427 protein-coding genes, 13 tRNA genes, 3 rRNA genes and 2 pseudogenes (1 of these 445 running past the window's edge) are annotated in these 457605 nt (G+C 61.3%); 200 read left to right on the top strand and 245 right to left on the bottom strand.

Features of this window, described 5'->3' with window-relative positions; genetic code table 11:
* From M2497_RS12060 to M2497_RS12045, 3 genes are all read left to right on the top strand, one after another.
* Positions 1–632, top strand: the 3' portion of a protein-coding gene (locus tag M2497_RS12060; protein WP_058427071.1) for an ATP-binding protein. It extends 430 nt beyond the left edge of the window; the window shows 632 of its 1062 coding nt (coding positions 431–1062); its start codon lies beyond the left edge, outside the window; it ends in the stop codon at positions 630–632.
* Positions 633–853: 221 nt separating this feature from the next.
* Positions 854–1159 (top strand): hypothetical protein, encoded by a 306-nt coding sequence (locus tag M2497_RS12050; RefSeq protein WP_248487700.1) that lies wholly within the window; start codon positions 854–856, stop codon positions 1157–1159.
* Positions 1160–1615: 456 nt separating this feature from the next.
* Positions 1616–3652: an NADH:flavin oxidoreductase gene (locus M2497_RS12045; RefSeq protein ID WP_248487699.1), complete on the top strand. Its 2037-nt coding sequence runs from the start codon at positions 1616–1618 to the stop codon at positions 3650–3652.
* On the opposite strand, the gene M2497_RS12040 is transcribed toward M2497_RS12045, so the two are convergent.
* The 6 genes from M2497_RS12040 to M2497_RS12015 form a co-directional block, all read right to left on the bottom strand.
* Positions 3649–4320, bottom strand: coding sequence for a TetR/AcrR family transcriptional regulator (locus tag M2497_RS12040; RefSeq protein ID WP_248487698.1), 672 nt, complete (start codon positions 4318–4320; stop codon positions 3649–3651). The genes M2497_RS12045 and M2497_RS12040 overlap by 4 nt on opposite strands.
* Positions 4321–4419: 99 nt before the next feature.
* Positions 4420–5718, bottom strand: coding sequence for a C4-dicarboxylate transporter DctA (gene dctA / locus M2497_RS12035; RefSeq protein ID WP_248487697.1), 1299 nt, complete (start codon positions 5716–5718; stop codon positions 4420–4422).
* A 40-nt stretch (positions 5719–5758) separates the two neighbouring features.
* Complete coding sequence (locus tag M2497_RS12030; RefSeq protein ID WP_248487696.1) at positions 5759–6700, bottom strand: D-2-hydroxyacid dehydrogenase; 942 nt, start codon at positions 6698–6700, stop codon at positions 5759–5761.
* Positions 6697–7080 (bottom strand): VOC family protein, encoded by a 384-nt coding sequence (locus M2497_RS12025; RefSeq protein ID WP_179029012.1) that lies wholly within the window; start codon positions 7078–7080, stop codon positions 6697–6699. Before M2497_RS12025 ends, M2497_RS12030 begins: the two co-directional genes overlap by 4 nt.
* Positions 7073–8023, bottom strand: a complete 951-nt coding sequence (locus M2497_RS12020; protein WP_248487695.1) for a hydroxymethylglutaryl-CoA lyase — start codon at positions 8021–8023, stop codon at positions 7073–7075. Before M2497_RS12020 ends, M2497_RS12025 begins: the two co-directional genes overlap by 8 nt.
* A gap of 16 nt (positions 8024–8039) precedes the next feature.
* Entirely contained in the window at positions 8040–9230 is a 1191-nt protein-coding gene (locus M2497_RS12015; RefSeq protein ID WP_248487694.1) for a CoA transferase, read from the bottom strand.
* A 113-nt stretch (positions 9231–9343) separates the two neighbouring features.
* Between M2497_RS12015 and M2497_RS12010 the strand changes: the two genes are divergently transcribed.
* Entirely contained in the window at positions 9344–10246 is a 903-nt protein-coding gene (locus tag M2497_RS12010) for a LysR family transcriptional regulator (RefSeq protein ID WP_248487693.1), read from the top strand.
* Here the strand turns inward: M2497_RS12010 and M2497_RS12005 are convergent.
* Positions 10222–11199, bottom strand: coding sequence for a hypothetical protein (locus M2497_RS12005; RefSeq protein ID WP_248487692.1), 978 nt, complete (start codon positions 11197–11199; stop codon positions 10222–10224). The two genes, M2497_RS12010 and M2497_RS12005, sit on opposite strands and share 25 nt — an antisense overlap.
* 418 nt (positions 11200–11617) lie before the next feature.
* Here M2497_RS12005 and M2497_RS12000 point away from each other — a divergent pair, with 418 nt between their 5' ends.
* From M2497_RS12000 to M2497_RS11990, 3 genes are read left to right on the top strand one after another with little or no spacing between them, the layout of a single operon-like run.
* On the top strand, positions 11618–12379 hold the full coding sequence (locus M2497_RS12000) for a hypothetical protein (RefSeq protein WP_248487691.1): 762 nt from the start codon (positions 11618–11620) through the stop codon (positions 12377–12379).
* A gap of 1 nt (position 12380) precedes the next feature.
* Positions 12381–14111, top strand: coding sequence for a hypothetical protein (locus M2497_RS11995; protein ID WP_248487690.1), 1731 nt, complete (start codon positions 12381–12383; stop codon positions 14109–14111).
* Entirely contained in the window at positions 14089–15813 is a 1725-nt protein-coding gene (locus tag M2497_RS11990; RefSeq protein ID WP_248487689.1) for a LeoA/HP0731 family dynamin-like GTPase, read from the top strand. Before M2497_RS11995 ends, M2497_RS11990 begins: the two co-directional genes overlap by 23 nt.
* Positions 15814–16119: 306 nt before the next feature.
* Here the strand turns inward: M2497_RS11990 and M2497_RS11985 are convergent, their stop codons facing one another.
* Complete coding sequence (locus tag M2497_RS11985) at positions 16120–16869, bottom strand: creatininase family protein (protein ID WP_248487688.1); 750 nt, start codon at positions 16867–16869, stop codon at positions 16120–16122.
* A gap of 37 nt (positions 16870–16906) precedes the next feature.
* Entirely contained in the window at positions 16907–18220 is a 1314-nt protein-coding gene (locus M2497_RS11980; RefSeq protein WP_248487687.1) for an MFS transporter, read from the bottom strand.
* A gap of 137 nt (positions 18221–18357) precedes the next feature.
* On the opposite strand from M2497_RS11980, the gene M2497_RS11975 reads away from it, so the two are divergent.
* Positions 18358–19293, top strand: a complete 936-nt coding sequence (locus M2497_RS11975; RefSeq protein ID WP_248487686.1) for a LysR family transcriptional regulator — start codon at positions 18358–18360, stop codon at positions 19291–19293.
* Here the strand turns inward: M2497_RS11975 and M2497_RS11970 are convergent.
* From M2497_RS11970 to M2497_RS11920, 11 genes are all read right to left on the bottom strand, one after another.
* The gene (locus tag M2497_RS11970; protein WP_248487685.1) at positions 19276–20319 is read right to left on the bottom strand and encodes an alpha/beta fold hydrolase; all 1044 of its coding nucleotides are present in this window, start codon (positions 20317–20319) and stop codon (positions 19276–19278) included. The genes M2497_RS11975 and M2497_RS11970 overlap by 18 nt on opposite strands.
* Positions 20320–20322: 3 nt before the next feature.
* Complete coding sequence (locus M2497_RS11965) at positions 20323–21687, bottom strand: hypothetical protein (RefSeq protein ID WP_248487684.1); 1365 nt, start codon at positions 21685–21687, stop codon at positions 20323–20325.
* Positions 21688–22177: 490 nt separating this feature from the next.
* On the bottom strand, positions 22178–22675 hold the full coding sequence (locus M2497_RS11960; protein ID WP_248487683.1) for a flavin reductase: 498 nt from the start codon (positions 22673–22675) through the stop codon (positions 22178–22180).
* Between the two features lie 10 nt (positions 22676–22685).
* A complete protein-coding gene (locus M2497_RS11955) occupies positions 22686–23645 on the bottom strand; it encodes a PDR/VanB family oxidoreductase (protein WP_248487682.1) in 960 nt (319 codons plus the stop codon).
* A gap of 51 nt (positions 23646–23696) precedes the next feature.
* Positions 23697–24437 (bottom strand): SDR family oxidoreductase, encoded by a 741-nt coding sequence (locus tag M2497_RS11950; protein WP_248487681.1) that lies wholly within the window; start codon positions 24435–24437, stop codon positions 23697–23699.
* Positions 24438–24448: 11 nt separating this feature from the next.
* Positions 24449–24925, bottom strand: coding sequence for an aromatic-ring-hydroxylating dioxygenase subunit beta (locus M2497_RS11945; protein WP_248487680.1), 477 nt, complete (start codon positions 24923–24925; stop codon positions 24449–24451).
* A 15-nt stretch (positions 24926–24940) separates the two neighbouring features.
* Positions 24941–26215 (bottom strand): aromatic ring-hydroxylating dioxygenase subunit alpha, encoded by a 1275-nt coding sequence (locus M2497_RS11940; protein WP_248487679.1) that lies wholly within the window; start codon positions 26213–26215, stop codon positions 24941–24943.
* Positions 26216–26233: 18 nt separating this feature from the next.
* Positions 26234–26596 carry an IacB protein gene (locus M2497_RS11935; RefSeq protein ID WP_071494982.1) on the bottom strand — a complete coding sequence of 121 codons (363 nt, stop codon included), beginning with the start codon at positions 26594–26596 and terminating at the stop codon, positions 26234–26236.
* 17 nt (positions 26597–26613) lie between these two features.
* Positions 26614–27786, bottom strand: a complete 1173-nt coding sequence (gene iacA / locus M2497_RS11930; protein ID WP_248487678.1) for an indole-3-acetate monooxygenase — start codon at positions 27784–27786, stop codon at positions 26614–26616.
* 476 nt (positions 27787–28262) lie between these two features.
* On the bottom strand, positions 28263–28793 hold the full coding sequence (locus M2497_RS11925) for a nuclear transport factor 2 family protein (RefSeq protein WP_248487676.1): 531 nt from the start codon (positions 28791–28793) through the stop codon (positions 28263–28265).
* An 18-nt stretch (positions 28794–28811) separates the two neighbouring features.
* A complete protein-coding gene (locus tag M2497_RS11920) occupies positions 28812–29936 on the bottom strand; it encodes an amidase (protein ID WP_248487674.1) in 1125 nt (374 codons plus the stop codon).
* A gap of 205 nt (positions 29937–30141) precedes the next feature.
* On the opposite strand from M2497_RS11920, the gene M2497_RS11915 reads away from it, so the two are divergent.
* Entirely contained in the window at positions 30142–30618 is a 477-nt protein-coding gene (locus M2497_RS11915) for a MarR family transcriptional regulator (RefSeq protein WP_058427089.1), read from the top strand.
* 90 nt (positions 30619–30708) lie between these two features.
* Here the strand turns inward: M2497_RS11915 and M2497_RS11910 are convergent, their stop codons facing one another.
* Genes M2497_RS11910 through M2497_RS11890 form a run of 5 tightly spaced genes read right to left on the bottom strand, consistent with a single transcriptional unit; the run spans position 30709 to position 35731 of the window.
* Positions 30709–31929 (bottom strand): multidrug effflux MFS transporter, encoded by a 1221-nt coding sequence (locus M2497_RS11910; protein WP_248487672.1) that lies wholly within the window; start codon positions 31927–31929, stop codon positions 30709–30711.
* Positions 31926–32771 carry an alpha/beta hydrolase gene (locus tag M2497_RS11905; protein ID WP_248487670.1) on the bottom strand — a complete coding sequence of 282 codons (846 nt, stop codon included), beginning with the start codon at positions 32769–32771 and terminating at the stop codon, positions 31926–31928. Before M2497_RS11905 ends, M2497_RS11910 begins: the two co-directional genes overlap by 4 nt.
* Positions 32772–32783: 12 nt before the next feature.
* Positions 32784–34076 carry an FAD-binding oxidoreductase gene (locus tag M2497_RS11900; RefSeq protein WP_248487668.1) on the bottom strand — a complete coding sequence of 431 codons (1293 nt, stop codon included), beginning with the start codon at positions 34074–34076 and terminating at the stop codon, positions 32784–32786.
* A 57-nt stretch (positions 34077–34133) separates the two neighbouring features.
* Positions 34134–34556: a RidA family protein gene (locus M2497_RS11895; RefSeq protein WP_053129916.1), complete on the bottom strand. Its 423-nt coding sequence runs from the start codon at positions 34554–34556 to the stop codon at positions 34134–34136.
* Between the two features lie 35 nt (positions 34557–34591).
* Positions 34592–35731 (bottom strand): tyramine oxidase subunit B, encoded by a 1140-nt coding sequence (locus M2497_RS11890; RefSeq protein WP_248487666.1) that lies wholly within the window; start codon positions 35729–35731, stop codon positions 34592–34594.
* A gap of 185 nt (positions 35732–35916) precedes the next feature.
* Between M2497_RS11890 and M2497_RS11885 the strand changes: the two genes are divergently transcribed.
* Entirely contained in the window at positions 35917–36744 is an 828-nt protein-coding gene (locus tag M2497_RS11885) for a helix-turn-helix domain-containing protein (protein ID WP_179028998.1), read from the top strand.
* Between the two features lie 258 nt (positions 36745–37002).
* Here the strand turns inward: M2497_RS11885 and M2497_RS11880 are convergent, their stop codons facing one another.
* From M2497_RS11880 to M2497_RS11840, 9 genes are all read right to left on the bottom strand, one after another.
* Positions 37003–37944: a helix-turn-helix domain-containing protein gene (locus M2497_RS11880; protein WP_058427096.1), complete on the bottom strand. Its 942-nt coding sequence runs from the start codon at positions 37942–37944 to the stop codon at positions 37003–37005.
* Positions 37945–38020: 76 nt separating this feature from the next.
* Positions 38021–38800 (bottom strand): 2-keto-4-pentenoate hydratase, encoded by a 780-nt coding sequence (locus tag M2497_RS11875; protein WP_248487664.1) that lies wholly within the window; start codon positions 38798–38800, stop codon positions 38021–38023.
* Positions 38797–40404 carry a bifunctional 3-(3-hydroxy-phenyl)propionate/3-hydroxycinnamic acid hydroxylase gene (locus M2497_RS11870; protein ID WP_248487663.1) on the bottom strand — a complete coding sequence of 536 codons (1608 nt, stop codon included), beginning with the start codon at positions 40402–40404 and terminating at the stop codon, positions 38797–38799. Before M2497_RS11870 ends, M2497_RS11875 begins: the two co-directional genes overlap by 4 nt.
* 56 nt (positions 40405–40460) lie before the next feature.
* On the bottom strand, positions 40461–41063 hold the full coding sequence (locus tag M2497_RS11865; RefSeq protein WP_248487662.1) for an amino acid synthesis family protein: 603 nt from the start codon (positions 41061–41063) through the stop codon (positions 40461–40463).
* Positions 41064–41074: 11 nt separating this feature from the next.
* A complete protein-coding gene (locus tag M2497_RS11860; protein ID WP_058427100.1) occupies positions 41075–41533 on the bottom strand; it encodes a VOC family protein in 459 nt (152 codons plus the stop codon).
* A gap of 11 nt (positions 41534–41544) precedes the next feature.
* Positions 41545–42585: a YCF48-related protein gene (locus M2497_RS11855; RefSeq protein WP_248487661.1), complete on the bottom strand. Its 1041-nt coding sequence runs from the start codon at positions 42583–42585 to the stop codon at positions 41545–41547.
* Positions 42586–42597: 12 nt separating this feature from the next.
* Positions 42598–43392, bottom strand: a complete 795-nt coding sequence (locus M2497_RS11850; protein WP_058427102.1) for an SDR family oxidoreductase — start codon at positions 43390–43392, stop codon at positions 42598–42600.
* 27 nt (positions 43393–43419) lie between these two features.
* A complete protein-coding gene (locus tag M2497_RS11845; RefSeq protein WP_248487660.1) occupies positions 43420–44910 on the bottom strand; it encodes an aldehyde dehydrogenase family protein in 1491 nt (496 codons plus the stop codon).
* A gap of 11 nt (positions 44911–44921) precedes the next feature.
* Complete coding sequence (locus M2497_RS11840) at positions 44922–46463, bottom strand: acetolactate synthase large subunit (RefSeq protein ID WP_248487659.1); 1542 nt, start codon at positions 46461–46463, stop codon at positions 44922–44924.
* 208 nt (positions 46464–46671) lie between these two features.
* Between M2497_RS11840 and M2497_RS11835 the strand changes: the two genes are divergently transcribed.
* Positions 46672–47430 carry an IclR family transcriptional regulator gene (locus M2497_RS11835; RefSeq protein ID WP_058427105.1) on the top strand — a complete coding sequence of 253 codons (759 nt, stop codon included), beginning with the start codon at positions 46672–46674 and terminating at the stop codon, positions 47428–47430.
* A gap of 10 nt (positions 47431–47440) precedes the next feature.
* Here M2497_RS11835 and M2497_RS11830 read toward each other — a convergent pair whose 3' ends face one another.
* The 4 genes from M2497_RS11830 to M2497_RS11815 all read right to left on the bottom strand — a co-directional run bounded on the left by M2497_RS11830 (position 47441) and on the right by M2497_RS11815 (position 53181).
* Entirely contained in the window at positions 47441–48766 is a 1326-nt protein-coding gene (locus M2497_RS11830) for an alginate export family protein (protein WP_248487658.1), read from the bottom strand.
* 92 nt (positions 48767–48858) lie between these two features.
* Positions 48859–50208, bottom strand: a complete 1350-nt coding sequence (locus M2497_RS11825; protein WP_071494998.1) for an aminotransferase class III-fold pyridoxal phosphate-dependent enzyme — start codon at positions 50206–50208, stop codon at positions 48859–48861.
* Between the two features lie 2 nt (positions 50209–50210).
* Positions 50211–51641, bottom strand: coding sequence for an aldehyde dehydrogenase family protein (locus tag M2497_RS11820; RefSeq protein WP_248487657.1), 1431 nt, complete (start codon positions 51639–51641; stop codon positions 50211–50213).
* Between the two features lie 91 nt (positions 51642–51732).
* Entirely contained in the window at positions 51733–53181 is a 1449-nt protein-coding gene (locus tag M2497_RS11815; protein WP_248487656.1) for an APC family permease, read from the bottom strand.
* Between the two features lie 343 nt (positions 53182–53524).
* Here M2497_RS11815 and M2497_RS11810 point away from each other — a divergent pair, with 343 nt between their 5' ends.
* Together M2497_RS11810 and M2497_RS11805 are read left to right on the top strand one after the other, a co-directional pair.
* A complete protein-coding gene (locus M2497_RS11810; RefSeq protein ID WP_248487655.1) occupies positions 53525–55576 on the top strand; it encodes a methyl-accepting chemotaxis protein in 2052 nt (683 codons plus the stop codon).
* 65 nt (positions 55577–55641) lie between these two features.
* On the top strand, positions 55642–57135 hold the full coding sequence (locus M2497_RS11805) for an MFS transporter (protein WP_248487654.1): 1494 nt from the start codon (positions 55642–55644) through the stop codon (positions 57133–57135).
* On the opposite strand, the gene M2497_RS11800 is transcribed toward M2497_RS11805, so the two are convergent.
* The 3 genes from M2497_RS11800 to M2497_RS11790 form a co-directional block, all read right to left on the bottom strand.
* Positions 57132–58664 carry an APC family permease gene (locus M2497_RS11800; protein ID WP_248487653.1) on the bottom strand — a complete coding sequence of 511 codons (1533 nt, stop codon included), beginning with the start codon at positions 58662–58664 and terminating at the stop codon, positions 57132–57134. The two genes, M2497_RS11805 and M2497_RS11800, sit on opposite strands and share 4 nt — an antisense overlap.
* Positions 58665–58834: 170 nt before the next feature.
* Positions 58835–59575 carry an IclR family transcriptional regulator gene (locus M2497_RS11795; protein WP_058427111.1) on the bottom strand — a complete coding sequence of 247 codons (741 nt, stop codon included), beginning with the start codon at positions 59573–59575 and terminating at the stop codon, positions 58835–58837.
* A 23-nt stretch (positions 59576–59598) separates the two neighbouring features.
* The gene (locus M2497_RS11790) at positions 59599–60573 is read right to left on the bottom strand and encodes a helix-turn-helix domain-containing protein (protein WP_248487651.1); all 975 of its coding nucleotides are present in this window, start codon (positions 60571–60573) and stop codon (positions 59599–59601) included.
* Between the two features lie 213 nt (positions 60574–60786).
* Here M2497_RS11790 and M2497_RS11785 point away from each other — a divergent pair, with 213 nt between their 5' ends.
* The 3 genes from M2497_RS11785 to M2497_RS11775 all read left to right on the top strand — a co-directional run bounded on the left by M2497_RS11785 (position 60787) and on the right by M2497_RS11775 (position 64287).
* The gene (locus M2497_RS11785; RefSeq protein ID WP_071495004.1) at positions 60787–62163 is read left to right on the top strand and encodes an aspartate aminotransferase family protein; all 1377 of its coding nucleotides are present in this window, start codon (positions 60787–60789) and stop codon (positions 62161–62163) included.
* 27 nt (positions 62164–62190) lie between these two features.
* Positions 62191–63645, top strand: a complete 1455-nt coding sequence (locus M2497_RS11780) for an aldehyde dehydrogenase family protein (RefSeq protein WP_248487649.1) — start codon at positions 62191–62193, stop codon at positions 63643–63645.
* 78 nt (positions 63646–63723) lie between these two features.
* Positions 63724–64287: a cytochrome b gene (locus M2497_RS11775; RefSeq protein ID WP_071495006.1), complete on the top strand. Its 564-nt coding sequence runs from the start codon at positions 63724–63726 to the stop codon at positions 64285–64287.
* A gap of 65 nt (positions 64288–64352) precedes the next feature.
* Here the strand turns inward: M2497_RS11775 and M2497_RS11770 are convergent, their stop codons facing one another.
* A complete protein-coding gene (locus tag M2497_RS11770; protein ID WP_248487647.1) occupies positions 64353–65690 on the bottom strand; it encodes an alginate export family protein in 1338 nt (445 codons plus the stop codon).
* Positions 65691–65928: 238 nt separating this feature from the next.
* Here M2497_RS11770 and M2497_RS11765 point away from each other — a divergent pair, with 238 nt between their 5' ends.
* From M2497_RS11765 to M2497_RS11710, 12 genes are all read left to right on the top strand, one after another.
* Positions 65929–66321, top strand: a complete 393-nt coding sequence (locus M2497_RS11765; protein WP_058427117.1) for a DUF6152 family protein — start codon at positions 65929–65931, stop codon at positions 66319–66321.
* A 64-nt stretch (positions 66322–66385) separates the two neighbouring features.
* Positions 66386–67168 carry a hypothetical protein gene (locus M2497_RS11760; RefSeq protein WP_248487645.1) on the top strand — a complete coding sequence of 261 codons (783 nt, stop codon included), beginning with the start codon at positions 66386–66388 and terminating at the stop codon, positions 67166–67168.
* Between the two features lie 34 nt (positions 67169–67202).
* Complete coding sequence (locus M2497_RS11755; protein WP_248487642.1) at positions 67203–68687, top strand: alpha/beta hydrolase domain-containing protein; 1485 nt, start codon at positions 67203–67205, stop codon at positions 68685–68687.
* A gap of 21 nt (positions 68688–68708) precedes the next feature.
* Entirely contained in the window at positions 68709–69197 is a 489-nt protein-coding gene (locus M2497_RS11750) for a DUF6644 family protein (protein WP_248487638.1), read from the top strand.
* 32 nt (positions 69198–69229) lie between these two features.
* Positions 69230–69718, top strand: a complete 489-nt coding sequence (locus M2497_RS11745) for a DUF6644 family protein (protein WP_248487635.1) — start codon at positions 69230–69232, stop codon at positions 69716–69718.
* Positions 69718–70419, top strand: a complete 702-nt coding sequence (locus M2497_RS11740) for a hypothetical protein (protein ID WP_248487633.1) — start codon at positions 69718–69720, stop codon at positions 70417–70419. Before M2497_RS11745 ends, M2497_RS11740 begins: the two co-directional genes overlap by 1 nt.
* Entirely contained in the window at positions 70416–71348 is a 933-nt protein-coding gene (locus tag M2497_RS11735; protein ID WP_248487630.1) for a zinc ABC transporter substrate-binding protein, read from the top strand. The genes M2497_RS11740 and M2497_RS11735 overlap by 4 nt, the downstream gene beginning before the upstream one ends.
* Positions 71345–72052 (top strand): metal ABC transporter ATP-binding protein, encoded by a 708-nt coding sequence (locus M2497_RS11730; RefSeq protein ID WP_248487628.1) that lies wholly within the window; start codon positions 71345–71347, stop codon positions 72050–72052. The genes M2497_RS11735 and M2497_RS11730 overlap by 4 nt, the downstream gene beginning before the upstream one ends.
* Positions 72049–72954 (top strand): metal ABC transporter permease, encoded by a 906-nt coding sequence (locus M2497_RS11725; RefSeq protein ID WP_248487625.1) that lies wholly within the window; start codon positions 72049–72051, stop codon positions 72952–72954. Before M2497_RS11730 ends, M2497_RS11725 begins: the two co-directional genes overlap by 4 nt.
* Positions 72951–73943: a zinc ABC transporter substrate-binding protein gene (locus M2497_RS11720; RefSeq protein ID WP_248487622.1), complete on the top strand. Its 993-nt coding sequence runs from the start codon at positions 72951–72953 to the stop codon at positions 73941–73943. The genes M2497_RS11725 and M2497_RS11720 overlap by 4 nt, the downstream gene beginning before the upstream one ends.
* Positions 73944–73972: 29 nt before the next feature.
* Positions 73973–74296, top strand: a complete 324-nt coding sequence (locus M2497_RS11715; RefSeq protein WP_058427124.1) for a hypothetical protein — start codon at positions 73973–73975, stop codon at positions 74294–74296.
* An 8-nt stretch (positions 74297–74304) separates the two neighbouring features.
* The gene (locus tag M2497_RS11710) at positions 74305–75129 is read left to right on the top strand and encodes a DUF4198 domain-containing protein (RefSeq protein ID WP_248487619.1); all 825 of its coding nucleotides are present in this window, start codon (positions 74305–74307) and stop codon (positions 75127–75129) included.
* Between the two features lie 73 nt (positions 75130–75202).
* Here M2497_RS11710 and M2497_RS11705 read toward each other — a convergent pair whose 3' ends face one another.
* Both M2497_RS11705 and M2497_RS11700 read right to left on the bottom strand, forming a co-directional pair.
* Entirely contained in the window at positions 75203–76447 is a 1245-nt protein-coding gene (locus M2497_RS11705; protein ID WP_248487617.1) for an MFS transporter, read from the bottom strand.
* A gap of 78 nt (positions 76448–76525) precedes the next feature.
* A complete protein-coding gene (locus M2497_RS11700; RefSeq protein ID WP_248487614.1) occupies positions 76526–77203 on the bottom strand; it encodes an RraA family protein in 678 nt (225 codons plus the stop codon).
* A gap of 352 nt (positions 77204–77555) precedes the next feature.
* Between M2497_RS11700 and M2497_RS11695 the strand changes: the two genes are divergently transcribed.
* The 3 genes from M2497_RS11695 (at position 77556) to M2497_RS11685 (ending at position 80870) form a co-directional block, all read left to right on the top strand.
* A complete protein-coding gene (locus M2497_RS11695) occupies positions 77556–78533 on the top strand; it encodes a hydroxyacid dehydrogenase (protein ID WP_248487612.1) in 978 nt (325 codons plus the stop codon).
* 81 nt (positions 78534–78614) lie between these two features.
* Positions 78615–79952: an MFS transporter gene (locus tag M2497_RS11690; RefSeq protein ID WP_248487610.1), complete on the top strand. Its 1338-nt coding sequence runs from the start codon at positions 78615–78617 to the stop codon at positions 79950–79952.
* 168 nt (positions 79953–80120) lie between these two features.
* Positions 80121–80870, top strand: a complete 750-nt coding sequence (locus M2497_RS11685) for a helix-turn-helix domain-containing protein (RefSeq protein ID WP_248487608.1) — start codon at positions 80121–80123, stop codon at positions 80868–80870.
* Positions 80871–80901: 31 nt separating this feature from the next.
* Here the strand turns inward: M2497_RS11685 and M2497_RS11680 are convergent, their stop codons facing one another.
* A complete protein-coding gene (locus M2497_RS11680; RefSeq protein WP_248487606.1) occupies positions 80902–81852 on the bottom strand; it encodes a LysR family transcriptional regulator in 951 nt (316 codons plus the stop codon).
* Positions 81853–81950: 98 nt separating this feature from the next.
* Between M2497_RS11680 and M2497_RS11675 the strand changes: the two genes are divergently transcribed.
* The gene (locus M2497_RS11675; RefSeq protein ID WP_248487604.1) at positions 81951–83165 is read left to right on the top strand and encodes an MFS transporter; all 1215 of its coding nucleotides are present in this window, start codon (positions 81951–81953) and stop codon (positions 83163–83165) included.
* Between the two features lie 112 nt (positions 83166–83277).
* Here M2497_RS11675 and M2497_RS11670 read toward each other — a convergent pair.
* The 5 genes from M2497_RS11670 to M2497_RS11650 form a co-directional block, all read right to left on the bottom strand.
* Positions 83278–83353, bottom strand: a tRNA-Gly gene (locus M2497_RS11670).
* Positions 83354–83416: 63 nt separating this feature from the next.
* A complete protein-coding gene (gene pgsA, locus M2497_RS11665; RefSeq protein WP_003232771.1) occupies positions 83417–83977 on the bottom strand; it encodes a CDP-diacylglycerol--glycerol-3-phosphate 3-phosphatidyltransferase in 561 nt (186 codons plus the stop codon).
* A gap of 32 nt (positions 83978–84009) precedes the next feature.
* Positions 84010–85833, bottom strand: a complete 1824-nt coding sequence (gene uvrC / locus M2497_RS11660; protein ID WP_248487603.1) for an excinuclease ABC subunit UvrC — start codon at positions 85831–85833, stop codon at positions 84010–84012.
* A 1-nt stretch (position 85834) separates the two neighbouring features.
* Positions 85835–86476: a UvrY/SirA/GacA family response regulator transcription factor gene (uvrY, locus tag M2497_RS11655; protein ID WP_003190387.1), complete on the bottom strand. Its 642-nt coding sequence runs from the start codon at positions 86474–86476 to the stop codon at positions 85835–85837.
* A 151-nt stretch (positions 86477–86627) separates the two neighbouring features.
* On the bottom strand, positions 86628–86993 hold the full coding sequence (locus M2497_RS11650; protein WP_058427132.1) for a helix-turn-helix transcriptional regulator: 366 nt from the start codon (positions 86991–86993) through the stop codon (positions 86628–86630).
* Between the two features lie 82 nt (positions 86994–87075).
* Here M2497_RS11650 and M2497_RS11645 point away from each other — a divergent pair, with 82 nt between their 5' ends.
* Positions 87076–87315: a DNA-binding protein gene (locus M2497_RS11645; RefSeq protein ID WP_248487600.1), complete on the top strand. Its 240-nt coding sequence runs from the start codon at positions 87076–87078 to the stop codon at positions 87313–87315.
* Positions 87316–87350: 35 nt separating this feature from the next.
* Here the strand turns inward: M2497_RS11645 and M2497_RS11640 are convergent, their stop codons facing one another.
* Positions 87351–87782 carry a GNAT family N-acetyltransferase gene (locus M2497_RS11640; RefSeq protein ID WP_248487599.1) on the bottom strand — a complete coding sequence of 144 codons (432 nt, stop codon included), beginning with the start codon at positions 87780–87782 and terminating at the stop codon, positions 87351–87353.
* Entirely contained in the window at positions 87783–88532 is a 750-nt protein-coding gene (locus M2497_RS11635; RefSeq protein WP_248487597.1) for a carbon-nitrogen hydrolase family protein, read from the bottom strand.
* Positions 88533–89138: 606 nt separating this feature from the next.
* Here M2497_RS11635 and M2497_RS11630 point away from each other — a divergent pair.
* Positions 89139–90209 carry a 3-deoxy-7-phosphoheptulonate synthase gene (locus M2497_RS11630; RefSeq protein ID WP_248487595.1) on the top strand — a complete coding sequence of 357 codons (1071 nt, stop codon included), beginning with the start codon at positions 89139–89141 and terminating at the stop codon, positions 90207–90209.
* Between the two features lie 15 nt (positions 90210–90224).
* Here M2497_RS11630 and M2497_RS11625 read toward each other — a convergent pair whose 3' ends face one another.
* The 6 genes from M2497_RS11625 to M2497_RS11600 form a co-directional block, all read right to left on the bottom strand.
* The gene (locus tag M2497_RS11625; RefSeq protein ID WP_248487593.1) at positions 90225–90923 is read right to left on the bottom strand and encodes an NAD(P)H-dependent oxidoreductase; all 699 of its coding nucleotides are present in this window, start codon (positions 90921–90923) and stop codon (positions 90225–90227) included.
* 9 nt (positions 90924–90932) lie between these two features.
* Entirely contained in the window at positions 90933–92540 is a 1608-nt protein-coding gene (locus M2497_RS11620; protein WP_248487591.1) for a 5-guanidino-2-oxopentanoate decarboxylase, read from the bottom strand.
* Entirely contained in the window at positions 92530–94638 is a 2109-nt protein-coding gene (locus M2497_RS11615) for an acetate--CoA ligase family protein (protein WP_248487589.1), read from the bottom strand. The genes M2497_RS11620 and M2497_RS11615 overlap by 11 nt, the downstream gene beginning before the upstream one ends.
* A 17-nt stretch (positions 94639–94655) precedes the next feature.
* Positions 94656–95816, bottom strand: a complete 1161-nt coding sequence (locus tag M2497_RS11610; protein WP_248487587.1) for an acyl-CoA dehydrogenase family protein — start codon at positions 95814–95816, stop codon at positions 94656–94658.
* Positions 95817–95843: 27 nt separating this feature from the next.
* Positions 95844–96635, bottom strand: a complete 792-nt coding sequence (locus tag M2497_RS11605; RefSeq protein WP_248487585.1) for an enoyl-CoA hydratase-related protein — start codon at positions 96633–96635, stop codon at positions 95844–95846.
* A gap of 151 nt (positions 96636–96786) precedes the next feature.
* The gene (locus M2497_RS11600) at positions 96787–97425 is read right to left on the bottom strand and encodes a TetR family transcriptional regulator C-terminal domain-containing protein (RefSeq protein ID WP_248487583.1); all 639 of its coding nucleotides are present in this window, start codon (positions 97423–97425) and stop codon (positions 96787–96789) included.
* A 188-nt stretch (positions 97426–97613) separates the two neighbouring features.
* Here M2497_RS11600 and dkgB point away from each other — a divergent pair, with 188 nt between their 5' ends.
* Positions 97614–98432: a 2,5-didehydrogluconate reductase DkgB gene (gene dkgB, locus M2497_RS11595; protein ID WP_248487581.1), complete on the top strand. Its 819-nt coding sequence runs from the start codon at positions 97614–97616 to the stop codon at positions 98430–98432.
* On the opposite strand, the gene M2497_RS11590 is transcribed toward dkgB, so the two are convergent.
* The 8 genes from M2497_RS11590 to M2497_RS11555 all read right to left on the bottom strand — a co-directional run bounded on the left by M2497_RS11590 (position 98429) and on the right by M2497_RS11555 (position 108445).
* Complete coding sequence (locus M2497_RS11590) at positions 98429–98851, bottom strand: chemotaxis protein CheY (RefSeq protein WP_092249752.1); 423 nt, start codon at positions 98849–98851, stop codon at positions 98429–98431. The two genes, dkgB and M2497_RS11590, sit on opposite strands and share 4 nt — an antisense overlap.
* Positions 98852–98985: 134 nt before the next feature.
* Positions 98986–102600: a transporter substrate-binding domain-containing protein gene (locus tag M2497_RS11585; RefSeq protein ID WP_248487579.1), complete on the bottom strand. Its 3615-nt coding sequence runs from the start codon at positions 102598–102600 to the stop codon at positions 98986–98988.
* Positions 102601–102606: 6 nt separating this feature from the next.
* Positions 102607–103236 (bottom strand): response regulator transcription factor, encoded by a 630-nt coding sequence (locus tag M2497_RS11580; protein WP_248487577.1) that lies wholly within the window; start codon positions 103234–103236, stop codon positions 102607–102609.
* Between the two features lie 301 nt (positions 103237–103537).
* Positions 103538–104254: an MgtC/SapB family protein gene (locus tag M2497_RS11575; RefSeq protein ID WP_058427147.1), complete on the bottom strand. Its 717-nt coding sequence runs from the start codon at positions 104252–104254 to the stop codon at positions 103538–103540.
* Positions 104255–104270: 16 nt separating this feature from the next.
* Entirely contained in the window at positions 104271–106976 is a 2706-nt protein-coding gene (gene mgtA, locus M2497_RS11570; protein WP_248487576.1) for a magnesium-translocating P-type ATPase, read from the bottom strand.
* A gap of 446 nt (positions 106977–107422) precedes the next feature.
* Positions 107423–107767, bottom strand: coding sequence for an FKBP-type peptidyl-prolyl cis-trans isomerase (locus tag M2497_RS11565; protein WP_248487574.1), 345 nt, complete (start codon positions 107765–107767; stop codon positions 107423–107425).
* A gap of 39 nt (positions 107768–107806) precedes the next feature.
* On the bottom strand, positions 107807–108208 hold the full coding sequence (locus M2497_RS11560) for a type II toxin-antitoxin system HicB family antitoxin (protein ID WP_016977415.1): 402 nt from the start codon (positions 108206–108208) through the stop codon (positions 107807–107809).
* A 51-nt stretch (positions 108209–108259) separates the two neighbouring features.
* On the bottom strand, positions 108260–108445 hold the full coding sequence (locus M2497_RS11555) for a type II toxin-antitoxin system HicA family toxin (protein ID WP_081049342.1): 186 nt from the start codon (positions 108443–108445) through the stop codon (positions 108260–108262).
* Between the two features lie 540 nt (positions 108446–108985).
* On the opposite strand from M2497_RS11555, the gene M2497_RS11550 reads away from it, so the two are divergent.
* Positions 108986–109231, top strand: coding sequence for a DUF3077 domain-containing protein (locus M2497_RS11550; RefSeq protein WP_016976709.1), 246 nt, complete (start codon positions 108986–108988; stop codon positions 109229–109231).
* Positions 109232–109382: 151 nt separating this feature from the next.
* On the top strand, positions 109383–110270 hold the full coding sequence (locus M2497_RS11545) for a nitrilase family protein (RefSeq protein WP_248487572.1): 888 nt from the start codon (positions 109383–109385) through the stop codon (positions 110268–110270).
* 36 nt (positions 110271–110306) lie between these two features.
* Here M2497_RS11545 and M2497_RS11540 read toward each other — a convergent pair whose 3' ends face one another.
* Complete coding sequence (locus tag M2497_RS11540) at positions 110307–110927, bottom strand: lipoprotein (RefSeq protein WP_033902081.1); 621 nt, start codon at positions 110925–110927, stop codon at positions 110307–110309.
* A gap of 171 nt (positions 110928–111098) precedes the next feature.
* On the opposite strand from M2497_RS11540, the gene M2497_RS11535 reads away from it, so the two are divergent.
* Positions 111099–112595 carry a helix-turn-helix transcriptional regulator gene (locus tag M2497_RS11535; RefSeq protein WP_248487570.1) on the top strand — a complete coding sequence of 499 codons (1497 nt, stop codon included), beginning with the start codon at positions 111099–111101 and terminating at the stop codon, positions 112593–112595.
* A 102-nt stretch (positions 112596–112697) separates the two neighbouring features.
* Positions 112698–112970, top strand: coding sequence for a DUF1652 domain-containing protein (locus M2497_RS11530; RefSeq protein ID WP_071495081.1), 273 nt, complete (start codon positions 112698–112700; stop codon positions 112968–112970).
* On the opposite strand, the gene M2497_RS11525 is transcribed toward M2497_RS11530, so the two are convergent.
* Positions 112933–114126, bottom strand: a complete 1194-nt coding sequence (locus tag M2497_RS11525) for an MFS transporter (protein ID WP_248487568.1) — start codon at positions 114124–114126, stop codon at positions 112933–112935. The genes M2497_RS11530 and M2497_RS11525 overlap by 38 nt on opposite strands.
* 77 nt (positions 114127–114203) lie before the next feature.
* Complete coding sequence (locus M2497_RS11520; protein ID WP_058425567.1) at positions 114204–114512, bottom strand: RcnB family protein; 309 nt, start codon at positions 114510–114512, stop codon at positions 114204–114206.
* A 174-nt stretch (positions 114513–114686) separates the two neighbouring features.
* On the opposite strand from M2497_RS11520, the gene M2497_RS11515 reads away from it, so the two are divergent.
* The 4 genes from M2497_RS11515 (at position 114687) to M2497_RS11500 (ending at position 122029) form a co-directional block, all read left to right on the top strand.
* Positions 114687–118913: a DUF6543 domain-containing protein gene (locus M2497_RS11515; RefSeq protein ID WP_248487566.1), complete on the top strand. Its 4227-nt coding sequence runs from the start codon at positions 114687–114689 to the stop codon at positions 118911–118913.
* Between the two features lie 82 nt (positions 118914–118995).
* The gene (locus M2497_RS11510; RefSeq protein WP_058425569.1) at positions 118996–119553 is read left to right on the top strand and encodes an XRE family transcriptional regulator; all 558 of its coding nucleotides are present in this window, start codon (positions 118996–118998) and stop codon (positions 119551–119553) included.
* Positions 119554–119564: 11 nt separating this feature from the next.
* Positions 119565–120911, top strand: coding sequence for a glutamine synthetase family protein (locus M2497_RS11505; protein WP_248487565.1), 1347 nt, complete (start codon positions 119565–119567; stop codon positions 120909–120911).
* A gap of 20 nt (positions 120912–120931) precedes the next feature.
* Positions 120932–122029: a DNA alkylation repair protein gene (locus M2497_RS11500; protein WP_248487563.1), complete on the top strand. Its 1098-nt coding sequence runs from the start codon at positions 120932–120934 to the stop codon at positions 122027–122029.
* Between the two features lie 37 nt (positions 122030–122066).
* Here M2497_RS11500 and M2497_RS11495 read toward each other — a convergent pair whose 3' ends face one another.
* Complete coding sequence (locus M2497_RS11495; RefSeq protein WP_248487561.1) at positions 122067–122960, bottom strand: LysR family transcriptional regulator; 894 nt, start codon at positions 122958–122960, stop codon at positions 122067–122069.
* Positions 122961–123090: 130 nt separating this feature from the next.
* On the opposite strand from M2497_RS11495, the gene M2497_RS11490 reads away from it, so the two are divergent.
* The 6 genes from M2497_RS11490 to M2497_RS11465 all read left to right on the top strand — a co-directional run bounded on the left by M2497_RS11490 (position 123091) and on the right by M2497_RS11465 (position 130839).
* Positions 123091–124737 carry a GMC family oxidoreductase N-terminal domain-containing protein gene (locus M2497_RS11490; protein ID WP_248487559.1) on the top strand — a complete coding sequence of 549 codons (1647 nt, stop codon included), beginning with the start codon at positions 123091–123093 and terminating at the stop codon, positions 124735–124737.
* A gap of 65 nt (positions 124738–124802) precedes the next feature.
* The gene (locus tag M2497_RS11485; RefSeq protein WP_071495087.1) at positions 124803–126425 is read left to right on the top strand and encodes an MFS transporter; all 1623 of its coding nucleotides are present in this window, start codon (positions 124803–124805) and stop codon (positions 126423–126425) included.
* Between the two features lie 167 nt (positions 126426–126592).
* Positions 126593–128542, top strand: a complete 1950-nt coding sequence (locus M2497_RS11480; protein ID WP_248487557.1) for a DNA topoisomerase III — start codon at positions 126593–126595, stop codon at positions 128540–128542.
* A 131-nt stretch (positions 128543–128673) separates the two neighbouring features.
* The gene (locus tag M2497_RS11475; protein WP_248487555.1) at positions 128674–129114 is read left to right on the top strand and encodes a CBS domain-containing protein; all 441 of its coding nucleotides are present in this window, start codon (positions 128674–128676) and stop codon (positions 129112–129114) included.
* 8 nt (positions 129115–129122) lie between these two features.
* Entirely contained in the window at positions 129123–129968 is an 846-nt protein-coding gene (locus M2497_RS11470) for an NAD-dependent protein deacetylase (protein ID WP_248487553.1), read from the top strand.
* Positions 129969–130509: 541 nt separating this feature from the next.
* Positions 130510–130839 (top strand): hypothetical protein, encoded by a 330-nt coding sequence (locus M2497_RS11465; RefSeq protein ID WP_025854475.1) that lies wholly within the window; start codon positions 130510–130512, stop codon positions 130837–130839.
* Between the two features lie 64 nt (positions 130840–130903).
* Here the strand turns inward: M2497_RS11465 and M2497_RS11460 are convergent, their stop codons facing one another.
* Entirely contained in the window at positions 130904–131806 is a 903-nt protein-coding gene (locus M2497_RS11460; protein WP_248487551.1) for a LysR family transcriptional regulator, read from the bottom strand.
* Positions 131807–131939: 133 nt separating this feature from the next.
* On the opposite strand from M2497_RS11460, the gene M2497_RS11455 reads away from it, so the two are divergent.
* The 3 genes from M2497_RS11455 to M2497_RS11445 are packed head-to-tail and all read left to right on the top strand — an operon-like array spanning position 131940 to position 134525.
* A complete protein-coding gene (locus tag M2497_RS11455) occupies positions 131940–132638 on the top strand; it encodes a CoA transferase subunit A (protein ID WP_058425579.1) in 699 nt (232 codons plus the stop codon).
* Positions 132639–132672: 34 nt separating this feature from the next.
* Complete coding sequence (locus M2497_RS11450; protein WP_248487549.1) at positions 132673–133332, top strand: CoA transferase subunit B; 660 nt, start codon at positions 132673–132675, stop codon at positions 133330–133332.
* 11 nt (positions 133333–133343) lie between these two features.
* Complete coding sequence (locus tag M2497_RS11445; protein WP_248487547.1) at positions 133344–134525, top strand: acetyl-CoA C-acetyltransferase; 1182 nt, start codon at positions 133344–133346, stop codon at positions 134523–134525.
* Positions 134526–134669: 144 nt separating this feature from the next.
* Here the strand turns inward: M2497_RS11445 and M2497_RS11440 are convergent.
* Positions 134670–134783, bottom strand: a pseudogene (locus M2497_RS11440) (PaaI family thioesterase); the annotation flags it as partial.
* Between the two features lie 102 nt (positions 134784–134885).
* Between M2497_RS11440 and M2497_RS11435 the strand changes: the two are divergent.
* Entirely contained in the window at positions 134886–135671 is a 786-nt protein-coding gene (locus M2497_RS11435; RefSeq protein WP_248487545.1) for a DUF4349 domain-containing protein, read from the top strand.
* On the opposite strand, the gene M2497_RS11430 is transcribed toward M2497_RS11435, so the two are convergent.
* The 4 genes from M2497_RS11430 to M2497_RS11415 form a co-directional block, all read right to left on the bottom strand.
* Entirely contained in the window at positions 135672–136757 is a 1086-nt protein-coding gene (locus tag M2497_RS11430; protein WP_248487543.1) for a DUF1615 domain-containing protein, read from the bottom strand.
* Positions 136758–136902: 145 nt separating this feature from the next.
* Positions 136903–137877, bottom strand: a complete 975-nt coding sequence (hemB, locus tag M2497_RS11425; RefSeq protein WP_071495098.1) for a porphobilinogen synthase — start codon at positions 137875–137877, stop codon at positions 136903–136905.
* A 117-nt stretch (positions 137878–137994) separates the two neighbouring features.
* Positions 137995–138837, bottom strand: a complete 843-nt coding sequence (locus M2497_RS11420) for a PhzF family phenazine biosynthesis protein (protein ID WP_248487541.1) — start codon at positions 138835–138837, stop codon at positions 137995–137997.
* Between the two features lie 3 nt (positions 138838–138840).
* Positions 138841–139539 carry a glutathione S-transferase N-terminal domain-containing protein gene (locus tag M2497_RS11415; RefSeq protein WP_058425587.1) on the bottom strand — a complete coding sequence of 233 codons (699 nt, stop codon included), beginning with the start codon at positions 139537–139539 and terminating at the stop codon, positions 138841–138843.
* A 256-nt stretch (positions 139540–139795) separates the two neighbouring features.
* Here M2497_RS11415 and M2497_RS11410 point away from each other — a divergent pair, with 256 nt between their 5' ends.
* Both M2497_RS11410 and M2497_RS11405 read left to right on the top strand, forming a co-directional pair.
* Positions 139796–140497 carry a hypothetical protein gene (locus M2497_RS11410; protein ID WP_058425588.1) on the top strand — a complete coding sequence of 234 codons (702 nt, stop codon included), beginning with the start codon at positions 139796–139798 and terminating at the stop codon, positions 140495–140497.
* 44 nt (positions 140498–140541) lie between these two features.
* Entirely contained in the window at positions 140542–141597 is a 1056-nt protein-coding gene (locus M2497_RS11405) for a permease (protein WP_248487539.1), read from the top strand.
* Here the strand turns inward: M2497_RS11405 and mnmH are convergent.
* The 4 genes from mnmH to M2497_RS11385 all read right to left on the bottom strand — a co-directional run bounded on the left by mnmH (position 141587) and on the right by M2497_RS11385 (position 144850).
* Positions 141587–142690 (bottom strand): tRNA 2-selenouridine(34) synthase MnmH, encoded by a 1104-nt coding sequence (gene mnmH / locus M2497_RS11400; protein ID WP_248487537.1) that lies wholly within the window; start codon positions 142688–142690, stop codon positions 141587–141589. The genes M2497_RS11405 and mnmH overlap by 11 nt on opposite strands.
* A complete protein-coding gene (gene selD, locus M2497_RS11395; protein ID WP_248487535.1) occupies positions 142690–143724 on the bottom strand; it encodes a selenide, water dikinase SelD in 1035 nt (344 codons plus the stop codon). The genes mnmH and selD overlap by 1 nt, the downstream gene beginning before the upstream one ends.
* A 94-nt stretch (positions 143725–143818) precedes the next feature.
* Positions 143819–144571, bottom strand: coding sequence for a TerC family protein (locus M2497_RS11390; RefSeq protein ID WP_058425591.1), 753 nt, complete (start codon positions 144569–144571; stop codon positions 143819–143821).
* 27 nt (positions 144572–144598) lie between these two features.
* A complete protein-coding gene (locus M2497_RS11385; RefSeq protein WP_248487533.1) occupies positions 144599–144850 on the bottom strand; it encodes a hypothetical protein in 252 nt (83 codons plus the stop codon).
* Positions 144851–144984: 134 nt separating this feature from the next.
* Between M2497_RS11385 and nhaR the strand changes: the two genes are divergently transcribed.
* On the top strand, positions 144985–145887 hold the full coding sequence (gene nhaR / locus M2497_RS11380) for a transcriptional activator NhaR (RefSeq protein WP_248487531.1): 903 nt from the start codon (positions 144985–144987) through the stop codon (positions 145885–145887).
* Between the two features lie 4 nt (positions 145888–145891).
* Here nhaR and M2497_RS11375 read toward each other — a convergent pair whose 3' ends face one another.
* Positions 145892–147049, bottom strand: a complete 1158-nt coding sequence (locus tag M2497_RS11375) for an MFS transporter (protein ID WP_248487529.1) — start codon at positions 147047–147049, stop codon at positions 145892–145894.
* 239 nt (positions 147050–147288) lie between these two features.
* Here M2497_RS11375 and sstT point away from each other — a divergent pair, with 239 nt between their 5' ends.
* Complete coding sequence (sstT, locus tag M2497_RS11370; RefSeq protein WP_248487528.1) at positions 147289–148509, top strand: serine/threonine transporter SstT; 1221 nt, start codon at positions 147289–147291, stop codon at positions 148507–148509.
* A gap of 124 nt (positions 148510–148633) precedes the next feature.
* A complete protein-coding gene (locus tag M2497_RS11365; RefSeq protein ID WP_058426805.1) occupies positions 148634–149659 on the top strand; it encodes an IS110 family transposase in 1026 nt (341 codons plus the stop codon).
* Positions 149660–149929: 270 nt separating this feature from the next.
* Here the strand turns inward: M2497_RS11365 and M2497_RS11360 are convergent, their stop codons facing one another.
* A complete protein-coding gene (locus M2497_RS11360) occupies positions 149930–150439 on the bottom strand; it encodes a DUF1993 domain-containing protein (RefSeq protein WP_248487527.1) in 510 nt (169 codons plus the stop codon).
* Positions 150440–150555: 116 nt separating this feature from the next.
* Here M2497_RS11360 and M2497_RS11355 point away from each other — a divergent pair, with 116 nt between their 5' ends.
* Positions 150556–151209 (top strand): DUF480 domain-containing protein, encoded by a 654-nt coding sequence (locus M2497_RS11355; protein ID WP_248487526.1) that lies wholly within the window; start codon positions 150556–150558, stop codon positions 151207–151209.
* 118 nt (positions 151210–151327) lie between these two features.
* Here the strand turns inward: M2497_RS11355 and M2497_RS11350 are convergent, their stop codons facing one another.
* On the bottom strand, positions 151328–152146 hold the full coding sequence (locus M2497_RS11350; RefSeq protein ID WP_248487525.1) for a shikimate 5-dehydrogenase: 819 nt from the start codon (positions 152144–152146) through the stop codon (positions 151328–151330).
* 156 nt (positions 152147–152302) lie between these two features.
* Here M2497_RS11350 and M2497_RS11345 point away from each other — a divergent pair, with 156 nt between their 5' ends.
* The 3 genes from M2497_RS11345 (at position 152303) to M2497_RS11335 (ending at position 153371) form a co-directional block, all read left to right on the top strand.
* Positions 152303–152677: a hypothetical protein gene (locus tag M2497_RS11345; RefSeq protein ID WP_016980060.1), complete on the top strand. Its 375-nt coding sequence runs from the start codon at positions 152303–152305 to the stop codon at positions 152675–152677.
* A 225-nt stretch (positions 152678–152902) separates the two neighbouring features.
* Positions 152903–153097, top strand: a complete 195-nt coding sequence (locus M2497_RS11340; RefSeq protein ID WP_010211349.1) for a hypothetical protein — start codon at positions 152903–152905, stop codon at positions 153095–153097.
* Between the two features lie 91 nt (positions 153098–153188).
* A complete protein-coding gene (locus tag M2497_RS11335; protein ID WP_248487524.1) occupies positions 153189–153371 on the top strand; it encodes a hypothetical protein in 183 nt (60 codons plus the stop codon).
* A gap of 3 nt (positions 153372–153374) precedes the next feature.
* On the opposite strand, the gene M2497_RS11330 is transcribed toward M2497_RS11335, so the two are convergent.
* Both M2497_RS11330 and M2497_RS11325 read right to left on the bottom strand, forming a co-directional pair.
* Complete coding sequence (locus tag M2497_RS11330) at positions 153375–154442, bottom strand: AI-2E family transporter (RefSeq protein WP_071495113.1); 1068 nt, start codon at positions 154440–154442, stop codon at positions 153375–153377.
* Between the two features lie 103 nt (positions 154443–154545).
* Positions 154546–155751 carry a cytochrome c biogenesis protein DipZ gene (locus tag M2497_RS11325; protein ID WP_248487523.1) on the bottom strand — a complete coding sequence of 402 codons (1206 nt, stop codon included), beginning with the start codon at positions 155749–155751 and terminating at the stop codon, positions 154546–154548.
* A gap of 201 nt (positions 155752–155952) precedes the next feature.
* On the opposite strand from M2497_RS11325, the gene yegQ reads away from it, so the two are divergent.
* A complete protein-coding gene (gene yegQ, locus M2497_RS11320) occupies positions 155953–157266 on the top strand; it encodes a tRNA 5-hydroxyuridine modification protein YegQ (RefSeq protein WP_248487521.1) in 1314 nt (437 codons plus the stop codon).
* Between the two features lie 129 nt (positions 157267–157395).
* The gene (flgE, locus tag M2497_RS11315; RefSeq protein WP_248487519.1) at positions 157396–158706 is read left to right on the top strand and encodes a flagellar hook protein FlgE; all 1311 of its coding nucleotides are present in this window, start codon (positions 157396–157398) and stop codon (positions 158704–158706) included.
* Between the two features lie 34 nt (positions 158707–158740).
* Here flgE and M2497_RS11310 read toward each other — a convergent pair whose 3' ends face one another.
* On the bottom strand, positions 158741–160420 hold the full coding sequence (locus tag M2497_RS11310; protein WP_248487517.1) for a methyl-accepting chemotaxis protein: 1680 nt from the start codon (positions 160418–160420) through the stop codon (positions 158741–158743).
* A 112-nt stretch (positions 160421–160532) separates the two neighbouring features.
* Complete coding sequence (locus M2497_RS11305) at positions 160533–161852, bottom strand: Na+/H+ antiporter NhaC family protein (RefSeq protein ID WP_248488192.1); 1320 nt, start codon at positions 161850–161852, stop codon at positions 160533–160535.
* 239 nt (positions 161853–162091) lie between these two features.
* Here M2497_RS11305 and M2497_RS11300 point away from each other — a divergent pair, with 239 nt between their 5' ends.
* Entirely contained in the window at positions 162092–164239 is a 2148-nt protein-coding gene (locus tag M2497_RS11300) for a methyl-accepting chemotaxis protein (RefSeq protein WP_248487514.1), read from the top strand.
* Positions 164240–164290: 51 nt separating this feature from the next.
* Here the strand turns inward: M2497_RS11300 and M2497_RS11295 are convergent, their stop codons facing one another.
* Genes M2497_RS11295 through M2497_RS11280 form a run of 4 tightly spaced genes read right to left on the bottom strand, consistent with a single transcriptional unit; the run spans position 164291 to position 166930 of the window.
* Positions 164291–165652, bottom strand: a complete 1362-nt coding sequence (locus tag M2497_RS11295) for a sensor histidine kinase (protein ID WP_248487511.1) — start codon at positions 165650–165652, stop codon at positions 164291–164293.
* On the bottom strand, positions 165649–166317 hold the full coding sequence (locus tag M2497_RS11290; protein ID WP_071489687.1) for a response regulator transcription factor: 669 nt from the start codon (positions 166315–166317) through the stop codon (positions 165649–165651). Before M2497_RS11290 ends, M2497_RS11295 begins: the two co-directional genes overlap by 4 nt.
* Positions 166317–166628: a PepSY domain-containing protein gene (locus M2497_RS11285; RefSeq protein ID WP_071489688.1), complete on the bottom strand. Its 312-nt coding sequence runs from the start codon at positions 166626–166628 to the stop codon at positions 166317–166319. The genes M2497_RS11290 and M2497_RS11285 overlap by 1 nt, the downstream gene beginning before the upstream one ends.
* On the bottom strand, positions 166628–166930 hold the full coding sequence (locus M2497_RS11280; protein ID WP_248487510.1) for a PepSY domain-containing protein: 303 nt from the start codon (positions 166928–166930) through the stop codon (positions 166628–166630). Before M2497_RS11280 ends, M2497_RS11285 begins: the two co-directional genes overlap by 1 nt.
* A 158-nt stretch (positions 166931–167088) precedes the next feature.
* On the opposite strand from M2497_RS11280, the gene M2497_RS11275 reads away from it, so the two are divergent.
* The 9 genes from M2497_RS11275 to codA all read left to right on the top strand — a co-directional run bounded on the left by M2497_RS11275 (position 167089) and on the right by codA (position 174557).
* Positions 167089–168168: a patatin-like phospholipase family protein gene (locus M2497_RS11275; RefSeq protein WP_248487508.1), complete on the top strand. Its 1080-nt coding sequence runs from the start codon at positions 167089–167091 to the stop codon at positions 168166–168168.
* Positions 168169–168478: 310 nt separating this feature from the next.
* The gene (queD, locus tag M2497_RS11270) at positions 168479–168835 is read left to right on the top strand and encodes a 6-carboxytetrahydropterin synthase QueD (protein ID WP_003190259.1); all 357 of its coding nucleotides are present in this window, start codon (positions 168479–168481) and stop codon (positions 168833–168835) included.
* Positions 168836–168963: 128 nt separating this feature from the next.
* Positions 168964–169338: a hypothetical protein gene (locus M2497_RS11265; protein ID WP_058426425.1), complete on the top strand. Its 375-nt coding sequence runs from the start codon at positions 168964–168966 to the stop codon at positions 169336–169338.
* A complete protein-coding gene (locus M2497_RS11260) occupies positions 169335–169532 on the top strand; it encodes a helix-turn-helix transcriptional regulator (protein ID WP_248487507.1) in 198 nt (65 codons plus the stop codon). Before M2497_RS11265 ends, M2497_RS11260 begins: the two co-directional genes overlap by 4 nt.
* 26 nt (positions 169533–169558) lie before the next feature.
* Complete coding sequence (locus M2497_RS11255) at positions 169559–170005, top strand: GNAT family N-acetyltransferase (RefSeq protein ID WP_248487506.1); 447 nt, start codon at positions 169559–169561, stop codon at positions 170003–170005.
* Between the two features lie 3 nt (positions 170006–170008).
* The gene (locus M2497_RS11250) at positions 170009–170632 is read left to right on the top strand and encodes an NUDIX hydrolase (protein WP_248487505.1); all 624 of its coding nucleotides are present in this window, start codon (positions 170009–170011) and stop codon (positions 170630–170632) included.
* Positions 170633–170823: 191 nt separating this feature from the next.
* Complete coding sequence (gene codB, locus M2497_RS11245) at positions 170824–172092, top strand: cytosine permease (RefSeq protein WP_248487503.1); 1269 nt, start codon at positions 170824–170826, stop codon at positions 172090–172092.
* On the top strand, positions 172089–173294 hold the full coding sequence (locus M2497_RS11240; protein WP_248487501.1) for a PucR family transcriptional regulator ligand-binding domain-containing protein: 1206 nt from the start codon (positions 172089–172091) through the stop codon (positions 173292–173294). Before codB ends, M2497_RS11240 begins: the two co-directional genes overlap by 4 nt.
* 27 nt (positions 173295–173321) lie before the next feature.
* Positions 173322–174557, top strand: a complete 1236-nt coding sequence (gene codA, locus M2497_RS11235; RefSeq protein WP_248487499.1) for a cytosine deaminase — start codon at positions 173322–173324, stop codon at positions 174555–174557.
* Between the two features lie 8 nt (positions 174558–174565).
* On the opposite strand, the gene M2497_RS11230 is transcribed toward codA, so the two are convergent.
* From M2497_RS11230 to M2497_RS11210, 5 genes are all read right to left on the bottom strand, one after another.
* Complete coding sequence (locus M2497_RS11230) at positions 174566–176716, bottom strand: lipase family protein (RefSeq protein ID WP_248487497.1); 2151 nt, start codon at positions 176714–176716, stop codon at positions 174566–174568.
* A 14-nt stretch (positions 176717–176730) separates the two neighbouring features.
* A complete protein-coding gene (locus M2497_RS11225) occupies positions 176731–177495 on the bottom strand; it encodes a hypothetical protein (RefSeq protein ID WP_248487495.1) in 765 nt (254 codons plus the stop codon).
* Complete coding sequence (locus tag M2497_RS11220) at positions 177488–178324, bottom strand: DUF4123 domain-containing protein (protein ID WP_248487493.1); 837 nt, start codon at positions 178322–178324, stop codon at positions 177488–177490. Before M2497_RS11220 ends, M2497_RS11225 begins: the two co-directional genes overlap by 8 nt.
* Positions 178324–180339, bottom strand: coding sequence for a type VI secretion system tip protein VgrG (locus M2497_RS11215; RefSeq protein ID WP_248487491.1), 2016 nt, complete (start codon positions 180337–180339; stop codon positions 178324–178326). The genes M2497_RS11220 and M2497_RS11215 overlap by 1 nt, the downstream gene beginning before the upstream one ends.
* A 307-nt stretch (positions 180340–180646) precedes the next feature.
* Positions 180647–181633, bottom strand: a complete 987-nt coding sequence (locus M2497_RS11210) for a diaminopimelate epimerase (RefSeq protein WP_248487488.1) — start codon at positions 181631–181633, stop codon at positions 180647–180649.
* 353 nt (positions 181634–181986) lie between these two features.
* Here M2497_RS11210 and M2497_RS11205 point away from each other — a divergent pair, with 353 nt between their 5' ends.
* The gene (locus tag M2497_RS11205; protein WP_071495139.1) at positions 181987–183138 is read left to right on the top strand and encodes an MFS transporter; all 1152 of its coding nucleotides are present in this window, start codon (positions 181987–181989) and stop codon (positions 183136–183138) included.
* Positions 183139–183140: 2 nt separating this feature from the next.
* On the opposite strand, the gene M2497_RS11200 is transcribed toward M2497_RS11205, so the two are convergent.
* From M2497_RS11200 to M2497_RS11125, 16 genes are all read right to left on the bottom strand, one after another.
* Positions 183141–183704, bottom strand: a complete 564-nt coding sequence (locus M2497_RS11200) for a type III secretion effector protein (protein WP_248487486.1) — start codon at positions 183702–183704, stop codon at positions 183141–183143.
* Positions 183701–183901 (bottom strand): hypothetical protein, encoded by a 201-nt coding sequence (locus tag M2497_RS11195; RefSeq protein ID WP_248487484.1) that lies wholly within the window; start codon positions 183899–183901, stop codon positions 183701–183703. Before M2497_RS11195 ends, M2497_RS11200 begins: the two co-directional genes overlap by 4 nt.
* Positions 183902–184225: 324 nt before the next feature.
* Entirely contained in the window at positions 184226–184393 is a 168-nt protein-coding gene (locus M2497_RS11190) for a type III secretion effector protein (RefSeq protein ID WP_248487482.1), read from the bottom strand.
* 333 nt (positions 184394–184726) lie between these two features.
* The gene (locus M2497_RS11185) at positions 184727–185656 is read right to left on the bottom strand and encodes a type III secretion effector protein (RefSeq protein ID WP_248487481.1); all 930 of its coding nucleotides are present in this window, start codon (positions 185654–185656) and stop codon (positions 184727–184729) included.
* Between the two features lie 199 nt (positions 185657–185855).
* Positions 185856–188261 (bottom strand): TonB-dependent receptor, encoded by a 2406-nt coding sequence (locus tag M2497_RS11180; RefSeq protein ID WP_248487480.1) that lies wholly within the window; start codon positions 188259–188261, stop codon positions 185856–185858.
* Positions 188262–188358: 97 nt separating this feature from the next.
* The gene (locus M2497_RS11175) at positions 188359–189312 is read right to left on the bottom strand and encodes a FecR family protein (protein ID WP_248487478.1); all 954 of its coding nucleotides are present in this window, start codon (positions 189310–189312) and stop codon (positions 188359–188361) included.
* Positions 189313–189338: 26 nt separating this feature from the next.
* On the bottom strand, positions 189339–189839 hold the full coding sequence (locus M2497_RS11170; RefSeq protein ID WP_248487477.1) for a sigma-70 family RNA polymerase sigma factor: 501 nt from the start codon (positions 189837–189839) through the stop codon (positions 189339–189341).
* A gap of 78 nt (positions 189840–189917) precedes the next feature.
* On the bottom strand, positions 189918–190568 hold the full coding sequence (locus M2497_RS11165; protein WP_248487475.1) for a CGNR zinc finger domain-containing protein: 651 nt from the start codon (positions 190566–190568) through the stop codon (positions 189918–189920).
* Positions 190569–190675: 107 nt separating this feature from the next.
* Positions 190676–191281 (bottom strand): adenylyl-sulfate kinase, encoded by a 606-nt coding sequence (cysC, locus tag M2497_RS11160; RefSeq protein ID WP_248487473.1) that lies wholly within the window; start codon positions 191279–191281, stop codon positions 190676–190678.
* A complete protein-coding gene (locus M2497_RS11155) occupies positions 191278–192507 on the bottom strand; it encodes an MFS transporter (RefSeq protein ID WP_248487471.1) in 1230 nt (409 codons plus the stop codon). Before M2497_RS11155 ends, cysC begins: the two co-directional genes overlap by 4 nt.
* A 9-nt stretch (positions 192508–192516) precedes the next feature.
* Positions 192517–193287 (bottom strand): class I SAM-dependent methyltransferase, encoded by a 771-nt coding sequence (locus tag M2497_RS11150; RefSeq protein WP_248487468.1) that lies wholly within the window; start codon positions 193285–193287, stop codon positions 192517–192519.
* A 7-nt stretch (positions 193288–193294) separates the two neighbouring features.
* Positions 193295–194431, bottom strand: coding sequence for a hypothetical protein (locus tag M2497_RS11145; RefSeq protein ID WP_248487466.1), 1137 nt, complete (start codon positions 194429–194431; stop codon positions 193295–193297).
* A complete protein-coding gene (locus M2497_RS11140) occupies positions 194428–195153 on the bottom strand; it encodes an SDR family oxidoreductase (RefSeq protein ID WP_248487463.1) in 726 nt (241 codons plus the stop codon). Before M2497_RS11140 ends, M2497_RS11145 begins: the two co-directional genes overlap by 4 nt.
* A gap of 10 nt (positions 195154–195163) precedes the next feature.
* On the bottom strand, positions 195164–195892 hold the full coding sequence (locus tag M2497_RS11135; protein ID WP_248487461.1) for a sulfotransferase family protein: 729 nt from the start codon (positions 195890–195892) through the stop codon (positions 195164–195166).
* Positions 195889–197112 (bottom strand): transaldolase family protein, encoded by a 1224-nt coding sequence (locus M2497_RS11130; RefSeq protein WP_248487458.1) that lies wholly within the window; start codon positions 197110–197112, stop codon positions 195889–195891. Before M2497_RS11130 ends, M2497_RS11135 begins: the two co-directional genes overlap by 4 nt.
* A 25-nt stretch (positions 197113–197137) precedes the next feature.
* Positions 197138–197842, bottom strand: a complete 705-nt coding sequence (locus M2497_RS11125; protein WP_248487456.1) for an HAD-IA family hydrolase — start codon at positions 197840–197842, stop codon at positions 197138–197140.
* A gap of 253 nt (positions 197843–198095) precedes the next feature.
* Between M2497_RS11125 and M2497_RS11120 the strand changes: the two genes are divergently transcribed.
* The 5 genes from M2497_RS11120 to M2497_RS11100 all read left to right on the top strand — a co-directional run bounded on the left by M2497_RS11120 (position 198096) and on the right by M2497_RS11100 (position 202788).
* Positions 198096–198896 carry an SDR family oxidoreductase gene (locus M2497_RS11120; RefSeq protein WP_248487455.1) on the top strand — a complete coding sequence of 267 codons (801 nt, stop codon included), beginning with the start codon at positions 198096–198098 and terminating at the stop codon, positions 198894–198896.
* Positions 198889–200715 carry a glycoside hydrolase family 15 protein gene (locus M2497_RS11115; RefSeq protein ID WP_248487452.1) on the top strand — a complete coding sequence of 609 codons (1827 nt, stop codon included), beginning with the start codon at positions 198889–198891 and terminating at the stop codon, positions 200713–200715. Before M2497_RS11120 ends, M2497_RS11115 begins: the two co-directional genes overlap by 8 nt.
* Before the next feature lie 49 nt (positions 200716–200764).
* Positions 200765–201238 carry a cysteine hydrolase family protein gene (locus M2497_RS11110; protein ID WP_071495158.1) on the top strand — a complete coding sequence of 158 codons (474 nt, stop codon included), beginning with the start codon at positions 200765–200767 and terminating at the stop codon, positions 201236–201238.
* The gene (locus M2497_RS11105; protein ID WP_248487451.1) at positions 201235–201795 is read left to right on the top strand and encodes a GNAT family protein; all 561 of its coding nucleotides are present in this window, start codon (positions 201235–201237) and stop codon (positions 201793–201795) included. The genes M2497_RS11110 and M2497_RS11105 overlap by 4 nt, the downstream gene beginning before the upstream one ends.
* Before the next feature lie 78 nt (positions 201796–201873).
* Positions 201874–202788, top strand: a complete 915-nt coding sequence (locus M2497_RS11100) for an alpha/beta hydrolase (RefSeq protein ID WP_248487448.1) — start codon at positions 201874–201876, stop codon at positions 202786–202788.
* Here the strand turns inward: M2497_RS11100 and M2497_RS11095 are convergent.
* Positions 202734–203726, bottom strand: a complete 993-nt coding sequence (locus M2497_RS11095) for a GlxA family transcriptional regulator (RefSeq protein WP_248487446.1) — start codon at positions 203724–203726, stop codon at positions 202734–202736. The genes M2497_RS11100 and M2497_RS11095 overlap by 55 nt on opposite strands.
* 90 nt (positions 203727–203816) lie before the next feature.
* On the opposite strand from M2497_RS11095, the gene inhA reads away from it, so the two are divergent.
* Positions 203817–204497 carry an isonitrile hydratase gene (gene inhA, locus M2497_RS11090; RefSeq protein WP_248487443.1) on the top strand — a complete coding sequence of 227 codons (681 nt, stop codon included), beginning with the start codon at positions 203817–203819 and terminating at the stop codon, positions 204495–204497.
* Between the two features lie 168 nt (positions 204498–204665).
* Here inhA and M2497_RS11085 read toward each other — a convergent pair whose 3' ends face one another.
* The gene (locus tag M2497_RS11085) at positions 204666–205295 is read right to left on the bottom strand and encodes a LysE family translocator (protein ID WP_248487441.1); all 630 of its coding nucleotides are present in this window, start codon (positions 205293–205295) and stop codon (positions 204666–204668) included.
* Positions 205296–205455: 160 nt separating this feature from the next.
* Between M2497_RS11085 and M2497_RS11080 the strand changes: the two genes are divergently transcribed.
* The 15 genes from M2497_RS11080 (at position 205456) to M2497_RS11010 (ending at position 225309) form a co-directional block, all read left to right on the top strand.
* Positions 205456–205971 (top strand): sigma-70 family RNA polymerase sigma factor, encoded by a 516-nt coding sequence (locus M2497_RS11080; RefSeq protein WP_179029072.1) that lies wholly within the window; start codon positions 205456–205458, stop codon positions 205969–205971.
* Positions 205958–206908 carry a FecR domain-containing protein gene (locus M2497_RS11075; protein ID WP_248487439.1) on the top strand — a complete coding sequence of 317 codons (951 nt, stop codon included), beginning with the start codon at positions 205958–205960 and terminating at the stop codon, positions 206906–206908. The genes M2497_RS11080 and M2497_RS11075 overlap by 14 nt, the downstream gene beginning before the upstream one ends.
* A gap of 106 nt (positions 206909–207014) precedes the next feature.
* Positions 207015–209498 carry a TonB-dependent receptor gene (locus M2497_RS11070; RefSeq protein WP_248487437.1) on the top strand — a complete coding sequence of 828 codons (2484 nt, stop codon included), beginning with the start codon at positions 207015–207017 and terminating at the stop codon, positions 209496–209498.
* 431 nt (positions 209499–209929) lie between these two features.
* Entirely contained in the window at positions 209930–211369 is a 1440-nt protein-coding gene (locus M2497_RS11065; protein WP_248487434.1) for an undecaprenyl-phosphate glucose phosphotransferase, read from the top strand.
* Complete coding sequence (locus M2497_RS11060) at positions 211369–212829, top strand: mannose-1-phosphate guanylyltransferase/mannose-6-phosphate isomerase (protein WP_071495168.1); 1461 nt, start codon at positions 211369–211371, stop codon at positions 212827–212829. Before M2497_RS11065 ends, M2497_RS11060 begins: the two co-directional genes overlap by 1 nt.
* Before the next feature lies 1 nt (position 212830).
* Complete coding sequence (locus M2497_RS11055; protein ID WP_248487431.1) at positions 212831–213742, top strand: glycosyltransferase family A protein; 912 nt, start codon at positions 212831–212833, stop codon at positions 213740–213742.
* 29 nt (positions 213743–213771) lie between these two features.
* On the top strand, positions 213772–214548 hold the full coding sequence (locus M2497_RS11050; RefSeq protein ID WP_248487429.1) for a polysaccharide biosynthesis/export family protein: 777 nt from the start codon (positions 213772–213774) through the stop codon (positions 214546–214548).
* A 15-nt stretch (positions 214549–214563) separates the two neighbouring features.
* Positions 214564–216555 carry an exopolysaccharide transport family protein gene (locus M2497_RS11045; protein WP_248487427.1) on the top strand — a complete coding sequence of 664 codons (1992 nt, stop codon included), beginning with the start codon at positions 214564–214566 and terminating at the stop codon, positions 216553–216555.
* On the top strand, positions 216555–217745 hold the full coding sequence (locus M2497_RS11040) for a glycosyltransferase (RefSeq protein WP_248487425.1): 1191 nt from the start codon (positions 216555–216557) through the stop codon (positions 217743–217745). The genes M2497_RS11045 and M2497_RS11040 overlap by 1 nt, the downstream gene beginning before the upstream one ends.
* Positions 217735–219063 (top strand): cellulase family glycosylhydrolase, encoded by a 1329-nt coding sequence (locus tag M2497_RS11035; protein WP_248487422.1) that lies wholly within the window; start codon positions 217735–217737, stop codon positions 219061–219063. Before M2497_RS11040 ends, M2497_RS11035 begins: the two co-directional genes overlap by 11 nt.
* An 8-nt stretch (positions 219064–219071) precedes the next feature.
* Positions 219072–220289, top strand: coding sequence for a glycosyltransferase family 4 protein (locus tag M2497_RS11030; RefSeq protein ID WP_248487420.1), 1218 nt, complete (start codon positions 219072–219074; stop codon positions 220287–220289).
* A complete protein-coding gene (locus tag M2497_RS11025; RefSeq protein WP_248487419.1) occupies positions 220280–221383 on the top strand; it encodes a glycosyltransferase family 1 protein in 1104 nt (367 codons plus the stop codon). Before M2497_RS11030 ends, M2497_RS11025 begins: the two co-directional genes overlap by 10 nt.
* 2 nt (positions 221384–221385) lie before the next feature.
* A complete protein-coding gene (locus M2497_RS11020; RefSeq protein ID WP_248488191.1) occupies positions 221386–222813 on the top strand; it encodes an O-antigen ligase family protein in 1428 nt (475 codons plus the stop codon).
* On the top strand, positions 222813–224222 hold the full coding sequence (murJ, locus tag M2497_RS11015) for a murein biosynthesis integral membrane protein MurJ (RefSeq protein WP_248487417.1): 1410 nt from the start codon (positions 222813–222815) through the stop codon (positions 224220–224222). Before M2497_RS11020 ends, murJ begins: the two co-directional genes overlap by 1 nt.
* A 61-nt stretch (positions 224223–224283) precedes the next feature.
* Positions 224284–225309 carry an acyltransferase family protein gene (locus M2497_RS11010; protein WP_248488190.1) on the top strand — a complete coding sequence of 342 codons (1026 nt, stop codon included), beginning with the start codon at positions 224284–224286 and terminating at the stop codon, positions 225307–225309.
* A 26-nt stretch (positions 225310–225335) separates the two neighbouring features.
* Here M2497_RS11010 and M2497_RS11005 read toward each other — a convergent pair whose 3' ends face one another.
* The 4 genes from M2497_RS11005 to M2497_RS10990 all read right to left on the bottom strand — a co-directional run bounded on the left by M2497_RS11005 (position 225336) and on the right by M2497_RS10990 (position 229727).
* The gene (locus M2497_RS11005) at positions 225336–225911 is read right to left on the bottom strand and encodes a DUF4174 domain-containing protein (protein WP_248487415.1); all 576 of its coding nucleotides are present in this window, start codon (positions 225909–225911) and stop codon (positions 225336–225338) included.
* A 164-nt stretch (positions 225912–226075) separates the two neighbouring features.
* Complete coding sequence (locus M2497_RS11000) at positions 226076–226708, bottom strand: glutathione S-transferase (protein ID WP_248487413.1); 633 nt, start codon at positions 226706–226708, stop codon at positions 226076–226078.
* A 12-nt stretch (positions 226709–226720) separates the two neighbouring features.
* Positions 226721–227299 (bottom strand): GNAT family protein, encoded by a 579-nt coding sequence (locus M2497_RS10995; RefSeq protein ID WP_248487412.1) that lies wholly within the window; start codon positions 227297–227299, stop codon positions 226721–226723.
* A gap of 70 nt (positions 227300–227369) precedes the next feature.
* The gene (locus M2497_RS10990) at positions 227370–229727 is read right to left on the bottom strand and encodes a DNA polymerase II (protein WP_248487410.1); all 2358 of its coding nucleotides are present in this window, start codon (positions 229725–229727) and stop codon (positions 227370–227372) included.
* A 198-nt stretch (positions 229728–229925) separates the two neighbouring features.
* Between M2497_RS10990 and M2497_RS10985 the strand changes: the two genes are divergently transcribed.
* Both M2497_RS10985 and M2497_RS10980 read left to right on the top strand, forming a co-directional pair.
* On the top strand, positions 229926–232136 hold the full coding sequence (locus M2497_RS10985) for a TonB-dependent siderophore receptor (protein WP_248487408.1): 2211 nt from the start codon (positions 229926–229928) through the stop codon (positions 232134–232136).
* Positions 232137–232223: 87 nt separating this feature from the next.
* Positions 232224–232811 carry a hypothetical protein gene (locus M2497_RS10980; RefSeq protein WP_248487406.1) on the top strand — a complete coding sequence of 196 codons (588 nt, stop codon included), beginning with the start codon at positions 232224–232226 and terminating at the stop codon, positions 232809–232811.
* Between the two features lie 44 nt (positions 232812–232855).
* On the opposite strand, the gene M2497_RS10975 is transcribed toward M2497_RS10980, so the two are convergent.
* The gene (locus M2497_RS10975; RefSeq protein WP_248487404.1) at positions 232856–233323 is read right to left on the bottom strand and encodes an SRPBCC family protein; all 468 of its coding nucleotides are present in this window, start codon (positions 233321–233323) and stop codon (positions 232856–232858) included.
* A gap of 97 nt (positions 233324–233420) precedes the next feature.
* On the opposite strand from M2497_RS10975, the gene M2497_RS10970 reads away from it, so the two are divergent.
* Positions 233421–233822 carry a GFA family protein gene (locus M2497_RS10970; RefSeq protein ID WP_248487402.1) on the top strand — a complete coding sequence of 134 codons (402 nt, stop codon included), beginning with the start codon at positions 233421–233423 and terminating at the stop codon, positions 233820–233822.
* On the opposite strand, the gene mrdA is transcribed toward M2497_RS10970, so the two are convergent.
* From mrdA to M2497_RS10940, 6 genes are all read right to left on the bottom strand, one after another.
* Positions 233823–235715, bottom strand: coding sequence for a penicillin-binding protein 2 (gene mrdA / locus M2497_RS10965; RefSeq protein ID WP_248487400.1), 1893 nt, complete (start codon positions 235713–235715; stop codon positions 233823–233825).
* 216 nt (positions 235716–235931) lie between these two features.
* Positions 235932–236047: ribosomal RNA gene (rrf, locus tag M2497_RS10960) — 5S ribosomal RNA — on the bottom strand.
* A 155-nt stretch (positions 236048–236202) separates the two neighbouring features.
* A 23S ribosomal RNA gene (locus tag M2497_RS10955) occupies positions 236203–239094 on the bottom strand.
* Positions 239095–239343: 249 nt separating this feature from the next.
* Positions 239344–239419: transfer RNA gene (locus tag M2497_RS10950), tRNA-Ala, on the bottom strand.
* 30 nt (positions 239420–239449) lie between these two features.
* Positions 239450–239526: transfer RNA gene (locus tag M2497_RS10945), tRNA-Ile, on the bottom strand.
* Between the two features lie 82 nt (positions 239527–239608).
* A 16S ribosomal RNA gene (locus tag M2497_RS10940) occupies positions 239609–241145 on the bottom strand.
* Together the 16S, 23S and 5S rRNA genes with 2 tRNA genes alongside form the textbook arrangement of a ribosomal RNA operon.
* A gap of 697 nt (positions 241146–241842) precedes the next feature.
* Between M2497_RS10940 and rhtA the strand changes: the two genes are divergently transcribed.
* The 4 genes from rhtA (at position 241843) to M2497_RS10920 (ending at position 244644) form a co-directional block, all read left to right on the top strand.
* On the top strand, positions 241843–242730 hold the full coding sequence (rhtA, locus tag M2497_RS10935) for a threonine/homoserine exporter RhtA (RefSeq protein WP_248487398.1): 888 nt from the start codon (positions 241843–241845) through the stop codon (positions 242728–242730).
* Between the two features lie 164 nt (positions 242731–242894).
* The gene (locus tag M2497_RS10930; protein ID WP_248487396.1) at positions 242895–243176 is read left to right on the top strand and encodes a hypothetical protein; all 282 of its coding nucleotides are present in this window, start codon (positions 242895–242897) and stop codon (positions 243174–243176) included.
* Positions 243177–243285: 109 nt separating this feature from the next.
* Complete coding sequence (locus M2497_RS10925) at positions 243286–244017, top strand: SDR family oxidoreductase (RefSeq protein ID WP_248487394.1); 732 nt, start codon at positions 243286–243288, stop codon at positions 244015–244017.
* A 36-nt stretch (positions 244018–244053) separates the two neighbouring features.
* Positions 244054–244644, top strand: coding sequence for a 2-hydroxychromene-2-carboxylate isomerase (locus M2497_RS10920; RefSeq protein ID WP_248487392.1), 591 nt, complete (start codon positions 244054–244056; stop codon positions 244642–244644).
* Positions 244645–244690: 46 nt separating this feature from the next.
* Here the strand turns inward: M2497_RS10920 and M2497_RS10915 are convergent, their stop codons facing one another.
* From M2497_RS10915 to M2497_RS10905, 3 genes are all read right to left on the bottom strand, one after another.
* Positions 244691–246499: an aminopeptidase P family protein gene (locus M2497_RS10915; protein ID WP_248487390.1), complete on the bottom strand. Its 1809-nt coding sequence runs from the start codon at positions 246497–246499 to the stop codon at positions 244691–244693.
* A 49-nt stretch (positions 246500–246548) separates the two neighbouring features.
* Positions 246549–247709: an aminotransferase class V-fold PLP-dependent enzyme gene (locus tag M2497_RS10910; protein ID WP_248487389.1), complete on the bottom strand. Its 1161-nt coding sequence runs from the start codon at positions 247707–247709 to the stop codon at positions 246549–246551.
* A gap of 234 nt (positions 247710–247943) precedes the next feature.
* Complete coding sequence (locus M2497_RS10905; protein WP_028615811.1) at positions 247944–248213, bottom strand: hypothetical protein; 270 nt, start codon at positions 248211–248213, stop codon at positions 247944–247946.
* A gap of 401 nt (positions 248214–248614) precedes the next feature.
* Here M2497_RS10905 and msuE point away from each other — a divergent pair, with 401 nt between their 5' ends.
* Genes msuE through M2497_RS10885 form a run of 4 tightly spaced genes read left to right on the top strand, consistent with a single transcriptional unit; the run spans position 248615 to position 252649 of the window.
* Entirely contained in the window at positions 248615–249178 is a 564-nt protein-coding gene (gene msuE, locus M2497_RS10900) for an FMN reductase (RefSeq protein WP_058426944.1), read from the top strand.
* A gap of 9 nt (positions 249179–249187) precedes the next feature.
* A complete protein-coding gene (ssuD, locus tag M2497_RS10895; protein ID WP_248487388.1) occupies positions 249188–250327 on the top strand; it encodes an FMNH2-dependent alkanesulfonate monooxygenase in 1140 nt (379 codons plus the stop codon).
* 19 nt (positions 250328–250346) lie between these two features.
* Entirely contained in the window at positions 250347–251534 is a 1188-nt protein-coding gene (locus M2497_RS10890) for an acyl-CoA dehydrogenase family protein (protein WP_248487387.1), read from the top strand.
* Between the two features lie 11 nt (positions 251535–251545).
* Entirely contained in the window at positions 251546–252649 is a 1104-nt protein-coding gene (locus tag M2497_RS10885; protein ID WP_248487386.1) for a sigma-54 dependent transcriptional regulator, read from the top strand.
* Here the strand turns inward: M2497_RS10885 and M2497_RS10880 are convergent.
* On the bottom strand, positions 252638–253003 hold the full coding sequence (locus tag M2497_RS10880) for an antibiotic biosynthesis monooxygenase (protein WP_248487385.1): 366 nt from the start codon (positions 253001–253003) through the stop codon (positions 252638–252640). The genes M2497_RS10885 and M2497_RS10880 overlap by 12 nt on opposite strands.
* A 99-nt stretch (positions 253004–253102) precedes the next feature.
* Here M2497_RS10880 and soxR point away from each other — a divergent pair, with 99 nt between their 5' ends.
* The 5 genes from soxR to M2497_RS10855 all read left to right on the top strand — a co-directional run bounded on the left by soxR (position 253103) and on the right by M2497_RS10855 (position 257511).
* Positions 253103–253552 (top strand): redox-sensitive transcriptional activator SoxR, encoded by a 450-nt coding sequence (soxR, locus tag M2497_RS10875; RefSeq protein ID WP_248487384.1) that lies wholly within the window; start codon positions 253103–253105, stop codon positions 253550–253552.
* A gap of 97 nt (positions 253553–253649) precedes the next feature.
* Positions 253650–254111, top strand: a complete 462-nt coding sequence (locus M2497_RS10870) for a VOC family protein (RefSeq protein ID WP_248487382.1) — start codon at positions 253650–253652, stop codon at positions 254109–254111.
* Positions 254112–254237: 126 nt separating this feature from the next.
* Positions 254238–255113 (top strand): alpha/beta hydrolase, encoded by an 876-nt coding sequence (locus M2497_RS10865; protein WP_248487380.1) that lies wholly within the window; start codon positions 254238–254240, stop codon positions 255111–255113.
* A gap of 100 nt (positions 255114–255213) precedes the next feature.
* The gene (locus M2497_RS10860) at positions 255214–256518 is read left to right on the top strand and encodes a dicarboxylate/amino acid:cation symporter (RefSeq protein ID WP_248487378.1); all 1305 of its coding nucleotides are present in this window, start codon (positions 255214–255216) and stop codon (positions 256516–256518) included.
* A 78-nt stretch (positions 256519–256596) separates the two neighbouring features.
* The gene (locus M2497_RS10855) at positions 256597–257511 is read left to right on the top strand and encodes a LysR substrate-binding domain-containing protein (RefSeq protein ID WP_248487377.1); all 915 of its coding nucleotides are present in this window, start codon (positions 256597–256599) and stop codon (positions 257509–257511) included.
* 126 nt (positions 257512–257637) lie between these two features.
* Here the strand turns inward: M2497_RS10855 and leuD are convergent, their stop codons facing one another.
* Together leuD and leuC are read right to left on the bottom strand one after the other, a co-directional pair.
* Entirely contained in the window at positions 257638–258252 is a 615-nt protein-coding gene (gene leuD / locus M2497_RS10850) for a 3-isopropylmalate dehydratase small subunit (protein WP_248487375.1), read from the bottom strand.
* Positions 258249–259667, bottom strand: a complete 1419-nt coding sequence (gene leuC, locus M2497_RS10845) for a 3-isopropylmalate dehydratase large subunit (RefSeq protein WP_248487373.1) — start codon at positions 259665–259667, stop codon at positions 258249–258251. Before leuC ends, leuD begins: the two co-directional genes overlap by 4 nt.
* A 288-nt stretch (positions 259668–259955) precedes the next feature.
* On the opposite strand from leuC, the gene M2497_RS10840 reads away from it, so the two are divergent.
* From M2497_RS10840 to M2497_RS10805, 8 genes are read left to right on the top strand one after another with little or no spacing between them, the layout of a single operon-like run.
* Positions 259956–261158, top strand: a complete 1203-nt coding sequence (locus tag M2497_RS10840) for a PepSY domain-containing protein (RefSeq protein ID WP_248487371.1) — start codon at positions 259956–259958, stop codon at positions 261156–261158.
* On the top strand, positions 261155–261691 hold the full coding sequence (locus M2497_RS10835) for a thiamine pyrophosphate-binding protein (protein ID WP_248487369.1): 537 nt from the start codon (positions 261155–261157) through the stop codon (positions 261689–261691). The genes M2497_RS10840 and M2497_RS10835 overlap by 4 nt, the downstream gene beginning before the upstream one ends.
* Before the next feature lie 5 nt (positions 261692–261696).
* Positions 261697–262017 carry a hypothetical protein gene (locus M2497_RS10830; RefSeq protein ID WP_235595009.1) on the top strand — a complete coding sequence of 107 codons (321 nt, stop codon included), beginning with the start codon at positions 261697–261699 and terminating at the stop codon, positions 262015–262017.
* Positions 262014–262574, top strand: coding sequence for a DUF6162 family protein (locus tag M2497_RS10825; protein ID WP_248487367.1), 561 nt, complete (start codon positions 262014–262016; stop codon positions 262572–262574). The genes M2497_RS10830 and M2497_RS10825 overlap by 4 nt, the downstream gene beginning before the upstream one ends.
* A 19-nt stretch (positions 262575–262593) precedes the next feature.
* Entirely contained in the window at positions 262594–263514 is a 921-nt protein-coding gene (locus M2497_RS10820) for a metal ABC transporter substrate-binding protein (protein ID WP_058426941.1), read from the top strand.
* Complete coding sequence (locus M2497_RS10815) at positions 263511–264257, top strand: metal ABC transporter ATP-binding protein (RefSeq protein ID WP_248487365.1); 747 nt, start codon at positions 263511–263513, stop codon at positions 264255–264257. Before M2497_RS10820 ends, M2497_RS10815 begins: the two co-directional genes overlap by 4 nt.
* Positions 264254–265153, top strand: coding sequence for a metal ABC transporter permease (locus M2497_RS10810; RefSeq protein ID WP_034103083.1), 900 nt, complete (start codon positions 264254–264256; stop codon positions 265151–265153). The genes M2497_RS10815 and M2497_RS10810 overlap by 4 nt, the downstream gene beginning before the upstream one ends.
* On the top strand, positions 265153–266112 hold the full coding sequence (locus M2497_RS10805) for a zinc ABC transporter substrate-binding protein (protein WP_248487363.1): 960 nt from the start codon (positions 265153–265155) through the stop codon (positions 266110–266112). The genes M2497_RS10810 and M2497_RS10805 overlap by 1 nt, the downstream gene beginning before the upstream one ends.
* Here M2497_RS10805 and M2497_RS10800 read toward each other — a convergent pair.
* Positions 266093–266818: a UTRA domain-containing protein gene (locus M2497_RS10800; protein WP_033900319.1), complete on the bottom strand. Its 726-nt coding sequence runs from the start codon at positions 266816–266818 to the stop codon at positions 266093–266095. The two genes, M2497_RS10805 and M2497_RS10800, sit on opposite strands and share 20 nt — an antisense overlap.
* A gap of 347 nt (positions 266819–267165) precedes the next feature.
* Here M2497_RS10800 and M2497_RS10795 point away from each other — a divergent pair, with 347 nt between their 5' ends.
* From M2497_RS10795 to M2497_RS10770, 6 genes are all read left to right on the top strand, one after another.
* Entirely contained in the window at positions 267166–268242 is a 1077-nt protein-coding gene (locus M2497_RS10795; RefSeq protein WP_248487361.1) for an ABC transporter substrate-binding protein, read from the top strand.
* Between the two features lie 187 nt (positions 268243–268429).
* Positions 268430–269236, top strand: coding sequence for an alkaline phosphatase family protein (locus M2497_RS10790; protein ID WP_248487359.1), 807 nt, complete (start codon positions 268430–268432; stop codon positions 269234–269236).
* Positions 269215–270069, top strand: coding sequence for an ABC transporter permease subunit (locus tag M2497_RS10785; RefSeq protein WP_248487358.1), 855 nt, complete (start codon positions 269215–269217; stop codon positions 270067–270069). The genes M2497_RS10790 and M2497_RS10785 overlap by 22 nt, the downstream gene beginning before the upstream one ends.
* Positions 270056–270856, top strand: a complete 801-nt coding sequence (locus M2497_RS10780; RefSeq protein ID WP_071496161.1) for an ABC transporter permease — start codon at positions 270056–270058, stop codon at positions 270854–270856. The genes M2497_RS10785 and M2497_RS10780 overlap by 14 nt, the downstream gene beginning before the upstream one ends.
* On the top strand, positions 270853–271842 hold the full coding sequence (locus tag M2497_RS10775) for an ABC transporter ATP-binding protein (protein ID WP_248487356.1): 990 nt from the start codon (positions 270853–270855) through the stop codon (positions 271840–271842). Before M2497_RS10780 ends, M2497_RS10775 begins: the two co-directional genes overlap by 4 nt.
* A gap of 31 nt (positions 271843–271873) precedes the next feature.
* Positions 271874–272527, top strand: coding sequence for an HAD family hydrolase (locus M2497_RS10770; RefSeq protein WP_248487354.1), 654 nt, complete (start codon positions 271874–271876; stop codon positions 272525–272527).
* Between the two features lie 126 nt (positions 272528–272653).
* On the opposite strand, the gene M2497_RS10765 is transcribed toward M2497_RS10770, so the two are convergent.
* Positions 272654–273616: a zinc-binding dehydrogenase gene (locus M2497_RS10765; protein WP_248487352.1), complete on the bottom strand. Its 963-nt coding sequence runs from the start codon at positions 273614–273616 to the stop codon at positions 272654–272656.
* Between the two features lie 138 nt (positions 273617–273754).
* Here M2497_RS10765 and M2497_RS10760 point away from each other — a divergent pair, with 138 nt between their 5' ends.
* Together M2497_RS10760 and M2497_RS10755 are read left to right on the top strand one after the other, a co-directional pair.
* On the top strand, positions 273755–275836 hold the full coding sequence (locus M2497_RS10760; protein WP_172832123.1) for a carboxy terminal-processing peptidase: 2082 nt from the start codon (positions 273755–273757) through the stop codon (positions 275834–275836).
* 118 nt (positions 275837–275954) lie between these two features.
* Positions 275955–277724 (top strand): bifunctional diguanylate cyclase/phosphodiesterase, encoded by a 1770-nt coding sequence (locus M2497_RS10755; protein ID WP_248487350.1) that lies wholly within the window; start codon positions 275955–275957, stop codon positions 277722–277724.
* On the opposite strand, the gene M2497_RS10750 is transcribed toward M2497_RS10755, so the two are convergent.
* The 4 genes from M2497_RS10750 to M2497_RS10735 all read right to left on the bottom strand — a co-directional run bounded on the left by M2497_RS10750 (position 277721) and on the right by M2497_RS10735 (position 280121).
* Positions 277721–278092, bottom strand: a complete 372-nt coding sequence (locus tag M2497_RS10750; protein ID WP_005786715.1) for a hypothetical protein — start codon at positions 278090–278092, stop codon at positions 277721–277723. The genes M2497_RS10755 and M2497_RS10750 overlap by 4 nt on opposite strands.
* The gene (locus M2497_RS10745; protein WP_248487348.1) at positions 278089–278430 is read right to left on the bottom strand and encodes a helix-turn-helix transcriptional regulator; all 342 of its coding nucleotides are present in this window, start codon (positions 278428–278430) and stop codon (positions 278089–278091) included. The genes M2497_RS10750 and M2497_RS10745 overlap by 4 nt, the downstream gene beginning before the upstream one ends.
* Before the next feature lie 92 nt (positions 278431–278522).
* The gene (locus M2497_RS10740) at positions 278523–278981 is read right to left on the bottom strand and encodes a YkvA family protein (RefSeq protein WP_248487346.1); all 459 of its coding nucleotides are present in this window, start codon (positions 278979–278981) and stop codon (positions 278523–278525) included.
* 408 nt (positions 278982–279389) lie between these two features.
* A complete protein-coding gene (locus M2497_RS10735; protein WP_028615781.1) occupies positions 279390–280121 on the bottom strand; it encodes an FKBP-type peptidyl-prolyl cis-trans isomerase in 732 nt (243 codons plus the stop codon).
* A 258-nt stretch (positions 280122–280379) separates the two neighbouring features.
* Between M2497_RS10735 and M2497_RS10730 the strand changes: the two genes are divergently transcribed.
* The 3 genes from M2497_RS10730 (at position 280380) to M2497_RS30665 (ending at position 283584) form a co-directional block, all read left to right on the top strand.
* Positions 280380–282188: a di-heme-cytochrome C peroxidase gene (locus M2497_RS10730; RefSeq protein ID WP_248487344.1), complete on the top strand. Its 1809-nt coding sequence runs from the start codon at positions 280380–280382 to the stop codon at positions 282186–282188.
* Complete coding sequence (locus M2497_RS10725; protein ID WP_248487342.1) at positions 282185–283351, top strand: catalase family protein; 1167 nt, start codon at positions 282185–282187, stop codon at positions 283349–283351. The genes M2497_RS10730 and M2497_RS10725 overlap by 4 nt, the downstream gene beginning before the upstream one ends.
* A 110-nt stretch (positions 283352–283461) precedes the next feature.
* Positions 283462–283584 carry a hypothetical protein gene (locus M2497_RS30665; RefSeq protein ID WP_255337134.1) on the top strand — a complete coding sequence of 41 codons (123 nt, stop codon included), beginning with the start codon at positions 283462–283464 and terminating at the stop codon, positions 283582–283584.
* Between the two features lie 3 nt (positions 283585–283587).
* On the opposite strand, the gene M2497_RS10720 is transcribed toward M2497_RS30665, so the two are convergent.
* The 5 genes from M2497_RS10720 to M2497_RS10700 all read right to left on the bottom strand — a co-directional run bounded on the left by M2497_RS10720 (position 283588) and on the right by M2497_RS10700 (position 288703).
* Positions 283588–284523 (bottom strand): LysR substrate-binding domain-containing protein, encoded by a 936-nt coding sequence (locus M2497_RS10720; RefSeq protein ID WP_248487340.1) that lies wholly within the window; start codon positions 284521–284523, stop codon positions 283588–283590.
* Positions 284524–284606: 83 nt separating this feature from the next.
* Positions 284607–286616 (bottom strand): CocE/NonD family hydrolase, encoded by a 2010-nt coding sequence (locus M2497_RS10715; RefSeq protein ID WP_248487339.1) that lies wholly within the window; start codon positions 286614–286616, stop codon positions 284607–284609.
* Between the two features lie 27 nt (positions 286617–286643).
* Entirely contained in the window at positions 286644–288227 is a 1584-nt protein-coding gene (locus tag M2497_RS10710; protein ID WP_248487338.1) for a BCCT family transporter, read from the bottom strand.
* A 304-nt stretch (positions 288228–288531) separates the two neighbouring features.
* Positions 288532–288608: transfer RNA gene (locus tag M2497_RS10705), tRNA-Asp, on the bottom strand.
* Positions 288609–288627: 19 nt separating this feature from the next.
* A tRNA-Val gene (locus M2497_RS10700) sits at positions 288628–288703 on the bottom strand.
* A 201-nt stretch (positions 288704–288904) separates the two neighbouring features.
* On the opposite strand from M2497_RS10700, the pseudogene M2497_RS10695 reads away from it, so the two are divergent.
* Positions 288905–289036, top strand: a pseudogene (locus M2497_RS10695) (RNA polymerase subunit sigma); the annotation flags it as partial.
* Positions 289037–289208: 172 nt separating this feature from the next.
* Here the strand turns inward: M2497_RS10695 and M2497_RS10690 are convergent.
* Positions 289209–289285, bottom strand: a tRNA-Asp gene (locus tag M2497_RS10690).
* Positions 289286–289304: 19 nt separating this feature from the next.
* Positions 289305–289380 (bottom strand) — tRNA-Val (locus tag M2497_RS10685).
* A 159-nt stretch (positions 289381–289539) separates the two neighbouring features.
* On the opposite strand from M2497_RS10685, the gene rdgC reads away from it, so the two are divergent.
* The 3 genes from rdgC to sugE all read left to right on the top strand — a co-directional run bounded on the left by rdgC (position 289540) and on the right by sugE (position 291986).
* Positions 289540–290460 carry a recombination-associated protein RdgC gene (rdgC, locus tag M2497_RS10680; RefSeq protein WP_034103031.1) on the top strand — a complete coding sequence of 307 codons (921 nt, stop codon included), beginning with the start codon at positions 289540–289542 and terminating at the stop codon, positions 290458–290460.
* A gap of 140 nt (positions 290461–290600) precedes the next feature.
* Positions 290601–291566 (top strand): bile acid:sodium symporter family protein, encoded by a 966-nt coding sequence (locus M2497_RS10675; protein ID WP_248487337.1) that lies wholly within the window; start codon positions 290601–290603, stop codon positions 291564–291566.
* A 105-nt stretch (positions 291567–291671) separates the two neighbouring features.
* Positions 291672–291986 (top strand): quaternary ammonium compound efflux SMR transporter SugE, encoded by a 315-nt coding sequence (gene sugE, locus M2497_RS10670; RefSeq protein WP_248487336.1) that lies wholly within the window; start codon positions 291672–291674, stop codon positions 291984–291986.
* Positions 291987–292095: 109 nt separating this feature from the next.
* Here sugE and M2497_RS10665 read toward each other — a convergent pair whose 3' ends face one another.
* From M2497_RS10665 to M2497_RS10650, 4 genes are all read right to left on the bottom strand, one after another.
* Positions 292096–293964, bottom strand: a complete 1869-nt coding sequence (locus M2497_RS10665) for an MFS transporter (RefSeq protein ID WP_248487335.1) — start codon at positions 293962–293964, stop codon at positions 292096–292098.
* 57 nt (positions 293965–294021) lie between these two features.
* Positions 294022–295170, bottom strand: coding sequence for a TDT family transporter (locus M2497_RS10660; RefSeq protein ID WP_071496180.1), 1149 nt, complete (start codon positions 295168–295170; stop codon positions 294022–294024).
* Between the two features lie 107 nt (positions 295171–295277).
* Complete coding sequence (locus tag M2497_RS10655) at positions 295278–295589, bottom strand: cupin domain-containing protein (RefSeq protein ID WP_058427201.1); 312 nt, start codon at positions 295587–295589, stop codon at positions 295278–295280.
* A gap of 44 nt (positions 295590–295633) precedes the next feature.
* Positions 295634–296827 carry an MFS transporter gene (locus M2497_RS10650; protein ID WP_248487334.1) on the bottom strand — a complete coding sequence of 398 codons (1194 nt, stop codon included), beginning with the start codon at positions 296825–296827 and terminating at the stop codon, positions 295634–295636.
* 91 nt (positions 296828–296918) lie between these two features.
* On the opposite strand from M2497_RS10650, the gene M2497_RS10645 reads away from it, so the two are divergent.
* Positions 296919–297458, top strand: coding sequence for a TetR/AcrR family transcriptional regulator (locus tag M2497_RS10645; protein ID WP_248487332.1), 540 nt, complete (start codon positions 296919–296921; stop codon positions 297456–297458).
* Positions 297459–297577: 119 nt separating this feature from the next.
* Here M2497_RS10645 and M2497_RS10640 read toward each other — a convergent pair whose 3' ends face one another.
* The 4 genes from M2497_RS10640 to M2497_RS10625 form a co-directional block, all read right to left on the bottom strand.
* Positions 297578–298357 carry an ABC transporter permease gene (locus M2497_RS10640; RefSeq protein WP_012723134.1) on the bottom strand — a complete coding sequence of 260 codons (780 nt, stop codon included), beginning with the start codon at positions 298355–298357 and terminating at the stop codon, positions 297578–297580.
* On the bottom strand, positions 298354–299286 hold the full coding sequence (locus M2497_RS10635) for an ABC transporter ATP-binding protein (RefSeq protein WP_248487330.1): 933 nt from the start codon (positions 299284–299286) through the stop codon (positions 298354–298356). Before M2497_RS10635 ends, M2497_RS10640 begins: the two co-directional genes overlap by 4 nt.
* A 134-nt stretch (positions 299287–299420) precedes the next feature.
* Positions 299421–300038 carry a glutathione S-transferase gene (locus M2497_RS10630; RefSeq protein WP_248487328.1) on the bottom strand — a complete coding sequence of 206 codons (618 nt, stop codon included), beginning with the start codon at positions 300036–300038 and terminating at the stop codon, positions 299421–299423.
* Between the two features lie 57 nt (positions 300039–300095).
* On the bottom strand, positions 300096–300755 hold the full coding sequence (locus tag M2497_RS10625; RefSeq protein ID WP_093514444.1) for a transglutaminase family protein: 660 nt from the start codon (positions 300753–300755) through the stop codon (positions 300096–300098).
* 158 nt (positions 300756–300913) lie between these two features.
* Between M2497_RS10625 and M2497_RS10620 the strand changes: the two genes are divergently transcribed.
* Both M2497_RS10620 and M2497_RS10615 read left to right on the top strand, forming a co-directional pair.
* Positions 300914–303361 carry an acyl-CoA dehydrogenase gene (locus tag M2497_RS10620; RefSeq protein WP_248487326.1) on the top strand — a complete coding sequence of 816 codons (2448 nt, stop codon included), beginning with the start codon at positions 300914–300916 and terminating at the stop codon, positions 303359–303361.
* A 233-nt stretch (positions 303362–303594) separates the two neighbouring features.
* Positions 303595–304002 carry a PA2817 family protein gene (locus tag M2497_RS10615; protein WP_010211653.1) on the top strand — a complete coding sequence of 136 codons (408 nt, stop codon included), beginning with the start codon at positions 303595–303597 and terminating at the stop codon, positions 304000–304002.
* On the opposite strand, the gene M2497_RS10610 is transcribed toward M2497_RS10615, so the two are convergent.
* On the bottom strand, positions 304003–304947 hold the full coding sequence (locus M2497_RS10610; RefSeq protein WP_248487324.1) for a LysR family transcriptional regulator: 945 nt from the start codon (positions 304945–304947) through the stop codon (positions 304003–304005).
* Between the two features lie 89 nt (positions 304948–305036).
* On the opposite strand from M2497_RS10610, the gene M2497_RS10605 reads away from it, so the two are divergent.
* Entirely contained in the window at positions 305037–305663 is a 627-nt protein-coding gene (locus tag M2497_RS10605; protein WP_248487322.1) for an alanyl-tRNA editing protein, read from the top strand.
* A gap of 88 nt (positions 305664–305751) precedes the next feature.
* Here M2497_RS10605 and M2497_RS10600 read toward each other — a convergent pair whose 3' ends face one another.
* Together M2497_RS10600 and M2497_RS10595 are read right to left on the bottom strand one after the other, a co-directional pair.
* A complete protein-coding gene (locus M2497_RS10600; RefSeq protein ID WP_248487320.1) occupies positions 305752–307326 on the bottom strand; it encodes an alkaline phosphatase D family protein in 1575 nt (524 codons plus the stop codon).
* The gene (locus M2497_RS10595) at positions 307323–307877 is read right to left on the bottom strand and encodes a GNAT family protein (RefSeq protein WP_248487318.1); all 555 of its coding nucleotides are present in this window, start codon (positions 307875–307877) and stop codon (positions 307323–307325) included. Before M2497_RS10595 ends, M2497_RS10600 begins: the two co-directional genes overlap by 4 nt.
* 190 nt (positions 307878–308067) lie before the next feature.
* On the opposite strand from M2497_RS10595, the gene M2497_RS10590 reads away from it, so the two are divergent.
* The 6 genes from M2497_RS10590 (at position 308068) to M2497_RS10565 (ending at position 315385) form a co-directional block, all read left to right on the top strand.
* Positions 308068–308475, top strand: coding sequence for a biopolymer transporter ExbD (locus M2497_RS10590; protein WP_005786670.1), 408 nt, complete (start codon positions 308068–308070; stop codon positions 308473–308475).
* Positions 308476–308477: 2 nt separating this feature from the next.
* Positions 308478–309206, top strand: coding sequence for an energy transducer TonB (locus M2497_RS10585; protein WP_248487317.1), 729 nt, complete (start codon positions 308478–308480; stop codon positions 309204–309206).
* A 24-nt stretch (positions 309207–309230) separates the two neighbouring features.
* On the top strand, positions 309231–311513 hold the full coding sequence (locus M2497_RS10580; protein ID WP_248487316.1) for a TonB-dependent receptor: 2283 nt from the start codon (positions 309231–309233) through the stop codon (positions 311511–311513).
* Positions 311514–311530: 17 nt separating this feature from the next.
* On the top strand, positions 311531–312178 hold the full coding sequence (locus tag M2497_RS10575; protein WP_248487315.1) for a MotA/TolQ/ExbB proton channel family protein: 648 nt from the start codon (positions 311531–311533) through the stop codon (positions 312176–312178).
* A gap of 154 nt (positions 312179–312332) precedes the next feature.
* On the top strand, positions 312333–313550 hold the full coding sequence (locus M2497_RS10570; RefSeq protein ID WP_248487314.1) for a phospholipase D-like domain-containing protein: 1218 nt from the start codon (positions 312333–312335) through the stop codon (positions 313548–313550).
* A gap of 95 nt (positions 313551–313645) precedes the next feature.
* Complete coding sequence (locus M2497_RS10565) at positions 313646–315385, top strand: dipeptidase (protein WP_248487313.1); 1740 nt, start codon at positions 313646–313648, stop codon at positions 315383–315385.
* Positions 315386–315416: 31 nt separating this feature from the next.
* On the opposite strand, the gene M2497_RS10560 is transcribed toward M2497_RS10565, so the two are convergent.
* Positions 315417–317078 (bottom strand): M24 family metallopeptidase, encoded by a 1662-nt coding sequence (locus tag M2497_RS10560; RefSeq protein WP_248487312.1) that lies wholly within the window; start codon positions 317076–317078, stop codon positions 315417–315419.
* 78 nt (positions 317079–317156) lie between these two features.
* On the opposite strand from M2497_RS10560, the gene M2497_RS10555 reads away from it, so the two are divergent.
* Positions 317157–318662, top strand: coding sequence for a PLP-dependent aminotransferase family protein (locus M2497_RS10555; protein WP_248487310.1), 1506 nt, complete (start codon positions 317157–317159; stop codon positions 318660–318662).
* An 11-nt stretch (positions 318663–318673) separates the two neighbouring features.
* Here the strand turns inward: M2497_RS10555 and M2497_RS10550 are convergent, their stop codons facing one another.
* Positions 318674–318925 carry a hypothetical protein gene (locus tag M2497_RS10550; RefSeq protein WP_071496198.1) on the bottom strand — a complete coding sequence of 84 codons (252 nt, stop codon included), beginning with the start codon at positions 318923–318925 and terminating at the stop codon, positions 318674–318676.
* A gap of 59 nt (positions 318926–318984) precedes the next feature.
* Positions 318985–320088 (bottom strand): polyamine ABC transporter substrate-binding protein, encoded by a 1104-nt coding sequence (locus M2497_RS10545; RefSeq protein ID WP_248487308.1) that lies wholly within the window; start codon positions 320086–320088, stop codon positions 318985–318987.
* A gap of 139 nt (positions 320089–320227) precedes the next feature.
* On the opposite strand from M2497_RS10545, the gene M2497_RS10540 reads away from it, so the two are divergent.
* Positions 320228–321019 carry a helix-turn-helix transcriptional regulator gene (locus tag M2497_RS10540; RefSeq protein ID WP_248487306.1) on the top strand — a complete coding sequence of 264 codons (792 nt, stop codon included), beginning with the start codon at positions 320228–320230 and terminating at the stop codon, positions 321017–321019.
* A gap of 89 nt (positions 321020–321108) precedes the next feature.
* Here M2497_RS10540 and M2497_RS10535 read toward each other — a convergent pair.
* From M2497_RS10535 to M2497_RS10510, 6 genes are all read right to left on the bottom strand, one after another.
* Positions 321109–321184 (bottom strand) — tRNA-Gly (locus tag M2497_RS10535).
* A 3-nt stretch (positions 321185–321187) separates the two neighbouring features.
* A tRNA-Glu gene (locus M2497_RS10530) sits at positions 321188–321263 on the bottom strand.
* A gap of 103 nt (positions 321264–321366) precedes the next feature.
* Positions 321367–321442: transfer RNA gene (locus M2497_RS10525), tRNA-Gly, on the bottom strand.
* A 3-nt stretch (positions 321443–321445) separates the two neighbouring features.
* Positions 321446–321521: transfer RNA gene (locus tag M2497_RS10520), tRNA-Glu, on the bottom strand.
* A gap of 103 nt (positions 321522–321624) precedes the next feature.
* A tRNA-Gly gene (locus M2497_RS10515) sits at positions 321625–321700 on the bottom strand.
* Positions 321701–321703: 3 nt separating this feature from the next.
* A tRNA-Glu gene (locus M2497_RS10510) sits at positions 321704–321779 on the bottom strand.
* Positions 321780–322139: 360 nt separating this feature from the next.
* On the opposite strand from M2497_RS10510, the gene M2497_RS10505 reads away from it, so the two are divergent.
* On the top strand, positions 322140–322910 hold the full coding sequence (locus M2497_RS10505) for a hypothetical protein (RefSeq protein ID WP_071489554.1): 771 nt from the start codon (positions 322140–322142) through the stop codon (positions 322908–322910).
* 170 nt (positions 322911–323080) lie between these two features.
* Complete coding sequence (locus M2497_RS10500) at positions 323081–323893, top strand: alpha/beta fold hydrolase (protein ID WP_248487304.1); 813 nt, start codon at positions 323081–323083, stop codon at positions 323891–323893.
* Between the two features lie 36 nt (positions 323894–323929).
* Here the strand turns inward: M2497_RS10500 and M2497_RS10495 are convergent, their stop codons facing one another.
* From M2497_RS10495 to M2497_RS10485, 3 genes are all read right to left on the bottom strand, one after another.
* Positions 323930–325897, bottom strand: coding sequence for a methyl-accepting chemotaxis protein (locus tag M2497_RS10495; protein WP_248487302.1), 1968 nt, complete (start codon positions 325895–325897; stop codon positions 323930–323932).
* 114 nt (positions 325898–326011) lie between these two features.
* The gene (locus tag M2497_RS10490) at positions 326012–327424 is read right to left on the bottom strand and encodes a PLP-dependent aminotransferase family protein (RefSeq protein WP_248487300.1); all 1413 of its coding nucleotides are present in this window, start codon (positions 327422–327424) and stop codon (positions 326012–326014) included.
* 203 nt (positions 327425–327627) lie between these two features.
* On the bottom strand, positions 327628–328389 hold the full coding sequence (locus M2497_RS10485) for an SDR family oxidoreductase (protein ID WP_071496204.1): 762 nt from the start codon (positions 328387–328389) through the stop codon (positions 327628–327630).
* A gap of 225 nt (positions 328390–328614) precedes the next feature.
* Between M2497_RS10485 and M2497_RS10480 the strand changes: the two genes are divergently transcribed.
* Positions 328615–329622 carry an NADP-dependent oxidoreductase gene (locus M2497_RS10480; RefSeq protein ID WP_248487299.1) on the top strand — a complete coding sequence of 336 codons (1008 nt, stop codon included), beginning with the start codon at positions 328615–328617 and terminating at the stop codon, positions 329620–329622.
* A gap of 132 nt (positions 329623–329754) precedes the next feature.
* Here M2497_RS10480 and pyrF read toward each other — a convergent pair whose 3' ends face one another.
* Positions 329755–330453: an orotidine-5'-phosphate decarboxylase gene (gene pyrF / locus M2497_RS10475; RefSeq protein WP_010211681.1), complete on the bottom strand. Its 699-nt coding sequence runs from the start codon at positions 330451–330453 to the stop codon at positions 329755–329757.
* Between the two features lie 259 nt (positions 330454–330712).
* Here pyrF and M2497_RS10470 point away from each other — a divergent pair, with 259 nt between their 5' ends.
* Together M2497_RS10470 and M2497_RS10465 are read left to right on the top strand one after the other, a co-directional pair.
* Positions 330713–331477 (top strand): response regulator, encoded by a 765-nt coding sequence (locus M2497_RS10470; RefSeq protein WP_282579047.1) that lies wholly within the window; start codon positions 330713–330715, stop codon positions 331475–331477.
* Positions 331477–332511 (top strand): ATP-binding protein, encoded by a 1035-nt coding sequence (locus M2497_RS10465; RefSeq protein WP_248487297.1) that lies wholly within the window; start codon positions 331477–331479, stop codon positions 332509–332511. The genes M2497_RS10470 and M2497_RS10465 overlap by 1 nt, the downstream gene beginning before the upstream one ends.
* Here the strand turns inward: M2497_RS10465 and M2497_RS10460 are convergent.
* The 9 genes from M2497_RS10460 to M2497_RS10420 all read right to left on the bottom strand — a co-directional run bounded on the left by M2497_RS10460 (position 332508) and on the right by M2497_RS10420 (position 340353).
* Complete coding sequence (locus M2497_RS10460) at positions 332508–333569, bottom strand: AI-2E family transporter (RefSeq protein WP_248487295.1); 1062 nt, start codon at positions 333567–333569, stop codon at positions 332508–332510. The genes M2497_RS10465 and M2497_RS10460 overlap by 4 nt on opposite strands.
* Before the next feature lie 72 nt (positions 333570–333641).
* Positions 333642–334460 (bottom strand): DUF4892 domain-containing protein, encoded by an 819-nt coding sequence (locus M2497_RS10455; RefSeq protein ID WP_248487294.1) that lies wholly within the window; start codon positions 334458–334460, stop codon positions 333642–333644.
* A gap of 102 nt (positions 334461–334562) precedes the next feature.
* Entirely contained in the window at positions 334563–335417 is an 855-nt protein-coding gene (locus tag M2497_RS10450) for an alpha/beta hydrolase (protein WP_248487292.1), read from the bottom strand.
* A complete protein-coding gene (locus tag M2497_RS10445) occupies positions 335414–336217 on the bottom strand; it encodes an alpha/beta hydrolase (protein WP_248487290.1) in 804 nt (267 codons plus the stop codon). Before M2497_RS10445 ends, M2497_RS10450 begins: the two co-directional genes overlap by 4 nt.
* Positions 336218–336314: 97 nt before the next feature.
* Positions 336315–336758 (bottom strand): hotdog fold thioesterase, encoded by a 444-nt coding sequence (locus M2497_RS10440; protein WP_248487288.1) that lies wholly within the window; start codon positions 336756–336758, stop codon positions 336315–336317.
* Between the two features lie 30 nt (positions 336759–336788).
* Positions 336789–338438, bottom strand: a complete 1650-nt coding sequence (locus M2497_RS10435) for an AMP-binding protein (RefSeq protein ID WP_248487286.1) — start codon at positions 338436–338438, stop codon at positions 336789–336791.
* An 85-nt stretch (positions 338439–338523) separates the two neighbouring features.
* The gene (gene sixA, locus M2497_RS10430; protein ID WP_248487284.1) at positions 338524–338973 is read right to left on the bottom strand and encodes a phosphohistidine phosphatase SixA; all 450 of its coding nucleotides are present in this window, start codon (positions 338971–338973) and stop codon (positions 338524–338526) included.
* Positions 338970–339317 carry a DUF4389 domain-containing protein gene (locus M2497_RS10425; protein WP_248487282.1) on the bottom strand — a complete coding sequence of 116 codons (348 nt, stop codon included), beginning with the start codon at positions 339315–339317 and terminating at the stop codon, positions 338970–338972. The genes sixA and M2497_RS10425 overlap by 4 nt, the downstream gene beginning before the upstream one ends.
* A 10-nt stretch (positions 339318–339327) precedes the next feature.
* Complete coding sequence (locus M2497_RS10420; protein ID WP_248487280.1) at positions 339328–340353, bottom strand: NAD(P)H-dependent glycerol-3-phosphate dehydrogenase; 1026 nt, start codon at positions 340351–340353, stop codon at positions 339328–339330.
* Positions 340354–340548: 195 nt separating this feature from the next.
* On the opposite strand from M2497_RS10420, the gene M2497_RS10415 reads away from it, so the two are divergent.
* From M2497_RS10415 to fabB, 5 genes are all read left to right on the top strand, one after another.
* Entirely contained in the window at positions 340549–342669 is a 2121-nt protein-coding gene (locus M2497_RS10415) for a TonB-dependent receptor (RefSeq protein ID WP_348984772.1), read from the top strand.
* Position 342670: 1 nt separating this feature from the next.
* Positions 342671–343600 (top strand): ABC transporter substrate-binding protein, encoded by a 930-nt coding sequence (locus M2497_RS10410; protein ID WP_248487276.1) that lies wholly within the window; start codon positions 342671–342673, stop codon positions 343598–343600.
* A complete protein-coding gene (locus M2497_RS10405; protein ID WP_248487274.1) occupies positions 343597–345498 on the top strand; it encodes an ATP-binding protein in 1902 nt (633 codons plus the stop codon). The genes M2497_RS10410 and M2497_RS10405 overlap by 4 nt, the downstream gene beginning before the upstream one ends.
* A gap of 249 nt (positions 345499–345747) precedes the next feature.
* Entirely contained in the window at positions 345748–346263 is a 516-nt protein-coding gene (gene fabA / locus M2497_RS10400) for a 3-hydroxyacyl-[acyl-carrier-protein] dehydratase FabA (RefSeq protein WP_010211704.1), read from the top strand.
* Positions 346264–346274: 11 nt separating this feature from the next.
* A complete protein-coding gene (gene fabB, locus M2497_RS10395) occupies positions 346275–347495 on the top strand; it encodes a beta-ketoacyl-ACP synthase I (RefSeq protein ID WP_016979549.1) in 1221 nt (406 codons plus the stop codon).
* A gap of 380 nt (positions 347496–347875) precedes the next feature.
* Here the strand turns inward: fabB and M2497_RS10390 are convergent, their stop codons facing one another.
* Positions 347876–348898 (bottom strand): amidohydrolase family protein, encoded by a 1023-nt coding sequence (locus tag M2497_RS10390; RefSeq protein WP_248487272.1) that lies wholly within the window; start codon positions 348896–348898, stop codon positions 347876–347878.
* A gap of 140 nt (positions 348899–349038) precedes the next feature.
* On the opposite strand from M2497_RS10390, the gene M2497_RS10385 reads away from it, so the two are divergent.
* Both M2497_RS10385 and M2497_RS10380 read left to right on the top strand, forming a co-directional pair.
* Positions 349039–349455, top strand: a complete 417-nt coding sequence (locus M2497_RS10385; RefSeq protein WP_248487270.1) for an OsmC family protein — start codon at positions 349039–349041, stop codon at positions 349453–349455.
* A gap of 64 nt (positions 349456–349519) precedes the next feature.
* Entirely contained in the window at positions 349520–350386 is an 867-nt protein-coding gene (locus M2497_RS10380; RefSeq protein WP_248487268.1) for a pirin family protein, read from the top strand.
* A gap of 97 nt (positions 350387–350483) precedes the next feature.
* Here the strand turns inward: M2497_RS10380 and M2497_RS10375 are convergent, their stop codons facing one another.
* The 4 genes from M2497_RS10375 to M2497_RS10360 form a co-directional block, all read right to left on the bottom strand.
* Positions 350484–351206 (bottom strand): dienelactone hydrolase family protein, encoded by a 723-nt coding sequence (locus tag M2497_RS10375; RefSeq protein WP_248487266.1) that lies wholly within the window; start codon positions 351204–351206, stop codon positions 350484–350486.
* 66 nt (positions 351207–351272) lie between these two features.
* A complete protein-coding gene (htpG, locus tag M2497_RS10370; protein WP_248487264.1) occupies positions 351273–353177 on the bottom strand; it encodes a molecular chaperone HtpG in 1905 nt (634 codons plus the stop codon).
* An 89-nt stretch (positions 353178–353266) separates the two neighbouring features.
* The gene (locus M2497_RS10365; RefSeq protein ID WP_248487262.1) at positions 353267–353719 is read right to left on the bottom strand and encodes a PaaI family thioesterase; all 453 of its coding nucleotides are present in this window, start codon (positions 353717–353719) and stop codon (positions 353267–353269) included.
* The gene (locus tag M2497_RS10360) at positions 353716–354192 is read right to left on the bottom strand and encodes a PaaI family thioesterase (RefSeq protein WP_248487260.1); all 477 of its coding nucleotides are present in this window, start codon (positions 354190–354192) and stop codon (positions 353716–353718) included. Before M2497_RS10360 ends, M2497_RS10365 begins: the two co-directional genes overlap by 4 nt.
* 156 nt (positions 354193–354348) lie before the next feature.
* Between M2497_RS10360 and M2497_RS10355 the strand changes: the two genes are divergently transcribed.
* On the top strand, positions 354349–354591 hold the full coding sequence (locus M2497_RS10355) for a hypothetical protein (RefSeq protein WP_058427885.1): 243 nt from the start codon (positions 354349–354351) through the stop codon (positions 354589–354591).
* 91 nt (positions 354592–354682) lie between these two features.
* On the opposite strand, the gene M2497_RS10350 is transcribed toward M2497_RS10355, so the two are convergent.
* The 11 genes from M2497_RS10350 to sdhC all read right to left on the bottom strand — a co-directional run bounded on the left by M2497_RS10350 (position 354683) and on the right by sdhC (position 368669).
* Positions 354683–355420, bottom strand: coding sequence for a DUF599 family protein (locus M2497_RS10350; RefSeq protein ID WP_071489580.1), 738 nt, complete (start codon positions 355418–355420; stop codon positions 354683–354685).
* Between the two features lie 142 nt (positions 355421–355562).
* A complete protein-coding gene (gene brnQ, locus M2497_RS10345) occupies positions 355563–356876 on the bottom strand; it encodes a branched-chain amino acid transport system II carrier protein (protein WP_248487258.1) in 1314 nt (437 codons plus the stop codon).
* A 417-nt stretch (positions 356877–357293) separates the two neighbouring features.
* Positions 357294–358175 (bottom strand): succinate--CoA ligase subunit alpha, encoded by an 882-nt coding sequence (gene sucD / locus M2497_RS10340; RefSeq protein ID WP_003172813.1) that lies wholly within the window; start codon positions 358173–358175, stop codon positions 357294–357296.
* The gene (sucC, locus tag M2497_RS10335) at positions 358175–359341 is read right to left on the bottom strand and encodes an ADP-forming succinate--CoA ligase subunit beta (RefSeq protein WP_003190011.1); all 1167 of its coding nucleotides are present in this window, start codon (positions 359339–359341) and stop codon (positions 358175–358177) included. The genes sucD and sucC overlap by 1 nt, the downstream gene beginning before the upstream one ends.
* Before the next feature lie 204 nt (positions 359342–359545).
* The gene (gene lpdA, locus M2497_RS10330; RefSeq protein ID WP_248487256.1) at positions 359546–360982 is read right to left on the bottom strand and encodes a dihydrolipoyl dehydrogenase; all 1437 of its coding nucleotides are present in this window, start codon (positions 360980–360982) and stop codon (positions 359546–359548) included.
* Between the two features lie 99 nt (positions 360983–361081).
* Complete coding sequence (odhB, locus tag M2497_RS10325; protein ID WP_058427889.1) at positions 361082–362302, bottom strand: 2-oxoglutarate dehydrogenase complex dihydrolipoyllysine-residue succinyltransferase; 1221 nt, start codon at positions 362300–362302, stop codon at positions 361082–361084.
* Positions 362303–362346: 44 nt separating this feature from the next.
* Positions 362347–365178 carry a 2-oxoglutarate dehydrogenase E1 component gene (locus tag M2497_RS10320; RefSeq protein WP_248487254.1) on the bottom strand — a complete coding sequence of 944 codons (2832 nt, stop codon included), beginning with the start codon at positions 365176–365178 and terminating at the stop codon, positions 362347–362349.
* A gap of 262 nt (positions 365179–365440) precedes the next feature.
* Positions 365441–366145 carry a succinate dehydrogenase iron-sulfur subunit gene (locus tag M2497_RS10315; protein WP_003172807.1) on the bottom strand — a complete coding sequence of 235 codons (705 nt, stop codon included), beginning with the start codon at positions 366143–366145 and terminating at the stop codon, positions 365441–365443.
* An 11-nt stretch (positions 366146–366156) separates the two neighbouring features.
* Complete coding sequence (sdhA, locus tag M2497_RS10310; protein ID WP_010211741.1) at positions 366157–367929, bottom strand: succinate dehydrogenase flavoprotein subunit; 1773 nt, start codon at positions 367927–367929, stop codon at positions 366157–366159.
* Between the two features lie 3 nt (positions 367930–367932).
* Positions 367933–368301, bottom strand: coding sequence for a succinate dehydrogenase, hydrophobic membrane anchor protein (gene sdhD, locus M2497_RS10305; RefSeq protein ID WP_003172805.1), 369 nt, complete (start codon positions 368299–368301; stop codon positions 367933–367935).
* Entirely contained in the window at positions 368295–368669 is a 375-nt protein-coding gene (gene sdhC, locus M2497_RS10300; protein WP_003190005.1) for a succinate dehydrogenase, cytochrome b556 subunit, read from the bottom strand. The genes sdhD and sdhC overlap by 7 nt, the downstream gene beginning before the upstream one ends.
* A 364-nt stretch (positions 368670–369033) precedes the next feature.
* On the opposite strand from sdhC, the gene gltA reads away from it, so the two are divergent.
* Positions 369034–370323 carry a citrate synthase gene (gene gltA / locus M2497_RS10295; RefSeq protein WP_078047629.1) on the top strand — a complete coding sequence of 430 codons (1290 nt, stop codon included), beginning with the start codon at positions 369034–369036 and terminating at the stop codon, positions 370321–370323.
* 249 nt (positions 370324–370572) lie between these two features.
* Here the strand turns inward: gltA and M2497_RS10290 are convergent, their stop codons facing one another.
* The 3 genes from M2497_RS10290 to M2497_RS10280 all read right to left on the bottom strand — a co-directional run bounded on the left by M2497_RS10290 (position 370573) and on the right by M2497_RS10280 (position 373647).
* A complete protein-coding gene (locus M2497_RS10290; protein WP_248487252.1) occupies positions 370573–372231 on the bottom strand; it encodes a cation acetate symporter in 1659 nt (552 codons plus the stop codon).
* Positions 372228–372539 carry a DUF485 domain-containing protein gene (locus M2497_RS10285; protein WP_016972153.1) on the bottom strand — a complete coding sequence of 104 codons (312 nt, stop codon included), beginning with the start codon at positions 372537–372539 and terminating at the stop codon, positions 372228–372230. The genes M2497_RS10290 and M2497_RS10285 overlap by 4 nt, the downstream gene beginning before the upstream one ends.
* Before the next feature lie 256 nt (positions 372540–372795).
* On the bottom strand, positions 372796–373647 hold the full coding sequence (locus M2497_RS10280; RefSeq protein ID WP_025857941.1) for a glycine betaine ABC transporter substrate-binding protein: 852 nt from the start codon (positions 373645–373647) through the stop codon (positions 372796–372798).
* A 332-nt stretch (positions 373648–373979) separates the two neighbouring features.
* Between M2497_RS10280 and M2497_RS10275 the strand changes: the two genes are divergently transcribed.
* Positions 373980–375533 (top strand): glycosyl hydrolase family 17 protein, encoded by a 1554-nt coding sequence (locus tag M2497_RS10275; RefSeq protein ID WP_248487250.1) that lies wholly within the window; start codon positions 373980–373982, stop codon positions 375531–375533.
* Between the two features lie 80 nt (positions 375534–375613).
* Here the strand turns inward: M2497_RS10275 and M2497_RS10270 are convergent, their stop codons facing one another.
* Positions 375614–375982: a hypothetical protein gene (locus M2497_RS10270; RefSeq protein ID WP_248487248.1), complete on the bottom strand. Its 369-nt coding sequence runs from the start codon at positions 375980–375982 to the stop codon at positions 375614–375616.
* Positions 375983–376218: 236 nt separating this feature from the next.
* Between M2497_RS10270 and M2497_RS10265 the strand changes: the two genes are divergently transcribed.
* The 3 genes from M2497_RS10265 to M2497_RS10255 all read left to right on the top strand — a co-directional run bounded on the left by M2497_RS10265 (position 376219) and on the right by M2497_RS10255 (position 379567).
* Positions 376219–377517, top strand: coding sequence for a serine/threonine protein kinase (locus M2497_RS10265; RefSeq protein WP_248487246.1), 1299 nt, complete (start codon positions 376219–376221; stop codon positions 377515–377517).
* Positions 377510–378298: a VacJ family lipoprotein gene (locus M2497_RS10260; RefSeq protein WP_071496234.1), complete on the top strand. Its 789-nt coding sequence runs from the start codon at positions 377510–377512 to the stop codon at positions 378296–378298. The genes M2497_RS10265 and M2497_RS10260 overlap by 8 nt, the downstream gene beginning before the upstream one ends.
* Before the next feature lie 450 nt (positions 378299–378748).
* Positions 378749–379567 (top strand): hypothetical protein, encoded by an 819-nt coding sequence (locus tag M2497_RS10255; RefSeq protein ID WP_248487244.1) that lies wholly within the window; start codon positions 378749–378751, stop codon positions 379565–379567.
* A gap of 93 nt (positions 379568–379660) precedes the next feature.
* On the opposite strand, the gene M2497_RS10250 is transcribed toward M2497_RS10255, so the two are convergent.
* On the bottom strand, positions 379661–380587 hold the full coding sequence (locus M2497_RS10250) for a DUF808 domain-containing protein (protein ID WP_248487242.1): 927 nt from the start codon (positions 380585–380587) through the stop codon (positions 379661–379663).
* A 134-nt stretch (positions 380588–380721) separates the two neighbouring features.
* Here M2497_RS10250 and M2497_RS10245 point away from each other — a divergent pair, with 134 nt between their 5' ends.
* Positions 380722–381327, top strand: coding sequence for a TetR/AcrR family transcriptional regulator (locus M2497_RS10245; RefSeq protein WP_058427897.1), 606 nt, complete (start codon positions 380722–380724; stop codon positions 381325–381327).
* A 146-nt stretch (positions 381328–381473) separates the two neighbouring features.
* Here M2497_RS10245 and M2497_RS10240 read toward each other — a convergent pair whose 3' ends face one another.
* Entirely contained in the window at positions 381474–381914 is a 441-nt protein-coding gene (locus tag M2497_RS10240) for a heme-binding protein (protein WP_071496239.1), read from the bottom strand.
* Between the two features lie 256 nt (positions 381915–382170).
* On the opposite strand from M2497_RS10240, the gene gcl reads away from it, so the two are divergent.
* The 8 genes from gcl to M2497_RS10200 all read left to right on the top strand — a co-directional run bounded on the left by gcl (position 382171) and on the right by M2497_RS10200 (position 391551).
* Positions 382171–383946: a glyoxylate carboligase gene (gene gcl / locus M2497_RS10235; RefSeq protein WP_248487240.1), complete on the top strand. Its 1776-nt coding sequence runs from the start codon at positions 382171–382173 to the stop codon at positions 383944–383946.
* Positions 383947–383956: 10 nt separating this feature from the next.
* Complete coding sequence (gene hyi / locus M2497_RS10230; protein WP_248487238.1) at positions 383957–384739, top strand: hydroxypyruvate isomerase; 783 nt, start codon at positions 383957–383959, stop codon at positions 384737–384739.
* Positions 384740–384882: 143 nt separating this feature from the next.
* On the top strand, positions 384883–385773 hold the full coding sequence (locus M2497_RS10225; RefSeq protein ID WP_071496242.1) for a 2-hydroxy-3-oxopropionate reductase: 891 nt from the start codon (positions 384883–384885) through the stop codon (positions 385771–385773).
* Between the two features lie 116 nt (positions 385774–385889).
* Positions 385890–387170, top strand: coding sequence for a glycerate kinase (locus tag M2497_RS10220; protein ID WP_248487236.1), 1281 nt, complete (start codon positions 385890–385892; stop codon positions 387168–387170).
* The gene (gene pyk, locus M2497_RS10215; RefSeq protein ID WP_248487234.1) at positions 387160–388575 is read left to right on the top strand and encodes a pyruvate kinase; all 1416 of its coding nucleotides are present in this window, start codon (positions 387160–387162) and stop codon (positions 388573–388575) included. Before M2497_RS10220 ends, pyk begins: the two co-directional genes overlap by 11 nt.
* Positions 388576–388709: 134 nt before the next feature.
* Positions 388710–389585: an urea transporter gene (locus M2497_RS10210; RefSeq protein ID WP_248487232.1), complete on the top strand. Its 876-nt coding sequence runs from the start codon at positions 388710–388712 to the stop codon at positions 389583–389585.
* 31 nt (positions 389586–389616) lie between these two features.
* Positions 389617–390441: an ion transporter gene (locus M2497_RS10205; RefSeq protein WP_058427905.1), complete on the top strand. Its 825-nt coding sequence runs from the start codon at positions 389617–389619 to the stop codon at positions 390439–390441.
* Positions 390442–390546: 105 nt separating this feature from the next.
* On the top strand, positions 390547–391551 hold the full coding sequence (locus M2497_RS10200) for a sulfate ABC transporter substrate-binding protein (RefSeq protein ID WP_248487230.1): 1005 nt from the start codon (positions 390547–390549) through the stop codon (positions 391549–391551).
* 118 nt (positions 391552–391669) lie between these two features.
* Here M2497_RS10200 and M2497_RS10195 read toward each other — a convergent pair whose 3' ends face one another.
* Positions 391670–392284, bottom strand: coding sequence for a DUF5666 domain-containing protein (locus M2497_RS10195; protein WP_093123204.1), 615 nt, complete (start codon positions 392282–392284; stop codon positions 391670–391672).
* Positions 392285–392459: 175 nt separating this feature from the next.
* Between M2497_RS10195 and M2497_RS10190 the strand changes: the two genes are divergently transcribed.
* A complete protein-coding gene (locus M2497_RS10190; protein WP_248487228.1) occupies positions 392460–393665 on the top strand; it encodes an MFS transporter in 1206 nt (401 codons plus the stop codon).
* Positions 393666–393667: 2 nt separating this feature from the next.
* Here M2497_RS10190 and M2497_RS10185 read toward each other — a convergent pair whose 3' ends face one another.
* The 3 genes from M2497_RS10185 to M2497_RS10175 form a co-directional block, all read right to left on the bottom strand.
* Positions 393668–395191 carry a M10 family metallopeptidase C-terminal domain-containing protein gene (locus tag M2497_RS10185; RefSeq protein WP_248487227.1) on the bottom strand — a complete coding sequence of 508 codons (1524 nt, stop codon included), beginning with the start codon at positions 395189–395191 and terminating at the stop codon, positions 393668–393670.
* Positions 395192–395573: 382 nt separating this feature from the next.
* Positions 395574–395978, bottom strand: a complete 405-nt coding sequence (locus M2497_RS10180; RefSeq protein ID WP_248487226.1) for a type II toxin-antitoxin system HicB family antitoxin — start codon at positions 395976–395978, stop codon at positions 395574–395576.
* Between the two features lie 11 nt (positions 395979–395989).
* A complete protein-coding gene (locus tag M2497_RS10175; protein WP_071496250.1) occupies positions 395990–396178 on the bottom strand; it encodes a type II toxin-antitoxin system HicA family toxin in 189 nt (62 codons plus the stop codon).
* Between the two features lie 190 nt (positions 396179–396368).
* Between M2497_RS10175 and M2497_RS10170 the strand changes: the two genes are divergently transcribed.
* On the top strand, positions 396369–397250 hold the full coding sequence (locus tag M2497_RS10170) for a LysR family transcriptional regulator (RefSeq protein WP_071496251.1): 882 nt from the start codon (positions 396369–396371) through the stop codon (positions 397248–397250).
* Positions 397251–397272: 22 nt separating this feature from the next.
* Here M2497_RS10170 and phnP read toward each other — a convergent pair whose 3' ends face one another.
* From phnP to ccmA, 23 genes are all read right to left on the bottom strand, one after another.
* The gene (gene phnP / locus M2497_RS10165) at positions 397273–398022 is read right to left on the bottom strand and encodes a phosphonate metabolism protein PhnP (protein WP_248487225.1); all 750 of its coding nucleotides are present in this window, start codon (positions 398020–398022) and stop codon (positions 397273–397275) included.
* Positions 398013–398585 carry a phosphonate metabolism protein/1,5-bisphosphokinase (PRPP-forming) PhnN gene (phnN, locus tag M2497_RS10160; RefSeq protein WP_248487224.1) on the bottom strand — a complete coding sequence of 191 codons (573 nt, stop codon included), beginning with the start codon at positions 398583–398585 and terminating at the stop codon, positions 398013–398015. The genes phnP and phnN overlap by 10 nt, the downstream gene beginning before the upstream one ends.
* On the bottom strand, positions 398585–399730 hold the full coding sequence (locus M2497_RS10155; RefSeq protein WP_248487223.1) for an alpha-D-ribose 1-methylphosphonate 5-triphosphate diphosphatase: 1146 nt from the start codon (positions 399728–399730) through the stop codon (positions 398585–398587). The genes phnN and M2497_RS10155 overlap by 1 nt, the downstream gene beginning before the upstream one ends.
* Complete coding sequence (gene phnL, locus M2497_RS10150; protein WP_248487222.1) at positions 399720–400442, bottom strand: phosphonate C-P lyase system protein PhnL; 723 nt, start codon at positions 400440–400442, stop codon at positions 399720–399722. The genes M2497_RS10155 and phnL overlap by 11 nt, the downstream gene beginning before the upstream one ends.
* Entirely contained in the window at positions 400439–401248 is an 810-nt protein-coding gene (gene phnK, locus M2497_RS10145) for a phosphonate C-P lyase system protein PhnK (RefSeq protein ID WP_248488188.1), read from the bottom strand. Before phnK ends, phnL begins: the two co-directional genes overlap by 4 nt.
* Positions 401209–402051, bottom strand: coding sequence for an alpha-D-ribose 1-methylphosphonate 5-phosphate C-P-lyase PhnJ (locus M2497_RS10140; protein ID WP_248487219.1), 843 nt, complete (start codon positions 402049–402051; stop codon positions 401209–401211). The genes phnK and M2497_RS10140 overlap by 40 nt, the downstream gene beginning before the upstream one ends.
* On the bottom strand, positions 402044–403120 hold the full coding sequence (locus M2497_RS10135; protein WP_248487217.1) for a carbon-phosphorus lyase complex subunit PhnI: 1077 nt from the start codon (positions 403118–403120) through the stop codon (positions 402044–402046). Before M2497_RS10135 ends, M2497_RS10140 begins: the two co-directional genes overlap by 8 nt.
* Entirely contained in the window at positions 403120–403710 is a 591-nt protein-coding gene (phnH, locus tag M2497_RS10130; RefSeq protein WP_248487215.1) for a phosphonate C-P lyase system protein PhnH, read from the bottom strand. The genes M2497_RS10135 and phnH overlap by 1 nt, the downstream gene beginning before the upstream one ends.
* Positions 403710–404147, bottom strand: coding sequence for a phosphonate C-P lyase system protein PhnG (gene phnG, locus M2497_RS10125; protein WP_071496260.1), 438 nt, complete (start codon positions 404145–404147; stop codon positions 403710–403712). Before phnG ends, phnH begins: the two co-directional genes overlap by 1 nt.
* Before the next feature lie 11 nt (positions 404148–404158).
* On the bottom strand, positions 404159–404863 hold the full coding sequence (phnF, locus tag M2497_RS10120; RefSeq protein WP_248487213.1) for a phosphonate metabolism transcriptional regulator PhnF: 705 nt from the start codon (positions 404861–404863) through the stop codon (positions 404159–404161).
* Between the two features lie 36 nt (positions 404864–404899).
* Positions 404900–405682, bottom strand: a complete 783-nt coding sequence (phnE, locus tag M2497_RS10115) for a phosphonate ABC transporter, permease protein PhnE (RefSeq protein ID WP_058427920.1) — start codon at positions 405680–405682, stop codon at positions 404900–404902.
* 50 nt (positions 405683–405732) lie between these two features.
* Entirely contained in the window at positions 405733–406734 is a 1002-nt protein-coding gene (phnD, locus tag M2497_RS10110) for a phosphonate ABC transporter substrate-binding protein (protein ID WP_248487212.1), read from the bottom strand.
* 32 nt (positions 406735–406766) lie between these two features.
* Positions 406767–407600 (bottom strand): phosphonate ABC transporter ATP-binding protein, encoded by an 834-nt coding sequence (gene phnC / locus M2497_RS10105; protein WP_248487210.1) that lies wholly within the window; start codon positions 407598–407600, stop codon positions 406767–406769.
* A 463-nt stretch (positions 407601–408063) separates the two neighbouring features.
* Positions 408064–408456 (bottom strand): hypothetical protein, encoded by a 393-nt coding sequence (locus tag M2497_RS10100; protein WP_248487209.1) that lies wholly within the window; start codon positions 408454–408456, stop codon positions 408064–408066.
* A gap of 15 nt (positions 408457–408471) precedes the next feature.
* Complete coding sequence (gene ccmI / locus M2497_RS10095) at positions 408472–409656, bottom strand: c-type cytochrome biogenesis protein CcmI (RefSeq protein WP_248487208.1); 1185 nt, start codon at positions 409654–409656, stop codon at positions 408472–408474.
* Positions 409649–410122, bottom strand: coding sequence for a cytochrome c-type biogenesis protein (locus M2497_RS10090; protein ID WP_248487207.1), 474 nt, complete (start codon positions 410120–410122; stop codon positions 409649–409651). The genes ccmI and M2497_RS10090 overlap by 8 nt, the downstream gene beginning before the upstream one ends.
* A complete protein-coding gene (locus M2497_RS10085) occupies positions 410119–410655 on the bottom strand; it encodes a DsbE family thiol:disulfide interchange protein (protein WP_016978490.1) in 537 nt (178 codons plus the stop codon). Before M2497_RS10085 ends, M2497_RS10090 begins: the two co-directional genes overlap by 4 nt.
* Entirely contained in the window at positions 410652–412640 is a 1989-nt protein-coding gene (locus M2497_RS10080; protein ID WP_058427928.1) for a heme lyase CcmF/NrfE family subunit, read from the bottom strand. The genes M2497_RS10085 and M2497_RS10080 overlap by 4 nt, the downstream gene beginning before the upstream one ends.
* A 3-nt stretch (positions 412641–412643) precedes the next feature.
* Positions 412644–413099: a cytochrome c maturation protein CcmE gene (gene ccmE, locus M2497_RS10075; RefSeq protein WP_042570794.1), complete on the bottom strand. Its 456-nt coding sequence runs from the start codon at positions 413097–413099 to the stop codon at positions 412644–412646.
* Complete coding sequence (gene ccmD, locus M2497_RS10070) at positions 413096–413272, bottom strand: heme exporter protein CcmD (RefSeq protein WP_061435869.1); 177 nt, start codon at positions 413270–413272, stop codon at positions 413096–413098. The genes ccmE and ccmD overlap by 4 nt, the downstream gene beginning before the upstream one ends.
* The gene (locus M2497_RS10065) at positions 413269–414024 is read right to left on the bottom strand and encodes a heme ABC transporter permease (RefSeq protein ID WP_248487206.1); all 756 of its coding nucleotides are present in this window, start codon (positions 414022–414024) and stop codon (positions 413269–413271) included. Before M2497_RS10065 ends, ccmD begins: the two co-directional genes overlap by 4 nt.
* Positions 414025–414109: 85 nt before the next feature.
* A complete protein-coding gene (gene ccmB / locus M2497_RS10060; protein WP_248487205.1) occupies positions 414110–414778 on the bottom strand; it encodes a heme exporter protein CcmB in 669 nt (222 codons plus the stop codon).
* Positions 414775–415410 carry a cytochrome c biogenesis heme-transporting ATPase CcmA gene (ccmA, locus tag M2497_RS10055; RefSeq protein WP_248487203.1) on the bottom strand — a complete coding sequence of 212 codons (636 nt, stop codon included), beginning with the start codon at positions 415408–415410 and terminating at the stop codon, positions 414775–414777. Before ccmA ends, ccmB begins: the two co-directional genes overlap by 4 nt.
* A gap of 200 nt (positions 415411–415610) precedes the next feature.
* Here ccmA and M2497_RS10050 point away from each other — a divergent pair, with 200 nt between their 5' ends.
* Positions 415611–417188 carry a flagellar hook-length control protein FliK gene (locus tag M2497_RS10050; RefSeq protein WP_248487201.1) on the top strand — a complete coding sequence of 526 codons (1578 nt, stop codon included), beginning with the start codon at positions 415611–415613 and terminating at the stop codon, positions 417186–417188.
* Positions 417185–417514, top strand: coding sequence for an EscU/YscU/HrcU family type III secretion system export apparatus switch protein (locus M2497_RS10045; protein ID WP_248487199.1), 330 nt, complete (start codon positions 417185–417187; stop codon positions 417512–417514). Before M2497_RS10050 ends, M2497_RS10045 begins: the two co-directional genes overlap by 4 nt.
* A 118-nt stretch (positions 417515–417632) precedes the next feature.
* Here the strand turns inward: M2497_RS10045 and glp are convergent, their stop codons facing one another.
* Entirely contained in the window at positions 417633–418859 is a 1227-nt protein-coding gene (glp, locus tag M2497_RS10040; RefSeq protein ID WP_248487197.1) for a gephyrin-like molybdotransferase Glp, read from the bottom strand.
* A complete protein-coding gene (moaB, locus tag M2497_RS10035) occupies positions 418843–419382 on the bottom strand; it encodes a molybdenum cofactor biosynthesis protein B (protein ID WP_248487195.1) in 540 nt (179 codons plus the stop codon). Before moaB ends, glp begins: the two co-directional genes overlap by 17 nt.
* 76 nt (positions 419383–419458) lie before the next feature.
* On the opposite strand from moaB, the gene mobA reads away from it, so the two are divergent.
* Positions 419459–420061 carry a molybdenum cofactor guanylyltransferase MobA gene (gene mobA / locus M2497_RS10030; RefSeq protein ID WP_248487193.1) on the top strand — a complete coding sequence of 201 codons (603 nt, stop codon included), beginning with the start codon at positions 419459–419461 and terminating at the stop codon, positions 420059–420061.
* Positions 420062–420140: 79 nt separating this feature from the next.
* Positions 420141–420362: a YgdI/YgdR family lipoprotein gene (locus M2497_RS10025; protein WP_010211805.1), complete on the top strand. Its 222-nt coding sequence runs from the start codon at positions 420141–420143 to the stop codon at positions 420360–420362.
* A 125-nt stretch (positions 420363–420487) separates the two neighbouring features.
* Here the strand turns inward: M2497_RS10025 and M2497_RS10020 are convergent, their stop codons facing one another.
* The 3 genes from M2497_RS10020 to M2497_RS10010 form a co-directional block, all read right to left on the bottom strand.
* Positions 420488–421378, bottom strand: coding sequence for a pseudouridine synthase (locus tag M2497_RS10020; protein ID WP_248487192.1), 891 nt, complete (start codon positions 421376–421378; stop codon positions 420488–420490).
* Positions 421379–421448: 70 nt separating this feature from the next.
* The gene (locus tag M2497_RS10015; RefSeq protein ID WP_010565034.1) at positions 421449–421784 is read right to left on the bottom strand and encodes a hypothetical protein; all 336 of its coding nucleotides are present in this window, start codon (positions 421782–421784) and stop codon (positions 421449–421451) included.
* A 73-nt stretch (positions 421785–421857) separates the two neighbouring features.
* Positions 421858–422094, bottom strand: a complete 237-nt coding sequence (locus M2497_RS10010) for a glutaredoxin family protein (protein ID WP_058427940.1) — start codon at positions 422092–422094, stop codon at positions 421858–421860.
* 155 nt (positions 422095–422249) lie between these two features.
* Between M2497_RS10010 and M2497_RS10005 the strand changes: the two genes are divergently transcribed.
* Positions 422250–423974 (top strand): monovalent cation:proton antiporter-2 (CPA2) family protein, encoded by a 1725-nt coding sequence (locus tag M2497_RS10005; RefSeq protein ID WP_248487191.1) that lies wholly within the window; start codon positions 422250–422252, stop codon positions 423972–423974.
* On the opposite strand, the gene M2497_RS10000 is transcribed toward M2497_RS10005, so the two are convergent.
* Positions 423961–425169, bottom strand: coding sequence for an ammonium transporter (locus M2497_RS10000; protein WP_248487190.1), 1209 nt, complete (start codon positions 425167–425169; stop codon positions 423961–423963). The two genes, M2497_RS10005 and M2497_RS10000, sit on opposite strands and share 14 nt — an antisense overlap.
* Before the next feature lie 347 nt (positions 425170–425516).
* Here M2497_RS10000 and M2497_RS09995 point away from each other — a divergent pair, with 347 nt between their 5' ends.
* The 8 genes from M2497_RS09995 to M2497_RS09960 all read left to right on the top strand — a co-directional run bounded on the left by M2497_RS09995 (position 425517) and on the right by M2497_RS09960 (position 434312).
* A complete protein-coding gene (locus tag M2497_RS09995) occupies positions 425517–425831 on the top strand; it encodes a YqjD family protein (RefSeq protein WP_010211812.1) in 315 nt (104 codons plus the stop codon).
* 3 nt (positions 425832–425834) lie between these two features.
* On the top strand, positions 425835–426218 hold the full coding sequence (locus tag M2497_RS09990) for a phage holin family protein (RefSeq protein ID WP_012723020.1): 384 nt from the start codon (positions 425835–425837) through the stop codon (positions 426216–426218).
* Positions 426215–426556 carry a hypothetical protein gene (locus M2497_RS09985; protein ID WP_058427942.1) on the top strand — a complete coding sequence of 114 codons (342 nt, stop codon included), beginning with the start codon at positions 426215–426217 and terminating at the stop codon, positions 426554–426556. The genes M2497_RS09990 and M2497_RS09985 overlap by 4 nt, the downstream gene beginning before the upstream one ends.
* Positions 426557–426650: 94 nt before the next feature.
* Complete coding sequence (locus M2497_RS09980; protein ID WP_248487189.1) at positions 426651–427814, top strand: EAL domain-containing protein; 1164 nt, start codon at positions 426651–426653, stop codon at positions 427812–427814.
* 71 nt (positions 427815–427885) lie between these two features.
* Positions 427886–429217 carry a deoxyguanosinetriphosphate triphosphohydrolase gene (locus M2497_RS09975; protein ID WP_248487188.1) on the top strand — a complete coding sequence of 444 codons (1332 nt, stop codon included), beginning with the start codon at positions 427886–427888 and terminating at the stop codon, positions 429215–429217.
* 172 nt (positions 429218–429389) lie between these two features.
* Entirely contained in the window at positions 429390–429791 is a 402-nt protein-coding gene (locus M2497_RS09970; protein WP_248487187.1) for a response regulator, read from the top strand.
* 250 nt (positions 429792–430041) lie between these two features.
* The gene (locus M2497_RS09965; RefSeq protein WP_248487185.1) at positions 430042–430668 is read left to right on the top strand and encodes a response regulator transcription factor; all 627 of its coding nucleotides are present in this window, start codon (positions 430042–430044) and stop codon (positions 430666–430668) included.
* Positions 430669–430676: 8 nt separating this feature from the next.
* Positions 430677–434312, top strand: a complete 3636-nt coding sequence (locus M2497_RS09960) for a transporter substrate-binding domain-containing protein (protein ID WP_248487182.1) — start codon at positions 430677–430679, stop codon at positions 434310–434312.
* A gap of 24 nt (positions 434313–434336) precedes the next feature.
* Here M2497_RS09960 and M2497_RS09955 read toward each other — a convergent pair whose 3' ends face one another.
* The gene (locus tag M2497_RS09955; protein WP_248487180.1) at positions 434337–434819 is read right to left on the bottom strand and encodes a GAF domain-containing protein; all 483 of its coding nucleotides are present in this window, start codon (positions 434817–434819) and stop codon (positions 434337–434339) included.
* A complete protein-coding gene (locus M2497_RS09950; protein WP_248487178.1) occupies positions 434816–435706 on the bottom strand; it encodes an ATP-binding protein in 891 nt (296 codons plus the stop codon). Before M2497_RS09950 ends, M2497_RS09955 begins: the two co-directional genes overlap by 4 nt.
* Positions 435707–435869: 163 nt before the next feature.
* On the opposite strand from M2497_RS09950, the gene M2497_RS09945 reads away from it, so the two are divergent.
* Entirely contained in the window at positions 435870–438179 is a 2310-nt protein-coding gene (locus tag M2497_RS09945) for an ATP-binding protein (protein ID WP_248487176.1), read from the top strand.
* On the opposite strand, the gene M2497_RS09940 is transcribed toward M2497_RS09945, so the two are convergent.
* The 3 genes from M2497_RS09940 to msrB all read right to left on the bottom strand — a co-directional run bounded on the left by M2497_RS09940 (position 438133) and on the right by msrB (position 439671).
* Complete coding sequence (locus M2497_RS09940; RefSeq protein ID WP_248487174.1) at positions 438133–438612, bottom strand: MarR family transcriptional regulator; 480 nt, start codon at positions 438610–438612, stop codon at positions 438133–438135. The genes M2497_RS09945 and M2497_RS09940 overlap by 47 nt on opposite strands.
* Positions 438609–439094, bottom strand: coding sequence for a glutathione peroxidase (locus M2497_RS09935; RefSeq protein WP_248487172.1), 486 nt, complete (start codon positions 439092–439094; stop codon positions 438609–438611). Before M2497_RS09935 ends, M2497_RS09940 begins: the two co-directional genes overlap by 4 nt.
* 184 nt (positions 439095–439278) lie before the next feature.
* Positions 439279–439671, bottom strand: a complete 393-nt coding sequence (gene msrB, locus M2497_RS09930; protein ID WP_248487170.1) for a peptide-methionine (R)-S-oxide reductase MsrB — start codon at positions 439669–439671, stop codon at positions 439279–439281.
* A gap of 202 nt (positions 439672–439873) precedes the next feature.
* Between msrB and M2497_RS09925 the strand changes: the two genes are divergently transcribed.
* Both M2497_RS09925 and htpX read left to right on the top strand, forming a co-directional pair.
* Positions 439874–441085, top strand: coding sequence for a pyridoxal phosphate-dependent aminotransferase (locus tag M2497_RS09925; RefSeq protein ID WP_016978462.1), 1212 nt, complete (start codon positions 439874–439876; stop codon positions 441083–441085).
* A gap of 304 nt (positions 441086–441389) precedes the next feature.
* Positions 441390–442277, top strand: coding sequence for a protease HtpX (gene htpX, locus M2497_RS09920; RefSeq protein WP_071496291.1), 888 nt, complete (start codon positions 441390–441392; stop codon positions 442275–442277).
* Between the two features lie 150 nt (positions 442278–442427).
* Here htpX and M2497_RS09915 read toward each other — a convergent pair whose 3' ends face one another.
* A complete protein-coding gene (locus M2497_RS09915; protein ID WP_248487167.1) occupies positions 442428–443078 on the bottom strand; it encodes a thiopurine S-methyltransferase in 651 nt (216 codons plus the stop codon).
* Between the two features lie 103 nt (positions 443079–443181).
* Between M2497_RS09915 and M2497_RS09910 the strand changes: the two genes are divergently transcribed.
* Complete coding sequence (locus M2497_RS09910) at positions 443182–443949, top strand: class III extradiol ring-cleavage dioxygenase (RefSeq protein WP_248487165.1); 768 nt, start codon at positions 443182–443184, stop codon at positions 443947–443949.
* A 75-nt stretch (positions 443950–444024) separates the two neighbouring features.
* On the opposite strand, the gene M2497_RS09905 is transcribed toward M2497_RS09910, so the two are convergent.
* Positions 444025–445698: a DEAD/DEAH box helicase gene (locus M2497_RS09905; RefSeq protein WP_058427958.1), complete on the bottom strand. Its 1674-nt coding sequence runs from the start codon at positions 445696–445698 to the stop codon at positions 444025–444027.
* 423 nt (positions 445699–446121) lie between these two features.
* Here M2497_RS09905 and M2497_RS09900 point away from each other — a divergent pair, with 423 nt between their 5' ends.
* Positions 446122–446913, top strand: coding sequence for a crotonase/enoyl-CoA hydratase family protein (locus tag M2497_RS09900; protein WP_248487163.1), 792 nt, complete (start codon positions 446122–446124; stop codon positions 446911–446913).
* Positions 446914–447033: 120 nt separating this feature from the next.
* On the opposite strand, the gene M2497_RS09895 is transcribed toward M2497_RS09900, so the two are convergent.
* Positions 447034–447789, bottom strand: coding sequence for a spermidine synthase (locus M2497_RS09895; protein WP_179028839.1), 756 nt, complete (start codon positions 447787–447789; stop codon positions 447034–447036).
* A gap of 124 nt (positions 447790–447913) precedes the next feature.
* Between M2497_RS09895 and M2497_RS09890 the strand changes: the two genes are divergently transcribed.
* Positions 447914–449260: a 3-deoxy-7-phosphoheptulonate synthase class II gene (locus M2497_RS09890; protein ID WP_058427961.1), complete on the top strand. Its 1347-nt coding sequence runs from the start codon at positions 447914–447916 to the stop codon at positions 449258–449260.
* Between the two features lie 117 nt (positions 449261–449377).
* Here the strand turns inward: M2497_RS09890 and M2497_RS09885 are convergent, their stop codons facing one another.
* Together M2497_RS09885 and M2497_RS09880 are read right to left on the bottom strand one after the other, a co-directional pair.
* A complete protein-coding gene (locus M2497_RS09885) occupies positions 449378–450607 on the bottom strand; it encodes a winged helix-turn-helix domain-containing protein (RefSeq protein WP_248487161.1) in 1230 nt (409 codons plus the stop codon).
* A gap of 45 nt (positions 450608–450652) precedes the next feature.
* The gene (locus tag M2497_RS09880; protein ID WP_071496297.1) at positions 450653–450859 is read right to left on the bottom strand and encodes a DUF1127 domain-containing protein; all 207 of its coding nucleotides are present in this window, start codon (positions 450857–450859) and stop codon (positions 450653–450655) included.
* Between the two features lie 70 nt (positions 450860–450929).
* Here M2497_RS09880 and M2497_RS09875 point away from each other — a divergent pair, with 70 nt between their 5' ends.
* A complete protein-coding gene (locus M2497_RS09875) occupies positions 450930–451811 on the top strand; it encodes a LysR family transcriptional regulator (RefSeq protein ID WP_248487158.1) in 882 nt (293 codons plus the stop codon).
* Here M2497_RS09875 and M2497_RS09870 read toward each other — a convergent pair.
* Positions 451801–452550 carry a sulfite exporter TauE/SafE family protein gene (locus M2497_RS09870; RefSeq protein ID WP_248487156.1) on the bottom strand — a complete coding sequence of 250 codons (750 nt, stop codon included), beginning with the start codon at positions 452548–452550 and terminating at the stop codon, positions 451801–451803. The two genes, M2497_RS09875 and M2497_RS09870, sit on opposite strands and share 11 nt — an antisense overlap.
* Before the next feature lie 109 nt (positions 452551–452659).
* On the opposite strand from M2497_RS09870, the gene M2497_RS09865 reads away from it, so the two are divergent.
* The 4 genes from M2497_RS09865 to M2497_RS09850 all read left to right on the top strand — a co-directional run bounded on the left by M2497_RS09865 (position 452660) and on the right by M2497_RS09850 (position 455766).
* Positions 452660–453610, top strand: coding sequence for a LysR family transcriptional regulator (locus M2497_RS09865; protein ID WP_248487154.1), 951 nt, complete (start codon positions 452660–452662; stop codon positions 453608–453610).
* 80 nt (positions 453611–453690) lie between these two features.
* Positions 453691–454143, top strand: coding sequence for a MarR family transcriptional regulator (locus M2497_RS09860; RefSeq protein WP_179028935.1), 453 nt, complete (start codon positions 453691–453693; stop codon positions 454141–454143).
* Between the two features lie 158 nt (positions 454144–454301).
* Positions 454302–454721, top strand: a complete 420-nt coding sequence (locus M2497_RS09855) for an organic hydroperoxide resistance protein (protein ID WP_071488523.1) — start codon at positions 454302–454304, stop codon at positions 454719–454721.
* Between the two features lie 28 nt (positions 454722–454749).
* Complete coding sequence (locus tag M2497_RS09850; RefSeq protein WP_092247699.1) at positions 454750–455766, top strand: alpha/beta hydrolase; 1017 nt, start codon at positions 454750–454752, stop codon at positions 455764–455766.
* Between the two features lie 65 nt (positions 455767–455831).
* On the opposite strand, the gene M2497_RS09845 is transcribed toward M2497_RS09850, so the two are convergent.
* Positions 455832–456404, bottom strand: coding sequence for an elongation factor P (locus M2497_RS09845; protein ID WP_248487152.1), 573 nt, complete (start codon positions 456402–456404; stop codon positions 455832–455834).
* A 49-nt stretch (positions 456405–456453) separates the two neighbouring features.
* On the bottom strand, positions 456454–457587 hold the full coding sequence (gene earP / locus M2497_RS09840; protein WP_248487149.1) for an elongation factor P maturation arginine rhamnosyltransferase EarP: 1134 nt from the start codon (positions 457585–457587) through the stop codon (positions 456454–456456).
* Positions 457588–457605: the final 18 nt, after the last annotated feature.

Genomic DNA, 457605 nt, shown 5'->3' with positions numbered 1-457605 from the left:
TTGCCCATGAACTGCGCACGCCGTTGACCATCCTGCGCGGCCGCCTGCAAGGCTTGGCCGAGGGTGTATTCGAACCGGATACGGCGCAGTTCTACAGCCTGCTCGGTCAGGTCGAAGGGCTGGCGCGGATGATCGAGGACCTGCGGGTGGTGGGCCTGGGCGACAGCGGCTACCTCGAACTCAACGTGCAAGACGCCGACCTGGCCGCCGGCATTGAAGAGGATGTGCGGCTGTTCGAACCGAGCCTGGTCGCCGCCGGTTTTACCCTGCAACTGGACCTGCAACGCCGCACCCTGCGCTGCGACCCCGCCCGGATCCGCCAGGCCCTGCTGGCCCTGCTCGACAACGTGCGTCGACACGCGACACCCGGCAACGTCAACGTGCACCTGAGCACGCGCGATGGCATGCACTACCTGAGGGTGCGCGACGATGGCCCCGGGATCGATGAGGACCTGGCCATGCACCTGTTCGATGCCTTCCAGCGCGGCGAAAACTCGCGGTCCCGCGCCCAGGGTGGCAGCGGCCTGGGCCTGGCGGTGGTGCGCGCGATTGCCCTCGCCCACGGCGGTGCGGTGACGTGCCGGAAAATGGAAAACGGCGGAACGCTGTTTGAACTCAGTTGGAATCTTTAAGTAAACCAGGCCCCACCATGCGCATCTTTTCCATGATGTTCAGAACAACCCGGTGCTATCGATGCTTTGTCCTATTGGACACCGAGGGTATGTGCGTTGCATTCAAAAGCTGTGCAGCACTGCCTGGAAACGGGCACTGGATCGAAGTTGAATGCATCAACTTGTCGTGGCTGGGCAATCCCTTTCCCAGCCACGCCCGGATAGCTCAGCGAGCGTGAGAAATGAATTCGTCCTTATCACTCCTTGAAGAGTCGTTGAAACTGCACACTGCCCGGCTGAAACGGCTGCAGCGGTTGTGGGTGCCGCTGCAACAGCGCGCGCCCAAGTGGGTATTGGCGCTGTGGATCATCGGCGTAGCCGTTTCGCTGGCAACCCAATGCTGGTGCCATTGGTTCGTGACCGCGCCGCTGATCTGCGCGTTGATCATCGCGGAAATCGTGATCGACGAGGCGCAGATGACCCTGCTGCTGCGCACCGATGCCGTGCGCGATTTGTTGAGAGCAGCCCATGGCAGTTCATACGCCTGACGCTGGGGTGAGTGCACTTGTTGTGGCTTGCGGGCTTGTTGTGGTTTGTGGGCTTGTTGTGGTGAGCGGGCTTGCCCCGCGTTGGGCTGCGAAGCAGCCCCATCCAGGCGCCCCCTATTACTTCAGACACACCGAGGTGTAGGGTTTTGGGGCGGCTTCGCCACCCAACGCGGGGCAAGCCCGCTCACCACAACAAGCCTGCTCACCACAACAAGCGCTCGCCACAATGAGCCCGCTCACTACAACCTGAACATCCCCTCGAACCGCGCCTTGCTCGCTGCGTAACACGCCGCCACCACCTTATCCGCCGTGCTCTCCCGCGCCTGCATCATTTGGAGAACATCAGCAGGCCGCAATAAAAATGTACATGTCTGATACCAATAATTGACACCTATGTACATTTACCCTAATTTCAAATCGCCAAGCCTGATGATGCCCACGACGGAGCACACTCTGATGTCCAGCGATCCCCTGCTGCAGCCCTACAAGATCAAGCACCTGACACTGCGCAACCGGATCATGACCACGGCCCACGAACCGGCCTACCCGGTGGACGGCATGCCGCAGGCGCTGTACCGCGCCTACCACGTCGAACGCGCCAAGGCCGGTGTGGCCTTGACCATGACCGCAGGCTCCGCAGCGGTGTCGCGGGACAGCCCGCCGGTGTTCAACAACGTGCTGGCGTACAAGGATGAAGTGGTCGGCTGGCTGAAGGATCTGACGGACGAGTGCCACGAACACGGCGCGGCGGTGATGATCCAGCTGACACACCTGGGCCGCCGCACACGCTGGGACAAGGCCGACTGGCTGCCAGTGGTGTCGCCTTCACACCGGCGCGAGGCCTCGCACCGTTCCTTCCCGAAGAAGCTGGAAGACTGGGACATCGAGCGAATCATCAAAGACTACGTCGACGCGGCCGAGCGCATGCAGGCCGCCGGGTTGGATGGCCTGGAGCTGCAAGCCTACGGGCATTTGATGGACCAGTTCTGGTCGCCGCTCACCAACGATCTGGATGGCCCGTACGGCGGCTCGCTGGAAAACCGCATGCGCTTTACCTTCGACATCCTGCGCGGCATTCGCCAGCGGGTCGGTGAAGACTTCCTGCTCGGCGTGCGCTACACCGGCGACGAGGCGCTGCCGGGCGGGTTCGGCGCCTGCGAAGGGTTGCAGGTGTCGCACATGCTCAAGGACAGCGGCCTGGTGGACTTCCTCAATGTGGTGCGCGGGCATATCGACACGGACGCGGGCCTTACCGATGTGATCCCGATCCAGGGCATGCGCAACTCGCCGCACCTGGATTTTGCCGGCGAGATTCGCGCATCTACCGGGTTCCCCACCTTCCATGCGGCGAAAATCCCCGATGTCGCCACGGCGCGCTACGCCATCGCATCAGGCAAGGTGGACATGGTCGGCATGACCCGCGCCCATATGACCGACCCGCATATCGTGCGCAAGATCATCGAACGGCGTGAAGAAGACATTCGGCCCTGCGTCGGCGCCAATTACTGCCTGGACCGCATCTACCAGGGCGGTGCCGCGTACTGCATCCACAACCCCGCCACCGGTCGCGAAACCAGCATGCCCCATGCCATTCCCAAGGCGGCGGTGCGGCGCAAAGTGCTGATTGTCGGCACGGGACCTGCCGGGCTGGAAGCAGCGCGGGTCGCTGGGGAGCGCGGGCATGACGTCACGGTGCTGGAAGCGGCGGACCGGCCTGGCGGGCAGATCCGCCTGACCGCCCTGAGCGAGCGGCGCCGCGAGATGATCGGCATCATCGACTGGCGCATGGGCCAGTGCGAACGCCTCGGGGTCAAGTTCCACTTCAACACCTGGGCCGAGGCGGAGACGGTGCTGGGCTTTGAGCCGGACGTGGTGATCGTGGCCACTGGCGGCCTGCCCCACACCGAGGTGCTGGCCCAGGGCAATGAGCTGGTGGTGTCGACCTGGGACATCATTTCCGGCGACGTCAAGCCGGGGCGCCATGTACTGATCTTCGACGACGCCGGCGACCACGCGGCGTTGCAAGCGGCCGAGGTGATTGCGCAGAGCGGTGCCAGCGTCGAAATCGTCACCCCGGACCGCTCGTTCGCGCCGGAAGTCATGGCCATGAACCTGGTGCCCTACATGCGCAGCCTGCAGGACCTGGACGTGACCTTTACCGTGACCTATCGGGTCGAGACGGTGGAGCAACGCGACGGTCGGCTGCTGGTCACTTTCGGCAGTGACTACGGCACGGTGCACAAGCAGCGGGTGGTGGACCAGGTGGTGGTCAACCACGGCACCCTGCCGCTGGATGACCTGTACTTCGACCTGCGTGGGCATTCCAGCAACGGCGGCGCGGTCGAGCAGCACGACTTGATCGCCGGCAACGCGCAGCACCTGGTGACCAACCCCGAGGGTCGCTTCCAACTGTTCCGCATCGGCGATGCGGTGGCCGCACGCAACACCCATGCGGCGATCTACGACGCGTTGCGGTTGGTCAAGGACCTCTAAAGCGGTTCAAACTCCCCCGGTGCGGTCTCGGCGTAGCCAAACGCCCCGAAGAAGCGGTCCAGTTCACGCCGCTTCAAGGCCTTGCCGGTGAACACGCTGACGTACTGGGGAATACGCCGGAAGCGCACTACCACGTCCTCGCTGGTGTTCATCGAGATGTAGCCGATCTGCGTGAGGTAGATGGTCCGCGCACGCACATCGGCGGCCTCGTCATCGTAGCCAAAGCGCCGGAACATGCCGGTCAGGGCGCTGATGCGGGTGTCATCGGCCAGGGCGATTTCCGCACTGACTTCTGCCGACTGCATGGCCCAACTGCGCACGGCAAATTCGAACTGCGAGTCGAACAGCTGCGGGTTCAGCCAGCATTCAAAGACGTTGAGAATCGCTTCGGAAATGCTTTCAGCGTAACGCTCGCACTGGTGCACCAGGTTGCCGGTGTTCTTGTCGCGCCAGCGGGCCAGCAAGGCGGCGAGCAGTTGCTCGCGGTCCTCGAAGAACCAATAGAAACTGGTACGCGACAAGCCCAACTGCTTGGCCAGTGGCATCACGCGCACGGCGTCGATACCGGACTCTTTCAGGGCCGCGTAGGCCGCGTCCAGCCACACATCGACCGAGCCTCGCCAGCCCGTGTCCTGGTTCTTGCCTCGCGGTTTTGCCGATTGCGCCATCCAGTGGTCACCTTTGCCTGGGAATTGCCGGCCACTCTACACCCCACGCTGCGTGGTGCACAGCGAGTGTACAGCGGCGTACATTTCCCAGCCTGTGCCCTACCCCAACTCACGCTTGAGCTGCTCACGATCCAACGCCCCATCCCAGCGCGCAATGAACAGCGTGGCAACGCCGTTGCCGATCACGTTGATCAGTGCGCCACCCTCGGAGATAAAGCGGTACACGCCCAACACCAGCACCAGGCCCGCCGCCGGGATCACATCGATCGAGCCAAGGGTGGCGGCCAGGGTGATAAACGCACCACCCGTCACGCTCGCCGCGCCTTTGGAAGTCAGCAGCAGAATCAACAGCAGGGTCACCTGGTGATACAGCGACACGTCAATGTCCAGCGCCTGTGCAATGAAGATCGCCAGCACCGTCATGTTGATGCAGCTGCCGTCGAGGTTGAAGCAGTAACCGGACGGCACCACCAGGCCGACAGTGGACTTCTCGCAGCCGAGCTTTTCCAGCTTGCCCATCAGGCGCGGCAAGGCTGATTCGGACGACGATGTACCCAGCACCAGCACCAGTTCTTCACGGATGTACTTGAGGAACTTCCAAAGGCTGAAACCGGCCAGCCGCGCCACCAGGTTGAGCACCACGAACACGAATACCAGCCCGGTGACGTAGTAGCACACCAGCAGGTTCACGTAGGCGCCCAGGGACTGTACGCCGTATTTGCCCACGGTGAACGCCATGCCGCCGAACGCGCCCAGCGGCGCCAGGTACATGACGATCTTGAGCATCCGGAAGAACGCCTTGGCCACCAGGTCGATGGTGTTGAGCAACGGCTTGCCAGTGTCGCCCAGCAGTTGCAGGCCAAAGGCAAACAGCACCGAGATGAACAACACCTGGAGGATGTCGCCATCGGTAAACGCACCGAACACGGTGCTGGGCACGATGTGCGTGAGGAAGCCGACCACGCTCTGGTCGTGAGCCGCCTTGGTGTAGCCGGCGATGGCCGAAACGTCGAGGCTGGCCGGGTCGATGTGCATGCCGGCGCCCGGCTTGAACAGGTTGACGCCGATCAGGCCGACCACCAGGGCGATGGTGGTCAGTACTTCAAAGTAGACCAGCGACTTGAAGCCGATGCGGCCGATGCGCTTGAGGTCCTGCATGCCGGCGATACCGCTGACCACCGTGCAGAAGATGATCGGCGCGATCAGCATCTTGATCAGCTTGATGAAGGTGTCGCCCAAGGGCTTCATCTGTTCGCCCAGGCCCGGGCTGAAGTGACCGAGGATCACCCCCAGCACAATGGCCGCCAACACTTGCACATACAGGTGCTGGTACAGCGGTTTGCGCCGTGCCGGCGCCTGATTCACGGAGTCGACGGACGAGCTGATTATTTTTGTCATGGCTCTGCCTATAGGTTTTATGAGGGAAGTTGCTGGAGCTTCAGGTCACCGCGTTGATCGGTCGGTGGGCGGCGAATGCCTCGATGTTGGCGGCCAGCACGGCCTTGAGGCGTGCGACGCTGCTTTGGCTGGCCCAGGCGACGTGGGGCGTGACCAGCAAATTGGGGTGCTCGCAATGCAACAGCGGGTGGTCGGCCTGCGGCGGCTCCACGTGCAGCACATCCAGCGCCGCGCCGCCCAATCGGCCGCTGGCGAGCCCATCGAGCACGGCGTTTTCGTCCACCAGCGCCCCGCGTGCGGTGTTGATCAGCAACGCGCCGGGCTTCATCCGGGCGATCTCGGCGGCGCCGATCAGGTAGCGCGTGTGGGGCGTGAGCGGGCAATGCAGGGTCAGCGCATCGGCCTTGGCCAGCACCTCATTGAAGGCCGTGTAGCCCGCCCTCACCTGCGGCGCGCCACGGTGTTCGGCGAACAGCACGCTGATGTCGAGGGCCTTGGCCAGGCGCGCCACGCGGCTGCCGATATCACCGCGCCCGACGATGCCCAGGGTCGAGCCTTGCAGGTCCTGGATCGGCGCGCCGTGCACGCAAAAATGCGACGACTGCGGCCACTGGCTGGCCGACGCCGCGCGGTAGGCAAGCAGGTGGCGGCGCAGCGCAAACAAGGCGCCGATAACCGATTCGGCCACACTGACCGCGCTGTACGCCGGCACGTTGCACACCGTCACGCCCTGATCGCGGCAGGCGGCGATGTCCACGCAGTCGTAGCCGGTGGCCGCCACGCAGATCAGTTGCAAGCGCGGCAATTGCGCCAGTGTGGCGCGGTCGATGCGGACCTTGTTGGTGATCGCCACGTCGGCGTCGGCCAGGGCTTCAAGCACTTGGTCGGGGCGGGTTGTTTCCCGCGCGGTCCAGGCGCTGGCTTGAGCCGGGCGCGGCAACGCTGACGGCAGGCTAGCGCCGTCGAGAAACACGATATTCATGCAGGCACCTGCTCGGAGATTTCGATGAGGTTCAGGTCCGGGTCACGCACATACACCGAGCGAATCGGCCCGGTCGCGCCAGTACGCAGCACCGGGCCTTCGATGATCGGCCAGGCCTGGGTGTTCAAATGGCTGACCACCGCGTCCAGCGAGACACTGGCGATAAAGCACAGGTCCAGCGCGCCCGGCACCGGCAGGTGGGCCTTGGGCTCGAACTCATGCCCGCGCTCGTGCACATTGATTTTCTGGTTGCCGAAACGGAAAGCGATGCGGCCATTGCCAAAGGTCTCCAGGCGCAGGCCCATGACGCGGGTGTAGAAGTCTGTGCAGGCGGCAAGGTCAATCGTGGTGAGGACCAGGTGGTCGAGATGATCAATCATGGTGGGCTACCTGTTGGCTGAGGCTGTGCACGTGTGCAGGAATGGGATGCAGGTCCAGGCGCTTGCCGGCCTTGAGGATCTGGCCGGGGGTGGCATGGCCGATCAGCCCCGGCAAGCAGGCGGACGCCGCCAGTACGCGGTCCAGGTGCAGGCCGGTGTCATAGCCCATCAGGTGGAGCATGTGCACCAGGTCTTCCATGCACACATTGCCGCTCGCGCCGGGGGCATAAGGGCAGCCGCCGAGGCCGCCAAGCGACGCGTCGAAGCGGTCGATCCCGGCCTGCAACGCCCCCAGCGTATTGGCCAGCGCCATGCCCCGGGTGTTATGGAAATGCAGGGTCAGTTGCAGCTCGGGAAAGCGCTCGCGCACCTGCCGTGACAAATTCTCCACCTGCGTCGGATAGGCCATCCCGGTGGTGTCGCACAGCGTGACGCCGCGCACACCCAGCTCGGCGAACCGCCCGATCCACGCCAGCACCTCGTCGACCGGCACATCCCCCTGCATCGGGCAACCAAACACCGTGGACAGCGACACATTGACCGCCACCGGCCCACGCCCGATCACCCCCACCACTTCCCTGAGCTGGGCGAACGACTGTTCGCGGGTCATGCGCAGGTTGGAACGGTTGTGCGGCTCGCTCACCGACATCACCAGATTGGCCTCGTCGATGCCACAGCCCAGCGCCCGTTCGGCACCACGCACGTTGGGCACCAGCACCGTGTATTCCACGCCGCTTTGGCGCTGGATCCCGGCCATCACCGCCTCGGCATCGCGCAAGGCGGGGATGGCCTTGGGTGAGGTGAACGAGGTCACTTCGATCTTGGCGTAGCCGCACTGGCTCAGCGCATCGATCAGGGCGATTTTCTGCTCGGTGTCGATAAAGCTCTTTTCGTTCTGGAAGCCGTCACGGGTGGCGACTTCCTGCAGGTACAGGCGTTTCATTGAAGGGCTCCTTGGTTCAGATCAGGCCGCGAGCGCGCCAGGCGGCGCGGGTCGGTGCGTCGATACCGATGCCGTCGAGCACCGCATCGGTGTGCTGCCCCAGGCTCGGCGCGCGCGACTGCACGCGGCCAGGTGTGGCGGTCAGCTTGGGGACAATGCCGGGCAAGGTGACGGCGGTGCCGTCGTCCAGCTGGCTGGCGAGCAGCATGTCGCGCGCCTGGTAATGGGGGTCGGCGGCAATGTCGGCGGCGTCGTAGATCTTGCCGGAGGGGATGTTGGCGTCCTTCAGCGCGGCGAGTACCGCATCGAGGTTGCGCTCGGCCGTCCAGGTTGAAATCGCCGCGTCGATGCGGGCCACATGGCGTACGCGGCCATCGTTTTGCGCCAGTTCCGGGTCGTCGGCCAGGTCCAGGCGTTCGATCTTCTCCATCAAGCGTCGGTAGATGCTGTCGCCATTGCCGGCGATCAACGCATACTTTCCATCCTTGCAACGGTAGGCGTTGGTCGGCGCGATGCCGGGCAAGCTGCTGCCGGCCGGTTCGCGCACCGTGCCGAACACCGAATATTCAGGAATCAGGCTTTCCATCAGGTTGAACACCGACTCGTACAAGGCCACATCCACCTGCTGGCCGGCGCCGTGCTGCTGCTCGCGATGGCGCAGGGCAAGCAGCACACCGATCACCCCGTGCAAGGCGGACAGCGAGTCGCCGATCGACACCCCGACGCGCACCGGCGTACGCCCCGGCTCGCCGGAAAGATGGCGCAAACCGCCCATGGCCTCGCCGATCACGCCAAAGCCCGGCAGGTCGCGATACGGCCCGGTCTGGCCGTAGCCGGAGACCCGCAGCATGACCAGGCCGGGGTTGATCGCCGACAGTGCATCCCAGCCCAGGCCCCATTTTTCAAGGGTGCCGGGGCGGAAGTTCTCGATCAGGATGTCGGCGTCCTTGACCAGCCGCATGACCACTTCACGGGCTTCGCCCTGGCGCAGGTCGAGGGTGACCGATTGCTTGTTGCGCGACTGGGCGGCCCACCACACCGACGTGCCGTCGTGCAGCAGGCGCCATTTGCGCAGGGGGTCACCGGTGATTGGCGGTTCGATCTTGATCACTTCGGCGCCGAACTCGGCGAGGATCTTGGCGGCGAAGGGTCCGGCAATCAGTTGGCCCATTTCGACCACCTTGATGCCTTCCAGGGGTAGGCTCATGACGTTGTCCGTTGTTGTTGGAGGCGATGACCGGATAATCCGCGCAAAGACAGGTCGTGAGAATTTCAAAGATTTCCACTACTCTTTCCAGATTGGAAACCCAGGGCGTAAATATGATCAACCTGCTGCAACTGGACCTGGTGTCGCTGCGCCTGCTGGTGCTGGCCGCCAACACGCAAAACCTCACCCAGGCGGCCAACGGCGCGCACATGACCGTTTCCGCCGCGAGCAAGCGCCTGGCCGAACTCGAACGGGTGACCCATTGCACCCTGTTCAACCGCGTCCCCCGCGGCTTGCAACTCACGCCGGCCGGTCGAGGCCTGGCCGAGCATGCGCGCACAATGCTCGACGTCGCCCAGAAGATGGCCCATGACGCCGACGATTACGCCAAGGGTGTACGTGGGCATGTGCGGCTGTTTGCCAACACCTCGGCGGTGATCCAGTTCCTGCCGGCAGACTTGGCGGCCTTTCTGGCGGCCAACCCCCACGTGCGTATCGAACTGGAAGAAGCCCTGAGCGACCGTACGATTCACGCCGTGGAAAACGGCGAGGCCGAGATCGGCATTTTTGCCGACAACGTGCCCGCACCCGGCTTGCACGTGCGCCCCTACCGACGCGACCGCCTGGTAGTGCTGGTGCCGCAGACGCATGCGCTGGCGCAGTGCTCAAGCGTGTCCCTGGCCGATACCCTCGACTTTGACTACGTCGCCTTGAACCAGGGCAGCTCGCTGCTGCGGCGCATCAACGATGCCGCCGCCGGCACCGGCAAGCGCTTGAAGGTGCGTATCCAGGTCAGCAGCTTTGATGGGATCTGCCGGATGATCGAGGCGGGATTGGGGATTGGTATCCTGCCGTTGGGGTCGGTGCATCCCGAACTGCTGCAAGCGAAACTGCGGGCGATACCGCTGGAGGGGGAATGGGCGGCGCGGACCTTGTATGTCGGCGTGGCGGATCCGGCGCGGCTGTCACCGGAGGCGGCGAATCTGTTCGGCTATTTGAGTAGCCTTGACGATTGACGCACATCAAAACCCACCATGAACAATGCACGCTCGAGACTGAGGAGCGTCGTATCCTGCCCCTGTACCTTGAGTATCCGAATCACCTCACACAGGATGCGGCTTGTGGTTCGCACAAGCTCGGCCCACACCTCGGATTGATGTGGCTGCCCTGCGCGGCTTTTTTTGTAAAGATCGTCAAATTTGAAGCTCCCTCGCGAAGGGTCACGTGTTTCGACTGTGTTATTGGCCGTTTTCTGCCTGGGGCCCCAGCGAAAAGCAAGATCCTGCGGAACCTTACATTCCTCTGTCCCATCCAGCCATTTTCGCACCAACAACCCCAGCGCGGCCCCCACCCGGCCATCGTAGATGATGATGCCCTCAGGAGCCGCAGCAGCGTAGATCTTGGTCATCGCGGAATTCATCAGCAGTTTCGTGCCGTCGAAAACCGCCAGTGACTGGTTGTTCGTAGGGCCAAGCAGTGCGATCGCACGAAGGATAGAGCAGCACAGAGTCCTCTCGGCAGCCTGCGTCTGCACCCACCGCACGGACGCATTACCGGGCCTATTGCCAACGCCTCCCCATTTGAATATTTCCAGGCAGGCCGCGCGCGCATCAACGCACTGGTTCTCAACGAGCGCCTTGCGAAGTCGCGCTGCAATACTGGCGAAGTCATCAGGTGCTTTTTTTTCCGGCCAGGAGTAGTGCCTGGCTGCCTCGGCCAGGGACAAACACCACCAGTCGTTGCTCTGGCGCTGAGGGTGTTGCCGCCATGGCTTCCACACCCGACTCCTGGTGATCGGATAACGATGCTCGAAAGCACCTGGAGCACCTGACCAGAGGTTCGCCAGATAGTCAGCAAACGCGTGTTGAGCCGGGCTCAGGTTGCCAGCGGAGGATCGTATTTGAAGCGTATCCAGTTCAACCAATGCTGCGCACGCCGATGAGACTGTCTGAGCCGCCAATTGCGTCATGCTGACTTCCTTGCCTGGTCCAAAAATGGGATTGACGGCAAACACTAAAGGTCGCCTTGCGTCCCGCGCAAGGCTTCAATTTAGGCTGTCCTACTAAAGCTTTCATCCGCAGGGCCGATGTAGTGCTATGGAGCATGCTTTGCAAGCATGAAGTCCCACACCAACAAGGATGTTGTGAATGCCTCAGGCAACTTATTCCACGGCTGTTTTTGAGCCGATCTCGCGACGCACTCCTCCTATACGCCTAATACCGTTTCATTGCCGCTGGACTGAACCGGCCATGGCGGCTGCCTGCGATTCACCCATGTGCCAGACCAACGAGCAGCACCCCTCCCACCGTGGGCTCGCGTGACACTCGGCACATCACCTCCTGACGTTACACCTTCATCCCTTAGACGCCAGCACACAAGGAACTGTAATGAACGCGCCCCAAGACCTTAACCGCCTGTACTCCGACGTTTCAGACAGTATCGCCAGCGCCATGGCCGATATTCTGGAACTGAATGTCGAGCACAAAGAGGGCAAGCGCGAAGTTGGCAACATGACCGAGAAGCTTCGCGCCATCCAGGTTCGTTTCGATGGTGAACTCGACCAGTTGAAAACCCATGCCGAGTGGGACGTGTTCACCCTGGCGTTTTTCGGCGAAACCAATGCGGGCAAGAGCACGATCATCGAATCATTGCGCATTCTGTTCAAAGAAGAGTCCCGGCAAGCGCTGCTGGAACATAACGCCCACGACTTGGTGAAGTATGAACAGGCGCTGGCTGAACACATCGATGGATTGCGCGAAGGGCTGAATGCGGTTTATGCGGAGTATGCAGCGCAAATCACTGAAATCCGCCAGGGGACGCGTCATCTTTCCGAGATTTTGCAGGAAGAGGCCCTGTCCAGAAACCGCATCGCTGAGTCCGAGGCCCTGGCCCGAACCGCCCTCGCGCAGCAAGAGGCCAATGCCCGATTAAAGAATGAGCAAGCAGCCGCCGCGCAACAGTTGGAAGCCGAACAGGCAATAGCCGCCCAACAGCTGAAGGCCCAGCAGGAAGAGGCGGCGCAACGACTGCAACTGGCCCACGAACAATCCAACGCCAGAATCAGGACGAAGTTGATTGTTTTTACCTGCGGCGGACTGGTTCTGGGGGCTGCGGCATCGGCAGCGCTCTTGAAACTGGCAGGAGCGTGAAATGAGCAATTTCGAGCTCGACGAACTGTTCGATGAAGCGACCACCCTGTCGAATGAGGGGACCATCGCAAGCCCCTTCACTCACATCAAGACCGCCTCGGCCACCCTGGATGAGGTGTTGAACCAGCGGCTGGCCAGCGTGTATTCCGGGACCTTGGTCCTTAGCCGGAAAAAGGCGCTGGCCTCGCGCACAGACGGTCGCATCATTGGTACAGGCGAAGAGGACTTCACCAAGGGCAATACGTTCTACACCCTCAACTACAAGGGCAAACGCTTTCAGTTGATCGATGTGCCCGGCATTGAGGGTGACGAAGGAAAGTACGCTCATATGGTCCGCGAAGCAGTAGCCAAAGCGCACCTGGTGTTCTACGTCAATGGCACCAACAAGAAGCCTGAGAAAGCCACTGCAGAGAAGATTCGCGCCTATTTGCGCCTCGGCACCCAAGTGTGTCCCCTGGTGAACGTGCGCGGTAACGCTGACCAATTCGAATTCGACGGCGTTCCTGCGTCTCTGGAAAGCGATGGCGACTCGACAAAGGCATTGCAGCAAACCATCGGTGTACTTGAGTCCGCGCTGGGCGCCAAGGCCATGCAGCCCGGACATTGCGTGCAGGGCTTGCTCGCCTTTTCATCCCTGGCCATTGCACCAGGGACCGAACGCACGAGCATCCACCCGTCCCGGGATCGGGACCTGGTCATTCACCAGCGCAATTACCGCAAGTATTTCGCCTCGTCGAAAGCCATGTATGAGTTCAGCCAGATCAAATCAGTCGCCCGCGTGCTTCACGGAAAACTGGGCACGTTCAAAGAAGACATGATCGAAAGCAACAAGACCAAAGTGCATGAATTGCTGGTGGAAAACCTCGCCATCCTGCAAGCGCTCCACACGCAGCACGAAATGTTCATCGCCCGGACAGAGCCGGAATTCAAAAAATGCCGCGCGGCTATCAAAGATGGGCTGGTCAGGTTCGAACGCCTTTTGCAGGATGGCCGAAAAAACCTGTGGAACGGACTCTTCATCGATTTGAGTGCCCGCGCCGACAACATCGTTGAGGAACATTTTGGCAACAACGATTTGATTTCCACCAAAATCCAGCGCGCCTTCCGCGAGCGTCAGGAGCAACTGAAAAACGACTTGCAGACCCAGTTCGAAAAGTACCTGGCAGAGCTCCAGGGTGACCTTGTGCAGGCCATGCAGCGCTTGCTCGAGGATGTTTCGCGGGTTGAATTCGAGCAGGCCGTGGCTTATGTAGCAGAAGACCTCAATGCCAGCTACAAGACACCCGAACTGGGCCTTGGCCTGGATCTTAAAGACTATGGCTGGATGCTGTTCAACGTTGGTTCTTATGCCCTTGCAGGAGCAGGTATCGGCACCGCGTTTCCTGTTGTCGGCAACCTGATTGGCGCGGCCGTCGGCGCCGCAGTGGGCTTTTTGATCAACCTCATGAATTTCCTTCTCAGCGAGGAAAAACGCATCCGCAAAGCCCAGGCTCAAGTCCAGGAAAAGATCGCAGAGGCACGCGCCAAGGCTGTGGACTCCCTGCGTGATGAACTCAAGGAGTTGCTCGCACCGATTCGCAGCCAAATCGAAGAGAAGGTCCTCGGACAAGTCAGCGACATCCATGCATCCCTGATTCGCCCGCTGCACATCATCAAGCAGCAGATGGCCCTGATGCAGCGCACTAAAGATCAACTGGAGAAAATGCCCCATGGAACAATTCACGCAATTTAATGTTGATAAACAGGCAGCGATCAAAGGACTGGATCAGCTTCGGTTCATCCTGAAAGAGCTGGGCGAGCTAGGCGCCGACGTTAATGCCGAAATGGAAAAGATTGATTCCGCTGTCAACGCGATCGAGTCCGACGTTCTACGTATTGCGCTGCTGGGCGCCTTCTCCGACGGCAAGACCAGCGTGATCGCTGCATGGCTGGGTAAAATCATGGCCGACATGAAGATCGACATGGACGAGTCCTCCGATCGCCTGGCGATTTACACGCCAGAAGGCCTGCCCGGCAAATGCGAGATCGTCGATACCCCAGGCCTCTTTGGCGACAAGGAAAAGACTGTCGATGGCCAACAGGTGGTTTATGAAGACCTGACCAAGCGTTACATCTCCGAAGCGCATCTGATCTTGTACGTCGTGGACGCCACCAATCCGCTCAAGGATAGCCACAGTGCTATCGCCAAGTGGGTACTGCGCGACTTGAACAAACTGTCTTCGACGGTCTTCGTCATCAATAAAATGGATGAAGTGACTGACTTGACCGAACAGGCGCTGTTCGACGATCAAGCCGCCATCAAAAAAGACAACTTGAAAGCCAAGCTGCAGCGGGCCGCCAACCTGACCTCGGAAGAACTGGCACGTTTGAATATCGTCTGCCTGGCCTCTAACCCCGGTGGCCGCGGCCTGGAATTCTGGTTCAGCAAACCCCAGCATTATGAAAGCCGCTCGCGGATCAACGACCTGAAAGCCATGACCACTCGCATTCTGCAGGACAACGTACCCGCGGTCCTGATGGCCAAGACCGGCATGGACGTGGTCCGCGATGTCGTCGGCCAGCATGTGGCCCAGGCTGAAGAGCAATTGGGCAGACTGGATGCGTTCGCACAACAGAACGCCGAGGAGTCCGAACGGATCAAACAGGACATTTCCAAGGGCCGCCGCGACGTCAAACGTCTTGCCGGGGAGTTGTTCGAGGAGCTGCGAAATATCGAAAACGAATTGCTGGGCAAGCTCCGCCCTTTGTCACTGGAGAACATCCGTGACTTTCTCGAGGACGAAATCGGCTACACCGAAGAAGGTGTCGGCTATAAGCTCAACCTGAGGATCAAGAGCGCCATCGACCGGTCGTTCGATCAATCGTCCAAGGTCACCAGCCGCATTTCCCAGGACATCGGGCGTCAGCTCGACTCAAGTGAGAGCTTCCTCAATGCCATGAGCGAAGGCGCACTCAAGTCCATGGGCGGCGCGGCGAAAGGCATCGCCAACCTGAGCCCGGACATCATCAAGGGTGCAGTGTTTGCCGCGCGCGATGTGCTGGGCTCGGTAACCGGCGTCGTCATCAAATTCAAGCCGTGGCAGGCAACCAAAATCGCCGGGGCCATTTCCAAATGGGCCGGTCCTGCCGGTGCAGCCTTCACCCTGACCTCAGACCTCCTGAGTGCCTACAAGGCTCACGAACTCGAACAGGAACTCAAAACCGCCAAAGAGTCCATTACCACGGTCATCAAGAGTTCCTTCAAGGACATCTACGACCTGATCGGCGATGACGAAAAACTGCTCGACTTCTTTGCGCCACAGCTCAAGACGTTTGAAAAGATCGTAGCCGCCGTTGATGAGCGCTCAGCGTTCATCCGTACGAACCAGGAAAAGCTGATTCACGTACGTGAAAAGCTGAGCGCACTGGGGCTTCCTGGCACCACCACGCGCTAAACATGAGCGTTGACGGCTCAGCGCCCGGATTGGCGTGAAAGTGCTCTTAGCCCCAGCCCTTTCAAGGTCTTTGAAAAACCGACCCAATCTGGCTGATACCATCCCAATAAGGGCGGACACTGCAACTGTGGCGAGCGGGCTTGTCCCGCGTTGGGTTGCGAAGCGACCCTAGATGGAGGAATGCGGTGAATCAGGCACTCTTCGGCCGGGGGTTTCAGGGCTGCTTCGCAGCCCAACGCGGGACAAGCCCGCTCGCCACAGGGTATTACCGCCTGTTCTACCTAAAGGCCTTGAAAGGGCTGGCTCTTAGCCCGGGATCGGCTCGCCGTTGAACGCCTCGACTTCGCGTATCAGGCCCTGTGCCGCCATCATCACCAGGTCTCGCCCTTTCTCCGGGGAGGCCTGCGCCGGGTCCGAGCCCATGCGCCCATCGATGTGGCGGGCGCGGAAGTCGAAGGCTTCGCGAATCGGCCCCCACGGCGCGATCTGGGGTGAGTAATCGGCGGTTTTGATCGAGTCCGGGTAGGCCCATTGGGTCACGGCGATTTCGGACGGCGTGGCATGGATACCGTGGCCGGTGGGGAACTGCTCCTTGGCCAGTTCGCCCACCCCGTCGAGGTCCCACCAGTTGCATAACTTCAGGGCGAACCCCGCAGGGCGACGGGCAAAGCTGGCTTCGGCATACAGCTCGGAAAACGCCGCTTCAATGGAGGCGACGTTGCCGCCATGGCCATTGAGAAACAGGATCTTTTCAAAACCATGGGCTGCCAGCGAATGCACCCAATCGCTGATCGCGGCAATGAACGTCGAGGGCCGCAATGAGATCGTACCGGGGAAGCCGATATGGTGCTGGGCCATGCCGATGTTGAAGGTCGGCGCGATCAGGATATCGGCGTTTTTTTGCGCCTGGCACGCAATGATCTCGGGGCACATCCAGTCGGTGCCGAGCAGCCCGGTCGGCCCGTGCTGTTCGTTGGAGCCGATGGGGATGACGATGGTGCGGCTGCGCTCGAGAAAGTGGCCGATCTCGGCCCATGTCGACAGGTATAGAAGCATCTTGGGTTCCTCATGGTTTTCAATGATGGCGGGCCACTCAACCCGCGCTGTACTCGCCCGCCGCGCCGGTGCGCGTTCGCGGTTTGGTCGCAATGATCACGAACGCCGCGCACAGGAACACGCAGCCCACGGCTACGACCCCCGTGTTCAAGCTGCCGGTGGCGGTTTTGGCCCAGCCGATCATGGCCGGGCCCCAGAAACCACCGGACAGCCCGATGGTGTTGATCAAGGCAATGCCGCCTGCGGCCGCATCGCCCTTGATGTGCTCGGAGGGCATCGCCCACAACACGGTGTAGGCCATGAACATCATGCTGATCGACAGCGTCAGTAAGGTCATCGACCCCACCAGGTGGCCACCCGCCAAGGGGTAGAGCATCAGCAAAAGCGCGCCGATGGCCGCCGGGACGGCACAGTGCAGCCGGCGCTCGCCCAGGCGGTCCGAGCGGCGCCCGATCCAGTACATGCCCAGTGCCGCCCCGACATAGGGCATGGCGGCATACCAGCCCACTTGCTGGGTGTCTTGCAGGCCCAGGGTCTTGATGATCGCCGGCAGCCAGAAACTCATGGCGTAGATCGAGAAGATGATGCAGAAGTATGCCGAGGCCAGGACATACAGCTTAGGGTCGCGCAGTACCGCACGGAATGAATGGCTGCGCGCATTCGCCGTGCCCAGTTCGGTTTCCAACAGTTGCTTTTCCGCCTCATTCAGCCAAGGCGCATCGGCGGGCCGGTCGGACAGCACGCAGTACATGAGCACGCCGAGCAATACACAGGGCAAGCCTTCAATCAAAAACATCCATTGCCAGCCGGCCAGACCGCCGACACCGGCAAGCGTGGTGATCAGCCAGGCCGACAAGGGTCCGCCCAGAATGCCGCCCATGGGGCCGGCGATAAACACAATGGCAATCGCCCGCGCCATGCGGTTCGGGCCGTACCAGCGCGACAGGTAATAGATCATGCCTGGGGCAAACCCGGCCTCGAACACGCCGAGCAAAAAACGCATCGCATAGAACGTCGGTACATCGCGCACGAACAACATGCACGCCGAGGTGATACCCCACAGCACAAGGATTCGGCTGAAGGTTTTACGCGCCCCGATGCGGGGCAGCATCAGGGTGCTGGGCAGTTCGAACAGCACATAGCCAATGAAGAAAATCCCCGCGCCGGCGCCGTAGGCGGCATCGGACAAGCCCAGGTCACTTTGCATCTGCAGCTTGGCAAACCCCACGTTGATGCGGTCCAGGTACGCAAAGACATAGCCGATGAACAACAGCGGCAGCAGCCGCCAGTTGAGCTTGTGGTAGAGGGCAGAAATGGCTGAATGTTCTGCCGGCGCCCGGGAGGTTGGCATACGAGTCTCCAATTGTTTTTGTGGGTCTGCGTGCTTGCCAATTCAGGGTGCGCCGGCCCACCATCGGCAGCAAGAGCAACTAAGTTCACTTAGCGTTGCTTTGTAGACAACACAACTTCCAAGGCGGATCATCCTTCATGCGTGAGATCAATCAACAACGTCTTCGCTACTTCCACGAAGTGCTGGTGCACGGTTCGATCAGGGGGGCGGCAGACAGCATCAACACCTCGCCCTCGGTGATCACCCGCCAGATCAAGCTGTTGGAAGAAGAACTGGGCGCCAAGCTGTTCGAGCGCCAGGCCCGTGGCGTTCAGCCCACCGAGGCGGCGGCGCATCTGCTGGAGTTCTGGCGCGGCTATCGCTCGCACCAGGAAAAACTCGAAGACCAATTGCAAGCGATCAAGGGCCTGCAACAAGGCCATGTGCGGGTGGTGATCAGCGAAGGTTATGTGGATGCGCTGGTCGACAACGTGCTCGCGCCTTTCAGCAAGCAATACCCCAGGCTTGAAATCACCCTGGACATCCTGCCGGTGGACGATGTGCTCAACGAAGTTGCCGAAAACCGCGCGCATATCGGCCTGGCCTACAACCCGCCGCCCCATCCACACATCGACTACCGCGCCGCCTCGCTGCAGCCGGTGATGTTGCTGGTGCGCCCGGACCATCCGCTGGCGGTGCGAGGCACCATGGCGACGGTGACCGAGGTATTGGAATGCCCATTGGTGCTGACGCCGACCACGTTTGGTATCGGCCATGCCATCACCCTGCTGGAGTACGCCGAGAAGATCGAAGTACGCCCGACCCTGGTCAGCAACTCCCTGGCGGCACTCAAGCGCCTGGTCGCGACTGGCGGCTTTGCCTCGCTGGCCGGGGAGTTCGCGGCCTACCGGGAAATTGAAAACGGCGAGCTGGCGTCGGTGCTGATCGACCATCCGCTGTTGCTGGGGGTGGAGGCCAAGCTGTTGGTGAAGGCCTCAAGACCATTGGCGGCGCCCGCCCAGGAACTGTTGACGTGGATGCTCAAGCGGTTGCCGATGTTTAAAGCGCAGAGCGATTCACTTCCCCGACGTTGAGGACTTGACCCAGCGACTTATCAGTTCCAGGGAACCCGGCACATAGGCGTGACGCCCCAGTGCCATGAACGCGTACTCTTTCCATGCCGGCCATTGCGATACCAATTGATCATTGAACAGGCCGGCCCTCAACAAACTGTGGGTGGCGTTGGGGATGACCACAACGTGCCTACCCCGGGTGCCAGCAAACATCTTCCGGTAGACGCTTGAGTCCTCGGCCGTATTGACATTCAGGTCCTGGTCGCCCCAGACCGCCAGCACCGGGCCCTTCATGGTTTTCACTGCGGCAGTAACGTCTTCGTTGTAGTTTTTCTGGACGAAGTTGAAATGAGCGCGGTCCATACCGGGAAACAGGTGGGGGCTGTAGGCTTGATTCGCTGTGCCGAAAACCTTGTCGTTCCTCTCGTATTGCTCTTTGACGATGGCGTCGATCTCATCCTGGGAACGGCCTTCCTCGGCCAATCGTACCTGCGTGTAGTACATGCCTTGCCGGCGCCAGCTCACGGCCCCGCCGATAATCACTGAAAAGCCTGGGTCGCCTCCACTGGCGGCACGCGGAATGACCCAGCCGCCTTGGGAAAAACCCAGAAACCCGACCTTGTCCGGTGCAACTCCCTCCTGCTTGCGCACCTGGGCGAGCGCGGCCACCGCTTCCGTGGCACGGTCCGCCATCGACTGGCTGAGCCAATGGCCTGTGCTCTCGCCGATCCCCTGTTTGTCCCAGGTAAACACGCCGATTCCAGCGTCGAGCAAACTGTTGATCAGCGGGAAGTAGCCGTGGGCTGCGAAGCGGTCCATGGGACCATCCCCATGAATGATCAGCGCCACGGGCGGCGCCTGGACATGCAATGGCAAGACCAGCGTCCCGACCAACTGTGCGTCGCCAGAGCGAAACGTCAGCGTCGAAACCCGAGCGTCCGTCAACTCCATATCGGACAGGTTTTGCAGGACGAACACCGCCAATCCCAGCAGCATCGCGCAGATGCCTGCACCTGCAAACACCGCGTGTTTTTTTTGCAGACTCACTGTTCACCAGAACCAATAAGGCAGGAATTTAGGCGTCGGCTCATGGGCCAACTCCAGATGGTAAGTAACGGAGTTGAAGAAAAACATATCCAGTATGAGAAAGGTGACAGCCCCGAAAGAAAAGACGACGAACTCACGATGGGGATGCTCGTGAAAGCGTGATTCCAACCAGGGCCGCACGGCCACAAGCGTAATCAAACCCAGGCAGGCACCGAGGTAGTTGGGCTGCAGCGGGGTCACCGCATACAAGCTGTACCCATAGGCAAGTAACAGCATCACGAGGCCTATCAGCGGCAACTCCAAGCAGAACCCAAGCAGTTTTCTCCGGGTGTTTGCAAACACTTCACTGCGATCCACGAAGACGTAGGCCGCCAACAACGAAATAGCCGGGGTGATCGACAGTATGTAACGCGCCTTTTTTGAACTTGGAATCGTGAACAGCACAATGATCACTAGGAGCCAACCGGTGAGGTACAGGAGCATGCTCGTGACGGGATGCGGCGTTCGGTCGAAAAAGTGTTTGCCCTGCTTGATGATCACACTCACCGCAATGATTGCGGTGACACCGTAGGTCAGCAGGCCTGCCGAAAAGTAGAAGTAATAACGGGGCGCGTGGTCACTGCCGAACCGCCCCAGTCCTTGCATGATCAACACCTCTTGCAGAAAAGCATCGCCGCCCTGCACGTAGGCCGCCCAGGTCAGCACCGCGATACCCGTGGCCAGGACCACGCCAGCCAACAACGAGAACACCACCAGCATGCGCCACTGCCGGCTCAACAGGTAATAAGAGGCAACGACACTGGCAGGCCCGATCAGGCCGATCGGGCCACGAAACGCAAAGCCCAGTGCCAGGCCCGCGAGTACCAGCAGCAGCCGAAAACGCTGGTGGTGCACCTCGCCTGCGTAGGCCAGGTAAAAGCACATCACCGTAAAAAGTGCCGGGTACACATCCAGCGCCAGGGAGTTCACACCGTCCAGAAATGACCAGGTGAACAGTGCAAACACCACCGCGTAGGCGCCCCATTTCTTCTCATGCAACGCCCCCAATTTATAAATAAACACCAACATCAAGGCGGCAGCGACGCAAAAAGGCACGCCCATCGACAGAATGGACACACGGCCAAACGGCAGGGACACCAGATACACCAGGAGTGTATTGATCACGGTGTAATCGGGGTAAGGCTGCAGATCTTCAGCGATTGGAAACAGCGTGACGCCATGCGCAAGCATATATTGGGCAAAGTCGACAAAGCGCGTGGTGTAATTGAGCACGGCGGGCTTGTATTGCAGGACGGCCAATACAATAAACGCAACGACAAAAATAAATGAACAGGGCTTTTTTACAGCCACTTCCTTTAGCTTATTCATGCGTCCCTGCCGTCTCTAAAAAAGCGCAGACTAGCACTTTGCTTTTCAGGCGATCCAGAGTGTAAAAGTGAAGAGTTGTAAAGGCCGTGCAACTTTTTTATTCAAGCTGGCAACGGGCTTAACAACGCTGAACATCGGCTGAACACAGGTCAAAAAGTGCGAACTCAACCTATGACAACGGTTGATTCCCGTACCGATACCCTATATGCCCGAATCAGCCCTGACCTACATTTCAACTGAATTTAATTTAGCGCCTTGTTGTGCGCGCAACGTGGGTAAACAGTATGAAACCGCCCTCTCATTTAATGATCGCCTTTGCTCTAACCCTGCCCGTTCTTGCACTGGCGACCGACGGTGCGGAAGCACTTCAGCGCTTTCACGAAACAACTAAGGCGACATTCTAGAAACACGCCGCATACCTTGAAAAACACAATGTGCTCATATCGCCACACGCCGGCACGCTATCGGCAGCCGGCGCAACGGGCCGGGCTCAGCAGGCTTTGGACGCCTCGCCCAGGCGGTGATAAGCACGGTTGAAATACACCAGCCCCTCGTCGGCATTTCCCTGACGGATGGTCTGGATCTCACAGTAGAAAATGCTGTGGGATCCGACTTCATGGACCTGGGCAATACGGCAGTCGAAATTGACCAGCGCATCGATCATCACCGGCGCGCCGCTTTCCAGGGTGGTCCACTGTGTCACGGCAAAGCGTTCATCCATCGTCAACGCACGGTTCGCGAATGCCCCGGACATTTCTTGATGATCACCACACAGAATGTTGACGCACACCGCGCCATTGCGCTTGAAGTGCTCGTTGGAATGGGACGATCGGTTCATGCATACCAACAGCGTGGGCGGTGAGTCGGTCACGCTGCACACCGCTGACGCGGTGAAGCCAAACCGACCCGCCACGCCATCAGTGGTGATGACCGTCACGGCGCCGCCGAGCATGGCCATTGCATTACGAAAACTGCTTACGTCTACCATGTCGTTCCCCTTAGATATCCAGCACGAGTTTTTTTGATTTGGCGCGTGAGCAACACACCAGGATTTGGTCATTGCCGGCTTTCTCGTCATCCGTGAGGTAGACGTCGCGATGGTCCGGCTCACCTTCAAGCACATCGCACAGGCAGGTTCCACACACGCCCTGCTCGCAGGAAATCTCGATCTTGATCCCCACTTGCGCCAGTGCGGCGAGGATGCTTTGCCCCTCTGCCACCTGGACGGTCTTGCCGCTACGCGCGGCCACCACTTCAAAGCTGGCGCCGGAACTGTCCACCTCTACCTGGAAATACTCCTTGTGGATGTGCTCCTCGGTATAACCCTGCTCACGCGCACCTTGCATCACCCACTCCATGAAGCCTGCGGGCCCGCAGGTGTAGAGGTGCACCCCGGCCTCGCCCGACCCCAACACGTGGGCCAGGTCCAGCCGCTGTTCAAGCCCTTCATCATCGAAATGGGTGAACACCTTGGCGGCAAACGGCGAATCCGCCAGCTCTGCCAAAAACGCACTGCGGCCGCGCTCGCGCCCGCAGTAATGCAGTTCGAAGGCGTGACCGGATGCCTGCAGCGTGTAAGCCATGGCAATCATCGGTGTGATGCCGATACCGCCGCCCAGCAGGATCGAGCGCCGCGCATCGCCGGCCAGCGGAAACAGATTGCGTGGTGCGCTGATCTGCAACTCGCAACCTTCCTGCAACGTATCGTGCACACCGAGCGATCCGCCGCGAGAGGCTGGGTCCTTGAGCACGCCCAGCCGATAGACGCTCTGATCGGCGGGGTCGCTGCACAGCGAGTACTGGCGCACCAGGCCCGGTTTTATGTGAATGTCGACATGTGCACCGGCTTCGAACAACGGCAGCGGTGCACCGTCACGACGGGTCAAATCCAGGACGACAACGCCGTCCCCTTGCAGCTCGCGCTTGTGCACGACTACATCCAACAGTTGTTCAGTCATGGCCATGATTCCATGGAGTTCGTGAAGGTCGCCGTGGCGACCCGGTAATAGTCAGCGCATGAACAGGCCGCCATTCACGTCCCAGGTGGCCCCGGTGGTGAAATAAGCTTCGGGCCGCGCCAACTGCACGATCAGGTCACCCAGAAAATCCGCATCGCCCAGACGCTGCACCGGGATACTTGCCAGCAGGCCCGGCAGGCGCTCAGGCGGCACAGCCGCATGCACGGCGGCGGAGTCGATGGGGCCTGGCGCGATGGCGTTGACTGTCACCCCGCGCGAGGCAAACTCTTTGGCGAATATCTTGGTCAGCGTGATGATCGCGCCCTTGCTGGCGGCGTAATGCGCGCCCGTCGCGGTGCCGCCGTTCTGCCCTGCCAGGGACGCCATGTTGATGAGTCGTCCGTAACCGGCGTCAGCCATGTGCCCGCCCAGCACCTGGCACCCCAGGAATACGCTGCGCAGGTTCAGGCCCACCACGGCGTCAAACTCCTCGGGGCTGATTTGCATCAACGGCGTGGTCTTGGTCACCGCAGCGTTGTTGACCACCACATGCAGCGCACCGAAGCGTTCCAGCACACTGGCCAGGGCACGCTCGAAGTCATCCTTGCGGCCGGCGTCCAAGGGCAGGGCCAGGCTGCGCGCGCCAGCGGGGTCCAATTGCGCCTGGCAAGCTTCTGCGGCCGCCTGCTCGATGTCGGTAATGACCACCGAATAGCCGGCCCGCAGCAGGCTGGCGCAAAAACGTTGGCCCAGGCCCTGCCCTGCGCCGGTTACCAATGCGATCTGGTTCATGTCGGCGTGCCTCAAAGGATGTAGCCGATACCGGCGAGGGCATCGTCACTGTTGATAAGGCTCACCACTTTGCGGTGAATCTCAAAGCCGCCCCCAGCCCGCACCAACTCGTAGGTCAGGTCGGCGCTGTAGAGTTTCAGGCTCTCCTTGCGGAACTCACGTACGCTCTGTGCGCAGCGCACGGTCACGTTCACACCGTCGTCACTCAGCACTCGAAAGCGCGATTGCGTGCGCACCGTACGCGGCTGCGGGCTGGTGGAGATCGACTCGCCACCGATCAGGCGTTTTACCCGCAACTCACGCATATGGTGGTCGTCGTACGCATAGTTGAGCGTGTTCTCGAAGTCGGTTTCCGTCGGGTTGATCGGGATGATGTAGGTGCCCTTGGGCGTCCACATCTTCAACCAGGCGGCGTACTCGCCATGGTCGAGCATGTCGCCCTCCTGCCAGATGAAGGCGGTGACTTCTTGCAGCACTTGCAGATTCATAAGGTTCTCCACGGCTCAGGCCGACATCATCTTTTTCCACTGTTGGTACGCCGCGCGCATGCCCGTTTCGGCACTTACGTCGGACACCCGGCCGTCGGCACTGGCACGCTCGCCGGGCAGGCCGCGGTTGAGCATGATCCACAGCTCATCGCCGGCGCTTGCGCCCTTCTGCACACGCTCCCAGGCTTCGGAATCGTCCGGCGTGCCAAACCCCATCGGTCCTTGAAAGTGCTCATGCAGGCGCAGGCGATAGCGGTTGGCCGCGGCCGGGCCGCCGTCCATGGTGATGACCGAGTGGTGAATCTCGGTCTCGGTCACCGAGAGCGGTTGCAGCACCCGGAAAAACGCCATCGAACAGGCCACGTTCGGAAACAGATTGAGGTTGAACCCGGTGCCGCCCACCGCACGCACAATGCGGCGCACCTGCAGCTCCTCGATGCCTTCATCGCGCAGCTCGGCGGCCAGTGCTTCAAAGCGCTCGGGGATGGGCTTGTCCAGGTCGGCTTCCAGGTCGATCAGGTCCGGAATCATCACCATCACACTGTGCCCGTTGCCCAAGTCCTCGACATAACCAGGGCCTTTGACGAAGTCGAACAACGCCAGGGTCTGCTCGTCCACCGACGACAGGAAGCTCTTGTGCACCAGCGGGAAGTGATAGGCGTCGGTGGTGTTTTCCAGCTGGATCTTCCAGTTGCCCGGAAAACGGAAGCGATGTTCGCCGGGGACCTTGATGCCGTAGCCCGCGCCCTGCTTCATGAACAGGTCCATCCATTTCTTCGCCGCGCCGAGGTAGTCTTCCAGCGGCTGGATATCATCCTTGAAGGTGGCGAAGATCATGCCGGCGTAGCTTTCGGTACGCAGGCTGACCAGCGGCAGCTCGGCCTTGTCGATGCAATCGGCGTAGCTTTCCGGATGCGGGATGCCGCGCAGCGAGCCGTCCAATGCATACCCCCAACCGTGATACGGGCAGACGAAACTGTTGGTCTTGCCTTTTTTGTGTTCACACACGGTGGCGCCACGATGACGGCAGCGATTGAGCAGCACATGGGTGTCTTTCTTGCGATCACGCACCACAATCACCGGCTGCTTGCCGATGTAGGTGGTTTTATAGCTACCGCTGTCGGGGATCTCGCTTTCATGGGCGACCCAGATCCAGGTGCTGTAGAAAATCTTTTCAAGCTCGGCGTCGAACAACTGGGCATCGGTGTACATCGAGGTGTGCACGCGATCGGACTGCACCAGGTCGGCAGGATCGACGGCAAGGTTCACGGCAGGAATCAGCTTGTTCATGGGATGGCCTCCTCGGCATCAAGTGCGCTGGATGATCAGCTCGCGCCCAACCCGGGCTTCGACTTTGGTGTAGCGCCACAATTTGTACGGGCCATCGCCGACCGGCGTGCTACGGAACAGGTTGCAGGCGGCATGTACGGTATCGATGTCCGGCACATCGGCCAGCAGGTAAGTGGTCCAGGGAAAACCGTCGGAGGGGCCGACCATGCTCTGGTCGTCGTCCATATTGCCGAGCACCTGCACGCCCGCCAGGTCGTGAATGCCGTTCCACATCGCGCTGAAGGCTGCCCAGACCTGCAATTGCTCGTCACGAGGCGCATCGAAGAAATTCTGGTTGATCCCCATGCAGAACAGCACGCGGAGCATTTTTTTATCGTTCATTTTCAGGGTCTCGACGGTTAGAGGTAGCCAGGCAAGGGTTGTTTACCGAAGAACATGGCTCCGGCGTTCTGATAGGTGATGTCGCCCATGAAGGCGTGCTGGGTCACGACCTGGGCATCGTTGACGCAGCGGGCCAACGGGCTGTCGTTGAACACACCACTCATGCCCGAGAGCATTTGCGCGGTACGGGCAACATCGGCGGCCACGCGTGTGGCGTGGGTGGAAGACAGGCGCAGCAGATTGGTGGCTGCCACCGGCACTGCATCGCCCGCCAGCACGTACTCCCAGGCGCGCTCGATGGATTCGTAGAAGAATGCACGGGCTGCCCGCAGGTCGGCTTCCGCCCGGGCGATATCGACTTGAGCCAGTGGCCGATCGGCAATCGCCGGCGCGCCGGTGACCGATACGCGGCCGCAGGCCATGTCCGTCAATGCATCCAGGGCGGCGCGGGCAACACCCAGGCCGACCACCGAGAGCACTTGGGTGGCGAATGACAGTGACGGATAACGAAAAAACGGCTCATCGAGATTGGGCAGGCCACCGCGCACGAAGGTCCACTCTTCGGCGACCCGCACATGCTCGGCCACCAGGTCATGACTGCCCGTTCCCAACAGGCCGACGGTATCCCAGGTTTCTTCGATGCGAATGGCGCTGCGCGGCATCACGGCAATACGCGGCAAACCGAAGGTATCGCCGTCTTTGGGTGCGATACCGACACCGACAATATCTGCCCCCAGCGACCCACTGGAGTACTTCCAGCGGCCGTTGACCATGAAGCCACCAGCAACCACTTCGGCCGGCTGCGGCGGGAAGATACCGCCGGCAAAGACCAGGTCAGGGCCATCGGCGTACACCTGGGCAATGCTCTCGAGGGGTAACGCCGCGAGGTAGACCGGGCTCATGCCGAAGCTCGCGACCCAACCGGCGGACCCATCGGCCTGGGAGATACGTTCGATGACCCGGCAGAATTCGGCGGGTGAGCATTCCAGCCCGCCAAAGCGTTTGGGCACCAGGGCCCGGTACACGCCGTGCTGCTTGAAGGACTCGATCACGTCCCGTGAGATGTGCCGCTGGCGGTCGAACTCACCAGATCGGGCACGCTCACGAATGTCGTCAAGCAACACCTCGAAATCGGCACCTCCGACAAGCGAACTCGCGACCCCGGTCGCTGAGGCAATTAGCGCATGCATATAGTTACTCCGTCGTCAGGAACGGTATGGGCTTGGGCAGGATTCAGTGCCGGAAAAACCGGGCATCTCGGAGGGGGGTTCTGGGCGCGGCGGATGTGCCTTCGACGCGAAGGGGCGCTACGCAAGCAAGGCAAACGGGATAGATCGGCATAGGGTTACCTTTATTTTTGTGGGTGCCGTTGCCATAAATCTGCGCGGATTTACGTGAAGAGTCAATTGAATATTCACGCAATATTTTTGCTTAAAACGCCTTAAATTCCAAAAATGACACTCAATTAATTTTTCAAATTATTGTTATATAAGGACTTGTTAGCATCTGATCTCTCCATAAAGAAACCAGAAGTCTTTGGAAAAAATATTTTTTCACAAAATTAATAGACCAACCATAAACTGCGCGCACGGCAACGCCACGCCCCCGGCAGACCGGGGGCGGGCAATGACAAAAGGACGTGAGCGGTGTCAGCGATGCAAGGCGATCATTCGACGCCAGCCTGGGGCACCGGCAGGTCGTCTTCGCTGTTCCAGGCCTGCACAGGGCGCCCGAACAGGTTTTCGGTCTGGAAGTGCGCCATGCGCCACACGCCCTCCTCCAAGGCAAACCGTACCGTCAACCGAGCGGCATTGAGGTGGGAGGCGCCACTGGCAAATGTCGACGTCTGCAACATCACCCAACTGCCCATGACGTGATCATCGTGCACCTCGATCAGCTCACTGGTCAGAAAATGCACATTGAGGGCAAAGTGCGCGGGTGACTTCATGTAGCCCGAGAACATCGCGGCAATGGCCTCACGCCCGCGATAGCCGCCGAAACTCTTGGCGTATTTGGCGCCCTTGCCCTCCCACACCGCGTCCTGGGTGAACAGGCCGGCCAACTCTGGCAACGGCGAGTGGGCATCCAACCCGTCACACAACACCATGTAGCGGTTCATGCAGGCACGCACGCTGTCCTGGGTTTCAAAACGGCGCAAGCGTCTTTCAAGTGCCGCTAAAGAGCGTGGTTCACTCATGTTCACCTCCTGGGCCGATCAGCCCTTATGGTTGGCATACAGGCATTCGAGCAGGTGGCCGGCGATAGCCAGCAGTTGTTCGTCCGCGCCTTTCGCCCCCACCAGTTGCAGCCCAACCGGCAGGCCCTCGGCGCTGCCCAGGGGAATGCTCAACGCCGGGTGCCCGCTCAGATTGAAGGGCCGCACCAACCGGGTCATGCCCAGTACGGCTTGCGTGTCGGCGGCATCGGCGAGCCTCAACGGGAAATCCGGCATGGTCGGCAACACCAGTACGTCGACTTGACGCAACGCCGCGTCGACTTCGGCCGTGAACTGTTTGCGCATCTCTTCGGCGTGCATCAGGGCGTGTGCCGTGGTGGTGCCGGCGGCGGCCAGGCGACTGGCGATATCGGCCCCCACCAGACCGGTCGCCAACAAGTGCCCACAGGCGTCGAACGTTTCACGATTGATGACCACCATGCCGGCAGCATAGGCGGCATCGAGGCTCGGCAGGGTCACGGGTTGAGTCAGCAAACCACTGTCTGCCACGGCGGCATCGATCACACGTTGCACCGCAGCACTTGCCTGGACCGCCAGGATGCCGAGCCGTGGTGGCTGCTGCAGAGGCACCGGATGGAAGGTGGGGTCAATGACCTGCATGGCCTTGAGCAGCATTGGCAGGCTGGCCGCAAATGGCCCGACACAATCGAGACTGCTTTGCGCAGGCATCACGCCTCGACGGCTGACACGGCCGAACGTCGGTTTGAAGCCGAACACCCCACAACAACATGCCGGGACACGCACCGAACCACCGGTATCGGTGCCGAGGGTAAAGTCCGCCAACCCAGCGGCCACGGCCGCTGCCGAACCGCTGGAAGACCCCCCGGGGATAAGCCCAGGAAAACGCGGGTTCGGCGCCGTCCCCGTCCAATGGTTGATACCGGTGGTGCCGAACGCCAGTTCATGCAGACTGGTCTTGCCCACCAAGTGACAGCCCTTGTCCAATAGGGCCTGCACCACATCGGCATGGGTGTCGGCGGGTGCCGCGTCATCAAGCGCCTGACTCGACGCCCGAGTCACCCTGCCGGCGACATCGATGGTGTCTTTCACCATCACGCTAAACCCGTTGCCGCCAAGAGAAAGCTGTTCAATCACGATGGTCATGTCACGTTTTCCTTCGCTGTAAAACTCAGTGAACGAAGCCTGAAACGCCGGCTGTCTTTTTTCACACTCCCTGACTATTACGTGAATTGTCAATTAAATCCATTCACGTGCCCCGACGTCATGGCTTGCGTTTCAGCCGGTGATAACCGTGCCGAATTCACGAGAAAAGTCTATGATTGCTTGCCTCTTCCGACATGAGCTGACCATGACGTCTCCGAAAACACACGCCAGTCGCTACGACCCCGGCAGTGAAGACTTTCACAAAGAAGATTTTCCGTTCTACTGGCTGGCGATGGTGCATGGCCGCTATAGCCAATACATGGAAAAATCCCTGAAAAAAATCGGCCTGGATATCCCCCGCTGGCGCGTGCTGTTCATCCTCAAGGAAAACGGCCAATCCAGTATTTCCGAGATCTCCACCCACGCCATCGCCAAGCTGTCGACCATCACCAAAACGGTGTACCGCATGAAGGACGATGGCCTGGTCGACACCGCGCCCTGCGAGGACGATGGACGGGTTACCCAGGTACGCATCACGGCCGAGGGCCGGGCCGCCATCGAACGCATCCAGGCCGCCACCGGCGACGTGTTCAAGCGCAGTTTCAGTGGCATGACCGAAGCCCAGATCCAGCGCCTCAACCGCATGCTGGAAACGGTGTTCAATAATCTGGGAGAGCCTTAGCGCGAGGATTCACCCTGTGCTGTCAGGCATCTCCAAGTGGCTGGCAAGCTCGAGCAAATTACCAGCAGTCCCCGCGTGCTTATCGCCGCCTCAGGGTTGAAACGGCACAGGCTGTTCATCCTGGGTAACCACAGGCGTGAACGGCGCGCGCCGCGCAATGGCATACGCCAGCAGGCAGCCCAGCCCGCAACAGCCCACCACCAGGCACATGGGCCATGGGGTGCCATCCGCCAGGCGACTGACCCACAGACTCGCCAGCGCCCCACAGGCAAACTGCATCGAGATCCCCAGGGCGACGCTCGCCCCCGCTTGCCTCGGGAACATGCTCATCAGGCTCGCCGTGCAGTTGGCCCCCAGCAAGCCCGTCACCCCCATGTACAGCATCAGGCACAGTACGATGCTGGTCAGCCCGCCCCATTGCGTGTAACCCGCCACCAACAACGCTATTGCGGCGATACCTGCCAGCGCGGTTCCTACGCCCAGCATGCGCAGCGGCCCCAGGCGCGTGACCCAGCGGGCATTGATAAAGCTCACGACGATGATGCCCAGAATGTTCAGGCCAAACAGCGCGCTGAACAGGCGCGGCGAGACACCGAAGTACTCCACGTACACAAAGGGTGAGGCGGTGATAAAGGCGAACACGCCGCCAAACGTGAGGGACATGCACAGAATCAACGCGACCGCCCGAGGCTGGCGGAGAATACCCGGGTAGGCCGCAAAGGCGGCCTTGAGCGAGTGGCCGCGCGCCAGCGGCGGCAGGCTTTCGTCCAACCCCACACCGACCATCAGCAGACAAAACCCGCACAGGATGAACAACACCGCGAATATGGTGCGCCAACCGTCGACCAGCACCAGCCAGGTGCCGACCATGGGCGCAACCAACGTCGCCATCATTGTCAGCATTTGCATCCAGGACAACACTTTGGCGGCCTGCGCCAGACCGAACAAATCCCTGGCCACGGTCCTGGCCAGCACCATTGCGCCGGCCCCACCCAGCGCCTGGATAAAGCGCCAGGCGATCAGTTGATCGATTTTTGCGGCAAACAGGCACCCCAAAGTCGCCAGGCCATACAGCGTGAGGCTGCCCAACAATAACGCGCGACGTCCATAGCGGTCCGACAGCGGGCCGTAAAACAACATGCCCAGGCATAAGCCAGCGAGAAACGCGCTGATCGTGTGTTGCACTTGCGCCGTGCTGCTCGACAGCTCAACGGCAATCTGCGGCAGGCTGGGCAAGTAGGTATCAATGGAAAACGGCACAAAGGCCGTCAGCGAGGCCAGTAATGCAATCAAGCGGGCTGTGGGCTTCATTCCGGGCGCGCAAGGCTTTCAAGAAACTCCGCCACCAGGGCATTGAACACCGGCCCTTGATCGTCGTGCACATAGTGACTGGCGTCGGCGACCTCCACCGTGCGCACATGCGGATTGCAGGCAGTCATCGCCTGCAGTGTCGCAGGCGGCAGGAAATCCGAGCGTGCGCCGCGAATGAACAGGCTCGGGCAATCCAGTGCGCGCACCGCCGGCCACAAATCCGTCGGTTCGATGCTCAGGCGCGCCTCGGCAATCCCCTGCTGATCGTGACGCCAGGTAATCGCACCGTCGCGCTCTTGCATCGAATGCGCGAGCCTCGATGCCAGGCCCTCTTGCGACAAGCCCGGACGCGCAGCCTGCCAGAATGCGCGGGCCACCTCCCAGCTCTCGAACTGCAACGGTGTCTGGCCCATCTCGCGACGAATACGCGCGGCGCCATCGCCCTGGCTTGAAGAGCCGGGGCCGATGTCTTCAATCAGCAAACCCAGCAAACGGCCCGGGTGTTGCCGCGCATATTCAAGGGCGTTGGCGCCGCCCAATGAGTGCCCGAGCAACACAAATCGCTGCAGGCCCACGTGGGCGACCAAATCTTCGAGGTCTTCGACATACGATTGAGTGTGGTAGCTGGCGGGCGCAGCCCAGTCACTCAACCCCCGGCCACGCTGATCCAGAGCGTAAATGCAGTAGCCCGCGCCCAAGGCTTGCACCAGCGACTCCCAGGTCTGTGCATAGGCCCGCAAGCCGTGCAACAGCACCAGGGGCACGCCGCTCGAATCGCCCCAGCGCAAGAAGTGCAGGCGCAGGCCTGCACGGTTAGTGAAAAAACAGCTGTCGGCAGGCATGGGCATGCTCCTTTAGAAACGATCGAAGCGATAAGGGCTTGGGTCAATGATCGGCGTATGCCCACTGACCAGGTCCGCCGCGAGATGGCCCGCCGCTGGCGACGTGCCGAAGCCATGCCCCGAGAAGCCGGTGGCCACGGTCAGCCCCGGAATCTGCGCGACCGGGCCGATGACCGGGTTGGAATCGGGTGTCACGTCGATAGTGCCAGCCCAGGCCTGGGCGATCCGCGCCTGCTCAAACACAGGCCAGGCCGCCATGAGGTTGTTCATCGCGTCGTTATTGAGCCGCGGGTTGGCGGCTGGATCCTGCACCCTGACACGCTCGAACGGGCTGACGCTATCGGCGCCCCACCGCCGAGCCAGTGCCAGGTCATTGATAAATGGCTTGCCCAGCGACACGTTCAAGACGCTGCGTTGCGCACGGAACTGCGGCATATATTGCTTGGCGAGCAACAAGTGATCGAGGGTCAGGAAGGCGTCCAACTTACCGCGCTGGGTAATGATGAAACCGCCGTCCTTGTGCTTGCGAAAGGAAAAATCAGGCGCACCGACAGCGATCTGCGTCGGCCCCTCCATGGGGTGGGTGCGCAGCACCGAGCAGGTCAAGGGCAAGGTCGGCAATGACACACCGAGGTTGCCCAGAAAACGCCGTGACCACATCCCCCCCGCCAGCAACACATGGTCGCAGCTGATTTCGCCTTTTTCCGTGACCACGCCACTGACTGCGCCGGCAGACATCTGCAGCGTGCGCACCGCGCATTGCTCGATAATCACCACGCCCATGGCCATGGCCGCCTTGGCAATCGCACTGCTGGCCAGCGTCGGTTCGGCACGCGCGTCGGACGCGGTGAAGATGCCGCCGGCCCAATCACCCACGCCGCCTGGCACCATCGCGTCAATCTCACGCTTGCTGAGCAGCCGCGAATCCAGCGACAAATGCTCCACCGACTTGAGCCACCCCTCGTGCATCGCCATCTGCGCAGGTGTGCGGCCCAGAAACATAATGCCTTCCTGGCGATACCCGACATCCGCCCCGACCCGCTCGGGCATTTGTGCCCACAGCCGGTCAGCCGCAAGCGCCAGCGGGATGTCGGCGGCGTGGCGGCTGGTCTTGCGTACCCAGCCCAGGTTGCGTGATGACTGCTCGGCGGCGATGCGGCCTTTTTCCAGGACCACCACCGCGATGTTGCGCTCAGCCAGGGTCAGCGCAGCCGTCAGGCCGATGATCCCGCCGCCAATGATGACGACGGACGTGGCGCTGGGAAATACGGTGGAGGTTGTCACGGGCGCTATTGTCGGTGCCATGGTCAAGACTCGGTAAGCGAATAAGGGCGGCCACGCCTGCGCCTGGCCGCGTGACGATCATTGCGACAGGCGAATGACTTCGACCTGCGCCTTCGACGCGTTGCGATACGCGGTCACTTCCAGCTCCACCTTGTAGACCGTCGAGCCCAGGGGTGGACAGGTGACGGTGCTCGCCGGGTCGACGCCGCGAAACTTTTCGCCGATCAGGCCCATGACCGCGGGCACGTCCTTGGGGTCCTGGATGAACACCCGCGAACACACCACATCGGCCAGGCTCGCATCGACGGCCTTGAGGGCCGACTCGATATTGGCGAAGACCTGGTGCGTCTGCTCAAGGACGTCTTCCGGAATCAGCTTGGTCTGCGGGTTGCGGCCCGCCGTGTTGGACACATAGATCCAGTTATCCACGACTACCAGGCGCGAATAACTGGCCTGATCTTCAAACGGCGAACCGGTCTTGAGCTTGATGATTTTTGTCATGTCGAATGCCTCGCAAAGGAAAGGGTTGGGGTGGCTCAGCGCAGTTCCGGGGTTTCCCACAGGTTCAAGGTCACACCGATGCCTTGCTTGATCGCGTTGCGGTAAATCACCGTGCCCCAGGCCACGTCCTCCACGGGCATGCCGCCCACCGACATGATGATGATTTCGTCATCGCTTCTACGCCCTGGCGCGGCACCGGCGATGATCTTGCCGATGTCCTCGACGTCATCGAGCTGCATCTTGCCTTCGGCAATCATGTCCATGAAGCGCACGCCAATGACGGGCACGGTGTGATGCGCAGGCTTGGGTAACTCTTCAAACCAGGCCTGGTAGAGACCAGTGTTGTCCAGCACCTTGCGCACGTCGGGCTGTTCCATACCCGCGTCGAGCGAGCAGGACGCCGGCATCGCGAGGAAGGCGCCTGGCTTGACCCATTCACGTCGCACAATTGGGTAGATCGAGGGGTCGCCAACCTCACCGGAGCTACAATAAGTAACAAGGTCCGAATCGCGAACGACTGCCTCAAGGGTGTCGACCAACTCAATCGTGGTGATCTGCGGATAAGTCGCTGTGACCCACGCGATAAAATTGTCGAGGCTCTTCTGGCCACGCCCCTTGATCTTCAATGTGTCGATGTGCGGACACACCGCGATAAATGCCGCCAGCGTGGTCTTGCCCATGACACCGGGGCCAAGCAGACCGACGACTTTCGAGTCTTTGCGGGCCAGGTGGCGCGCGCCTACACCGGGAATCGCACCGGTGCGGTAGGCAGACAGCAGGTTGGCCGACATATGCGCCAACGGCGCGCCAGTGTCGGGGTCATTCAGGGTGAACATCAGGATGGAGCGCGGCAGGCCCTTTTCGCGGTTGGCGATATTGGAGCCGTACCACTTCACGCCGGCGGTGCAAAAGCTGCCGCCCAGGTAGGCCGGCATGGCCATCATGCGTCGATCAGCCGTGGGCTTGGGCATATTCGGGAACGGCGAATCCTGCGGAAAAACCACCATCGCCCCATGGGAGTCGTTGTTCGGGCCGGCCATGCGGTAGTCACCGGCGTACAGCAGGCCGAACATCTCTTCCATGGTATTCACGCAGGCCAGCATGTCGGTCACCCCCGCGCGGATCATGTCCTGCTCGGAGAGGTAGATGAAGTCGATTTTTGTATTTGTAGACATAGTTATTCTCGCGCTGAAGGTGACATCGCTGCGGTAGGCGCAGCTCCACGCTGTCGAGGTCGAGTATCGGGCGGACGTTGTCGACGGTATTGTAAATTTCGGACATGCCCTCAGGCCGGCGCAGCGTCAGTTGGCGCGATTAATGCGTGATTTTTCCCGCAGCGCTGCCTACCCAAGGTGCAACCATGATCAAACCGAATGTGCCGACTCCCCGGCACCACACCGCGAACGAACAGCCTTGGTTCGTGCTCAATTCTTCACGCTATTCGGTGATGCCCTCCGCGCACCCGGCGATCTCGCATTTCTATGCCTTCGACGTCGCCCAATCGAGCGACCTGCTGGCCGTGCCGGATGGCTGCGTGGACATCGTTTTCGACTGCGATGCCACTCGACCCAGCGCCAGGATCTGTGGCACACCGCTGACCGCCCAAGCCGTCCATTTGCATCAGCACCATCACTACTTCGGCGTGCGCTTTTCACCGGGTGTCATTCCCGGCTTCATCAATGTGCTGGCCGAAGAGCTGACCGAGCGGGAACTCGACCTGCTGGAGGTCTCGGGGTTCGCCCATCGCATCTTCGAAAGCATCGTCCAGGCACCGCTGCTGGGCGACCAGATGCGGCTGTTCAACGACTACCTGGCCCCACGCCTGATGGGCAAGACATCGGGACTCACCGCCATGATCATTCAGCAGGCGCTGCGCCATCGCGGCGATATTCGCATCCAGCAACTCGAAGATCTCAGTGGCTATACCAGCCGTACCTTGCACCGCCAGTTCAATCAGGACACCGGCATGTCACCCAAGACGTTTTGCCGGATCATCCGCTGCCAGGCGGCCCTGGACACCCTCAATACCCAGCAGGATGTTTCGTTTTCGCAGCTGGCCCTGGACCTGGGCTTTTCCGATCAATCCCACTTCCTGCGCGACTTCAAAAAACTGGTCAGTACCACACCCTGCGACTACCAACGCAAAATGCTGCAAAACGCCTACACCGACAGGATCAGCTACGCCTGATCGCGAGCTACACAGATAAACCCCGGGTCTCCAGGGTTCCTCCATCAAAGCTCGTTGATTTCTTCGAGAGACACGTACCCACGTGGCGATCAGGCCGCGGGTCGGCCTGGCGTGTCTTGTGCCACTGGGGCTGTGCAGGGTGGTGGTGCCAGGCTTCGCGTGGTGCAACCAGCGATTGCATGAGCGCCCGGACAACTGTCTGGAGGAAGGCTTACCTGTGGAGGGTATGGGCAACCCCGTCGCCTGAACCCCGGAGACTCAGACCATCGCTCGACGTGTTTCAGACGGCGACTCGCCAAACAGCGCCCGGTAATGCGCTGCAAAGTGGCTCAGGTGGAAGAAGCCCATCGCCACCGCCACCTCGCCGACGTTCTGGGTGCAGGCCGGGGTGGCGATCAGGCGTCGACGCACCGCATTCAGACGCAGGTTTCGCAGGTACTCCACCGGACGCATGCCGGTCACCGCCTGGAAGCTGTTCTGCAGGGTCCGCCGGCTGACGCGCAGGTGTTCACACAGATCGAGAATACTCAGTGGGGTATCGCCACTGGCATCGATCAACTCCTGGCAACGCTTGACCAGGTAAGCACTCACGGCAAAATTGCCGCGACGGCAACGCACCTCGTCGGTGGCGTTGCTGAACAAATCGAGGAACGCGTTGAGCAGTTCGTCCTCAAGCATTTTCTCGGCGGTTGCGCTGATCGCATCGGTTTGTTGCAAAAGGTGACGAAACAGCGGGTAGATCCGCTGGCGTATGCGCAACAGTAACGCGTCATCCACACAGAGTTGGGAGCGGGTGGTGAGGCGCTTGAGCTGATCGCCGGACAACTCGAAGGCGGCCAGTTTGGCGAAGCGTACCGTATCGACGTTGAGGGCGAAAAAGTGCGTACCTTCAGGCGCATGCAGCACAAACTCCTCGCCATCGCGCAACAGCACGACGCTGTGCGCCCCCACTTGCTGACCCTGCACCACAGGCGCACTGCCCAATGACATGGCCGCGCACAGCCGGTCTTTGGGCGCATAGCCGCGCTGCACCACGCGTTTGTCCAACACTTCCTGGAAGATCTGAAAGCGGTCGGCGGACAATTGCCGCAGCTCGCTGGTCAGGCAGCCACGGCCCAACTGGTCATAGACCTGCCGCCAGCCCTGGATGGAACCGGCGTGCAATTGAGGGTCATTGAAGGTTCGAACTTCAGCAAGCATGGTCGTCGTTCCTAGGTGCCCCGTTGTTGTTATCGGCCTGAAGGGGACTCAAGTCATCCATGACGGCAGCTGGCGTTCACACAGGAGCGGTGTCCGCCGTGAAAAGCAAAGCCAGTTCCGTGCCAAACATATGCAAGCGGTACGTAGCGGGCTGGATATCCATCGGCGCCAAGAGCGCACCGGACAGCACCACTTGCCCGGCCTCCACCGGTTGGCCGTCAGCCAACAGACGGCGAATCAGCCAGCACAGGTTGGCCAGTGGTGGATCCTCCCGGCCCTCGGTGTTGCCTTCGCCGCGAAGCGCGCCAGCACTTTCCAGGCGATAGGCGACGTTGGCATGCGCAATGGGATCGAAAGCCATCAACGGCCCGAGGCAATACAGCCCCGCCGCCGCGTTATCGGCAAGAAAAGCCCCCGCCCCGAACGTCCAGCCTTGCCAACGGCAATCGGCAATCTCGAACGCCGGCGCCACCTCTGAAATGGCCGCCAGGATCTCCTCATCACGGTAGTCACCCGGTGCGAGGCTGCGGCCCAGCACGATTGCCACCTCGATCTCCAGCTTGGGCTGGATCAACCGCGAAAGCGCCACTGCCGTGTTCGGCAGCACACGCATGCGGTCAGTCAGGCCGCCATACACGGGCTCCTCCAGGCCGAAACGCCTTTGCGCGGCGCTGCCGGCGAAGGCGATCTTCCAACCGCTCAGTTGTTCGCCCGCCGCCAGGCGCAGGTCCAGCGCCTGGCGTTGCAGCGCGTACCCTGAGCGCAGGTCCAGCGCGTCAGGTGCCAGCGGCGCGATGGCCTGCACCGTGCGCGTGGCGTGGTGCAAGCGGCTCAACACGGGGTTGTCAGCGCTCATGACAGTTGCTCCGCCAACTTGCGCAACACACTTTCCAGCCGCTCGGGCGTGGTAATGGCCGCGACAAACCGGTCCGGGCGCACCACGACGATGCAATCGCGCACCTTGGAGAACCATTCGCCGAGGCGATTATCCACGTCCTCCACGCTGATGGCGTCCATCGCCGTCAACGGCTGGTGACGGCCCAGGCCGCTGCGCGAACGGTTGACCTGGATGAAGCGTGTGTCCCAGCGCGCCCAGAATGTCGCCATCTCTGCACTGAGTTGCTCGCGCGGGTTGACCCGGTAACCCAGCACCGCATAGGAATGCCCCAACACGTCATCCAGGCGCCGACGCTGCCCCTTGGCGTCTTCGATATAGGGCTGCACAAACAGCTGGCCGACCAGGTCGTCCTCACGCAGTTCGGCACGTTCGTGATAGACCAGGCCCTTGGTGATGGTGGCCTTGGGTTTGAACTTGAACTCCAGCAGGTGCGAGCGCAGGTTGTCGACGCTGTTCACTGCCTGGAACAACCAGTCGCGCACGCCGGCCATCAACGGGTTGGTCAAGCCCAATACGGTGCCCATATTGTCGGCCAGGGCCACCAGCTCGGTGGCATGCCCACGGCGCTCCTGGTCGTAGCTTGCGAGAATCCCATGGGACGCACGCCCCTGGATGATTGCCGCGAGTTTCCAGACCACGTTGGCCACGTCGCGCAAACCTGAATTGAGGCCCTGCCCGGCCCAGGGTGGCGAGATATGCGCGGCATCCCCCACCAGCGCCACACGCCCTTGGACAAAGCGTGCCGCTACCCGGGAGTGGTGGGTGTAGGCGCGGATGCGGATGATGTTCAACTGGTCGACGGCGTCGCCGATATGCCCACGGATCAGGTCACGGATGGTGCTTTCTTCGCACATCTTCGCCTCATCTTCGCCTTCCATCAGCATGAACTCCCAACGCCGCTGCTGGTAAGGCAGGTAGATGCACACGAACGGGCGCTGCGGGTCGGCATGCAGTGCGGTATAGGGTGCATCCAGGGTGTCATTGGCGGTGTCGACCACCACCCATTTGCGCGGATGGGTCAGCCCCAGCAATTCAACGCCGACCTTTTTGCGTACGGTGGAGCGCCCGCCATCGGCGCCGATCACATAGTCGGCGCGCAGCTCATAGACCTCGCCCTGGGCATTGCGCACCTGCAGGGTCACACCCTCGCCGTCCTGCTCCAGTTCGAGCATTTCATGGCCCTGGCGCAACTCCACACAGGTACGCTGCCCCAGGTTTTCGCGCAGCGTGCCTTCAAGCAACTGCTGCATGAAGATATTGCGCATCGGCCAGCCGTAGTGGGCGGTGCTCGGCTTGACCTCGGCGAAACACACACCGCGTGCGTTGTAGTAGCGCAACGGCACGTCGCAGATCATGTCGCGCACGGCCAGCTCGGCGATGCCGATACCCTGCAACACGCGCAGGGCTTCATCATCCATGCCCACCGCACGCGGGTAAGGCAGGATGCAATCAGCCAGTTCAAGGACGACGCAGTCGATTCCGTACATCCCCATATAGTGTGCGGCCGTGATCCCGTTGGGCCCGCCGCCGACAATGACAACCTGGGTCTTCTCCTGCTTCATCGCTATTCACCGCTTCTTGTTGTGGTTTTAATCCGGCGTCGCCAAAGCCATGCGCCTCAGTGCAGCCCATCCAGCCCTTTCACGTCCTCAGCCTGCAAGCCACCCAGGCGTGCATGCAAGCGCCCACGGGTGGCAAAGGCCCAGATGATCACAACCTCGTCAGGCGCAGGCCCGTCGCCAAACATCAGCGACATGCTGTCGTAATGGGAACGTACATACAGGGCATCCTTGTGCGCCAGCGGTACATCGATGGTCGAACCCGGCCCGCCGCGCTTGCCGGTGGACGGGACCCAGGACTTGCCGCCGCCCAGCGCAACACGGATCGGATCAGCGGCCGGGTTGGTCAGGAACGCATTACCGTGCTCGTACTCGCCCTCGCTGCCCACCAGGATCGCCTTGCCATAGCTGACAATCTCATGGGCACCGGCCAGTGCCTGGATGCGCCGGCCAAATTCTTCGCCCAGCAGCGGCGAAGGGTCGACCAGTTCGGTCAGCGACTCGCTGTAGCGACCGGCATAAGGGTTGGCGATCACGGCGGCAATTGCATATTTGAACAGTGGCTCGCCATCGGCCAGCTGGCCGGTTTCGTTGGCCAGGGTTTCTTCGACGAAGCTGTACCATTTACGGATGTGATAGGTCGCAAAGTTAGCGGTTTTCATCGGGGTTTGCCTCAAAGTGGGTCCAGTGGGTCCAGGTTGAAATGTCGGCTCGGCGCGCCAGCGGCCTTGAACCGGGCCTTGCCGCGCGCATCGTCGTGTTCGGTCTCGAGGAAGAATTCCATGCGGTTGCCGTCGGGGTCGTTGAAGTACACGCCATGGCCGATTTCGTGATCGGTGATCTTCACCACCTCGACGCCCTTGCCCAGCAACATGCCGTAGAGCTGGCGCAGGGTGGTCATGTCCCCGTCGATTTCCAGGCCGTAGTGTTGCAGCCCCAGCCCGCCCTGATGGGCGCCGGGGTCGGCGCGGATCAAGGCAATGTCGTGGTGCTTGCCGCCAAACGCCATCATGACCCAGCTCTCGCCCCGGGCACTTTCGTGCATGCCCAGGATGTCGGCGTACCAGCGGGCCGACACGTCCGGGTCAGCGACCCAGAGCGATAGGTGAGTACGCAGGATCTCGACTTTCATGGCGATATACCTCAGTGCTTCTTGACGATGGATTGATGCCCGGCCTTGATCTGCGCCACAGCCGGCGTCCACAGCACGTCAGCGATCTCGCTGAAGTCGCGCCACTGTTTCTGCCAGCCGTCACCGCCGTTGTCGGAGGTGAACAGGTGCCCGTACTTGGTGCCCGCCACGATCTGCCGTGGGTTGGCCGGGTTGAAGGCAATCGCCCACACACAGGAATTGGGCTGCTGGGAAAGCGGCAGCACTTCCCAGTTGAGCGCCGCATCGCGGGACACCAGGATCTTGCTGGTGGTACCCGGCGTGCCATCGGAAATGCTCAGGTACAGGTCGCTTTGCGAGCCCAACGGTGCATTCATGGCGCGGATGTAATACAGGCCGAAGGCTTCGCGGCCGATGATGCCGGTCCAGGTCAGGCCTTCGTCCAGGCTGCGGTAGACCGCGTTGACGCACACCACCACGATGACTTTCTGGCCATGGTTGGGCAGCACCAGGATGTTGTGCACGTCCGAGTTGAACTCCCACAACAGGCGGTCATCGACGCGGGTCCAGCTGTCGCCGCCGTCGCGGGAGTGGAACAACCCACCCTCTTCAAGGCCGAACCACAACTGGTCGGGGTCGACCGGGTCGTAGGCAAACGCCAGCAGGCGTGGGCGACTGACGCCGTCGCAGAACTCCGGAATCTCCACCGGTGCGCGATCCCAGCTCAGCCCACCGTCCAGGGTGCGCCACAACACGGCGCGGGACGGTGCCCCGGTGCCGACGAAAATCCGTTGTGCGTTGCGTGGGTCCACCGCGACTTTCCACACGGTCTGCCCGTTGAACGGCGAATCGACGCGCTGCCAATGGCCGCCGGTGTCGCGGCTGACGCACAAGCCCACGTCGGTACCGGCGTAAATCACCTCGGGCGCGTCGGGGTGCAGGCTCAGTGAGCGAGTGATTGCATCGAATTCCAGGTCCTGCCCCAGGCCCAGGCGATGCCAGGTACGGCCATCGTCGGCACTGCGGATCACCGCTTGCCCGACGGTGGCAACCAAAAGGGTTCCGTTACTCATCACAGATACTCCTCAGATATAGATACCACGGGTCAAACCGCCGTCGATGCCGATGGACTCGCCGGTCACCGCGCCGGCCTTGGGCGACGCCAGGAAACCAATCAACCAGCCCATTTCAATCGGTGCCAGGGTGCGGCGAATCGGCGTCGCGTCGATGTAGGCCTGCTCGACCTGTTCCGCGGTCTTGCCTTGCTTGACCGCTTCACGGTCATACAGCTCCTGGATATGCGGGGTATCCACCACGCCAGGGTGAATCAGGTTGACCGTGATGCCCGACGGGCCGAGCTGGTCGGACAAGGTCTTGGTCATGTGCGCGATGGCCAGGTTGCGCATGCCCGACAGCACCTTGCTGCTGCGTCCGGTGAGGCCACCGATGTTGATGATGCGACCGAAGCCAGCGGCCTTCATGTGCGGGGTCACGGCCTTGGCGCAACGGAAGTAGCCGATCACCTTGGTGTTGAGGTCCGACAGCAGCTCATCGTCGCCAGCGTGCTCGATGTCATTGCGCACGACGCCGGACGGCGCAGCGGCACCGTTGACCAGGATGTCGATGCGGCCGAAGTGCTTGTAGGCGGCTTCGACCATTTCCGACACGGCGGACATGTCATTGGTGTCGCAGAACAGCGGCAGCACTTCGTTGCCGGTCTGGGCGCTGATCTCTTCGGCGGCCAGTTGCAGGAACGCCATGCGGCGCGCGCAGATCACCACCTTGCAGCCTTCTTCGGAGAGAAAACGTGCGACTTCCTTGCCGATCCCCATGCCGCCACCGGTGACAATGGCCACGCGGCCTTTCAATTCAAGATCCATAACAATTACCTCGTGTGATTATTCAGTTCAGGCCAGATCGACAAACACGCTTTTGGTCTCGGTGTAGGCATCGATCACGTTCTTACCCATTTCCCGGCCCCAGCCGGATTGCTTGTAGCCGCCGAATGGCGAGGCCGCATCGACCACGTTCCAGCAGTTGACCCACACCGAGCCTGCCTTGAGCTGCGCCGCCACGCGGTGCGCCGAGCGCAGGTCGCGGGTCCACAGGCCGGCCGCGAGGCCGTAGGGCGAATCGTTGGCGCGCAAGACCAGGTCGTCGATTTCGGTCCAGCTCATCACCGTCAGTACCGGGCCGAAGATTTCTTCGCGGGCCACGCAGGCCGCCTCGGCGCGATCCAGGAACACGCTGGGCGCAATAAAGTGGCCGCGCTCCAGGTGTTCCGGACGCCCGCCACCGCAGATCAGTTCGGCGCCTTCTTCCTGGCCGCGTTGCAGGTAGCCCTTGACCGTCGCCAGTTGGCGCCCGGACACCAGCGGGCCCATGCTGCTGGCCGGGTCCAGGCCATTGCCGAGGACGTGGGCGGCGGCGTGCCGTTCGAGTTCCTCAAGGACCTGATCCAGCACGCTGGCGTGCACGTACAACCGCGAAGCGGCCGTGCACACCTGGCCCTGGTTATAGAAAATGCCATCGGCGGCGCCTTTGGCGGCGCGCACGATATCGGCGTCGGGCAGGATGATGTTCGGCGACTTGCCACCCAGCTCCAGCGAGACCTTTTTCATGTTGCGCGTGGCCGCTTGCGCGATCAGCCGGCCGACCTGGGTCGAGCCGGTAAAGGCGATCTTGTCCACATCGGGATGCTCCGCCAGCGGCGCGCCGGTTTCGGCGCCCAGGCCGGTGACCAGGTTGACCACGCCGGCCGGGAACCCCGCCGCCTCGATCAACTGCACCAGGCGGATCGCGACCAGCGGCGTTTGTTCGGCCGGCTTGAGCACTGCCACGCAACCGGTGGCCAGTGCCGGGCCGAGCTTCCACACGCACATGTTCAGCGGGAAGTTCCACGGCACGATCAGCGCGCAGACCCCCACCGGTTCACGCAGGGTGTAGTTGAGCATCGGCGCGCCGCTGGCCGGTGACACGGGCAAGGTGCTGCCTTCGATCTTGGTCGGCCAGCCGGCGAAGTAGCGCAGGATGGTGGCGGCGCTGGCCGCTTCACCGCGCGCTGCGGCAATCGGCTTGCCGTTCTCCAGGGTGATCAGTTGCGCCAGTTCTTCGCGGTGCTGGTCCAACAGGTCCGCCAGGCGGAACAGCAACAGGCCGCGCTGGGCCGGTGACTGCAACGACCAGGCGCCGTTGAACGCCGAGCGCGCAGCGGCAACGGCCGCGTCCACATCCCGCGCACCGCCCTGGGCCACTTCGGTCAGGGTTTCTTCGGTGGCCGGGTTTTCCACCGCGAAGCGGCGGCCATCGGCGGCGTCCTGCCAACTGCCACCGATAAACAGGCGACCCGGCTGGGACAGAAAGGCCTGGACGGCGGGTAACACTTCAAACAGCTTCATGGTCGACTCCTTCACAGCGCCATTTCGATCAGGCAAGGCCCGCCGTCGGCATTCGCATTGGCCAGCGCCCGTTGCAGTTCGGCATTGGTGTGCACCGTGCTGGCCGGCACGCCGTAGCCTTTGGCCAGGGCTTTCCAGTCGATGCGCGGGCTGTCGAGCACCGTCAGCTTCAGGGCTTCAGGGCCCAGTTCGGTCATGCCGAAACGGCGCAGCTCGTTCTGCAGAATCGCGTAGCGGTGGTTGGCGGCAATCAGGATCACCACCGGCAATTGCTCGCGGGCAATGCTCCACAGGGTTTGAATGGTGTATTGGGCGCTGCCGTCCGATTGCAGGCAGTACACACGGTTGCCGCGCTCGGCCAGGGCGGCGCCGAAGCCGACCGGGATACCCTGGCCAATCGCGCCGCCGGTATTGGTCAGTACCCGATGCCGTGCGGCGCGGGCCGAAGCGGTGAAGAACGGATAGCCGCAGGTGCCGCCCTCCACGGAGACAATGCTGTCGTCCGGCAGGGAGGCGGCCAGCACCTGGCCCACCGACTGTGGGGTCAGCTCGGCATGGCCGGGCGGCAGTTCGATACCCTGGGGCGTCGGTATATAGGCCGGCGCATCGAGGGCGTCGGCCAATGCCGTCAGCGCGCCGGCGACATCGTCACCGACATCGGCCAACGCCAGCAGGCGCTCACGTTCGGCCAGGCGCGACGGGATGCCTTCGTAGCCGAAGTAGCTGATGGGCTCCGGCACGCCGGCGCACACCACCAGGTCGTATTGTTCGAGGATTTCAATCGCCACTTCCGGGAAGTACGGCAGGCGGTCCAGGTCCGGCAGGCCACCGCCACGGTAGCTGAGGCGTGGAAAGGTCTCGGCGAACAGACGCACGCCCGGCAGTTGCGCCAGGCGCCCCGCCGCTTCTAGGCCGGCCACCGACAAGCCTTCGTCACCGACGATAAACACCAGGCGCAGGCCGTCACGCAGGGCCCTGGCCACGCTCTCGATGCGGTCACCGGCAAAGCGGCGCACCGGCGGGCGGATCGGGGCGAACACACCGTTGTGGGTCACGGCGTGGGCTTGCAGGTCCATGGGCAGGATCAAACTGGCGATCTGCCCTTTGGCCTGCCAGGCCGCGCGCATGGCTTCCTGCAGGTCTTCGCCAACCCCCGACGCGGTGCGCGAGGTGCGCACCCAGCCGGAAACCGCGCCGGCCAGGGCCTGGATGTCACTGGCCAGCGGCGGGTCGTAGTTGACGTGCCAGGAGGCGTGGTCGCCGATCACGTTGACGATGGGGGTGTTGGCACGGCGTGCGTTGTGCAGGTTGGCGATGCCGTTGGCGAACCCAGGCCCCAAGTGGGTCAGGGTCATGGCCGGTTTGCCGGCAATCCGGCCATAGCCATCGGCCGCGCCGGTGCAGACCCCTTCGAACAGCGACAACACCGGCTTGAGAGCGGGTGCGCTGGCCATGGCGGCCACCAGGGGAATCTCGGTGGTCCCGGGGTTGGCGAAGCAGTACTCGATACCGCTTGCCGCTGCCGCATTCACTATCAGTTGCGCACCATTCATTTTCAGCCCTCTTGCTTGAGCGTTTGCAGTGATGAGATTTATCACACACAAAAATCCAATCAACAAGCATTTTATTTTGATTTGTCTCATTTAATGAGATTTATGTGATTTTTTGATGATCTAAAAAGCACAAAAGATTGCGTTTTTCTTTCACTGCGGTAGTGTTGCGCCCACGGAATGCAGCACGTGCCCCCCTTTTAGGAACGAAATGAGCAGCCTGAGCAAATTGCTGAGCGTCCTGGACCTGTTCGGCCCACAGACGTTGAAGATCGACCCCGACACCATCGCCGAGCGCATGGGCCTGTCACGGGCCACCGTGTACCGCTACGTCAAGGACCTGTGCGATGCCGGCCTGTTGACCCGCGTGGATGCCGGCAGCTATGGCCTGGGCCCGCGGGTGATCGAGCTGGACTGGAAAATGCGCCAGTACGACCCGATCCTGCTCGCCGGGCGCGAGCTGATGCACGAGCTGTCCGCGCAAACCGGCCTGGCGGTGTTCGCCAGCGTGTTTTACGACGGGCGCATCATCAACACCTACATCGCCGAACCCGCCGACACCTATCACTTCGCGTTCGGGCGTGGGCAGCCGTTGCCGTTCTTTCGCGGGGCACAATCGAAGGTTTTGATCGCCTATCAGAAAGGTCGCCGCCTGCAACGCCTGTTCGACGAACACATGGCCAGCGACCCCGACAGTCCCTATGACTGGGCCGGTTTCAGCAAGGCCGCGAAAAAGATCCGCAAGGACGGTTACTGCCTGACCCACGACGAACTCAACCTGGGCCTGACCGGTATCGCCGCACCGATCATCCAAACGGACCTCGACGAAGTGGTCGGCAGCCTGTCGGCCGTCGGCAGCACCCAAAGCTTCAAGCTGCTGCGCCAGGAAACCGTGATTGAAATGGTGATGGACACCACCCGGCGCATTGCCGAAAACATGCATAACGCGCCGAGCGGTATCGCGCCCTAGCCCGCGCCCTTCAGAACGGCACGGCCACCGTCAATTGGCTGTACAGGTTGGTGCCGTTGCCGCCGACCTGGTTGCCACCGGTGGTCGAGTCCTGCTTGGGTTTGTAGAGCCCCACCAGCGGGGTGATGATCAAGTGCGGGTTGACCACCCACTCGGCGTACACATCCAGCTCGCGGGCATCGAGGTTCAACGCCGTGCTTTTACGCACGGTGTCGTAATCGAAATACAGCGCGCCCAGGGTCAGGTTTTCCAGTGGGGTTGCCTTCAGCCCGACGTGATGGATACGCGTATTGCTGTTGAACGGCCCGGCGTAGTTACCGGCCACTTCACCCTGGAACCAGGTGCCATAGCCCATGCTCAAGCCGGTGAACAGCGCATCCCAGTTCTGCGAGTAACGCGTATAGCGATAGGTCACCTTGGGCGCCCAGGCGGTATCGGCAAAGGTGTAGCCCGCTTCGCCATACCAGGCTTTCTCCGGCCCGGCGTCCTTGTCCTGCCAGGCGTATTCAAACGCCAGGTTGAGGTTCTTGACCCCCGCATCGCCCTCTGCGCGCAGGCTGTAGATATTCATGCCCTTGCGCTGGCGCTGAAAGTCGCTGGCCCATCGATCGTTCACGTCGAGGCCATGCACCCAGGTCAGCCCAAGCGTGCCCGGCTGCGCGGTGTAATCCAGGGTGCCGGCGGCCAGTTCGGTTTCGGCCTGGACGCGGTTGTCGGACTTGAGCCACAGCACGCTGCCGTGCAGGCCCTCTTGCCCACCCAGGCGCAGCACGGCGGTTTGGTCGAACGCATGCCGGGCAGCCAGGTAGTAAGCCCCCCCACGGTTCATGGTGCCATCGGCCGGGCCTTTGCCCAGGTTCAGTCCGTCATCGTTGATCAGGAAGCCGCGACCGACCTTGACCACCTGACGCCCGCCGGAGATATCCACGCCGTCCTTGCCCAGCGCCGGAAACAGATCGCCGGAGCGCCACCCCAGGTAGGCGTCTTCGATTTTAGTCGTACGCTCTGTCCCCACGCTGTTTCCGCCCGGATCACCGTCGCCCCAGGTGGCGGAGCTGACCAGCGCGAATGCCCCATACGCGGAGCCATTGCCGCCCAAGGCCTGGTGGCCGCTCAGGCCGTATTTGATATAACCCTCGCGCCATGTGGAGCCGCCCGAGGTGCCATCGTAGTTCTTGCGGCTGTTGAACTGACCGAATACCGCTGTCATGTCCGCGTTGAGGTGGCGACTGTCGTCGCTGTACACCTCATAGGCCTGGGCCTGTTGAATGGCGCACAGCGCCAATGTGCACACGAACGTGCTACCGAACACGGGACGACGCAATGGATACCGCATGGCTCAAGCTCCTGGAGGTGCGCCTTTCAAAAGGCTGTCTTAGGTATTGGCATGACGTGGGTGCAGCCTTTGCCGCACCGTTTTCACGGGGACTAGCCGTAGCTGGTGAAGGCGATATCCAGCGCAGAGACGATCAAGTCCGCCTCATCGGTCGTGAGGGTCAATGGCGGCGAGAGAATGATCTTGTTGCCGATCGGTCGCACCAGCACACCGGCACGCCGCGCCTCGTCGGCGATCCGCGAGGGTTGGCCGCCAGCCGGGTCGAGGGGTTGGCGCGTGGCCTTATCGACCACCAGGTCCAGCGCGATCATCAGGCCCTTGCCACGCACTTCGCCGATCACCGGGTAGCGCTCGGTCAACGGTTTGAGCTGTTCCAGCAAGTACGCACCCACTCTGGCCGCGTTGCCCGGCAGGTCCTCGGCTTCGACGATGTCCAGTACCGCCAGCGCGGCCGCACAGGCGGTCGGGTGGCCGCTGTATGTGTAGCCGTGCATGACCATGCTGCTGAAGCCAGGCCCGTTCTCGATTGCGTCGACGATGCGTTGGTTGAACAGCGTGGCGCCCAGCGGGATGTACCCGGCCGTGATGCCTTTGGCCAGGCACAGGATGTCCGGCGCGACGCCCCAGCCACGACTGCCGAGCATGCAGCCGGAACGGCCGAACCCCGTGACCACTTCGTCGGCGATCAACACAATACCGTGGCGGTCACACACCTCCCGCAGGCGCGGCCAGTAACTGGCGGGCGGTACGATCACCCCGCCGGCACCTTGCACCGGCTCGGCGATCAATGCGGCAACCGTCTGCGCGCCCAGCAACGCGATCTGCTCCTCCAATTGCCGAATACAATGCGCCGTCAGCGCTTCGGGATCGCGGCAATCCCAGGGATTGCGATACAGCCATGGGGTGTCGAGCAAATGGCAGCCGGCCAACAGCTGCCCATGGTTGTAGTGGTAGACACCGTTACCGCCCACCGATGTGCCGCCCATATGCACACCGTGATAGCCGTTGCGCAGCGACAGGAACCGCGTGCGCCCCGGTTCGCCACTGGCGATCCAGTATTGGCGGGCCATTTTCAGCGCGGTTTCGACTGCATCGGAGCCACCGGAACTGAACAGCACGCGTGTCATGCGTTCCTGGGCGAACAGGGTGGTCAGCCGTTCGGCCAGGTCGAATACCCGAGGGTGGGCAATGCCGTCGAAGGTCTGGTAATACGCCAATTCATCCAACTGCGCGGCAATCGCTGCCTTGACGCTGGCACGGTTGTGCCCAATGTTCACATTCCACAGGCCGCCCACGCCATCGAGCATGCGCTGGCCGTCGATGTCCGTAATGTAATTGCCGTCACCTCGGGCGATGATCAGCGTCTTGGAGCGCTGCGCCGGGGCACTGGACCCCATGGGGTGCCAGAACTTTTTCTCGGCGGTCTTGTATTTTTCGTACATGTTCAAGCTCCCTGTGCGGCTTCGCGCTTGCGCACGAACAGCAGTTGCTGGCCCGTGAATTCCAGCAACCCCTCAAGGCCGAACTCGACACCAAACCCCGACATTTTGCTGCCACCAAACGGCGTATTGGGCTGGATCTGCGCATGGCAGTTGACCCAGGCAACGCCGCTCTCCAGGCGACTGGCCAAGGCCTGGGCCTGCTCGACATCCGGCCCCCAGACCGAGCCACCGAGTCCCATGTCACCAGCGTTGGCGCGCTGCAGCACATCTTCGACATCCCGGTAGGCAATCAAGGGCAACACAGGGCCGAACTGCTCCTCATCGACCAGTCGATGGCCGTCGGTGACGTCCGCCACCAGCGTAGGGGGATAGAAAAAACCCGGGTGATCCAGGCGCGCCCCGCCACACAGCACCCGTGCGCCGTTGGCGCGTGCGTCGGCGACCAAGGCCTCCACCAGTTCCAGTTGCTCCAGGTTCTGCACCGGCCCGAACGTGACACCGGCGTCGAGACCATCCCCCACCACCTGGCGCGCTGCGATCTGCGTCAGCGCGTCGGCAAAGGCCTGATACTGTGATTCGTGGATGTACAAGCGCTTGAGGGCCGCACAGGTCTGGCCCATGTTGAGAAAGGCGGCCTGGAAGATCTCTTCGGCCACTGCCTCGACCGGCGTTCCTGGCAATACAATTGCCGCATCGTTACCGCCCAATTCCAGGGTCAGGCGCTTGAGGTTGCTGGCGGCCCCCCGCATCACGCTTTGCCCGGTGGCGGTGGAACCGGTGAAGACAATTTTCTGGATGCCGGTATGCGCGGTGATTGCGCTGCCGAAGCCCTGCTCGCCCGTCACGCAGTTGATCACCCCGCGGGGCACGTGGCGGGCAATGATTTCAACCAGGCCCAACGTGCTTAACGGGGTCAGGCTCGACGGTTTGCTGATCACACAGTTGCCGGCACGCAGCGCCGGCATGATGTGCCAGACGGCGATCATGAACGGCCAGTTCCAGGGGGTGATCGACGCCACGACGCCCAACGGTTTGCGGTGCAGCTCGATGCGTTGGGTGGGGGTTTCTTCCACCAGCTCCACCGCAATGTCTTGAGCCGCCGCGTAGCGGGTCCACGCCGCGGCCCCCATGACCTCGCCAAACGCCAGCTCCAGCGGCTTGCCTTGCTCCTGCACAATCAGGCGGGCCAGCGCGTCGGCCTCGCGCTCGATATCGGCGGCAATCGCCAGCAAACGTTCACAACGGTCTGGGTGGCTACTGTGGCGCCAGCTTTTGAAAGCCGCCTGCGCGGCATTCACCGCCTGGTCGAGTTGCCCCAGCGAGCCTGCCGGGCATTGTGCAAATGCAGCGCCGGTGGCCGGGTTGACCACGTCAAACTGGCCTCGTTCACCGGCCACTTGAACCCCATCGATGAGCATCTTGTAGTTGTGCATTTGAAACCTTCCTTTCACACGCTGACGAGCCATGCCGAGCAACGACAGGCTGCAATTGTCTGGTTAGTCGAGCTATAAAACCGCTGCGCTCTTAAAGCTTGTGGCTGCCCAAGGCGAGGAACCGTTGCGGCGAGCGCGATCGCAGTCGCGCTGCGAGCACAATGCCGATAATCAGCGCCGCAGGAATAATCGCGCAGAGGCTGTAGGACAGCAGTTGGCTGGCGCCGGTGAGTACGTCGAAATGCACCACGGCCAGCACCAGCACGAGCACCAGCGCCAGGCATGAGAACCCCGGCAGGATGCGTCCGCGCAGCAGCCCGACCTTAAGCTCGGGATGGCGATGGAAGTACACACACACCGCCACCGAGGTCAGCGCCATCAGTAAAATCACGCACAGGGTGGCGAGGTTGGACAGCCAGGCAAACAGTTGCAGGATCGGGTCGGCGTCCATCGCCGCGAAAATCAGCACCACCACCGCCGCAATCAAGCTCTGCAACGCCGACCCCATATGCGGGCTCTGATGCACGCGATGGGTGGTGCCCAACACGCTGTGCAACAAGCCGTCGCGCCCGATGGCATAGAAGTAACGCGCGGCGGCGTTGTGAAAGGCGAGCAGCCCGGCATAGATACTGACCATGAACAGCACGCGGATGACCTGGGTCAGGTGCGGGCCGACAAAGTGGTCGGACATGCCATAGATAAACGTGGTCGGGTCCTGCAAGGCCTGCAGCATCGGCACGATTTTGTCCGACCCGACCCCCACCACCATCGACCATACCGACAACGCGTAGAAACCACCGATCAGCAACACCGAACAGTAGGTGGCAATCGGGATACTGCGTTGCGGATCCTTGGCCTCTTCGCCGTAGATCGTCGTTGCTTCAAAACCGATAAAGGCGGCGAAGCAAAACAGCAAGCCGATTGACGGGGTGCCGCTGAACACATGGCTGCGGTCGAACGAATCCAGGTTGATGCCGCTGTCACCGCCGGACTTGAGGATGGCGAAGTCCAGGATCAGGATCGCCAGGTACTCGGCGATCACCACCACCGACAGCACCCGCGCCGACAGGTCGATCTTGCGATAACCGAGGATAGCAATGCTCGCCATCGCCATCAGCGAGTAGGCCCACCAGGGCAACAGCAGGCCGAACGTGGCTTCCATGGTGCCACTGACGACCCCGCCGAACATGCCATACAGGGCGACCTGCAGGATGTTGTACGCAAACATCGCCAGCACCCCGGCAGCACCGCCGGCCAGGCCACCCAGCCCACGGGCGGTGAACGCGTAGAACCCGCCGGCATTGGTGAGGTGTCGGGACATGGTGGTGTAGCCCACCGAGAACGCCAGCAGCACCAGCAAGGCAAGGATCAGCAGCGCCGGGGTGCCCGCGCCGTTGCCCAGCATGATGCCGATCGGGAAGCCGCCGGCGATCACGCTTAACGGACTCGCCGCAGATATTACGAAAAAGATGATGAAGCCCACACCCAGGGCGCCACGCTTGAGCTCCGTGGAGCTGTTGACCGGGATAGATACACTCATGTTATTGACCTTATTGTATGAGGCAGTCGCTTTAGGGTTGGCCCGACCACACCGCATCGGCACCGGGTAGCGTCTTGTTTTGGTTACGCGCTGAATTTGATCCTATGCCCGCCCCCGAACCGCTCGCTATCCCAAATCGGTAGCATCCACAGCCCCGCCCCAAAACAGGTCGGCGCTGCACGGGCAATCCCACCGGCCTTGCCGATTTGGGATAGCCGCCTGGCCTGTCATCCCCGCAACCTAGGATCACCCGCGCTATGCCCGGGTGCCGGCAACAAGCATAAAAACCAGGGCTCGCTGCCCAGCCCATCGCCGCCAAAGCCCTCTGCAGGAAGCCTCAGCCATGCGTCTAGCTCACCTCACCCTCCAATGGCGTATCACACTGCTGAGCGGACTCTGCCTGCTGGCGGTGGTGGGGGCGCTGATTGGCGCCAGCGCGTACCAGAACAAAACCAGTGCAAAGCTGCTTAAAGACCAGAGCAACGCGTTGCTCGGGCAGGCTGCGCTGGAACGCTTGCAGGCCCAGGCCGTTGCGCATGGCCAACAGGTGGAGCGTTTTTTCAACGAAACCGCCTTGTATGGCGAAGGGTTCGCGCAACAGGTTCTGCAACTGCGCGAGCAGACACTCAATGGGCGCCTGACGGTCGCGCAATTGCGCGAAGCATTGATCGCTACGGCCCGTGAAACCCTGAAACAGCGCGAAAAAGTCCTCGGCCTGTACGTCATCATGCTGCCTGATGCACTGGCCGGCGCGGATGCCGATTGGCGCGGTCAACGCGCAATGGCGGGGAACGACAGCGGGCGCTTTGCGCTGTATTGGTCGCAGAGCCAGCCGGGGCAATTGGTGCAGGAGGTGTTGAGCGAGGCACAAATCGCCGCCAACACCGCGCCGCCCGGCAGCGAACCCGGAAACGCCTGGTACGCCTGCCCTCAAGCGCAAAGACGGGTGTGTGTGATCGAGCCGTACACCATCGAAGTGGAAGGCCGGAACACCCTGATGAGCAGCATTTCCATCCCGTTGATCGTCAACGGTAAGGTGCTCGGCGTCGTGGGCATGGATATCAGCCTCGATACGTTGCAGAAGCTGGCCGCCAACCTCGGCCAGGACCTGTACCAGGGCGACAGCGAAGTCGCCATTGTGTCGGCCTCGGGCCAAGTGGCGGGACGCAGTGGCGAAGTCTCCGGGGACACCCTCGATATACGTCAGTCCGTGCAGACCGTGGCAGGCGGCCCGGCCTGGCAACTGGCGATCAAAGTCCCGCAGGCACGGGTGCAGGCACCTGCCCGGCAAATGCAAAACGACCTGGACAGCAAAAGCCGTGAGTCCAACTGGCTCAACCTGGGCCTGGGCATGCTTGCCAGCAGCCTGGGCATGTTGCTGATCTGGCTGGCCGCTCACGGCGTGACACGCCCACTGCTGAGAATGGCCGAGTTGCTGGATGCGATTGTCGAAGGCGACGGCGACCTCACCCAGCGCCTGCCCGTCGGCAGGCACGACGAGTTGGGCCACTTGGCCAATGGCTTCAACCGGTTCCTGGACACGTTGCAGCCGATTATCCGCGATATCCAGAGCGCGTCGCTGGACACCCGCAACAGCGCCGACACCTCGTCTGGCATAGCCCGTGAAGTCAGTGCCGGCATGCAGCGTCAGTATCACGAGGTGGAGTTGGCGGCCACCGCGCTGCACCAAATGAGCGCCAGTGCACAGGAAGTGGCGCGCCACTCCCACAGTGCTGCCGACGCCGCCACCGCCGCAGAAAGCGCGAGCCGCTCAGGCCAGGCGGTGTTCTCGACCGCCGAGCGCAGTATCGAGGCCCTTGACCAGCGCCTGGAAACCACCCTTGGGCAGGTCAACGCGCTTGCCGACAGCAGTGCCCAGATCGGTCAGGTCCTCGACGTCATCAGTTCCATCGCGCAGCAGACCAACTTGTTGGCCTTGAATGCGGCCATCGAAGCGGCAAGGGCCGGCGAGCAGGGCCGTGGTTTTGCGGTGGTGGCCGACGAAGTCCGGCACCTGGCCAGCAACACCCAGCATTCAGTCGAACAGGTGCGCACGGTGATCGAGACCTTGCAGCAGCTGAGCCAGTCGGTGGTGCACAGTACCCAACTGAGCCGCGAGCAAGCCAGCGGCAGCGTGGTCCAGGTGCAACAGACTCGGGTGGCGCTGGAGCGCATCTCCCAGGCCGTAGACGTGATCGAACAGATGAATCAGCAGATTGCCAGTGCCGCCATGGAGCAAAGCACCGTCGTAGAAGACATCAGCCATCGGGTCAGCGACATCCGCGGTATCAGCGAAACACTCGCCAGCCGGATGGACGATGCTTCAAAAGCCAGCGACTCACTGCATCACATGGCCAATCACCAACAACAACTGGTGGCCCATTTCCGTGTGTAAGGGGCCGGCGGCTTATACAGACTGACCGGCACCGGCTTTCCTCTTTCCATCACCGAGCGCGTCCCATGACCTCTCCTCGACGCTGGCTGATCCTCGCGATTATTTCCAGCGCATTGCTGCTCATCGTCATCGATATGACGGTGCTCTACACCGCCCTGCCCACGCTGACCCGCGAGCTGAACGCTTCGGCTTCGCAGAAGCTGTGGATCGTCAACATTTATGCGCTGATCGCCGCCGGCCTGCTGTTGGGCATGGGTACGCTCGGAGATCGCCTCGGGCACAAACGCCTGTTCATCGGCGGGCTCGGCGTATTTGGCCTGTTCTCGCTGATCGCGGCGTTTTCACCCACCGCCGGCGTACTGATTGGCGCGCGTGGGTTTCTGGCGGTCGGCGCGGCGATGATGATGCCCGCCACGCTGGCGATCGTGCGCGTGACGTTCAGCGACCCACGCGAACAGGCCATGGCATTTGGCATCTGGGCCTCGGTTGCGTCAGGGGGCGCTGCGTTCGGCCCGGTGGTGGGCGGCCTGTTGCTGGAGCATTTCTGGTGGGGTTCGGTCTTTCTGATCAATGTGCCGATTGTGCTGGTGGCGTTGGTGGTGGGCGCGCTGTTGATCCCCAATCATCCGGGGGATATCAGCAAACGCTGGGACTGGCTGGGGTCGCTCCAGGTGATGATCGGGTTGATCAGCGTGGCGTATGCCGTCAAGGAGCTCGGCAAGCGGGCAGCGTCGTTGGAGGGCATGCTGGTGGCAATGGCCCTGGGCACGCTGTTTCTGACGCTGTTCATCCGCCGCCAGCGCCGAGCCACACAACCGATGCTTGACCTCGCGCTGTTCAAGGCGCCGGGGTTCAGAAACGCGGTTATTTCAGCGGTGGTATCAGCCGCTGCGTTGATCGGCATGGAACTGGTGTTCAGCCAGCGCCTGCAACTGGTGCTGGGCTTGTCGCCGCTGGAGGCGGCATTGTTCATCCTGCCGCTGCCCCTGGGCTCGTTCATCTCCGGGCCGCTTGCCGGGTATTACCTGCCTCGCCTCGGGAACCAACGCATGCTGTTCTGGACATTGCTGTTGTCGTCAGCGGCGATGCTGTCCTACCTGTTGCTCTACAACGCTACGGCACCTGCGCAAATCATCAGCCTCGCGCTGCTGGGCTTTACGATTGGCGCCGCGCTGACCGCTTCATCCAGTAGCATCATGCTCAGCGTGCCTGCGGACCAGGCGGGCATGGCGGCGTCCATCGAAGAAGTGTCCTTTGAGCTGGGCGGCGCGGTGGGCGTGACGCTCGCCGGCAGCCTGCTGTCAGCGATCTATGCCAATGCGGCGGGCGTGATGATCCCAGCGTGGCTGACCCGCAACCCGGCGACATTCGAGAGTCTTGACGATGCGCTGGTGGTCGCTGAAACCTTGTCGCCCGAAGGCCGCGCGATGTTGAGCGCGGCCGCCCGTTCGGCGTTTGACGCAGGCTTTGTCGCGGTGCTGGCGGCGTCCGCAGCCCTGCTGTTGATTGCAGCGCTGCTGGTCAAGCTGAGCAAGCCAGCAGCGCAGGCCGCGCCTTAAAGCTTGTGGCTGCCCAGGGCCAGGAACCGCTGAGGGGATACTTTGCGCAGCCTGGCCGCCAGGAACACACCACCCAACAGGGCCAGCGGAATAATGGCGCAAAGGCTGTAGGACAACAGTTGGCTGGCACCGGTCAGTACATCGAAATGCACCACCGCCAGCACCAGCACCACCCACAGTGCAAGGCAGGAGAAACCGGGGAAAATCTGCCCGCGCCAAACACCGACCTTGAGCTCGGGGTGGCGCCGGAAGAAAACCAGCACCGCCGCAGAAGTCAGCGCCATCAGCAAGATCACGCACAACGTCGCCAGGTTGGACAGCCAGGCGAACAATTGCAGGATCGGATCGGCATCCATCGCCGCGAAAATCAGCACCACCACCGCCGAAATCAGGCTCTGCAAGGCCGAACCCATATGGGGACTCTGGTGCACGCGATGGGTGGTGCCCAACTGGCGGTGCAACAAACCGTCACGCCCAATGGCGTAGAAGTAACGCGCGGCGGCATTGTGAAAGGCGAGCAACCCGGCATAGATACTGACCATGAACAGCACGCGGATGACCTGGGTCAGGTGCGGGCCGACAAAGTGGTCGGACATGCCATAGATAAATGTGGTCGGATCCTGCAACGCCTGCAGCATCGGCACGATTTTGTCCGCCCCCACCCCCACCACCATCGACCATACCGACAACGCGTAGAAACCACCGATCAGCAACACCGAACAGTAGGTGGCAAGTGGGATGGTGCGCTGGGGATCCTTGGCCTCTTCACCGTAGATGGTGGTGGCCTCAAAGCCGATAAAGGCGGCGAAGCAGAACAGCAAACCGATGGACGGGGTGCCGCTGAATACGTGGTGGCTGCTGAATGAATCAAGGTTGATGCCGCTGTCGCCGCCGGATTTGAGAATGGCGAAATCCAGGATCAGGATCGCCAGGTATTCGGCGATCACCATCACCGACAGCACCCGCGCCGACAGGTCGATCTTGCGATACCCCAGGATCGCAATGCTTGCCATCGCCATCAGCGAGTAGGACCACCAGGGCAATACCAGGCCGAATGCGCTTTGCATGGTGCCACTGACCACCCCGCCGAACATGCCATACAAGCCGACCTGCAGGATGTTATAGGCAAACATCGCCAATACCCCGGCAGCGCCGCCGGCCAGGCCACCCAGCCCACGGGCGGTGAACGCGTAGAACCCACCGGCGTTAGTGATATGGCGGGACAGGGTGGTATAGCCCACCGAGAACGCCAGCAGCACGAGCAAGGCGAGGATCAGCAGCGCCGGGGTGCCCGCGCCATTGCCGAGCATGATGCCAATGGGGAAACCGCCGGCGATCACACTGAGCGGACTCGCCGCCGACACCACGAAGAAGATGATGAAACCGACACCCAGGGCGCCACGCTTGAGCTCGGTAGAGCGGTTGGGCGACGTCGTGTCGAGGGTTTCGTCGGGGTTTTTTGGGGGCGCGTTGTGGGGCGGGTTGTGGGGCGGGTTGTGGGGCGTATTGTGGGGCAAAGTCACGCTCATTTTGTTGACCTTATAGGATGAGGCAGTCGCCGTAGGATCGGCGCAGTCCATCTCGCACCGTCACCGAGTCGCTTGTCGTTCTGATCGCACGCAGGGCCTGATCCTAGGCCTGCCGGGAACGCTTCGGTAGCCCAAATCGGTCATCTGTCGCGCCGCCTGCCCCGCCGCCCTCAGCGCAAGGCGATGCGGCTGGTCAACTCCGACGCCGCGCCGGTCACCAGGTAACGCAGGTAGCTCTGCTGGAACGCATGGAAGCGTTCACTGCGCCCCACCAGGGTCATGCTGCCGATGACCCGCCGCTTGTCGTCGAAAATCGGCGCGGCGACGCCACTGCGTCCCGGGTGCAGTTCACCGTCGCTGACGCAGTAGCCTTGCTTGCGAATGGCAAGCAGGCTCTTGGTGAAGGTCTTCCATTCCAGCCCTTGTTGCGGGCTGTCAGCGACCGGAGCGTGAGCGTCATACACGCGTCGGATCTGGCGTGGCAGCAAGTGAGCCAATACCACCCGGGACGTCGCGCTGTGGAAAAGGCTGATCGGCTGCCCCCTGCCGCCGCCCACCGGTCCGGCATCGGTGCCACGCTGGACCAGTACATTGACCACTGAGTCGCCATGCCACTCACTGACCAACGCATCCAGGCCTGTGTCGGCGACCAACTGTTCGACCAGGTCCTGACTGCACGCCAGCAGCGGATCATAGTGAGTCATCAATTGCTCCAGCGTGACAATGCGCGGGCCCAGCGCATAACCCCGGGGCAACCGCTTCAATAAACCCGCATCCCCCAGCTCTCGCAGGTAACGGTAGGCAGTGGCCGGTGTATAACCGAGTTCCCGGCAAATGATGTCGACGTCAATGACGGGCTGGTCCGGGCGAAACAAATCGAAGACCGCCAGCAGGCGGCGCAGACTGTTCATGTTCTACATCCTTGTGAGTTCGATCAGACCGAAGCACAACGCGTAATTGCGGCACGGGCAGTATGGGAGGGCAATTCCGCAAACAGCTCATGGTACTCGGCGGCAAAATGGCTGAGGTGAAAGAAGCCCCATTGAGCGGCGGCATCGCCTATGGTGAGGTGGGACGCGGGAGTGGACATCAGGGTGCGGCGTACAGCGTTGAGCCTGACCGAGCGCAAGTAGTTGAGGGGGGTCGTCTCAGTCACCGAGCGGAAACTGTTCTGCACCGTGCGCCGACTCACCTGTAGACGCTGGCACAACTCGATGACGCTCGGCACATTCAGCATCTGCTCGGTCGCCAGGCGATGGCATTTCTCCACAATAAAACTGCGCGTGGAACTGGTGGAGCGCTGTTGCTTGTCGCAGGCAGGGTCAGTCATCAGTTGCAGCAGCTCACCCAGCATGGCCTGTTCCAGCGCCTGCTCGCGTTGCAAATCGCGCGTGCTGTCCAGCTCTTCCTGCACCAGGGCCTGAGAGAACAGCGTCAGCAGACGACGACGCGCCTGGGCGAACCGTGTGGCCGAAACCCGGATCACCGGTTGGCGCAATAACAGGTTGAGCTCCTTCGCCGAAGCGGTTTGCGCCAAGGCCTGTTCAAACAGTTCACGCTCAAAGGTGATGGACAACAGCTCCATGCCCAGCGGCATGTGGAACATGAACTCCTCGCCGCCATGGAGAAAGAACAGGCTGCTGTCGTCCACCTCTCGCCCCTGCATGCGAATCGGACCGGGAACATTGATCGGCACCGCAAAACACATCTTGCCTCGGGGAGAGACGCCGTGTTGCACGACACGCTGGTTGATCTGCTCGCGGAATACGTGGCAACCGGCGGTCGTCAACTGCATGAGTGAGCATTCGGCGGACCCAGCCGTCAATTGGCTGTAGTCCTGGCTCCACTGCTGAACAGTGGCGGCGTGAACGTGAATGTCCTGGGAATGGCTGATGGTCTGGTTTTTCATAATGCCGAAAGCCTCTGCCGATATTCTTGTTTTTAGCTTGCCTTCCCATGTGATATTCGCACATAGCAGAAATCCTGCAAATTATTTGTAACTTTTCCGATTGGCTGCAGCCCGCCACGGACACGCTTTCCCATGTGCCGATTCGGGCTACCCGTCTGGAATGCACCCCGGAGATGATCGGCACACTTGAATCGACATTCCAGAGAGACCGTCATGAGTGAAGCCAAACTAGAATCCCTGCATTTTGCGGATGCCCCACGGATCATCTCCGAGACCATTCCTGGGCCCAGGACCCTCGAAGCCCTGGCGCTGTCGGCGCGCACCGAGTCAATGGCACGTGGTGGCGGACGTATGCCGGTGGCCATGGACCGCGCACTGGGCGCGACCTTCAAGGACCCGGACGGCAATACCTATATCGACCTGTCCGCCGGGGTCGGCGTCAGCAGCGTAGGCCGCTGCCATCCGAAGGTGGTGCAAGCCATTCGCGAGCAGTCGGAAGTGCTGATGCATGCCCTCGAGATCAACAGCACCCGACGCACCGAGCTGGCCGCCAAGCTCTCCGAGATCGCGCCCGACGGCTTGCGTGGCGACTGCATCACTTTCTTCACCCAGAGCGGCAGCGACGCGCTGGAAGCCGCGATCAAGTTCGCCAAGCGCATCACCGGACGCCACCAGATCATCGCCTTCCATGGCGGCTACCACGGTGTCTGGAACGCATCGGGCTCCCTGACCACGGGCACCGCGTACCGCAAAGGCTACGGTGCCCAGATGGGCGGCGTGATCCACGCCCCCTACCCTTACGCCTACCGGTTCCCCTTCGACACCACCCACAAAAGCGCCGAGCAGATCGCCGGCGAGTACATCGACTACCTGCTGAACACCCCCTACACCGCCGCCGATGACGTGGCCGCCGTGATCGTCGAGCCAGTGCAGGGCGAAGGCGGCTACGTGCCGCCCTCACCCGAATTCCTGCAACTGTTGCGCAAGGCCTGCGACCGCAGCGGTACGTTGCTGATCGTCGATGAGGTGCAATCCGGCGCGGGGCGTACCGGCAAGATGTGGGCGGTCGAACATTCAGGCGTGAAACCGGACATGCTCACCTTCGGCAAGGGCATCGGCAGCGACCTGCCCATGGCCGGCCTGATCATGCGCTCGGACCTGGCGGCGCAGATTCCCGACGGCTCCATGCCCAACACCTTCGCGGCAAACTCTCTGTCGGCGGCGGTGGCACTGACCAACATCAGCATCCTCCAGGACCCGGAACTCGACCTGCTCAACCGCGCCCACACATTGGGGCTGGAGGCACAGGCGCATATTCGTGGTTTCAACAGCCCGTTGGTGGGCGAAGTGCGCGGGCGCGGCCTGATGATCGGTATCGAGCTGATCGAAGACCCGCTCACCAAGGCGCCCCTGGCGGGCGAGAAAATCGGCCAACTGATGGGCTACCTGCTCAACCACGGCGTGCTGATGATTCCTTGTGGCCGTTACAGCAACGTGATGCGCGTGATGCCCTCGCTGACGATCTCGCGTGAGCTGTTCTTCAAGGCACTGGATATCTTCGGCGACGCCCTGGCTGCCCTGAAGGCTTGATTTTGCCCATCACTCAAGGACCCCAAAATGACTGAGCACTTGAACCATTTTATCGAAGGTGCGTCCTGCGAAGCCTTCGACCGTCGTCGAATCGACCTCGTCAACCCCGTGACCGAGCAGGTATACGGCGACTGCGCACGGGGCACGAGCGAGGACGTGGACCGTGCCGTAGCCGCTGCACACCGCCAACTCGAAAGCGGCGACTGGAGCCAGCTCAACGGCGCCCAGCGTGGCCGGTTGCTGTCGAAACTGGCCGACCTGGTTGAGCGTGACACTGACGTGCTGGCCGATCTGGACGCCAACGCCATCGGGCGCTCGCCCATCGAACCACGCCGGATGGACCTGCCCAACGCGATCGCCAACCTGCGCGCCGCCGCCGGCTGGGCCAACCAGCTTGAAGGTCGGACCATTCCGACTGGGGGCTACTTCGGCACCAAGACCCTGTCGTACACGGTGCGCGAGCCAGTCGGCGTGGTCGGCGCCATCGTGCCCTGGAACTCACCGCTGATGATCACGGTGTGGAAGCTCGCCGCCTTGCTGGCGGCAGGCTGTACCGTAGTGATCAAGCCCTCCGAAGAAACCCCGCAGTCAGCCCTGTACCTGGCGCTGCTGGCGCAGGAAGCAGGCTTCCCGGACGGCGTGATCAACGTGGTCACCGGCTACGGCAATGAAGTGGGTCGTGCGCTGTGCGAACACCCGGATGTCGCCAAGATCAGCTTCACCGGCAGCCCCGAGGCCGGGCGCGAAATCCAGCGCACCGCCGGCGTGCTGTTCAAGCGCGTGGCCCTGGAGCTGGGCGGCAAGAGCCCGCAGATTGTGTTCGACGATGCATCCTTCGACGACGCCCTGCGCGGCTGCGCGCTCGGCCTGTTCGCCAACCAGGGCCAGGTGTGTGCCGCCGGTTCGCGTATCCTGGTGCAGCGCAGCATCGCCGAGCGGTTCGGCGCGGCGCTGGCCGAGGCTGCACAAGCGGTGAACGTGGGCGATCCTCGCCAGCCCGGCGTGCAGATGGGCCCGGTCGCCAAGAAAGCCCAATTCGATCGCGTCAACCGCTACATCCAACTGGGCATCGACCAAGGTGCGACCTTGTTGGCCGGCGGCGTATCGACACCCAAGCAGGGCTGGTTCGTGCGTCCGACGATCTTCGCCAACGCGCGCAACGACATGCAAATCGCCCGGGACGAGATCTTCGGACCGGTCGGCACGCTGATAACGTTCGACGACGAAGCCGAAGCGATCGCCCTGGCCAACGACAGCAGCTACGGCCTGGCGGCGACGGTCTGGACCGGCGACCTGGCCAGAGCACACCGCGTCGCCGCGGCGGTAAAAGCCGGCGCCGTGGGGATCAACTGTTGGAGCCCGTTGGACGCCAACCTGCCGTGGGGCGGCCTCAAGACCAGCGGGATCGGCCGTGAAGGCGGGTTCAGCGGCGCACTGGCCTACACCGAGGAGAAAGTCATCACCGTGCTGCTGCCCACCTGATCACCGCGCCCTGACCGAGCCACCCTCCCACGTCGAGGGTGGCCATTGAACCGTGCATCGCTCCGTGGAGAGCCTGATATGAACCCAATAGATCAATCGACAATCGATCGGTACCCGACCTCCCTGCGCGTGCTGCACTGGGTACGTGCCGTGCTCGTCCTGGGCCTGCTCTGGGTCGGCTGGCATATGACCGGCATGAACGATGAGGTGGCGAGCAAATACGAGCTTTACTACCCCTGGCACAAGTCCTTCGGGGTGTTGACGTTCCTGGTGGTGCTGGTTCAGCTCGCTGTGCGCTTGCGCACGCCACGGTTGCCGCAGCCGCTGGAAACGCTGGCGGGGTACGAAAGGGTTTTGTCACGCCTGACGCAGCGCGTCATGTATGTACTGCTGGTGATCGTGCCCTTGATGGGGTACTCCATGTCGAGCACGTACACGATGAGCGACGGGGTGTTCTTTTTTGGGGTTAACCTGCCGGAGCTGTTGCCAAAGAATGACGATTGGTTCGCGGTCTTCCAATGGCTGCACAAAGTCCTCGCCTACACCTTGCTTGTCCTGATCGTGCTGCACGTGGCGGGCGCGCTCAAGCATCGCTTCTATGACCGGGACCCACGCAACGATGTGTTGCGCCGCATGCTCTGACGGGATGAGGCGTTGACGCAAAACGTCAACGCCTGCTCGGCCCCGCAACAAACCTCAATGAATCATCAGAACGTCGCCCACACAATGAACTGCATGTACGTGTTGGTTGATGCGTCGCCGCTCTGCCGGCCACCGTTGCCCAGCCACTTCTGCGGCTTGTAGAAGCCAACCAGCGGCGAAAGCGTGATGTTCTCCGTGACCGCCCAATCCACAAACAGATCGAGCTCCTGCGCAGCGAAATCCAGCTCATGACGGCGGGAAAGCTGGTGGTAGTCGAACGCCATCGCGTTAAGGGTCAATTTCTCGGTCGGCTTGACCGAGAGCAGTACGTCGTTGATCTGCATGTTCGATGTCACGGAGCCCGCGTAGTTAAGCCCAACTTCGCCCTGCAGGCGCTTGCGATAACCGCCCTGGAACAGGAAGTCCCAGCCTTCGGAGTAGCGCGAATAACGGTAGCTGACCGTCGGTTGCCATGGCGTATCGACGAAGGTGTAACCCGCGTCGAAGAACATCGCCCGCTGTGAGCCCGAACGTTTTTCCTGGCGGGCCACCTCGAACGCAAAATCGGCGTTCTCGATCCCGGCATTGCCCTGCCCGCGAATGCTGTAGACGTTCATGCCCTTGCGCTCAAGCCGATCGCCGAAGGCGTATTTCTCCTCCACATCCAGGCCGTGCACGTAGGTCGAACCGATCGAACCGATGGGGGTGGTGTAATCGATGGTGCCCACGGCCAGTTCGGTCTTGGACTGCCCAGGGTTATCGGACTTCAGCCATATCAAGCTGCCGTGCAGCCCTTCCTTGCCGCCCAGCTTCAGCACCGCCGTGTTGCCAAACGCAAGGCGTTGGCCCAGGTAAAAGGCGCCCCCCCGGTTGAAGCGACCATCCTGCACGCCCTCGATGGGGTTGAAGGCGTTACCTGGGTCAAATCCATCGTCGGTGATCAGAAAGCCGTCCACCGTGACAATCTGGCGTCCGAATGAGAAATCCACGCCATCCTTGCCCAGGGCGGGTAGCAGGTCACCTGATCGCCAGCCCAGGAACGCGTCTTCCACGGCGGTTCGTCGCTCATTGCCCGCCGTGTTCGCCCCCATATCTCCGTCACCCCATGACCCGCTGCTGAGCAGGCTGAAGCCACCATATACCGAACCGGCAACCAGCTTATCCGTGGTGCCGGTCAGACCGTATTTGACGTAACCCTCCTGCCAGTGCATGCCGCCGGATTTTTTCTGCGGATCGCCCAGGTAGTTATGGGTACTGCCAAACCAGCCGAATGCGGCGCCCAGGTCGGCATTCAACACGGTTGCTCCGTCGTCTTCGTTGTACAGCGTATAAGCCTGTGCCTGTGAGCCGACTGCACAGAGTGCAACCAGCGACAGTAATGGCGCGTAGGGGGGAATGCGCATGACGTCTCTCCTGTTTTTATAGTTGTGAGGCGAGACACGAGTGTTCCGGCAGGGGTCGCCAACGCGGTAACCCAAATCAGCATCTGCACGGGCCGGCGCGTCGTTCTGTCGTTGCGCGATACCTCACCTGCGCCACCCTCCCTGAATACCTTCAATGGTTGCCGTTTTCGGCTACGGCCAGTGAGCGCGAGCGCCCTATGCTGGGCCCATAAGAACCATAAAAACCGAGGCGCCCGTCATGACCCCTTCGTCACGCTTTCCGTCGCTCCGTCAAAGGCTTTGCCTGCTGACCCTCATCGCCTGCAGTGCCTTGGCGCCTGTTGCCAGTGCCCACCATTCCTTCGCGCTGTTCGACCAGACCCAGACAATCACGATCAAGGGTGTGGTCGAGCGCTTCGCCTGGACCAACCCGCACATCACGATCTACGTCGATGTTCCCGGCCCGCCGGCCCAGCGCTTCAAGATCGAGACGGGCAGCGTCAACGCGCTGCAGCGCACAGGCTGGACTGCCGACTCGGTCAAGGCCGGCGCAAACGCCGAGGTGTCGTTCAAACCGTTGAAAAACGGCGAACCGGGCGGGCTGCTGGTGGAGATCAAGATGGGCGACGTGGTGCTCTCGGGCGGCGGTTAAACGCAACCCTTTGCGAGCACGACAACAACAGAACTGGGCAAACCAGCAACGCGGAGACATTTCAATGAAACCAGCACGCACCGCCAACACCGCCATGGTCTTCCTGGGGGTGGTCCTCCTGACCTTCGCCGCGATGAGCAGCGCCGCGACAGCGTCAAAAACCCCAACCGACAAACACGGCGTGGCCACACGGCCAGACATCAGCGGCACCTGGGAAAGAACCCCGGACGACTGGTTCGGCGAGAACCCGGACGACCCGGTGCACCCCGGCGGTCCAATGGACCTCAAGGCGTCCTACGCCGCCGAGTACGCCGAGCTGAAGAAGAAAGAAGCCGTGGCCAACGAGGCCGGCACGCCGATTGCAACCACCAGCTCCAAGTGCCTGCCCGAGGGCATGCCGACCATGATGGCAGCGCTGTTCCCGATCCAGATCATTCGCGACGACAAGCAAGTGATCATCCTCGGCGAGTATCTCCAGCAGGTGCGGCGGATTCTTTTGAACCAGCCCATGCCGCCCCTGGAAAAGCTCGACCCGTTGTACCAGGGCCATTCGCGTGGCCACTGGGAAGGCGACACGCTGGTCGTCGAGACCCAGAGCGTGCGGACCGATGTGCGCTTCTACGACGTGCCCCACGGGCCGGCGATGAAGATCACTGAACGCATGCGGTTGCGCGGGCCGGATCACCTGGAAAACCAGGTCCTGATCGAAGACCCGCAGGTACTCAACACTCCGTATCGCTTTACGTTCGAGTACAAGCGCTCCAACTACGCCATTCAAGAGTACGTGTGCGAGAACAACCAGATCGTGATCGACAGCGAGGGCAAGGCTTCCCTGAGCCTTGAGTGACGCCACCCTCCCACCCCTGCCGGAGCTTTTGCGAATGAAACGCCTGACCCCCATCAGCATCGCGTTGTCGCTGTTCATCGCGTCGAGCGTGCTCGCCGAGGTGCCGCGCATGCCCACGGCCATCGCGGTGCCGCCGTCCGACAAGCCGCCGCTGTCGTCGGCGACACGCCCGGGCACTGAATACAGCGACCTCGACCACTACGGCTACATCGAGCAAGAGTACTACCTGCAAGGCGTCGCCCCGGCCATCACTGCCGCCGGTAAAACCTTGCTGGAAGCGCCCTACACCACGCGCATTCTGGTGCGCAAACCGGCCGACCCGGCGCGCTTCAATGGCACGGTGGTGATCGAGCCGTTCAGCTGGTTCGGCGAGCGTGGCGCAGGCTGGATCCTGACGCGTGACTACTTGCTGCGGCGCGGCTATGCGTACGTCGGGTACACACTGAATGTGAACAAGCCGTCAGTCGACCCCAAGTTCATTTCGGACACCCCGGCGGCCGAGGCGGCGCAAATCGACCAGTACGGACGGATCGTGAATTTCGAGTTCATGCGCCGCTTCGACTACGCGCGCTATGCGCCGCTGGGCACCTATTACGACCCGGCACGGTTCACCCGTGGCGCAGCGCCCGATCCCTTCGTGCCACAGTCCCAGGGCATCGGTGCGCAACTGGCGCTGCTGCTCAAGAGCAATGGGGCGCAGAGTCCGCTGGCGGGCCTCGATGTGCAGCGCGTGTATGTGAATAGCTGGGCCGTCACCGCGCAGGTCTGGATGGACTATCTCGACCAGGGGCGTCACCAGCAATGGCGCATGCCCGACGATACGCCGCTGATCGACGCTTACATGACGGGCCGCATGGCCTACGGAGAAGTCGGCGGCGACGTGATCCGAGTACCTCGCCAGATGCCCGAAGGCGTGCCGTTCGTGACCGTCTTCAGCCAGTCCGAACTGATGCACGACGTGATCGAAGGTATCCCACTGCCTCCCGACACCGACACCCCGCAGCTTCGCTACTACGAAGTGACCGGCATGCCCCATCTGCGCCTGGCCGACCTCGGCACCGAACACACCGAGCCGCTCGCGGCCGACGTCGGCAAGGGCGACGACCCGCGCTGCCAGACGCTGTATGACGAACCGGTCGAGCACGTGGTCTCGGCGCTGCTCGACGGCATGGACCAATGGGTACGCGACGGCAAACCCATGCCCCGCGCGCCCCGGGTGGTCCGTGATGGCAAGGCCGCCGCGCGGGCGCCCGCCACCGGCAACCTGCAAGGCGGTGTGCGCCCGCCGTGGATCCAGGTGCCCAGCGCCACCTACCTCACCGATCAAGAGACCGGCTGCGGGCTGATCTACGACACCAAAGTGCCTTACTCGAAGGAAGTGCTGGGCAAGCACTATGGAAGCTTCAGCCGCTATGCACAGAAATTCGAAGACGCCAAAGCGGCTTCGATCAAGGAAGGCTACTTGCTGCCGGAGGACGCGGCGGGGCTGCATCCGATCGCAACCCCTCAAGACTTCTAACCCACTGCGGAAGAAAAGCCGATGTCATCTTCACTCATCATTGCCTGGATCTACGCCTCACCGTTCAGCACTGCGATCCGCGACATCCTGTGGGTCATCCCCACGGTGCAGAGCATTCACATCATCGCCATCACCGTGCTCTTCGGCTCGGCGCTCATCTCCGACCTTCGACTGGCGGGGGTGTTCGCCCGCGAGGAACCCTTGCGCGGCATCGTTCGCCGTTACTACCCGTGGATGCGCAATGCACTGATCATCCTGCTGTGTACCGGGTTGCTGATGATCATCGCCGAGCCTGACCGGGTACTCGTCAACTCCACGTTCTGGCTGAAGATGGTCCTGGTGGTGACGGCGTTCAGCGTGACCTGGCTGCTGCGGCGTCCGCTGCTGCGCCCTGCCGGCACGGCAGGCAGCGACGACGCGACGCGTTCGGTCAAGGCATGCGCATGGCTATCGATCGGTTTGTGGTGCGTCGTGATCATTTGCGGTCGCTGGATCGCCTACACGATCTAAGTGTTTTCAACGAAAGTTCTCAGGTATTCGCCATGGATATTCAACCCCTGCTGCAAGCCATCCAGGACACGCCTGTCGCGACGTTCATCCGCGAGTCAGGCTCGGCCTTTCCAATGCTGGAATCGGTGCACGTAATCGGCATCGCCATTGTCTACGGCACCATCGCCGTCGTTGACCTGCGCCTGCTTGGCGTAACCGCCCACCGGCGCGGCGCGCTGAAACTGATCCAGGATTTGCTGCCCTACACCTGGGTCGCGTTCGTGACCTGCGTGATCACCGGCCTGCTGATGTTCTGTGCCAATGGCACGACCTATGTGCAGAACACCGCGTTCCTGCTGAAAATGGGCCTGCTGATGCTGGCCGGCGCCAACATGGCGGTGTTCCACTTGGGCGCCTTTCGCCGAATTGCCGAATGGGACACGACGCTGCCGCCTCCCTGTCAGGCGCGTGTCGCCGGGTTCAGCTCGTTGCTGTTGTGGGCCGGCGTGGTCTTCCTGGGCCGCTGGATTGCGTTTCTCTGATGGCGCGCCCAGCCGCTGCGATCACCCAGGTGCGGCCGCGCTCCGGCGCATGGGAGTCGCTGGGCCTGGTGCTGGCGACCCTGGCCGTCATCGCCAGCGTGGCTGGCTATGTGATGCTGCGCCCGGAAAGAGTCGGCCCGCCCACCCCGCTGAGCTGGCAGGTGCGTTCCTTTGACGGCTTGGGTGCGGTCGATCAGGCCATCCACAGCGCCTTGCTGCCGGCCGGCGAGGAAATCATCTGGAACAACAACGATACCGGCGGCTGGATCACCCTGGAGCGTGCACAGGAGCTGTTGCTGCCGCCGTTCTACCGTGATGCCTTCTGGAAGGCCAATGGCGAGGTGCACTGGCAATTGATTCTGCCCGGCACGCACCTGGCCCATCAGGGCGGCGAGGACGACGCCACGGCGGCGGCCCCTGCCGTCAGCGACGTGTCCAAGGCCACCCTGGGCCAGGGCGCCACGGTCTATTACGGCTCAGCCGGCCACGCGCCGGGCCAGAGCGCCTACCTGCTGATCATCGGCCACGCCCACGCCGGTGTGATGTGGGCCAACCAGGCGACGATCTGGGTCCACCGTGACCCGAACGCGCCCTACCCCGCCATCGTCAAGCCGGAATCCCTGGTCGGCGATGGTTGGCGCCAAGTCATCCCGTACGACGGTGCCAGCGAAATCGAACGCGTAAAAGGAACCCAGCCATGACTGTTTCTACGAAACATCGCGCCGTGTGGCGCCGTTGCATCGCGCTGTGGGTGCTGATCACCGCCATCGCACTCGCCGGCCCGGCCTTCGCCTCGGCGAAGCCACTCAGAATCGGTATCACCCTGCATCCCTACTACAGCTTCGTGGCCAATATCGTCGGCGATCGGGCGCAAGTCATTGCGCTGATTCCGGCAGAGGCCAACCCGCACAATTACCAGCCGCAACCCGATGACATCACCCGCGCGATGAATATCGATGTGCTGGTGGTCAACGGTATCGGGCACGATGAATGGGCCTTCCAGATCATCAAGGCCGCCGGGCGCACGCAAACACTGCCGATTATCCAGGCGAACGCCACGGTGGCGCTGATTCCCATCGGCGGTGACCAGGAAGGGGTCAAGGTGGTCAACCCGCACACCTTTGTCTCGACCACGGCAGCGATCCAACAGGTGTTCGAAATCGCTCGCCGGCTGGGCGAGTTGGACCCGGACAACGCGGGCGAGTATCGCAAGAATGCGCTGGCGTATGCCGGCCGTATCCGTGCGCTGCGCGCAGGCTTCATGACGCGCTTCGCCGCACTGGACCTGTCGTCGTTCCGCTGTGCGACGACCCATGCCGGCTACGACTACATGATGCAGGAGTTCGGCTTGTTCGTAAGCGCCGTGATCGAACCGCGCCATGGCGTCGCGCCGACGGCACGCCAATTGGCCAACACCATCGAGGCGATCAAGAAGGCCAACGTCAAGGTGCTGTTCGCCGAAAAGAACTTCTCCCTCGACCTGGCCAAACCCATCGAAGCCGCCACCGGCGTGAAGGTGTTCGCCCTGTCTCATATCACCGGCGATAGCTACAGCGCGGACGAGTTCGAGGTCGCGATGCGCGAAAACCTCGAGACCCTGGCGCAAGCCGTCGAGTTTACGCAGCAATGAACGCGCTGAAGGAGCAATACGCGATGCGCGGCCCCGCCATTGTGTTCGACAACGTCTCCCTGCGACTGGGAGGCACGCAGGTGCTCGATCAAGTGAGCATGCGCATCGAGGCCGGCGCATTGCACTGCCTGGTCGGCCCCAACGGCGGCGGCAAAACCTCACTGGTGCGTGCGCTGCTGGGCCAGATGCCGCATTCGGGAACGATCCGGCTCGAGGGTGAACTCACTACGCCCATGGGGTATGTGCCGCAGTTGCCGGACTTCGACCGCAACGTGCCCATGACAGTGAACGATCTCATGGCCCTGTTGGGTCAACGTCGGCCCGCCTTCCTCGGCGCAGGCCGCGCCGCCAAGGCGGCCCATGCCCAGGCCCTGGAGCGTACCGGCATGGCGGGGATGGGTAAAAAGCCCTTTGACAGCCTGTCCGGTGGCCAGCGTCAGCGAGTGCTGCTGGCCCAGGCGATCAGCCCGATGCCGTGGCTGCTGATCCTCGATGAACCGACCGCCGGGATCGACGAGCCTGGTGTGCGCCTGGTAGAGGCGCTGGTGGCCGAGCTGAACCGCCGTGGGGTGACCATTTTGTGGATCAACCACGACCTCGAACAGGTCAAGCGTATCGCGCAGTCCGTGACCGTTATCAATCAACGGGTGCTGTTTCACGGCCCTGCCGATCAGCTCGATAGCCGACTGGAGGCCATTCGATGAATGCCCTGTACGACTTCATTCGCGACCACCTCCAGGCGCTCGCCGCGAGCCAGATGTTGCCGCAACCGTTCGAATACGAGTTCGTGATCAATGCGCTGATGTGTTCAGTGCTGATCGGGCCGCTGCTGGGAGTGCTGGGTTCGATGGTGATGATCAAGCGGATGGCGTTCTTCAGCCAGTCCGTGGGCAATGCGGCGATGACCGGCGTGGCCATCGGCGTGCTGATCGGCGAGTCCTACACCTCGCCCTACTTCTCGATGTTCGGCTTCTGCCTGCTGTTCGCCCTGACCCTCAAGTACACGCAGCACCGCACCACCCTGGCCAATGACACGTTGATCGGCGTGTTCCTGTCCATCTCGCTGGCGGTCGGTGCCTCATTGCTGCTGTTCGTGTCCGCGAAAATCAACACACACGTGATGGAAGGCGTGCTGTTCGGCTCGATCCTGGCGGTCGACCACACCGACATGAACGTACTGCTGGGCGTGACGGTGATTTGCACGCTGATCGGGCTGCCCCTGTACAACGGCATGTTGCTCTCCAGCCTCAACCCGAGCCTGGCCCATGCGCGCGGCGTCAAGGTGCGCAGCGTCGAGTACCTGTTCGTGGTGTTGGTCACCCTGGTAACGGTCGCCTGCTTGAAGATCATCGGCGCCGTGCTGGTCGAGGCCTTGCTGCTGATACCGGCAGCCGCAGCCCGCAACATCAGCCGCTCACTGCCGGGCCTGGTCACGTGGGCCGTCCTGATTGCGACCTTTTCCTGTGTGGTCGGGATTCTGGCACCGATGCAGTTCCATATTCCGGTGCCCACGGGCGGCGCCATCGTGATCGTCGCAGCCTTGGTATTTGCCTTCACCACCCTCATCCGCGGCACCGCGCCGCAGTTCAAAGGGGCCAGCGTATGAAAAGGTTCAACACTTCAATTCGCCCTTGGCTGGCACTGTTCGCACTGCTGCTGGGTGGCGTGCCGTCAGCCTTTGCGCAGGAGCAACAGCCAGTGCTCGTCGCCCTGCCGGCGATGTATGCGCTCACCTCGGCACTCGGCGAAGGCACGCACATCGAGGTCGTACGTGTCCCGCTGGACGCCGCCGTGCCCCTGGAAAGCCAGGCCAACGCGCTGTCGCGCCTGGAGCCGGCGGTGTTCCAGAGGGCCGTCGCCGTGGTCACCCTGAGCAGCCTGTGGCGCGCCGACCCGTTGTATACGACGGCGCGGCGCCACAACCTGCGGATCGTCGAGATCGATGCGTCGCACTCTTGGGACAGCCTCAAGCCCGGCGTGGCCGTGACACGCGTGCCGGCAAACGATGTGCCCTGGGCAGACGCCCGCAACGGCGAAGGCGGCCCGTCGCCTTACGCCTGGCTGGGGCCGATCAATGCCATGCGCATGTCGGCATTGATTGCCGCCGACCTGGCACGGCTGTCCCCAACCGACGCGCCACGGATCGCGCGCAACCTCGCTGCGCTCGACGGCCGCATGCGCCGCCTGAAGGCCGACTACGGCGATCGGCTGCTGAAAGTGCCAGACCTGCGCGTGCTGTCGCTGGTCAGCGAGCCGGTCTACCTGTTCGGCGAGTTCGGCGTGTATGTGGACGGTTGGTTCGTGCGCCAGGACATCGACTGGACGGACGCCGACCGCGCCGCCCTGACCCGCTACCTTCGCGAGCGAGATATCCGCGTGGTGGTTCACAAATGGGCGCCTGACGCCAGGATTGCACAGGCCATCGAGGACGGCGGCGCACGCCTGCTGATCCTGGATAGCGGCAACCCGGGCATGCTCGCCAACCCGGCCAACAGCTACGAGGCGCTGCTGAGTGCCAACCTCGACGCCTTGCTGGCGGCCTTCGCGCCGGCCGCTCCCGCAGTGGCTGCCGCCCAAACGGCGACGCCGCAGTGATCCACTTCGACCATGGAGAACGAAACCTTATGAAACCGCGAGATCTGGCCCACCCGATACTGCTGGCAGGTGCCCTGCTGTTCTGCCAGGCCGCGCTGGCCCACGGCCCCGTTTTCGACTGCTACATCGAGCACGATGACTGGGTGAAATGTGAAGCCGGCTACACCGACGGCAGTTCCGCCGCAGGTCGAAAAATCCATGTCCAGGACCCCAGCAACAAGCTATTGCTCGAAGGGACTGTCGACAAGGACAACAGCTACACGTTCCAGGCCCCCGCCGGCGCGTACTCGGTGGAATTCCTCGGTGGTGAAAACCATGGCGCCACGATCCAGTCCTCTGACATCTCAAAGTGAGCCCGACCATGCTGATCAAACGACGACTGCTCCAAGCCTTTGCCGCCGCGACCTTCGGTTGCATGACCTGCGCCGCGCAAGCGCACTTCCAGATGCTCTACCTTGACGAAACCGCGCTGCAGCGTGCGGCCGACCTGGACTTCGCTATAGTGTTCACGCATCCGTTCTCCGGTGGGCCGACGATGGCCATGGGTGAACCCAAGGCCTTCAGCCTCATCAGCGGCCACGGCGGAAAAACAACCGACCTGCGCCAATACCTCAAACCCGTCCAGTGGCAGGGTCGCGAAAAACCAGTGACCGCCTATCGTGCGTCGATTCCACGGGAGTTGGTGCGGCCCCTGGGCGACCATATTTTCGTACTCGAACCTGAGCCGTATCTGGAAACCGAGGAAGGCGTCTACATCCAACAGTTCACCAAGCTCGTCGTGAACGTGGGCGGCGTGCCCGGCAATGGGTCAGAACCCCAAGGGTTGGCGGTTGAGATCCAACCCCTGAACAAGCCGTATGCAAACTGGACGGGTGGGGTGTTCCGCGCGTTGGTCCTGGCTGACGGCAAGCCTGTTCCATTCGCCGAGATCGAAATCGAGTACGTCAATCATGCGGTCGACATCAAAAACAACGCCTTTGGCCAGAAGGACTATGTCACTGCCCCCCAAGCCGCCTTCAAATCCTTGAGTACGTATTCGGATGCCCAAGGCATCGTGACCATCGGCCTGCCACGCGCTGGCTGGTGGGGCATTGCGGCGCTCAACATCGGCGCGACCAAAACCTACAAGGGCAAACCCCTGTCCCAGGATGCGGTGCTGTGGATCCAGGCCAGGGACATGAAATAACGTGCGGTTATCGGTGTCGGTTAAAGCGCCGCGTTCTGTCGAGTCGCCTGCCAGCAAAGCAGCGAACCGACTGTCACCCTGACGGCCCCCTGCCAGAACGGTGCCTGCGAACTGACAACCATCCACTGACGCCCTGATACGCCAACAGCAGTGCACCGGCCAGCAACAAGGTCCACTGCACGCTGAAGGCTGCAGCCGCCAGCCCTGCCAACAACCCACCAATCGCTTCGAAGCCGAAACGCATGGCGATGTAGAACGCAATCACCCGCCCGCGCAGCGCCTCGGGCGCGGTGCTTTGCAGGGTCATGTTGCTGCTGACATTGCTCACGGTGATGCCAAACCCCAAGCCCGCCAGCACGATCAGCGTGAACCACAACGGCGGGTTGGCGGCTATCGCGCACAAGGCGATCGCACACACCAGTGCCCCGGCGCCGATGATGCGTTGCAGGTTCGACGCACCGCCGACAAACGCCAGGAAAATCGTCGCGACAAACGCCCCGGCACCGGCGGCCCCCCATAACCAACCCAAGGTTTGCGCATCGCCGGCGAACACGTTTTTTGCCAGGATCGGCAACAGCACCGTGTAACAAGAGGCCAGCAGGTTGACCATGATCACGCTGATCAGCAAACGCCGAATATGAAGTGTGCGCCACAGGTAGCGCAGGCCTTCACGGAAAATCTCTGCGGTGGAACCCTGGGCCTTGGTTTGCTCGCGGCTTCTCACTCTGCCCAGCCCGATCAGCAACATGCCAAACGCGATACTGGTCAGGAGAAAACAGCCGGCTTCGCCACTCCAGTTGATCAGCAACCCCGCCAGCGGAGGGCCAATAAAGCGGGCGGCGTTGATCAGCATTGCGTTCAGCACTAGCGCGTTGGGCAAGTCCCTGGGGTCGTCGACGAAACTGCTGATCAACGCCTGGCGCAGCGGTGTTTCCAGGGCATTGAGCAAGCCGAGAATCAGCGCCATGACGATGATCACCTCCCGGCCCATCCATTGCTGCCAGGTGAGTACGGCCAACACCAGCGATTGCAGGGCAAGCAGGGTTTGCACGCCCATCAATAGGCGGCGTTTGTCGTGGCGGTCCGACCAGGCGCCCGCCAGTGGGCCGACCAACAACTGTGGCAGCAGCGTCAGGAAAGCAATCGTGCCCAGCAATACAGCCGAACCCGTCAAGTGATAAGCCAGCCAGGCCAGTGCGACCTGTTGAATCCACTTACCCAGGGTCGATAGACCCTGACCCACAAAGTAGATCTGGAAATTGCGATGGCTCAATGCGCGGATCGGCGCGGGCCAACGGGAGACGGCAACAGAAGTCACAGCGAGCCTTTAGGTATGAAGCCTGCGACGCCCTGCCCGTGAACCCTGGTCGAACACGGCGGCCAGGGTGTAGCGGGATCAGCCAGGGAGCTCGCAGCCTTTCTGCATGAGAGATTTCAGGACCCAGGTACGGTCGTTTTCACCCTGGGCAATCTGTTCAAGCTGCTTTTGTTCGGCAGCATGCTTGGCGTGGGCACGATCATACACTTCACCGACCTGATCAAACGGCACGCAGAGCAAGCCGTCTTCGTCGCCGATGACCAGGTCACCGGGTTCGATGACCATGCCATCAATCGCAATCGCCACGTTGACCTCGCCTGGGCCGTCCTTGTAAGGGCCACGGTGGGTGACGCCGGCGGCGAACAGCGGGAAATCACCGGCGCCGATACTGGCGGCGTCACGGATGGCGCCGTTGATTACAATGCCGGCCACCCCTTTTTTGACCGCATACGCGACCATCATTTCACCGATCAGTGCGTTGCTCAGGTCGCCGCCGGCATCCACCACGATGACGTCGCCCGGCTGTGCGATGTCAATGGCGTAATGCAGCATCAGGTTGTCGCCCGGGCGCGCCTTGACGGTCAGTGCCGGTCCCACCAACACACCCTGGCGGTGCATGGCACGCAGGCTGGCGCCGCCGGCGGTCATGCGGTTCATCGAGTCGCTGATGTTGGCGACGGGCACCGTCCGGTAGCGCTCAACCCATTCGGCGGGCACTTTGCGAGCTTGTTCGAGCACTCTGAAACCAATGGACATGGGGTCACCTTCTTATGTTTTTTGTAAGCCGTGGCGCGACTGCAGAATAATTAAAATGAAACGCTATTTCGAAATTATCATTTCATTTTTTGACTTGCAAGCAAGCATTGCGTGCAGCTCGTCGCGTAAACGCTGACTGCACCAAGACATGAAAATCAGCTCATTCAAAAATAAAATGCTGATTTATCAAGAAAAAAACAGGCACTACGGCATGACCAAAGAACGGCATTCACACCTGAAAAAAATCTTTTTAATTGCAACGCCGTTTCATTATGTTAGGTTTTAGTCACCGCTGAGGGTCATGTCACTCGCCCCCCAGCTGCACACAGATAAAAAAACCAAGGTGCGCAACATGACCCGAACCCTTTTGCTGACCGGCCCTGAATTGACTGCCGAAGCCATGGCCCACGCCGCCTCACACGGCGTGCGCGTCATACCGACCATCCCCTACCTACCCGCCGACGAACTCACTGCGATCATTGCGCGCGAACAGCCCGATGCAATCATCGTGCGCCAGGGTCACCTGACGCGGGACATGATCCAGGCGTCCGCGCAGTTGAAGATCATTGCCAAGCACGGCGTGGGCTACGACACCATCGACATTGCGGCAGCCGCCGAACGCAGCATTCCCGTGACCATTGCCCTGGGCGCCAATGCGCAGTCGGTCGCCGAGCATGCACTGGCGTTGATGTTCAGCGTCGCCCGCCACACCGCCCTGCTGGATGCACGGATGCGCGATGGGCATTGGGATAAAGCGACCTCGGTCGGTGTCGAGCTGTCGGGCAAGACCTTGGGCCTGGTCGGCCTGGGCTCAATCGGTCGAATTCTGATGGAGCTGGTCGGCCCGCTGCGCATGCAGGTCAAGGTGTACGACCCCTACCTGAAAAACCTGCCTGACGTGCCCAACGTTGAGCAGGTCAGTGACTTCGATGCCTTGCTGGCGGACTGCGATATCATCAGCCTGCATTGCCCGCTCACGGAGCAGAACCGCAACCTGTTCGGCGAGGCGCAGTTCAAGCGCATGCGCCCCGGCAGCCTGCTGATCAACACCGCACGCGGCGAGCTGATTGATACCGATGCCTTGGTAAAAGCCCTGAGCACGGGCCAGATCGGCGGCGCCGGCCTGGATACCTTCAACCCCGAACCGCCGCCTGCCGACTCGCCGCTATGGGGCCTGCCGACCCTGGTGGCGACGCCGCATGTGGGCGCCAATACCGCCGAAGCGCGGGACCGCGTGGGGCTGCTGGCCGTGCAACAGATCATCGATTTCTGGGGCGGCATCGCGCCCGACCCGCGCGCGGTGGTCAATCGTCATCTCTATGCGCAGTGATTGAATTCATGCAACCCGCACGCCTCAAGTAGCAGTGCGGGTCATAACGCTTCTCCAAAAAAAACAAAATGGGAGAGAGTCATGTCTACCAGCTCTACCGAAATCAGCGCCGTTGAGCGCTCAACCATGCGCAAGGTGGCGTGGCGGCTGCTGCCGTTCCTGATCCTCTGCTACCTGCTGGCGATCATCGACCGCGGCAATATCGGCATGGCTTCCTTGCAGATGAACCAGGACCTGGGCCTGACACCGGCGATCTTCGGCTTTGCCAGCAGCCTGTTCTTTGTCTCTTACTTCCTGGTCGAAGTGCCGAGCAACCTGGCCTTGCAGCGCTTCGGTGCAAGGGTCTGGATTGCTCGCATCATGATTACCTGGGGGCTGATTTCGGCAGGCACTGCATTCGTGCAGGGCGCCAACTCGCTCTATGTGATGCGCTTCCTGCTGGGCGCCGCGGAGGCCGGCTTTTTTCCTGGCGTACTGCTTTACCTCACCTACTGGTTGCCGGCCGCCTACCGTGGACGCATGGTTGCGATCTTCATGGTTGCCATTCCCGGCGCCAACTTCATTGGCTCGCCGCTGTCCGGCCTTCTGCTGAGCCTGGACGGCTGGTTTGGCATGCGCGGCTGGCACTGGTTGTTCATCATCGAAGGCATTCCCGCAGTGTTGCTGGGTATCGCCTGCCTGTTCGTATTGACCGATCGCCCCGAGCAAGCCAAATGGCTGAGTGACGAGCAACGTGGCTGGCTGACCAACCGACTGGCCGAAGAACGCGGCCGCAAGACCGCCATCGGGCATATCTCGTTGTGGAAGCTGCTGCGCCACAAACACATCTGGGTATTGGCGCTGATCTATTCCGGCGCCTCGGCGGCAGGCAGCACCATGAGTGTCTGGGCACCGCAATTGCTCAAGACCTTTGGCTTGAATAACCTGGAAATCGGCCTGGTCAATGCCATTCCGTACGGCCTGGCGTCGATCCTGATGATCCTGTGGGGCCGCAGCTCCGACAAGACCGGTGAACGCCGCTGGCACACCGCGACCACCCTGTTGTTGATCACGGCCGGCCTGTTGCTGGCGCTGATGACCTCTTCACTGGTGGCAACCGTGCTGATGATGTCCATGGTGCTGATCGGTGCTTACTCGATGAAGGGACCGTTCTGGGCCCTGGTGTCGACCTGGCTGTCGTCCTCCACCGCAGCGGCAGGCCTGGCGGCAGTGGGTGCGATGGCCAACCTGATCGGCGGCGGCCTCATGGTGAATGTCTACGGCACGATCCAGCATGCCACGGGCAGCCATGCGCTGGCCTTGCTGCCGCTCGCGGCACTGTGCGCGCTGGGTGCACTCATGGTGTTGTTGATCGGACGCAAGCACCTGAACAAATCGAGTGATCCCGTGGAGTTCAACAAGGAAGCCAACGCGGGCTGATCTCCCCTATAGGCTGCACCCTTGCTGCTGCCGGGCCCCGCCCCGTCAGCAGCGTTTTATTTAGCGCGCGCGGCCAATCCTTCACGCGCATTGCCCCCGCGCGCCAATGGCAGTATTTTGCACCCTGCTCACGCACAGCCCACGCCCACCCTCACAAGGAGCCACCCCATGGTAAAAATTCGCCCGCGCCCGGCAGTCACCGGGGTTGCTTCGGCCGATCGGGTGCTGACCGTGCTCACCGCGTTCAAGATGGGCGACACCGCCCTGGAGCTGGCTGAACTCGCCGACCGAACCGGGCTGATCAAAAGCACCATCATGCGCTTGATGGTTTCCCTGGAAAATTACGGCCTGATCAGCCGCCTGGCCGACGGCCGCTATCAACTGGCCACGGAGATCATGCGCTTGAATACCGTCTACCAGGACGGGCTCGACCTGGAACGGCATATCACCCCATTGCTTCACACGCTGACCCAGGAAACCGGAGAAACGGCATCCTTTTATGTCAGGCATGGCGCTTACCGAATGTGCCTCTATCGCGTGAACTCACCTCACCACTTGCGCCTGCACCTGCAACCCGGTGATACGCGCCCCATGGACGGCGCCGCCGGCGCCGAAGCGTTGAGAACGCCGTACTCCCTGGCGGCGAAAATGATGAAACCGATTTACTCCGTGGGCGCCACGGACCCGCACGCTTCCTCGATGGCACTGCCGATTTTCGGCCCGGGGGAAAACCTGATTGGCGCGCTGGTACTCTCCGGCCCCGCGAGCCGACTGACCGCCGAACAGGCACAGACGTTGCACCCACTGTTTCAGAGCGCTGCCGTACAGCTGACCCGCAGCCTGGGGGGCGATGCGCTCGATGAGGGCCACGCGCAACCTGCGCAGAAGAAGTCCCGCGCCAGGAAAACCCAGGACTGAGCGACCACGCGCCTATCTGGTATGACGTGGCTTACGACCGCCTGGCATCAGGCACTTCAAGGCCTGACAACAGCTCATCGGTTGTGCGATCGAACTGCTCCATAAGGAAATCCAGCAAGACCCGCACGCGGGGAACCCGGTAACGGTTGCCATGTAATACCGCGTAGACGCCGGCCTCCGGGACACAAAAGTCAGGCAACAGGACTTTCAATCGTCCAGCACGGATATCGGCTGCCGCATCCCAGATGGTCTTACGTGCAATGCCATGCCCGGCCAACGCCCATGCGCGCGCGAGTGCGCCATCGTTGGTCTCCCATGCCTGGCTCATGGGCACGGTGTGGTTCCATGCCTGACCGTCCACCACAAAGTGAAAGGTGTTCAATGGCCCTGCGCCAGTCACCAGCACGATGAACTTGTGGTTAACCAGGTCAGCAGGGGTCTGGGGTACACCGTATCGCGCCAGGTAGTCAGGCGAAGCGCACAGTACTCGCCAGTTGGGCGCTAACTGCCTGGCGATCATCGAGCTTTCATGTGGCTGCCCAAACCGGATTGCCAGATCAATATCGTCCTGCACCAGATTCGACACCGAATCCGACAACGTCAGCGCGACGCACAGTTCCGGGTGCAACACACTGAATGCCTCAAGCCAGTCATTCAAAAGATTGCGGCCAAAGTCGGCAGACGCGGATATCCGCACCTTGCCACGCACTTCAGTTTGACTGGCTTGAAGCCCCGATTCCGCCTCATCGATAGCCCGCAATGCGACCCAGCACTGCTGCAAGTAAAACCGACCTTCTTCCGTGAGGCGCAACTGACGGGTTGTGCGATCAAACAATTTGGTGCGCAGCGCCGCCTCAAGCTTGATGAGGCGCGCGCTGGCCGCAGCTGGCGACAGTGCCAGTTTGCGTCCTGCGGCAGACAGGCTGCCGAGTGCCGCCGCCTCGACAAACAAACGCATATCACCCAATCGGTCAGTGGTCATATTCAATTCAAATTTGATAGATCATCAAATGGTAGGCCAATTATCAAATCTGTGGCAATTCATCACACTTGTCCCTCCCTTCCCACTGAGCACAGGTCATGACTGGCAAATCACATGTTGAAAATGGCTCTTTCACGACATCGAACACTCTCGAACATCTCACCACCGGGCGTCTGCCACTGGCGGCCCTGTTGGCGCTGACAATGGGTAGCTTTATCGCCACCGCCAACGAAACGGTACCCGCAGGACTTTTGCCACAGATCGCCGAGGCATTGGGTGTGTCGCAAGCGTGGGCCGGCCAGATGGTGACGCTATGCGCACTGGGCTCAGGGTTGGCGGCTATTCCTTTGACGCTCGCGTTGCAGGGTTGGCCTCGGCGCTTGTTGCTATTACTGGCGGTCGCGGTGTTTTGCGCCTGCAATGCGGTCACCGCCCTGTCGCCCTGGTTTGCATTGACGCTGGCGGCGCGCTTCATGGTGGGCATTGCCACCGGTCTGGCCTGGAGCCTGCTGGCCGGCTACGCCAGACGCTTGGTCGCCCCACAATTGCAAGGTCGCGCCATGGCGCTGGCCATGCTCGGCATCCCTTTGGCACTGGCCCTGGGGGTACCGCTGGGTGCCTGGCTCGGCAAATTGCTGGGATGGCGATGCGTGTTCGGGACGCTCTCAGGACTCAGCCTTTTGCTGATGGCCTGGATCTATCTGAAAGTGCCTGACTTTCCCGGACAACGCGCCGATCGACGCCTGCCGCTGCGCAGGGTCCTGCAAACCCCGGGGGTGCGGCCGGTGCTGGCGGTGGTCATACTCTGGATCCTGGCCCATTACACGCTCTATACCTATATTGCAGCGTTCCTGGCTTCGGTTGGCCTGGCCGATCAGGTTGATCGGGGCCTCTTTGCATTCGGTATTGCGGCCTTGTTCGGCCTATGGGTGATCGGCACGCTGATTGATGGCAGGCTTCGCAGCCTGGTACTGCTCAGCCTGACAGCATTCACCCTGGTGTCGTTTGCCCTTGGGCTGGGTGACCTGCCCGCCAGTGCGATCTACATCAGCATCGTCTTGTGGGGGATGAGCTTCGGCGGCGCGCCAACCTTATTGCAAACCGCCTTGGCTGAAGTTGCCGGAGACGGCGCTGACATTGCGCAATCAATGCTGGTCACCGTGTTTAACCTGGCATTTGCGGGCAGCGGTGTGATCGGCGGTGTTCTCCTGGGAAGCCGAGGGGCGAGCGCTATTCCCTGGGTTGCATTGGCGCTGCTGCTGCCGGCGCTATTGATTGTCTCGATGGTCAAAAGGCAGGCTTTCAGGCGTTGACCGTTGGGCTGCGCGAACAATCGCCAATCGAGACTGGTCGAATGGCGGACACGATTCTGGACGGAACAGCAGGCAAAAAAAAGCCACTCGTTAGAGTGGCTTTTTTTGTGTTTGGAGCGGGAAACGAGACTCGAACTCGCGACCCCGACCTTGGCAAGGTCGTGCTCTACCAACTGAGCTATTCCCGCGTCTTGGTGATGCGCATTCTATAGAATTATCAGAACCGGTCAACCCCTTGATTCGAAAATGTTTTATTTCTTTTCAACGGTGGTGCGCAGATGCGGCCAGGCAGCGCGCAGATACTGGAGCATCGACCACAAGGTCAGGCCGGCGGCGATGAGCAGCAAGGCGTAGCCGGTCAACACCCAGAAGGAGAAGTCCGACGGGTTGGCCAGCAGGATCACCAGCGCGAGCATCTGCGCGGCGGTTTTCCATTTGCCCATGTTGGAGACGGCGACGTGGGCGCGGGCGCCGATTTCGGCCATCCATTCGCGCAGGGCGGAAACCACGATTTCGCGGCCGATGATCACGGCGGCCGGCAGGGTCAGCCACAGGTTGCCGTGTTCCTGCACCAGCAGGACCAGGGCGACGGCCACCATGAGTTTGTCGGCCACCGGGTCGAGGAACGCGCCGAACGGCGTGCTCTGTTCCAGGCGACGGGCCAGGTAGCCGTCGAGCCAGTCGGTGGCGGCCGCGAAGGCGAATACCGAACTGGAGGCCGCATAACTCCATTCGTACGGCAAATAAAACAACAGGATGAAAATAGGAATAAGCAGGACGCGTAGAACGGTGATCAGATTAGGGATATTCATCGGCACAACTGGCTACGAGGTGGAAAGGCATTCTATTCGCTGTGCAGATTCGCATAAATCAACTCAGCGAGCTTTTTACTGATACCGGGAGCTTTGGCTATTTCGTCAATGCTGGCACGGGATAGCTCCTGCAAGCCACCAAAATGTTTAAGCAAGTCGCGTCGCCGTGTCGGCCCGACGCCCGCCACCCCTTCCAGGGTTGAGGTTCGTCGGGTTTTGCCACGACGAGCGCGGTGGCCGGTAATGGCGAAACGGTGGGCTTCGTCGCGGATCTGCTGGATCAGGTGCAGCGCCGGTGAGTCGCCCTTCAAGGTGAACTCATGGGCGGCATCATTCAAGTACAACGTCTCGAAACCCGCCTTGCGCGTGGCGCCCTTGGCCACGCCGAGCAGGATCAGGTCGGGCACCGCCAGTTCGTTGAGTACATCGCGGGCCATGGACAGCTGGCCCTTGCCACCGTCCACCAGGAGGATATCCGGCAGCTTGCCCTCGCCGTCCTTCAACTTGCTGAAACGTCGGGTCAGGGCCTGGTGCATGGCTGCGTAGTCATCGCCGGCGGTGACGCCTTCGATGTTGTAGCGCCGATAGTCGGATTTGATCGGCCCTTCCGGCCCGAACACCACACAGGACGCCACGGTGGCTTCGCCGCTGGAGTGGCTGATGTCGTAACACTCCAGGCGCTGCGGCGGTTCGTCCAGGTTGAGGACTTCGGCCAGGGCGTCGAAGCGTGCGGCGACGTGCTGTCGATTGGCCAGGCGCGCGCCCAGGGCCTGTTCGGCATTGGTCACGGCCAGTTGCTGCCAACGAGCTCGCGTGCCGCGTACGCGGTGGCTGATGTCCAGCTCGCGGCCGCGCAGTTCGTGGATCGCCTCGATCAGCGTGGGGAAGTCTTCGTGCACCACGTTGACGATGAGCTCCGACGGCAGGTCGCGCTCCGGGCTGCTCACGTAGTACTGGCCCAGGAACGCCGCCATGACCTCGGCCACGTCCTCGTCGATACCGGTCTGCGGGAAGAAGTTCTTGCTGCCCAGTACCCGTCCGCCGCGCACGCTGATCAGGTGCACACAGGCGCCGCCCGGGTTGACGAAGGCGGCGATCACATCGACGTCACCGGTACCGCCTTCCATGCTCTGCTGGTCCTGCACGCGGCGCAGCAGGGAAATCTGGTCGCGCAGTTCGGCGGCCTTTTCAAAGTCCAGGGTACTGGCGGCCTGCTCCATGGCGCCGGAAAGTTCGTCGGTGAGGGCATTGCTGCGCCCTTCGAGGAACATCACCGAGTGGCGCACATCCTCGGCATACTCGGCCGGCTCCACCAGGCCCACGCAGGGCGCCTTGCAGCGCTTGATCTGGTATTGCAGGCACGGCCGGGTGCGGTTCTTGTAGAAGCTGTCTTCGCACTGGCGCACAAAAAAGGTCTTTTGCAGCAGGCTCAGGCTTTCGCGGATCGCGCCGGCGCTGGGATAGGGCCCGAAATACTTGCCCTTCTGCTTCTTCGCACCGCGGTGAATGCTCAGGCGTGGGAAGTTGCCGTCGGATAAAAACACGTAGGGGTAGGACTTATCATCGCGCAGCAGGATGTTGTAAGGCGGCCGCCATTCCTTGATCAGCGTCTGCTCAAGCAGCAGTGCTTCGGTTTCATTGGCGGTGATGGTGGTTTCGACCTGGGCGATGCGCGCCACCAGCGCGGCGGTTTTCGGCGCGAGACCGCTCTTGCGAAAGTAGCTCGCCAGGCGGTTCTTCAGGTTCTTGGCTTTGCCGACATACAGCAGGCGCGCCTCGCTGTCGAACATGCGGTACACGCCGGGGCGGCCACTGCAGGTCGAGAGGAAGGCACTGGGATCAAACGGTGTGGTCATGTCAGGCGCTGGCGTCCACCATGCCGTGGCGCACCGCGAGCAGGGTCAATTCAACATCACTGCTGATGGCGAGCTTCTCGAAAATGCGATAACGGTAGGTGTTGACGGTCTTGGGCGACAGGCACAGCTTGTCGGAGATCGTCTGCACCTTCTGGCAGCCGACGATCATCAAGGCGATCTGGATCTCCCGCTCCGACAGCGCATCGAACGGCGAGTCGCTGGTGGGCTGGAAGGATTTAATGGCCAGTTGCTGGGCGATCTGCGGGCTGATGTAACGCTGCCCGGCAAACACCAGGCGAATGGCTTGCACCATCTCGGCGAGGCCTGCGCCCTTGGTCAGGTAACCGGCCGCGCCGGCTTGCAACAGGCGCGTCGGAAACGGGTCTTCTTCACACACGGTCACCACCACGACCTTGATGTCCGGGTGGCTGCGCAACAACTTGGTCGTGGCGCCAAGACCGCCGATACCGGGCATCTTGACGTCCATCAACACCACATCGGGTTTCAACTCCCGGGCCTTGATCAGGGACTCTTCCCCGGACTCGGCCTGACCGACTACTTGCAGGCCATCGATGTCAGCCAGCATTCGTGTAATGCCTGTACGAACGAGATCATGGTCATCGACTACTAGCACCCTAATCAAGCAGACACCTCGCGATATGGTCTTATAGGTTGCTGAACACCTTAGCAAAAAACCAAGGCGCAGACCTAGCTGCAAGCGTCATATATATAGAGTTTGAACACACAGACGCCGTCCACCCTAGGGTGAACGGCTCTGTTTGTTGGGCGGCAGGTCAGGAATCCTGGGGCTGCGGCTTGGGTTTTCCATTCAGCGAAGCTGAATGTTCGGCCAGGGTAGACGTCAAGCGGCGGATCGCAGCCTGGTCTTCCTTGAACATCGCGCGGTAGTCTCCCAGTACCTTTTCTTCAATCTGGCTCAGGTTATCCAGTTGAATGGGGGTGGCAATACCGGTCAATACGTACAACACGTCCACACCTTTTTCGGCGACACGGGACAAGTAGTCTGCTTTAGGCGCCCGCCCTCCACTTTCGTATTTACCTTGTGCGTTGGCTTCAACGCCTCCAATTTCACCAAACACTTTTTGCGACAGCCCAAGTCGCTCCCTTTCTTGCCTCAAACGCGAACCGATTCCACTCATTTGGATGTATGATCCTATTTGGCACACCCCAAGAGGTGACACACTCATCTCTTTGTTAAACAAACTTGAACGGTTTTGAACTATGCCCGGAATCCGCACTGCCGCACAAGCCAAGGCTTGGCTGGAACATCAAGGAAAGTCAGTTCAAGCGTTCGCCCGAGAACATGGCGTTGATCCGGCAACCACCTATCAAGTACTCGCGGGGCGCAAAAAGGGACGGCGTGGAGAAGCCCATAAGGTAGCGGTCCTTTTGGGCATGAAAGAAGGGGTCATCCTTTCTGAGGCTGATGGCCAAAACAACAATCAGGAAGTCGTCTCCTGAAACCAGTATGCGCTTATTAGGATTGAGCGCATGGTTTAACTGGATGGACAGATACGTTCCATGCGCCAGAAGCAGTCTTCCTCACCGACAATGCTAAATCCCATGCGCTGATAGAGCCTGCGGGCCGGGTTGGTCTTGAACACGGTCAGACGCAGCAGCCCCAACGCCCGGGCCTTGAGCGCCATCTGCTGCAATACCCAACTGCCCGCGCCCTGCCTGCGGCACGCCGCAAGCATATGCAACTCACGGATGTAGAGCGCCCGGCTGTCGCGGCTCAGGCTGATAAAACCCAGCACGACCTCGTCGTTGCAGATCAGCCAGTTTTCGCGGCCCGCCCAGGCGACATCAAAGCCATCGTTGGACCACACCAGGTCGTATTGCAGGTAATAGCGACTCATGGCCTCGAAGGTCAGGGTTCGGGCGAACGGCAAGTCCTGATCCGTCGCGGCGCGCAGGTGAAACGCCATTTACAGCGCGACCACTTGACCAGCCCACGCAGCACCCTCGCGGCGGGCGATCACCAACGCCTCACCCAGGCCCGGAGCGGCGGCCAGTAAACGGCCATCGGCGGCCCAAATGGCGCTGCGACCGGCACACACATAGCCACCCGATGGCCCGCCGTGGTTGGCCATCAACACCAACAGGCGATGTTCGGCCGCATAGCCCTGGAGCAACGCGCTGTCTGTTGCATAGCCGCCTTCGCTGATCAACACACCGGCGGCGTAGACAGTAGCGCCCGCCTCAGCCGCCTGGCGCGGGTGACTGGCATGGGAGAAATCCGCGCACACCGCCAACGCAATGCGGTCATCGCCAATGTCGAGCGCCGCACCACCCTGCCCCGGGACAAACGCCGCTTCTTCGCCAGGATGCAGATGCTGCTTGGTGTACACCGCAAGAGAACCGTCGGCCCCCAACACCAGCGCAGCGATCAACACTCCTGCCCCAGGTGCCAGGCGGATCGGCATGCCGACCACCGCGGTCAAGCCCAACTCCCGTGCCATTTCGCGCAGCGGCGCCAGCATCGCGTCCTCGGGAACAATCGCCAATTCGGCCGCCAGTGACGGCTCATAGCCGGTCAACGAGAGTTCCGGAAACACCAGCACGTGCACGCCATGTTCGGCCGCCGCGTGCATGAGGGCCAAGTGCCGCTCGATATTGGCCGGCACGTCGCCCGCGATGGAAACTGATTGAGCAGCAGCAAGGGTCAGGGCAGTCATGGTCGCGTCCAAGCAATCATCCAAGGTGTTGCAAGCATATCTCGGTCGATAGCAGTCAGTCCCCCCGCGCAATAGAAATTACTGATTGAATCCTCCTGCATCCCTCTAGTAAGCTCCCCCCATCATTTGGAGACACACCATGTTGCAACTCACCACCCCTCAGGTTTGCCCTGCTGCCAGCGCCCCGCGCTCGGTATCGGCTACCCGTGTGAAGGGTTCGAGCGCACTGGCCAGCTTTTATTTTGGGTATTGGTTTAGCCACTGGCGCGCCTGATACCTGAAATCGGCGCCCACTACTCAAGGGGTCGCCTACCAGAGAAATCCAAACCCCCGGTCGGCTCCCCGACCGGGGGTTTTGTTTTTCAGGCCCCACTATTTTTGACGAACACTTAAAGGACACACGACATGAACTACGCCACCTATTACCGCTACGACACTTCCACCGCATGGCGATTTAGCCAGCTCCGCTCGGGACAGCCTGCCGCCTCCGATCGGTCACCTATGGGTGGCAAGCCAACACACACAGCCAATACGGCCCATTGTCGAACACCCCAGTAGGGCCAGGCGCGCGGGAACAGCCCGCCGCTTGCCCAGGAAGCCTTGAATATGAACTCTGCCACCGCCGCCCTGCCCGTTTCTGCCCTGACCAGCGCCAATGAAGCCCTGACCCAGCGCTTGCCCAGCGCGCTTGATTTAAAGCTCAAGCTGCCGCTCAGCCCGTTCCTCACTGAACAAGTCCACGCCCATCGCCACGCCGTGCGCGCCATCCTCAATGGTCAGGATTCACGTTTGCTGGTGATCGTCGGCCCGTGCTCGATCCACGACCCGGAGTCGGCCATGGAATACGCCCGCAACCTGAGGAAGCTCGCACTCGACGTCAGCGACCAGATGCTGCTGGTGATCCGCGCCTACGTCGAAAAACCGCGCACCACCATCGGCTGGAAAGGCCTGGCCTACGACCCGCACCTGGACGGTAGCGACGACATGGCCGCCGGCCTCAACCTGTCCCGCGAACTGATGCGCGAAATGCTGCGCCTGGGCCTGCCGGTCGCCACCGAGCTGCTGCAACCGATGGCGGCCGGCTACTTCGATGACCTGCTCAGCTGGGTCGCGATTGGCGCGCGCACCACCGAATCGCAGATCCACCGCGAAATGGCCAGCGGCCTGGGCATGCCCGTCGGCTTCAAGAACGGCACCGACGGCGGCGTGGCGATTGCCTGCGACGCGATGCGCTCGGCGTCCCACCCGCACCGTCACTTCGGCGTCGACAGCCAGGGCCACCCGGCGATCATCCAGACCCCGGGCAACCCCGACACCCATCTGGTACTGCGTGGCGGTCACCGTGGGCCGAACTACGATGCGCAAAGCGTGGCGCAGGTGAAACACGACCTGGCCAAGTCCAAGGTGGCGCCGCGGATCATGGTCGATTGCAGCCATGCCAACAGCGGCAAGGACCCACTGCGTCAGCCGGCGGTATTCAACGACGTGCTGGAGCAGCGCTTGCAGGGCGACACGTCGCTGATCGGCATGATGCTCGAAAGCCACTTGTTCGAAGGCTGCCAGCCGTTGAGCGCATCGATGAAGTACGGCGTGTCGGTGACCGATGGCTGCCTGGGCTGGGACGGCACCGAGCAGTTGTTGCGTAGCGCCGCCGAGCGTTTGCGCGCACGAGGCTGACCGACCAGGGCGCTGCTACAGCGGGTACAGCGCCTCATCAAATTGCTCAAGTTTCGGAAACACCAAGGGCTGTTCATCCGCCAGCCCTTGCAGCCGCCGCTCATACTCCACCAGGAAATCCTGCCGTGCCTCGGCACTGATATACGGCACATGCCACGCCACAAACGGCGCCAGTACCTCATAGCCCACATACGCCAGCGTGCCGCGCAGGATCGGTCGCAACATGTCCTCCAGCGGCCCATGAATCGCGCCCTCGCCGAACATATGCGCGCGCCCGCCCAGGGTCACGGTGACCAGCGCCCGCTTACCGGCCAGCCCGCCCTGATCGTAAAAGCGCTTGCCGCCGTAACACACGCCCGACACCAGCACGCGGTCAATCCAACCTTTGAGCATGGCCGGTGCCGAGAACCAGAAGATCGGAAAGTTGAGGATCAACAGATCGGCCCACAGCAGCTTGTCCAACTCAGCCTGAATATCCGCCGCTATCGACTGTTTCTTCACCCCCAGGCGTTGCTCCAGGGCATACACCAGGTAATCGGGGTTTTCCCGCGTGGAGAAATCCGCCGCCGACGCCACCGGGTTCCACTGCATGGCGTACAAATCACTGACCTTGACGCTGTGCCCCTGGCCTTGCAGCGTGGCGACCGCTTGATCACGTAGGGCCGCGGTGAACGACTGCGGTTCGGGATGGGCGTGAACAATCAAAACCTTCATGGGAGTTCCTCAAACAGCGCAGGCCTGTTTCAGCTCGATCAGGGTCACGCCATTGCGCTGGAAAGCGTTGCGCAGGTCCGTCTGCAATTCATCCAGGTTGTGGGGCTGGTTCACGGTGCAGCCGAACGCCTGGGCGAACAGCGCAAAGTCTGGGTTGCGCGGCAGCACACCGATGGGTTCGATGTCGAGGTCGAGCATGTCATCGCGGATCTGGCCAAGTGCGTCGTTGTTCCACAACAGCACCACCAGCGGGCTGTCCAATTCCTCCACAGCGGTGGCCAGTTCCTGGGCGGTGTAGAGAAACCCACCGTCGCCAACCAGCACCAGGCCCGGCCGTTGCGGTGCACCGAGCTTGGCACCGATGCCCGCCGGCAGGCCGTAACCCAAGGTGCCGTAGCCGGTGGGGTGCAGCCAGCTGCGCGGTGCGCGGCTGCGGTAGGTGTAGTTGCCGGTGTAGGCCAGTTGGGTCATGTCGCTGCTGATGAACGCATTGGCGGGCAGTTCGGCTTCGATGCTGTCAAGAATCGCTTGGTGGGTGGACTGCAACGGGCCGTGTCCCCGCTCAACGGCCTGGAGCAATGCCGCCACACGCTTGGCTGCCATTTCCGCGTCAGCTGACACGGTTGGCAAACGCTCCAGCAACGCCAGCACCGTCTGGTTGGCATCGCCGCGCAGCGCCACGGCACAGGGGTAGAAATCATTGAATTTACGCGGGTCGATATCCACCCGCAGCAGCTCGGCGTTGAGGGGCAGGCGCTCGCGCCAATAGTCGGTGTCAGCCATTTCCGTGCCCACCGCCAGCACCACATCGGCCTCGCTGATCAGTTGCCAGCCGGGCTCGACGCACAGGGTGGCACCGGCATTCAACGGATGATCGAGCGGCAGCAACCCTTTGCCGGCCACGCTGGTGAAAAACGGCGCAGCCAACTGCGTGCTCAAACGCTGCAACGCCTCGCCTGCCGCCAGTGCACCGCCCCCGGCGATAATCATGGGCCGCTGGGCTGCTGCGAGCTTGGCCACCGCATGATCCAAGGCTTGCGCAGACGGCACGCCGCGACCGGCGCGGCGCACCACTTCATCGCTCCAGTCGCGCTTGATCGGCGCCGCCAACACGTCCAGCGGCACCGAGATGTGCACCGGGCGGGGTCGCTCGCTGTCGAACACTGCGTAGGCGCGAGCGATCAGTTCAGGCAGATCCTCGGCACTGAGTGCGACAGCCGAAAATGCGGTGATCGGTGCGGTGATCGCCCGCTGGTCCTGGGTTTCGTGCAGGCTGCCCCAGCCCTTGCCAAGGCTGGCGGTGCTGTTGACGCTGGAGATCACCAGCAGCGGAATCGAGTCGGCATACGCCTGGCCGATCGCGGTGGCGGCATTGGTCACACCGGGCCCAGTGATCACAAAGCACACCCCCGGCTTGCCGCTGACCCGCGCATACCCGTCGGCCATGAAACCGGCGCCTTGCTCGTGGCGCGTGAGCACATGGCGGATACCGCTGGCGGGCAGGCCGCGATACAGCTCCAGTGTATGCACACCGGGAATGCCGAACACGGTGTCCACCCCATAATTGGCCAGCAACCGCACCAGGGCCTGGCCGCCGGTCATCGCGTTATCGTGCATGCTCATCTCCTAGACGTATCAATGCGTCGACCGCCATAGCGCCCTGGGCACTGACCAACAATGGGTTCACATCCAGCTCCAGTAACTGCCCGGCGTTGGCGCAGGCGTAGTCGGCCACCGCCCGAATGGCCGCGACCAATGCCTGCATATCCGCCGCGTCACGGCCGCGAAAACCTTGCAGCAACGGGGCGCTGCGCAGGCTGAGCAAGGCATTGCGGATGGCACTATCAGTGGTGGGCAACAGCAGGCTGCGGCTGTCCTTGAGCAACTCCACCAGGATGCCGCCGGCACCGATGACCAGTGCCAGGCCAAACTCGTTTTCGCGCTTGATGCCCACGATCAACTCTGCCAACGGCGGCGCAGCCATGGCCTCCAGCAGCAGTTGATCGAACACGACATGGGGCGCATAAGCGCCGATGTGCTCGCGCATCTGCTCAAGTGCAGTGCTCAGCGCCATGCCGTTTTGCAGGTTCAGCACCACCGCACCGGCTTCGGTTTTATGCGGCAACTGCGCGCTGACCGCTTTGAGCACCAGGGGATAGCCCAGCACTTGGGCATCGCTGATCGCCCGGGCCGGGGTACTCAATATCCCGGTTGGCGTGGTCAGGCCGAACGCGCGCAAGGCTTGTTTCGAAGCCCACTCGTCGAGGGCCTCGCCGCTGCCTTGCAGAGCCTTCGGGCACAGCGGCTCGAGGATTGATTCGCCGCGCTCCAGCAGCACACGGCGATTGCTCTGGTAGCCGGCAATCCGCCCCCACGCCGCCAGCGCGTCTTCCACACCTTGCAGCGCCGCGATGCCATGGGCATGCAGGCGCTCGCGGGCATGGGCCGGCAGCAATTCGGGAAAGGCCGAGGTGACAAACCCGGTCTTGCCATGCCGGCCCAGCGCGTTGCAGAACAACTCCAGCAGCAGGTCGCACTCCTTGCGCTCACCCGTGGACTCGGCCGGGTAATCCAACACCAAAAGCGCGGCATCGGCTTCGGTGCGCAGGGCGCTGTCGAGCATGGCGTCGAGGGCCTTACGGTTGCCCCAGATGGCCGTAGTGAAATCCAGCGGGTTGACCAGGTTGGCGTAGCTGGGCAGCACCTGCGCCAATTCACGGCGCTGGCCGGCATCGAGCACTGGCAAGGCCAGATGGTTGCGCTCGGCATAGTCGGCAATCAGCCCCGCATCGCCACCGGAACAGGCCAGCGCGATCAGGCGGTTACCCGCAGGAAGGTTGCCGCATGCCGCAGCCTTCAGGGTTTCAACAAAACTCACCGGCCCGCTCACGCGGATCACGCCCAAGCGTGCAAACAGGCTGTCGTACAGCACATCGGAGCCGGACAGCGAACTGGTGTGACTCAACGCCAGCTCGGCGCCGATCTGCGACACGCCGGTTTTCAGCGCGATGATCGGAATGCCTTTTTCCAGGGCTTTGTGGGCGGCACGGGCAAACCCCGGCACATTCTTCAACCCTTCCAGGTGCAGGCCGATGGCGGTGACGCGTGGTTCATCGAGCAGCACCTCGATCAATTCGGCAATACCCAATTGCGCCTGGTTACCCACTGATGCCATGTAGGCCACCGGCAGCGAACGGTCGCTCATCGACAGGTTGTAGGCGAAGTTGCCGCTCTGGGTCAGCACTGCCACGCCCTTCTCCACCGTCTTGCCGCCATGGGCCACCGGCCACAGCGCAGCGTTGTGCAGGTAGTCCAGCAGGCCGTAGCAGTTGGGGCCAAGCAAGGCCATCTCACCCGCTGCGTCTAGTAACTGCTGTTGCAGAACGGCGCCATCGGCCCCGGTCTCGGCAAACCCTGAGGCGTAGCAAATGGCGCCGCCGGTACCGATAGCCCCGAGTTCGGCGACGCAAGTCAGTGTAAGTTCGCGGTTGGTGGCGATGAACACCGCGTCCGGCCCGCAGGGTAAATCCGCCACGCGACGTACGCAGGGGATGCCATCGAGGCTGTCATGCCGCGGGTTGACCAGCCACATCGGCCCGGTAAAACCACCCTCGGCGCAACGCTTGAGCGCACGGGCCATGCTGCGGCCGCCGACGAAAGCCAGATGCCGGGGCGCCAACAGGCGCTTGAGGTTGTCGCGATTAGCCTGGGACATAAGCGTTCTCCGCGCCATCAACGCAACAGTGGCCGCAACAGTTCACGGGCGATGATATGGCGCTGGATTTCCGAGGTGCCTTCCCAGATCCGCTCGATCCGCGCGTTACGCCAGATGCGCTCAACCGGCCCCTCATCCATCAAGCCCATGCCGCCGAAAATCTGCACCGCCTCGTCGGCGACCTTGCCCAGCGTTTCACTAGCAAACAGCTTGGCCATCCCGGCCTCGCCATCGGTCATGCTGCCCTGGTCCATCTTCCAGGCGGTGTGCAGGGTCAGCAGTTCTGCTGCGCGGATCTGTGTGGCCATGTCCGCCAGCTTGAAGCTCACGCCTTGGTAGGTACCGATGGGCTGGCCGAACTGCTTGCGGTCCGCCGCCCATTGCAGCGACACATCCAACGCACGTTGGGCCTGGCCGACGCAGTTGGCGGCCACCATCACACGGCCGGCGGTGAGCCAGGCGTTGGCCACGTCCCAGCCCTTGCCCACTTCGCCCAGTACCTTGGAAGCGGGGACGCGGCAGTCGTCGAAGAACATTTCATAGGTGTGATAACCCCGGTTGCTCACGCACTTGGGGCCGCGACGGATGGTCATGCCGGGCGTGCCACGATCCACCAGGAACGACGTCACGGCGTTGCGCTGCCGGCCGTTGTGTTCGTAGGTATCGGTGACCGCAAACACGATGGCGAAATCAGCGTGCCCGGCGTGGCTGATGAAGTGCTTGCTGCCGTTGATCAAGAAGTCATCACCCCGGCGCACAGCGCGGGTCTTGATGGCATTGGCGTCGGAACCCGCGCCGGGTTCGGTCAGCGCGAAACAGTCGATTTTCTTGCCCTGCACACACGGCAGCAGGTAGTCGCCAATCTGTGCTCCCGTGCACGCCATAAGAATCTTGGACGGCCGCGCGACAAACACATGCAGCGCCCACGAGACCTTGGACAACTCCCGCTCGATCAGGGCCTGGGACAGGTAGTCCAGGCCACCGCCACCCACCTCCTCCGGCATGTTGAACGCATAGAAGCCGGCAGCGATGGCCTTGTCACGGATCTGCGCAGCCAGCTCGGGCGAGACCTCATCGGCACGGTCCACCGCCGCCTCATGGGGCAACAATTCCTTGGCAACAAAACTGCGTACCGCGTCCACCAACATGTCTTGCTCTTGGCTGAGTTGGAAATGCATGGCGCTACCTGCTCGGAGGAAGTGGGGTTATTGGCCGCAAAAAGTCGGCAGGCGTTTTTCCATGGACGCGCGCAAGGCCTCGGCGCCATCGGCACTGCGCCCGCACAACAGGCCGGCCGCCCGTTCGGCCTGCAACTGTTCGGGCAGACTGCGCCCGGCGCCTTCACGCAGCAGGATCTTGGTCTGGGTGAAGGCGAACGTCGGGCCGTTGGCCAGGCGTGTGGCGAGTTCGGTGGTGTGGGCGTTGAGCTGATCATCGGCGACGACTTCACCGACCAGGCCCGCCGCCAAGGCGCGCTCGGCACCCCACAGCTCATCGAGGAACAGCAGGCGCTTGGCCTTTTCGATGCCAATCAGGCGCGGCAGGTGCCAACTGGCGCCCGCGTCCGGCGAGTAGGCCATGCTGGTGTAACCGGCCTTGAAGCGCGCCGATTGGGCCGCTATGCGCAGGTCGCAGCATAAGGTCAGGTCCATGCCCGCGCCGACGGCGGTGCCGTTGATCGCGGCAATCGTGGGTTTATCGAGGGTGTGCAGGCGCGTCATCAGCGCATGGGCGGTTTCGGTCCAGCCGTAGGTTTCGAGGGCGCCGCGAGCTTCGGCATCCGCCCACTCGGCCAGGTCGGCACCGGCGCAGAAGCTTCGTCCATTACCGGTCAATACCACCACGCGTACAGCGGCGTCAGTGTTGAACGCATCGAGCAAGGCGTGCAGGTGCTTGAGGGTGGGGATGTCCAGGGCATTGCGCTGCGGGCTACGGTTGAGGGTGATCCAGGCAACACCAGCTGCTACATGAGTGAGCACGGGCGAATCGGCGGTCATGGCTTCCTCGAATTGTTTTATTTGGCCTGAGGGGTGCGACATGAGGCGATACTAAACAAGTGTTCAGTAAGAAGGCAATCAGCAAACTGCAAATTTTTTCAGAAGGGAAAACCGCCTGCCTGAACCTTGCGCTCAGGCGGCTGGAGCAGGCTCAGGGTTTGAGCTGATAACGCTGGCGACCGCCAGCCTGCAGGCCATCCACCCAGGCTTCGCAGATTTGGATGCCCTGTTCGGGCGTAAACGTGCCGGGGTTGAGCCCCGACTCCAGCCACAACCCATCGAGCAATGCGCTCAGGCCGATGGCGGCGAGGTCGGCGTCGAAGTGCTTCCAGCCCTCCTCCCAGGCCATGTCGGTCAGGGCCGAGCGCATGATGGTGCGGTACTCGCCGTAGGAGTGCTCGTGCGCCAGGTTGATCGCCGGTGCGGTCTTTACCGCTCCCCAGAACACCAGCCACGCATCCAGCAGGTGCGGGTCGAGCAATTCGGCGGAAAACGAGCCCCGGAACAACGCCGACAGGCGCTCCCGAGGGTCCGGCGGCGCCTTGGCCATGGTCGCGCGCAACAGGCTCATGACCTGGTCGGTGATGGTGCGGTAGGCCTCGGCCACCAGTTCGTCCTTGCCCGAATAGTGATGGCTGATCAGCCCCACCGACACCCCGGCCTCGGCACTGATCTTGCGAATCGACGCGCCCTGGAAACCATCACGCTTGAGGCAGGTGAGCGTGGCCTGGACCAGATTGGCCTTGCGCACTTCCGGGTCCATCCGGGAGAAACGGGATTCCTGGGTCATGCGGCGATTTCCTTGGGTTGAGTCGGCAGCACGACTCTACATCAGTCGCGATAACCCGGCGACACCCATCCAGCCCCAGTAGATTCGTGATCTGCGGTAAAGAGTCCTTTTCGGATTCGACGGTTTTTCCGAAGGAACGACAAGCGGATACTCGACTCCATTGTTCAAGCCCTCTTCAGGAGTCACTGATGTCTATCGCTACGCAAAACGTTCCGGCCTTTGGCCTCGGCACCTTCCGTCTGCAAGGCCAGGTGGTGATCGATTCCGTCAGCACTGGCCTCGAGCTGGGCTACCGCGTCATCGACACTGCGCAAATCTATGAGAACGAAGCCGATGTCGGCCAGGCCATTGCCGACAGCGGCATACCGCGCGATGAGCTGTTCATCACCAGCAAGATCTGGATCGCCAACTTCGCCGAAGGCCAGTTGATTCCGAGCCTGCGCGAGAGCCTGCGCAAACTGAAAACCGATTACCTGGACCTCACCCTGATCCACTGGCCCTCGCCGGAGGACCAGGTGCCTGTCGCCGAATTCATGGGCCAGTTGCTGGAGGCCAAGCGCCTGGGCCTGACCCGCCGGATCGGCATTTCCAACTTCACCGTCGACCTGATGAAACAAGCGATTGCGGCGGTAGGTGCGGAGAATATCGCCACCAACCAGATCGAGTTGCACCCCTACCTGCAAAACCGCAAGGTCGTGGATTTTGCCACCGCCAACGGTATCCAGATCACGTCCTACATGACCCTGGCCTACGGCGAAGTGCTCAAGGACCCGGTGATCCAGCAAATCGCCGAGCGCCATCAGGCGACCCCGGCGCAAGTGACACTGGCCTGGGCGATGCAACTGGGTTACGCAGTCATCCCGTCATCGACCAAACGCCCCAACCTGGAAAGCAACCTCAAGGCCCAGCAACTGACCTTGAGCCCTGCGGACATGGCGCAGATGGCCGGGCTGGAACGCGGCCATCGCCTCACCAGCCCCAAGGGTATCGCCCCCCAGTGGGACTAAACCCCAGCCACAGGCGTGCGGGATAACTCCCGCAGCCACGGCAGTACGCGCAGGCCCGTGGCGGCCGCAGGCGGGTCGATGATGTCCATGAAGTGTTCGAGGTTGACGTTGTCCGGCACGCCGGGCAGGCGCACCAGCACTGCCGGCGTTGCGTCGGCAGACAGGCCCAGATCCAGATGGTCATAGACCAGCACATGATGCACCTGGGGTTGAGGACCGCAGGTGTGGATCGCCAGCCCCGCGTTGATGATCAGCACATCGAAAGGCTGTGCCGGAATCGCGGTGAGCAGTTGGACCTCTTCGAAGGTCTGCACCGGTACAATCCGGTGATACCCCAACTGGTTGAGCATTTTTTCGATGTACAGGCGTTGCAGGTGTTGCTCATCGGCAATCAGGATGGTCAGTGCTTTGTTTGGCATGGCGAACCCCTGGGCAGGCAGTGCTCGTCAGTGAGCGAGGCCCATTCTCCAGACATATGCCGACGACAAAATCAGGCTTGTTCCCGTTCCATGTAGGAGTTCTCCCAAATTCGCCGAACGGATACCTGCCTCGGTCAAGGCTGCTTGCAGTACTGACCTAGGCTGTGATGCAAGCCAGTGATAGCCGCGTCCAACGCCTCAACCGCAGCAGCCACTGCATCGCGATCGCGCCTTTCGCACACATCCTCCAAAGCGTCGCAGCAGGTGATCAGCGCCTGGGCCTTGACCATGCGCGCGCCGCCTTTGACACGATGGGCCAGGTCATGCAGCTTGCCGAAATCGGCCCCGTCCCGCAGGGTCGACAGCACTCGGAGGTCCTCTGCAAGACTCGTGAGCAAGGGTGCCAGCAACTCGTTGAGCACGGCAGTGTCATCGCCGGTCAGCATCACCAGCGAGCTCAAATCAAATTGCGCTTTGGCTTCATCCCTTGCAGCGCTGGCCGTGCGCGACGCCAAGGCCGCACGCAGATCGTCAAGCCCAGTGGGCTTGAACAGGCAACCGTCCATGCCGGCCAGCCGGCAGCGCTCAACCTCCTTCGGCTGGGCGTTGGCGGTGAACCCCAGCAGAAGGCAGGGCACCAGGCCGCGCTGACGTTCTTGCGCACGAATATCACGCGCCAACGTGTAGCCGTCCATCACGGGCATATTGCTGTCGGTGATCACCCCGTCAAAATGCCCGGCCTGCCACAACGCAAAGCCTTCGGCGCCATCTTCGGCCGTAACGATCTGATGCCCCAGGAAGGTCAACTGTCGAGCCAGAAGCAAGCGGTTGGCCGGATAGTCATCGACCACCAGAAGTTTCAATGCCTGCGCGATAGGCGCACAGGGGACAGATGAGGAAACCGCTGCTGCCGTGGTCAACGCCAGTGCCAGCGTCACATCCACCCGCGTCCCCTTGCCCAGCACGCTGCTCAGGTGCAGTTGGCCGCCCATCATCTCGCACAGGTTACGGCTGATCACCAACCCCAGGCCGGAACCACTGCGCGCCGACTGCTCGTTATTGCTGCCCTGGATGAACGGGTTGAACAAACGCTGCTGATCTTCGGCGCTGATGCCAATCCCCGTATCTTCCACGCAAAGCCGCAGGTTCAAATGTTCACCGGCCAACACCGATGCGGCTTGGGCACCCAGGCGTATCTGGCCGGAGTGAGTAAATTTGATCGCATTGCCTAACAGGTTCGACACCACTTGCTTGAAGCGCAATGGATCGATCAGTACCAGTCGATCGATGATCGGGTCGAGCTCTACGTGCAGCGACAGCCCTTTATCCCGCGCCAGCCCTTCGAACACCCGCGCCACAGAGGCCAACAGCTCGTGCAGGTTGGCCGGCTCCAGGGTCAGGGACAGGTGGCCGGTTTCGATTCGCGCAATGTCCAGGATATCGCCGATCAGCTCCAGCAAACTGCGCGAAGCCATCGATGCCACTTCCAGCGCATCTCGATCAACATGCCCCTGTTCGGCGTTTTTCTGCGCCAGTTCAATCATGCCGATCACCGCGTTCATCGGCGTTCGGATCTCATGACTCATCGTCGCCAGGAACGTAGTCTTGGCACGGTTGGCGGCATCCGCATCGTCCTTGGCCTCCTGCAACTGGCCCAACAGGCGCTGGCGCTCACTCACGTCCACCCAGCCGGCAATCATGCCTACCACGTTGCCGTTGCTATCACGGTACGGCAGCATCCACTGGTAAATCGTCAGCACACCGCCACCGGGCACCTTCAGCACCCGGTCGTGAATCTGCGGCTCACCGCGCTCCATCAAGTCCAGATAGTCGGCATGGAACGACTGGGCCTGGGGCGGGTTACCCGTATCGGTCTCCACAACAGTCTTGCCGATCACGTCCTCCAACTTGAAGCCGAACACATCGAGGTACGCGTTGTTGCACGCCATCAAACGCCCCTGGCGATCGCGCACATAAATCGGGTGAGGCGTGCCGTCGATCAGCACGCTCATAAAGCGCATCTGGTCGCTCAGGGCGCGCTCGGCCTGGGCACGCTTGTGAATCAGGTTGCGCAGGTAAAACACCCAGCCCAGGGTGACCAGCAACAACAGCGCGGCCAGACCAAACCCTTGGATAATCACGTTGCGATGACTGACCCAGTAGCTGTCTTCAATAATGATTTCACTGCGCCAATGGTTGGTCAGTTCGTCCATTTCTTCAGGCGTAATACTCAACAACGCCTTCTCAAGGATCGAATACAACTCCAACTGGCTGCGGTTGACGCCGAAGGCAATCCGCGCCGGTTCCGTACCCACCGTGCTGGTGATACGCAGCCGATCGCGATAGTTGCGCGTGATCATGTAGCGTGCGCTGATCAACGAAATGACTGTCGCGTCGGCACTGCCCTTGGCCACCCATTCCATGGCCTGCTCCGGGTTCTCGACGTCGACAAACTCGATCCCTGGATAGTCCCGGGCGATCTGCGCAGCGAGGCTGTTGCCACCAATGAACGCCAGGCGTTTGCCTGGCATGTCCTCCAGGGTCAGCAGACGCTCGTCGCCGGAGCGCACCACCAGCACATAGGGATTGGACAGGTAGGGTCGGGTAAAGCGCACCTTTTCGGAACGCTCGACACTGGGCGTGATCACCGCCAACATGTCCATCTGGCCGGCGCTGACCTCGTCGACTTGCCGAGGCAGCGAACTGCCCTGCACCACTTCGAACTTCAAGCCCGTGCGTAAGCTGATCCGCGACAATACCTCGTCACTCAACCCCACGAACTGCCCTTGTTCATTGAAAAATGACAGCGGCACGAACTTATCCAGTACTGCCACTCTCACCCGGGGATGCTTCTCCAGCCAACGCTGCTCGCTGTCACTCAAGCGCAATCGGTCAGCCTCCAGGAACCCACTGCCGCCGGCACTCCAACGACGCAGGATTTCCATCTGCTGGCTGGCCGGGATAGCAGCCAGCGCGGCATTGACGATCGTCAACAGGCGCTGGTTGTCGGCCGTAAACGCGAACCCGAACGGGTTGACCTCGAGGGCGGAAAAGTCTGCCATGCGCACGTTATTAAGGTGGTTCTTGTTGATCAGATAGCGAGCGCTGATGGCATCGCCCAAGTAGACGTCCGCCTGGCCGAAGGCCACGGCACCGATGGCCTGATGGGTCGAACCGTACAACAACAGTTGCGCCTTGGGGTAAAAGGCCTGCACAGCGTCGGGTTGCATATAGTGATAGAGCATCGCCACGCGCTTGCCGGCCAGGTCGACGCTCAAGGAATGGCTTTCACCCGTGCGGGTCACCAGCACCGGTTGATCATTGGCGTAGGAACGCGACAGTACCAACGCCTTGTCGGCCGCCTCATAACCATTGGCTGACCCTACCAGATCCACCTCGCCCAGCTTGAGCGCCTCGATCACTTCATCACGGGTGTCGTAGCGCCGAACCTCGATAGGTACATTCAAGATCAGGCTGATCAGCCACGTGTAGTCAGCCGTGATGCCTTCAAAATCGTTGTCGTTGCTCAGGTCGAACGGTGCGTAGTCGGGTGCCGACACCCCCATCACCAAACTGCGGCGCTCGCGCAACCACCGCCAGTCGCTGTCATCCAGCGCTACTGTTGGGTGTTCGAGGGTGGAATGGCCGAGCAGTCGCAGGGCATGTGGCTCATCCAGGGCCATCGCTGCACAGGGCAACAGCCCCATCAGCAGGATGGCCGTGAATCTCACCAGCCGGGAGGTGGTCATTTCAGATCAGATCAGATGATTGCGCTGGGCAAACTTGGACAGGTGCACCACCGACGACATGCGCAACTTCTCTTTGAGGCGGGTCTTATAGGTGCTGATGGTCTTGTGGCTCAACAGCATATCCTCGGCGATTTCCTTGTTGCTCAGGCCCAGCGCCAGTTTTTGCAGTACCGTCAATTCGCGGTCGGACAGCGCCTCCACCAACTCCTGTTCGGAGGTCTGCAAATCGTCGCGGCGCACTGAACTGGTGGGCAGGCTGGGGAAGCAACTGTAACCAGAGCGGATTGCCCTGATTGCCTTTTGCAGTTCATCGAGCTCACCGGTCTTGGCAACGAAACCCATGGCCCCAGCGCGCATGCAGCGCGTGGAGAAAAACACCGCCAGATACGAGGTCAGTACCAGGATCTTGCAGGGCAGTCCCAGCGCCTTTATCCGGCTGATCACCTCCAGCCCGCCAAGTTTTGGCATTGCCAGATCGAGGATAACCAGATCCGGGTGCTCCTCCCGAGCAATCTGCATGGCGTCGGCGCCGTTGCCCGCTTCAAAGATGGTATCGAAGCCCTCCTGCTTCAACAGGTACTTCACGGTGGCGCGGATAAAAGGGTGATCGTCCACAATCAAAGCTTTGCTGCTCATAAGACTCCCCGAGGGATCAGTACGCTTACATATCACACGGGACCTATCTACCTGTGAAAAGTAACAGTTCCGACAAACGGTACTGATTACTCTGCATGACACTTCAGGCAGTACAGACCCCTCCTTTTGATAGAACACGCTAAACACGTAGAGCTGCGGACTGCTTCCTGGGCAGACGCAAGCGCGCAACCTTAACAACGGCGTGTCCGCTCAAATGAAGGGATAGTCTCTAATGCTTGTAGGACTTTTCCTTGTCACAGCATAGCCAGCTTTACGCAGGGCAATGCCTGACAGCGGGGGACTACTCGGTGGTACTGGGGCTCCAGAACGCCTGCACCACCAGGGTCGACATCGAAATTCGCGCCACCAGGGCGTCCAGCTCATCACCGTCTACCGAGGTCACGGCCAGGGTGGCTTCGATTTCCACTTCTTCCGTGCCAAAAGGCCGCACGTCAACGTCGCTGGCGGGATAGTTACAGCGTGCAAGCTCGGCTTCCAGCAAGGCCAGTACGGCCTTCTGCTGAGTACGCCGGGCAATCACATACAGGATGTTGGTAACTTCCGCCGACACCACGTCCAGTGGCTGACGGTTGATGTTATTGACGATCGGCCGCAGCAAGGTGTTGGCCGCCAGTATGAACAGCGTGCCCAGCAGCGCTTCGAGGACCAGGTCGGCGCCCGCGCAAGCACCCACCGCCGCCGATGCCCAGAGGGTGGCAGCCGTGTTGAGCCCGCGCACATTGCCTTCTTCGCGCATGATCACGCCGGCGCCGAGAAAGCCGATGCCCGACACCACATAGGCCACTACCCGCACCGCGCCTTCCGCGCCCCCCAGGCGGCTGGCCATGTCGACGAAAATCGCCGCGCCCACCGCCACCAGCACGTTAGTGCGTAGGCCTGCCGTGCGCTGGCGGTACTGACGCTCAAAACCGATCAGGCCACCCAGGATGAAGGCTGCGGTGAGGCTGACCAGGGTGTCGACCAGGGATTCGAGGTTGATGTTGTTGATTGCTTGCATAGGAAATCTTCCCTGTTCATTGCCAGCCAAACTTACGGATGTAGTACCCCTTCACCGCCTGAGTCAGCGCCATGTACGCCAGCAGGATCACCGGCAGGAACACGAAATACAGCGACGGCAGCGCCTGCAGTTTGAAGTAGTGCGCCAGTGGCCCCATCGGCAGGAAAATCCCCACCGCCATGATCACGCCCGTCATCACCATCAACGGCATCGCCGCACGGCTTTGCAGGAACGGGATCTTCGGGGTGCGGATCATGTGCACGATCAGCGTCTGGGTCAGCAGCCCCACCACGAACCAGCCGGACTGGAACAGGGTCTGGTGGTCGGGGGTGTTGGCATCGAAGACATACCACATGAGTGCGAACGTGGTGATGTCAAAGATCGAGCTGATCGGCCCGAAAAACAGCATGAAACGGCCGACATCTCCCGGTTGCCAGCGTTGTGGTTTGCTCAGCATCTCGTCATCGACGTTATCGAACGGGATCGCAATCTGCGAAATGTCATACAGCAGGTTCTGCACCAGCAGGTGCATCGGCAGCATCGGCAGGAACGGGATGAACGCACTGGCCACCAGCACCGAAAACACATTGCCGAAGTTGGAACTGGCGGTCATCTTGATGTACTTGAGCATGTTGGCGAAGGTGCGCCGGCCTTCCAGCACGCCCTCCTCCAGGATCATCAGGCTCTTTTCCAACAAAATGATATCGGCCGCTTCCTTGGCGATGTCCACCGCACTGTCCACGGAAATACCGATATCGGCGGTACGCAGTGCCGGCGCATCGTTGATTCCATCACCCATGAAGCCCACCACATGCCCGTTGGCCTTGAGCAGGCGCACGATGCGCTCCTTGTGGCTTGGCGTCAGCTTGGCGAACACATTGGTGGTTTCCACGGCCTTGGCCAGTTCGGCGTCGGTCATGTCCTCGATGTCGTTGCCCATCAGCAGGCCTTGTTGCTCCAGGCCCACTTCGCGGCAGATCTTGGCGGTGACCAATTCGTTGTCACCCGTCAGCACCTTCACGGCAACGCCGTGGGCCTTGAGCGCCTTGAGCGCGGGCGCGGTGCTTTCCTTCGGTGGGTCGAGGAAGGCAACGTAGCCGATCAGGGTGAGGTTCTTTTCATCCGCCAGGCTGTAGGTGTCGCGCCCCGGTGCCATCGGCTGTGCGGCCACGGCGACTACGCGCAGGCCTTCTTCGTTGAACGCAGCGGTCACCTGCCGGATGCGTGTCAGCAGTTCCTCGGTCAGCGCCTCGTTGGTCTCGCCATGGCGCACGTTGTTGCACACCGAGAGAATTTCTTCCACGGCGCCCTTGCAGATCAGCAGGTGCGGTTGGCCCTGTTCGGCGACCACCACCGACATGCGGCGACGGTTGAAGTCGAACGGGATCTCATCAATTTTCTGGAATGCAGTGCCGACTTTCAGCTCGCGATGCACCTCCACGTGCTCCAGCACCGCCACATCCAGCAGGTTTTTCAGGCCGGTCTGGTAGTAGCTGTTGAGGTAGGCCATTTCCAGCACGTCATCGGACTCTTCGCCCCACACATCCACGTGGCGTGCCAGGAAGATCTTGTCCTGGGTCAGGGTGCCGGTCTTGTCGGTGCACAGCACGTCCATGGCGCCGAAGTTCTGGATCGCGTCCAGGCGCTTGACGATGACTTTTTTTCGCGACAGGAACACCGCGCCTTTGGCCAGGGTGGAGGTCACGATCATCGGCAGCATTTCCGGGGTCAGGCCCACGGCAATCGACAGCGCGAACAGCAGCGCTTCGGTCCAGTCACCCTTGGTGAAGCCGTTGATGAACAGTACCAGCGGCGCCATCACGAACATGAAGCGGATGAGCAACCAGCTGACCTTGTTGACGCCGTGCTGGAACGAAGTGGTTGCACGGTCGGTGGCGGTCACACGCTGGGCCAGCGCGCCGAAATAGGTGCTGTTGCCAGTGGTCAGGATCACTGCCGTCGCCGCGCCGGACACCACGTTGGTGCCCATGAACAGGATGTTTTCCAGGTCCAGCGGGTTGCGGGTGTGGGCGTCGTGCTGGTGGGCAAACTTTTCCACCGGCATCGATTCGCCGGTCATCGCCGCCTGGCTGACGAACAGGTCCTTGGCACTGAGCACACGGCAATCGGCGGGGATCATGTCACCGGCGGACAGCACAATCAGGTCGCCCGGCACCAATTGCTTGATCGGCAGTTCAATGCGCTTGGCTTCATCACGGCGCAGCACCGTGGCGGTGTTGCTCACCATCGCCTTGAGCGCATCGGCAGCCTTGTTGGACTTGGCTTCCTGCCAGAAGCGCAGCAGCGTCGACAGCACCACCATGGAGAAAATCACGGTGGCGGCCTTCATGTCTTCGGTCAGCCAGGAGATCACCGCCAGCAGGGTCAGCAGCAGGTTGAACGGGTTTTTGTAGCAGTGCCACAGGTGCACCCACCAAGGCAGCGGCTGCTCATGCTCGACTTCGTTGAGGCCGTATTGCACGCGCAGGGCGTCGGCCTCCTGAGTGTTCAACCCCTCGGCGTGGCTGCCCAGGGTGCCGAGCAATTGCACGGCACTGCTGTTGGCCGAGACCACCAGGGTTTGCGCCAGGGTCGGCGGCACTTCGCGGCTGACGCTGGCGTCGGTCACGGTTTCGAGCATCGCCAGGCGGCGGAAATGCCGGGCGATGTGCCGGGTCCGCAGGAAGCCGGCGAAGAACTCTTTGAGCAGAGTGAGGTTCATGGTGTTACTCCTGCGCGAGGAAAAAACCGTCGTGCAGGTACCGCCGTGTGCGCCGCACCCTTTTTACAGGCACAGCCACCCTGGCCCGCCTGCCGCAAAGGGCAGGCGCGTCCGTAGCATCCCGAGGTAAGCCGGGCGCTGGTCAGCGTCGATGAGAGGGATTCGGGCAGGAGCCAGGACTGGCCGCTGCCGGGATGCCGCTTCTCGCTTTTAGTGGCGAGACAACGGCATCGGAAAAATGCGCGTTACCTTGCCAAGCCTGTGCCGGTTACCGAAACCGGCCGACTACTGTCACTCGAACAAGTACCCACTGAGGGTCTCCGCTATTGATGAAAACGCGCGAAGCTTACGCCCCGATGATGGGAGAGTAAACCGTAGGAAAGTTTCCGTATGGTGAATAAGAGGATTCTTCAGGGAGGGTTCAGGAAGCGTTTGTCTTGGAGGTCTCAATCATCCCGCGTCAGTACTTCCAGCAACTCAATCTCAAAACGCAGGTTACTGTTGGGCTTGATATGCGCGCCCATCGACCGCTCGCCATAGGCTAGATGCGCCGGCACGTACAAGGTCCGCACACCGCCGACCTGCATGCCCATCAAGCCCAAGTCCCAGCCCTTGATCACCCGTCCGGTGCCGATCACACACTGGAACGGCTTGCCGCGCTCCCAGGACGAATCGAACACCGTGCCGTCCTCCAGGGTGCCTGTGTATTGGGTGGTGATCAGCGCGCCCTTGACAACGGCTTTGCCGGTGCCGGGGCGGATGTCGGTGATTTGGAGTTCTTCGGGGCTCATGGGGAATCCGTTGGATAGATAGTGTTTGCTTGAGTTGGTTTACGCTGAAAGCTCGCGCAATGCAGCAGTCGCCAGGAACCCTGACCGCGATGCATAGCGATGGTCCTTCTGCACACGCTCATCAATGCGTTGCAACAGATGTTCCGGCAAAGAGGCATTAAACCGCACTGACTTGCCCAGATAGGGCGTTAGATCAAAGTCAATGATCGCCCAGACACCACCTGCGAAATCCGGATTACCTATATGAGCATCAACCTCCTGCGCCTGAGGAAGCTGTTCTTGATCGGCAACCAGGCCTTCAAGGTGCAAAGCCAATGCTTCACGAACATTATCCAATGCTTCGGAGAAAGATCCACCCGCCGAGAAACACCCCGGCACATCAGGAACGGTCACGCTGTAATCCGAGTCAGCGTCTTTATGCACTACCACTGGGAATTTCATTGATCCTCCTCTGGACGAGCCCTTCGGCGCTCGTCCAACGCTCCAGCAGAGTCATTGCTTGAGCCCTGCTGACTTGAAAATACTGTGTAGAGTGCCCTTGGCAATCTCCGCCTTGGGATGAGGGACGGTTACTCTCCCCCGCTTCACAGGGTGTTTGAACTGGTGATGACTCCCCTTCACCGCCACCTCAACCCAACCATCTGCAACCAACAGGTCAATCACCTCTCGACTTCTCATCGCCCACCCTTAGGTGTGTATATTACACACCGCTAAATGGCAATGCGTTTTTTGTACACACATGACACACCAATGAAAAAAGCCCGCCGCCCCTCAAGCAAGCTTGCGTGCCGTGATGATGACGATGTGCGAAACCTTTGCGCCAGAGAACTAATGTCAGTTTTTGTGCCTTGATCTTATGGCGCCACAAGGAATATTGGAGAGATGAAACACCTCAAATCAGTGACATTTCCCTTTAACTCGCAGGACGTTTCCGAGAGAATCCCAACCGCTTGCGCCGCTCAAATCACGTGGCTAGTCTTCGTCGGTCACTGCCAATTCAGTGACTCGGGGTTTGGTAGACCACGAGTGATTAGGCGCTAAGCGCCCCCTTATGCAAGGCGCTTTTTTTCGGCCCTGCGTTATGGTGGCCGTGCGCAGGGCACCTTCGGGTGCACCGGGTCCTAATCACCGGTCTACCAATCTGCGTACGGTCACCACCCTTAAAGTCGTTTGGTAGCGATGGTGGTGACATTCCAACTTAGATTAGGAGTTGAACCCATGGACAAACCTGTCCCCGCGCCACCCGCTTCAGAACTGCAATTCTTCACCACCACCCCAGACCTCAGCTTCGAAGACGCCCTGGCCCACGCCAGTAGCGTGTTGCGTTGTGCCGCCGTTGCGGCGCAAACGGCCGGGGATCAACTGGAAGGGACTTCACGCACGTTGGTGCTGTCGGTCATGCATCTGGTGGACATGGCCAGTGTGATGGTGGATCGGTCGCTGGAGTGTATGCAGCCGAGCTGAATGAGTTACGGCAAGAAGCCTTGCTTCTTGCCGTAACTAAGCGCTTCAGATTGGCAGGCGCCAACTGACAACCTAAACGGAAGCACCTGATTTACACCTTGCCGCCCTATCACCTCTTATGTAGAGCAGTCCCCCATAAGAGTCCCCTGCAATGAACCCAGCTATCAGCCCTGTCCGCGTTTCTGTCGTGCAGTTTGATCCCCAGGTAGGAACGCAGCACCGCACCGCTAACCTGCAGCACAGCCTTGCGCTCGCAACTGAAGCGGCCAACGGCGGCGCCACACTGATCGTGCTTCCAGAACTTTCAAACTGCGGTTACTTCTTCGCCAATCGCCAAGATGCCTTTGACCATGCCGAAATTGTTCCGAACGGAAGAAGCGTGCAGGTATGGATCGAATTTGCTTCCCGGCATCGTGTGTATCTGGCTGCGGGCGTTAGCGAACTAGACGGCATGCAATTGTTCAACACCAGCGTCCTGATAGGCCCGGACGGCTTTATCGGCAAGTACCGCAAAGCGCACCTCTGGAACTTGGAAAAACTATGGTTCACCCCTGGGAACACAGGTTTCCCTGTCTTTGATACTCCCATTGGACGTATCGGCATGCTGATCTGCTGGGACATCTGGTTTCCCGAGGTACCGCGCATTCTCAGCCAGCAAGGCGCCGATATCATTTGTAGCCTGAACAACTGGGTATGGACCCCTCCCCCGTTATTTGATGAGGCCGGCAAGTGCATGGCGTCTTACCTGACGATGACCGCAGCGCACGTCAATAACGTGTTTATCGCAGCAGCCAGTCGAATTGGTGAAGAGCGTGATGCCCGTTATCTCGGGTGCTCATTGATTGCCGGGACCAATGGTTGGCCCATCGGCAAGGTGGCGTCGGCGAACCGCCAGGAGATTCTGTTTGCCGATATCGACCTCAGCAGCGCGCGCAGCGCACCGATCTGGAACAATCTCAATGACCTGCAAAGGGATCGGCGCGCTGATATCTATGATCAGATGCTTGGCTACACCCAGCACCCGGCACTCCCACGCTGAGAGAAGGAGACACACCCAACACTACCACTGTGGTCCTTATAGCCACCGCCAGAACCGACTCCAAAACCCCCGCCCCAAATCATCCTTGCACCGCGCATATTGCGCCGCATACAGCTGCGACCGCGCCTGTACCTTGCTGGCCACCGGCGGCAGCCAGGCCTTGGCGGCGTAGGTGCGCTGACGATAGCCGCCCCAGCCTTCGTGGTAGTTCAGGTACTGGCCGTAGGCGTCGTATTTGTACACGCCGTTGACGGTGTAGGTCTTGTCCATGTACCAGCCGACAAAGTCGATGGCATCGTCGAAGTCCTGGCGACTGGCGCCGCTGCGGCCGGTGCTCTTGCGGTAGTCGTTCCACACCTCGTCCTTGGCCTGGGCGTAGCCGGCGGCGGTGGAGACGCGGCCCCAGGGGATGATCCACAGCAGGTATTTGCGCGGGGCCAGGGCGTCCTGGTGGAAGCCGGACTCCTGATACATGATGGCGAACGGCACCTGGATCGGCACGCCCCAGCGTTTTTGCGTGACTTTGGCGGCGTCGTACCAGTCGTCCTTTTCGCGGAAGATGCCGCACAGGTCATTCGGCGTGCGTGGCGGCGAGGTGCCGCACGCCGCCAACAGGGAGGTGAGTAACAACAGTCCGACGGCTTTGCCTGCGCTCAAGGGGCACCTTTGCGAGATATGCGTAAAAGGCCGGCATTCTACGCGCCCCCTGCGCGGGATGCCGAGTGGTGGCTCATCCCAGCCGGTTCAATGCCAGTGCCCCAGTAATGCATCCGCACTATCCTGAGCCCCAGGTGTCGTACTCCCATATGCCGACCCCCAGGAGAACCCATGACCCAGGATGTGCTTGCCAAGGAAACCAACCGCCGCCAATTGCAGCAGATCATCTCCGGGCTATCCGACGGCGTGATCCTGGCCGAGGTCGATCAAACCATCCTGTGGGCCAATGAGGCCGCACTGACCATGCACGGCGTGGGTGACGTGATGGGGCTGGGGGCCAACGGGCAGCAATATGCCGAGCGCTTTGTCCTGCGCTATCGCAACAACCACCCGGTGCAGGCGGACAACTACCCGCTGGCCAGGGCCGCCGCGGGCGATGAGTTCAGCGATGTGGTGGTGGAAGTCACCCCCATTGCCGATGAGGAAAAGACCTGGGTGCACCGCTTGCGCAGCCTGGTGATCACTGACTCCCGCGGTGAAGCGGAATTGCTGGTACTGATCCTCAGCGACGCCACCGAGTGGGCCAGCGCCGAACAGCGCTTCGAAAAAACCTTCAACGCCAACCCGGCGCCGGCGGTGATCTGTCGCCTGAGCGACTTGCGTTATATCAAGGTCAACCAGGGTTTCCTGGAGATGACCGGCTACAACCGCGACCAGATCATCGGCAAATCCGTGTATGAACTGGATGTGCTGGAACAGGCCGAACGCAAGGACCTGGCCATCCAGCGCCTGGGCGAAGGCGCGACCATCCCGCAGATGCAGGCCGAACTGCGGCTGCCCGAAGGCGGCAGCAAGCTGGTGATCGTCGCCGGCCAGCCATTGGACATGAACGAAGAGGACTGCATGCTGTTTTCCTTCATGGACCTGGAGCCACGGCGCAAAGCGGAAATCGCCCTGCGCCAGAGTGAGGAACGTTTCGCCAAATCCTTCCGCCTGACCCCGGTGCCGACCCTGGTGTGCAACGCCAGCAACCACCAGGTGGTGGACGTCAACGAAGCCTTCATGAGCATCACCGGTTATACCAGTGAAGAGTTGATCGGCAAGTCGATCGAGGACATCGACTTTATCGACAGCCCCCAGGCTGGCGCGCAGCTGTTCGCCCGCCTGGAAAAAGCCGGCAACCTCGACGGCCAGGACCTCAAGGTACGCAAGAAAGGCAACGAGGTGATCGACTGCGTGGTCTCCGCCGACACGGTCATCATCCAGGACGTGCCCTGCTACCTGCTGGTGATGATGAACATCACCGAACGCAAACGCTCGGAGCTGGAACTGGTGGCGGCCATCGAGGAAGTGATGCAGGACGCCTCGTGGTTCAGCCAGACCCTCATCGAAAAACTGGCCAACGCCAAGAGCGTCAACAGCGCCAGCCAGTCGAACGTGGCCTTCACCGACCTCACCGCCCGCGAGCGCGATGTGCTGGGCCTGATCTGCGAGGGGCTGGCCGACAAGGAGATCGCCTCGCGCCTGAAACTGGCGCCCAACACCGTGCGTAACCATGTGGCCACGGTGTATTCCAAACTGGGGGTGCACAGCCGCAGCGCGGCGATCGTCTGGGCCCGTGAACGCGGGCTGTTTGCCGGGGAATTGCGGGTCAAAAACAAGCCATGACAGTGCAAATGCACTAGTACACCTAGTGCGAATTCGCCTTATTGCAGCGAGGGCTAATCAATAACCTTCTCGGTATCGAACCTGATGCCTGAAGGAACCTGCATGTTTACCCTCGCCCAACTGCGAAACTGCATCGAAGAAGGTCTGTCGCCGCTGACCTGCGAGTTCACCCTGTGCCGGGATGCGTCCCTGACCCTCAAGGTCTACGACGCCGAAACCGGCCGGGTCGACCTGGTCGTCACCGGGATCAGCACCAACCGGCTGCAGACCCCGCAAGAAGTGGAAAAGATGGTGGATGAGCTGCGCTACGAACTGCAAAGCAACACCATGGGCCAGCTCACGCTGGATGACTTGCCTTCAACGACGCCCCAATGAAGTAGAACACCCCGCCCGCGACGATAAACGCCCCCAGCATCCAGAACATGTAAGGCGCCGGCAGGCTGGCCAGCACCAGCCCGCACAGCACCGGGCCCAGCGCCGCGCCCAGGTTGGACAGGTTCTGCGCCCCGTAATACATGCCGCGCAAGTGGTCCGGGGCGATCCGGTCGATAAACATGTATTCGGCCGGGAACACAATGATCTCCCCCACGGTGAACACCGCCATGGCCAGCACCCACCACAGCACGCTGGTGGACAGCGCGAAACCGATGAGCCCCAACATGAACATGCCCAGGCCGGCGATCAACCATTGGCCCAGGTAGCGGTGCGAAATGCGCCGGCCGATCACGTACTGCAAGGCGATCACCAACACCGCGTTGGTGACCAGCACGGCGCTGACCACGGTGTAGGTGTAGTCGGCCGTGGTGGTGGTCACCAGGTATTGCGACAGCCACGCGGTGAACTGACCGAATACCACGGCACTCAGTACACCGCCGAGGGTGAAGCAGACAAGGCGACGATCCTTCAACAGCACCCGGCCAACGGCGAGGAACGGCACTGGCTTTTGCGTGGTGTCGACGGTCGCCAGCGTACGATCACCCCAACGCCAATACAGCAGGAAAAACCCCAGCCCCAACAGCGCCGACAGCACAAATGGCAAGCTGATTTCCACCTTGGCCACCACCGCGCCAAACGCCGGGCCGACGGCATAACCGATATTGGTCAGGGTGTACTTGATGGAAAACACTTCGCTGCGCGCGTCCTCGGGCAACAGGCTGGCAAAGCCGGCTTTGGCGGCGATATCGATCACGGCATGAGCCAGGTTGATCAGGATCAGGCAGGTGTAGAAGGTCCAGATACTCCCCGCGAGCACCATGCCGACAAAGCCCAGCAGGAACAGCAAGGTAAGGGCCAGCAACAGCCGGTAGCTGTGGATACGATCAACCAGAAACCCGCCATACACGCTGAGCAGCGAGCCAACGATCAACGAACTGCCGATCACCAGGCCGACCTGGGTAATGTCGAGGGCGAAATGGCGGGTGAGGTAAATCACCAGGTACGGAAAGGTGATGGCCTTGGCCAGCGTGAGCAGCAACGTCGAGGACAGCAACAGGTTAACGGTGCGGGGGTAGTTTCTTATTGTGGCAAGCATCCTGCTCTCTTTCCTTGAAGGTAACGCGGCCTTTATAGCCGGCTACCTTAACTCAGGAACAGGACCTAAATACAAGGTCATTTCTTGACGGGGGTGATCTCGAGAATGGTGCCGTTAGTGGTCTTGAGCAGCACGAAACGGTCGCCCACCCGTGCCCATTGGCTGTCTTCTTCAGGCTGTTTGAGACCGCGCTTTTTCCAGTCGCTGACGGCCGACTCCTTGCGCATCAGGATATCCGGGGCGCGGTCACCTTCCTTCAGGTCACGGGTGTTGATGCTGGAAGGCTTTACCGTCTCCTGGGGTGTATCACCGGCGTGCACGATAAAGCTGGCGGTGGACAGGCTCGCGGCGACCAGCAGGGAGGCGAACAGGGATTTTGATGTCATGGGTGTTCCTCAATGAATGATGCGTACCCAGGTTCGGACCGCTGCGGCACGCAAACATTCAGCCGCAATCACAAACACCGCACACGCCCCCCTTCGACGTATTAACGGGATAGCGCACACGCAGCCCGCACCCGCAGCACCATGGCCATTCACCTTATTTTGCAGGTAAATGACATGCGATACGGCAACGCTCTATCGACCCCGATGATCACCACGTTGAACGCGCGCGACAACCGCCGCGAAAGCCGCCTGGTCCAGAGGATCCAGACCCTGAACAGCGAAATCAGGCAGCTGTTGCAGGGGCAACCCACGTTTTTCAGCTGTGTGCAGGATGCGTTCAACCAGGCGTTCAACACGCTGACCACGCCCCTCGACCTGACCAGGACCTACCTCAAGATCAACCCGGCAGACGCGTCCCCTACCGAGCCGGCTCAAGCGTTGAATCCGTTGCTGCCGACACTCATGGAGGCCGCAGTGGAACGATTGGTCACGCAGCACTCCGCCCACTACGCCAAGCACGCTACCCGCTTTCACCTGACCTGCGACGGTCGGGACTACGGCTCGGCACTGGCACTCACCCCGCAGGCCTTCGACGGTTTTCTCGATACGCTGGCAAGCACCCTGGTGGCGCGCTTCAACACCCAGGTCGAACAGTTCTGGGGGACGCCCATCGACACCAACGATACCCGCACCAGCAAACAGTGGCTGGCCGAGAAGCGCCTGGATCTGATGAGAGCCGAAGCCGAACTGCTGAAGATCGACAGCCTGCTCGATGTGTCGAGCGAGCTGCTGCTCCTGCGTGTCATGCGCTACCCGGATGCGGCCTCCCGACGCGCCTTGAACGGCTACCGACCCTGCGCCTTGGGCGTGGCGGTCAAGGACAAACTGTCGCGGGATATCCCGCTGTACGGGGCATTCGTGCTCACTGCCCGAGACCCGGACGACGCCCAGGTGCGCTTCGAAGGCGAGGAAAAACCGCTGCAGATGCGTGACATCGCCCCCCAAGCCAACGTCGGCAATGTGCTGTTGTACCTGCCGACCAGCGGTTTCGAAGCCTTCGACTCGTTGGCCGGCCTTGACCGTGAACTGCATCGGCGACTCAACAGCGCCGTCGAGTTCGGCGACATCCTGGCCCTGATGAGCCACAACGATCGCGCCAGCGGCCTGGCGTTTCACCAGCAACAACCCCAAGGCGACCAGTTTCGCTACCTCGAACGGCTGGAGTCGGTCTTCAGCGATAGCCTGCACGACTTGCATGAGCGGGCACAGGCAGACTTCAGCTGGATGATTGCGCACTACCAGCGTCAGCCCCACGGCCTGGCCCCACGACAATTGCCGGCAAGCCTCGACCGGGTCACCGATCTGACCCGTGCCTTCGATGCCAGTGGCGTCCTGGTCGCCCGCCATCAGAAAAAACTGCGGCGCCAGCTCCAGCAGTTTCTCAAGCAAGCGAGCCCCGGCGATCAACAACGCTGGACGAGCGCAGTACAGGAATACGCCGATGAGCTGCAGCGGCTGTCCGTGCCCGAGGGGCTGCCCTCCCTGTCCCAGTTCAGCGACCCCGCCGCCGTACTGTCCTACAGCAATGAGCAGTTGCGCAGGCAGCTGGAGGACGACTACGGCGTGGTGACCGACCCGGACACCCTCATCATCCACACCAAAACCTACGCCGCCCGCCCCACCGGCAGCTATGTGGTCGGCGGCAAGCCACAACCTCCGGCGACAGGCACGCCGGTCTACAACACGCGCACGCTGACCCTGACCGCATTGGCGCTGGAAAACATCGAATGGCTGGATCTCAACTTCACAAACTTCGCCTGGCTGACCGATAAAGACCAGGCGCCCTATACCGCGCTGACGGTGGCGCAAGTCAAGGAGCTGGTACGCAAGGTCAATATCGGTGACAGCTACGAGCAATTCCTCAAGTCGCGCCTGGTCAGCTCCAGCGAGGCGCACGCCGACCAGGATCGCTACGCCCAACTCATGGCCTTGCAACTGCGGGTGGACGCCATCGAGGCCAAAATCGCCGGCGACTTCCTGCCGGACCGGCTCGACCGCGGGTACAACTGGGTGATGAGTGCCCTCGCCGGCCCCACGGATGACGATAAACGCCCCACCGTCGAAGAGCACCGCATCATCGTCAGCAGCCTGAAACTGCGCGGTGAACGGGTGCGCGGGGTGCTGGTGTTTTCAACCGCGTCCCACAGCGTCGCCTCCCTGGTGGTGTATACCCCCGGCACCGCCAACGGTCGGCTGTTCCACGAATACGCCGACGCGTCGGCCATGCACCGCGACTTCATCAACCACAGCGCCTGGCGTGACTACCTGACTGCCCGCGTGCAACTCAGTGCCCGCCCGCGCATCCACAACCTGCTCAAAGGTGGGGCGAATGAAACGGTCATCGCCTTGAGCCGTATCGCCGATCACTTTCTGGAAGAGGCTTACCAGGCCGAAGCGTCTGCCGTGATCAACGATGCCAATGCGCAATCGACCAGCACCCAGGAAGCCAACCTCGAAAGCGCCGCCACCCTCGTCACCGCGGCACTCGACTTCGCCACGTTGTTCCTGCCGGTCAAGGTCATGCTGCCGATTGGCCTGTCCAGAAGCATCCTGTCCATCATCAATGCCGTGGAAGCCGCCCAACTCGGCGACCGCACCGCCGCCGCCCAATACATTGTGCGGGCCCTGGGTGAAATGGTGGGCGCGGTGATCGACGGCGCCATCGGCGGCGCGCGTTCGGCGAGTAGAGGTATCGCAACCGGCCCCAAACTTAACCCGAAGCTGGCGTTGCGCAGCAAGCCCACGGGCGTCAAGCCGCTGGCAGGATGGGAAGACCAGCAAATCTACGTACAGGATACGGCGACGCCCGGGGCCTTCGAGGCGCCTCGGCATTTCCTGCAGGAGAGTGGCCGCTGGTATTCGATCCGCAGGGATCACGATCGTCAGGTCTGGCGACTCAAGGACCCACGGCGCGCACCCAGTGCGTACCCGGGCGAGCCGCTCTACCCCACGGTTCAAGGAGCCTGGGAGATCCGCTCGCCACTCATCGGGCTGTTCGGTGGTTCACCCCCTACCGTGCCGGAAAGGGCGTTGATGGATCTTTTACCGCACCTGGACCTGCAACAGGCTCAAAGGGTGTTTGAATCCTTCAATTTCCCCGCGTTCAATAACCTTGAACACCAGATGTCCCTGGTGTTCCGCCTGAGCCAGGCGCCAAGCCAACTCGATCTAAGCTTTGCGTACCTGCAAACCACCGAGAACCGCTTCTGGTCCAGGTTGCATGGTACCGACCTGCCGGGCACCCAAACCGTCACCGCCATCGGCCCCGCCCCCGGGCCAAGCAGGCCAGCCCTGCCGCCTCAGCGCCCTGTGCGCAGCGACGCCGAGCGTTTTGTGGATTGGGGGCAGGCCTTTGCGCCACAGACGATGACCCCTGTGCCGGGGCGCCCGGGCGTGTGGCGCCGAAGCCAGGCAACGCCGAGCCAGGCGCTACAGGACTACATCAAGATCAACGGGCGTTACTACGCGATCCTGCCAGGCGATAGCGTATTCGCCACACAAGGCGCGAGAACCGCCATCGTGTCGGCGGACCAGCCTCACTCGACATTCGCGCAATTCGAGCACGTGGTCGCGAACGCGCCGTTTGAACAACCCAGGCTCGTGGAATACAACGCTCACTTGGACACCTGGCTCATCCACCCGCAGCCGCCGCTTCCCTCATCGATTGCCACGCACATGAACCGCATGTTTCCCCACTTCGACCCACGCGCCCGCGCCCAGGTTGGCGCAAGCCTGTTCAACACAGCGAACCCATCCGGGCTGACCGCAAAAGGCTATGCGCATGTGCTCAACACCCTGCAGGACTGGACCGAATGGACCAGGGGCGCTGTCGGCACACTGACCCAGCGGCACACTCTGATCGCGAACGATCCGTTGGCACTGCTGCCCACCTTGCCGAGAGGGCCAGGGCCATTCGAGTGGTCATTGGGGGTTTCAAATGAGTTCAACCTCATACGGTTCGATACGGCTGGGGTACGTCCCGTCCTGGTTTCAAACCTGTTGGAGCGGCCTACCCAAATCAACATCAAAACGCTGATGCGCGAACTGCTGACAGACAGCCACTACGAAGTCTTCGACTCGCGGTACAGCACCGAGTTGATCTTTCGGCGCCCAGACCGACCGACCTGGTATTGGCTGACATTGCGCAAGACCCACTCCCCGAAGCTGTCCGCCAAACAGTACAACCCTCAAGCACCCACACCGGCCAACCTGGAAGGACAACGGTATGCCCTGCGCGATGCACTGATTCAAGCGCGCGACGAGGGGAACCTGCTGCTGTTGGTCGGCGGCGTAGAACTGACAGGCACCTGGGGCGTGAAACCCTTTATCTTCCGACCCTGAGGCCAATGCCATGGCGAAGGTGCCGATTGCCTGCATGAAATAATTCCTGTAGTTTTTCATGAAATTATTCGACATAAATTTCATGACACCCCAAGAAGAACTCGCCACCCTCGCCGCGCTGATCCATGACCTGCGCAAGCACAAGAAGCTCACCCTCGCCCAGCTCGCGCAGAAAATCGAGCGCTCGGTGGGCTTCCTGTCCCAGGTCGAACGCGGCCTGTCGCGCCCGACCGTGGCCGACTTGACCGCCATCAGCCACGCCCTCGACGTGCCCACCACGTACTTCTACAGCCAGCCCAAACCCAAGGCCGTGGACTGGATCACCCGCCCCAACGAGCGGCGTACGGTGTATTACGCCAACGGCATCACCGACATCCTCGTGTCACCCAGCATGAACGGCGCCTTCTCGATGCTCGACAGCCTGCTGGCCCCCGGTGCCAACAGCGGTGAACAGACCATGAGCGACCGCGCCGAACAAGCCGGTTTTGTGCTGGAGGGCGAGTTGACGTTGTGGGTGGAGGGTGAAGACGGCTCAGTCACCCTCGGCCCCGGCGACAGCTTCCACCTGGCCAGTTTCGCCCACTGCCGCTACGCCAACCTGACCGACCTGCCCGCCCGCGTGTTGTGGGTTTACAACTAGGAGCAACACCCGTGAAAAACCATGCCTCCACGTTACTGGCCGAAGTACGGACCTTTCGCCAGAACCACCCGGACGTGCGTTATGTCGACCTGATCGCCCTGGACATTCCCGGGCACTTCTACGGCAAGCGCTACCCCATCGAGATGCTCGAAAAAGTCGCCGCCGGCAGCCCGTTGAAGCTGCCGCAGAACGCGGTGTTGCTGGGGGTTCAGGGCGGGTTGTTCAAAATTGGCGACTACTGCTTCAACGATGGCGACCCGGATGCCAACCGCCGCCTGGTGCCGGGCACGCTCAAGCCGGTGAGCTGGGAATCGCAGCCGCTGGGCCAGATGCTGATCACCTCGGACGGCACCGAAGCGCCCATCGAATTCGAACCCCGCGAAGTGCTGGCCAAGGTGCTGGAGCGCTTGCAGCACAAGGGCATTCACCCGGTGGTGGCGTTCGAGCTGGAGTTCTACCTGTTCGACAAGAAACTCGACAACGGCCTGCCGCAATTCGCCCGCGACCCGCTGAGCGATGACCCCGACGACCAGCCCAACCTGCATATCGAACGGCTGTCGCGCTTCAGCGAAGTGCTCGATGACATGGCACAAACCGCCAAGGACCAGGGCATCGACATCACCGTAATGACTGCCGAGATCGGCCCCGGCCAGTTCGAGATTAACTTCGGCCACCTCGACGACGGGATGCGCGCCGCCGACTGGGCCGCCCTGTTCTGCCGCAGCACCCGTGGCGTCGCGTTGAAACACGGTTACCGCGCTAGCTTCATGGCCAAGCCCTACCTGCAATACCCCGGCAGCGGCATGCATGTGCATGTCAGCCTGTACGACGGCGCGGGTAACAATTTGCTGGCGGCACACCAGCAGCAATCCCTGCGTCATGCCGTGGCCGGCTGCCTGGAATTGCTGCCGCACTGCATGCCGATCTTCTCGCCCAACCACAATGCCTTCCGGCGCCTGGGCGGCACAGTCAACGCCGCCACCCGCGCCAGCTGGGGCTTTGAAGACCGCGACGCGTGCGTGCGCATCCCCGAATCCGACCCGCGCAACCTGCGCATCGAGCATCGTCTGGCCAGCGCCGACGCCAACCCGTACCTGGTGCTGGCCGCGATCCTGGTCGGCCTGGAACATGGGCTCGAAGCCAAGCGCGACCCCATTGCGCCGCTGAATGAGGACCGCAGCAGCGGCAGCGACTTCCCCCTGGAAATGCTCGACGCCGTGCGTGCCATGCAGCATCAAGCAGTATTGCGCGATAAGCTGGGCGCCGAATTTGTCGACGTGTACTGCGAAAACAAACGCCAGGACCACCTGGCCTTCCAGCAAGAGATCCATGCGCGGGAATATCGCTGGTTTCTCTGACATCACCTACGGAATCACCGATGACCGACCAAAGCGCCCCGGCCCTCAAGGAAATCTTCAACGTCGAACGCCTGCAACACATCGCCAGCGAGATGACGGCGGTGTACCCGGCGTTCGACGCCAAGGGCTTTCTCAAGCACGCCAAGGCCGGGCTGGCCGAGCTGTCGGTGATGCAGCGCATGGCACGGGTCAGCGAGAGCCTGCATGCGGTGATCCCACTGGACTACCCGCAAACCCTCAAGGTGCTTTATGCGTTGGCCCCGCGCTTGAACAGCGCGTTTGTCAGCCTGTTCCTGCCGCACTTCGTGGCGAGTTACGGACGGGATGATTTCAAGCATTCAATGGCCGCGCTCAAGTACTTCACGACGTTTGGCTCCGCCGAATTCGCTATCCGCCACTTTTTGCTGCACGACTTCCCGCGCACGTTGGCGGTGCTGCACGAATGGTCGCTGGATGCCAACGAACACGTGCGTCGCCTCGCCAGCGAAGGTTCGCGGCCGCGCTTGCCCTGGTCATTCCGCCTGGCCGAGGTGCAGGCCAACCCTGCGCTGTGTGCGTCGATCCTCGAAAACCTCAAGGCCGACAGCAGCCTGTACGTGCGCAAATCAGTGGCCAACCACCTCAACGACATCACCAAGGACCATCCGGAGTGGGTGCTCAGCCTGATCGAAGGCTGGGACCTCGATAACCCTCATACCGCCTGGATTGCCCGCCATGCCCTGCGCAGCCTGATCAAGCAAGGCAACACGCGCGCGCTGACGATCATGGGCGCCGGGGCCAGGGCCGAAGTAAAGCTCCACCATCTGAAAGTGACGCCGGCGGTGATCAACCTGGGTGAGCGGATCAACCTGTCCTTCACCCTGGAATCCACCGCCGCAGCCCCACAGAAGCTGGTGGTGGACTATGCCATCGACTATGTGAAAAGCGCCGGCCACAGTGCGAACAAGGTATTCAAGCTCAAGGGGTTCAGCCTCGGTGCCGGGGAGCAGCAGCACCTTCGGCGCGAACAGCACATTCGCGACATGACCACCCGCAAGCATTACTCAGGCCGGCATGTGGTGCATGTGTTGGTGAATGGGGAGAGGCTGGGCAGTGCCGAGTTTGAGTTGCGTGCCTGACGGGGTCTGGTGCTCCCACAGTATTGATCCAGTTTCGTCAGTTGGCTTCGCCCAGCAACAAGCCTTGCTCCCGTGCGCACAACTCCACCACGTAATCCCATAACACCCGCAGCCGCACTGACTTGTGCAATTCCCGGCGCGAGCTGATCCAGTAGCTGCGCTGGATCCCCTCCCCCGGCAGCAACGGCACCAGTTCCGGGTCGCCGGCGGCCATGAAGCACGGCAACACCGCAATGCCCAACCCGGAGCGCGCCGCCTGATGCTGGGCGATCACGCTGGTGCTGTGGAATACCACCTTGGGGTTGCGGCAGAAGCTGCTGAGGAATTTGAGTTCCTGGCTGAACAGCAGGTCGTCGACGTAATCGATCCACGCGTGTGCCGCGAGGTCTTCGCGTTTTTCAATCGGCGGGTTGCGCGCCAGGTAGGTGCGGCTGGCATAGAGGGCCAGGCGGTAGTCGGTGAGTTTGCGCGTGACCAGTTGATCGACGCTCGGCCGTTCGAGGTGGATGCTGATTTCCGCTTCGCGATTGAGGATGCTGACAAAGCGCGGCACCGCCACCAGTTCCACTTCCAGACCGGGGTAGCGCTCGAACAGCCCGCCCATGCGGCTGGCGAGGAACATTACGCCCAGGCCTTCGGCCACACCGAGGCGGATCTTGCCCAGGGGCGCGGCCGAGTGGGTCAGTTCGTCTTCAGCCAGCAGCGCAACGTTTTCCATGGCCTCGGCGTGCTTGAGCAAGGCTTCGCCGGCGGGGGTCAGTTCGTAGCCCTGGGCATGCTGCACGAACAGCGCGGTGCCGAGGCTTTTCTCGATGGCTTCGATATGCCGGGCGACGGTGGCGTGGGTGGTTTTCAAGCGTTGCGCGGCGGTCAGCAGGCGGCCGCTGCGCTGCAATTCAAGAAAGTACCGCAGGTCGTTCCAGTCGAACATGACGCCTCCATTGCCTATCCCTGGGCTGCGCTGTTTAAAAACGCACAGCAGCTGGGCAAAAACTAACATTTTTAAGACGAAAACTAACAACTAGGATGGGGCCAATAAGAAAAACAAGCGAGACCTTCAGATGCCCATTGCAACTGCTGAATACGATTACATCGTCGTAGGCGCCGGCCCCGCGGGCTGCCTGCTGGCCAATCGACTGTCCGCCAACCCCGCACATCGCGTGCTGCTGCTCGAAGCCGGTGGCCGCGACAACTACCCCTGGATCCACATCCCCGTCGGCTACCTGTTCTGCATCGGCAACCCACGCACCGACTGGTGCTTCAAGACCGAAGCCCAGGAAGGCCTGCAAGGCCGTGCACTGAGTTATCCACGGGGCAAGGTGCTGGGCGGCTGCTCGTCCATCAACGGCATGATCTACATGCGTGGCCAGGCCCAGGATTACGACGGCTGGGCCGCTGCGGGGAATGAAGGTTGGGCGTGGAAGGACGTGTTGCCGCTGTTCAAGCAGAGCGAAAACCACTTTGCCGGCGGCTCGGAGTTTCACAGCGACGGCGGTGAATGGCGGGTCGAGCAACAGCGCCTGCACTGGCCGATCCTCGACGCGTTCCGCGATGCGGCGGCGCAGAGTGGCATCGCCAACATCAACGATTTCAACCAGGGCGATAACGAAGGCTGCGGCTACTTCCAAGTCAACCAGAAAGCCGGGGTGCGCTGGAACGCGGCCAAAGCGTTTCTCAAGCCGGTGCGCCAGCGGCCCAACCTCACCGTGCTGACCGAAGTGGAAGTAGACCGCGTGCTGCTGGAAAACGGCCGTGCCTCCCAAGTGGTCGGGCGTCAGCAGGGCCAGCAAGTGAACTGGAAAGCGCGCCAGGAGATTGTGCTGTGCGCCGGCGCAGTGGGTTCGCCGGGCATCCTGCAACGCTCGGGAATTGGCCCGTCGAATGTGCTCAAACCGTTGGGCATCAATGTATTGCACGAGCTGCCCGGCGTCGGCGGCAACCTCCAGGACCACCTGCAACTGCGGCTGATCTACAAACTGGAAAACGCCCGCACCCTCAACCAGATCGCCGGCACCCTGTGGGGCAAGATGGGCATGGGCCTGCGCTACCTGTATGACCGCAGCGGCCCGTTGTCGATGGCGCCCAGCCAGCTCGGTGCGTTTGCCCGCTCCGGCCCGGAACAGACCTCGGCCAACCTGGAATACCACGTGCAGCCGTTGTCGCTTGAGCGATTTGGCGAACCTCTGCACCCATTCCCGGCGTTTACCGCTTCGGTCTGCGACTTGCGTCCGCAGAGCCGGGGCCGTATCGACATCCGCTCGGCCAACCCGGCGGACGCACCGCTGATCCGCCCCAACTACCTCAGCCATCCGGAAGACCTGCGCGTGGCCGCCGATGCCATCCGCTTGACCCGTCGCATCGTCGCCGCACCGGCCCTGAGCCAGTTCAAGCCGGTGGAATACCTGCCGGGTGATGCGCTGCAAACCGAAGCGCAATTGCACGAAGCCGCCGCACGCATCGGAACGACGATCTTCCACCCGGTCGGCACCTGCCGCATGGGCAGCGATAAAGACGCTGTGGTCGACGCCCAACTGCGGGTGCACGGCGTGCCCGGTTTACGCATCGCCGATGCGTCGATCATGCCGCGCATTACGTCCGGCAATACCTGTTCACCTACGCTGATGATCGCGGAGAAGGCCGCGCAGCTGATCCTTTCGCCGAATACAAGGAGTCTCGCCCCGGAGAAAGAACTGGTTCATGCAATCTGAATAGCGGCGCCGAACCTGGCGCCGACAGTGGAACAACAATAAATAATCACTGTGAGGGCTACCCGATGTCAGAACATGCTCAACCCCTGGGCTCGTCGATCGACGCGAGCACCAGCAACGACTCAAAGAAGGTCATCTTCGCCTCGTCCCTGGGGACGGTGTTCGAGTGGTATGACTTTTTCCTCTACGGCGCCCTGGCGGCGGTGATCAGCAAGCAGTTCTTCGCCGGGGTCAACGACACCACGGCGTTCATCTTCGCCTTGATGGCCTTTGCCGCCGGCTTTGTGGTGCGGCCATTCGGTGCGCTGGTATTTGGCCGGTTGGGCGACATGATCGGGCGCAAGTACACCTTTTTGGTGACCATCATTCTGATGGGCGTGGCGACCTTCTGTGTCGGCTTGCTGCCGACCTACGCCAGCATCGGCATCGCAGCGCCGATCATCCTGATCGTGCTGCGCATGCTGCAGGGCCTGGCGCTGGGCGGCGAATACGGCGGCGCGGCCACCTACGTGGCCGAGCACGCACCGGCCGGCAAGCGCGGCTTCCACACCAGCTGGATTCAGTCCACCGCCACCATCGGCCTGCTGCTGTCGCTGCTGGTGGTGCTGGCCTGCCGGTACTTCACCGGCGACCAGTTCGAAGTGTGGGGCTGGCGCATTCCGTTCCTGTTCTCCATCGTGCTGCTGGGCATTTCCACCTGGATCCGCATGAGCCTGCACGAGTCGCCCGCGTTCCTGAAGATGAAAGAGGAAGGCAAGGCCAGCAAATCGCCGATCCGCGAGTCCTTCGGCAAATGGGAAAACCTCAAGGTGGTGCTGATCGCGCTGTTCAGCATCAACGGCGGGCAAGCGGTGACCTTCTACGCGGCACAGTTCTACGTGCTGTTCTTCCTCACGCAGTTCCTGAAGATGGACCCGGCCCTCGCCAACATGCTGTTGATCATCAGCGTGGTGATCGGTGCACCGTTCTTTATCTTCTTCGGCTGGCTGTCGGACAAGGTCGGGCGCAAGCCGGTGCTGATGCTCGGCCTGCTGCTGGCCACGGTGCTGTACTTCCCGATCTTCAAGAGCCTGGCGCACTACACCAACCCGGCGATGGACCAGGCGAGCAACCAGGCGCCGATCACCGTGATGGCCGACCCGGCCACCTGCACCTTCCAGTTCGACCCGGTGGGCAAGGCGAAATTTGACAGCCCGTGCGACAAGGTCAAGACCTTCCTGGTCAAGCAAGGCCTGCCCTACAGCAGCGCCGCCGCACCCGCCGGCAGCCCGGTGCAGGTGAGCGTGGGCGAAGTGCGTATCGACGGTTTTGACGAAAAAGCCCTGCGTGGCGCGGTGACCCTGGCTGGCTACCCGTCTTCGGCGGATGTGGCCCAGGTCAACAAGACCATGGTAGTGGTGCTGATCGTGGCGCTGATCCTGATCGCCGCGATGTGCTACGGCCCGCTGGCGGCGTTGATGGTGGAACTGTTTCCGACGCGCATCCGCTACACCTCGATGTCCCTGCCCTACCACATCGGCAATGGCTGGTTTGGCGGGTTCCTGCCGACCGTCTCGTTTGCCTTGGTGGTGTACACCGGCGATATCTTCTACGGCCTGTGGTACCCGGTGGTGGTGACCGGGGTTAGTTTGATCGTGGGGATGGTGTGCCTTAAAGAGACCCGTCACGTGGATATCGATAACAACTAATCCGATCTCCTGAGCACAGAAGATCCGCTGTGGGAGGGGGCAAGCCCCCTCCCACATGTGCCTTCAGGCGCCTACATAAATTGCTGTACATCCATACAGATAATGGTTGATCAATGCGCGCTGACTGAGCATCCTGCACAGCATCAACCCGATCTGATGTGACGACCATGCGGCTGTACCTCTGTGAAAAACCCTCCCAGGCCAAGGACATCGCGGCCGTGCTCGGCGCCAGCCGCCGTGGCGACGGGTGCTGGCTGGGCAATGGGGTCACGGTCACCTGGTGCATCGGCCACCTGCTGGAAACCGCCCCGCCGGATGCCTACGACGAAAAGTACAAGCGCTGGGTACTGGCCGACCTGCCCATCGTCCCTGAAAAATGGAAGATGCGCGTCAAACCCAAGACCGCCAGCCAGTTCAAGGCGGTCAAGCGCCTGCTGGGGGAAGCCCAGGCGCTGGTGATCGCCACCGACGCCGACCGCGAAGGCGAAATGATCGCGCGCGAACTGGTGGAGCATTGCCGCTACCGTGGGCCGATCCAGCGGCTGTGGCTGTCGGCGCTGGATGATGCCTCGATCCGCAAGGCCCTCGGGGCGCTCAAACCGGGCGCGGAGACCTTCAGCCTGTATCACTCGGCCCTGGGTCGCTCCCGTGCTGACTGGCTGATCGGCATGAACATGAGCCGCCTGTTTACCTTGCTCGGGCGCCAGTCCGGCTACCAGGGCGTGCTGCCCGTAGGCCGGGTGCAAACGCCGACACTGCGCCTGGTGGTGGACCGCGACCGCAGCATCGCCGACTTTGTGCCGGTGGCTTACTGGGCCATCGACGTCGACCTGCACCACGAACGCATGACTTTCACCGCCCAATGGCGCGCGGCCGAGGACGCCTGTGACGACCAGGGTCGCTGCCTCAACCCGCAGTTGGCGCGGGACGCGGCCGACGCCATGACCAACGCCGCCAGCGCCCGGCTGGTGAAGCTGCGCACCGAACGCATGCGCGAAGTGGCGCCCCTGCCCTTCGACCTGGGCACCCTGCAGGAAATCTGTTCCAGGAAGCTCGGCCTCGGCGCCCAGGAAACCCTGGATATCGCCCAGTCGCTGTATGAAACCCACAAAGCCATCACCTACCCGCGCAGTGATTGCGGCTACTTGCCGATGAGCCAGCACAGCGACGCATTGAAGATCCTGGCTGCGTTGGCGAGCGCGGATACTGCAGTGAACGAACTGATGCCGCATATTGATCCCCAGCGACGCTCGCGGGCGTGGAACGACGCCAAGGTCAGCGCCCACCACGGCATCATCCCCACCGGCGCCGGCAAGGACGTGGGACAACTCACCGGCAAGCACCGGGCGGTGTATACCCTGATTCGTGCACGCTACCTGGCGCAGTTCCTGCCCAATCATGAGTACGATCGCACCCAGGCGGATTTCGATTGCGCAGGTTTTGCGTTGCGTGCAGTGGGCAAAGTGGTCATTGAACCAGGCTGGAAACGCGCCCTGCCCGAAGCCCTGGCGCCGGCCAAGGGACGTGAAGCACCGGCCCCGCAAGCCCTGCCGCCATTGGTGCAAGGCCAGGACTATGCCGTGGCCAAGGTCAACCTCAAGGACCTGTGGACCCAACCGCCCAAACCCTTTACCGAAGGTGACCTGATCAAGGCGATGAAGAACGTCGCCAAGCTGGTCGAAGACCCGCTGCTCAAGCAAAAACTCAAGGACACCACCGGCATCGGCACCGAAGCCACCCGCGCCGGCATCATCCAGGGGCTGCTGGACCGTGGTTACCTGGTGAAGAACGGCAAGGCGCTATCAGCCACTCCGGCGGCATTCAGCCTGATCGACGCCGTGCCCCGGGCCATCGCCGACCCAGGCACCACCGCCATCTGGGAGCAGGCCCTGGACATGGTGCAAAGCGGCGAAATGAGCCTGGAAGACTTCGTCGCCAAACAGGCGGCCTGGATGAGCAAGCAGGTCGCCCGCTGCAATGGCATGCGCATGACCATCACCGGTCCCGCCAGCCCGGCAGGCCGAGGTGCCACGCCATGGAAAAAGAAACGCAAGAGCGCACCGCGCAAGACGGCAGCCAGCCCCAAGCGGGCCAAAAAACCGACAAATGCGGGGTAAACACTGAAAAAAACCGGTGAATGACGTTTTTTGACGGGTTTAGCGCCGCTTTGGACCTTGCAGCGCGGTGGCCGGTCTAGGATTCTGTAGTGGGACCCTGACTAACCAACAACAATACCGGAGTGGCCACCATGAAAACCGTTGCAGAAGTGCTCAAAGCCAAGGACCAGAAAAACCAGGAAGTCCATGTCATCAAACACGATCACACCGTGTTTGAAGCACTGGTCCGGATGTCGGAGAAAAACGTCGGGGCCTTGCCGGTGGTTCAGGATGGCGTGGTGGTCGGGATCATCAGCGAACGTGATTACGCCCGCAAAATCATGCTCAAGGGCCTGTCGTCGGTCACCACCAAGGTTCATGAGGTGATGAGTTCCCCGGTGATCACCGTCGACACCCACAAAAAGGTCGATGAGTGCATGAACATCATGACCGACAGCCACCTGCGTCACTTGCCCGTGGTCGAAGACGGCAAGCTGTTGGGGCTGCTGTCCATCGGCGACCTGGTCAAGGAAGCCATTGCCGACCAGGCTGACCTGATCAGACAGCTGGAGCAGTACATCCGCGGCGAATAGGGGAACCCATGCTCGACACCCTGGAACACCAAGAGGATCACCTCGACACCTTGCATCGGGCCATGGCCGAACGGCACTTTCTGGTGTTGACCGGTGCGGGGATCAGCACGTCGTCGGGCATTCCCGACTACCGCGACAGTGAAGGCGTGCGCCGGGGCAAGGCGCCGATGATGTACCAGGAGTTCCTCGCCACCGCGCAGGCACGTCGCCGTTACTGGGCGCGGGCGATGCTCGGGTGGCCGAGAGTTCGCATTGCGCAGCCGAACAAGGCGCACCTGGCGTTGGCGACGCTGCAGCAACACGGGCGTATCAGCGGGCTAATCACGCAAAACGTCGACACCCTGCATGATCAGGCCGGCAGCCACGATGTGATCGAACTGCACGGCAGCCTGCACCGGGTGCTGTGCCTGGATTGCCGGTTGCGCAGTGCACGCGATGTGATCCAGCGCCGGATGGAAATCGACAACCCCTACCTTGCGCAGGTCCATGCGGTGCAGGCGCCGGATGGCGACACGTTGCTTGATCCTGCCTTTGAAGAACACTTTCAGGTCCCCCACTGCCCCCATTGCGATGGCGAGCGCTTGAAGCCGGATGTGGTGTTTTTCGGTGAAAACGTAGCACCGGCGACAGCAGCCAGAGCCATGACCGCCGTCGACCATGCCGAAGGCTTGCTGGTAGTCGGTTCGTCGCTGATGGCCTATTCGGCATTCCGCTTGTGCAAGGCCATGGTCGAACAGGGCAAGCCGGTCATTGCCATCAACTTGGGCAAGACTCGGGGGGATGAGTTGTTGCAGGTGAAGATCGAAGCCGAATGCGAGCGGCTTTTGCCGCGTTTGGTCGAACGGTTACGGTAACTCAATCAAGCGCAGGTCCTTTGTGGCGAGCGGGCTTGTTGTGGTGAGTGGGCTTGCCACAACAGGCGTTAGACAGCCTGACCTGTACTTCCAGAAAATGACGCCCAAGTCACGTTTTCCCGCATTCTCCCGTCCCCACGGCAATTTATGTAGTGAGCAAAAATAATCACTACATAACCGTTGACGTAACCATTTTGTCCTTGCATTATCGAGACGTCTCCCGGATCGGGAGCGTTGGCAACAAGCGTTTTGAACAAGCTCGTCTGACCGCCGAGCTGTTTTTTCCGGATGTGCACTGCCCACAAGGCGGATTGATGAAGCTGACCGGCCCGAAGGGTTCGGTACAAGGCGCTCAAATGCGGCTTGTCTTCGTTATGAAAGCATTGCGTAGCAGTTCATCAGCAAGACTACATGCATCAGGTTCAAGACCCTGCCCGTATTCGGCAGACAGTCGCTGACGCCCGGTTTTCGCAACCGGAGACAACTTACGAAGTATTAACGAACCAACTGATAGATCGCCAACTGGTCAAGGGGCTTACACATGAATCTGAACAACCAACCAACTATCGATGAATTGGCTGAGATGTTCGCAGCGCAGAAAGACACACTCGACGACCATATCCTGTGGATTGGCAAATCGGGCGAAGTGCAAATTGACTGCCTGGCGCCCCACACCGAAGAAGCCGAGTTTGACCGCAATAACCGTGAACTGGCGGCGCGCCTGAAGATGTACCGCCGTGGCCAGGGTTATGTCGGCAAGAAGGCGGCCGCCGATCGCAACTTTATCGAACAGGTCTTCCACACACTTAATACCGAATGGCAGAACCTCAAGGGCCAATCGCAAGTTAAAGTGATTGATAGATACTGCTGATAACACCGCATTAACTACTTAAGCCCGCTTGTTCATTCGAGCGGGCTTTTTAATTTCGGCTCTATCACACTGCGGGAAATCGTCCCTTCTTCGCTTCGTCGCAAAAGATATCAAACAACACCTGCGCTGCCGCCGAGAGTTCATGACCGGGTTTGGTCAGCACCCCAATCGGTCGTTCGATCACCGGATCACGCAAGGTGATGCAATGAGCCCCCGCCTCCTCCATCTGCCGCGCACACAATGCAGGGACGGCACTGACACCCAACCCCATCGCCACCATCTTGCCTACGGTCGCCAGTTGATGGCTTTCCAGCGCTACCGGCAGCTTCATCTGTAGAGCACCAAGGTGCTCTTCCAACATCACCCGCACCGTGGACGGCCGCTGCAAAGTGATGAACGGCTGCTCCAGCAAGGTTTTCCAGTCGATTTCATCAAGCTCAATCAACGGCGAATCCCCGGGCACCACGGCAATGAAGCGATCCAGATACAACGGTGTGAACGCCAGCGACGAACCGTCTGAAGGCTCGAACGCCACGCCCAGCTCCACCTGGCGGTCGCGGACCATTTCCAGCACCTGTTCGTTGATCAGGTCGTGCACGGTGACATTCACCTGAGGGTAACGCGCGCGGAATATCTTCAGGATCGGCGGCAGCAGGTTGCCCGCGAACGACGGCATCGCCGCCACCGTGACCCGCCCGCGTTGCAGGGTAAAGCGCTGGCGCAGTTCGTCCTCGGCATTGTCCCAATCGGCAATGAGCCGGCGTGCCAGGGGTAGCAGCGATTCACCTTCGGGCGTCAACGCGACATTGCGTGTGTTACGGCTGAACAGCCGCCCACCCAGGCCTTCTTCCAGGCCCTTGATGGTCAGGCTCAGCGCCGACTGTGAAAGGTGCAGGCGCTCGCAGGCGGCGGCGAAACTCAGGCTCTGGGCCACGGCGAGAAACGCGCGCATCTGTTTAACTGTCATGACGCTACTCCAAACGGCCAGGCAACTATGCTGTTTTTTAAATCAATCAACCTTAAAAAACAACTTAACAAATCAATCCGACGGAGCAACACTCGATTCATTGGCTGGCCCACAAACAATAAAAGAGGTGCATATGGCAGGTTTCGATAAACGCGTGGCGTCCTACGAGGAAGCACTGGCGGGCCTGGAGGACGGCATGACCGTACTCTCCGGCGGGTTTGGCCTGTGCGGCATTCCGGAAAACCTCATTGCCGAGATCAAGCGCAAAGGCACCCGCGACCTTACCGTGGTTTCCAACAACTGCGGCGTCGACGGCTTTGGCCTGGGCGTGCTGCTGGAGCAAAAACAGATCAGCAAGGTGATCGCCTCCTACGTCGGTGAAAACGCCCTGTTCGAGAAGCAACTGCTCAGCGGCGAAATCGAAGTGGTGCTGACCCCCCAAGGCACCCTGGCCGAGAAAATGCGCGCAGGCGGCGCCGGCATCCCGGCCTTCTTCACCGCCACCGGCGTTGGCACCCCGGTTGCCGAAGGCAAGGAAACCCGCGAATTCAACGGTCGCCCGTACCTGATGGAAGAATCCATCACCGGCGACTTCGCCATCGTCAAAGGCTGGAAAGCCGACCACTTCGGCAACGTCATCTATCGCCACACCGCCCAGAACTTCAACCCGTTGGCCGCCACCGCCGGCAAGATCACCGTGGTCGAAGTCGAAGAAATCGTCGAACCGGGCGAGCTGGACCCGGCGCAGATCCACACCCCTGGCATCTACGTCGACCGGATCATCTGCGGCACGTTCGAGAAGCGCATCGAACAGCGCACCGTGCGCAAGTAATCCGCCTCCAGCCCGAACAATAAGGACACATAAAATGGCTCTTACCCGCGAACAAATGGCTCAACGCGTCGCCTGCGAAATGCAGGACGGCTTCTACGTCAACCTCGGCATCGGCATTCCGACCCTGGTGGCCAACTACATCCCCGAAGGCATGGAAGTGATGCTGCAATCGGAAAACGGCCTGCTGGGCATGGGTCCTTTTCCTACCGAAGAAACCATTGATGCCGACATGATCAACGCCGGCAAACAGACCGTCACCGCGCGTATCGGCGCGTCGATCTTCTCGTCCGCCGAGTCGTTCGCGATGATTCGTGGCGGCCACGTCGACCTTACCGTGCTCGGTGCGTTTGAAGTCGACGTACAAGGCAACATCGCTTCGTGGATGATCCCCGGCAAGCTGGTCAAAGGCATGGGCGGCGCCATGGACCTGGTGGCCGGTGCGGAAAACATCATCGTGATCATGACCCATGCGTCCAAGGACGGTGAGTCCAAGCTGCTCAGCCAATGCAGCCTGCCGCTGACCGGCGCCCACTGCATCAAGCGCGTATTGACGGACCTGGCGTACCTGGAAATCGAAAATGGCGCTTTTGTCCTCAAGGAACGCGCACCTGGCGTCAGCGTTGAAGAGATAGTGAGCAAGACCGCCGGTAAACTGATCGTCCCGGACCACGTTCCAGAAATGCACTTCCAGTGAGGACAGATTCCATGCAAGACGTCGTGATTGTTGCTGCCACCCGCACCGCCGTGGGCAGCTTCCAGGGTTCGCTGGCGAACATTCCGGCACCGGAACTGGGCGCCGCCGTGATCCGTCGCCTGCTGGAGCAGACCGGCCTCGACCCGGCCGAAGTGGATGAAGTGATCCTCGGCCAGGTCCTCACCGCAGGCTCAGGCCAGAACCCGGCGCGCCAGGCGTCGATCCTGGCCGGCCTGCCCCACGCGGTGCCCAGCCTGACCTTGAACAAAGTCTGCGGCTCGGGCCTCAAGGCCCTGCACCTGGGCGCCCAGGCCATCCGTTGCGGCGACGCCGAGGTAATCATCGCCGGCGGCATGGAAAACATGAGCCTGGCTCCGTACGTGCTACCCGCCGCGCGCACCGGTTTGCGCATGGGCCACGCCAAGATGATCGACAGCATGATCACCGATGGGCTGTGGGACGCGTTCAACGATTACCACATGGGCATCACTGCCGAGAACCTGGTGGACAAGTACGGCATCAGCCGTGAAGCCCAGGATGCGTTCGCCGCTGCCTCCCAGCAGAAAGCCGCTGCCGCTATCGAGGCGGGGCGGTTTGTCGATGAGATCACACCGATCCTGATCCCCCAGCGCAAAGGCGACCCGGTGGCCTTCGCCGTGGATGAACAGCCACGCGCCGGCACCACTGCCGAATCCCTGGGCAAGCTGAAACCGGCGTTCAAGAAAGACGGCAGCGTCACCGCCGGCAACGCCTCCAGCCTCAACGACGGCGCCGCTGCGGTGTTGCTGATGAGCGCCGACAAGGCCAAGGCCCTCGGCCTGCCGGTACTGGCGCGCATTGCCAGCTACGCCAACGCCGGCGTCGACCCGGCGATCATGGGCATCGGCCCGGTGTCGGCCACCCGCCGTTGCCTGGACAAAGCCGGTTGGAGCCTGGGCGACCTGGACCTGATCGAAGCCAACGAAGCCTTCGCCGCGCAATCCCTGGCGGTGGGCAAAGAGCTGGAATGGGACGCCGACAAGGTCAACGTCAACGGGGGCGCCATCGCCATCGGCCACCCGATCGGCGCCTCGGGATGCCGCGTGCTGGTAACGCTGCTGCACGAAATGATCAAGCGCGATGCCAAGAAAGGCCTGGCGACCCTGTGCATCGGCGGCGGCCAAGGCGTAGCCCTCGCCCTCGAGCGCGCCTGACGGTAGGCGCAGGCTCGCCGTGGTGAGCTAGCTTGCTGTGGCGAGCGGGCTTGCCCCGCGTCGGGCTGCGCAGCAGCCCTCTGGAAAAAGAGCAACACAGAAAAGGCCTGGTTCCACGAAAACCAGGCCTTTTCTTTATCTGCCTCACTGAGGCTGTGGCACCGCAAACACCGCACTCGCCCGCGCCACCACCTTCTCCCCCACCTGCACCGCGCCCGAGTAATCCAAGGTCATGCTTGCTGTAATCAACGGCAACGGCCATCACCATCAGCCGCACAAATCCCCTCCGATGCTTTGCGTTAATCCATCAGACCCGCTTTAATCGCCGTCAAATTCCCCCGTACCTGCCAAGGAACCGCAATGCGCCATCTGGACGGCAAGCCAAAACCCTATCTCCTGTTCCTGCTGGCAGCGCTGGCCGTTGCCGGCTGTTCGCCCAAGGATCAGTCCCGCGCACGGGTAATCAACGGCGAACAAAGCCGCGCGGGCGCGCAACTGGCCTACGAGCATGAGCTGAGCCTGGCCCTGCCTGGTGCACTGCTCGCGCCGCGCATGCAGGCCACCCGCGAAGCCTGCGAAACCGCGCGCTTTGGCGCCTGCAATATCCTCGGCATCACCGAAGACGGCAGTGGCGGCCAGATCATCCTGCGCATCGCGCCAACCGGTGTCGAACCGATGGTCGCCATGGCGGCTGAAGGCGGCACACTCGGCCAGCGCATCACCACCGCCGAGGACCTGGCCGATGCCGTCGCCGACGTACGCCGCCGCCAGGACCGCCTGCAGGCTCAACAACAACGACTGGATGAGTTGGCCAAGCGCAAGGACATCACCGTCAGTGACCTGATCGCCTTGAGCAAGGAACAGGCCGGCATAGAAAACGAGCTACAGGAACTGGCCCAGGTTGCTGCCGGCCAGCAACGTCGCCTGGACACTAACCGGGTGACGCTGAATTTCCGCTCCTCTGACGGGGCAAATCAGCAATCGCGGTTCAGCCGGATGTTCAGCAACCTGGGCGACAACCTGGTCGACGGCACCGCCGACGCGTTGGAGCGATCAAGCTATGTGCTGCCGTTCGTGATCCTGGCGTTCCCGGTGCTGTGGTTGTGGGTGTGTCTGTGGCGGCGTTTTGTCAAACGCCGCACCTGATCAGCGCTTCAGGCAGCGCTGATAGCGCTCATCCACCCGCTGGGCAAACCACGCCGTGGTCAGGTTACGGGTGATCTTGGGACTCTTGAGCACGATGCCCGGCAGGATGGCCCGTGGCATCGGCTTGCCGGCGGCCTTGTCGGCCAGGGCAAACACGCGTTTGTACAGGGTGGTTTCCTCGAAATTCAGTTGCTCGCCCTGCTCCAGCTGGCTACGGATGCTGGGGTTGCGCATGTCCAGCTTCGCGCCCAATGAACGCACCGCCAACTCGGTGGTGCCGGGCAGCAGCGAGCCGTAGCGAATCAGATCTCCATCCAGGGCCAGTTCGGTGCCCGAGACGCGGCTGACGGCAGCCTGGAACGCGGCATTACGGCTGGCGTACCAACCGGCATTGAAATCGGCAAAGCGATACAGCGGCCGGTCGTAGCTCACCGGGTAACCCAGCAAGTGCGCAATGCCGAAGTACATGCCGCCACGACGGGTGAAGACTTCGCGACGAATTGTGCCATCCACCGTGTAGGGATAACCCCGCGCCTGTTTCTGTGCAAAGTCGATACTCACCTGCATCGGGCCTGCGGTATGCACCGGGTTGAAACCACCAAACAACGTGTTGCCCAGGGGCACCATGCTGATGAAGTCATCGAAGATGCCACTCAGGTCCTTCTCCGTGCGCGCAGCATTGAGGCGGTCGACGTAGGTCTTGCTGCTGGGTGAGCGCAGTTGCAGGGCGCTGCGCACGACAAACGCCGGCACATGGACTTTGCCGGCACGCCGCAGGATTTCGTCCTGGGCGATCTTGCCCATGTTGGGCACCGGCGGGTCGACCTGATAGGTCGACTCCTGCTCGGTCACCGCCAGCACGGCGCAGATGTTTTCCGTGCTGGGGTAGATGTTCTGGGTGTTGAAGGCCGTGTAGATGTCCTGGGCCCAGCCCTCGCGATCAGCCACCTTGACCGGCAGCAGGCGCACGACCTGCGCCTTCACCTCGGCCTCGCTGCGCTGCGGCTGTTGCGGGTTGCGCGTGGTGGAGCAACCGGCCAGTACCATCAAAGTGGCAAGGCACAGGATCAGGCGGCTTGAGTACATGGGACATCCTTGGGCGACGACGGGCCGGGCACTGTTGATGTGGGAGGGGGCTTGCCCCCGATGACGGAGTATCAGTCACTGTATGTGTAGACTGATCCAACGCAATCGGGGGCAAGCCCCCTCCCACATTTTACCTGTTGTGGTTCTAGATCCCGGCCAACGCCAGGTCCATCGCGAAGTAGGTGAAGATCAAGTCCGCACCCGCGCGCTTGATCGAGCCCAAGGTCTCACGCACCACGCGGTCCTCATCGATCGCCCCGGCCTGGGCGCCGAACTTGATCATCGCGTATTCGCCGCTCACCTGGTACGCCGCTACCGGCAGGCGCGAAGCTTCGCGGATGTCACGGATGATGTCGAGGTAGGCACCGGCCGGCTTGACCATCAGCGCATCCGCGCCTTCCTGTTCGTCCAGCAGCGATTCACGTACGGCTTCGCGGCGGTTCATCGGGTTCATCTGGTAGCTCTTGCGGTCGCCCTTGAGCGCGCTGCCGCCGGCTTCGCGGAACGGGCCGTAGAGGGCCGAGGCGAATTTGGTCGAGTAAGCCATGATCGGGATATGGGTGAAACCGGCGTCATCCAGGGCACGGCGGATCGCCTGGACCTGGCCGTCCATCGCCGCCGAAGGGGCAATGACATCGGCACCGGCACGGGCAGCGGCCACGGCCTGCTTGCCGAGGTTAACCAGCGTCGCGTCGTTATCGACATGGGCGCCGTGCATCACACCGCAGTGGCCATGGTCGGTGTATTCGCAGAAGCAGGTGTCGGACATCACGATCATTTCCGGCACGGCATCCTTGATGATCGACGACATGCGCGAGACCAGGCCGCGCTCCTTCCAGGTGTCGCTGCCGCTGGCGTCCAGGTGGTGGGACACACCGAAGGTCATCACCGACTTGATGCCGGCACGGGCATAACGCTCGATCTCGCCGGCCAGTTTCTTCTCAGGGATGCGCTGCACGCCCGGCATGCTGGTGATCGGCACGAAGTCGTCGATTTCTTCTTCGACGAAAATCGGCAGCACCAGGTCGTTGAGGGTGAATTCGGTTTCCTGGAACAGGCCACGCAGCTCCGGGGAGCGGCGCAGGCGGCGTGGACGGGCTTGGGGGAACTGGCTGGTCATGGTGGTCCTATCGCAAGGCAGAAAATCTTTGGGGCGAAAGCTTATGCCCCCAGGCCCCGGCAGCACAAACGCCGAGGGGCCAATAGTGTATTGCGTGGGCGGTAACAATTTATTGATCTAGAGCTGTACACGCCCGTCGATGCACACCGAAACAGCACCACCGATCCAGATTTCATCGCCCTGGCGCTCAACGCCGATCCGCCCTGCCCGGCCAATAGCCGTGCCCTGGCTGACCACGTAGCGCTCGGGGGCCAGGCCCTCGCTGAGCAACCATTGCGCAAGGCCGGCGTTCAAGCTGCCGGTGGCCGGGTCTTCCTGGGCGCCGTCGCCGGCGATAAAGGCACGCACTTCAAATTGCGCGTCCACATCGTCGCGCCCGGCTTCACAGGGGCCGATCACACCCACGGCCAGCCCCAACAGTTGCGCATAGTCCGGCTGCAACGCCAGGACCTGGTCGCGGTCTGCCAGCATCACCGCGAGCCAGCCGGCGCCATTGTCCACCCACTGACTGCGCACGATGACCCCGGGCTCCAGGCCCAAGCCCAGGCGCACACGCTCCAGCAACGGCGCGTCCACGGCACCGGCGCGCAATAACGGCGGCGCGATAAATGCCAGTTCATCGCCTTGGCGACGGATACGCACCAAGCCGATTTCGCACTCCTGGATTATCTCCTCACCCTTGGGAACACCCCCTGCCTGCAGCCAGGCATAACAACTGCCCAACGTCGGGTGCCCGGCAAAAGGCAGCTCCGTCAAGGTGGTGAAAATCCGTACCCGGTAGTCCGCCCGAGGATCACGCGGCGTCAGCAAGAACGTGGTTTCACTGAGGTTGGTCCAGTTGGCGAAATCCGCCATCTGTTGGTCGCTGAGGCTGTCGGCAGCGAACACCACTGCCAGCGGGTTGCCTTTGAGCGGCACGCGGCTGAACACGTCCAGCTGTTTGAAATCGAAAGTCGGCATGCTTCAACTCGGAATATTAAGGCCACGGATCACCGCCGGCCGTGCGACGAAACCATCCAGCGCGCGCAGTACGTTTGGAAAGTCGGCAATGCCGACAATGTCACCGGATTCGTAGAAACCGATCAGGTTACGGACCCACGGAAAGGTGGCGATGTCGGCGATGCTGTACTCGTCGCCCATGATCCAGGTACGGCCCAGCAGGCGTTTTTCCAGCACGTCGAGCAGGCGCCGGGATTCGGCGGCGTAACGGTCACGCGGGCGCTTGTCTTCGTAGGCCTTGCCGGCGAATTTGTTGAAGAAGCCCAGCTGGCCGAACATCGGGCCGATGCCGCCCATCTGGAACATCAGCCATTGAATGGTTTCATAACGTGTCGCCGGGTCCTCGGAGAGCAACTGGCTGGATTTTTCCGCCAGGTAGATCAGGATCGCGCCGGACTCGAACAACGCCAGCGGCTGGCCGCTGGGGCCATTAGGGTCAATGATCGCGGGGATCTTGTTGTTGGGGTTCAGCGACAGGAACTCGGGAGACAACTGGTCCTGGGTCTCGAAGCTGACTTTATGCGCTTCATAGGGCAGGCCGAGCTCTTCGAGCATGATCGACACTTTTACCCCGTTGGGGGTTGGCAGCGAGTACAGTTGCAGGCGCTCGGGATGCTGGGCGGGCCATTTGCTATTGATCGGGAAAGCGGCAAGTGGGTTCATCGGGAAGCCCTATGTGTGTGCTGAAAGCCCCCATGATAGTCATCTGGCGAGCGTCCTGCATGGGTCATCAATACGCAACAACTGCTGGCTATTATCCCGTTAGGGCGAACCAATACGCCCTTGGGCACTCTTAACTGCGCTCAAGCGGTGAATGGAGGCACCTCGTTATTTCGACAGGGAACACCGCAGGCGCCCCAGGCGTCATCGTGGCCAGGCGTGTCTGCCTTAACGTGACGCATGAAGACTCGAACCTACAATGACGATCAAGCCTCTGCGCCTAGTACAACGACTGAAACGCTATTCCTACATTTTGTTGCCGCTATTGTTGGTCGGCGGCGCTATCGATCTGAGCCTGGAGTCACGGATCAGCAACGCCGACCAGGTTGACGGCGTGCAAACCCTGGTCTTCCTGCGCCACGGTGAAAAACCCGCCGGTGGCCTGGGCCAGCTCAATTGCCAGGGTCTCAACCGGGCGATGAACCTGGCCACGGTTTTGCCAGAAAAGTTCGGCAAGGCCAATTTCGTCTTCGCCGCCAACCCGACACGCAATGTGGAGGAAGGCGAGCTGGACAATTCCTACAGCTATATTCGCCCGCTGATGACCATCAGCCCCAGCGCGATCAAGCTCGGCCTGCCGGTCAACATCAAGTTTTCCGCGAATGACACCAGTGCCCTCGCCGACGAGCTGGTCGAAGACAAGTACCACAACTCCATCATCTACACCGCCTGGTCCCACGGCTACCTGCCGGAGCTGATCAACAAGGTGGCGAGCGAAGCGTCCGGCGAAAAACACACCATCACCGACGACTGGTCCGGCAGCGACTACGACACGCTGTATGTGCTGACACTGACCTGGCACAACGGCAAGGCCTCGCTGCTGAGCCGCAACTACAAGCAGGGCCTGAACAATGGCGAAGAAACCTGCCCGCAACCTACCCAGGTGAGCGCCGAGAGCTGAGGGCGTATGATGCGCCGCTATTGACTCATCTGCGGATCATCACCATGCCCAACCTCGCCTCCACCCAGCCCAACCGGGGCTGGTCGTTCTGGTGGAAACCAGCGCTGTTCCTGCTGGTCGCCTGCGTCGGCCTCTACTACGTGAAGTGGTCGCCCTATTACTTCAAGGCCTTCGTCGCCGCCGATAACCACAGCATTGGCGCCTCGATTCTCAACGACCAGCAAAGCTCGCCCCTGGCGGCTGCGCTGGCGTATGCCCAGGTGTACTTCCTGGCGATCTGGAAGGCTGCCGTGCTGGCGGTGATCCTGGGCTCCCTCCTGCAAGTGCTGATCCCCCGCGACTGGCTGCTGCGCCTGTTCGGCCGTGCCGGGCTGGGTTCGACTGTACGCGGCGGGCTGTTCGCCCTGCCGGGTATGATGTGCAGTTGCTGCGCGGCTCCGGTCGCGGCCGGCATGCGTCGGCAGCAGGTATCGGTGGGCGCGGCACTCGCGTTCTGGATCGCCAACCCGGTGCTGAACCCGGCGACCCTGGTGTTCATGGGCTTTGTGCTGGGTTGGGGCTTCACCGCATTGCGGCTGGTGGCGGGCATTGTGCTGGTGGTGGGCGTGTCGCTGATCGCGCAACGTATCGCCCGCCCGGACCAGGTGCCGGAAGCGGCGCTGGGCGCAGTGGCCGAGGTCAGCGCGGTTGAGTCCCAGCCGTTCCTCGGCCGTTGGCTGCGGACCCTGTGGCAGTTGTTCTGGAGCACGATCCCGGTGTACATCCTGGCCGTGTTGATCCTGGGTGCCGCACGGGTGTGGCTATTCCCCCATGTCGACGGCGCCATGGCCAACAGCCTGGTATGGCTGGTGCCGCTGGCGATTGTCGGCACGTTGTTCGTGATTCCCACCGCTGCCGAAATCCCCATCGTACAAACCATGATGACCCTGGGCATGGGCACCGGCCCGGCCGTGGCCTTGCTGATGACCCTGCCGAGCGTGAGCCTGCCGTCCCTGCTGATGCTGCGCAAGGACTTCGATGCGCGGGTGCTGGTGACGGTGGCAGGCTTAACGATGTTGGTGGGGGTGGTGTGTGGGTTGATCGGCGCGGCTATCCTCTGATCAGCGCGCGCTCGCGCAAATATTCCACCACGGCGCCCTGCTCCCCTGCGAACTCGATCCGTGCGCCTTTGCTTTCACGCTGGAAGGCGTACATCGGGTCATAATATTCACGCAGAAGCCCTTCGATCCAGGCGCGATGCAGGTGCACATCACCGCTGCGGGCCTGCTCCGCCAGGGCCGACTGCAAGATCGCCTGCAAGCGCTGGAAGCGTTCGCCGCCCAGGCGCTTATGGATATTGCCCAGGCTCTGGGTCAGGCGCTCGGCGAACAGCGCCTGGCCGGCATCGCCGAACACCTCGACAAATTCGGCGCACAGGTCCACCACATAGTCGCGCAGGATGCGCTCGACCCGCCCCTCTACGCTGTCCTGCAGCCACACCATCGGGAACGTCTGCATGCCCTTGTGCAACGCCAGCGGCAGCGCGCAACTGCCGATCATGCGGCTTTCATCCTCGACCACGAACTGCTCGATACCCGCGGCACGCTTTTTCAGCAGGTCCACGGCCAGGCGGTTTTCGAAGTCGATGTTGGACGGCTGCGCCGTGGCGCGCTTGCCGAAGCTGGAGCCACGATGGTTGGCGTGGCCTTCCAGGTCCAGGGCATTGCGCAACTGGCCGAGGACTTCGGTCTTGCCAGTACCGGTCATGCCGCCCAGCAGCACGAAGTCACACTGCGTGGCGGCGTGCTCGACGGTCTCCAGCAAAAACGTACGCATGGCCTTGTAGCCGCCACCGACACGGGGATACTCGATGCCGGCTTCGGTCTTGAGCCATTGCTGCACGATCTGCGAACGCAGCCCGCCACGGAAACAGTAGAGGTAGCCCTCGGGGTTGGCCTGGGCGAACCGCGCCCACTGCTCGATGCGCTCGGCCTTGATTGCGCCGGAAACCAGCTCATGCCCGAGCACGATGGCGGCCTGCTGGCCCTGCTGCTTGTAGCAGGTGCCGACGCGCTGGCGTTCGTCGTCGGTCATCAGCGGCAGGTTGATCACCCCCGGGAACGCGCCCTTGCTGAATTCGACCGGCGCGCGGGTATCCATCATCGGCCGGTCGTTGAGGAAAATGTCGCGGTAGTCGGTGATATCGGTTGCCATCAAATCACCTCAACCGCGTGGGTCTGTCGCTCGACCAGTTCGCCGATAGGTTCCAGGACCAGGCCCAGTTCAGTCGCCACGCTGTGGAATTCGGCATCGCCCTCAGGCGTGACGGCGATCAACAGGCCGCCGCTGGTCTGCGGGTCGCACAGCACGCGTTTGTGCAGTTCCTGCAAGCGTCCCACCTTGCTCGAATAACTATCGAAGTTGCGCAAAGTGCCGCCGGGCATACAGCCCTGATCCAGGTAGTCCTCGATCCCGGCCAGGCGTGGGACCTTGGCGTATTCGATACGTGCGGTCACGCCGCTGCCGTCAGCCATTTCCACCAGGTGGCCCAACAAGCCGAAACCGGTGACATCGGTCATCGCTGTTACCCCCGCCAACTTGCCGAAACGGCTGCCGGGCTTGTTCAGAGTGCACATCCAGTCGCGGGCCAGGCCGATATCCGCCTCGCGCAATTTGCCCTTCTTTTCGGCGGTGGTGAGGATGCCGATGCCGATGGGCTTGGTGAGATACAACCGGCAACCGGCGGTGGCCGTGTCGTTGCGCTTCATATGGCGTTTTTGCACGATGCCGGTCACGGCTAGGCCGAAGATCGGCTCAGGTGCATCAATGGAGTGGCCACCCGCCAGAGGAATGCCAGCTTCGTCGCACACTGAACGGCCGCCACGGATCACTTCGCGGGCAATCTCCGGCGCCAGCACGTTCACCGGCCAGCCCAGAATGGCGATGGCCATCAGCGGATCGCCGCCCATGGCGTAGATATCACTGATGGCATTGGTGGCGGCAATCCGCCCGAAATCGAAGGGGTCATCGACAATCGGCATGAAAAAGTCGGTGGTGGAGACCACGCCGCGCTCGTCGTCGATGGCGTAGACCGCCGCATCGTCACGCGAGGCGTTGCCCACCCACAGCTTGGGGTCGAGGTTCTGTGCGCCGCTGCCGGCAAGGATCACTTCCAGCACCTGGGGCGATATCTTGCAGCCACACCCCGCGCCGTGGCTGTACTGGGTAAGACGAATCGGCTCGTTCATGTAGGACCTCACGCTATCAAGTGCGCGAATTCTAACAGACAGCAAAAAGCCGGCTGGACTCATCTGAGCGCAGCCGGCCGTTTGGTTTCAGCGGTTACTGCCGGGCAGCGAGCAAACGCTGGTGGCGGTTACGCCGGGCGATGTTCAAACATTCGATGGCCGCCGAGAACGCCATGGCCGCGTACACGTAGCCTTTCGGTACATGGGCGCCGAAGCCTTCGGCGATCAGGGTCATGCCGATCATGATCAGGAAGCCCAGGGCCAGCATCACCACGGTCGGGTTGTCGTTGATGAACTTGGCCAGCGGTTCGGCCGCCACCAGCATCACGATCACCGAGGTCACCACGGCAATGATCATGATCGGCAAGTGCTCGGTCATGCCCACAGCGGTGATGATGCTGTCGATGGAGAACACCAGGTCGAGCAACAGGATCTGCCCGATGGCCGCGGCAAAGCCGATGGCCACGACGTTGCCGGCGTTGGTTTCCTTCTCTTCAGGCTCCGGGTCCATGCTGTGATGGATCTCGGTAGTGGCCTTCCACACCAGGAACAGGCCACCGGCGATCAGGATCATGTCCTTCCACGAAAACGCCTGGCCGAACACTTCGAACACCGGCGCCGTCAGTTGTACGATGAACGCGATGGTGCTGAGCAGGCCCAACCGCAACACCAACGCCATGCTGATACCGATGCGTCGCGCCTTGGCCCGATGCTTTTCTGGCAACTTGTTGGTGAGGATCGAGATGAAGATCAGGTTATCGATGCCCAGCACGATCTCCATCACGATCAAGGTTGCCAGGGCAATCCAGGCGGTGGGGCTGGCGGCCAGTTGTAAAAGGTAATCCATAGGTCAGTCCTGACGTTGAGCGGGAATTTAGGCTTCTTTACTGTTCGATTCGGTTTCGTTCTCTTCCTGATCATCCTTCTTCTGCGGGTTGATCAGGCCGTTGGTCGCTTCACTCAATGCCTGTTCGGCAGCCTTGTGGGTGTCATCGATCGCTTGCTTGGCCGATTCGGTGGCCTTGCCCAACACCTGCTGTGCGCTTTTCTCGACCTGATCACAACCACTGACCACTACCAATGAAAGCGCAAGCAAGGATGCCGCGCCCAGGGAATTGAGTTTCATGATGTCTTCCTCGTTAGAACCCTTGGGTCCAAATAGTGGCCCCGCGATAGCGAGGCATTCTATGCAGGCAAACAGTTCAGTAAAATTCGTATTTTTCTCGTGTATACTTCGATTTTTACGAAGTGATGGCGAGCATGCTCAATTATCGACAACTGCACTACTTCTGGGTGGTGGCCAAGACCGGCAGCATCGTGCGTGCGTGCGAGCAGTTGAACCTCACGCCCCAGACCATCAGCGGGCAGATCAGCCTGTTGGAGCAAACCTTCGGTATCGCGCTGTTTCAGCGCGTTGGCCGGCAGCTGGAACTGACCGAAGCCGGGCGCCAGGCCCTGCCCTATGCCGAGCAGATGTTCCAGACCGGCAATGAATTGGAGGCGATGCTGCGCGCGCAGCCCGACGAACAGCAGATCCTGTTCCGCGTCGGCGTGGCGGACGTGGTGCCCAAGTCCATCGTCTACCGGCTGATCGCACCGACCATGGAGTTGAGCGAGCCGATCCGCATTACCTGCCGCGAAGACAAACTCGAACGCCTGTTGGCCGACCTGGCAATCCAGCGCCTGGACCTGGTGATTTCCGACAGCCCCATGCCCACGCACCTAGACATCAAGGGCTACAGCCAGAAGTTGGGCGAATGTGGCATCAGCTTTTTCGCCACCCAGGCCCTGGCTAACGAATACGGAGGGGATTTCCCGCAGTGCCTGCACGGCGCGCCGCTATTGATTCCGGGCGCGGAAACCGTGGTACGCAGCCGTTTGCAGCGCTGGTTCGCCGAGCAACAGATTCAACCGAAGATCATCGGCGAGTTCGACGACAGCGCCTTGATGCAGGCATTCGGCCAATCCGGCAGCGGGATCTTTATCGCCCCCAGCGTGATTGCCGACGAGGTGGTGCGCCAGTACGGCGTGGCGCTGATCGGCCAAACCGTGGCCGTGACCGAGTCGTTCTACGCGATCTCGGTGGAACGCAAGGTCAAGCACCCCGGCATCGTGGCGATTACCGAAGGTGCCCGGCGCGAGCTATTCACCACCCTGCCCTGACGGCTCAGGCGCCGGAGGTGAGCGGTTGCTTGGCGGTCATCAGCCACAACGCCAGCAGGATCGACACCAGGATAAACCCGGACGCCGCAAAGCCCAGGCTGCCCAGGCCGAGGGTGTCGATCACATGGCCGCCGACCATGGCGCCCAGGCCGATGCCCAGGTTGGCCCCGGCGATGTTCAGCGACGCAGCAAACGCTGGCGCATGGGGCGCGGCCTTCATCAGGCGCACATGGCTGACCAGGAACATCGCCGCCTGGGTTACGCCCCACACGGCCATCGCCGCCGCCAGGCCGATGCTCGAATGAATCGCCGGCACCAGCGCGACCATGCCGGCGATCATGAACCCACAGAACACCATGGACGCGATCAACGGGTGGCGATCCACCGCCCGTCCGCCCAGCGAATTGCCGATCAGGCCGACCGCACCGAAGCCCATCAGGCACCAGCCCACCAGCGTGCCGTCGAACCCGGCCAGGCGCTCGAGGATGTCCGCCAGGTAGGTGTACGCCGTGAACATGCCGCTGAACACCAGGATCGACAGCAGGATATGCCCCTGCATCAGCGGGTTGCGCAGGATCTTGAACTGCGCGCGCAACGTCACTTCATCGTTCTTCGGCTGGGTCACCGGCAGGTAGATAGACAGCAGCAAGGCCTTGGCCAGCGCGATCACCGCGAGGATGGCAAACGCGCTGCGCCAGCCGAACATATCTGAAATCAGCGTGCCCACCGGAATGCCGAATACCGTGGCGCAGACGATACCAAAGCCGATCTTCTCGATGGCGCGCCCGGCGAATTCGGGGCCGACGATGTCTACCGCCGTTTCGCTGGCCAGGGCCCAGAACACCGGTAAACCCAGCGCCGGGATCAACCGCGCCAGCGCCATCACCCAGATGTTCGGTGCCAGGGCCGCCACGGTATTGGCCACACCGAACAGGATCAGGATGCTGATAAACAGGCGCTTGCGTGGGAAACGTGCACAGTACGCCGTCAGAAACGGACCAAACGCCGCCACGGTAAACGCGAACAAGGTCACCAGCAGCCCGGCCTGGGACACACTGACATTCAAGTCGCGGGCGATGGACGGCAACAGGCCGACGATCACGAATTCTGTGGTCAGCACGGTAAAGCCGGCGGCTGACAGCAGCAGGATGGGAAACAACATGAAAACTCCAGAAACGACGACATCAACGACAACCCGAAGGGCCCGCTGACGGAGAGGAAAGATGAGAGAACAGAATCTTATCAGAGTATGTCCAGATTTGGCCAAGGCCTGGGCAAGCGGGTGACGCAATGCCGCACCGCCAAGGACTTTTCCCACAGCATGCTAGACTTCGCGATCCGCGTCCTACAGCCCTTTCCGAGTCAGTAGCTGCGCCCTAAAAAAACTAGAGACAAGTGTTTATGACTGCTGCCCCCTCTCTCCTGCAACGCCTGGCCCGCGTCAGCCTGGTCACGCAAATCGTCATCGGCCTGATCGCCGGCATCCTGTTGGCCCTGCTGCTCCCCGAAGTGGCACGCTCCACCGGGTTTATCGGCAAGGTATTTGTTTCCGCGCTCAAGGCCGTGGCGCCGATCCTGGTGTTTGTGCTGGTGATGGCATCCATTGCCAACCATAAGCATGGCCAGGAAACCCATATCAAGCCGATCCTGTTCCTGTATTTGCTGGGCACCTTTGCCGCCGCCGTGGTGGCGGTAGTTGCCAGCATGTGGTTTCCCTCTTCGCTGGTGCTGGCGACCCATGACGCAGCGGTGACCGCGCCCGGCGGCATCGGCGAAGTGTTGCAGAGCCTGTTGCTGAGCGTGGTGGACAACCCGATCAGCGCGCTGATGAATGCCAACTTCATTGGCATCCTGGCGTGGGCCATCGGCATGGGCATTGCCATTCGCCACGCCGCGCCGACCACGCGGGCGGTGCTGGAAGACCTGTCCAACGGTGTGACCCTGATCGTGCGCGTGGTGATCCGCTTTGCACCGCTGGGCATTTTCGGCCTGGTCGCCTCCACACTGGCCACCTCCGGCTTCGGTGCCCTGCTCGGCTACGCCCACCTGCTGGTGGTGCTGATCGGCTGCATGCTGTTCGTGGCGCTGGTGATCAACCCGGCCATCGTGTTCTGGAAACTGCGCCGCAACCCTTACCCGCTGGTGCTGATGTGCCTGCGTGAGAGCGGCATTACCGCGTTCTTCACCCGCAGTTCGGCAGCCAATATCCCGGTGAACCTGGCGCTGAGCAAACGCCTGGGCCTGCATGAAGATACCTACTCGGTGTCGATCCCACTGGGTGCCACCATCAACATGGCCGGCGCGGCGATCACCATCACCGTGTTGACCCTGGCCGCCGTGCACACCCTGGGCATCGCCGTCGACCTGCCCACTGCGGTGCTGCTCAGTGTGGTTGCGGCCATCTGTGCGTGCGGTGCTTCCGGCGTGGCAGGCGGTTCGTTGTTGCTGATTCCGCTGGCGTGCAGCCTGTTCGGCATTCCCAGTGAGATTGCGATGCAGGTGGTAGCGGTCGGTTTCATCATCGGTGTGTTGCAGGATTCGGCGGAAACCGCGCTGAATTCGTCCACCGATGTGTTGTTCACCGCCGCCGCGTGCCTGGGCAAGGAAGAACAGCCGGCTTAACCGTCGCGCACAAAAAAACCGGGACGGTTCCTACAAGAACCGCCCCGGTTAATGAGATGGTCACCCCCAACACCCTGTGAGGGCTACGCTTTCACAGGGTGTTTTGTTTTCGGAGGCCATCATCATGAGCGAGTCAGCACTGATCGGGATCGATCTCGGCAAACATAATTTCCACCTTCTCGGCCAAGACAAATCGGGCCGCGAGGTGTTTCGCAAAAAGCTCTCGCGAGCGCAGATGATGCGGTTCTTCGGCAACTTGCCGAGCTGCGTCGTGGTAACGGAAGCCTGTGCCGGCTCTCACTTCATCGCCCGTCAGCTTGCGGCGATGGGGCATACGACCAAGTTGATTTCACCGCAGTTTGTCCGCCCTTTCGTCAAGGGCAACAAAAACGACTTTATCGACGCAGAGGCTATTTGCGAGGCGGCTTCTCGTCCGTCCATGCGCTTCGTCACGCCTAAAACCGAGTCTCAGCAAACCCTGTCTGTTCTGCATCGCATGCGCGAGTCGTTGGTGCATGACCGCACCAAGACAGCCAATCAGATGCACGGTTTCCTGTTGGAATTTGGCATCAGCCTGCCCAAAGGCTTAGCCATCATGAAGCGTTTGGCAGCTGTTTTGGCCGAGCATGAGCTGCCTGCGCGGCTGACAGTGCTGTTGCAACGCCTGCACGATCACTTCGTTTACCTGGATGAACGGATCAAGGAACTGGACAAAGAACTGGCTTGCCAGCTGGCCGACGATGATCTGGGGAGTCGTTTGCTTAGCATGCCGTGTGTCGGCCCGATCACCGCCAGCCTTCTGGCTGTAGAAATGGGCGATGGCAAGCAATACCGATGCAGTCGCGATTTTGCGGCTTCAGTGGGCTTGGTGCCGCGACAGTACAGCACGGGCGGCAAAGCCAATTTGTTGGGGATCAGCAAGCGAGGTGACAAGCACCTGCGACAACTGTTGGTGCAATGCTCCAGGGTTTACATGCAGCGGCTGGATCACCAGAAAGGGGCTTTGGCCGACTGGGTGCGAGCGCTGCTGCGCCGACGACACTCGAATGTGGTGGCCTGTGCCCTGGCCAACAAACTGGCGCGTATCGCTTGGGCGATAGCGGCTCATCATGCGCAATATGAAGCAGGGCCAGACGCCTTGAACGCCTGACCCTGCGGTTGTTGCAGTACCACGACTCACCCTTCAGGTTTTGCGATAGCTGAACAACGGATGACGTGAACGGCCTACCGGCCTGGCGAAGATCCTGACATAAAAATCGGCTTCAGAAGCCGACGGGTTTTTAAGGATCGTCAGGCGCGACTCTCATCGTGGCGCTGGGGCAAGCCCCAAACAGACGCCGGATAGATTTAAGCAAGCCAACCACACCACCCGTTAATCAGTATTGCAAAAATGGGGGTGACCATAGATTTTTATGCGTGCTTAGAAAGCGCCCATGTAATCGCGCTTGCCCACTTCCACGCCGTTATGGCGCAGCAGCGCGTAAGCGGTGGTGACGTGGAAGAAGAACTGCGGCAGGCCGTAGGTCAGCAGGTAGGCCTGGCCGCTGAAGCGCTTCTCTTTCGGCGTGCCTGGGCGAGTGATGATCTCGATGCCTTCCTTGCCGTCGATCTGCTCAGGGGTGATGGTGTCGACAAAGGCCAGGACCTTGGCGATCAGCGCTTGCAGGTCGGCGAAGGTCACTTCGCTGTCTTCGTACTTAGGCACTTCGATCTCGGCCAGGCGCGCGGAAACGCCCTTGGCGAAGTCGACGGCGATCTGCACCTGGCGCACCAGTTGGAACATGTCCGGGAACAGGCGCGCTTGCAGCAAGGCGTTCGGCTCGATGTTCTTGGCGCTGGCGTGGGCTTCGGCCTTGGTCAATACACCGCTCAGGGCGGTGAGCATTTGCTTGAAGACCGGGATGGAGGCGGCGTACAGGGAAATAGTCATGGCAGTCTCATGGTTATGGCACGGTTTGAACCAGCGGCGATTATAGACATGCCGGGCGCTTGTCTTTTATTTTTTCCGGCTTAGGCTAAGGACCTCCACTGCATAGGGAACGCGCGATGACCGCCGAGCACGACACCGACACCCCTGAGCCGCGCCTGAACAGCACGGAAATCCGCATCCTGGGCTGCCTCATCGAAAAACAGGCGACCAACCCGGAAACCTACCCCCTGACCCTCAACGCCCTGGTGCTGGCCTGCAACCAGAAGACCAGCCGCGAGCCGGTGATGAACCTGAGTCCGGGCCAGGTCGGCCAGAGCCTGCGCGCACTCGAAGGCCAGGGTTTCACCCGCCTGGTGATGGGCAGCCGTGCCGACCGCTGGGAACACCGTGTAGACAAGGCGCTGGAACTGGTGCCGGCCCAGGTGATCCTGACCGGGCTGCTGTTTTTACGCGGGCCGCAAACCGTCAATGAACTGCTGACGCGCAGCGGGCGCATGCATGATTTTGAAGATGCCGAGCAGGTCGTGCACCAGCTGGAACGCCTGATTGCGCGGGGGCTGGCGTTGCTGGTGCCGCGCCAGGCGGGGCAGCGTGAAGATCGTTATACCCATGCATTGGGCGATCCGGCGGATATCGAGGCGATCATCGCGGCGCGGGGCAATCCGATGGAGCGCGGGGGTGTCAGTGGCGTGTCTGTCGAACGCATCGAAGAACTCGAAGCGCGAATTGCACTGTTGGAAGAGCGGCTGGCCAAATTGGAACCGCTGTAACGCGGAAAAAATGTGGGAGGGGGCTTGCCCCCGATGACGGTGTGCCAGTCAATAATTTCATTGTTGAGCTACCGCTATCGGGGGCAAGCCCCCTCCCACATATGATATTCGGGGTTCTTCAGGTTCGGGCGAACGCCACGGCTTTGGCGAACTGCTCCGGCGTCGGTCGCACCCCGGTATAGAGCACAAACTGCTCCAACGCCTGGATCGCAATCACTTCAAGCCCGGTAATCACGCGTTTACCTTGGGCACGTCCACGCACGATCAACGGGGTTTCGGCGGGGATCGCCACCACGTCGAACACCGTCTCGGCAGAATCCACTGCATCGGCGTCGAATGCCAATGCATCCGCCTCAGGCCCGCCCGTCATGCCGATGGGCGTCACGTTGATCAGCATCTGCGGGCGCAGGTCGCCCAGTTCCTCCCGCCATTCATACCCCAGGTTCTGCGCCAGCGCCCGGCCCGCAGTCTCGTTGCGCGCGACGATCACGCCATGGGCGTAGCCGCCATCGCGCAAGGCACTGGCCACGGCCTTGGCCATGCCGCCGCTGCCACGCAGGGCGAAGGTCGAGTCCTTTGGCACCGCATGCTTCTTGAGTAACTGCTCGATGGCGATGTAGTCGGTGTTGTAGGCCTTGAGGTGCCCGTCGGTGTTGACGATGGTGTTCAGGGAGTCGATGGCTTGAACCGAATCGTCGAGTTCGTCCACCAAGGCAATGGCGGCTTCCTTGAACGGCATGGAAACCCCGCAACCGCGTACGCCCAACGCCCGGATACCACTAATCGCGCCGGGCAAATCCCGGCTGCTGAAGGCTTTATAGTAGAAGTTCAGGCCCAGCTGTTCGTACAGATGGTTATGAAAACGCAGGCCGAAATTCCCAGGGCGCGCCGACAGCGACATGCACAGTTGGGTGTCCTTGTTGGGGTGCATCTGCATGGGTAACTCCTTTGAGTAAGCAAATCGGTACAGACCTTACACAACCTTTACCTAGCGGCCGTGCTGTTTTTCAGAAATACGTTGTCTTAAAAGTATCCCCGCGACATTACTTGAGTCTATTGATTGCAGACCACAAGCGCTGGGGCTAACCGAGGAATGACCATGATTCGTACAATCCCCAAGATCGCCTTGCTGGTTGGCGCACTCGCGATGGCAGGCCAAGCCTCCGCCCACGGTGGTGGTTGGGGTGGCCCGGCCGTATTGGGTGCTTTAGTCGGCGCCGCTGTCGTGGGCTCCGTGGTTGCCAGCCAGCCGCGTGAGGTCTATGTGCAGCAGCCGGTGTATGTGCAACCGCAACCGGTATATGCCGCGCCGCCGCCGGTTTATTACGCACCGCCACCGCCGGTGTATGTGCAGCAACAGGTTTACTACCGCCCGGCGCCGGTCTATTACGGCCCACCGCGTGGCTATTACGGTCCGCCCCGTGGCTACTACGGCCCTCCTCACGGTTACTATGGCCGCGGCTGGTAACCAGATCGTTCGAAACAGGCCTCGCGTGATTGCGGGGCCTTTTTTTGCCTGGAAAGTCCGGATTCAGGGCGTCAAGGTCGCTCTGGGGACAATGCCCAGCGCGTAATCGCACATCATCAACACCAATGTCTACTTGCCCGAACAGGCCTTGCGCTGTCATGTTTGTGTCACGAAACACTCCCACTATCGAGATTGTCCACCCAATAACAACAAGGACGACTGACCATGCCCACGCAAAACCCGCACCGCACCGCCGGCCTCTGTACGTCCAGCAAGGTCTACAGCGCCCTCACGGAACTCAAGCACCTGGAAGGCCACCGCAGCGCCAAGTTCCTCGCGTTGCTCGCGGAAAACCTGGTGCGCAAGGGGCTGCTCAGTGAGCAGGAAGTGGTGAACATGCTTGATCAGGTCGTGGACTGACGCCTCGCGTCGATGTCGACTATCGAGACAGTTGATTTTTCCTACGCCAGCCTGCGCCGTAAAGTGCCCCCAACAGCGATTGGAGGTCTTTATGCCCACAGTACAAATCATGTCCGTCATCGGCAGCGCCGTCCCCGCCCCGCTTCGCAAGCTGGGTCTGCTCGCCTGCTGGTACCTGGTACGCGATGGGGAAGCCATCAGCGGCCCACTGACCTCCCTGTCCGATGCCGAAAAACAACTGCAACACACCTCGACGTTCAAGCTCCACGCCTGATGTTCAGGGTAGTGGCAGTTTGACTCGCGGCTTGCTCTCCACGAACAGCGCCCAACTGGACATGAACAGCGCCGCCACCAGCGGCCCGATCACAAAGCCATTGAGGCCAAACACCGACAGGCCGCCCAGGGTCGAGATCAGGATCAGGTAGTCCGGCATCTTGGTGTCCTTGCCCACGAGGATCGGGCGCAGCACGTTGTCCACCAGGCCAATCACAAATACGCCAAACAGCCCCAGCACCACGCCCTGCCAGATCGCACCGCTCAGCAGGAAGTACACGGCCACCGGGCCCCACACAATCCCGGCGCCCACGGCCGGCAGCAACGACAGAAACGCCATCAGCACCGCCCAGAGCAACGCACTGGGAATGTCCAGGAACCAGAAAATCAGCCCGCCCAGCGCACCCTGGGTCACCGCCACCAGCACATTGCCCTTGACCGTGGCGCGCACCACCCGGTTGAACTTGAGCTGCAACCGCCGCTTCTGCGGCTCGGCCAGTGGCACCGCCGTGCGCACCTTGCGCACCAGCTCCGGGCCATCGCGCAGCAGAAAGAACAGCAAGTACAGCATGATGAAAAAACTCACCAGGAAATCAAACGTGCCCTGGCCGAAGCTGAACGCCTGGGTCGCAAAGAATTGGCTGCCCTGCATCGCGCTCTTGACGATCTTCTCGCGCAAGCCCTCCAGGTTGCCCATGCCGAAGCGGTCCAGCAGGTGCTGGAAGTACGGCGGCAACACGTTCTTGAACTGCTCGATATACCCGGCCACGTCCAGCTTGCCGCTCTCGATGTTCTTGTAGAGCGTCGCCCCCTCTTGCACCAGCAAGGCACTGGTGATGATCACCGGCAGGATCGCGATGACCAGGCAGGCGCTCAAGGTCGCCAGCGAAGTGAAGTTGCGGTTCCAGCCAAAGCGCTGCTGCAGTCGGCGCTGCATCGGGGCAAAGATGATGCCGAGGATCACTGCCCAGAACACCGCGCCGTAGAACGGCAGCAATATCCAGATAAACGCGATGGTCACCAGGCCCAGCAGCAACAGCAGGGTCTTGAATTGCAGGTTGGTTTGATTCATGTCCGGTCCATGTCAGAAAAGCACAGGGCCGGTATCGGCCCTGTTGCTTAGTCCGCAGCGATTCCTGGGAGTGCCGTTGGTTATCGAACAAGCGTAGACCCTATCACTGCGTGGCCTTGGCCTCATTCAACAGCGTCTGGATCATCTGCTCCTGGGCCTCGTACCGGCCTTCACCAAAATGCGTGTAGCGCACCTGCCCCTTGGCGTCGATCAGGTAATGGGCGGGCCAGTACTGGTTATCGAAGCTGCGCCAGATCGCGTAGTTGTTATCGATCGCCACCGGGTAGGTGATACCCAACTTGCGCACCTGGTCCTTGACGTTGCCGATGATGCGCTCGTAGCCGTATTCCGGGGTATGCACGCCAATCACCACCAGGCCGTCCTGCGCGTACTTTTTCGCCCAGGCCTTCACGTACGGCAGGGTGTGCTGGCAGTTGATGCAGTCGTAGGTCCAGAAATCCACCAGCACCACCTTGCCTTTCAAGGATTCGCGGGTCAGTTCAGCTGAATTGAGCCACTCGACCGCGCCGCCCAGCGACGGCATGGCGCCCCGTGGATTGTCCTGCGGATCGGCCTTGACCTTGCTCACCAGGTAATCCAACACCTTGGGCACGTTTTCCAGCAGCCCTTTTTCCAGGCTGCCAACGCCTGCGGACGAAGTGCCGGCGAGCAGGATCTTGTCAGCACCGGTAGCAATCACCACGGCCGCTGCCAGTACCGCCACCCCTGCCCCACGGCGCAGCCAACCGGTCAGCGGAATGGAGGCCTTGAGGCGATTGACCAGGCCGCGCCCGGCAACGATCAGGGCGCCCAGGGACAAGGCGCTGCCCAGGCCGTAGGCCACCAGTAACAGGCTGGTCTGCGCATTGGCGCCTTGCAGCATGGCACCGGTCAGGATCACCCCCAGGATCGGCCCGGCGCAGGGCGCCCACAGCAGGCCTGTGGCGACACCGATCATGACCGACTTGAGCGGACCCGACAGCGCACGGCTGTCAGGATCGATACGGTTGCCCAACAACACGAAGGGCCGTGCCAGCCAGCCACCGACCCGCGCCGAGATCAGCGACAGTGCAAACAACCCCATCACGATCAGCGCCACATGACGGCCTGTGTTATTGGCCTGTATCACCCATTCGCTGCTGACCACCGCCAGGCTGGAAATCAGTGCGAAGGTCAGCGCCATGCCGCCGAGGGTCAACAGGATCGAACGGCGACTGCGGTCGACGCCGGCGAACAGAAACGGCACCACCGGCAGGATACAAGGGCTGAGAACGGTCAGGATGCCGCCCAGGAATGCGACGAAGAGCATGGTGATCACCTTATTGATACGGGGCGCCCATTAAGACCGGGCGAGGTATCGCGCCTGTGTCGGAAAACCGCGCGGATAAATCGATACGTATCCACAGCCCTTGCCGATACACAGCGATACAAAAATGCGCAAAGCACGACTTGGATCAATGAACCGCCCTCGCCGCTCGGCTACCTTCGCCACCTTTTGCGACCCGTGCCCATGCCTTCCATCCTAGCCCCCGAACTGCTTGCCCCCGCCGGCACCCTGAAAAACATGCGCTACGCCTTCGCCTATGGCGCCGATGCGGTGTACGCCGGCCAACCGCGCTACAGCCTGCGGGTACGCAACAACGAGTTCGACCACGCCAACCTGGCCCTCGGCATCCAGGAAGCCCATGCCCTGGGCAAGCGTTTCTACGTGGTGGTGAACATTGCGCCGCACAACGCCAAGTTGAAGACCTTCCTCAAGGACCTCGCCCCGGTGATCGCCATGGGCCCGGATGCGCTGATCATGTCTGATCCCGGGCTGATCATGCTGGTGCGCCGGCACTTCCCGCAGATGCCGATCCACCTGTCGGTGCAGGCCAATACGGTGAACTGGGCCAGCGTCGAGTTCTGGCAGCTGCAAGGGATCTGCCGGGTGATCCTGTCGCGGGAGTTGTCCCTGGAAGAAATCGAGGAAATCCGCCAACAGGTGCCGGCCATGGAGCTGGAGGTGTTTGTGCACGGCGCCCTGTGCATGGCCTATTCCGGGCGCTGCCTGCTCTCGGGCTATATAAACAAGCGCGATGCCAACCAGGGCACCTGCACCAATGCGTGTCGCTGGAAATACCAGGCCACCCCGGCAGTGGAAAACGCCACCGGCGATATCGTCCAGCACTGCGAGCCGACCCTGGGCATTGGTGCGCCGACCGACCAGGTGCTTCTGTTGCAGGAAGCCAACCGCCCCGATGAACAGATGCCGGCCTTCGAAGACGAGCACGGCACCTACATCATGAACGCCAAGGACCTGCGCGCGGTGCAGCACGTGGAGCGCCTGACCCACATGGGCGTGCACTCGCTGAAGATCGAAGGCCGCACCAAGTCGCACTTCTACTGCGCACGCACCACCCAGGTGTATCGCCAGGCCATCGACGATGCGGTGGCCGGCCGCGCCTTCGACCGCAGCCTGATGACCAACCTCGAATCCCTGGCCCAGCGCGGCTACACCGAAGGGTTCCTGCGCCGGCATGTGCACGATGAGTACCAGAACTACCAGCACGGCAGCTCGGTGTCGGAGCGCCAGCAATTCGTCGGCGAACTGACCGGCGAGCGCCGGGGCGAGCTGGCCGAGGTCAAGGTGAAGAACCGCTTCGCCGTGGGCAATCACCTGGAATTGATGACTCCCACCGGCAACTTCCACTTCGACCTGGCCACCCTGCACAACGCCAAGGGCGACGCCATCGAGGTCGCGCCGGGAGATGGGCACACCGTGTACCTGCCACTTCCGGCCGAAATGGACCTGCGTTTTGGCCTATTGATGCGCGATCTCTGAGGGGGCGCCGGGTAAATAAATCCCGGCCTCCATGCTTTCTCCACACAGCCTCCCCCGAACGTCCATGCGCGGTGCGCACACTCAGCCCTTCCCCAGCCTCGACCAGAAACGGCACCAGAAGGAGTTGATATGTCTTTCAATATTGGCCTTAGCGGTCTTCACGCCGCCAATAAGCAGATGGACGTCACGGGCAACAACATCGCCAACGTCGCGACCAGCGGTTTCAAGGCATCCCGTGCGGAATTCGCGGACATCTACGCCGCTACCCGACTGGGCACCGGCCAGAACAGCATCGGCAACGGTGTGAACCTGGCGGCGGTGTCCCAACGGTTCACCCAGGGTGACGTCAACACCACCGGCGGTACGTTGGACATGGGTATCCAGGGCGGCGGCTTCTTCGTCCAGAAAAGAAGCGACGGTTCGCTGGAGTACACCCGCAGCGGCGCCTTCCGGGCCGACAAGGACGGCTACATCACCAACAACACCGGCACCTCGCGCCTGCAAGGCTACGGGGCAGACGCCAACGGCAAGATCGCCAAGGGTGGCCTGGTCGACCTGCAATTGAACCTGGCCAGCCTGCCGCCCAAGGCGTCGACCAAAGTCGATTCGACCAGCAACCTGAATGCGTCGATGCCCGTGATCGACCAGGTGGCCAAGCCGTTCAACCCGAACGACACCAGCACCTTCAGCACCCAGTACAGCACCACCCTGTATGACTCCCAGGGCAATGCCCACCCGATGGTGCAGTACCTGGTGAAAACCGACGGCAACAAATGGAACGCCTACACCCTGATCGACGGGCGCAACCCGAACGGCTCGGCGCCCACCGGTACACCGTCCACGCCACCGGTGCCGTCCACGTTGACCTTTGACGGCGCGGGCAAGCTCACCAGCGTCGTAACCGCAGGCGTATCCGACAAGACCCTGACCCTCACCGGCTGGGTCCCCGGGACGGTGACCAACGGCGTGTGGAAGGCCAACGGTGCGGATGCCAACCCAACCGGCATCGCCGTCAACCTGGCCAACATCACCCAGTACAACTCGGCCAGCTACCGTAACCCGCCGGTCACCGATGGCTATGCCACCGGCCAGATCACCGGCCTGAAAATCGACGGCAACGGCGTGCTGTTCGCCACCTTCAGCAACCAGCAGAGCAAGGCCGTCGGCCAGGTTTCCCTGGCCAGCTTCAACAACGAACAAGGCTTGCAACCGGCCGGCGGCACCGCCTGGAGAGAGACGTTCGCCTCCGGCCAACCGGGCTATGACACCCCGCAAGCCGGCACCCTCGGCGCGATCAAGGCCAATGCCCTGGAGAACTCCAACGTCAACCTGACCAACGAACTGGTCGACTTGATCAAGGCCCAGAGCAACTACCAGGCGAACGCGAAAACCATCTCCACCGAAAGCACGATCATGAAGACGCTGATCCAGATGACGTGACACCGCCTATGCGTCGCGGCGCACAACCGCTGGATCAGATCCGGAACTGGCCGACCAACTGCCCCAGGCGCTGACCCAGGTCCGCGAGGCTGCGGGAGGTCTGGGCGCCCAGTTGGGTCTCATCGGCCACACTGTCCACCGCCACGGCAATCTGATGCACGCTGCGGTTGATCTCTTCGGCCACGGCGGTCTGCTCCTCGGCGGCACTGGCGATCTGGGCGTTCATCGAATTGATGGTGCCGATCAACTGCGCCATGGTGTCCAGCGATGCCCCGGCTTGGTTGGCCTGGGCCGAGGTGCCGTCGCCGGCATCGCTGGAACGGCGCATGGCGTCCACCGCGGCTTCAGTGCCTTTTTGCAGGCGGTCGATCATGCCCTGGATTTCCTGGGTGCTGGTCTGGGTGCGGCTGGCCAGGGCGCGCACTTCGTCGGCGACCACCGCAAACCCACGGCCGGCCTCCCCGGCCCGCGCGGCTTCAATCGCGGCGTTGAGCGCGAGCAGGTTGGTCTGTTCGGCAATGGAGCGGATCACGCTGAGCACGCTGACGATGGAGGCCACGTCCTGCTGCAGGCTGTCGAGGGACACGCCGCTGCTGCGGATGTCGTTCACCAGCGCGTGGATCTGCGCGATGCTGCCGTCCACTACGCGCTTGGCGGCCTGACCTTCGGCGTCGGTCTGCTGGGCGGCGACCGAGGCGCCCTGGGCACTGCGCGCCACTTCCTGGGCGGCGGAGGACATCTGGTTGATCGCCGTGGCGACCTGGTCGGTCTCGTGGCGCTGGCGTTCCATGGCCTGTTCGGAGCGCTGGGCCTGGTCTGACACCTGGCTGACCAGACCGGTGAGTTGGCCTGTCATCTCGGTGATCTGGCGCACCAGGCCGTGGATCTTGTCGACAAATCGGTTGAACGCACCCGCGAGATCGCCCAGCTCGTCCCGGCTGGTGATGGCCAGGCGGCGGGTCAGATCGCCTTCGCCGGCCGCGATGTCGTCGAGGTTGGCTTTCATCAGGTGCAACGGACGCAAAATGGTATTGGCCAGCAGCATGCCCACGGCAGCGATCACCAGCAGTACCACCACGGCCACGCCGAGGATGCTCAGCAGCACGCCTTCCATGCGTTTCTCGACCTTGGCCTCGACCACCGCCACCTGGGCTTCGATGCCGTCCAGGTTCACCGAGGTACCGATGACCATGTCCCACTTGGGCAGGTATTCGGTGTAGCCCATCTTGGGCACCAGTTCGGTCTGGCCTGGTTGGGTCGAGCTGTATTGCAGGTAATGGGTGCCGTCCTTGCCGACCTTGACCAGGTCACGATTGACGTACACGCCGTTGGGGTCGCGGTTATCCTTGAAGCTCTTGCCCACGCCGTCGGGGCTGTTGCCCTTGAACAGGCGGATGGTCTCGGAGTCGTAGCCGAAGAAGTAGCCGTCCTTGCCGTAGCTGGTGTTGGACAGCAGCTTGACCACCTCGGCGCGCGCCGCGGTATCACCGGGCGCCGCCGCGTCGTAGAGCGGCTTGATGGTGGTCATGGCCACTTCGACGTAGCTTTGCAGGGTGGCCTTGGCGTCGTTGAGCAGGCGCTGACGGGTTTCTTCCACCTCATTGCGCGCCTGGCCCTGCAGGATCCACACGGTGGTCAGGCTGATGACCACGGCAAACAACAGCACCGGCACTACGGCGAGGGACAGGACTTTGGCCTTGAGGCTCAGACGCATGGGTTTTCTCTCTTATTAGTGGCGACTAGAGAGGTTAACGGCCGCGTAGGAGGTTTCTGTAGTGAGCGGGCTTGCCACAGCAAGCCCATTCACTCCAACAAGCCCGCGGTGGTCAGAGGGTCATCGCGGCCAGCCAGCCAAATGCCAGCAGCGGGAGGTTGTAGTGCAGGAAGGTCGGCACCACGGTGTCCCAGATATGGTGGTGCTGGCCGTCGATGTTCAGGCCGGAAGTGGGCCCCAGGGTCGAGTCCGAGGCCGGCGAACCGGCGTCACCCAAGGCACCGGCCGTGCCGACAATGCACACGATGGCCATGGGGCTGAAACCCAGTTGCACGCACAGCGGCACGAAGATCGCCGCCAGGATCGGCACGGTGGAAAACGACGAGCCGATGCCCATGGTCACCAGCAGCCCCACCAGCAGCATCAGCAACGCCCCTATCCCACGGCTATGGCCGATGAAGGCCGCCGAGGTTTCCACCAGCGAGCGCACATCCCCGGTGGCCTTGAGCACTTCGGCAAAACCCGAGGCGGCGATCATGATGAAGCCGATCATCGCCATCATCTTCATGCCTTCGGTGAACAGGTCGTCGGTGTCGCGCCAGCGCACGATGCCCGACACCGAGAAGATCAGGAACCCGACCAGCGCGCCGATGATCATCGAGTCCAGCCACAGCTGGATGATGAACGCCGAGACAATCGCCAGGCCGGCCACCAGCAGGGTCAGCGGGTTGTACTGCACCGCCACCTGCTCGACCCGCTCGATCTTCTCCAGGTCATACACACGCTTCTTGCGGTAGCTGATGAACACCGCCACCAGCAGGCCGACGACCATGCCCAGCGCCGGCAGGCTCATGGCGTGAGTGACGTTGACCTGGCTGATATCCACGCCGCTCTTGGCCACGTTGGCCAGCAGGATCTGGTTGAGGAAGATATTGCCGAAGCCCACCGGCAGGAACATGTACGGCGTGATCAAGCCGAAGGTCATCACACAGGCGATCAGGCGGCGGTCCAGTTGCAGCTTGGTCAGCACGTACAGCAATGGCGGCACCAGCAATGGAATGAACGCGATGTGGATCGGCAAGATGTTCTGCGAGGCAATCGCCACCATCCACAGCAGGCCGATCAGCAGCCATTTGACGTGGCTGCCACCGCTGGTTTCCTGACGGTCCACCAGCAGCAGGGCCTTGTCGGCCAACGCGTGGGCCAGGCCGGACTTGGCAATCGCCACGGCGAAAGCGCCGAGCAAGGCGTAGGACAACGCCACCGTCGCCCCGCCGCCCAAGCCGCCATTGAAGGCCTTGAGCGTGGCTTCGATCCCCAGGCCACCGGTCAGGCCGCCCACCAGGGCGCCGACGATGATGGCGATGACCACATGCACGCGGGACAGGCTGAGCACCAGCATGGTGCCGACCGCGGCAATGACTGCGTTAATCATGGTTACCTCAAGAAAAAAACATAAAAAACAGGCATGCCCGCACCCGGGCAGCCATTGGGTGGCAACCGGCGTGCAGGCTTGGAGGAGGTCTTATTAGAGGGCGCGCACTTTGCAGCAGGCAGGCGCACATGTCAAAAAACGGCGCCGCTTTCAGGTTTAAATCGATCGTTTGAATAAAGAAAAACCTGAAACCGCCGATACAGGTTCTCTCTGTGTTTTCAGGTAAGGATGTACCGATGTCGCTCAGGCAGCTCTCCATTCAATGGAAAATCACCCTGCTCGCTGGCTTGTGCCTGCTGGGAATCGTGACCCTGCTGGTGGGTCTGTCGCTGTATCGCATGGAGCAGAGTTCGCAACGGGTCAAGGCCTCCAGCATGCAGATGCTGGATGAAGCGGCCCAGGCGCGCATCGAAGCCCAGGGCGAGGTGCAAGCGCTGGGTATCCGCCGCCAGTTCATGGACGCCTATCAGTACGGCCATGGTTTTTCGCGCCAGGTGCTGTTCCTGCGCGAGCAGGCCGAGAAGCGCTTTCTCGACGCCTTCGACACCCGCGAAGACCTGACCCGCCAGGTCAAGGCCGCGTTGCAGGCCAACCCGGACTTGCTTGGTTTGTCCCTGGTGTTCGAAGCCAATGCGCTGGACGGCAAGGATGAGCTGTTCGCCGACCAGGCGGAGTTGGGCAGTAACGACAAGGGGCGTTTCGCCCTCTACTGGTCGCAACCGACGCCTGGCCAGTTGACCTCCATGTCGCTGCCGGAAAGCGACATGTCCGACACCAGCATCGGCCCCAGCGGCGAAAAGGCCAACGCCTGGTTCACCTGCCCACGCACCACGCTCAAGCCGTGCGTAATCGAACCGTACTTTTACAAGATCAACGGACAAAACGTGCTGATGACCAGCATTGTCTTCCCGTTGATGGCCAACGGCAAAGTCATCGCCTCGCTGTCGGTGGACATCAACCTCAACAGCCTGCAGGCCGTGAGCCAGCAGGCCAGCCACAAGCTGTATGACGGCCAGACCCAGGTCAGCATCCTCAGCCCGACTGGTTTGCTCGCTGGCTACAGCCCCGACGCGAGCAAGCTCAGCCAGCGCCTGGACCAGGTCGACACCGCCAACGGCGCGCAGCTGATCAGCGCCCTGACCGGCAGTACACAAATTCGCAGCCTGCGCACCGATCACCAGCTCAAGGTGCTCGCGCCGTTCGCACCGATTCCGGACGGCAAGCCGTGGGGCGTGCTGCTGGATGTGCCAGAGAAAGTCCTGGTAGCCCCCGCCGAAGCGCTGAAAACCCAACTGGATGCCGACAATGCCAAGGGCACCCTGCTGGAACTGAGCCTGGGCCTGCTGGCCGCCGTGGTCGGCTTGATCCTGGTGTGGTTGATGGCACGCAGCGTAACGCGGCCGATCCTCGGCGTGGCGCACATGCTCGAAGACATCGCCAGCGGCGAAGGCGACCTGACCCGGCGCCTGGCCTACGACAAACAGGACGAGTTGGGCCAACTGGCCGGCTGGTTCAACCGTTTCCTCGACAAGCTGCAACCGATCATCGCCGAGGTCAAACGCTCGGTGCAGGACGCCCGTGGCACCGCCGACCAGTCCGCCGCGATTGCCACTGAAACCAGCGCCGGCATGGAGCAGCAGTACCGCCAGGTCGACCAGGTCGCCACCGCCTCCCACGAAATGAGCGCCACTGCCCAGGACGTGGCCCGCAGTGCGGCGCAAGCAGCCCAGGCCGCACGCGATGCCGACCAGGCCACCCGCGACGGCCTCACCGTGATCGATCAAACCACCCGCAATATCGGGGAGTTGGCGGCGGACATGAGCACGGCCATGTCCCAGGTCGAAGGTTTGGCGGCCAACAGTGAAAAAATCGGCTCGGTGCTGGAAGTGATCCGCGGCATCGCCGAGCAGACCAACCTGCTGGCACTCAACGCCGCCATCGAAGCGGCCCGCGCCGGTGAAGCCGGGCGTGGCTTTGCGGTGGTGGCCGATGAAGTGCGCAACCTGGCGCGCCGTACCCAGGAGTCGGTGGAAGAAACCCGCCTGGTGATCGAGCAGTTGCAGAGCGGTACCGAAGAAGTGGTCGGTTCCATGGGCAACAGCTACCGCCAGGCCCAGGGCAGCGTCGAACAGGTTGGACAGGCCGTGACCGCCCTGCGCCAGATCGGCGATGCGGTAACGGTGATCAGCGACATGAACCTGCAGATCGCCAGCGCCGCCGAAGAGCAAAGCGCGGTGGCCGAGGAGATCAACAGCAACGTGGCGACCATTCGCGATGTGACCGAGTCGCTGTCCGAGCAGGCGAATGAATCGGCGCGGGTGAGCCAGGCGTTGAACAGCCTGGCGAATCAGCAGCAGGGGTTGATGGATCAGTTCCGCGTCTGAAAATGCAAGGCGATCCAATGTGGGAGGGAGCCTGCCCCCGATTGCGGTGTATCAGCCAATCTGTTTTTTGACTGGAATGCCGCCATCGGGGGCAAGCCCCCTCCCACAGGGCAATTCGATCAGCACTTTCAAGCCGCCCAGTTCAGATGCCTGCAACTGCAACACCCCGCCCCACACCTCGACAATATCCCGCACGATCCCCAGGCCCAGACCATGGCCATCGATCTGCTCGTCCAGCCGTGCGCCACGGCTGAACACCTGGGCTCGCTGGCTTTCAGGAATGCCGGGGCCGTCATCCTCCACCGCCAACAGGTAATGGTGCTCCGTCTCGGTGATGCTCAGGCGCACGTCGGCATCCGCCCATTTGCAGGCGTTATCCAACAGGTTGCCGAGCAGTTCCAATAGATATTCGCGGTCCCAGGGCAGTTGCAGGCCCGGCGTGGCGCGGTAGCTCAGGCCCAGGTGCTCGCCGTGGATCATGGTCAGGGTGGCGAGCAGGCCGGGCAGTTCTTTATCACAGTCGAACAACGCACCGGGCAAGGTTTCCCCGGCCAGGCGGGCGCGATTGAGTTCGCGGTTGAGGCGTTGCTGTACCTGCTCCAACTGATCACGCAGCAGTTTGCTCAGTTCGGGATGCTGCCTGAGCGTCTCGCTCGATGCCGCGCTCAACAGCACGGCCAAAGGCGTCTTGAGCGCATGGCCGAGGTTGCCCAGGGCATTGCGCGAACGCTTGAGGCTGTCTTCGGTGTGAGCCAGCAGGTGGTTGATCTGCGCCACCAGCGGCTCCAGTTCCAGGGGCACCTGGGTATCGAGTTGCGAGCGTTGCCCCTGTTGCAACTGGGCAATCTGGTTGCGCGCGGTTTCCAGCGGGCGCAAGGCGCGGCGCACGGTCACCCGTTGCAAGATCAACACCAACAGCAGTGCCGCCAGCCCCAGCACCAGGCCGATCTGGCGCATCAGCCGGAAGCTTTCGCGCACCGGGGTGTAGTCCTGGGCCACGCTGATGGAAATCGATTGGCCAAACCGCTTGTAGTCCGCACGCAGCACCAGCAGTTGCTGGCCTTCTGGGCCGAGTTGCAGGTTGCCCTTCAGCCCCGCCTCGGGCAGGCGCGGCAGTTCCTGGTCCCACAATGAGCGGGAGCGCCAGTGGACGTCGGCAAAATCGATGCGGAAGTAATGCCCGGAAAACGGCCGTTGATAGGCTGGCGACAGGCGTTGCTCATCCAGCTGCACACCGTTGGGCCCACGCACCAGCGCCACCAGCAGGTTTTCGGCGTCGTTGCGCAAACCGGCTTCCAGGTAGCGCTGCAAGCCGGCCTCGAACAACCACAGGCTGGTCTGGGCCAACACCACGCCGACGATCACCATCACGCTGATCAGCCCCAGGCTCAGGCGCCGCTGGATCGACCTCATGCAGGGCTGGCGCCAAACCGGTAACCCTGGCCGCGCCGGGTCTCGATCACGCTGCGGCCCAATTTGCGGCGCAGATGGTTGACGTGCACTTCCAGCACATTGGAGTCGCGCTCGGTCTCGCCGTCGTAGAGGTGCTCGGCCAGGTGGCTTTTCGACAGGATCTGTTCGGGGTGCAGCATGAAATAGCGCAACAGGCGAAATTCGGCGGCGGTCAGCTGGATCTCATCGCCGTCACGCAGCACGCATTGGCGACCTTCGTCCAGATGCAGGCCGGCCGCCTGCAACGTCGGTTGGTTCGCCTGGCCGTGGGAACGGCGCAACAGCGCCTGGATGCGCAGGTGCAGCTCTTCGGGGTGAAAGGGTTTGGCCAGGTAATCGTCGGCGCCGGCCTTGAGCCCTTCGATGCGCTCGGCCCAGGAGTCGCGGGCGGTGAGAATCAGTACCGGAACGGCCAACGCGGCGGCTCGCCATTGGGCCAGTACCTCAAGCCCAGGCAGGCCCGGCAGGCCGAGGTCGAGGATGATCAGGTCGTAGGGCTCGCTGCGGCCCTGATACACGGCATCGCGCCCATCGGCCAGCCAATCGACGGCATAGCCCTGGCGCTGCAGGCCAGCCATCAGTTCATCGGCCAAGGGTACGTTGTCTTCCACCAGCAGCAGGCGCATCAGTCTTCCTCGTCTTTGATCAACACACCGGTGCGCGCGTCCAGCTTGATCTCGCGCACCACACCTTCGGTGGTCACCAGTTCCACTTCATAGGCATATTGGCCGTGTTTCTTCTCCAGCTCGGCCTCCAGCAGGCGCGAGCCGGGGTAACGCGCCATGGCCTGCTGCAACAATTGCTCAAGCGGCAGGATCACCCCCTGCTGGCGCAGCGCCAAGGCTTCATCCTGGTTGAGGTCGCGGGCCGCCAGGCTGGAGCAGAATGCCAAGAGCACCAGCGCCACTCGACTGCCGACGCGTAAATTTACCTTCATTACGTATCCTGATGATTCTTGAGGACCTGCCCGGTGAGCGCGTCCAATTCAACGTCCCATTCGATGCCGTGGGCATCTTCCAACTCGACCTCATACACGTACTTGCCGTAGGCCTCGTCGAGGTCGGTGTCCAGCAATGTCGAACCGGGATGCAGGGCCAGGGCCGTAGCTTCCAGTTGATCGAAAGCGACAATAGTAACAGTGGCCGGCACTTTCAGTGGTTTGTCGGGGTCCACGGCTCGGGCCTGGGTCGCCGTGAAGGCGATGATACCGGCGGCGGCCAGCGCGGTGAGGCGCTTCATGATAAGTCTCCGTTACAGGATGTTTTCCTACGCCGGCCACCGTACGCCCTGCAACTTAACTGAAACTGAATTGCCACCATGGCAATTCCCGCCAAGGCCTTTGCCCTACATTCCACGAGATTTTCTATAATGCCCCGCTCGCTCGGACAGAGACCGGTATGACAGCCATCCACATCAAGTTTCCCGCCCTGACCCTCAAGGCCGGCAAACGCGCCTTTGCGCGCATTCGTGAACAAGGCCTCACGCCTGCCGAGGTGGGCATCCTGCCCGGCGCGGCCGGCGGCCCGAAGGCACTCGGCATCCAGGGCCTGGACCTGGCGCTGTTCGGCGACTGGCTGCCCCGTGCGCCACGGGAACGCGCCCTGATCGGTGCCTCCATCGGCTCCTGGCGGTTTGCCAGCGCGTGCCTGCCCGACCCGGTGCAAGGCCTGCTGGACCTCGGCCGCCTGTACAACGAACAGCGCTTTGCCAAAGGCGTGACCATGGCCGAGGTCAGCCAGAGCTGCCAGCGCATGCTCGACGACTTGCTCGCCGGTCGCGATGCGCGGGTGCTGGACAACCCGAATTACCGCCTGAACATCATGGTGGTCAAGAGCCACGGCCTGCTGGCCGACGACCATCGCGGACGGCTCGGGCTGGGCCTGTCATCGGTGATTGCCGATAACCTGCGCGGCCGCGCGCGGCTGTCGCGGCACTTCGAACGGCTGATCATCCACGACCCGCGCCAGGCGCCGCCGGTGCATCCGCTGAAGGACTTCCCCTCGCGCTTCCTGCCCCTGGAACTGGGCAACCTGCGCCAAGCCCTGCTGGCGTCGGGGTCGATCCCCATGGTGATGCAAGGCGTGCGCGACCTGCCGGGCGCCGGCGCCGGCACCTACCGCGACGGCGGCCTGCTGGACTACCACCTCGACCTGCCCTACCACGGCGATGACATCGTGCTGTACCCGCACTTCACCGACCGGGTCATCCCCGGCTGGTTCGACAAAGGCCTGCCGTGGCGACGCAGTAACCAGCAAGGCTTGCAGGATGTGTTGCTGCTGGCGCCCTCCAGGGACTACCTGGCCCGCCTGCCCCACGGCAAACTGCCAGACCGCAGCGACTTCAAGCGCTTCATGGGCGACGACGCGAGCCGCAACAAGTACTGGCAGACCGCGATGAGTGAAAGCCGAAGGCTGGGCGATGAGTTTCTGGAGCTGGCGGATAACGGCAGATTGGGCGAGAGACTGCAGATCCTGTAGACGCGGGCCGGAATCCGGCAGGGGTTTGGGGGATGACCACCCGATTAAATGTGAACACTGCAACTGTGGCGAGCGGGCTTGTCCCGCGTTGGGTTGCGAAGCGACCCTGGAAGGAGGAATGCGGTGAGTCAGGCACTCTTCGGCTGCTGGTTTTGGGGCTGCTTCGCGACCCAGCGCGGGGCAAGCCCGCTCGCCACAAGCAATCTTTATTCGCCGGCAAGCCGGCGTCTACAGAGGGACGGTATGCGCGGCAACGAATCAAGCTGTTAAACTCGCCGGCTGCCAGATACCTGACCGAGCTGAAAATACCGTGGAAATCTTCAAAGAGTTTACTTTCGAATCCGCCCACCGCCTGCCCCACGTACCGGAAGGCCACAAATGCGGGCGCCTGCATGGACATTCGTTCAAGGTGGCAATCCACCTCAGCGGCGACCTGGATCCCCATACCGGCTGGATTCGCGACTTCTCGGAGATCAAGGCGATTTTCAAGCCGCTCTACGAACGCCTCGACCACAACTACCTCAATGACATCCCCGGCCTGGAAAACCCCACCAGCGAAGTACTGGCCAAGTGGATCTGGAATGAGTTGAAACCCCTGCTGCCTGAGCTCAGTGCGATTCGTATCCACGAGACCTGCACCAGCGGTTGCATCTATCGCGGCGAGTAAGCCGGTGCGATGAAAAAAACCACCCTTGCGGTGGTTTTTTTGTGCCAGCCCTTCATTCATGTAAAGCACCCTTGACACCGCAATAGCCTGTGCCTAATGTAAAGCACCCTTTACTCACGGAGATGGTTATGTCGGTCAAACGCTTCTTGGTGGAATTCGCGGTGACAATGCTGGCGTATTTTGTGTGCGTCGTAGTTTCCAGCACCTACGTGTCGTCCATGCCCGACGGCGCCGCCAAAATTGCCCTGGCTTTGCTGCCCGTCATTCCGATGATCGCGATGGCGATTACGATCATCCGTCGGCTGAACGCCATGGATGAAATGGGTCGCAAGATTCAGTTGGACGCACTGGCCGTGGCCTTCGTGTGCACGGCGCTGACGACCTTCAGCTACGGCTTCCTTGAAACTGCTGGCTTTCCGCGTCTGTCGGCCTTTATGGTGTGGCCGATCATGGGCGGCGTCTGGTGTGTAGCCACGATCATCGGCACAAGGCGCTACCAATGAATAACCTGATGCGCCAGCTGCGTTCGGAACTGGGATGGTCCCAGGCCGACCTCGCCGAGCGCCTGGGTGTGTCGCGCCAGACCGTCAACGCCATCGAGACCGGCCGCTACGATCCGAGCTTGCCCTTGGCGTTCAAGATCGCCAAGGTGTTCGGGCGGCCTATAGAAGGCATCTTCGAAGCGCCAGCAGACTGATCGATTTTCCAGAAGAGCACGCTGCAATGATGCGCCCCGCTACCAGTCATGATGTTGCTGCCATCGAGGCCATCGTCCAGGCAGCCTACTCACCGTATATCGCGCGGATCGGCCGCAAGCCCGGGCCGATGCTGGAGGACTATCCCCAGTTGGTGCAAGCCGGTGGCGTACATGTGCTGGAGAATGCCGGCCGGGTTCAGGGGTTCATTATCCTGCTGCCTACCGACGGCGCGCTATTGCTGGACAACCTGGCCGTCGCCCCGGAGGCTCAGGGCCTGGGTTTCGGACGATGGCTGATGGACTTCGCCGAACAACAGGCGCTCGACGCAGGCTTCGCCGCCATCCGACTGTACACCAACGAAGCCATGACCGAGAACATCACGCTGTACACCCGGCGTGGCTATGTCGAGACCCACCGCGCCGAAGCACACGGCCTGCGTCGGGTGTACATGACCAAGCATTTGCAGGAGTAACCCATGGAAAACACCTGGCTTGCCCAGGCCAAACGCTTGCAGGCATTGGCCTCCACGGGCCTGCACTTCTGCACCGATGATTTCGAGCGTGAACGCCTGGAGGAAATTGCCGAGATTGCCCACAGCATGCTTGCGCAACTAGGCAATGTGCCCCTGGAACGTATCACCGGGTTGGTCAGCGACTTCGCCCAGCGTTACTCGACGCCGATGATCGACGTGCGCGGCGCAGTGATTGAAGGCGACCGAGTTCTGCTGGTGCGCGAGTTGACCGATGGCTGCTGGGCGTTACCGGGTGGATATGCCGATATCGGTTTGTCGGCGGCGGAAAACATCGTCAAGGAGATTCGCGAGGAAGCCGGGCTGACGGTGACGGCGCGGGCGTTGTACAGCGTCACGCACAAGGCCAAGGGCTTGTATCGCCCGGACGTGCGGGACTTCTACAAGCTGTACTTCCTGTGCGAGCCAGTGGACCAGTCGGCACCGATGGCAGGCTTCGAGACCACCGAAGTGGGTTTTTTCCGCCTGGATGAGCTGCCGCCGCTGTCCCGCGGGCGCACCATCGAAAGTGATCTGGAGGCGGCCTTTGCCTTCCATCGTGGCGAGACCACCCACACGCTGTTCGACTGATCCAATTTGTATCACTGCTGCACTGCTTTCGTGCCCGATTGGGCACGGCGACCACTCCTTGCGGCACTTCCTCCCTGTTTGGCTATAAATACTGTGCACGGTGCACAGCGCCCATCGTGCGCTTGTCACTGCCGCCGGCTTGGCACGCACGGTGCAATAGGCCTGCGTCACTCATTCAGGGAGCAAGGCACATGACGCAGCAAGAACCGGGCAACGATTACCCCCTTAGCGAAGTCCCGATGCATGCGCGCAAAGGCCTGGCGTCGACCGCCATGGTGCTGTTGGGCTTTACGTTTTTTACCGCGACCATGTTTGCCGGCGGCAAGCTGGGGGTGGCGTTCAGTTTCACCGACATGCTCGGCGTCGTGGCCCTGGGTAACCTGCTGTTGGGTATCTACGCCGCAGGCCTGGGTTACATCGCCTTCAAGAGCGGGCTGAACTCGGTGTTGATGGGGCGTTTCTGCTTTGGCGAAGTGGGCAGCAAGCTCAGCGATTTGATCCTCGGCTTCACCCAGATCGGCTGGTACGCCTGGGGCACAGCCACCGCCGCGGTGGTGCTGGGCAAGTATTTCGAACTCAGCCAGGGCAGCGTGCTGGCGTTGATGGTGGTATTTGGCCTGGTGTTCTGTGCCACGGCGTACATTGGTTATCGCGGGCTGGAGATTCTGTCCTATATCGCGGTTCCGGCCATGGGCATCCTGCTGTTTCTGTCGATGTGGGTGGCCACGGTGAAAGTCGGCGGCCTGGATGGGCTGCTCGCGGTGGTGCCCACCGGTGAGTTGGACTTGTCCACGGCAATCACCCTGGTGTTCGGCACCTTTGTCAGCGGCGCGACCCAGGCTACCAACTGGACACGCTTTTCGCGCTCGGCCAAGGTGGCGGTGCTGGCCAGCCTGATCGGTTTTTTTGTCGGCAATGGCTTGATGGTGCTGATCGGCGCCTACGGCGCCATCGTCTATCAACAACCGGACGTGGTCGAAGTGTTGCTGCTGCAAGGTTTTGCCATGGCGGCGATGGCCATGTTGCTGCTCAATATCTGGAGCACCCAGGACAACACCATCTACAACTTCGCAGTGGCCGGCTGCAATCTGCTGCGCACCCAACGCCGCAAGACCGTGACCCTGGCCGGTGCGGTGATCGGCACCCTACTGGCGTTGCTGGGTATGTACGACATGCTGGTGCCGTACCTGATTCTGCTGGGCACGGTGATCCCGCCGATTGGCGGGGTGATCATGGCGGACTTCTTCTACCGCTATCGCGGCCACTATCCACGCCTGGCCGATACACGCCTGCCAACATTCAACTGGCCAGGGCTGCTGGCCTATGCGGTGGGCACCGTGCTGGCGTTCAACTCGCCTTGGGTCGCGCCGTTGGTGGGCATCGTTGCCGCGTCGCTGACCTACATCGCGCTCACCGCCGTGCTACGCGTGCGGGCCCCCTTGGCTGACGCCCAGGCATGAGCCTGACCATCGCCGATGTGCTGGCCCTGCCGGGCCTGGAATCCATGCGCCTGCGCGCCGGCGCGGCCGGCCTGGAGAACGCCGTACGCTGGCCCTACGTGGCGGAAAACAGCGGGATTGCCGAGTGGGTATTGGGCGGCGAGCTGGTGTTCGTCACCGGGATCAACCACCCCCGCGACGAAGACAACTTGATGCAACTGCTGGAGGAAGCCTGCGAGCGTCAGGTGGCCGGGCTGGTGATCCTCACGGGGCCGGCGTACATCCAGGCGATTCCCCAACACTTGCTGGAGGCCGCCGAAGCCGCCGGCATGCCGCTGATCGAACAGCCCTACTCGCTGAAAATGGTGCTGGTGACCCAGGCCATTGGCTCGGCGCTGATCCAGTCCGAGCAGTTGGGTCGCTCGCGGCACGATGTGCTGGAACGTTTGCTGACCGGCGACTACCAATCCCTGGATTTGCTGCTGCATCGAGGCATGCAATTGGGCCTGTCACTGGCTGGGCATTGGCAGGTGGTGCAACTGCAGTTGGAAGGCAGTGAGTTGCTGTTTGCCCAAGGCAACGCGGCATCGGTCGAGACGCAACTGGCCCGGCAACATGACGCTATCAGCCGGCGCTTGCGTCAGGTGTCGGCGGGGTTGCCGGTACTTGGGCGGGCCGGCCAATGGACGCTGCTGCTGCCGGCCCCGGACGCCGTCGCCGCCTTGGCCAACCGCCAGCAACTGGTTAACTGGCTCAACCCGTTGAACCTGCGCCTGGCGCCGCTCAAATTGTTTATCGGCCTCAGCGCCACCGCGCACCCACCGGCGCGCCTGGCCCAGGCGCAGGATGAAGCACGCCAGGCACTGGCGGCCGCGCGGCGTTTCAGCGAGCGCGCCGGGCTGTGCGTTTACGACGAATTGGGCGTACTCAAGCTGCTCAGTGGCGTGCGTGATCGCGCCCTGCTCGATCAATTCCTCAATGAACGCCTCGGCCCCTTGCTGCGCCACGACGCGCAGCATGGCCCCAACCTGATGCCGAGCCTGGAAGCCTGGTTTCACGAGAATGGTAACCTGGTGGCCGCGGCCCAGCGGCTGGGCGTGCACCGCAACACCCTGACACAACGTGTCCAGCGCATCGAAGCCCTGTGCGGGCTGACGCTGGATAATTCATATGATCGCCTGGACATTGGCATTGCGCTGATGATCTGGCGACTGTCTGCCTGATTGTTTTTAGCCAAGAGGAACTTGCCCATGCACATCATCAACGCCCGCCTGCGCAACCGTGAAGGCCTGCATGATCTGCACCTGGAACATGGCCGGATCGCCAGTATCACCGCGCAATCGACGGTACCCACCTTGGGCACGGGAGACCTGGATGCCGCCGGCAATCTGGTGACCCCGCCCTTCGTCGAACCCCATATTCACCTCGACGCCACGCTGACCGCTGGCGAACCGCGCTGGAACATGAGCGGCACCCTGTTCGAAGGCATCGAGTGCTGGGGCGAGCGCAAGGCCACCATCACCCAGGAAGACACCAAGACCCGTGCCAAGAAGACGATACAGGCCCTGGCCGCCCACGGTATCCAGCATGTGCGCACCCACGTTGACGTCACCGACCCGGACCTCACCGCGCTCAAGGCCATGCTGGAAGTGCGCGAGGAAAGCACACACCTGATCGACCTGCAGATCGTTGCGTTCCCCCAGGAAGGCATCGAGTCGTACCGCAACGGGCGCGAACTAATGGAAGAGGCCATCCGCCTGGGCGCCGATGTGATCGGCGGCATCCCCCACTTTGAATACACCCGCGACCAGGGCGTGAGTTCGGTGAAGTTCCTGATGGACCTGGCCGAACGCACCGGCTGCCTGGTGGATGTGCACTGCGACGAAACCGACGACCCACACTCGCGCTTTCTCGAAGTGCTGGCCGAAGAAGCCCGCAGCCGCGACATGGGCACTCGCGTCACCGCCAGCCACACCACCGCCATGGGCTCCTACGACAATGCCTACTGCGCCAAGCTGTTTCGCCTGTTGGGGCATTCCGGTATCAGCTTTGTCTCCTGCCCCACCGAGAGCATTCACCTGCAAGGTCGCTTCGACAGTTTCCCGAAACGCCGAGGCGTCACTCGCGTCAACGAACTGCTCGAAGCCGGCATGAATGTGTGCTTCGGTCAGGACTCCATCGTCGATCCCTGGTACCCCCTGGGCAACGGCAACATCCTGCGGGTGCTCGAAGCCGGTTTGCACATCTGCCACATGCTCGGCTACCGCAACCTGCAAAGCGCGCTCGACCTGGTCACCGACAACAGCGCCAAGGCCATGGCCCTGGGTGATCGCTACGGCCTGGAACCGGGACGCCCGGCCAACCTGTTGATCCTCTCGGCGGACAGCGACTACGAGGTCATCCGCAGCCAGGGTCTGCCGCTGTACTCGATCCGTAACGGCAAGGTGTTGATGACGCGCCGGCCAGCCCAGGTGGAGTTTGCGTAGAAGCTCGGTCAGACGATCGAGTCGATATCCAGCGTATGCGCCCTCCCCCTGTCTTTATCCAGAGCGGGAGGGATACGGGCGACCTGCGACAGCTCGCGATTTTCACGGTGGCTGAACCAGCGCTTGAGGCTCGGTGCCAAGTGGGCAGCATGGGCATGACTGCCATAGACATCACGGGCTTCCAGACGGCGCCAACGCAGGGTTGCAAGGCGTTCGCGACTGGTGTGCAAGCGGTCGATTTCGGTGTTCAAGGCTTCGTTGTGCTCATAACCTCGGTCGTTGGCGGCCCTTAGACGGGCCAGCTCCCGACGCTTGTTGCGCAACTGCTGGCGCATGGTCTCGAGCGCGTGGTCGAGCAGTTCGAATTCCCTCGGCGTTACCAAGGGCCCGTTGCTTTCCTGGGTTTGCTGCCAGCGCCGGAGTGTTGCCCAGGCGGCCGGAATGTAGCTGGCGGTCATGAAATGCTGGCTGGCCTGGAACAGCTGCTTGAGCAGGTTGTCACGTTCAGGCATATCACCGTGGAGTTGCAGCGCCCGGTTGCAACCGGCCTCCTGGATGGACTCACAGCCGGGTTGCCACAACACCGAAGAATGCGTGCCATCCGGGAGCGTGATCGGCATGAAATGGTGTTGTTCGCCATGGTGCTCGTAGGGGTTGCCACCGAAACGTACCAGGCCGGCAGCGAACAGCAACCCACCCGGCGCGGGCGCGCTGAACAGCGTGACGGCGCCTGGGACCCAGAGCTTGGCGGTGGTGTTCATCCACGGGGCGGGGACGCTGGGGACAGGGTCGTTGTGGTTGACGATACGGTGGTGGACCAGGGTGGAGGCGCCCGCGGTGAATTCGGAATCGGCGGCGCGGGGGGCGCCGTAGGTGTAGAGGAGGATGTTGTAGTTGCCCTCCGGCGACCGACGCAGGCCTTCTGCCAAGAGCAAGGCAATTGCACCGCCCAGGCTGTGGCCGCAGATGATTATTCGTTGGTTGGTGTGAAATTGTCTGAGGTAGCTGAGTATGAAGTTGCGCATTGCCTGATAGGCTTGATAGAAACCTTCATGCACCTTGCCAACGCCCTCCAAAAAAACCACTTGATGAGCATTAGCGTCCCGTAACCCGTCAGCAGCGCTGGCCGTTCCGCGCACCGCAATCAGAATCACCTCTTCGTGATGAGTGATGAACGCCTGGGTATCAGTGCCGAATTTTTCGTCGTCGAAAAAATGCAAACGCGCAGGATATTCTTGTTCTTCTGCCCGCTCAGGATGGTTCTGAGGATACAACTCAGGATCGAAGGGCAGGATCTCGAATCGTCGAGAGTAAGGGACGTCTTCATAGACGGGATAAAAGCGTTGCTGCTGCTCGGCATCAACCCGCCATGCCTCGTGGAAACCCGAGAGTTTTTCAGCGAATAGATGGCCGACACTCGGATCGAAAGGAAATCGAACCTCCTCAGTGGGTGCTCGAGCGGGTTCTTGCCCGAAATTGCAGTAGCTCAAGGTTGCCATCAATGCCAATTGATAGAGGTTCAACGCACAAAAGCTGTCTTCGTTGGAAAACAACGGGCGCAAGGCTCGCAGCGGCCGAACCTCCAGCGCAGTATGGTGGTTGGGGAACAACACGATCCCCACCAGCGTCGATTGGGGCGGCCCAAACCCTAGGTCGGCGAGCATTTTCAATGCGTGTCGTCGAGGTTGATGAGTGCGCTGGGCAATCGGTGGCAAGTGGGCAACATGGCGAACCAGATCACGGACTTCAACCTGGTAGAAACAGTCAGCTTTCAACTGGGCGGGGTTGCTTTCAGTACGCCGACCATCCGAGGCAGAAAATCGAGTTTGCTCAGCACGAATCTGCAACTCGGTGATTGGAAGTTTATAAGTCTGGCGCGACATCAACCTCTGATACAACCGTTCTGTTCCTGAATACGGATCGTCAAAAACAAGGATTACAGGACCGCAGTAAATATTGGCTAACTTGGCAAAGCCCTCTCCATTCAGTCTGCCTTTGTACTGTTGCCCTGCACTGTCGTGGACGGTGTAAGGCAATCCACCGTACGCCGTCCCAACGCCGAGTTCATCGACCAGACAAAAACTCACCCAATGCCCTCGCAATGAGCAAGCCGGTTTGCTGTCACTGAAAAAAGCCTGCTTCCGTGCATCCATCTTCATGAGATTCTCCTTGCTTACTTGCAGGATGGGTAGACATCGCAAATGCGACCGTCCGGCATTTTTATAGGTTTGAAGTCAGTGGTATTGCCGTTGCAAAACGCATCCAGATCTTCAAAATCCTTGCCTCTACAACGCTTCCATCCACCGGGAACAACGACCCAGTTGTTATCAAAATAGGGGTCTTCCTCATCGGTCATCGTCAGCACCATCCTGAGCGTTTTTCCTGATAGCTGATCTCGTTGCACAGGTCTGGATAACGGGACTGCTGCACCTGACGAACTGCATGTAAGAACCTTGACGATCGCGTGCTGCAGCCCCACAGTGCGGAACAACCACTGACATTGCTTATGTAGCTCCTGAACACCCGTTACTGGCATGCCTCGTATATCAGCGTCCGAGGGGTCGCGAACGGAGATAGCGGCAAAACTCCCACCCACGTCCGTATCACGTTTGCCCCACTTCGCATAAAACTCAAACTCCAGGCTTCTCAGTACCGAAGGGCAGCCCTCGATTTTTTCACTCAGCGGCAGTTCATAGCTCACCCTGCTCGCCGCAGCTTTGAAATCCGTGAAAAAGACTTTCCGCTCCGGTCGCTTACCCCGACGTCGCGGCAACGTACAGGTCTCACCGGTAGCAGGCAGATAATTTGCGGCAGTTTTAAGTTCAAATTCCGCTGGCAAATCCACCTCCAACGTAAATCGATCCACCGGTTTCCCCCCGCACCCCGTCAGCCCGAGTACCCCCAGTACCATCAACACCCCCCACCTTCGCCTACTCATGCTTTCCCCCCATCAATCGCCACTGTTCCACTACCCGCTCAAAGTGCTGCCCAGGCGCTTCCCCGACCCTTGGCTGCCACTGCAAAACACTGCTCCGAGTCGCCTCCTCCAGTCTTCGCACCACCAGAAACTCCAGCTGCTCCGGCCCCTGCCACTGCCAGGCACGCGCCTGCTCCAGTACCTGTGCCAGCCAGATTCGCGGGTCCTGGAATTCCACCAATGTCGCCAGGTCTTCACTGTGCTCCGTCAACAGGTAACGCAGGATATTGGCGTGCAGGATGGCCGCTGCGTTTGGGTTGGGCGTATCCAGCCAGGGCGCGGGATCCGGCACCGGATACTCGCCGGGAGCCCGGTTGTCAGCCGTGTGCCAGTGGCTTTCGTGCCAATAGCACACGCTGATCAATGGCCCTAGAAATACCGGCCAGCGGTCCTGGCACAGATGAGCCAGCGCACGCGCCAGGGTACGGTTGTCGTGGAAGCGGTACAGCGATTGCGCGCCTTCCGGGCCCACCAGCAGCCTGTCACGCCAGTGTCGGGTCACTGCCGTCAGGTCTTCGCTGGGCAAACTGCCCAGCCAGCCCCAGTTCGTCTCGGGTTGTTGCAAGAGGTCAAGCAAGACGGGTTCACTCAGTTGGTCCAGCAGCACGATCACCGGGCCTTCGGCCGCCAACTCCGCCACGGCGGTCTGGGCATAGACGCTGCGGTACGCCGGCAAGTCGCGAACCTCCAGCAGCGGCGTGCGCGCGTCGTTCTGCCCTTCAAGGATCAAACACAGGCACCGTCCCCTCTGTTGCTGCTGGTCCATCCACTGGCCTGGCATGCTTGGCATCAAGCGGCCCTCCCTGCCAGTCCACACTGACCTTCGCGGCAGCGTTCGCACACCGGGCAGTAATCCGCCCCCAATTGCCTGGCCAAGTCCATGAGGCTGCCTTGCACCACGGAGATCCTGGGTGTGTCGACCGCTGCCGAGGCATTCGCCGCCAGGGTGACGGGCGGTGCCCCACCCAGTGTAATGGGGCGACTGCTGAAGATGCCGCCGGCCTGGATGACCAGATGCTCGCCACCCGCCTTGAGGCTCAGTTGCGCCCCGGCGTCGATCACCAGGCTGGCACCGGACTTGAGATGAAACTGCTGCCCGGCCTCCAGGATCAGGGTTTGCCCCACATGCGTTCGGCTGTCGTGTTGTACATCGAGGTAGTCGTTCGCCTTGAGCTCGATCTTGCGATCGCCGGTGATATGACGATGTTCTTCGCTTTCCAGATGAGCAGTGCTCAATCCGCGAATGACCTCCCGTCGCTCCCCCGCCACTTCCAACCGACTGTCATGGCCGACCCGCTGCTCCAGGTCCCGTTGCGCACGAAGATAAATGAGTTCCTTGCCACGACGATCCTCCAGGTACAACTCGTTGGCGCCCTCGCCCCCCAGCGTACTGCGGGTGCGCAAGACACTGCGGGTCTTGTGCTGCGGCAACGGGTAGGCGGGCCGATGCGACGCATTGGGCAGACAACCGTTGATCAACGGCTGGTCCGGGTCACCTTCAAGGAAGGTCACCAGCACTTCCATGCCCACGCGCGGGATGATCGTTGCACCGAACCCGTCACCGGCCCATCCGGATGCAACCCGAACCCAGCAACTGCTTTTATCATCCGCCTTGTCCAGGCGGTCCCAGTGGAAGCGCACCTTCACCCGGCCATAGGCGTCACAATGCACGTCCTCCCCCGGCGGCCCGGTCACGGTTGCGGTCTGGCTGCCATTGATGGTCGGCTTGGGATGTTTGAGGGGCGGTCGATGCACCGCTTGCCAAGGCGTCGCGGTGAAGCGATTGCGATACCCCTGGAATGCATCAGTGGTGGGCGTCACCTCCTCCAGCACCTGCGGCTGATAACCTTCATGACGCACTGAAGTGATCAGCCACAAGTCATTGCAGGACGGATCGGGATGATCGTGTAATTCAAGGAAATGCCCGCTGCGCAGCGCCGGTTGATCACTGCGGCCCAATGCCCGAAGACGGTCGCGCTGGTGACGTTCCAACCCCCGCCGCGCCAACCGCTTGCCCCGGGCATGGCCAGTGAATCCCGCTGGGTAGCGATAGTCCTCGAGAGGTTGCGCCGGAGCCGGGCCGGCGCAGTCGTGCAGCTGCAATGAAGGATGTTCGAAGTCATAATCGCGGCGCACCGTCTTCTGGGTGCGTGTGGCCAGGCGCACGTCAAAACGCTGGACCACCTGCGTAGCGGCTTGCGGCCCGCCAGCAGGGCAATAGCGTTGCCGGGGCAAGCGGCGAAACACCGTCTGGTCATCACCGAATACCAGCAGATGAGCATCTGCGCTATGACGAAAATGGTAATGAATACCCTCCTCTTCACACAGGCGCTGGATGAAGTGCAGGTCGCTCTCCGCATACTGCACACAGAACGTGCGTGGCGGATACACCACGGGACCAAGCTCGAATGCGTAGGCGCCCGCCAGGATGCCATGCCGCTCAAGCACCGCCGCGATAATCTGCGGCACGCTGCGTTGCTGGAAGATCCGCTGGTCGCGCCGGTGTGCAAGGTAGGCCAGGCGGGGTGCCAGGGTCAGGTGGTAGAGCGTGATGCGCCGGCCAGGGTCGTCCCGGCCGATTGCGTAAACCTGGCCATGCAGCCCTTCGCCCATTCCGAAATCCAGGTAGGCGGGTTGATGGAGCAACCTCTCAAGGTCAAGGGAAGGATTTTCACTGACCACCTGCACCTGGATGAAAAAAGGCTGATCAAGGACCTCGCGGCCTTTGAATGCCAGCACCTGAAAGTCGGTGTCCATGCAAGGAAGAATCAGTTTGAAACGTGACGAAACAAACGCGTTAACCATCCGTTGTTACCCGCCGTAAATTAATGAGCGCGCAAGAATGCTTTGCCTCGTTAAGTGTGCAAATAAGCTGCCGAGAAAAAGCCCCCTGAACGCCTCAAAGCTTAGCGATTACGGGAAAAAATCGGCTGTTTTAAAATAAAAAAGAAGATTCGTACAAAGAAGTTGGAAGTGTCTTTTACAAAATAATAAAACGAGTCAATGTGCCACTTCTTAAAAATAAGAAATGTCCTACATTAACCTTCTTAATCACAACTAACTGACAAAGAAACAGCCGACACTCAATCACAGCGTCAGCCGTTAAAAAACCTCAGGCCTGCAGCCGTGCGGTCCCGAACAGACTGACGCCGAGCAGCGTCTCGCCCTGGGCGTGCAAGCGTACCGGCGCAACGCCACCCGGCATCACCACTGCAACTTCACCGCTCTCGACCCAGCCCGCACGCCATGCCGCGCAGGCGACGGCGCTGGCACTGGTGCCGGAGGACGCGGTCGGCCCCTCACCGCGCTCGAACACCCGCGCTATGACCTGGTTGCCAGGCTGGCGCGCCGCCCATTGCAAGTTGACCCCCGCCCCACAAGGTTGGCCGCCGCCCGCCGGGGGCGCAAAGGCGATCGCCTTCAAGGGCTCGAACAGCTTTGGCAGCAGCATCTGTGCGTTATCCGGCAACGCCGAGAGCTGCTGGACCAGCGTCACACAGTGGGGGTTGCCCACCCGCACGAATTGACTGGCGGCCCACTGTGGGCTGATCGCCGCCAGCTCGGTGACATGGCTCAGTTCAGTCCCCTCCAGAAACACCTGACCAACCCCCTGCGCGCCCACCGCCGCAAGCCCAAAGGCAGGTACCCCCAGCTCAAGCCAGAACCCTGCAACATCGTCACGAACGGTGGGTTCCACCCGAGTAGCGACCGGCGATTGCGCATCCGATTTGTCGTGATGGACCCGCAACTCACAAGCCTCGGTCATCAGGCCCTGGTCGGTGAGAGCCTGGGCGAAAATCGTCAAGCCATTACCGCTGCGCTCGGCCAGGGAACCGTCGGTGTTTACGATCAGCAGATCGAACGGCGGCGCGTCCTGGAACGGCCCCACCAGCAGGCCATCACAACGATGGGCCTTGCCACCAGCCGGGTGCGGCACCGAGCCCCAGCTGCATTCCGAGGCGATAGCCGACGCTGTCCAGGCGGTACGAGCAACCGCGGCACGCTCAGCACTCTCAGGTACATCAATGCCCTTGCGGCGCAATAAAGCCGGGCTGGCCACGCCATAGATGTTGCCGCGAGCGTCGTAGAACAGGGTCATGAGGTCATCCACCGAGGCAGGTGTTGATCGTAAAAAGGAGCTGCTCGATTGTGGGGGATCCCGGCGTTGCATACCACCCGCTTGACGCGTTTTCAGAAGCGGCCTGGAAGGTGGTAATCCACCGCGAGAACCCTGGGGTTCAAACGCTCTCGCTGGGATTACGCACCTTCCAGACCGCCTCCTACAAACTTGGTACTGCTTATGTGGCCGCAAATCGCCCTGGCGTTCCACGTTGTAAAAATAAAATTCAGGGCAGCCGGAATCCCAAGGGAACCCGGCTCGCACGCCAAGGCCTGATGTGCAAGGATGTCGCGCCGGACATCGTTCGTTGAACGCAAAACCAAGGATTTTTCATGACTGCCATCCCCACCTCAGCGCCCGTGGTTCCCGGGCGGCTGGAGCAAATGTCGACCCGTATCGCTTTCTTCATTGCCGGCTTCGGCATCGCGGCCTGGGCGCCGCTGGTGCCGTATGCCAAGGCTCGCGCCGGACTGAGCGAAGGCACGCTGGGCCTGTTGCTGCTGTGTCTGGGTGTTGGTTCGATCATTGCCATGCCCGCAGCGGGTGCATTGGCCTCACGTTTCGGCTGCAGACGCGTATTGAGCGCCGGGACGATCATGATCTGCCTGGCATTACCGATGCTGGCGACGGTGAGTTCGATTCCGCTGCTGATGGCTGGGTTGTTCCTGTTTGGTGCCGGCCTGGGCACGGTGGATTCCACAGTCAACTTGCAGGCGGTGATCGTTGAGCGCGCCAGCGGCAAAACCATGATGTCGGGCTTTCATGGGCTGTTCAGCCTGGGAGGGATCGTCGGTGCGGCGGGTGTCTCGGGTTTGCTGGGGCTGGGCCTGTCGCCATTGCAGGCGACCCTGGTGGTGATCGTCATTACGCTGGCGGCGCTGCTCAAGGCTGCGCCGCACCTGCTGCCCTATGGCAGTGAAAGTTCCGGCCCGGCGTTTGCCGTGCCCCACGGTGTGGTGCTGTTTATCGGCTGCCTGTGCTTTATCGTTTTTCTGGCCGAAGGCGCGGTGCTCGACTGGAGCGCCGTGTTTCTGAGTGCCGAACGCGGCCTGGACGAAGCCTATGCAGGCCTGGGTTATGCAGCATTCGCCTTGACCATGACGGCTGGACGCCTGACCGGCGATGCCATTGTGCGACGCCTGGGCGCCACGCGCGTTATCGTGATAGGCGGCGCATTGGCCACCGCAGGCATGTTGCTGGCCACCTTGTTTCCGGCATGGGAAACCGCACTGCTGGGCTATGCGCTGGTCGGTGCCGGCTGTTCGAATATTGTGCCGGTGCTGTACACCGCCGTCGGCAAGCAAAAGGTCATGCCGGAACATATCGCGGTGCCGGCCATTACCACCTTGGGTTACGCCGGTATTCTTGCCGGCCCCGCCGTGATCGGCTTTATCGCCCATGGCAGCAGCCTGAGTACCGCCTTTTTGCTGATCGCCCTACTGCTGGCCGCGGTGGCCATCAGCGGCAAAATCCTCAAGGTCTAATGTCAGCGTGCTTTGCGCCCCTTGTACCGCTCCCGCCAGAGATCAAGGCTCTTGTTACTGAGATAGCCTGCATGATGAGGCGGGCCGAACAGTCGCGGGCTGTTGACACGTTCCAGTGAAAGCAGCAGCCCCGGGCGCTCGATAATGTTCTTCGCGGTATAGACACAGAGTTCACTGTACTTGGGCTTGGGCATGCCGGTAGAAGATTCCAGCATGGGGACACCGTCATGATCAACGTCGTAGGGGTCCTGCATGACCTTCATGAGCGTTTCAATCGCGAGGTACTGATACGGTTCAAAAAGGAACGTGCGGTCCTTGGTCGGATCCCTCAGTTGCTCGAACAGGTTCTTCAAGGCCTGTACTACGCAGTCATTGTCTTGGGCATGGAACGGGTCCTGGCTGAACTCACTGGGCGAGCTGTTACCCGGTAAAGCAGCGGCTGCCATGAGACTGTCTCGCGTGATGTAACCGTCGCGGTTCATGATCGCGTCAATCAGTGATGGACGCTTGAGCAGTTCGCGGACGACGTTGATGACCCTGTTCAGCTCATCGCTTTGCCCCATCATTCAGCGGCCACCCGGCACAACGCAGAGTACGTCAATCGCCCCTCTTTCAGAAACGGGTGCAGCAAACCGAAGCCTTTTTCCAACGCTTGCGCCAGTTGCCTGTCGGTCCATGTTGCGTCGGGTTCGCTGACCTGTGCGCGTGCGGTGGGCGCATTCTGCAGCGCCCGGTGACTCAGCCCGAGTTGCGCTGTGCGCAACAGCCTTGGCCTGTGCGCCCCATCCGGCTGCGCAGCATAAACCGCATTCCTGGTGTAAGGCTGGGCGGCCGGTTGTGACGGGGTTGATGGCTCACTTGCGACATTCGGGGCCGGCCGGCAGAGTCTTGATACACCCTCGATACTCATGCGTTTTCTCCAACTTTTTCAGATCCTCACCGGTTTAGTGAGCGCGACCGTGATCACCGAAATCATTGAATGGACTCCAGGCAGACGGGCACCTGATGTGTGGCCGAATACATACGGCAGTTCCGTCAGATCGGTAACTACCAATGACAGCATGTAAAAAGATGCTGACACCGGGCATCAATTGCCCCTCTGTCTGCGCAACCAGGTCTTCAAGCCATCGAAGACCCCGACGCTTCCTGGCGCCTTGGCATCATCCACCGAGTGCAGTCCAGACTCGGTCAAGCCGCGGCAAAAGTCATCGGCGACCGGCGCCTGGAACTTGCCCTGGCCATCGAAGGCCTTCATACGGCGGGTCTCGGCAGCGTGTGAATACGGCGTGCCCAGAGGATCCTCTTTAGCGATGCCTCTACCTGCTGCGGGGAGGTCCGGCTCATGGCCAGAGCCAGCAAACCCCTGGCAGCCCACGGGGGGGCGGTTGAAGGAGGTTGAAGTCATTGGTTAGCTCTCACGTGTTAGCTGAAGAGTGACCGTTTTTAACAAAGCCGTTGGATAGGAGGTCAGTGGCATTGAGCGCAAACAGTTCACGCACGATGGATGACCGCGCCGCAACCGTTGTTGCGGCGCATGAACGATAATTAGCGAGACGTCAGTAACCGCGCCACAGGACTGGTTTAGAAGTCATTTTTTGAACAGCTCTGCCACCAAATCGCTGCGAAGGAAAAGGAGCTCCCGCGCCAGTAGGGTCTGATGGTCCTTATCAGAATCACCCGTCAGCGGTCTGTTCGCCGACCTCTGGAGGACTTCGATCCGCGGATTCCGGCCCCAATGCTCACGCACTTCTTGGCGCAATTGCTTTTCGCTGTAGTAGGTGAAGTAGTCCTCCCTTTTGGCAAGCATGTCCAGCCTTTGTGGGCTGGCCAGACGCTCCCGTGCGCCTGTGACCGGGTTTCGGAAGATGGCATCCATAAGTTTCGGATCTTTCAAGACTTGCCTGGCCAGGAGAGTTTCCTGGTTCTTTTTCTTGTTCTCTTCTTTGTTCGGACCGTACTCAGGGAGCAACGGCCGATTCGCCTTCGCTTTAAGGCTGTCAACGCTCAGGTAACCCGGGTACCTGGGATCCTGGAAGGCTGGAAAATTGTCGCGCATCAGCCCCATCAACTGTTTACGGCTCTTCAGGCTGTAGTCAGCATCAGATTCGCACGGTCGGGTCGGACAGGGCTTGCCAACAGTGGGGTTCGGTCGTGGCGGCGGGTTGCTCCAGCCAGGATTTGGCCTTGGCGGTGGATTACCACAACCCGGACGCATCGATGGTCGGTGACCAGCAAACAAACTGGCCATCCATTCTCTCAACCTATCCAGCAAACTGAGCGGCATGAACGCGCTGTGCTGACCCGGAAAGTGACGTTCTATGGCTGGCTGAGCGTTACCAAACACAGGCCCGGACCTGTGCTCATTGGAGTGAAAACTGACGCTGGCAGCGCCGTGGTCATTGAAAGAAAGCGCTGTAGGCGCCGGGCCGGCGGGTTTGGCCTGAGGCTTGGCGTCTGCCAGCGCCCGGTTGGACGTGGTTGATGCAGATGCGAGTGCATCGAGAGTCGATACCGACATGAGTTTCTCCAATACAGTGAGCGTGACCTTCAGGCTGTCGCTCCAACGTAGCGTCGAGGCCCCTCAGGTATGCCCATGTGTGGGGGTTGCGTCGGAATCAGTTCCGCGACAGTCAGCCAAATGCGCTGTGAATGCGTAGGAAACCGGCAAAAAAAATCGCAGCCCTGAATGGAGCTGCGACTTTTTCTATCGAGATGACTCAGAACCCGACGCTGGCCTGTACGAAGAACGTGCGTGGCTCGCCCAGGTACAACCCGGCGTTGTTGTCACTGGAACGGGTGTAGTGCTGTTGGTCGAAGACGTTCTTCACGCCCACACCCAGCTTCAGGTTGGACAACTGCTCGCCAAAGTCATAGCCACTGCGCACGTTGACCGAGACGTAGCCTGGAATATCACCGTACTGACCGTCAGCCGTGCCCTGGGTGACATAGGTGCTGGTCGTACCCGGCGCACGCTGGCCGGACTGGGCGTACACATCCAGGTTATGGGTCCAGCGGTTGACGTCGTAACGCAGGCCCAAGGTGGCCACTTCACGGGAGTACAGCGGCAGGTCACGGCCCTTGAACGGCACGTCACCTTCGGAGGTGGCCTTGGTGTAGGTGAAGCCGGCATTGGCGGTCAGGCCATCCAGGCGCGGGTCCAGGTTCGACAGGTCGTAATGCGCCGAGGCTTCGATACCGGTGTGCTTGGTGGCGCCGAGGTTGGTCCAGCCTACATCGTTGCTGACATATTGCAGCTCATCCGAAAAGTCGATGTAGAAGAACGTCAGCTCACCGCCCCAGACATTGTCGTTGTAGCGTGTGCCGACCTCGTAGGTCTTGGCCTTTTCCGGGTTGAGGCCGTTGGCGGTCTGGTCGCCGGTGCCGCCCTGGCCCAGTTGGAAGTATTGCAGGCTGCCAAACGAAGTCTCGTAGTTGGCGAACAGTTTCCAGGCGTCGGAGACGTGGTACATCACGCTCAATGCCGGCAGCGGTTCGTTGTTGTGGACTTCGCGGCGTTTTTCCTGGGTACGGGTGCCGTTCAGCGCGATCACCGGGCGGTCGTGCCATTCGGTGCGAATATCTTCGAAACGGATCCCCGGAGTCACGGTCCACTTGCCGATATCGATCTTGTTGTCGATGTAGAACGCGTTGGCCTCGGTGCCCCCGGTGCGATCCTGATAGACGTGGCCGTCACTCTGTCCGCCCGGCGTCGGTACATTGTTGACCAGATTCAGGCTGGTCGCCTGCTCGTGCATGCCTTCCTTGAGGTAGCGATAGCCCAGGCTGACTTCCTGGGTGCTCGGGCCTACGTCGAACACATGGGAGACGCGTGGCTCGATGCCGAAGGTGTAATAGGTGCGCGGGTAGGAACCGAGGGTCTTCAAATCACGGTTGGCGATGTTGCTGCCGCGGAAGCTGTCGGAGTAATAGGTCAGCACTTCGGCCTGGGTACGGTCGTCGATCTGGCGGATGTATTTGAAGGACACGTCCTTGCGGCGGCCGCTGAAGTTGTCCCAGTCGCGTACCGATTGGTACGGGTTGGCATCGAACTGCTTCTGCGTCAGACCACCAGGCATGTCGGCGCTGGCGTCGTAGTAGTGGAAGTTGAGCGAGAAGTCGTCTTGATCGGTCGGCGCCCAGTGGGTCTTGAAGATCACGTCGTCGATGTCGTTAGAGTTGTTGCTGTTGCGATAACCGTTGCCATTGACCCCGGAGTACAGCAAGGCGGCGCCGATGCCGTTGTCGGCAGTGCCGCCGATAAACGCATTGTCGACATGCTTCCAGCCGCCATGGGCGGAGGTTTGCAGGGTGGTGCCGACCTCACCGGAGAATTTCTCGGGGATGGCGCGGGTCACGAAGTTGATTACGCCGCCGACGTTCTGTGGCCCGTAGCGTACGGAACCGGCACCGCGCACCACGTCGATGCTGTCCAGGTTACCGGCGGAAATCGGTGCCATCGACAGTTGCGGTTGACCGTACGGCGCGAACGCTGCTGGTACGCCGTCGATCAACACGGTGGAACGTGGCGACAGGCGCGACGTCAGGCCACGTACGCCAACGTTGAGGGAAATATCGCTGCCGCCGGTGCCGTTGGATTCCTGCACCTGCACACCCGGCACACGGCGCAGCACATCGCCGACGTTCATCGCGCCCTGCTCCACCATGGCTTCGCGGCGGATCACCGTGCGCGCGCCGGGGTGGTTCTGCACCACTTCGGCGTTGGCGTCGCCGAGCCAGTCGCCCACGACCTTGATATCGGTGGCGCCCAGTTCCAGCGGCGAGCCGGCTTCACCGGTGCCGCTGTTCAACGGGCGCAGGGTCACGGAGCCGGCATCGATCTGGTAGTCCAGGCCGCTGCCTTGCAGCAACTGGCGCAGGGCCTGTTCGGGGGAGAGGTTGCCGTCGACCGCCGGCGCTTGCTTGCCTGCAACCAGCTCCGGGCTGAAGAACACTTGCAGGGACGTCTGCTGGCCCAACTGGCTCAGCGCTGCACCCAGGGGCTGGGCCTTGATGTGGATAGACTCGGCGGCGTAAGCCACAGGCAGCGCGGCACTGACCGCAAGCGCCAGGGCCAGCGGCGCCCAGCGGGAGATTTTATTGTTGTTCACGGCAAGTTTTTTCACGTCGAACCTAGTCCTGTGATCGCAAGAGTGTGCGGCTGTTAATGCAAACCAGTTGCAGTTGCAGGAGAAGACGAAGAACTCGAAAAAAACCTGAATGTCAGCGTGAAATAATTTCCTGGCTGCCGTCCGGCAAGGTGCGCAGCGCCACCGGCAGAATGTGCGGCAAGGCCTTGAGCAAGGCGTCAGTGTCGTTGGCCTTGAACACGCTGGTCAGGCGCAGGTTGCCCACGGCCGGCGTGCTGACCCGCAGCGGTTGCTCGCGATAACGCGAGACTTCCCGGACCACTTCGCCCAACGAAGCGTTGTTGAAGACCAGCTTGCCAGTGCGCCAAGCGGTCAATTCCTCGGTGTTCACCGCGTAGGCCGCGGCCACCCGTCCCTGGTTGTCGACATGGCTGCCCAGGCCCGCCGTCAGCGTCACCACCTTGTCCGGCGAGCGGCCTTGTACCTTTACGGTGCCGGCTTCGACCATGACGCGGGTCTGGTCGTCATCGCGGCGCACATCGAATCGCGTGCCGGTCACGGTCACCTGCCCTGCGCCGGCCACCACGACAAAAGGCCTGCTGGTGTCATGTTCGACGCTGAACATCGCTTCGCCCTGCTTGATCTCGACGCCACGCCGACCTTTTTCGTAATGCACCGTGACGACGCTGCGGCTGTTGAGGTCCATCACTGAACCGTCGGGAAAGGCCACCTGGCGATGTTCACCCAGGCGCGTGCTGAACTCGGCGCTGTAGGGCTTCGGATGATCCAGCCCACTGAACAGGCCCAACCCCAGCGCAACGGCGATCACGCTCGCAGCTACTGCATAACGCAGGACGGCACGGCGTTTTGGACGCTCCACAGGAGCTTCGCACAGCGCCTGCAGGCGGGCTTTGGGCAGTAAGTCAGCAGCACTCCACACGCCCTGCAATACATCGAATTCGTACTGGTGATCGGGATGTTCAGTGCGCCATGCGTCGAAACGCTGGCGTTCGGCAGCACTCAACTCGGCGTCTTGCAGGCGCACAAACCATTGCGCGGCTTCGTCTCGGGCACGGTTATCCATCATGGATGATCCTGTTTCAGAGCGGGCGATCATGGCGCCATCGCGTCCAGGCGGTCGCGCAGATGCCGCAGGGTGCGGATCATATACTTTTCCACCATGTTTTTAGACAGCCCTAGGCGGTCGGCGATTTCCTGTTGGGTAAGGCCCTCGATTTTCTGCCAGATGAAAATCCTGCGGCAATTGAGCGGCAGTTCGGCCAAGGCCCGCTCGATAGAGTCCGCCAACTGGATCGCGTGCATTAAATGCTCCGGGTCGCCCGTATGCGGCGAGCGCTGATCAAAGGCTTCCAGGGTCATGGCCTCGCGACGGTCTTCGCGTCGAAAGGCGTCAACCGCAATATTGCGCGCCGTTTGATGCAGATAGGCCCGGGGTTGCTCAACCTCGGAGGATTTTGCCTCAAGCACCCGCACAAAGGTGTCATGGGCCAGGTCTTCGGCCTGCTGGCGGTTTCTCAGGCGGCGCGTCCAGGTCCCGATCAACTCTTCGTAGTGTTCGAAAAAGCCTGTTCTGCGGGGCGGCTGAGGGATCATCGCGGGAGCACTGGGGAGGCGGGACGTGAATAGTAATGCTTCCTATTAAGCGGGGCAATTGCTACTCGCCATAGGCCCTCAATGCGCGGTTTTGCCACCCACCTGTCTGAGCCGGCTGAGTTTCTCCCGGCTGCCGCACACGCTCATCTGGCACCATTTGCGCTGTTTGTTCTTGGAGATATCGAGGAACACCCAGTCGCAGTCGGTAGCGCTGCAACTGCGCAATGCGTGCAGATCACCGGATACCAGCAATTGCGTGGCCTCGATGGCCAACCGCCCCAGCACCATGGCCGTGAGCTCCTGCGCCGTGGTGCAGGCCATCCACGCCCAGGCAGGCTTGCCCTCGACAGACCGCAGCACCCGTCGTGCAGCGCCTTGCTGGAAGGTCTCGTTGATCTGCTGCAACGCGTCGTCGGGCGCGGCAGCTTGCAAGGACAGCGGGTAGAACACGGCGTACAGGCATTCCCTGAACGCAATGATCGCGTCGAGGTTGGGTTGATAGGCAATCGATGACTCAAACACCATTGGCTTGTAGTCATCGAACTCCTGGGCCGAGATCAACGACGCATGCAAGGCCCATTCAAAGAAGAACTGAAAACTGGTCAGCCGTTCTTCAATGACCTTGAGCGAAGTGCCGGGGCGCCGCCCATTGGTGGTATTGATAAAGTCCAAGACCCGGGCCCCACCAATCAGACGGATCGATTTTGCAGTGCCCGTAAAATGTGTCATGCCTACTCCTGAAAAAACGCGTTCTCCCTGCGATGGCGCAGATTACCTTGTTTTTTCAAGTTGCAGACATTGTCCCCCCGGCGCAAAGCCGACGCAAAGACAGACGGCTAACCGCGACTATCGTTGTGCCCCACCCAATCCAGAATCGCCTCGACCGACTGCTCCACTGACAGCGCCTGGGTATTCAAGTGCACTTCCGGAAACACCGGCACGTCATACTGGGAGTCGATCCCGGTAAAGTGCTTGATCAACCCCGCGCGGGCTTTTTTATACAGCCCCTTCGGGTCACGTTGTTCGGCGATTTCCAAGGGTGCATCCACATGCACTTCCACAAAAAACTCATTGCCGATGATCGAACGGGCGTAATGCCGACTGGCCGACGAGGGTGAAATCAGCGCCACGATCACCACCAGCCCCGCCTCCATCATCAACCGGGCCACTTCGGCGACCCGTCGGATATTCTCATCGCGGTCGCTGTCGGTAAAACCCAGGTCCCGGCACAACCCGCCACGCACCGAGTCGCCATCAATGATCGCGGTGATCCGCCCCTGTTTCTGCAAGGCGATGTCCAGCGCATCAGCGATGGTCGATTTGCCGGACGCCGAGATCCCCGTCATCCAGATGACCGCAGGCTTGTGCGCGTTTCCGGCGCGCCGATAGCTGAACGCAAACGCGTGCAGGTTCTGGCTTGGACTGTCTGGAAAATAACTCATGGCCGCTCGCCCTCCTTCGCCGCAACCGGCGGTTTACCCAACATGAACACCATCACGCATTGCACGAACAGCAACAGCGCAACCACCCAGTAGACCGTCGAGAACGACCCGGTCAGGTCCTTGGAAAAACCGCCCAGAAAGTTGCCGCACACGCCACCCAGGCCGATCAACACGTTGGCGATGCCGAAGGCCTGGGTCAGCCGGCTGACCGGCACGATCTGCCCGATGTAACTGGGGACCAGCCCGAAGATGGGGTAGAACGCCAACGCAAACAAAAACGCGGCCAGGTAGAACAACGCAAGGTTGTTGAAACTGAACACCAGGGTGGCGGCCAGCCCCGCGCTCAGGAAACACATCGCCAGCGACGCTCGCACCCCGACCTTGTCGGCAATCCACCCCACCAGAAAGCCCGAGGCCATGCCCACCGCACCGATGGTGGTCCAGATAAACCCGGCGTCTTGTACCGAAACGCCCAATTCATCGCGCAGAAATGGCGCCAGGTACGTCTGGAACGGCAGCAATGCCATGCCATTGAGAAACGCGATGGCCCAGGTCAGGTACAGCGAGCGGCTGAGCCAGGGTTGCTGGCTGTCAAGCGCGGCGGTGCGCACGCCGGCAAACCCGGTGTCCTGGCTTGCGGCCAGGTTGCGCAACAGAAACCAAGCCACCACGCACAGGGCTACCGAGATCAGCCCGGCGGTGAGCCAGATCGAGCGCCAGCCACCATTCAAGGTCAGGAACGACACCAGCAAGCCATTGATGAACACGCCATAGCTGGTACCACTGGAGATCAGCCCCATGACCCGCGAGCGATTGCCCGGGCTGAAGCCCTTGGTGACGATTTCCGCCAGCGGGATATACACCGAGGCGGAACAACCACCGAGCAGGATCAACAAGGCACCCGACAACCAGATGCTGTCGCTGACGCTCAGGCCCAGCAGCGCCAGGGACGTCATCACGGTCGACACCAGGCTGATTTTCCAGCCTTCGAAGAAACGGCTGATGTAACTGGTCACCGACGAAAACAGCAGGAAGCCAATCTGCGCGCCGCCGGTGATCAGGCCCACCGTGGTGTAGTCAAAGCCGATGTCGCGGCGCATGTCCACCACCAGGTTGGCGAACAGGTAAACCCCGAAACCATAGGTGCTGGCCACAAAGCCGGTGAGGACCACCGCCAGCACGACACTGTCCAGTGGGCGGGCATTGCTCTGTACGAGTGTGCTCATCAAGCCTCCCTATTCGGCGCGCGCAGTGTGGATGACAAAGTCACAATCCATCATGTCGTAGTCAGGCTCGAAATCACCGTAGCTTTGATGGTCGGTAAACCCGGACTTGAGCACTTCCCCCTTCAATTCCCCCGGCAACAGGGGGTAAACCTGCAGCCTGTACTGCTGCGCGTCATCGAAGGAATAGATGAACTCACACAGGCGTTCATCGACCTGGCCCAAGCTCACCGAAGCGTTTGTACCGCAGTAATAGTAATGACCGCTGGCTTTGAATTTACCGGCACGGATGGCGAAGAAATTGCGCTGGTCCACAATCAGCAACCCACCCGGCTTGAGCAAGGCCCTGAATTTCGCCAACACCCGCAACCGATTGTGGGCTTCAAACACATGGCACAGCGAACTGCCCAGGCACACGACGGCGTCGAATTGCCCCAGCTCCTGCGAGTCCAGTGAATGCCAGTCGCGGTAATGGGACTGGATATCCAGGCCATGTTTGCGAAAGTTCGCCCGCGCCTTGGTCAACATGGTGCTGCTGCCATCGGTGGCCACCACCTCAAAGCCCGCCTGCTTGAGCTGGACCGCATGAAAACCACTGCCCGTCGAGACGTCGATCACCGACTGCACGCCGTGGCTTCGCAACAGGTTTTCGAAGAACCCGCCCTCCCCCGCCTTGCGTTTCTCCCAATCGATCAACTCATCCCACCGTTCGACAAATTCCGTCGAGTACTGCGTGGAGTAACTGGCCACGTCGTTGTGCTTGTTTCTGGTCATCTGATTCATGACGCACCTACCAGGTTGAATTCTTGAAGGACAGGTACTTGCTCGCCAACTCATGGGCAAACTCGGCGGACTGTTCGATGGACATGCTGTGCTTGGAGTACCCCAGCATCGATTGCATGACGGCCATGCACTGCGGGTTGTAGGTGACGGAACCATCGCAATGGATTTCGTCGATGCCGTCCTGGCTCTGGCAGATGCTGTTGATGCGCACCGCCTCATCCTGTGGGCAGGCCTCGGAGAACTGCACCTCGATCCGCCCCTCGTGCAGTTGCACGGGATAGCCGCCCGGAAGCCCAAGAGGGCCAGGCGCATGCACCCGCACCGGCGTGGCTGAAAACAGCCCTTCGATCACCGTGACGGCGGAGCACGCCGTAAGGAACTGCCCGTCCACCCCGCCCAGGCGACGGAACTCGGATTTCACCGTAGAAAAAATCGCCTCGGCCGGCAGGCGGGGCGCCTGTGGGCGGTCGCGCACTTCATACAACAGGCGGTAGCTGGCACGCGGTGGCAGGCCACCACGCGGTACGTAGTGGCTGAAGTAATGCTGGGCGTACAGCTGCACCTGTACATCGGCCGGCGCACATTCGAGCAAACGGGCGATGGAAAAGCGCACCGCCGGAATCAGGTTGGCCACATTGCCCACGCCGATATCGGGAGCCAGGCCGACGTGCGCCAGGATCGGGTTGACCGCATCGGGGAACGCCGCGTTGACGGTTTTGGCCGAGATGCCGGAGGCCTTCACCGCCTGCATCAGGCAGTGCATCAACGTCAGGTGCATGGGCAGCCACGGCCCGAACTGGGCCTGGTCGAGCTTTTCGAACGACAGCTTGGGCAACCCGGTAATCACCCGCCACGACTGCAGCGACGCGCAGTTCACCAGCATGTCCGGGGCTTCTTCGCGCAGCAGCTGGGTCACCTTGCCGATGTCCGTAAGGTCGGCAATCACCGGCTTGATCGCAATGAATTGCCCCAGTTGCGCACACGACAGTGCCACCAGGTTGCACAGCCGGATCGTCGCTTCTTCGTTGCGGCCCAACACCACAAACTCGAACGCGTTTTTCGGCCCGAGAATCTTGAGGATTTGCAGGCACAGGTTGCCGGCGCCCACCAGCAGCAGTTTTTTCTTGCGCATCGAATGGCTCACCGTGGGTAGGCTCCGTTGTCGACCGAAATCACCCTGCCGGTGCTGTGACGCATGGCGTCGCCGACCAGCAGCATGATGACCTCGGCCACGCCGCTGGACCGGATCGGGTCCTTGAGGACCTCCTGGCGTGCGTACTCGGCGCGACGGTATTCGGGGATAGTGTCGTAGATGGCGGTGTCATGGATCAGCGCCGGGGACACCACGTTTACCCGCACGAACGGCGCAAAGTTCCAGGCATTGGCCTTGGTCAGGCCGATCACCGCCGCCTTGGTGGCGCCGTAGAGGGCATCGCAGCTGCCCACTTCACCGGCCACCGACGCAATGTTGACGATGCTGCGCGGGGCTTCGTGGATCATTTCCCGTTCGGCGAAGTCCTTGGACAGATAGACCAGTGCCTTGAGATTGACGGTGAGGATTTCGTCGATCTGCTCATCGGAATACGCGTAGACACTTTTACCGTGATAAATCCCGGCGTTATTGACCAAACCATAAATAGTGGCATGGCGCTCGTACAGTTTTGGAATAAAACCCTTGATAGCCGCCATATCGGAAAAGTCGGCAATCTGCGCTTCGAACACTTCAGCGCCGTAGAGTCGCTGTAACACATCGAGGCCTTCGGCATCCTTGTCGGCGCCAATAACGAAGTAACCCTGTTGAATCGCCATGTCCACAGTGGCCCGACCAATGCCGTTGGCCGCTCCGGTAACAATCAACTTCTTCATACAACTATCCTTATTGGCAAAATTCGTTCATGCGCGCGTAGAAAGTCCGATGGTATTCATACATCGCTTTTAACTTCGGGTATTGGTCAAGGGCGTTCATATCAATATGTTGTTTATCCGGCGTCACAATGCGCTCACTGTTTTCCGCCGCAGCATGCCAACGACGCCAGGTTTTCCATTGTTGCGGGCACTCGCGCTTCCACGTCATGGCGTGCGGCAGAAACTCAATACCCAGGTAATCGCATAACTTACGAATCACCCGCTCGGGTGCGGCAGCCAAATCATCGGCATTAATCACATAGGGCACTTTGCCCGTGAGCTTTGTAACCACACAAAAGATGTCGTAGAGGGCTTTATGCCCAATGGCCTGCAACGGCATATCCGGATGCACCCGATGATGGGAAACAATACTGCTGGCCGGTTCGCGGATAAGAAAGATATTGTCCTGTTGCGCAAGAAACCCACTGTCGACTTTCAAATCATCCAGGCAGTGGTAGCACATGTCTTTATGAAACACGTTGCTGCGCTCACGCGCGGTCAACAGATGCTGTTTTATACCCTGGTACGTCGTGGGCAAACTGTGATCCCACTCATCCGAAGGGATCGCCGAGTCCTCGGAAAACGCCATGTGCGCAAACGGCTCGTGGAAGACCTCAAAATCGCCCCGCTCGATAAACACACGTTCCAGCACGGTGGAGCGCGAACGTGGGTGTGCCCATAACCCGATCATCCGGTTCATGCGATCACCCCGAATTCAGCGGCCAGCAACGCGTTGAGCGCGCGCTTGAAGGGCTTGGTCACCGGGCAGAGCCGAACGCAGTAATCGGCCAGGCGCCGGTGCGCGCTGTTGGCCTCGTTGCAGGCGTTGATAAACGCCTCGTGGTTGCCAAAGTCGTACGGCTCGATGCTGTCGACAAAGTAGGCTTCGTAGAAGTACGGGATACGGATCAGCTTGGCGAATGTCGACGCTGGCGGTTTCTGTGGCCCGGCAGCAGGCACCACCGGTTTGCCGTGGCTTTCGCGCTCGATGAGGAACTCAACCACGTCCGGCGTCAGCGTGTAGCAGGTTGCCGCATGCCCGGTCTTTTCCAGGTGCCAGCAATGCTTGTTGCCTCGCTCGTCCACATCGACTTTGATGCTGGACAGCAGGGTTTGGACCGGCACGCTCGCGGCCGCCACCAACGCCTGGACCTGCTCGTAGATCATCAGCTCGGCCCAGCGCAGCTCCTCGGCGCTGAATGCCAGGCCACGCTCCGCGGCCTGCAGCGTGAGTTCGGGCTGACAGGCGAAACGCCCGATCATGAAGGTGATCACGTACTTGCAGTGGGCAGTATCGATCCCATTGCTGCGCGCGGTCGCCATGCCCCGCTCGATGGCCTGGATGCCGGCCTGGAACTGCGCAACCGTGAAGCAGAAGGTGATATTGATCGACGCGCCCTGGGCGGCCAGTTGCTCGACGGTCACCAACCCCTCCAGACTGCCGGGCACCTTGACCATCACATTCGGTGCGAGGCGATGCAGTTCCAGCCCCCTGACGGTCATGCGCTCGGTGCAGCGCACATCCACAGGGTCGACCTGGGCTGAGATCCAGCCTTCGACCTGCGCCGATTGAACCCACAACGGCTGGAGAGCCGCCGCCCCTTCGACGATGACCTCGTTATACAGCTGTTTGTGCAACTGGCTGGGAGACAGGCTCGCCAGGTTTAAGCGCGATGACCAGTATTCGCGCTTTTCAAGGATAACGGCGGTCACCAACCGGGGATTGGTGGTCACACTGCACAGGCCCCTGGGTTGGGAGAAATCGTCCGGCATCAACGCATCTATATAAGCTGCGGCCGCCGGGTACTTATCCAGCAAGTGCTGTTTGTAAGGCAGGTAGACAGCGGGCGATGAATCCCACCATACCTCTGAAGATTGATCGTTGCGTTTAAGTCTTTCCAGGTAACCCAGTGTATTCACAATGCCTCCTCCCTGAGTAATAAGGTCAATTGAAAATCGCCAGTACTTCGCGCATGTCGGCGATCGGTAATGCGCCGGCAGCCGCTAACTGTGCATGCCGGTGCGGTGGACCAAAACCCAATACTTTTATATTGGCAGCGACGGCCGCCTGAATACCCGTGACACTGTCTTCAATAACCAGCGCCTCACTCACGGCAATGTCGTAAGTTTCACAGGCCGTCAAAAACACCAATGGATCAGGCTTCCAGCGACCCAGTTCATAACAACTGAATATTCGCCCTTCGAAATAAGAAAATAGCCCGGCAATACGCAAACAGTGTTCTATCTTGCTGCGGGGTGCGCTGGAGGCAACACAACAAGGAACCTGCAAGCCTTGCAGTACTTCAACAATTCCATCCGTCGCTGTTAAACCCTGTGTCAATGCTTCCAGCGCTTGCTTGCGAAAGCGCTGTTCAAACTCATGATCCAAGCGAACATTTAAAATCTGTTCAGCCTCACGCAAACAATCCGCGATCCTTCGCCCACGAAAGTGTTCGATAAAATAGGTCACATCCAGTGTTGTATTGCCCTGCGCAAGCGCATTAAGCATGGAGATCAACACAGACAGGGTGATGTCTTCACTTTGGACGAGTACACCGTCGCAATCAAAGATCACTAACTTCGGCATGCCAACTAAGGCAGCGGTTTTTCCCTGAACTGGTAGTTCCCCTATATCGGCCGAAAGGCACATAGACACCTCTTGTAAGTGGCCCCGCGATGACATCCGAACTACCAACGGAGCGGGTTGAGGTGTGCCTATAAGACACGGCGCCAAAAAGCCTGTCAAACGCTTTTAAGCGGTTTTTTAGTATCTTATGGTTATTTTTTATAGTTCTGTTATTCCATTTTCCACCATGGTTGTAGTCGCTAAATTCACACGGCTGAACTTCCCTTGCGCACCGTCAGTCAGCTACTTGAACTCACGAAATAAAGGTCGGTGAGCAATGCGTATCTCGTTGGAGCAACAAGTGGCGCTGGTAACCGGCGCCAGTTCCGGAATCGGCGCCGGCGCGGCCAAGGCTCTGGCACAAGCCGGAGCGGCCGTGGTGCTGAATTACAACAGCCAGGCTGCCCCGGCCGAGGCATTGGCCAAGCAGATCAACGCCGAGGGGGGCCGAGCGATTGCCATCGGCGCCAACGTCTCAATAGAAGAAGAGGTAGAACGGCTGTTTGCCCAGGCCCTGGATGCCTTCGGCCACCTGGACATCCTGGTGGCCAACTCCGGCCTGCAGAAGGACGCCAACCTGGTGGACATGAGCCTCGACGACTGGAACACGGTGATCGGCGTCAACCTCACCGGCCAGTTCCTGTGTGCCCGTGCCGCCGTGCGTATCTTCAACCGCCAAGGCGTACGCGATGGCGTATCGCGGGCAGCCGGCAAAATCATCCACATGAGCTCGGTGCACCAGTTGATCCCCTGGGCTGGGCATGTGAACTACGCGGCGTCCAAGGGCGGCGTGGAGATGCTGATGCGCACCCTCGCCCAGGAAGTCAGCGAACAGCGTATCCGCATCAACGGCATCGCACCGGGGGCGATCCGCACCGCGATCAACCGTGCCGCCACCGAAGGCGCAGCGGAAAAGGAACTGCTGAAGCTGATTCCTTATGGACGGGTCGGCGATGTGGAAGACGTGGCCAACGCCGTGGTGTGGCTAGCCAGCGATGCTTCCGATTATGTGGTCGGCAGCACGCTGTTTATCGATGGCGGCATGAGCCTGTATCCGGAGTTCCGTGGCAATGGTTGATTTGAAGAGCGAACAACAAAGCCCCATTGATGCCCACGGCATCATCGGTGATATGCGCAGCGCGGCACTGGTGAACGACAAAGGCAGCATCGACTTCTTCTGCTGGCCGGAATTCGACAGCCCGTCCGTCTTCTGTTCGCTGCTGGACAGCCCCGATGCCGGCATCTTCCAACTCACTCCGGACCTGCCCAACGCGCGTCGCGAGCAGATCTACCTGCCCGACACCAACGTGCTGCAAACCCGCTGGCTCAGCGATGATGCTGTGGTAGAGATCACTGACCTGCTGGCCATCAGCGAAGAAATCGACGACCTGCCACTGCTGATACGCCGGGTGCGGGTGGTCAGCGGCACGGCCGAGATTCATCTGCGCTGCGCGGTGCGGCATGACTATGCGCGCACGCCTACACATGCAACCGTCGACAACGGCACCGTGTGCTTCAGTGCCGACGGCCAGCCCGGCCTGCGCCTGTCCGGCAGCCATCCGCTGCAGATCCAGGACGGCGCTGCCATAGCGCGCTTCACCCTGGAGCAGGACGAAGGTGCCGAGTTCGTCCTCGGCGGCCAGGACGACGAACGCGTGGACAGCGGTTGCACCGACCTGGCCCTGGCCCACACCTTGAAATTCTGGCGCGGCTGGATCGCGCAATCGAACTACCGAGGGCGCTGGCGCGAAATGGTCAACCGCTCGGCCCTGGCGCTCAAGCTGCTGACGTCGCGCAAACACGGCGCGATCATCGCCGCCGCCACCTTCGGCCTGCCGGAAAGCCCCGGCGGAGAACGCAACTGGGACTATCGCTATACCTGGATCCGCGATGCGTCGTTCACCGTCTACGCCTTCATGCGCCTGGGTTTTGTCGACGAGGCCAACGCCTATATGCGCTGGCTCAAGGGCCGCGTCAGTGACTGCTGCGGCCAGCCGACCAAGATCAATATCCTGTACGGCATCGACGGTCGCCAGGAGCTGCCGGAAGCCGAGCTGGACCACTTCAAAGGCCATGGCGGCGCCAGGCCGGTGCGCATCGGCAATGGGGCATTCGACCAGATCCAGTTGGACATCTACGGTGAACTGATGGACGCGGTGTACCTGGTCAACAAGTACGGCGAAGCCATCTCCCACGAAGGCTGGAAGCACACCGTGGAAGTCGCCGACCAGGTCTGCGAAATCTGGAACACCCAGGACGTGGGTATCTGGGAAATGCGCGGCGAGCAGCACCACTTCCTGCATTCGCGACTAATGTGCTGGGTAGCGCTGGACCGTGCCATCCGCCTGGCGTCCAAGCGTTCACTGCCGGCGCCATTTGCGCGCTGGGACCAGACCCGCCAGGCGATCTACGCCGACATCTGGAGCAACTTCTGGAACGAGGAGCGCGGGCATTTCGTGCAGCATATCGGCAGCACGGCGCTGGACGGTTCGATGCTGCTGATGCCGCTGGTGCGCTTTGTCGCGGCGACCGATCCGCGCTGGCTCTCTACCCTGGAAGCGATCCAGAAAAGCCTGGTGCGCGACGGCATGGTCTACCGCTACCGCAACGACGACAGCCAGATCGACGGACTGCAAGGTACCGAAGGTGCGTTTGCGGCCTGCTCGTTCTGGTACGTCGAATGCCTGGCCCGCGCCGGCCAAGTGGAAAAAGCCCACCTGGAATTCGAACAACTGCTGCGCTACGCCAACCCCCTGGGTTTGTACGCTGAAGAGTTCGACAACCAGGCCCGGCACCTGGGCAATACGCCCCAGGCCCTCAGCCACTTGGCGTTGATCAGCGCGGCGACGTTCCTGGACCGCAAGCTCAGCGGGGAGAAAACCACCTGGCAACCCTGAAATAGCCTGTGCACAATGGGCAGCCCTCCAGGCCACGGACAGGAACACCATGCGCCAGGTACTGCTGATCATCGATGTGCAACCCTCGTTCAACCCTCCCGCGTGGCTGGTGGACGGCATCAATGCCCTGCTGGGCCGCATGCCGTCAATCGCCACCGTGGAGCGTCACGACGAGCGCATCACCCCCTTCACCCGGCAACTTGGCTGGCAACCGGCACCGGATGACCAGAGCCTGATTGCGGCGGACCGCATCTTCATCAAGCACGGCTACGCGCCGACACCCGAGACCGTCGCCTACCTGAAAAGCCTGGCCCCCGAACGCGTGCTGGTGTGCGGGATCCAGACCGACACCTGCGTGCTGGCGGCAGGGTTTGCGTTGTTTGATGCCGGGTTGCAGCCGACGTTGATCAGCGATCTGACCATGGGCTCGTCGCTGGATCGGTCGGGGCAGTTGGGGGTGGACTTGTGGCGGCATCACTTTGGGCACGTGGTTGATCGAGACCAGGTCGCTGCCACCTTATGACCCCCTTTCCTACCCTGCACACTCAACGCCTGCAACTGCGGGAGTTGGTGACCCAAGATGCCCAGGCGCTGTTCGCCATCTACCGCGATACCGACAGTATGCGCTGGTTCGGCGCTGACCCGATGACCGACATTGCCCAGGCAAAGCGCCTGATCGAGACCTTTGCCCAATGGCGTACCCAACCGAATCCGGGAACCCGCTGGGGGCTGGAGTTCGAGGGCCGGTTGATCGGCAGCTGTGGCTTGTTCAAGTGGAACCGTGGATGGAACAGTTGCTCGCTGGCCTGTGAGCTTGCACCGCAATTCCGAGGCGAGGGTCTGATGAGCGAAGCGCTGCGCACCACCCTGGAATGGGGTTTCAGGCAGATGCATTTGCAGCGGGTGGAAGCGCTGGTTCATCCACATAACCACGCGTCCCGGGCGCTGCTGGAGCGTCTTGACTTCAAAGCCGAAGGAAAACTGCGAGAAGCCGGATTCTGGAACGGCCAGCGACATGACCTTGAAGTGCTGGGGCTGCTGGCGCGGGAATGGCCGTATCAATCCAGACTGGACAAGTAAGCCCACAGTCTCAAAACCCACCCCTTCCCGTCACACCTTTCGGCTAGAGTTCCAGCATCTCTGGCCATTTGATGAACCATGACCATGACACCCCCACCGCTCTACGTACGCACGCCAATGCTCGATATAGCCTATGAAGCCCATGGCCCCATCAACGGCCAACCAGTGATCCTGCTGCACGGCTTCCCTTACGACCCACGTGCCTATGACGCGATTGCACCGGTACTGGCCGGGCTGGGGTACCGGGTGCTGGTGCCCTACCTGCGGGGTTACGGCCCGACTCGTTTTATCAACGCACAGGTGATGCGCTCCGGGCAGCAGGCGGCGCTGGCCCAGGACCTGCTGGATTTCATGGATGCACTGGCGATCCCGCAGGCCACGCTGGCCGGGTACGACTGGGGCGGGCGCGCCGCGTGTATCGTCGCGGCGTTGTGGCCCGAGCGGGTGCGCGGGCTGGTGACCGGGGATGGCTACAACATCCAGGCCATCGCCAAGTCGCGCAAGCCCAGGGCACCGGTGACGGAGCATCGCTTGTGGTATCAGTACTACTTTCATACCCAGCGCGGCGTGGACGGCTTGACCGCCAACCGGGGCGAACTGTGCAAGCTGTTGTGGTCGCTGTGGTCGCCGTCCTGGGCCGAGGGGCCGGGGCTGTATGCGCAGACCGCGCCATCGTTCGATAACCCGGATTTTGTCGAGGTGGTGATTCACTCCTACCGTCACCGCTTCATGTACGCACCCGGCGACCCGGCGCTGGAAGCCATCGAGCAGGCCCTGCTGTTGCAGCCGGCGATCTCGGTGCCGAGCATTTCATTGTGCGGTGCCGATGATGGCGTGGGTCCGCCGCCCGACGTGGATGATGACGTGGAGCATTTCAGCGGGTTTTATCGGCGCCAGGTGTTGCCGGGAGTGGGTCACAACATCCCTCAGGAAGCACCTCAGGCCACACTGGATGCGGTGTTGGAATTGCTCGGCGAAAAACGTTCACGATAAGCCTGGGGCGTCACCGACATGGCGCGCAGAAAGCTGCGGCGCAGGGTTTCTTCGCAGCCGAACCCACATTGCACGGCAATGCGTTTGATCGAGGCACTGCTATCAGCCAATTGCCGGCGCGCGGTTTCGACGCGGATGAGTTCGACGGCACGCGCCGGGGTCTGGCCGGTTTCGGCGCGGTAGTGGCGCACAAAGCTGCGCTCGCTCATGCCGGCCTGGGCGGCCAGGGTCGGGATGTTCAAATCCAGGGTGAGGTTTTCAGCCACCCAGGCGTGCAGGTCGGCGAAGCGGCTGTCGTCTTTTTGCAGGGACAGCGTCACGCTGAATTGCGACTGGCCACCGGGGCGCTTGAGGAACACCACCAGGTGCCGCGCCACTTCCAGGGCTACGGCGCGGCCCAGGTCTTCTTCCACCAGCGCCAGGCACAGGTCGATACCGGCGGTGACACCAGCGGAGGTCCAGACGGCGCCCTGCTGGATGAAGATCGGGTTGGACTCCACCGTCAGCGCAGGGAACTTGCGCGCCAGCTCTTCACAACGGGTCCAGTGAGTAGCCACGCGGCAGCCGTCGAGCAGGCCGCTGGCGGCCAGCAGGAAAGCGCCGGTGCACACCGATGTCATGCGGCGGGTGTGTCTGGCTTTCTCGCGCACCCAGTCCACCAGCGCCGGGTCTTCAGCTGCGCCATACACGCCCCAGCCCCCGGCAATCACCAGTGTGTCGCACGGCGCATCAACGGCGGGCAGCGGCTCGGCCACCAGCGCCAGGCCGGCGGAGGTCATCACCGGCTGCGCTTGCGCGGCGACCACCGATACCGCGTAAGGCAAAGGTTCGCCGCGCTGGCGCGCCAGGTCATTGGTGGAGGCGAACACCTGCAGCGGCCCGGTGACATCGAGCACCTGGGCGTTATCAAAAGCGAGTACATGGACGATTCGAGGCATGATTGGCGTGATTCGTGGGTTCAATGGCGTATTCGCCAAAGCCTAGGCCTCTAGAGTGAAGCCGTCCACCCCTTTAACGGAGCTTCATTCATGACCTTGCAGATCGGCTTTCTGTTGTTCCCCGGCATCCAGCAACTGGACCTTACCGGCCCTTACGACGTACTGGGTTCCCTGCCGGACGTGAAGTTGCACCTGGTGTGGAAAGACCTGGCCCCCGTCACCTCCAGTACCGGCCTGGCGTTCACCCCGACCATGACCTATGCCGACTGCCCGCGCCTGGATGTGATCTGCGTACCCGGCGGTTCCGGCGTCGGCGCCTTGATGGAAGACCCGCAGACCCTGGACTTCCTCAAGACTCAGGCCCAGACCGCACGCTACGTGACCTCGGTGTGCACCGGTTCGCTGGTACTCGGTGCGGCGGGTTTGCTGCGCGGGCGCAAGGCGACAACCCACTGGGCCTACCACGACCTGCTCGCCCCGCTCGGCGCCATCCCAGTGCAAGAGCGCGTTGTACGCGATGGCAACCTGCTGACCGGTGGCGGTATCACCGCCGGGATCGACTTTGCCCTGACCCTGGCGGCGGAGTTGTACAGCGAAGCGGCGGCGCAGTTGGTGCAATTGCAGATTGAATACGCGCCGGCACCGCCGTTCGATGCCGGCCGCCCGGACACCGCGCCCAAGCATGTGCTGGATGAGGCCAACAAGCGCACGGCTGAGTCGCGCCGCGTGCGTGGGGAGATCGTTGCTCGGGCGGCGGCGCGGTTGGGTTGATACGCTTTCTCTGTGGTGAGCGGGCTTGCCCCGCGTTGGGCTGCGTAGCAGCCCCCTAACGGTGACTGAGTTTCTTCAGACACTCCACAGCGCCAGGTTTTGGGGCCGCTTCGCGCCCCAACGCGGGACAAGCCCGCTCACCACAACAAGCTCGCCAAACACATTTAGTCAGGCCGGGCGCGACATCACCGCCAGGCGCACCGCCAGCACTGTCAGCACCATCGCCAGTCCCCATTTCTGCAACCAGGCGCCTTTCGAGCGCCTGGCGAAGAACCGGCTCAGCGCCCCGCCAAACACGCCCAGCAGCAGATGAAACACGCCCGCAATCAAGGTCAGCACGCCCCCCAGCACCATCAACTGCACGGCGATGCCCCCCGCCTCGGGCCTCACGAACTGCGGCAGGAACACCACGAAAAACAGCAGCGCCTTGGGGTTGAGCAAACTGTTGAGCATCGCTTGCAGAAACACCCGGCCCAGCGGCACGCGGCTGACGGGGCCCGCACCCAGCCCAGGTTTTTTCTGCAAGGTCTTGAACACCAGCCACAGCAGGTAGATCACCCCCGCGTACCGGATCACGTCAAACGACGGCGGCCAACTGGCGACCAGCGCCGTCACCCCGGTGGCGGTCAAGGCGGTGAGCAGCACGTCGGCCACGCCAATGCCCAGGGCCGACGCCATCCCGCCGCGCCAGCCGTGGGTCACGCCGTGGCTGATCACAAAGGCCATGTTCGGCCCCGGGGACAACAGCAACAACAGCACAGCACCGGAAAAAACCACCAGGGTCGCCAGGTCGATCATGCTCAAGCCTTCCACCAGGAAAAGCCTGCAGATTAGTCGGCGCACCGGGAGCAAACAAAAAATTGTGCTGGATACAGTGCGCGCCGGGAATTGCGAAGGGCCACGAGCAACGTCTAGAATGCGAAACATTATCAATTAAGACAGCTGCGCCAGGATGCCCATGTCGAGCGATCACCCACTGGACCACGCCGCCATCGGCCAGCTTTACCAGGCCCATCATTCCTGGCTGCGCGGCTGGTTGAGCCGGCGCACCGGTTGCCGTGAACACGCTGCCGACCTGGCCCAGGAAACCTTCGTACGCCTGCTCAACGCGCGCAAGCAGCAAACCTTGCAGCAGCCGCGCGCCTACCTGAGCAGCATCGCCCGCAGCCTGATGATCGACCAGTACCGCCGCCGCGAACTGGAGCGCGCCTACCTGGAAAGCCTCGCGCATTTTCCGCAACTCGAAGTGCCGTCGGAAGAAACCCGCCTGCTCATTCTCGATAGCCTGGAACGCATCGACCGTTTGCTCGACCAGCTCAAGCCGCGGGTGCGCGAAGCCTTCCTGCTGGCGCAACTGGACGGCCTGACCTGTGTGCAGATCGCCCTGCGCCTGGGTGTGTCCAAGGCCACGGTGGAGCGTGATTTGTCCAAAGCGCTGCACGCCTGTTACCGGTTGCGTTATGCCGAAGGCTGACCCGCGCCTGGTGGACCAGGCCATCCAGTGGATAATCAAGCTGCGCTTCAATGTAGCCGACGATGCCGACACCGCCGCGTTCGAACACTGGCTGCACGCCAGCGCCGAAAACCAACAGGTGTGGCAGCAGGTGGCCGCGATGAATGACGACTTCGGCCAACTGCCGGCCCAGGTCGGTCGGCATGCCCTGCACGGGGCGCGTCAACGTATCTCCCGTCGCGAGGGCTTGAAACTGCTCGGCCTGGTTGCGGGTGCCGCCGGCTTGACCTGGTTGGGCCGCGACTACACGCCACTGCCCGCACTGATGGCCGACTATCGTACGACCACGGGCGAGCGGCGCTGGGTGGCGCTGGACGATGGCAGCCGGATCCAGTTGAACAGCGCCAGCGCCATCGACACAGCCTTCGATAAAGAGCGACGCCTGGTGCACCTGCGCCAAGGTGAAATACTGGTCAACACCGGTACCGACCACCGACCGTTCTGGGTGCAGACCCGCGACGGCTACCTGCGCACCCTTGGCACACGCCTGCTGGTATGCGAAGAAACCCAGGGCACACGGTTGGCGGTGCAACAAGGCGCGGTGGCGGTGTTTGCCGACAGCCATGCGACCAACGCCCGCCAGGTACTCAAGCCCGGCGAGCAGGTGCTGTTCAACCGCAGCGGCATTCGTCCGGTTGTCGGCAACGGCCTGGACCCCTGGGCCTGGAGCGACGGCGTGATCAGCGCACACGCGATGCGGCTGGACGACTTCCTCGCCGAACTGGCGCGCTATCGCAACGGCCTGGTGCGTTGCAGCGAGGCGGTGGCCGGGCTGCGGGTGTCGGGGACTTATCAACTGGACGACACCGATCAGGTGCTGAGCCTGGTCGCGCAATCACTCAAGCTTGATGTCACGTACCGCAGCCGCTATTGGGTGACGGTTTCCGCGCGCGCGTAACCTTTCAAAAAATAAATGAGGTGAATTCTCATTGCCGCTCGACCTGTAAGGAAAGGCCGATCAACAGGCCGGTTCTGTCCACTTCCTTCAGGAGCACCCCGCGGTCATGCAAGCGTTCCCCTCCCAACGTTCACCCCTCAAGCGCGCCGTGCAGGCGGCCTTGCTCGGCGTCTGCCTGAGCAGTGCCCTGCCCCTGTCCGTGATGGCCGAGACACCGGCCAGCGCCACCCAGGCCCGTGACTGGAACATCGCTGCCGGCGCCCTCGCCGCTGCATTGGATCAGTTCGCACGCCAGGCTGGTATCAGCCTGTCCTACGACGCCACCAGCGTCGCCGGCAAGACAAGCCCGGGCTTGAGCGGCCGCCTTGATCCTCAGCAAGCGCTTGAGCAATTGCTGCGCGGCCAAGGCCTTGAAGCCCAACGCCAGGGCAACAGCACATGGATGCTATTGCCGCAAGTGGCCGCCACCGGCGCGCTGAGCCTGGGCGCTACCCTTATCAACGGCGAACGCCTGGGTGCCAGCACCGAGGGCACCGGCTCCTATACCACCGGTGCGGTCACCATCGGCAAGGGCGAACACAGCCTGCGGGAAACCCCGCAATCGGTGAGCGTGATGACCCGCCAATTCATGGACGACCAGAACGTCACCACCATCGACGACGTGATGGAGCGCACGCCCGGCATCACCTCCTACGAGTCGCCCATGGGTGGCAAGTATTTCTACTCCCGTGGTTTCAAGATGCTCGGCCAGTACCAGTACGACGGCGTGCCCCTGGACATGGGCAAGGACTACGTCCAGGCCGACAGCTTCAGTGCGAACATGGCGATTTATGACCGCGTGGAAGTGCTCAAGGGCGCCGCCGGCATGCTCAAGGGAGCCGGCACCGCCAGCGGCGCGGTGAACTTTGTGCGCAAACGGCCACAGGCCAAGCCCACCACCAGCCTCTCGCTGTCGGCGGGCACCTGGGACAACTACCGTGCCGATCTCGACACCGGCGGCCCACTGAATGACAGCGGCACGCTGCGTGGCCGCGCTGCCGTGAGCCAGCAGGATCGCGGGTCCTACATGGACATCGCCAAGCGCAAGGACCAGGCGTTCTACGGTGCGCTGGATTTTGACCTCACACCTGACACGACCCTGGGCGTCGGCGCCAGCTACGAAGATGTCGATGCCTCCCCGTGCTGGGGTGGCCTGCCGCGCTACGCCGACGGCAAAAGCGCCAACCTCAGCCGCTCGACCTGCCTTGGCCAATCCTGGAACGACTGGCAAAGCCGGCGTGCCACGTTCTTTGCCGACGTCACCCACCACTTCAACGATGACTGGAAACTCAAGGTCTCGGCAGTGCACAGCCGCAACCTGCAAGACACCAAATACGCCGCCAGCGAAGGCACCATCAACTATGGCGACCCGGCGCCGACGGCCAACTCCTATGCAGCGCTGATGGACTACGACCACAGGGACTACGGCCTCGACGCCTATATCGACGGCAAGTTCGAAGCCTTCGGCCTGGAACACGAAGTGATCCTCGGCGCCAACGGCAGCCGCGGAACCCAGGACGACGTCTATGCGATCCAGAACCTGCCCAGACGCCAGAGCATCTACCAGCCCGACCACCACTTCCCGGAACCGGCCAACAGCACCTTCTGGCCGAACATGTACCGTGGCGGCACGGTCAAGGAAACCGCCACCCAATACGGTACTTATGCCACCTTGCGCCTGCGCCTGGCCGAGCCGTTGATGTTCATCGTCGGCAGTCGCGTGAGCTGGTACGACAACCGGCGCGAGTCCTATAACCTGGGCTGGGGCGAGTGGTCCCTGCAAGATGCGCACACCAAGGAAACCGGCGAGGTCACGCCGTTCGCCGCACTGATCTACGACCTCAACGAGCACCTCTCGGTGTACGCCAGCTACGCCGATATCTTCCAGCCGCAAAGCTCATATGCCACGGCCGATGGCGCGGCGCTCAAGCCGAAAATCGGCGACAACTACGAGCTGGGTATCAAGGGCGAATGGTTCGATGGGCGCCTCAACAGCTCCCTGGCATTGTTCCGTGCCATCGAGAAAAACGGCGCCGAAACCGACTACAACAGCTTCTGCCCGACCTCTGCCGATGGCTATTGCTACACCGATAAAGGCAAGGTGCGCGCCCAAGGCGTGGAGGCCGAAATCAGCGGTGAAGTGCTCGAGCGCCTGCAACTGTTCGGCGGCTACACCTACACCCAGACCAAATCCCTGAACACCATTGACAGCACAAAAGAAGGCGGCGTCTCCAACACCTATGTGCCTCGACACATGCTGCGCGTGTGGGGTGACTACCAGCTCGATGGCGCACTGTCGAAATGGAGCGTGGGCGCCGGAGTCAATGCCCAGAGCAGCAACTACCGCGTGCAAACCATCAAACTGGAACAGGCCGGTTACGCCACCTGGAACGCGCGCGTGGCGTATCGCCTCGATGACACCTGGACCGTGGCGCTCAACGGCAACAACTTGTTCGATAAAAGTTATTACAACACGGTCGGTACCGCCTCCTGGGGTAACTTCTACGGTGAACCGCGCAATTTTACCGTGAGTTTGAAAGGCAACTTCTGAGCCGATGAAAGCCCCGGCGGCAGGGCACTTAGTGCGCCCTGCCGCTCCCTCTTTGTCCCCCTTTCCTACCTCGCTTTGAAAAAGGTTTTTCCTTTAAGCAGGAAAAATCTGACATTTGTTCCTACACTCAAAAACACACCCAATCACCGAGTGTTCGGACAAGGAATGTCAATAAAATGCCGCAAAAAAGACTGATTAACCTGTCTAGTATGCCGCCTCCGCGCCACTGTCAATTCGTTGACTGAACACACATCAAAGGAACACTCCTTTAGTCACTACCCCGCAAAACCCAGTCAAATGGATAGCCGCATTTGGAATGGCTAGTTGCGTATTACCCAGCGTAGTCGTTCGACCCTAGTTCTAAAGCAAGCCAGCGCTTATTGAACAAACCGTCGAACAGTGAAGGCTGGAGTGCAATGAGGGATGTTTGTATGCGAGAGAAGTCGTCCGTCGACAGCCTGTTCTTAACGCGCGCCGGTTTTGTTGAGTTCTTTGTTGTTTTCGTCAAGTTGGTCCATGGCCTGACGGCCATTCTGCCCCCGCTGGTCCTGGTGCTTTTCCTCGACCCGATGGCCCCTGAGCTGCGTGCCCACTTCCTGGGCCTGCTGGTATTTTTTGCGGTCCTCACCATTATTCTGTTCCAGGCGCTGGGCATCTATTCCGAGGAACTGTTCAGTAATCGCCTGCGCCTGAAAACCAAGATCAAGGCCTGGACGGCAGCCTTTTGCATCCTGCTGTTCATGTACCAGATCCTGCAGTTCTTCCCGCAATTGACCCCGCGCAACCTGGCGGTCTGGTACGTCGCCAGCCTGGGGCTGTTATGCCTGGAGCGCCTGCTGATGCTGCGCCTGTATCGCAAGCTGATGCGTGCCGGCAAATTCCTGCAACGCACGGTGATCCTGGGCTTTACCGACACCGCCGTACACGTCGCCGATCACCTGCTGCGCAACGGTGACATCCGTTCCGGCCTGGTCGGGTTCATCGACGACCGCACCGAGCGCATTCCCAAGGAACTGAGCAACCTGCCCCTGCTGGGCAACACCCGCGACCTGGAAAAACTGATCCGCGCCGAACAGGTCAACCAAGTGATGATCTGCCTGCCCTGGGCCGCCGAGCAGCGCATCCATGGTTTGGTCAACCGCCTGCGGCAGCTGTCGGTGAACGTGATGCTGGTGCCGGACATGGCTGCCCTGCGCTACGGCCACAGCAAGATTACCGACGTGGGCGGCATCCTGATGTTCAACACCTCGCAGTTGCCGCTGCGCGGCTGGTCGCCGGTAATCAAGCGCTGCGAGGACTTGCTGCTGGCCAGCCTGGCGCTGGTGTGCCTGTCGCCGGTGATGCTGGCGACGGCGCTTGCGATCAAGCTCGATTCCAAAGGCCCGGTGCTGTTTCGCCAGAACCGCTACGGCTACAACGACAACGAAATCCGCGTGTTCAAGTTCCGCTCGATGTACACCGACCAGAGCGACTTCACCGCCGAACGCCAGACCACCCGCGAAGACCCGCGCATCACCCGCGTGGGCCGCATCATCCGCAAGACCAGCATCGACGAGCTGCCGCAACTGTTCAACGTGCTGCTGGGCAACATGTCCATGGTCGGCCCGCGCCCGCATGCCACCGCGACCAAGGCCGCGGGCATTCCGTTTGAAGTGGCGGTCAGCGAATACAGCTCGCGGCACCGGGTCAAGCCAGGCATCACCGGCTGGGCGCAGATCAACGGCTACCGGGGTGAGACCGACACCCTGTTCAAGATCCAGAAACGGGTCGAGTACGACCTGGAGTACATCTCCAAGTGGTCGGTGTGGTTTGACCTGTACATCGTCTTCATGACGGTACCGGCCGTCCTTTCCACCAAGGAAGTCTATTGATGAACACACTCAACGGATTAATTCCCTGCATCATTTCCGGTGGTTCGGGCACGCGGCTGTGGCCGGTGTCCCGGCAGAACATGCCCAAGCCGTTCATGCGCATGCGCGACGGCCAGAGCCTGCTGCAGAAAACCTTCCAGCGCGCAGCCAAGCTGCCGGGTGTGGAAAGCGTGTTGACGGTGACCAACCGCGACCTGCTGTTCCGCACCCTGGATGACTACCGTCTGGTCAACCAGGCCCACCTGCCCCTGGACCTGCTGCTGGAGCCGTTTGGCCGCAACACGGCGGCGGCGATTGCCGTGGCGGCGTTGCATGTGCAGGAACATTTCGGCGGTGACGCGCAGTTGCTGGTGATGCCCGCCGACCACCTGATCCTCAATGAAGTGGCGTTCGCCGAGGCCGTGACCCAGGCCCGCGACCTGGCCGAAGCCGGCTACCTGGTGACCTTCGGCATTCAGCCGGATCATCCGGAAACCGGCTTTGGCTACATCGAACAGGGCGAGGCGCTGGGCACCGGCTACCGGGTCAAGCGCTTCGTGGAAAAGCCCGACCTGGCCACCGCCCAAGGCTACCTCGACGGCGGCAAACACCTGTGGAACGCCGGCATGTTCTGCTTCAAGGCCAGCACCCTGGTGGACGAACTCGCCGCCCATGCACCGGACGTACTGGACGCTGCCCGCGCAGCGCTGGAGCACAGCCAGCATCTGCAGAACAAGACCTCACGCCAGCGCGAGCTGGACGCGGACGCCTTCGGCAGTGCGCCGGATGTGTCGATCGACGTGGCGCTGATGGAAAAGTCCAGGCAAGTCGCCGTGGTGCCCTGTGACATCGGCTGGAGCGACATCGGCTCGTGGGAAGCCCTGCGCCAGCTCACCCCCAGCGACGCCCATGGCAACCAGGTCAATGGCGAAGCGATTCTGCATGACGTGCACAACTGCTACATCGACTCGCCCAAGCGCGTACTCGGCGCCGTGGGCGTGCGCGACCTGATCATCGTCGACACCCCTGACGCCCTGCTGATCGCCGACGCCCACCGCAGCCAGGACGTGCGCTACATCGTCGCCGAGCTCAAGCGCCAGAACCACCCGGCGTACAGCCTGCACCGCACCGTCACCCGGCCGTGGGGCACCTACACCGTGCTGGAGGAAAGCAGCCGCTTCAAGATCAAGCGCATCGTGGTCAAGCCGCAGGCGTCGCTGTCGTTGCAGATGCATCACCACCGCAGCGAACACTGGGTAGTGGTCAGCGGTGCGGCGCAGATCACCAACGGCGAGCGTGAATTCCTGATCAACGCCAACGAGTCCACCTACATCCCCGCCGGGCACAAACACCGCCTGACCAACCCCGGCATCATCGACCTGGTGATGATCGAGGTGCAGAGCGGCGAGTACCTGGGCGAGGACGACATTGTGCGCTTCGACGACATCTACGGGCGCGCGCCCGCAGAAGTGAAGAAATGACATGCTCACCTCACTGATCATCCCGACCCGTAACGCCTCCAGCCATCTGGGCCGCCTACTGCCGGCGCTGAAGATGCAAACCCTGCAACCTGACGAGATGCTGGTGGTGGACAGCGCCTCCAACGATGACACCGCGGCGCGCTTTCGCGAATTCGGGGCGCGGGTCGAGGTGATCGACGCACGTGACTTCAACCACGGCGGCACCCGGCGCTGGGCCAGCGAACAGGTGGGCGGCGACGCGCTGATCGTGATGACCCAGGACGCGATCCCCGCCACCCCGGAAACCTTCGCCAACCTGCTCGCCGAATTGCAGCAGGACCCGCTCAACGGCGTGGCCTACGGTCGCCAGTTGCCGCACCCCGACGCCGGAGTACTGGGTGCGCAGTCGCGGCACTTCAACTACCCCGAACACAGCCGCAGCAAAAGCCTGGCCGATGCGCCGGAGCTGGGGATCAAGACCTGCTTCAGTTCCGACTCGTTTTCCGTGTACCGGCGCAGCGTGCTGGAGGCGGTGGGCGGTTTCCCGGCCGATGTGATCGGCAGCGAGGACGCCTACGTGGCGGCGCGCATGCTGCTCGATGGCTACAAGGTGCGCTATGCCGCCACGGCATTGGTGCATCACTCCCACGATTACAAACTCATGGATGAGTTTCACCGCTACTTCGACATCGGCGTGTTCTACGGCCGCGAGCCATGGATCAAGCAGGCCTTTGGCGACGCAGGTGGCGAAGGCAAACGCTACGTGCTGGCTGAACTGGCGGCCTTGCGCAAGGCCGGCGCCCTGCACCGTGTTCCCGAAGTACTGGTGCGCAGTGCGTTCAAACTGCTCGGCTACCGGCTGGGTCAACTGGAGCGTCGCCTCCCCCTCGCCCTCAAGCGGCGCATCAGCATGTTTCCCGGTTATTGGAGGTGAGCATCATGACCTACAGGAAGTCCCCCTTGATGAAACGAACCCTGCTCGTCGTGGCCATGATGGCCCTGGCCGCCTGCAACACGCCGGCACGCATCGTCCCGCCCGACAGTGACACCGTCGAGGCCGGCAAGCGCGCCCTCGACCAGCTGGCGCAATTGCCGCCGGCGGTGGAACGCATCCGCATCGGCGACCAGTTGCGCATCGTGCGCGATGCCGGCGAGATGCCGACACTGTCGGCGTTCAACGTCAGCACCATCTATGAGCTGACGCTATACACGGTGCAGACCGACGGCAAGATCAACTACCCGTTCCTGGGGCCGGTGCAGGTCGCCGGTCGCCAGCCGTCGGAACTGGCCACGGAGTTGACCGGCAAGCTCGCGCCCATCTACCGCGAACCGCGCGTGACGGTGAACATCAACCAGGCACCGAGCGGCTCGATCATCGTCGGCGGCGCGGTGAACAACCCGACGGCGGTGCAGATCGCCACAGCCAACACCCTGGAACAAGCCATCATCGGGGCCGGCGGGGTCAGCCCGGCGGGCAACGCCAGCATGGTCGCCCTGCTGCGCGAAGACGCCCAGGGTGCCTATCGCGCGTACTTCCTGGACTTCAGCCAACTGCTCAAGACCGGCCCCAACGGGCGCAAACCCGTGCGCCTGCAACGCGGCGACGTGGTGTTCGTGCCCAAGTCCAACGTGGGCGAGCGCATCCAAGGGGTGGATACCTACATGAACCAACTGATCCCGTTCACCAAGTCGATCGGGGTTGGCTACAACTACACCCGAACCAGCGGCGGCAACAACTAAAGGAGCGACATCCCAATGATCGAGATCCGTTCTTTTCGTGATCTTCTGCGCTTGTTCTTCATCTTCCGGCATGAGTTCAAACTGGCGGCGATTGCGGCGCTGGTGATCATCCTGCTGGGGGCGTTCCTGCTGCCGGCCAAGTACGAGTCCACCGCGCGCCTGTTGGTGAAGCCGGGGCGTGACTCGACCTTGCCTATCGAGATCAGCAACCGCCAGGCGCTGGTGATGCCCAGTACCCAGCGCGACCCGATTGTCGACGAAGAGCGCCTGCTCACCGGCCGGCCGATCGTGCGTGCGGTGGCCGAGCACTACCTGGAAGTGATCGAGAACGCGCCGCCGCCGGAAGGTTTCTGGAAGCGCACCAAGTACTACGCCAAGAGCGGCGTGGGCGCGGTGTTCGATGGCCTGCGCGTGGTGCTGGAAACCGTCGGTGTCGTGGAAAAAACCACGCCGGTGGAACGCCTGGCCGCCAGCCTGGAGAAGAACTTCGAAGTCAGCCACGCCGCCGGTTCCACGGTGATGGACATCAGCTTCAAGTGGGGCGACCCGGAAATCGCCCAGGCGGTGGTCAAGGATTGGGTCGAGACCTACATCAACGAACGTACCGAGGCTCTGGGGCGCAAGAGCCTGTACGCGTTCTATGAAGGCCAGGTGGCCAACAGCGCCACCGAGATCAAGAGCTACAAGGAGCAGATCCTCACGCACCTGAACGAGATCGGCGCGGCGAGCATCACCGACCGCCTGGAGGATTTGTCCGAGCGCATCAACGTGCTGCGCGGTGAGACGTTCAACACGACGCGACTGATCGCCTCGTCCGACAGCGCGATCCAGAGCACGCGCACCCAGCTCAAGGGCCAGCCCAAGGAAGTCACCACCGTACGCCAGATCGCCCTGAACCCGCAGCAGCAGGACTTGCGTCGCCTGCTCAACCAGAAGCTGCTGGAAAAGGCCGACATGATGCGCACCTACACCGACAACGCGCCGCCGGTCAAAGCCCTGGACGCGTCGATCCGGGCCATGCAGATGCAGGTCAACAGCGAGAGCAACACGGTGCAAGCCTCGGAGAACCGTGCGCCGAACACCCTGGAAATCCACTTGCAGCGCGTATTGCTGGATGAAACCAGCAACAACGTGGCACTGCGTACCCAGCTGGTGCAACAGCAGAAACAACTGCTGAACCTGGAGGAGCAACGTAAGCAGGCCCTGGAGATCGAACCGGAGCTGGCCCGCCTCTCCCGCGAGCTGAACACCACCGAGCGCAACTACGCGCTGTACGTGGATAACCTGGAAAAATCGCGCATCGACCGTGAGCTGGACAACAGCCAGATCAGCAACATCGCCGTGATCGAAGAAGCCACCCTGAACCCAGGCCGCATCTTCCCGAAAACCCTGGTGATGCTGGTGTTGGCGATCCCGTTTGCCATCGTGGTCGGCCTGCTGGTGATCTACCTGTGCTACCTGCTCGACCAGCGTATTCACGACGGTGGCCTGGTGGAGCGCAAGTTCGGCCTGCCGCTGTGGACCACCCTGCCGGAGCTGGACACCTCCACCGCGCAAAGCACCAACGCGTTCAATGCGAGCATCTACCGGTTGTACAGCCTGCTGCAGCCCGAGCGCATTGCCGAACAGGGCGTGACCCTGGGCCTGACCTCGGCGCGCCATGGCGAAGGGGTGACCTTTGTGGTCGAGCAACTGCGCCAATTGCTCAGTGAAAACGGCATCAACGTGCGCGTCGGCGGCCTGGAAACCGCTGCGCCGGGTGAAGTGGTGCTGCTGGATGCCTCGGCCCTGCTGGACAACCGCGAGGCGTTCGTCGACCTGCGCCGCGCCGACCTGATCGGGCTGGTGGTGGAAGCGCGCAAAAGTACCGTGCCAGTGGTGGAGCATGCGTTGTCGATCCTCAACACCGCGTTCGGCAAGGTGGACGGCATCATCATCAACCGTCGCAAGTTTGAAGTGCCGAGCAAAGTGCTGCGCACCATCGGCAAGTACCGGGGGGCGTTCTGATGCGAATCGCCTTGCTCGCGCCCTTGCCGCCGGAGAAAAACGGGATCGCCGACTACGCGAACCATTTCCGCACGGCCTTGGAACACCTCGGTGTGACGGTGCTGACACCGTTGGCCGGGGTGGCGGGCAACAGCGAAGCGATCAAGCAGGCCATCGACGCGTTCGACTGGCAGGCCGTCGACCTGGTACACGCCGAACTGGGCGGCGGGCGGCTGGGGGAATTCCTGGCCTTGCGTGAACTGCGCAAGGCTTACCCCCGGTTGCCGCTGACCGCGACCGTGCATGACCCGGAACGCATGGTGTGGCGCCGTGAGCACCTGCCGTTCCCCTTGAACCTGATGGAACGTCTGCCCAGCCCCTTGCCCCAGGCCGCCGTGGTGCTGGCCGACCCACTGACCCTGCGTGAAGAACGCCAGGTCGCCAAGGCACTGACCCGGCTGGTGACCCTCACCCGCCTGGGTGCCGACTGCCTGAGCCAGCGCATGCAACTGCCGGCCGGCAAAGTCGCGGTGATCAACCATGCCAACCTGCCGATCCCAGCGGTACCGTTACCCACCCTCGACACGCTGCGCCTGCTGTACTTCGGGTTTATCTACCGGGGCAAAGGCATCGAAGACCTGGTGCAGGCCTTGGCGGATGTGTTCAAGCAAGCCCCCGAATTGCGCGATCGCGTGCGCCTGACCCTGGCTGGCGGCACCGCCGCGGAAATGGCATTTGGCGCAGGCGGCAATTACCTGGAGCAGTTAAATGCGCAGATCGCTGAGCTGGGCCTGACCGACGCCATCGACTGGCGCCTGAACCTGCCGGCGGATGAAATCGCCCAGACCATCCAGGCGCACCACGTGATGGTGCTGCCCTACCGTGAATCGAAAAAACTCGGCCTGCTGGGACGCCAGCGCGGCACCAGTGGCGCACTGTCCTGGGCCACCGCCTGCGGGCGCGGCGCGATCACCTCCGACGCGCGCGCATTTGCCGAGGAAGTCGCCAGCGGTAACGGCGCGATCTACCCCGAGGGTGATGTGGCCGCGCTCGGCGAACAACTGCTGCGGCTGGCACGTACACCGCTGCTGGCCCGGGATTGGGCCGAACGCGCCGGGGAAATTGGCCGCGAACGGTTGTGGCCGTTGACCGCGCAGAAATTCAAGCAGCTCTTCGAGCAGGCCATCAGCGGAGCCCCTTATGGCGCGTAAACGCACCTACCTCGCCACCCTCGCGGTGGTCGCCGCCCTGGGCCTGACCGCATTCTTGTGGGGACGCCAGGCGGATGCCGAAAGCCATGTGCTCAAGGGCAGCAAGGAGGTGGTGTGGAAAGATTTCCTGGGGGTGAATGCGCAGTTCCTGTGGTTCAGCCCCGAGCGCTACCAGAAGCAGATCGACCGCCTCAAGGCCCTGGGCCTGGAGTGGGTGCGCCTGGACCTGCATTGGGATCAGCTGGAAACCGCGCAGAACCAATACAAGCTCGCCACCCTCGATGAGCTGGTGGGCAAGCTGCAGCAGAACCAGATCAAGTCGGTGTTTTACCTGGTGGGGTCGGCGCGTTTTATCAGCAGCGCCCCGCCGCTGTCGTTGTACCCGGACCAGTACCCGCCGAAAGACCCCAACGTGTTCGCCAATCGCATGGCCATGCTGGCCCAGCGCTACCCCAGCGTCGAGGCCTGGCAAGTCTGGAACGAACCGAACCTGATCGGCTTCTGGCGCCCGGCGGCAGACCCTGCCGGGTATGCGAATCTGTTGAGCGTCACCACCAACGCCTTGCGCGCCGTGAACCCGAGCAAACCGGTAGTGGCCGCCGGCATGGCGTTCTTCAGCGAAATGCCCAATGGCCAGACCATGTTCGACGCCTTGGGCGCACTCGGCGTGGCCAGCCTCAATACCGTGATTTCCTATCACCCCTACACCCAATTGCCCGAAGGCAACGACCCGGCCAACCTGGACTTCATCGCCAAGACCACCCAGCTCAACCAGGCCCTGCGCAACGGCGGCGTGAACACGCTGTGGAGCACCGAGTGGGGCTGGTCAACCTACAAGGGGCCCAAGGACGCCCAGGACATCATCACCCTCCAGGCCCAGGCCGACTACGTGGTCCGCCGCCTGGCGCTGATGAGTGCGATGGATTTCGACAAGATCTTCCTGTTCACCCTGAGCGACCTCGACCAGCGCGCCAGCGTGCGTGACCGCTCCTATGGCTTGCTGGATATCGACACCAACCCCAAGCCCGTCTACACCGCCTTGAAGAACTTCCTCGACGTCAGTGGGCCGACGCTCACGCCGGGCGATCCGCCGGTTGCCGACCAGTTGCCCGACGGCCTGTTCAGCATCGGTTGGACCCGCGCCGACGGGCGCAAGCTGTGGTTCTTCTGGGCCGCCCAGGGCGGCAACGCCCACTTGCCAGGCCTGGCCAGCGCCACCCTGTACGACCCGCTGCGCGGCACACAAACCCCGGTAAGCGGCACCAGCGGCCTGACCGTACCGGTCAAGTCGAACCTGCAAATTCTGTTATGGGACTGAGGCCTGCCATGCGCATTTTATGGATCCTGCCCTATTCACCCTGGCCCGCCACCAGCGGCGGCAAGACGCGCCAGTTCCATCTGCTGCGCAACCTCGCCGCGCGCGGGCACCGGATCACCCTGCTGCTGCATGACAAACACCCGGTGTCGCTTACCGACCGCCAGGTGCTGGAAGCGTTTCTCGAACAACTGATCATCCTGCCGCGCCGCCCTCTGCGCAGCGTGACGACCCTGTTGGCCGGACTGTTTGCGCCCTACCCGCTGCTGGCCAGCGTGAATGGTTTGTCGGGTGAATTGCAGGACACCTTCAATTGGTTGCTGGGTGACCCTTGGGACGTGGTGCAAATCGAACACAGCTACAGCTTCCAGCCGTATGAAGAGGTGCTGGCGCGCAAGTCCCAACCCTTTGTGCTGACGGAACACAACGTTGAATCGGCCCTTGGCGCCGCCACGTATGACCGTTTGCCGGGCTGGTCGCTGCCGTTCATTCGCTACGATCAATGGCGCTATGCCCGCTGGGAACGCCGCGTGATGCGTCAGGCCGCCCAGGTGATCGCGGTAACCGACAGCGACGCACAGGTACTGGGGAAAATCGCCGGCAAACCGGTGTCGGTGGTGGTCAACGGCGTGGACTGCGATCACTTCGCCGCCGCCCGCCCTGACCCAACCACCCGCCGCGTGTTGTTCCTCGGCAACTACGAATACGCGCCCAACGTGGATGCCATCGAGTGGGCCCTGGATGAGATCCTGCCCCAGGTCTGGGAACGCTGCCCCGACGTACGCATGAGCGTGTGCGGCTTCGGCATGCCCGACAGCTGGCGGGCACGCTGGCCGGACCCGCGTATCGAGTGGCAGGGTTTTGTGCCCGACCTGCTGAGCCTGCAATCGAGCTGCTCGGTGTTCCTGGCGCCGTTGCGCCATGGCGGCGGCTCCAAGCTCAAGGTACTGGAAGCCTTGGCCGCCGGCTTGCCGCTGGCAAGTACCGAGCAAGGCGTATCGGGATTGGACCTGGTGGAAGGCCTGGATTACCTCGGCGGGCAGACCGCTGCGAGCCTGGCGGATGCCGTGGTGCGCCTGCTGCAATTTCCCGATGCCGCCACGACCATGGGTGAAGCCGGCCGCGCCTATGTGCGTCGTGCCCATGACTGGGGCGTCGCCGCCAGCCAGCTGGAAAAGGTCTACACGACCCTTTCGCCCCAGAATCAAAAGGAGCCCGCATGCGTGTAGGCCTGGATTACCGCACCGTCGGCACCTCGCCGCAATCGGGCATCAGCCGCCAGGTGTATGCACTGGAAAGCGCCCTGCGCGGTCTGCCCGGCATCGAGCTTGAGCGGTTTACCGTGGCGCCCCTGGGCGATGAAACCCGCTTGCAGGCGCACTGCCCGGCCTGGGGTTGCGCCAAGACCGCCATGCACCAGCCGCAGAATCGCCTGCGCTTCGAAGCCGGGTTTCTGCCACGGGCGTTGCGCGAGCACCACATCGACCTGTACATCAGCACCTTCAACATGGGCCTGCCGTTGCCGCCCAAACCCAAGGGCCTGCGCACCGTGGTGCTGTTGCATGACCTGTTCCAGATCACCTTGAACAACTACCACGCCAACCGCTTGAAGGCGCTCATCTATAAGACCAGCGATCGCCTGTCGATCACCTACGCGGTGCACAGCGCCGACCGGGTGTGGACGCCGTCGCAGTACAGCGCCGATGAAACCGCGCGGTTGTTTCCCAAGGCCGCGGGCAAGATTCGCGTGCTGCCCAATCAGGTCGACGGCTTTACCGAACTGGCGGCGGACCTCGGCCCGCGCCAATTGCCCGAGCGCTATTGGTTGCTGGTGGGCACCCGCGAGCTGCGCAAGAACGTGCCGTTCCTGGTGGAAGCCTGGCAGCAGGCGCGACGCCAGTCCCCCAGCGTGCCGGAGTTGGTGCTGGTGGGCAGCCTCGATCATTTGCCCGAAGCCCAGCGCAGCCTGCCGGGCATTCGCGCACTCAGTGGCGTGTCGGATGCCGAATTGCATGCGCTGTACCGCCAGGCTTCGCGCCTGTGGCAACCGTCTTACGCCGAAGGTTTTGGCCTGCCGGTGATCGAAGCCCTGAGCGTCGGCACCTCGGTGGCAGTGGCCAGCGGCACGTCGCTGGATGAAATCACCCCGCCGTCGGCACCGCGCTTTTCGCCCACCGATGGTCCAGCGCTGACGCAGCTGATGATCAGCCTCGGCGAGCGGGCCGCCGATGAATCGCCCGAACAATGCCGGCAGTGGGCAGAACGCTTTAACCATCGCGCCTATCGCGGGCGCCTGGCCGAACTGATCGAGGAGCTGAAGTGAACGTGAACCTGCCCAGCCTCGTCGCCATCCTCTTCGGCCTGCTGTTTGGTGCCGTCGCCCTGCTGTTGTCGCCAGCCAAGGCGTTCCTCGCCGTGATCGGCGTGGCCGGTGCGGTGACCATCCTGCGTTTTCCATTCTGGGGCCTGGTGCTGTTTGCCCTGGTCGCCACATTCATGCCGTATTCCACGATCAACCTGGGCATTCGCAGTACCGTCAGCGAAGCGATCCTGGCGCTGACCTGGGGCGCGGTGCTGTGGCACAACTTCCTGGCGCGCCTGCCGGATACGCCAAGCCTCACCCGCCGCCCCACCGACCAGATGCTGTTGTGGCTGATGCTGTTCAGCGTGTTCCCGTTCATCGTCGGCCAGGTCACCATTCACGCCGACACCAGCGGCGTGGCCAACTGGCTGCGCTGGTTGCTGAGCCTGTCGGCGGTGTTCCTCTGCGCCAAGTTGCTGGTGGACCGCAAGCACCGTGAATCCCTGGTGATCGCCCTGCTGCTGGGTAGCCTGGCGATGCTGGTGCTGTCGATTGCGGTGTTCGTGCGCACACGCTCCGGGGCCGGCATTGCACCGGTGCTGGCGCTGTTCAACTACGGCAACTTCGACATGCTCAAATTCGGCCTGGAGGCGATGTCGTCGCGCATGGGCTCGCCGTGGATGCACCCGAATGCCATCGGCGGGATCATGGCGTTGCTGCTGCCCCTGGCGTTCTGCTTCGGCATGACCGAGCAAGGCTGGAAACGCGCGCTGGGCCTGGGCGTGGCGTGCCTGGGCGCCGCCGCCTTGCTGCTGGCCAGTAGCCGTGGCGCGATGGTCAGCCTGGCGTTGGTGCTGCTGTGGATGGCCACGCGCCGAGTGCCGTACACCGGGCGCCTGCTGATGATCGGCGCGGCGCTGACGGTGGCGCTGGTGATCGCGTATCCGCCGTTGCAGGAGCGCCTGGCGACGATTTTTTCGTCGAGCAACGCCAGTACCGAAGTACGTTTCGACGAGTACCGCATGTTTCCGCAGGCGGTGGCGGCGTACCCGTTCGGTATCGGCTTCAAGGTCGACCCGCCCGTACCCGACACCCACTTGCTGGGCATCTCCAACCTGTGGCTGAACTTCATCTACAAGACCGGCATTGTCGGCATGCTGTTCTTCGTGGCGGTGACCGTACGCTGGTGGCGTGAAGCGCGTCCGGAAAACGGCCCGATCCGCCTGACCAAGGACAACGCGCTGTGGCTGGGCACCACCGCCGGGATTCTCTCGGCGCTGGTCAGCGGCCTGTTTGACCACTACTTCAGCTTTGCCGTGGTGATGGTCGCGCTGTTCTGGCTGATGGTGGGCATTAATGTGCTGGAAGCGCGGCGTCTGTTTCCGGCGCGCCTGCCGCAGGTAAAAAGCATAACGTCGCGCAAATCGCTGCTCGACGGCGTACAGCGCTGATGCTGGGCTCTGCCGCATGGCTGACGCTGGCGACACTGCTGGGCCTGTGCCTGGGTTTTGCCCGCGAATGGTTGCTGGTGGCAGCCTGGGGCGCCGGCGAGCGCAGTGATGCGTTCCTGATCGCGCTGTTCTTGCCGGAGGCGCTGCGCATGTCGTTGGCCGGCGGTGTGCTGAGTGCGGCGGCGCTGCCGCTGTACCTGGCGCGCAAGGACGACGAGCGGCTGGGCTGGCTGGCGGTACTGTTCCCGGCGTTGCTGTTGATCGCGCTGGCCACCAGCCTGCTGCTGACCGTGTTGGCGCCGTGGCTGGTGCAACTGCTCGGGCCGGGCCTGGCGGCCAGTGCCACGGCGCTCGCCAGCAGCAACTTGCAGATTGTCGCCTGGTGCGTGCCGGGGCTGATTCTGCATGCGCTGTTCAGCATTCCGTTACAAGCCAGCGAGCGCTTTGTACTGGCGGGCCTGGGCTCGTTACTGTTCAACCTGCCGCCGGTGACCTACCTCGCCTTCGCCGGCACTGCCACTGAACCTCACTCATTGTCCCTGGCCTGCCTGGCCGGCAGCCTGTTGATGCCGTTGGCGTTGCTGCCGTCGATGTGGCGCCAGGGCTGGCGGCCGTGGCATTGGCAGCGGTCGTGGGCGCCACTGCGGGAGTTGGGCCAACGCATCGGCCCGCTGCTGTTGAGCAACGGCGCCAGCCAGGGCCTGGCGTTGATCGAACGGCTGGTGGCGTCCTTGCTCGGGGAAGGCGCGGTGACCTGGGTCAACCTGGCCCGCAAGCTGATGAACCTGCCGCTGATTGCGCTGATGAGCCTCAACCAGGTGTTGCTGGGCATGATGAGTCGGCGCCAGGGCGATGAGCGCCTGGCCCTGCTCAAGCGTGGCCTGGAAACCGCCAGCGTGCTGACCCTGCCCGCCGGGGTCGGCCTGGTGGCGGCGGCGCCGAGCCTGGTGGCGTTGCTGCTGCCCAAACAATCGCTGGACTCGCCGTTGCCGCTGCTGCTGGCCTGGTTTGCCGTGCCGTTGGTGTTCGGCGCCTGGAACGCCTTGCTCGCACGCTATGCCTACGCTGCGGGCGATACGCGCCAGCCATTGCGGTGTGAACTGCTCGGCAGCCTGGTGAATGTGGCGTTGCTGGGCGTGCTGCCGTTTGTGTTCGGCCTGGCCGGGATTCCGCTGGCTGCGCTGGCCGGAGTGCTCTGCACCGCGTTGCTGCTGATGCAGCGCCAGGCATTGCTCGGCGCCCTGCCCTGGGCTCGGAGCTGGCTGCTCAGCGCGGTGCTGATGGGCGTGGCGGCGTTGGCGCTGTTTCGGGTTGAAGGCGTGTGGCTGCAACTGGGGCTGAGCACCCTGGCCGGCGCGGCGGTGTTGCTGGGGATGGGGCTGTGGCTGAGGCCGTGGCGCAAGGCGTGAGGTTTTCTGTGGGTGCGGTTTTTAGAGGGAGGGTGGTCAGGTGAAGCATCGCTGGATTCAAATGGACATTGCCAAGGGCATCGGCATCCTGATGATCGTGTATGGCCACAGTTGGTTCGTGGCGAACTCGCTGGAGTTGCAGTACCCGATCATCGCCTCGTTCATCCTGCCGTTGTTTTTTTTCCTCTCCGGGGTGTTCTTCAAACCCGAACAGCCGTTTGTGGAGATGGCCGTGCGCAAGGCCGATGGCCTGCTCAAGCCGTTTTTCTTCACCATGCTGGTGTACGTACTGGTGCGCGACATACTGCGCGGCCAACCTCTGCTGCCGGATGTCGGCGGCGTGTTGTACGCCTCGGTGGATACCATCCCCTGGCAGGCGCTGTGGTTTCTGCCGCACTTCTGGGTCGCCATCCTGTTCAGTTGGGTCATGTTGCGCCTGATCCAGCGCCTGAAGCTGTCTCTGCCGGTGAGTTGCCTGCTGATGGCCGTGCAACTGTTGATCGGCATCTGGGTGCTGCCGTGGTTCTGGCAAATACCGGTGACCGTCGGCGGGCACACCTGGATACTGCCCGGCCTGCCCTTCGGCCTGGAAATCACCCTGATCAGCAGCACTTACTTCATCTGCGGCTACCTGCTGCGCGACTGGCTGAGGCGGCACGAGGGATCATTGCTCGCGCTGGTGATTTCGTTGTCCTTGTTTGCCGCGGTGTTCCTCTACAGCCATTCCACCATGGACCTGGCGCAGCGCCGCTACGACCACTGGTTGTGGACCAGCCTGCTGGCGGTGATCGGCGTGTACGCGTGCTGGTCACTGGCGCGGGTGCTGATGGTGTCGACCGTTATCACACGGGCGATGACCTACATTGGCCAGAACACGTTGATCCTGCTGATCTTCCACGGCGAGATCCAGCACAAGACGGTTGACCTGCTGGAGCGCCTGGGGCTGCACGCGTTTGTCGCGGCCTGCATGGGTTTTGTGGTGGCGGTGGTGGTGCCGTTGTTGATCGGGGAAGTGATCAAGCGGGTGGCGTTTTTGCGGTTTTTCTACTTTCCGTTTCCGGTGCGCAAACCACAAAAAACCCTGTAGGCACTCACGCCTACAGGGTCTTGGGTTCAGTCATCCAGCTGTTGCGGTGCGGGCTTGCTGCCATGTTTGGCAGGTTTGGCGCCCTTGGCTGGTGCCGGGGCCGCGGGTTCAGGCTCCGGAGCGGCGGCGGCTTCTTTCTCGGCCATCGGCATCTGGTCGATGGCGCTGAAGAACGCCTTCAGGTCGAGGGTATCCGGCGGTACAGTCTTCTCGAGTTTCTTCTCACCGTCCTTGCCCACCAGGATCACTTTGGTGCCGCTGCCGGCGCCCAGCTTGAGGGCACGGATCAGCGCGTTGGTTTCCGGCGGGGTGAGTTTCTTGCTGTCCTTGGGGTCCTTGGCGAACTTCTCGCCTTCGGCACCGATGCTGCCGAACTTCACGGTGTAGAACACCATGCTGCGTTCTTCAAAGGACTGCTTGGTCGCAGGCTCGTCCAGCTGTTTCTTCAGCTCGGCCAACGTGGCGTTGCCGGAATCAAGCTCCACCACCACCAGCGGTCGGGCCTTGCCCAAGTCCTGCTTGAGCGGGTTGATATCATCAGCAGCCAACAGCGGCCCCGTAAAAGCCATCAAGGTAGCCAGGGTCAGCGACCGGATGAGCATGCGCACCTCCTTTGAATTCCATGCAGGGTTCTTGAGTTTCATGTCTGCGACAGTCAAATTCAAGGATGATTCCTACATCACTTTAAGAAAGCGTAGGTCAGGACGCCCGCTACGCAAGGGTTTGGAGGCTGCGGCTGTCATTGTTTCCACTGATTGCGGAAACATCATGAGACCTTCCACTGCGGCCAATGCCGAGCAAATACGGGCGCGACGATGGGGTCGGCATCCACCTGCGCCAGGCTCTGGGCAAAGCCTGGCGCCAGGCCGTTCAACGCGTCCCGTGCTTCGTCCCAGCGCGACACGGCGGCCGCCATCAGGCCCAGTGCATTCGGGGTGTTGTCCGGCGCAAACAATTGCTCGGCAAACTGGTCGGCAAAGAGCACCCACGCCTGGTGCAGATAACGTCGGGTACCCGTGACAAGCTGCGCCTGCACGGTTTCATTGACGTTGCCGAGCCAGCGTTGCGGGTAGTCAATGATGCCGATCGCCGAGTAACAATTGGCGGCGATATACACCAGGCCGCGAATGATCTGCGCGCGGTTGCCGGCCAACAGGTGGGAGGCAGGAAATTCCAGGCCCAGGTGGATCAGGATCGCTGCGCTTTCCGTCAGCAACTGGCCGTCCGGGGTCACCAGGGTGGGCACCTGTTTGAGCGGGTTGATGCGGGCCAGCTCGTCACTGCCCTCGCCCTCTGCCCAGGAAGCTGCGTCGACCCGGCGCCACGGCACCGCACAGCGCTGCAGGGCGATTTCGATCATGCAGGAGCCGGATTCGTCGATGCCGTAGAGCGTGTACATGGGCCTTCCCTTCTAGCGTTGCAGTTTGGCCTGCAGGTTGGCTTTTACCTGCGGCCATTCCGAATCGATGATGCTGAAGCGCACCGAGTTGCGCTTGCGCCCGTCGGGCATGATGCGTTCGTGACGCACGATGCCTTCCTGCACGGCGCCAAGGCGCAGGATCGCGGCGCGGGACTTTTCGTTGAGTTCATCGGTGGTGAATTGCACCCGCACGCAGTCGAGCACTTCGAACGCATAGGTCAGCAGCAATAGTTTGGCTTCAGTGTTGATGGCGCTTTTCTGGGTGGACAGCGCCAACCAGGTATGGCCGATTTCCAGTTTGCGATTGACCCGGTCGACCTTCCAGAACCGTGTGCTACCGACCACCTGGCCGGTGTCTCGGCGCACCAGGGTGAACGGGATCACGCTACCGGCATCGCGCCCGGCCAGGGCGGTGTCGATGTACTTGTCGACCGTATCCGGGCCCGGCACGTTGGTGACCTTGAGGTTCCACAATTCGCCATCGGCGGCGGCCTCGAGCAAGGCGGCCTTGTGTGCCCGTTGCAGGGGCAAGAGTTCGACCGTGGTGCCGGTCAGGGTAAATTCGGTCATGGGGACTGCGCCGTCAGGGTGGTCGTCAGTGACCAAGAGTGCAGGCTCGCACACGGACGAATCAAGCGTTTTAAAACAGACCCATTTGCCCGCCGACCAAGGTGCTGAAATCATCATTCACGAATGGCAGTATCGCATCGGCCACCGGCTGTAATTGCCGGGTGACGTAGTGATCGTAATCGATGGGCGCTTGTCGCACTTCCAACGGCTCGGGGCCGTTGACGCTGATCACGTAGCTGATCCAGCCGCCGCGCTGGTACTGGCGCGGGCGGTTCAGGCGGTCGTTGTACTCATCGGCCAGGCGCGCGGCGCGCACATGGGGCGGCACGTTACGTTCGTAGTCGTCCAACCGGCGACGCAGGCGTTTGCGGTAGATCAGCAACTCATCGAACTCACCGCTCAGGGTGCGGCGCACGTAGTCGCGAATGTAGTCCTGGTGCGGCTGGCGATGGAAGATGCGCTGGTAGAGTTCCTGCTGGAAACGGCGGGCCAGGGGCGACCAGTCGCTGCGCACGGTTTCCAGGCCCTTGTAGACCATGTCCTCGCTGCCATCGCTGCGCACCACCAGGCCGGCGTAGCGCTTTTTGCTGCCCTCCTCCGCGCCACGAATGGTCGGCATGAGGAAGCGCGTGAAATGGGTTTCGTATTGCAGCTCCAGGGCGCTTTGCAGGCCGAACTCAGTGTGCAGGTGCTCGCGCCACCAGTCGTTGACGTGCTGGACCAACGCCTGGCCGATGCGCCCGGCATCCGCTTGGCTATGCGCCTTGCCGAGCCAGACGAAGGTGGAGTCGGTGTCACCGTAGATCACCTCGTAGCCTTGGGCTTCGACCAGTTGGCGGGTCTGGCGCATGATCTGGTGGCCACGCAGGGTGATCGACGACGCCAGCCGTGTATCGAAGAACCGGCAACCGCTGGAGCCGAGCACACCGTAGAAGGCGTTCATGATGATTTTCAACGCCTGGGACAGCGGCGCGTTGTGTTCACGCTTGGCCACTTCGCGGCCTTCGGAGACCCGGGCGACGATGGAAGGCAAGCAGTGTCGGGTGCGGGAAAACCGCGCGCCGCGAAAGCCTTCCACCGATGCGCTGTCGTCAGGGTGCTTGAGGCCTTCGATCAGGCCGACCGGGTCGATCAGGAAGCTGCGGATGATCGACGGGTAGAGGCTTTTGTAATCAAGCACCAACACCGATTCGTAGAGGCCGGGCCGTGAGTCCATGACAAAACCGCCCGGGCTGGCCTGGGGTAGTTTGTCGCCCAGGTTCGGCGCGACAAAGCCCTGGCGGTGCATCAACGGCAGGTACAAATGGGTGAACGCGGCGACGGAACCGCCGTTGCGGTCGGCCGGCAAGCCGGTGACGCTGGCGCGTTCCAGCAGGAACTTGAGCAGTTCGGTCTTGGCGAAAATCCGCGTGACCAGCTCGCAGTCCTTGAGGTTGTAACGCGCCAGGGCGGGTTTGTCCTCGGCGAACATGCGGTTGATTTCGTCCATGCGCTGGTACGGCGTGGAGATGTCCTTGCCTTCGCCGAGCAGGGTTTGCGCGACGTTTTCCAGGCTGAAGGACTCGAAGCTCCAGGTGGCCGAGCGCAGGGCTTCGATGCCATCAATGATCAAGCGTCCCGCTGCCGCCGCGAAGTAGTGGTTGCGGCTGCCGTGTTCGCGCCAGGCCATCGGCTCGTCGCCACGCCCGAGCATCAGCGGCACGTTGAGGCGCTGGGCATGTTCGTGTAGCACGCGCAGGTCGAATTGCACCAGGTTCCAGCCGATGATCGCGTCGGGGTCGTGCTCGGCGAGCCATGCGTTGAGGCGTTCGAGCAGTTGCGCGCGGGTGTCGCAGTAGTCGAGTTTGAAGTCGACCGCATCGGTTTTGTTCGGCGGGCCGAGCATGTACACCTGGCGTTCGCCGCAGCCTTCAAGGGCGATGGAGTAGAGATCGCCCTGGGCGGTGGTCTCGATGTCGAGGGACACCAGCTTCAGCGGTGGGCGGTAGTCGGGCGCGGGTTTCATCTGCGCATCGCAGAGTGCGCCGGTAGCGTCGGGGGTGCCGCCGAACCACACCGGCGCGGTGATGAAGCGCTCCATCATGTAGCGCTCGGGTGGCCGCACATCGCCCTCGTACACGTCGACGCCCGCAGCGCGCAGGCGTTTTTCTACGTCCATGGCCTGGCGGTGCTGGCGGGTGTACAGGCCCAGGACCGGACGATGATGGAAATCGCACAACTGCAACGGCCGCAGTTCGATATCGCGCTCGCCCTTGAGCAGCCAATCCAGCGGCTTGCGATGGGCTTCGGGGATGAACATCACCGAGGTCTGCACGGGTAGCCGGATAAACTTCGGGCCCTGGTCGGTGGCCAGCCAGAAACTGACCTCCGTGCCCGCCGGGGTATCGCGCCAATGCCGGGTCAGGACAAAACCCTGCTGTAAATCCACCGTACCGCACCTCAGGAATCGCTTTCAGGGCGTGATTCTACTCGGCATCGATGCGCGCAGACCTTAATCTCACAAAATTGTTGCACAACGTTAATAATAATTACTATCATTTGCACCGGAGTTGTATCCGCGCAGCGAGGAAGCGCAACCATCGTTGCCCTTTCCCTCACCATTGACGGTTCACCGTCAGGATCGACCATGCCCGCCCGTACTCCATTCGCTGTGCCGTATCGCCCCACCCTGCTCGCCCTGTGCTGTTCCCTGAGCCTCTCGGCTCACGCTAGCCAGGAAACCGGCACGCTGGAACTGGGCGCCACCACTATCAGCGCCGACGCCCCTGCGCCAGGCGCCCTGCCCCCGGTATACGCTGGCGGCCAGGTGGCACGTGGCGCTCAGTTGGGGGTGCTGGGTAACCAGGACATCATGGACGTGCCGTTCAGCATGTCCTCCTATACCGAGAAATTGATTCGCGACCGGCAGGCCGAAACGATCGGCGATGTACTGCTTAATGATTCGTCGGTGCGCCAGGCGTCTGGCTATGCCAACCAGGCACAGACGTTCATGATCCGAGGCCTGCCGCTCGCCGGTGACGACATGTCCTTCAACGGCCTGTACGGCATCCTGCCGCGTCAGATTATGTCCACCGACGCCCTGGAGCGTGTGGAAGTGTTCAAGGGGCCGAATGCTTTCATCAATGGTGTGACACCGACCGGCTCGGGGATTGGCGGCGGTGTGAACCTGCAACCCAAGCGCGCCGATGACCTGCCACTGCGTCGCTTCAGTACCGATATCAGCAGCGATGGCCGGGTGGGCGAGCATCTGGATATTGGCCAGCGCTTCGGCGAGGACAACCAGTTTGGTGCACGCGTGAACCTGTCCCAGCGCGAAGGCGATACCGGCATCGATGATGAAAATCAGCGCTCGAAGCTGTTCACCGTGGGCCTGGACTACCGCGGTGATGCGTTGCGCCTGTCCAGTGATTTTGTGTATCAGAAGCAGCACATCAATGGCGGGCGTAACTCGGTATTCCTGGGCACGGCCACCCATGTGCCGGATGCGCCTTCGGCCGACACCAACTACGCGCCGAGCTGGAGCAGCACCAACCTCGAAGACACCTTGGGCATGCTGCGCGCCGAGTATGACCTGAACGACAACTGGACGGCCTATGCAGCAGGCGGTGCCAAGCACACCCGGGAAATGGGGCGCTACTCGTCGGTCACGCTGACTGACAACAGCGGTAATGCCCTGGCAAGCCGCTCGACCATCGCCCACGAAGAAGACAACCGCAGCTTAATGGGCGGGTTGAACGGCAGTTTCCAGACCGGCCCTTTGAGCCATCGACTCAACTTTGGCCTGGCCGGTATCTGGACTCAAGCACGCAATGCCTATGTGTTCAACGCCTCGTCGACGGCTACCCGAACCAACATCTACGACCCTGTGACCGGCGCTCCGCCCACCCTGAACAACCCGCGCAATACGCCAGGCACTGATTTCAGCGACCCGACCATTACAGGCAAAACATTCGTGCGCAGCGCAGCGGTGTCCGACACCCTGGGCTTTTTCGATGACCGTCTGTTGGTCACGTTGGGCGCGCGCCGCCAGCAGATGGTGGTACAGGCTTACAACTACATGAGCGGTACGCGCACTTCCAACTATGACGAGTCAATTACCACGCCAGTCTACGGCCTGGTGTTCAAACCGTGGCAACACGTGTCTTTCTACGCCAACCGCATCGAAGGCCTGGCGCAAGGCCCGACGTCGCCGGTCAACTCGGGCAACCGGACGATCATCGGCGGCGGCCAGGCGTTTGCGCCTGCTCGCTCCAAACAAATCGAAGCGGGTGTGAAAGTGGACATGGGCACCTATGGCGCAACGCTGGGTGTATACCGTATCGAACAGCCTGGCGCCGGCTACGTTCAGGTCATCGATGCGACTACAGCGCGCTATGTGCGTGAAGGCCAGCAAATCAACAAAGGCGTAGAACTGAACGTCTTCGGCGAACCCCTCAGCGGCCTACGTTTGCTGGGCGGTGTGACGGTGATGAAGACCGAACTCAAGGACACGCAAAACGGCGCCAATGACGGTAACCGCGCAATCGGCGTACCTTCGTTCCAGCTCAACGCCGATGTGGAGTGGGATGTACCTGGCCTGCAAGGCGTAACCCTCAATGGCCGCTGGTTGCGCACAGGCGGGCAGTACGCCGACGCCGCCAACAACTTGAGCTTGCCGACGTGGAACCGCTTCGACGTGGGCGCGCGCTACAACTTCAAGGTGGCCCAGCGTGATGTCACCCTCGGCGCCACCGTGGAGAACGTCGCCAACGCGAAGTACTGGGAATCGGCCCAGGGCGGTTTCCTGAGCCAGGGCGACCCACGTATTGCCAAGTTCTCGGCGACTGTGGACTTCTAAACGCGTTACACCAAGGTGAGTCAGCGAATTTGCGCATCGCTGACTCACCACTAGACTCAGGGCTCCTCTCACATGGAAGTCCCTTCAATGAAGCTATCCCGTTCCCTGCGCCAGGCGATTGCCCTGGCCACCCTTCTGTCCGCCGGCAACCTGATCGCTCACGCCGCCGATATCCCGCTGTCCAAATCCCTGGAAGCCGATGAAGTTACTACAAAAGTATTGGCCGTCGATGCGGCCAAACATCAGGTGGTGCTGGCCGGTGCCGAGGGGCGTGAAGTGCATGTGCAACTTACCGATGCCGCCAAGGACCTGGGCAACCTCAAGGTCGGTGACCAGGTCAAGGTGCTGACCACTCACTCGGTTGCGGCGGTGCTGGACACCGATGTGGACAAGAGCCCACCGGATGCCAGCGAAAAAACCGGCGTGATCCGCGCCACCGCCGACAATCCCAACCCAGGCGGTGCAGCTTTCCGCCAGGTGCAGGTGCAACTGAAGATCACCCATATCGACCTGAAGAAAAACCAGGTCACCCTGGAGAACCCTGCCGGTGCGACGAAGGTGTTGAATGTGGAGAAACCGGAGATTCGCGCCGGCCTCAAAGACCTGAAAGTCGGGCAGAGTGTCCTGGTAACCTTTACCGACACCTTGGAGATCACCACCGATCACGAAAGCTAAGTACGGTGCAAAGAGGCGGGCATCACGCATGGTGCCCGCTGGGGTCAAGCCTGTCGGGCCTGGCTCAGGTAGTTTTCGATGTTGCCCATTTGCTCGTCCCACCCGCGTGAGTTCATCTTGAAGGCCTTTTGCCGACGTGCTTCGGGCACCGCGTCAAAGCCGGACTCGACCACCCGCAGCAGAATGCCCGGTGCACGGTCTTCAACGGTAAACTCCACCAGTGTCGGGGTTTCCTGGTCGTAGTCGACGCCCGCCTCGACCGCGAAGGGGTGCCACCAAAAAGAGAACAGCGTTTGCGGCAGAATGCGTTCGATCCTGGCCTTCCAGATCACATGTTCATAACCCGGATAGGTGATAGGTGCCTCGATGGCTTGCCCGGCAACAAAGGCTTTGCCTTCGAGGGCGATACCAAACCAATGGCCGAATTGCTCGGCATCAGTGAGGGCTTCCCACACCTGTCTACGTGAAGCGTTGAGCAGGACTTTCCGTTCGATTCGATCCAATACATGCATAAGTCACCTCCTCCATTGACAGTAGGCGACATCGACCAATGCGCAACCTAGGATTGTAAGCAATGATGATGGCCCCTTCCTTACCGGCAATTACGTTATGACTGACCCATTGAATGGAAGTTGCTTCTGCAAGGGCGTGCGGTACCAGGTGAGGCGTCTGGACATGCCGATCAGCCACTGCCACTGCGAGAGCTGCCGCAAGGTGCATGCAGCGGCATTTGTCGCGACAGCCGGCGTGATGCGCGAACACTTTCGCTGGACCCAGGGCGTGGAGCTGCTGGCGTCTTTCGAATCGTCGCCGGGCAAGCTCAGGCATTTCTGTTCGCGTTGCGGCTCACACCTGATGGCAGAACGTGGGCATCAACCGCACGTCATCGTGCGGGTAGCGACGCTGGATGATGATCCGGGCGTCAGGCCCACCACGCACATCTGGACGGCCCATGATGTGCCCTGGCTTGCCTATGAAGGCGTAGAGCAATGGGACGAGTGGAAAGCCTGATTAAACCTTCGGGTCTCCAGGTGCTTTGGCGGGCGTCGCATATTGCGGCTTCAAGTGACCTTCCTGGTCGAGCAACCAGGCGTCCATGATCTGGCGCACGACCGGCCCAGCAACCCGGCCGCCGGCTTCACCGTTTTCGATCATCACCGAAATCACGATTTTCGGGTGTTCGGCCGGCGCAAAGCCGACGAACAACGCGTTGTCGCGGTGGCGCTCCAGGGTCTTTTCACGGTTATAACGCTCGCCCTGCTTGATCGCGACCACCTGTGCGGTACCACTCTTGCCAGCGATGCGGTATTGCGCGCCTTGTGCGGCAGCGCGGGCGATGCCGCGTGGGTCGTGCATCACCAATTGCATGCCATGGTTGACCTGCTCCCAATCACGTGGGTCCTTGAGGACCACATTGGGCATAGGGTTTTCATCCACCGGTGGCACGCCGTTAATGGTCTTGGCCAAGCGGGGTCGGTTCCACACGCCTTTGTTGGCGATCAGGGCGGTGGCTTGGGCCAGTTGCAGCGGTGTGACCTGCATGTAGCCCTGGCCGATGCCGAGGATCACGGTCTCGCCTGGGAACCAGGGTTGGCGGCGAGTGGCGCGCTTCCAGGCCTGGGAAGGCATCAAGCCGGCTGACTCTTCAAACATGTCCAGCGACACTTTCTGGCCCAGGCCAAATTCAGCCAGGTAGTCGTGCAGGCGATCGATGCCCAGCTTGTGGGCCAGGTCATAAAAGTAGGTGTCGTTGGAGCGCATGATGGCGGCGTCCATGTCGACCCAGCCGTCGCCGCTGTGGTTCCAGTTGCGGTATTTGTGGTCGAAATCCGGCAGTTGGTAGTAACCGGGATCGAACACACGGGTTTGTGCAGTGACGACACCACTGTCGAGGCCGGCGATGGCGACTTCCGGTTTGATGGTCGAGCCCGGCGCATAGAGCCCGCGCAGGACGCGGTTGAACAGTGGCCGGTCGATGGAGTCATGCAGCGCGGCATATTCCTTGAAGCTGATCCCGGTGACGAACAAGTTAGGGTCGAAACTCGGTTTGCTGACCATGGCCAGCACTTCGCCGGTTTGTGGGTCGAGGGCAACCACCGAGCCACGGCGATCGCCCAAGGCTTCTTCCGCCGCCTCCTGAAGGTGGACGTCGAGGCTCAGTACGATGTTTTTTCCGGGGATCGGATCGGTGTGCTTGAGCACACGCAGCACACGGCCCTGGGCGTTGGTCTCGACCTCTTCATAACCTACGTGACCATGCAGCTCGGACTCGTAGAAGCGCTCGATGCCGGTTTTGCCGATGGACTGAGTGCCGCGGTACTCAACCGAATCGAGGGCTTTGGATTCTTTCTCGTTGATCCGTCCCACGTAACCGATGGAGTGCGCAAAGTGGGCGCCCAGGGGATAGTGGCGAACGAACTGAGGTTCTACATCAACCCCTGGCAGACGGAACTCGTTCACCGCCAGCAGCGCGATCTGCTCTTCGGTCAGCTCGTAAAACAATGTCACAGGGACAAAGGGGTGGCGTGCCTGCTTCAGCGCCTTGTCGAACACCGCGCGATCCTCGGCGGGCAGATGCAGCAAACTGACGATGGCGTCCAGCTCCCCCTTGAGGTCGGTGGTGCGCTCTCGGGTGATGGTCAGGTTATAGCTAGGCCGGTTGTCGGCCAACACGACGCCATTGCGATCGTAGATCAGCCCACGCGTCGGCGTGATGGGTAATACGTGGACGCGGTTGTTTTCGGAAATCGTGGAGTGATAGTCGAACTGCACGACCTGCAGGAAGTACATGCGCCCCACCAGGGCGCAGGAAATGCCAATCACCAGCAGCGCACAGGCGAGCAGGCGCTTGTTGACCAGGCGGTTTTCTTTTTCGTGATCTTTGATGGGTATCGGTTCAGGCATTTCTACAGCATCTCGTTGAAGAAGGTCGACGCCGCGTCCTGCGGGTGAAAAATCAATCCCTGTGAAAATGTGCTGCACCATACCAAAAATGCAGAAACACTTTGCATCGATTTCCCCAACGGTACGGTATTTATCGAGGATGAGTAGCGCTTGAGTTTTCGACCGCCCAAAACAAAACCCCTGACTGCGTTAGCAATCAGGGGTTCTGGAATTTAATCTTGACGATGACCTACTCTCACATGGGGAAACCCCACACTACCATCGGCGATGCATCGTTTCACTGCTGAGTTCGGGATGGGATCAGGTGGTTCCAATGCTCTATGGTCGTCAAGAAATTCGGGTACTGAGTCGTGGCCTGGGCCTCGCTTCAGCAAATTGGGTATGTGACAGCTTTCGGTGTTTTGTGAACATCGAACTTTCGGTTCATTTCGTCTTCACACACCGCAATCTGATGCTCGTTAGAGTAGTCAAATTGCTTGGGTGTTATATGGTCAAGCCTCACGGGCAATTAGTATTGGTTAGCTCAACGCCTCACAGCGCTTACACACCCAACCTATCAACGTCGTAGTCTTCGACGGCCCTTCAGGGAACTCAAGGTTCCAGTGAGATCTCATCTTGAGGCTAGTTTCCCGCTTAGATGCTTTCAGCGGTTATCTATTCCGAACATAGCTACCCGGCAATGCCACTGGCGTGACAACCGGAACACCAGAGGTTCGTCCACTCCGGTCCTCTCGTACTAGGAGCAGCCCCTCTCAAATCTCAAACGTCCACGGCAGATAGGGACCGAACTGTCTCACGACGTTCTAAACCCAGCTCGCGTACCACTTTAAATGGCGAACAGCCATACCCTTGGGACCGGCTTCAGCCCCAGGATGTGATGAGCCGACATCGAGGTGCCAAACACCGCCGTCGATATGAACTCTTGGGCGGTATCAGCCTGTTATCCCCGGAGTACCTTTTATCCGTTGAGCGATGGCCCTTCCATACAGAACCACCGGATCACTAAGACCTACTTTCGTACCTGCTCGACGTGTCTGTCTCGCAGTCAAGCGCGCTTTTGCCTTTATACTCTACGACCGATTTCCGACCGGTCTGAGCGCACCTTCGTACTCCTCCGTTACTCTTTAGGAGGAGACCGCCCCAGTCAAACTACCCACCATACACTGTCCTCGATCCGGATAACGGACCTGAGTTAGAACCTCAAAGTTGCCAGGGTGGTATTTCAAGGATGGCTCCACGCGAACTGGCGTCCACGCTTCAAAGCCTCCCACCTATCCTACACAAGCAAATTCAAAGTCCAGTGCAAAGCTATAGTAAAGGTTCACGGGGTCTTTCCGTCTAGCCGCGGATACACTGCATCTTCACAGCGATTTCAATTTCACTGAGTCTCGGGTGGAGACAGCGCCGCCATCGTTACGCCATTCGTGCAGGTCGGAACTTACCCGACAAGGAATTTCGCTACCTTAGGACCGTTATAGTTACGGCCGCCGTTTACCGGGGCTTCGATCAAGAGCTTCGCGTTAGCTAACCCCATCAATTAACCTTCCGGCACCGGGCAGGCGTCACACCCTATACGTCCACTTTCGTGTTTGCAGAGTGCTGTGTTTTTAATAAACAGTCGCAGCGGCCTGGTATCTTCGACCGGCATGAGCTTACGGAGCAAGTCCTTCACCCTCACCGGCGCACCTTCTCCCGAAGTTACGGTGCCATTTTGCCTAGTTCCTTCACCCGAGTTCTCTCAAGCGCCTTGGTATTCTCTACCCAACCACCTGTGTCGGTTTGGGGTACGGTTCCTGGTTACCTGAAGCTTAGAAGCTTTTCTTGGAAGCATGGCATCAACCACTTCGTTACCTAAAAGGTAACTCGTCATCAGCTCTCGGCCTTAAGATCCCGGATTTACCTAAGATCTCAGCCTACCACCTTAAACTTGGACAACCAACGCCAAGCTGGCCTAGCCTTCTCCGTCCCTCCATCGCAATAACCAGAAGTACAGGAATATTAACCTGTTTTCCATCGACTACGCTTTTCAGCCTCGCCTTAGGGACCGACTAACCCTGCGTCGATTAACGTTGCGCAGGAAACCTTGGTCTTTCGGCGTGGGTGTTTTTCACACCCATTGTCGTTACTCATGTCAGCATTCGCACTTCTGATACCTCCAGCAAGCTTCTCAACTCACCTTCACAGGCTTACAGAACGCTCCTCTACCGCATCACTTACGTGATACCCGTAGCTTCGGTGTATGGTTTGAGCCCCGTTACATCTTCCGCGCAGGCCGACTCGACTAGTGAGCTATTACGCTTTCTTTAAAGGGTGGCTGCTTCTAAGCCAACCTCCTAGCTGTCTAAGCCTTCCCACATCGTTTCCCACTTAACCATAACTTTGGGACCTTAGCTGACGGTCTGGGTTGTTTCCCTTTTCACGACGGACGTTAGCACCCGCCGTGTGTCTCCCATGCTCGGCACTTGTAGGTATTCGGAGTTTGCATCGGTTTGGTAAGTCGGGATGACCCCCTAGCCGAAACAGTGCTCTACCCCCTACAGTGATACATGAGGCGCTACCTAAATAGCTTTCGAGGAGAACCAGCTATCTCCGAGCTTGATTAGCCTTTCACTCCGATCCACAGGTCATCCGCTAACTTTTCAACGGTAGTCGGTTCGGTCCTCCAGTTAGTGTTACCCAACCTTCAACCTGCCCATGGATAGATCGCCCGGTTTCGGGTCTATTCCCAGCGACTAGACGCCCTATTAAGACTCGCTTTCGCTACGCCTCCCCTATTCGGTTAAGCTCGCCACTGAAAATAAGTCGCTGACCCATTATACAAAAGGTACGCAGTCACAGAACAAAGTCTGCTCCCACTGCTTGTACGCATACGGTTTCAGGATCTATTTCACTCCCCTCTCCGGGGTTCTTTTCGCCTTTCCCTCACGGTACTAGTTCACTATCGGTCAGTCAGTAGTATTTAGCCTTGGAGGATGGTCCCCCCATATTCAGACAAAGTTTCTCGTGCTCCGTCCTACTCGATTTCATGACTAAGAGATTTTCGCGTACAGGGCTATCACCCACTATGGCCGCACTTTCCAGAGCGTTCCGCTAATCTCAAAGCCACTTAAGGGCTAGTCCCCGTTCGCTCGCCACTACTAAGGGAATCTCGGTTGATTTCTTTTCCTCAGGGTACTTAGATGTTTCAGTTCCCCTGGTTCGCCTCTTGCACCTATGTATTCAGTACAAGATAACCATCTTATGATGGCTGGGTTCCCCCATTCAGACATCTCCGGATCAAAGTCTGTTTGCCGACTCCCCGAAGCTTTTCGCAGGCTACCACGTCTTTCATCGCCTCTGACTGCCAAGGCATCCACCGTATGCGCTTCTTCACTTGACCATATAACCCCAAGCAATCTGGTTATACTGTGAAGACGACATTCGCCGAAAATTCGAATTTCTCAACTAAGAGAACTCACAAATTTTACCTTAGCCTGATCCGCTACCAGTGAAAGTAACGTTCAGTCTATCTTTCTATCACATACCCAAATTTTTAAAGAACGATCTAATCAAAGACTAGAAATCAACATTCATCACCGTCTTGGTGGAATGCTCATTTCTAAGCTTTCAAAACTTTCAGAAGCAGTAGTGGTGGAGCCAAACGGGATCGAACCGTTGACCTCCTGCGTGCAAGGCAGGCGCTCTCCCAGCTGAGCTATGGCCCCGTATTTCTACAGGCGTTTCCCACACAAAATTGGTGGGTCTGGGCAGATTCGAACTGCCGACCTCACCCTTATCAGGGGTGCGCTCTAACCAACTGAGCTACAGACCCAATTTCGGGCTGCTTCTTATCGTCTTCTTCAATGAATCAAGCAATTCGTGTGGGAACTTATGGAGCAGCTGATGTCGTCGATTAAGGAGGTGATCCAGCCGCAGGTTCCCCTACGGCTACCTTGTTACGACTTCACCCCAGTCATGAATCACACCGTGGTAACCGTCCTCCCGAAGGTTAGACTAGCTACTTCTGGTGCAACCCACTCCCATGGTGTGACGGGCGGTGTGTACAAGGCCCGGGAACGTATTCACCGCGACATTCTGATTCGCGATTACTAGCGATTCCGACTTCACGCAGTCGAGTTGCAGACTGCGATCCGGACTACGATCGGTTTTATGGGATTAGCTCCACCTCGCGGCTTGGCAACCCTCTGTACCGACCATTGTAGCACGTGTGTAGCCCAGGCCGTAAGGGCCATGATGACTTGACGTCATCCCCACCTTCCTCCGGTTTGTCACCGGCAGTCTCCTTAGAGTGCCCACCATTACGTGCTGGTAACTAAGGACAAGGGTTGCGCTCGTTACGGGACTTAACCCAACATCTCACGACACGAGCTGACGACAGCCATGCAGCACCTGTCTCAATGTTCCCGAAGGCACCAATCTATCTCTAGAAAGTTCATTGGATGTCAAGGCCTGGTAAGGTTCTTCGCGTTGCTTCGAATTAAACCACATGCTCCACCGCTTGTGCGGGCCCCCGTCAATTCATTTGAGTTTTAACCTTGCGGCCGTACTCCCCAGGCGGTCAACTTAATGCGTTAGCTGCGCCACTAAAAGCTCAAGGCTTCCAACGGCTAGTTGACATCGTTTACGGCGTGGACTACCAGGGTATCTAATCCTGTTTGCTCCCCACGCTTTCGCACCTCAGTGTCAGTATTAGTCCAGGTGGTCGCCTTCGCCACTGGTGTTCCTTCCTATATCTACGCATTTCACCGCTACACAGGAAATTCCACCACCCTCTACCATACTCTAGTCAGTCAGTTTTGAATGCAGTTCCCAGGTTGAGCCCGGGGATTTCACATCCAACTTAACAAACCACCTACGCGCGCTTTACGCCCAGTAATTCCGATTAACGCTTGCACCCTCTGTATTACCGCGGCTGCTGGCACAGAGTTAGCCGGTGCTTATTCTGTCGGTAACGTCAAAACAATCACGTATTAGGTAACTGCCCTTCCTCCCAACTTAAAGTGCTTTACAATCCGAAGACCTTCTTCACACACGCGGCATGGCTGGATCAGGCTTTCGCCCATTGTCCAATATTCCCCACTGCTGCCTCCCGTAGGAGTCTGGACCGTGTCTCAGTTCCAGTGTGACTGATCATCCTCTCAGACCAGTTACGGATCGTCGCCTTGGTGAGCCATTACCTCACCAACTAGCTAATCCGACCTAGGCTCATCTGATAGCGCAAGGCCCGAAGGTCCCCTGCTTTCTCCCGTAGGACGTATGCGGTATTAGCGTTCGTTTCCGAACGTTATCCCCCACTACCAGGCAGATTCCTAGGCATTACTCACCCGTCCGCCGCTCTCAAGAGAAGCAAGCTTCTCTCTACCGCTCGACTTGCATGTGTTAGGCCTGCCGCCAGCGTTCAATCTGAGCCATGATCAAACTCTTCAGTTCAAACATCTTTGGGTTTTTAAGAAACCCTAAACTTGGCTCAGCAATCGTTGGTTACATCTTTGATTTCTCGCGGAGTAACTTGTGATGCTGATAATCTTGTTGACTATCAGTCTGACTCCACAAGCACCCACACGAATTGCTTGATTCAGTTGTTAAAGAGCGGTTGGTTAAGATCTTTCGTCTCAACCGAGGCGCGCATTCTACAGCAGCCTCATTTGCTGTCAAGTGATTATTTTCAGAAGTTTTCGAAGATTTCTTCAACAACTTCAACCACTTGCGCTTCCGATCTCTCGTTAGCGGGAGGCGAATTCTACAGCGTTACACGCTGCTGTCAACACCTCTTTTTCTCCGCTTTCGACCGAGAGGATCGAAACGTTAATAGAGCCAGACAACACTGCTCTACCAACTCCTTCTGGGCTTCGATGAACTGAAGCAAGTCGCTGTCGAATTCTGCATAACCCTTTGTTTACCAAGGAGTTTTCCGTTTCGACTGCGCCGGAAGTGGGGCGAATTATAGACTTCCAGAATCTGCCGTCAACCCTTAATTTGCTTTTTCTATCAAAGAACCGGAAACGCTCAAAATTCGCCCTGTATGACGCATTAAAAAGGATAGTTGAGCAATATATTGCTCAACACTAAACAGTTGAGCATCATAGCGCCCTTGCTTCTCTATATATGACTTCGGACGAATACCCCAATGACCACCTCCCCCCGCAGCCTGGCCTCGACACTGTTCCCTGTCGGCCTGCTGTTGATCGCCATGGCCTCCATCCAGTCCGGCGCCTCGCTGGCCAAGAGCATGTTCCCTATCGTTGGCGCACAAGGCACCACAACCCTGCGCTTGATTTTCGCCAGCGTGATCATGCTGCTGCTGTTACGCCCGTGGCGCGCCAACCTGACCTCCAAGTCCTTACGCACCGTCATCGTCTACGGGATGGCGTTGGGTGGCATGAACTTTCTCTTCTATATGTCATTGCGCAGCGTGCCCCTGGGGATTGCGGTCGCCCTGGAGTTCACCGGCCCCCTCGCGGTGGCCATCTACGCCTCTCGGCGCGCGGTCGACTTCCTGTGGATTGCCCTCGCCATCATCGGCCTTCTCTTGTTGATCCCGATGGGCGAGGCCAGCGGCGGTATCGACTTGCTGGGGGCAGCCTACGCGCTGGGAGCAGGCGTGTGCTGGGCGCTCTACATTCTATATGGCCAGAAAGCAGGGAATGACAACGGGGTCCAGACCGCCGCCCTTGGGGTGATGATCGCCGCATTGTTTGTTGCGCCTATTGGCATCGTCCATGCTGGTAGCGCATTGCTGACTCCCGCGCTAATCCCGATCGCCATCGGCGTCGCCATTCTGTCCACCGCCCTGCCTTACACCCTGGAAATGGTCGCACTGACGCGCCTCCCCGCGCGCACCTTCGGCACCCTCATGAGCATCGAGCCGGCTTTCGGCGCGCTCTCCGGCCTGTTATTCCTGCACGAGCACTTATCGCTCGCTCAGTGGCTGGCAATCACTTGCATCATTCTGGCCTCCGTAGGTGCCACGGTGACGATGCGCAGTGAGCCAAAGCCTTTGGTTGCCTCGGATTGAAGTCTGTTTGAATGTAGCTCTGGTATTTACCGCACATTTAGGCCATGTTTAGGCCGCAAACGAATGTCAATCATGGAGAACTTCGACAAGGACAGCGCGAACGCTACACCCGAGAGCGAGTAGAGCCGGCCTCTGGCATTGCAAGGCGGCTATTAAGGATAGGAATGAAGCGAATTTTGATACTGTTAATGGTCATGGCCGTTGCTGGTTGTGCCGCGACCACCAAGACAGAAGTGAAACGTGGCAAAAAAGGGCTGCATATCAACTGTTCCGGCTTGTCCTCTTCCTGGGAGCAGTGCTACACCAGTGCGACCAACGCCTGTGGCGCCAAGGGCTACCGAGTAATCGCAAAGTCCGGTGACAACTCCGAGGAGCCTGGGGACTACCCCTTCGGCCTCAACCCTGCCGGCTACACCAGCCGCAGCATGATCGTTATCTGCAAGTAATCGCCTGAGCAGTCATCTCTGACTGCTCCTATTAAATCCAGATACAAACCCTACCCTTCACCACACGGCGTCTAAACTCTTGCTCGATCATCGAGCCGAGGGAGGTCCCATGACGCACAACAAAAAAATCGTATTAGTAGTGGGCGCGGGTGATGCAACCGGCGGCGCCATTGCCAAACGCTTTGCCCGCGAAGGCTACGTGGCCTGTGTCACCCGCCGCAGCGCCGATAAGTTGCAGCCCCTTATCGAGAGTATTCACGCCGCTGGCGGTGAAGCCCATGGGTTTGCCTGCGATGCGCGTAAAGAAGAAGACGTCATCGCGCTGATCGAACAGATCGAAACCGAGCTGGGCCCGATCGAAGCCTTTGTATTCAATATCGGCGCCAATGTGCCGTGCAGCATCCTGGAAGAAACTGCGCTCAAGTATTTCAAGATCTGGGAAATGGCCTGCTTCTCCGGCTTCCTAAATGCACGCGAAGTGGCAAGGCGGATGGTCACGCGTAATCGAGGCACCATCCTGTTCACGGGCGCCACCGCAGGGTTGCGCGGCGGCGCAGGTTTTGCTGCATTCGCCGGGGCCAAGCACGGCATTCGGGCGCTCGCGCAAAGCATGGCGCGGGAGCTGGGGCCCAGGAACATCCATGTCGCCCATGTCGTGGTCGATGGCGCCATTGACACTGACTTCATTCGCGACAACTTCCCGCAGAAATACGCACTCAAGGACCAGGACGGCATCCTCAACCCTGAGCATATCGCCGATAACTATTGGCACCTCCACAGCCAGCCACGCGATGCCTGGACCTTTGAACTGGACCTGCGCCCCTGGAATGAACCCTGGTAAGCACGCCCCTATAACAATAAGCAGCGAGCATCGACCATGAGTAAAACCCTGGAATTCTTCTTTGACCTGGGCAGCCCCGCCACCTACCTGGCCTACACCCAGCTACCGGCATTGTGCACGGCAACCGATACACAGCTTGTGTATAAACCCATGTTATTGGGCGGCGTGTTCAAGGCCACCGGTAACGCCTCTCCAATCACCGTTCCTGCAAAGGGTCGCTACATGCTTGATGACCTGGCGCGTTACGCCCGGCGCTACAACGTACCGCTCCGGTTCAACACGCACTTCCCCATCAATACGCTGGTGTTGATGCGAGCGGTCACCGGCATCCAATTACACCAGCCTGAACGTTTCCTGGACTTCGTTGATTGCCTGTTCCATGCCTTTTGGGTCGAAGGCCGTCACCTGGGAGACCCCGCCGTCCTGGCTGCCGTACTCACTGAATACGGATTTGCCGCCAATGAAATCCTGAATTTGGCCAATGACGAAACCGTTAAGACTGCCCTGAAGGACAACACCGAACAGGCCGTTCAACGCGGCGTGTTCGGTGCCCCCAGTATGTTTGTAGGCAACCAGCTGTTCTTCGGTCAGGACCGTCTGGAATTTGTGCGCGAAGCGTTGAGTTAGAGCTTGATGGCCAAAACGCCCTGGCACGTTACTGCCTAGCAGGTAATCAGATAGCCGCAGTGCGTACCTGCAACCACTCCAGCGCTGCACCACTGAGCAATGGGCTCAAACGCGTGCGCACCTCAGCGTGGTAAGCGTTGAACCACTGGCGCTCGTCGGCCGTGAGCAACGATGGCTCCAGGCAGCGCGTGTCGATCGGGCATAAGGTCAGGGTTTCGAACTTGAGAAACTCACCGAACTCGGTCTTGCCCGCTTCACGGTTCAACACCAGGTTCTCGATCCGCACGCCCCAACGCCCCGGACGGTAAGTCCCCGGTTCAATGGAGGTGATCATCCCTGGCTGCATCGCCGTTTGCGGCGCAGTGGCCGCCTGGTAGGCAATCACTTGCGGACCTTCATGCACATTGAGGAAATAACCTACACCGTGGCCAGTACCGTGACCGTAGTCCACGCCTTCCGCCCAGATCGGCGCGCGGGCAATCGCATCCAGCAGCGGTGACAGGATCCCTTTCGGAAAATGGGCACGGGACAAGGCAATCACGCCCTTGAGCACCCGGGTACAGTCACGCTTCTGCTCGTCACTCGGCGTGCCGATCGGCACCATCCGCGTAATGTCCGTAGTGCCGCCCAGGTATTGGCCACCCGAATCGATCAGCAGCAGGCCATCGCCTTCGATCAATGCGTGTTCTTCTTCAGTGGCGTGGTAATGCGGCATCGCGCCATTGGCGTTGTAGGCCGCAATGGTGTTGAAACTCAACGACACATAACCAGGGCGGCGGGTACGCGCAGCGGTCAAGTGTTCGTCGATGGTCAATTCGGTGATGCGTTCACGGCCCAGCGCACTGTCCAGCCACGCGAAGAATTCACACAGCGCTGCGCCATCCTGTTCCATGGCTTGACGGATATGTTCCGCGTCGGCCAGGCTCTTGCGGGACTTGGCCAATGTGGTCGGGTTGAGGCCTTCGACCAGCTTGACGCCGGCATCGAGATTCTCCAGCAAACCCGCGGTAACGCGCGCCGGGTCGACCTGCAAACTGGCGCCCGCCGGCACCGCGCGCAATGCACCCGCAACCTCGCTGTAGTCGCGCAGGGTCACGCCATCCTGCCCCAGCACAGCCCGCAATTCGGCGTCGACTTTGCTCAGCGCCACAAACAGAGTGGCCTGTTGTTGATCGATCAACGCAAAGGACACAAACACCGGGTTGAACGAAACGTCACCACCACGCAGGTTGAACAGCCAGGCAATGTCATCCAGGGTCGCGATGAAATGCCAGTCGGCGCCCTTCTCTTTCAAGGCAGCACGCAGCGAAGCGAGTTTTTCAGTACGGCTGACAGTAGCCTGCGGTGGCAGGTGTTGATAGATCGGCTGGTTCGGCAATGCCGGACGGTCTTGCCAGACTTCATCGAGCAGGTCGATATCGGTACGCAAGCGCGCGCCGCGCTCCGCCAACTTACCGCCCAGGGTACGCGCCGAAGCCACGGCCATGACCGCACCATCCACCGCCACCACGCCACCTTCCGGCGTTTGCTCGGCCAGCCACTCCAGCGGGCCGGGTTGGCCCGGCTGCAGCTTCACCAATTCGATGCCGCTGCCCTTGAGTTCCTTGGTCGCCTGTTCCCAGTAACGGCTATCGGCCCACACACCGGCGAAATCCGCAGTGACAATCAGCGTTCCCACCGAGCCATGAAACCCCGACAGCCACTGCCGCCCCTGCCAGTAACCCGGCAAGTACTCGGACAAGTGCGGGTCGGCCGACGGCACCAGCAGGGCGTGAATGCCCTCGCGGCTCATCAGTTCACGGGTATGCGCCAGGCGCTGGGGAACCGTTCCATGGGTCAAGGGCTGCGTACTCATTGTGTCTCCTGCTAACCACGAATAATTATTATGTGTTGCGATAGATGAATCAGACCGCCCAGAACGCCGGTGCACTGGCGAGGGCCGCCTTGATCAGTTGTACCGCCTGGTCGATATCCTGCTCGGTGGTAAACCGGCCGAGGCTCAAGCGGATGGTGCGGCTGGCGCTACGCGCATCATGGCCCAGGGCGAGCAGCACATGGGACGGTGCATTGCTGGCCGAATTGCAGGCCGAGGTCGCAGAAAACGCGATCCCTGCACTCAACGCAGCGGCGTTGAATTCGCCTTCACTGAACGTGAGGCTCAGGGTATGTGGAATACGCTGTGTAGCGCTGCCATTGAGGCGCACACCAGCCACCGAATCCAACTGGTCAAGCAGGCGCTGGCGCAGAGCCACGATCACCGCCTTTTCTTCAGCGAAAGACGCCGCCGCCAAGGCGAACGCGGTGCCCATGCCGGCAATCTGATGGGTCGCCAGGGTGCCGGAACGCAAGCCACCTTCGTGGCCGCCGCCGTGAATCTGCGCCAGGACTTTCTGCTGCGCCCGTGGCCCGACATACAACGCGCCGATACCTTTGGGGCCATACAGTTTGTGCGCGGAAAACGACATCAGATCCACCGGCCACTGCGCCAGATCGATCGCCACCTTACCCGCACCCTGCGCCGCATCCACATGCAACAACGCGCCGTGTTCACGCACGCGGGCACCGATGGCGGGGATATCGTTGAGGGTGCCCAGTTCGTTGTTCACCAGCATCAGCGACACCAGGAAGGTGTCCTCACGCAAGGCTTCGCTGACGGCCTCGGCGCTGATCAAGCCATCGGCGTCCGGCACCAGGTAGGTCACGGCCACACCGGCTTCCTGCAATTGTCGCGCGGTATCCAGGGTGGCCTTGTGTTCGATCTGGCTGGTGATGATATGCCCACCCGCCACGCCCCGCGCCTGGGCCACGCCCTTGATCGCAAGGTTGTTGGACTCGGTGGCACCGGAGGTCCAGACGATTTGTTCGGGGTTGGCACCGACCAGTTCGGCCACCTGGCGACGCGACTGTTCAACCGTTTGCCGGGCCGCCTGGCCGAACGCGTGGGAACTGGACGCGGGGTTACCGAAATTGGCATTGAAGCCCAGACACTCGACCATCACCTGGATGACCCGCTCATCCACCGGGGTGGTGGCGGCGTAGTCGAAATACAACGGACGTTTATTCATGACGTTAGAAACTCGCAGAGCAGGTTCCCGAGAGCAGCGTCTCAGGGGCACGGACCGGGACAGAGGTCGTCAGGTTTAACCGATCACATGCCATTAAAGAAGGACCACTTTATGTAAATGTGCGTAGGAACGCTCCTGAAATTCAGCTTAACAGGCTGAAGTCGCCCCATGGAAAACAAAAAGCCCGAGGATCCTTGTGGATAACCTCGGGCTTTTTTGCCGCTGAGCGCGGATTCAACTGGGACGACCATGCAGGGTCACGCTGCGTTCGGCGTTCATTTCGCCCTGGCGATCAAATCCGAAGGGTTTCTGTGGCTGGCCGGTCAGTGCGGCACGCTGCTGTTGATATTCGTCAAACGACAAACCACGACGGCTCAATGCCTCCAGGGCCAACTGTTTGGTTTCTTCCGCGGTGTAGGGACGCAATTCAGGCGAAGGATGGGTCGCACATCCGGCAAGGACTGAGCTGACAATCAATAAGGAAACAGCGAGGAATCGGTTCATGGCGGTGGCCCTGCAAAGGAGGTTTCGAGTCAATGAAGACAGGCTACTCCCGCCCTTTCACGGTGAAAAATCACCTGCCTTGATAGTTGCTATCAACCGCCAAGGCACCTTCGATAGCAGTGCCTTTTATATTTCTTTATGATCTATAAATATGGAAATACGTTCATTTACGGAATAAATACAACCCTCTATAACGGGTGCTACACCGCCCTGGCACTGTTGCCCACGCAACTGTTGCCCTGGCAACAGCCAATCAACAAATCACCAGGCAGCCAACACCGGCATTTTTCAGCAGTGAGCCTGCAACCCACGTCAATCAAGGCCTGCACCCGTTGGTACAGCTCTTGCTCAAGCGGTTGCACTCCACCTGCTATGAACCACTGTTGAAAAAGGAACTGTTCATGACCCGTCCCCTGAATGTCGTTGCCCTCTCCGGCGGAACCTGGCGCCCGTCCCGTACCCTGGTGTTGACCCAGGCGGTGCTGGCTGAGTTGGCGACCTTGCTGCCGATCCAGGCCACCCTGATCGAGCTGGGCGATATCGCCAGGCCGCTGGGTGGTGCGCTGTCCCGTGATGAACTGCCGGCAGAAGTCGAAGCGCAACTGTTGGCCATCGAACAGGCCGATTTGCTGATCGTCGCCGCCCCGGTCTATCGCGGCTCCTACCCAGGACTGCTCAAGCATCTGTTCGACCTGGTCGGCCTCAATGCGCTGATCAATACACCCGTGCTTCTGGCGGCAACCGGCGGCAGCGAACGCCACGCACTGGTCCTCGATCATCAACTGCGCCCGCTGTTCAGCTTCTTCCAGGCCCTGACCCTGCCGATCGGTGTGTACGCCACCGAAGCCGACTTCACCGACTACCAGATAACCAGCGAATTGCTGAAAGCCCGTATTCAACTGGCGGCAGAACGCGCAGCGCCTTTGTTTGCCGCGCACTCCCCCTCTCTGCTGAAAATCGCTTAAGGATTGGTCATGGATGTTTTCTGGTTTCTGCCCACACACGGCGACGGTCATTACCTGGGCACCACCCAAGGTGCGCGGCCGGTCACCCTCAATTATCTGAAACAAGTCGCCCAGGCGGCTGACAGCCTGGGCTACCACGGCGTGCTGATTCCTACCGGACGCTCGTGCGAAGACTCCTGGGTCATCGCCTCAGCGCTGGTGCCGCTGACCGAACGCCTGCGTTACCTGGTGGCAATTCGCCCGGGCATCATTTCGCCGACTGTCTCGGCGCGCATGGCGGCGACCCTCGATCGCCTGTCTAATGGCCGCCTGCTGATCAACGTGGTGACCGGCGGCGACCCCGACGAAAACCGTGGCGACGGTAGCTTTCTCGACCACGCCGAACGCTACGAAGTCTCCGACGAATTCCTACGCATCTGGCGTCGCGTGTTGCAGGGCGAATCGGTAGATTTCGAAGGCAAACACCTGCGCGTGCAGAACGCCAAGGCCCTTTATCCGCCGGTGCAGAAGCCTTACCCGCCGCTGTACTTCGGTGGATCCTCCGACGCCGCCCACGACCTCGCCGCCGAGCAGGTGGACGTGTACCTGACCTGGGGCGAACCACCCGCGGCTGTCGCGGAAAAACTTGCGGATGTGCGTGAACGCGCTGCCCGCCACGGGCGCACCGTGAAGTTCGGCATCCGCCTGCATGTGATCGTGCGCGAGACCGAAGAAGACGCCTGGAAAGCCGCCGACACGTTGATCGAGCACATCAGCGACGAAACCATCGCCGCCGCGCAAAAATCCTTTTCGCGCTTTGATTCCGAAGGCCAACGCCGCATGGCCGCCCTGCACGACGGGCGCCGTGACAACCTGGAAATCGCCCCCAACCTGTGGGCCGGCGTCGGCCTGGTGCGCGGCGGGGCCGGCACCGCGCTGGTGGGCAACCCGCAACAAGTGGCCGAACGCATCAAGGAATACGCGGACCTGGGGATCGAGAGCTTCATTTTCTCCGGCTACCCGCATTTGGAAGAAGCCTATCGCTTCGCCGAGCTGGTGTTCCCGTTGCTACCGGAACCCTATGCCAGCCTTGCCGGCCACGGCATCACCAACCTCACGGGCCCCTTTGGCGAAATGATTGCCAACGATGTGTTGCCGACCAAAGCTTGAGATCAATGAGGAACACCGTGTGACCGCCAAACCCCACAGCGTCCTGCCGTCCCCCTTGCAGACCGCCAGACTGCTGGCCGCCGAATTCGCCCTGACCGCCGTCGAACGTGACGAACGCGGCGGCACCCCCAAGGCTGAACGCGACGCCCTGCGCCAGAGCGGCCTGCTGGCCCTGAGCATTCCCACCCAGTACGGTGGCCTCGGCGCACGCTGGAGCGACACCCTGGGTATCGTGCGTGAATTCGCCAAGGTCGACAGCTCCATCGCCCATGTCTTCGGTTTTCACCACCTGATGCTCGCCACCGTGCGCCTGTTTTCGCGCCCGGACCAATGGCAACCCTGGTTCGAACAGACCGCGCGCAAAAACTGGTTCTGGGGCAACGCCCTCAACCCGCTGGACACGCGCACCGTGGTCAAGGATTTCAGCGGCTGGCGCGAGTTCTCCGGCAAAAAGAGCTTCTGCTCCGGCGCCAGCGACTCTGAAATGCTGATCGCTTCGGCGGTGGACGAATCCGCCGGTGGCAAACTGCTGATCGCAGCGATCCCCAGCGGGCGCAGCGGCATCACCTTGCACAATGATTGGAACAACATCGGCCAGCGCCAGACCGACAGCGGCAGCGCCAGCTTCGAACGGGTGCGCGTCGAAGAATCCGAGCTGCTGCTCGATCCGGGACCGCTGAGCACACCCTTCGCCTGCCTGCGCCCGTTGATTGCCCAACTGACCTTCACGCACATGTTTCTCGGCATTGCCGAAGGTGCTTTCGAAGAAGCCCGCAACTACACGCTGACCGAAACCCGCGCCTGGCATAAATCCTCAACCGAAGACGTGCGCCAGGACCCTTACGTGCTGCACCACTACGGCGAATTCTGGGTCGCCCTGGAAGGCGTGCGCCTGCTGGTGGAGCGTGCCGCCGACCTGCTCGACCAGGCCTGGGCCAAAGGCCCGAACCTCAGCGAAACCGAGCGCGGACAGTTGGCCATTGCCATCGCCACCGCCAAAGTCGCCGCTACCCGCCAGGGCCTGGACCTGTGCAGCCGCCTGTTCGAAGTCACCGGTGCACGCTCCACCCATGCGTCGCTACGACTGGACCGTCACTGGCGCAACCTGCGCACGCAAACCCTGCACGACCCGGTGGACTACAAACTCCACGAACTGGGGGACTGGGCATTGAACCACTCCCTGCCGATTCCGACGTTCTATTCCTAAGAGAGGTGCCCATGCAGCTTTTGACCCTACCGCCCTCGCCTGCCCTCGCGACGTCGATCCGCGCCACGGCCCAGGTCTTCGAAGACCCGAAATCCCAGGCACTGCTCGATCACATCCAGCAAGTGGCGCCCAGCGAAGCCAGCGTGCTGATCATCGGCGAGACCGGCACCGGTAAAGAGCTGGTGGCACGCCACATCCACAACCTCAGCGCACGGCGCAACCGGCCGTTCGTAGCGGTCAACTGCGGGGCGTTCTCCGAGTCGCTGGTGGAGGCCGAACTGTTCGGCCATGAGAAAGGCGCCTTTACCGGTGCCCTCAGCGCCAAGGCCGGCTGGTTCGAGGAGGCCGACGGCGGCACCTTGTTCCTCGATGAGATCGGCGATTTGCCGATGGCGATCCAGGTCAAACTGCTGCGGGTCCTGCAGGAACGCGAAGTCGTACGCCTGGGTTCGCGCAAGAGCATTCCGATTGATGTGCGCGTATTGGCCGCGACCAACGTGCAATTGGAGAAGGCCATCAACGCCGGGCACTTCCGCGAAGACCTCTACTACCGTCTCGACGTGGTCAGCCTGGAACTCAGCCCGCTGCGCGAGCGCCCCGGCGATATCCTGCCGCTGACCCGGCACTTTATCGAAGCCTACAGCCAGCGCCTGGGTTACGGCCCGATCACCATCAGCCGCGAGGCTGAGCACAAGCTTAAAAGCTACAGTTGGCCGGGCAACATCCGCGAGTTGGAAAACGTGATCCACCATACCCTGTTGATCTGCCGTAACGGCGTGATCGAGCGCGACGATCTGCGCCTGTCGAACATGCGCATCGAGCGCCAGGACGACAGCCAGCACGGCAGCGACAACAGTGCCGAGGCGTTGCTAGCGCGGGCCTTCCAGAAGCTGTTCGAAGAACAGGCCGGCGCCCTGCATGAAAAAGTCGAAGATGCCCTGCTACGGGCCGCCTATCGTTTCAGCCACTACAACCAGGTGCACACCGCCAGCCTGCTCGGCCTGAGCCGCAACGTCACACGTACGCGCCTGATCAAGATCGGCGAACTGGCGGTGAACAAGCGCCGCCCCGGCGAAAACGTGCAAGGTGAGCGCATGCTGCACCTATCCATTTAGCCGGCAGTGCAACGCGTTGTCGTGGCTGCGCTCGAAACTGCGCAGCACCTGGAACGAACCGAAGGTCACGGCCGTGGCCTGGTGGGCGCGAATCAATGTCCAGAAATCTTCCTCGCCATGCTCAAAACACTGGAAGGCCGCCTCGCCGTCTTCCCGCGAGTGCCATTGCAGGTAATTGAGCACCCGCCGTCCGTCATCGCTGACCTGCACACTGGCATTGATAAAGCCGCCATGGCCTTGGGCCAGGCGTTCGCTCTGAAGGGTCAGGGCGGCCACCAGGGCAGATTGTTGCCGGGGTTCGATCTGAAACTCGATCAATTGAGTGAAGCTGCGATTCTTCTCTGATACCTGCATGAACACTCCCCTTTCTCTGTAGGCAGAATCTTGCGATTCGATGTCACGCAGGCTAAAACCTCTAGTTAAGTCAAGGTCAAGCACTTATCTGGAGTTTTTATGCTCAACAAGGCACTCACCGTCGGCCAACTGGCCGCCCGCAGTGGTGTGGCGGTCACCGCGCTGCACTTCTACGAGACCAAGGGGCTGATCAAGAGCAATCGCAATGCCGGTAATCAGCGGCGTTACCCACGGGACGTGCTGCGGCGCGTGGTGGTGATCAAGATCGCCCAGCGCCTGGGGATTCCGCTGGCAACGATTGGCGAAGCCTTGCAGACATTGCCGGAGGGGCGCACGCCCAACGCCCAGGATTGGCAGCGTTTGTCCGCGCTGTGGCGGCAAGACCTGGATGAGCGCATCAACAAGCTGACGTTGCTGCGCGACAAGCTCAATGGCTGTATTGGTTGTGGGTGTTTGTCGCTGGAAGCGTGCCCGTTGCGCAATCAGGATGACCAGCTCGGTGAACGCGGGCCAGGGGCACAGTTGTTGGAACCGACACCCCATGCATGATGCGCCCCCGACACCTCGTCGGCTGCCCGCAGGCCACGCGATACGTGGCCTATAGTGAAAAGACCGTCCCTCCACAACCACAATCAAGGAGAACGATATGAGCGTTAAACCTATTCCCGAGGGCTTCCACAGCATCACGCCCTACCTGGGTGTCGAAAAAGCCGCCGAAGCCATCGAGTTCTACAAGAAAGCCTTTGGCGCCATCGAAGCCATGCGCCTGGACATGCCCGACGGCAAGGTCGGCCACGCCGAGCTGCGCATCGGCGACTCACCGATCATGCTCGGTTCACCCTGCGATGAAAGCGCGTTCGGCAGCCCACGCGATGGCCACACCAGCGTCGGTATACATGTGTATGTAGATGACGTCGACGCCCGGTACAAACAAGCCATCGCAGCCGGGGGCACACCGATCTCCGAACCCAAGGACCAGTTCTACGGCGACCGCTCCGGCACGTTGAAGGATCCATTCGGCCATGTGTGGTTCCTGGCCACCCACAAGGAAGACCTGACCGAAGCACAGATCCGCGAACGCGCCGAGGCCATGTTCAAACAGGGCTGACCCTTTGCAGGAGCGAGCCAGCCCGCTCCTGCATCACACTTCATGAACACCCCCTCCACGTTTTTGCCCTTGCCCCGAACGCCGCGTGATTCCAGGATGCAAGCAATTACAAAGAGGAGTCATTCCATGTTCGCCGGATTCCATAAAGACCAGTACCACGTCAACGGCGTGGACATCAGCTACCGCAAAGGTGGTACAGGTCCCGGTCTGCTCCTGCTGCACGGGCATCCGCAAACCCACGTCATCTGGCACAAAATCGCCGAGCAACTGGCTGAACACTTCACCGTGGTGGCCGCCGACCTGCGCGGCTATGGCGACAGCAGCAAGCCACCGGCCAATGACCACCATACCAATTACTCGAAACGGGAAATGGCCCGGGACGGCGTCGAGCTGATGCAGGCGCTGGGCTTCGACACGTTCTCGGTGCTGGCCCACGACCGTGGCGCCCGCGTGGCCCACCGCCTGGCGCTGGACCACCCGGCCGCCGTGCAACGCATGGTCCTGCTGGACATTGCCCCCACTCTGTCCATGTACGCACAGACCAACGAAGCCTTCGCCCGTGCCTACTGGCATTGGTTTTTCCTGATCCGTCCGGCGCCGTTGCCGGAAGCCTTGATCGAAGGCAACCCGGAGCTGTACCTGCGCAGCGTGATGGGCAGTCGCAGCGCCGGGCTCAAGCCGTTCACCCAGGAAGCCTTCGCCGAATACCTGCGCTGCCTGAAACTGCCGGGCGCCGCCACGGGCATCTGCGAGGACTACCGGGCTGCCGCCGGTATCGACCTGGAGCACGACCAGGCGGACATCGACGCCGGCAATCACCTGAACCTGCCGTTGCTGGTGATGTGGGGCGCCGAAGGCACTGTCGGGCGCTGCTTCGAGCCGCTCAAGGAATGGCAGAAAGTCGCCACTGACGTGCGTGGCAAGGCCCTGCCGGCCGGCCATTACATTGCTGAAGAAGCCCCTGAGTTGCTGCTGGGCGAAGTCCTGACCTTCCTTCGCTGAGCAACTGCGTCACCCCGTGAACTGATCCGCCCGCCTCGCAGGCTGCCAATGGCCTGCGACGGGTTCGCTTTGCCCAAAACAACGTCTCGAGATAATAACAATGACAATCAGAAAACTGCTGGGAACCCTGTATATCCAGGTGCTGATCGCTATCGCATTGGGTGTGTTGATCGGCCATCAATGGCCGCAGATCGGCATCGACCTCAAGCCCCTTGGCGACGGTTTTATCAAGCTGATCAAGATGATCATCGGCCCGATCATCTTTTGCACGGTGGTGTCTGGCATCACCAGCATGCACGACGTGAAGCAGGTGGGCCGGGTCGGCGGCAAGGCGCTGCTGTACTTTGAAATAGTCTCGACCATCGCCTTGTTGATCGGCATGCTCGCCGCGCACCTGTTGCATCCGGGCGTGGGCTTCAATATCGATGTGAAGACCCTCGACAGTTCGGCCATCGCCAACTTCGTCGGCCAGGCCGAACATGGCGAAGGCATCACCGGATTCCTGTTGCACGTGATCCCCGCAACCTTCTTCGATGCGTTCTCCAAGGGCGAAATCCTGCCGGTACTGTTCGTCTCCGTACTGTTTGGTGTGGGCCTGGTGATGGTCGGTGAAAAGGGCCGGCCACTGGTGGGTGTGGTCAACCAGGCCAGCGAGGTGTTCTTCCGCATCGTTGGCATCATCAGCCGAGTGGCGCCGATCGGGGCCTTTGGCGCCATCGCGTTCACCATCGGCAAATACGGGGTGGGTTCGTTGCTGCCGCTGCTGAAGCTGGTGGGCACCTTCTATATCACCGCGTTTTTCTTTGTGGCGGTGGTGCTGGGCAGCATTGCCCGCTACGCCGGGTTCAGCATTTTCAAGTTGATGGGCTACATCAAGTCGGAACTGTTGATCGTGCTGGGCACCAGTTCGTCGGAATCGGCGTTGCCGCAGTTGATCCAGAAACTCGAAAGCCTGGGCGCCTCCAAAGGCGTGGTGGGCATCGTGGTGCCGACCGGCTACACCTTCAACCTGGACGGCACCAACATCTATATGACCCTGGCGGTGCTGTTCCTGGCCCAGGCCACCAATATTGATCTGCCGCTTGAGCAACAGTTGACCTTGCTGGCGGTGGCCATGCTCACGTCCAAGGGTGCAGGCGCAGTGGTTGGCGCAGGGTTCGTGGCATTGGCCGCCAGCCTGGCGGTGGTGCCGACCGTACCGGTGGCGGCGATGGTGCTGATCCTCGGCATCGACCGTTTCATGGCCGAGTGCCGCTCGCTGACCAATATCATCGGCAACGCCGTGGCTGCCCTGGTGGTAGCCGCCTGGGAGGGTGAACTGGACCGCGAAAAAATGGCGCCCATCGCTCTCAAGCGCGGCCGCGATGCTCGGGCGGCTGCTCAAGCCAAGGTCGCCGCCGAATAATCGACAACACCTGGGCGTGCCGGAAGGCGCGCTCAACCGGTGCTATTCTGGCGGCTCATGCCGCCAGCCCTGTTTGCGATGACTAACAAGAAAGATACCGTGCCCCTACCCGAAGACCTGCGGGTGTTCCTGACCGTGATCCGCAAGGCCGGCTTCGCTGCCGCCGCTGATGAGCTGGGCTTGTCGCCGGCGTATGTCAGCAAGCGCATCCAGATCCTCGAAACCACCCTGGCCACCCGCCTGTTGCATCGCACCAGCCGGCGCATCGCCCTGACCGAAGACGGTGAACGGGTGCAGCGCTGGGCCGTGCGCATCCTCGAAGACTTCCAGCATCTCTCCGATGAACTCTCCGACGCCCATGACAGCCCGCGCGGCCACCTGCATTTGTGCAGCAGCTTCGGCTTCGGTCGCAACCATGTGGCCCCCGCCCTGTCGTTACTGGCAGAGCAATACCCGGACCTGGAAATCCGCCTGGACCTATTCGACCGCGTGGTGGATATCGTCAGCGAAGGCTTCGACCTGGAGATCCGCGTGGGTGACGACATCCCTGGCCAGCACATCGGCCGCCGCCTGGTGAGCAACCGCCGCGTACTGTGCGCCGCCCCGGCTTATCTGGAGCGACGCGGCACACCGCAACAGTTGAGCGACCTGGAGCAGCACGACTGCCTGGTGCTCAAGGAGCGTGATAACGCGTTTGGCATCTGGAACCTGGAGCGCGACGGCACCCAGGAAAGCGTGCGCGTGCGTGGGCCGCTGTCATCGAACAATGGCGAGATTGTGTTGCAGTGGGCATTGGATGGGCGCGGGGTGCTGCTGCGCTCGATGTGGGATGTTAAGCCGCTGCTGGAGCAAGGCAAGCTCGTGCAGATACTGCACGGTTATACCCAGAGCGCCAACGTGTGGGCGGTGTACCCGACACGGTTGGCGTATTCCGGAAAGCTGCGGGCCTGCGTGGAGTTTTTGCAGGAGCACTTCAAGGGGCTCTCAATCTAAGCGGTATGATCCGGATAAACATGTGGGAGGGGGCTTGCCCCCGATTGCAGAGTGTCAGTCACTCAGAAGTTGACTGACCCATCGCCATCGGGGGCAAGCCCCCTCCCACATTTAGGCCTAAGTATGTCAGGTGAGCCAGGGGTTGGCTTGCAGGTGCCGGCGTTCGAAGGCCTTGATCTCGTCACTGCGCTGCAAGGTGCTGCCGATGGCATCCAGGCCCTGCAACAACGCAGTCTTGCGCAGGGTATCGATCTGGAACGGGATCACCTGGCCATCCGCCAAATGGATCTGCTGGGCTTCAAGGTCGACACTGATCTGCGCCTGGTCCGCCTGGCTGACGGTCTTGCCCAGCTGCTGCAACACCGCCTCGTCCAAGGTGATCAACAACACCCCGTTGCGCTGGCAATTGTCATAGAAAATTCCGGCAAAGCTGCTGCCGATCAATGCGCGGATGCCCATCTGCTTCAAGCCCCATACCGCGTGTTCTCGGCTGGAACCGCAGCCGAAGTTCGGCCCGACCACCATGAAACTCGCGCCCTGCCAGGCCGGCTGGTTCAGCACGAACTCGGGGTTGGGCTCGCCGGACGCCAAGAAACGCAGGTCGAAGAACAGCCCGCGGTCCAGACCGCTGCGGTCGATGCCCTTGAGAAACTGTTTGGGCATGATCACATCGGTATCGATGTTGGCCGCCAGCATCGGCGCGGCCTTGCCGGTGACCAGGGTGAAGGGTTGCAGGCTCATGGGCGCGCTCCAAAGTGGCGGATATCAGTAAGGCGGCCGGTAATCGCAGCGGCGGCGACCATCGCCGGGCTCATCAGGTGGGTGCGTGCACCCGCGCCCTGGCGGCCTTCGAAGTTGCGGTTGGTGCTGGACGCGCAGCGGTCGCCGGGGGCGAGCACGTCGTCGTTCATGGCCAGGCACATCGAGCAACCCGACTGGCGCCATTCAAAGCCGGCATCGATAAAAATCGCCGCCAGGCCTTCGGCTTCGGCCTGGTCACGCACTTCGGTGGAGCCCGGCACGATCATCGCCCGCACGTGTTCAGCCACGCGCTTGCCGCGCACCACGCTGGCGGCGTCGCGCAGGTCTTCGATGCGGGCGTTGGTGCAGGAGCCGATGAAAGCATGGCTGATGACGATCTCGCTCAGCGGCATACCGGCTTCCAGGCCCATGTAGTTGAGGGCGCGGCGCATGTCCTGGCGTAGGATCAGGTCGCTGACATCCTGCGGGTCGGGCACGCGGGCGCCGATGGGCGCGGCCTGGTCGGGGCTGGTGCCCCAGGTGACCATGGGTTCCAGAGTGGTGGCGTCGAGGTGCACTTCTTGGTCGAACACCGCATCGGCGTCCGAGTGCAGTTGGCGCCAACCTACCAGCGCCTGGTCCCACAGCTCGCCTTGTGGTGCACGCGGCTTGCCCTTGAGGTAGGCGAAGACTTTTTCGTCCGGCGCCATGAACGCACCCCGCGCGCCCGCCTCCACCGCCATGTTGCAGATGGTCATGCGCGCCTCGACGCTCAGCACATCGATAGTGGAACCACAAAACTCGATGGCATAGCCAGTGGCACCGGAAGCGCCGATCTTGCCGATCAGCGCCATGATCACATCCTTGGACGTCAGGCCGGGTGCCAGATCGCCGTCCACGCTCACGCGCATCGTCTTCAGACGCTTGTAGACCAGCGTCTGCGACGCCAGCAGGTGTTCGATCTCCGAAGTGCCGATGCCAAAACCGAAGGCGCCGAGGGCACCGTAGGTGGTGGTGTGGCTGTCACCGGCGGCGATCACCATGCCCGGCAGGATAAAGCCCTGCTCCGGGGCGATCACGTGTTCGATGCCCTGGCGTTTGTCGAGGATGTCCAGCAGCTCGATGCCGAAGTCCCGGCAGTTCTCCGCCAGGTAGGACACTTGCCGCGCCCCGCCTGCGTCGGGCATCGCCGCGATGCGCTTGGGCGTGGTGGGGTTCACATGGTCGACCACGGCCAGCGCCGTGCCTGGGCGCCACACGTTACGCCCGGCCTCACGCAAGCCGCTGAAGGCCTGGGGGCTGGTGTATTCGTTGATCACCTGGCGGTCGATATAAAGCAGCACATGGCCCTGGTCATCCAGGGGGCACACCGTGTGGGAATCGATGTGTTTGTCGTAGAGGGTTCGGGCAGTCATCTTTCTAAACTCACTTTTGTAGGCGCTCGCTCAACGGTATGCGCCCATCCTACGCAGCCGCCCCGCCCCATCAATGGCGCCTGGGTGATGGCTTGGAACATGTTTCGTGTTCGATCAAGGCGAAAAAGCGCCCTGAATGTGAACCTGAAACATTTTCTTTCATATCCGCCTTAGGGATTTCTCATTCTCATCCGTCTTAACTTAGATACAGCCCGTCGCGTCAGCAAAAGCTACGACTGGCCTTTTCCGGGCCTCCATTGCCCCCCTCCGATCAAGACCCTCATTCACATGTCGAAGAAGTCACGCTCCAAACTCTGGTTTCTCGTACATAGCTGGCTGGCATTGCCTATCTGGTTCTTTGTACTGATTGTCTGCGTCACTGGCACCCTGGCGGTGGTCAGCCAGGAGATCGTCTGGCTGGCCAACCCGGATATCCGTGCGAGCAAGCCCTCGGACGATGCCGAACCGCTGAGCTATGACCAGGTGATTGCCGCCATCAAGCGCGATGAACCCCAGGTGTACGTGCAGTCGATCAGCCGCCCCGACGAGTCGCACTTTGCCTTGAGCGTCGACCTCAGCTACCCCGACGGGCGTTCGGTGGAGGTCTACGTCAACCCGTACACCGGGGCGATCCAGGGCATCAGCCCGTCCTTCAACTTCCAGCAATTCACCCGCGCCCTGCATGGCTGGTGGCTGGTGCCCTTCACCAATGGCTACAGCTGGGGCTGGTACCTGGTGTCGGCACTCGGCATCCCGCTGCTGGCGTCGCTGGTCACCGGGCTGGTGGTGTACAAGCGGTTCTGGAAAGGCTTCCTGCGCCCGACCCTGCGGATCCGCCACGGCGCGCGGATTTTCTGGGGGGACTTCCACCGCTTGAGCGGGATCTGGTCGATCTGGTTCATTGCGGTGATCTCGGTCACCGGCATCTGGTTCCTGATCCGCGCGATTTTGGGCGACAACCAGATTTCGATTTCCACTGAACCGGTCATCCCCGTGATTGCCCGGGAGAAAGTGCCGATGTCCGCGCCTGGCGTGCCGGCCCCCATGATTCCGGTGGACGAGGCGATCAAGATCGCCACCCAGCGCATTCCTGGCCTGGAGGCGAGTTTCATCAGCCTGCCCCTGAATGCCTACAGCCACCTGCAGATCGGCGGGCGGGGCTGGTACCCGTTGATGTTCCAGACCGCACAGATCAACCCCTACGACGGTGAAGTGGCAGCGGCGCACCTGCTGTCCGACCGCTCGAAGCTGGAGTTCGTCACCGAATCCATGCGCCCGCTGCACACCGGCGACTTCGGCGGGATCTGGATCAAGCTGATCTGGGCATTCTTCGGCCTGATCATGAGCATGATGGTGTTGAGCGGCCTGCTGATCTGGACCAAGCGCACCGCTTTGGCCACCCTCAATGCCTTCAAGCGTGAAGCCAAGGCTCAACACAAACCGGTTTCCCTCCCCGCCCGGCAGGCAGAAACCTCGGAGGCCAACTCATGAGCAAGGTCGCTGCGGCAAAGCCATCGCCTCTGCGGGCGTTCTGGCTGAAATGGCGTTTCCATATCAACGTGCTGCTGTTGCTGGTGCCGCTGGGCTTCATGCCCAAGTACTTTGCCGATGCGGCACTGTTTCGCGGCGACACCGGTATCGGCGAGCGAGTGGCTGGCGACGTGCAGGTCGGCCCGTGGAGCCTGAAGCTTGCCGAGTTTCGCAATGAAGGCCCGCGTCCCGACCCGGCCGGCCCGATGAAGTTCTTCAACGCCGCCCTGTGCGACAGCTGTGCCGACCAGGTCAAGGCCACCTACCTGCGCATCGGCAAGCCGCGCAGCCTGCGGGCTGCCGGGGTGATCTTCTTCGGCACGCCGTACCGCATGGGCGCCGGCCTGCCGATCCCGGAACGCACGCCCGTCGACGCCGAACTGTGGGTGACCATGGAAGGCTGGGACGGCAGCATGCACCAGGGTTCCATCCCGTTGAGCCAGGCCTCGCCTGCCACGATTGCCTGGCTGAACAAGCAAGGAGTTAAACCATGAATTTGATGCGATTGACCCGCGCCTGTGGCGTCCTGTTGATAGGTGCCGGCTTCAGCACCGTCGCGCTCGCCCACAACCCGATGTGCGAGTGCAAGGAGATCCCCGGCGAGCAGATCCAATGCAAAGGCGGCTTCTCCGACGGCAGTGGTGCACCCGGCGTGACCCTGGACGTGATCGGCTATGACGAAACCATCCTGGTGCCCGGCAAACTCGGTCAGGACTCGACCCTGACCTTCAAGAAACCGTCCGCCGAGTTCTACGTGCTGTTTGATGCCGGTCCCGGCCATGTGGTGGAAATCGACCAAGCGGATATCCAGCCGCAATGAGTACCACACAGGTTGTACGCCCCGCCGGTGCCGGTCACGAAACCCTCTACGTGCTGCTGTTGTGCCTGATCATCCTCGCGGTGGCCGGCTCGGTGGTCGCGCTGCACGGTGAATCCCAGGAGGTGGCGGCAATACCGAGCCACCAATTGGACGCCCGCCGCGACCTGAGCGCCGCCGAGCAAGGCATTTATGCCGACCTGCGGGTGACCCTGGATGAGATCCAACTGTTGCAGCAGGAGCAAAGCGCGCTGCCCAGCCCGGCGCAACTGGCCGAAGAAGGCTTCGCTCCCTTTGCCCAGGATGCCAGTTCGGTCAGCCGTGGCGATCACCGCTGGCAATTGCTGGAGCCTTCGGCCTACCTGGGTGTGAGCCAGGCGCCGGCGACCAGCGGTTCACTGCTGATGCGCGTGCACGGTGTCGAGCCGGACATCTGGCTCAATCGCCAGGCCAACCTCGCCGCTCCCTCCGACCTCTCTGACCAGGCGCTGATCGCAGCCGGCTGGCAGCAGGTGGTTGCGCAATTCGATGCCGGCGTCACCCGCCAGCACCGTCACTGAACGAGAAGACCGATTGCCCATGTCTATTTCATCGCCCCTGTTGCGCCTGTTGCTGGTTGGCCTGTTCAGCCTGATGCTCGCCCCTCTGGCCAATGCCGAAGCCGCCAAACGCCTGCGAATCGGCATCACCCTGCACCCTTATTACAGCTACGTGGCCAATATCGTCGGCGACAAGGCCGAGGTGGTGCCGCTGATTCCGGCCGGCTTCAACCCCCATGCCTACGAGCCACGCGCCGAAGACATCAAGCGCATCGGCACCCTGGACGTGATCGTGCTCAACGGCGTCGGCCATGACGATTTCGCCGACCGCATGATCGCCACCAGCGAGCGTCCGGACATCCCGGTGATCGAAGCCAACGCCAATGTGCCGTTGCTGGCCGCCACCGGCAACGCCGCACGCGGCGCGGGCAAGGTGGTCAACCCGCATACCTTCCTGTCGATCAGCGCATCGATTGCCCAGGTCAACAATATCGCCCGCGAACTGGGCAAGCTCGACCCGGACAACGCCAAGACCTACACCCAGAACGCCCGCGCCTACGGCAAGCGCCTGCGCCAGATGCGCGCCGATGCCCTGGCCAAGTTGACCAGCGCGCCCAACCCGGACCTGCGCGTGGCCACCGTGCACGCGGCCTACGACTACCTGTTGCGCGAGTTCGGCCTGGAAGTCACCGCCGTGGTCGAACCGGCCCACGGCATCGAGCCCAGCCCCAGCCAATTGAAGAAAACCATCGACGAACTGCGCGCCCTGGACGTGAAGGTGATCTTCTCGGAGATGGACTTCCCCTCCACCTACGTCGACACCATCCAGCGTGAGTCCGGGGTCAAGCTGTACCCGCTGTCGCATATTTCCTACGGCGAGTACAGCGCCGAGAAATACGAAGTAGAGATGACCGGCAACCTCAACACCGTGGTCCGGGCAATTCAGGAGTCCGGGGCATGACGGCGGCGCAACAGTTGAAGGCGGTCAGCGTCGGCCCGACGCTTGAGTTCGACCAGGTATCGCTGACCCTGGGTCGCACGGTGATCCTCGATACCGTGAGTTTCCAGGTACAGCCGGGCAGCATCCATGCGCTGGTCGGCCCCAACGGCGGCGGTAAAAGCTCGCTGATCAAGACCCTGCTCGGGCAAACGCCCCATCAGGGTCGGCTGAGCCTGCATTGGCCGGCCGCGCCCGGCACCATCGGATATGTGCCCCAGGCCCTGGAGTTCGACCGGGGCTTGCCGATGACCGTGGATGATTTCATGGCCGCCATGTGCCAACGGCGCCCGGCTTTCCTCGGTTTGTCCAAGCATTACGCCGGTGCGATCGGGGATGCGCTGGAGCGCGTCGGCATGCAGGACAAACGCAAGCGGCGCATGGGCGCGCTGTCCGGCGGTGAACGCCAGCGTGTGCTGCTGGCCCAGGGGCTGATCCCGGCGCCGCACCTGCTGGTGCTGGATGAGCCGATGTCGGCCCTCGACGAAGCCGGTATCCAGGTGTTCGAGCGCCTGCTCAATGACTGGCGCCTGGCCGGGATCACCGTGCTGTGGATCGAGCATGACCTGGAAGCCGTGGGCCGCCTGGCCGACCGCGTCACCGGCCTGAACCGCCGCGTGCTGTTCGACGCCACGCCCAAGGAGGCACTGACCCCGGAGCGCCTGCTGACCCTGTTCTCCACCCACCCTCGGAGCCCGGCGCAATGAGTTATGAAGCCTTTCGCTTGATGGTCCAGGGCTGGGCCTCTTCCGGTTATCTGCCGGAGGCGCTGGCCTACGGTTTTGTGGTCAATGCCCTGCTCGCCGGTTTGCTGATCGGCCCGGTGCTAGGTGGCCTGGGCACGCTGGTGGTGGTCAAGCGCTTCGCGTTTTTCTCCGAAGCCGTTGGCCACGCTGCGTTGACCGGCGTGGCGGTGGGGATTCTGCTGGGTGAGCCCTACACCGGGCCGTATGGCGCGCTGTTCGGCTACTGCCTGCTGTTCGGCATCCTGCTCAACTACCTGCGCAACCGCACGGGCCTGGCGCCGGACACCCTGATCGGGGTGTTCCTGTCAGTGTCACTGGCATTGGGGGCGAGCCTGTTGCTGATCCTGGCGGGCAAGATCAACGTGCACATCCTCGAGAACGTGCTGTTTGGCTCGGTATTGACGGTCAACGGCAACGACCTGCTGGTGCTGGCGATTGTCGGTTCGCTGGTGATGGCCCTGGCGCTGCCGCTGTACAACCGCATCATGCTGGCCAGTTTCAATCCGCAACTGGCGGCGGTACGCGGCGTCGCCGTGAAAACCCTGGACTACCTGTTCGTGATCCTGGTGACGCTGATCACCGTCGCGGCGGTCAAGGTCATCGGTGCGATCCTGGTGGGGGCGCTGTTGGTGATTCCGGCGGCTGCGGCGCGGCTGTTGAGCCAGTCGCTCAAGGGCTTCTTCTGGGTCTCGGTCGCCATTGCCACAGTCAGCACCCTGTGCGGGATCCTGCTGCCGATCATCTTCGACCTGCCCGTGCCGTCCGGCGCCGCCATCATCCTGGTCGCCGGTATCGCCTTCGCCCTGGCCGCCATCGCGCGCGGCACGGTGCCCAGCCTCAAAGGGAATCTTGGATAATGCATCCTGTACTTCGTCCATTGGCTCTGGCCATCACATGTTTCATCAGCACTTCGGCCCTGGCGGTCGACGGGTTAGAGCCCAAGCCTCTCAAGATCCATCAGGGATTGGGCCACGCCGCACTGAGCAAGGCCACTTCGGTAAAACAGGTGAAGATCCTCGCTTCGCTGCCGATTACCTACGGCCTGGCCGAGGTGCTGCTCAAAGGCACCAACGTACAGCTTGAGCGCGCCGCGCCGGCCAACTTGCCGGGTTCACGCCAGGTGTCCTACTTCACCGGGCGTGGCGCGCCGGCCCTGAGCAAATTGGCGCTGGACGCCGACGCCGCCATCGGCCTGCGCTCATTGTGGGCCGATGACCCGCTGTACCCGGTGGCGCGGCGCAGCAATATCCGCATCGTCGAAGTCGACGCCGCCCGCCCGGTAGATGGTGGCTTGCCCGGCATCGCCGTACAGCCGGGCGTTGCCGATGGCCTGAACAGCCAGCCGTGGCAGTCGAGCAACAATATGGGGCGCATGGCCGATGTACTGGCCGCCGACCTGGGCCGCCTGGCCCCGGATGCCAAGCCGAAAATCGACGCCAACCTTGCCGCCCTCAAGCAGCGCCTGCTCAAACTCACCGCCGACAGCGAAGCGCGCCTGGCCAAGGCGGACAACCTGAGCGTGGTCAGCCTGAGTGATCACTTTGCTTATCTGATCAGCAGTTTGAACCTGGAAGTGCTCAGCACCGATGCGCGGCCGGATGCCGACTGGACGCCCGAGGCGTTACAGAAGCTCACGGCCGAGCTGAAGGACAACGATGTGGCGGTGGTGCTGCATCATCGCCAGCCGAGCGAGGCGGTGACGGCGGCGGTGACTGCAAGTGGTGCCAAGCTGCTGGTGCTGAATGTGGACGGTGCGGAACCGGTGGCGGAGCTGGAAACCAATGTGGACCAGGTGATCAAGGCGCTGATCCCATAACATCCACACCAACATGAATCGCATCATGCCGCCAGAACTCCAGGTCGCAGTCGATCAACCGCTGATGCTGGTCATAGTTGACCCGGGCGATACGCAAGCCCGGGCTGCCCACCGACACGCGCAACGCCGCGGCGGCCTCCACCGGCAGTGACGTCGGCACGATCTCGAAACGCACCCGCCCGTAGTGCAGGTCGTACTTGCGCGCATACAACTCGGTCATCGACTGATTCAGATCACACGCCAGGATCCCAGGAAAATACTGCGGGTTCAGGTAGTGCTCCACATACAACACCAGGCGCCCATCGATTCGCCGGCCACGGCAAATCTGGATCACGCTCGACAGCGCCGGCAACTGCAGCCACGCACACACCGCCGCCGACGCCGGTTGCAGCCGCGCGGAGATGACCTCGGTGGAAGCCACCCGCCCCTGGTCGCTGACCATCGCGTGAAAGTGACTGCGCTGCATCAGGTTGTAGGCCAGCCGTGGCGGCGAGACAAACCAGCCGCGCCGTTCCTCGCGATAGATCTGGCCCTGGGCTTCCAGTTGTAACAAGGCTTCCCGCACCGTAATCCGGGTGGTACCGAACAACTCGCTGAGCTTGCGCTCGGCGGGCAGTTTGCTGGCAGGCGGCAACAGGCCGTGGTCGATCTGCTCTTGCAGCGCCAGGCCGATGGATGTCACCGCCTTGATTGCCTCATCACGCATCAACGTTACCTATCTGGACTAGACCAGCACCGACAAGGTGCACAAACCGCTGCGTAAAGGGGCTTGCACGGTTGAGTGCCAGCCTAGGTATTACAGATGACCGACAGATGACAGTCCGTGTGCATCCGTCGCAGCACACCCTGCAATACATCGGCCAAGTCCAATCCCTGCGGGCGCTTGAGCATGGTCTACGCTCACTCTGCGACGAGCGACATCAGCGATTTAAAAACGACATCGACATGAAACTGTCATCCATCGAGCCTAGATTGGCTCAGGTATTGCTCTGACCTAGACCAACAACACCGCAGAAACAACCGCCGCGTTGAAAACGCCCAAAGGAGCTTCGGATGAAACAGCTTTTCCTGGCATCACTGTTAGGCTCGACCATTGCCATGTGCACCGCCGCCATGGCCGCTGATACCGATCTAAAAACCCTGGAAGCTGCCGCCAAGGCAGAAGGCGCTGTCAACAGCGTCGGCATGCCCGATGACTGGGCCAACTGGAAAGGCACCTGGGAAGACCTGGCCAAGACCTACGGCCTCAAGCACATTGACACCGACATGAGCTCGGCCCAGGAAATCGCCAAGTTCAAGGCTGAGAAAGACAACGCCAGTGCCGATATCGGCGACGTGGGCGCGGCGTTCGGTCCGATTGCGGTGAAGCAGGACGTCACCCTGCCGTACAAACCGTCCACCTGGGCCCAGGTCCCGGATTGGGCCAAGGACAAGGACGGTCACTGGGCCTTGGCCTACACCGGCACCATCGCGTTTATCGTCAACAAGAAACTGCTGCACGGTTCTGACGTGCCCACCAGCTGGGCTGACCTGCAAAAAGGCAAATACAAAGTTTCCATTGGCGACGTGAGCACCGCGGCGCAAGCGGCCAATGGCGTGCTGGCGGCCGCCATTGCCAATAAAGGTGACGAAAAGAACATCGCCCCTGGCCTGCAATTCTTCACCAAGATCGCCCAGCAAGGCCGTCTCTCGCTGTCCAACCCGACCATCGCCACCATGGAAAAAGGCGAAGTCGAAGTGGGCGTGGTCTGGGACTTCAACGGCCTGAGCTACAAGGCCAAGATGGCCAACCCGGATGACTACGTGGTGCTGATTCCATCGGACGGCTCGGTGAAATCCGGCTACACCACCATCATCAACAAATACGCCAAACACCCGAACGCCGCCAAGCTGACCCGCGAGTACATCTTCAGCGACGCCGGCCAACTCAACCTGGCCAAAGGCAATGCGCGTCCGATCCGCGCTGAAACCGACCTGAAACTGCCGGCCGAGATCGCCAAGAACCTGATTCCGGGCGAGCAGTACACCAAGGCCAACCCGCAGCCGATCAAGGATGCCGATGCCTGGGAAGCCACGTCCAAGAAGCTGCCTCAGTTGTGGAACGAGCAAGTCATCGTAGAGATGAAGTAAGCCTGCCACCTCACACTGGACTCCACTGGAGATCCAATGTGGGAGGGGGCTTGCCCCCGATGGCGGTGGATCAGTGACAGGTATTCAAACTGACACGCCGCTATCGGGGGCAAGCCCCCTCCCACACTTGAACCCAGATGCACCAGGAATATTGAGTCAAGTCCATCGTTGCGGAGCGCCTCCCCCCATGAAGCACAATGTCATCCTTGTCGTGCTCGACGGCCTGAACTTCGAGGTTGCGCGGCACGCCATGGGGCACTTGCAGGCCTATGTCGGCGCAGGACGCGCAGCCCTGTACAAACTGGAATGTGAACTGCCCGCCCTGTCCCGCCCGCTGTATGAATGCATCCTCACCGGCGTACCCCCAATCCAGAGCGGTATCGTCCACAACAACGTCTCGCGCCTGTCCAACCAGCGCAGCATTTTCCATTACGCCACCGACGCCGGCCTGACCACGGCAGCGGCGGCTTATCACTGGGTCAGCGAGTTGTATAACCGCACGCCCTTCCTCGCCGCCCGCGACCGTCATACCGACGACACGGCGCTGGCGATCCAGCACGGGCATTTCTACTGGAATGACCACTACCCGGACTCCCACCTGTTCGCCGACGCCGAAAGCCTGCGCCTCAGGCACGCGCCGAACTTCCTGGTGGTGCATCCGATGAACATCGACGACGCCGGCCACAAGCACGGCCTCGACACTCCGCAGTACCGCAACAGCGCACGCTCGGCCGATATCATCCTGGCCGACTACCTGCACACCTGGCTCGATGCCGGCTACCAGGTGCTGGTCACCGCCGACCACGGCATGAACAACGACCGCTCCCACAATGGCCTGCTCCCCGAAGAACGCGAAGTGCCGCTGTTTGTGCTGGGCGCTGCGTTCAGCCTGGACACCCGCGCCGCACCGAAACAGACCGAGCTGTGCGGCACCGTCTGTGAGCTGCTGGGCGTACCCCACGACAAACCTGTATGCCGGGAGCTGTTGAAATGATCCGAGGCAAATGGCTAGCGCTGCTGTGCCTGGTACCTTTCGCGCTGTTCTTTATCGTGTTCGAAATCGCCCCGCTGGTGTGGGTACTGATCAACAGTCTGCAAACCGAAGAGGCTGGCTGGGGCCTGGAAAACTTCACGCGCATCTTCAGCTCGAAGTTCTACCTGCAAGCCATTCAGCTCAGTTTGGAGATCAGCTTCTACTCCAGCGTGTTCGGCATCATCATTGCCACGCTGGGGAGCTACTCGTTGCGCCGGGTAGATTCGCCACTGCGCAACTTCGTCACTGCCTTTGCCAACATGACCAGCAACTTTGCCGGCGTGCCCCTCGCCTTCGCCTTCATCATCCTGTTGGGCTTCAACGGCAGCATTACGATCATGCTCAAGCAGGCCGGGATCATTCAGGACTTCAACCTGTACTCCAAGACCGGCCTGATCATCCTCTATACCTACTTCCAGATTCCCCTCGGTGTACTGCTGCTGTACCCGGCCTTCGATGCGCTGCGTGAAGATTGGCGCGAGTCGGCGTCGCTGCTGGGCGCGAACGGCTGGCAGTTCTGGCGGCATATCGGCCTGCCGGTGCTCACTCCGGCCCTGCTCGGCACCTTCGTGATCCTGCTGGCCAACGCCCTTGGCGCCTACGCCACGGTGTATGCGCTGACCACCGGCAACTTCAACGTGCTACCGATCCGCATCGCGGGCCTGGTCTCCGGTGACGTGTCCCTCGACCCGAACCTGGCCAGCGCCCTGGCCGTGGTGCTGGTGGCGCTGATGACCGTGGTCACCGTGGTCCATCAACTGCTGCTCAAGAGGAGCTACCATGTCTCGCGCTGAAGCCGGCCCGGCCTCCCTCTACCACCGCGTGGTGGTGTGGCTGTTATTTGCAATCCTGGTGCTGCCGTTGGTGGGCACCTTCGTCTACTCCATCGCCAGCAGTTGGTCGGCAACAATCCTGCCAGCTGGTTTCACGGTGAAATGGTACGTGCAGCTGTGGAGCGACCCGCGCTTCCTGATGGCCTTCGGGCAATCGCTGCTGGTGTGCGTGGGTGCGCTGGTGCTGTCGGTGGTGCTGATTTTGCCGCTGTTGTTCGTGGTGCATTACCACTTTCCCAAGCTCGATGCGCTGATGAACATCCTGATCCTGCTGCCCTTCGCGGTACCACCGGTGGTGTCGTCGGTGGGCCTGCTGCAACTGTATGGCTCCGGGCCCTTTGCGATGGTGGGCACGCCGTGGATTCTGATCGGCTGCTACTTCACCGTCGCGCTGCCGTTCATGTACCGGGCGATCACCAACAACTTGCAAGCGATCAACCTGCGCGACCTGATGGACGCCTCCCAACTACTCGGCGCCAGCACCTGGCAGGCGGCGATCCTGGTGGTGCTGCCGAACTTGCGCAAAGGCTTGATGGTGGCGCTGTTGCTGTCGTTCTCGTTCCTGTTCGGCGAGTTCGTGTTCGCCAACATCCTCGTGGGCACCCGCTACGAAACCCTGCAGGTGTACCTGAACAACATGCGCAACAGCAGCGGCCACTTCACCAGTGCCGTCGTGATTTCCTACTTCTTCTTTGTGCTGGTGCTGACCTGGGCCGCCAATATCTTGAACAAGGACAAAAGCCAATGAGCTTCGTCAGCGTCCAACACCTGCAGAAAGGCTACGCCGGCACCCCGGTGTTCAGTGATATCAACTGCGAAATCGCCAAGGGCGAATTCGTCACCCTGCTCGGCCCGTCCGGGTGCGGCAAGTCCACACTGCTGCGCTGCATCGCCGGGCTGACCTCGGTCGACAGTGGCAAAATCCTGCTGGATGGGCAGGACATCGTCCCGCTGAGCCCGCAGAAACGTCATATCGGCATGGTGTTCCAGAGCTATGCGCTGTTCCCCAACATGACCGTGGAACAGAACGTCGCCTTCGGCCTGCGCATGCAGAAGGTCAACGCCGACGACAGCCACAAGCGCGTGCAGGAAGTGCTGCAACTGGTGGAACTCAAGGACCTCGCCGGCCGCTACCCGCACCAGATGTCCGGCGGCCAGTGCCAGCGCGTGGCCCTCGCCCGCTCCCTGGTCACGCGCCCGCGCCTGTTGCTGCTGGATGAGCCGCTGTCGGCACTGGACGCACGGATTCGCAAGCACCTGCGCGAGCAGATCCGCCAGATCCAGCGCGAGCTGGGGTTGACCACGATCTTCGTGACCCATGACCAGGAAGAAGCCCTGACCATGTCCGACCGGATCTTCCTGATGAACCAGGGCAAGATCGTGCAGAGCGGCGATGCCGAGACTCTCTACACCGCGCCGGTGGACGTGTTCGCCGCCGGGTTCATCGGCAACTACAACCTGCTGGATGCCGACAAGGCCACCCAGTTGCTGCAACGCCCGATCAACAGCCGCATCGCCATTCGCCCGGAGGCCATCGAGCTGAGCCGCAATGGTGAGTTGGATGCCCTGGTGCGCAGCCACAGCCTGCTGGGCAACGTGATCCGCTACCGCATCGAAGCACGTGGCGTGGAACTGGTGGTAGACGTACTCAACCGCTCGGCCGACGACCTGCACCCGGACGGGCAACGCCTGGCACTTTCCATCGACCCCAGCGCCCTGTGTGAAGTAGCCTGAGCAGCGACGATTTATTGAGAGAGCATGACGGATGGCATTGGTAATTTTTGATCTGGACGACACACTGATCCACGGCGACTGCGCCACCCTGTGGAGCAAGCAAATGGGCAGCCTGGGCTGGGTCGACCCTGAGTCGTTCATGCGCAGGAACGACGAGCTGATGGACGCCTACAGCCAGGGCCAGTTGAAGATGGAAGACTTCATGGCTTTCAGCCTCGAACCGATGATCGGCCGCACACCGGAGGAAATCGAACACCTGGTGGAGCCGTGGGTCGAGGACGTGATCGAACCGCTGATCTACAGCGACGCCACCAAGACCATCGCCCGCCACCGTGCGAATGGCGACCGGATCCTGGTGATCTCCGCCTCCGGCACGCACCTGGTTACACCGATTGCGGCACGAATCGGCATTGATGAGGTGTTGGGCATCAACCTTGAAGTGAAGCACGGCGTGTACAGCGGCCATACCGAGGGTGTATTGACCTACCGTGAAGGCAAGATCACCCGCTTGCTGGAGTGGCTGGAGCAGGAAGGTGAAACGCTGGACGGCGCGTATTTCTATTCGGATTCGCGCAATGATTTGCCGTTGTTACTGAAGGTGGAACATCCACAGATAGTGAACCCGGATCCGGTGTTGCGCGAGCATGCCGAAAAGGCCAGCTGGCCGATCCATCACTGGGTCTGATTGAGCCGAGATCAAAAATGTGGGAGGGGGCTTGCCCCCGATGACAGTGTGTCAGATGAAGAATTCTTCACTGTCCCACTGTCATCGGGGGCAAGCCCCCTCCCACATTATTAAACGCATTACAATTCAGCTCAGGCTTTCGTCAATCACCAACACCAACTTCCCGGAAATCCGGTTGGTCGCAAGCTCGGCAAATGCCGCTTCGGCATCCTTGATCGCAAAGGTCCTGGCCAACTGCGGGCTCAGCCGCCCTTCAACAAACAGCGGCCACACATGCTGGCTCAAGTCGCTGAACAGGTCGGCCTTGAACTGATCACTGCGGCTGCGCAAGGTCGAGCCCAGCAACTGAATGCGCTTGCCCAGTACCTGGGCCAGGTCCAGTTGCGCGTCACGCCCGCCCATCAAGCCGATCAACACCCAACGACCATCGAGGGCCAGCAGCTTGAGGTCCAGTGCCGCATAGTTGCCACCGACCGGGTCGAGGATCACATCGAACGGCCCGAAATCCCGCAGCCCTTCGATGCCGTCGGTACGCACCACGCCGCCCTGTGCGCCGAGCTCCTCGCAATAGGTCAGGCGCTCAGCCGAGCCAACGCTGACCCAGCACGGACTGCCAAACGCCTTGCACAGTTGAATCGCCGCCGAGCCAACGCCACTGGCGCCGGCATGCAGCAACACTTTTTCGCCAGGCTTGAGGCCCGCCAACTGAAACAGATTGAGCCACGCCGTGCTGTACACCTCAGGCAATGCCGCGGCTTCAATCAGCGACAATCCTTCCGGTACCGGCAGCACATGCCGCGCATCCACCACTACTTCTTCGGCCATGCCGCCACCGGCGAGCAGTGCGCAAACCCGGTCACCGACTTGCCAGGAAGAACCGGCACCCACTTCGCTGATCACCCCGGAACACTCCAGGCCCAGCACGTGGCTGGCACCCGGTGGCGGCGGATAGAGCCCCGCACGCTGTAATAAATCGGCGCGATTGAGGCCCGCTGCCGCCACACGAATACGAACTTGCCCTACATCGCAAGTAGGACTGGGTTCTTCCAACCACTCCACATGACCGTCAACGCCTTGCAATGCTTTCACAGTGCCTCCATAGTGAGTCTGGACTGAGCCCGTAGCTGTATCGCCGGGCTTTTTGCATTATGCGACCGGACCATATGGAACCGGCTCCCTCAAAGACGGCCTAATATGCGTTATCAATTGCCCCCGCGTCGAATCAGCATGAAGCATCTGTTCCCCAGCACCGCCCTCGCTCTATTCATTGGTCTCGGCTTCGCGTCGATGTCGACCAATACGTTCGCAGCCAACAGCTGGGACAATCTTCAACCTGATCGCGATGAGGTGATTGCCAGCCTTAACGTCGTCGAGTTGCTCAAGCGTCATCACTACAGCAAGCCGCCGCTGGACGACGCTCGCTCGGTGATCATCTACGACAGCTACCTCAAGCTGCTGGATCCGTCGCGCAGCTACTTCCTGGCCAGCGATATCGCTGAGTTCGACAAGTGGAAGACCCAGTTCGACGACTTCCTCAAGAGCGGCGACCTGCAGCCCGCGTTCACCATCTACAAGCGTTACCTGGACCGCGTCAAAGCGCGTCTGGACTTCGCCCTGGGTGAGCTGGGCAAAGGTGTCGACAAGCTCGACTTCACCCAGAAGGAAACCCTTCTGGTGGACCGCAAGGACGCGCCTTGGCTGACCAGCACCGCCGCGCTTGACGACCTGTGGCGCAAACGCGTCAAGGACGAAGTGCTGCGCCTGAAGATCGCCGGCAAAGAGCCCAAGGCCATCCAGGAGCTGTTGACCAAGCGCTACAAGAATCAACTGGCGCGCCTGGACCAGACCCGTGCCGAAGATATCTTCCAGGCCTACATCAACACCTTCGCGATGTCCTACGACCCGCACACCAATTATCTGTCGCCAGATAACGCAGAAAATTTTGATATCAACATGAGTCTGTCGCTGGAAGGCATCGGTGCCGTCCTGCAAAGCGACAATGACCAGGTCAAGATCGTGCGCCTGGTACCGGCAGGCCCGGCCGACAAGACCAAGCAGGTCGCTCCGGCCGACAAGATCATCGGCGTGGCCCAGGGCGACAAAGAGATGGTCGACGTGGTCGGCTGGCGCCTGGACGAAGTGGTCAAGCTGATCCGTGGGCCGAAAGGCAGCGTGGTGCGCCTGGAAGTGATTCCGCACACCAATGCACCGAACGACCAGACCAGCAAGATCGTGTCCATCACCCGTGAAGCGGTGAAGCTCGAAGACCAGGCCGTGCAGAAGAAAGTCCTCAACCTCAAGCAGGATGGCAAGGACTACAAGCTGGGCGTGATTGAAATCCCGGCCTTCTACCTGGACTTCAAGGCCTTCCGTGCCGGCGACCCGGACTACAAGTCCACCACCCGCGACGTGAAGAAAATCCTCACCGAACTGCAGAAGGAAAAAGTCGACGGCGTGGTCATCGACCTGCGCAACAACGGCGGCGGCTCCCTGCAGGAAGCGACCGAGCTGACCAGCCTGTTTATCGACAAAGGCCCGACCGTGTTGGTCCGCAACGCTGACGGCCGTGTCGACGTGCTGGAAGACGAGAACCCGGGCGCCTTCTACAAAGGCCCGATGGCCTTGCTGGTCAACCGCCTCTCGGCCTCGGCTTCGGAGATTTTTGCCGGTGCCATGCAGGACTACCACCGCGCCTTGATCATCGGTGGCCAGACCTTCGGCAAGGGCACCGTGCAGACCATCCAGCCGCTGAACCATGGCGAGCTGAAACTGACCCTGGCCAAGTTCTACCGGGTTTCCGGGCAGAGCACCCAGCACCAGGGCGTACTGCCGGACATCGATTTCCCGTCGATCATCGACACCAAGGAAATCGGCGAAAGCGCCCTGCCGGAAGCCATGCCGTGGGACACCATCCGCCCTGCGATCAAGCCGGCGTCGGATCCGTTCAAACCGTTCCTGGCACAGTTGAAAGCTGACCACGACACCCGCTCCGCCAAGGATGCCGAGTTCGTGTTCATCCGCGACAAGCTGGCCCTGGCCAAGAAGCTGATGGAAGAAAAAACCGTCAGCCTCAACGAAGTGGACCGCCGCGCGCAGCACGCCGACATCGAAAACAAGCAACTCGTACTGGAAAACATCCGCCGCAAGGCCAAGGGTGAGGATCCACTCAAGGAGCTGAAGAAAGAAGACGAAGACGCGCTGCCGGCCGAAGCGGAAAAAACCAAGCCGGAAGACGACGCTTACCTGGCCGAGACCGGCCGGATCCTGCTGGACTACCTGAAGATCAGCAAGCAGGTGGCCAAGCAGTAAATGATGGCGATTTAATGTGATCGCTCCCTGGAGTGTCATCATATAGACATCATTCTGTCGTGAAATGAAGGACCGCAGGTTTCAAGCCAGCGGTCCTTTTTTTTCGATCGAGATCGCCATGACCATGACCGAACAGCTGAATGCACTGGGCTCTATCCTGGCTCAAGGCAGTTTGCACAGCCTGTTCCAACCGATCATTTGCCTGTCTGAACGGCGTATTCTCGGCTACGAAGCCCTCAGCCGCGGCCCGTCCAACAGCCCGCTGCACTCTCCCGTCGCCTTGTTCTCCGTGGCTGGCCAGGCCGGACGCCTCAGCGAACTGGAAATGGCCTGCCGCGAAAGCGCTTGTCGACGCTTCAGCGAGCAGAAGCTGCCGGGCAAGCTGTTCCTCAACGTCTCGCCGCAATCGCTGATGGAAACCGCGCACCAACCGGGGCGCACCCTGCAACTGCTGCACGACTACGGCATTCCACCGAGCCAGGTGGTGATCGAGCTCACCGAACAAACCCCCACCAATGATATCGACCTGTTGCAAACCGCCCTGCACCACTACCGCAACATGGGGTTCTCGATTGCCCTGGATGACCTCGGTGCCGGCTATTCCAGCCTGCGCTTGTGGTCGGAGCTGCGCCCGGATTACGTGAAGATCGACCGACACTTTATCGACGGCATCCATCAGGATGCGCTCAAGCGCGAGTTTGTCGGCTCCATCCTGCAGATCGCCAAGGCGTCACGCGCCCAGGTGATCGCCGAAGGCATCGAGTTGCCCGAAGAGTTGGCGGTGCTGACAGAGATGGGCGTAGACCTGGTCCAAGGCTACCTGCTGTGCCGTCCACAGGAGCAACCGCCGCAGGAAGCGCGGCTGATGCTGCCCAAGCCCGACAGCGCCAACGTGGCGCTGAACGAGGAAGGCAGCGACCTCAGCGCCCTGCTCAGCGAACAGCCGGCAGTGGACCAGGACACCGCCACTGCCCAGGTGCTCGAAGCGTTCCGCCGCCAGGCCAACCTCAACTCCCTGGCAGTGCTGGACGGCCGTGGCCACCCGGTCGGTATCGTGCACCGGCATTCGCTGTCGGATGCGCTGCTCAAGCCGTTCGCCACCGACCTGTTTGCGCGCAAGCCCATCAGCCGCTTGATGAGCACCGACTTCCTCGCGGTGGAGTTGAGCCAGTCGCTGCAACAGGTCAGCCGCCTGCTCACCAGCCGTGCGCGGCAACGCATCGAAGAAGATTTCATCATCACCCTCAATGGCGATTACCTGGGCCTGGGCCGGGTGATCGATGTGCTCAAGCTGATCACCGAGCTGAAGATCCAGCAGGCGCGCTACGCCAATCCACTGACCCTGCTGCCCGGCAACGTGCCGATCCAGCAGTGCCTCACACGCCTGCTGCAACAACAGCGCGAGTCGGTGATCTGTTACGTGGATATCGACAGCTTCAAGCCGTTCAACGATATCTACGGCTATGGGCGTGGCGATGAGGTGTTGCTGTGCCTGGCGCAGTGCCTGAACGACCGCGTCGATCCCAGCCGCGACTTTGTCGGGCATATCGGCGGCGATGACTTTTTGCTGGTGCTCGGCCCGCAGGACTGGCGCAAGCGGCTCAACCAACTGCTGGATGACTTCCATACCCAATGCCGGCGCTTCTACCGCGCCGAGCATCTGGAGGCCGGCTGTTTCGTGGCATTGAACCGCCAGGGCGTGCGCCAGGAGTTTGCACTGCTGTCGCTGTCCATCGGCGTGGTGCATTTATATCCACAGGCCTGTGGACAACTCGATGCCAGCCAGTTGGCGGAGTTGGCGTCGCAGGCCAAGCACCATGCCAAGGATATGGCCGGCTACAGCATCCATGTGATCGACAGCATGGACGCACTCTCCCAGGCGCTTTAGGCCTCGGCGGACTCGGGATACTCGTATTCAAACACCCGCACCACTTCCGACGCGTGCCAGGAGGCGGCGGCCACGCCATCGGACGGCCCGCTGAAACGCCCCAGGCGCTCCACACACTCGAAGAAACCGGTACGCGGCAAACGGCTGGCACCCTGGCTGATCACCAGCGAGCTGCGCAATGGCTGCTCGGCCTTGGCGTCCAGCGCCGCCAGGTGTTCCAAGGCGGCGGCCAGGGTCTGCATGGCCGGGGTGGGAAATTGCAGGCGCTCCAGCAGCGCACGGTAAGTCAGCAAATGGCGCTGACGGCGCGCCTGGTCCAGTTCGTTGAGTAATCCATCCCAGTGTTGACGGCTGATACGTAGGCTCAAGATTCATCCCTCCAACCTGCAACGCCCAATTCCCAGGCCAGGCTGCGGCGGATCGCGGCATCCGGCTGGCGTTCACCACTTTCAATCAATCCAAGATATGACGGGCTGATGCCCACGGTGCGGGCCAGGGTCTCGATCGCCAGGCCCTTGGCTTCGCGCAAGCCGCGCAGGTCGGCGAGCGGGCGCAGGTCCTGTGCAGGGGCGGCTTGGGCAGTCGATGAGGAAGGAGGTAGCGTAGTCTGTTGCTGACCGGCAGCTTTTAGCAGCGCCTGGTACTGATCCCATGGCAACACCGCATATTCGGGTTCGCCATTACGTGAAATTATCTGAATATCCATGACTGCCCCGTAGGATAACTGCACTTACTAAGTAAGCTCTTTCCTTAGGAGTGTAATCCTAACAGCCACAAAGGTCGCAGGGGATAGCCAAGTCATGGGTTTTTTTGCGGGTTTTCCTGGGCCAGCAGCGAGGGCGTCGCAGGCAGGCGCTCAACCACGGCGAGCTTTTCCGGGCGCTGGGCCTCTCGCCAGGCGCGAAACGCGCTCAGTTCACCGTCCAGGGTCTTCATGACCCATGCCAGCACAGCAATGTCATCGAGCATGCCGAACACCGGGATAAAGTCCGGGATCGCATCAATCGGGCTGAGGAAATACATCAGCCCCGCCACCACCGAGATCAGCGCCTTGGGGCTGATGGCCCGGTACTCACCGCGCCAGTAAGCCAGGCACAGGGCCTGGAGCAACTTGAGATCATCCTTGAGCTTGCCCAGGCGGTTGCCTTGGCTCGAGCCTTTGGCGGCGACCGCAAACAACAGCGTCGGCAAGCGCCCGCGACCCAGGAGACGTGCGGCCATGGGCAGGAAACGGGTGAAATTGAAGGGTGGTTTCATTCGTCACTCCAGTTCCAGGCGACATAAAAGGTTATCCACACAAATTGTGGATAACCTTGTGAACAGAGCCTATTTTCCGGGCTGAAAGCCACGTAGTACAAGGCTTGCAGTCAGATCGGGCGTTTTTTGCGCACTGAAAAAAAACCCAAGATTTCATTGACTTGGCGTTGATGTGCGGCTACCCGTACTCGAGTCTTATATCAGACTGTAACCGGCTGCAGACGTTCGTTTGAATTCGCCAAGCTCTAATGTGGGAGGGGGCTTGCCTCCGATGGCAATGGTTCAGCCACAGCATAAGTGACTGATCTACCGCAATCGGGGGCAAGCCCCCTCCCACATTCAGGTGCCTGCTGGCCCCAGAAACAACAACGCCCCGTCGAGACGGGGCGTTGTGTGTTCAGGCGCCGATTACTTCTTGGCGGCTGGTGCAGCAGGCGCGTCAGCCTTGGCTGGGTCCTTGATGGCCAGCAGCTCCAGGTCGAAGACCAGCACGGAGTTGGCTGGAATCGCCGGGCTCGGGCTCTGTGCGCCGTAGGCCAGGTCGGAAGGAATGTACAACTCGACCTTCTCGCCCACGTGCATCAGTTGCAGGCCTTCGACCCAACCCGGGATCACACCGCTGACCGGCAGGTCAATCGGGCTGCCGCGATCCACGGAGCTGTCAAAGGTGGTGCCGTTGGTGAGCTTGCCGGTGTAGTGAACAGTCACCACGTCGGTTGGCTTGGGCTGGGCGCCATCGGCCTTCTTCACGATCTTGTACTGCAGACCGGAAGCGGTGGTGACGACGCCGTCCTTCTTGGCGTTGTCTTCGAGGAATTTCTTGCCGGCGGCTGCCGACTCTTCGCTCATCTTGGTCATGCGTTCTTCAGCACGCTTCTGCAGTGCGGCAAACGCTTCAACCAGTTCGTCGTCTTTGAGCTTCTGCTCTTTCTTGCCAACGGCATCTTCGATGCCCTGGGCTACAGCTTTGGAATCCAGGTCATCCATGCCTTCTTGGGCAAGGCTCTTGCCCATGTTCAGGCCGATACCGTAGGAAGCTTTCTGCGCCGGGGTTTTCAGCTCTACGCTGGTCTGCGAATCACAACCCGCAAGTACCAGGCTAACCAGGGCCACCGCCGCCGCCAACCGATGCTGTTTCATGCTATTTCCTTGTTCATGCGCCAAAAGGGCATTCGAATAAAGTCGCGAGCTTATCAGGCGGCCACGACCAATGGCTACCGGCATGTGAGCAGGAAACTTCCGATAAGTTCACGTGTTTAAAAGCATTTTCATTCATGATGCAGGCCCGCGACGGATCGTGGGACCGCCTACTACCAGGCTCATGGCCACTTGCCGCCCCTGTGGCGTAGTGGCATAACAACGCGACAACTCGACAAGGCCGAGACAAGGATAGCCATCTTGCGCATTTTTACCCGTGTTTTACTCCTGATATTCACCCTGCTGGCCCTGGTGCTGGGCGTGGTGCTCTATTACACCATCAACCCCAAGCTGCCGGACTACGTGCCTGTGGAGCAGGTGCACTACCAGGACCAATGGAGTGCCACCGACCGCCAGACCTATTACTTCACGCCCCAGGGCACGCAAGTAAAAGGCCTGCACTACGACTGGTTCACCGCCCTCGAACTGCCGTTTTCCGAGCGACGTTTTGCCACGCCCGACTACCTGGCACGCTTCGGTTTCCTGGTCGACCCCAAGCAGGTGCCCACCACGCAGAACCCCGGCAACTTGCCAGTGGGTTTCGCCCGGCATAAAAACGCCGGCAGCAACGTTGAATACCTGGATATCACCTGCGCCGCCTGCCATACCGGCGAGCTGCACTTCAAAGGCCAGGCCCTGCGCATCGACGGCGGTTCGGCCCAGCATGTACTGCCCTCCAGCGTTCCGACCCTGCGCGGCGGCAGTTTCGGCCAGGCGTTGGTCGCCAGCCTCGCCGCCACCTACTACAACCCGTGGAAGTTCGAGCGTTTTGCCCGCCAAGTGCTCGGCGATCGCTACGACGCCGAGCACAAACAACTGCGCCAGGACTTCAAGCAATCGCTGAACCAGTTCCTCAAAGTGGCCTGGAACGACACTCATCGCGGCCTCTATCCCACCGAAGAAGGCCCGGGCCGCACCGACGCCTTTGGCCGTATCGCCAACGCCAGCTTTGGCGATGCGATTTCCCCGGACAATTATCGCGTCGCCAACGCGCCGGTGGACTACCCGCAGTTGTGGGATATCTGGACCTTCGACTGGGTGCAATGGAACGGCTCGGCCCAGCAACCCATGGCGCGCAATATCGGTGAGGCCCTGGGTGTCGGCGCCACGCTGAGCTTTTTCGATGCCGCCGGCCAGCCGCTCCAGGGCGATGCGCGTTACCCGTCCAGCGTCCGCGTGCGTGACCTCAACCTGATCGAAGAAACCCTGCAACGCCTCAAGCCGCCGACCTGGCCCGAGGACCTGTTCGGCGCCATCGACAAGCCCCTCGCCGCCCAGGGCCGTGCACTGTTCACCGAAAACTGCGCCGGCTGCCATGTGCCCAGTGTCACCCAGGAAAACGGCCGCCCGGTGCAGGCGCTCAAAATGCTGCCGGTGGACTACATCGGCACTGACCCTGGCACCGCCAGCAACATTGCCGACCAGCGCTACGACCTCAGCGCCCTGCAATGGGACCCGGCGGAACTGGCCAAACTCAACGTCGAGCTGCACCCGACGCCGACCGAACCGCTGGACCTGAAAAAAATGTCCGTGGCCAAGGGCCTCGCCTACGTCACCGCCTTTGTCGAAGAGCACGCCTACCGTGCCGCCGGCGTGACCCCGGCCGAGCGTCCGCGCCTGGATGGATACGGCTTGCCCATCGGCGTGCGCGAGCTGCGCGCCTACAAGGCACGGCCGCTCGCCGGCGTGTGGGCCACACCGCCGTTCCTGCACAATGGCTCGGTGCCGACGATCTACCAGTTGCTCTCGCCTCAGGACGAGCGCAGCACCACCTTCTATAAAGGCACCTTCAACTACGACCCGCGTCATCTCGGTTTCGAGACGGCGGCGTTCAAGAATGCGTTCCTGTTCGATACCAAAATCACCGGCAACCACAACAGCGGACATGAATTCCGTGCCGGCAGTCGTGGCAAGGGCGTGATCGGCCGTGGCCTGCTACCGCAGGAACGCTGGGCGCTGCTGGAATACCTCAAAGTGCTGGGCGGCCCGCTGGAGCAACAACTGCCATGATGATTCGATCCCCCTACGACCGACCTTCCCTGCTCGCCCGCCTGTGGCTGCGCATCGGTGCGTTTCTGGGCAAGACCTTGCTTTGGCTGGTGGGCCTCGGCCTGCTCGTCTGGCTGGGTGCCACCGCCTGGTATGCCTGGCAGCACAGCGGGCCGGTGTCGCCAAACGAACAGATTCCGCCCGGCGAAGCGGCGATGACCCAAGGAATCATCCAGACGGCGGTGCGCATCGTCGACCAACACCGCGAAGGCACGCGTTACCTGCGCGACGCCCACGCCAAGGCCCACGGCTGCGTGAAGGCCGAAGTCAGCGTAATGGCCGACCTCGATCCGGCGCTGCGCCAGGGCGTGTTCGCCGAGCCGGGCAAGACCTGGCAGGCGCTGATGCGGCTGTCCAACGGCAACGCGTACCCGCAGTTCGACAGCATCCGCGATGCACGGGGCATGGCCCTCAAGCTGTTGGACGTGCCGGGCAAGCAACTGCTGGCCGACCAGCAGACCCGCACCGAACAGGACTTCGTGATGTTCAGCCACCCGAACTTCTTTGTCAGTGATGTGGCGGAGTACGCACAGAACATCGGCGCCCAGGCGGATGGCAAGAAAGTCCTGGCGTTCTTCCCCAAGGTCGACCCGCGCACCTGGCAGGTGCGTCACTTGTTCATCGCCCTGGCGACCCTGGCGCCGGCACCGGCGAGTCCGACACAGACCACCTACTTTTCGGTCTCGCCCTACAAGTTCGGCACGGCCAACGCCAAGTTCCGCGTGGCCCCAGACCCGCAGAGTTGCCCGGAGTATGCACTGCCCAAACAGAACCAGGACCTGCCGAATTTTCTGCGCAGCGCCTTGAGCCAGCAGTTGTCCACCGATCGCGTGCCTGCGTGTTTCGTGCTGCAGATCCAGCGGCAGAACCCGCAGAAATTCATGCCGATCGAAGACACCAGCATCGAGTGGAAGGAAAGCGATGCGCCCTACGAAACCGTGGCCAAGGTGCGTATCCAGGCGCAGGACTTCGATACCCCCGAGCAGAACCTGGCGTGCGACAACCAGTCGTTCAACCCATGGTTCGGCGTAGCGGAACATCGCCCTATCGGCGGCATCAACCGCTTGCGCAAGGCGGTGTATGAAGCGGTCAGCGATTACCGCCACAGCCGCAACGCCCCGTAAAAAGTGCGTAACAATGGACCCGGCGGCGTAAGGATTGCGTCGGGTCTATTGAGCCACTCTCTCCCCGCCTCTACCGTGAAGACCTACTCCATCACCCGTAGGAAAACACCGTGGAAAGCTCAACCCTCGGCATGCTCGTACTCACCCTGATTGCGGTGTTCGGCACCGCGTCTTTTTGTTTCGAGCACTTGGCGACGCGTCAGAACCGGAAGAAAAAAACCGGCCAGCGTTGAGCTTCAGCCAGCTGACTCGGCCGCGGCGGTCTTGGCCAGTAACCATTGGCGAAAACTGCGCGCGGCCGACGGTGGGTTGCGGTGGTGGGGTTGCATCAGATGCAGGCGGCCGCGGCTGTGCATGGTATGGGGCAAGGCCATTTGCAGGCGCCCGGAAGCCAGGTCGTCCTCCAACAGACTCTTCCAGCCCAGTGCGATGCCGTGCCCCATCACCGCCGACTGCATCAGCAGTTGATAGCTGTTGGTCCGCAACGCGTGGCGCGGGGTGTAATAGTCGGCACCGGCGTCGGTGAACCAGTCGGCCCAGGTCAGCCAATCGTGGTAGTGATCCTCCACGATCAGCAAGGTGTGAGCGTGCAGCAAATGGTGTATATCGCGAATCGGGCCGTGGTGTTCGAGGTAGGCCGGGCTGCACACGGTGATGACCTGCTCGCTGTCGAACACCGGCGAGAGCTCGAGGCCGTGGGGCGCGGCCAGTTCATCCAGGTGATAGAACAGGCCCAGGTCATATTCACTGACGTCCAGATGGCTGGGGCTTTCGCTGCACAGGATGCGGATATCCAGGTCCGGGTGTTCGCGCTGGAATTGTGGCAACAGGCCGGCGAGCCAGATCGTGCTGATAGTGGGCGTGCTGGCCAGGGTCAACTGGCGGTCGGCGCCACGCCGGCGCAGCTCGGCGGATTCGCGATCCAGTTCGCGCAGTAGGCGCTGGATGGTGCGGAAGTAACGCACACCGGCGGGCGTCAGGCTCAGGCCCTGGGCCAGGCGATAAAACAATGGGCGGGCCAAGTCCTCTTCGAGGCGCTTGACCTGACGGCTGACCGCGCTCTGGGTCAGGTTCAGTTCATTAGCCGCCTGGGTAAAGCTCAAATGGCGGGCAGCCGCTTCGAACGTCTGCAAGCAGTTGAGCGGTGGAAGATCGACGTTTCGACGCGACATGAGCAGTTCCATTGGCAATGACGAGCCCGGGTTGCCCCAGGCCCGCAGCGATCACGATGGCAAGCATCCTGCCAGTTGCCTGCTTACAGCGCGACCCTCGCCACGCGCTTGCTCCATTGCCGACGATGTTCCAACTGGCCGTTTTCCCAGGCTGTCTGCTCCGCTTCGATGTAGAACCACTCGGCATCGGCATGCACGCTCAAGTGGCTGTCCACCTCCACGGCCCACTGGTCACGGCCGACGCGGTAGTGCCATTCGATATCCGCCCGCGTCGACAGCGGGTCCCAAGGCAAGGTGCGGTATTGCTCGGTGCAACGCTGGTCGACCGACAAGCCGTGATCGGTAAAACGCACCGCGCCCAGGTCGTCTTCGATCTTCACGCAGACTTCGCCACTGCCCACATCTTCGATCAGGGTGCGTTTCGGCGCAGCGGCGCGTAGGACTTCCATCGCCACTGGCGTCGCCGATTGCGGCGCCTCGAACGGGCAGTCCACCGCAGCGCCGGTGAACACCGGCAATTGCAGGCTTTGCAGGGTCGCCAGCAAGGTCAGGGTTGTCAGCTCGCGGCTTGGCCACAGCAACGGGAAACTGGCGGTGCTCAGGGCCAGACGCAGGCGGTAACCGGCCGGCAAGCGCAGGCCGATGTGGTCGAGGTTTAGATGTACCTCCATCGGTTCCCCCGGGACTACAGGTGTTACGCAAGAGAAGTCTTCACGCAGCGTGAGATTGAGCACGCCATAACTGATCTGCGTCACCTGCCCGTCCGGTGCCACGGCATTCAGCCTGGCGACCAATTGGCCGCAGGCCGTGTCACTCGCCAGGCGCAGCGTGAGACGGGCATCGCCCAACAACGCCAACGGCTCGGTCAGCGCTTGGGAATCGAAGCACAGCGAGTGGGCATCATCGCGGCGCTGATCCGTCGGGCCATCGGGGCCAAACCAGATGGCGCAGTATTCGCCCTGGTGCAGGCCCGTGGTCAGCGGCGAGCAAATGCTACGCGGTGTGACCAAGGGCTGTGCCCCAGGAGTCAGGCCATGTTCGCCCAGGCTGAAATCAGTCCATTGCACCTGTGGGTCCGGCCAGCCGGCGGTCTGTACCCAGATGCCCGGCCGTTCGGCATAACTGCCCCTCGGGGGCAGAATATCCTGTAGGTAAAAGGTGCACGCCGCGTCATCCATCACGCCGTTATCCACACCTTTGAGCCAGTGATCCCACCAACGCTTGGCCTCCTGCAGAAAGCCGATGGCTGGATTGGGCACGGCGAAGTGCGGGTATTTGTGAATCCACGGGCCGATCATGGCCTTCTTCGGCCCTGGCAGGTTTTCCATCAAGCGCGAGACGGTATTGCGGTAGGCGTCGCCCCAACCGCCGACCGCATACACGGCGGCCTTGATCTGCGCATAGTCCTCGCACACCGAGCCATGGCGCCAGTAGTCATCGCGGGTCTGGTGCTGCAGCCAGGTTTCGGCGAGCAACGGCATGGCGTCCAGGCGTTGTTGCCAGAGATCTTTCCAGTCATCGCCGACCAGCAAAGGGTCAGGCACCGCCGCGCTGAAGTTGAGCATGGTGGCGGCCCAACCGAAGTTCTCCATCAGCAGGTTGCCGCCCTTGTAGTGGATGTCATCGGCAAAGCGGTCATCGGTGGAACACAGCGTGATGATCGCCTTCAGCGCCTCGGGCTGGCGTGCCGCGACTTGCAGGCCGTTGAAGCCTCCCCAGGAGATGCCCATCATGCCGACATTGCCGTCGCACCATGGCTGCCGGCACAGCCAGTCGATCACTTCGAGGGCGTCCTCCTGTTCCTGCAACAGGTATTCATCGGCCATCAGGCCCTGGGATTCACCATTGCCACGCATGTCGACGCGCACGCACACATAGCCTTGCCCCGCCATCCACGGGTGGGTCAGCGCATCACGCACGGCGGTGCCATCGCGCTTGCGGTACGGCAGGTATTCCAGGATCGCCGGGAAGGTCTGCGGGTCGGCGACTTGCGGCAGCCAGATGCGGGCGGCCAGTTGGGTGCCATCCTTCAAAGGGATCAGGCAGTGCTCGATCTCGCGCACGGTGTAAGTAAACTCAGTGACGATTTCCATCAGTAACTCCAACAGCGGTTCAATCGATCAGCGGGCGAAATCCGGCAGCGGGCTGGCGCCACGCAGTTCCGTCTCAGGTGTCCGCTGAAGGCGTTTCACCTCCAGCAATGCGGGGTTTTTCAACCAGAAAATCAGTGAGGTGCTGGCCAGCAACACCAGGATCATGCCCGGCAAACCGCCGAGGTTAGAGAGCATCTTCACCCCGTCCACGCCGACAAACGCGACCATCACCCACGACACCGTACCGATGATCAGGCCCCAGACAATCTTCAACAGCGGGTTGCCATCGAGGTCGGAATCGGCGGTCACGTCCTTGCTGCACAGGTTGGCGATCACGTCGGTGCTGGAGTCTGCCGCGGTGACAAAGGAGATGAACGCCACGAACAGCAGGAACGCGATCATCAGGCCGCTGGCCGGCAATTGCTGGAACATCTGGTACAGCACGTGCTCCACGCCCTGCTCGTTGAGCACACGGTTGAGGCTGCCGTCGCCCAGCGCATCGAAATACAGGCTGGTGCCGGAGAAAATGCAGATCCACACGGCCGTGAACAACGCCGGGTAGAGCATGTTGATGTGGATGAATTCGCGCACGGTATAGCCCCGGCCGATCTTGCCGAGGAACAGCGCACTCACCGGCGCCCAGGCAAACCACACCGACCAGTAGAACACCGTCCAACTGTGCGGCCAGGTGTCGCCACTGGCAGCGCCGGTGAACAGGCTGCGGCTGAAGAAGGTGTCGAGGTAGACGCCGAGGGATTCGACGCCGAGGCTGAACATGTACAAGGTCGGCCCGCACAACAGCACGAACAGCCCCAGGGCCAGCATGATCCAGGTATTGAACGAAGACAGCATCACAATGCCTTTTTGCAGGCCACTGGCGGCCGAGGCGACAAAGGTGATGACGATGATTGCAATGATGATGGCCAGGCGGAACGGCGTGGTTTCACCGCCGATGTACTGGGCCAGGCCACCGGCCAGGGTCAGCGCGCCGGTGCCCAGGGACGAGGCCATACCGGCGACCAGGGCGAACATCGCCAGGGTGTCGATCAGCCCGGCATAGCGCCGGACCCGTGCTTCGCCGAGCAACGGTTCAAGCATGGCGCCGATGGAAAAATTGCTGCGGCGGTTGTAGAACACCAGGGCAAACACCAGCGAGGGCACCAGGTAGATCGCGTAGGGGGTGATGGTCCAGTGCAGGAACATCGTCGACATGGCGAAGCTCTTCGCCGCTGCGCTGCCAGCCTCGATTGGCAAGCTGGTGGGCGGGCCGTACAGGTGGTAGAGCGGTTCGGCGGTGGTCCAGAACAGCACGCCTACCGCGAGGGTGGTGCACAGTGCCACCATGAACCAGCGCCATTTACTCAGCAGCGGTTGCGCGTCTTCACCGCCGATACGCACCTTGCCCAGCGCGGAGAAGTAGACGATGGCGGTCAGCACGACCATGGCAAACGAGCCGGCGCTGAACAGCCAGGAAAAGTTTTTCAGGATCAGGTTGTTGAGCTGTTTGCTGATCGCCAGGAACGCATTCAGGTCAACGTAGCTGGCGATCACCGCCGCCAGCAGGATCAGGAAAGTTGGCCAGAACACCAACGGACGCAGTGGATATTTCATCTAGAGCCATTCCCCTTGCAGACTATTTTTTGTGTTGGAGAGCGGGCACCGCAGCGTCCTGCTGCCGATGACTCGCCTGGAAGTCTTCGCGTGGCTATAGATAAACGTTTAAGCGGCAAGGGGTGCAATCGACCAATGTGCATGGGGGTATTCCCTCACGTCATGACGCACCAGCACAGTTCAGGGCGAAGAGGCAGTGCACAACGTCAAGGCAAGGGAGGTCAAATCGCGGACGAAAAAAAGCCCGCTCAATGAGCGGGCTTCCTGGGGTGACCTGGCGTTCAGCGTTCCAGGTGACCGAATATGGCGCAGCGGACGGGACTCGAACCCGCGACCCCCGGCGTGACAGGCCGGTATTCTAACCGACTGAACTACCGCTGCGCGTAACACTTGAAGCGAATGGTGGGTGATGACGGGATCGAACCGCCGACATTCTGCTTGTAAGGCAGACGCTCTCCCAGCTGAGCTAATCACCCTTCACTTTCGGTGTGGGCGGCATCATACACCAAAAATCCGCAATGTCTTGATTTAAATGCACTTTATTTGAAATATTTTCTCGCCAATGACAAAACCCAGCAAAAACGGGCTTCTGTGTCCTCAAACGCGAGTCTATTGCGTTTACCGGCGGCCAGACCGCACAATTAAAAACTATTCTCAATAACGCCTGAGCCACGCCTATGTCTGTGGGTGAACCGCCATTCCAACGGGAAATTACCCAGCTCTACAGCGAGCATCATGGCTGGCTGCTCACCAAGCTGCGACGCAAACTGGGCTACCGCCAGAATGCCGCCGACCTGGCGCAGGCAACTTCATGGTCAGCACCCGCTGGGATTTCTGATTACCCAATAAAAAACGCCGCCGATCATCGGAAATGATCGGCGGCGTTTTTTTCGGTTTTACAAACCCTGGACAGCAAAAAGCCCGCTCGATGAGCGGGCTTCCTGTGGTTACCTGGCGTTCAGTGTTCCAGGTTACCGAATATGGCGCAGCGGACGGGACTCGAACCCGCGACCCCCGGCGTGACAGGCCGGTATTCTAACCGACTGAACTACCGCTGCGCGTAACACATGAAGCGAATGGTGGGTGATGACGGGATCGAACCGCCGACATTCTGCTTGTAAGGCAGACGCTCTCCCAGCTGAGCTAATCACCCTTCGTTTCGGTGTGGCGCGCATTCTACGGAGCGACCTTAAGTCTGGCAAGCACTTTCTTAAATCTTTTTTTTGATAGCTTCCAATGGCTTAGGCAGGGTTGGCCTGGGACGTTATCAAGAGAATAATGCCCCCCTTTGTATAAAGGAGAGACTCACCCCATGTGGTTCAAGAACCTGCTTATCTATCGCCTGACCCAAGATCTGCCTGTTGATGCCGAGGCGTTGGAAGCGGCCATGGCCACCAAGCTGGCGCGCCCTTGTGCCAGCCAGGAGTTGACCACTTATGGTTTCGTCGCGCCGTTTGGTAAAGGTGAAGACGCTCCCCTGGTTCACGTCAGCGGTGACTTCCTGCTGATCGCCGCGCGCAAGGAAGAACGCATCCTGCCGGGCAGCGTGGTGCGTGACGCACTTAAAGAGAAAGTCGAAGAGATCGAGGCCGAGCAAATGCGCAAGGTCTACAAGAAGGAACGCGACCAGATCAAGGATGAAATCATCCAGGCGTTCCTGCCCCGCGCCTTTATCCGTCGTTCGTCGACCTTCGCCGCCATCGCGCCGAAACAGGGGCTGATCCTGGTCAACTCCGCCAGCCCGAAACGCGCCGAAGACCTGCTGTCCACCCTGCGCGAAGTGATCGGCACCCTGCCGGTGCGACCGCTCACGGTAAAAACCGCGCCAACCGCGATCATGACCGACTGGGTCACCACCCAGAAGCCGGCCGATGACTTCTTCGTCCTCGACGAATGCGAACTGCGCGACACCCACGAAGACGGCGGCATCGTGCGCTGCAAGCGCCAGGACCTGACCGGCGAAGAGATCCAGCTGCACCTGACCACCGGCAAAGTCGTGACCCAACTGTCCCTGGCCTGGCAGGACAAGTTGTCCTTCATGCTCGACGACAAGATGACGGTCAAGCGCCTGAAGTTCGAAGACCTGCTGCAAGACCAGGCGGAACAGGACGGCGGTGAAGAAGCCCTGGGCCAACTGGACGCGAGCTTCACCCTGATGATGCTGACGTTCGGCGATTTCATCCCGGCGCTGGTTGAAGCACTCGGTGGCGAAGAAACCCCGCAGGGCATCTAAGCCATGTGACATTCAAAATGTGGGAGGGGGCTTGCCCCCGATAGCGTTCTGTCAGTTAAAACACCTATGACTGACAGACTGCAATCGGGAGCAAGCCCCCTCCCACATTTGATTCAATCCAACAACAAAGGACACCCCCCATGCGCGCACTCGCCGCCTTGAGCCGCTTCGTCGGCAACACCTTCGCCTATTGGGTGTTGATTTTCGCCGTCGTCGCCTTCCTGGAACCGGGCTGGTTCATCGGCCTGAAAAGCGCCATCGTGCCCCTGCTGGGCCTGGTGATGTTCGGCATGGGGCTGACCCTCAAACTCGACGACTTCGCCGAGGTCGCCCGCCATCCCTGGCGCGTGGCCCTGGGCGTGGTCGCGCACTTTGTGATCATGCCGGGTGTGGCGTGGCTGCTGTGCCAGGCTTTCCACCTGCCGCCGGAAATTGCCGTCGGCGTGATCCTGGTTGGCTGCTGCCCGAGCGGCACGTCGTCCAACGTGATGACCTGGCTGGCCCGCGGTGACCTGGCGTTGTCGGTGGCCATCGCCGCCGTCACCACCCTCCTCGCCCCACTGCTCACCCCGGCGCTGATCTGGCTGCTGGCATCGGCCTGGCTGCCGGTGTCGTTCATGGAGTTGTTCTGGTCGATCCTGCAGGTGGTGCTGTTGCCGATCGTGCTCGGCGTACTGGCGCAACGTTTGCTCGGTGATCGGGTCCGCCATGCGGTGGATGTATTGCCACTGGTGTCGGTGGTGAGCATCGTGATTATCGTCGCGGCGGTGGTTGCCGCCAGTCAGGCGAAGATCGCCGAATCGGGCCTGTTGATCATGGCCGTGGTGATGCTGCACAACAGTTTCGGCTACCTGCTGGGCTACTTCACCGGCCGCGTGTTCAAGCTGCCTTTGGCACAGCGCAAGTCGCTGGCGTTGGAAGTGGGCATGCAGAACTCCGGGCTGGGTGCCGCGCTGGCCAGTGCGCACTTTTCACCGTTGGCGGCGGTGCCGAGCGCACTGTTCAGCGTCTGGCACAATATTTCCGGGGCATTGCTGTCGACCTACTTTCGCCGCATGAGCGAGAAGGAAGACCGTCGCGCCCTGGAGAACACGCCGCAAACTTGATCAGCCGGGTACTTTTCGGCACTCTACCGAGCTTCGCGGGGACGACCTCGCGACGCTTCAAGCGCCTAATCCGGGGACGACCCCACCTATCATTAGGAGGTCATCATGTCCTGGATCATTCTGTTTTTTGCCGGGTTATTCGAAGTCGGCTGGGCCGTCGGCCTGAAGTACACCGACGGTTTCAGCAAGCCGCTGCCCACCGCCTTGACGATTGCTGCCATGGCCATCAGCCTCGGTCTGCTGGGGCTGGCCATGAAGGAACTGCCGCTGGGCACCGCCTATGCGATCTGGACCGGCGTGGGGGCTGTGGGCACCGTGATTGCGGGGATTATCCTGTTTGGCGAGTCCATGGCGTTGTTCCGGCTGACGAGTGTGGCGTTGATCATCTGTGGGCTGATTGGCCTCAAGATCAGCACCTGAGCCACTACCGTCATCGGGAGCAAGCCCCCTCCCACCTTTGATTTGTGAACACAGTCAAAATGTGGGAGGGGGCTTGCCCCCGATAGGGCCGGTACAGCCAAACCCAAAACTACCTGACACTCCCCCGCAACCCAGCTACCACCTCCTGCAACCTCGCAGGCGTCGGCTCCTCCACCGGGCCACCCGCCACCAACACCACCCGCGACCAGATCCGATGAAAGAACCCCTTGTTCGGATCGCGGCTGAAGAAACTCCCCCACAACCCCTGCAACGCCATCGGAATCACCGGCACCGCCGTCTCTTCCAGAATGCGCGTCACGCCACCGCGGAATTCGTTCATCTCGCCATCGGCGGTCAACTTGCCTTCGGGGAAGATGCACACCAATTCCCCTTCCTTCAGGTACTGCGCAATGCGTGTGAAGGCCTTTTCATAGATCTGAATATCTTCGTGACGCCCCGCAATCGGAATCGCCCCGGCGGTACGGAAGATAAAGTTGAGCACCGGCAAGCGGTAGATCTTGTAGTACGTGACAAAGCGAATCGGCCGACGCACCGCGCCGCCGATCAACAGCGCATCGACAAACGACACATGGTTGCACACCAGCAACGCCGCGCCTTCATCCGGAATCGCCTCCAGGTTGCGGTGCTCCACACGGTACATGGAATGGCTGAGCAGCCAGATCATGAAACGCATGGTGAACTCGGGGACGATCTTGAAGATGTAGGCGTTGACCGCGACGTTGAGCAACGACACCACCAGGAACAGCTCGGGAATCGACAGCTTGGCCACGCTCAGCAGCAGGATCGATACGATCGCCGAGACCACCATGAACAGCGCATTGAGAATGTTGTTGGCCGCGATGACGCGCGCACGTTCGTTCTCGGCGGTGCGCGACTGGATCAACGCATACAGCGGCACGATATAGAAGCCGCCGAAGACACCCAGGCCAAGGATATCCAACAACACCCACCAGGCCTGGCCATAGCTGAGCACGGCGAGCCAGTCGTTGGCCTGCACGTTCTGTGGGAAGCCGCCGGAGTGCCACCACAGCAACAGGCCGAATACGGTCAGGCCGAATGAACCGAACGGCACCAGGCCGATTTCCACCTTGCGCCCGGACAGCTTTTCGCAAAGCATCGAGCCCAGTGCGATGCCGACCGAGAACACGGTGAGGATCAACGTCACCACGGTCTCGTCGCCGTACAACCATTCCTTGGCGTAGGCCGGGATCTGCGTGAGGTAGATCGCACCGACAAACCAGAACCACGAGTTACCGACAATGGAACGCGACACGGCCGGCGTCTGCCCCAGGCCCAGGCGCAGGGTGGCCCAGGACTCGCTGAAGATATTCCAGTTCAGGCGCAGCCCCGGGGTCGACGCCGCCGCCCGCGGAATACTGCGACTGGCCAGGTAACCCAACACCGCCACGCCAACAATCGCCACTGCCACCACCGGCGCGTAATGGGCGGACGACATCATGATCCCGGCGCCAATGGTGCCGGCCAGGATCGCCAGGAACGTGCCCATTTCCACCAGGCCGTTGCCGCCCACCAGCTCATCTTCATGCAGGGCCTGGGGCATGATCGAATACTTCACCGGCCCGAACAGCGCCGAGTGGGTGCCCATGGCAAACAGTGCCAGCAGCATCAATTCCAGATGGTTGGTCAGGAAGCCGGTGGCACCCACCGCCATGATCACGATCTCGCCGATCTTGATCGCGCGGATCAACGCGTCCTTGTTGAATTTCTCGCCAAACTGCCCGGCCAGCGCCGAGAACAGAAAGAATGGCAGGATAAACAGCAAGGCACAGAGGTTGACCCAGATGGAACGGTCGCCGTCGATGGTGAGCTTGTAGAGAATGGCGAGGATCAGCGATTGCTTGAAGATGTTGTCGTTGAACGCGCCCAGCAACTGGGTGATGAAAAACGGCAGGAAACGCCGTGTGCGCAGCAAGGTGAATTGCGAGGGGTGGCTCATCGTCCGTGTTCCTGCGTGGCCTAATAGTTATCAGGCCACGACTTTACCTAACTCCGCTTACTTATTCCCTAGTCCCGCAATGCATGGCGAAACAAAAAGCTCACCTTTATAGGCGCCCTGCACCGTGCGCCTGGCAACGATCAGCCACATCAGCGCCAACGCCACCACCAACACACTGCCGAAGACGCTGAAGAAACCCAGGTGCAACAGGCTCGCCAACTTCAACGTGGCCAGCGCATACACCCCCAACGGAAAGGTGAAGCCCCACCAGCCCAGGTTGAACGGGATGCCTGCGCGCAAGTAGCGCAAGGTGATCAACACGGCGATCAGCATCCACCACAGGCCGAAGCCCCACAGCGTGATACCGGCCACCAGCCCCAGGCCGTTGGCCATGTCACCCACGCCCGGCAAGCCATTGGCCGCGAAGATCGCCGGCGCATCGCCGCCCAGCAGCAACATGCCCAGTGCACCGGTGCCGATAGGCCCCAGGGCCAGCCAGCTCGACGCGGCCATATTGGCGTGGGGCAGTTTGTGCAACGCCATGCGCAGCATCAGGATGGTCAGGATGCTGAACGCCACCGGCAGCGAAAACGCCCACAGCACGTAGCTGGTCACCAGCATCACCAGTTGCGAATGCGCGTCTGCCAGGTGCGGTGCCAGCAGGCCACCGCTGGCGGCGGCGACTTCGGCGGCGACCACGGGCAACAGCCACACGGCGGTCATCTGGTCGATGCTGTGTTCCTGGCGGGTGAACATCATGAACGGGATGAGCACACCACAGGCCAGGGCCATGGCCACGTCCAGCCACCACAAGGCCTCGGCCAGCGGTATCACATCGCTGCCCCAACGCGGCAACCCGAACAGCAGCAAGCCATTGAGAATCGTCGCAAGGCCCATGGGGATGGTGCCGAAGAACATCGACACCGTGGAGTGCCCGAAGATCCGCCGCGCCTCGTGGAAGAACATCACCCAACGGGCCGCATACAGCACGCTGAACAACACAAACAGGCCGATGGTAAAAAACCACAGCGCTTCGGCGATCGCGTGCAAACCTGGCAGGTTGACCGGCAGTTGCGCCAGGGCCAGCGCCAGCACGCCGGTGCCCATGGTCGCGGCAAACCAGTTGGGGGTGAACTGGCGAATCACTTCCCGTGGACGGGCCAGGTGACTGAAGGGTTTGTAGCTGAGGGTATTCGAGCAGGGCATGATGACGCTCCTCTTTCTCGTATGAGGTTGAGGCCATCATAGAACCTGATCGAATATCTATATAACGGGCAATATCTCTAACTGTTATCTGTTTTGCCGATATAGCGTCAAACGCTGCCTTCGCATTCGATCACCAGAATGCGCGCCGGGCCTTGGGGATGGGCCACGTGCTCGGTACCGACACTGGCGTAGAAGATGTCGCCGACCTCCAGCTCCGCCACCTGTTCGAAGCCATTGTCGCGGTAGTGCATCTGCACGCGACCATCCAGCACCACAAACACCTCTTCACCGTCATTGATGTGCCAGCGGTACGGCTGGTCGGTCCAGTGCAGGCGCGTGGTGATGCCATTCATGTTGGCAATATCCAGCGCCTCCCAAGCGCGACTGCCGGTGAAGTCCTTGCTGCGGATGATCTTCATACTTGAATCTCGATCAGGCGAATACGGGCACCGATTATTACCCATCAGCCGCCGGTCGTCGCCCTCACCCGCGCCGAATCCTGCAGCAGCAACGCAACCAACGCACCGAGGGCCAGCAGGATGAGGACTGCGCCGTAGCCGTCGGTGGTGGCGATCAGGCCAAAGCTGCGAATCAGGTTGCCCGCCAACAACGAAGGCAAGCAGAACGCCAGGTAGCTCAGCACATAGAACGCCGACATCAGCCCGGCACGTTCATGGGGCAAGGCCAGTGGCACCACACTGCGCAAGGCGCCGAGAAAGCCCGCACCAAAGCCGCTGCCGGCGATAAGGGTGGCGATGAAGAACAGTGGCAGGCTGGCGCTGTGCACGGCGGTGAGGATCAGCGTCACGCCGATGGCGAGCAAGCCGGCGCCCAGACGCAGCACCTTGTCGGCCGCACGATTGCGCAGGGTAAAGATCATCAGCGCGCCGCTCAGGGTCAGCACGGCCACCAGGCCGCCACCGATCAGGTTGGAGGTGGAGCCGGTGGCCGCACGCACCAACGATGGCGCAAGGGATAAATAGAACCCGCCCATTGCCCAGACGGCGATATCCACCGGCAACGACAGCCACAACGCCCGGCGCGCCTGGGGCGGTACGTGCAACGTCGGGCGCAGCGACGCCAGTGCGCCGGGGATGCGGCTCACTGTCTCCGGCAAACGCCATACGTAGAGGGCCTGCAACAGCATCAAGGCCAGCAGCGTCCAGTAGATCAACTGGGTCGGCAATGGCGCGAACTCCACCAGCAGACTGCTGCCCATCGCCCCGCAGGCCATGCCCAAAAGCGGTGCCACGCTGTTGACCAGTGGGCCTTGCTGGCGGTCGGTGTCGAGCAATGCCGCACCCAGCACGGCAGTGGCCATGCCGGTGGCAAACCCTTGCAGGGTACGGGCGGCAATCAACCAGGCCACGCTGCCTTCATTGATAAACAGCAACATCGCCAACATATTCAGAAGCAGCGCAGCAAAAATCACCGGCTTGCGCCCCAGGTGGTCCGACAATGAGCCGACGGTCAACAGCGCCGCCAGCAGGCTCAAGGCATAGACCCCGAAGATCATCGTGAGCATGCCTGCCGAAAAATGCAGGCCCTCCTGATACAGGTGGTACAACGGCGTTGGCGCACTGGAGGCCGCGAGAAACGTCAGCAAAGTGACCGCAAGGAACACCAGGCTGGAACGATGGGAAACAGGACTGGACATACGCACGCTCCGCTAAAGCTAATATTTTGCTTTTGCAGAGTGTGCTACCGGCCAGCGCTTAAAGCAAATTCTTTGTGTTAAGGTCACCAGCATGGCGATTAAAGAAGGCCTTCGCCCGGGGGGCCGCAGTGCCCGGGTCCAAGAATCAGTGCACAACGCTGTGCGCGAACTGCTGGAAGCCCATGAGCGCTCCAGCGTTACCGTGCCGATGATTGCGGCGCGTGCGGGCGTCACGCCCTCCACCATTTACCGGCGCTGGGGCGATCTGTCCGTGCTATTGGCGGACGTGGCGCTGGCGCGCATGCGCCCCGACAGCGAGCCGGCCAACACCGGCAGCCTGCGCGGCGACCTGCAGGCCTGGGCCGAGCAATACCTGGATGAAATGAGTTCGGAACCGGGCCGCAACATGATGCGCGACCTGCAGTGCATGATCACGCCGGGGTATTGCGTGAGCATTCTGAGCGGGCAGTTTCAGGCGATTGTCGATCGCTATCCGGACGAGATGCCACCGAGCGTGGACCATCTGATCAACCTGATCGCAGCGCCGACGGTGTTTCGCATTTTGTTCTCGACCGCGCCGCTGACGGTTGACGAGCTGCACGGGCTGATCGAACTGGCACTCAATTCCTGACGTTACGCCAATACAAATGTGGGAGGGGGCTTGCCCCCGATAGCGTTCTCTCAGTCAACCATGCACTGACTGATCCACTGCTATCGGGGGCAAGCCCCCTCCCACATTTTTGCCCGCGTTTACGTACGCATCCCGCGACCGCTCACCAGCAGCTTCGCACAACCGATGTACAGCACTACAGTCGCCACCAACATGAACGTGATCGCCACGCTGATCTTGATATCCGACACACCCAAAATGCCGTAGCGGAAGGCGTTAACCATGTGCAGCACCGGGTTGGCCAGCGACACGGTCTGCCAGAACGGCGGCAGCAAGGTGATGGAGTAGAACACCCCGCCCAGGTAGGTCAGCGGCGTGAGCACGAAGGTCGGGATGATCGAAATATCATCGAAGTTGCGTGCAAACACCGCGTTGATAAAGCCCAGCAGCGAGAAGATCGTCGCCGTCAGTACCACCACCAAAATGGTGACCCCAAGGTGATGCACCTGCAGGTGGGTGAAGAACAGCGACAGCAGCGTCACGATCACGCCCACCATCAGACCACGCAGTACACCGCCCAGGGTGTAGCCGATCAGGATGGTATGGGGCGACACCGGCGACACCATCAGTTCCTCGATGGAACGCTGGAACTTGCTGCCGAAAAAACTCGAGACCACGTTGCCGTAGGAGTTGGTGATCACCGACATCATGATCAGGCCCGGCACGATGTACTCCATGTAAGTGAAACCACCCATGTCGCCGATCTGCCGGCCGATCAGGTTACCGAAGATCACGAAGTACAGAACCATGGTGATCGCCGGCGGCAGCAGGGTCTGCGGCCAGATCCGGGTAAAGCGCTTCACTTCGCGGTAGACGATGGTTTGCAGCGCGACGAGGTTGGGTTGCAGTTCGGAACTCATACCGCCACCTTCGACAGATTTTTCTCCACCAGGGACACGAACAGCTCCTCAAGGCGATTGGTTTTATTGCGCAGGCTCAGCACTTCAATGTTCTGAGTCGCCAACTGGGTGAACAGCGCGGTGATGCCCATGGCCTTGTCCACCTGCACTTCCAGGGTATGGCTGTCCACCAGGCGGCTCGGGTAGCCGAGCAACTGCGGCGGCGCCGACAGGTTGTTCTTCAAGTCCAGCAGGAAGGTTTCCACATGCAACTGGCCCAGCAGGTTACGCATGCTGGTGTTCTCGACGATGGTGCCGTGGTCGATGATGCCGATGTTGCGGCACAGCTGCTCAGCCTCTTCCAGGTAGTGGGTGGTGAGGATGATGGTGATGCCCTTCTCGTTCAGCTCGGTGAGGAAGGTCCACATCGAGCGGCGCAGCTCGATGTCCACGCCCGCGGTGGGCTCATCGAGGATCAGCAGGCGTGGTTCATGCACCAGCGCGCGGGCGATCATCAGGCGACGCTTCATGCCACCAGAGAGTGAACGCGAAGGCACATCGCGCTTGTCCCACAGGCCCAGCTGGGTCAGGTACTGCTCGGCACGTTCCTTGGCGATTTTCGCCGGGATGCCGTAGTAGCCCGCCTGGGTCACCACGATGTCGAAGGTCTTTTCGAACTGGTTGAAGTTGAATTCCTGAGGCACCACGCCGATGGAACGCTTGAGCGCCGCCGGGGATTTGTCCAGGTCATGGCCGAAGATATTCACCGAGCCGCTGGTCTTGTTGACCAGGGTGGAGAGGATACCGATGGTGGTGGATTTGCCGGCACCGTTGGGGCCGAGCAAGGCGAAGAAGTCACCTTCGGCAACGTCCAGATCGATACCACTCAGGGCCTGGAAACCGTTGCCGTAGGTTTTGGTTAGCTGCCGGATGGACAGAGCGGAACTCATATCGGAATACGCACCAAAGAAGGGAATAGAAAGAGTAGATGAGGGCGCAGCCCAGGTAGTTCAACGGCGGCGCATGACAAGCATGGTGCTTGCCCGCGCCGCACAAGTACAGTCACCCGTATTAATAGTGGGTATTAAGTCAACGCGGTCATGACCGCTTTGCGGTAGGCCGGGCGTTGTTGCAGGCGCTGGTACCAGGCCTCCAGATGGGGCATTGCAGGCCGTTCGATGGGCATTTCAAACCAGGCGTAGATAAAGCTGCCCAAGGGGATATCGCCCATGCCGATCTCGCTGCCCGACAGATACGGCTGCGTGGCCAGGGCTTCATCAACGGTTTTGAGCACATCGATGCAGGCCTGGCGACCGGCGTGGATGTTGTCCCAGTTCTGTTTTTCCGCCGGGGTGCGCAACACGCCCCAGAACACGATCTTGAACGGTTCGGCGAAGGTGGAGGTGGTCCAGTCCATCCACTTTTCCGCGTTGGCGCGGGCCTTCAGGTCGCTGGGGTACCAGCTGGAGGCCTGCTTGGCGCAGAGATAGCGCACGATGGTGTTGGACTCCCACAGCACAAAGTCACCATCTTCGATCATCGGCACCCGACCATTGGGATTCAGCGCCCGGTACTGGGGCGTGTCGACCACGCCAAAAGCCCCGCCCGCATCAATTGCTTCATAGTCCAGGCCGAGTTCCTCGGCGCACCACAGTGCCTTCCTGACGTTTGATGAATTTTTACGACCCCAGATCTTCAGCATGACCGCGCCTTTATTGTTGATGAACATGGCTTGATGAAGGCAGCAGCATACGCCGGTTCACGCGCGGCTCAAATCGCTCTGCATATCACCCAGCAGGGGCGGCATTTCCTCGGCAAACAGGTGGGGGTAACACTGCTGGATATGCGCGAAGAAAAACGCCTCGGGCACGTCGGGAAATTGCCCATGGTCGACCACATACTCCATTGAGCGCAGGCCCTGGCGGTTGAACGCATGAAAGACGCTGTCATGAATGCCATCGAAGTCCAGCGGCGGCACATCGAAGAGATCGCACAGCTGCTGGTTGAATGCGGGCGTGGCCTTGACCCAGCGATGGTTCAGGTAAAGCTCGGTGTAACCGTGCATGGCGAACACATCGCTCTTGAGCAAGGCGATCAGGCGCGGCGTCGACAAATGATTGCGTACATCCGCCAGGCCGATGCGCGCCGGGATGCCGCAGTGCCGGGCGCAGGCTGCGAGCAAGGTGGCCTTGGGCACGCAATAGCTTTCGCCGGTGCTCAACGCGAAGCTGGCACTCAAGGTGTCGGGATCACGGCTGAAGGTGTAGGGGTTGTAGCGAATCGCCTCACGCACGGCGTAGTAAAGGCTGACTGCCTGGTCACTTGGAGCCGCGTGGGTTCCGCGGTGTTTTTCGGCGAACTCCACCACCGCGGGGTGGTCACTATCGATGAAGCGGCTGGGACTCAGGTACGTATCCATGAGCTTTATCTCCGAAGGAAGCCTGGAGTTTAACGACAGGTCTGCCACGGCGATAACGACGAATCGGCCAAATCTCGTTACACCCTGATCACCCCGCTTGTTCGGATGCCGACTAAGCTCCCTGGTGGTTTCGCCCCTGGTTTCACGGAGGATTGAATATGCTGTTGTTGTGGATACTGGTGCTGGTGGTCGGCATTGCCTACCTCGCACACCGCCGCGTCGCCCCCCTGCCCGCCCTGGGCGTGGTCGCCGTCTACCTGCTGGCGATGGGCGCCTGGAGCCACGCACCGGGTTGGCTGCTGCTGATCTTCTGGGTGTTGATCGCCGTGGTGGCCGCGCCCCTGCTGTTGCCTGACCTGCGCCGCCAATACTTCACCAAGCCACTGTTCAATTGGTTCCAGAAAGTCCTGCCGCCGATGTCCGAGACCGAGCGCGATGCCATCGACGCCGGCACCGTGTGGTGGGACGGTGAGCTGTTCAGCGGTCGCCCTGACTGGGACAAGTTGCTGGCCTATCCCAAGGCCCAACTGACCGAAGAAGAACAAGCCTTCATCGACGGCCCCACCGAAGAGCTCTGCGCCATGGTCAGCGACTGGGAAATCGGCCAGGCCATGGACCTGCCGCCCGCCGCCTGGGAACACATCAAGACCCATGGTTTCTTCGCCCTGATCATTCCCAAAGAATATGGCGGCAAGGGCTTCTCCGCCTATGCCCACTCCCAGGTCGCGATGAAGCTCGCCACCCGCAGTGGCGACCTGGCCTCCACCGTGATGGTGCCCAACTCCCTCGGCCCGGCCGAGCTGCTGCTGCACTACGGCACCGAAGAACAACGCAACTACTACCTGCCGCGCCTGGCGCGTGGCGATGACATCCCGTGCTTCGCGTTGACTGGCCCGCTGGCCGGCTCCGATGCTGGCGCGATGCCCGACACCGGCGTGATCTGCAAAGGTGAATGGGAAGGCAAGGAAACCCTCGGCCTGCGCCTGAACTGGGAAAAACGCTACATCACCCTCGGCCCGGTCGCGACCCTTCTCGGGCTGGCCTTCAAAGCCCATGACCCGGACCACCTGTTGGGTGACGAAGAAGACCTGGGCATCAGTTTGGCGCTGATCCCCACCGATACCCCCGGTGTAGAAATCGGCCGCCGCCACCTGCCCCTGGGCGCCGCGTTCATGAACGGTCCCAACTCCGGCAAGGACGTGTTCATACCCCTGGAATTCCTGATCGGCGGCCAGGAGATGCTCGGCAAGGGCTGGATGATGCTGATGAACTGCCTCTCCGTGGGCCGTTCGATTTCCCTGCCGGCGGTCGGCACCGGCGCGGCCAAGTTCACCAGCCTGGTCACCGGCCAGTACGCTCAGGTGCGTGAGCAATTCAACGTGCCACTGTCGGCCTTCGAAGGCATCCAGGAGGCCCTCGCCCGCATCGGCGGCAACGCCTGGCTGATGGACAGCGCGCGCATGCTTACCGCGAATGCCGTGGACCTGGGGGAAAAACCCTCGGTGCTGTCGGCGATCCTCAAGTACCACCTCACCGAGCGCGGCCGCGAGTGCATCAGCCACGCCATGGACGTGCACGGCGGCAAGGGCATCATCATGGGCCCGAACAACTACCTGGGCCGCAACTGGCAAGGCGCGCCGATCTTCATCACCGTGGAAGGCGCGAATATCCTGTCGCGCAACCTGATGATCTTCGGCCAGGGCGCGATCCGCTGCCACCCGTTCGTGCTCAAGGAAATGGCCCTGGCCGGTCGCGAAGACCATGACCAGGCGTTAAAGGAATTCGACAGCCTGCTGATGCAACACATCGGTTTTGCCGTGAGCAACGCCGCCAGCACCCTGGTGCTCAACCTCGGCGTCGGCCATTTCGAAAAAGCGCCAGGCAACCGTTTGAGCCAGGGTTACTTCCGCGCACTCAACCGCCAGGCGGCCGCGTTCGCGCTGTTGGCCGACCTGAGCATGATGCTGCTGGGTGGCGAGTTGAAACGTCGTGAACGCCTGTCGGCACGCCTGGGTGATGTACTGAGCCATATGTACCTGGCATCGGCCGCACTCAAGCGTTACCACGACCTGGATTCGCCGGACCACCTCGAACCGCTGTTCGCCTGGGCCATGGAAGAAAGCCTGGGCGAATCGGAGCGCGCACTGGATGAGCTGCTGAGCAACTTCCCGAACAAGGTGCTGGGTTGCCTGCTGCGGGTGATCGTGTTCCCGTTCGGGCGTCGCCATACCGGCCCGTCCGATGCGCTGGACGCCGAAGTCGCCGCCGTGATCGGCCGCGCCAAAGGCGACCCGACCCTGGAAGAATTGCTGGCCGGCTGCTACCGCCCGCAATCGGCGGAAGACCCGGTGGGTGCCCTGCAACATGCCTACGACCTGCTGGGCGCCAGCCATCCGCTGCAAAAGAAACTGCACACCGCGCTCAAGAGTGGCCAGGTCAAACCTGCTGCCGGCGAGCATGCCATTGATGCGGCACTGCACGCCGGCGTGCTGCAACCGGCTGAAGCGCAGACCCTGCGTGACGCCGAAGCGGCGCGGCGCAAGGTGATCGACGTGGATGACTTCAGCAAGGAAGAGCTGACCCAGGCTGAGGGTAAAGTCCGCTGAGGCGAGCGGTCATATAAATGCGGGCAAAGTGCCCTGCCTCACAAATACTGATCCATTTTGACGGCGTCTGTTGTCGCCACGCTGCGTTGCCGCTCCTCCCCATAGCCGAGCTATGAGTCGTCGCGGCGCCTTGCCTGACAACAACAGCCACTCGTCAAAATGAATCGTATTTGTGAGGCAGGGCACCGAGCTATATACTCTCGCGCCCGTTTTTGCTTTAGAGGACTTATCTCGTGTCCAACGTCGTTGCCGATCATCTCGTCTTGCTCGACCACTTGCGCAGCATCCTGGTTGCCGTCGGCGAAGCCGAACAGGTGCCCGAGGAAAGCCACTCCCTGTTCCTGGAGCGTTTCGACGAACTGCGCGCCCTGCTGCCGATCGACCCGATCGAAAGCCAGTACCTGGGCCAGGACCTGATGAGCCAGGTCATCCTGCGCTACCCACAGATCGCCCACCTGGTGCCACGCGACCTGCTGTGGTTCTTTGGCGGTGACTGCCTGCACTTCATGCCCGATGAAGAACTGGACCTGTACCAGGCCCTGGAAGAGCGCCGTTTTGAAGCCGAACAGAATGACGAACCGTTCGACTGGAACCAGGAAAAACAGCTGCTGGCCATGCCCGACGACCAGAGCAAGCACTGATCAGCGATCCGGAATGGGCCGTCGCAATGTCGGCTCCTTCGCCATGCACGCCACTAGATAATCAATAAACACCCGCAACTTCGGCGGCAGATAGCGCGTGGGCGAATGCAGCAACCACGCCTCGCCATGATAGGACGCGATAAAGTCCCACGCCGGCAACACCTGCACCAACCGCCCCTCCTCCAGCGCATGGCGCGCCGTAAAGTACGGCAGGCTGCCAATCCCCACATCCTGCAACACTGCATCCAGCCGCACGCCGGTGTGGTTCGCTGCATACCGGCCGCGCACCGCCACTGTCACCGCCTTACCCGCCTGGCGGAATTTCCAGCGCGAGTCCCCTGGCGTTTCCCCCAGGTAGATACAACTGTGTTCCAACAGATCATGGGGATGGCCCGGCACTCCATGCTCGGCCAGGTACTGCGGGGTCGCGCACAACAAATGCTCGATAGGCAATAACTGCCGGCCGACCAGCCCCGGCGGCGGGCTGTCGGTGATGCGGATGCTCAAGTCGACGTTGTCATCGATCAGGTCCACCTGCCGATCCTCCAGGATCAACTGCACATCCACCTTGGGATAACGCCGAAGGAACTCCGGCATATGCGGGTGCACCACAAACCGCCCCACGGCCTTGGGCACGCTGACCCGCACCAGCCCTTCGGCTTCGTGGGTGAACTGTCCGCTGATCTCCATGACCGAACGTGCCGCGTTGACCATCTCCTGGCAGCGCTTGAACACCTCTTCACCACCTTCGCTCAGGCGTAATTTGCGCGTGGTGCGTTGCAACAAGCGCGTGGCCAGGGCCTTTTCCAGACGCGAGATGCTGCGGCTCACCGAGGACGGTGAAGCGCCCAGTTGCCGGGCGGCTTGGGAGAAGCTGCCGGTTTCCACCACTTTGACGAAAATCGCCATCTCGCCCAGCAGCGGCAACGGTAGATTGATGCTCATGGTGCACAGGTCCATTGATAACTGAGCGGATTATCACCCATCCGCGCACTATTTATACTGCCCGCAGAACCCTGATGCGGATGTAGATCATGACCGAACGCCTGTTTTTCACCCACGACCACCTGACTGCCGAACTGGAGGTGCTGAGTTGCACGCCCCATGAGGACCAGTTCGCGGTCATCCTGCAGTCGACGATTTTTCATCCACAGGGCGGCGGGCAACCCTTCGATACCGGCTGGCTCGGCGAAAGCACTGTGCTGCGCGTTATCCAAGAGGCCGATCGCATGGTGCACTACGTCGACCGCCCGCTGGAGCCGGGTCCCGTCATCGCGCGGGTCGATGAACAGCGCCGGGCGTTGCATACCCGGCTGCATTCCGCCGGGCACTTGATCGGCAACGTGGGCGAGAGCCTGGGCTGGATGCCGATCAAGGCTCATCACTGGCCGGGCGAAGGCAAGATCACCTTTATCCGTGGTGAAGCGGCGCGAGCCATGGAAGCCGAGACGATCCAGCAACAGGTCAACCAATGGATCGCCGCAGACTACCCTCGCCATATGAACCTGGAAGACGGCACCCGCCAGGTCGGCTTTGGCGAATTGCCTGCGTATGCCTGTGGGGGCACTCATGTGCAGACCTTGGGTGAACTGGGCCAGGTCACCATCCTGGCGTTGTCGGAGAAAAAGGGCGCGTTGTCGGTACGCTACGAAATCGCTTGAACCAGCCGCATTTACCCTTGTGGCGAGCGGGCTTGCCACAACAAGCCCGCTCACCACAGAAAGCCGGCTAGCCAGCACAAACGCTTCCCTACACCGCTATCGCCCCCGCCCGCCCCGACTCCACCACAAACGACTTCAGCGTCGACACGGTGGCCGCCGGATCACGCGGGTCGGTAATCACGCGCAAGTGCGTGAGCATCCTGCCCTCCTCCACCTCCACCGACACATACCCTCGCTGACGACTGTCAAAGAATTTCACATGGGGGTTAAGCGGCAGGATCTTGCTGAACGCCTCAAACGGCGGCCCGTCAGACGTCACCGACGTACCGACGAACTCCGTGGCGACCACCGGCGAATCCGGGTTGTTGCCATCGGCATGCAAGTCCGTCACCCAGAACGAATGAATATCGCCGCCCCAGAACACTGGATTGTTGACCCGATTGCGCTCGAGGGAAGCCAGCATCCGTGAACGGTTGGCCATGTAGCCATCCCAACCATCGGTCCAGCGCCCCGGTTTGTGGTTGGTCAGATCGCGCTGGGTCAACGGCGCCACCAGCAAGTCCTGGGCAATGATGTTCCACTGCGCCGTCGACTGGGCAAAGCCCTGGTCCAGCCAGGCTTCTTGTTGCCACCCGAGCAGGGTGCGACCTGGGTCGCGCAAGTCATGACAGAGGTTATCGGCGATATGCCCCTGGTGACTGCCATTCGCCAGAATGCACGGTTGTTCGGAGCGGTACTGTCGGCCGTCCAGCACATGGAAACGCGCCAATCGACCGTAGTCCATGCGTCGATAAATGCGCATGTCCGGCCCTTTCGGCAAGCTGCTGGCACGCAGTGGCATGTGCTCGTGAAACGCCTGGTAGGCCGCGGCCCGCTGCTGCAGAAATTGCCCCACCGGGATCTTCGGGTCCTGGGACCAGCGGTTGGCGTAGTCGTTCTGCACTTCGTGATCGTCCCAGGTCGCCACGCTCGGTGCGGCAGCGTGCAGGGCCTGTAGATCCGGATCGGTTTTGTACAAGGCATAACGGTTGCGGTAGTCGCTCAGGCTGACGGCATTGCCGCTGCCATGGGGGCGAATGATCTTGCCGGAATCCGCCGCGTAGGAACTGTCGTAGATGTAGTCCCCGAGAAAAAACACCATGTCGGGTTGCTCCTGCGCCAGGTGGCGATACGCACTGAAATAGCCACGTTCCCAATGGGAGCACGAGACAAACCCCAAGCGTGCCGACACCATGGCATGCACCGCCGGAGCCGTGCGCGACTGCCCCACCGGGCTTTGCGCGCCGAGCCCTTCGAACTGGTACCAGTACGGCCTGCCCGGCTCCAGGCCCGCCACCTCCACATGCACCGAATGCCCCCAGCGCTCAGTGGCGATGACCTCGCCCTGGCGCACCACGCGGGTCATCGCCGCATCGCGGGCGACTCGCCAGCGCACCGGCACCGGGCGGCTCAAGCCACCCCGGCCATCGGCGGCATTGAACAGCGGCGCCAGGCGCGTCCAGATCACAAACCCGTCGGGCAATGGATCGCCGGAGGCCACGCCCAAGGTGAACGGGTAGTCCACCCCGGCACTGCGCGCAAACGGGCTGAGGATCGAAAAGGTGGTGGCAACGGCCAGCCCGGCGAGGACCCGGCGCCGACCGTGATCAACGTCGCCGCTCACAGCCGAAACTCCCAATCCTCACGCAGGGTGGCGAACACCAGCATGTCTTCATGCACCCCATTCTTGAGAAACGCCCCACGCATGCAGCCTTCGTACTGCAGGCCGATTTTCTCCATGACCCGCGCCGACTCCTTGTTGCGACTGAAACACTGGCTGCCCACACGGTGCAGGCCAAGTTCGCCAAAGCCGTAGTCCATCAACGCGGTCGCGGCCTCGGTCGCATACCCCAGGTTGCGTGCATCCGCCGCCGTCCAGCCGCCAAGGTGTCCATAGTGATGAGCCGCATTGATGCGCAGGCTGGCGATGCCGATCAGTTCGCCGCTGTCGCGCACATGCACGCCCAGGCTCAGCAACCCCACAGAGCGAAATTTCTCCTGCATGCCGTCGATAAAATCCTGCGCCGTTTGCAGGGTATAGGGCGACGGAATACTCGCCGTGTTATCGGCGATCTTCGGCCCGTTGGCGAGGGTGCACAACGTCTCGGCCTGGTGCTTTTCCAGTGCTCTCAATAGAAGCCGCGGGGTGGAAAGACATGGCAATTCGCTACTCATCTCTGGGGGCCCTCGATGTAAAGTTTTTGAGAATGCCCCTGCCGGGTTTCAATTCTGTTACGTCACAAAAATGACTCAAGAGTCATCTGAAAGACGCGTCCTAGAGCCCTAAAACCGTCAATTAAAGTTAACCAATCGGTCATTTTTGGTTGTTAGCGTGTCGCCCCTAATTCAATAACGGGGTAGCGGAATGAGAACCTGGGACGAACCGAAAAAACGCAAGGCGCACATCGAACTGATCCCCATGATCGACGTGATGATGTTCCTCCTGGTGTTTTTCGTACTCGTGAGCCTGAACGTGATTCCGGCCCTCGGCATGAAGACCCAGCTGCCGAGCGCCAGCAGTTCGCAGCAGCTCAAGCCACAGAACAAATTCATCCTGACCCTGGGCCTGGAAGGCCAGTTGCAGCTGGATGGCAAGGACCTCACGGTCGATGCGCTGGTGCCGGCGTTGAAGGCAGCCGAAAAGCCTGACACCAAGTCGACCATCATCGTTAACAGCGACAAAGGCGTCGAGGTTTCGCGCCTGGTGGAGGTGATGGACACCCTGCGTCTGGGTGGCTTTACCTCCGTGTCCATTGCCACGCGTAAGTCCTGATCATGTACGTATTGTTTCGTGCGCGTCAGCTGCTGGGCAGTGTCCCGGCCCTGATCGCCCTGGTGCTGATTGCACTGGGTATCCAGTCCCAGACCTTGAAGGTCGAACCGGTGTATGACGAGTCCGCCGTCGAGCTGGCGTTGGTCGAGCCGGAGCCGGAGGTGATCCCGGAACCGGTGGTGGAACAAGAGCCGCCACCGCCGGTGATCGAGGATGAAGAGGCCGAGCCAGCCCCGCCGCCGCCACCGCCCAAGCCGCAGCCAAAACCCAAGCCTGAGCCCAAGCCAAAACCTGTGCCCAAGCCCGTGGTGGCCAAGCCAACGCCAGTACCGACACCACCTCCGGTCGCCGCCAAACCGGCACCGGCACCTGTGGCCCAGGCAGCACCGACACCCGCGCCGCCCGCCCCGCCCAAGGTCGACGGCCAAGCGCTGGAAGGCGGTTACCTCAAGGGGTTGCGCAACGAGTTGGACACCTACAAGCAGTACCCCACCGGACGCCAGGCTTCCCTCGAACGCCCGAGCGGCGAAGTGGTGATCTGGCTGCTGGTCGACCGCCAGGGTCGGGTCCTCGACTCCGGCTTGCAAACCCAGGCCTCGAGCATGTTGCTCAACCGGGCCGCCACCAACAGCTTGCGTCGCATCAAGCAAGTCAAGCCGTTCCCCGAGCAAGCCTTCGGGGGCCGCAATGAGCAGCGCTTCACCGCCACCTTCAACTACAGCGTGCAATAAGCACCCGACACCAGGACGACAGAGATGAGGTTCACACGGATTCATCTGGCACTTGTTGCCGCAAGCATGGGCCATGGAATGGTCATGGCCGACACCCGCGACAGTGACGTCGGGACTATTGGGGTTCAGGGCAAGGCCACGGCAGGTGGCGGCTACATGGTGCAGGAAGAAAGCATCAAGGGCCGCTCCACCGTGACCAAGGAAGCGCTGGATAAACAGACCGCCACCGGCAACGCGGTGGACAAGCTCAAGTACACCCCGGGCTTGAACATTTCCAGCGAAGACAACACCGGCCTGTCGGGCTTTCGCTTCACCATGCGCGGCCTCAACTCCGACCAGGTGGGGATGTCGGTGGACGGCATGCCGATCAACGATTCCGGCAACTACGCGCTGTACTCCAACCTGCTGGGCGACCCGGAAAACATCGACCAGATCTTCGTCACCCAGGGTTCCTCGGAAGCCGACGGCCCGCACATCGGCTCCAGCGGCGGCAACATCGGCATCGTGACCATCCGACCGACCAAGGAAACCGGTGCGTTCGTCAAACAGGTCATGGGCAGCAACGCCACCCGCAAGACCTTCGCCCGCCTCAACACCGGCGAGATCAACGGCCTGAGCAACTGGCTTTCGGCCTCCCACACCGAAGGCCAGATGTGGCGCGGTTCGGGCGCCGTGCGTGCGGACAAAGTCGAGTGGAACAGCTTCTTCGATGCCGGCGATGGCAACACCGCCAACCTGATCCTCAAGTACCATGAGCAGGACAACAACAGTTACAGCCAACTGACCAAGGCGCAGTTCCAGCAGAACGGCCGCAAGTACGACCCTTACCCCGCCACGCCCACCGTGGGTAGCAACGGCAAGTACAACAGTTATTACGCCCTGGCGCAGAACCCGTTCCAGACGTTCACCGCCGTGCTCAACACCCAGTTCAAACTGGCCGACAACCTCGCGCTGTCGGTGATCCCGTACTACTACTGGGGTAACGGCAGCGGCGTCGGCTCGTCCAGCTATGCCCTCAACCGCGGCTCGAACCAGGGCGGCGTGTTCGACCTGGGCAACCTGCCCACCGGCGCCCAATACAACGCCGACGGCACCCCGAACAGCGGCGTGTACTACCGCCCTTCACGTACCCAGACCTGGCGTCCGGGCATCACCACCAAACTGAACTGGGACCTGGGCGATCACAGCGTGCAAGTGGGCTACTGGTACGAGCGCGCGCGCCAGAGCCAGACCCAGCCGTTCATTCCGCTCAAGGCCAATGGCAAGCCGGTCGATACCTGGCCGGACTCCAATGAGGCGGTGGTGGATGCCAATGGCAACACCATCCAGGGCCGCGACCGCTTCACCATCACCCCGGCGCAGAAGGTCTGGGCCCAGGACACTTGGTACATCAACTCGGACTGGACCCTGATCGGCGGCCTGGCCTATATGAACGTCAAGCGTGACGGCACCAACCATGGCAGCCTCACCGAGCAAGCAGAAAAACGTAACCAGACCTACAACAAACTGCTGCCCAACGCCGGCCTCAAATACCAGGTGGATGAACGCGACCAGGTGTTCTACAGCCTGTCGCGCAACATGCGCATCCCGCAGAACTACGTGCTGTACGACAAGGGCGCAGGCTCCATCGACGCCAAGCCGGAAACCAGTTGGAACCACGAACTGGGCTGGCGCTACACCGATGAAGACATGACCGTGGCCGCCACCTTGTTCTACATGCAGTTCAAGGATCGCCAGGTGTCGTCGCGCGATATCAACGGCGACTTCGCCGATATCAACGCCGGCTCCGTCAACAACAGCGGCCTGGAACTGGAGTGGAGCGGCCTGCTGCCCAATCACTTCAACTACTACACCTCCTACACCTACACCAAGGCCGAGCAGCAAGACGACCTGACCGTGTACAACGCCGGCAAAGCGATCGTATTGCCCACCAGCGGCAAGCAGTTCGCCAACGTGCCGAAAAACATGCTGGCCGCCAACATCGGCTACGACGACGGCCGCTTCTACGGCACTTTCGGCGGCAAGTACACCAGCAAGCTCTACGGCGACCTGACCAACGACGAAGCGATCTCCGGGCGCACCGTATTCAACGCCGGCGCCGGTATCTACCTGCCAGTGGACAAGAAAGTGGTCAAGGACGCGACCCTGCGCCTGAACGTCGACAACCTGTTCGACAAGAAGTACTTGGACGGTGTGTACACCACCAAGACCAACGCGGCCACCTACGGCGGTTTCCGCGACGGCGACCCGGCCTACATCGTGGGCCTGGAACGCACCGTGACGGTTTCCCTGGAAGCCAATTTCTAATTGCGAGGTAAGTGAACATGGACATGAACCTGCTCCACGACATCACCTTCTATGTGATGTATGCCGCGATGGCCATCGCGATCTTCATCACCATCGAGCGCGGGATTTACTTCGCGTATGTACGCCGCCAGGCCCGCGCGCTGACCGAGGTGCTCGGCGCCAACGTGCACAGCGAACGCGACCTGCCGGAGAGCCTGACCCGGCGTGACAGCCTGCCGCTGAGCATGGTCTTGCCGGTGCTGGCACAGAAAGCCTCGCAAGGCTCGCGCAAGGATCTGGATGACGTCATCGAAACCCAGTACCTGACCACCCGCGCGCCGCTGGCCCGCAGCCTGTGGATCATCGAAACCATCACCACCGCCGCGCCGCTGCTGGGCTTGCTGGGCACCATCCTCGGCATCATCGACACCTTCAAGGCGCTGGCGACGGCGGGCGTGTCCGACCCAGGGCAGATCTCCGGCGGCATCGGCACGGCCCTGTTCGCCACCGGCCTGGGGATCGCCATCGCGCTGTTCTGCGTGGTGTTCCACAACTTCTTCCAGGACAGCCTGGAGCGCATCAACGACCAGCTGAAGATCCTGCTGATCCGCGCCGCCACCGGTGCCCGTGTGCAGAGTGAAGTGCCGCATCGGGTACCGACGCCGCTGCACAGCCGCACCGCATAAACCTGTGGTGAGCGGGCTTGCCCCGCGTTGGGTGGCGCAGCCACCCCATATCCAGGCACCTCGGTCTTTCTGGGACAACGCGGTGGACTGTTTGGGGCGGCTGCGCCACCCAGCGCGGGGCAAGCCCGCTCACTACATCAGTGAAGAGAGTGTTATGTCCGTCTCCTTGAAATTGCGTATCGCCGGCCTTGCCGGCTTGCTCCTCAGTCCGCTGGCCCAGGCGGACTTTTCGATTCCGGGGTTTGAACTGGTGCACACCGTACCGGTGGACAGCGCCCTCGACACCGACGACCTGCGCCAGCCCGGCCCGGTCTGGAGCGAGCTGTTCGACGGCGCCAAAAGCCGCATCGATATCGGCCAGTTCTACGCCGCCGATCACCCCGGTTCGGTGATGGACCGCGTGATCGAGCGCCTGGAAGCCGCCGGCAAACGCGGTGTGAAGATTCGCTTTTTGCTCGAAGAAAAAGGCATCAAGTTGTCGGAGGCCTCCACCCTGGAACGCCTGCGCGCGATCCCCAACCTGACCTTTCGCGTCTTGCCCTACGCCCGTGTGAGTGGCGGGATCATCCACGCCAAATACCTGGTAGTGGATGGCAAGCAGGCGTTTGTCGGCAGCCAGAATTTCGATTGGCGCTCGCTGGAACACATTCACGAAACCGGGCTGCGCATCACCGATGCAACGGTCGTGGGCCAAGTGCAGGCCATCTTTGACCAGGACTGGAACGCCCAGCAGGCCTTGACCGACAACCAGCCGGTGCCGCTGCCCGTTGCTGGCAAGGAGGCACCGCGCACCGGCAACTACCTGGTCGCCAGCCCGCAGCGCTACAACCCGCCTGGCGTGGGCGACTCACAGCTGGAACTGCCGCGCCTGTTGAGCGAAGCCAAGCAGGAAGTGCGCGTGCAATTGCTGGACTACGCGCCGTTGTCCTACGGACCGGACAAGACCCGTCCGTACTACGCGGTGATCGACAACGCCGTACGCGCTGCGGCGGCGCGTGGGGTGTCGATCAAGCTGATGGTGTCCAACTGGAACACCGACAAGCTGGAACTGCCCTACCTCAAGAGCCTGGCCGTGCTGCCCAATGTGCAGATCAAGATCGTGACGCTGCCCGAGGCCAAACAAGGCTTTATCCCGTATGCGCGGGTGATCCACAGCAAGACCATGGAGATCGACGGCCAGGTCGCGTGGGTCGGCACCAGCAATTGGCTGGGTGGCTACCTGGATAATTCGCGCAACCTGGAAGTGGTGATGCACAACGAAGCGATGGCCAAGCGTGTCGGGCAATTGCATGAGCAGTTGTGGGATGGGCCCTACGCCAGAGCCTTGGATGTGACTGAGGAGTACCCCGAGCCCCATCCTGGCCAGCATTGACCGGAGGCACCTGACTAATGGTAGTGTGTGGAAATGTTTCTGACAGATCGATCAGAAACCTCCTACTCACTACCTGCAAAGGAATGCGTCTCTCCATGCACTTTCCACTCAAGCAATTGGCGGCTGCCACCCTGTTTGCGGCGAGCCTGTCGGCGGTTACCTGCCCCGCCTTCGCCAACATCACGCCCGAGCAAAGCACGGCGATTCTCAAGAACTTCAACGAAACGTCCGTCACCGATTTTCGCGGTTTCCTCGGCGCGCTGGCTAAAGGCGACCTGGGCAAGACCAGCGACGTCGGCCCGGCAATCAATGCCTTCCTCGACAACAAACCCCTGAGCGCCGACCAGCAGAACGAAATCAATCGCCTGCTGGGCATCTACACTCGGGTGAAGTACGGCAAAGCCGCCCTCGAAACCCTGCGCGAACTGGTGGAAATCCCGACCTTCAACGTCGACGGCCTGCCGCAGTACAAGAACCCGGAATTCATCAAGATCGCCGGCAAGCTCCAGGACCTGGCCAAGGCCTTCAACCTGAACTTCCGCAACGTCGACAACCGCGTGTACGAGATTTCCCTGGAAGGCAGTGGCGACGAAGTCGTCGGTATACACGCCCACGCCGATGTGGTGCCGGTGACGCCGGGAAATTGGGTGCTCAAAGATGGCACCAAACTCGACCCGTTCAAGGTCACGCTGATCGGCGACCGCATGTACGGTCGTGGCACCGAAGATGACAAGAACGGCATCGTCGTGGCGATGTATGCCATGAAGGTGATCAACGAAGAAAAGCTGCCACTGGCGCGCAACTTCAAGCTGCTGGTCGACACCACCGAAGAGACCTCCGGCGACGCGATCCCCTACTACTTCGAAAAGAACCCGACACCGCAGTACAACCTCGCGCTGGATGGCGGTTATCCGGTGGTGATCGCCGAGAAAGGCTACGGCACGGTGATGGCGACGTTCCCACGGCGCAAGGGTGAAGGCAAAGGCGCGGAAATCATCGCGATGACCGGCGGCATGGCTACCAACCAGATTCCGTCGGCGTCGGTGGCGACCTTCGTCAGCGACAAACCTGCCGAGTTGGCCGCCAGCCTGCAAAAGGCCGGCAGCGAATACGCCAAGCGCAACGGCGGCGATTTTGCAGTGGCCGCCAAGGTCGACGGCAAAGACGTCAAGCTGACCGTCACCGGCGTGTCCGCTCACTCCTCCGAGCCGGAGTCCGGGGTCAACCCGGTGGCGCGCATGCTGGAGCTGATCCACGGCGTCGACGGCAAGATCGCCCTCAAGCACAACCACATCACTGATGCGGCGCGGTATGCAGCCGACAACTGGGGCCTGGACTACCTGGGCGGCAAGTTGGGCGTGGGCTTCTCCGATGAGTTCATGGGGCCGCTGACCACTTCGCTGACCTTTGTCGGCCTGGATGACAAAGCCTTCAAGCTGGCGGTGAACCTGCGGGTGCCGAAGGGCAAGTCGCCAGAGAAACTCAAGGCCGAAATCGCCGACAAACTGAGCGCCTGGGACAAGAAAACCAAGGTCAAGGTGGGCTTCACCTACTCGGTGGCCGAGCCGATGTACCGCAATCCGGAAGGTGAGTGGGTCAAGGCCTTGCTGGCAGTCGCCACGGAAAACCTCGGCATGGAGCACAAGTTCGGCACCTCAGCCGGCGCAACCTCGGTGCATGAACTGCCCAACGGCGTGCAATTCGGCCTGGCGCGCCCGGAAGTGAAGTACACCGGGCACACCGACGGCGAGTTCAAGACCGTCGACCAGTTCCTGCTCGACCTGCAGATCGTCACCGAAATGATGGGCCGTATCGGCCAACTGCCGAAGCTCTGATGTTAAGGAGCCCGCCGCAATGGCGGGCTCTTCAGGCTTGCAGCATCAACATATCCTCGAAAAATCCACCGACCGGTTCCGTGGGATGGCACAGCTGGATTTCCAGCACCCAGGCCATTTCACTCGGCGGGATGTCCAGATCCGCCAACTCCTTGTTCTCGAACAACGCGTGGGGGAAGTCCGCGAGGCGATGCCCTGCGAGATTGCGCGCCAGCCTCCAGCCTTTTGCCAAGGCGCTCTGCTCGGCGAAGTCATACAGTTCGCGACCGGTGAGGCCTCGCAACCAGGCGTCGCGGGTCTCGTCGAACACTTCGTGCAGCGCGGTCGTGCACGCCAGGTGCAGCGGCGCGTCACCGAACACAAAGGTATCGCCATAGTCGCCCTCGTAGCCGTCCCACACCGGGCCCAGGTCAATCACGACGATATCGCTGGCGCGCAGCCTGCGCTGGCGGTCGATCCCTTCGCGGGGTGGGCGGACCGTGTCGGCGCCAAAGCGGATATAGGTCGGGTGCCAGGTGTGTGATGCGCCCATCGCCTGCAGTTGTGCGGCGGCCATGTCGAGGGCTTCGCCGGTAGTCATGCCCACCCGCAGCCGGCTGGCAATGGCCGCCAGGGCGCGGATGGATTGGTCACGGGCCGCCAGCATGCCATCAAACGAGTAACGGGGGCCGACCTTTTCCCAGATCGGGTCGAACGCGGGTGAAGGCGCTTGCGCACCTGCGCCACCGCTGGGCACAAAGGCTTCGGCGACAAACCGGTGAGCCGGCACGCCCGCGTCGAGGCACTGCTCGCGGACCTGGCGGATCATTGCACCATTGCCGCACGCATACACCTGGGCGGCATCCCAGTGATGCCCGTGGCCCAGCGCAACCTCCTGCACCCGCCCCTGCGACGCCAGCACCGGGTGCCAGTGAAAACGCGGATGGTCGATGACTGACTGGTCCAGGAACGCACGGTCGTAAAAGTCCGCCGGCTGCGCGCCACCCCAGTACAACGTCACCTCGACATTGCACTTCAAGGCGCTCAGCAGGATCGGCTTGATGCCGGCGTAGCCAGTGCCCGTGGCGAACAGGACCACGGGCGCATCGTCATGGTCCTGCCAGGTGCAGGCACCAAAAGGCCCCTCCAGTTGCACCAGATCGCCAGCGTGCAAGTCGTCCAGGAGGACCTCGGAAAACAACCCGCCGCTGACCCGGCGAATGTGGAAGACCAGGCGCCCATCGTCGTCGGCCGGCAGGTTGGCGATCGAGAAGCACCGCGAGTCGCCGTCGACCAGACGGAACTTGAGGTACTGGCCCTCCCGTGCCGCCAATGGCATGTCCGGCATCAGCACCAGCTCAACGATGTCTGGAGCCAGCGCGCGCTTGCTCACGACCTGTGCCTCGACCACCAGCGTCGGCGTATCCAGCGACCAGCCAGGAATTTCCAGGCGCATGTCGCCGCAGGCATGACTCTGGCACAACAGCATTTCATTGGCGGCCAATGGATAGCATGGCGCCGGTGCGTCCGGCGCAAGGGTCTTGGCCCGGTACTCCCCTTCGGCCACGACCACCTTGCACGACCCACAGGCACCGCGCCGGCAGGAGAACGGCACCGACAGACCGCTGGCAAGCATCGCATCCAGCAACAGTTCGTCACCGGCCGCAAAGGTTTTCCCCGAGGGGGACAGTTCGATGACATGACGTGTGTGCATAACAACCTCGGGGGTGAGTGAGGCTTGATTGTTGCGCTAGACTAGGCCCATTAAAACCTCCAGTTTTGGATACTTCAGATGGTCCAGATGCGTAAATGGCGACCGCTGCTCAAGCTGGACGAGAACGCCAGCCAGGCGTCCTATCGCAAGATCGCCGAAGGCTTGGTGACGGCAATCGTCGAAGGTCGCTTGCCGCCCGGCGCCTTGCTGCCAGGCACGCGGGAAATGGCACAGTTGCTCGACGTCAACCGCAAGACCGTGATCCTGGCCTACGAAGAAGCCATGACCAAAGGCTGGCTGGTCAGCGAGCCGCGACGTGGGACCTTCGTCAATGCGCAATTGACACCCAAGCATCCGCCTGCCCGCGTGCAGCAGTCGTTTGCACCGCCCCTCCTGGCGCAGGCGAACGCTCCGTACTTCACTCAGAACGCCCAGGTGACGGCGCTGCAGCATCGGCATGGCGCACTGTTTTTCGACAACGGTACCAGTGACCACCGCCTGCTGCCCCAAGCCGTGCTGCACCGCTACTACCGTAATGCCCTGCGCAACAGCTTCGCCTCTAATACGGTGCGCTATGGCAGTGAGGGCACCGGCTATGAGTTGCGCTGTGCCCTGGCCGAAATGCTGAGCAACAACCGTGGGCTGACGGTCAGCGCCGAGAATATCTGCCTGACCCAAGGCACCCAGATGTCGCTGTACCTGAGCGCCAGCCTGCTGCTCAAGCCTGGCGACGTGGTGCTGGTGGAACGCCTGAGCTACCCGCCGGCGTGGGAGATTTTCCGCAAGCTGGGTGCGCAACTGGTCACGGTGGACGTCGACGACGAAGGCTGCCGCACCGACCAGATCGATCACCTGTGTCGCGAGCACAAGGTGCGGATGATCTATCTGACACCACACCACCAATTCCCCACCACCGTGAGCCTGCACGCGGCGCGGCGACAACAGCTGCTGGCATTGGCGGCTCTACATGACTTCTGCATCATCGAAGAAGATTACGACCACGAATATCACTTCAACGGGCGACCCTACCTGCCGCTGGCCAGTGACCGTTCGCAGCGCCATGTGCTCTATGTCGGCTCGTTGTCCAAGGCGCTCGGTTCCACGTTTCGCTGCAGCTATGTGGTGGCGCCCACACCGGTCATTGAAGCCCTGCACGGCAACGCCGCGTTGATGCTGGGCGATGCTGACGCGGTGGCGCAGAAGATGCTCGCGGACCTGATCAACGCGGGTGAATTGAAGAAACACCTGCGCCGCGTATCCAAGGAATACCGCGCCCGCCGCGAAGTCTTGCAGGGCTGCCTGCATGCGGCATTCGGTGATCGGATCAGGGTGCGCGAACCCGAAGGCGGGCTGGCGCTGTGGGTGCGTTTTGAAGATCGGATAAACGTCGAGCAGATGGTGGCAACCGCATTGGAGCATGGGCTGGTCGTACGCAGTGGTCGGCAGTTTTCACCGATGGACCAGCCGGAAAACGCACTGCGCCTGGGCTTTGCCTCACTCAATCAGGCAGAAATCCGTGAGGCCACGGTGCGCCTGGCCAAAGCGGCAAACCCGCGCACACACAAAAATGCCGATCATCACTGATCGGCATGCGGTTAGAGCGGCAGCAGGAAGCGGGATTTCTCTTCGGCCCGGGCCAGTTCCGGGAACTCCAGCAGCAGCGCCCGGTTGCCCCGGCCAATGTGCTCCATCACCGCCCGCGTAATGTACTCACGCACCATGCCGGTCGAGACGTAATACATGGCCCAGGCTTGTTCGGGCGTACAGTGGCCGATCTGTTCTTCGATTTCCGTGTACGCCTCGTCATCGTCCGACTTCACGTCGCGCTGATATTCGGCTTGGCCCATGATTGATCTCCTTCAACGGCACGCCTGCAACCGCCCGACATGCCTGGTCATTCAGCCGGTCACGTGCCGCTCTTCACTTTGGTCCACACACGCGTGCGGATTCGCTCCAACTTCAAGGGCAGCGGTTCAAGGGGAACCAGTGTGGCAATGGTCTCTTTGGATGGATAAATCCAGGGGTTGTCGCGCAACTTCTGTTCGACCAGCTCGGTGGCATCCTTGTTGGCGTTGGGGTACAGCGTGTGGTTGGAACTCTTGGCAATCACTTGCGGCTCAAGCATGTAGTTGATAAACGCCAGACCTTGCTTGGCATGCGGCGCATCCTTGAGCAGCACGAAGTTTTCCGACCACACCAACCCGCCCTCACGCGGCAGGCTGTAGGCAATCTTGCGCCCGGTGTTGTTTTTTTCATTGATGGCCTGTGCCGTCAGCGCCCCGCTCGCCCAGCCCACCACCACACAGATGTTGCCATCGGCAAAGTCCGCATCCGTTCTGGATGAATCAAAGTAGAGGACGTAAGGGCGGATCTTCAGCAGCAGCGCCTGGGCTTTCTGGTAATCCTCAGGGTTCTGGCTGTTGCTGGGCAGCCCGAGGTAATGCAAGGCGATCGAGATGATTTCACTCGGGGAGTCGAGCATCGCCACGCCACACGACTTGAGCTTGCTGATGTTCTCTTCCTTGAAGATCAGGTCCCAGCTGTCCACCGGGGCATTCTCACCCAGGGCGGCCTTGACCTTGTCCACGTCGTAACCAATGCCGGTGGTGCCCCACAGGTAGGGCACGGCGTAGCGGTTACCCGGGTCATTGGCGGAGAGCAGCGCCAGCATTTCTGGGTCGATATGCGAGAAATTGCTCAGTTGAGAGCGGTCCAGCGGCGCCAGTACGCCGGCCTTGATCAGGCTGGGCAAGACATTCGAAGTAGCGACGACCACGTCATACCCGGTACGCCCGGCCATGACCTTGCTCTGCATGATCTCGGCACTGTCGAAGGCATCCATGTGCATGCGGGTGCCGGTTTTCTGCTCGAATTCCTTGGGTGTTTCCGGGGCGATCAGCCCGAACCAGTTGTACAGGTTGACCCGGGGCTCGGCCGCCAAGACCGGCGCGCTCGCGCCCACACCGACCAGCGCCGCCATGAACATGGCGCGCAAAGGGGGTTGACTCATATCGCTATCCTTGTCAAAAACGACAGGCCATCATGGCCTTCATCCGCTGAGGGGTGAATATACTCGGCACGTCCGATTAGTAAATACCTAGAAGTACTTAGCCCCGCCCCATGAATGCCTAACCCTAAAGGGGTAGTACATGTCGCTCGACCTTCACAACCTTGCCTGGCATCGGTCGGCCGGGACGCTGATCATGCAACTGAACCGCCCGGCGTTCTGGAGCTCACTGGTTCGTGTGTTAAAGGAATACGTCCAGATCGACAACTGGGTCGTGCTGATCTTCAGCGACCAGCAGGTACGGGTGGTCAGCGTGACTGAGGTCGCCGATGCGGACGAAGTGGACGCGTTGACCCAGCGCTATGTAAAAGGGCTGTACCTGCTCGACCCGTTCTACATTGCCAACCGCGAAAACCCGCAGAGCGGCTTTTTTCATCTGTCCGACATCGCGCCGGAGCACTTCCTGACCACCGAATATTACCACCAGTATTTCGCCCAGTACATCAGCGTGGATGAGGTGCAGTACAACGTACAACTCGACGCCGACAGAACGCTGTGCATTTCATTTGGCAGCAACGTGCGCTACAGCCCGCAGCAGATCGCGACCCTGGACATTATCAAGCCATGGGTAATGGCGTTGATGCATCAGCGCATGTGCTTTGAGACCGATGCGGAAAAAAGCCAGGACGAACCGCCACCCTGGTCAGAGGCCATCGTGCAACTGGGCACGCAAATCACGGCGCGCGAAAAAGATGTGCTCAAGTTGCTGTTGAGCGGTTTTTCCAACAAAGAAATCGCCGGCAAGCTGAACCTGTCGGCAGAGACCATCAAAGTTCACCGTCGCAACCTCTACAACAAACTGAACATCAAGTCTCAATCCGAGTTGTTTGCGCGTTTTTTCATGCCGGCGCAGGAGGCCCTGACGACGCAGTGAACGCTGCCGCAGCGGGCCTGCGGCGGCTCTGCACAAATCGCACACAAACAAAAACGCCGATCATTGCTGATCGGCGTTTTTGTTGAATATGGAGCGGGAAACGAGACTCGAACTCGCGACCCCGACCTTGGCAAGGTCGTGCTCTACCAACTGAGCTATTCCCGCAAATGGCGTCCCCTAGGGGACTCGAACCCCTGTTACCGCCGTGAAAGGGCGGTGTCCTAGGCCACTAGACGAAGGGGACACACAACTGAAACACATGGTGTGTATTTCAGTGTCCAGAGGTTAGATCCGAAGATCATGCCCTGGTTTCACTCAGTGCCGCCCGAGGGCCACACTGCTTAAATTGGAGCGGGAAACGAGACTCGAACTCGCGACCCCGACCTTGGCAAGGTCGTGCTCTACCAACTGAGCTATTCCCGCAAATGGCGTCCCCTAGGGGACTCGAACCCCTGTTACCGCCGTGAAAGGGCGGTGTCCTAGGCCACTAGACGAAGGGGACACACAACTGAAACACATGGTGTGTATTTCAGTGTCCAGAGGTTAGATCCGAAGATCATGCCCTGGTTTCACTCAGTGCCGCCCGAGGGCCACACTGCTTAAATTGGAGCGGGAAACGAGACTCGAACTCGCGACCCCGACCTTGGCAAGGTCGTGCTCTACCAACTGAGCTATTCCCGCAAATGGCGTCCCCTAGGGGACTCGAACCCCTGTTACCGCCGTGAAAGGGCGGTGTCCTAGGCCACTAGACGAAGGGGACACACGTACAACATTCACTGCTTAACCGCGTTTTGCTGTGTGCTTTACGCGTTAAGTGGCGCGCATTCTATGGACGGATTGAAAGATCGTCAACCCCCAAGGATAAATTTATTAAAATCAATGACTTCCCCCAGCTTTTCGAGCTCATGGGGCAATTGTGCACGTCCGGGCTTTGACGCCTATATTATGGCGCCCGACAAGACGCTATAGTTCGTTCCGGCAAATGATGGCAATGTGCATCCATGCAGGGAACGCCTATCCATATAGAAGCAAACTACCCGGGCAGCTGGTCGATCAGTCCTATCCGCCGGATGGCCCAGTCACTACACTCCACTGTAAACCCTATAAAGAGGTCACACCGGTGACACCACTCATGATCACCCTGCTGGTAATAGCCGGGATCGCAATACTGATCGCCATTGGCTACATGAACCACGTGGTGGAAAACAACAAGCTGGAAAAGAAGCGCACCGAGATCGAGCTTAACGATCGCCTGCGCCGCTGCGGTGAAATCACCGAGACCTTCCCCGGCCAATTGATGACCCCGGCACTCAAGTTATTGCTGACCCGCCTGGAACTCAACGTCAACCAACGGCTGCTGAACCTGAACAAAGGCAGCGCGCCGCTCAAGGCCCGCATCACCGAGTTGAATACGCTGGTGGCCCAGGGCGAATCGATCCCGGTGAACAACCCGCCCGCGCCGATCCAGACCGAAGCCAAGGCCAAGGATGTGCGTTTCCTGCTCGAAGCCCTGCACGGCCAGGTCACCCGTGCGGCCCAGGACGGTTTCCTGCCGGCCAACGAGGCCAAGCACTGGATCCGCGAGATCCGCCATATCCTGGTGTTGCTGCATATCGAGTTCTTCAACAACCTCGGCCAGCACGCCCTGCAACAAGGCCAGCCGGGCCAGGCGCGACTGGCATTCGAACGCGGCGTGCAGTACCTGCGCAAACAGCCGGAGCCGGTGATCTACAGCGCCCAGCTGCAACACCTGGAAGCCCAGCTGGGACGCGCCAACTCCACGGTGCTGACCAACAGCAAGCCGGCTGAAGACGAAGTCAACGAACTGACCGAAGGCCTCAAAGTGGTCGACGCCGACGCCGAGTGGAAGAAGAAAGTCATCTACGACTGATTCGCTGGCTTGAAGACTGGCCTGTGGTGAGCCCGCTCACCACAGTCATAAAAGCCAGGTCAGTACAAACAACCTCGCCGCTTCCCGAGATGCCATCACTTTGCATCTATCCCCCCGCCCCCGACTAGCGTAAAAAAGTGCCCCTCACTCCATGAAGTCAGAGGCCCGTTATGCCTGTCGCCGTCATTGATGGACAACCGCTGCACTACGTCGACCAGGGTTCCGGCCCCGTCGTCCTGCTGGGCTCGAGCTACCTGTGGGACCGCGACATGTGGGCGCCGCAGATCGAAGCCCTGTCGCAACAGTACCGGGTGATCGTGCCCGAGCTGTGGGGCCATGGCGAATCCGGCCCGCTGCCCGCGCCAACCCACTCCCTCGACGACCTCGCGCGCCAGGCCCTGGCCCTGCTGGACCAGTTGGATATTCCACAGATCAACCTGGTCGGCCTCTCGGTCGGCGGTATGTGGGGCGCACGTTTGGCGCTGCTGGCTCCCGAGCGGATCAACAGCCTGGTGCTGATGGACACCTACCTGGGTGCCGAGCCCGAGGCCACGCGCCAGTATTACTTCTCGCTATTCAAGATGATCGAAGTCGCCGGCGCTATCCCTGAGCCGTTGCTGGACGTGGTCGCGCCGATCTTCTTCCGCCCGGGTATCGACCGCGAATCCGCGCTGTATCAGGATTTCCGCCAGCAATTGCAGGGCTACTCCAAGGAGCGCCTGCTGCAGAGCATCGTGCCCCTGGGTCGCTTGATCTTCAGTCGCAAGGATGTGCTGGAGCAGTTGCCGAAGCTGGACGCCGACACCACGCTGGTGATGTGCGGCGAACAGGACAAACCGCGCCCGCCTGCCGAGTCCGAGGAAATGGCCGGCCTGATCGGCTGCAGCCTGATCCTGATCCCGCAAGCCGGGCATATCAGCGCCAGGGAAAACCCCGACTTCGTCAACGAAGCCCTGCTGACCTTCCTCGCCAACAACGCCTGACCGCCCTCCCCTGTGATCGCCGCATGAACGCTGCGATCACAGGCGGAAGTGCCCGACCATCCCTTTGAGTTCCGCGCCCAACTGCGCCAGCTGAATGCTCGATGCGGCGTTGCCCTGCATGCTCAGCGCCGACTGATCGGCACTGGCGCGGATACTGGTAACGCTGCGGTTGATCTCCTCGGCCACCGAGCTTTGCTCCTCGGCCGCCGCGGCAATCTGCTGGTTCATCTGCTGGATCAGCGACACCGCCACCGCGATGCTGCCCAGGGCGCTCTCGGTTTCCAGGGCATCGCTCACCGCCAGCTTCACCAGTTCGCCGCTTTGCTGGATCTGCTGCACCGAGGACTGTGCCGCGTTGCGCAAGGTACTGACCAGCCGCTCGATTTCTTCGGTCGATTGCTGGGTGCGCTTGGCCAACGCCCGTACCTCATCCGCTACCACCGCGAAACCACGGCCCTGCTCGCCGGCGCGGGCGGCTTCGATGGCGGCGTTGAGGGCCAGCAGGTTGGTCTGTTCGGCCACGCTTTTGATCACACTCAACACAGTGCCGATGTTCTGGATCTCGGCGCTCAGGCTCTCGATGCTGGCGCTGGCACTGGTGCTGGAGGTGGCCAGCAATTCAATACGCTGCAAACTCTGGCGCACCACCCGCTGGCCACTGTCGACTTTGTCGTCCGCCGTCTGTGCGGCTTGCGCGGCTTCTTCGGCGTTGCGCGCCACGTCGTGCACGGTAGCGGTCATCTGGTTCATCGCCGTGGCAACCTGTTCGGTTTCTTCTTTCTGGCTACTGACTTCGACATTGGTTTGTTCGGTGACACTGGACAACGAATGCGCCGAGCTGGCCAGTTGCTCGATACCGGCCTGCAGGCCGCTGACCATCTGGCTCAGACCATTGCCCATCTGCTGCATCGCATGCATCAGTTGGCCGATTTCATCGCGGCGACTGACGTCCATGCGCCCACTCAAGTCGCCGGCAGCAATCTGCTGGGCGACCGCAATCACGCTGCGCAGCGGCGCGACGATCAGGCGGGTAATCACCCAGGCCGCAATCAACCCCACCAACAGCGCCAAGGCCGAAGAGCCGATGATCAGCATCGCGCTTTTCTTAAGCTGCGCCTGCATCGACAGGTCTTCGGTGTCGTAAGCCTGGTTGACCCGGCTGACCACTTGCTCGGCGCGATCACGCAACTGCTTGTAGACCACCTTCTCCTGGGCCAGCAGGCCGGTGTATTCACCGAGTTTTTCACTGAACGAAGCAATATGCCCGGAGACCTCATTCAACACCGTCTGGTAACCGGGGTCCTTGACCGCGGTTTTCAGTGTTTCAACCTGGGCCAGCGCCTGGTCGGCCTGCTCGATCTTGCCTTGCTCGGCGTCATCGGCGTCCACCTTGCGGCTCTGGTCCAGACGTACGTGGGCTTCGTTCATGGCTTGCAGCATCAGCCGTGAAACCTGGCTGACCTGCCCCGCCTGCTCGATAAACTCGGCGCCCTCCTTGCCCTGGCTTTCCTTGAGGCCATAGGCACCGTCGTCAGCCAGCCCGGCCTGCAACACATCGAGGTTATTGGCCACGCTGGACACTGACCAACTTGCCATTTCCAACGCCAAGTCCTTGGTCTGGGTCAGCTCGACAAACTCATCGAACGCCTTGCGGTAGGCGGCCAGGGCCTGTTCGACATCGGTCATGACCGGCACGTTGGCCGCCGACTGGGCCTTGAGGCTCGCCGCGAGGGCGGCCAAGGCATCGACACTTTCATGCAGGGCGTCGACGGCCTTGGGGTCGGCATGCAACGCGTAGTCCTGCTCGATCAGGCGTACCCTGAGCAAGCCGCTGTTGAGCGACGACATGGCCTTGAGGCCTTCGAAGCGCTGACCAACAGTTTGCAAGGACCACACGCCGATCGCCGCGACCAGGGCGGTCAGCAGCAATACCAGGGTGAAGCCCAAGCCCAGTTTTTTTGCCATACCGAGGTTGGCGAAGCGTCGTTGCACGGCCGAAATCATTGCACTTGCATCCTCTTGCAATGGCAGATGCCATCAAGCCCGGTTTACACAAGCGAGATTGGCAACCACAAGGCACCGAACACAAGTCGTTGGCGCCACAATAATGGCAAAAAGCTACACGCCCGTCGTTTTCAGAATGGTCGAGGTCGATCTGGCAGGTCCCATGGCGCGGAATAACGCCAGCGCCCGTTGATCATCAGCATAGGCCACATTGATGCGCAGCCACTCACTGGGCTCATCCGTTGGACTGAACAGTGCCCCCGGCGACAATAAAACCCCCAGCCGCCGGGCGCACGCCTGCAACCGCGACCGATCCCCAGCCCCTGGCCGCGCCCACACGAACATCCCGCCGGCAGGGTTGGCGAACACCTCCCACTCCTCATCCTCCAGCACCTGCAAGGTCGCGGCCATTTGCGCACTCAGCCGCTTGCGCAGACGCTGTACCCACTTGCGATAGGTGCCATTTGCCAGCAGTGTCGCCACCACGGCCTCGGCAAACCGCGAAGTGCCGAAGCCGGTCAAAGTCTTGAGGCTGGCCAATTGCGCGATGATCGCCGTGCTGGCGCTGAGATAGCCCACGCGCAAGGCGCTGCTCAGGGTCTTGGAAAAGCTTGCGACGTAGATCACCCGGTCACCGTGGGGTAACGCCGAGAGTCGCGTGCAACTGGCGTGTTGCAGATCACCGAACACGTCCTCCTCGATAATCAAAAAGTTCTCGCGGTGCGCCAGCTCCAACACACGCTCCGCCACGGTGCGACTCAGGCTTGAACCGGTGGGGTTGTGATACAGGCTGTGGATGAACAGGCACTTGGGCCGATAACGCTGAAGCAAGGCTTCAAGCGCCGGGATGTCCGGCCCGCCACGGGTGCGTGGCACCTGCAGCAGTTGCACACCATGGAATGCCAGTTGCCGATAAAGGTTACCGTACCCCGGCGTTTCGACCACCACGCAATCACCGGCCTTGAGTAAGGTGCGTATCAGCAGGTCCTGTGCATGGCTGGCGCCCGCCGTGGTGAGGATGCCGTCAAGGTGGCTGGGGATGTGCGCCTGGGTCAGGCGCTTGAGCAATTGCTCGCGCAACGCCGGGAGCCCCAATGGGGTGCTGTAGTTGAACAGCGCAGCCGTGTCGCAGCGGGTGACTTCGCGAATCGCGTAGCTGATGTCATCGCTTTCGCGCCAGGCATCCGGCAGCCAGCCGCAACCCAGTTTCAGCTCACCCAACGGGGTATCCGCGAAGGCGCCCCAATCCCGCTCGGCACCTTCGTACCACTGGCTTTCGTGCACGGTCGGTGGCTGGGCCACGCTGAAACCCGAGCCCTGTTTCGAAACCAGCAGGCCCTGGGCGACCAACCGCTCGAATGCCTCGATCACACTGGACTGGCTGAGCAGGTTATCGAGAGCCACCTGGCGAACGGAGGGTAAGCGTGTACCAGGGCTCGCCCCACTCGTGCGAATCCATTGCGCCACCGCGCTGATGATTTGCTGCACCACCGGTACAAGGGCTTGTCGATCGATCCCTAAATCCATGCGCCACTCACTTCAACTGTCTGTAATTCAACCCGAGACAGTTAAGCACGGAAGCCCACGTCGGCCGCTCGCCAATTCTTATTAAAGTATTGATTTTATTAAGTTATTTACCTACTGATACACATTCTGACAAGGCACCGTGCCAGCTATGGAAAAACCTCACACCCTCCATGACCTTTTCGAATGGAGGGCGACCTGCGGTCCTAGATAGCCGTCGCGCCACCGTCCACTGCCAAGGCGTGACCGGTAGTAAAGGCCGCACCATCGCTGCACAGGTACAGCACCGCGCTGGCGATTTCCTCGACCTTGCCGATGCGCCCGACCGGGTGCATGGCGGCGGCAAATTCGGCCTTGCGCGGGTCGGCTTCATAGGCACGCCGGAACATATCGGTATCGATCACGGCCGGGCAGACCGCATTGACGCGAATGTTCTTCTTCGCATACTCAATGGCCGCCGACTTGGTCAGGCCGATCACCGCATGCTTGGACGCGGCATAAATGCTCATCTTCGGCGCCGCGCCCAGCCCCGCGACCGACGCGGTGTTGACGATCGCCCCACCGCCTTGGGCCAACAGGAGTGGCAATTGATGCTTCATGCACAACCACACGCCTTTGACGTTAACGCCCATGATGGCGTCAAACTCGTCCAGGGTCCCATCCGCCAGCTTGCCCTTCTCGATCTCGATCCCGGCATTATTAAAGGCGTAGTCCAGGCGGCCATAGGCGGCGAGGGTCTGGGCCATCAATTGCTGCACATCCGCTTCCAGCGTGACGTTGCAGCGCACGAACAGCGCTTCGCCGCCAGCCTGGTGGATCAGTGCGACGGTGCCTTCGCCGCCCGCAACGTCCAGGTCAGCGACCACCACCTTCAACCCTTCGGCGGCGAACGCGAGTGCGGTAGCGCGGCCGATACCGGCGGCAGCGCCGGTCACCAGGGCGACCTGGCCGGAAAACGTCATGCTCATGAGGATGTCCTGTGAGGGAAAGTCGTGGATCGAGTCTAGCCAACGCAGCGCCAGGCGCGTCAGCACTATCAAAAGGCCGGTTGAAGCTGCATGCATCACAGTGATAAGAGGCGCCACCTGACTATCAGCAACACCTATCGACCGGCATTCGCACGCTCGGTGAACCTTGCTCCCGGCCCGTTCAGGGTCTATCACTTCAGGTTCATTTCCAGAAGAGTCGCTGCCATGACCGCCCAGACCAACCGCCAATTCCTGCTCGCCAAGCGCCCGGTCGGCGCGGCCACCCGGGACACCTTCACCTATCAGGAAGTCCCGGTGGGCACGCCCCAGGACGGCCAGGTGCTGGTGCGCAATGAATACCTGTCCCTCGACCCGGCCATGCGCGGCTGGATGAATGAAGGCAAGTCCTATATCCCGCCAGTCGGCATCGGTGAAGTGATGCGCGCGCTGGGCGTGGGCAAAGTGATTGCCTCGAACAACCCGAAATTCGCGGTCGGGGACTACGTCAACGGCGCCCTGGGCGTGCAGGATTACTTCCTAGGCGAGCCGCGTGGTTTCTATAAAGTCGATCCGCAACTGGCGCCTCTGCCCCGTTATCTCTCGGCCCTCGGCATGACCGGCATGACCGCCTACTTCGCGCTGCTGGACACCGGAGCGCCGAAGGCCGGCGAAACCGTAGTGATCTCCGGCGCGGCCGGTGCCGTGGGCAGCATTGCCGGGCAGATCGCCAAGCTCAAGGGCTGCCGTGTGGTGGGCATTGCCGGCGGCGCCGACAAGTGCAAGTTCCTGGTAGATGAACTGGGCTTCGATGCCGCTATCGATTACAAAAGCGAAGACGTGCCTGCCGCACTCAAGCGCGAGTGCCCCAAGGGCGTGGATGTGTATTTCGATAACGTCGGCGGCGATATCCTCGACGCCGTGCTCAGCCGCCTGGCATTGAAGGCGCGCGTAGTGATCTGCGGCGCCATCAGCCAGTACAACAACAAGGAAGCCGTGAAAGGTCCGGCCAACTACTTGTCATTGCTGGTCAATCGCGCGCGCATGGAAGGGTTTGTGGTGATGGATCACGCCGCAGGCTTTGCCGCTGCCGGGCAGGAAATGGCCGGCTGGATGGCCCAGGGCAAGCTCAAGAGCAAGGAAGATATCGTGGAGGGGCTGGAGACGTTCCCGGAAACGCTGATGAAGTTGTTCAACGGTGAGAACTTCGGGAAGTTGGTGCTCAAGGTCAGCTGACACACCGCAGAGCAAAAGGTGGGAGGGGGCTTGCCCCCGATAGCGGTGGGTCAGCCACTACATTTTTGGCTGAGCAATCGTCATCGGGGGCAAGCCCCCTCCCACATTTTTTACTGTGTTCGCTTTCAAGTGTCAGGCAATCTCAGCGACGACTGCCGCCAATGCCTTGGCCGGATCGGCCGCCTGGCTGATCGGGCGACCGATCACCAGGTAATCGGAACCTGCATCCAACGCCTGGCGCGGGGTCAGGATACGGCGCTGGTCATCCTGGGCACTGCCCGCCGGACGAATGCCTGGGGTCACCAGTTGCAGCGACGGGTGCGCGGTTTTCAGGGCCTGGGCTTCCAGCGCCGAACACACCAGGCCATCCAGGCCGGCTTTTTGCGCCAGGGCGGCCAGGCGCAGTACCTGCTCCTGGGGCTCGATGTCCAGGCCGATACCGGCCAGGTCTTCGCGCTCCATGCTGGTGAGCACGGTCACACCAATCAGCAGAGGTTTAGGGCCGCTGCGCTGTTCCAGCACTTCACGGCAGGCACTCATCATGCGCAGGCCGCCGGAGCAGTGCACGTTGACCATCCACACGCCCATTTCGGCGGCGGCCTTGACCGCCATCGCGGTGGTGTTCGGAATATCGTGGAATTTCAGGTCGAGGAATACTTCAAAACCTTTGTCACGCAGCGTACCGACGATTTCCGCCGCGCAACTGGTGAACAGTTCCTTGCCGACCTTGACCCGGCACAGCTTCGGGTCCAACTGGTCAGCCAGCTTCAGTGCGGCGTCACGAGTGGGGTAATCCAGGGCGACGATGATAGGAGTCTGGCAGACGGACATTGGAATGGGCTCTCAGGCAAGTCGAAATCGGCGCGGATTGTAGCGCAAGCGACGGCGTTGCGGGATCCGATGATCGGTAAATACTGACCAAGCGCCATCGGGTGGGCATTTCAGGTAATTATTTCAAAGCTGATACATTCACGACATGCCCCCAACACGCCCCACGGCTAGCCTCGCTCGCACGACCCACCGACCAGCACTTCCAGCCATGGGGCTGGGCGCCTATGCTGACCGCAACAACCAGGCAGATGATCGCATGATGCATACCCCTTCCGTCTCTATGAACGACGAGCAAAAAGGCGCGGTGATCGCCGACGACAAACGCTGGAACACCCGCGCGCTGATCGTTGACGACGACGTGCCGATCCGTGAACTGCTGATCGACTACCTGGCCCGCTTCGGCATTCTCGCCAGCGGAGTGACCGACGGTACGGCGACGCGCCAGGCCATGCAGGCCGAAACCTTCGACGTGGTGGTGCTCGACCTGATGCTGCCGGGCGAAGACGGCCTGTCGCTGTGCCGCTGGTTGCGTGCGGAATCGGATATCCCGATCCTGATGCTCACCGCTCGCTGCGAACCCACCGACCGCATCATCGGCCTGGAACTGGGCGCCGACGACTATATGTCCAAGCCGTTCGAGCCTCGTGAGCTGGTAGCACGCATCCAGACCATCCTGCGCCGTGTGCGTGACGACCGTACCGAACAGCGCGCCAATATCCGCTTCGACAACTGGCGCCTCAACAGTGTGCTGCGCCAATTGGTGGCCGACGATGGCCTGGTGGTGCCGCTGTCCAATGCGGAATTCCGCCTGCTGTGGGTGTTCATCGAACGTCCGCGCCGGGTGTTGAGCCGCGAACAACTGCTGGATGCCGCCCGTGGCCGCTCCATCGAAGCCTTTGATCGCAGCATCGACTTGCTGGTGTCGCGCCTGCGGCAAAAACTCGGGGATGACCCCAAGGCCCCTCAATTGATCAAGACCGTGCGGGGTGAAGGCTACCTGTTCGACGCCCGGGACATCGGCTGATGCGCAACGCCTTCAACACGCTGTTCGGTCGACTGTTTGGCGTGTTGCTGGTGGCAATTGTGCTGGCTCATGTGCTGGCCATTTCCTGGTTTCGCTATTACGGCCCACCTCCACCGCCGCCTCAAGAGACCTTTGTCGAGCAGCCGGACGGCACGATGAAACACCTGCCCAGGCACAAGCGACCGTGGTTTGGTGGCCCGGTGGTGCCACTGACGTTCCAGTTCATCTCGTTGATCATCGCCGCCTGGTACGGCGCCAAGCTGCTGAGCCGGCCGATCCAGCGCCTGAGTGAAGCCGCCGAGCGCCTGAGCCTGGACCTCGACAGCCCGCCCCTCGATGAATCTGGCCCGCGTGAGGCACAGCAAGCGGCGTCGACCTTTAACCTGATGCAGCGACGCATCCGCGAGCAAGTCAGCCAACGCGCGCGCATGCTCGGGGCCGTCTCCCATGACCTGCGCACCCCGTTGTCACGCCTGAAACTGCGCCTGGAACAGATCGAAGACACCCGGCTGCAAGGCCAGATGCGCCAGGACCTGGACGACATGATCGGCATGCTCGACGCTACCCTGAGCTACCTGCACGAACAACGCACCAGCGAAACCCGGCATTGGCTGGACGTGCAGGCGCTGGTCGAGTCCATGAGCGAAAACGCCCAGGACCAGGGCGCCGATGTGCAGTTCGGCGGGACCTGCGCACCGCTGCAAGTGCAACCGATGGCGTTGCGATCATGCCTCAACAACCTGATCGACAACGCCCTGCGCTACGCCGGCTCGGCACGCATCGAACTGGCGGACAGCCGCGAAGCGCTGGTCATCCGGGTGATCGACCATGGCCCCGGGATTGCCGCCGACCAGCGCGAGGCGGTGTTCGAACCGTTCTATCGCCTGGAAGGCTCACGCAACCGCAACTCCGGCGGGGTCGGCCTGGGCATGACGATTTCCAAGGAAGCGGCGGAACGCCTCGGCGGTCGGTTGCACCTGGAAGAAACCCCCGGGGGTGGTTTGACAGCCGTGATGTGGTTGCCACGCGTCTAGAGCGGCTTGTCTTCCCGCCGCCCCTGGGCCTGGGTCGCACTCCAATCCATCAACAGGCTGTAGGCCACCGCCAGCAGGGTCGGGCCGATAAACAGGCCGATGAAACCAAAGGCAATCAAGCCGCCGAACACCCCGAGCAGCACAATGACCAACGGCAGGTTGCCGCCGCGGCTGATCAGGTAAGGCTTGAGCACGTTGTCCACGCCACTGATGATGAACGTGCCCCACACGCCGAGGAACACCGCGTAGGTGTAATCACCCTTCCAGGCCAGCCACGCCGTGGCCGGGATCCACACCAGTGGCGGCCCCATGGGAATCAGGCTGAGCAGGAAGGTGACGATGCCCAGCACCAGCGCACCCGGCACCCCGGCGATCAGGAAACCGATCAGCGCCAACAGGGCCTGGGCGGCGGCGGTGCCGATCACGCCGTTGACCACGCGCTGCACAGTGCCGGCCACCAGTTCGATGTAGTAGCCCGCACGATCGCCGATCAAGCGCTCCAGCAGTCGGTGAACAAACATCGCCAGGCGCGGCCCGTCCCGGTAGAAAAAGAACACGAAGACCAGACTCAGGGTCAGTTCAAGGATGCCGCCGCCGATCTGTGCACTGCGCGCCAGCAACCAATTGCCGACCTGCCCCAGGTAGGGCTTGATGCTGACCATCAAGGCTGCGCCCTGTTGGTCGATGCTGTCCCACATGGCCACCAGCCGCTCGCCGACAAAGGGGATCGAGCCGAGCCAGGCAGGCGCCTCCGGCAAGCCGTCGACCTGGATATCCTTGATCAACGCCGTCGCATCGCGCACGTGATCCGCGAGGTTGAAGCCCAGCCACACCAGGGGCAGCGCCACCAGCAGCATCCAACCCAACGTCAGGATGCCGGCGGCCAGGGATTCGCGACCACCCAGCCAGCGGGTGAGCAGGACCATCAACGGCCAACTGGCAAAGGCCAGTACCGCGCCCCAGAACAGCGCCGACCAGAACGGCGCCATCACCCAGAAACTGGCACCGAACAGCACCAGCAGCAGGATTTGCACCAGTAGGCGATCGTTATTGAGCATGGAGTATCTCTAGAAGAAGGCTGTAGGAAGAGAGCTTAGGCGAACGGCGCGGGTCCGTTCGCCTTGTAACGGTCAGCGTATCAGATGCAGGTGCAGGCCTTTGGTTTCAGCGGAGCCGGTTTCCAGGCGCGCGGCGCGCACACCTTTGTCGACCAGGGCCTGGCGCCAGGCTTCGGCGTTCGGGCCGGTAAGGCTGACGCGCAAGGTGGTATCTAGATTCAACCCACGGGAAATCAGGGTCAACCAGGTGTCGTCAGGCTCGCCGCCCAGTGCGGGAAAGTCCAGCTCGCCGGTGCTTTTCAACTCACGCAGCAGTGTCGCGGAGGTGGGCAGCAGGTCGGCCAGCGGCGCGTTGGCGTCCAGTTGCTCCACATGCAGATAGGCGCGGCGGTTGCCACGGGTGATGCCATACAGCGCCACCAGGGAGTTTTCCTGGGGGGCTGCCAGGCGCAGCAGCAGGTATTCCTGCTGGCCGTCGGCACCGACCAACTTGGCGTTGCCGAACACCTCATTAGCCCACAGGCTGCTTTCGCCGCAATCCCGGGCCTGGCACCAGAACAGCAACTGCGCGCCCTTCGCCTGCAGCGCTTCGCGCGTCGCAGTAAATGCGGCACTGGAACTGTGTTCGGCAGGTAACTCATAGGTAATGGCAGTGGCTTGGCCCCGCGCGGTGGCCTGGCCTTCATAGCGTAACTGGCCGCTGATCTTGCGGATCGCGCCCATGGGGTAGATGCGTTCTTTTTCTTCGGCGGGACGGTAGTCGACGATTTGCGCGTCGACCTGGCGGGCCACGGTGGGCAGGTCCTGGCTACCCGGTACGTCGGCGGCAAATACCAGTGGGCTCAGAAGGCTCAAGCCCAGGATACGGATACATCCGTTACGCACGCTCATAAGATCAACGAGCCCTGGCCATCGGAGGTCACAGCGGTGTTGAAGTAGTTCATGGTTGACTCCCTTTCAATCCGCCCAGCCTCGGCAGTTGACCGCCCCAAGTCAAGGCGCGCAGAAGAACCGATTGAAACAGTCTGCAACAAGGACCGCGCCGGGCTCGTCATTCAGGTGTAAATGATGACCTCCCGGCAGCGTGGTGACGGTAAAGGGTAGCTGGGAAAGCAATTCGGAATGTTTCGCCAGCATGCCGTCTGCGGCCACCACCAACTGCGTAGGACAACCCACACGCCGCACGAAGGCCATCGCCTGCTCATCGGTCAGACGCACCGGCGAAGCCAGGGTCAGGCGGCTGTCGGTGCGCCAGGTGTAACCGCCCGGCACCGGCATCAGACCGCGCTGGGCCAGCAGTTCGGCGGCTTCGCGACTGACCGCCACCACACCTTTCATGCGCGCCTCAACCGCTCGGTCCAAGCTGTTGTAGACCGGCTTGCGCTTGTCTTGCAGGTTCAATTGCGCCTGCAACGCCATGCCCAGCCGCTCGGCGGCGTGGTCACCGCTGGCGGTCGGCGGGATCACCCCGTCGATCAATCCGAGGTGCGTCACGCGCTCCGGCAGCGCACCGGCCAATACCAGGGAAACGATGGCGCCGAGGGAGTGGCCAAGTAATGCAAAACGTTTCCATCCCAGCTGTTCGGCGACTTGCAGCACGTCGTACACGTAATCCCACAAGGCGTAACCGGCGCCGATAGGACGATGCGCCGAATGCCCATGCCCGGCCATGTCCAGTGCAACGATGCGCAACCCCTGAAGTTTCGGCGCCAGCCGCGCAAAGCTGTTGGCGTTGTCCAGCCAGCCATGCAGCGCGATCACCGGCAAACCGTCCTCGGGCCCGAACAGATGGGCCGCCAATTCGATATGCGGCAGGCTCAGGCGCACTTCTTCGACCGGTGTGCTCATGCGCAACTGCGCTCGCGGGCTTCCCAGCGGGAAAACAGGTTCTTGATCAAGGTCGCGGTGTCCTGGGGGCGTTCAAGGGGGAACATGTGGCCGCCGGGCATGGTGAGCATTTCGCCCATGGGCAGGCGACCGACGCCGCTGGCGTGGTGACGCATCACCACTCGGCTCTGCCGGCCGCGCACCACCGCCAACGGCACCTTCATCTGGCGCACCTGGCCGGGACTGGTGTGGGGCACGCCTCGGTAGATGCTGATTTCGGTGGCCGGGTCGAAGCGCAGGCGCAAACGATCGCCCACTTGCTGCAGACCATGTTGCAGGTAGGCATCGAAGCATTCGGGATCAAAACCACGAAACAGGGTCTTGCCGGCGAAGTAACGGCGCGCCGCTTCCAGGTCGCTGAACTCCTCACGTCGGCCCAGGGTGCGGCCGGCCGGGGTCAGGCGGTCGATAAAACCGAAGCGCTTGGCCGCGCGGATCACCCAGCGGTCGGCGCGGGTCAGCACCGGCGAATCGAGCATGACCACCCCACGGTACAACTGCGGGCAACGCATGGCCGCGTGCAGATGCAACACGCCACCGAGGGAATGCCCCACGCCCCACACCGGTTCCGGCTGCTGCTCCAAGTGGTGGATCAGCTCATCCACCAGGTTCTGCCAGTTATCGTCCACCGGAAACCTGGGGTCGTGACCGTGCTGCGGCAAGTGCGCCACTGCATATTCCGGGGCCAGGGCGGCAAACAGCTTGCCGTAGGTGGCCGAGGGGAAACCATTGGCGTGGGCGAAAAACACGTGCTGCGACATACCGGATCCATCGACAAAAACAGAGATTGATTGTCACCAGCCCCGACCACCACAGCAATGACCGTAACTGCCAGGAATGATGACACTCACGCCACGCCTATCGCGCCGGCGGGTTCTCGCCCAGCGGCACCACTGCCATGGTCAGGCGCGACACGCAATTGGCCTTGCCGTCGTCGCTGGTCAGGCGAATGTCCCACACCTGGGTGGTGCGGCCGATATGGATCGCCCTGGCCACCGCCGTCACCCGCCCGCTGCGCACACCGCGCAGGTGGTTGGCATTGATCTCCAGGCCCACGCAATAGAACTTGCTCGGATCGATGCACAGGTAGGCGGCCATGGAGCCGACACTCTCGGCGAGGACCACCGACGCGCCGCCATGCAACAAGCCGTAGGGCTGATGGGTACGATGGTCGACCACCATGCTGGCGGTCAGCGATTCGTCGTCGAAGCGTTCAAAACGGATATCCAGCAGTTCACCAATGGTGTTTTTCTGGATCGCATTGAGTTGGTCGATGTTCGGTTGCGTGCGCCACAGGCTCATACGGATGTCCTTGTTGGTTTTATGATGGCCCTAATCCTGCCACAGAACGGTTTCGGAACGCTCGCTCCACCTCTGGAAATGTTCACCGTAGGTCGATTCGATAATGTTGCGTTTGATCTTGAGCGTCGGGGTCAAGAAGCCGTTTTCCACCGCCCAGTTGTCTTTCACCACCACTAACTGGCGCAGGCGTTCATGCTTGTCCAATGCTTGATTGACCTGCTCCAGCCAGCGTTCAAGGCTGCTGCGCAGCGCATGCGGGTCCTCGCTGATTGCCGACAACACGCACAGCCCCATCGGTGCGGTCAGGCCATCGCCCACCACGCACACCTGTTCGATGCGCGCATGTTCGGCCAGGCGGTTCTCAATCGGCGCCGGGGCCACGTACTTGCCTTTGCTGGTCTTGAAGATCTCCTTGAGGCGCCCGGTCAGGCGCAGCCGGCCGTCGGCAGCCTGCTCGCCCTTGTCACCGGTGCGCAGGAAGCCGTCGGCGGTGATCGTCTCGGCGGTTTTCAGCGGGTCCTTGTAGTAGCCGAGCATGGTCGCACCGCTGCGCACTTGCACTTCGCCCGCAGGATCGATGCGCACCTCAACACCGGGGCACGGCAGGCCGATCCAGCCGAGGGTCTGCTGGCCGGGGCGACACACATGGGAGTAACCGCAACTCTCGGTCATGCCATACACCTCAAGCACGTCCAGGCCCAGGCGTTGATACCAGCGCAGCAGCGCCTCGGGCACCGGCGCCGCCCCGGACAGCGCGATGCGCAACGCATCCAGGCCCAGGCCGGCGAGCACCTTGCGGCCCACGCGCTTGCCGATGAAGGGCAGGCGCAGCAGGGTATCGAGGCGTTTTTCCGGGATTTTGGCGTAGACGCCCATCTGGAATTTGGTCCAGATACGCGGTACGCCAAACAGCGCGGTCGGCCGCGCCCTGCGCAGGTCGGTCAGAAACGTCTCCAGGCTTTCGGCGAAAAACACCGTCTGCCCGGTGTAGATCGCCGCCATTTCCACAAACATGCGCTCGGCCACATGGCACAGCGGCAGGTAGGACAACAGGCGGTCGCCCTCCCCCAACCCGAACAACTCGGTGCCACGAGTGGCGGCAAACCCCAGCGCGCCGAAGCTGTGCATCACGCCCTTGGGCAGGCCGGTGGTACCGGAGGTGTAGATGATGGTGGCCAGGTCCGTAGCGGCCGGCAGCGGGTCGTCCTGGATCGGCGAGCAGGCTTGCAGGTCGGCCCAACTGAAATCGAACGCGCCGGTTGGGCACAGCGGCAAGCTGATGGTCGGGACATCGAACGGCACGCCGGGCGCCATGGCGGGCCAGTCGTCTAGCTTGCCGATAAACGTCAGCGCCGCCTCGGAATGGCTGAGCACATGGGCCACGGAGTCGGCAGTGAGGTTGGGATACAGCGGCACCGAGACATGCCCGGCCATCCAGATCGCCAGGTCGGCAATGATCCAGTGCGCGCAGTTTTTCGAGATCAGGGCAATGTGCGAGCCTGGGGGCAGCTCGCGGGCGCGCAGCCAGTGCGCGGCGCACCGGGCCTGATGGCCGGCTTCGCCCCAAGTGAGGCGTTGCACCTCGCCGCCGCCAACGGGCTGCACCAGAAACGTCTGGCGCGGGTGCCGCGCTTCACGTTCGAAAAACACCTGCAACGGCAATCGAAATGCGACGGGCATGGGACGCGCTCCTTTGTGGTCCGACGATAGCCAACCAAGCACTTGCTTGGTTGACTATATAGCACACACAAAGCAGCGATAAAGCCTACGGATTCTTCACGCTGACCAGGCTCATCAGCCCCGCCAGCGGGAAATCCCCCTCTAGTTCCGCCAGGCTAGCGGTGTACATCGGCTGCGGCTGGCGCTGGTGGCCGTGCTGCAGGAAGCTGATCAGGCTGCCGACCAGAGGCTGATGGCTGACCAGCAGCACATTGTCGTCGGTGTCGAGTTTTTCCAGCACCTTCAACGGGTTGCCATCGGGGGTCAGCCACGGCACCGTGCGGATCTCCGGCTCGAAGCCCAACGCATCACGCACCAGGTGCGCGGTCTGCTGCGCCCGTACGTAAGGGCTGGCGATGATCGCGCTGAGGGGCTGGCCGATCAGGTGCGCAGCACTGCGCAACACTTCGCCACGGCCGTGCTCGGTGAGGTTGCGTTCGGCATCGGTGCGCGCATGCCCTTCGGCCTCGCCGTGGCGCAGTATCCACAACTTCACAGTTTCGGCTCTTCATCACGCACCGGGTGCGGTGCCGGCGGCACGCTGTGGGCGGCTTCGCCCTCAGGCGCAAGCGGGGTCGGCCAGTCAGCAAACGGCCACGGCTTTTGCTCGGTATGGAAGCTGCCGAAACGGCCGATCTGCGCCAGGAACTGGCTGAGGCTGTCGCCGAAGTTCATCAGGCCCAGGTTCGGGGCGCCGTAGACCAGGCGGTAGATCAGTTGCACCACCACCAGCGCGCCGAGCAGGAACTGCGCCACTTGCCAAACCAGGGCAAACACCAGCATCCACAGGATGCGCAGGGCAATGGATTCGTACTTGGGGGCTGCTTTCGGATCGTTCATGACGCGTTCCTCAGTTGAAACCACTGGTGGAAATAAAGTCGACATCGGTCTTGGGCTCGGCGCGCATCAGCAACTCGATGACCTGGTTCAAGGTGCGCCCTTCAAACAGGATCGCGTGCAGCCCGGCGACCAACGGCATGTACACGCCAGCTTCCTGGGCCTTGGCCTTGAGCACCTTGAGGGTATTGACGCCCTCGGCCACTTCGCCCAGGCGCGTGACTGCATCCTCAAGGCTCAGGCCCTGGCCCAGGGCGAACCCGACTTGATAGTTGCGACTTTTCGGCGAGGAGCACGTGACGATCAGGTCGCCCACGCCCGCCAGCCCGAGGAAGGTCATCGGGTTTGCGCCCTGGTTCACCGCAAAGCGGGTCATCTCGGCCAGGGCGCGGGTGATCAACATGCTTTTGGTGTTCTCGCCCATGCCCAGCGCCACGGCCATGCCGGCGATGATCGCGTAGACGTTTTTCAGCGCACCGCCCAGCTCGACGCCAAAGCGGTCGCTGCTGGCGTAGACCCGGAAGGTACGACCGTGCAACACGGCCTGGACCCGTTCGCAGAGTTCTTCGTCTTCACTGGCGACTACGGTGGCGGTCAGTGCGTGCTCGGCCACTTCCCGCGCCAGGTTCGGCCCGGACAGCACGCCAATACGCGCCTGGGGGGCGATCTCTTCGAGGATTTCGCTCATCAGCTTGAAGGTCTGCGCCTCGATGCCCTTGGTCAGGCTGACCAGCAGCTTGCCCGCCAGGCGTTCGGCGTGGGGCGCCAGCACCGAGCGCAAGGCGCTGGACGGCAGCGCGACGAAGCACAGGTCGCAGGCCGTGAGGGTTTCCAGCAGGTCAGTGACCGGCTCGACCGCCGGATGAATCTTGATGCCTTTGAGGTAACGCGGATTTTCCCGGTGCACCCGAATGGCCTCGGCCTGTTCGGGATCGCGCATCCACTGGCGCACAGCGTGACCATTCTCGGCCAGCAGGTTAGCCACGGCGGTACCAAAACTTCCGCCTCCCAGGACCGCGATAGGGCGCTGTTCAGTCATATGCAATCCGTTAATCCATACCAGTGGCGATGGCGGCATTATACGGGCCGACCCGCCGGCGGCCAGCCCCCGTATCAATTCGTGCGCTTGTCGGAAAATGCCACACTTACATGAAGTAATTGCAAGTCCTGCGACTGGCAAATGGCCCCACCTCAGTTAACATGGGCGGCTATCCGTAATTATCAAGGCCGTGCCGTGTATTTGGGCCCTCCTCCCCGTTCATCTCTGTGGTTGATGCTGCTGTGCAGTGCGCCTGTCATGGCCGACGACCTGTTCCTCGACAGCCAGCCATTGCCCCAGGTGTTGACCGCCACACGCCTCAAGCAATCGGCCGCCGCCGTGCCCGGCAGCATGACCGTGATCGACAGCGAGCTGATCAAGGCCAGCGGCGCGCGGGATATCAGCGAGTTGCTGCGCCTGGTGCCGGGGATGATGGTCGGCTACACCTCCGGCAACCAGGCGGCGGTGAACTACCACGGCACCAGCGCCAGCGATGCGCGGCGCATGCAGGTGCTGATCGACGGCCGCTCGGTGTACCGTGCGGGCCTGGCCACCGTGGACTGGAGCGACATTCCGGTGGCCATGGAAGATATCGAGCGCATCGAAGTGTTCCGCGGCCCCAACACCGTCAGCTACGGCGCCAATGCCTTGATGGCGGTGGTCAACATCCTCACGCGCTCGCCCGCCAACAGCCACGGTACGCGGGTCAAGGTGGTGCGTGGCGAACGTGGCATCAACGACTTCTATGCCAGCCAGGGCGTCGGCTGGGAAACCGGCGATTTGCGCCTGTCGCTGTCCGGCCAGCAGGACGATGGCTTCGACAGCGACGCCGCTGGCGCCGACCGCCGCGACGGGCGGCGCCTCAACCGCTTCAGCCTGGCAGTTAGCCAGACGTTGAACGCGCAGCAGAGCATCGACTGGCAACTGGATGCGAAGGAAGGCACCAACCAACGTCCGTATACCTACAGCCCGGTATTCGCCGGGATTACCGAAGGTGGCAACAACTCCGACGTCACGGCCAAGGACTACGCCGGCTCGCTGCGCTGGAATTTTGATTTCAACCCCGAGCACAGCCTGTACATCCAGGGCTCGGCCCAGCAGTGGGACCGCCGCCAAATCTGGAAGGCCTGCGACGCCAAAGTGTCGTTCAGCCCGGAATTGACCCAACTGTGGCAGATGAACCCCAACTACGCCGAACTGCTGGCCCGGCACATGGACACCTACAGCCAAGGCACCGCGCCACCGGGCAGCGCCGCCGAGCAAGCGCTGGCCAACCAGGTGCTGGACCAATGGCGTAACGGCGCCAACCAGAGCGTGTGCGGAGACATCGACCAGAGCACCCGCGAAAGCCGCTACGATCTGGAAATCCAGGATACCCTCAGCCTCTCCGACAGCCTGCGCCTGGTCAGCGGCATGAATTACCGCTACGACCGCGCCGACTCCGACACCTACTTCAACGGCACCCTGGACGACACCACCTGGCGCCTGTTCGGCCAGTTGGAATGGCGCGCCAGCGAACATTGGCTGCTGCAAGGCGGCGCCATGTATGAGGACACGCACCTGAGCGGCAACTCGCTCACGCCACGGGTGGCGGTCAACTACCTGATCAACCCGCGCCATGGCTTGCGCGCGGTGTACTCCGAAGCCATCCGCTCGCCGGACATGTTCGAGAACAACGTCAACTGGAGTTATCGCGTCACCAACCTCAGCTCCCCGGCCTACGGTCAGACCACCGGGCAATACTTCGTAAAGACGCGGGGGCCGGGCAACCTCGATAAAGAGATGATGAAGTCGCGGGAATTGGGGTACAACGGCTTCTTTGCCGACATCGGGCTGAACATGGACGTGAAACTGTTCTACGACGAAATCACCGACATGATCAGTTCGCCGCTGCGCAATAACCAGTACATTGCCAGCAACGCCAACAGCGCACGCTTCACCGGCGCCGAATCCCAGTTCGACTGGCGCGTGAGCAACGCCGACCGCCTGCGGCTGACCTATGCTTACGTCGATGCCACCAGCAGCAACCCGCGGGACAAAGCACAGACCGCGCGCAACAGTGGCTCTGCCGGTTGGTTGCGCGAATGGGGCCAAGGCTGGTCCAGCGCGTTGTTCTACTACGGCGATGACGCACTCAACCAATATCGCTTCGAACGGGTCGACCTGCGGGTGGCCAAGCGCATTGCCCTGGGCAAAGCCAACGTGGAGCTGGCCGGCATGTTGCAACAACGCCTTGATCACCAGCCCACCACCTGGGCCGATAACAATTATGACCATCGCCATGTGCTCTACTTCAGCGCGGAGCTAGAGTTCTGACATGGGCGACTCGTCACGGATGACCTGCTTTTTTATCCACACGCTCTGGCGACGCATTCTGCTGCTCGCGTGCCTGCTGTTTGCCGCGCCGGCCTGGAGTGCCGAGATCCTGTTGACCGCCGCCGAAGACGGCGTCGGCGTGCAGGCCTTCGCCCAAGCCCTGGCCCAGCAACGCCCCGAAGACCGCGTCACCTTCACACCACTCAAAAACTTGCCAGCCCCTGGTCGACTGCCGGCCAACACACGCCTGATCCTGCTCGACCTGCCCGGCCTCGACTGGCGCCTGCAGGAAACCCAGGGCCCGCCGACCCTGGTGCTGCGTATCAGTCGGTTACAGGCCCATCAACGCCTGGGCAGCACACCTCACCCGCACATCAGCCTACTGTGGAGCGACCCACCGCTGGAGCGCCAACTGCGCCTGATCGCCGCCATCCTGCCCCAGGCGCGGCGCATCGGCGTGCTGTATGGCGCCGACAGTGAGTTCCTGCTGCCCGAACTGCGCCAACACGCCACACCGCTCGGCCTGGAAATCGTGCCACAGCTCTGGGACAACATTAATGACAGCCGCCCGCTGCAAAACCTGTTCAGGAACAGTGACGTGCTGCTCGGCCTCGATGACCCGCAGTTGTACAACCCGAAAACCGCGAAGAACCTGTTGCTGAGCAGCTATGCCCAGCAATTGCCGCTGGTGGGCCCGAATGCAGGCTTTGTGCGGGCCGGCAGCCTGGCCAGTACCTACAGCGACCAGGCCGACTGGCTGGCCGTGCTAGACCGTCTGCTCGACCACCCGCCGGCCAACTGGCCGCGCTCGCTGTACCCGGAACACTTCAAAGTCGTGGGCAACCCGCAAGTCGCGCGCTCACTGGGGATCGAACAGGTGGACGAAGCCGGCGTCGCGATCCGCTTGGCCGAAGGAGAAAAACGCCCATGACCTTGCGCCGTCGTTGGGACATCAACACCCGCACCCAGCTCATCACCCTGGGCCCGGCGCTGTTGCTGACGTTGCTGTTGATCAGCTTTTTCACCTTCGTGCGGATCCAGGACTTGCGCCAGGAACTGGACCACACCGGCCAGTTGATCGCCAACCAACTGGCGCCCGCCACCGAGTACGGGGTGATCTCCGGCAACAACGAAGTGCTCGACAGCCTGCTGCGCGCCACGCTCGCTACGCCCCATGTGCGGTTCCTGGAGATCCAGGACAGCAGCGAGAACATCCTGGTGTATGTCGAGCAACCGTCGGAAAAACACGACCGTTCGCTGTCGGTGAAAGTGTTCCAGGCACCGATTCGCCTGCAACACATCCAGTTGGGCAATGATTTTTTCCAGGACAACCTCAACGAACCCAAAGCACCGCGGGCCGACTACCTGGGCCGGGTGATCGTCGGCATGTCCAACGACGCATTCAGCCAGCGCCAGCAGGAGATCCTGTTCAAGGCCGGCATCCTGGCGCTGTTCGCCCTGCTGTTTACCTTCCTGCTCGCGCGGCGCCTGGCCGCCAGCCTGTCGCAGCCGATCAGCGCCATGGGCCACGCCGTAAAAGCCATCCAGCAAGGTGACTACAAGACGCCGTTGCCGATCGTGGACGACTCGGAATTGGGCGACCTGTCGCGACACATCAATAACCTGGCCGAAGGCCTCAACCAGGCCAGCCGCGAACAGCAGCAGGCCATGGCCCAGTTGATCCAGACCCGCGAAGAGGCCGAGCGCGCCAACAACGCCAAGTCGGATTTCCTGGCGATGATGAGCCATGAACTGCGCACGCCCATGAACGGCGTGCTGGGCATGTTGCAATTGCTGGAAACCACCGAGATGACCGAGGAGCAGACCGAGTACGCGGCGCTGGCCTCCGAATCCACCGAGCACTTGCTCAAGGTCATCAACGACATCCTCGACTTCTCGCGCATCGAACGCGCGGCCCTGGAGCTGGAGCATATTCCGTTCAACCTGGCGGACCTGATCAACAGCTGCGCCCAGGCGTTCCAGCACAGCGCCCAGCAGCGCGGGTTGGCGTTGAAACTGTCGATTCCACCAGGGTTGGACGCTTTGCGCGTGCAGGGCGATCCGACGCGAATCCGCCAGATCCTGGTGAACCTGATCGGCAACGCGCTGAAGTTCACCGAGCAGGGCAGCGTCAGCGTCGAACCCCATTGGCAGACCCTCGACCATGAACTGGTGTGGTTCACCTGCACCGTGCGCGACAGCGGCATCGGGATTTCCGCCGAACGCCTGGAGTTGATGTTCGATGCGTTCCAGCAAGCCGACAGTTCCATTTCAAGGCGTTACGGCGGCACCGGCCTGGGCCTGCCCATCGCCCGTACCCTGGCCGAACGCATGGGCGGCACCCTGCGCGCGCAAAGTGAAGAAGGCCGCGGCTCGGTATTTACCCTGGAAATTCCCCTGGCCATCGACCAGCAGAGCGTACCGGCCATCGCGCAAGGCGCCGACGGCAAAGCCAACGCCGGCGATGGCCGCCATGTATTGCTGGTAGAGGACAACCCGGTCAACCGCACCGTGGTCGAAGCCATGTTGCGCAGCCTCGGCTTTGAAGTGAGCCTGGCCACCGACGGTGCCGAGGCGATCCGCAGTGCCGAGAGCCTGATTTTCACCGCGATCCTGATGGATTGCCGGCTGCCGCTGATCGACGGCTACGAGGCCACCCGCAAGATCCGCCAACTGCCCGGCTGCGCCGACCTGCCGATCATCGCCCTGACTGCCAACGCGTTGCAGGGCGACCGTGAAGCCTGCCTGGCAGCCGGAATGAACGATTACCTGGCCAAGCCGTTCAAACGCACGGATTTGCAGCAAATCCTGCAGCGCTGGGTGCAATAGCGCCGCGCCATCAGCCAACTCCGACTGGCGTGAAAGACGAAAGTGCGGCAGTCTTAGGCACCCGAACGGGCCTATAAACAGGCCCGGTTTAAAATTTCAGTGAACAAGTGTACATTCAGTGCCTTGCCGCTGTGACTTTCACTACAACGCAATAGTCTACGTGTAGGCTGCCGACATGAGGCATGAACGCTTCATTCGGTTCGGGAAGATTTGCCCTACCCTGCCGCATGGGATTATTGAGGAGCTCGCATGACCAAACAAAACGCCTTTACTCGGGAAGACCTGCTGCGCTGCAGTCGCGGTGAGCTGTTCGGCCCAGGTAACGCGCAACTGCCCGCCCCGAACATGCTGATGGTGGATCGCATCACCCATATCAGCGAAGAGGGTGGCAAGTACGGCAAAGGTGAATTGGTCGCCGAGCTGGATATCACCCCGGACCTGTGGTTCTTCGCCTGCCATTTCGAAGGCGACCCTGTGATGCCGGGCTGCCTGGGCCTTGACGCCATGTGGCAGCTGGTCGGTTTCTTCCTGGGCTGGCAAGGCCTGCCGGGTCGCGGTCGCGCCCTGGGTTCGGGCGAAGTGAAGTTCTTTGGCCAGGTCCTGCCGACCGCCAAGAAAGTCACCTACAACATTCAGATCAAGCGCGTCCTCAAGGGCAAGCTGAACCTGGCCATCGCCGATGGTTCGGTGAGCGTCGACGGTCGCGAGATCTATACTGCCGAAGGCCTTCGGGTCGGCGTATTCACTTCCACTGACAACTTTTAAGGGTTATCCGCATGCGCCGCGTCGTTATCACTGGTCTGGGCATTGTTTCTTGCCTGGGCAATGACAAAGAGACCGTCACCGCTAACCTGCGTGCAAGTCGCCCTGGCATCCGCTTCAACCCGGAATATGCCGAAATGGGTCTGCGTAGCCAGGTTTCCGGCTCCATCGACCTGCCCCTCGAAGAACTGATCGATCGCAAGATCTATCGCTTCGTCGGCCACGCTGCCGCCTACGCCTACCTGGCGATGAAAGACGCGATCGCCGACTCCGGCCTGAGCGAAGACCAGGTATCGAACGTACGCACCGGCCTGATCGCCGGCTCCGGCGGCGCATCGACCCTCAACCAGATGGAAGCGCTGGACATCCTGCGCGAAAAAGGCGTGAAGCGCGTTGGCCCGTACCGTGTCACACGGACCATGGGCAGCACCGTTTCGGCCTGTCTGGCCACGCCGTTCCAGATCAAGGGCGTGAACTACTCGATCTCCTCCGCATGCGCCACCAGTGCTCACTGCATCGGGACTGCCGTGGAGCAGATCCAGCTGGGCAAGCAGGACATCGTGTTCGCCGGCGGCGGTGAAGAAGAGCATTGGAGCCAGTCGTTCCTGTTCGACGCCATGGGTGCACTGTCCACCCAGTACAACGAAACCCCGGAAAAGGCCTCCCGCGCCTACGACGCCAAGCGTGACGGTTTCGTCATTGCCGGCGGTGGCGGCATGGTGGTGGTCGAGGAGCTGGAGCACGCTCTGGCCCGTGGCGCCAAGATCTACGCGGAAATCGTCGGCTACGGCGCGACCTCCGACGGCTACGACATGGTTGCCCCAAGCGGTGAAGGCGCCATCCGTTGCATGCAGATGGCCATGTCCACCGTGGACACCCCAATCGACTACCTGAACACCCACGGCACCTCGACTCCGGTCGGCGATGCCAAGGAAATGGAAGGCGTGCGTGCGGTATTCGGCGACAAGGCCCCGGCCATCAGCTCTACCAAGAGCCTGTCCGGTCACTCCCTGGGCGCCGCTGGCGTTCACGAAGCGATCTACTGCCTGCTGATGATGGAAGGCAACTTCATGGCCGGCTCCGCCAACATCGATGAGATTGATCCGGTTGTGGCTGATATGCCGATCCTGACCAAGACAGTCGAGAATGCAAAAATCGACACCGTGATGAGCAACAGCTTCGGCTTCGGTGGCACCAACGCCACCCTGGTGCTGAAACGCTGGCAGGGTCAGTAAGACCTGTAGCTTGACCGCATTAAAAAGCCCCGACTGGTTCGGGGCTTTTTTATGGGCTGGATTTTTTAGTGGCTGGGAGGGCCTCATCGGGGGCAAGCCCCCTCCCACATTTTGAATGCACTCACAAATCAAAGGTGGGAGGGGGCTTGCCCCCGATAGCGCCGCCTCGGCGCCCGCCCCTACACCGAAAACCGCGCCACCATCGTGTTCAGGTCCACCGCCAACCGCGACAACTCCTGGCTCGCCGCACTGCTCTGGTTCGCGCCTGTCGACGTCTACTGCTCCGATGCGCTGGCAATCACCAGCGCTGCATCCAATTGCAGCTGGCTATTGAAAGGTATCGGCGCAATCTGGGGTTTGCGTAAGATCAAAACGCGATATCAGCGTGGCGCCCCATCGCGATGGGCTTTAGGCAGGATAGCCAGGAAATTGTCGCGTGCCACTTTGTGCGCAACGTCCTCAGGCAGTGCATCGAGGAAAGGCTCGAAGCGACGCATTTCCTTACCCAGCTTGTTGAAACGCCCGACGACGTCCGAGCCCAGCATGAACCGCTCCGGGAAACGCTCCACCAGCGTTATCCACTCCGGACGAGGATGGCCTCTATCATCCAGCAAATACGGCGTAAGCATGCTCCAGGACAGGTCGATGTACAGGTTGGGGTACGCCTCCAGCATGCGGCTCAAGGTGGGCAGCAAAAAGTCCATCTGCACCTGGTGACGGTGGATTTCCTTGCTGGTGCCGCCATGGGCCCAGATAAAACGGGTGTGTGGGTGGTTGCGCAGTGGCTCTTCGACTTCAGCCAGGTACAGCGGGTTGCGCTCGCGCTTGGAGGTGATATTGGAGTGCAGCATCACCGGCAGGTCATTTTCCGCCGCCAGGTGATAAATGCGGGTCATGGCTTCGTTATTGGCCCGTGGTGTGTCGCCGGCGGTGATGGCCGTGAGGTCGTCATGACGGGTAAAAACCTCGCCGATGCCCTGCCACAGGCCTGGGTTGAGATCGAGCATGCGCTGGATATGGGCGTCCGAGTTCTTGTCGTTGGGGTTGAAGCCGGACAGGAACGGATGAAAATGCTCGCGCTGCTCAGGGGTCAGTTTGTTGACCGCTGCGGCCACGATCACGTCGGTGGCGCTGTACCAATAGGCATCGGCGTCGTCACCGGCGTAATAGCGCGGGCGCTTGGGTTCGTCCTCGTGCCATTTCTTCGCGACCGGAATACCGGAAATCATCACGTGTTCGATGCGATTGTCGGCCATGGCCTTGAGCAGCTTGTCCATGCCTGCAGTTTCCTGGAAGAAATCCACGTAATGCAGGTGCGCATCGCTGTAGGCATAGTCGCGGGCCTGCGCGGCAAGGCTGCCGGAGGCGAACAACAGGGCAAGGGTCAGGCGAGTCCAGGGCACGGTAACACCTCGATAGGGGCTGATACGGGTAGACCTTGAACGCCTTGCCAGGGTTCATCCGGCAAAAAACGCGGAACATCGAAGTGCCAGCATGCTCTATAACTGCATGACCTTCATCCTGCCACCCTGTGAGGTTTGCCATGCCTGTTACCGTAAACACCCTGAACCAGGACAACTTTCGCCACAGCCTCAACATCGACAACCATGAGTTGTTCACCGACCTGCCCAAGAGCCTCGGCGGCGACGATTCGGCGCCCTCCCCCCATGACTACTTCGACGCCGCCCTGGCCTCGTGCAAAGCCCTGACCCTCAAGCTCTACGCCCAGAAAAAAGGTATCCCCCTCACCGGCGTGACCGTGGAGGTCACCCATGACGCCGCCGAAGAGCAAAAGGGCAAATACACACTCAACGTCAAGCTCACCCTCAAGGGCGTGCTCACCGACGAACAGCGCGATGAGCTGCACCGCGTGGCAGATCGCTGCCCGGTGCACAAGCTGATGACCACCGCCGAGATCAGCATCGACACCAAACTGTCGGAAGGCGCCTTCAGCCAATAGCGGCAACCTCCCGTGGAGCGGGTTATGCTCAGCAGCATCCAACCCGCTCAGACTGGGACGCACCATGACCACCCTCACCGTGATCCGCCCTCGCCCCGAAGACGTCGAAGGCCAACCGATCCTGCGCCCGCTGCCGTCGCGGGAATGCCGCAGCGTCGGGCCTTTTGTGTTTTTCGACCATATGCTGCTGACCCGCTACGCGCCGGGTCACGGCATGAATATCCGCCAACACCCGCATATCGGGCTGTCGACCCTCACGTATCTGTTTGAGGGCGCATTGCAGCACAAGGACAGCCTGGGCTCGGACCAGGTGGTGCAGGTGGGTGATGTGAGCTGGATGACCGCCGGCAGCGCGATTGCCCACGTCGAACGCACACCCGAGGCGCTCAAGGCCAGCGGGTTCAGCCTGCATGGGCTGCAAGTATGGTTGGCGTCACCCAAAGACCACGAGACGGGGCCGGGGCATTACAGCCATCACCCGGCGGCGAGCCTGCCGGTGAGTGACAACCTGGGCGTGCAGATACGCCTGATCGCGGGCAACGGGTTCTGCCTCAAGTCACCGGTGCCGGTGCTGTCGCCCACCTTGTATGCCGAGGTGCGGATGCAGACGGCTACAACCCTACTGTTGCCTGATGAGCATGAGGAACGGGCCGTGTATGTACTGGAAGGTGACGGTCAGTTGGACGGCGAGGCGCTTGAAGTCCACAGCCTAGTGGTATTGCCGGCCGGGCAGGAGATGACATTGTTTGCGGACAGTGATTGCCACTTGGTGGTGTTTGGCGGCGCGCCGCTTGATGGGCCACGGCGGATCAATTGGAATTTTGTCGCGAGTGACCCCGCGGTGATCGAGCAGGCCAGGCAGAGGTGGGCGGCCGGGGAGTGGCCGACGGTGCCGGGGGAGTCTGAAAGGATTGAGTTGCCAGTGAGATAGCCATCGAGGGCAAGCCCCCTCCCACATTTGATCAGTGATTGCATCCAAGTGTGGGAGGGGGCTTGCCCCCGATTAGGCCCGGACAGGCGCTGAAGAATCAGCCCTTGAACACCTCATCCAGCAAGTTGTGCATCGACTGGAACGCGCGCTTGGCGGTCTTGGCGTCGTACATCATCTTGCCCGGCACATTCGCATGGGGGTCAGTGAAGGAATGCACCGCGCCGCCATAGCTCAGCAATTGCCAATCCACGCCGGCCGCGTTCATTTCATCTTCGAATGCCGGCAGTTGCGCCTTCGGCACCAATGGGTCGGAAGCACCGTGCAGGACCAATACTGAACCCTTGATATGCTTGGCGCCGTCCGGGTTCTGGGTGTCAATGGTGCCGTGGAACGAGACGGCCGCCTTCAATGGTGCACCGGTACGTGCCAGCTCCAGCGAGCAGAAGCCGCCAAAGCAGAAGCCGAAGGTCGCAAGCTTCGAGGTATCCACCTCGGCCTGGCCCTGCAGTTGCTCAAACGCCGCTTGCATGAGTTTGAGCAGCTTCGGGTTGTCATTCTTCAGCGGCATCATCGCCGCACCGGCTTCATCGCCATTCGACGGGCGTACGGTCTGCCCGTACAGGTCGGCGATCAGTACCACGTAGCCCTGGCCGGCCACACTTTTGGCGATCTCTTCGGCACCCGCACTCACCCCCATCCAGTTCGGCGCCATCAACAACCCCGGCAACGGGCCCTTGTGGCTGGCATCGAACGCCAGGCGGCTTTCGTAGGACTGGCCATCAATCTGATAGACCACGGAACGTACAGTGACTTGGCTCATCATTTACTCCAGTTGAGGTGCGTTAGAACGAAAAAACCCGCCGAAGCGGGTTTTTCTACGTCAGGGTCAAACCGACAGTTCAACCAACAGCTTGTTCAGGCGGCGCACATAGGCGGCCGGGTCTTTCAGGCTGTCGCCGGCGGCCAGGGCCGCCTGGTCGAAGAGGATGTGCGACAGGTCGCCAAACCGCTCTTCGCTCTGCTCACCGTCGAGTTTCTCGATCAGCGGGTGAGCCGGGTTGAACTCGAAGATCGGCTTGGAGTCCGGAACCTTCTGCCCGCTGGCTTCGAGGATCTGGCGCATCTGCATGCCCAGGTCCTGCTCGCCAATGGCCAGGATCGCCGGGGAGTCGGTCAGGCGGTGCGACACGCGCACTTCGCTGACAGCCTCGCCCAGGGAAGCCTTGATCCGCTCGACCAGGCCTTCTTTGGACTTGGCGACTTCTTCGGCTTCTTTCTTCTCTTCTTCGGAGTCCAGGTTACCCAGGTCCAGGTCACCACGGGCCACGTCGACGAAGGATTTGCCGTCGAACTCGTTGAGGTAGCTCATCAGCCACTCATCGATACGGTCGGTCAGCAGCAGCACTTCAATGCCTTTCTTGCGGAAGACTTCCAGGTGCGGGCTGTTCTTGACCTGGGCGTAGGTTTCGCCGGTGAGGTAGTAGATCTTGTCCTGACCTTCCTTGGCGCGGGCCAGGTACTCGGCCAGAGAAACCACCTGCTCGCCACCCTCTTCATGCGTCGAGGCAAAACGCAGCAGGCCGGCGATTTTTTCCTTGTTGGCGAAATCTTCCGCCGGGCCTTCTTTCATGACCTGGCCGAAGTTTTTCCAGAAGCCCTTGTATTGCTCAGGCTCGTTCTTCGCCAGTTTTTCCAGCATGTCGAGCACGCGTTTGGTCAGCGCCGACTTCATGGAATCGATGATCGGGTCTTTCTGCAGGATTTCCCGCGACACGTTCAGCGACAGGTCGTTGGAGTCGACCACACCCTTGATGAAGCGCAGGTACAGCGGCAGGAACGATTCCGCCTGGTCCATCACGAACACGCGCTGTACGTAGAGTTTCAGGCCTTTTGGCGCTTCACGCTGGTACAGGTCGAACGGAGCACGGGCAGGCACGTAGAGCAGCGAGCTGTATTCCAGCTTGCCTTCGACCTTGTTGTGGCTCCAGCTCAGTGGGTTTTCGTAGTCATGACCGATGTGCTTGTAGAACTCCTGGTATTCCTCGTCCTTGATCTCGGTACGCGGACGGGTCCACAGCGCGCTGGCGCGGTTGACCACTTCCCATTCCTGGGCAGGCGCGTCTTCGCCTTCGGCTGCCGCTTGTTCTTTCGGCAGTTCGATCGGCAGGGCGATGTGGTCGGAGTACTTCTTGACGATATTGCGCAGGCGCCAGCCATCGGCGAATTCGTCTTCACCGGACTTCAGGTGCAGCACGATACGGGTGCCACGGTCAGCCTTGTCGACGGTGGCGATCTCGAATTCGCCCTCGCCTTTGGAAGACCAGTGCACGCCTTCGCTGGCGTCGAGGCCGGCACGGCGGCTGAACACTTCAACCTGGTCGGCAACGATAAAGGCCGAATAGAAGCCCACGCCGAATTGACCGATCAGGTGCGAATCTTTCTTCTGGTCGCCCGAGAGGTTTTTCATGAAATCGGCGGTGCCGGACTTGGCGATGGTGCCCAGGTGGGCGATCGCATCGTCACGGCTCATGCCGATACCGTTGTCTTCGATCGTGACGGTCTTGGCGTCCTTGTCGAAGCTCACACGAATTTTCAGTTCGGCGCCACCTTCCAGCAACTCAGGCTTGGACAGGGCTTCGAAACGTAATTTGTCGACAGCGTCAGAGGCGTTCGAGATCAATTCGCGAAGGAAGATTTCCTTGTTGGAATACAGCGAATGGATCATGAGGTGCAGCAGTTGCTTCACCTCGGTCTGGAAGCCCAGGGTTTCCTTTTGAGTTTCCACACTCATGGTCATCAAACTCCAATTGGATGGCAGTGGCCGCGCCCTAGAGGGTTGGCGGCGGGTTGTCATCAAAGTTGGGGGCTAAGAGCAGGATTTCAAGGGTGGCCTGGTTCCTCGATCTTAAAATGCGCGCGGGCCGTGGCGATGGGCTCTGCCGCCGTGCTCTGCCAGGCGGTGATCGCCACGTTCGCCACTCGCCGGCCCTGGCGCCATACCTGGCATTTGGCGTAAGTGTCGCGAAATTGACCGGCGCGCAGGTAATCCAGGGAGAAATCGATGATTTTCGGGATGCCCGGTGCGCCGGTGAACACCAGCAGGTGCAGCGCCGCCGACAGTTCCATGAAACCCGCGATCACCCCGCCGTGCAGCGCCGGCAATATCGGGTTACCAATATTGTCCTTGTTGGCCGGCAGGCGAAACAGCAGCTCATCTCCCAGCCGGGTGCATTCGATGCCGATCAACTTGGCATAGGGGATCAGGTTGAGCAGCGCTGCGTAATCGCCGCGCCCGTGGGCCTGCTCCAGGCGGGTCTTGAATCGGTGCGTCATGCCTGCTCTCCCTTGATCGTGCTGCCCAGTCCTTGTGCGCCCTTGAGGCGTTTGCCCATGCGCATGAATGTACCGACGACATGGGCGATGGGTTGCTGCGGGTCATCCTGGTAGGCGAAGCCTCGGGTGAAGATCACGTCGGTGGTCACCCGGTAGCATTGGGCGAAGCCGTACACCGGTTTGTGTGGGGTGGCAGGATGCATGTAGTCGACGCGCAGGTCGAGGGTCGGGCACACCTCGAATTCCGGCAATACGCACAGGGTGGCCATGCCGCAGGCGGTGTCCATCAGGGAGGTCAGCGCGCCACCGTGAATCACCCCCGATTGGGGATCGCCGACCAGATGGGGCGCATACGGCATGATCAGCGTGATGCCCTCCTCGCTGGCCTGATGAGCGGTAATGCCCAGCACCTGACAGTGGCGCAAGGCCGATACAAAGCGCGTCGCACGCTCTAACAGGGGATTTTCGGTCATTTGTTCCAGACTCTTATTAGTGTTGATCCGCAGAAGCTGCGGCAGGGCAAAAGTTCCTACAAGTCAGCGATTTATATATCTACCAAATAAAAGGAACTAATGCCGAAGCGCCATGCTCGAAAGGCCAGTAGATATCTTCAATAAGGAGAAACACCCATGCGCAAGACTTTAGCTATTTCCATGATGCTGGCCGCTGCCCTCGGTCTGGCTGCCTGCGACAAGAAATCCGAAGACAAAGCCCAAGACGCTGCAGCCCATTCTGAGCAAGCTCAGAAAGATATGGCCAAGGCTCAGGATAAAGTGAACGACGCTGCGAAAGAAAACGCCGAAGCTGCCAAAGCTCAGGCTGAATCGAACCAAGCCGCCGCAAAAGAAGCAGCACCTGCTACCGGTTCTTGAGACCGCGGTTTGAAGTAGCTTCGCTGCAAAAAGAAAGCCCGCTTAGATAGCGGGCTTTACTTTGCCTGGTGTTTTTTACTTGAGGGGTTGATCAAACCGCTTCTTTAACCGGTTCCGACGGCGGTGTATCCGTCTGGGTAAACACCATCACTTGCAGCACGTCGGAATGAAACTCCCGCCGATACAGCACCAACACCACCCCAGCGCTCATCAACATGAATAGCCAGGGGCTGACAAACCACGCCAGCATGGTCATGCCGAAGTAATAAGAACGCAGGCCAAAGTTGAACTGGTTGGCCGCCATGGAGATGACTCGCGCCGCACGTAGAGCAAATGCCTTGCGCTCCTGCTCCGACACATCCCGCTCGCCGATCATCGGCGCCGAGCCGACCAGCACCGCCGCGAAGTTGTACTGGCGCATGCACCAACTGAATGTAAAGAACGCATAGACGAACACCAGTGCCAGGCACAGCAGCTTGATCTCCGACATACCTTGGGACGCCTGTTGCACCATCGGTATGTCCGCCAGCAACGACACTGCCCGCTCTGAAGCACCCAACACCGTGAGAATGCCGGCGAGGATGATCAGCGTGCTGGAGGCAAAGAACGAAGCGTTGCGCTCGAGGTTGCCGATCACACTGGCGTCGGCGATGCGGTTGTCGCGCAGCAGCATGCGGCGCATCCAGTCTTCGCGGTACAGGTGCAGCACGCTGGCGAGGCATGCAGTGTCACGAGCCTTCCAAATGGCGTATCGGGTATAGCCGCCCCAGCAAAGGGCGAACCACAGGGCGGCAAGCAGGTGGATCTGATTGGTTTCGATGAACGACATGCGGGTCCTTTGCAGAAAGAGGGCTGAAACGCTTTTGCGTCAGTTCGACGTTAGTGCACAGAAAAAGACACTGCCGTTCACCCATAAAAAAAGCCCCATATCGATTGATACGGGGCATTTCAGTACAGCGGGAAACATGGGTTTATGCGATAGCTTCGCTGCGCTTGCCGAGCATCCGATCAACCCCGAACGCCACGACCAGCGTCATCACCGACGGCACCAGCCAGGCCAGGCCCTGGTCGCTCAACGGCAGGTTCGCCAGGGGCGAAGGCATCCAACCCGCCAAGCCAGCGCCCTTGAGCGCATCGATGCAGCCAAAGATGAACGACACCAGCATCACCGGACCAACGATGCGGCCCTGCTCCTGCCAGAAGTCTTTGCAGAAGCTCAGCGCCACCAGCACGATGCACGGCGGGTAGATCGCGGTGAGCACCGGGATCGAGAACGCAATCAGCTTGGTCAGGCCCAGGTTCGACACAAACAGCGAGAACAGCGCGAGGATCACCACCAATGCCTTGTAGGACAGCGGCAGGATTTTGCTGAAGTACTCGGCGCAGGCGCAGGTCAGGCCCACCGCAGTCACCAGGCACGCCAGGGAGATCAGTACCGCCAGGAAGCCGCTGCCCAGGGAGCCAAACGTGTGTTGCACATAGGCGTGCAGCACCGCCGCGCCATTGCTGGCACCGGCCGCCACGGCATGGCTGCCCGAGCCCAGGCGGAACAGGCTGACATACACCAGGGCCAGGCCCACGCCGGCAATCAGCCCGGCAATGATCGCGTAGCGGGTGATCAACTGCGGCGACTCCACGCCACGGGAACGAATGGCGTTGACGATCACGATGCCGAACACCAGGGCGCCCAGGGTATCCATGGTCAGGTAGCCATTGATGAAGCCTTGGGAGAACGGTGCAGCCACGTATTCCGGCGTGGCAACGCCCACATCACCGGCCGGCAAGGCAAACGCGGCGATACCGAGGATGGCCAGGGCGATGATCTTCAGTGGCGCCAAAAAACGCCCAACGGTGTCCAGCAGTCGACCTGGGTACAGGGAAACGAAGAACACCACCAGGAAGTACACCGAGCTGTAGAGGAACAGCGCCAGCGGGCTTTCGCCGGTCAGCGGCGCCAGGCCCACCTCGAACGAGACGGTCGCGGTGCGCGGGGTGGCGAACAGCGGCCCTACCGCCAGGTACGCCGCCGCCGCCAGCAGGCCACCGGCGATCTTGCCGATCGGGCTGCTCAACGCGTCCATGCCGCCGCCAACCTTGGCCAGGGCGATCACGGTGACCACCGGCAGGCCAACGGCGGTGATCAGGAAGCCCAGCGCTGCCATCCAGACATGAGGCCCGGACTGCAAACCAACGATAGGCGGGAAGATGATGTTGCCAGCGCCCACGAACAGGGCAAACGTCATGAAGCCCAGCGCCAGGATGTCCTGGCTTTTCAACACTTTCATTTGAGGAAATACCACACTACTGAATCGGAATTTAGAGAGGGATTCCCTATGGATGAGGGAAATACTGCCGGCCCTTATGGGAGCCGACCGGTCTAGCGCGCGGCTTCCTTTTGGGATGCGGACGCATAAAGAGGCGGCTAGGGTACAGAATTGGGCTGACAAACGCACTGTTGCGGGGCGGACTGTCCGATAAGCGACATCTCTATGTCGCGTTTTCATACTTAATCTGGCAATGCAGATAAATCTGGGAGGGGGCTTGCCCCCGATGGCGGAGTGTCAGTCACTGTATTTGTTAACTGACCCACTGCAATCGGGGGCAAGCCCCCTCTCACATTTTGATCTTTGTTAAACCCCAGAACGCACAAAGGCCACCCGAAGGTGGCCTTTGTGGGGTGAAGCGTCAGTTAAGCGCGAGGCTTACTTGACAGCCCAACCGGTCAGCTCGGCCAGGGCCTTGCCGATGTCTGCCAGCGAACGCACGGTTTTTACGCCTGCGTCTTGCAGTGCAGCGAATTTCTCGTCTGCAGTGCCTTTGCCGCCAGAGATGATTGCGCCAGCATGGCCCATGCGCTTGCCAGCAGGGGCAGTCACACCAGCGATGTAGGAAACAACCGGCTTGGTTACGTGTGCCTTGATGTAGGCAGCCGCTTCTTCTTCAGCCGAACCGCCGATCTCACCGATCATTACGATCGCTTCGGTCTTCGGGTCTTCCTGGAACAGCTTCAGGATGTCGATGAAGTTCGAACCTGGGATCGGGTCACCGCCGATGCCGACGCAAGTCGACTGACCGAAACCGGCGTCAGTGGTCTGCTTCACAGCTTCGTAGGTCAGGGTGCCGGAACGGGAAACGATACCGACTTTACCTGGCAAGTGAATGTGACCTGGCATGATGCCGATCTTGCATTCGCCTGGAGTGATCACGCCTGGGCAGTTAGGGCCGATCAGGACTACGCCCAGCTCGTCGCACTTAACTTTAGCGTCCAGCATGTCCAGGGTAGGAATGCCTTCGGTGATGCAGACGATCAGCTTGATGCCGCCGAATGCTGCTTCCAGGATCGAGTCCTTGCAGAAAGGAGCTGGAACGTAGATCACGCTGGCGGTGGCGCCAGTGGCAGCTACAGCGTCTTTCACGGTGTTGAACACTGGCAGGCCCAGGTGCTCGGTGCCGCCTTTACCCGGTGTTACGCCGCCAACCATCTTGGTGCCGTATTCGATGGCTTGCTGGGTGTGGAAACTACCTTGCGAACCGGTAATACCCTGGCAGATAACTTTGGTGTCTTTATTGATCAGGACGCTCATTATTTGCCCTCCGCAGCTTTGACAACTTGTTGAGCAGCGTCGGTCAGGCTGGTAGCCGCGATGATGTTCAAACCGCTTTCTGCCAGTACTTTAGCGCCCAGTTCAGCGTTGTTACCTTCAAGGCGAACAACAACCGGGATTTTAACGCCAACTTCTTTCACTGCACCGATGATGCCTTCGGCAATCATGTCGCAACGAACGATGCCGCCGAAGATGTTGACCAGTACTGCAGCGACGTTGGAGTCGGACAGGATGATCTTGAAGGCTTCGGTTACGCGTTCTTTGGTAGCACCACCGCCCACGTCGAGGAAGTTGGCTGGTTTGCCGCCATGCAGGTTGACGATGTCCATGGTACCCATGGCCAGGCCGGCACCGTTGACCATGCAGCCGATGTTGCCTTCCAGGGCTACGTAGTTCAGTTCGAACTTGGCAGCGTGCGCTTCGCGCGGATCGTCTTGCGACGGATCGTGGAAAGTCTTCAGCTTAGGCTGACGGTACATCGCGTTGGCGTCGATGTTGATCTTGGCGTCCAGGCAGTGCAGATCGCCGTCAGCCTTGATCACCAGCGGGTTCACTTCCAGCAGGGCCAGATCGTGATCCTGGAACAGTTTGGCCAGACCCACGAAGATCTTGGCGAACTGGGCAACTTGCTTGCCTTCCAGGCCCAGCTGGAAAGCCAGCTCGCGACCCTGGAATGGCTGAGCGCCAACCAGTGGGTCGATAGTGGCTTTCAGAATTTTTTCTGGGGTTTCGTGAGCGATCTTCTCGATGTCCACGCCACCTTCGGTGGAAGCCATGAACACGATGCGACGGCTCGAACGGTCAACGACAGCGCCCAGGTACAGCTCTTTAGCGATATCAGTGCACGATTCAACCAGGATCTTGGTGACTGGCTGGCCATTGGCATCAGTCTGGTAAGTCACCAGACGCTTGCCCAGCCACTGCTGTGCGAAGGCCTTGGCGTCTTCTTTGCTGCGAACCAGCTTAACGCCGCCCGCTTTACCGCGACCACCGGCGTGGACCTGGGCTTTGACAACCCACTCGCTGCCGCCGATTTTGTCGCAAGCTTCTGCTGCTGCTTCCGGGGTGTCTACTGCGTAGCCCTTGGAAACTGGCAGGCCGTATTCAGCGAACAGCTGCTTACCCTGATACTCGTGAAGATTCATGCTTTTTACCGTCTTCGTTAGGTACTGCGCATTCGGCGCTGCGCTCATTATGAGTGCCGCGCCACCTGTGACTGCTGCTTGCGCAACTTGCGGGGCTCAAGGCCCGTAAAGCTGCGCAAGGCTGCGTCCAGCGGATATTCCGCGGTGAGTCTTGCGCGCAAGGCTCACGACGGGCAACTCCGCCGTGGTTTCTTATTATCTCGCTTAGCGCTTCTTGCGGTTGGCGATGTGGATGGCGCCGCCATTCACTGCCAACGCAGCTTCGTGCAACGCTTCGGACAGGGTCGGATGGGAGAAGACCATCATGCCCAGGTCCTCGGCACTGGTGCCGAATTCCATACCGATCGCGCCTTGCTGAACCAGTTCTGCAGCGCTCGGGCCAATCACGTGGACGCCCAATACGCGGTCAGTCTTGGCATCAGCGATGACTTTGACAAAACCACCGGTGTCGTTGGCTGCCATGGCACGGCCAGAAGCGGCAAACGGGAAGGTGCCGACGTTAACTTCAACGCCTTCAGCTTTCAACTGCTGTTCGTTCTTGCCGACCCATGCAATTTCCGGGTGGGTGTAGATAACCGATGGGATCAGGTCGTAGTTCATCTGGGTTTTGTGACCCTTGATGCGCTCGACAACCATGATGCCTTCTTCGGAAGCCTTGTGCGCCAGCATCATGCCGCGAACCACGTCGCCGATGGCGTACACGCCAGGCACGGAAGTTGCGCAGTGATCGTCAACATGGATGAAACCACGCTCGTCGATGCTCACGCCGCTGTCGGATGCCAGCAGGTCGGTGGTCACTGGACGGCGACCAACGGCTACGATCAGCTTGTCGAAAGTGATGGTTTTTTCGCCATCCTTGTCGGTGTAGTTGACCACAACTTCTTCGCCGTTGACTTTCGAGCCGGTGACGCGAGCGCCCAGCTTGATGTCCAGACCTTGTTTGGTCAGGGTTTTCAGCGCTTCCTTGGAAACGGCAGTGTCGGCAGCCAGCAGGAACGTGTCCAGGGCTTCCAGCACGGTCACTTCAGCACCCAGGCGGGACCAGACCGAACCCAGTTCCAGGCCGATCACGCCAGCGCCGATCACGCCCAGGCGCTTAGGCACAGCCTGGAATTCCAGGGCGCCGGTCGAATCAACGATAACGTTGTTGTCGACTGGAGCAGGCGGAATGTCGATTGGACGCGAACCTGGAGCCAGGATCACGTTTTCGGCTTCGATGATCTCAGTCGAACCGTCTGGCTTGGTGATTTCAACTTTCTTGCCGGCCAGCAGTTTGCCGTGGCCTTGCAGGGAAGTAACGCCGTTGGCCTTGAACAAGGTGGCAACGCCGGAAGTCAGGCCCTTAACGATGTTGGCTTTACGACCGACCATCGCCGGTACGTCCATGGTCACGCCAGCATGGTTGATGCCGTGGATCGCGAAGCCGTCCTGGGCTTCGTGGAATTTCCAGGAGCTGTCCAGCAGCGCCTTGGAAGGAATGCAACCGACGTTCAGGCAAGTACCGCCCAGTGCCAGTTTGCCTTCCTTGTCGGTGTATTTTTCGATGCAAGCAGTCGAGAGGCCCAGTTGTGCGGCCTTGATAGCGGCTACGTAGCCGCCAGGACCTGCACCAATCACTACGACGTCAAATTTCTGTGTCATGAAAATAGATCCTCTATTTGCGACAAGCTTTTAGCCGCAAGCTGCAAGCCAAGCTGCTTTTTCTTACAGCTTGTAGCTCGCAACTTGCAGCTGCTTCAATCAAATATCCAGCAACAGACGAGCCGGGTCTTCCAGCAGGTTCTTGATGGTCACCAGGAAAGTCACGGCTTCTTTACCATCGATCAGGCGGTGATCGTAAGACAGCGCCAGGTACATCATCGGGCGGATCACGACCTGGCCGTTGATGGCCATAGGACGCTGGATGATGTTGTGCATGCCCAGGATCGCGGCTTGTGGCGGGTTGACGATCGGGGTCGACATCATCGAACCGAAGGTACCACCGTTGGTGATGGTGAAGGTACCGCCGGTCATCTCGTCGATGGTCAGCTTGCCGTCACGGGCTTTCTTGCCGAAAGTGGCGATGCCGCCTTCGATTTCAGCCAGGCTCATCAGCTCGGCGTTACGCAGTACAGGAACCACCAGGCCACGGTCGCTGGACACGGCAACGCCGACGTCTGCGTAGCCATGGTAAACGATGTCGTTGCCGTCGATGGAAGCGTTGACTGCCGGGAAGCGTTTCAGCGCTTCGGTGGCCGCTTTCACGAAGAAGGACATGAAGCCCAGGCGCACGCCGTTATGGGACTTCTCGAACAGATCCTTGTACTTCGAACGCAGGGCCATGACTTCGGTCATGTCGACTTCGTTGAAGGTGGTCAGCATCGCCATGTTCGATTGGGCTTCAACCAGACGCTTGGCCACGGTGGCACGTACGCGGGTCATCGGAACGCGCTTCTCGGTGCGGTCGCCAGCAGCGAACACAGGCGCAGCGGCAGCCGGGGCAGCAGCCTTGGCAGGTGCGGCAGCTGGAGCGTTTTTCTTGGCTTCAACCGCCGCAACCACGTCTTCCTTGGTCACACGGCCGTCTTTGCCGGTGCCTTTGATGGAGGCCAGGTTGATGCCGTTCTCTTCAGCCAGCTGGCGGGCAGCCGGTGCAGCGATCGGGTCTTCAGCGCCTGCAGCCGGGGCTGCAGCTGGAGCAGCGGCGGCGGCCGGTGCAGCAGCAGGAGCCGCGGCAGCAGCACTGCCCTCTTCGATCGAGCCCAGCACCTGGTTCGACAGAACGGTAGCGCCTTCTTCGGCAACGATTGCGCCCAGCACGCCGTCAGCTTCGGCCAACACTTCCAGCACGACTTTGTCGGTTTCGATGTCGACGATCAGGTCGTCACGCTTTACAGCGTCGCCTGGTTTCTTGTGCCAGGTGGCAACGGTGCCATCGGCAACCGATTCCGGGAATGACGGGGCTTTGATTTCGATAGCCATTATCTGTGGGTCCTTAAAATTCGGTTTCAGTCAGCGCGAAGGCGTTAAACAGTGAAAGCATCTTGCAGCAGTTTTTCCTGCTGCTCGGCGTGCATCGACGCATAACCACACGCAGGTGCAGCGGAAGCATCACGGCCGGCATATTCCAGGCCCAGGGCCTTGTTGTGGTTGCCGATGCTGCGACGCAGGTGATGCTGGCTGCTGTACCACGCGCCCTGGTTCATCGGTTCTTCCTGGCACCACACCACGTTGGTGAGGTTGGTGTAAGGCGCGATGGCCTCCATCAGGTCGTCTTCCGGGAACGGGTAAAGCTGCTCGATACGCACGATGGCGATGTCTTCGCGGCCTTCGGCACGACGTTTTTCCAGCAGGTCGTAGTAGACCTTGCCGCTGCACAGGACCAGGCGAGTCACCTTGGTCGCGTCCAGCGTGTCGATTTCTGGAATAACGGTCTGGAACGAACCATCAGCCAGATCTTCCAGGGTCGAGATGGCCAATTTATGACGCAGCAGCGACTTCGGTGTCAGCACTACCAGCGGCTTGCGCAGTGGGCGGATCACCTGGCGACGCAGCAAGTGGTAGATCTGGGCCGGAGTCGTCGGCACGCATACCTGGATGTTGTGCTCGGCGCACAACTGCAGGTAACGCTCCAGACGGGCCGAGGAGTGCTCAGGACCCTGACCTTCATAACCGTGTGGCAACAGCATGGTCAGACCGCACAGGCGACCCCACTTGTGCTCGCCGCTGGTGATGAACTGGTCGATAACCACTTGGGCACCGTTGGCGAAGTCGCCGAACTGGGCTTCCCAGATCACCAGCGCGTTTGGCGTGGTGGTCGAGTAACCGTATTCGAACGCCAGCACGGCTTCTTCGGACAGGAACGAGTCGTACAGGTCGAAACGTGGCTGGCCTTCGTACAGGTTCTGCAACGGGATGTAGGTGCCCGCGTCTTTCTGGTTGTGCAGCACGGCATGACGGTGCGAGAACGTACCGCGGCCGATGTCCTGGCCGGTCATGCGGATCGGGTGGCCTTCGAACGCCAGGGTCGCGTACGCCATGGTTTCGGCGTAACCCCAGTTGATCGGCAGGCCGCCGGCTTGCATCTTCTGACGGTCTTCGTAGATCTTCGCAACCTGGCGCTGCACCACGAAGCCCTCTGGAATTTCCAGCAGCTTGGCGGACAGTTCCTGCAGGGTCTTCAGATCGAACGAAGTGTCGTGACGCGCAGTCCAGGCGTGGCCCAGGTACGGACGCCAGTCCACGAACAGCTCTTTGTTTGGCTCTTTGACCAGGCTTTTCACTACGTGCAGACCATTGTCCAGCGCGTTGCGGTATTCATCGACCTTGGCCTGAACACGCTCATCGTCAACCACGCCGGCCTTGGTCAGGCTTTCGGCGTACAGCTCACGGGTGGTGCGCTGCTTGGTGATCTGCTGGTACATCAACGGCTGGGTGCCGCTTGGTTCGTCGGCTTCGTTGTGACCGCGACGGCGGTAGCAGACCAGGTCGATCACCACGTCACGCTTGAACTGCATGCGGTAGTCGATGGCGAGTTGGGTCACGAACAGCACGGCTTCCGGATCATCACCATTCACATGGAGGATCGGCGCCTGGATCATCTTGGCAACGTCGGTGGCGTACTCGGTGGAACGCGCGTCCAGCGGGTTGCTGATGGTGAACCCGACCTGGTTGTTGATGACGATGTGAACGGTACCGCCCGTCTTGAAGCCGCGAGTCTGCGACATCTGGAAGGTTTCCAGGACCACGCCTTGACCGGCGAATGCCGCGTCGCCGTGGATGGAAATCGGCAGGACCTTCTCACCCGTGGTGTCATTACGACGATCCTGGCGAGCACGCACCGAACCCTCGACCACTGGAGAAACGATTTCCAGGTGGGATGGGTTGAAGGCCATGGCCAGGTGAACTTCACCGCCGGTGGTCATCACGTTGGACGAGAAGCCCTGGTGGTATTTAACGTCACCGGAACCCAGCTCGACCTTCTTCTTGCCTTCGAACTCGTCGAACAGCTCACGCGGGTTCTTGCCGAAGGTGTTGACCAACACGTTGAGGCGACCACGGTGGGCCATGCCGATCACGATTTCCTTGGTGCCGTAGGAACCGGAACGCTGGATCAGCTCGTCGAGCATCGGGATCAGGCTTTCGCCGCCCTCCAGGCCGAAACGCTTGGTGCCCGGGTATTTGGTGCCCAGGTATTTTTCCAGGCCTTCGGCAGCGGTTACGCGCTCGAGCAGGTGGCTGCGTACGTCGGCAGACAGCACCGGACGACCACGCACACCTTCCAGGCGATGCTGGAACCAGTGGCGTTGCTCGGAATCGGTGATGTGCGTGAACTCAGCGCCAATGGTGCGGCAATATGTCTGCTGCAACGCTTCGTGAATTTCGCGTAGGCTCGCTTCCTCTTTGCCGATGAACAGGTCGCCGGCACGGAAGGTCGTATCAAGATCGGCATTGGTCAAGCCGTAATGATTGATCGACAGGTCAGCAGGTGCAGGACGCTTCCAGAGCCCCAGCGGGTCAAGCTGGGCCGCCTGGTGGCCACGCATCCGGTAGGCCTGGATCAGTCGCAGTACTTCAACTTGCTTCTTCTCGTGCTCACTGCTCACGCTCCCGGCGGAAACCGGTTGGGCGCGGCGCTGGTTCTTTGCCAGCAGCACAAACTGATCGCGAATTGTTGCATGCGATACATCGGTGGCAGCGTTGCCGTCTGAAGACAACGTCTGAAATTTGGTGCGCCATTCTTCTGGCACAGCGTTAGGGTCGTGCAGGTAGAGCTCATAAAGCTCTTCCACATAGGCAGCGTTACCACCTGAAAGATAGCCGCTGTTCCACATGCGCTGCATCACGCTTTCTTGCATGCTTGGTCACCCTCGATTTGGGGACACCACCGGCGAAAACACCGAGTTTGCTTGCAAAAGGCCAAGTGCAGCGACCAAAACAAGCCACTTAGGATCACGCTGATAGTTCGGGTACCAACCCGAATGCCCCTGCTTGTCTCATTTCTTCAAAATAAGAGCCGCGGCTTTGTAAGTCGCTGCTCAAGTTAAAACTACGGCGCCGGTTGAAGCCTGCGCCGTAGCATTTACGGGCACAACGGTCCTGCCTTTACTACAACGTCGGTTACACGCCGCTCTGCAGCAGCATGTTACGGATGTGACCAATGGCCTTAGTCGGGTTCAGGCCTTTGGGACATACGTTGACGCAGTTCATGATCCCGCGGCAGCGGAATACACTGAACGGGTCATCCAGCGAAGCCAGACGCTCGGACGTCTTGGTATCACGGCTGTCTGCCAGGAAGCGGTACGCTTGCAGCAGGGCAGCTGGGCCCAGGAACTTGTCCGGGTTCCACCAGAAGGACGGGCACGAAGTCGAGCAGCAAGCGCACAGGATGCACTCGTACAGACCGTCGAGCTTCTCGCGCTCTTCCGGGGACTGCAGACGCTCGATGGCCGGAGCCGGCGTATCGTTCTGCAGGAACGGCTTAACTTTCTCGTATTGCTTGTAGAAGATGCTCATATCGACGACCAGGTCACGGATAACCGGCAAACCTGGCAGAGGACGAACGATCAGCTTGTTGCCTTTAACGACGGCGGACAGCGGCGTGATGCACGCCAGGCCGTTTTTGCCGTTGATGTTCATGCCGTCGGAACCGCACACACCTTCACGGCAAGAGCGACGATAGGAGAAACCTTCGTCCTGCTCTTTGATCAGTGCCAATACATCCAGCACCATCAGGTCTTTACCACCGGTATCGACCTGGAATTCCTGCATGAACGGCGCAGCGTCCTGATCAGGGTTGTAGCGATAAACACTGACTTTCAACATGGCAGCCACCCTTAGTAAGTCCGAATCTTCGGTTCAAACGTCGGAACCGTCTTCGGCGAGAAGTTCACGGCACGCTTGGTCACGCGCTTGTCACCCGGGAAGTACAGGGTGTGGCACAGCCAGTTTTCGTCGTCGCGATCTTCAAAGTCTTCACGGGCGTGGGCACCACGGGATTCCTTACGAACCTCGGCGGCGATTGCGGTCGCTTCAGCCACTTCCAGCAGGTTTTGCAGTTCAAGGGCTTCGATACGAGCGGTGTTGAACGCCTGGCTCTTATCGTTGATCTTGACGTTGGCAATGCGCTTGCGCAGGTCAGCCAGCTGGGCGATACCCTTCTGCATGTATTCGCCGGTACGGAATACACCGAAGTAGTTCTGCATGCAGCTTTGCAGCTCGCGACGCAGGGTAGCCACGTCTTCGCCATCAGTGCGCTCGTTCAGAGCGTTCAGGCGCGCCAGTGCGGCCTCGATGTTGGCGTCGGTAGCGTCGTCGTATTCGATGCCGTCGGTCAGCGCCTTTTCCAGGTGCAGGCCGGCGGCACGGCCGAAGACCACCAGGTCGAGCAGCGAGTTGCCGCCCAGGCGGTTGGCACCGTGAACCGATACGCACGCCACTTCGCCTACAGCGAACAGACCGTGGATGATCTCGTCCTCGCCTTCGGCGTTCTGGGTGATCGCCTGACCATGAATGTTGGTCGGCACGCCGCCCATCATGTAGTGGCAAGTCGGAACAACCGGAACCGGAGCAACCACCGGGTCAACGTGGGCAAAGGTCTTGGACAGCTCACAGATACCTGGCAGGCGGCTGTGCAGGACTTCTTCGCCGAGGTGATCGAGCTTCAGCAGTACGTGGTCGCCATTCGGGCCACAGCCGTTGCCGGCGATGATTTCTTTAACCATCGAACGAGCCACAACGTCACGACCAGCAAGGTCTTTCGCGTTCGGAGCGTAACGCTCCATGAAACGCTCGCCGTGCTTGTTGATCAGGTAACCGCCTTCACCACGGCAACCTTCTGTAACCAGTACACCAGCGCCGGCAATGCCGGTCGGGTGGAACTGCCACATTTCGATGTCTTGCACCGGTACGCCAGCACGCAGTGCCATGCCAACGCCGTCGCCGGTGTTGATCAGGGCGTTGGTGGTCGACGCGTAGATACGGCCTGCACCGCCGGTTGCCAGTACGGTAGCCTTGGCGCGGATGTAGGTGGTTTCACCGGTTTCGATGCAGATGGCGATCACACCAACGAACTCGCCTTGTGCGTTCTTCACCAGGTCGACCGCGTAGTACTCGTTCAGGAACGTGGTACCGGCTTTCAGGTTGCCCTGATAAAGGGTGTGCAGCAGCGCGTGACCGGTACGGTCGGATGCGGCGCAGGTACGGGCAGCCTGCCCGCCTTTACCGTAATCCTTCGACTGACCGCCGAATGGACGCTGGTAGATACGGCCTTGCTCGGTACGGGAGAACGGCAGACCCATGTGGTCCAGCTCGAACACCGCGGCCGGGCCTTCCTGACACATGTATTCGATAGCGTCCTGGTCACCGATGTAGTCGGAACCCTTGACGGTATCGTACATGTGCCAGCGCCAGTCATCGTTCGGGTCGGCGGAGGCAATGGCGCAGGTGATGCCACCCTGGGCCGATACGGTGTGGGAACGGGTCGGGAACACCTTGGTGATCACGGCAGTCTTGTGACCGCCCTGGGCCAGCTGCAGCGCAGCGCGCATGCCAGCACCGCCGCCACCAATAATGATGGCGTCGAATGAAATAGTTGGAATGTTAGCCATGAATCAGATACCCCAAAGAATCTGCACACCCCAGACGAAGTAAGCGAACATCGCGACGCCGCATACCGCCTGGAAGAGGAAACGTACTGCAGTCGCGGACTTGCCCAGCGCCATCGGCGTCAGGTAGTCGGTCGCGATGGTCCACATGCCTACCCAGGCGTGTGCGCCCAGGGCAACAAGGGCCAGCAGACTGAAGATTCGCATCGCATTGTGGGAAAACAGGCCGTGCCATTGCTCATAGCCAATGCCCGGATTTGCGACGAGGTATCCGATCAGGAAAATGAAATAAGCCGCGAGAACGACCGCAGACACACGCTGTGCCATCCAGTCATAGAGGCCCGAACGCGACAGATTCGTAACGCTGGTTACCATATCCAAACTCCTGCCAGAACGATCAGCACCACGGAAATGGCGATGATGATTTTCGAGCCCAGGCGGCCGCCTTCCAGCGTCTCACCGATGCCCATGTCCATGATCAAGTGGCGCACACCGGCTACCAGGTGATACAGAAGAGAAGACAGGAGGCCCCATGCTACGAACTTGGCCAGCGGGCTGGTCAAGCATGCCTTCACCTCGGCGTATCCTTCCTCGGAACCCAGGGATTTGCTCAATGCATAAAGCATGATGCCCAAGCCCAGGAACAGGATGATGCCGGAAACACGGTGCAGGAACGACGTAACGCCGGTGATGGGGAGTTTGATGGTCCTTAGGTCTAGGTTTACAGGTCGTTGGCTATTCACGGCTTTTTTTCACACTGAAGAGCCCCTAACAATCAGGGCAAAGTTGTTGGGGAGTGCACTGGTCAGGTAAGCACCACCCAGGGAGTGCGACCCCCAATGAAAGCAAGCCCAAAAGCCCTTGGCGGTCGGTGGCCGAGTATAGACAGTTAGGTTACTAATGACAACGCGCACTCCTCACCCTAATAGCGGATTGCGCTGGGAGAATAAAAGGCGTAAATGGCAGGCAATTTCGAGGAAAAAGTACGGTTAAAGCCTTCTGGCGCAAGACTTTAGGCAAATTGACATCTGGATTTATATCAATATAGTGGTGCGGGCCCTGCGTGGGGGGTCTGTCTGATGATTTGAAGCATAAATAGGAGGCCACATGGCTGACAAAAAAGCGCAGTTGATCATCGAGGGCGCAGCCCCCGTCGAGCTGCCCATTTTAACCGGCACCGTTGGTCCCGATGTTATCGACGTACGGGGCCTGACGGCCACGGGCCGTTTCACATTCGACCCAGGCTTCATGTCGACCGCCTCTTGCGAGTCGAAGATCACCTATATCGATGGTGACAATGGCATTCTGCTTCACCGCGGCTACCCGATCGAGCAACTCGCCGAACAGTCGGACTACCTGGAAACCTGCTACCTGCTGCTAAATGGCGAGCTGCCAACAGCCGAGCAAAAAGCCCAGTTCGTCAGCACCGTGAAGAACCACACCATGGTTCACGAGCAGTTGAAGACCTTCTTCAACGGCTTCCGTCGCGACGCCCACCCGATGGCCGTCATGTGCGGCGTGGTCGGCGCCCTGTCGGCCTTCTATCACGACTCCCTCGACATCAATAACCCGCAGCATCGCGAAATCTCCGCGATCCGCCTGGTTGCCAAGATGCCGACCCTGGCCGCAATGGTTTACAAGTACTCCATGGGTCAACCCATGATGTACCCGCGCAACGACCTGACGTACGCGGAAAACTTCCTGCACATGATGTTCAACACGCCGTGCGAGATCAAACCGATCAGCCCGACGCTTGCCAAGGCCATGGACCGGATCTTCATCCTCCACGCCGACCACGAGCAGAACGCATCCACCTCTACCGTCCGCCTGGCAGGCTCTTCGGGTGCCAACCCGTTCGCCTGTATCGCCGCCGGTATCGCCGCACTGTGGGGCCCTGCCCACGGCGGTGCGAACGAAGCCGTATTGACCATGCTCGATGAAATCGGCGATGTCTCGAACATCGACAAATTCATCGCCAAGGCCAAGGACAAGAACGATCCGTTCAAGTTGATGGGCTTCGGTCACCGGGTCTACAAGAACCGCGACCCGCGTGCCACCGTGATGAAGCAGACCTGCGACGAAGTGTTGAAGGAACTGGGCATCAAGAACGATCCGCAACTCGAACTGGCCATGCGCCTGGAAGAGATCGCCCTGACCGACCCGTACTTCATTGAACGCTCGCTGTACCCGAACGTCGACTTCTACTCGGGGATCATCCTCAAGGCGATCGGCATTCCAACCAGCATGTTCACCGTGATCTTCGCCCTGGCGCGGACCGTGGGCTGGATCTCCCACTGGAAAGAAATGCTCTCCAGCCCGTACAAGATTGGCCGCCCGCGCCAGCTGTACACCGGCTACGAGTCGCGTGACATCACCAAGCTGGAAGATCGCAAGTAAGCATCGCTTAGTTGCACCGAAAACGGCCTCCCCTAGTGGAGGCCGTTTTTGTTTGTGACAACTGGTCGACCGCAATCGGGGGCAAGCCCCCCTCCCACACCGGGCGCGGTTCAAACATGTCTATTTGTGAATACAGTCAAATGTGGGAGGGGGCTTGCCCCCGATGACGCGAGTACCCATAACGCAGAACCCCAGACAAAAAAATGCCCCGGCCTTTCGACCGGGGCATTTCCCTATCCAGCTACGACCTTAGTGAGACACCGCCCCACTCGCCCCCAGGCCAGTCTGCGAACGCACAAACTGCGGGAAGTACAGCGCACGCTCTTTCTCTGCCGCCGCCGACTTGTCGGTGATGGAGAAGAACCAGATGCCGACGAACGCAATGATCATCGAGAACAGCGCCGGGTATTCGTAAGGGAAGATTGCTTTTTCATGGTGCAGGATCGAGACCCAGATGGTCGGGCCCAGGACCATCAGGCCAACCGCACTGACCAGGCCCAGCCAGCCGCCGATCATCGCGCCACGGGTGGTGAGGTTTTTCCAGTACATGGAAAGCAGCAACACCGGGAAGTTACAGCTGGCAGCAATGGAGAACGCCAGGCCGACCATGAACGCAATGTTCTGGCTTTCGAACAGGATACCCAGGCCGATTGCCAATACGCCCAACGCGATGGTGGTGATCTTCGAGACGCGAATCTCATCCTTGTCGTTGGCCTTGCCTTTCTTGATCACACTGGCGTACAGGTCATGGGACACCGCTGACGCACCGGCCAGGGTCAGGCCTGCAACCACCGCGAGGATGGTGGCGAAGGCCACCGCCGAGATGAAGCCCAGGAAGATACTGCCGCCCACCGCGTTGGCCAGGTGCACCGCCGCCATGTTGTTACCGCCAAGCAAGGCGCCAGCCGCATCCTTGAACGCCGGGTTGGTGCTCACCAACAGGATTGCGCCGAAACCGATGATGAAGGTCAGGATGTAGAAGTAGCCGATAAAGCCAGTTGCATACAGCACGCTCTTGCGCGCTTCCTTGGCGTCGCTCACGGTGAAGAAGCGCATCAGGATGTGCGGCAGGCCGGCGGTACCGAACATCAGTGCCAGGCCCAGGGAGAATGCCGAGATCGGGTCTTTCACCAGACCGCCGGGGCTCATGATCGCTTCACCTTTAGGGTGAACCTTGATCGCCTCGGAGAACAGCGCGTTAAAGTCGAAGTTGACGTGCTTCATTACCATCAGCGCCATGAACGAGGCACCGGACAGCAACAGCACCGCCTTGATGATCTGCACCCAGGTGGTCGCCAGCATGCCGCCGAACAGCACGTACATGCACATCAGGATACCCACCAGGATCACCGCTACGTGGTAATCCAGGCCGAACAGCAGCTGGATCAGCTTGCCCGCGCCCACCATCTGCGCGATCAGGTAGAACGCCACCACCACCAGCGAGCCACAGGCCGAGAGGCTGCGGATCTGGGTCTGGCCCAGGCGATAGGACGCCACGTCGGCAAAGGTGTACTTGCCCAGGTTACGCAGGCGCTCGGCGATCAGGAACAGAATGATCGGCCAGCCCACCAGGAACCCGATCGAGTAGATCAGGCCGTCATAACCGGAGGTGTAGACCAGTGCGGAAATCCCCAGGAAGGACGCCGCCGACATGTAGTCGCCGGCAATTGCGAGGCCGTTCTGGAAACCGGTGATCTTGCCGCCGGCCGCATAGTAGTCAGCTGCCGATTTGTTGCGCTTGGAAGCCCAGTAGGTGATGCACAGGGTCGCACCGACAAACGCGATAAACATCACGATGGCCGATATGTTCAGGGGTTGCTTGTGCACTTCACCGGTCAATGCGTCTGCCGCCCAAACGGCCGGAGCAAAGAGTGAAGCGCCGAATATTGCCAGTAGACGACCGATCATTGCGCAGCCTCCTTGAGAATCGCATTGTTCAGGTCGTCAAACTCGCCATTGGCCCGGCGCACGTAGATGCCGGTCAGGATGAAGGCGGACACAATCAGCCCGACGCCCAAGGGAATGCCCCAGGTAATCGACGAACCAGGGCTGAGCTTGGCCCCAAGTACTTGTGGCCCGTAGGCGATCAACAGGATGAAAGCGGAGTAAAGCCCTAGCATGATCGCCGAGAGAATCCAGGCGAACCTTTCCCTTTTTCTCACCAGCTCCTTGAAACGCGGGCTGTTTTGAATCGAGAGGTAAATGCTGTCGTTCATTGTTTTTATCCTCGCAGCACAGCTTTTTTATTATTGGAACGTATCCACTGTATGCGGCTGCGGAACAGGTTCCAGACGACCTTAGTCTTAGATCGAGTGTAGCGAGGGGTTTTGAGAATGCAGGAAGATTTGCAGAGGGTGAAACTAATGCGGGAGGGGACTTGCCCCCCGATGGCGGTGTATCAGTCATTGATATTTCAACTGACACGCCCTCATCGGGGGCAAGCCCCCTCCCACAGGGGTTTTGCTTACCGTATTACTTACCGGTCCACTCGGCTACACGCTCAGGGTGCTTGGCAACCCAATCCTTGGCCGCTGCATCAGGCTTGGCGCCTTCCTGGATAGCCAGCATGACTTCGCCGATTTCGTCCTTGGAGGCCCACTGGAATTTCTTCAGGAAGGCCGCGACTTCCGGCGCTTTCTTCTCCAGGCCCTTGCTGCCGATGCTGTTGACGGTTTCAGCAGCACCATAAATCCCTTTTGGATCGTCCAGGAAACGCAGTTTCCACTTGGCGAACATCCAGTGTGGCACCCAACCGGTGACCGCGATGGATTCCTGTTTGTCTTCGGCACGGGTCAACTCGGCGATCATCGCCGCACCCGAGCTGGCTTGCAGTTTGTAGTCGAGGCCGTACTGCTTGATGGCTTCGTCGGTCTTGAGCATCACGCCTGAGCCGGCGTCGATACCGACGATCTTGTTCTTGAAGGTGGTGTCGGTCTTGAGGTCTTCGATGGACTTGGCCTTGACGTACTCCGGCACGATCAGGCCGATCTTCGCATCCTTGAAGTTGGGGCCGTAGTCGACCACCTTGTCCTTGTTCTTGGCCCAGTACTCACCGTGGGTCACCGGCAACCAGGCGGACAGCATGGCGTCGAGCTTGCCAGTGGCCACGCCCTGCCACATGATCCCGGTGGCTACCGCTTGCAGTTTCACGTCATAACCGAGCTTGGCCTTGATCACCTCTGCCGCCACGTGCGTGGTGGCAACGCTGTCGGACCAGCCGTCCACATAGCCGATGCTCAGGGTTTTGCTGTCGGCGCTGGCAAGAGTGGAGCTCATCGCAACTACCAGAGTGGCAGCTGCGCCCAAGAGTCGTCGCATCTTCATCGTACTTCCCCGAAAGTGCTGCGCCCGACGGATGCCGAGCGACGTCAACCTGTTGTTATGTGGTGCACCGCGCCCCCGTCACGCGCATCGATCCGGTGTCTGCGGCATCAGTGGAGTGCTGACACTTCGATCATCAACCTGCCGCGTCCTTCGACCTGCTCTGTCAGCGACCTCATACAAGCAAGAAACGACATCACATAGCCAGCAGGGCATTTTGTAGGACGTGACGCCAAAATCCCGCCCGAACTTTGCATGTCAAAATTATGCTGCCCCACTGGGACGGCCCAAATCCGGGTAAGATGCGCGCCTTTGCTCCCCCAGATAAGCCGACCATGCCTGCGACTGCCCGCTTCCCTGCCCTGCCCTATTTCTGCGCCTTGCTCCTCGGCCTGCTGGCCCTGATCGGTTACTGGTATGGCCTCGGCCGGCCCGTGGTACTGCCCGATGTCGCCAGTGCCACACACAAGATGCAATGTGCTTCCTACACACCGTTCGATAAAGACCAATCCCCGTTTGACCAGCCGTTCACACTGCGCCCGGAACGCATGGATGCCGACCTGGCCCTGCTGGCCACGCGCTTCGAATGCATTCGCACCTACTCCATGACCGGCCTGGAAGCCTTGCCGGAGATGGCACGCAAGCATGGACTGAAGGTGATGGCCGGTGCCTGGGTCAGCAGTGACCCGGTGGCGACCGAGAAAGAAATCGAAGAGTTGATCGCCGCAGCCAACGCCAACCCTGATGTAGTGACCTCGGTGATCGTCGGCAACGAAGCGCTGCTGCGTAAAGAAGTCACCGCCAAACAGCTGGTGACGCTGATCCAGACCGTCAAAAGCCGGATCAAGCAGCCGGTGACCTACGCGGACGTGTGGGAGTTCTGGCTGCAACACCCGGAAATCGCGCCGGCCGTGGACTTCCTGACCATCCACCTGCTGCCGTACTGGGAAGATGACCCTTCTGGCATCGACCAGGCACTCAAGCACGTAGGTGATGTGCGCCAGACCTTCGGCAACAAATTCGCGCCCAAGGACATCCTCATCGGTGAAACCGGCTGGCCCAGCGAAGGCCGCCAGCGCGAAACCGCCGTACCGAGCCGGGTCAACGAAGCCAAGTTCATGCGAGGTTTCGTGGCTATGGCGGAAGCCAATGGCTGGCGCTACAACCTGATCGAAGCCTTTGACCAGCCATGGAAGCGCGCAAGCGAAGGCGCCGTGGGCGGTTACTGGGGCCTGTTCGATGCCGATCGCCAGGACAAGGGCATCCTCGCCGGGCCCGTGACCAATGTGCCGTACTGGCCGCTATGGCTGGGTGTAGGTGGAATCATCCTGCTGGGCACTCTGGTGCTGGGTGGTCGCGTGCGCAGTGTGCGGGCCGCCATCGCCCTGCCACTGCTGGGTGCCGTGGCAGCCTGCTCCATCGGCACCTGGGCCGAGCTGACGCGCGTCACCGCGCGCTTCAACGATGAATGGGTGTGGGCAGGCTTGCTGGTGGTGTTGAACCTGCTGGTGCTGACCCATGCCGCCTTGAGCCTCAGCTCACGGGAAGATTGGCGCGCACGCGCCTTCAACTGGCTGGAGCAACGCGCAGGCTGGCTGGTGGCGATTGCCGGGTTTGCAGGGGCAGTGATGATGCTGGCACTGGTGTTTGACCCACGCTACCGCAGTTTCCCTAGCGCCGCGCTGGTGTTGCCAGCCCTGGTGTACCTGGTGCGCCCGGTAACCGGGCCGCGTCGGGAGATTGCGTTGCTGGCCTTCATCATCGGTGCGGATATTGCGCCGCAGTTGTACCGTGAAGGGTTGTTGAACCAGCAGGCCTGGGGTTGGGCGGTAGTGAGCCTGCTCATGACGGCAGCCTTGTGGCGCTGCTTGCGGGTGCGCAAGGTCTAAAACCGCTATCGGGGCAAGCCCCCTCCCACAGGTCAGTGCATTACCAATGTGGGAGGGGGCTTGCCCCCGATGAGGCCCTATCAGGCTGCCCGCCCTTTCCTGACCAACCGCAACCCCGCGATCACCACCGCAAACACCGCAAACGTGGTGTTGTACAACGCCAATGCCGGCAACCCGAACACCATACCCAGCACCGCCAACCCCCACCCTGCACGCCCCGGCACAAAAAACGCCAGCACCGACGTGATCAACGCTGCCCAACCGAGCACCTTGAAGTGGATCATCAGGCCCAGGTTCGAACGCAATTGGCATTCCCAGCGGCTGGCCTCATCGATGCAGATGCCGACCCACTGGCCATCTTCCATAAAGCCAAAGCGCGCGCCGTAACTGGCAGCCAGCCATAGCGGCAGGGCAATTAGCAGAAAAATCAGCGGTAAACGACGGGACATGGGCCACTCCGATAGGCAAAAACGGCGCCCAGCTTAATGCCCCGGTGGCCGTTAGCAAGGCGCATACACACAATTAGTGTTCACCAATGCGTGGCAAAGTGTATCGTCTGGCTACTATTACCCCGATTCCGACGTTATTTTCCGACTTTTCGTGCCTAGTGCTGGCACTTCGGTGACAACGCGGTGGTCATAGCCTGCGAACTTCATTAAGCACGTTTCCTCCTAGGGATTAAGTCATGCTCCGTTCCTTGCGCTGTGCTGCCTTGCTGGGCAGCCTTTTTTTGAGTGCGTCAGCACTGGCCGTCGACATTGACCAAGCCAGCTATGGCTACCCTTTGGCCAACCCGTTTGAAGCGACCATCGCCACTACACCGCCCGACCTTCGGCCCAAATTGCCGAGCGATGACGAGATCAACCAATCCGACTACACCCTGAACATGCGCCCCGAGCGCGAGTTCAGCCTGCCGGACAACTTCTGGGCGGTGAAGAAACTCACCTACCGCATCGCCAAGCAGGACCGTGCCGCGCCGCTGATATTCCTGATCGCCGGCACCGGCGCGCGATTCGACAGCAGCATCAACGAATACTTGAAGAAGCTGTATTACCAGGCCGGCTACCACGTGGTGCAACTGTCGTCGCCCACCAGCTTCGACTTCATCAGCGCCGCCTCACGCTTCGCCACCCCGGGGATCACCCAGGAAGACGCCGAAGACATGTACCGCGTGATGCAGGCCGTGCGCGCACAGAACGCCTCGCTGCCGGTGACCGACTTCTACCTCACCGGCTACAGCCTCGGCGGCCTGGATGCGGCATTCGTGGCCAAGCTGGACGAGACCCGTCGCAGCTTCAACTTCAAGAAAGTCTTGCTGCTGAACCCGCCGGTCAACCTCTACACCTCGATCACCAACCTCGACAAGCTGGTACAGACCGAGGTCAAGGGCATCAACAACACCACCACCTTCTATGAACTGGTGCTGAACAAGCTGACCCGCTACTTCCAGCAAAAGGGCTACATCGACCTCAACGACGCCCTGCTCTACGACTTCCAGCAATCCAAGCAGCACCTGACCAACGAACAGATGGCCATGCTGATCGGCACCTCGTTCCGCTTTTCAGCGGCCGACATCGCCTTTACTTCGGACCTGATCAACCGTCGTGGCCTGATCATCCCACCGAAATACCCGATCACCGAAGGCACCAGCCTCACGCCGTTCCTCAAGCGTGCGCTGCAATGCGACTTCGATTGCTACCTCACCGAGCAAGTGATTCCGATGTGGCGCGCACGCTCCGACGGCGGCAGCCTGTTGCAACTGGTCGACCAGGTCAGCCTGTACGCCCTCAAGGACTACCTGCACAACAGCCCGAAAATTGCCGTCATGCATAACGCCGACGACGTGATCCTCGGCCCTGGCGACCTCGGTTTCCTGCGTAAAACCTTCGGCGATCGCTTGACCGTCTACCCGCTGGGCGGCCACTGCGGCAACCTCAATTACCGCGTCAACGCCGACGCCATGCTGGAGTTCTTCCGTGGCTAAATATCTTCTGCTGCTTGCCGCCTTGATGTGCGCAGGCGTGGCCAATGCCGACAACAGCAAGGCCCATGAGCCGGTCAACGTGGACGCCGACGGTTTCAAGGAACCGCTGAGCAAGCTCAAGTTCAACCCAGGCCTGGATCAGCGTGAGTTCGAGCGCTCGTCGCTCACCGCACTCAACGTGTATGACCCGCTGGAGTCGTGGAACCGTCGCGTGTACCACTTCAACTACCGCTTCGACCAATGGGTGTTCCTGCCGGTGGTCAATGGCTACACCTATGTGACACCCAGCTTCCTCCGCACCGGTGTGAGCAACTTCTTCAACAACCTGGGCGACGTGCCCAACCTGCTGAACAGCCTGCTGCAACTCAAGGGCCACCGCTCCCTGGAAACCACCGGGCGCCTGCTGCTCAACACCACCATCGGCATCGCCGGCCTGTGGGACCCGGCCACCGCCATGGGCCTGCCGCGCCAGAGCGAAGACTTCGGCCAGACCCTGGGCTTCTACGGTGTGCCCGGCGGCGCGTACTTGGTGCTGCCGATCTTCGGCCCGTCGAACCTGCGCGACACCACCGGCCTGATCGTCGACTACGGCGCGGAAACCCAGATCAACTTCCTCAACGTGTCGGAAGTCAGCTCCAACCACCCGGAAATCTGGGCGTTGCGTGCGGTGGATAAACGTTATCAGACCAGCTTCCGGTATGGGCAGATGAACTCGCCGTTTGAGTATGAGAAGGTGCGGTATATATATACCGAGTCTCGAAAGTTACAAATAGCTGAGTAAAAGAAGCTCAGTAAGAAAAAGGCCATTCGAGCAATCCGGATGGCCTTTTTATTTCCATCATCCCTGCACACTACTAGCCCCCTTCCTCCAACCTACTTATCTGTGGAACCACTCGATCACAAAAACACACTCGGCACTGCGCATCAAATGATGTACCTGATGCAATTCACACAACAATCTGAAATATTCCAGAAATTATTATTTACACTCGATCAATAAACCTCATACATCAACCCCTTAACAAAACCCGACATCCCCGACTCTTATTGCTACATCAGCTCCCACCCCTACGATTGCAACGAAAGATCCCATACCCGTCAAAACGCATTTCTCATAATTGAAACAAAATATATATTTTATGAACCACGTCCTCTCATTCACCACTCACCTTGTGGAAACAGACTAGATTCTCAACACCTGTTACATTCAACATCACACAAGGAATATGACATGTCGCTCCCTATAACCCCCGCCGCCCAGCAACCTTTCTATGCGGCACATGCACTTTCTTCACAGGCCTCGAATCATTCCGAGAACGTGATGAAAGAGAAACCAGATGAAACCCCTTATCTTTCTTCACCAGGCCGCACCCTCAATCAACACATCGTGCACTTTGACCCGGTGACTAATGAGGAAACGTTTACTACCCCCATAAAAATGTTGAAGCAGCTCGTAGGTGACTGGGACGATGAGCGTCGCGGTACAAAAGAAAATCAGATTTCCCGCCAGAGAGCCAATGACATAGTCAGGAGTTTTGATCAAAACGGTAATCACGAGATCGACGGTGCCAAAACGCATACGAGCCGTAAGTTATATCACTCAGTGCCTGAATTGACTGAACCTGGCTCTGAACTTCAAAAGTTTTATGAATACCTCATTTCCGAAACTCAGCGCGACGGCATGACCACTGAAAAAGCAGAAAACACCCCTTATCTTTCTTCACTAGGCACTCACCTACACCATAAAATCAGTTACATAGATCCCCTGACTAAAAAACATCATGTCACTACTCTTAACAATTTGATTAAGGCACGCGTAGGCGACTGGGACGATGTGAATCGCAGTCCAGAAGATAGGGCCACATCCCTTCGCGACGCCGATCAATGGGTCAAATCCCATGATCGAAACGGTAATAAAACCATCGACGGAGCCAAAACCCCGATGACCCTTAAGGCATTTCATGGGGTAGGTGAAATGGCTGAACCCGGTTCTGAATTTGACAAGCTCCTAGGTTCGCTCATCCCTCAGCACTCAACGCTATCAGCCTAGTCAGTGGAAGTCTGCGCGAACACTACCTGACAGTGTCAGCACTGCACTCAAAAAACCTGTTCGCAAAAAAGGCCATTCGTTTGAATGGCCTTTTTATTTCCCATATGAGGCCTTCAGTGCTTTCCACCCCTTGCCGACCATGCTGACCACCGCCAGCACCACCGCCCCGGCAATAATCCCCACCACCCCATTCAGTAACACCGGCACCAACCACGCCACCCCACCCACGCCCTGGCTGACCGTTTCGATCCAGTGATGCACCACCGGCACGCCATGGGTAAGGATTCCACCGCCGACCAGGAACATCGCCGCCGTACCGATCACCGACAGGCTCTTCATCATGTACGGTGCTGCCCGCAGGATGCCGCCGCCGATACTGCGCGCCACCTGGCCGGGCTTCTGGGTGAGCCACAGGCCCAGGTCATCCAGCTTAACGATACCGGCCACCAGTCCGTAGACGCCCACCGTCATGACGATAGCGATGCCGGACAGCACGATCACCTGCTGCATCAGGGGCGCGTCAGCAACGGTGCCGAGGGTGATGGCGATGATTTCGGCGGAAAGGATGAAATCGGTACGGATGGCGCCCTTGATCTTGTCCTTTTCAAAGGCCACCAGGTCGGTTGCCGGATCGGCCACGGCCTCGGCCAACTGCGCGTGTTCAGCCTGGTCCTGGTCCTTGCTGTGGAGAAACTTATGCGCGAGCTTCTCGAACCCTTCGAAACACAGGTAGGCACCGCCGAGCATCAATAAGGGTGTCACCGCCCACGGGGCGAATGCACTGATCAACAGTGCTGCGGGCACCAGGATCAATTTGTTGACGAACGAGCCTTTCGCCACCGCCCACACCACGGGGATTTCCCGTTCGGCACGCACCCCGGAGACCTGCTGGGCATTGAGTGCAAGGTCATCGCCCAACACCCCGGCGGTCTTCTTCGCCGCCATTTTGGTCATCAGGGCAACGTCATCGAGTACCGCGGCGATATCGTCGATCAATACCAACAAGCTGCTTCCTGCCATGAATCGGGCTTCCGTAAGAGTGAGATGGCGCGAGCATAACGCGGCGCAAGGGCCGACGGGCAGATTGTTGAGGCTCGCGGATGGCCGGTGCTACCATGCGCAACCGCCAGCCTTGGCAAGGAAACTCCAGGTTTATGAGCACCATTCGCGAGCGCAACAAAGAAAAGATCCTGCGGGCGGCGAGCGAGGAGTTTGCCGACAAGGGCTTCGCCGCGACCAAAACCAGCGACATCGCCGCCAAGGCCGGGCTGCCCAAGCCCAACGTCTACTACTACTTCAAGTCCAAGGACAACCTCTACCGCGAGGTGCTCGAAAGCATCATCGAGCCGATCCTGGCGGCGTCCACGCCATTCAATCCGCAGGGCGACCCCAAGGAAGTACTGAGTAACTACATCCGCTCGAAAATCCGCATTTCCCGTGACCTGCCGTTCGCCTCCAAGGTGTTCGCCAGCGAAATCATGCACGGCGCCCCGCACCTGAGCGCTGATCAGGTCGAGCAGTTGAACGCCCAGGCCAAGCACAACATTACGTGCATCCAGGATTGGGTGGATCGCGGCCTGATCGCGGCGATTGACCCCAATCACTTGATGTTCAGCATCTGGGCGGCCACGCAGACCTACGCGGACTTTGACTGGCAGATCTCGGCGGTGACCGGGAAGGCCAAGCTGGATGAGGCCGATTACGAAGCCGCAGCGCAGACCATCATCCGGTTGGTGCTCAAGGGCTGTGAGCCGGACTGACACACCGTGGTGTCTGTGCCCATCGGGGGCAAGTCGAATCGTCGCACCGCCCCTCCCACAATTGACGGTGTTCGCAATTCAAGTGTGGGAGGGGCGGTGCGACGATTCGACTTGCCCCCGATGAGGCCCGAACAGTCAACGAAGCATCAAGCAGACACCCCGGCATCCGCCATCAACCCCACCCCTTCGATCGCCGTAATCGCACACTGCTCATCAATATCCGACGTATCCCCACTGATGCCGATCGCCCCTAGCACCACGCCTTCCTGATTCCGAATCAACACCCCACCCGGCGCCGGCACCACACTGCCCTGCCCCAGGCTGTTCAATGCGGCGATAAACGCCGGCCGTTGCTGTGCGTCCAGCGCCAACAAGCGCGACCCCTTGCCCAAGGCAATCGCACCCCAGGCCTTGCCGATGGCGATCTGCGGGCGCAACAGGCTCGCGCCGTCCTCCCGTTGCAGGGCGATCAAGTGACCGCCGCTGTCGAGTACCGCGATAGTCAGCGGCGCCGCCGCAACACTGCGCCCTGCAGCAAGGGCCTGACTGGCCAGTTGGGTGGCAATTTTCAAGGTTAAAGCGCTCATGGTGCCGTCCTTCTTTTGTTATTGGGAAAGCGGTGGAGGTCTGAATGATCAGATGCTCGACCCAACAAATAGAACACAATGACTTTATTTTTTGTATACAATATTTTCGCACAAAGGCTCCATACGTCGAAAAAAGCCGTTCCGACGAACGCAAAGGCCAGTTTATAAAATGCATTGACCTGCGCAGCCCGCCGTGAATACACTTTGGACAGACACCACTTGTATACAATTACAAAACGCAAGAGGCACCAAAATCATGAGCAAAATGAGAGCAATCGAAGCCGCCGTCCTCGTCATGCGCAGTGAAGGCGTAGACACCGCCTTCGGTATCCCAGGCGCCGCGATCAACCCGCTGTATTCGGCCTTGCAGAAGGTGGGTGGCATCGATCACGTCCTTGCTCGCCACGTTGAAGGCGCCTCCCACATGGCCGAGGGCTACACCCGCACCAAGGCCGGCAATATCGGCGTGTGCATCGGCACGTCGGGCCCGGCGGGCACCGACATGGTCACCGGCCTGTACAGCGCCTCGGCGGACTCGATCCCGATCCTGTGCATCACCGGCCAAGCGCCCCGCGCCCGCATGCACAAGGAAGATTTCCAGGCCGTGGACATCACCAGCATCGTCAAGCCGGTGACCAAGTGGGCGACCACTGTCCTGGAGCCCGGCCAAGTGCCGTATGCCTTCCAGAAAGCTTTCTATGAAATGCGCTCCGGCCGCCCCGGCCCGGTGCTGATCGACCTGCCGTTCGACGTGCAGATGGCCGAGATCGAATTCGACATCGACGCCTACCAGCCGCTGCCCCTGGCCAAGCCTTTGGCCACCCGCGTGCAGGTGGAAAAAGCCCTGGCCCTGCTGGACCAGGCCGAGCGCCCGCTGCTGGTGAGTGGCGGCGGCGTGATCAATGCCGACGCCAGCGAGCTGCTGGTGGAATTCGCTGAGTTGACCGGCATCCCAGTCATCCCGACACTGATGGGCTGGGGCACCATCCCGGACGATCACCCGCAGATGGTCGGCATGGTCGGCCTGCAAACCTCCCACCGCTATGGCAACGCGACGATGCTCAAGTCGGACGTGGTGCTGGGCATCGGTAACCGCTGGGCCAACCGTCACACCGGTTCGGTGGAGGTATACACCGAGGGTCGAAAATTCATTCACGTCGACATCGAGCCGACGCAGATTGGCCGCGTGTTCACCCCGGACCTGGGCATCGTCTCCGACGCCGGCTCCGCCCTGACGATGTTCATTGAAGTGGCCCGCGAGTGGAAAGCTGCCGGCAAACTCAAGGATCGCAGTGCCTGGCTGCACGACTGCCAGCAGCGCAAGGCCACCCTGCACCGCAAGACCCACTTCGACAACGTGCCGGTCAAGCCACAGCGTGTTTATGAAGAGATGAACCAGGTGTTCGGCAAAGACACCTGCTACGTCAGCACCATCGGCCTGTCGCAGATTGCCGGTGCGCAGTTCCTGCACGTGTACAAACCACGCCACTGGATCAACTGCGGCCAGGCCGGCCCATTGGGTTGGACCATCCCCGCCGCCCTCGGCGTGGTCAAGGCCGACCCGAGCCGCAAGGTAGTGGCGCTGTCCGGCGACTACGACTTCCAGTTCATGATCGAAGAGCTGGCCGTGGGCGCGCAGTTCAAGCTGCCGTATATCCACATGGTGGTGAACAACTCTTACCTGGGCTTGATCCGCCAGGCCCAGCGCGGGTTTGAAATGGACTACTGCGTGCAGTTGTCCTTCGACAACCTCAACGCGCCGGAACTCAACGGTTACGGCGTGGACCACGTGGCCGTCGCCGAAGGCCTGGGTTGCAAGGCCCTGCGTGTGTTCGAGCCAAGCCAGATCGCGCCGGCCCTGCGCCGTGCCGAGGCAATGATCGAAGAATTCAAGGTGCCGGTGATCGTTGAGATTATTCTGGAGCGCGTGACCAATATTTCCATGGGCACCGAGATCAACGCCGTCAATGAATTCGAAGATCTGGCCCTGGTCGGCAACGATGCGCCGACCGCCATTTCCCTGCTCGATTAAGGAGAACCCTATGCCGCGTTTCGCCGCCAACCTGTCCATGCTGTTTACCGAACAGGACTTTCTTGCCCGGTTCAAAGCCGCCGCCGATGCCGGGTTCCAAGGGGTCGAGTACCTGTTCCCTTACGAATTCAGCTCGGCTGAAATCAAGGCACAACTCGATGCGCACGGCCTGACCCAGGTGCTGTTCAACCTGCCGGCCGGTGACTGGGCCAAAGGCGAACGCGGCCTGGCGTGCCACCCGGACCGGGTCGAGGAATTCCGTGCCGGGGTCAAGCTGGCCATCGCCTACGCCCAAGTGCTGGGCAACACCCAGATCAACTGCCTGGCGGGCATCCGGCCACAAGGCGTTGATGACGAGACCCTGGAAAAAACCTTCGTCGCCAACCTCAAGTACGCCGCTGAAAAGCTGCAAGCGGTGGGCATCAAGCTAGTGATGGAAGCGATCAATACCCGCGACATCCCAGGCTTCTACCTGAACAACACGGCGCAGGCCCTGTCGATTCGCGAACAGGTGGGCAGTGACAACCTGTTTCTGCAGTACGACATCTACCACATGCAAATCATGGAAGGCGACCTGGCCCGCACCATGGCTGCGCACCTGGGCCAGATCAACCACATCCAGTTGGCGGACAACCCAGGGCGCAACGAGCCAGGCACCGGTGAGATCAACTACCGCTTCCTGTTCGAACATTTGGACCGCATCGGCTACACGGGCTGGGTCGGCTGTGAATACAAGCCCTTGACCACCACCGAAGCGGGTTTGGGTTGGTTGAAGACCCACAACGCGATCTAACAAACACCACGCAAACTCCATGTGGGAGGGGGCTTGCCCCCGATCGCGGTGGGTCTGTCAGCACTGTTTATCTGACACACCGTCATCGGGGGCAAGCCCCCTCCCACAGTGGACTTGCGGTGTAATAACAAGAGGATTTTTTCATGGCTAAAATCGGATTCATCGGCACCGGCATCATGGGCCAACCCATGGCCGCGAACCTGCAGAAAGCGGGTCACCAACTGTTCCTCTCCGAACACCATGGCAAGGCGCCGCAAGCCCTGATCGACGCAGGCGCCGTCGCCCTGGCGAACCCGCAGCAGGTGGCGCAGGAAGCCGAGTTCATCATCGTGATGGTGCCGGACACCCCACAGGTCGACGACGTGCTGTTCCGCAAAGACGGCGTGGCTGCGGGCCTGTCGCCAAACAAGGTGGTGATCGACATGAGCTCGATCTCCCCCACCGCCACCAAGGCGTTTGCCGCGAAGATCAACGAAACCGGCGCGCAGTACCTGGACGCGCCCGTGTCCGGTGGTGAAGTCGGCGCCAAGGCCGGCACCCTGAGCATCATGATCGGTGGCGAGCCGCAGACCTTTGAGCGCGCCTTGCCTCTGTTCCAGGCCATGGGCAAGAACATCACGTTGGTGGGCGGCAATGGCGACGGCCAGACCGCCAAGGTGGCCAACCAGATCATCGTCGCGCTGAATATCCAGGCGGTGGCCGAAGCCCTGCTGTTCGCCTCCAAGAACGGCGCCGACCCGGCCAAGGTGCGTGAAGCGCTGATGGGCGGTTTTGCCTCGTCGAAGATCCTCGAAGTGCATGGCGAACGTATGATCAAGGGCACCTTTGATCCGGGCTTTCGCATCAACCTGCACCAGAAGGACCTCAACCTGGCACTGGCCGGGGCCAAGGAGCTGGGCATCAACCTGCCGAACACCGCCGGCACCCAGCAAGTGTTCAGCACCTGCACCGCGATTGGCGGCGGCAACTGGGACCATTCGGCGCTGATCAAGGGCCTGGAGCATATGGCGAACTTCTCGATTCGCGATAAATAACCCCTGATGAAATGCAATCAAATGTGGGAGGAGGCAAGCCCCCTCCCACAATTTGACCCCATTCCAAGCCTGAAATTGACGCACCTCTAATAACAAAAATCCCCGGGAGCCCGCTTATGTCGGTCGATCCGCAACACCTGCTTCGCGAGCTGTTTGCCACAGCCATCGACGCCGCACACCCCCGGCAAGTCCTTGAACCCTTTCTGCCCGCCGACCGCAGCGGCCGTGTGATCGTGATCGGTGCCGGCAAAGCGGCTGCCGCCATGGCACTGGTCGTGGAGAACTGCTGGCAAGGCGAAGTCAGCGGCCTGGTGGTCACCCGCTACGGCCACGGCGCGCCGTGCAAGAAAATCGAAGTGGTCGAAGCCGCCCACCCGGTGCCCGACGCTGCCGGCCTGGCTGTGGCCCAGCGGGTGCTGGCACTGATCAGCAACCTCGGCGAAGACGACCGCGTGATTTTCCTGCTTTCGGGCGGCGGCTCCGCCCTGCTGGCCCTACCCGCAGAGGGCATCACCCTGGCCGACAAACAGGCCATCAACAAAGCCCTGCTCAAATCCGGCGCGACCATCGGTGAGATGAATTGCGTGCGCAAGCACCTCTCGGCGATCAAGGGCGGCCGCCTGGCGAAAGCGGCATGGCCGGCGACGGTCTACACCTATGCGATTTCCGATGTGCCGGGCGACCAGGCCACGGTGATTGCCTCCGGGCCCACGGTCGGCGACCCGAGCACCTCGCAACAGGCCATGGCGATCCTCAAGCGCTACCACATCGACGCCCCCGCCTCAGTACGCAATTGGTTGCTGGACCCGGCCTCGGAAACCGTCAAGCCCGGCGACCCGGTGCTCTCGCGCAGCCACTTCCAATTGGTCGCCCGCCCGCAGCAATCCCTCGAAGCCGTGGCGGTCAAAGTCCGCCAGGCCGGGTTCAGCCCGTTGATCCTCGGCGACCTGGAAGGCGAAGCGCGGGACGTGGCCAAGGTGCACGCCGGCATCGCCCGGCAGATCGTGCAACACGGCCAGCCGCTGGCGGCGCCGTGCGTGATCCTGTCCGGTGGCGAAACCACCGTCACCGTGCGTGGCAATGGCCGTGGCGGGCGTAACGCGGAGTTCCTGCTGAGCCTCACCGACAGCCTCAAGGGCCTGCCCGGCGTGTACGCCCTGGCCGGTGACACCGACGGCATCGACGGCTCGGAAGACAACGCCGGCGCCCTCATGACCCCGTGCAGCTACCGCCGCGCCGAAGCCCTCGGCCTGTCGGCCAGCGATGAGCTGGATAACAACAACGGCTACGGCTATTTCGCTGCCCTCGACGGGTTGATCGTCACCGAGCCGACACGCACCAACGTCAACGACTTCCGCGCCATCCTGATCCTTGAGACTGCCCACCATGACGCCTGACAAGAAGGTCAAAATTCTCGCCACCCTGGGCCCGGCCACCGATGGTATCGACGACATCCGCGAACTGGTGGAAGCCGGGGTGAATATCTTCCGGCTCAATTTCAGCCACGGCGATCATGCCGACCATGCCCAGCGCTACCAGTGGATCCGCCAGGTGGAGCGCCAACTGAACTACCCGTTGGGCATCCTCATGGACCTGCAAGGGCCGAAGCTGCGCGTCGGGCGCTTTGCCGAAGGCAAGGTGCAACTGGTGCGCGGCCAGGCCCTGCGCCTGGACCTGGACCCGACGCCGGGCGACCAGCGCCGGGTCAACCTGCCCCACCCGGAAATCATTGCGGCGCTGGAACCGGGCATGGACCTGCTGCTGGACGACGGCAAGCTGCGCCTGCGGGTCATCACCAAGCATGCCGACGCCATCGACACCACCGTGCTCAATGGCGGCGAATTATCGGACCGCAAAGGCGTGAACGTCCCACAAGCCTTGTTGGAACTCAGCCCGTTGACCGCCAAGGATCGGCGCGACCTGAGCTTCGGCCTGGAACTGGGCGTGGACTGGGTGGCGCTGTCGTTCGTACAGCGCCCGGAAGACATCCGCGAAGCCCGCGAACTGATCGGCGACAAGGCCTTCCTGATGGCCAAGATCGAAAAACCCTCGGCCGTGCAGCGCCTGCGGGAAATCGCTGAACTGAGCGATGCAATCATGGTGGCCAGAGGCGATCTGGGCGTAGAGGTGCCGGCCGAAAGCGTGCCGCAGATTCAGAAAGACATCATCCGCATCTGTCGCCAACTGGGTAAACCGGTGGTGGTGGCCACGCAGATGCTGGAGTCGATGCGCTTCTCGCCGGCGCCGACCCGTGCCGAAGTCACCGATGTCGCCAACGCCGTGGCCGAAGGCGCGGACGCGGTGATGCTGTCGGCGGAAACCGCGTCCGGCGAGTACCCGCTGGAAGCCGTGCAGATGATGAGCAAGATCATCCGCCAGGTGGAAAACGGCCCGGATTACCAGACCCAGCTCGACGTCAACCGAGCCAAGGCGGACGCCACGGTGTCGGACGCCATCAGCTGCGCGATCCGCCGCATCAGCAGCATCCTGCCGGTAGCGGTGCTGGTGAACTACAGCGAGTCGGGCAGTTCCAGCCTGCGCGCGGCCAGGGAGCGGCCGGTGGCGCCGATCCTCAACCTCACGCCGAACCTGTCCACGGCACGGCGCTTGAGCGTGGCATGGGGCGTACATTCGGTGGTCAATGACCGCCTGCGCCAGGTAGACGAGGTGTGTTCCACGGCGCTGGAGATCGCCCAGGCACAGGGCATGGCTGAGCGCGGGGATACGTTGGTGATTACCGCGGGAGTGCCGTTCGGGCAGCCGGGGTCGACCAACTCGCTGCGTATCGAGACGTTGATTTAGCGTCTGTAAGGGCCTCATCGGGGGCAAGTCGAATCGTCGCACCGCCCCTCCCACACTTGATTGGGTTCACAAATTCAAATGTGGGAGGGGGCTTGCCCCCGATGGGAACGACTCGGTCCCACTGACTAACCACCATGCACAACCCAACCTGCCCCGACTGGGCCGAAGCGCTGCTCAACGGCTTCAGCCAGATCTTCCTGCAGCGCCAGCCGCTGTGCGGCCTGCTGTGTCTGCTGGCAATCCTGATCGGCGCCCCGGCCTTGTTCGGCGGAGCATTGCTGGGTGGCGTGGCGGGGTTGCTCACGGCCCAGCGTCGCGGTTATCCCAAGGCCGAACGCCAGGCCGGCCTTTACAGCTACAACGGCGTGCTGCTGGGTTTGTTGATCAGCCAGCACTTTGCCTGGTCGGCGTTGTTGCCGCCGCTGATCCTGGCGTGCAGCGGACTGGCGGCGATGTTGACACGGCAATGGCTGAAACACGCCGACCAGCCCAATGACTTGCCCGCTTACACCGTGCCTTTTGTCGGCCTGGGCTGGTTGTTGCTGGGCACGGTGCCGCAGAACACGTTTGCCCTGAGCGAACCCGACACCGTGGCTATCCTCACCGCGCCTTTTACCGGGCTCGCGCAGGTCATGCTGCTGGATCAACCGGTGGCGGGTGCGCTGATTGCACTGGGCCTGTGGCTGGCCAACCGCCGCGCCGCCATATGGGCGTTGATAGGCGCCAGTGTCGGCGTGCTGCTCGCACTGTGGCTGGACGAACCCGCCAGTGCCCTCCTCGGCCTGCACAGCTACAACCCGGCGTTGGCGGCTGTGGCATTGAGCCAGGTGCGTCGCCAACCCTGGCTGCCGCTGCTCGGCGTCCTGCTAGCGATCCTCCTTACACCGGGCTTTGCCGCCCTGCACCTGCCCGCGTTGACCGCGCCGTTCATCCTCGCCTGCTGGCTGGTGCGCGCCGGTACTCGAGTGCTGCAGAAACCCCGCATGGACAGCCCCTTCGAATCCCCCTAGGCTTGCTCGATATTCGATTCAGGCGGGCTTTATGGACAGCAACAACGACTGGCGCCAGCGGCTCTACGTCATGGTTTTTCAAAGTGACACGGTCGCCGGGCGGCGCTTTGACGGCATCCTGCTGCTGATCATCCTCGCCAGCCTGGTGATCGTGATGCTCGACAGCATCGACCAGATCCACCAGAACTACGCTGACGTGCTGGCGTATATCGAGTGGGGGTTCACCCTTATCTTCCTGATCGAGTACGGGCTGCGGCTGTACTGTTCGCCCAAACCCTTGCGCTACGCCTTCAGCTTTTATGGGTTGGTGGATCTGCTGGCCATCGTGCCCGGTATCCTCGCGCTGTACTACAGCGATGCACAGTACCTGCTGATCATCCGCATCATCCGTATGCTGCGGATTTTCCGCGTGCTCAAGCTCAGCCCCTACCTCAAGCAAGCCAATTACCTGATGGCGGCGCTGCGCGGCAGCAAGCAGAAGATCGTGGTGTTCCTGGTGAGCGTATGCACCCTGGTCACGGTGTTCGGCACCTTGATGTATGTGATCGAAGGCCCGGAGCACGGGTTTACCAGTATTCCCAAGGGCATCTACTGGGCCATCGTGACCCTGACGACGGTGGGCTTTGGCGATATCGTGCCCAAGACCCCGCTGGGCCAGGTGATTTCGTCCCTGGTGATGATCACCGGTTATTCGATCATCGCCGTGCCCACCGGTATTTTCACCGCCGAACTGGCCAGTGCCATGCGCGGTGAGCAATTGCAGCATGACTGCCCGGTGTGCAAGAAAGACAGTCATGAGCCGAACGCTGCATTCTGCTCACGCTGTGGCAGTAATCTTTTCAAGAAAGTGGAATAAGCAAAGTTCGTTTTAATCTTTAAGCGTCTATGCGACGCCAGCTATAGTCGCTGGCAAATTGCCCCCACTCAATCAGCAACCTTCTCGAACAACAAGGAATGAGCAGTGAAAAAACTCGTTAGCGCCTCCCTTCTGGCCGCCGGCCTTGCCCTGGCGGGCGCCGTCCAGGCTGCCCCCGTGACACTGCTCAACGTCTCCTACGACGTGATGCGCGACTTCTACAAGGACTACAACGCCGCGTTCCAGAAACACTGGGAAGCCGAGCACCCGAACGACAAGCTGACCCTGCAGATGTCCTTCGGTGGCTCGAGCAAGCAAGCGCGTTCAGTCATCGACGGCCTGCCCGCCGACGTGATCACCATGAACATGGCCACCGACATCAACGCCCTGGTGGACAACGGCAAACTGGTGCCGGACAACTGGGTCACCCGCCTGCCGAACAACAGCGCGCCGTTCACCTCGGCCACCGTTTTCATCGTGCGCAAAGGCAACCCGAAAGCCCTGAAAGACTGGCCGGACCTGTTGAAAGATGGCGTGCAGGTGATCGTGCCCAACCCGAAAACCTCGGGTAACGGCCGCTACACCTACCTGTCGGCCTGGGGCTATGTGCTGAAGAACGGCGGTGATGAAAACAAGGCCAAGGCCTTTGTTGGCAAGCTGTTCAAACAAGCCCCGGTACTGGACACCGGTGGCCGTGCCGCCACCACCACCTTCATGACCAACCAGATCGGCGACGTGCTGGTGACCTTCGAGAACGAAGCCGAGATGATCGCCCGTGAATTCGGCCGTGATCAATTCGAAGTGATCTACCCAAGCGTCTCCGCCGAAGCCGAGCCGCCGGTGTCGGTGGTCGACAAAGTGGTCGAGAAGAAAGGCACCCGCGTGGCCGCTGAAGACTACCTGAAGTACCTGTGGTCACCGCAAGGCCAGGAAATCGCCGCCAACAACTACCTGCGCCCGCGTGATCCGAAGGTACTGGCCAAGTACACCGACCGGTTCCCGAAAGTCGACTTCCTGTCGGTGGAGAAGACCTTTGGTGACTGGCGCACGGTGCAGAAGACCCACTTCAATGATGGTGGGGTGTTCGACCAGATCTACAGCGGCCAGTAATTGATAAATGTGGGAGGGGGCTTGCCCCCGATGGCGGTGTATCAGCCGGTTTATCCGCTGGCTGACACACTGCTATCGGGGGCAAGCCCCCTCCCACATTTGGCTTTGTGTTTGGCCGTTACATCGGCGGTGTGACGCCATCCTTGCCGGCGGAAATCGCCTGGGCGGTGATCGTCCCATCCGCCCCCTGCGCGGCAAACAGCACCACCTTCACCCCCGGCTTGAGCAAGCTGCGGTCACCCGGCTCCAGGTTCACGATCGGCACATCTTCCGGCACCACGATCTTCTGCTCGCCGCCTTTGTATTTCACCGTCAACGTGCGCCCGTTGCTCACCACCAGGTCGCCGACGGTGCCGTTGGTCATGCTGCTGCCTTCTTTCAAATCAAATGCACGATGCCCGTCGCCCGTGCCGGCCATGGCCGGGGGGAACACGTGCACTTCCAGCGCCGTCAGGCTGCCGTCGTCGTTAGGCATCGCGGCCGAGCCGATGTAGCTGCCCGGCTTGATCTCATCGATCTTGGCCAGGGTGACCGCGCGCACCTGGGTGTCTTTGGTCAGGTGCACGACAACCTCCTCGCCGCTGTTGACCTTGACGTGCATCGCATCGCCGTCCATCGCCGTAATGGCGCCGCGTACGCCCACGCGAGGCGTCTCGGCAGCCTGGGCCAGGCCCACGGCCATGGCGGCGGCGAGCGTGGAAGCCAGGAGCATCTTGTTCAACGTGATCTTCATTGCAATGGATTTCCTGTTTCGGCAGTGGTGCCTGAATGTATCATCAGCGTTCGCGCAGAAAGTTAACGATTCACTCATCATTACCGGGCATGAGTGTTATCACTGCCAGCGGCCTACCCGGGCTACGGTGTTGTCTTTAGGCTCGCCCCACTTCCTTCGCTTTTATGAGAACACCATGAACGCTACTTCCCACGCTACAAGCACCATGACCCGGAGCATGGTGATGCTGTTTGCGTTTTGCTGCGGCGCCATCGTTGCCAACATCTACTACGCGCAACCCATCATCGAGCTGATCGCGCCGGACATCGGCCTCACGCCGGCCATGGCCAGCCTGATCGTCTCGCTGACGCAAATCGGCTACGCCCTGGGGCTGTTTTTCCTGGTGCCCCTGGGCGACTTGCTGGAAAACCGCAAACTGATGATCGCCACCACCGTCATCGCTATCGCCAGCCTGCTGGGCGCAGCGGTCACCGAGCAGCCGAACCTGTTCCTGCTGGTGTCGCTGCTGATCGGCTTCAGTTCGGTGTCGGTGCAGATCCTGATTCCGTTGGCCGCGCACTTGGCGCCCGCCGAATCACGGGGCCGTGTGGTCGGCAGCATCATGGGTGGCCTGCTGCTCGGCATCCTGCTGGCGCGGCCGGTGTCCAGCGTGGTCGCGGACCACTTCGGCTGGCGTGCGATGTTCATGGCGGCGGCGGCGCTGATGGCGTTTATCAGTGTGGTGTTGATGCTGACCATTCCCAAGCGTCAGCCGGATCACTCTGCCAGCTATGGCCAACTGCTGCGCTCCCTCGGCACCTTGCTGCGTGAGCAACCGGTGCTGCGTCAACGGGCGTTCTACCAGGGCTGCATGTTCGCCACCTTCAGCCTGTTCTGGACCGCCGCCCCACTGGAACTGGCGCGCAACCACGGCCTGAGCCAAAGCGAGATCGCCCTGTTCGCCCTGGTCGGTGCGCTGGGTGCCATTGCCGCCCCCATCGCCGGTCGCCTGGCCGATGCCGGTCACACCCATCGCGCTTCGCTGCTGGCCATGTTGTTCGCCGCGTTGAGCTTCCTGCCGGCCTTCGTGCACCCGCTGTACAGCGTGATCGGCCTGGCCGTGACCGGCGTGGTCCTGGACTTCTGCGTGCAGATGAACATGGTGCTCGGCCAGCGCGCGATCTACGCCCTCGACGCCAACAGCCGCAGCCGCCTGAACGCGCTGTACATGACCAGCATCTTCATCGGCGGCGCATTCGGCTCGGCGATTGCCAGCAGCGTGTATGAACACGGCGGCTGGCTGGGTGTGATGCTGGTGGGTAGTGCATTCCCGTTGGTGGCATTGCTGCGCTTTCTGAGTGTTTCCCGTGAGGATTCGGTGGGCTTATTGGATAAACCTTGAACTCACCTGAACCACCCGGATATCCAGTTCGCGAAAAGCGAGATCCCTGAAGCTATCTGTTTACCCACCCGCTCACCAAACCAAGACGCAAGCCCAGGCGTCGTATTCGGATCCGGCTGTGACGTTGAGTCAGGCGCAGGATCCGGGTCCGGCTCCAGCGTGAGATCAGCCGTCTGATCGGGCGTCACGGCTGCGGGCTCCCCATTACCACTCCAGATCACATCCTCCTGTTTGATTTGACCATGGCTGCTGATCAGCAGGTCAGCCGTGCCGTTGCCCGTGGTATCCACGGCCAGTGTGGAGCGCCCGGTTGTGGTGTCATGACTGAGCATCGCTTCGCCGGCACGCCCGCTGAAGCTATCCATGAAGTTCAGCGACGTGAGCCCGGCCTCGCGCAGCACGCCGGCCACATCGATTTTGTCGCTACCGCTGGTGAAGTCCTGAATAAAATCGGGAGCCTGGGGTGTCGAGTCGCTGACGCGGGCGTACACGAATGTGTCGGCGCCGGCACCGCCGCGCAACGTGTCGCTGCCGCCAGCCCCTTTCAAGCGGTTATTGGCGCCGTTACCCGTCAACACATCGCTGTTGGAACCGCCAATGGCGTTCTCCACGCTCACCCCCTTGGCGATCGACACATTCCCCCGCAGCCCGCCCACATCCGAAAACGCCTCGGCATTGAGGTTGATGTTTTGTTTATCGGCAAAGCCAGAGAAATCCAGGGTGTCCTCGCCACCGCCATCCCAGACGCTGAACACGGGCTTGTCGCGGGCGCTCCTGAGGCTGTAGTGCTCACGCTCGGTGTTGGAGTTGAACCCATAGACGGTGTCGGTGGCACGGGTGCGCGTATTCGCTCCGTACAAGCGCTGGAGCGCGGCGATATCGTCCATCATGGGGGCAGCGGGTTGCTGTTCGTTGAAGTCATGCCCCGGTTGTTTGCGTTCCGACCAATAGCTCATGACACTGCGGGCCTTGGTGTCCTGCGCATAATCGGCATTGGCCTCGTAAGTCCCACCGCCGTCGTAACCGCCCGGATGTTCCAGGCCCAAGGTGTGCCCCAACTCATGGACCAACAAAGACAAGAAATGACTGCCCATTTCAGGGTTGGCGCCTGCGCCTCCCGTCCCCACATTCGCCGTTACGTTCGGCTGGTACTGACTGGGAGAGGCCGCCCAGCCTGACCAGGAACCCGGCACGCCCCTGATGACTATGCCGCCATCCGTATGAGCGCTGTTTTCGACAAAGGAAATGTTGGCGACATCGGCATAGGCTTTCAATGCCTGCCTGGCGCGCTCTTTCTGGGGCGAGGTAAAGACGCCGGAAAAACTGAAGCCCACCACGACCTTATTATCCCCGTCCCGATCAGGAAATTTGAAGTTACCTCGAGTGATATGTTTAGCCGCCTGCGCGGTGCTGAACGACTTCTTATTGTTTCCCCAGTGCAAGGCGTCGTTATCAAACGCTGACGAACGGGAATACGGCGCAAGCGCAGGGGGTTGCTGTGAAGGTTGCCTGACAGGAAAGTGCATGACGATGAATACTCTGAACAGTGAAGAGCCATTCGTCCATGGATGAAAAATACCAACGCTGACCAGTCCATTGGCAGGACGCTAAAATTCTCAAATCAATGACACGTTCGCCAGTGCTGGTTCTTTTCAAAAACACTTAATAAACACACCTGCAAAGAAAACACACTCAATCACTGATCGGCCCAACTCTCCTGACATATCAACAACACTACTAAGTTGATTTCTAGAGGAAAAAAACTTGTAAAACACTCCCTTATTTCAATCAAAATCTTAATTTCAAACATAAGGAAACTGACTCAAACATGCCCGGAAAAAGATGCGCAAAAAAAACCGTGCTCATCCGACAACGTACGCGACCGACACCTGACACCGCCTGATCGCCCTAGGACCGCACCAATTTTTCCAACGCCGCGTCCGCGAGGAATGACGAGCGGCTTTTGACCTTGTGCTCCCGTACATACCGGTCGATGCGCTGGATGACATAACCGGGCAAGGTCACATTGACCTTCTCGGTTTTACCCAGGTAGGGCGTGACGTCCAACTCCAACATGCCCCAGCCCATCCCGGCGTAGTCCTCATGGGCATGATAATGGGCGACCGACGTTGGCATCGGAATGGCCCCGCCCTCTGCGGCGATCTCTTGCAGCATGATGTGCGCGACTTCCACGGCGGCGTTGTAGGCCTCTTCAAAGCTGTCCCCGGCGGTGACTGCGCCTGGAATATCGGGGATCTGGATACCGGTGGCGGTGAAGTCATCGCCCCATTCGATACAGATTGGGTATTGCATGAATGCTCTCCTTAAAAATCAAACAGCCCGGCGCGTTTCCTGATGCTTCTGACAGTGCCCAACGGCAAGTCTTTTTTAGGATGAGGCACGGGAATCGTGTACGGGCTGTAACGATGGGTAAAAATGTGATGGCTGCCCGTGACCCGATCCAATACCCAACCCGCCTCTTGCAGTTCCTTGATCAATAGCCTGCTTTGCACCCTCGCCTCCTTGGCTTGGCCTGAATAAAAGTAACCCTAGAGTTATCTTTACTCAAGCACAAAATGCGCATGCCTGACTGACGGCTGTTTTACCGAATATTGAAAACTCACCGGCGCAACACGGGAAACGCATGACACCGCTAGTCCAGCGCCTTAGGCTTGAGCGCCGCCCAGCCAACAGGAACGCCCGATGGACCGTCTCACTGCCATGGAAACCTTCGTTCACGTCGTCGAGACCGGCTCCTTCTCCGCCGCTGCCAAACGCCTGGGCATCGGCCAACCCGCCGTTTCCAAAAGCATCGCGCAATTGGAAGCCCGCCTGGCCGTGCGATTGCTGCTGCGCTCGACCAGGGGCCTGACCCCCACCGAGGCAGGCCTGGCATTTTTCGAGAAAGCCAAGAGCGCCATTTTCGAAGCCGATGAAGCTGACGAGGCCGCCCGTGGCGCAGGCGCTGGCTTGACGGGCAACCTGCGGGTCAGCGCCGGCGTGACGTTCTCCCGTATGCGGATCATTCCTAACCTGGGACCGTTCCTGGACCAACACCCTGGCCTGAACATCGACGTGTTGCTCGACGACCGCCTCCTCAACCTGGTTGAAGACGGCATCGACGTCGCCCTGCGCATCGGCAACCTGAGTGACTCCGGCCTCACTGCCCGCCGGCTTGGCCAAAGCCCAAGCCGGGTGTTTGGTACACCGGCCTACTTCGAACGTTTCGGCGAACCGCAAAGCCCGGCGGATATCCTCAACCACCAGGCGGTGATCTACAGCCTCGGGGAAAGCCCGCTCTGGTCATTCAAACAAGGCCCGCACGAACACGCCATCGCCGCTCGAGGACGCTTGCGTGTTACCTCTTCCGAAGGCTTGCGCGCAGGCGTGCTCGCCCACCATGGCCTGGCGATGACGTCCGAGTGGATGTTCTCACCAGAATTGGCCAGGGGTGAGGTGAAAGCCGTGTTGACCGATTGGGAACTGCCGCCCAAGGACCTGTGGGCGGTATTGCCGACGGGTCGAATGCCAAGTGCCAAAGCCAAGGCATTTATCGAATACGTTGAAGGGTTACTGACGAAGTAGCGTTCTTTGCAACCGTAGGCGTTCAGATGACGCGGCCATCCCAGCCGACCGTGACATGCCGTGGCAACTCGCGGCGATGCTCCAGCAGCCAGGCATCCAATGTGTGCCCGACATGGGTCAGCACGCCCAACTGTGCACTGGTTTGCTCGATGCTCTGCAACGCCAGCGTCAGGTCATTGTGATTGCGCGGTGCCTGCGGCTGCGGCGGCATGGAGCAGTCCAGCACCAGTACATCCAGGGGTTCGCGTTGCAGCCAGACCAGGGTCGCAGGCGGCAGGCCGACGGTGTCGGTGAGGTAGGCGATGCGTCGCCCCTCGCCTTCCAGCAGGTAACCCAGGGTTGGTTTGGAATGCTGCAACGGCAACGCGGTGACGCTCAGTTCGCCAAACCGCCGGGTTTCAAATTCGCTGAATGGCTGGCTGAAATCCAGGATGCCCGGATGTTTGTACAGATCGGACAAACCTTCGGCATCCACCGGCCCGTGCACCGGAATCACCAGCCCTTGCCCCCAGCGCAGGTGCAACAGACCCTGGGCATGATCGGCATGATAGTGGGTCTGCAGGATCCCGTTGAAACTGCGCGGCGGGAAGCGTTCGGTGAGGTCGGGCAAACCACTGTCGATCAACCAGCGCTGGTCGCCGCATTCGATCAGCGCGCTGCACGGGCGACGGCGCAGGCTGGCATCACTGCGCGCCAGGTCACACGCGGCGCACTCACAGCCATACACCGGGACTTGCCGCGCGTCACCGGTGCCGAGCAAGGTCAGGCGCATGCCGAGTGCCCGTGATCGATGCAGCACAGCAGGCGCTCGACCGTATGTTCCAGCGGCCCGGAGTTATCCAGTACGAACAACCCCGCACCGTTGCCGGCGATCAGCTCGGCGGTGAACCGCGCATTGCGCGCCAAGCGCGCCTCGATATCCGCCAACGCTTCACGCCCCCGTGCGATCAGGCGTTGGCGCAACACCGCCTGGTCCACCGTCAGCAGCAACACCAGCGAAGTCGGATAACGCTTGCGAGTCTGCGCCAGGTGCGCACGGGAGCCATTGACCAGTACGTCGTCCCCCGCCGCCAGCCAATCGTCGATCTCCCTGGGAATGCCATAGGACAAACCATTGGCCTGCCAACTGAGGGCAAACGCGCCCTCGGCCTGCATCGTCGCAAATTGCTCGGGGCTGACGCCCTGCGCCGCTTCGCCCACCGCTTCCGCCGAGCGGGTGATAACGCGGCGCACAATGCGGCAACCGCGCTCGGCCAAGCGTGGGCGTGCGGCATCCAGCAGGCTGTCCTTGCCCGAGCCGGACGGCCCGATGAGATAGATCAACCTGCCTGCCATCAAAATACCCTCTTCGCTTGTCGCCATACTTGTTGCACCACAGGCAGCCCTTCGCGGTTGCGGGCCTGGACCAGGTCGGCGCGCAGGCCGAGGGCAATCTCGCCACGGTCCTTCAGCCCTGCCGCCTGCGCGGGCGCCAGGCTGATCATCTTGACCGCCCGCGACAGGTCGCCGCCGTCTTGCTGGTCAGCCAGCACGAAGGCCGCCTGCAACAGGCTGGCCGGGTAGTAGTCACTGGAAAGTATATCCAGCAAGCCCTCGGCCGCCAGGCCGGCGGCGGCCACATTACCCGAGTGCGACCCGCCGCGCACCACGTTCGGCGCGCCCATCAACACTTTCATGTTCAACGCCTGGCAGCCCTTCGCCGCCTCGAGCGTAGTGGGGAATTCAGCGATGGTCATGCCATAGCGTGCCGACTCCTGCACATGCGCGAGCGTCGCGTCGTCGTGACTGGCCACCGACAAACCACGCGCCAGGCAATGCTCGACGATAGCCGCACGGTAGCGATCACTGTAGGCCAGGGAATTGGCCTTTTGCAGCACGATGAAGGCGTCCATGGTTTCGTCGTTCAGGTGGTACTTGCCCATGTAGTACTCACGGTACTTGGCTTCAAGCACAAACTGGCGCTGGCCCGGCGAATGGTCCATCACCGACACCAGTTGCACCAGCGGGTTTTCCACCAGGTCGCGGAACACACTGAGGGTGTCCGGGTGGCACAGCTCGCAGCGCAGGTGCAGGTGGTGCTCGGCGCGGGTCAGGCCGGCACCTTCTGCCTGGGCGATGGCATCGAGCATCGCCGGCAGTTTTTTCATGCGGTTGCCCTTGGGGTTCACGTCACCGATGGACACCGCATCGAAGACGGTGGTGATGCCCGCCGCGATAATCTGCGCATCGTGGCTGAGCACCGCCGAGGTCGACGGCCAGTCCACGCCGGGGCGCGGGGTCATGTGTTTTTCCAGGTTGTCGGTGTGCAACTCCACCAGGCCCGGCAGCAGGAAATCACCGCCCAGGTCCTGGGCCTGGGGCAACTGGCTGCGGCCTTCGGCGAGGTCGACGATCTTGCCATCACGCAACACCACCGAGCCCAGGAACATGCGATCAGCCGTGACAACCTGGGCATTACTGAGGATCTGTTCAGCGGGCATGGGCGTATTCCTCTTGGGCAACAGGCGCGGGGGTCATGTCGAAATGGCGGTCGGCCACCGCTTCACGGGCGGCGCGGTCGTGGAAGATTCCGATCAATGCAGCGCCGCCAGCCTTGGCTTCGTTCATCAGTTCCAGCACCACCTGGCGGTTGTGGTCGTCCAGGGAGGCGGTGGGTTCGTCCAGCAGCATCACCGGCCAGGCCACCATGAAACCGCGGGCGATGTTGACGCGCTGTTGCTCGCCACCGGAAAAAGTGCCGGGCGCCAGTGGCCACAGGCGCTGGGGGATGTTCAGACGGGTCAGCAGGTGTTCGGCGCGCTGTTGTGCCTCGGCTTTCGACCAGCCTCGGGCCAACGCCGGCTCCATCACCACATCCAGGCACGCCACACGCGGAATCACCCGCAGGAATTGGCTGACGTAGCCCAGGGTCTGCTGGCGCACCTGCAGAATCTCGCGGGGCGCGGCGCCCACCAGCTCCAGCCACTCGCCGGCATGGCGTACACGAATGCTGCCACCGGCCGGTAGATAGTTACCGTACAGCGTACGCAGCAAGGTGCTTTTGCCCGCGCCGGACTGACCGTGCAGCACCAGGCATTCGCCGCCCTGCACACTGAACTCCACCCCGCGCAGCACATTGAGTACTACACCGTTTTGCTGGTGCAGGGTGAAGGTTTTCGAGAGGTCACGGACCTCGATCAAGGCATTTGTCATGGCTGCAATACCGAAGACACCAGCAGTTGAGAGTAAGGGTGCTGTGGATCGTCGAGGATCTGGTCGGTGAGCCCGGTTTCCACTACACGAGAGCGACGCATCACCATCAGGCGGTCGGCCAACAGGCGTGCCACGGCCAGGTCGTGGGTGACGATCACCACCGCCAAATCCAGTTCACGCACCAGGCCGCGCAGCAGGTCGAGCAGACGCGCTTGCACCGACACGTCGAGGCCGCCGGTGGGTTCGTCCATGAACACCAGCCGTGGGCTGGAAACCAGGTTGCGGGCAATTTGCAGGCGCTGCTGCATGCCGCCGGAAAAGGTGCGTGGCAGGTCGTCGATGCGTTGTGGGTCAATCTCCACCTGCTCCAGCCAATCCAGACCGGCGCCACGCAGTTGCGCGTAATTGCGCACGCCCTGGGCCATCAAGCGTTCACCAATGTTGGCGCCGGCCGACACGCCCATGCGCAGGCCGTCACGCGGGTTCTGCTCGACAAAGCCCCATTCGGTGCGCAGCAAGGTGCGGCGCTCGGCTTCGCTGGCACTGTAGAGGTCGAGCCATTCGCCGTCCTGGCTGCGGTAGCCGATGCTGCCCGCGTGCGGCGGCAGGCGCCCGCTCAACAACGAAAGCAAGGTGGATTTACCCGAGCCGGACTCACCGACAATCCCAAGCACTTCGCCGGGGTACAGATCGAAGCTCACACCCTGGCAACCCTTCTCCGGGCCGTACAACAGGGACAGGTCACGCACTTGCAATAACGGCTGGCTCACTGGTTGTTCTCCTTCACCCGCTGGGCGCAATACCACGTGTCGGAACACACAAAACTCTGGGTTCCGGCGTCATCCAGAATCAGCTCATCAAGGAACGATTCATGGCTGCCGCAGATCGCGCAGCTGTGCGCCCATTTCTGCACTTCGAACGGGTGGTCCTCAAAGTCGAGGCTGGTGACCTGGGTGTATGGCGGCACCGCATACAGGCGCTTCTCGCGACCGGCGCCGAACAGCATCAGCGCCGGGCTCATGTCGAGTTTGGGGTTGTCGAATTTGGGGATCGGCGACGGGTCCATCACGTAGCGTTCATCCACCGTCACCGGGTAGGCGTAGGCCGTGGCGATGTGGCCGAAGGTGGCGATGTCCTCATACAGCTTCACATGCATCACCCCGTAATCATTCAGGGCGTGCATGGTGCGAGTCTCGGTTTCCGAGGGTTCGATAAAACGCAGCGGCTCTGAGATCGGCACTTGGAACACCATGATCTGGTTCGCCTGCAAGGGCGTTTCCGGGATGCGGTGACGGGTCTGGATCACCGTCGCTTCAGGGGTCGCTTCGGTAGTGACCACGCCTGCAGTGCGCGCAAAAAAGCGGCGGATCGACACCGCGTTGGTGGTGTCGTCGGCGCCCTGGTCGATGACCTTGAGCACGTCATCGTCCCCCAGGATCGCGGCGGTCAATTGCATGCCGCCGGTGCCCCAGCCGTAAGGCAGCGGCATCTCGCGGCCACCGAACGGCACCTGGTAGCCAGGGATCGCCACCGCCTTGAGCAAGGCGCGACGGATCATGCGCTTGGTCTGTTCGTCGAGGTAGGCGAAGTTGTACGCGGCGTCATTCATGGCTCGGGCCCTCGGCCGGTTGGCGCAGTTTGCGGATCAGTTCCAGCTCGGACTGAAAGTCCACGTAGTGCGGCAGTTTGAGGTGGGAGACAAAGCCCGCCGCCTCGACGTTGTCGCAGTGGGCCAGCACAAACTCTTCGCGCTGGGCGGGCGAGACGATCTCTTCGTTGTACTCCTCGGCGCGCAGCGAGCGGTCCACCAGGGCCATGCCCATGGCCTTGCGCTCGGCATGCCCGAAGGCCAGGCCGTAACCCCGCGTGAACTGCGCCAGCTCGGTAGCCGAACCGACAAACTGGTTGACCATCTCGCACTCGGTCACTTCGATGCTGCCCAGGCAGATGGGGAAACCCAGTTCTTCCGGTTCGATCCACACCTCCACATCGCCGATACGAATCTCACCGGCAAACGGGTGGTTGCGACCGTAGCCACGTTGGGTCGAGTACCCCAGCGCCAGCAGGAAACCTTCGTCGCCACGGGCCAGGGCTTGCAGGCGCTCGGCGCGGCTGGCCGGGTATTCCAGCGGGTCGCGGGTGATGTCGGCAACGCGGGCGTTGTCGTCGGTTTCGGTCTTGATCAGGCCTTCTTTGGCGAGCAGGCCGAGCACGCGTGGGCAGTCTTCCAGCGTCGCCTCCGGCGCGGTCTGCGGCCCCGGGTACTCACCTTCGGCCAGCAGGGCAAAATCCAGCAGGCGGTGGGTGTAGTCGAAGGTCGGGCCGAGCAGTTGGCCGCCGGGCAGGTCCTTGAAGGTGGCCGACAGGCGCCGGCTCAACGACATCCGGGCGGTATCGATCGGCAGGCTCGGGCTGAAGCGCGGCAGCGTGGTGCGGTAGGCGCGCAACAGGAAGATCGCTTCCACCAGGTCCCCCGCCGCTTGCTTGATCGCCAGCGCGGCGAGTTCTTCGTCGAACAGTGAGCCTTCGGTCATCACCCGCGCCACGGCCAGGGGCAGTTGCTCGCGGATTTGCGTCACGCTCAGTTCCGGAATCGCGGTATCGCCCCGGCGTTTTTTCGCCAGCAGGCGGTGGGCATTGTCGATGGCCTGTTCGCCACCTTTGACGGCTACGTACATCAGGCATGCTCCTGTGCAATGCGGCTGCTGCGCGGCAGGCCGATCAGGTGATGGCCGGCGGCAAACAGCACGTCCAGGCCACGGGGAAAGGTTTTGCGCCGTTGGCGTTCCTGCCAGAAGGCCTGCGGCACCGGGACGTGCACCTGGCGCTGGGTCTTGATGCCTGGGCCGCGCCAGAGCAGGCCACGCCCGGACTCCAGGTCAGTGAGCTGCACGAGCAAGGTGCAGGACTGGTCGGGGTAGCGGTCGTTGCCGTGGTCGAAGCCGCTCAGATCCAGCAGGTCGTGTTCACCGAGCAAGGCGAACACCGCTGCTTCGCGATGCGAAGTCAGCGGGCAACCGCAGTGGAACGCCAGGTTGGCGCGGATCAGCGGCGTGTCGAAGCTCGGTGAAAGCCACAGCGGCGTGTCCACGTCCAGCAGTGCCAGGCACAACGCGTACGTCGCCGGCGCCAGGCCCTCGAGGTGTGGGGCGGATGGCAGGTGCTGGATCAACCCCGGTTCGGCCAGGGCCTTGAGCGCGGCGCGAAAACCACGCTGGGCGTCCAATACCGGGTCGACAAACGCCGGTTGCAACAGTTGCGCATTCATCAGTTTTCTCCTCGCACGAGGGTGAAGAACTCGACCTTGGTGGCGGCGGTGTCCGCCTCTTTTTCAGCGCGACGCCTGACCTGGGCGTTCGCCAGGGCAGTGATCAGATCGCTGAGCCAGATACTCGGCTGCGCGCCTTGCAAATGGGCATCGGCCAGGGCGGCCAGCTCGGCATGCACCTTGTCGCGCCCGGCCAGGTAGCTGTAGCCGGTGCGGCCATCGGCCAGGCGCACTACGCAGCGGGTCACGCTCATTTCACCGACGTTGAACGGTGCGCCATTGCCGCCCATGCGACCGCGTACCAGGGTCATGCCGATTTCCGGGGCGCGAATGAGCTGGTACTCCGCGTCTTTCAAGGCCGCTTCGTGGGGTTGCAATTCACTGAGTTGGGCGCGGGCGAGCACACCAATCCAATGCTGACGCGGGGACAGGTTCATCAGGGTCTCCATCAAGTCACCACTTGGTACTGGAAGCGATCCGAACGGCTGGTGGACTGCGCCAGCTCCACCGGGTGGCCGTCGCGATCGCGGGAAAGGGTGAATACGGTGAGGGCCGGCAAGTGCCGAGGCATCATCAGCAGCGCGGCTTCGTCACGGTTGGGCAGGCGCGCACCGATCAGGCTGTGGGTGCGAGTCAATGGCAGGTCGCGTTCGCGCAGGTACTGGCGCAGCGAACCGCCGGTGTAGTCGGCCAGCAACGGCGCACGGCTGGCGCAGTAGCGATGGCGGATCAGGCTGACGGGCTGGTGGTCGAGCTTGCGCAGGGTTTGCAGCTCGATCATCGGCGCCATTTCAGCGATCCCCAGGTGCAGCGCTTCTTCACGGCTGGCGTAGCAGTAGCGGCGCTTGAGCAACACCGCCTGCACACCGACGCCCTGGGCTGACAGGGATTGGCTGTAGGAGGTCTCGGCGCCCATCGGGTAGATCAGCGGCCGGTCGAGCACCTGGGTGCCCTTGCCCTGGCGACGCAACAGGCTGCCTTCGAACACCAGCTCATCGATGGCACGGCGCAGGGTGTGGCGGTTGACGCCGAAGCGCTCGGCCATGTGCACCTCACCGGGCAGGAAATCACCGGCGCTGTAGCTGCTCAATTCACGGCGCAGGATATCCGCGAGTTCGCGGTACACCGGCTCATCTTGTCTAGACAACTGCATGCTTAAAAAAAGCGCCGCGCGGGCACCCCTCCGAGGTCAGATGAACTGCTTGCGCAGGCGTTGGGACAGCACGTCGATCAGGCTCACCACCACGATGATCACCAGCAGCACCGCGCAGGTCTGGACGAACTGGAAGGCACGGATGTTTTCCCACAGGATCACGCCGATCCCGCCCGCGCCGACCATGCCCACCACCGTCGCCGAACGCACGTTGGCTTCGAAGCGGTACAGCGCGTAGCTGACCCACAGCGGCATGACCTGGGGGATCACGCCGTAGATCACTTCCTGCAGGGCACTGGCACCAGTGGCCCGCACGCCCTCTACCGGACCTGGGTCGATGGCTTCGACGGCTTCGGCGAACAGCTTGGCGAGTACACCGGTGGTGCTGATCCACAGCGCCAGTACGCCGGCGAAGGGGCCGAGGCCGACGGCAACCACGAACAACATGGCGAACACCATTTCGTTGATCGAACGGAACGCATCCATCACCCGACGCAGCGGTTGGTGCACCCACCACGGGGTGATGTTGTCGGCGCACAAGATGCCCAGCGGCACCGAGCAGACGATGGCCAATACCGTGCCCCACAGGGCGATCTGCACGGTGACGATCATCTCCTTGAGGTAACTGCGCCATTCGTGGAAGTCCGGCGGGAAGAAGTCGGCGGCGAAGGTCGCCATGTTTCCGGAGTCGCGGTACAGCGCCAGCGGGTTCATTTCCGCGCCGTGCCAGGCCCAGGCCAGCAGGACCAGGAACAGGCCCCAGCCGAGGTATTGCGGCCAGGTGCGTTTGCCGACGGCTTCAGCGTGCAAAGTAGTCATGGTTGTCCTCGAGCGAAATGTGGGAGGGGGCAAGCCCCCTCCCACAGGAATTAACCGTTGGCTGCGGTTTTCTTGTCGAGCTCGGAGATGCGCTGTTGCAGCTTGGCCAGGTCGGCGTCGATATCCGCCAGCTTCTTGGCCTTGTCGGCAGCCTCCAGCTTGTCGTCGGCACTGACGGTGGTGCGCTGCTTGAACAGCTCCAGCTGGCGGATCGGCAACAGCTGGTCATCGCTGGACGGCAGGAACTTGCCCAACTGCATGTTCTTCAGCACCGCCTTCTCTTCATCGGTGTCGCCGTAGTGGGCGAAGAAGTCGCGAATCTTGGCCTTCTCGCTGTCGCTCAGCGCCTTGCTCCACACCATCGGGTCGGCGGGGATCAGCGGCGATTTCCAGATCACCTTGAGCATGGCGGCCTTGTCCGGTTGGGTGACTTCCAGGCGCTCCCAGCTCTCGGTATTGAAGGTGGCGACGTCCAGTTGCCCCTTGGCCACACTCAACGCGTTGACTTCATGGCTGGAGTTGAGCGTGCGTTTGAACGCGGTGGCGGCATCCACGTTGTTCTTGGCGAACACGTAGTAGCCCGGCACCAGGTAGCCCGAGGTGGAGTTCGGGTCACCGTTGCCGAAGGTCAGGTTCTTGGCGTTCTTGAGCATGTCGTCGACGTTGTTGATCGGGCTGTCTTTGCGCACGATCAACACGCTCCAGTAACCGGCGGCACCGTTGGCGGCGGCGGTCTGGGCGAAGATCTCGCCGTTGGAACGGTCCACCGCTTCCATCGCGGCCTTGTTGCCGAGCCAGGCCACGTCGACCTTGTTGAAGCGCATGCCCTGGATCAGGCCGGCGTAGTCGGAGGCGAAGGTGGCGTTGATGGTCAGGCCGGTCTTCTTGTGCATGTCATCCAGGAATGGCTGCCAGATGCTCTTGAGGTTCTGCGAAGACTCGGTGGACATGATGCCGAAGTTGATCACCTTGTCAGCGGCGTGGGCGTTGCCCAGCGCGACACTGGCCAGCAATACGGCAGACAGAAACACATGGCCGATACGGTTCAACATGGAAAGGCTTCCTGTGGGTCGTGAGTAAGGTTTCAAGCGCGCGCCAAGGCCAGCCGAGGGGTGGCGGTGGCGTGGCGGGTCTGGTCGGAAAACATCAGGCTGGTGTCGACGTCGGCACCGTACAAATCGTTGAGGAACTGGCTGCTCATCGCACTGCCCTGCCCGTCGAAATGAATGCGCCCGCCTTTGAGGGCCACGGCACGCGGGCAATAACGCATGGCGTAATCGACTTGATGCAAGGTCACCACCACGGTCTTGCCGTCGCGGCGGTTGATGTCGGCGAGGATCTCCATGACCTTGCGCGCCGACTCCGGGTCGAGGGAGGCGATGGGTTCGTCGGCGAGGATTACCTCGGCGCGCTGGGTCAATGCCCGGGCAATCGCCACGCGCTGCTGCTGGCCGCCGGACAAGGTCGAGGCACGTTGCGCCGCCAGATCGGCCAGGCCGACGCGAGCCAGGGACTCGAGGGCAAACGCTTTTTCTTCGGCATTGAACAAGCCGAGGCTGCCACGCCAGCGCGGCATGCGGCCCAGGCAACCGAGCAGCACGTTGTCGAGCACGCTCAGACGATTGACCAGGTTGAACTGCTGGAAGATATAGCCAATGTCCGCGCGCAACCGCCGCACCTTGCCATTCAAGCGCCCACTGGCCTGCACTTCCCGGCCCAACACCTTGACGCTGCCGCCGTTGCTTTTGTCGCAACAGGCCAGGCCCGCCAGGTGCCGCAACAAGGTGGACTTGCCGGAACCGGAAGCGCCAATCAGCGCGACCATCTCACCCGGGGCAATGGTGAGTTCGAGGTCGACCAAGGCGGATTTCTTCGCAAAGGTCTTGTTCAAGTGATCGACATGGATAGCGTGATTCATGGGCTTCTCTGTCTTGTTTGAACAGCCTGGGATGGCTGCGGTTGAGTTCAAACGACAGTAGGCGCGGGAGGTGTCAGCCCTATGACTTGCACATGACTGGAGGGGGTCGGTTGGATGAAGGTTTTGTGAAAGGTTGCAAGTACATCTAAAAGCACATCCCTGCTAAGTGGTGAACGAGCTTTTTTGTGGCGAGCGGGCTTGTTGTGGCGAGCGGGCTTGCCCCGCGTTGGGCTGCGCAGCAGCCCCAGTAAGGCCACTGCGTTATGTCAGACAGAACCCGCCGCCAGCTTCCGGGGCCGCTTCGCAGCCCAACGCAGGGCAAGCCTGCTCGCCACAGGGGTTCGCCTCTATAGAATGACCCACTGCCATCGGGGGCAAGCCCCCTCCCACCTTTGATCTCCGGTGGTTGAGAGACCTGATTTGAAAGCGCAAAAAAAGGCGACCTGTAATAGGTCGCCTTTTTTCATTGCGCGTACTGCTTGCTCAACCCCGGTGGCACACCGTGCACGTCGGTGTCTTCCCAAGGTCCGTTCGGGCTGATCGAGCGGCTCCAACCGTTGCTCCAGCGGTAATACGTGCGCTGGCGATAGAAGGTGTCGGGCTGGTCGTCCAGTACATACACCTGCATCTTGCCGTCCCAGTGGCTGGCGGCGCCCGGAGGTGGCGCAAACGTCGGCGACTTGGTCGGCACTGGCTTCGGCGCTGGGGTCACCGGGCCGGACGGTTTGGTGCTCGGTTGGGTTGACGGGGACGGTGGAATGGTCGGGCCGGTGGGCGCGGGAGGTGGGCGGTGGACCGCACAAGCGCTCAGGCCCAATACCAGGCTGAGCAAGGTGATGCGTGCAAATGCGGTCATGGGCGTTTCCTCGATTTACTGGTCCGGACTGTCGATGGTCAGCTGCTGCAAGGCAGTGGTGGTGCTGGCCAGGGGTTGGCTGCGGCCGATCCACTCGCCAGTGGTCGGCTGACCGGCCCGGGATATGCGCGCAACCAGTTGGACTTCGGGGAAGTTGGACAGTTTCAATTGCGGCATCATCGCGTCGGCATCGCCCAGTTCGACGGTGACCGGCAGTTCGGCGACGGTCACGCGCTTGGCCGCCAAGGGTGCCGGCGGGCCACTGACGGCGCGGGCGAAGATGAACACGCTGTCGCTTGGCAAGGCTTTGGCCTTCACCTCGGCGGACAGGTCCACCCGAACTTTCATCACGGCCTTCTGCGCAACCGTGCCGCCGCTTTCCTTGAGCTTTTCGGCAGCGCGGTCGATGCCACCTTGCAGGGCGGCACGGGAGTTATCGTCCGGTGGCAGTTGGGCCAGCAATCGATTCCAGTAGTCGATCGCCTCTTGATAACGCTGACCTTCAAAGGCGGCGATACCCAGCAGGCCCAGGCTGGTAACTTCCTTCGGATCAAGCTTCAGCGCCTCATCGGTGAGGGCCTGAACCTTGGGCGACCACTGTTTGTTGTCGGCAAAATACTGCGCCTGGGCCCACTGGCCAAGCAGTTCCGGCTGGCGACCAGCAAGGGCCACGGTGCGTTCGAACACCTTGGCCGCATCGGCGGAACGGTCCTGGGCCATATAGGCACGGCCGAGGAAATACAGGCCCTCGGCAGAGTCCGGCTGGGCAGCTGCGGCGCGTTCCAGGCGCTGGGTCATGTCTTCCATGGACACCGGCGGCTGGGCGAATTCGCGGGTCAGTTCAACCTTGTCGCTGGCCCCGTAATGCAGGTACAGGGCAACGCCGAGGACCGGCACCAGAAACGCCGCCAACAACGGCAGCGGCTTGCCCAGGCGCGATTCACGGGGCTTTTCCACGCCCTCGGTATCGGCGAGCAATTCGCGGGCAGCTTCGGCGCGGCCGGTGTCGAGTTGCGCGGGATTCAGTACGCCTTCGTCCTGCTGCACTTGCAGTTCGGCAACGCGTTCCTGGTACAGCGCCACGTTCAGCGCGGTGCGATCCTCTTCGCGCTGGGCACGGCGGCCGCGCAGTACCGGGATCAGCAGGAAACTCAGGGCAATCAGAAGCAGCAGGCCGGCTGCGAGCCAGAAATCAATCATCAGTCTTGGTGTCCAGCAATTGGTCGAGGCGTTTACGCTCATCCAGGGACAGCGCGTCGGAACCATCGGTTGGCGCGGCGCGGCGGCGGCGCACGATCACGGCCATTACCACAACGCCGGCCAGCAACAGTCCGGCAGGGCCGAACCAGAGCAGCGCGGTCTTGCCGGTGAGCGCCGGTTTGTAGCGCACGAAATCTCCGTAGCGGTCGACCATGAAGTCGATGATCTGCTGGTTGTCCTTGCCCTCCCCCAGCATGCGGAAGATTTCCTTGCGCAGGTCGGCGGCGATCGGTGCGTTGGAGTCGGCGATATCCTGGTTCTGGCACTTGGGGCAGCGCAGTTCCTTGGTCAGGTCGCGGAAACGCTCGCGCTCGGCGTCGTTGGCAAATTCGTAGGTGTCGATGGCGGCGTGGGCCACGCTTGCCAAGCCCAACGCTAAAACGGCAGCGGCTAACAGACGCTTCATGGCTTGGCCTCATCGACCAGGGCCTGGTACTTGGCGGCGAGCTGCTCGCGCCAGACCACTTCGTCGATCACGCCGACGTACTTGTCGCGGATTACGCCCTTGGCATCGATGAAGAAGGTTTCCGGGGCGCCGTACACGCCCAGGTTCAAACCGAGGTTGCCGTCTTCATCGCGGATATCCAGCTGGTACGGGTTGTGGAATTCCGCCAGCCATTTCAACGCGGCTGCGTTGTCGTCCTTGTAGTTGATGCCATAGATCACCACGCCCTTCTCGGCCAGCTTGTTGAGCACCGGGTGTTCAACGCGGCAGGAGATGCACCAGGTGCCCCACACGTTGACCAGCGCCGGTTTGCCGAGCAGGTCGGCCTGGGTCAGGGTCTTGTCGCCCTGCACGGTCGGCAGGCTGAATGCCGGAAACGGTTTGCCGATCATCGCCGAAGGCAACTCGGCCGGGTCCAGGTACAGCCCGCGATACAGAAACACCGCCACCACCAGGAACATCGCCAGCGGTACCACCATCAACCAACGCTTCATGCCGCCGCTCCTTGCAGGCCGAGGGCTTCACGCACCCGGCTTTTCACTTTGACCCGATAACGCCGGTCCAGCGCGGCGAGCAAACCACCAAAGCCCGTGAGCAAGCCGCCGAACCAGATCCAGCGCACAAACGGCTTCACATGCACCCGCACGGCCCAGGCGCCGTCGCCCAGCGGCTCACCCAATGCGACGTAGAGGTCACGGGTGAAACCGGCGTCGATCCCGGCTTCGGTCATCATCGAGCTCTGCACGGTGTACAGGCGTTTTTCCGGGTGCAGCACCGCCACTTCCTTACCGTTGCGCACGACGCGCACGGTGCCTTTGTCGGAGGTGAAGTTCGGCCCTTCGAAGTGCTTGGCGCCTTCGAAGATGAAGTGATAACCGGCCAGGTCCATGGACTCGCCCGGCGCCAGGCGCAGGTCGCGTTCGGCGCTGTTCTGGCTGGACAACACCACACCGAGGGCGCATACGGCGATGCCGATGTGGGCGACCTGCATGCCCCAGTAGCTGCGGGTCAACGTCGGCAGGCCTTTGATCAGGCCTTTGTGGCGGGTTTTGTCGAAGATATCGCGCACGCCGGCCAGCAACACCCAGGCGGCGAGCAGGAAAGTGGCGAGCACCGCCCAGTTGAAGTCGCCGTAGGCAAACCCGGCGATGACCGCCAGGGCCACGCTGCCGAGCAGTACCGGCATCAGCATGCCGGCCAGCCATTTGACTGGGGTGTCTTTCCAGCGCACCAGCACGCCGACCGCCATCACCACCATCAACAGGCCCATCAATGGGATAAACAACGCGTTGAAGTACGGCGGGCCCACGGACAGCTTGGCGCCGCTCAACGCATCCAGCACCAGCGGATACAAGGTGCCGAGCAGGATCATCGACGCGGCCACCACCAGCACCAGGTTATTGCCCAGCAGCAGGGTTTCCCGCGACCACAGGTTAAAGCCGACCTGGCTCTTGACCACCGGGGCGCGCAGGGCGAACAGGGTCAGGGAGCCACCGACCACAAACAGCAGGAAGATCAGGATAAACACGCCGCGCTCCGGGTCGGACGCAAACGCATGCACCGACGTCAGCACACCCGAACGCACGAGGAAGGTGCCGAGCAGGCTGAGGGAAAATGCCGCGATGGCCAGCAGCACGGTCCAGCTCTTGAACACGCCACGCTTCTCGGTGACAGCCAGTGAGTGAATCAGCGCAGTACCGACCAGCCAGGGCATGAAGGAGGCGTTTTCCACCGGGTCCCAGAACCACCAGCCGCCCCAGCCGAGTTCGTAATAGGCCCACCAGGAGCCCAGCGTGATACCAATGCCGAGGAACGCCCAGGCGACGATGGTCCACGGCCGCGACCAGCGCGCCCAGGCCGCATCAAGGCGCCCGCCGAGCAAGGCGGCGATGGCGAAGGCGAAGGCCACCGAGAAGCCCACGTAGCCCATGTAGAGCATCGGCGGGTGCACGATCAGGCCGATGTCTTGCAGCAACGGGTTGAGGTCATGCCCGTCCGCCGGAATCTGCGGCAGGATGCGGCTGAACGGGTTGGAGGTCATGATCAGGAACAGCAGGAAGCCGATGCTGATCATGCCCATCACCGCCAGCACCCGCGCCAGCATCACTTGCGGCAATTGGCGCGAGAACACCGACACGGCGAAGGTCCAGCCGCCGAGAATCAGCGCCCACAGCAGCAACGAACCTTCGTGGGCGCCCCACACGGCGCTGAACTTGAAGTACCAGGGCAAGGCGCTGTTGGAGTTATTGGCCACATAGGCGACGGAAAAATCGTCGGTCATGAAGGCGTAGGTCAGGCAGCCAAAGGCGAACAGCAGGAAAGCAAACTGGCCCCACGCAGCCGGCTGCGCCAGGCTCATCCACAAACGGTCGCCACGCCAGGCACCGAGCAACGGCACCACGGCCTGGACGATGGCAAAGCACAGGGCGAGGATCATCGCCAACTGGCCCAACTCCGGAATAAACAGTGCGGACGTCATGGCTTAGCCCTCCTTGGCAGGCGTTGGCGCGGATTGGCCGCTGTCTTTCAGAGCCTTGGTGACCTCCGGCGGCATGTATTTTTCATCGTGCTTGGCCAGCACTTCATCGGCGACCACCACGCCGTCGGCGTTGAGCTTGCCCAGGGCGACGATGCCCTGGCCTTCGCGGAACAGGTCCGGGAGGATGCCACGGTAGGTGATGGTCACGGCTTTGTTGAAGTCGGTGACCACGAAGGTGACGTCGAGGGAGTCACCGGAGCGCTTCAGCGAGCCCTTTTCGACCATGCCGCCGGCGCGGATACGCGTATCGACAGGCGCTTCGCCATTGGCGATCTGAGTCGGGGTGTAGAACAGGTTGATGTTCTGTTGCAAGGCGCTCAAGGCCAGGCCCACGGCAATGCCGACGCCCACCAGGATGGCAAGGATGATCAACAGACGCTTTCTACGCAGCGGATTCACTTTTCGGTCTCCCGGCGCAGACGACGCGCCTCTTGTTGCAGGTAACGCTTGCGGGCCAGGATCGGCGCGGCGACGTTGAGGGCCAGCACCGCCAGGCAGATGCCATAGGCGGTCCAGACGTACAGGCCGTGATGGCCCATGGCGAGAAACTCGCTGAAAGAAGCAAAACTCATCCACGCACTCCCAGGCTGCTTTGCACTTCGGCCTTGACCCAACTTGTGCGGGCTTCACGCTTGAGCACTTCAAGGCGCATGCGCAGCAGCAGCACGGCGCCGAAGAAGCAGTAGAACCCCAGCACCATCAGCAGCAGTGGCGCCCACATCTCCACGGGCATCGCCGGCTTTTCGGTGAGGGTGAAGGTGGCGCCCTGGTGCAGGGTGTTCCACCACTCCACCGAGTATTTGATGATCGGGATGTTGATCACGCCGACAATCGCCAGCACCGCGCAGGCCTTGGCGGCGCTGTCACGATTGCTGATCGCGTTGCCCAGAGCAATCAGACCGAAGTACAGGAACAGCAGGATCAACATGGACGTTAGTCGCGCATCCCACACCCACCACGAGCCCCAGGTGGGCTTGCCCCAGATCGCGCCGGTGACCAGCGCCACGGCGGTCATCCAGGCGCCGATGGGCGCGGCGCATTGCAGGGCCACGTCGGCGAGCTTCATCTTCCACACCAGGCCGACAACGCCGCAGACCGCCAGCATCACGTAGCAGGACTGGGCCAGCATGGCGGCGGGAACGTGGATATAGATGATGCGGAAGCTGTTGCCTTGCTGGTAGTCCGGCGGCGCGAAGGCCAGGCCCCAGACCAGGCCGATGCCGATCAGCAACACGGCGGCGACGCTCAACCACGGCAACAGCTTGCCGCTGATGCCATAGAACCATTTGGGCGAGCCGAGCTTGTGAAACCAGGTCCAGTTCATTGCTGTTTCCATCACGGTTGCTTTTCGTCGTTGCGAAAAGCTTAGGGTCTTTACTGACTAAGACATAACACTTAGTCAGACCTCATTATTCGCCGACGCTGATCTTCAGGCCGGCCGCTATAGCAAAGGGTGTCAGGGTGACCGCCAGGGCGGTCAGGCTACCCAGCCACAACAGGTAACCGGTCGCTGGCATGCCCATGAGCGCGGCTTGCAAGGCACCGCTGCCCAGGATCAATACCGGGATGTACAAAGGCAGAATCAACAGGGCCAGCAACAGGCCGCCCCGCTTCAAACCCACGGTCAACGCCGCGCCTACTGCGCCCAACAGGCTGAGCACCGGCGTACCGAGCAACAGGCTCAGCAGCAGGATCGGCAGGCATTCGGTGGGCAACCCGAGCATCATCGCCAGCAGCGGCGAGAGCAAGACTAGCGCGAGGCCGGAAAAAGCCCAGTGTGCCAGTACCTTGGCCAGTACCAGAAGTGGCAGGGGGTGCGACGAAAGGACCCACTGTTCCAGGGAGCCGTCTTCGAAATCACCGCGAAACAGCCCGTCCAGCGAGAGCAGGACCGATAAAAGCGCGGCCACCCACACCAGCCCTGGGGACAAGGTTTGCAACAGTTTAGTCTCGGGGCCAACCGCCAACGGGAACAGCGCGATAACAATCGCAAAGAACACCAGCGGGTTGGCCAGTTCGGCCGGACGACGGCACAGCAGCCGCGCTTCGCGGGCGACCAACAAGGCGAAGACGCTCATGCCGACCACCGGCCAAGGTCCAGCTCGCGGTAGCCTGAGGGCATGCGCGCCAAGGTGTGGTGGGTGGTGAGCACCACCAGGCCGCCCTGTTCACAGTGCCGGGCCAGGTGCTCTTCCAACTGGGCAACGCCTTGTTTATCAAGGGCGGTGAAGGGTTCGTCGAGGATCCACAGCGGTGGGCCCGGCAGGTACAAACGCGCCAGGGCCACGCGGCGCTGTTGGCCAGCGGACAAGGTGTGGCAGGGAACGTCTTCGAAACCCTTGAGGCCGACAGCGGCCAGGGCCTGCCAGATGGCCTCGCGGGAAGCGGGATGATGCAGGGCGCTGAGCCAGCTGAGGTTTTCTTCAGCGGTGAGCACGTCTTTGATACCGGCGGCGTGGCCGATCCACACCAGGTTGCGGGCAAGTTCGCTGCGTTGTTGGTTGAGGGGCTTGCCGTTGAGTCTAACCTCACCGGCGGTCGGCTGCATCAGCCCGGCCAACAGGCGCAGCAAACTGGTCTTGCCACTGCCGTTGGGGCCGCTGACTTGCACCATGTCACCGCCCGCCAGCCGCAGTTCGAGGTGCTCGAACAGCAGGCGCAGGTCGCGTTCACAGGCAAGCGCTACGGCTTCAAGAAGAGGGCTGGTCAAAAGATCGCGGGCCTTTACGGTTCAAGTCGGCGGTGCAGCGGCCGTTAAAGAGAAATGCACAATAACGGCTTTGGCGACCGATTTTAGAGAGCTGGATCAAATAGTTGTGAGGTTTTTACCGCTCTCTTTGCAGACGGGCGGCATTATACATGTGATGCCCTACTCTAAAGAGGGCAATTTCCCCAGAGACGACGCGCGCGATGACCGGTGAGATCAACCTTCCTACGCTTGCACCCGCCCCGGCAGCCGGGCCGGGCCCTGCGCCCGCAGCCGGTGAGTTGCTGAAACTGCTGGAGCCGCAGATCGGCCTGATCGACCCCGGGAAAACCGCAAACGCCGAAGTCATCGCCCTGAAACAAGGCGGCGAGGCCTTCCAGTTGCTGCTCAAGTTGACCCTGGAAGGCGGCCGCCAGACCCTGGTGCAGGCCAGCAGCCCGCAGCCGCTGCCGCTGGGCAGCAATGTGGCGGTGAGCCAGACGCCTGCGGGTAACCTGACCCTAAGCCTGCAGCAGGCCTTGAGCGCCAATGTCGCCGCCCTCACTCGCATTGACACCAACCAGATACCGGTGGGCACGCTGTTGCAGGCCAAGGTGCTGACTACCCAGATGCTGCCCCAGGGCACCGCGCAGCCGGCGATCTACCGCTCGCTGGTCACTGTGCTCAACAACGCCCTGGCGGGCGCGACCCTGACCGTGGAAAGCCCTCAGCCCCTGCGCGTCGGCAGCCTGCTCAGCGCCGTGGTGCAAAACGCGCAGACCCTGAGCTTTGTGCCGTTGAGCGGGCTCAAGGATCAACTGGCGGTCAGCCAGCAACTGTCGACCCAGCAAAGTCGCCAGGGCTCGTTGGATGCTGTCTTCACCGCCCTGCAGAACCTGCCTCGCGGCGACAGCACCTCCGCCGATCTGCGCGCCGCCGCCGAGCGCCTGTTGGCTGCTTTGCCGGACCTGGCGCAAGTCAGCAACCCCAAGGTACTGGCGCAAGTCATCCAGAACAGCGGCGCCTTTCTTGAAGCCAAGCTGCTCGCCGGGCAGAACCCGCAAATCCCGCCGCTGGACATGAAAGGCGCGTTGCTGCGCCTGGTCGCGGACTTGCTGCCCGCCCTGCCCGCCAGCACCAACATGACCGCGATCCTCGCCGCCAACACCCTGGCCCAGGTGCTGCCCAACTTCGTGCGCAGCCCACTGAACACACTTGGCCAGGTCAGCGCCCGGCAACTACCCGCCGGCTTCCCACTGCCCGAACGGCTGATGGCGAAACTGGAAGGTGAAGGCGACCTGGAAAACCTGCTGCGCCTGGCCGCCGGCGCAATTTCACGGCTGCAAAGCCATCAGCTGTCGAGCCTGGAACAGACCGGCACCACCGCCGACGGCCGCTTGCAAACCACCTGGCAGCTGGAAATCCCCATGCGCACCTTGCAAGACATAGTGCCGTTGCAGGTCAAGTTCCAGCGCGAGGAACCGGCGCCGGACAAGGACCAGCCCGAACGCAAGGACAAGAAGGACGCCAAGCAGATGCTCTGGCGCGTCGAGCTGGCCTTCGACATGGAGCCGCTGGGGCCATTGCAGGTCCAGGCGCAACTGAGCCAGGGCAAACTGTCCAGCCAGCTGTGGGCCTCGCGGCCCTTCACCGCCAGCCTGATCGAAAGCCACTTGGGCAACCTGCGCGAACGCCTGGTGACCTCGGGCATCAACGTCGGCGACCTCGATTGCCACCTCGGCACCCCGCCGCGCGGGCCAAAAACCGGGCTGGAACAACGCTGGGTGGATGAAACCGCATGAAGAACCCGATACCGCCGCGCCAGGCGATTGCCCTCAAGTACGACGGCCAGCAGGCCCCCACCCTGACGGCCAAGGGCGACGACGCCCTGGCCGAAGCGATCCTCAAGCTGGCGCGGGAACACGAAGTACCGATCTACGAAAACGCCGAGCTGGTCAAGCTGCTGGCGCGGATGGAACTGGGCGACAGTATTCCCGAGGAGCTGTACCGCACGATTGCCGAGATCATTGCGTTTGCGTGGACGCTGAAGGGCAAGTTCCCGGTGGGGTATGACCCGAATGCGGGGCCGGTGGAGCGCGACATCACCGAGCGCGGCGACGATTACTGAGGCATATGAAGAATCATATGTGGGAGGGGGCTTGCCCCCGATAGCAGAGTGTCAGTCACACTTAAGTTGACTGATACACCGCCATCGGGGGCAAGCCCCCTCCCACATTTGGATTGGGTCAGTTCAGGACTTCACTGAGCGGGATGAAGTTGACCCGATCGCCGATCGCCAGCGTCGTGCCTTCCAACACCTCCACAAACCCCTCCGCCCACGCCGCACTGCGCAGCACGCCGGAGCTCTGGTTGCGGTAGATGATCGCCTTGCCCTGCTCGATGCGCCCACGCAGGTATTCACGGCGGTTACCCGGTTTTGGCCAGGTGAATCCCACCGGCACCTCGAAACGCAGTGGCTCCACCTCTTGCACACCTTGGCGGCGCAGCAGATAAGGGCGCGCCAATAGTGCGAACGTCACCAGCGTCGACGCCGGGTTGCCTGGCAAGCCGATCACCGGCACGCCACGGAAGTGCCCGAAGGTCAGCGGCTTGCCCGGTTTGATCGCCAGTTTCCACAGGGCCAGCTCGCCCTCTTCACGCAGGGCGATGCCAAGGAAATCCGCCTCGCCCACCGACACACCGCCGGTCGACAGGATCAGGTCGACGCTGCCCAGGTCGCCCAGGCGCGTGCGGGTTTGCTCCAGGTCGTCGGGCAGGATGCCGGCATCGATCACTTCACAACCCAGGCGCGCAAGCCACGAGCACAGCACGCGCCGATTGCTGTTGTAGATCTGGCCCGGCCCCAGTGGCAAACCCGGCTCGATCAGTTCATCACCGGTGGACAGCACCGCCACACGTGGGCGGCGCACCACCTCCAGGCAGTCGCGCCCCAGGGAGGCGGCAAGCCCGAGTTCGATCGGGCCCAGGCGCGTGCCGGCCGACAAAACCAACTCGCCAGCCGTGGTTTCCTGGCCCTGTGGGCGGATGTTCTGGTCGAGGTGCAGCGGCTCGGTGAAGCTCACGCGCTCATCGGCGTGGACCACGGCGTTTTCCTGCATTTCCACGCAGTCGGCGCCTTCAGGCACCGGTGCTCCGGTGAAAATGCGCGCGCAGGTGCCGGCAGCCAACGGCTGTGGCGCCTGGCCTGCGAAGATGCGCTGGCTGACCACCATAGGTTCGCCGATCCAGTCCGACAGACGCACGGCGTAGCCGTCCATGGCGCTGTTCGGCCAGGGCGGCAGGTCGAGGGTGGAGACCAGGTCCTGGGCCAATACCCGCCCGTCGCAGTCCGCCAGGGGCAAGGTTTGCTGCTCACGGATCGGTGCGGCTTCGGCCATGGCCAGCAGTTGCGCCAACGCGTCTTCCACCGGCATCAGGGCGCCGGTCTTGCCGGGCTTACCCACGGGATTCACAAGGCTCGGCCTGTTTCAGGTGCGGGACGAAGTTGCACGGGCGGTGACGGTTGTCCAGTTGCTCGGCGAGGATGCCGTCCCAACCGGTACGCACCGCATTGGTGGAACCCGGCAGGCAGCACACCAGGGTGCCATTGGCCAGGCCGGCCAGGGCGCGGGACTGCACGGTAGAGGTGCCGATGTCCGCCACGGAGATCTGGCGGAACAGTTCGCCAAAACCATCGACCTGCTTGTCCAGCAGGCAGCTCACGGCTTCGGGGGTGCTGTCACGGCAGGTAAAGCCGGTGCCGCCGGTGATCAGCACCACTTGCACCACGTCTTCGGCGATCCAGTGGGCGACCTGGGCGCGGATCTTGTAGAGGTCGTCCTTGAGCAGCACGCGCTCGGCCAGGTTGTGGCCAGCAGCGGTGAGGCGGTCGACGAAGACCTGGCCGGAGGTATCAGTGTCGAGGGTGCGGGTGTCGCTGACAGTCAATACAGCGATGTTCAGGGGTACGAAGGGCGCATCTGCCTTGGCTTTCATGGCACGGTCCGGTTGTCGAAGGAACAGCCCGATGTTATATCACAGGCCCCCCTTTTGCTGCCGCTGCGGAACCGTCATGCCTATCGATTCATCGCCCCTGCCCTGTTCGGTCTTGCTGCTGTCCGGTGGGCGTGGCCAGCGCATGGGCGGCCAGGACAAAGGCCTGCTGGAATGGCACGGCCAGCCCCTGATCGCCCATTTGCAGCGCCTGGTGCGGCCGCTGACGGATGACTTGATCATCTCGTGCAACCGCAACCCGCAACACTACGCCGCGTATGCCGACCAATTGGTCAACGACGACAGCCCGGACTTTCCCGGCCCACTCGCCGGTATCCGCGCAGGACTCGCCGCCGCGCGCCACGCGCACCTGCTGATACTGCCGTGCGATGTGCCGCATATCGACGCAGGGTTGCTCGCTGACCTGTGTGAGACTGCACGGCGCAACCCGCTGCTGCCGGTAATGGTGCGCCATGGTGAGTTCTGGGAGCCGCTGATCTGCATCCTCCCCTCCGCCCTGCGGGACGCGGTGGAGCGCGCCTGGCACGCCGGTGAGCGCAGCCCGCGCAAGCTCTTCCTGCAACTGGGCGGCATGGGCCTTGAGTGCCCGGCGGATGACCCGCGCCTGGCCAACCTTAATACGCCGGAGCTGTTACAGACGCGCTCGGGCGTGTCAGAATGAACCTCGCATCAGGAACTTTGTCGATGCCCTGCGCGTCACAAGGTCAGCTATTTAAAAGAATTCTCTCGGAGACAAACTCATGACTCAACGGACCATCGCCGCTCTCATGCTTGCACTGGGCCTCGCCACCCTCGCCGGTTGCGCCTCGCCGACAGTGATCACCCTGAATGACGGTCGCGAAATCCAGGCCGTCGACACCCCGAAATACAATGAAGATTCGGGTTTCTACGAATTCGAACAACTTGACGGCAAGCGCACCCGCATCAATAAGGATCAGGTTCGCACCGTCAAAGACCTGTAGTGAGCGGGCTTGCCCCGCGCTGGGTGGCGAAGCCGCCCTGAACGGGACACCACGCAGTATCAGAAAGCCCCAGCTATCCGGTTAATCCAAGGCCCGCCTCGCGCGGGCCTTGTCGTTTCTGGCGGTTACCAGTCGAGGGTGATCCGGCTGCGGAAACTGCGTTCTTCGCCCGTAACCGGGTCGATAAACCGCACCCCCTGGGCCAGCAGTTTCAGCGGGTTGGCGTAGTCGTCTACCGCGTCCTTGATCACGTCAGGGTAGAACGGGTCGTTACAAATACTCGCGCCGAGGGCACTCATGTGCACACGCAACTGGTGCTTCTTGCCGGTGACGGGAAACAGGCCATAGCGCCATAGATCGCCGTTCTTTTCGCGCACTTCCACCGCCGTTTCGGTGTTACTCGCGCCAGGCCCTTCCTGCATGCGAAAGAACGGCTCGCCATCGACCAGGCGGCTTTTATGCACCAGGGGGAACGTCAAGTTCGGCAGGGCCGGAGCGATGGCTTCGTAGAACTTGTCGATCTGGCGGGTGGGAAACAATTGCTGATATGCCGAGCGGCTGGCCGGGTGGGCCGAGAACAACACCAGCCCCGCCGTGTGCCGGTCGATGCGATGCAAGGGCACCAGCGACGGGTTGTCCAGGCGGCGAATCAAGCGGCGCAGCAGGGTTTGCTCGACGTATTCACCGGCGGGGGTCACGGGCAGGAAGTGCGGTTTGTCAGCGACCACCAGGTGCTCATCGGCGTACAGGATGGTTTCCTGCACCGGGATGACTTTCTCGTTCGGCACTTCGCGGAAGTAATAGATGCACAGGCCTTCCTTGTAGGCCAGGTCCAGGCTGATGGGGCTGCCGTCGATGTCCAGCACCCGGCCACGGGCGATGCGGTCGAGCCACTGTTCGCGGCCGATCGCCGGGAAGTGCTCGCACAGGCAATCGAGCACCGTCGCCCAAGGACCGGGCGGCAAATACAGGGTGCTGGCTTGGTGCTCGGAGGCGATAAAAACGGAAGTCGACATGAAATGCTCAAAGCCTGGGAAAACCGGCGGGCATTATCCCGCATCGGGCGGGATTGAGCCTAGGGCGGATTCAGGCCTTGGCCAACTCCGCCCGCAGGATCGGCGAGGCACTCGCGGCCTCGGTGAATTCCTTGAGCCAGCGCAACACGTCCACGGCTTCCCAGCGGCCTGGATCGTACAACGCGTACAACAAGCCCTGGTAACCCACCACATCCAGCTGCTTGTGGTAACCGGCGCGCTGGAACAGCGCCTCGATCTCGGCAAAGCAGGTATTGAAATGCACCTTGTTAAAAGGCGTCTTGCCTTCCGTGACCAGGCCATCGAGGCGCAGCTCGTTCACCGCGTCGCGCACGACGTCGGCAGACATGCGATTGACGCTGCTTTTCAGTTGTTCAACATTCACCACGGGCGTTCCCTCTATTCAATCGCTGTACAAACATACAGTAACGTAATATTTGGAAACCTGCCATCGCATAAACTCAACGAAGGAAGGCCACGACCTGTTGTGAGTCAAATGGCCAATCCAGTTCCGCCCCCGTGTCCACCCGGCGGAGTACCGGAATCCGCAGGCCGTAGGCTTCGGTCAGGTCGTCGGGGTCGGCGATATCCACCAGCTCCACCAGCAACCCGTGTTCGACGAGCGGCATGATTTCGGCTTCAGCAATTTCACATAGATGGCAACCCAGGGTGCCGAACAACTGGCATTCAGGAAGCATGACGAATGGACCTGATCAGAAAGTAGGCCAACATTCTAAGCCTGACGAAAACCTGTGGCGAGAAACCAGCCCCTGAAAACCCTGACCCAGGTCACCATGGCCTATAACTGTTTCAGCGATTCTCGCGGCTTTTTGCCTGCCCCCTTGCAATGGAGATGCGTGTGTTTGCCAACCTGCTGATCATTCTGGCCTCATCCCTGGTGGTGATTGCGCTGTTTCGCCGGCTGCAACTGCCGCCCGTGCTGGGCTACCTGTGCGTCGGCCTGGCCGTGGGGCCTACCGCGCTGGACTGGGTGAATGACAGCGAGGAGCTGCCCGACCTCGCCGAACTGGGCGTGGTGTTCCTGCTGTTCTCCCTGGGCCTGGAATTTTCCCTGACCAAGATGCTCGCCCTGCGCCGCGTGGTGTTCGGCCTGGGCAGTCTGCAGGTGTTGGGCTGCGGGGCACTGCTGGGCATCTTGTTGATGATCCTGGGGGTGGCGCCGGGTATCGCGTTGTTACTGGGCGCAGGGCTGGCGCTGTCATCCACGGCCATCGTCAGCAAGGAGTTGACCAGCCTCGGTGAAATCTTCAGCAGCCATGGCCAGAACGCGATTGGCGTGTTGCTGTTCCAGGACGTGGTGGCGGTGCTGTTGCTGACCCTGGTGCCGGTGTTTGCCGGCACCGGCGAACAAGCCTGGTACTGGGCGCTGCCACTGACCCTGGGCAAGACCGTGGTGTTGTTTGTCGGCCTGCTGCTTGCCAGTCGCTGGCTGCTGCCGCGCTTGTTTCATGAGGTGGCCGCCTCGCACTCGGCCGAGCTGTTTGTACTGCTGGCGCTGGTGATTGTGTTGCTGACCGCCTGGCTCACGCACCTGCTGGGGCTCTCCCCTGCCCTCGGCGCGTTCCTGGCCGGCATGCTGTTGGGAGAAAGCCACTACCGCCATCAGATCGAGGCAGATATCCGTCCGTTTCGCGACATCCTGCTGGGGCTGTTTTTCGTCAGTATCGGCATGCTCATCGACCTGCAACTGTTCGTCAGCCACAGCCTGTTGATCCTCGCCCTGACCCTCACCCTGATGCTGGTCAAGGGCTGTGTGGTCGCCGCGCTGGTCAAGCTGCGCGGCAGCGACAGCGAAACCGCCTGGCGCAGCGGCCTGGCACTGGCCCAGGGCGGCGAGTTCTGCTTTGCGTTGATGGCACAGATGCAGCAGAGCCGACTGATCCCGGATGAATTCAACGGCTTGCTGCTCGCCGCCACCTTCTGCTCGATGCTGCTGACACCCCTGCTGCTGCGTGCCGCGCCGGGCATTGCCCTGCGCCTGCACCGCAAGCCCAACCAGCAAGTGCAACTGGAAGCCATCACCGCGCTCAACGCCGAGCTGCACGGCCACGCGGTGATCTGCGGCTATGGTCGCGTCGGCCAATCCATCGGACGCTTTCTGCGCAAGGAACAACAGGCATTCATCGCTCTGGATGACGACCCGGAACGGGTACAGGAAGCCGCCACCGAAGACAGCAGCGTGCACTACGGTGATTGCCGGCGTGGCGCATTGCTCAGTGCGGTCGGCCTGGAGCGCGCACGGTTGGTGGTGATTGCCGTAGACAACACCGATGTCGCGCTGGTGGTGTTGAAGGAAGCACGCCGGATCAACACCGAAGTGCCGATCCTGGTACGCACCCGCGACGACAGCCAACTGGCTGAGCTGAAGGCCGCAGGCGCCAGCGAAGTGGTGCCCGAACTATTGGAGTCAAGCCTGATGCTTGCCTCCCACGCCCTGATTCTATTGGGCCTGCCGGACCAACAGGTGCAGGCGCGGGTCGATGAAGTACGACAGAACCGCTACCGCCTGCTGCACGGTTTTTATCGCCAGGCAGACGAGCCGATCAATCCTGACTGACCGCGCCGATCTTATGGATCGACAGATCCGCGCCGTAATACTCCTCTTCCTGGCTCAGGCGCAGCCCATGCACGCGCTTGATCACGCCGTACACCAGCAGGCCGCCGGCCAACGCGACCAACACGCCAAGGGCGGTGCCGATCAACTGGCTGACCAGGCTGACACCGCCCAGTCCACCCAGCGCCGTCTGGCCGAAGATGCCGCAGGCAATGCCGCCCCACACGCCGCACAGGCCATGCAACGGCCACACGCCCAACACGTCGTCGATCTTCCAGCGATCCTGGGCGGCGATAAAGAACCACACAAACAAACCACCGGCGACGGCCCCTGTGACCAGTGCGCCCACCGGGTGCATCAAGTCGGAACCCGCACAAATGGCCACCAGCCCGGCCAGCGGGCCGTTATGCAGGAAACCCGGATCGTTGCGGCCAATGATCAAGGCTGCGACGGTGCCGCCAACCATGGCCATCAGCGAGTTGACCGCCACCAGGCCACTGACGCCATTCAACGTTTGCGCACTCATCACGTTGAAGCCAAACCAACCGACAATCAGGATCCACGACCCCAATGCCAGGAACGGAATGCTCGACGGCGCGAACGCCACCAGGCGCCCTTCGCGGTAGCGCCCGTTGCGCGGGCCAAGCAGCAACACCGCCGCCAGCGCCAGCCAGCCGCCCATGGCGTGGACCACCACGGAGCCGGCGAAATCATGGAAGCTGGCGCCGAACGTCGCGAGCAACCAGGCCTGCAGGCCGAAATTGCCGTTCCACACCATGCCCTCGAAAAACGGGTAGATAAACGCCACGATCAACGCGGTCGCGCAGAGCTGCGGCGCAAACCGTGCCCGCTCGGCAATCCCCCCGGAAATGATCGCCGGGATCGCCGCCGCAAAGGTCAGCAGGAAGAAGAACTTCACCAGGCCGTAGCCATGGTCGGCGCTGATCACCGCCGCCGGTTGCATGAAGCTCACCCCGTAGGAGATCCAATAGCCTATAAAGAAATAGGCCAGTGTGGAGATGGCGAAGTCGCTGAGGATCTTCGACAAGGCGTTGACCTGGTTCTTCTGGCGCACCGTGCCGACTTCGAGGAACGCGAAGCCGGCGTGCATGGCCAGGACCATGACCGCGCCGATCAGGATAAACAGGGTATTGGAGCTGTGGATCAGGGTGTCCACCGCGCTTTGCATATTGTCCATGGAGGTTGGCAGGCCTGTAGTAAAGGCAAAAAGCACCAAAGCGGTTCAAACCTGGGTTGCGCGCACTAAATTGGCACCGCCGGCCCCACCCCTCTTCAGAGGGCGTGAACCGATTTAGCGCAGCGATCAACGCATCAGGTCGTTGCCGACAGGGTTTTTCCGCGAGTTTCAGTTATTTAGGGTAAGGTTTTTCAAGGCTTCCTGCCCGACCGCCCGGATTCAGCGCAGGCACCAAGGCCTGCGCACCAAGTCAAAGCAAAAGCTGTACCACACAATTGCACTGAACCTTCACCGACGCCGGTGACTCGAAACCACTACGTACAAAACAGCCCATCACGGAGATACCCATGGCCAGAAGAACTGCAAAGACTGCGCAAGAAATACTGATGGCGGATTTTCAAACCCTGGTCAGCGACACCGAAAAGTTGCTGGATGACACCAAGGTGCTGGCAGGTGACCAGGCCGATGAGCTGCGCAGCAAGATTCACGAAAGCCTGCTCAAGGCCCGAGAAACCCTGCAACTGACCGAAGACTCGCTGCGCGAACGCGGCCAGGCGGCCGTCACCGCGACTGAAGATTACGTGCAGGCCAACCCTTGGCAGTCGGTGGGCATTGCCGCCGGCGTGGGCTTTCTGATCGGCCTGCTGGCCACAAGGCGCTAAATCATGTCTATCGGCGAAACTGGCTCGTCCACGGGCACTACCTCAAGGCGTCTGGGCGCGGCCGTGCTGGGCTTGCTGCACAGCCACGTCGAATTGTTTGGCATCGAATTGCAGGAACAGAAGGCCCGCACCGTCAGCCTGCTGCTGTTTGCCGGCCTGGCATTGGTGTTTGCATTGCTGTTGCTGGTGGGGCTGTCGACGCTGGTGATGATCCTGGTGTGGGACACCGGCTACCGCCTGACCGGCATCATCTGCCTCTGCGTGTTCTACAGCCTGGCCGCAGCCTTTTGCGGGGTGCGCTTGAAAGCGGCGGTGTTCGATGAATCCACGCCGTTCCATGCCACCCTCGAAGAACTGGCCAATGATCGGGAGCGCTTGCTGCCATGAGCCTGACTGAAATGCCAAAAAACACGTCACGGCGGGAAATGCGCAAGGCGTTGATCCGCCTGCGCATGGAAATGCACCGTCAGGAAATCCGCCACGAGTCCCAGCAATTGATGCTGCCGTTGAACAAGGTGCGCAACCTGGGCAGTCACTGGCAAGACAGCCTGGGCATCAAGCACGCGCCGCTGTGGGGCGTGGCTGCGGTGACGCTGATGGGCTTTTTTACCGGCAAAGGCGCCAAGGGCGGCGGTATCAGCAGCCTGACACGCCTGGTGCGTCTCGGTGCCGGCTTGATCCCGCTGATCAAATTGGCCATGCAGGGCACTTCGCGCAAAAGTTGAGCCTGGCTGGCTGCATTCTTGCTAACAGAATCGGCCCGACCCTCGTTTTCGAGGGCCGGGCCTTTTTTTCAGCCACCTCGCTTAAGGAGGCCCCGTGATCGACGGGCAACCGCTCGCCTGCTTCCAGCCGTTTATCGATACCGCCACCGGCCGCATCGCCGGCGTCGAGGCCCTCGGCCGACTGCGCCAGGCCGACGGGCGCCTGCAATCGGTGGGGCCGCTGTTCGCCGACCCGCGCACCCCGGGCGTGACCTTGCGCCGTCTCGACCGGCAGATTCGCGACAATGCCCTGAGCCGCCTGCATGAAGCGCCCGCCGACTGGTTCCTGAGCCTGAACATCTCACCGCGCTGGATCAACCGCCTGCGTCCGGGCCAAGCCCTGCCGAGCCTGAAACAGATTCATAGCCATGGTGTCGACCCGCAGCGGATCGTGTTCGAGATCACCGAACTGGGTGGCGACATCCAACGCCTGGCCGACGTGGTCGCGCGTTACCGCGAGGCCGGTGCGCGTATCGCCATCGATGACTTCGGCGCCGGCTATTCCCAACTCGACCGGGTGCTGGCATTGCAACCGGACATTCTCAAGCTGGACATGCGCCTGTTCCAGGAAGCCGCCCGCGGTGGGCCCAGCAGCGAAGTGGTGCGGGCGCTGGCACAGATGGCCGAGAAAACCGGCTGCTGGATCATTGCCGAAGGCGTGGAAACCGAAGCACAGTTGAGCTTCGCCCTGGAGTGCGGCTCGCGGTATGTGCAGGGCTATCTGTTTGCCCAGGCACAGTTGGACTGGTTTGCCGCCGACGCCTTCGTGCCACGTTTTGCCCAGTTGCGCACGGCCTACGTCCAGCAAAAACTGGCGGAACGCGGGCGCATCATGCAATTGCGCCAGCAATTGGCCGAGCTGATGAAAATCCTGCAAACCTGGGCTCAGGCACAAGCGCCGCTGAGCCAGTTGCCCCAACTGCCGGCTTTCCCCTGGCTGCTGCGCTTCTACCAATGCGACCGACACGGCACTCAGCTGACGCCCAACTTCGAATGGCGCCAGGACGCCTGGCAGGCCGACAGCCTTTATCTGGGCCACAACTGGTCGTGGCGCCCGTACTTCTATCACCTGTTGGCCGAAGGGTGGGACGAGCGCCGTCTGACCCTCTCCTCGACCTACCGCGACGCGACCACCAACCAGTATTGCCTCACCGCCGGACAATTCTTTGATAATGGTCAGCGTTTGCTGTTAATCGATATCGACGCGGCCGGGCTGTAGATTTTCGCTTGCCCAGCCCGCGCTGAACCGGGAAGCTGGGAGGGTCATTCACCGCACGGAGAGTACCCGCCTTGGATTGGCCCACCCTGCTGACTCGCGAACGTCTAGGTAAACCGCTGCACAGCCCGGAAGAACTGGGCCGTAGCCCGTTCCACAAAGACCATGACCGTATTATCTTCTCCGGCGCATTTCGCCGCCTGGGCCGCAAGACCCAAGTGCACCCGGTCTCCAGCAACGACCACATCCACACGCGCCTGACCCATTCCCTGGAAGTCAGCTGCGTGGGCCGCTCCCTCGGCATGCGCGTCGGCGAAACCCTGCGCAGCGCCCTGCCCGACTGGTGCGACCCGAGCGACCTGGGCATGGTGGTGCAATCGGCCTGCCTGGCCCATGACATCGGCAACCCGCCGTTCGGGCACTCCGGCGAAGACGCCATCCGCCATTGGTTCCAGCAGGCCGCAGGACGCGGTTGGCTGGATGACATGAGCAGCGCCGAGCGGAATGACTTCCTCAATTTCGAAGGCAACGCCCAAGGCTTCCGCGTGCTCACCCAGCTTGAATATCACCAGTTCGACGGCGGCACGCGGTTGACCTACGCCACCCTGGGCACTTACCTGAAATACCCTTGGACCGCCCGCCACGCCGACTCCCTGGGCTACAAGAAACACAAGTTCGGCTGTTACCAGAGTGAATTGCCGATCCTCGAGCAGATCGCCCACAAGCTCGGCCTGCCGCAACTCGAAGAACAGCGCTGGGCCCGTCATCCGCTGGTGTACCTGATGGAGGCAGCCGATGACATCTGCTATGCCTTGATCGACCTGGAAGACGGCCTGGAAATGGAGTTGCTGGAATACACCGAGGTCGAGTCGTTGCTGCTCGACCTGGTAGGCGATGACCTGCCGCAGACCTATCGTCAACTCGGTGCGCAGGACTCGCGGCGGCGCAAGTTGGCGATCCTGCGCGGCAAGGCTATCGAACACCTGACCAACGCGGCCGCGCGGGCCTTTGTCGAACAACAGGATGCCTTGCTCGCCGGCACCCTGCCCGGCGACCTGGTGGAGCACATGCACGGCCCGGCCAAGCGTTGCGTGCTGGACGCCAAGGACATGGCACGCAAGAAGATCTTCCAGGACAAGCGCAAGACATTGCATGAAATCGGCGCCTACACCACCTTGGAAATTCTGCTGAACGCCTTTTGCGGTGCAGCCCTGGAGCAGCATGGCGGGCGTACGCCGTCGTTCAAGAATCGGCGCATTCTCGACCTGCTGGGTAACAACGCGCCGAACCCCCATTGGCCTTTGCACGCCTCGTTCCTGCGCATGATCGACTTCATCGCCGGCATGACCGACAGCTATGCCACCGAAATGGCCCGGGAAATGACCGGGCGCTCCAGCCCCCAATGACGAGCACGATCAAGCCGCCTGTTGCCCGAAAGGAATCGACCTACGAAGGGAACAGAGCGGCCTGATCGAATTCGCACAAGCACCCAATGAATACTCACGCACGCTCCGGGCGACCCAGGCGAACTGTTCCTACGCGCCCTCCATCGACGCTTGACTCACCGTGTGCCCCCCAATGCCCAGTTATCCGCTTCGTATCCTGCTGGTGGAGGATCATCCCTTTCAACTCCTCGCCACCCAGTGCCTGCTCAGAAGCTTCGGCTTCGCACGGGTGACCCCCGCCGAGAACGCCGAACAGGCTATCTGTTTAATGTCGCGGGCCGAGATGCCCTTCGACATCATCCTGTGCGATCAATGCCTGCCCGACCTGCCTGGACTCGAGCTGATTGAAATCGCCAGTCGCCGACGCTTTACCACAACTGCCATCCTCCTGAGTGGACTGCCCGCGACAGAACTCGCCGCCCTGATAGACCAAGCGGTGGACCGTGGCCTGCCATTGCTCGGCTATTTGTCAAAACCGCTCAACAAAGATGAGCTGGCACGTTTGATCTGCCCATTACTCAGGTCACACATGTAGGATTTTAAACATCAGGCCCCGAAGAAAATGCTCTGTACCGAGCCAGCTAATTCCATAGCGGCAACATTTAATTCATTCATCTCACAAGCGCTGGCATTTCACTTCGCACAGCCTGAGCAACGGGTAGGCCTTTACCTTTTTTAATGTAGGAACTTTCCTGTTTTATATCTACTCCCCCCTGAGCTCATGCTCCCACCTCCCCTTCTGAGCTAATGTGCCCGCTTTATTTGCACTTGCACGGAATGTGATCATGAACTCAGTTTTTATTATCGATGACCACCCGGTTATACGGCTTGCCATCCGAATGTTGTTGGAACACGAAGGTTACAAAGTGGTGGGAGAAACGGACAACGGATGCGATGCCATACAAATGGTCCGCGAATGCTTGCCTGACCTCATCATCCTCGATATCAGCATCCCCAAGCTCGACGGGCTCGAGGTGCTCTGCCGGTTCAACGCCATGAACACGCAGATGAAAACCCTGATTCTGACGGCCCAGTCCCCCACCTTGTTCGCCACACGCTGCATGCGCTCGGGCGCCGACGGCTACGTATGCAAGGAAGGCGACCTGAGCGAATTGCTGAGCGCCATCCGCGCGGTGTTGTCCGGCTACAACTACTTTCCCAGCCAGGCACTGAACAGCAGTGGTGCAGACGGCTGCGACTCCCAGGAACTTGAACTGTTCAAGAACGTCAACGACCGCGAACTTATGGTTTTGCAACTTTTTGCACAAGGCCGCACCAATAAGGAAATTGCAAAAGGTATGTTCCTGAGCAACAAAACAGTAAGCACTTACAAAAAGAGGCTGATGCAAAAACTTCAAGCCAAATCCTTGGTAGAACTTATCGAGATGGCAAAACGAAACGCGCTAGTGTGAGAAAGCGGATGCCCAGGCGTATAAAGGACTATCTGATTATATTGAGTGCCGGTTTGTGCTTGAGCACCGCCGTGCTCGCGAACCATCAAACGGGCCCGGAACATTTCACCTTGTTGAGCCGTGCAGGCTCCGTTCAACTGGAAACAAACCTTAACAAGGCCCAGCGCCAATGGCTGCAAAACAAGCGCGAACTGGTATTGGGCACTGCGGCCCCTGACTATCCTCCGTTCGACCTCACGTCCAGCGGTCGCGACTACGAAGGACTTACCGCTGATTACGCCGGCCTGTTGGCCAAGGCGCTGGCCTTGCCAGTGAAAGTACTGCGCTATCCTTCCCGTGAAGCGGCGATCCGCGCGCTTGAAGCCGGGGATATCGATCTACTGGGCTCCTCCAACGGCTTCGAGGCGGCGAACCCGAACCTCACGCTGTCCGAACCCTATGCCGTCGACCAACCGGTGCTGGTCACCCGCGAAGGTGAAACCCGCAGCCTGAACGATGGCCTGGCCGGCATGCGCCTGGCCCTGGTCTACCACTACCTGCCCCTGGACGAAGTGGAAAAGCTGTACCCCCAGGCAATCATCCGTGCCTACCCCTCTTATCAAAATGCCCTGAATGCGGTGGCGTTCGACCAGGCTGACGTGTTCCTCGGCGATACCATTTCCACCCATTACATGATCAACAAGGGCTACCTGAAGAACATCCGCATGGCCAACTTCGGTAAACACGAAGCCTACGGGTTCAGCTTTGCCATGCCCCAACACCAGCGCACCCTCTTGAGTATTGTTGACGCGGTTCTGACCACCGTGCCCATGAACGAACGGGAAATGATCGCCAAGCGCTGGAGCGCCGGCAGCGACATCTTGCTGTCCGACCAGAAACTGCAACTGACCCAACGCGAAGAGCGCTGGTTGAAAGACCATCCGGTAGTCAAGGTGGTTGTGAATGAAACCTTCGCACCCCTGACCTTTTTTGATGCCGACGGCAACTTTCGCGGCATCACCGCCGACCTGCTGGAGTTGGTCCGCCTGCGCACCGGGCTGCGCTTCGAGATCCAGCGCGAACGCGACGTCAACGCAATGATCGAGCAGGTGGACACCGGCAAGGCCGACATTATCGGGGCCATCGTGCCCAGCGCCGAGCGGGAGGCGCAACTGAACTTCAGCCGGCCCTACCTGGAAAACTCCTATGTCCTGCTGACACGCAAAGAACCCAATGCCCCCTCGAACCTGGAGCAGATGGCCGGCAAACGCCTGGCAATCACGCCGGGCAACCCTCTGGAGGCTATCCTTCGTCGCGACTTTCCCCAGGTCCAACTGGTAAAAGCCAGCGACACCTTCAAGGCTTCGGAACTGTTGGCCCAGGGACACGTGGAAGGCGCGGTGAACTCCCTGGTGGTCGCCAACTACTTCCTGTCGTCCCAGGTGTTCCAGGACAAGCTGCAGATGAGTACGAGCATCGGCACCTTCCCGGCCATGTTTGCCCTGGCCACATCGCGCAGTGCCACCGAACTCAGCTCGATCCTCGACAAGGCCCTGTTGAGCATCGCCCCGGATGAACTGGGGGTGATCAACAGCCGCTGGCGGGGCTACACCGCCGCCTCCGACAGCTACTGGCGCGACTACCACCAACTGATAGCCCGTATCATCATCGGCACCGGGCTGCTACTGCTGATCTCCCTGGCCTGGAACGCCTACATGCGCCGTCAGATCAAGCACCGCAAGATGGCCGAGCGGGCCCTCAACGATCAGTTCGAATTCATGCGCGCGCTGGTCAATGAAACCCCGCACCCCATCTATGTGCGTGATCGTAAAGGCCTGCTGCAGACCTGCAACGACAGCTACCTGCAAGTGTTTGAGGTCAAGCGCGAGGATGTGATCGGCAAAAGTGCCCTGCAGATGAGCGAAGCCCTGGAGACGGACGCGGAGCAGTACCATGCCGACTACCAGCGGGTAATGGCCGAAGGTAACCCGCTGATCCTGGACCGCACCCTGCATATCCGCGGGGAAAAACTGACGATCTATCACTGGATCCTGCCCTACCGCGATTCTACCGGGGAGGTGCAAGGGATCATCGGTGGCTGGATTGACATCAGCGAGCGCCGCCAATTGTTCGATGAGATCCGCGCGGCCAAAGAGCGCGCCGACGAAGCCAATCGGGCCAAAAGCACGTTCCTCGCGACCATGAGCCATGAAATACGCACGCCGATGAACGCGGTGATCGGCATGCTGGAGCTGACCCTCAAACGCGCCGACCATGGCCACCTGGATCGCCCGGCCATCGAAGTCGCGTACAACTCGGCCAAGGACCTGCTGGAGCTGATCGGCGATATCCTGGACATCGCACGTATCGAGTCCGGCCGCCTGAGCCTGGCGCCGGAACGGGTCAACCTGCGCGAGGTGATCGAGTCGGTGGTGCGTGTCTTCGACGGCCTGGCGCGCCAGAAAACCCTCAGCCTGTCCCTTGAGTTCAAACCCGACCAGGACGACACCGAAGTCCTGATCGACCCGCTGCGCTTCAAGCAGGTGCTGTCGAACCTGATCAGCAATGCCATCAAGTTCACCGAACGTGGCCAGGTAAAAATCCGCGTCGACGTATTGCCCACCGAACTGGCGCAACAGGTCGAGATGAAGCTGGTGGTGGAGGATACCGGGATAGGTATCAGCCGCGATGACCAGAAACGCCTGTTCGAACCCTTTGCCCAGGCCGACAATTCCGGGCAGCTCGCCAGGAGCGGCGCGGGCCTGGGGCTGGTGATCTGCCGCAGCCTGTGCGCAATGATGGGTGGAGAGCTGAGCCTGAGCAGTGTGCCCATGGTGGGCACCCAGGTGCATGTCAACCTGCGAATGCCGCGACTGCAGCCGGAACAGGCAGCCGATGAACAGAAACCCGAGAAGCCCGCAACCACGCCGGTACTCAATGTGTTGGTGGTGGACGACCATCCCGCCAACCGCTTGCTGATGTGCCAGCAACTGGGCTACCTGGGCCACCAGTTCACCGCAGCCCAGAATGGCGCAGCCGGTTTCCAGGCATGGCGCCAGGAACGCTTCGACTTGGTCATCGCCGACTGCAACATGCCCATCATGAATGGCTACGAGTTGAGTCGTTCGATTCGCGAATACGAACAGCGCGAGCAACTGGCACCGTGCGTGGTGCTTGGGTTTACCGCCAATGCACAGCCTGAAGAGAAACAACGCTGTGCTCAGGCCGGCATGAACGATTGCCTGTTCAAACCCATCAGCCTCACGACCCTGGAGCGGCAACTGGCGCAGATCGCCCCTCAAACAGTGGACTTGCACCTGGACCTTGGCAACTTCGAGGCGTTGACCGGCGGCGATCCACAGTTGAATGGGCGACTGCTGGAGGAGCTGTTGAGCAGCAGCCGGAATGATCGCCAGGCACTGACCGCGCTGATAACCGCACACGCCCCGCTTCAGGAGATCATTGAGCAGGCCCACAAGATCAAGGGTGCCGCCCGTATTGTTCAGGCGGCCTCATTGGCCGGGCAGTGCGAAACCCTCGAACAGGCGTGTGCCCGTGGTGATGACTGGGCGTTAATCGAGGCGGGTGCGAAAACCCTGGAAAAGTTCATGCTGGAACTGGAGCGGTTGCTGCAAGTGCAACTCCACAGCCCGGAGGGTCAGTAAGGGGCATTGCTGCCCCTTGCGTGATCAGCAGTCGGTCAGACGCAGGAAAATCGCCGCCAGCTGTTCAATGCCCGCCTGGTCCTGGAGCGTAAAGCGTGCGAGCGACGGGCTGTCGAGGTCAAGAACGCCAACCAGCTTGCCGTCCTTGACCAAAGGCACCACCAGCTCACTGTTCGATGCGCTGTCGCAGGCAATGTGCCCGGGGAACGCATGCACATCCTCCACCCGCTGGGTCTGCCGCGTTGCGGCCGCCGCCCCGCAGACCCCGCGACCAAAGGGAATGCGCACACAGGCGATCTGGCCCTGGAACGGTCCGAGCACCAGCTCTTCGTTACGGTTCAGATAGAAGCCGGCCCAGTTCAAGTCGTCCAGTTGATTGAACAGGAACGCGGAGAACTGCGCACTGTTGGCGATGAAGTCGCGCTCATCGGCCAGCAGCGACTCCAGTTGCGCGCAGAGCATCGCATAGCCATCCAGGCCGGTGCCTGCGCTATTTAGATCGATCATGGTTGAAGCTCCAACAATTTAAGGCCTACCCAGTAACGGGCAAATTGGTACGCGCAACGGCCGTTGCGGTTGCCGCGACCGGTCGCCCAGCGCACGGCGAGGATGTCGAGGGCTTCATCGCGCTGCCATTGCAAACCGGCCTTGCTCGCCAGCTCACCGATCCAGTGCTCCACCACATCCAGGAAATGCTCCTGGGTAAACGGATAGAACGACAGCCACAGGCCAAAACGGTCGGACAAGGCAATCTTGTCTTCCACCGCTTCGCTGGGGTGCAGCTCGCCATCCACGCGTTTCCAGTTGTCATTGTCGCTTTGGTTCTCCGGGACCAGGTGACGGCGGTTGGAGGTCGCGTACAGCAGCACGTTTTCCGGAGCCTGTTCGAGGGAGCCGTCCAGCACGCTTTTCAGCACGCGGTAATCGCCTTCGCCGGCCTCGAACGACAGGTCATCACAGAACAGGATAAAGCGCTGCGGCAACTTGAGCAGTTGCTCGACCACACGCGGCAGATCAGCGAGATGATCACGCTCGATTTCGATCAGGCGCAGGCCCGCCTTGGCATGCTGGGCCAGCAACGCGCGCACCATGGACGATTTACCGGTGCCACGCGAACCCCACAGCAGTGCATGGTTGGCGGGCAGGCCATCGATGAATTGCTGGGTATTGCGCGCCAGTGTTTCACGTTGCTTGTCCACGCCAATCAGGTCGGACAGGCGCATGTCCAGGCTCACGTCCAGCGGCAACAGGAAACCACTGCGGCCTTCGCGCTGCCAGCGCGCAGCCAGGCACTGGTTCCAATCGATGGCTTGGCGCGGCGCGGGCAACAACGGCTCCAGGCGGGCGAGCACGGTTTCAGCCCGTTCAAGAAAGGCATTCAATCGAGAGTCCACGATTATTCCTCTGGCAAGTTCTTGCAAAAGATGGCGTATTGGCAACCCTGCGGCAGACCGCACGAGGCTGCGTAAAAAACGATTCATGCCGGGTAAGCCAGAGCTTGTGGATGTTCAGCTATGCTTGCCGGGCGAAGGGAAACGTGAAGTGGTTCAACACTCGATGGATATCAAGTTCGCCCACCGCTTGTCTTATAAACAAGCCAGATTGACTGTGCTGGTCGGTTTCGTCTTGGGAACCTTGCTCAGCCTGATCCAAATCGGTATTGATTATGCCAGCGAAGATGCATCCATCAACCGTGAAATTCGCTCGCTGATCGAAATCAGCCACAACCCCGCGTCACGCATCGCCTACAACATCGACGCCGAACTGGCCCAGGAACTGACCCTGGGCCTTTTGCACTCCCCCGCCATCGTCCACGCCCAGTTGATCGACAACAACGGCGTGGTGCTGGCCGATGTCGACCGCCCGCGCAAAGAAAGCACCTACCGTCCTATCAGCGACTTCCTGTTCGGTGCCAACCGCCAGTTTGAGGACCGGCTGTTCCTCAGTCACATGCCCAACGAGTCCCTTGGGGTGCTGCGCCTGGATGTGGACACCTACGCCTTTGGCAGCCGCTTTCTGCGCCGTGCCGAGATCACGCTACTCAACGGCTTCGCCCGCAGCCTGTTGCTGACCGGCATCCTGCTGGGCCTGTTCTACGTAATGTTGACCCAGCCTTTGGTGCGCATCATCCGCGAGCTGAGCAATCGCCGGCAGGCCCGCCTGGACTGCCCGCCAGGCCACGAGCACGACGAGATCGGCGTGCTGGTGAACGTTGCCAACCAGCAGTTCGAGAACATGGAGACGGAGATCCAGCAACGCCGTCACGCTGAAGATCGGCTGACCGAGTATCTGGGGCAACTGGAAGACATCGTCTCCGCCCGCACCCTGGAGCTCAAGGCCAGCAACCAGCGGCTGAGCCAGTCTAACGACGAACTGGAAGCCGCAAAAATGCACGCGCTGGGCATGGCCCAGGCGCGGGCGGCCTTCCTGGCCAACATGAGCCACGAGATTCGCACCCCGCTCAATGGCCTGCTGGGGATGATCGCGCTGTCGCTGGACAGCCCGCTCAACGCCGAGCAACGCCAGCAACTGTCCATCGCCCATGACTCGGGCAAGGTGCTGGTGGAATTGCTTAACGATATCCTCGACCTGTCCAAGTTCGACGCCGGCCAGTTGGAGCTGGAGCACATCCCGTTCGACCTGGGTTCACTGATGGAAGACACCGCCAACCTGCTGTCGCAGAACGCGGCGCCGAGCGTCGAACTGACCTGCCTGATCGACCCGCAGTTTCCCGCCCAGGTCTTGGGTGACCCGACCCGCGTGCGGCAAATCGTCAGTAACCTGCTGTCCAACGCCTTGAAATTCACCCGCTTCGGCCGTGTGGATGTTCGCCTCAGCGCGCAGGAGGGCCGGGTACGCATCGAGGTGTGTGATACCGGCATCGGCATTGCGCAGGAAGCCCAGGTGAAAATCTTCCAACCCTTTACCCAGGCCGGTGCCGGCATCACCCGTCAGTTTGGCGGCACGGGCCTGGGCCTGGCGTTGACGCACAACCTGTGTGAAGCCATGCAGGGCCGCTTGAGCATCAGCTCGGAGGTGGGCTTCGGCAGCCAATTCTGCGCAGACTTGCCGTTGCCGATCCATTTGCCTGCGGTGCAACCGACACCGCTCAAGGGTGACGTCATCGCCATTACCAGTGTCGGCAGTGGCCTGACAGAGCTGCTCACCACCCTGCTGCCCCACTGGGGGCTGACACCGCACTGCTACACGCAAGACGATGACTTGAGCGGGCAAACCCCGGACCTGCTGATCACCGACTGCCCCGAATGCCTGTTCCGCCTGCGCCCCGCCATTAGCGCCCCCATCCTGCTGGTGACCGCCTATGGCAATTTCATGCCCAGCGAAGAAGTCGCGGCACTGGCACCGTTGCAGCAACAGGCGCGCCCGTTGAGCCGCAACGCGCTGTATCAGATCCTGCAACGTAACCTGCGCAGCGAAGCGCAACTGATCCTCGACCCGATCCAGATGGACGCTGCGCCCCTGATGCACCGGGCGCGCATCCTGCTGGTGGAGGACAACCCGGTCAACCAACTGGTGGCCAAGGGCATGCTCGGCAAACTGGGGTGTGAGGTGATCGTGGCCGCCCACGGTGGCGAAGCACTCAGGCTGCTTGAGGAACAACCCTTCGACATGGTGCTGATGGACTGCAATATGCCAGTGATGGATGGTTACGAGGCCAGCCGACAGATCCGTCGCAGCGGGCGCTGGCCGGACCTGCCGATCGTCGCACTGACCGCCAACGCCCTGTCGGAAGAACGCGAGCGTTGCCGGGCCGCAGGCATGAATGACTACCTGGCCAAGCCGTTTCGCCGCGAGGAGCTCAGCGGATTGCTGGACCTGTGGGTGCCGAAGGCGACAAGTCTGTGATCTGCCGGAGCAACTGGTCGAGGCCATCGCGCAACGTGTCGGCCTGGTTCAGGTCGATACCGCTGTCGCACAGCAGCCGGGTCTTCAGGCCATGGGCCTGGTCGCGCAGTTGCACACCGCTTTCGCTGAGGCCCAGGTGCACTTCGCGCTCATCCCTGGCGCTGCGCTGGCGCCTGACCCAGCCGAGCTGCTCAAGGCGTTTGAGCAGCGGCGTGAGCGTGCCAGAGTCGAGCATCAGGCGTTCGCCCAACGCCTTGACCGTGGGTTGCGCCGGCGTTGCGGCATGCCACTCCCATAGCACCAGCATCACCAGGTACTGCGGGTAGGTCAGGCCGAGTTGATCCAGCATCGGCTTGTAGGCACGGGTCACCGCCCGCGATGCTGCGTAGAGCTTGAAACACAGTTGATGGTCGAGCGCCAGGGAGACGGTCATTTGAGCAGGGCTTCAATCTCTTGGGTCAGGTCCTGCGGCTTGGTGGTCGGGGCAAAACGCTTGACCACCTGGCCGTCACGGCCAATGAGGAACTTGGTGAAGTTCCACTTGATCCCCTTGGAACCCAGCAGGCCCGGTGCCTGCTTTTTCAGCTGTACGAACAAAGGGTGGGCGTCGCTGCCATTCACGTCGATCTTTTTGAACAGCGGGAAGCTGACACCAAAATTCAGCTCGCAGAATTCGGAAATCGTGCCTTCGTTACCGGGCTCTTGTTTGCCGAACTGGTTGCAAGGAAACCCCAATACCACCAAACCCTGGTCCTTGTACTGCTGCCAGAGTTGCTCCAGGCCTTTGTACTGTGGGGTGAAGCCGCACTTGCTCGCCGTGTTGACCACGAGAATGGCCTTGCCGGCGAAATCGGCCAAGGTCTTTTGCTCACCCTTGATGGTGGTGCAAGGAATGCTCAGCAGGTTGTTGCTCATGGCAGTGCCTCGATGGGGGGAAAGAAGGGAAAAGATAGTAGGCAATTAAATTGCATGCAATTTAATTGGCAAAATTGATACCTCGCTATCACCCCTCCCTTGTAGGAGCCCGGCTCGCCGGCGATAGCGTCCGTGAGATCGCCATCGCCGGCAAGCCGGGCTCAGGGGTGCCGCGCCGTTCAATTCAACGCGCGACGAGGTCCAGGCACACCGAATTGATGCAGTACCGCAAGCCGGTCGGCGGCGGGCCGTCCGGGAACACGTGGCCCAAGTGCGCATCGCATTTGGCGCAGGTGACTTCGGTGCGGATCATGCCGTGGCTGACATCGCGGATCTCGATCATCGCGCTGTCGGCGATCGGCTCGTAGAAACTCGGCCAGCCGCAGCCCGCGTCGAACTTGGTACTGGAATCGAACAGCGGTTCGTTGCAGCAAATGCAGTGGTACACGCCATCCGTGGTGGTGGCGTTGTACTTGCCGGAGAACGGGCGCTCAGTACCCTTCAGTCGACACACCTGATATTGCGCGGGGTCGAGCATTTCCCGCCATTCCTCCAGCGTTTTCTGCAACTTTTCCATCGGTACACCTCGGCAACTGAAAAAGCCTGATCTGTGTCTTTTCCATGGATCAGGCGGCACGTATGATTGCGCCTCTTCAAAACGCCAGTCTGGCACCCGCGCTACCGGCATTCAAACGTATTTATGGGTGCGGCCTTCGCAGGATTCACAGTACGGTAGTGCCCACACCGTCTGGATCGTTCATTTTCAGGATCACATCGCCATGCAGGTCAGCAAATCGAACAAGCTCGCCAACGTCTGCTACGACATTCGCGGCCCAGTGCTCAAGCACGCCAAACGCCTGGAAGAGGAAGGCCATCGCATCCTCAAGCTGAACATTGGCAACCCGGCGCCCTTTGGTTTCGAAGCGCCGGACGAAATCCTCCAGGACGTGATCCGCAACCTGCCCACTGCCCAAGGCTACAGCGACTCCAAAGGCCTGTTCAGTGCGCGCAAGGCCGTGATGCAGTACTACCAGCAGAAGCAGGTCGAAGGTGTCGGCATCGAGGACATCTACCTGGGCAATGGCGTGTCCGAACTGATCGTGATGTCCATGCAGGCCCTGCTCAACAATGGCGACGAAGTACTGGTACCGGCGCCGGACTACCCGCTGTGGACCGCCGCCGTGACCCTGGCCGGTGGCCACCCGGTGCACTACCTGTGTGACGAAGGCGCCGACTGGTTCCCGGACCTGGCCGACATCAAGGCCAAGATCACCCCGAACACCAAGGCCCTGGTCATCATCAACCCGAACAACCCGACCGGCGCCGTTTACTCCAAGGAAGTGCTGCTGGGCATGCTCGAACTGGCACGCCAGCACAACCTGGTGGTGTTCTCCGACGAGATCTACGACAAGATCCTCTACGATGACGCCGTGCACGTATGCACTGCCTCCCTGGCGCCAGACCTGCTGTGCCTGACCTTCAACGGCCTGTCCAAGTCCTACCGCGTGGCGGGTTTCCGCTCCGGCTGGATCGCCATCTCCGGTCCCAAGCACAACGCCCAGAGCTACATCGAAGGCATCGACATGCTGGCCAACATGCGCCTGTGTGCCAACGTGCCGAGCCAGCACGCCATCCAGACCGCCTTGGGCGGCTACCAGAGCATCAATGACCTGGTCCTGCCCCAAGGCCGCCTGCTGGAGCAGCGCAACCGCACTTGGGAACTGCTCAATGCGATCCCGGGCGTCAGCTGCGTAAAACCCATGGGAGCGCTGTATGCGTTCCCGCGGATCGACCCCAAGGTATGCCCGATCCTCAACGACGAAAAGTTCGTGCTCGACCTGCTGCTGTCGGAAAAGCTACTGGTGGTGCAAGGCACCGCGTTCAACTGGCCGTGGCCGGATCACTTCCGCGTGGTGACGTTGCCGCGCGTGGATGACCTGGACATGGCCATCGGTCGTATCGGCAACTTCCTCAAGTCCTATCGCCAGTAAGGGAAACGGCGCCGTACGACCGACAATCGGTCGTACGGCGAGTATCTGGCAACACTTCTCTGCCCCTCTTCTACCTTGCCACCTCGCTGGCGCCGAAAAAGCCCCCCACACCCCATAATCACAGGGCTTCAAGGCAACGGTGAACCGATCAAACGACCTTTTCCCTATCGGAAATTCCCTTCAAGCCTCTACATTCAGGCTGTAGGACACAGTTTGAAATAGTCGCTCGGTTGAATCACCCCATGCGGCACCTTATATACCCCGCAGTACGCGACATATTAAGCATGAGGAGAACTCTACAACCATGATGCGCATCCTGCTGTTCTTGGCCACTAACCTTGCGGTCGTGCTGATTGCCAGCATCACCTTGAGCCTTTTCGGCTTCAACGGGTTCATGGCGGCCAACGGGGTTGACCTGAACCTCAATCAGCTGCTGGTCTTCTGTGCGGTCTTTGGTTTTGCCGGCTCGCTGTTCTCGCTGTTCATCTCCAAGTGGATGGCGAAGATGAGCACCAGCACCCAGGTCATCACCCAGCCACGTACCCGGCATGAGCAATGGTTGCTGCAAACCGTCGAGGAGTTGTCGCGCGAGGCCGGCATCAAGATGCCTGAAGTCGGGATCTTCCCGGCCTATGAAGCCAACGCCTTTGCCACCGGCTGGAACAAGAACGACGCACTCGTTGCGGTCAGCCAGGGCATGCTGGAACGCTTCTCGTACGATGAAGTGAAGGCCGTGCTGGCCCACGAGATCGGCCACGTGGCCAACGGTGACATGGTCACCCTGGCGCTGGTCCAGGGTGTGGTGAACACCTTCGTGATGTTCTTCGCGCGGATCATCGGCAACTTTGTCGACAAGGTCATCTTCAAGAACGAAGGCGGCCGCGGCATTGCCTACTTCGTGGCGACCATCTTCGCCGAAGTGGTGCTGGGTTTCCTGGCCAGCGCGATCACCATGTGGTTTTCGCGCAAACGGGAGTTCCGTGCAGACGAAGCCGGGGCACGCCTGGCCGGTACCGGGGCAATGATCGCAGCGCTGCAACACCTGCGCTCCGAACAAGGCCTGCCGGTGCATATGCCGGACAGCCTGACCGCCTTCGGCATCAACGGCGGTATCAAGCAGGGCATGGCTCGCCTGTTCATGAGCCACCCGCCGCTGGAAGAACGGATCGACGCGTTGCGTCGTCGGGGCTGACAGGCGACAGCAACACAAAAAAGGGGCGATCTGATCGCCCCTTTTTTGCAGGTCTGAAGGCCTCATCGGGGGCAAGCCCCCTCTCACATTTTGCATGCGTTCACACATCAAAAGTGGGAGGGGGCTTGCCCCCGATAGCGATCGGTAAATTCAGCGCCTGGTTAACTGATACACCCGTTCATCCAGCCGTGTGACGCCGTCCTGCACAAACTTCCAGCTCTCCCCCAGGATGTCTTGCTCCTCAAGCACCTTCAACGCCCAGTGCGGCCCGAGCAGCACCGCCACCTCATCGTCAGCCACCGCAAAGGGCGGGCCGGCTTTTTGCGTCTGGTCATAGTCAAGGGTGATCAGCAGGCCCTGACAGCCAGGACGCAGGCAAGCATTCAAATGCTCGGTATATTGCGCACGCATCAGCGGCGGCAAAGCGATCAGTGCGGCGCGATCATAAAGCGCAGCGCAACCAGCTAACACTTCAGGCTCCAGGGCAAAAAAGTCGCCGCACCACACTTCGATCAAATCTGCCTGGTACACCTTGAACGCGCCACGTTCGGTGATTCGCGGGACGAGATTTTGTTCGTTGAAGAACGCCTCGACCGCCTGCTCAGAAAGCTCTACACCGAGCACATGCAAACCTTGGGCGGCCAGCCATATCAGGTCCAGGCTCTTGCCACACAGCGGCACCAATACTTTGGCGCCATCGGCCAACCGCGGCCAGTGCCGTTGCAGGTAGGGGTTGACCTCGGGCAAGTGAAAGCCGATCTGATTATTCGCCCAGCGCTCCTGCCAAAACTTAGGCTCCATAGATCCTCCATAAAATTCGATCAAATGGCACTAAAACTTATATTAGATTTAGATCAATGATCTGATTGAAGATGGGCCCATGTTAACGCTCAGGACCCTACTTATGCTCCCCAGCCTGTTTATCTCCCACGGATCGCCCATGCTCGCCCTGCAACCCGGCGCCAGTGGCCCGGCGCTGCAACGGCTAGCGGCCGAGATGCCACGGCCCCAGGCAATCGTGGTGGTGTCGGCGCACTGGGAAAGCTCTGAACTCCTGGTCAGCGGCAGCGCCGCGCCCGAAACCTGGCACGACTTCGGCGGCTTCCCCCGCGAGCTGTTTGCCGTGCAGTACCCGGCACCGGGTGACCCGCAGCTGGCCGGCAAGATTGTCGAGCTGCTGCACGCCGATGGCCTACCTGCGCGCATCGATGACCGTCGCCCCTTCGACCACGGCACCTGGGTGCCGCTGTCGCTGATGTACCCGGCGGCAGATATCCCGGTGGTGCAGGTGTCGTTGCCCAGTCGTATGGGGCCTGCCCTGCAGACCCGCGTCGGGCATGCTCTTGCGGGCCTGCGTGAGCAAGGTGTGTTGTTGATCGGCTCTGGCAGCATCACCCACAACCTGGGCGAGTTGGACTGGCACGCGGGACCGGAGAGCATCGAGCCATGGGCGCGGGATTTCCGCGATTGGGTGGTGGATAAGCTGGCAGCCAACGATGAAACCGCGCTGCACGACTATCGCCGCCTGGCACCGAATGCCGTGCGCAGCCATCCCAGCGATGAACACTTGCTGCCGCTGTACTTTGCACGAGGTGCCGGTGGCGAATTCAGCGTGGCACACCACGGATTCACCATGGGCGCGCTGGGCATGGACATCTACCGCTTCGGCTAAGGTAAGTTTCAGGCAAAAAAAATCCCCGAACCAGTCGGGGATTTTTTACTTGCGATCAATCAGCCCAAGGGCGGATCAATCTTCGCGGTAGCGACGCAGTTTGAGCTGCTTACCGGCAACGCGAGTGTCTTTCAGCTTGGTCAGCAGTTTTTCCAGACCGTCTTCAGGCAGCTCCACCAGGGAGAAGCTGTCACGGACCTGGATGCGACCGATGGCTTCACGTGCCAGGCCACCCTCATTGAGGATAGCGCCCAGCAGGTTCTTGGCAGCAATGCCATCACGCGCGCCCAGCGCGGTACGGCAACGCGCACGGCCTTCAGCCAATGGAACCGGAGCACGACGCTCACGATCACCACGGTCTGGACGGTCGCCGGAACGCTCTGGACGATCACCGCGTGGCGCGCTGTTCGGCACCAGTGGACGTTCTTTCTCGATGGCCGCCAGGGTCAGGGCCTGACCGTTGGTTGCCTTGCGCAGCAGGGCTGCAGCCAGGGCACGCGGGGTGCAACCGATGTCGGCGGTCAGGCGGTCCAGCAGGTCGCCGTGGGTCGATTCAGCGTCGGCCACCAGTGGCGCCAGGCTGTTGGTCAGTTTCTTGATGCGGGCATCGAGAACTGCCTGGGCATCCGGCAGGCGCACTTCAGCGACTTTCTGACCGGTCACACGCTCGATCACTTGCAGCATGCGGCGCTCACGCGGAGTCACCAGCAGCAGTGCACGACCTTCGCGACCGGCACGGCCGGTACGGCCGATACGGTGCACGTAGGACTCTGGGTCGTATGGCATGTCAACGTTGAACACGTGGGTGATACGTGGAACGTCGAGGCCACGGGCAGCAACGTCGGTCGCTACAACGATGTCCAGGCGGCCATCCTTGAGGGAGTCGATCACGCGCTCACGCTGGTTCTGGGCGATGTCACCGTTCAGCGCAGCGGCTTTGTAGCCCTTGGCTTCCAGGGCACTGGCCAGGTCCAGGGTCGCTTGCTTGGTGCGCACGAACATGATCAGGGCGTCGAAGTCTTCGACTTCCAGCAGGCTCAATACAGCCGAGGTCTTCTGGTCAGCGTGAACCAACAGGTGAGCCTGTTCGATCGCGGTAACGGTCTGGGTCTTGGTCTGGATTTTCACGTGTTGCGGATCGCGCAGGTGGCGTTCGGCAATGGCACGGATCGACTGCGGCAGGGTGGCCGAGAACAATACAGTCTGACGGGTCGGTGGCAGTGCCTTGAAGATGACTTCCAGGTCATCCATGAAGCCCAGCTTCAACATTTCGTCAGCTTCGTCCAGAACCAGGTGGTTCACGGTCGACAGGACTTTCTCGTCACGACGCAGGTGGTCGCACAGACGGCCCGGGGTGGCGACAACGATCTGTGCGCCATTGCGGATTGCCTTGAGTTGCGGGCCCATAGGCGCGCCACCGTAAACGGCCACAACGGTTACGCCTGGCATTTGCTTGGCGTAGGTTTCAAAAGCGGTTGCTACTTGCAGCGCCAACTCACGAGTTGGCGCCAGGATCAGGGCTTGCGGTTCGCGCTTGGCAGGATCGATGCAATGCAGGATAGGCAGGGCGAACGCGGCGGTTTTACCGGTACCGGTTTGCGCCTGGCCAATCATGTCCTGGCCGGCCATGATGATCGGGATCGATTGCTGCTGAATCGCCGAAGGTTCTTCGTAGCCGGTCGCTGCGACTGCTGCAAGAATATTCGGGTTAAGATTAAAAGCGGCGAAGCCGCCGGTTTCCTGGGTCATGGGTCTGCCTCTAAGTGCATCCGCAAAGACCCATGCTCCAAAGCTGCGCATGCCGTGTTGAGACTCAAGAGTCGCCCTGGCTGCTTTGTCGGCGGGGATTTGCGAAAACGAATGAATGAAAAAGATTCGTCAAGGGAGAGTCCGCTGTGCGGACGTGCAGCCGAAGCTGACTTCGGGGAATTGCGCTACCTAAACGCGGCCCGGTTAAAGGCCGGCGCGCACTATACCGGAAATAGCTGAAAAAGGGAGCTTTTTTTATCGTAAGGCACCGATAAACCGCGCTGCATCACAGTCTTTGCAGATAACACCGCCAGGGTCTATTTTTCAGAGGCCCGGCCCTGCTGGTCATAACGCTTAAACGGTTCACCTGACCTTTGCGGTCCTTTGGTCCGAAACCTTTCCCCGCGCCCGAGGGCACACCCGATGAATCAAGCCAGCAGCAGCCGCGTCAGCCGTGAACTCCAGGGTCATGTCTTGCTTTTGGGTCTGGACCGGGTGGCCAAACGCAACGCGTTCGACCTCGACCTGCTCAATGAGCTGAGCCTGGCGTATGGCGAATTTGATCGAAATGACGACGCTCGGGTGGCCGTGGTATTTGCCCATGGCGACCACTTTACCGCCGGGCTGGACCTGGCCAATGTCAGCAGCGTGATGGCCAGTGGCTGGCAGCCGCCTCTGGGCGGTTGTGATCCGTGGGGCGTGTTTGCCGGCCCGCGCGTGAGCAAACCGGTGATCGTCGCGGCCCAGGGCTACTGCCTGACCATCGGGATAGAGTTGATGCTGGCCGCAGATATCAACCTCTGTGCGAGCAACACGCGCTTTGCGCAGATGGAAGTGCAGCGTGGCATCTTTCCGTTCGGCGGCGCGACGCTGCGCCTTCATCAGATCGCCGGCTGGGGCAACGCGATGCGCTGGCTGCTCACCGGCGACGAATTCGATGCCCATGAAGCCCTGCGCCTGGGCCTGGTGCAGGAAGTGATGGCCAGCGAGGACTTGCTGCCCCGCGCCGTCGAACTCGCCAACCGCATCGCCCGCCAGGCACCGCTGGGCGTGCAGGCTACGTTGATGTCGGCACGGCTGGCGCGGATGGAAGGCGAGACCGTGGCGGCCGCCGCATTACAGCCGATGGTGGATAAACTGCTCAATAGCGAGGATGCCAAGGAAGGGGTGCTGGCGATGGTGGAGAAGCGGCCAGGGGTGTTCAAAGGTATTTAGTCGTCGTCAGTGATGGCCTCTTCGCGGGCAAGCCCGCTCCCACAGGGGAATGCATTTCAACAGGGGAATGCAGTCCAAATGTGGGAGCGGGCTTGCCCGCGAAAGGGCCAGTTCAGGCAATCAAGTAGCCGGCCGGATCGCCTTGATCAACGCCTGCAACGAATACCCCAGGCGTGGCACCAATGCCTCGGCACGCGCCGTCAAAGCTTGCATATCCAGCTCCTGATCCAACTCCGAAGGCACCAGCAAAATCACATTGCCCTCCTTCACCGGCAGCTCCCAGTAATGCCGGTGATACAACCCGCGCAACAATGCCGCGCCCAGCGGCTTGCCATCATCGGTGGCCCATTGGTTGATCACCAGCCAACCGCCAGGGTTGAGTTTTTTCTGGCAGTTCTCCAGGAAGGTCCACGCCAGATGCCCGACGCCGGGACCGACATCGGTATAGAGGTCGACGAAAATCAGGTCGGCCGACTCGGCTGTCTCCAGCAATTGCAATGCGTCGCCAATGCGGATGTACAGCCGCGGGTCGTCATCCAGCCCAAGGAACTCAATGGCCAGACGTGGCACATCGGGGCGCAGTTCGATGGCTTCCACATCTTCCAGCGGCAGGAACTTGAGGCACGCCTGGGTCAGCGTGCCGGCGCCCAGGCCGAGGAACAGCGCGCTCTCGGGTTGTTCATGACACAACGCACCGATCAGCATCGCACGGGTGTAGTCGTACTCCAGCCAGCTCGGATCAGCGGTGAACACGCAGCTTTGCTCGATGGCGTCGCCAAACTCGAGAAAACGGTAATCGGCCACTTCGAGCACACGGATCATGCCGAAATCATCATGGACTTCGGCCAGCAGGCGCTCGACACGCTCCTCGGTCATCACTACTCCTAACGGGTTTGCTGCACGGCAAAGGCGCGATTGTCGGCCAACCGACGGCAACAGGTCACGCACTAATTGCTGATAACATTGGCGCCCCACCGTCAATCAGCCAATCGAGTTCATGATGAGCCAACCCTGGAGCCCCGACAGCTGGCGCGCCCTGCCGATCCAGCAACAACCCCGGTACCCGGACGCTGCACACTTGCTGCAAGTGGAGCAGAACCTGGCCAGCTACCCGCCACTGGTGTTCGCCGGGGAGGCCCGCGAGTTGCGCCGCCAGTTTGCCGAGGTGACCCAGGGCCGCGCATTCCTGCTGCAAGGCGGCGATTGCGCCGAGAGCTTTGCCGAGTTCTCCGCCGCAAAAATCCGCGACACGTTCAAAGTGCTGCTGCAAATGGCTATCGTGATGACCTTCGCCGCCGGCTGCCCGGTGGTCAAGGTCGGGCGCATGGCGGGCCAGTTCGCCAAGCCGCGTTCGGCCAATGATGAAACCATCGACGGTGTCACACTGCCCGCCTACCGTGGCGACATCGTCAATGGCATCGGTTTCGACGAAAAAAGCCGCGTGCCGGACCCGGACCGCCTGCTGCAGTCCTACCACCAGTCCACTGCCACCCTTAACCTGCTGCGCGCCTTTGCCCAGGGCGGTTTTGCCGACCTGCACCAGGTGCACAAGTGGAACCTGGATTTCATCGCCAACTCCGCGCTGGCCGAGAAGTACAGCCAGTTGGCCGACCGCATCGACGAAACCCTGGCCTTCATGCGCGCCTGCGGCATGGACAGCTCGCCGCAACTACGCGAGACCAGCTTCTTCACCGCCCATGAAGCGCTGCTGCTCAACTATGAACAAGCCTTCGTGCGCCGCGACAGCCTGACCAACGACTACTACGACTGCTCGGCGCATATGCTGTGGATCGGCGACCGCACTCGCCAGTTGGACGGTGCCCACGTCGAGTTCCTGCGCGGGGTGAACAACCCGATCGGGGTCAAGGTCGGGCCGAGCATGAACCCGGATGACCTGATCCGCCTGATCGATATCCTCAACCCGGACAACGACCCCGGCCGCCTCAACCTGATCGCGCGCATGGGCGCCGGCAAGGTCGGCGATCACCTGCCCCACCTGATTCGCGCCGTGCAGCGCGAGGGCAAGCAAGTGCTGTGGAGCTCGGACCCAATGCATGGCAACACCATCAAGGCCAGCAGCGGCTACAAGACCCGCGACTTTGCGCAGATCCTGGGCGAGGTGAAGGAATTCTTCCAGGTGCACCAGGCCGAAGGCACCTATGCGGGCGGGATCCATATCGAGATGACCGGGCAGAACGTCACCGAATGCATCGGTGGCGCGCGGCCGATCACCGAGGATGGATTGTCGGACCGTTATCACACCCACTGCGACCCACGCATGAATGCCGATCAGTCGCTGGAGTTGGCGTTTCTGATTGCCGAGACATTGAAGCAAGTCAAACGCTGAGTTTTCAGTTGCCTTCAGGGCCTCATCGGGGGCAAGCCCCCTCCCACATTTTGATCTGTGAATACATTCAAGTGTGGGAGGGGCGGTGCGACGATTCGACTTGCCCCCGATGAGGCCCTAAAGACCAACCCCCATGCTGATCATCGCCGCCCGCAACCGGTCGGCACTGGGCCTTTGGCAGTTGAGCTGCACCTGCTCCAGCCCCAGCCAGTCGGCCATTTGCCGCAGGTTCTGCGCCAGCGCCAACATCCCTTCCTCATCCAACCCCGGCTCTTCTTCGTGCACCGCATGCACCGCCAGGCGCCCATTGGCGCGTTCGGCACGCAGGTCGACGCGCGCGGCGATCCGCTCGTTGTGCAGGAACGGCAGCACGTAGTAGCCGTACACCCGCTTGTCTTGCGGGGTATAGATCTCCAGCCGGTAACGGAAGTCGAACAGCCGCTCGGTGCGACTGCGCTCCCAGACCAGCGAATCAAATGGCGACAACAAGGCGCTGGCCGGCACTTTGCGCGGCACTTTGGCATCGGGCAGGCAGTACGCCGGTTGTTTCCAGCTTTGTACCTGGCACGTCAACAATCGACCGTCTTCCACCAATTCAGCAAGGCGAGTGCGGCTGTCGGCCGGGTCGAGACGGAAGTAATCACGCAGGTCTTTTTCAGTACCGACCCCCAACGCGGTGGCGCTGTGCAGCAATAAGCCGCGCTGGGCCTCGGTTTCAGTCACAGAGGTTTGAAGGATATCGCCGGGAATGACCCGCTCCGGCAAATCATAGAGCCGCTCGAACCCGCGCCGGCCGGCGACCGTGACCAGGCCAGCGGCAAACAGCCATTCCAACGCGTGCTTTTCGTCGCTCCAGTCCCACCACGGGCCGGCGCGCTCCTCGCGGGTCGACAAGCTGCCGGCACCCAGCGCGCCCTGTTGCTCGACGGTCTGCAGCACCCGCTGAATAGTGGCCTGTTGCTCACGCCCAAAACGTGCCATTTGCGAATAAATGCCCTGCCCTTGCCTGGCCCGCTCCATGCGCCAGCGCATCAGCGGGTACAGCGCCATCGGCAACAGCGATGCCTCATGCCCCCAATATTCGAACAGCGAACGCCGCCGCCCCTGGCTCCAGGCGGCCTGTTCAAGTATCAGCGGGGAGTAGTTGCCCAAGCGGGAAAACAGCGGCAGGTAATGGGAGCGCACCACGGCATTGACCGAATCGATCTGCAACACGCCCAGGCGCTCGATCATGCGGTTGAGGTGCGCAGCCTTGATCAGTGCAGGCGCCTGGCGTCCGGAAAAACCCTGGGCCGCCAGCGCCATGCGTCGAGCTTGCTTGAGTGAAAAAGACAGGTCGGCGGGCATGGGTTTCTCCGTGGGGACTCGCCGACTACCCTACTGCATCCGCGATTATTTTCGCAGCGGGTCTTGCCAGAAATGCAGGTGGCGCTCCTGCTCCACGTCGCCGCGATTGAGGCCGATGTCCTTGAGCGCATCATCACTCAAGGTCGCCAGCATCTGGCGCTCCTCATGCAGCGCCTGCCAGCGCGCAACCTTGTGAAACAGCCCGGCAAACGGACGTTTCGCCAGCAATACAAAACCTCTTTGACCTTTCATCTTCTCGCCCTCCAGTGGGGATGGCGCAAGTGTGTGCCTGGCCTTATGATCAATCCAACGAATGTTTTTTATGCAATGCATCTCGGAGATTGATCAATTGTCCGGCTACCCGAGCATCGACACTGAAGTGCTGCGCACCTTCGTCGCCATCGCTGACGAGGGCGGCTTTACCCGCGCTGGCGAACGGGTCAACCGCACACAATCGGCGGTGAGCATGCAGATGAAACGCCTGGAAGAAGACGTATTGCAGCGCAAGTTGTTCGAACGCGATGGTCGGCAGGTGCGGCTGACGCCCGAGGGCCAGGTCTTGCTGGGCTATGCGCGGCGCATCCTGAAACTGCACAGCGAAGTGTTCAACACCCTGCGCGAGCCGCACATGGTCGGGTTGGTGCGCATCGGCACGCCGGACGACTACGTGATGCGTTTCCTGCCAGGCATCCTCAAGCGGTTTTCCAAGGCATATCCGCTGATCCAGATCGAGATGCACTGCGAGGCGTCGACGGTGTTGATGCAGCGCCGGGACCTGGCGCTGACCGTTATCAGCCGCGAACCCGGCAATGAAATCGGCGAGTTGCTGCGTACCGAGCGCATGGTGTGGGTGGCCGCGCCTTGCTTCTGCGTGGACGAACACGACGCGCTGCCGCTGGCAATTTCCGGGGTCGACAGCTTCTGCACCCAGTGGACCCGTGCGGCACTGGACGCCGCGGGGCGGGACTACCGACTGGCCTACCACAGTTCCAACGTGGCGGCGATTCAGGCCGTGGTGAGTTCCGGCCTGGCGGTGATGGTCAGCATGGAAAGCCTGGTGACCGACGATCTGCGGGTGCTCGGCAGCGAAGAAGGTTTTCCGCCGCTGCCATCGATGACGCTTCGATTGCTACGCAACCCGGCGATGACCTCCCCCATCACTGACTGCCTGGCGGAGTACATCCTCGAAGGATTCAAACTTTAAAAGTCAGCATCACCGCGCACACCACCAGGAAGCCGCAGAACAGGCCGCGCAGCACGCGCTCCGGCAATGCATGGGCGACCTTCACGCCCCAACTGATGCTGAGCAGGCCGCCAACGGCCAACGGCACGCCGATCATCCAGTCCACTTCCTGGTGCCAGGCGTAGGTGACCAATGTCACGCCGGTGCTCGGCAATGCCAAGGCCAGGGACAAACCTTGGGCAACCACCTGGGTTGTGCCGAACAAACTGGTCAACACCGGCGTTGCGACCACTGCCCCGCCTACGCCAAACAAACCGCCCATGGACCCGGAGGCGGCACCCAGTACCCCAAGCCATGGCCAGGAATAACGCATCTGCGCCGTCGGCGGCGCGTTACGGGTGAACATGCGCAGCAGGTTATAGGCGGATAGCGTCAACAGGAAGGCGATAAAACCGATGCGCATCGCACCCGCATCCAGCCCCACCGCCCAGATCGAGCCCAGCCAGGCAAACGTGAAACCCATGACGCCCAGCGGCAACGCATGGCGCAGCTCGATACGGTTGCGCTGGTGATAGCGCCACAGCGCCAGCATCACGTTGGGCACCACCATTACCAAGGCGGTGCCTTGGGCCAATTGCTGGTCCAGGCCGAACAACACGCCCAGCACCGGGATGGCAATCAACCCACCGCCAATGCCAAACAGGCCGCCCACCGTGCCGAGGGCCGCGCCCAAGATCAGGTACATCATTAAATCCAACACCGCTTGTTACTCCGCAATCCCAGGCCTTGCATGCTACGCAGTCGGCTCTGGCGCGGAAACGCACAGCAACGCACAATGGCTGTGCCAATCTCGCATAAGCGACGCTACGATGAACCCCAATCCTCTGACCGATCAACTGAGCCTGTTTCTCGATGTACTGGAGACCGGCAGTTTCTCCGCGGCCGCACGCCGCCATCCGCTGACGCCGTCGGCGGTAGCACGGCGGATCGACAGCCTGGAAAGCTCGGTGGGCAGCCGCTTATTCCAGCGCAGCACCCACGCCGTAGTGCCGACTCCGGCGGGGCTGGCCTTCGCCGAGCGGGCACGGCGGATTGTCAGCGAGCTGCAACTGGCGCGGGCCGAAGCGGTGTCCCTCAGCCATGCGCCGGAAGGCCTCATCCGAGTCGATGCACCAGCGGCATTTGGTCGACGGCATCTGGCGCCGGTGATCGCGGATTTCCTCAATGTCTACCCGGGACTGGATGTGCACCTGCATCTGATCGACAGCTTTGTGGATATGCAGGGCGCGCACCTGGGCAAGGTGGACCTAGTGCTGCGCGCCGGCCATCTCGTCGACACGCGGTTGATCGCCACGCCCTTGGCCAGCATCGTGCGCATCGCGTGCGCCAGCCCGGCCTATCTGAAAAGCCGGGGCACGCCGATCCACCCTCGGGAACTGAGCGAACATGACGGGTTGGACTGGGATGGCCTGGCGCCGACGTTCGCCTGGCGCTTCGAGCTGGATGGGCGCCGTGCCACCTATCGACCGCAGCGCATCCGCATGAGCGCCAATAACGCTGAAGCCTTGTTGTCTGGCGCCTTGGCCGGGCTGGGCATTGCCCACCTCCCCACGTGGCTGGCCAGCGAATACCTGGTGCGCGGCGAACTGCTGCCTTTGTTCTGCGAAGGCGGCCTGCCCAGTCCCGAGACCACCGGCATCTATGCGCTGCGCCTGGAACAGCAGCCCAATGCCCGCAGCCGACTGCTGCTGGAATATCTGAAATCGCGCTTCAGTCCGGTGCCACCTTGGGACCTGGCGCTACAGAGTGGCTTGGTCTGACCGCTCGGACAGAATTATCTGGCGCATTAAAGATTTGCCCGCTAGATTCCAGCCCAGACATGCTTTTTCGAGGTACAGCCATGAGTAAGAACCCTGATCCGTGCGAATCGCTGATGCTGGATAACCAGCTGTGCTTCGCCCTGCACTCCACCTCGCTGCTGATGACCAAGGTCTACAAGCCGTTGTTGCAAGCGCTTGGCCTGACCTATCCGCAGTACCTGGCCATGATGGTGTTGTGGGAAGAGGATGGTTTGACTGTCGGCGAAATCAGCAGCCGCCTGCTGACCGACCCGGGTTCGCTCACCCCATTGCTCAAGCGCCTGGAAGCCGAAGGTGTACTCAGCCGTACCCGCAGCCGTGAAGATGAACGCGTGGTGGTGGTGGAGCTGACCGACGCAGGCCGGGCGTTGCAAGACAAGGCCATGGGCATTCCCCAGTGCATCCTGGGTGCCAGCGGCCTGGAGCTGGAGCAATTGCGCAAGTTGCAAAGCGACCTGATCGCGTTGCGCGCCAACCTGCAAGCCAGCGTTTAAACCTCTCCCCTTGCAGGAGCCGCCAAGCCGGCCCCTGCAGGTTGAATTTGAAAAAATTTGAAAATTTATCTTGCGCGCTAAACATTAGCGCTATACATTCGCCTCACCAACTACTTAGCGCGCAAACATTTAGCGCTAACAACAAAGAGGAAAACACCATGCAAACGCTCTACACCGCAGTAGCTACCGCCACCGGCGGCCGTGATGGTCGTGCTGTTTCCAGCGACAACATCCTCGACGTCAAACTCTCCACCCCCAAAGAACTGGGCGGTGCCGGCGGCCAGGCCACCAACCCTGAACAACTGTTCGCTGCCGGCTACTCGGCCTGCTTCATCGGTGCCCTGAAATTCGTCGCCAGCCAGACCAAACGCAAAATCCCGGATGACGCCTCGATCACCGCCCACGTTGGCATCGGCCAGATCCCCGGCGGTTTCGGCCTGGACATCGACCTGCACATCAGCCTGCCCGGCCTGGCCCAGGACGACGCGCAGAGCCTGGTCGACGCCGCCCACCAAGTCTGCCCTTACTCCAACGCCACCCGTGGCAACGTCGATGTACGCCTGCACGTGATCGTCTAAATGAAACCGGCCGCCCCTGGAGAACGAAATGAACACAATTGGTAAAGCGCTCACCGGCACCCTGCTCGCCTTGTCCATCACCCACGCCTTTGCGGCGACCGGTGAAGTCGAGCACAACACCCAGGCCTTCCTGGATGTGTTGAACGCAGGCAACGGCAAACCGATGGAACAACTGACGCCCAAGGACGCCCGTGCCGTACTGACCGGCGCCCAGGCCGGTGTGAAGCTGACCTTGCCCAAGGCGGATGTGAGCCAGAAGACCATCCAGGTCGACGGCAAGCCGCTGGACCTGACCATCGTGCGGCCAGCCGGGGTCAAGGGCACATTGCCTGTGTTCATGTTCTTCCACGGTGGCGGCTGGGTGCTGGGGGATTACCCGACCCATGAGCGCCTGGTGCGGGATCTGGTGGTGGGTTCGGGAGCAGTGGCGGTGTTCGTCAACTACACGCCTTCGCCGGAAGCCCATTACCCGGTGGCGATCAACCAGGCCTACGGCGCCACAAAATGGGTAGCCGAGCACGGTAAAGAGATCAATGTCGATGGCAAGCGCCTGGCGGTCGCGGGCAACAGTGTCGGCGGCAACATGGCGGCAGTGGTCAGCCTGATGGCCAAGGATAAGGGCACACCGGCGATCAAGTTCCAATTGTTGCTATGGCCGGTGACCGACGCCAATTTCGACACCGCGTCCTACAACCAGTACGCCGAAGGGCACTTCCTGACCCGCAACATGATGAAGTGGTTCTGGGACAACTACACCACCGACGCCAACCAGCGCGCCGAGGTCTATGCCTCGCCGCTGCGGGCCACCACCGACCAGCTCAAAGGCTTGCCACCTGCGCTGATCCAGACAGCCAGCGCCGATGTGCTGCGGGATGAGGGTGAAGCCTACGCCCGCAAGCTGGACGCAGCCGGTGTACCGGTGACTGCCGTGCGCTACAACGGCATGATTCACGACTACGGTTTGCTCAACGTGGTCAGCCAAGTCCCGGCAGTCCGCTCCGCATTGCTCCAGGCCTCGGATGAGCTGAAGCAACACTTGAAGTAAAAAACAGCGCCCACGAAAAAGCCCGACTCAAGGTCGGGCTTTTTTTCGTATCTGCGGGGCCAGAATTACTTCTTGGCGCGACCTTTGTACGAACCGCCTTCGCGGGTATCGATCTCGATCAGGTCGCCGATTTCGATGAAATCCGCAACGGCGAGTTCGGTACCGTTTTTCAGTTTGGCTGGCTTCATCACCTTGCCCGACGTGTCGCCGCGAGCGGAACCTTCGGTGTAGTCAACCTGACGCACGATAGTGGTTGGCAGTTCTACGGAAACCAGGCGGTCTTCGAAGAAAATCGCTTCGCAGATGTCTTCCATGCCTTCTTCCACGAACGGCAGAACGGCTTCGATATCTTCAGCGTTCAGCTCGTACATGGTGTAGTCGGTGGTGTCCATGAACGTGTAGGTGTCGCCGCTGATGAAGGACAGGGTCGCTTCTTTGCGGTCGAGGATTACGTCGTCCAGTTTGTCATCGGCGCTGTAGACGATCTCGGTCTTGTAACCGGTCAGCAGGTTCTTCAGCTTGGTCTTCATGATGGCGCTGTTACGACCAGACTTGGTGAACTCAGCTTTCTGAACCAGCCAAGGGTCGTTTTCGAGACGGATCACTGTACCGGGTTTCAGTTCTTTACCAGTTTTCATTGCATATATCCGAAATTTGGATGGGATTTACAAAATTCAAGGTGGCGTATCATATCCAACTTTCATAAAACTTCACCAGCGCCGTCGCAAGATCGGCCTGCAAGCCCTGTTCCAGACACCATGTTTCGGCATGCTGGCTGACCTCCGGCCAATGTTCCAGCAGCATTTTCCACGGTTGGGCCATATCGCCCTCCGTGTTCCAGGCTTGCCAGAGCCCGATCAACGCCTGCCTTGCAGCGGGTGACAAACCGGCGGTGTACAGATCCAGAAAGGCATCGAGTTTGTCGAGGTGAATATCTTCGTCCTGTCGATAGATATGCCACAGCAGTGGGCGCCCGGCCCACTGGGCGCGCACGAACGAGTCTTCGCCGCGCACGGCATTGAAGTCACAGCACCACAGCAGGCGGTCGTATTGCTCCTGACGCACGAAAGCGATGACCTGCACGGTCAGCGAGCCGCGCTGGTGGATATCCCCCGCCACCAGCCGATCCAGACCCAGCCAGCGCTGCACATCGCCCAGAATGCGCCCCTCCGGCACCAATAGATGAGTGGCACGCCCGTCCGTCGATAACTCGTCCAACCAACTGGCGAGCCCGGCGTTTTCGTAGGCAAACAGTGAGATCAGCCGCGCACCGGCTGTGGGAAACACACCCAAGGTTTGCAGGAAGTCTTGCTGCGCACTCGCATCCTGCTGAAAAGCCCGACGCTGTTCCAGCAACCCGGCCTCACGCAAAAGGCCGCCGGTGCCGGGGCGGAATCCGGGGAAGAAGAAGTACTTCTGCACGCCCTTGAACTTCACCGACGGCAGCCGGTGGCAACCCACGACCCATTCCTCGGCACTGAGGTAATCCAGGTTCATCCACACCGGCGTGCGTTCACGCTCGGCCATGGCCTCCATATACTCAGGCGGCAACTGGCAGGCAAACGCGGCGATCACCACATCCGCCGCGGGCGCGCCCACCCACTCGGCCGGCCAATGACGCACTTCGACGCCTTCCTGCCATTGTTGATCGAGCTGCACATCAATCTCAGGGCACATGCGTTCGAATGCGCGCAGGTCGTCAACCCATAAGCGCACATCACAGGCGTGTTCCGCCACCAGTTGCCGGGCCAGGCGCCAGGTCACGCCGATGTCGCCGAAGTTGTCGACGACGCTGCAAAAAATATCCCAGCGGGCTTTCATTCCGGGCTCCAACGCTCA

The sequence above is a fragment of the Pseudomonas sp. CYM-20-01 genome (assembly GCF_023169845.1).
Lineage (GTDB): Bacteria > Pseudomonadota > Gammaproteobacteria > Pseudomonadales > Pseudomonadaceae > Aquipseudomonas > Aquipseudomonas azotoformans.
Note: the sequence above shows the minus strand (reverse complement) of the source record. Positions and strands in the feature narration are given on the sequence as shown.

Bases quoted from the DNA above. Each gene is read 5' to 3' on its own strand.
- M2497_RS12050 (WP_248487700.1), top strand. From the start codon at position 854: ATGAATTCGTCCTTATCACTCCTTGAAGAGTCGTTGAAACTGCACACT.
- M2497_RS12045 (WP_248487699.1), top strand. From the start codon at position 1,616: ATGTCCAGCGATCCCCTGCTGCAGCCCTACAAGATCAAGCACCTGACA.
- M2497_RS12040 (WP_248487698.1), bottom strand. From the start codon at position 4,320: ATGGCGCAATCGGCAAAACCGCGAGGCAAGAACCAGGACACGGGCTGG.
- dctA (WP_248487697.1), bottom strand. From the start codon at position 5,718: ATGACAAAAATAATCAGCTCGTCCGTCGACTCCGTGAATCAGGCGCCG.
- M2497_RS12030 (WP_248487696.1), bottom strand. From the start codon at position 6,700: ATGAATATCGTGTTTCTCGACGGCGCTAGCCTGCCGTCAGCGTTGCCG.
- M2497_RS12025 (WP_179029012.1), bottom strand. From the start codon at position 7,080: ATGATTGATCATCTCGACCACCTGGTCCTCACCACGATTGACCTTGCC.
- M2497_RS12020 (WP_248487695.1), bottom strand. From the start codon at position 8,023: ATGAAACGCCTGTACCTGCAGGAAGTCGCCACCCGTGACGGCTTCCAG.
- M2497_RS12015 (WP_248487694.1), bottom strand. From the start codon at position 9,230: ATGAGCCTACCCCTGGAAGGCATCAAGGTGGTCGAAATGGGCCAACTG.
- M2497_RS12010 (WP_248487693.1), top strand. From the start codon at position 9,344: ATGATCAACCTGCTGCAACTGGACCTGGTGTCGCTGCGCCTGCTGGTG.
- M2497_RS12005 (WP_248487692.1), bottom strand. From the start codon at position 11,199: ATGACGCAATTGGCGGCTCAGACAGTCTCATCGGCGTGCGCAGCATTG.
- M2497_RS12000 (WP_248487691.1), top strand. From the start codon at position 11,618: ATGAACGCGCCCCAAGACCTTAACCGCCTGTACTCCGACGTTTCAGAC.
- M2497_RS11995 (WP_248487690.1), top strand. From the start codon at position 12,381: ATGAGCAATTTCGAGCTCGACGAACTGTTCGATGAAGCGACCACCCTG.
- M2497_RS11990 (WP_248487689.1), top strand. From the start codon at position 14,089: ATGGAACAATTCACGCAATTTAATGTTGATAAACAGGCAGCGATCAAA.
- M2497_RS11985 (WP_248487688.1), bottom strand. From the start codon at position 16,869: ATGCTTCTATACCTGTCGACATGGGCCGAGATCGGCCACTTTCTCGAG.
- M2497_RS11980 (WP_248487687.1), bottom strand. From the start codon at position 18,220: ATGCCAACCTCCCGGGCGCCGGCAGAACATTCAGCCATTTCTGCCCTC.
- M2497_RS11975 (WP_248487686.1), top strand. From the start codon at position 18,358: ATGCGTGAGATCAATCAACAACGTCTTCGCTACTTCCACGAAGTGCTG.
- M2497_RS11965 (WP_248487684.1), bottom strand. From the start codon at position 21,687: ATGAATAAGCTAAAGGAAGTGGCTGTAAAAAAGCCCTGTTCATTTATT.
- M2497_RS11960 (WP_248487683.1), bottom strand. From the start codon at position 22,675: ATGGTAGACGTAAGCAGTTTTCGTAATGCAATGGCCATGCTCGGCGGC.
- M2497_RS11955 (WP_248487682.1), bottom strand. From the start codon at position 23,645: ATGACTGAACAACTGTTGGATGTAGTCGTGCACAAGCGCGAGCTGCAA.
- M2497_RS11950 (WP_248487681.1), bottom strand. From the start codon at position 24,437: ATGAACCAGATCGCATTGGTAACCGGCGCAGGGCAGGGCCTGGGCCAA.
- M2497_RS11945 (WP_248487680.1), bottom strand. From the start codon at position 24,925: ATGAATCTGCAAGTGCTGCAAGAAGTCACCGCCTTCATCTGGCAGGAG.
- M2497_RS11940 (WP_248487679.1), bottom strand. From the start codon at position 26,215: ATGAACAAGCTGATTCCTGCCGTGAACCTTGCCGTCGATCCTGCCGAC.
- M2497_RS11935 (WP_071494982.1), bottom strand. From the start codon at position 26,596: ATGAACGATAAAAAAATGCTCCGCGTGCTGTTCTGCATGGGGATCAAC.
- iacA (WP_248487678.1), bottom strand. From the start codon at position 27,786: ATGCATGCGCTAATTGCCTCAGCGACCGGGGTCGCGAGTTCGCTTGTC.
- M2497_RS11925 (WP_248487676.1), bottom strand. From the start codon at position 28,793: ATGAGTGAACCACGCTCTTTAGCGGCACTTGAAAGACGCTTGCGCCGT.
- M2497_RS11920 (WP_248487674.1), bottom strand. From the start codon at position 29,936: ATGACCATCGTGATTGAACAGCTTTCTCTTGGCGGCAACGGGTTTAGC.
- M2497_RS11915 (WP_058427089.1), top strand. From the start codon at position 30,142: ATGACGTCTCCGAAAACACACGCCAGTCGCTACGACCCCGGCAGTGAA.
- M2497_RS11910 (WP_248487672.1), bottom strand. From the start codon at position 31,929: ATGAAGCCCACAGCCCGCTTGATTGCATTACTGGCCTCGCTGACGGCC.
- M2497_RS11905 (WP_248487670.1), bottom strand. From the start codon at position 32,771: ATGCCTGCCGACAGCTGTTTTTTCACTAACCGTGCAGGCCTGCGCCTG.
- M2497_RS11900 (WP_248487668.1), bottom strand. From the start codon at position 34,076: ATGGCACCGACAATAGCGCCCGTGACAACCTCCACCGTATTTCCCAGC.
- M2497_RS11895 (WP_053129916.1), bottom strand. From the start codon at position 34,556: ATGACAAAAATCATCAAGCTCAAGACCGGTTCGCCGTTTGAAGATCAG.
- M2497_RS11890 (WP_248487666.1), bottom strand. From the start codon at position 35,731: ATGTCTACAAATACAAAAATCGACTTCATCTACCTCTCCGAGCAGGAC.
- M2497_RS11885 (WP_179028998.1), top strand. From the start codon at position 35,917: ATGATCAAACCGAATGTGCCGACTCCCCGGCACCACACCGCGAACGAA.
- M2497_RS11880 (WP_058427096.1), bottom strand. From the start codon at position 37,944: ATGCTTGCTGAAGTTCGAACCTTCAATGACCCTCAATTGCACGCCGGT.
- M2497_RS11875 (WP_248487664.1), bottom strand. From the start codon at position 38,800: ATGAGCGCTGACAACCCCGTGTTGAGCCGCTTGCACCACGCCACGCGC.
- M2497_RS11870 (WP_248487663.1), bottom strand. From the start codon at position 40,404: ATGAAGCAGGAGAAGACCCAGGTTGTCATTGTCGGCGGCGGGCCCAAC.
- M2497_RS11865 (WP_248487662.1), bottom strand. From the start codon at position 41,063: ATGAAAACCGCTAACTTTGCGACCTATCACATCCGTAAATGGTACAGC.
- M2497_RS11860 (WP_058427100.1), bottom strand. From the start codon at position 41,533: ATGAAAGTCGAGATCCTGCGTACTCACCTATCGCTCTGGGTCGCTGAC.
- M2497_RS11855 (WP_248487661.1), bottom strand. From the start codon at position 42,585: ATGAGTAACGGAACCCTTTTGGTTGCCACCGTCGGGCAAGCGGTGATC.
- M2497_RS11850 (WP_058427102.1), bottom strand. From the start codon at position 43,392: ATGGATCTTGAATTGAAAGGCCGCGTGGCCATTGTCACCGGTGGCGGC.
- M2497_RS11845 (WP_248487660.1), bottom strand. From the start codon at position 44,910: ATGAAGCTGTTTGAAGTGTTACCCGCCGTCCAGGCCTTTCTGTCCCAG.
- M2497_RS11840 (WP_248487659.1), bottom strand. From the start codon at position 46,463: ATGAATGGTGCGCAACTGATAGTGAATGCGGCAGCGGCAAGCGGTATC.
- M2497_RS11835 (WP_058427105.1), top strand. From the start codon at position 46,672: ATGAGCAGCCTGAGCAAATTGCTGAGCGTCCTGGACCTGTTCGGCCCA.
- M2497_RS11830 (WP_248487658.1), bottom strand. From the start codon at position 48,766: ATGCGGTATCCATTGCGTCGTCCCGTGTTCGGTAGCACGTTCGTGTGC.
- M2497_RS11825 (WP_071494998.1), bottom strand. From the start codon at position 50,208: ATGTACGAAAAATACAAGACCGCCGAGAAAAAGTTCTGGCACCCCATG.
- M2497_RS11820 (WP_248487657.1), bottom strand. From the start codon at position 51,641: ATGCACAACTACAAGATGCTCATCGATGGGGTTCAAGTGGCCGGTGAA.
- M2497_RS11815 (WP_248487656.1), bottom strand. From the start codon at position 53,181: ATGAGTGTATCTATCCCGGTCAACAGCTCCACGGAGCTCAAGCGTGGC.
- M2497_RS11810 (WP_248487655.1), top strand. From the start codon at position 53,525: ATGCGTCTAGCTCACCTCACCCTCCAATGGCGTATCACACTGCTGAGC.
- M2497_RS11805 (WP_248487654.1), top strand. From the start codon at position 55,642: ATGACCTCTCCTCGACGCTGGCTGATCCTCGCGATTATTTCCAGCGCA.
- M2497_RS11800 (WP_248487653.1), bottom strand. From the start codon at position 58,664: ATGAGCGTGACTTTGCCCCACAATACGCCCCACAACCCGCCCCACAAC.
- M2497_RS11795 (WP_058427111.1), bottom strand. From the start codon at position 59,575: ATGAACAGTCTGCGCCGCCTGCTGGCGGTCTTCGATTTGTTTCGCCCG.
- M2497_RS11790 (WP_248487651.1), bottom strand. From the start codon at position 60,573: ATGAAAAACCAGACCATCAGCCATTCCCAGGACATTCACGTTCACGCC.
- M2497_RS11785 (WP_071495004.1), top strand. From the start codon at position 60,787: ATGAGTGAAGCCAAACTAGAATCCCTGCATTTTGCGGATGCCCCACGG.
- M2497_RS11780 (WP_248487649.1), top strand. From the start codon at position 62,191: ATGACTGAGCACTTGAACCATTTTATCGAAGGTGCGTCCTGCGAAGCC.
- M2497_RS11775 (WP_071495006.1), top strand. From the start codon at position 63,724: ATGAACCCAATAGATCAATCGACAATCGATCGGTACCCGACCTCCCTG.
- M2497_RS11770 (WP_248487647.1), bottom strand. From the start codon at position 65,690: ATGCGCATTCCCCCCTACGCGCCATTACTGTCGCTGGTTGCACTCTGT.
- M2497_RS11765 (WP_058427117.1), top strand. From the start codon at position 65,929: ATGACCCCTTCGTCACGCTTTCCGTCGCTCCGTCAAAGGCTTTGCCTG.
- M2497_RS11760 (WP_248487645.1), top strand. From the start codon at position 66,386: ATGAAACCAGCACGCACCGCCAACACCGCCATGGTCTTCCTGGGGGTG.
- M2497_RS11755 (WP_248487642.1), top strand. From the start codon at position 67,203: ATGAAACGCCTGACCCCCATCAGCATCGCGTTGTCGCTGTTCATCGCG.
- M2497_RS11750 (WP_248487638.1), top strand. From the start codon at position 68,709: ATGTCATCTTCACTCATCATTGCCTGGATCTACGCCTCACCGTTCAGC.
- M2497_RS11745 (WP_248487635.1), top strand. From the start codon at position 69,230: ATGGATATTCAACCCCTGCTGCAAGCCATCCAGGACACGCCTGTCGCG.
- M2497_RS11740 (WP_248487633.1), top strand. From the start codon at position 69,718: ATGGCGCGCCCAGCCGCTGCGATCACCCAGGTGCGGCCGCGCTCCGGC.
- M2497_RS11735 (WP_248487630.1), top strand. From the start codon at position 70,416: ATGACTGTTTCTACGAAACATCGCGCCGTGTGGCGCCGTTGCATCGCG.
- M2497_RS11730 (WP_248487628.1), top strand. From the start codon at position 71,345: ATGAACGCGCTGAAGGAGCAATACGCGATGCGCGGCCCCGCCATTGTG.
- M2497_RS11725 (WP_248487625.1), top strand. From the start codon at position 72,049: ATGAATGCCCTGTACGACTTCATTCGCGACCACCTCCAGGCGCTCGCC.
- M2497_RS11720 (WP_248487622.1), top strand. From the start codon at position 72,951: ATGAAAAGGTTCAACACTTCAATTCGCCCTTGGCTGGCACTGTTCGCA.
- M2497_RS11715 (WP_058427124.1), top strand. From the start codon at position 73,973: ATGAAACCGCGAGATCTGGCCCACCCGATACTGCTGGCAGGTGCCCTG.
- M2497_RS11710 (WP_248487619.1), top strand. From the start codon at position 74,305: ATGCTGATCAAACGACGACTGCTCCAAGCCTTTGCCGCCGCGACCTTC.
- M2497_RS11700 (WP_248487614.1), bottom strand. From the start codon at position 77,203: ATGTCCATTGGTTTCAGAGTGCTCGAACAAGCTCGCAAAGTGCCCGCC.
- M2497_RS11695 (WP_248487612.1), top strand. From the start codon at position 77,556: ATGACCCGAACCCTTTTGCTGACCGGCCCTGAATTGACTGCCGAAGCC.
- M2497_RS11690 (WP_248487610.1), top strand. From the start codon at position 78,615: ATGTCTACCAGCTCTACCGAAATCAGCGCCGTTGAGCGCTCAACCATG.
- M2497_RS11685 (WP_248487608.1), top strand. From the start codon at position 80,121: ATGGTAAAAATTCGCCCGCGCCCGGCAGTCACCGGGGTTGCTTCGGCC.
- M2497_RS11680 (WP_248487606.1), bottom strand. From the start codon at position 81,852: ATGACCACTGACCGATTGGGTGATATGCGTTTGTTTGTCGAGGCGGCG.
- M2497_RS11675 (WP_248487604.1), top strand. From the start codon at position 81,951: ATGACTGGCAAATCACATGTTGAAAATGGCTCTTTCACGACATCGAAC.
- pgsA (WP_003232771.1), bottom strand. From the start codon at position 83,977: ATGAATATCCCTAATCTGATCACCGTTCTACGCGTCCTGCTTATTCCT.
- uvrC (WP_248487603.1), bottom strand. From the start codon at position 85,833: ATGACCACACCGTTTGATCCCAGTGCCTTCCTCTCGACCTGCAGTGGC.
- M2497_RS11650 (WP_058427132.1), bottom strand. From the start codon at position 86,993: ATGAGTGGAATCGGTTCGCGTTTGAGGCAAGAAAGGGAGCGACTTGGG.
- M2497_RS11645 (WP_248487600.1), top strand. From the start codon at position 87,076: ATGCCCGGAATCCGCACTGCCGCACAAGCCAAGGCTTGGCTGGAACAT.
- M2497_RS11640 (WP_248487599.1), bottom strand. From the start codon at position 87,782: ATGGCGTTTCACCTGCGCGCCGCGACGGATCAGGACTTGCCGTTCGCC.
- M2497_RS11635 (WP_248487597.1), bottom strand. From the start codon at position 88,532: ATGACTGCCCTGACCCTTGCTGCTGCTCAATCAGTTTCCATCGCGGGC.
- M2497_RS11630 (WP_248487595.1), top strand. From the start codon at position 89,139: ATGAACTCTGCCACCGCCGCCCTGCCCGTTTCTGCCCTGACCAGCGCC.
- M2497_RS11625 (WP_248487593.1), bottom strand. From the start codon at position 90,923: ATGAAGGTTTTGATTGTTCACGCCCATCCCGAACCGCAGTCGTTCACC.
- M2497_RS11620 (WP_248487591.1), bottom strand. From the start codon at position 92,540: ATGCACGATAACGCGATGACCGGCGGCCAGGCCCTGGTGCGGTTGCTG.
- M2497_RS11615 (WP_248487589.1), bottom strand. From the start codon at position 94,638: ATGTCCCAGGCTAATCGCGACAACCTCAAGCGCCTGTTGGCGCCCCGG.
- M2497_RS11610 (WP_248487587.1), bottom strand. From the start codon at position 95,816: ATGCATTTCCAACTCAGCCAAGAGCAAGACATGTTGGTGGACGCGGTA.
- M2497_RS11605 (WP_248487585.1), bottom strand. From the start codon at position 96,635: ATGACCGCCGATTCGCCCGTGCTCACTCATGTAGCAGCTGGTGTTGCC.
- M2497_RS11600 (WP_248487583.1), bottom strand. From the start codon at position 97,425: ATGACCCAGGAATCCCGTTTCTCCCGGATGGACCCGGAAGTGCGCAAG.
- dkgB (WP_248487581.1), top strand. From the start codon at position 97,614: ATGTCTATCGCTACGCAAAACGTTCCGGCCTTTGGCCTCGGCACCTTC.
- M2497_RS11590 (WP_092249752.1), bottom strand. From the start codon at position 98,851: ATGCCAAACAAAGCACTGACCATCCTGATTGCCGATGAGCAACACCTG.
- M2497_RS11585 (WP_248487579.1), bottom strand. From the start codon at position 102,600: ATGACCACCTCCCGGCTGGTGAGATTCACGGCCATCCTGCTGATGGGG.
- M2497_RS11580 (WP_248487577.1), bottom strand. From the start codon at position 103,236: ATGAGCAGCAAAGCTTTGATTGTGGACGATCACCCTTTTATCCGCGCC.
- M2497_RS11575 (WP_058427147.1), bottom strand. From the start codon at position 104,254: ATGCAAGCAATCAACAACATCAACCTCGAATCCCTGGTCGACACCCTG.
- mgtA (WP_248487576.1), bottom strand. From the start codon at position 106,976: ATGAACCTCACTCTGCTCAAAGAGTTCTTCGCCGGCTTCCTGCGGACC.
- M2497_RS11565 (WP_248487574.1), bottom strand. From the start codon at position 107,767: ATGAGCCCCGAAGAACTCCAAATCACCGACATCCGCCCCGGCACCGGC.
- M2497_RS11560 (WP_016977415.1), bottom strand. From the start codon at position 108,208: ATGAAATTCCCAGTGGTAGTGCATAAAGACGCTGACTCGGATTACAGC.
- M2497_RS11555 (WP_081049342.1), bottom strand. From the start codon at position 108,445: ATGAGAAGTCGAGAGGTGATTGACCTGTTGGTTGCAGATGGTTGGGTT.
- M2497_RS11550 (WP_016976709.1), top strand. From the start codon at position 108,986: ATGGACAAACCTGTCCCCGCGCCACCCGCTTCAGAACTGCAATTCTTC.
- M2497_RS11545 (WP_248487572.1), top strand. From the start codon at position 109,383: ATGAACCCAGCTATCAGCCCTGTCCGCGTTTCTGTCGTGCAGTTTGAT.
- M2497_RS11535 (WP_248487570.1), top strand. From the start codon at position 111,099: ATGACCCAGGATGTGCTTGCCAAGGAAACCAACCGCCGCCAATTGCAG.
- M2497_RS11530 (WP_071495081.1), top strand. From the start codon at position 112,698: ATGTTTACCCTCGCCCAACTGCGAAACTGCATCGAAGAAGGTCTGTCG.
- M2497_RS11525 (WP_248487568.1), bottom strand. From the start codon at position 114,126: ATGCTTGCCACAATAAGAAACTACCCCCGCACCGTTAACCTGTTGCTG.
- M2497_RS11520 (WP_058425567.1), bottom strand. From the start codon at position 114,512: ATGACATCAAAATCCCTGTTCGCCTCCCTGCTGGTCGCCGCGAGCCTG.
- M2497_RS11515 (WP_248487566.1), top strand. From the start codon at position 114,687: ATGCGATACGGCAACGCTCTATCGACCCCGATGATCACCACGTTGAAC.
- M2497_RS11510 (WP_058425569.1), top strand. From the start codon at position 118,996: ATGACACCCCAAGAAGAACTCGCCACCCTCGCCGCGCTGATCCATGAC.
- M2497_RS11500 (WP_248487563.1), top strand. From the start codon at position 120,932: ATGACCGACCAAAGCGCCCCGGCCCTCAAGGAAATCTTCAACGTCGAA.
- M2497_RS11495 (WP_248487561.1), bottom strand. From the start codon at position 122,960: ATGTTCGACTGGAACGACCTGCGGTACTTTCTTGAATTGCAGCGCAGC.
- M2497_RS11490 (WP_248487559.1), top strand. From the start codon at position 123,091: ATGCCCATTGCAACTGCTGAATACGATTACATCGTCGTAGGCGCCGGC.
- M2497_RS11485 (WP_071495087.1), top strand. From the start codon at position 124,803: ATGTCAGAACATGCTCAACCCCTGGGCTCGTCGATCGACGCGAGCACC.
- M2497_RS11480 (WP_248487557.1), top strand. From the start codon at position 126,593: ATGCGGCTGTACCTCTGTGAAAAACCCTCCCAGGCCAAGGACATCGCG.
- M2497_RS11475 (WP_248487555.1), top strand. From the start codon at position 128,674: ATGAAAACCGTTGCAGAAGTGCTCAAAGCCAAGGACCAGAAAAACCAG.
- M2497_RS11470 (WP_248487553.1), top strand. From the start codon at position 129,123: ATGCTCGACACCCTGGAACACCAAGAGGATCACCTCGACACCTTGCAT.
- M2497_RS11465 (WP_025854475.1), top strand. From the start codon at position 130,510: ATGAATCTGAACAACCAACCAACTATCGATGAATTGGCTGAGATGTTC.
- M2497_RS11460 (WP_248487551.1), bottom strand. From the start codon at position 131,806: ATGACAGTTAAACAGATGCGCGCGTTTCTCGCCGTGGCCCAGAGCCTG.
- M2497_RS11455 (WP_058425579.1), top strand. From the start codon at position 131,940: ATGGCAGGTTTCGATAAACGCGTGGCGTCCTACGAGGAAGCACTGGCG.
- M2497_RS11450 (WP_248487549.1), top strand. From the start codon at position 132,673: ATGGCTCTTACCCGCGAACAAATGGCTCAACGCGTCGCCTGCGAAATG.
- M2497_RS11445 (WP_248487547.1), top strand. From the start codon at position 133,344: ATGCAAGACGTCGTGATTGTTGCTGCCACCCGCACCGCCGTGGGCAGC.
- M2497_RS11435 (WP_248487545.1), top strand. From the start codon at position 134,886: ATGCGCCATCTGGACGGCAAGCCAAAACCCTATCTCCTGTTCCTGCTG.
- M2497_RS11430 (WP_248487543.1), bottom strand. From the start codon at position 136,757: ATGTACTCAAGCCGCCTGATCCTGTGCCTTGCCACTTTGATGGTACTG.
- hemB (WP_071495098.1), bottom strand. From the start codon at position 137,877: ATGACCAGCCAGTTCCCCCAAGCCCGTCCACGCCGCCTGCGCCGCTCC.
- M2497_RS11420 (WP_248487541.1), bottom strand. From the start codon at position 138,837: ATGCCGACTTTCGATTTCAAACAGCTGGACGTGTTCAGCCGCGTGCCG.
- M2497_RS11415 (WP_058425587.1), bottom strand. From the start codon at position 139,539: ATGAACCCACTTGCCGCTTTCCCGATCAATAGCAAATGGCCCGCCCAG.
- M2497_RS11410 (WP_058425588.1), top strand. From the start codon at position 139,796: ATGACGATCAAGCCTCTGCGCCTAGTACAACGACTGAAACGCTATTCC.
- M2497_RS11405 (WP_248487539.1), top strand. From the start codon at position 140,542: ATGCCCAACCTCGCCTCCACCCAGCCCAACCGGGGCTGGTCGTTCTGG.
- mnmH (WP_248487537.1), bottom strand. From the start codon at position 142,690: ATGGCAACCGATATCACCGACTACCGCGACATTTTCCTCAACGACCGG.
- selD (WP_248487535.1), bottom strand. From the start codon at position 143,724: ATGAACGAGCCGATTCGTCTTACCCAGTACAGCCACGGCGCGGGGTGT.
- M2497_RS11390 (WP_058425591.1), bottom strand. From the start codon at position 144,571: ATGGATTACCTTTTACAACTGGCCGCCAGCCCCACCGCCTGGATTGCC.
- M2497_RS11385 (WP_248487533.1), bottom strand. From the start codon at position 144,850: ATGAAACTCAATTCCCTGGGCGCGGCATCCTTGCTTGCGCTTTCATTG.
- nhaR (WP_248487531.1), top strand. From the start codon at position 144,985: ATGCTCAATTATCGACAACTGCACTACTTCTGGGTGGTGGCCAAGACC.
- M2497_RS11375 (WP_248487529.1), bottom strand. From the start codon at position 147,049: ATGTTGTTTCCCATCCTGCTGCTGTCAGCCGCCGGCTTTACCGTGCTG.
- sstT (WP_248487528.1), top strand. From the start codon at position 147,289: ATGACTGCTGCCCCCTCTCTCCTGCAACGCCTGGCCCGCGTCAGCCTG.
- M2497_RS11365 (WP_058426805.1), top strand. From the start codon at position 148,634: ATGAGCGAGTCAGCACTGATCGGGATCGATCTCGGCAAACATAATTTC.
- M2497_RS11360 (WP_248487527.1), bottom strand. From the start codon at position 150,439: ATGACTATTTCCCTGTACGCCGCCTCCATCCCGGTCTTCAAGCAAATG.
- M2497_RS11355 (WP_248487526.1), top strand. From the start codon at position 150,556: ATGACCGCCGAGCACGACACCGACACCCCTGAGCCGCGCCTGAACAGC.
- M2497_RS11350 (WP_248487525.1), bottom strand. From the start codon at position 152,146: ATGCAGATGCACCCCAACAAGGACACCCAACTGTGCATGTCGCTGTCG.
- M2497_RS11345 (WP_016980060.1), top strand. From the start codon at position 152,303: ATGACCATGATTCGTACAATCCCCAAGATCGCCTTGCTGGTTGGCGCA.
- M2497_RS11340 (WP_010211349.1), top strand. From the start codon at position 152,903: ATGCCCACGCAAAACCCGCACCGCACCGCCGGCCTCTGTACGTCCAGC.
- M2497_RS11335 (WP_248487524.1), top strand. From the start codon at position 153,189: ATGCCCACAGTACAAATCATGTCCGTCATCGGCAGCGCCGTCCCCGCC.
- M2497_RS11330 (WP_071495113.1), bottom strand. From the start codon at position 154,442: ATGAATCAAACCAACCTGCAATTCAAGACCCTGCTGTTGCTGCTGGGC.
- M2497_RS11325 (WP_248487523.1), bottom strand. From the start codon at position 155,751: ATGCTCTTCGTCGCATTCCTGGGCGGCATCCTGACCGTTCTCAGCCCT.
- yegQ (WP_248487521.1), top strand. From the start codon at position 155,953: ATGCCTTCCATCCTAGCCCCCGAACTGCTTGCCCCCGCCGGCACCCTG.
- flgE (WP_248487519.1), top strand. From the start codon at position 157,396: ATGTCTTTCAATATTGGCCTTAGCGGTCTTCACGCCGCCAATAAGCAG.
- M2497_RS11310 (WP_248487517.1), bottom strand. From the start codon at position 160,420: ATGCGTCTGAGCCTCAAGGCCAAAGTCCTGTCCCTCGCCGTAGTGCCG.
- M2497_RS11300 (WP_248487514.1), top strand. From the start codon at position 162,092: ATGTCGCTCAGGCAGCTCTCCATTCAATGGAAAATCACCCTGCTCGCT.
- M2497_RS11295 (WP_248487511.1), bottom strand. From the start codon at position 165,652: ATGAGGTCGATCCAGCGGCGCCTGAGCCTGGGGCTGATCAGCGTGATG.
- M2497_RS11290 (WP_071489687.1), bottom strand. From the start codon at position 166,317: ATGCGCCTGCTGCTGGTGGAAGACAACGTACCCTTGGCCGATGAACTG.
- M2497_RS11285 (WP_071489688.1), bottom strand. From the start codon at position 166,628: ATGAAGGTAAATTTACGCGTCGGCAGTCGAGTGGCGCTGGTGCTCTTG.
- M2497_RS11280 (WP_248487510.1), bottom strand. From the start codon at position 166,930: ATGAAGCGCCTCACCGCGCTGGCCGCCGCCGGTATCATCGCCTTCACG.
- M2497_RS11275 (WP_248487508.1), top strand. From the start codon at position 167,089: ATGACAGCCATCCACATCAAGTTTCCCGCCCTGACCCTCAAGGCCGGC.
- M2497_RS11265 (WP_058426425.1), top strand. From the start codon at position 168,964: ATGTCGGTCAAACGCTTCTTGGTGGAATTCGCGGTGACAATGCTGGCG.
- M2497_RS11260 (WP_248487507.1), top strand. From the start codon at position 169,335: ATGAATAACCTGATGCGCCAGCTGCGTTCGGAACTGGGATGGTCCCAG.
- M2497_RS11255 (WP_248487506.1), top strand. From the start codon at position 169,559: ATGATGCGCCCCGCTACCAGTCATGATGTTGCTGCCATCGAGGCCATC.
- M2497_RS11250 (WP_248487505.1), top strand. From the start codon at position 170,009: ATGGAAAACACCTGGCTTGCCCAGGCCAAACGCTTGCAGGCATTGGCC.
- codB (WP_248487503.1), top strand. From the start codon at position 170,824: ATGACGCAGCAAGAACCGGGCAACGATTACCCCCTTAGCGAAGTCCCG.
- M2497_RS11240 (WP_248487501.1), top strand. From the start codon at position 172,089: ATGAGCCTGACCATCGCCGATGTGCTGGCCCTGCCGGGCCTGGAATCC.
- codA (WP_248487499.1), top strand. From the start codon at position 173,322: ATGCACATCATCAACGCCCGCCTGCGCAACCGTGAAGGCCTGCATGAT.
- M2497_RS11230 (WP_248487497.1), bottom strand. From the start codon at position 176,716: ATGAAGATGGATGCACGGAAGCAGGCTTTTTTCAGTGACAGCAAACCG.
- M2497_RS11225 (WP_248487495.1), bottom strand. From the start codon at position 177,495: ATGAGTAGGCGAAGGTGGGGGGTGTTGATGGTACTGGGGGTACTCGGG.
- M2497_RS11220 (WP_248487493.1), bottom strand. From the start codon at position 178,324: ATGCCAAGCATGCCAGGCCAGTGGATGGACCAGCAGCAACAGAGGGGA.
- M2497_RS11215 (WP_248487491.1), bottom strand. From the start codon at position 180,339: ATGGTTAACGCGTTTGTTTCGTCACGTTTCAAACTGATTCTTCCTTGC.
- M2497_RS11210 (WP_248487488.1), bottom strand. From the start codon at position 181,633: ATGACCCTGTTCTACGACGCTCGCGGCAACATCTATGGCGTGGCCAGC.
- M2497_RS11205 (WP_071495139.1), top strand. From the start codon at position 181,987: ATGACTGCCATCCCCACCTCAGCGCCCGTGGTTCCCGGGCGGCTGGAG.
- M2497_RS11200 (WP_248487486.1), bottom strand. From the start codon at position 183,704: ATGATGGGGCAAAGCGATGAGCTGAACAGGGTCATCAACGTCGTCCGC.
- M2497_RS11190 (WP_248487482.1), bottom strand. From the start codon at position 184,393: ATGAAGGCCTTCGATGGCCAGGGCAAGTTCCAGGCGCCGGTCGCCGAT.
- M2497_RS11185 (WP_248487481.1), bottom strand. From the start codon at position 185,656: ATGTCGGTATCGACTCTCGATGCACTCGCATCTGCATCAACCACGTCC.
- M2497_RS11175 (WP_248487478.1), bottom strand. From the start codon at position 189,312: ATGATGGATAACCGTGCCCGAGACGAAGCCGCGCAATGGTTTGTGCGC.
- M2497_RS11170 (WP_248487477.1), bottom strand. From the start codon at position 189,839: ATGATCCCTCAGCCGCCCCGCAGAACAGGCTTTTTCGAACACTACGAA.
- M2497_RS11165 (WP_248487475.1), bottom strand. From the start codon at position 190,568: ATGACACATTTTACGGGCACTGCAAAATCGATCCGTCTGATTGGTGGG.
- cysC (WP_248487473.1), bottom strand. From the start codon at position 191,281: ATGAGTTATTTTCCAGACAGTCCAAGCCAGAACCTGCACGCGTTTGCG.
- M2497_RS11155 (WP_248487471.1), bottom strand. From the start codon at position 192,507: ATGAGCACACTCGTACAGAGCAATGCCCGCCCACTGGACAGTGTCGTG.
- M2497_RS11150 (WP_248487468.1), bottom strand. From the start codon at position 193,287: ATGAATCAGATGACCAGAAACAAGCACAACGACGTGGCCAGTTACTCC.
- M2497_RS11140 (WP_248487463.1), bottom strand. From the start codon at position 195,153: ATGAAGAAGTTGATTGTTACCGGAGCGGCCAACGGCATTGGTCGGGCC.
- M2497_RS11135 (WP_248487461.1), bottom strand. From the start codon at position 195,892: ATGAACCGGATGATCGGGTTATGGGCACACCCACGTTCGCGCTCCACC.
- M2497_RS11125 (WP_248487456.1), bottom strand. From the start codon at position 197,842: ATGTGCCTTTCGGCCGATATAGGGGAACTACCAGTTCAGGGAAAAACC.
- M2497_RS11120 (WP_248487455.1), top strand. From the start codon at position 198,096: ATGCGTATCTCGTTGGAGCAACAAGTGGCGCTGGTAACCGGCGCCAGT.
- M2497_RS11115 (WP_248487452.1), top strand. From the start codon at position 198,889: ATGGTTGATTTGAAGAGCGAACAACAAAGCCCCATTGATGCCCACGGC.
- M2497_RS11110 (WP_071495158.1), top strand. From the start codon at position 200,765: ATGCGCCAGGTACTGCTGATCATCGATGTGCAACCCTCGTTCAACCCT.
- M2497_RS11105 (WP_248487451.1), top strand. From the start codon at position 201,235: ATGACCCCCTTTCCTACCCTGCACACTCAACGCCTGCAACTGCGGGAG.
- M2497_RS11100 (WP_248487448.1), top strand. From the start codon at position 201,874: ATGACCATGACACCCCCACCGCTCTACGTACGCACGCCAATGCTCGAT.
- M2497_RS11095 (WP_248487446.1), bottom strand. From the start codon at position 203,726: ATGCCTCGAATCGTCCATGTACTCGCTTTTGATAACGCCCAGGTGCTC.
- inhA (WP_248487443.1), top strand. From the start codon at position 203,817: ATGACCTTGCAGATCGGCTTTCTGTTGTTCCCCGGCATCCAGCAACTG.
- M2497_RS11085 (WP_248487441.1), bottom strand. From the start codon at position 205,295: ATGATCGACCTGGCGACCCTGGTGGTTTTTTCCGGTGCTGTGCTGTTG.
- M2497_RS11080 (WP_179029072.1), top strand. From the start codon at position 205,456: ATGTCGAGCGATCACCCACTGGACCACGCCGCCATCGGCCAGCTTTAC.
- M2497_RS11075 (WP_248487439.1), top strand. From the start codon at position 205,958: ATGCCGAAGGCTGACCCGCGCCTGGTGGACCAGGCCATCCAGTGGATA.
- M2497_RS11070 (WP_248487437.1), top strand. From the start codon at position 207,015: ATGCAAGCGTTCCCCTCCCAACGTTCACCCCTCAAGCGCGCCGTGCAG.
- M2497_RS11065 (WP_248487434.1), top strand. From the start codon at position 209,930: ATGCGAGAGAAGTCGTCCGTCGACAGCCTGTTCTTAACGCGCGCCGGT.
- M2497_RS11060 (WP_071495168.1), top strand. From the start codon at position 211,369: ATGAACACACTCAACGGATTAATTCCCTGCATCATTTCCGGTGGTTCG.
- M2497_RS11055 (WP_248487431.1), top strand. From the start codon at position 212,831: ATGCTCACCTCACTGATCATCCCGACCCGTAACGCCTCCAGCCATCTG.
- M2497_RS11050 (WP_248487429.1), top strand. From the start codon at position 213,772: ATGAAACGAACCCTGCTCGTCGTGGCCATGATGGCCCTGGCCGCCTGC.
- M2497_RS11045 (WP_248487427.1), top strand. From the start codon at position 214,564: ATGATCGAGATCCGTTCTTTTCGTGATCTTCTGCGCTTGTTCTTCATC.
- M2497_RS11040 (WP_248487425.1), top strand. From the start codon at position 216,555: ATGCGAATCGCCTTGCTCGCGCCCTTGCCGCCGGAGAAAAACGGGATC.
- M2497_RS11035 (WP_248487422.1), top strand. From the start codon at position 217,735: ATGGCGCGTAAACGCACCTACCTCGCCACCCTCGCGGTGGTCGCCGCC.
- M2497_RS11030 (WP_248487420.1), top strand. From the start codon at position 219,072: ATGCGCATTTTATGGATCCTGCCCTATTCACCCTGGCCCGCCACCAGC.
- M2497_RS11025 (WP_248487419.1), top strand. From the start codon at position 220,280: ATGCGTGTAGGCCTGGATTACCGCACCGTCGGCACCTCGCCGCAATCG.
- murJ (WP_248487417.1), top strand. From the start codon at position 222,813: ATGCTGGGCTCTGCCGCATGGCTGACGCTGGCGACACTGCTGGGCCTG.
- M2497_RS11010 (WP_248488190.1), top strand. From the start codon at position 224,284: ATGGACATTGCCAAGGGCATCGGCATCCTGATGATCGTGTATGGCCAC.
- M2497_RS11005 (WP_248487415.1), bottom strand. From the start codon at position 225,911: ATGCTCATCCGGTCGCTGACCCTGGCTACCTTGATGGCTTTTACGGGG.
- M2497_RS11000 (WP_248487413.1), bottom strand. From the start codon at position 226,708: ATGTACACGCTCTACGGCATCGACGAATCCGGCTCCTGCATGATCGAA.
- M2497_RS10995 (WP_248487412.1), bottom strand. From the start codon at position 227,299: ATGACCGAATTTACCCTGACCGGCACCACGGTCGAACTCTTGCCCCTG.
- M2497_RS10985 (WP_248487408.1), top strand. From the start codon at position 229,926: ATGCCCGCCCGTACTCCATTCGCTGTGCCGTATCGCCCCACCCTGCTC.
- M2497_RS10980 (WP_248487406.1), top strand. From the start codon at position 232,224: ATGAAGCTATCCCGTTCCCTGCGCCAGGCGATTGCCCTGGCCACCCTT.
- M2497_RS10975 (WP_248487404.1), bottom strand. From the start codon at position 233,323: ATGCATGTATTGGATCGAATCGAACGGAAAGTCCTGCTCAACGCTTCA.
- M2497_RS10970 (WP_248487402.1), top strand. From the start codon at position 233,421: ATGACTGACCCATTGAATGGAAGTTGCTTCTGCAAGGGCGTGCGGTAC.
- mrdA (WP_248487400.1), bottom strand. From the start codon at position 235,715: ATGCCTGAACCGATACCCATCAAAGATCACGAAAAAGAAAACCGCCTG.
- rhtA (WP_248487398.1), top strand. From the start codon at position 241,843: ATGACCACCTCCCCCCGCAGCCTGGCCTCGACACTGTTCCCTGTCGGC.
- M2497_RS10930 (WP_248487396.1), top strand. From the start codon at position 242,895: ATGAAGCGAATTTTGATACTGTTAATGGTCATGGCCGTTGCTGGTTGT.
- M2497_RS10925 (WP_248487394.1), top strand. From the start codon at position 243,286: ATGACGCACAACAAAAAAATCGTATTAGTAGTGGGCGCGGGTGATGCA.
- M2497_RS10920 (WP_248487392.1), top strand. From the start codon at position 244,054: ATGAGTAAAACCCTGGAATTCTTCTTTGACCTGGGCAGCCCCGCCACC.
- M2497_RS10915 (WP_248487390.1), bottom strand. From the start codon at position 246,499: ATGAGTACGCAGCCCTTGACCCATGGAACGGTTCCCCAGCGCCTGGCG.
- M2497_RS10910 (WP_248487389.1), bottom strand. From the start codon at position 247,709: ATGAATAAACGTCCGTTGTATTTCGACTACGCCGCCACCACCCCGGTG.
- M2497_RS10905 (WP_028615811.1), bottom strand. From the start codon at position 248,213: ATGAACCGATTCCTCGCTGTTTCCTTATTGATTGTCAGCTCAGTCCTT.
- msuE (WP_058426944.1), top strand. From the start codon at position 248,615: ATGACCCGTCCCCTGAATGTCGTTGCCCTCTCCGGCGGAACCTGGCGC.
- ssuD (WP_248487388.1), top strand. From the start codon at position 249,188: ATGGATGTTTTCTGGTTTCTGCCCACACACGGCGACGGTCATTACCTG.
- M2497_RS10885 (WP_248487386.1), top strand. From the start codon at position 251,546: ATGCAGCTTTTGACCCTACCGCCCTCGCCTGCCCTCGCGACGTCGATC.
- M2497_RS10880 (WP_248487385.1), bottom strand. From the start codon at position 253,003: ATGCAGGTATCAGAGAAGAATCGCAGCTTCACTCAATTGATCGAGTTT.
- soxR (WP_248487384.1), top strand. From the start codon at position 253,103: ATGCTCAACAAGGCACTCACCGTCGGCCAACTGGCCGCCCGCAGTGGT.
- M2497_RS10870 (WP_248487382.1), top strand. From the start codon at position 253,650: ATGAGCGTTAAACCTATTCCCGAGGGCTTCCACAGCATCACGCCCTAC.
- M2497_RS10865 (WP_248487380.1), top strand. From the start codon at position 254,238: ATGTTCGCCGGATTCCATAAAGACCAGTACCACGTCAACGGCGTGGAC.
- M2497_RS10860 (WP_248487378.1), top strand. From the start codon at position 255,214: ATGACAATCAGAAAACTGCTGGGAACCCTGTATATCCAGGTGCTGATC.
- M2497_RS10855 (WP_248487377.1), top strand. From the start codon at position 256,597: ATGACTAACAAGAAAGATACCGTGCCCCTACCCGAAGACCTGCGGGTG.
- leuD (WP_248487375.1), bottom strand. From the start codon at position 258,252: ATGAGCCTGCAACCCTTCACCCTGGTCACCGGCAAGGCCGCGCCGATG.
- leuC (WP_248487373.1), bottom strand. From the start codon at position 259,667: ATGACTGCCCGAACCCTCTACGACAAACACATCGATTCCCACACGGTG.
- M2497_RS10840 (WP_248487371.1), top strand. From the start codon at position 259,956: ATGTCGAAGAAGTCACGCTCCAAACTCTGGTTTCTCGTACATAGCTGG.
- M2497_RS10835 (WP_248487369.1), top strand. From the start codon at position 261,155: ATGAGCAAGGTCGCTGCGGCAAAGCCATCGCCTCTGCGGGCGTTCTGG.
- M2497_RS10830 (WP_235595009.1), top strand. From the start codon at position 261,697: ATGCGATTGACCCGCGCCTGTGGCGTCCTGTTGATAGGTGCCGGCTTC.
- M2497_RS10825 (WP_248487367.1), top strand. From the start codon at position 262,014: ATGAGTACCACACAGGTTGTACGCCCCGCCGGTGCCGGTCACGAAACC.
- M2497_RS10820 (WP_058426941.1), top strand. From the start codon at position 262,594: ATGTCTATTTCATCGCCCCTGTTGCGCCTGTTGCTGGTTGGCCTGTTC.
- M2497_RS10815 (WP_248487365.1), top strand. From the start codon at position 263,511: ATGACGGCGGCGCAACAGTTGAAGGCGGTCAGCGTCGGCCCGACGCTT.
- M2497_RS10810 (WP_034103083.1), top strand. From the start codon at position 264,254: ATGAGTTATGAAGCCTTTCGCTTGATGGTCCAGGGCTGGGCCTCTTCC.
- M2497_RS10805 (WP_248487363.1), top strand. From the start codon at position 265,153: ATGCATCCTGTACTTCGTCCATTGGCTCTGGCCATCACATGTTTCATC.
- M2497_RS10800 (WP_033900319.1), bottom strand. From the start codon at position 266,818: ATGCGTGATGAGGCAATCAAGGCGGTGACATCCATCGGCCTGGCGCTG.
- M2497_RS10795 (WP_248487361.1), top strand. From the start codon at position 267,166: ATGAAACAGCTTTTCCTGGCATCACTGTTAGGCTCGACCATTGCCATG.
- M2497_RS10790 (WP_248487359.1), top strand. From the start codon at position 268,430: ATGAAGCACAATGTCATCCTTGTCGTGCTCGACGGCCTGAACTTCGAG.
- M2497_RS10785 (WP_248487358.1), top strand. From the start codon at position 269,215: ATGCCGGGAGCTGTTGAAATGATCCGAGGCAAATGGCTAGCGCTGCTG.
- M2497_RS10780 (WP_071496161.1), top strand. From the start codon at position 270,056: ATGTCTCGCGCTGAAGCCGGCCCGGCCTCCCTCTACCACCGCGTGGTG.
- M2497_RS10775 (WP_248487356.1), top strand. From the start codon at position 270,853: ATGAGCTTCGTCAGCGTCCAACACCTGCAGAAAGGCTACGCCGGCACC.
- M2497_RS10770 (WP_248487354.1), top strand. From the start codon at position 271,874: ATGGCATTGGTAATTTTTGATCTGGACGACACACTGATCCACGGCGAC.
- M2497_RS10760 (WP_172832123.1), top strand. From the start codon at position 273,755: ATGAAGCATCTGTTCCCCAGCACCGCCCTCGCTCTATTCATTGGTCTC.
- M2497_RS10755 (WP_248487350.1), top strand. From the start codon at position 275,955: ATGACCATGACCGAACAGCTGAATGCACTGGGCTCTATCCTGGCTCAA.
- M2497_RS10745 (WP_248487348.1), bottom strand. From the start codon at position 278,430: ATGGATATTCAGATAATTTCACGTAATGGCGAACCCGAATATGCGGTG.
- M2497_RS10740 (WP_248487346.1), bottom strand. From the start codon at position 278,981: ATGAAACCACCCTTCAATTTCACCCGTTTCCTGCCCATGGCCGCACGT.
- M2497_RS10735 (WP_028615781.1), bottom strand. From the start codon at position 280,121: ATGAAACAGCATCGGTTGGCGGCGGCGGTGGCCCTGGTTAGCCTGGTA.
- M2497_RS10725 (WP_248487342.1), top strand. From the start codon at position 282,185: ATGATGATTCGATCCCCCTACGACCGACCTTCCCTGCTCGCCCGCCTG.
- M2497_RS10720 (WP_248487340.1), bottom strand. From the start codon at position 284,523: ATGTCGCGTCGAAACGTCGATCTTCCACCGCTCAACTGCTTGCAGACG.
- M2497_RS10715 (WP_248487339.1), bottom strand. From the start codon at position 286,616: ATGGAAATCGTCACTGAGTTTACTTACACCGTGCGCGAGATCGAGCAC.
- M2497_RS10710 (WP_248487338.1), bottom strand. From the start codon at position 288,227: ATGAAATATCCACTGCGTCCGTTGGTGTTCTGGCCAACTTTCCTGATC.
- rdgC (WP_034103031.1), top strand. From the start codon at position 289,540: ATGTGGTTCAAGAACCTGCTTATCTATCGCCTGACCCAAGATCTGCCT.
- M2497_RS10675 (WP_248487337.1), top strand. From the start codon at position 290,601: ATGCGCGCACTCGCCGCCTTGAGCCGCTTCGTCGGCAACACCTTCGCC.
- sugE (WP_248487336.1), top strand. From the start codon at position 291,672: ATGTCCTGGATCATTCTGTTTTTTGCCGGGTTATTCGAAGTCGGCTGG.
- M2497_RS10665 (WP_248487335.1), bottom strand. From the start codon at position 293,964: ATGAGCCACCCCTCGCAATTCACCTTGCTGCGCACACGGCGTTTCCTG.
- M2497_RS10660 (WP_071496180.1), bottom strand. From the start codon at position 295,170: ATGCCCTGCTCGAATACCCTCAGCTACAAACCCTTCAGTCACCTGGCC.
- M2497_RS10655 (WP_058427201.1), bottom strand. From the start codon at position 295,589: ATGAAGATCATCCGCAGCAAGGACTTCACCGGCAGTCGCGCTTGGGAG.
- M2497_RS10650 (WP_248487334.1), bottom strand. From the start codon at position 296,827: ATGTCCAGTCCTGTTTCCCATCGTTCCAGCCTGGTGTTCCTTGCGGTC.
- M2497_RS10645 (WP_248487332.1), top strand. From the start codon at position 296,919: ATGGCGATTAAAGAAGGCCTTCGCCCGGGGGGCCGCAGTGCCCGGGTC.
- M2497_RS10640 (WP_012723134.1), bottom strand. From the start codon at position 298,357: ATGAGTTCCGAACTGCAACCCAACCTCGTCGCGCTGCAAACCATCGTC.
- M2497_RS10635 (WP_248487330.1), bottom strand. From the start codon at position 299,286: ATGAGTTCCGCTCTGTCCATCCGGCAGCTAACCAAAACCTACGGCAAC.
- M2497_RS10630 (WP_248487328.1), bottom strand. From the start codon at position 300,038: ATGCTGAAGATCTGGGGTCGTAAAAATTCATCAAACGTCAGGAAGGCA.
- M2497_RS10625 (WP_093514444.1), bottom strand. From the start codon at position 300,755: ATGGATACGTACCTGAGTCCCAGCCGCTTCATCGATAGTGACCACCCC.
- M2497_RS10620 (WP_248487326.1), top strand. From the start codon at position 300,914: ATGCTGTTGTTGTGGATACTGGTGCTGGTGGTCGGCATTGCCTACCTC.
- M2497_RS10610 (WP_248487324.1), bottom strand. From the start codon at position 304,947: ATGAGCATCAATCTACCGTTGCCGCTGCTGGGCGAGATGGCGATTTTC.
- M2497_RS10605 (WP_248487322.1), top strand. From the start codon at position 305,037: ATGACCGAACGCCTGTTTTTCACCCACGACCACCTGACTGCCGAACTG.
- M2497_RS10595 (WP_248487318.1), bottom strand. From the start codon at position 307,877: ATGAGTAGCGAATTGCCATGTCTTTCCACCCCGCGGCTTCTATTGAGA.
- M2497_RS10590 (WP_005786670.1), top strand. From the start codon at position 308,068: ATGAGAACCTGGGACGAACCGAAAAAACGCAAGGCGCACATCGAACTG.
- M2497_RS10585 (WP_248487317.1), top strand. From the start codon at position 308,478: ATGTACGTATTGTTTCGTGCGCGTCAGCTGCTGGGCAGTGTCCCGGCC.
- M2497_RS10580 (WP_248487316.1), top strand. From the start codon at position 309,231: ATGAGGTTCACACGGATTCATCTGGCACTTGTTGCCGCAAGCATGGGC.
- M2497_RS10575 (WP_248487315.1), top strand. From the start codon at position 311,531: ATGGACATGAACCTGCTCCACGACATCACCTTCTATGTGATGTATGCC.
- M2497_RS10570 (WP_248487314.1), top strand. From the start codon at position 312,333: ATGTCCGTCTCCTTGAAATTGCGTATCGCCGGCCTTGCCGGCTTGCTC.
- M2497_RS10565 (WP_248487313.1), top strand. From the start codon at position 313,646: ATGCACTTTCCACTCAAGCAATTGGCGGCTGCCACCCTGTTTGCGGCG.
- M2497_RS10560 (WP_248487312.1), bottom strand. From the start codon at position 317,078: ATGCACACACGTCATGTCATCGAACTGTCCCCCTCGGGGAAAACCTTT.
- M2497_RS10555 (WP_248487310.1), top strand. From the start codon at position 317,157: ATGGTCCAGATGCGTAAATGGCGACCGCTGCTCAAGCTGGACGAGAAC.
- M2497_RS10550 (WP_071496198.1), bottom strand. From the start codon at position 318,925: ATGGGCCAAGCCGAATATCAGCGCGACGTGAAGTCGGACGATGACGAG.
- M2497_RS10545 (WP_248487308.1), bottom strand. From the start codon at position 320,088: ATGAGTCAACCCCCTTTGCGCGCCATGTTCATGGCGGCGCTGGTCGGT.
- M2497_RS10540 (WP_248487306.1), top strand. From the start codon at position 320,228: ATGTCGCTCGACCTTCACAACCTTGCCTGGCATCGGTCGGCCGGGACG.
- M2497_RS10500 (WP_248487304.1), top strand. From the start codon at position 323,081: ATGCCTGTCGCCGTCATTGATGGACAACCGCTGCACTACGTCGACCAG.
- M2497_RS10495 (WP_248487302.1), bottom strand. From the start codon at position 325,897: ATGATTTCGGCCGTGCAACGACGCTTCGCCAACCTCGGTATGGCAAAA.
- M2497_RS10490 (WP_248487300.1), bottom strand. From the start codon at position 327,424: ATGGATTTAGGGATCGATCGACAAGCCCTTGTACCGGTGGTGCAGCAA.
- M2497_RS10485 (WP_071496204.1), bottom strand. From the start codon at position 328,389: ATGAGCATGACGTTTTCCGGCCAGGTCGCCCTGGTGACCGGCGCTGCC.
- M2497_RS10480 (WP_248487299.1), top strand. From the start codon at position 328,615: ATGACCGCCCAGACCAACCGCCAATTCCTGCTCGCCAAGCGCCCGGTC.
- pyrF (WP_010211681.1), bottom strand. From the start codon at position 330,453: ATGTCCGTCTGCCAGACTCCTATCATCGTCGCCCTGGATTACCCCACT.
- M2497_RS10470 (WP_282579047.1), top strand. From the start codon at position 330,713: ATGCATACCCCTTCCGTCTCTATGAACGACGAGCAAAAAGGCGCGGTG.
- M2497_RS10465 (WP_248487297.1), top strand. From the start codon at position 331,477: ATGCGCAACGCCTTCAACACGCTGTTCGGTCGACTGTTTGGCGTGTTG.
- M2497_RS10460 (WP_248487295.1), bottom strand. From the start codon at position 333,569: ATGCTCAATAACGATCGCCTACTGGTGCAAATCCTGCTGCTGGTGCTG.
- M2497_RS10455 (WP_248487294.1), bottom strand. From the start codon at position 334,460: ATGAGCGTGCGTAACGGATGTATCCGTATCCTGGGCTTGAGCCTTCTG.
- M2497_RS10450 (WP_248487292.1), bottom strand. From the start codon at position 335,417: ATGAGCACACCGGTCGAAGAAGTGCGCCTGAGCCTGCCGCATATCGAA.
- M2497_RS10445 (WP_248487290.1), bottom strand. From the start codon at position 336,217: ATGTCGCAGCACGTGTTTTTCGCCCACGCCAATGGTTTCCCCTCGGCC.
- M2497_RS10440 (WP_248487288.1), bottom strand. From the start codon at position 336,758: ATGAGCCTGTGGCGCACGCAACCGAACATCGACCAACTCAATGCGATC.
- M2497_RS10435 (WP_248487286.1), bottom strand. From the start codon at position 338,438: ATGCCCGTCGCATTTCGATTGCCGTTGCAGGTGTTTTTCGAACGTGAA.
- M2497_RS10425 (WP_248487282.1), bottom strand. From the start codon at position 339,317: ATGAACGATCCGAAAGCAGCCCCCAAGTACGAATCCATTGCCCTGCGC.
- M2497_RS10420 (WP_248487280.1), bottom strand. From the start codon at position 340,353: ATGACTGAACAGCGCCCTATCGCGGTCCTGGGAGGCGGAAGTTTTGGT.
- M2497_RS10410 (WP_248487276.1), top strand. From the start codon at position 342,671: ATGGGCGACTCGTCACGGATGACCTGCTTTTTTATCCACACGCTCTGG.
- M2497_RS10405 (WP_248487274.1), top strand. From the start codon at position 343,597: ATGACCTTGCGCCGTCGTTGGGACATCAACACCCGCACCCAGCTCATC.
- fabA (WP_010211704.1), top strand. From the start codon at position 345,748: ATGACCAAACAAAACGCCTTTACTCGGGAAGACCTGCTGCGCTGCAGT.
- fabB (WP_016979549.1), top strand. From the start codon at position 346,275: ATGCGCCGCGTCGTTATCACTGGTCTGGGCATTGTTTCTTGCCTGGGC.
- M2497_RS10385 (WP_248487270.1), top strand. From the start codon at position 349,039: ATGCCTGTTACCGTAAACACCCTGAACCAGGACAACTTTCGCCACAGC.
- M2497_RS10380 (WP_248487268.1), top strand. From the start codon at position 349,520: ATGACCACCCTCACCGTGATCCGCCCTCGCCCCGAAGACGTCGAAGGC.
- M2497_RS10375 (WP_248487266.1), bottom strand. From the start codon at position 351,206: ATGAGCCAAGTCACTGTACGTTCCGTGGTCTATCAGATTGATGGCCAG.
- htpG (WP_248487264.1), bottom strand. From the start codon at position 353,177: ATGAGTGTGGAAACTCAAAAGGAAACCCTGGGCTTCCAGACCGAGGTG.
- M2497_RS10365 (WP_248487262.1), bottom strand. From the start codon at position 353,719: ATGACGCACCGATTCAAGACCCGCCTGGAGCAGGCCCACGGGCGCGGC.
- M2497_RS10360 (WP_248487260.1), bottom strand. From the start codon at position 354,192: ATGACCGAAAATCCCCTGTTAGAGCGTGCGACGCGCTTTGTATCGGCC.
- M2497_RS10355 (WP_058427885.1), top strand. From the start codon at position 354,349: ATGCGCAAGACTTTAGCTATTTCCATGATGCTGGCCGCTGCCCTCGGT.
- M2497_RS10350 (WP_071489580.1), bottom strand. From the start codon at position 355,420: ATGTCGTTCATCGAAACCAATCAGATCCACCTGCTTGCCGCCCTGTGG.
- brnQ (WP_248487258.1), bottom strand. From the start codon at position 356,876: ATGAAAGTGTTGAAAAGCCAGGACATCCTGGCGCTGGGCTTCATGACG.
- sucD (WP_003172813.1), bottom strand. From the start codon at position 358,175: ATGAGCGTCCTGATCAATAAAGACACCAAAGTTATCTGCCAGGGTATT.
- sucC (WP_003190011.1), bottom strand. From the start codon at position 359,341: ATGAATCTTCACGAGTATCAGGGTAAGCAGCTGTTCGCTGAATACGGC.
- lpdA (WP_248487256.1), bottom strand. From the start codon at position 360,982: ATGACACAGAAATTTGACGTCGTAGTGATTGGTGCAGGTCCTGGCGGC.
- odhB (WP_058427889.1), bottom strand. From the start codon at position 362,302: ATGGCTATCGAAATCAAAGCCCCGTCATTCCCGGAATCGGTTGCCGAT.
- M2497_RS10320 (WP_248487254.1), bottom strand. From the start codon at position 365,178: ATGCAAGAAAGCGTGATGCAGCGCATGTGGAACAGCGGCTATCTTTCA.
- M2497_RS10315 (WP_003172807.1), bottom strand. From the start codon at position 366,145: ATGTTGAAAGTCAGTGTTTATCGCTACAACCCTGATCAGGACGCTGCG.
- sdhA (WP_010211741.1), bottom strand. From the start codon at position 367,929: ATGGCTAACATTCCAACTATTTCATTCGACGCCATCATTATTGGTGGC.
- sdhD (WP_003172805.1), bottom strand. From the start codon at position 368,301: ATGGTAACCAGCGTTACGAATCTGTCGCGTTCGGGCCTCTATGACTGG.
- gltA (WP_078047629.1), top strand. From the start codon at position 369,034: ATGGCTGACAAAAAAGCGCAGTTGATCATCGAGGGCGCAGCCCCCGTC.
- M2497_RS10290 (WP_248487252.1), bottom strand. From the start codon at position 372,231: ATGATCGGTCGTCTACTGGCAATATTCGGCGCTTCACTCTTTGCTCCG.
- M2497_RS10285 (WP_016972153.1), bottom strand. From the start codon at position 372,539: ATGAACGACAGCATTTACCTCTCGATTCAAAACAGCCCGCGTTTCAAG.
- M2497_RS10280 (WP_025857941.1), bottom strand. From the start codon at position 373,647: ATGAAGATGCGACGACTCTTGGGCGCAGCTGCCACTCTGGTAGTTGCG.
- M2497_RS10275 (WP_248487250.1), top strand. From the start codon at position 373,980: ATGCCTGCGACTGCCCGCTTCCCTGCCCTGCCCTATTTCTGCGCCTTG.
- M2497_RS10270 (WP_248487248.1), bottom strand. From the start codon at position 375,982: ATGTCCCGTCGTTTACCGCTGATTTTTCTGCTAATTGCCCTGCCGCTA.
- M2497_RS10265 (WP_248487246.1), top strand. From the start codon at position 376,219: ATGCTCCGTTCCTTGCGCTGTGCTGCCTTGCTGGGCAGCCTTTTTTTG.
- M2497_RS10255 (WP_248487244.1), top strand. From the start codon at position 378,749: ATGTCGCTCCCTATAACCCCCGCCGCCCAGCAACCTTTCTATGCGGCA.
- M2497_RS10250 (WP_248487242.1), bottom strand. From the start codon at position 380,587: ATGGCAGGAAGCAGCTTGTTGGTATTGATCGACGATATCGCCGCGGTA.
- M2497_RS10245 (WP_058427897.1), top strand. From the start codon at position 380,722: ATGAGCACCATTCGCGAGCGCAACAAAGAAAAGATCCTGCGGGCGGCG.
- M2497_RS10240 (WP_071496239.1), bottom strand. From the start codon at position 381,914: ATGAGCGCTTTAACCTTGAAAATTGCCACCCAACTGGCCAGTCAGGCC.
- gcl (WP_248487240.1), top strand. From the start codon at position 382,171: ATGAGCAAAATGAGAGCAATCGAAGCCGCCGTCCTCGTCATGCGCAGT.
- hyi (WP_248487238.1), top strand. From the start codon at position 383,957: ATGCCGCGTTTCGCCGCCAACCTGTCCATGCTGTTTACCGAACAGGAC.
- M2497_RS10225 (WP_071496242.1), top strand. From the start codon at position 384,883: ATGGCTAAAATCGGATTCATCGGCACCGGCATCATGGGCCAACCCATG.
- M2497_RS10220 (WP_248487236.1), top strand. From the start codon at position 385,890: ATGTCGGTCGATCCGCAACACCTGCTTCGCGAGCTGTTTGCCACAGCC.
- pyk (WP_248487234.1), top strand. From the start codon at position 387,160: ATGACGCCTGACAAGAAGGTCAAAATTCTCGCCACCCTGGGCCCGGCC.
- M2497_RS10210 (WP_248487232.1), top strand. From the start codon at position 388,710: ATGCACAACCCAACCTGCCCCGACTGGGCCGAAGCGCTGCTCAACGGC.
- M2497_RS10205 (WP_058427905.1), top strand. From the start codon at position 389,617: ATGGACAGCAACAACGACTGGCGCCAGCGGCTCTACGTCATGGTTTTT.
- M2497_RS10195 (WP_093123204.1), bottom strand. From the start codon at position 392,284: ATGAAGATCACGTTGAACAAGATGCTCCTGGCTTCCACGCTCGCCGCC.
- M2497_RS10190 (WP_248487228.1), top strand. From the start codon at position 392,460: ATGAACGCTACTTCCCACGCTACAAGCACCATGACCCGGAGCATGGTG.
- M2497_RS10185 (WP_248487227.1), bottom strand. From the start codon at position 395,191: ATGCACTTTCCTGTCAGGCAACCTTCACAGCAACCCCCTGCGCTTGCG.
- M2497_RS10180 (WP_248487226.1), bottom strand. From the start codon at position 395,978: ATGCAATACCCAATCTGTATCGAATGGGGCGATGACTTCACCGCCACC.
- M2497_RS10170 (WP_071496251.1), top strand. From the start codon at position 396,369: ATGGACCGTCTCACTGCCATGGAAACCTTCGTTCACGTCGTCGAGACC.
- phnP (WP_248487225.1), bottom strand. From the start codon at position 398,022: ATGCGCCTGACCTTGCTCGGCACCGGTGACGCGCGGCAAGTCCCGGTG.
- phnN (WP_248487224.1), bottom strand. From the start codon at position 398,585: ATGGCAGGCAGGTTGATCTATCTCATCGGGCCGTCCGGCTCGGGCAAG.
- M2497_RS10155 (WP_248487223.1), bottom strand. From the start codon at position 399,730: ATGCCCGCTGAACAGATCCTCAGTAATGCCCAGGTTGTCACGGCTGAT.
- phnL (WP_248487222.1), bottom strand. From the start codon at position 400,442: ATGACAAATGCCTTGATCGAGGTCCGTGACCTCTCGAAAACCTTCACC.
- M2497_RS10140 (WP_248487219.1), bottom strand. From the start codon at position 402,051: ATGAATGACGCCGCGTACAACTTCGCCTACCTCGACGAACAGACCAAG.
- M2497_RS10135 (WP_248487217.1), bottom strand. From the start codon at position 403,120: ATGTACGTAGCCGTCAAAGGTGGCGAACAGGCCATCGACAATGCCCAC.
- phnH (WP_248487215.1), bottom strand. From the start codon at position 403,710: ATGAATGCGCAACTGTTGCAACCGGCGTTTGTCGACCCGGTATTGGAC.
- phnG (WP_071496260.1), bottom strand. From the start codon at position 404,147: ATGAACCTGTCCCCGCGTCAGCATTGGATTGGTGTGCTCGCCCGCGCC.
- phnF (WP_248487213.1), bottom strand. From the start codon at position 404,863: ATGCAGTTGTCTAGACAAGATGAGCCGGTGTACCGCGAACTCGCGGAT.
- phnE (WP_058427920.1), bottom strand. From the start codon at position 405,682: ATGACTACTTTGCACGCTGAAGCCGTCGGCAAACGCACCTGGCCGCAA.
- phnD (WP_248487212.1), bottom strand. From the start codon at position 406,734: ATGTTGAACCGTATCGGCCATGTGTTTCTGTCTGCCGTATTGCTGGCC.
- phnC (WP_248487210.1), bottom strand. From the start codon at position 407,600: ATGAATCACGCTATCCATGTCGATCACTTGAACAAGACCTTTGCGAAG.
- M2497_RS10100 (WP_248487209.1), bottom strand. From the start codon at position 408,456: ATGACCGCATTTGCACGCATCACCTTGCTCAGCCTGGTATTGGGCCTG.
- ccmI (WP_248487208.1), bottom strand. From the start codon at position 409,656: ATGATTGATTTCTGGCTCGCAGCCGGCCTGCTGCTTCTGATTGCCCTG.
- M2497_RS10090 (WP_248487207.1), bottom strand. From the start codon at position 410,122: ATGAAGCGTCTGTTAGCCGCTGCCGTTTTAGCGTTGGGCTTGGCAAGC.
- M2497_RS10085 (WP_016978490.1), bottom strand. From the start codon at position 410,655: ATGAAGCGTTGGTTGATGGTGGTACCGCTGGCGATGTTCCTGGTGGTG.
- M2497_RS10080 (WP_058427928.1), bottom strand. From the start codon at position 412,640: ATGACGTCCGCACTGTTTATTCCGGAGTTGGGCCAGTTGGCGATGATC.
- ccmD (WP_061435869.1), bottom strand. From the start codon at position 413,272: ATGAGTTTTGCTTCTTTCAGCGAGTTTCTCGCCATGGGCCATCACGGC.
- M2497_RS10065 (WP_248487206.1), bottom strand. From the start codon at position 414,024: ATGAACTGGACCTGGTTTCACAAGCTCGGCTCGCCCAAATGGTTCTAT.
- ccmB (WP_248487205.1), bottom strand. From the start codon at position 414,778: ATGAGCGTCTTCGCCTTGTTGGTCGCCCGCGAAGCGCGGCTGCTGTGC.
- M2497_RS10050 (WP_248487201.1), top strand. From the start codon at position 415,611: ATGACCGGTGAGATCAACCTTCCTACGCTTGCACCCGCCCCGGCAGCC.
- M2497_RS10045 (WP_248487199.1), top strand. From the start codon at position 417,185: ATGAAGAACCCGATACCGCCGCGCCAGGCGATTGCCCTCAAGTACGAC.
- moaB (WP_248487195.1), bottom strand. From the start codon at position 419,382: ATGAAAGCCAAGGCAGATGCGCCCTTCGTACCCCTGAACATCGCTGTA.
- mobA (WP_248487193.1), top strand. From the start codon at position 419,459: ATGCCTATCGATTCATCGCCCCTGCCCTGTTCGGTCTTGCTGCTGTCC.
- M2497_RS10025 (WP_010211805.1), top strand. From the start codon at position 420,141: ATGACTCAACGGACCATCGCCGCTCTCATGCTTGCACTGGGCCTCGCC.
- M2497_RS10020 (WP_248487192.1), bottom strand. From the start codon at position 421,378: ATGTCGACTTCCGTTTTTATCGCCTCCGAGCACCAAGCCAGCACCCTG.
- M2497_RS10010 (WP_058427940.1), bottom strand. From the start codon at position 422,094: ATGCTTCCTGAATGCCAGTTGTTCGGCACCCTGGGTTGCCATCTATGT.
- M2497_RS10005 (WP_248487191.1), top strand. From the start codon at position 422,250: ATGCGTGTGTTTGCCAACCTGCTGATCATTCTGGCCTCATCCCTGGTG.
- M2497_RS10000 (WP_248487190.1), bottom strand. From the start codon at position 425,169: ATGGACAATATGCAAAGCGCGGTGGACACCCTGATCCACAGCTCCAAT.
- M2497_RS09995 (WP_010211812.1), top strand. From the start codon at position 425,517: ATGGCCAGAAGAACTGCAAAGACTGCGCAAGAAATACTGATGGCGGAT.
- M2497_RS09990 (WP_012723020.1), top strand. From the start codon at position 425,835: ATGTCTATCGGCGAAACTGGCTCGTCCACGGGCACTACCTCAAGGCGT.
- M2497_RS09985 (WP_058427942.1), top strand. From the start codon at position 426,215: ATGAGCCTGACTGAAATGCCAAAAAACACGTCACGGCGGGAAATGCGC.
- M2497_RS09970 (WP_248487187.1), top strand. From the start codon at position 429,390: ATGCCCAGTTATCCGCTTCGTATCCTGCTGGTGGAGGATCATCCCTTT.
- M2497_RS09965 (WP_248487185.1), top strand. From the start codon at position 430,042: ATGAACTCAGTTTTTATTATCGATGACCACCCGGTTATACGGCTTGCC.
- M2497_RS09960 (WP_248487182.1), top strand. From the start codon at position 430,677: ATGCCCAGGCGTATAAAGGACTATCTGATTATATTGAGTGCCGGTTTG.
- M2497_RS09955 (WP_248487180.1), bottom strand. From the start codon at position 434,819: ATGATCGATCTAAATAGCGCAGGCACCGGCCTGGATGGCTATGCGATG.
- M2497_RS09945 (WP_248487176.1), top strand. From the start codon at position 435,870: ATGGATATCAAGTTCGCCCACCGCTTGTCTTATAAACAAGCCAGATTG.
- M2497_RS09940 (WP_248487174.1), bottom strand. From the start codon at position 438,612: ATGACCGTCTCCCTGGCGCTCGACCATCAACTGTGTTTCAAGCTCTAC.
- M2497_RS09935 (WP_248487172.1), bottom strand. From the start codon at position 439,094: ATGAGCAACAACCTGCTGAGCATTCCTTGCACCACCATCAAGGGTGAG.
- msrB (WP_248487170.1), bottom strand. From the start codon at position 439,671: ATGGAAAAGTTGCAGAAAACGCTGGAGGAATGGCGGGAAATGCTCGAC.
- M2497_RS09925 (WP_016978462.1), top strand. From the start codon at position 439,874: ATGCAGGTCAGCAAATCGAACAAGCTCGCCAACGTCTGCTACGACATT.
- htpX (WP_071496291.1), top strand. From the start codon at position 441,390: ATGATGCGCATCCTGCTGTTCTTGGCCACTAACCTTGCGGTCGTGCTG.
- M2497_RS09915 (WP_248487167.1), bottom strand. From the start codon at position 443,078: ATGGAGCCTAAGTTTTGGCAGGAGCGCTGGGCGAATAATCAGATCGGC.
- M2497_RS09910 (WP_248487165.1), top strand. From the start codon at position 443,182: ATGCTCCCCAGCCTGTTTATCTCCCACGGATCGCCCATGCTCGCCCTG.
- M2497_RS09905 (WP_058427958.1), bottom strand. From the start codon at position 445,698: ATGACCCAGGAAACCGGCGGCTTCGCCGCTTTTAATCTTAACCCGAAT.
- M2497_RS09900 (WP_248487163.1), top strand. From the start codon at position 446,122: ATGAATCAAGCCAGCAGCAGCCGCGTCAGCCGTGAACTCCAGGGTCAT.
- M2497_RS09895 (WP_179028839.1), bottom strand. From the start codon at position 447,789: ATGACCGAGGAGCGTGTCGAGCGCCTGCTGGCCGAAGTCCATGATGAT.
- M2497_RS09890 (WP_058427961.1), top strand. From the start codon at position 447,914: ATGAGCCAACCCTGGAGCCCCGACAGCTGGCGCGCCCTGCCGATCCAG.
- M2497_RS09885 (WP_248487161.1), bottom strand. From the start codon at position 450,607: ATGCCCGCCGACCTGTCTTTTTCACTCAAGCAAGCTCGACGCATGGCG.
- M2497_RS09880 (WP_071496297.1), bottom strand. From the start codon at position 450,859: ATGAAAGGTCAAAGAGGTTTTGTATTGCTGGCGAAACGTCCGTTTGCC.
- M2497_RS09875 (WP_248487158.1), top strand. From the start codon at position 450,930: ATGCAATGCATCTCGGAGATTGATCAATTGTCCGGCTACCCGAGCATC.
- M2497_RS09865 (WP_248487154.1), top strand. From the start codon at position 452,660: ATGAACCCCAATCCTCTGACCGATCAACTGAGCCTGTTTCTCGATGTA.
- M2497_RS09860 (WP_179028935.1), top strand. From the start codon at position 453,691: ATGAGTAAGAACCCTGATCCGTGCGAATCGCTGATGCTGGATAACCAG.
- M2497_RS09855 (WP_071488523.1), top strand. From the start codon at position 454,302: ATGCAAACGCTCTACACCGCAGTAGCTACCGCCACCGGCGGCCGTGAT.
- M2497_RS09850 (WP_092247699.1), top strand. From the start codon at position 454,750: ATGAACACAATTGGTAAAGCGCTCACCGGCACCCTGCTCGCCTTGTCC.
- M2497_RS09845 (WP_248487152.1), bottom strand. From the start codon at position 456,404: ATGAAAACTGGTAAAGAACTGAAACCCGGTACAGTGATCCGTCTCGAA.
- earP (WP_248487149.1), bottom strand. From the start codon at position 457,587: ATGAAAGCCCGCTGGGATATTTTTTGCAGCGTCGTCGACAACTTCGGC.